At 69.1% G+C, this 457,140-nt stretch carries 429 protein-coding genes, 7 tRNA genes, 1 other RNA gene and 2 pseudogenes (2 of these 439 only partly in view); 244 read left to right on the top strand and 195 right to left on the bottom strand.

Annotated elements, in window-relative coordinates:
• Positions 1–446: the 3' portion of an ATP-dependent DNA helicase gene (locus AB0269_RS02575; protein ID WP_366209596.1), read on the top strand. Its footprint begins 2,800 nt before the window's first position; only the last 446 of its 3,246 coding nucleotides appear in the window; its start codon lies beyond the left edge, outside the window; the stop codon is at positions 444–446.
• Positions 443–3,907, top strand: coding sequence for an ATP-dependent DNA helicase (locus tag AB0269_RS02580; protein ID WP_366209597.1), 3,465 nt, complete (start codon positions 443–445; stop codon positions 3,905–3,907). Before AB0269_RS02575 ends, AB0269_RS02580 begins: the two co-directional genes overlap by 4 nt.
• Here the strand turns inward: AB0269_RS02580 and AB0269_RS02585 are convergent.
• On the bottom strand, positions 3,853–5,184 hold the full coding sequence (locus AB0269_RS02585) for a phosphotransferase (RefSeq protein ID WP_366209598.1): 1,332 nt from the start codon (positions 5,182–5,184) through the stop codon (positions 3,853–3,855). The two genes, AB0269_RS02580 and AB0269_RS02585, sit on opposite strands and share 55 nt — an antisense overlap.
• Before the next feature lie 64 nt (positions 5,185–5,248).
• Between AB0269_RS02585 and nudC the strand changes: the two genes are divergently transcribed.
• Both nudC and AB0269_RS02595 read left to right on the top strand, forming a co-directional pair.
• Positions 5,249–6,160, top strand: a complete 912-nt coding sequence (gene nudC, locus AB0269_RS02590) for an NAD(+) diphosphatase (protein ID WP_366209599.1) — start codon at positions 5,249–5,251, stop codon at positions 6,158–6,160.
• A complete protein-coding gene (locus tag AB0269_RS02595) occupies positions 6,157–7,878 on the top strand; it encodes an ATP-dependent helicase (protein WP_366209600.1) in 1,722 nt (573 codons plus the stop codon). Before nudC ends, AB0269_RS02595 begins: the two co-directional genes overlap by 4 nt.
• Before the next feature lie 807 nt (positions 7,879–8,685).
• On the opposite strand, the gene AB0269_RS02600 is transcribed toward AB0269_RS02595, so the two are convergent.
• The gene (locus AB0269_RS02600) at positions 8,686–10,119 is read right to left on the bottom strand and encodes a zinc-dependent metalloprotease (RefSeq protein ID WP_366209601.1); all 1,434 of its coding nucleotides are present in this window, start codon (positions 10,117–10,119) and stop codon (positions 8,686–8,688) included.
• A gap of 117 nt (positions 10,120–10,236) precedes the next feature.
• On the opposite strand from AB0269_RS02600, the gene AB0269_RS02605 reads away from it, so the two are divergent.
• Both AB0269_RS02605 and AB0269_RS02610 read left to right on the top strand, forming a co-directional pair.
• Positions 10,237–11,322, top strand: coding sequence for a PDZ domain-containing protein (locus tag AB0269_RS02605; protein WP_366209602.1), 1,086 nt, complete (start codon positions 10,237–10,239; stop codon positions 11,320–11,322).
• A 56-nt stretch (positions 11,323–11,378) separates the two neighbouring features.
• A complete protein-coding gene (locus AB0269_RS02610; protein ID WP_366209603.1) occupies positions 11,379–14,309 on the top strand; it encodes a UPF0182 family protein in 2,931 nt (976 codons plus the stop codon).
• 182 nt (positions 14,310–14,491) lie between these two features.
• Here the strand turns inward: AB0269_RS02610 and AB0269_RS02615 are convergent.
• Positions 14,492–14,565, bottom strand: a tRNA-Met gene (locus AB0269_RS02615).
• Positions 14,566–14,635: 70 nt separating this feature from the next.
• Here AB0269_RS02615 and AB0269_RS02620 point away from each other — a divergent pair.
• The gene (locus AB0269_RS02620) at positions 14,636–15,427 is read left to right on the top strand and encodes a carbon-nitrogen hydrolase family protein (protein ID WP_366209604.1); all 792 of its coding nucleotides are present in this window, start codon (positions 14,636–14,638) and stop codon (positions 15,425–15,427) included.
• A 28-nt stretch (positions 15,428–15,455) separates the two neighbouring features.
• Here AB0269_RS02620 and AB0269_RS02625 read toward each other — a convergent pair whose 3' ends face one another.
• A complete protein-coding gene (locus tag AB0269_RS02625; RefSeq protein WP_366209605.1) occupies positions 15,456–16,658 on the bottom strand; it encodes an aminotransferase class I/II-fold pyridoxal phosphate-dependent enzyme in 1,203 nt (400 codons plus the stop codon).
• 95 nt (positions 16,659–16,753) lie between these two features.
• Here AB0269_RS02625 and AB0269_RS02630 point away from each other — a divergent pair, with 95 nt between their 5' ends.
• The 3 genes from AB0269_RS02630 to AB0269_RS02640 are packed head-to-tail and all read left to right on the top strand — an operon-like array spanning position 16,754 to position 20,977.
• Positions 16,754–18,247 carry a trypsin-like peptidase domain-containing protein gene (locus AB0269_RS02630; protein WP_366209606.1) on the top strand — a complete coding sequence of 498 codons (1,494 nt, stop codon included), beginning with the start codon at positions 16,754–16,756 and terminating at the stop codon, positions 18,245–18,247.
• A gap of 49 nt (positions 18,248–18,296) precedes the next feature.
• Positions 18,297–19,544: a CDP-glycerol glycerophosphotransferase family protein gene (locus tag AB0269_RS02635; protein WP_366209607.1), complete on the top strand. Its 1,248-nt coding sequence runs from the start codon at positions 18,297–18,299 to the stop codon at positions 19,542–19,544.
• The gene (locus AB0269_RS02640; RefSeq protein ID WP_366209608.1) at positions 19,541–20,977 is read left to right on the top strand and encodes a CDP-glycerol glycerophosphotransferase family protein; all 1,437 of its coding nucleotides are present in this window, start codon (positions 19,541–19,543) and stop codon (positions 20,975–20,977) included. The genes AB0269_RS02635 and AB0269_RS02640 overlap by 4 nt, the downstream gene beginning before the upstream one ends.
• A gap of 73 nt (positions 20,978–21,050) precedes the next feature.
• Here the strand turns inward: AB0269_RS02640 and AB0269_RS02645 are convergent, their stop codons facing one another.
• Both AB0269_RS02645 and AB0269_RS02650 read right to left on the bottom strand, forming a co-directional pair.
• A complete protein-coding gene (locus tag AB0269_RS02645) occupies positions 21,051–21,416 on the bottom strand; it encodes a GIY-YIG nuclease family protein (protein ID WP_366209609.1) in 366 nt (121 codons plus the stop codon).
• A gap of 210 nt (positions 21,417–21,626) precedes the next feature.
• Positions 21,627–22,652: a glycosyltransferase family 2 protein gene (locus AB0269_RS02650; protein WP_366210488.1), complete on the bottom strand. Its 1,026-nt coding sequence runs from the start codon at positions 22,650–22,652 to the stop codon at positions 21,627–21,629.
• Between the two features lie 97 nt (positions 22,653–22,749).
• On the opposite strand from AB0269_RS02650, the gene AB0269_RS02655 reads away from it, so the two are divergent.
• The 6 genes from AB0269_RS02655 to AB0269_RS02680 all read left to right on the top strand — a co-directional run bounded on the left by AB0269_RS02655 (position 22,750) and on the right by AB0269_RS02680 (position 28,747).
• A complete protein-coding gene (locus AB0269_RS02655) occupies positions 22,750–24,024 on the top strand; it encodes a CDP-glycerol glycerophosphotransferase family protein (protein WP_366209610.1) in 1,275 nt (424 codons plus the stop codon).
• Positions 24,025–24,070: 46 nt separating this feature from the next.
• A complete protein-coding gene (locus tag AB0269_RS02660; RefSeq protein WP_366209611.1) occupies positions 24,071–24,835 on the top strand; it encodes a biotin--[acetyl-CoA-carboxylase] ligase in 765 nt (254 codons plus the stop codon).
• A 77-nt stretch (positions 24,836–24,912) separates the two neighbouring features.
• A complete protein-coding gene (locus tag AB0269_RS02665; RefSeq protein WP_366209612.1) occupies positions 24,913–25,467 on the top strand; it encodes a PH domain-containing protein in 555 nt (184 codons plus the stop codon).
• Between the two features lie 88 nt (positions 25,468–25,555).
• A complete protein-coding gene (locus tag AB0269_RS02670) occupies positions 25,556–26,713 on the top strand; it encodes a 5-(carboxyamino)imidazole ribonucleotide synthase (protein ID WP_366209613.1) in 1,158 nt (385 codons plus the stop codon).
• A gap of 121 nt (positions 26,714–26,834) precedes the next feature.
• Positions 26,835–27,302 carry a 5-(carboxyamino)imidazole ribonucleotide mutase gene (gene purE, locus AB0269_RS02675; RefSeq protein ID WP_366210489.1) on the top strand — a complete coding sequence of 156 codons (468 nt, stop codon included), beginning with the start codon at positions 26,835–26,837 and terminating at the stop codon, positions 27,300–27,302.
• Positions 27,299–28,747, top strand: coding sequence for an LCP family protein (locus AB0269_RS02680; protein WP_366209615.1), 1,449 nt, complete (start codon positions 27,299–27,301; stop codon positions 28,745–28,747). The genes purE and AB0269_RS02680 overlap by 4 nt, the downstream gene beginning before the upstream one ends.
• Before the next feature lie 7 nt (positions 28,748–28,754).
• Here AB0269_RS02680 and AB0269_RS02685 read toward each other — a convergent pair whose 3' ends face one another.
• Positions 28,755–30,470, bottom strand: coding sequence for a DUF4012 domain-containing protein (locus tag AB0269_RS02685; protein WP_366209616.1), 1,716 nt, complete (start codon positions 30,468–30,470; stop codon positions 28,755–28,757).
• Between the two features lie 67 nt (positions 30,471–30,537).
• Between AB0269_RS02685 and AB0269_RS02690 the strand changes: the two genes are divergently transcribed.
• The 3 genes from AB0269_RS02690 (at position 30,538) to AB0269_RS02700 (ending at position 36,136) form a co-directional block, all read left to right on the top strand.
• Positions 30,538–31,611 (top strand): glycosyltransferase, encoded by a 1,074-nt coding sequence (locus AB0269_RS02690; RefSeq protein WP_366209617.1) that lies wholly within the window; start codon positions 30,538–30,540, stop codon positions 31,609–31,611.
• A gap of 111 nt (positions 31,612–31,722) precedes the next feature.
• Positions 31,723–34,092 carry a hypothetical protein gene (locus AB0269_RS02695; protein WP_366209618.1) on the top strand — a complete coding sequence of 790 codons (2,370 nt, stop codon included), beginning with the start codon at positions 31,723–31,725 and terminating at the stop codon, positions 34,090–34,092.
• Positions 34,093–34,120: 28 nt separating this feature from the next.
• On the top strand, positions 34,121–36,136 hold the full coding sequence (locus AB0269_RS02700) for a DUF6541 family protein (protein WP_366209619.1): 2,016 nt from the start codon (positions 34,121–34,123) through the stop codon (positions 36,134–36,136).
• 13 nt (positions 36,137–36,149) lie between these two features.
• Here the strand turns inward: AB0269_RS02700 and AB0269_RS02705 are convergent, their stop codons facing one another.
• Entirely contained in the window at positions 36,150–38,024 is a 1,875-nt protein-coding gene (locus tag AB0269_RS02705; protein WP_366209620.1) for a hypothetical protein, read from the bottom strand.
• Positions 38,025–38,030: 6 nt separating this feature from the next.
• On the bottom strand, positions 38,031–40,610 hold the full coding sequence (locus tag AB0269_RS02710; RefSeq protein WP_366209621.1) for a polysaccharide pyruvyl transferase family protein: 2,580 nt from the start codon (positions 40,608–40,610) through the stop codon (positions 38,031–38,033).
• Between the two features lie 222 nt (positions 40,611–40,832).
• Between AB0269_RS02710 and glf the strand changes: the two genes are divergently transcribed.
• The 4 genes from glf (at position 40,833) to AB0269_RS02730 (ending at position 45,298) form a co-directional block, all read left to right on the top strand.
• Positions 40,833–41,984, top strand: a complete 1,152-nt coding sequence (gene glf / locus AB0269_RS02715) for a UDP-galactopyranose mutase (RefSeq protein ID WP_366209622.1) — start codon at positions 40,833–40,835, stop codon at positions 41,982–41,984.
• Between the two features lie 6 nt (positions 41,985–41,990).
• Positions 41,991–42,779: an ABC transporter permease gene (locus tag AB0269_RS02720; protein WP_366209623.1), complete on the top strand. Its 789-nt coding sequence runs from the start codon at positions 41,991–41,993 to the stop codon at positions 42,777–42,779.
• Positions 42,779–43,513: an ABC transporter ATP-binding protein gene (locus AB0269_RS02725; protein WP_366209624.1), complete on the top strand. Its 735-nt coding sequence runs from the start codon at positions 42,779–42,781 to the stop codon at positions 43,511–43,513. Before AB0269_RS02720 ends, AB0269_RS02725 begins: the two co-directional genes overlap by 1 nt.
• A gap of 621 nt (positions 43,514–44,134) precedes the next feature.
• Positions 44,135–45,298 (top strand): hypothetical protein, encoded by a 1,164-nt coding sequence (locus AB0269_RS02730; protein ID WP_366209625.1) that lies wholly within the window; start codon positions 44,135–44,137, stop codon positions 45,296–45,298.
• A 7-nt stretch (positions 45,299–45,305) separates the two neighbouring features.
• Here AB0269_RS02730 and AB0269_RS02735 read toward each other — a convergent pair whose 3' ends face one another.
• The 4 genes from AB0269_RS02735 to AB0269_RS02750 are packed head-to-tail and all read right to left on the bottom strand — an operon-like array spanning position 45,306 to position 49,657.
• Positions 45,306–45,914, bottom strand: coding sequence for a hypothetical protein (locus AB0269_RS02735; protein ID WP_366209626.1), 609 nt, complete (start codon positions 45,912–45,914; stop codon positions 45,306–45,308).
• A gap of 1 nt (position 45,915) precedes the next feature.
• Positions 45,916–46,878: a glycosyltransferase gene (locus AB0269_RS02740; RefSeq protein ID WP_366209627.1), complete on the bottom strand. Its 963-nt coding sequence runs from the start codon at positions 46,876–46,878 to the stop codon at positions 45,916–45,918.
• A gap of 56 nt (positions 46,879–46,934) precedes the next feature.
• A complete protein-coding gene (locus tag AB0269_RS02745; RefSeq protein WP_366209628.1) occupies positions 46,935–48,239 on the bottom strand; it encodes an O-antigen ligase family protein in 1,305 nt (434 codons plus the stop codon).
• The gene (locus tag AB0269_RS02750) at positions 48,236–49,657 is read right to left on the bottom strand and encodes an O-antigen ligase family protein (protein WP_366209629.1); all 1,422 of its coding nucleotides are present in this window, start codon (positions 49,655–49,657) and stop codon (positions 48,236–48,238) included. The genes AB0269_RS02745 and AB0269_RS02750 overlap by 4 nt, the downstream gene beginning before the upstream one ends.
• A 53-nt stretch (positions 49,658–49,710) precedes the next feature.
• On the opposite strand from AB0269_RS02750, the gene manA reads away from it, so the two are divergent.
• The 4 genes from manA to AB0269_RS02770 all read left to right on the top strand — a co-directional run bounded on the left by manA (position 49,711) and on the right by AB0269_RS02770 (position 55,611).
• On the top strand, positions 49,711–50,838 hold the full coding sequence (manA, locus tag AB0269_RS02755) for a mannose-6-phosphate isomerase, class I (protein WP_366209630.1): 1,128 nt from the start codon (positions 49,711–49,713) through the stop codon (positions 50,836–50,838).
• Between the two features lie 125 nt (positions 50,839–50,963).
• The gene (locus AB0269_RS02760; protein WP_175985933.1) at positions 50,964–51,281 is read left to right on the top strand and encodes a WhiB family transcriptional regulator; all 318 of its coding nucleotides are present in this window, start codon (positions 50,964–50,966) and stop codon (positions 51,279–51,281) included.
• Between the two features lie 74 nt (positions 51,282–51,355).
• Positions 51,356–54,244, top strand: a complete 2,889-nt coding sequence (locus tag AB0269_RS02765) for a glycosyltransferase (RefSeq protein WP_366209631.1) — start codon at positions 51,356–51,358, stop codon at positions 54,242–54,244.
• Complete coding sequence (locus AB0269_RS02770) at positions 54,241–55,611, top strand: DUF5719 family protein (protein WP_366209632.1); 1,371 nt, start codon at positions 54,241–54,243, stop codon at positions 55,609–55,611. Before AB0269_RS02765 ends, AB0269_RS02770 begins: the two co-directional genes overlap by 4 nt.
• Positions 55,612–55,623: 12 nt before the next feature.
• Here the strand turns inward: AB0269_RS02770 and AB0269_RS02775 are convergent, their stop codons facing one another.
• On the bottom strand, positions 55,624–56,049 hold the full coding sequence (locus AB0269_RS02775; RefSeq protein WP_366209633.1) for a hypothetical protein: 426 nt from the start codon (positions 56,047–56,049) through the stop codon (positions 55,624–55,626).
• Positions 56,050–56,116: 67 nt separating this feature from the next.
• On the opposite strand from AB0269_RS02775, the gene AB0269_RS02780 reads away from it, so the two are divergent.
• Positions 56,117–56,323, top strand: a complete 207-nt coding sequence (locus AB0269_RS02780) for a DUF3499 family protein (RefSeq protein WP_366209634.1) — start codon at positions 56,117–56,119, stop codon at positions 56,321–56,323.
• A 1-nt stretch (position 56,324) separates the two neighbouring features.
• On the opposite strand, the gene AB0269_RS02785 is transcribed toward AB0269_RS02780, so the two are convergent.
• Positions 56,325–57,134: an RDD family protein gene (locus tag AB0269_RS02785; RefSeq protein WP_366209635.1), complete on the bottom strand. Its 810-nt coding sequence runs from the start codon at positions 57,132–57,134 to the stop codon at positions 56,325–56,327.
• A gap of 16 nt (positions 57,135–57,150) precedes the next feature.
• Between AB0269_RS02785 and AB0269_RS02790 the strand changes: the two genes are divergently transcribed.
• Positions 57,151–58,143 carry a stage II sporulation protein M gene (locus AB0269_RS02790; protein WP_366210490.1) on the top strand — a complete coding sequence of 331 codons (993 nt, stop codon included), beginning with the start codon at positions 57,151–57,153 and terminating at the stop codon, positions 58,141–58,143.
• A 6-nt stretch (positions 58,144–58,149) separates the two neighbouring features.
• Here the strand turns inward: AB0269_RS02790 and aqpZ are convergent, their stop codons facing one another.
• The 8 genes from aqpZ to AB0269_RS02830 all read right to left on the bottom strand — a co-directional run bounded on the left by aqpZ (position 58,150) and on the right by AB0269_RS02830 (position 66,377).
• Entirely contained in the window at positions 58,150–58,914 is a 765-nt protein-coding gene (gene aqpZ, locus AB0269_RS02795; protein WP_366209636.1) for an aquaporin Z, read from the bottom strand.
• Positions 58,915–59,031: 117 nt separating this feature from the next.
• Entirely contained in the window at positions 59,032–60,528 is a 1,497-nt protein-coding gene (locus AB0269_RS02800; RefSeq protein ID WP_366209637.1) for a catalase, read from the bottom strand.
• 1 nt (position 60,529) lies between these two features.
• The gene (locus AB0269_RS02805; protein WP_366209638.1) at positions 60,530–60,967 is read right to left on the bottom strand and encodes a Fur family transcriptional regulator; all 438 of its coding nucleotides are present in this window, start codon (positions 60,965–60,967) and stop codon (positions 60,530–60,532) included.
• Positions 60,968–61,058: 91 nt separating this feature from the next.
• On the bottom strand, positions 61,059–62,366 hold the full coding sequence (locus tag AB0269_RS02810; protein WP_366209640.1) for a DUF58 domain-containing protein: 1,308 nt from the start codon (positions 62,364–62,366) through the stop codon (positions 61,059–61,061).
• A complete protein-coding gene (locus AB0269_RS02815) occupies positions 62,367–63,290 on the bottom strand; it encodes a MoxR family ATPase (RefSeq protein ID WP_366210491.1) in 924 nt (307 codons plus the stop codon).
• Positions 63,291–63,322: 32 nt separating this feature from the next.
• Positions 63,323–64,486, bottom strand: a complete 1,164-nt coding sequence (locus AB0269_RS02820; protein ID WP_366209641.1) for a DUF4350 domain-containing protein — start codon at positions 64,484–64,486, stop codon at positions 63,323–63,325.
• Positions 64,483–65,136, bottom strand: a complete 654-nt coding sequence (locus tag AB0269_RS02825; protein WP_366209643.1) for a DUF4129 domain-containing protein — start codon at positions 65,134–65,136, stop codon at positions 64,483–64,485. The genes AB0269_RS02820 and AB0269_RS02825 overlap by 4 nt, the downstream gene beginning before the upstream one ends.
• Complete coding sequence (locus AB0269_RS02830) at positions 65,133–66,377, bottom strand: glycerophosphoryl diester phosphodiesterase membrane domain-containing protein (protein ID WP_366209645.1); 1,245 nt, start codon at positions 66,375–66,377, stop codon at positions 65,133–65,135. Before AB0269_RS02830 ends, AB0269_RS02825 begins: the two co-directional genes overlap by 4 nt.
• A 196-nt stretch (positions 66,378–66,573) precedes the next feature.
• Here AB0269_RS02830 and mtrA point away from each other — a divergent pair, with 196 nt between their 5' ends.
• The 5 genes from mtrA (at position 66,574) to raiA (ending at position 72,162) form a co-directional block, all read left to right on the top strand.
• The gene (gene mtrA / locus AB0269_RS02835; protein WP_366209646.1) at positions 66,574–67,254 is read left to right on the top strand and encodes an MtrAB system response regulator MtrA; all 681 of its coding nucleotides are present in this window, start codon (positions 66,574–66,576) and stop codon (positions 67,252–67,254) included.
• A gap of 9 nt (positions 67,255–67,263) precedes the next feature.
• A complete protein-coding gene (gene mtrB / locus AB0269_RS02840) occupies positions 67,264–68,955 on the top strand; it encodes an MtrAB system histidine kinase MtrB (protein WP_366209647.1) in 1,692 nt (563 codons plus the stop codon).
• A complete protein-coding gene (locus tag AB0269_RS02845) occupies positions 68,952–70,658 on the top strand; it encodes a GerMN domain-containing protein (RefSeq protein WP_366209648.1) in 1,707 nt (568 codons plus the stop codon). Before mtrB ends, AB0269_RS02845 begins: the two co-directional genes overlap by 4 nt.
• A gap of 53 nt (positions 70,659–70,711) precedes the next feature.
• Positions 70,712–71,386, top strand: coding sequence for a phosphoribosyltransferase family protein (locus tag AB0269_RS02850; protein ID WP_366209650.1), 675 nt, complete (start codon positions 70,712–70,714; stop codon positions 71,384–71,386).
• 113 nt (positions 71,387–71,499) lie between these two features.
• Positions 71,500–72,162, top strand: a complete 663-nt coding sequence (gene raiA / locus AB0269_RS02855) for a ribosome-associated translation inhibitor RaiA (RefSeq protein WP_366209651.1) — start codon at positions 71,500–71,502, stop codon at positions 72,160–72,162.
• 63 nt (positions 72,163–72,225) lie between these two features.
• On the opposite strand, the gene AB0269_RS02860 is transcribed toward raiA, so the two are convergent.
• The gene (locus AB0269_RS02860) at positions 72,226–73,551 is read right to left on the bottom strand and encodes a hypothetical protein (RefSeq protein ID WP_366209653.1); all 1,326 of its coding nucleotides are present in this window, start codon (positions 73,549–73,551) and stop codon (positions 72,226–72,228) included.
• A gap of 41 nt (positions 73,552–73,592) precedes the next feature.
• A complete protein-coding gene (locus tag AB0269_RS02865) occupies positions 73,593–74,192 on the bottom strand; it encodes a PadR family transcriptional regulator (RefSeq protein WP_366209654.1) in 600 nt (199 codons plus the stop codon).
• A gap of 186 nt (positions 74,193–74,378) precedes the next feature.
• Here AB0269_RS02865 and secA point away from each other — a divergent pair, with 186 nt between their 5' ends.
• Together secA and AB0269_RS02875 are read left to right on the top strand one after the other, a co-directional pair.
• Positions 74,379–77,147, top strand: a complete 2,769-nt coding sequence (gene secA / locus AB0269_RS02870; protein ID WP_366209655.1) for a preprotein translocase subunit SecA — start codon at positions 74,379–74,381, stop codon at positions 77,145–77,147.
• A 27-nt stretch (positions 77,148–77,174) separates the two neighbouring features.
• Positions 77,175–78,401 carry a pyridoxal phosphate-dependent aminotransferase gene (locus AB0269_RS02875; RefSeq protein WP_366209657.1) on the top strand — a complete coding sequence of 409 codons (1,227 nt, stop codon included), beginning with the start codon at positions 77,175–77,177 and terminating at the stop codon, positions 78,399–78,401.
• Here the strand turns inward: AB0269_RS02875 and AB0269_RS02880 are convergent.
• Positions 78,325–79,575: a hypothetical protein gene (locus AB0269_RS02880; protein ID WP_366209659.1), complete on the bottom strand. Its 1,251-nt coding sequence runs from the start codon at positions 79,573–79,575 to the stop codon at positions 78,325–78,327. The genes AB0269_RS02875 and AB0269_RS02880 overlap by 77 nt on opposite strands.
• On the bottom strand, positions 79,572–80,192 hold the full coding sequence (locus AB0269_RS02885) for an SAF domain-containing protein (protein WP_366209660.1): 621 nt from the start codon (positions 80,190–80,192) through the stop codon (positions 79,572–79,574). The genes AB0269_RS02880 and AB0269_RS02885 overlap by 4 nt, the downstream gene beginning before the upstream one ends.
• Before the next feature lie 98 nt (positions 80,193–80,290).
• Here AB0269_RS02885 and AB0269_RS02890 point away from each other — a divergent pair, with 98 nt between their 5' ends.
• Positions 80,291–80,560 (top strand): DNA-binding protein, encoded by a 270-nt coding sequence (locus tag AB0269_RS02890; RefSeq protein ID WP_366209662.1) that lies wholly within the window; start codon positions 80,291–80,293, stop codon positions 80,558–80,560.
• 32 nt (positions 80,561–80,592) lie between these two features.
• Here the strand turns inward: AB0269_RS02890 and AB0269_RS02895 are convergent, their stop codons facing one another.
• A complete protein-coding gene (locus tag AB0269_RS02895; protein ID WP_366209663.1) occupies positions 80,593–81,183 on the bottom strand; it encodes a hypothetical protein in 591 nt (196 codons plus the stop codon).
• 123 nt (positions 81,184–81,306) lie between these two features.
• On the opposite strand from AB0269_RS02895, the gene AB0269_RS02900 reads away from it, so the two are divergent.
• Entirely contained in the window at positions 81,307–81,693 is a 387-nt protein-coding gene (locus AB0269_RS02900) for an Rv3235 family protein (RefSeq protein WP_366209665.1), read from the top strand.
• A 29-nt stretch (positions 81,694–81,722) separates the two neighbouring features.
• Positions 81,723–83,204: a histidine kinase N-terminal domain-containing protein gene (locus tag AB0269_RS02905; RefSeq protein ID WP_366209666.1), complete on the top strand. Its 1,482-nt coding sequence runs from the start codon at positions 81,723–81,725 to the stop codon at positions 83,202–83,204.
• 55 nt (positions 83,205–83,259) lie between these two features.
• Here the strand turns inward: AB0269_RS02905 and AB0269_RS02910 are convergent, their stop codons facing one another.
• A complete protein-coding gene (locus tag AB0269_RS02910; RefSeq protein ID WP_243224897.1) occupies positions 83,260–83,508 on the bottom strand; it encodes a WhiB family transcriptional regulator in 249 nt (82 codons plus the stop codon).
• 206 nt (positions 83,509–83,714) lie between these two features.
• On the opposite strand from AB0269_RS02910, the gene AB0269_RS02915 reads away from it, so the two are divergent.
• On the top strand, positions 83,715–84,128 hold the full coding sequence (locus AB0269_RS02915; protein ID WP_366209667.1) for a hypothetical protein: 414 nt from the start codon (positions 83,715–83,717) through the stop codon (positions 84,126–84,128).
• Here AB0269_RS02915 and bcp read toward each other — a convergent pair whose 3' ends face one another.
• Genes bcp through aroA form a run of 3 tightly spaced genes read right to left on the bottom strand, consistent with a single transcriptional unit; the run spans position 84,129 to position 87,022 of the window.
• Entirely contained in the window at positions 84,129–84,605 is a 477-nt protein-coding gene (bcp, locus tag AB0269_RS02920) for a thioredoxin-dependent thiol peroxidase (RefSeq protein WP_366209668.1), read from the bottom strand.
• A 9-nt stretch (positions 84,606–84,614) separates the two neighbouring features.
• A complete protein-coding gene (gene rsgA / locus AB0269_RS02925; RefSeq protein WP_366209669.1) occupies positions 84,615–85,685 on the bottom strand; it encodes a ribosome small subunit-dependent GTPase A in 1,071 nt (356 codons plus the stop codon).
• The gene (aroA, locus tag AB0269_RS02930) at positions 85,682–87,022 is read right to left on the bottom strand and encodes a 3-phosphoshikimate 1-carboxyvinyltransferase (RefSeq protein WP_366209670.1); all 1,341 of its coding nucleotides are present in this window, start codon (positions 87,020–87,022) and stop codon (positions 85,682–85,684) included. The genes rsgA and aroA overlap by 4 nt, the downstream gene beginning before the upstream one ends.
• Before the next feature lie 105 nt (positions 87,023–87,127).
• Here aroA and AB0269_RS02935 point away from each other — a divergent pair, with 105 nt between their 5' ends.
• From AB0269_RS02935 to AB0269_RS02945, 3 genes are read left to right on the top strand one after another with little or no spacing between them, the layout of a single operon-like run.
• Entirely contained in the window at positions 87,128–87,733 is a 606-nt protein-coding gene (locus AB0269_RS02935; RefSeq protein WP_366209671.1) for a sigma-70 family RNA polymerase sigma factor, read from the top strand.
• Positions 87,730–87,975, top strand: coding sequence for a zf-HC2 domain-containing protein (locus AB0269_RS02940; protein ID WP_366209672.1), 246 nt, complete (start codon positions 87,730–87,732; stop codon positions 87,973–87,975). Before AB0269_RS02935 ends, AB0269_RS02940 begins: the two co-directional genes overlap by 4 nt.
• Before the next feature lie 33 nt (positions 87,976–88,008).
• A complete protein-coding gene (locus AB0269_RS02945) occupies positions 88,009–89,301 on the top strand; it encodes a GNAT family N-acetyltransferase (RefSeq protein WP_366209673.1) in 1,293 nt (430 codons plus the stop codon).
• Between the two features lie 18 nt (positions 89,302–89,319).
• Here AB0269_RS02945 and AB0269_RS02950 read toward each other — a convergent pair whose 3' ends face one another.
• Positions 89,320–93,006 carry a multifunctional oxoglutarate decarboxylase/oxoglutarate dehydrogenase thiamine pyrophosphate-binding subunit/dihydrolipoyllysine-residue succinyltransferase subunit gene (locus AB0269_RS02950; protein WP_366209674.1) on the bottom strand — a complete coding sequence of 1,229 codons (3,687 nt, stop codon included), beginning with the start codon at positions 93,004–93,006 and terminating at the stop codon, positions 89,320–89,322.
• Between the two features lie 157 nt (positions 93,007–93,163).
• Between AB0269_RS02950 and AB0269_RS02955 the strand changes: the two genes are divergently transcribed.
• From AB0269_RS02955 to AB0269_RS02965, 3 genes are all read left to right on the top strand, one after another.
• A complete protein-coding gene (locus AB0269_RS02955) occupies positions 93,164–94,618 on the top strand; it encodes a GuaB1 family IMP dehydrogenase-related protein (RefSeq protein WP_366209675.1) in 1,455 nt (484 codons plus the stop codon).
• Positions 94,619–94,749: 131 nt separating this feature from the next.
• Positions 94,750–96,069: a hemolysin family protein gene (locus AB0269_RS02960; protein WP_366209676.1), complete on the top strand. Its 1,320-nt coding sequence runs from the start codon at positions 94,750–94,752 to the stop codon at positions 96,067–96,069.
• Complete coding sequence (locus AB0269_RS02965) at positions 96,066–97,127, top strand: hemolysin family protein (RefSeq protein WP_366209677.1); 1,062 nt, start codon at positions 96,066–96,068, stop codon at positions 97,125–97,127. Before AB0269_RS02960 ends, AB0269_RS02965 begins: the two co-directional genes overlap by 4 nt.
• Before the next feature lie 27 nt (positions 97,128–97,154).
• On the opposite strand, the gene AB0269_RS02970 is transcribed toward AB0269_RS02965, so the two are convergent.
• On the bottom strand, positions 97,155–98,222 hold the full coding sequence (locus AB0269_RS02970) for an NADH:flavin oxidoreductase/NADH oxidase (protein ID WP_366209678.1): 1,068 nt from the start codon (positions 98,220–98,222) through the stop codon (positions 97,155–97,157).
• 52 nt (positions 98,223–98,274) lie between these two features.
• On the opposite strand from AB0269_RS02970, the gene AB0269_RS02975 reads away from it, so the two are divergent.
• Genes AB0269_RS02975 through AB0269_RS02995 form a run of 5 tightly spaced genes read left to right on the top strand, consistent with a single transcriptional unit; the run spans position 98,275 to position 102,545 of the window.
• On the top strand, positions 98,275–99,117 hold the full coding sequence (locus AB0269_RS02975) for an NAD(P)H-hydrate dehydratase (protein WP_366209680.1): 843 nt from the start codon (positions 98,275–98,277) through the stop codon (positions 99,115–99,117).
• Positions 99,114–100,343, top strand: a complete 1,230-nt coding sequence (locus AB0269_RS02980; RefSeq protein ID WP_366209681.1) for a hypothetical protein — start codon at positions 99,114–99,116, stop codon at positions 100,341–100,343. Before AB0269_RS02975 ends, AB0269_RS02980 begins: the two co-directional genes overlap by 4 nt.
• Before the next feature lie 8 nt (positions 100,344–100,351).
• On the top strand, positions 100,352–100,675 hold the full coding sequence (locus AB0269_RS02985) for a thiamine-binding protein (protein WP_366209682.1): 324 nt from the start codon (positions 100,352–100,354) through the stop codon (positions 100,673–100,675).
• A 19-nt stretch (positions 100,676–100,694) separates the two neighbouring features.
• Positions 100,695–101,909, top strand: coding sequence for an MFS transporter (locus AB0269_RS02990; RefSeq protein ID WP_366209684.1), 1,215 nt, complete (start codon positions 100,695–100,697; stop codon positions 101,907–101,909).
• Between the two features lie 9 nt (positions 101,910–101,918).
• Positions 101,919–102,545, top strand: coding sequence for an NUDIX hydrolase (locus AB0269_RS02995; protein ID WP_366209685.1), 627 nt, complete (start codon positions 101,919–101,921; stop codon positions 102,543–102,545).
• Position 102,546: 1 nt separating this feature from the next.
• Here AB0269_RS02995 and AB0269_RS03000 read toward each other — a convergent pair whose 3' ends face one another.
• Complete coding sequence (locus tag AB0269_RS03000) at positions 102,547–103,755, bottom strand: homoserine O-acetyltransferase (protein WP_366209687.1); 1,209 nt, start codon at positions 103,753–103,755, stop codon at positions 102,547–102,549.
• A 141-nt stretch (positions 103,756–103,896) separates the two neighbouring features.
• On the bottom strand, positions 103,897–105,219 hold the full coding sequence (locus tag AB0269_RS03005; protein ID WP_366209689.1) for a bifunctional o-acetylhomoserine/o-acetylserine sulfhydrylase: 1,323 nt from the start codon (positions 105,217–105,219) through the stop codon (positions 103,897–103,899).
• 146 nt (positions 105,220–105,365) lie between these two features.
• Here AB0269_RS03005 and AB0269_RS03010 point away from each other — a divergent pair, with 146 nt between their 5' ends.
• Genes AB0269_RS03010 through AB0269_RS03020 form a run of 3 tightly spaced genes read left to right on the top strand, consistent with a single transcriptional unit; the run spans position 105,366 to position 107,478 of the window.
• Positions 105,366–106,166 (top strand): SDR family oxidoreductase, encoded by an 801-nt coding sequence (locus AB0269_RS03010; RefSeq protein ID WP_366209691.1) that lies wholly within the window; start codon positions 105,366–105,368, stop codon positions 106,164–106,166.
• A gap of 4 nt (positions 106,167–106,170) precedes the next feature.
• Positions 106,171–106,872, top strand: a complete 702-nt coding sequence (locus AB0269_RS03015; protein WP_366209693.1) for a uracil-DNA glycosylase — start codon at positions 106,171–106,173, stop codon at positions 106,870–106,872.
• Between the two features lie 9 nt (positions 106,873–106,881).
• Complete coding sequence (locus AB0269_RS03020) at positions 106,882–107,478, top strand: N-acetyltransferase family protein (protein ID WP_366209695.1); 597 nt, start codon at positions 106,882–106,884, stop codon at positions 107,476–107,478.
• On the opposite strand, the gene AB0269_RS03025 is transcribed toward AB0269_RS03020, so the two are convergent.
• From AB0269_RS03025 to AB0269_RS03050, 6 genes are all read right to left on the bottom strand, one after another.
• Positions 107,479–108,264, bottom strand: a complete 786-nt coding sequence (locus AB0269_RS03025) for an ATP-binding cassette domain-containing protein (protein ID WP_366209697.1) — start codon at positions 108,262–108,264, stop codon at positions 107,479–107,481.
• Complete coding sequence (locus AB0269_RS03030; protein WP_366209699.1) at positions 108,261–109,052, bottom strand: ABC transporter ATP-binding protein; 792 nt, start codon at positions 109,050–109,052, stop codon at positions 108,261–108,263. The genes AB0269_RS03025 and AB0269_RS03030 overlap by 4 nt, the downstream gene beginning before the upstream one ends.
• Positions 109,049–109,915, bottom strand: a complete 867-nt coding sequence (locus AB0269_RS03035; protein WP_366209701.1) for an ABC transporter permease — start codon at positions 109,913–109,915, stop codon at positions 109,049–109,051. Before AB0269_RS03035 ends, AB0269_RS03030 begins: the two co-directional genes overlap by 4 nt.
• Entirely contained in the window at positions 109,915–110,862 is a 948-nt protein-coding gene (locus tag AB0269_RS03040) for an ABC transporter permease (protein WP_366209703.1), read from the bottom strand. The genes AB0269_RS03035 and AB0269_RS03040 overlap by 1 nt, the downstream gene beginning before the upstream one ends.
• A 17-nt stretch (positions 110,863–110,879) precedes the next feature.
• Positions 110,880–112,397 carry an ABC transporter substrate-binding protein gene (locus AB0269_RS03045; protein ID WP_366209705.1) on the bottom strand — a complete coding sequence of 506 codons (1,518 nt, stop codon included), beginning with the start codon at positions 112,395–112,397 and terminating at the stop codon, positions 110,880–110,882.
• Positions 112,398–112,472: 75 nt separating this feature from the next.
• Positions 112,473–113,402 (bottom strand): alpha/beta hydrolase, encoded by a 930-nt coding sequence (locus AB0269_RS03050; protein WP_366209707.1) that lies wholly within the window; start codon positions 113,400–113,402, stop codon positions 112,473–112,475.
• A gap of 162 nt (positions 113,403–113,564) precedes the next feature.
• On the opposite strand from AB0269_RS03050, the gene AB0269_RS03055 reads away from it, so the two are divergent.
• Positions 113,565–115,079, top strand: coding sequence for a glycosyltransferase (locus AB0269_RS03055; RefSeq protein WP_366209709.1), 1,515 nt, complete (start codon positions 113,565–113,567; stop codon positions 115,077–115,079).
• On the opposite strand, the gene AB0269_RS03060 is transcribed toward AB0269_RS03055, so the two are convergent.
• Positions 115,068–116,156: an acyltransferase gene (locus tag AB0269_RS03060; protein ID WP_366209711.1), complete on the bottom strand. Its 1,089-nt coding sequence runs from the start codon at positions 116,154–116,156 to the stop codon at positions 115,068–115,070. The two genes, AB0269_RS03055 and AB0269_RS03060, sit on opposite strands and share 12 nt — an antisense overlap.
• A 61-nt stretch (positions 116,157–116,217) precedes the next feature.
• Between AB0269_RS03060 and AB0269_RS03065 the strand changes: the two genes are divergently transcribed.
• Genes AB0269_RS03065 through AB0269_RS03075 form a run of 3 tightly spaced genes read left to right on the top strand, consistent with a single transcriptional unit; the run spans position 116,218 to position 117,929 of the window.
• A complete protein-coding gene (locus AB0269_RS03065) occupies positions 116,218–116,694 on the top strand; it encodes a carboxymuconolactone decarboxylase family protein (protein ID WP_366209713.1) in 477 nt (158 codons plus the stop codon).
• Positions 116,691–117,398 (top strand): tyrosine-protein phosphatase, encoded by a 708-nt coding sequence (locus AB0269_RS03070; RefSeq protein WP_366209715.1) that lies wholly within the window; start codon positions 116,691–116,693, stop codon positions 117,396–117,398. Before AB0269_RS03065 ends, AB0269_RS03070 begins: the two co-directional genes overlap by 4 nt.
• 60 nt (positions 117,399–117,458) lie before the next feature.
• Positions 117,459–117,929: an SIP domain-containing protein gene (locus tag AB0269_RS03075; protein ID WP_366209717.1), complete on the top strand. Its 471-nt coding sequence runs from the start codon at positions 117,459–117,461 to the stop codon at positions 117,927–117,929.
• Here AB0269_RS03075 and AB0269_RS03080 read toward each other — a convergent pair.
• The 4 genes from AB0269_RS03080 to AB0269_RS03095 form a co-directional block, all read right to left on the bottom strand.
• Complete coding sequence (locus AB0269_RS03080; RefSeq protein WP_366209719.1) at positions 117,886–118,395, bottom strand: Fe-S oxidoreductase; 510 nt, start codon at positions 118,393–118,395, stop codon at positions 117,886–117,888. The two genes, AB0269_RS03075 and AB0269_RS03080, sit on opposite strands and share 44 nt — an antisense overlap.
• Complete coding sequence (locus AB0269_RS03085; RefSeq protein ID WP_366209720.1) at positions 118,392–119,189, bottom strand: arginase family protein; 798 nt, start codon at positions 119,187–119,189, stop codon at positions 118,392–118,394. The genes AB0269_RS03080 and AB0269_RS03085 overlap by 4 nt, the downstream gene beginning before the upstream one ends.
• Before the next feature lie 34 nt (positions 119,190–119,223).
• Entirely contained in the window at positions 119,224–119,958 is a 735-nt protein-coding gene (locus AB0269_RS03090) for a PspA/IM30 family protein (protein WP_366209722.1), read from the bottom strand.
• 67 nt (positions 119,959–120,025) lie between these two features.
• Positions 120,026–122,062, bottom strand: coding sequence for a TPM domain-containing protein (locus AB0269_RS03095; protein ID WP_366209724.1), 2,037 nt, complete (start codon positions 122,060–122,062; stop codon positions 120,026–120,028).
• Between the two features lie 133 nt (positions 122,063–122,195).
• Between AB0269_RS03095 and AB0269_RS03100 the strand changes: the two genes are divergently transcribed.
• Genes AB0269_RS03100 through AB0269_RS03110 form a run of 3 tightly spaced genes read left to right on the top strand, consistent with a single transcriptional unit; the run spans position 122,196 to position 124,621 of the window.
• Positions 122,196–123,038 carry a DUF3097 domain-containing protein gene (locus AB0269_RS03100; protein WP_366209726.1) on the top strand — a complete coding sequence of 281 codons (843 nt, stop codon included), beginning with the start codon at positions 122,196–122,198 and terminating at the stop codon, positions 123,036–123,038.
• A gap of 57 nt (positions 123,039–123,095) precedes the next feature.
• Entirely contained in the window at positions 123,096–123,821 is a 726-nt protein-coding gene (gene trmB / locus AB0269_RS03105) for a tRNA (guanosine(46)-N7)-methyltransferase TrmB (RefSeq protein ID WP_366209728.1), read from the top strand.
• Positions 123,818–124,621 carry a CPBP family intramembrane glutamic endopeptidase gene (locus tag AB0269_RS03110; protein ID WP_366209731.1) on the top strand — a complete coding sequence of 268 codons (804 nt, stop codon included), beginning with the start codon at positions 123,818–123,820 and terminating at the stop codon, positions 124,619–124,621. Before trmB ends, AB0269_RS03110 begins: the two co-directional genes overlap by 4 nt.
• 4 nt (positions 124,622–124,625) lie before the next feature.
• Here the strand turns inward: AB0269_RS03110 and AB0269_RS03115 are convergent, their stop codons facing one another.
• Together AB0269_RS03115 and AB0269_RS03120 are read right to left on the bottom strand one after the other, a co-directional pair.
• Positions 124,626–125,603 carry a zinc-binding dehydrogenase gene (locus tag AB0269_RS03115; protein WP_366209733.1) on the bottom strand — a complete coding sequence of 326 codons (978 nt, stop codon included), beginning with the start codon at positions 125,601–125,603 and terminating at the stop codon, positions 124,626–124,628.
• Between the two features lie 43 nt (positions 125,604–125,646).
• The gene (locus AB0269_RS03120; protein WP_366209735.1) at positions 125,647–126,069 is read right to left on the bottom strand and encodes a MarR family transcriptional regulator; all 423 of its coding nucleotides are present in this window, start codon (positions 126,067–126,069) and stop codon (positions 125,647–125,649) included.
• A gap of 81 nt (positions 126,070–126,150) precedes the next feature.
• Here AB0269_RS03120 and AB0269_RS03125 point away from each other — a divergent pair, with 81 nt between their 5' ends.
• Positions 126,151–126,543, top strand: a complete 393-nt coding sequence (locus AB0269_RS03125; RefSeq protein ID WP_366209737.1) for a DUF1304 domain-containing protein — start codon at positions 126,151–126,153, stop codon at positions 126,541–126,543.
• Here AB0269_RS03125 and AB0269_RS03130 read toward each other — a convergent pair.
• The 3 genes from AB0269_RS03130 to AB0269_RS03140 form a co-directional block, all read right to left on the bottom strand.
• Positions 126,536–127,153, bottom strand: a complete 618-nt coding sequence (locus AB0269_RS03130; protein WP_366209739.1) for a GyrI-like domain-containing protein — start codon at positions 127,151–127,153, stop codon at positions 126,536–126,538. The genes AB0269_RS03125 and AB0269_RS03130 overlap by 8 nt on opposite strands.
• A 7-nt stretch (positions 127,154–127,160) precedes the next feature.
• Positions 127,161–128,582 (bottom strand): threonine synthase, encoded by a 1,422-nt coding sequence (gene thrC, locus AB0269_RS03135; RefSeq protein ID WP_366209740.1) that lies wholly within the window; start codon positions 128,580–128,582, stop codon positions 127,161–127,163.
• Between the two features lie 95 nt (positions 128,583–128,677).
• Positions 128,678–129,367 (bottom strand): nucleotidyltransferase domain-containing protein, encoded by a 690-nt coding sequence (locus AB0269_RS03140; protein WP_366209742.1) that lies wholly within the window; start codon positions 129,365–129,367, stop codon positions 128,678–128,680.
• Between the two features lie 45 nt (positions 129,368–129,412).
• Here AB0269_RS03140 and AB0269_RS03145 point away from each other — a divergent pair, with 45 nt between their 5' ends.
• Positions 129,413–130,273 carry a transposase gene (locus AB0269_RS03145; RefSeq protein ID WP_366209743.1) on the top strand — a complete coding sequence of 287 codons (861 nt, stop codon included), beginning with the start codon at positions 129,413–129,415 and terminating at the stop codon, positions 130,271–130,273.
• Positions 130,274–130,311: 38 nt separating this feature from the next.
• Here the strand turns inward: AB0269_RS03145 and AB0269_RS03150 are convergent.
• Together AB0269_RS03150 and AB0269_RS03155 are read right to left on the bottom strand one after the other, a co-directional pair.
• Positions 130,312–130,384, bottom strand: a tRNA-Arg gene (locus AB0269_RS03150).
• A gap of 16 nt (positions 130,385–130,400) precedes the next feature.
• Entirely contained in the window at positions 130,401–131,201 is an 801-nt protein-coding gene (locus tag AB0269_RS03155) for an SGNH/GDSL hydrolase family protein (RefSeq protein ID WP_366209744.1), read from the bottom strand.
• 59 nt (positions 131,202–131,260) lie between these two features.
• Between AB0269_RS03155 and argS the strand changes: the two genes are divergently transcribed.
• Both argS and AB0269_RS03165 read left to right on the top strand, forming a co-directional pair.
• Positions 131,261–132,925, top strand: coding sequence for an arginine--tRNA ligase (gene argS / locus AB0269_RS03160; protein WP_366209746.1), 1,665 nt, complete (start codon positions 131,261–131,263; stop codon positions 132,923–132,925).
• Positions 132,926–132,945: 20 nt separating this feature from the next.
• Entirely contained in the window at positions 132,946–133,782 is an 837-nt protein-coding gene (locus AB0269_RS03165) for a DUF2993 domain-containing protein (protein WP_366209747.1), read from the top strand.
• Here the strand turns inward: AB0269_RS03165 and AB0269_RS03170 are convergent.
• The gene (locus AB0269_RS03170) at positions 133,779–134,792 is read right to left on the bottom strand and encodes a YhjD/YihY/BrkB family envelope integrity protein (RefSeq protein WP_366209748.1); all 1,014 of its coding nucleotides are present in this window, start codon (positions 134,790–134,792) and stop codon (positions 133,779–133,781) included. The genes AB0269_RS03165 and AB0269_RS03170 overlap by 4 nt on opposite strands.
• Before the next feature lie 136 nt (positions 134,793–134,928).
• Here AB0269_RS03170 and lysA point away from each other — a divergent pair, with 136 nt between their 5' ends.
• The 6 genes from lysA to AB0269_RS03200 all read left to right on the top strand — a co-directional run bounded on the left by lysA (position 134,929) and on the right by AB0269_RS03200 (position 142,261).
• Complete coding sequence (gene lysA / locus AB0269_RS03175) at positions 134,929–136,338, top strand: diaminopimelate decarboxylase (protein ID WP_366209750.1); 1,410 nt, start codon at positions 134,929–134,931, stop codon at positions 136,336–136,338.
• The gene (locus AB0269_RS03180) at positions 136,335–137,657 is read left to right on the top strand and encodes a homoserine dehydrogenase (RefSeq protein ID WP_366209752.1); all 1,323 of its coding nucleotides are present in this window, start codon (positions 136,335–136,337) and stop codon (positions 137,655–137,657) included. Before lysA ends, AB0269_RS03180 begins: the two co-directional genes overlap by 4 nt.
• Positions 137,657–138,586, top strand: a complete 930-nt coding sequence (thrB, locus tag AB0269_RS03185; protein WP_366209754.1) for a homoserine kinase — start codon at positions 137,657–137,659, stop codon at positions 138,584–138,586. Before AB0269_RS03180 ends, thrB begins: the two co-directional genes overlap by 1 nt.
• A gap of 167 nt (positions 138,587–138,753) precedes the next feature.
• Positions 138,754–140,733: a transcription termination factor Rho gene (gene rho, locus AB0269_RS03190; RefSeq protein ID WP_366209756.1), complete on the top strand. Its 1,980-nt coding sequence runs from the start codon at positions 138,754–138,756 to the stop codon at positions 140,731–140,733.
• 16 nt (positions 140,734–140,749) lie between these two features.
• Positions 140,750–141,826 (top strand): peptide chain release factor 1, encoded by a 1,077-nt coding sequence (gene prfA / locus AB0269_RS03195; protein WP_366209758.1) that lies wholly within the window; start codon positions 140,750–140,752, stop codon positions 141,824–141,826.
• A gap of 33 nt (positions 141,827–141,859) precedes the next feature.
• Positions 141,860–142,261, top strand: a complete 402-nt coding sequence (locus AB0269_RS03200) for a hypothetical protein (protein WP_366209760.1) — start codon at positions 141,860–141,862, stop codon at positions 142,259–142,261.
• 1 nt (position 142,262) lies between these two features.
• Here AB0269_RS03200 and epsC read toward each other — a convergent pair whose 3' ends face one another.
• Both epsC and cysK read right to left on the bottom strand, forming a co-directional pair.
• A complete protein-coding gene (gene epsC / locus AB0269_RS03205; protein WP_366209762.1) occupies positions 142,263–142,835 on the bottom strand; it encodes a serine O-acetyltransferase EpsC in 573 nt (190 codons plus the stop codon).
• Positions 142,836–142,843: 8 nt separating this feature from the next.
• Entirely contained in the window at positions 142,844–143,782 is a 939-nt protein-coding gene (cysK, locus tag AB0269_RS03210) for a cysteine synthase A (protein WP_366209764.1), read from the bottom strand.
• Positions 143,783–143,888: 106 nt separating this feature from the next.
• On the opposite strand from cysK, the gene prmC reads away from it, so the two are divergent.
• From prmC to AB0269_RS03290, 16 genes are all read left to right on the top strand, one after another.
• Positions 143,889–144,749: a peptide chain release factor N(5)-glutamine methyltransferase gene (gene prmC, locus AB0269_RS03215; protein ID WP_366209766.1), complete on the top strand. Its 861-nt coding sequence runs from the start codon at positions 143,889–143,891 to the stop codon at positions 144,747–144,749.
• A gap of 47 nt (positions 144,750–144,796) precedes the next feature.
• Complete coding sequence (locus AB0269_RS03220; protein ID WP_366209768.1) at positions 144,797–145,510, top strand: L-threonylcarbamoyladenylate synthase; 714 nt, start codon at positions 144,797–144,799, stop codon at positions 145,508–145,510.
• On the top strand, positions 145,507–146,694 hold the full coding sequence (locus AB0269_RS03225; protein ID WP_366209770.1) for an MraY family glycosyltransferase: 1,188 nt from the start codon (positions 145,507–145,509) through the stop codon (positions 146,692–146,694). Before AB0269_RS03220 ends, AB0269_RS03225 begins: the two co-directional genes overlap by 4 nt.
• Positions 146,691–147,176 carry a hypothetical protein gene (locus AB0269_RS03230; RefSeq protein WP_366209772.1) on the top strand — a complete coding sequence of 162 codons (486 nt, stop codon included), beginning with the start codon at positions 146,691–146,693 and terminating at the stop codon, positions 147,174–147,176. Before AB0269_RS03225 ends, AB0269_RS03230 begins: the two co-directional genes overlap by 4 nt.
• A gap of 134 nt (positions 147,177–147,310) precedes the next feature.
• The gene (gene atpB, locus AB0269_RS03235; RefSeq protein ID WP_366209774.1) at positions 147,311–148,114 is read left to right on the top strand and encodes a F0F1 ATP synthase subunit A; all 804 of its coding nucleotides are present in this window, start codon (positions 147,311–147,313) and stop codon (positions 148,112–148,114) included.
• Positions 148,115–148,163: 49 nt separating this feature from the next.
• Positions 148,164–148,412 carry a F0F1 ATP synthase subunit C gene (atpE, locus tag AB0269_RS03240; RefSeq protein WP_147037730.1) on the top strand — a complete coding sequence of 83 codons (249 nt, stop codon included), beginning with the start codon at positions 148,164–148,166 and terminating at the stop codon, positions 148,410–148,412.
• A 28-nt stretch (positions 148,413–148,440) separates the two neighbouring features.
• On the top strand, positions 148,441–148,992 hold the full coding sequence (locus AB0269_RS03245) for a F0F1 ATP synthase subunit B (protein ID WP_366209776.1): 552 nt from the start codon (positions 148,441–148,443) through the stop codon (positions 148,990–148,992).
• On the top strand, positions 148,992–149,780 hold the full coding sequence (locus AB0269_RS03250; RefSeq protein WP_366209778.1) for a F0F1 ATP synthase subunit delta: 789 nt from the start codon (positions 148,992–148,994) through the stop codon (positions 149,778–149,780). Before AB0269_RS03245 ends, AB0269_RS03250 begins: the two co-directional genes overlap by 1 nt.
• 47 nt (positions 149,781–149,827) lie before the next feature.
• Positions 149,828–151,468 (top strand): F0F1 ATP synthase subunit alpha, encoded by a 1,641-nt coding sequence (gene atpA / locus AB0269_RS03255; protein ID WP_366209780.1) that lies wholly within the window; start codon positions 149,828–149,830, stop codon positions 151,466–151,468.
• Positions 151,469–151,488: 20 nt separating this feature from the next.
• Positions 151,489–152,391: a F0F1 ATP synthase subunit gamma gene (locus tag AB0269_RS03260; RefSeq protein WP_366209782.1), complete on the top strand. Its 903-nt coding sequence runs from the start codon at positions 151,489–151,491 to the stop codon at positions 152,389–152,391.
• Between the two features lie 23 nt (positions 152,392–152,414).
• Entirely contained in the window at positions 152,415–153,866 is a 1,452-nt protein-coding gene (atpD, locus tag AB0269_RS03265) for a F0F1 ATP synthase subunit beta (RefSeq protein WP_366209784.1), read from the top strand.
• A gap of 2 nt (positions 153,867–153,868) precedes the next feature.
• Entirely contained in the window at positions 153,869–154,129 is a 261-nt protein-coding gene (locus AB0269_RS03270; protein ID WP_366209786.1) for a F0F1 ATP synthase subunit epsilon, read from the top strand.
• Positions 154,130–154,219: 90 nt separating this feature from the next.
• Positions 154,220–154,966, top strand: a complete 747-nt coding sequence (gene yaaA / locus AB0269_RS03275) for a peroxide stress protein YaaA (RefSeq protein WP_366209788.1) — start codon at positions 154,220–154,222, stop codon at positions 154,964–154,966.
• Between the two features lie 90 nt (positions 154,967–155,056).
• Positions 155,057–155,860, top strand: coding sequence for a DUF5684 domain-containing protein (locus AB0269_RS03280; protein WP_366209790.1), 804 nt, complete (start codon positions 155,057–155,059; stop codon positions 155,858–155,860).
• 111 nt (positions 155,861–155,971) lie between these two features.
• Positions 155,972–156,823, top strand: coding sequence for a protein phosphatase 2C domain-containing protein (locus AB0269_RS03285; RefSeq protein ID WP_366209792.1), 852 nt, complete (start codon positions 155,972–155,974; stop codon positions 156,821–156,823).
• 56 nt (positions 156,824–156,879) lie between these two features.
• Positions 156,880–159,642 (top strand): FtsK/SpoIIIE domain-containing protein, encoded by a 2,763-nt coding sequence (locus AB0269_RS03290; protein WP_366209794.1) that lies wholly within the window; start codon positions 156,880–156,882, stop codon positions 159,640–159,642.
• 11 nt (positions 159,643–159,653) lie between these two features.
• Here AB0269_RS03290 and ald read toward each other — a convergent pair whose 3' ends face one another.
• Positions 159,654–160,766, bottom strand: a complete 1,113-nt coding sequence (gene ald / locus AB0269_RS03295) for an alanine dehydrogenase (RefSeq protein WP_366209796.1) — start codon at positions 160,764–160,766, stop codon at positions 159,654–159,656.
• Positions 160,767–160,824: 58 nt separating this feature from the next.
• Positions 160,825–161,820: an asparaginase gene (locus AB0269_RS03300; RefSeq protein ID WP_366209798.1), complete on the bottom strand. Its 996-nt coding sequence runs from the start codon at positions 161,818–161,820 to the stop codon at positions 160,825–160,827.
• A gap of 59 nt (positions 161,821–161,879) precedes the next feature.
• Here AB0269_RS03300 and AB0269_RS03305 point away from each other — a divergent pair, with 59 nt between their 5' ends.
• Positions 161,880–162,353, top strand: coding sequence for an OsmC family protein (locus AB0269_RS03305; protein ID WP_366209800.1), 474 nt, complete (start codon positions 161,880–161,882; stop codon positions 162,351–162,353).
• 20 nt (positions 162,354–162,373) lie between these two features.
• Here the strand turns inward: AB0269_RS03305 and AB0269_RS03310 are convergent, their stop codons facing one another.
• Positions 162,374–163,177: a lysophospholipid acyltransferase family protein gene (locus AB0269_RS03310; protein WP_366209802.1), complete on the bottom strand. Its 804-nt coding sequence runs from the start codon at positions 163,175–163,177 to the stop codon at positions 162,374–162,376.
• Positions 163,178–163,301: 124 nt separating this feature from the next.
• On the opposite strand from AB0269_RS03310, the gene AB0269_RS03315 reads away from it, so the two are divergent.
• Both AB0269_RS03315 and dxr read left to right on the top strand, forming a co-directional pair.
• On the top strand, positions 163,302–164,249 hold the full coding sequence (locus tag AB0269_RS03315; protein WP_366209804.1) for an FKBP-type peptidyl-prolyl cis-trans isomerase: 948 nt from the start codon (positions 163,302–163,304) through the stop codon (positions 164,247–164,249).
• Positions 164,250–164,277: 28 nt separating this feature from the next.
• Positions 164,278–165,360, top strand: a complete 1,083-nt coding sequence (gene dxr / locus AB0269_RS03320) for a 1-deoxy-D-xylulose-5-phosphate reductoisomerase (protein WP_366209806.1) — start codon at positions 164,278–164,280, stop codon at positions 165,358–165,360.
• Positions 165,361–165,399: 39 nt separating this feature from the next.
• Here dxr and AB0269_RS03325 read toward each other — a convergent pair whose 3' ends face one another.
• Together AB0269_RS03325 and AB0269_RS03330 are read right to left on the bottom strand one after the other, a co-directional pair.
• Positions 165,400–167,013 (bottom strand): UDP-N-acetylmuramoyl-L-alanyl-D-glutamate--2,6-diaminopimelate ligase, encoded by a 1,614-nt coding sequence (locus AB0269_RS03325; RefSeq protein WP_366209807.1) that lies wholly within the window; start codon positions 167,011–167,013, stop codon positions 165,400–165,402.
• Between the two features lie 84 nt (positions 167,014–167,097).
• Positions 167,098–167,796 (bottom strand): YcnI family protein, encoded by a 699-nt coding sequence (locus AB0269_RS03330; protein ID WP_366209809.1) that lies wholly within the window; start codon positions 167,794–167,796, stop codon positions 167,098–167,100.
• 269 nt (positions 167,797–168,065) lie between these two features.
• On the opposite strand from AB0269_RS03330, the gene AB0269_RS03335 reads away from it, so the two are divergent.
• Both AB0269_RS03335 and AB0269_RS03340 read left to right on the top strand, forming a co-directional pair.
• Positions 168,066–168,536 (top strand): hypothetical protein, encoded by a 471-nt coding sequence (locus tag AB0269_RS03335; protein WP_366209810.1) that lies wholly within the window; start codon positions 168,066–168,068, stop codon positions 168,534–168,536.
• A gap of 9 nt (positions 168,537–168,545) precedes the next feature.
• Positions 168,546–169,856: a site-2 protease family protein gene (locus AB0269_RS03340; protein WP_366209811.1), complete on the top strand. Its 1,311-nt coding sequence runs from the start codon at positions 168,546–168,548 to the stop codon at positions 169,854–169,856.
• 90 nt (positions 169,857–169,946) lie between these two features.
• Here AB0269_RS03340 and AB0269_RS03345 read toward each other — a convergent pair whose 3' ends face one another.
• Entirely contained in the window at positions 169,947–171,833 is a 1,887-nt protein-coding gene (locus tag AB0269_RS03345) for a chorismate-binding protein (RefSeq protein ID WP_366209812.1), read from the bottom strand.
• Between the two features lie 178 nt (positions 171,834–172,011).
• Here AB0269_RS03345 and ispG point away from each other — a divergent pair, with 178 nt between their 5' ends.
• Both ispG and AB0269_RS03355 read left to right on the top strand, forming a co-directional pair.
• On the top strand, positions 172,012–173,163 hold the full coding sequence (ispG, locus tag AB0269_RS03350) for a flavodoxin-dependent (E)-4-hydroxy-3-methylbut-2-enyl-diphosphate synthase (RefSeq protein ID WP_366209814.1): 1,152 nt from the start codon (positions 172,012–172,014) through the stop codon (positions 173,161–173,163).
• Positions 173,163–174,023, top strand: a complete 861-nt coding sequence (locus AB0269_RS03355; RefSeq protein ID WP_366209815.1) for a hypothetical protein — start codon at positions 173,163–173,165, stop codon at positions 174,021–174,023. The genes ispG and AB0269_RS03355 overlap by 1 nt, the downstream gene beginning before the upstream one ends.
• 15 nt (positions 174,024–174,038) lie before the next feature.
• Here the strand turns inward: AB0269_RS03355 and AB0269_RS03360 are convergent, their stop codons facing one another.
• Entirely contained in the window at positions 174,039–175,529 is a 1,491-nt protein-coding gene (locus tag AB0269_RS03360; RefSeq protein WP_366209816.1) for a DUF222 domain-containing protein, read from the bottom strand.
• Positions 175,530–175,637: 108 nt separating this feature from the next.
• On the opposite strand from AB0269_RS03360, the gene AB0269_RS03365 reads away from it, so the two are divergent.
• Both AB0269_RS03365 and AB0269_RS03370 read left to right on the top strand, forming a co-directional pair.
• Positions 175,638–176,252: an HAD-IA family hydrolase gene (locus AB0269_RS03365; protein WP_366209817.1), complete on the top strand. Its 615-nt coding sequence runs from the start codon at positions 175,638–175,640 to the stop codon at positions 176,250–176,252.
• 33 nt (positions 176,253–176,285) lie between these two features.
• On the top strand, positions 176,286–177,188 hold the full coding sequence (locus AB0269_RS03370; RefSeq protein ID WP_366210492.1) for a phosphotransferase: 903 nt from the start codon (positions 176,286–176,288) through the stop codon (positions 177,186–177,188).
• A gap of 21 nt (positions 177,189–177,209) precedes the next feature.
• Here AB0269_RS03370 and AB0269_RS03375 read toward each other — a convergent pair whose 3' ends face one another.
• Positions 177,210–177,974, bottom strand: coding sequence for an aminoglycoside phosphotransferase family protein (locus AB0269_RS03375; RefSeq protein WP_366210493.1), 765 nt, complete (start codon positions 177,972–177,974; stop codon positions 177,210–177,212).
• Between the two features lie 77 nt (positions 177,975–178,051).
• Positions 178,052–179,473, bottom strand: coding sequence for an RNB domain-containing ribonuclease (locus tag AB0269_RS03380; RefSeq protein ID WP_366209818.1), 1,422 nt, complete (start codon positions 179,471–179,473; stop codon positions 178,052–178,054).
• A 53-nt stretch (positions 179,474–179,526) separates the two neighbouring features.
• Here AB0269_RS03380 and AB0269_RS03385 point away from each other — a divergent pair, with 53 nt between their 5' ends.
• From AB0269_RS03385 to AB0269_RS03420, 8 genes are all read left to right on the top strand, one after another.
• On the top strand, positions 179,527–180,297 hold the full coding sequence (locus AB0269_RS03385; protein WP_366209819.1) for an isocitrate lyase/phosphoenolpyruvate mutase family protein: 771 nt from the start codon (positions 179,527–179,529) through the stop codon (positions 180,295–180,297).
• Between the two features lie 18 nt (positions 180,298–180,315).
• Positions 180,316–182,070, top strand: coding sequence for a proline--tRNA ligase (locus AB0269_RS03390; RefSeq protein WP_366209820.1), 1,755 nt, complete (start codon positions 180,316–180,318; stop codon positions 182,068–182,070).
• Between the two features lie 34 nt (positions 182,071–182,104).
• On the top strand, positions 182,105–183,124 hold the full coding sequence (locus AB0269_RS03395; protein ID WP_366209821.1) for a TIGR00730 family Rossman fold protein: 1,020 nt from the start codon (positions 182,105–182,107) through the stop codon (positions 183,122–183,124).
• 83 nt (positions 183,125–183,207) lie between these two features.
• A complete protein-coding gene (gene nusA / locus AB0269_RS03400; RefSeq protein WP_366209822.1) occupies positions 183,208–184,191 on the top strand; it encodes a transcription termination factor NusA in 984 nt (327 codons plus the stop codon).
• A 40-nt stretch (positions 184,192–184,231) separates the two neighbouring features.
• Positions 184,232–184,504 (top strand): YlxR family protein, encoded by a 273-nt coding sequence (locus AB0269_RS03405; RefSeq protein ID WP_366209823.1) that lies wholly within the window; start codon positions 184,232–184,234, stop codon positions 184,502–184,504.
• Positions 184,505–184,598: 94 nt separating this feature from the next.
• Complete coding sequence (gene infB, locus AB0269_RS03410; RefSeq protein WP_366209824.1) at positions 184,599–187,301, top strand: translation initiation factor IF-2; 2,703 nt, start codon at positions 184,599–184,601, stop codon at positions 187,299–187,301.
• 61 nt (positions 187,302–187,362) lie between these two features.
• A complete protein-coding gene (rbfA, locus tag AB0269_RS03415; protein WP_366209825.1) occupies positions 187,363–187,794 on the top strand; it encodes a 30S ribosome-binding factor RbfA in 432 nt (143 codons plus the stop codon).
• Positions 187,795–187,935: 141 nt separating this feature from the next.
• Positions 187,936–190,143, top strand: a complete 2,208-nt coding sequence (locus AB0269_RS03420) for a helix-turn-helix transcriptional regulator (RefSeq protein WP_366209826.1) — start codon at positions 187,936–187,938, stop codon at positions 190,141–190,143.
• Positions 190,144–190,145: 2 nt separating this feature from the next.
• Here the strand turns inward: AB0269_RS03420 and AB0269_RS03425 are convergent, their stop codons facing one another.
• A complete protein-coding gene (locus tag AB0269_RS03425) occupies positions 190,146–191,045 on the bottom strand; it encodes an A/G-specific adenine glycosylase (protein ID WP_366209827.1) in 900 nt (299 codons plus the stop codon).
• 57 nt (positions 191,046–191,102) lie between these two features.
• On the opposite strand from AB0269_RS03425, the gene AB0269_RS03430 reads away from it, so the two are divergent.
• The 7 genes from AB0269_RS03430 to AB0269_RS03460 all read left to right on the top strand — a co-directional run bounded on the left by AB0269_RS03430 (position 191,103) and on the right by AB0269_RS03460 (position 198,003).
• Positions 191,103–191,738 (top strand): hypothetical protein, encoded by a 636-nt coding sequence (locus AB0269_RS03430; RefSeq protein WP_366209828.1) that lies wholly within the window; start codon positions 191,103–191,105, stop codon positions 191,736–191,738.
• 46 nt (positions 191,739–191,784) lie between these two features.
• Positions 191,785–192,678, top strand: coding sequence for a tRNA pseudouridine(55) synthase TruB (truB, locus tag AB0269_RS03435; protein WP_366209829.1), 894 nt, complete (start codon positions 191,785–191,787; stop codon positions 192,676–192,678).
• Complete coding sequence (locus AB0269_RS03440; RefSeq protein ID WP_366209830.1) at positions 192,675–193,043, top strand: hypothetical protein; 369 nt, start codon at positions 192,675–192,677, stop codon at positions 193,041–193,043. The genes truB and AB0269_RS03440 overlap by 4 nt, the downstream gene beginning before the upstream one ends.
• 72 nt (positions 193,044–193,115) lie before the next feature.
• A complete protein-coding gene (locus AB0269_RS03445; protein ID WP_366210494.1) occupies positions 193,116–193,526 on the top strand; it encodes a hypothetical protein in 411 nt (136 codons plus the stop codon).
• Positions 193,523–194,479: a bifunctional riboflavin kinase/FAD synthetase gene (locus AB0269_RS03450; RefSeq protein ID WP_366209831.1), complete on the top strand. Its 957-nt coding sequence runs from the start codon at positions 193,523–193,525 to the stop codon at positions 194,477–194,479. Before AB0269_RS03445 ends, AB0269_RS03450 begins: the two co-directional genes overlap by 4 nt.
• Before the next feature lie 142 nt (positions 194,480–194,621).
• Positions 194,622–196,757, top strand: coding sequence for a DEAD/DEAH box helicase (locus AB0269_RS03455; protein ID WP_366209832.1), 2,136 nt, complete (start codon positions 194,622–194,624; stop codon positions 196,755–196,757).
• A gap of 217 nt (positions 196,758–196,974) precedes the next feature.
• Complete coding sequence (locus AB0269_RS03460; protein ID WP_366209833.1) at positions 196,975–198,003, top strand: ATP-dependent 6-phosphofructokinase; 1,029 nt, start codon at positions 196,975–196,977, stop codon at positions 198,001–198,003.
• 108 nt (positions 198,004–198,111) lie between these two features.
• Here AB0269_RS03460 and AB0269_RS03465 read toward each other — a convergent pair whose 3' ends face one another.
• Together AB0269_RS03465 and AB0269_RS03470 are read right to left on the bottom strand one after the other, a co-directional pair.
• Positions 198,112–198,945, bottom strand: coding sequence for a type IV toxin-antitoxin system AbiEi family antitoxin domain-containing protein (locus AB0269_RS03465; RefSeq protein WP_366209834.1), 834 nt, complete (start codon positions 198,943–198,945; stop codon positions 198,112–198,114).
• A 146-nt stretch (positions 198,946–199,091) separates the two neighbouring features.
• Entirely contained in the window at positions 199,092–201,239 is a 2,148-nt protein-coding gene (locus tag AB0269_RS03470; RefSeq protein WP_366209835.1) for a S9 family peptidase, read from the bottom strand.
• Positions 201,240–201,393: 154 nt separating this feature from the next.
• On the opposite strand from AB0269_RS03470, the gene AB0269_RS03475 reads away from it, so the two are divergent.
• The 3 genes from AB0269_RS03475 (at position 201,394) to AB0269_RS03485 (ending at position 204,742) form a co-directional block, all read left to right on the top strand.
• Positions 201,394–202,854, top strand: a complete 1,461-nt coding sequence (locus tag AB0269_RS03475) for an inorganic phosphate transporter (RefSeq protein WP_366209837.1) — start codon at positions 201,394–201,396, stop codon at positions 202,852–202,854.
• Entirely contained in the window at positions 202,851–203,186 is a 336-nt protein-coding gene (locus AB0269_RS03480; protein WP_366209838.1) for a peptidase, read from the top strand. The genes AB0269_RS03475 and AB0269_RS03480 overlap by 4 nt, the downstream gene beginning before the upstream one ends.
• A 95-nt stretch (positions 203,187–203,281) precedes the next feature.
• Complete coding sequence (locus AB0269_RS03485) at positions 203,282–204,742, top strand: aspartate ammonia-lyase (RefSeq protein WP_366209839.1); 1,461 nt, start codon at positions 203,282–203,284, stop codon at positions 204,740–204,742.
• A 54-nt stretch (positions 204,743–204,796) separates the two neighbouring features.
• On the opposite strand, the gene AB0269_RS03490 is transcribed toward AB0269_RS03485, so the two are convergent.
• Positions 204,797–205,666, bottom strand: a complete 870-nt coding sequence (locus AB0269_RS03490) for a fumarylacetoacetate hydrolase family protein (RefSeq protein WP_366209840.1) — start codon at positions 205,664–205,666, stop codon at positions 204,797–204,799.
• A 60-nt stretch (positions 205,667–205,726) separates the two neighbouring features.
• On the opposite strand from AB0269_RS03490, the gene AB0269_RS03495 reads away from it, so the two are divergent.
• The 3 genes from AB0269_RS03495 to AB0269_RS03505 all read left to right on the top strand — a co-directional run bounded on the left by AB0269_RS03495 (position 205,727) and on the right by AB0269_RS03505 (position 208,250).
• On the top strand, positions 205,727–206,929 hold the full coding sequence (locus tag AB0269_RS03495; protein WP_366209841.1) for a PrsW family intramembrane metalloprotease: 1,203 nt from the start codon (positions 205,727–205,729) through the stop codon (positions 206,927–206,929).
• Between the two features lie 249 nt (positions 206,930–207,178).
• The gene (locus AB0269_RS03500; RefSeq protein WP_366209843.1) at positions 207,179–207,547 is read left to right on the top strand and encodes an FKBP-type peptidyl-prolyl cis-trans isomerase; all 369 of its coding nucleotides are present in this window, start codon (positions 207,179–207,181) and stop codon (positions 207,545–207,547) included.
• A gap of 151 nt (positions 207,548–207,698) precedes the next feature.
• Positions 207,699–208,250: a YceI family protein gene (locus AB0269_RS03505; protein WP_366209844.1), complete on the top strand. Its 552-nt coding sequence runs from the start codon at positions 207,699–207,701 to the stop codon at positions 208,248–208,250.
• Positions 208,251–208,280: 30 nt separating this feature from the next.
• Here the strand turns inward: AB0269_RS03505 and AB0269_RS03510 are convergent, their stop codons facing one another.
• Complete coding sequence (locus AB0269_RS03510; protein ID WP_366210495.1) at positions 208,281–209,567, bottom strand: MFS transporter; 1,287 nt, start codon at positions 209,565–209,567, stop codon at positions 208,281–208,283.
• 125 nt (positions 209,568–209,692) lie between these two features.
• Between AB0269_RS03510 and rpsO the strand changes: the two genes are divergently transcribed.
• Positions 209,693–209,962 (top strand): 30S ribosomal protein S15, encoded by a 270-nt coding sequence (gene rpsO / locus AB0269_RS03515; protein ID WP_144795440.1) that lies wholly within the window; start codon positions 209,693–209,695, stop codon positions 209,960–209,962.
• 145 nt (positions 209,963–210,107) lie between these two features.
• Here rpsO and AB0269_RS03520 read toward each other — a convergent pair whose 3' ends face one another.
• Positions 210,108–211,112, bottom strand: a complete 1,005-nt coding sequence (locus AB0269_RS03520) for a 2-oxoglutarate and iron-dependent oxygenase domain-containing protein (protein WP_366209845.1) — start codon at positions 211,110–211,112, stop codon at positions 210,108–210,110.
• 96 nt (positions 211,113–211,208) lie between these two features.
• Between AB0269_RS03520 and AB0269_RS03525 the strand changes: the two are divergent.
• Together AB0269_RS03525 and AB0269_RS03530 are read left to right on the top strand one after the other, a co-directional pair.
• Positions 211,209–211,310, top strand: a pseudogene (locus AB0269_RS03525) (high-affinity Fe2+/Pb2+ permease); the annotation flags it as partial.
• A complete protein-coding gene (locus tag AB0269_RS03530; RefSeq protein ID WP_366209847.1) occupies positions 211,262–211,531 on the top strand; it encodes a hypothetical protein in 270 nt (89 codons plus the stop codon). The pseudogene AB0269_RS03525 and the gene AB0269_RS03530, both read left to right, overlap by 49 nt.
• Here AB0269_RS03530 and AB0269_RS03535 read toward each other — a convergent pair.
• Positions 211,504–212,673: an acyltransferase family protein gene (locus tag AB0269_RS03535; protein WP_366209848.1), complete on the bottom strand. Its 1,170-nt coding sequence runs from the start codon at positions 212,671–212,673 to the stop codon at positions 211,504–211,506. The two genes, AB0269_RS03530 and AB0269_RS03535, sit on opposite strands and share 28 nt — an antisense overlap.
• 113 nt (positions 212,674–212,786) lie before the next feature.
• On the opposite strand from AB0269_RS03535, the gene AB0269_RS03540 reads away from it, so the two are divergent.
• Together AB0269_RS03540 and AB0269_RS03545 are read left to right on the top strand one after the other, a co-directional pair.
• The gene (locus AB0269_RS03540; RefSeq protein ID WP_366209850.1) at positions 212,787–214,013 is read left to right on the top strand and encodes an LLM class flavin-dependent oxidoreductase; all 1,227 of its coding nucleotides are present in this window, start codon (positions 212,787–212,789) and stop codon (positions 214,011–214,013) included.
• A gap of 2 nt (positions 214,014–214,015) precedes the next feature.
• Positions 214,016–214,660, top strand: a complete 645-nt coding sequence (locus tag AB0269_RS03545) for an FMN reductase (protein WP_366209851.1) — start codon at positions 214,016–214,018, stop codon at positions 214,658–214,660.
• A gap of 5 nt (positions 214,661–214,665) precedes the next feature.
• On the opposite strand, the gene AB0269_RS03550 is transcribed toward AB0269_RS03545, so the two are convergent.
• Complete coding sequence (locus AB0269_RS03550) at positions 214,666–215,343, bottom strand: response regulator (protein ID WP_366209852.1); 678 nt, start codon at positions 215,341–215,343, stop codon at positions 214,666–214,668.
• Positions 215,340–216,662 (bottom strand): ATP-binding protein, encoded by a 1,323-nt coding sequence (locus AB0269_RS03555; protein ID WP_366209854.1) that lies wholly within the window; start codon positions 216,660–216,662, stop codon positions 215,340–215,342. Before AB0269_RS03555 ends, AB0269_RS03550 begins: the two co-directional genes overlap by 4 nt.
• A gap of 149 nt (positions 216,663–216,811) precedes the next feature.
• Here AB0269_RS03555 and AB0269_RS03560 point away from each other — a divergent pair, with 149 nt between their 5' ends.
• The gene (locus AB0269_RS03560; RefSeq protein ID WP_366209855.1) at positions 216,812–218,179 is read left to right on the top strand and encodes a cation:dicarboxylase symporter family transporter; all 1,368 of its coding nucleotides are present in this window, start codon (positions 216,812–216,814) and stop codon (positions 218,177–218,179) included.
• 67 nt (positions 218,180–218,246) lie between these two features.
• On the opposite strand, the gene AB0269_RS03565 is transcribed toward AB0269_RS03560, so the two are convergent.
• Entirely contained in the window at positions 218,247–218,426 is a 180-nt protein-coding gene (locus AB0269_RS03565) for a DUF5302 domain-containing protein (protein ID WP_175986069.1), read from the bottom strand.
• Between the two features lie 9 nt (positions 218,427–218,435).
• On the bottom strand, positions 218,436–219,056 hold the full coding sequence (locus tag AB0269_RS03570; RefSeq protein ID WP_366209856.1) for a VTT domain-containing protein: 621 nt from the start codon (positions 219,054–219,056) through the stop codon (positions 218,436–218,438).
• 154 nt (positions 219,057–219,210) lie between these two features.
• Here AB0269_RS03570 and AB0269_RS03575 point away from each other — a divergent pair, with 154 nt between their 5' ends.
• Positions 219,211–221,133, top strand: a complete 1,923-nt coding sequence (locus tag AB0269_RS03575) for a GDSL-type esterase/lipase family protein (protein WP_366209857.1) — start codon at positions 219,211–219,213, stop codon at positions 221,131–221,133.
• 10 nt (positions 221,134–221,143) lie between these two features.
• Here the strand turns inward: AB0269_RS03575 and AB0269_RS03580 are convergent, their stop codons facing one another.
• On the bottom strand, positions 221,144–221,467 hold the full coding sequence (locus AB0269_RS03580; RefSeq protein ID WP_366209858.1) for a hypothetical protein: 324 nt from the start codon (positions 221,465–221,467) through the stop codon (positions 221,144–221,146).
• Between the two features lie 306 nt (positions 221,468–221,773).
• Here AB0269_RS03580 and AB0269_RS03585 point away from each other — a divergent pair, with 306 nt between their 5' ends.
• The 5 genes from AB0269_RS03585 to AB0269_RS03605 all read left to right on the top strand — a co-directional run bounded on the left by AB0269_RS03585 (position 221,774) and on the right by AB0269_RS03605 (position 227,149).
• Complete coding sequence (locus tag AB0269_RS03585) at positions 221,774–224,044, top strand: polyribonucleotide nucleotidyltransferase (RefSeq protein ID WP_366209860.1); 2,271 nt, start codon at positions 221,774–221,776, stop codon at positions 224,042–224,044.
• A 182-nt stretch (positions 224,045–224,226) separates the two neighbouring features.
• Complete coding sequence (locus AB0269_RS03590; protein ID WP_366209862.1) at positions 224,227–225,255, top strand: aldo/keto reductase; 1,029 nt, start codon at positions 224,227–224,229, stop codon at positions 225,253–225,255.
• Positions 225,256–225,337: 82 nt separating this feature from the next.
• Positions 225,338–225,940 (top strand): histidine phosphatase family protein, encoded by a 603-nt coding sequence (locus AB0269_RS03595; protein WP_175986074.1) that lies wholly within the window; start codon positions 225,338–225,340, stop codon positions 225,938–225,940.
• Positions 225,941–225,959: 19 nt separating this feature from the next.
• The gene (gene dapB / locus AB0269_RS03600; protein WP_366209863.1) at positions 225,960–226,706 is read left to right on the top strand and encodes a 4-hydroxy-tetrahydrodipicolinate reductase; all 747 of its coding nucleotides are present in this window, start codon (positions 225,960–225,962) and stop codon (positions 226,704–226,706) included.
• A complete protein-coding gene (locus AB0269_RS03605; protein WP_366209864.1) occupies positions 226,703–227,149 on the top strand; it encodes a hypothetical protein in 447 nt (148 codons plus the stop codon). Before dapB ends, AB0269_RS03605 begins: the two co-directional genes overlap by 4 nt.
• Positions 227,150–227,172: 23 nt before the next feature.
• Here the strand turns inward: AB0269_RS03605 and AB0269_RS03610 are convergent, their stop codons facing one another.
• From AB0269_RS03610 to AB0269_RS03620, 3 genes are all read right to left on the bottom strand, one after another.
• Positions 227,173–227,598, bottom strand: coding sequence for an OsmC family peroxiredoxin (locus AB0269_RS03610; RefSeq protein WP_366209866.1), 426 nt, complete (start codon positions 227,596–227,598; stop codon positions 227,173–227,175).
• A gap of 70 nt (positions 227,599–227,668) precedes the next feature.
• Positions 227,669–228,250 (bottom strand): DUF4395 domain-containing protein, encoded by a 582-nt coding sequence (locus AB0269_RS03615; protein ID WP_366209867.1) that lies wholly within the window; start codon positions 228,248–228,250, stop codon positions 227,669–227,671.
• A gap of 19 nt (positions 228,251–228,269) precedes the next feature.
• Positions 228,270–228,695 (bottom strand): thioredoxin family protein, encoded by a 426-nt coding sequence (locus AB0269_RS03620; RefSeq protein ID WP_366209869.1) that lies wholly within the window; start codon positions 228,693–228,695, stop codon positions 228,270–228,272.
• A 93-nt stretch (positions 228,696–228,788) separates the two neighbouring features.
• Here AB0269_RS03620 and AB0269_RS03625 point away from each other — a divergent pair, with 93 nt between their 5' ends.
• Genes AB0269_RS03625 through AB0269_RS03635 form a run of 3 tightly spaced genes read left to right on the top strand, consistent with a single transcriptional unit; the run spans position 228,789 to position 230,853 of the window.
• Positions 228,789–229,598: a thymidylate synthase gene (locus AB0269_RS03625; RefSeq protein ID WP_366209871.1), complete on the top strand. Its 810-nt coding sequence runs from the start codon at positions 228,789–228,791 to the stop codon at positions 229,596–229,598.
• Positions 229,599–229,621: 23 nt separating this feature from the next.
• Positions 229,622–230,092, top strand: coding sequence for a dihydrofolate reductase (locus tag AB0269_RS03630; protein WP_366209872.1), 471 nt, complete (start codon positions 229,622–229,624; stop codon positions 230,090–230,092).
• Positions 230,092–230,853 (top strand): SDR family oxidoreductase, encoded by a 762-nt coding sequence (locus tag AB0269_RS03635; protein ID WP_366209874.1) that lies wholly within the window; start codon positions 230,092–230,094, stop codon positions 230,851–230,853. The genes AB0269_RS03630 and AB0269_RS03635 overlap by 1 nt, the downstream gene beginning before the upstream one ends.
• A gap of 10 nt (positions 230,854–230,863) precedes the next feature.
• Here AB0269_RS03635 and AB0269_RS03640 read toward each other — a convergent pair whose 3' ends face one another.
• A complete protein-coding gene (locus tag AB0269_RS03640; protein WP_366209876.1) occupies positions 230,864–231,400 on the bottom strand; it encodes an NUDIX hydrolase in 537 nt (178 codons plus the stop codon).
• A 55-nt stretch (positions 231,401–231,455) separates the two neighbouring features.
• Between AB0269_RS03640 and dapA the strand changes: the two genes are divergently transcribed.
• The 14 genes from dapA to AB0269_RS03710 all read left to right on the top strand — a co-directional run bounded on the left by dapA (position 231,456) and on the right by AB0269_RS03710 (position 246,151).
• The gene (dapA, locus tag AB0269_RS03645) at positions 231,456–232,433 is read left to right on the top strand and encodes a 4-hydroxy-tetrahydrodipicolinate synthase (RefSeq protein ID WP_366209878.1); all 978 of its coding nucleotides are present in this window, start codon (positions 231,456–231,458) and stop codon (positions 232,431–232,433) included.
• A gap of 79 nt (positions 232,434–232,512) precedes the next feature.
• On the top strand, positions 232,513–234,189 hold the full coding sequence (locus AB0269_RS03650) for a ribonuclease J (protein ID WP_366209879.1): 1,677 nt from the start codon (positions 232,513–232,515) through the stop codon (positions 234,187–234,189).
• A gap of 59 nt (positions 234,190–234,248) precedes the next feature.
• The gene (locus AB0269_RS03655) at positions 234,249–236,978 is read left to right on the top strand and encodes a DNA translocase FtsK 4TM domain-containing protein (protein WP_366209881.1); all 2,730 of its coding nucleotides are present in this window, start codon (positions 234,249–234,251) and stop codon (positions 236,976–236,978) included.
• Positions 236,978–237,556 carry a CDP-diacylglycerol--glycerol-3-phosphate 3-phosphatidyltransferase gene (gene pgsA, locus AB0269_RS03660; protein WP_366209882.1) on the top strand — a complete coding sequence of 193 codons (579 nt, stop codon included), beginning with the start codon at positions 236,978–236,980 and terminating at the stop codon, positions 237,554–237,556. Before AB0269_RS03655 ends, pgsA begins: the two co-directional genes overlap by 1 nt.
• Positions 237,553–238,035 carry a CinA family protein gene (locus AB0269_RS03665; RefSeq protein WP_366209883.1) on the top strand — a complete coding sequence of 161 codons (483 nt, stop codon included), beginning with the start codon at positions 237,553–237,555 and terminating at the stop codon, positions 238,033–238,035. Before pgsA ends, AB0269_RS03665 begins: the two co-directional genes overlap by 4 nt.
• Before the next feature lie 144 nt (positions 238,036–238,179).
• The gene (locus AB0269_RS03670; RefSeq protein ID WP_175986089.1) at positions 238,180–238,488 is read left to right on the top strand and encodes a helix-turn-helix transcriptional regulator; all 309 of its coding nucleotides are present in this window, start codon (positions 238,180–238,182) and stop codon (positions 238,486–238,488) included.
• Positions 238,489–238,512: 24 nt separating this feature from the next.
• Entirely contained in the window at positions 238,513–238,737 is a 225-nt protein-coding gene (locus AB0269_RS03675; protein WP_366209884.1) for a DUF3046 domain-containing protein, read from the top strand.
• 255 nt (positions 238,738–238,992) lie between these two features.
• On the top strand, positions 238,993–240,054 hold the full coding sequence (gene recA, locus AB0269_RS03680) for a recombinase RecA (RefSeq protein ID WP_366209885.1): 1,062 nt from the start codon (positions 238,993–238,995) through the stop codon (positions 240,052–240,054).
• Positions 240,054–240,749 carry a regulatory protein RecX gene (locus AB0269_RS03685; protein WP_366209887.1) on the top strand — a complete coding sequence of 232 codons (696 nt, stop codon included), beginning with the start codon at positions 240,054–240,056 and terminating at the stop codon, positions 240,747–240,749. The genes recA and AB0269_RS03685 overlap by 1 nt, the downstream gene beginning before the upstream one ends.
• 45 nt (positions 240,750–240,794) lie before the next feature.
• Entirely contained in the window at positions 240,795–242,345 is a 1,551-nt protein-coding gene (gene miaB, locus AB0269_RS03690; protein WP_366209888.1) for a tRNA (N6-isopentenyl adenosine(37)-C2)-methylthiotransferase MiaB, read from the top strand.
• Entirely contained in the window at positions 242,342–243,280 is a 939-nt protein-coding gene (gene miaA, locus AB0269_RS03695) for a tRNA (adenosine(37)-N6)-dimethylallyltransferase MiaA (RefSeq protein WP_366209889.1), read from the top strand. Before miaB ends, miaA begins: the two co-directional genes overlap by 4 nt.
• A complete protein-coding gene (locus tag AB0269_RS03700; protein WP_366209890.1) occupies positions 243,277–243,807 on the top strand; it encodes a dihydrofolate reductase family protein in 531 nt (176 codons plus the stop codon). The genes miaA and AB0269_RS03700 overlap by 4 nt, the downstream gene beginning before the upstream one ends.
• Before the next feature lie 9 nt (positions 243,808–243,816).
• The gene (gene dapF / locus AB0269_RS03705) at positions 243,817–244,689 is read left to right on the top strand and encodes a diaminopimelate epimerase (RefSeq protein ID WP_366209891.1); all 873 of its coding nucleotides are present in this window, start codon (positions 243,817–243,819) and stop codon (positions 244,687–244,689) included.
• A gap of 79 nt (positions 244,690–244,768) precedes the next feature.
• A complete protein-coding gene (locus AB0269_RS03710; RefSeq protein ID WP_366209892.1) occupies positions 244,769–246,151 on the top strand; it encodes an LLM class flavin-dependent oxidoreductase in 1,383 nt (460 codons plus the stop codon).
• Here the strand turns inward: AB0269_RS03710 and AB0269_RS03715 are convergent, their stop codons facing one another.
• On the bottom strand, positions 246,152–246,793 hold the full coding sequence (locus AB0269_RS03715) for a methyltransferase (RefSeq protein ID WP_366209893.1): 642 nt from the start codon (positions 246,791–246,793) through the stop codon (positions 246,152–246,154).
• A gap of 59 nt (positions 246,794–246,852) precedes the next feature.
• Between AB0269_RS03715 and hflX the strand changes: the two genes are divergently transcribed.
• Entirely contained in the window at positions 246,853–248,358 is a 1,506-nt protein-coding gene (gene hflX / locus AB0269_RS03720) for a GTPase HflX (protein ID WP_366209894.1), read from the top strand.
• 102 nt (positions 248,359–248,460) lie between these two features.
• Here the strand turns inward: hflX and AB0269_RS03725 are convergent, their stop codons facing one another.
• A complete protein-coding gene (locus AB0269_RS03725) occupies positions 248,461–249,135 on the bottom strand; it encodes an SIMPL domain-containing protein (RefSeq protein ID WP_366209895.1) in 675 nt (224 codons plus the stop codon).
• An 86-nt stretch (positions 249,136–249,221) separates the two neighbouring features.
• Here AB0269_RS03725 and ssrA point away from each other — a divergent pair.
• Positions 249,222–249,591, top strand: a transfer-messenger RNA (tmRNA) gene (gene ssrA, locus AB0269_RS03730).
• Between the two features lie 61 nt (positions 249,592–249,652).
• On the opposite strand, the gene AB0269_RS03735 is transcribed toward ssrA, so the two are convergent.
• The 6 genes from AB0269_RS03735 to AB0269_RS03760 all read right to left on the bottom strand — a co-directional run bounded on the left by AB0269_RS03735 (position 249,653) and on the right by AB0269_RS03760 (position 253,455).
• The gene (locus AB0269_RS03735) at positions 249,653–250,231 is read right to left on the bottom strand and encodes a hypothetical protein (RefSeq protein WP_366209896.1); all 579 of its coding nucleotides are present in this window, start codon (positions 250,229–250,231) and stop codon (positions 249,653–249,655) included.
• Position 250,232: 1 nt separating this feature from the next.
• Positions 250,233–251,036, bottom strand: coding sequence for an inositol monophosphatase family protein (locus AB0269_RS03740; RefSeq protein WP_366209897.1), 804 nt, complete (start codon positions 251,034–251,036; stop codon positions 250,233–250,235).
• Positions 251,037–251,118: 82 nt separating this feature from the next.
• Positions 251,119–251,191 (bottom strand) — tRNA-Lys (locus AB0269_RS03745).
• Between the two features lie 74 nt (positions 251,192–251,265).
• Positions 251,266–251,742 carry a YbaK/EbsC family protein gene (locus AB0269_RS03750; protein WP_366209898.1) on the bottom strand — a complete coding sequence of 159 codons (477 nt, stop codon included), beginning with the start codon at positions 251,740–251,742 and terminating at the stop codon, positions 251,266–251,268.
• A 25-nt stretch (positions 251,743–251,767) separates the two neighbouring features.
• Positions 251,768–253,015: an MFS transporter gene (locus tag AB0269_RS03755; protein ID WP_366209899.1), complete on the bottom strand. Its 1,248-nt coding sequence runs from the start codon at positions 253,013–253,015 to the stop codon at positions 251,768–251,770.
• The gene (locus AB0269_RS03760; RefSeq protein ID WP_366209900.1) at positions 253,012–253,455 is read right to left on the bottom strand and encodes a MarR family transcriptional regulator; all 444 of its coding nucleotides are present in this window, start codon (positions 253,453–253,455) and stop codon (positions 253,012–253,014) included. Before AB0269_RS03760 ends, AB0269_RS03755 begins: the two co-directional genes overlap by 4 nt.
• Positions 253,456–253,590: 135 nt before the next feature.
• Between AB0269_RS03760 and AB0269_RS03765 the strand changes: the two genes are divergently transcribed.
• The 9 genes from AB0269_RS03765 to AB0269_RS03805 are packed head-to-tail and all read left to right on the top strand — an operon-like array spanning position 253,591 to position 262,182.
• Positions 253,591–254,778, top strand: a complete 1,188-nt coding sequence (locus AB0269_RS03765) for a substrate-binding domain-containing protein (RefSeq protein ID WP_366209901.1) — start codon at positions 253,591–253,593, stop codon at positions 254,776–254,778.
• Between the two features lie 12 nt (positions 254,779–254,790).
• Positions 254,791–255,585 carry an ABC transporter ATP-binding protein gene (locus AB0269_RS03770; RefSeq protein WP_366209902.1) on the top strand — a complete coding sequence of 265 codons (795 nt, stop codon included), beginning with the start codon at positions 254,791–254,793 and terminating at the stop codon, positions 255,583–255,585.
• A complete protein-coding gene (locus AB0269_RS03775) occupies positions 255,582–256,292 on the top strand; it encodes an ABC transporter ATP-binding protein (protein ID WP_366209903.1) in 711 nt (236 codons plus the stop codon). The genes AB0269_RS03770 and AB0269_RS03775 overlap by 4 nt, the downstream gene beginning before the upstream one ends.
• Positions 256,289–257,164 (top strand): branched-chain amino acid ABC transporter permease, encoded by an 876-nt coding sequence (locus tag AB0269_RS03780; RefSeq protein ID WP_366209904.1) that lies wholly within the window; start codon positions 256,289–256,291, stop codon positions 257,162–257,164. Before AB0269_RS03775 ends, AB0269_RS03780 begins: the two co-directional genes overlap by 4 nt.
• The gene (locus tag AB0269_RS03785; RefSeq protein ID WP_366209905.1) at positions 257,161–258,288 is read left to right on the top strand and encodes a branched-chain amino acid ABC transporter permease; all 1,128 of its coding nucleotides are present in this window, start codon (positions 257,161–257,163) and stop codon (positions 258,286–258,288) included. Before AB0269_RS03780 ends, AB0269_RS03785 begins: the two co-directional genes overlap by 4 nt.
• The gene (locus AB0269_RS03790; protein ID WP_366209906.1) at positions 258,285–259,850 is read left to right on the top strand and encodes an AMP-binding protein; all 1,566 of its coding nucleotides are present in this window, start codon (positions 258,285–258,287) and stop codon (positions 259,848–259,850) included. Before AB0269_RS03785 ends, AB0269_RS03790 begins: the two co-directional genes overlap by 4 nt.
• Complete coding sequence (locus AB0269_RS03795) at positions 259,834–260,532, top strand: TetR/AcrR family transcriptional regulator (RefSeq protein ID WP_366209907.1); 699 nt, start codon at positions 259,834–259,836, stop codon at positions 260,530–260,532. The genes AB0269_RS03790 and AB0269_RS03795 overlap by 17 nt, the downstream gene beginning before the upstream one ends.
• Entirely contained in the window at positions 260,525–261,277 is a 753-nt protein-coding gene (locus AB0269_RS03800) for a 3-hydroxybutyrate dehydrogenase (RefSeq protein ID WP_366209908.1), read from the top strand. The genes AB0269_RS03795 and AB0269_RS03800 overlap by 8 nt, the downstream gene beginning before the upstream one ends.
• The gene (locus AB0269_RS03805) at positions 261,274–262,182 is read left to right on the top strand and encodes an alpha/beta hydrolase (RefSeq protein ID WP_366209909.1); all 909 of its coding nucleotides are present in this window, start codon (positions 261,274–261,276) and stop codon (positions 262,180–262,182) included. Before AB0269_RS03800 ends, AB0269_RS03805 begins: the two co-directional genes overlap by 4 nt.
• 10 nt (positions 262,183–262,192) lie before the next feature.
• On the opposite strand, the gene AB0269_RS03810 is transcribed toward AB0269_RS03805, so the two are convergent.
• A complete protein-coding gene (locus AB0269_RS03810; protein WP_366209910.1) occupies positions 262,193–262,981 on the bottom strand; it encodes an IclR family transcriptional regulator in 789 nt (262 codons plus the stop codon).
• A 104-nt stretch (positions 262,982–263,085) separates the two neighbouring features.
• Between AB0269_RS03810 and AB0269_RS03815 the strand changes: the two genes are divergently transcribed.
• The 3 genes from AB0269_RS03815 to AB0269_RS03825 are packed head-to-tail and all read left to right on the top strand — an operon-like array spanning position 263,086 to position 265,719.
• The gene (locus AB0269_RS03815) at positions 263,086–263,889 is read left to right on the top strand and encodes a CoA transferase subunit A (protein WP_366209911.1); all 804 of its coding nucleotides are present in this window, start codon (positions 263,086–263,088) and stop codon (positions 263,887–263,889) included.
• A gap of 1 nt (position 263,890) precedes the next feature.
• A complete protein-coding gene (locus AB0269_RS03820) occupies positions 263,891–264,544 on the top strand; it encodes a 3-oxoacid CoA-transferase subunit B (protein ID WP_366209912.1) in 654 nt (217 codons plus the stop codon).
• On the top strand, positions 264,541–265,719 hold the full coding sequence (locus tag AB0269_RS03825; RefSeq protein ID WP_366209913.1) for an acetyl-CoA C-acetyltransferase: 1,179 nt from the start codon (positions 264,541–264,543) through the stop codon (positions 265,717–265,719). The genes AB0269_RS03820 and AB0269_RS03825 overlap by 4 nt, the downstream gene beginning before the upstream one ends.
• Positions 265,720–265,728: 9 nt before the next feature.
• Here the strand turns inward: AB0269_RS03825 and AB0269_RS03830 are convergent, their stop codons facing one another.
• A complete protein-coding gene (locus AB0269_RS03830; protein ID WP_366209914.1) occupies positions 265,729–266,025 on the bottom strand; it encodes a hypothetical protein in 297 nt (98 codons plus the stop codon).
• A 174-nt stretch (positions 266,026–266,199) separates the two neighbouring features.
• On the opposite strand from AB0269_RS03830, the gene AB0269_RS03835 reads away from it, so the two are divergent.
• The 7 genes from AB0269_RS03835 to ilvC all read left to right on the top strand — a co-directional run bounded on the left by AB0269_RS03835 (position 266,200) and on the right by ilvC (position 274,914).
• A complete protein-coding gene (locus tag AB0269_RS03835) occupies positions 266,200–267,453 on the top strand; it encodes an MFS transporter (protein WP_366209915.1) in 1,254 nt (417 codons plus the stop codon).
• Between the two features lie 35 nt (positions 267,454–267,488).
• Positions 267,489–268,901: a trehalose-6-phosphate synthase gene (locus AB0269_RS03840; RefSeq protein WP_366209916.1), complete on the top strand. Its 1,413-nt coding sequence runs from the start codon at positions 267,489–267,491 to the stop codon at positions 268,899–268,901.
• A 79-nt stretch (positions 268,902–268,980) separates the two neighbouring features.
• Entirely contained in the window at positions 268,981–269,778 is a 798-nt protein-coding gene (gene otsB, locus AB0269_RS03845; RefSeq protein ID WP_366209917.1) for a trehalose-phosphatase, read from the top strand.
• 9 nt (positions 269,779–269,787) lie between these two features.
• The gene (gene ilvD / locus AB0269_RS03850; protein ID WP_366209919.1) at positions 269,788–271,506 is read left to right on the top strand and encodes a dihydroxy-acid dehydratase; all 1,719 of its coding nucleotides are present in this window, start codon (positions 269,788–269,790) and stop codon (positions 271,504–271,506) included.
• A 24-nt stretch (positions 271,507–271,530) separates the two neighbouring features.
• Positions 271,531–273,333: an acetolactate synthase large subunit gene (locus tag AB0269_RS03855; protein ID WP_366209920.1), complete on the top strand. Its 1,803-nt coding sequence runs from the start codon at positions 271,531–271,533 to the stop codon at positions 273,331–273,333.
• A gap of 3 nt (positions 273,334–273,336) precedes the next feature.
• A complete protein-coding gene (gene ilvN, locus AB0269_RS03860) occupies positions 273,337–273,846 on the top strand; it encodes an acetolactate synthase small subunit (RefSeq protein ID WP_366209921.1) in 510 nt (169 codons plus the stop codon).
• A gap of 39 nt (positions 273,847–273,885) precedes the next feature.
• Complete coding sequence (ilvC, locus tag AB0269_RS03865; protein WP_366209923.1) at positions 273,886–274,914, top strand: ketol-acid reductoisomerase; 1,029 nt, start codon at positions 273,886–273,888, stop codon at positions 274,912–274,914.
• A gap of 112 nt (positions 274,915–275,026) precedes the next feature.
• On the opposite strand, the gene AB0269_RS03870 is transcribed toward ilvC, so the two are convergent.
• Positions 275,027–275,941 carry a hypothetical protein gene (locus AB0269_RS03870; protein ID WP_366209924.1) on the bottom strand — a complete coding sequence of 305 codons (915 nt, stop codon included), beginning with the start codon at positions 275,939–275,941 and terminating at the stop codon, positions 275,027–275,029.
• Between the two features lie 73 nt (positions 275,942–276,014).
• Between AB0269_RS03870 and AB0269_RS03875 the strand changes: the two genes are divergently transcribed.
• The 3 genes from AB0269_RS03875 (at position 276,015) to serA (ending at position 278,568) form a co-directional block, all read left to right on the top strand.
• On the top strand, positions 276,015–276,506 hold the full coding sequence (locus tag AB0269_RS03875; protein ID WP_366209925.1) for a hypothetical protein: 492 nt from the start codon (positions 276,015–276,017) through the stop codon (positions 276,504–276,506).
• Positions 276,503–276,838 carry a hypothetical protein gene (locus AB0269_RS03880; protein WP_366209926.1) on the top strand — a complete coding sequence of 112 codons (336 nt, stop codon included), beginning with the start codon at positions 276,503–276,505 and terminating at the stop codon, positions 276,836–276,838. Before AB0269_RS03875 ends, AB0269_RS03880 begins: the two co-directional genes overlap by 4 nt.
• Before the next feature lie 125 nt (positions 276,839–276,963).
• Entirely contained in the window at positions 276,964–278,568 is a 1,605-nt protein-coding gene (serA, locus tag AB0269_RS03885; RefSeq protein ID WP_366209928.1) for a phosphoglycerate dehydrogenase, read from the top strand.
• 24 nt (positions 278,569–278,592) lie between these two features.
• Here the strand turns inward: serA and AB0269_RS03890 are convergent, their stop codons facing one another.
• Positions 278,593–279,150: a TetR/AcrR family transcriptional regulator gene (locus tag AB0269_RS03890; protein ID WP_366209929.1), complete on the bottom strand. Its 558-nt coding sequence runs from the start codon at positions 279,148–279,150 to the stop codon at positions 278,593–278,595.
• Between the two features lie 57 nt (positions 279,151–279,207).
• Here AB0269_RS03890 and AB0269_RS03895 point away from each other — a divergent pair, with 57 nt between their 5' ends.
• From AB0269_RS03895 to AB0269_RS03920, 6 genes are all read left to right on the top strand, one after another.
• Positions 279,208–280,743, top strand: coding sequence for an MFS transporter (locus tag AB0269_RS03895; protein ID WP_366209930.1), 1,536 nt, complete (start codon positions 279,208–279,210; stop codon positions 280,741–280,743).
• A 64-nt stretch (positions 280,744–280,807) separates the two neighbouring features.
• Positions 280,808–281,857 (top strand): 3-isopropylmalate dehydrogenase, encoded by a 1,050-nt coding sequence (locus tag AB0269_RS03900; protein WP_366209931.1) that lies wholly within the window; start codon positions 280,808–280,810, stop codon positions 281,855–281,857.
• A 45-nt stretch (positions 281,858–281,902) separates the two neighbouring features.
• Positions 281,903–282,997: a branched-chain amino acid aminotransferase gene (locus AB0269_RS03905; protein WP_366209933.1), complete on the top strand. Its 1,095-nt coding sequence runs from the start codon at positions 281,903–281,905 to the stop codon at positions 282,995–282,997.
• Positions 282,998–283,190: 193 nt separating this feature from the next.
• Entirely contained in the window at positions 283,191–284,165 is a 975-nt protein-coding gene (locus AB0269_RS03910; RefSeq protein WP_366209934.1) for a hypothetical protein, read from the top strand.
• 134 nt (positions 284,166–284,299) lie between these two features.
• Complete coding sequence (locus AB0269_RS03915; RefSeq protein WP_366209935.1) at positions 284,300–285,082, top strand: fumarylacetoacetate hydrolase family protein; 783 nt, start codon at positions 284,300–284,302, stop codon at positions 285,080–285,082.
• Complete coding sequence (locus AB0269_RS03920; protein WP_366209936.1) at positions 285,079–286,335, top strand: MFS transporter; 1,257 nt, start codon at positions 285,079–285,081, stop codon at positions 286,333–286,335. Before AB0269_RS03915 ends, AB0269_RS03920 begins: the two co-directional genes overlap by 4 nt.
• A gap of 78 nt (positions 286,336–286,413) precedes the next feature.
• Here the strand turns inward: AB0269_RS03920 and AB0269_RS03925 are convergent, their stop codons facing one another.
• Positions 286,414–287,658: an acyl-CoA dehydrogenase family protein gene (locus tag AB0269_RS03925; protein ID WP_366209937.1), complete on the bottom strand. Its 1,245-nt coding sequence runs from the start codon at positions 287,656–287,658 to the stop codon at positions 286,414–286,416.
• A gap of 215 nt (positions 287,659–287,873) precedes the next feature.
• Between AB0269_RS03925 and AB0269_RS03930 the strand changes: the two genes are divergently transcribed.
• The 3 genes from AB0269_RS03930 to AB0269_RS03940 all read left to right on the top strand — a co-directional run bounded on the left by AB0269_RS03930 (position 287,874) and on the right by AB0269_RS03940 (position 290,347).
• Complete coding sequence (locus AB0269_RS03930; protein WP_366209938.1) at positions 287,874–288,644, top strand: class I SAM-dependent methyltransferase; 771 nt, start codon at positions 287,874–287,876, stop codon at positions 288,642–288,644.
• 31 nt (positions 288,645–288,675) lie between these two features.
• Positions 288,676–290,181 carry a glutamate--tRNA ligase gene (gene gltX / locus AB0269_RS03935; protein WP_366209939.1) on the top strand — a complete coding sequence of 502 codons (1,506 nt, stop codon included), beginning with the start codon at positions 288,676–288,678 and terminating at the stop codon, positions 290,179–290,181.
• A 94-nt stretch (positions 290,182–290,275) separates the two neighbouring features.
• A tRNA-Gln gene (locus AB0269_RS03940) sits at positions 290,276–290,347 on the top strand.
• 211 nt (positions 290,348–290,558) lie between these two features.
• On the opposite strand, the gene AB0269_RS03945 is transcribed toward AB0269_RS03940, so the two are convergent.
• Together AB0269_RS03945 and AB0269_RS03950 are read right to left on the bottom strand one after the other, a co-directional pair.
• Positions 290,559–291,416: a 3-hydroxyacyl-CoA dehydrogenase gene (locus AB0269_RS03945; RefSeq protein ID WP_366209940.1), complete on the bottom strand. Its 858-nt coding sequence runs from the start codon at positions 291,414–291,416 to the stop codon at positions 290,559–290,561.
• Positions 291,413–291,862, bottom strand: a complete 450-nt coding sequence (locus AB0269_RS03950) for a MarR family winged helix-turn-helix transcriptional regulator (RefSeq protein ID WP_366209942.1) — start codon at positions 291,860–291,862, stop codon at positions 291,413–291,415. The genes AB0269_RS03945 and AB0269_RS03950 overlap by 4 nt, the downstream gene beginning before the upstream one ends.
• Positions 291,863–291,958: 96 nt before the next feature.
• Between AB0269_RS03950 and AB0269_RS03955 the strand changes: the two genes are divergently transcribed.
• Positions 291,959–292,942 carry a DNA topoisomerase IB gene (locus tag AB0269_RS03955; protein ID WP_366209944.1) on the top strand — a complete coding sequence of 328 codons (984 nt, stop codon included), beginning with the start codon at positions 291,959–291,961 and terminating at the stop codon, positions 292,940–292,942.
• Positions 292,943–292,945: 3 nt separating this feature from the next.
• Here AB0269_RS03955 and AB0269_RS03960 read toward each other — a convergent pair whose 3' ends face one another.
• Together AB0269_RS03960 and AB0269_RS03965 are read right to left on the bottom strand one after the other, a co-directional pair.
• Positions 292,946–293,836, bottom strand: coding sequence for a M23 family metallopeptidase (locus AB0269_RS03960; RefSeq protein ID WP_366209945.1), 891 nt, complete (start codon positions 293,834–293,836; stop codon positions 292,946–292,948).
• Positions 293,837–294,101: 265 nt separating this feature from the next.
• Positions 294,102–294,305, bottom strand: a complete 204-nt coding sequence (locus AB0269_RS03965) for a cold-shock protein (protein WP_175986543.1) — start codon at positions 294,303–294,305, stop codon at positions 294,102–294,104.
• A gap of 187 nt (positions 294,306–294,492) precedes the next feature.
• Between AB0269_RS03965 and pepN the strand changes: the two genes are divergently transcribed.
• On the top strand, positions 294,493–296,979 hold the full coding sequence (gene pepN, locus AB0269_RS03970) for an aminopeptidase N (protein ID WP_366209947.1): 2,487 nt from the start codon (positions 294,493–294,495) through the stop codon (positions 296,977–296,979).
• Here pepN and AB0269_RS03975 read toward each other — a convergent pair.
• Positions 296,967–297,494 carry a GNAT family N-acetyltransferase gene (locus AB0269_RS03975; protein WP_366209949.1) on the bottom strand — a complete coding sequence of 176 codons (528 nt, stop codon included), beginning with the start codon at positions 297,492–297,494 and terminating at the stop codon, positions 296,967–296,969. The genes pepN and AB0269_RS03975 overlap by 13 nt on opposite strands.
• A complete protein-coding gene (locus AB0269_RS03980; protein WP_366209950.1) occupies positions 297,491–298,129 on the bottom strand; it encodes an MBL fold metallo-hydrolase in 639 nt (212 codons plus the stop codon). The genes AB0269_RS03975 and AB0269_RS03980 overlap by 4 nt, the downstream gene beginning before the upstream one ends.
• 155 nt (positions 298,130–298,284) lie before the next feature.
• Here AB0269_RS03980 and AB0269_RS03985 point away from each other — a divergent pair.
• Positions 298,285–298,357: transfer RNA gene (locus AB0269_RS03985), tRNA-Glu, on the top strand.
• A gap of 56 nt (positions 298,358–298,413) precedes the next feature.
• Here AB0269_RS03985 and AB0269_RS03990 read toward each other — a convergent pair.
• The 6 genes from AB0269_RS03990 to AB0269_RS04015 all read right to left on the bottom strand — a co-directional run bounded on the left by AB0269_RS03990 (position 298,414) and on the right by AB0269_RS04015 (position 304,311).
• Positions 298,414–299,649, bottom strand: a complete 1,236-nt coding sequence (locus AB0269_RS03990) for an MFS transporter (RefSeq protein WP_366209951.1) — start codon at positions 299,647–299,649, stop codon at positions 298,414–298,416.
• Complete coding sequence (locus AB0269_RS03995; RefSeq protein WP_366209952.1) at positions 299,646–300,194, bottom strand: helix-turn-helix domain-containing protein; 549 nt, start codon at positions 300,192–300,194, stop codon at positions 299,646–299,648. The genes AB0269_RS03990 and AB0269_RS03995 overlap by 4 nt, the downstream gene beginning before the upstream one ends.
• Positions 300,195–300,253: 59 nt before the next feature.
• The gene (locus AB0269_RS04000) at positions 300,254–301,363 is read right to left on the bottom strand and encodes a DUF4349 domain-containing protein (RefSeq protein ID WP_366209954.1); all 1,110 of its coding nucleotides are present in this window, start codon (positions 301,361–301,363) and stop codon (positions 300,254–300,256) included.
• Entirely contained in the window at positions 301,360–301,917 is a 558-nt protein-coding gene (locus tag AB0269_RS04005; RefSeq protein WP_366209955.1) for an RNA polymerase sigma factor, read from the bottom strand. Before AB0269_RS04005 ends, AB0269_RS04000 begins: the two co-directional genes overlap by 4 nt.
• Before the next feature lie 85 nt (positions 301,918–302,002).
• The gene (locus AB0269_RS04010; RefSeq protein ID WP_366209956.1) at positions 302,003–303,322 is read right to left on the bottom strand and encodes a hemolysin family protein; all 1,320 of its coding nucleotides are present in this window, start codon (positions 303,320–303,322) and stop codon (positions 302,003–302,005) included.
• Positions 303,322–304,311: a TerC family protein gene (locus AB0269_RS04015; protein WP_366209957.1), complete on the bottom strand. Its 990-nt coding sequence runs from the start codon at positions 304,309–304,311 to the stop codon at positions 303,322–303,324. Before AB0269_RS04015 ends, AB0269_RS04010 begins: the two co-directional genes overlap by 1 nt.
• Before the next feature lie 342 nt (positions 304,312–304,653).
• Here AB0269_RS04015 and AB0269_RS04020 point away from each other — a divergent pair, with 342 nt between their 5' ends.
• From AB0269_RS04020 to AB0269_RS04050, 7 genes are all read left to right on the top strand, one after another.
• Positions 304,654–305,643, top strand: a complete 990-nt coding sequence (locus AB0269_RS04020; protein WP_366209958.1) for a TerC/Alx family metal homeostasis membrane protein — start codon at positions 304,654–304,656, stop codon at positions 305,641–305,643.
• Positions 305,644–305,790: 147 nt separating this feature from the next.
• Positions 305,791–307,239 (top strand): 3-isopropylmalate dehydratase large subunit, encoded by a 1,449-nt coding sequence (gene leuC, locus AB0269_RS04025; protein ID WP_366209960.1) that lies wholly within the window; start codon positions 305,791–305,793, stop codon positions 307,237–307,239.
• A gap of 2 nt (positions 307,240–307,241) precedes the next feature.
• Positions 307,242–307,838: a 3-isopropylmalate dehydratase small subunit gene (leuD, locus tag AB0269_RS04030; protein ID WP_366209961.1), complete on the top strand. Its 597-nt coding sequence runs from the start codon at positions 307,242–307,244 to the stop codon at positions 307,836–307,838.
• A 94-nt stretch (positions 307,839–307,932) separates the two neighbouring features.
• Positions 307,933–309,300, top strand: a complete 1,368-nt coding sequence (gene murA, locus AB0269_RS04035; RefSeq protein WP_366209962.1) for a UDP-N-acetylglucosamine 1-carboxyvinyltransferase — start codon at positions 307,933–307,935, stop codon at positions 309,298–309,300.
• A 5-nt stretch (positions 309,301–309,305) separates the two neighbouring features.
• Positions 309,306–310,061, top strand: coding sequence for a lysophospholipid acyltransferase family protein (locus AB0269_RS04040; RefSeq protein ID WP_366209964.1), 756 nt, complete (start codon positions 309,306–309,308; stop codon positions 310,059–310,061).
• Complete coding sequence (locus AB0269_RS04045; protein ID WP_366209965.1) at positions 310,051–311,184, top strand: NAD(P)H-dependent glycerol-3-phosphate dehydrogenase; 1,134 nt, start codon at positions 310,051–310,053, stop codon at positions 311,182–311,184. The genes AB0269_RS04040 and AB0269_RS04045 overlap by 11 nt, the downstream gene beginning before the upstream one ends.
• Positions 311,090–312,172 carry a D-alanine--D-alanine ligase family protein gene (locus tag AB0269_RS04050; protein ID WP_366209966.1) on the top strand — a complete coding sequence of 361 codons (1,083 nt, stop codon included), beginning with the start codon at positions 311,090–311,092 and terminating at the stop codon, positions 312,170–312,172. Before AB0269_RS04045 ends, AB0269_RS04050 begins: the two co-directional genes overlap by 95 nt.
• On the opposite strand, the gene AB0269_RS04055 is transcribed toward AB0269_RS04050, so the two are convergent.
• Positions 312,169–312,696 carry a DUF3515 family protein gene (locus AB0269_RS04055; protein ID WP_366209967.1) on the bottom strand — a complete coding sequence of 176 codons (528 nt, stop codon included), beginning with the start codon at positions 312,694–312,696 and terminating at the stop codon, positions 312,169–312,171. The two genes, AB0269_RS04050 and AB0269_RS04055, sit on opposite strands and share 4 nt — an antisense overlap.
• A gap of 23 nt (positions 312,697–312,719) precedes the next feature.
• Here AB0269_RS04055 and thiL point away from each other — a divergent pair, with 23 nt between their 5' ends.
• Complete coding sequence (thiL, locus tag AB0269_RS04060; protein ID WP_366209969.1) at positions 312,720–313,715, top strand: thiamine-phosphate kinase; 996 nt, start codon at positions 312,720–312,722, stop codon at positions 313,713–313,715.
• On the opposite strand, the gene rsmD is transcribed toward thiL, so the two are convergent.
• Positions 313,685–314,263, bottom strand: coding sequence for a 16S rRNA (guanine(966)-N(2))-methyltransferase RsmD (rsmD, locus tag AB0269_RS04065; protein ID WP_366209970.1), 579 nt, complete (start codon positions 314,261–314,263; stop codon positions 313,685–313,687). The two genes, thiL and rsmD, sit on opposite strands and share 31 nt — an antisense overlap.
• 44 nt (positions 314,264–314,307) lie before the next feature.
• On the opposite strand from rsmD, the gene AB0269_RS04070 reads away from it, so the two are divergent.
• The 6 genes from AB0269_RS04070 to mutM all read left to right on the top strand — a co-directional run bounded on the left by AB0269_RS04070 (position 314,308) and on the right by mutM (position 319,450).
• Positions 314,308–316,491 carry an ATP-dependent DNA helicase RecG gene (locus tag AB0269_RS04070; protein WP_366209971.1) on the top strand — a complete coding sequence of 728 codons (2,184 nt, stop codon included), beginning with the start codon at positions 314,308–314,310 and terminating at the stop codon, positions 316,489–316,491.
• A gap of 59 nt (positions 316,492–316,550) precedes the next feature.
• The gene (gene coaD / locus AB0269_RS04075) at positions 316,551–317,048 is read left to right on the top strand and encodes a pantetheine-phosphate adenylyltransferase (RefSeq protein WP_366209972.1); all 498 of its coding nucleotides are present in this window, start codon (positions 316,551–316,553) and stop codon (positions 317,046–317,048) included.
• A gap of 105 nt (positions 317,049–317,153) precedes the next feature.
• Positions 317,154–317,651: a DUF177 domain-containing protein gene (locus AB0269_RS04080; RefSeq protein ID WP_366210496.1), complete on the top strand. Its 498-nt coding sequence runs from the start codon at positions 317,154–317,156 to the stop codon at positions 317,649–317,651.
• A 2-nt stretch (positions 317,652–317,653) separates the two neighbouring features.
• Positions 317,654–317,863 carry a 50S ribosomal protein L32 gene (gene rpmF / locus AB0269_RS04085; RefSeq protein ID WP_175986491.1) on the top strand — a complete coding sequence of 70 codons (210 nt, stop codon included), beginning with the start codon at positions 317,654–317,656 and terminating at the stop codon, positions 317,861–317,863.
• Positions 317,864–317,879: 16 nt separating this feature from the next.
• A complete protein-coding gene (gene rnc / locus AB0269_RS04090) occupies positions 317,880–318,572 on the top strand; it encodes a ribonuclease III (protein WP_366209973.1) in 693 nt (230 codons plus the stop codon).
• Positions 318,573–318,580: 8 nt separating this feature from the next.
• Positions 318,581–319,450 (top strand): bifunctional DNA-formamidopyrimidine glycosylase/DNA-(apurinic or apyrimidinic site) lyase, encoded by an 870-nt coding sequence (gene mutM, locus AB0269_RS04095; protein ID WP_366209974.1) that lies wholly within the window; start codon positions 318,581–318,583, stop codon positions 319,448–319,450.
• A gap of 14 nt (positions 319,451–319,464) precedes the next feature.
• On the opposite strand, the gene AB0269_RS04100 is transcribed toward mutM, so the two are convergent.
• From AB0269_RS04100 to AB0269_RS04125, 6 genes are all read right to left on the bottom strand, one after another.
• Positions 319,465–320,532, bottom strand: coding sequence for an ankyrin repeat domain-containing protein (locus AB0269_RS04100; protein ID WP_366209975.1), 1,068 nt, complete (start codon positions 320,530–320,532; stop codon positions 319,465–319,467).
• Between the two features lie 98 nt (positions 320,533–320,630).
• On the bottom strand, positions 320,631–321,950 hold the full coding sequence (locus AB0269_RS04105) for a permease (RefSeq protein WP_366209976.1): 1,320 nt from the start codon (positions 321,948–321,950) through the stop codon (positions 320,631–320,633).
• Positions 321,947–322,642, bottom strand: coding sequence for an ABC transporter ATP-binding protein (locus AB0269_RS04110; protein WP_366209977.1), 696 nt, complete (start codon positions 322,640–322,642; stop codon positions 321,947–321,949). Before AB0269_RS04110 ends, AB0269_RS04105 begins: the two co-directional genes overlap by 4 nt.
• Positions 322,643–322,753: 111 nt before the next feature.
• Positions 322,754–323,833, bottom strand: a complete 1,080-nt coding sequence (locus AB0269_RS04115) for a GNAT family N-acetyltransferase (protein ID WP_366209978.1) — start codon at positions 323,831–323,833, stop codon at positions 322,754–322,756.
• Complete coding sequence (locus AB0269_RS04120) at positions 323,830–324,918, bottom strand: GNAT family N-acetyltransferase (RefSeq protein ID WP_366209980.1); 1,089 nt, start codon at positions 324,916–324,918, stop codon at positions 323,830–323,832. Before AB0269_RS04120 ends, AB0269_RS04115 begins: the two co-directional genes overlap by 4 nt.
• A 17-nt stretch (positions 324,919–324,935) precedes the next feature.
• On the bottom strand, positions 324,936–325,235 hold the full coding sequence (locus AB0269_RS04125; RefSeq protein ID WP_366209982.1) for a hypothetical protein: 300 nt from the start codon (positions 325,233–325,235) through the stop codon (positions 324,936–324,938).
• Positions 325,236–325,735: 500 nt separating this feature from the next.
• On the opposite strand from AB0269_RS04125, the gene smc reads away from it, so the two are divergent.
• Genes smc through AB0269_RS04140 form a run of 3 tightly spaced genes read left to right on the top strand, consistent with a single transcriptional unit; the run spans position 325,736 to position 330,737 of the window.
• Positions 325,736–329,287 carry a chromosome segregation protein SMC gene (gene smc / locus AB0269_RS04130; protein ID WP_366209983.1) on the top strand — a complete coding sequence of 1,184 codons (3,552 nt, stop codon included), beginning with the start codon at positions 325,736–325,738 and terminating at the stop codon, positions 329,285–329,287.
• A gap of 52 nt (positions 329,288–329,339) precedes the next feature.
• On the top strand, positions 329,340–330,215 hold the full coding sequence (gene ftsY, locus AB0269_RS04135) for a signal recognition particle-docking protein FtsY (protein WP_175986474.1): 876 nt from the start codon (positions 329,340–329,342) through the stop codon (positions 330,213–330,215).
• A 21-nt stretch (positions 330,216–330,236) separates the two neighbouring features.
• Positions 330,237–330,737 (top strand): DUF2004 domain-containing protein, encoded by a 501-nt coding sequence (locus tag AB0269_RS04140; protein WP_366209984.1) that lies wholly within the window; start codon positions 330,237–330,239, stop codon positions 330,735–330,737.
• 16 nt (positions 330,738–330,753) lie between these two features.
• Here AB0269_RS04140 and AB0269_RS04145 read toward each other — a convergent pair whose 3' ends face one another.
• The 4 genes from AB0269_RS04145 to lipB form a co-directional block, all read right to left on the bottom strand.
• A complete protein-coding gene (locus AB0269_RS04145) occupies positions 330,754–331,437 on the bottom strand; it encodes a GNAT family N-acetyltransferase (RefSeq protein ID WP_366209985.1) in 684 nt (227 codons plus the stop codon).
• Positions 331,434–333,830, bottom strand: a complete 2,397-nt coding sequence (locus AB0269_RS04150) for a hypothetical protein (protein ID WP_366209986.1) — start codon at positions 333,828–333,830, stop codon at positions 331,434–331,436. Before AB0269_RS04150 ends, AB0269_RS04145 begins: the two co-directional genes overlap by 4 nt.
• Before the next feature lie 84 nt (positions 333,831–333,914).
• Positions 333,915–334,904 (bottom strand): lipoyl synthase, encoded by a 990-nt coding sequence (gene lipA / locus AB0269_RS04155; protein WP_366209987.1) that lies wholly within the window; start codon positions 334,902–334,904, stop codon positions 333,915–333,917.
• Positions 334,901–335,554, bottom strand: a complete 654-nt coding sequence (gene lipB, locus AB0269_RS04160) for a lipoyl(octanoyl) transferase LipB (RefSeq protein ID WP_366210497.1) — start codon at positions 335,552–335,554, stop codon at positions 334,901–334,903. The genes lipA and lipB overlap by 4 nt, the downstream gene beginning before the upstream one ends.
• A 78-nt stretch (positions 335,555–335,632) precedes the next feature.
• Between lipB and AB0269_RS04165 the strand changes: the two genes are divergently transcribed.
• Entirely contained in the window at positions 335,633–336,232 is a 600-nt protein-coding gene (locus AB0269_RS04165; RefSeq protein WP_366209988.1) for a TetR/AcrR family transcriptional regulator, read from the top strand.
• Positions 336,233–336,268: 36 nt separating this feature from the next.
• Positions 336,269–337,825, top strand: a complete 1,557-nt coding sequence (ffh, locus tag AB0269_RS04170; RefSeq protein WP_227530241.1) for a signal recognition particle protein — start codon at positions 336,269–336,271, stop codon at positions 337,823–337,825.
• Positions 337,826–337,837: 12 nt separating this feature from the next.
• Here the strand turns inward: ffh and AB0269_RS04175 are convergent, their stop codons facing one another.
• Positions 337,838–339,544: a glycerol-3-phosphate dehydrogenase/oxidase gene (locus tag AB0269_RS04175; protein WP_366209989.1), complete on the bottom strand. Its 1,707-nt coding sequence runs from the start codon at positions 339,542–339,544 to the stop codon at positions 337,838–337,840.
• Positions 339,545–339,634: 90 nt separating this feature from the next.
• Here AB0269_RS04175 and AB0269_RS04180 point away from each other — a divergent pair, with 90 nt between their 5' ends.
• Together AB0269_RS04180 and glpK are read left to right on the top strand one after the other, a co-directional pair.
• Complete coding sequence (locus AB0269_RS04180; RefSeq protein WP_366209991.1) at positions 339,635–340,600, top strand: sugar-binding domain-containing protein; 966 nt, start codon at positions 339,635–339,637, stop codon at positions 340,598–340,600.
• A 106-nt stretch (positions 340,601–340,706) separates the two neighbouring features.
• Positions 340,707–342,206, top strand: coding sequence for a glycerol kinase GlpK (gene glpK, locus AB0269_RS04185; RefSeq protein ID WP_366209992.1), 1,500 nt, complete (start codon positions 340,707–340,709; stop codon positions 342,204–342,206).
• 7 nt (positions 342,207–342,213) lie between these two features.
• Here glpK and AB0269_RS04190 read toward each other — a convergent pair whose 3' ends face one another.
• A complete protein-coding gene (locus AB0269_RS04190) occupies positions 342,214–343,359 on the bottom strand; it encodes a glutamate--cysteine ligase (protein ID WP_366209993.1) in 1,146 nt (381 codons plus the stop codon).
• A 205-nt stretch (positions 343,360–343,564) separates the two neighbouring features.
• Between AB0269_RS04190 and rpsP the strand changes: the two genes are divergently transcribed.
• From rpsP to trmD, 4 genes are read left to right on the top strand one after another with little or no spacing between them, the layout of a single operon-like run.
• Positions 343,565–343,999, top strand: coding sequence for a 30S ribosomal protein S16 (gene rpsP, locus AB0269_RS04195; RefSeq protein WP_366209994.1), 435 nt, complete (start codon positions 343,565–343,567; stop codon positions 343,997–343,999).
• A gap of 5 nt (positions 344,000–344,004) precedes the next feature.
• On the top strand, positions 344,005–344,235 hold the full coding sequence (locus tag AB0269_RS04200; RefSeq protein WP_227530235.1) for an RNA-binding protein: 231 nt from the start codon (positions 344,005–344,007) through the stop codon (positions 344,233–344,235).
• A 1-nt stretch (position 344,236) separates the two neighbouring features.
• Positions 344,237–344,839, top strand: a complete 603-nt coding sequence (gene rimM, locus AB0269_RS04205; protein ID WP_366209996.1) for a ribosome maturation factor RimM — start codon at positions 344,237–344,239, stop codon at positions 344,837–344,839.
• Between the two features lie 20 nt (positions 344,840–344,859).
• Entirely contained in the window at positions 344,860–345,552 is a 693-nt protein-coding gene (trmD, locus tag AB0269_RS04210) for a tRNA (guanosine(37)-N1)-methyltransferase TrmD (RefSeq protein WP_366209997.1), read from the top strand.
• A gap of 12 nt (positions 345,553–345,564) precedes the next feature.
• Here trmD and AB0269_RS04215 read toward each other — a convergent pair whose 3' ends face one another.
• The 4 genes from AB0269_RS04215 to AB0269_RS04230 all read right to left on the bottom strand — a co-directional run bounded on the left by AB0269_RS04215 (position 345,565) and on the right by AB0269_RS04230 (position 347,564).
• Positions 345,565–346,389: an SURF1 family protein gene (locus AB0269_RS04215; RefSeq protein WP_366209998.1), complete on the bottom strand. Its 825-nt coding sequence runs from the start codon at positions 346,387–346,389 to the stop codon at positions 345,565–345,567.
• Entirely contained in the window at positions 346,386–346,577 is a 192-nt protein-coding gene (locus AB0269_RS04220) for a hypothetical protein (protein ID WP_366210000.1), read from the bottom strand. Before AB0269_RS04220 ends, AB0269_RS04215 begins: the two co-directional genes overlap by 4 nt.
• The gene (locus tag AB0269_RS04225; protein WP_366210001.1) at positions 346,574–346,939 is read right to left on the bottom strand and encodes a DUF3099 domain-containing protein; all 366 of its coding nucleotides are present in this window, start codon (positions 346,937–346,939) and stop codon (positions 346,574–346,576) included. Before AB0269_RS04225 ends, AB0269_RS04220 begins: the two co-directional genes overlap by 4 nt.
• A 61-nt stretch (positions 346,940–347,000) precedes the next feature.
• Complete coding sequence (locus tag AB0269_RS04230; RefSeq protein ID WP_366210002.1) at positions 347,001–347,564, bottom strand: DUF4190 domain-containing protein; 564 nt, start codon at positions 347,562–347,564, stop codon at positions 347,001–347,003.
• A 123-nt stretch (positions 347,565–347,687) separates the two neighbouring features.
• Here AB0269_RS04230 and fabG point away from each other — a divergent pair, with 123 nt between their 5' ends.
• Positions 347,688–348,398 carry a 3-oxoacyl-ACP reductase FabG gene (fabG, locus tag AB0269_RS04235; protein ID WP_366210003.1) on the top strand — a complete coding sequence of 237 codons (711 nt, stop codon included), beginning with the start codon at positions 347,688–347,690 and terminating at the stop codon, positions 348,396–348,398.
• A gap of 25 nt (positions 348,399–348,423) precedes the next feature.
• Here fabG and AB0269_RS04240 read toward each other — a convergent pair whose 3' ends face one another.
• From AB0269_RS04240 to AB0269_RS04250, 3 genes are all read right to left on the bottom strand, one after another.
• Positions 348,424–348,795, bottom strand: coding sequence for a hypothetical protein (locus AB0269_RS04240; protein ID WP_366210004.1), 372 nt, complete (start codon positions 348,793–348,795; stop codon positions 348,424–348,426).
• Positions 348,796–348,861: 66 nt separating this feature from the next.
• Positions 348,862–349,497: a phosphoserine phosphatase SerB gene (gene serB, locus AB0269_RS04245; RefSeq protein ID WP_366210005.1), complete on the bottom strand. Its 636-nt coding sequence runs from the start codon at positions 349,495–349,497 to the stop codon at positions 348,862–348,864.
• A gap of 30 nt (positions 349,498–349,527) precedes the next feature.
• Positions 349,528–350,772 carry a glucose-1-phosphate adenylyltransferase gene (locus tag AB0269_RS04250; protein ID WP_366210006.1) on the bottom strand — a complete coding sequence of 415 codons (1,245 nt, stop codon included), beginning with the start codon at positions 350,770–350,772 and terminating at the stop codon, positions 349,528–349,530.
• Between the two features lie 46 nt (positions 350,773–350,818).
• On the opposite strand from AB0269_RS04250, the gene glgA reads away from it, so the two are divergent.
• The 3 genes from glgA (at position 350,819) to AB0269_RS04265 (ending at position 353,156) form a co-directional block, all read left to right on the top strand.
• Positions 350,819–352,003, top strand: a complete 1,185-nt coding sequence (gene glgA / locus AB0269_RS04255; protein ID WP_366210007.1) for a glycogen synthase — start codon at positions 350,819–350,821, stop codon at positions 352,001–352,003.
• A gap of 17 nt (positions 352,004–352,020) precedes the next feature.
• Complete coding sequence (locus AB0269_RS04260) at positions 352,021–352,806, top strand: ABC transporter ATP-binding protein (protein ID WP_366210008.1); 786 nt, start codon at positions 352,021–352,023, stop codon at positions 352,804–352,806.
• Between the two features lie 92 nt (positions 352,807–352,898).
• Complete coding sequence (locus AB0269_RS04265) at positions 352,899–353,156, top strand: type B 50S ribosomal protein L31 (protein ID WP_366210010.1); 258 nt, start codon at positions 352,899–352,901, stop codon at positions 353,154–353,156.
• A gap of 64 nt (positions 353,157–353,220) precedes the next feature.
• On the opposite strand, the gene AB0269_RS04270 is transcribed toward AB0269_RS04265, so the two are convergent.
• Positions 353,221–353,931: a 3'-5' exonuclease gene (locus AB0269_RS04270; protein ID WP_366210012.1), complete on the bottom strand. Its 711-nt coding sequence runs from the start codon at positions 353,929–353,931 to the stop codon at positions 353,221–353,223.
• Between the two features lie 76 nt (positions 353,932–354,007).
• On the opposite strand from AB0269_RS04270, the gene AB0269_RS04275 reads away from it, so the two are divergent.
• Positions 354,008–354,925: an alpha/beta hydrolase gene (locus tag AB0269_RS04275; RefSeq protein WP_366210013.1), complete on the top strand. Its 918-nt coding sequence runs from the start codon at positions 354,008–354,010 to the stop codon at positions 354,923–354,925.
• On the opposite strand, the gene AB0269_RS04280 is transcribed toward AB0269_RS04275, so the two are convergent.
• On the bottom strand, positions 354,897–355,370 hold the full coding sequence (locus tag AB0269_RS04280; protein WP_366210014.1) for an Lrp/AsnC family transcriptional regulator: 474 nt from the start codon (positions 355,368–355,370) through the stop codon (positions 354,897–354,899). The genes AB0269_RS04275 and AB0269_RS04280 overlap by 29 nt on opposite strands.
• Before the next feature lie 169 nt (positions 355,371–355,539).
• On the opposite strand from AB0269_RS04280, the gene pdhA reads away from it, so the two are divergent.
• Genes pdhA through AB0269_RS04295 form a run of 3 tightly spaced genes read left to right on the top strand, consistent with a single transcriptional unit; the run spans position 355,540 to position 359,037 of the window.
• Positions 355,540–356,652 (top strand): pyruvate dehydrogenase (acetyl-transferring) E1 component subunit alpha, encoded by a 1,113-nt coding sequence (pdhA, locus tag AB0269_RS04285; protein WP_366210015.1) that lies wholly within the window; start codon positions 355,540–355,542, stop codon positions 356,650–356,652.
• Between the two features lies 1 nt (position 356,653).
• Complete coding sequence (locus AB0269_RS04290) at positions 356,654–357,664, top strand: alpha-ketoacid dehydrogenase subunit beta (protein ID WP_366210016.1); 1,011 nt, start codon at positions 356,654–356,656, stop codon at positions 357,662–357,664.
• Positions 357,661–359,037, top strand: a complete 1,377-nt coding sequence (locus AB0269_RS04295; RefSeq protein ID WP_366210017.1) for a dihydrolipoamide acetyltransferase family protein — start codon at positions 357,661–357,663, stop codon at positions 359,035–359,037. The genes AB0269_RS04290 and AB0269_RS04295 overlap by 4 nt, the downstream gene beginning before the upstream one ends.
• Before the next feature lie 36 nt (positions 359,038–359,073).
• Here the strand turns inward: AB0269_RS04295 and AB0269_RS04300 are convergent, their stop codons facing one another.
• Positions 359,074–359,661 carry a TetR/AcrR family transcriptional regulator gene (locus AB0269_RS04300; RefSeq protein WP_366210018.1) on the bottom strand — a complete coding sequence of 196 codons (588 nt, stop codon included), beginning with the start codon at positions 359,659–359,661 and terminating at the stop codon, positions 359,074–359,076.
• A gap of 111 nt (positions 359,662–359,772) precedes the next feature.
• On the opposite strand from AB0269_RS04300, the gene AB0269_RS04305 reads away from it, so the two are divergent.
• The 5 genes from AB0269_RS04305 to AB0269_RS04325 are packed head-to-tail and all read left to right on the top strand — an operon-like array spanning position 359,773 to position 365,800.
• Entirely contained in the window at positions 359,773–361,326 is a 1,554-nt protein-coding gene (locus tag AB0269_RS04305) for a carboxyl transferase domain-containing protein (protein WP_366210019.1), read from the top strand.
• Positions 361,327–361,331: 5 nt separating this feature from the next.
• Positions 361,332–363,365 carry a biotin carboxylase N-terminal domain-containing protein gene (locus tag AB0269_RS04310; protein WP_366210020.1) on the top strand — a complete coding sequence of 678 codons (2,034 nt, stop codon included), beginning with the start codon at positions 361,332–361,334 and terminating at the stop codon, positions 363,363–363,365.
• Positions 363,362–364,510 carry an acyl-CoA dehydrogenase family protein gene (locus AB0269_RS04315; protein ID WP_366210021.1) on the top strand — a complete coding sequence of 383 codons (1,149 nt, stop codon included), beginning with the start codon at positions 363,362–363,364 and terminating at the stop codon, positions 364,508–364,510. The genes AB0269_RS04310 and AB0269_RS04315 overlap by 4 nt, the downstream gene beginning before the upstream one ends.
• Positions 364,507–364,995, top strand: coding sequence for a MaoC family dehydratase (locus AB0269_RS04320; protein WP_366210022.1), 489 nt, complete (start codon positions 364,507–364,509; stop codon positions 364,993–364,995). Before AB0269_RS04315 ends, AB0269_RS04320 begins: the two co-directional genes overlap by 4 nt.
• 1 nt (position 364,996) lies before the next feature.
• Positions 364,997–365,800, top strand: a complete 804-nt coding sequence (locus AB0269_RS04325) for a CoA ester lyase (RefSeq protein WP_366210023.1) — start codon at positions 364,997–364,999, stop codon at positions 365,798–365,800.
• On the opposite strand, the gene AB0269_RS04330 is transcribed toward AB0269_RS04325, so the two are convergent.
• Together AB0269_RS04330 and AB0269_RS04335 are read right to left on the bottom strand one after the other, a co-directional pair.
• The gene (locus AB0269_RS04330) at positions 365,797–366,381 is read right to left on the bottom strand and encodes a histidine phosphatase family protein (protein ID WP_366210024.1); all 585 of its coding nucleotides are present in this window, start codon (positions 366,379–366,381) and stop codon (positions 365,797–365,799) included. The genes AB0269_RS04325 and AB0269_RS04330 overlap by 4 nt on opposite strands.
• Entirely contained in the window at positions 366,378–367,205 is an 828-nt protein-coding gene (locus AB0269_RS04335; protein ID WP_366210498.1) for a Sir2 family NAD-dependent protein deacetylase, read from the bottom strand. The genes AB0269_RS04330 and AB0269_RS04335 overlap by 4 nt, the downstream gene beginning before the upstream one ends.
• 43 nt (positions 367,206–367,248) lie before the next feature.
• Here AB0269_RS04335 and AB0269_RS04340 point away from each other — a divergent pair, with 43 nt between their 5' ends.
• A complete protein-coding gene (locus AB0269_RS04340) occupies positions 367,249–368,058 on the top strand; it encodes an RNA methyltransferase (RefSeq protein WP_366210025.1) in 810 nt (269 codons plus the stop codon).
• Positions 368,059–368,063: 5 nt separating this feature from the next.
• Here AB0269_RS04340 and AB0269_RS04345 read toward each other — a convergent pair whose 3' ends face one another.
• A complete protein-coding gene (locus tag AB0269_RS04345; RefSeq protein WP_366210026.1) occupies positions 368,064–368,894 on the bottom strand; it encodes an SGNH/GDSL hydrolase family protein in 831 nt (276 codons plus the stop codon).
• 69 nt (positions 368,895–368,963) lie between these two features.
• On the opposite strand from AB0269_RS04345, the gene AB0269_RS04350 reads away from it, so the two are divergent.
• Together AB0269_RS04350 and AB0269_RS04355 are read left to right on the top strand one after the other, a co-directional pair.
• Positions 368,964–370,706 (top strand): DEAD/DEAH box helicase, encoded by a 1,743-nt coding sequence (locus tag AB0269_RS04350; RefSeq protein WP_366210027.1) that lies wholly within the window; start codon positions 368,964–368,966, stop codon positions 370,704–370,706.
• Positions 370,707–370,842: 136 nt separating this feature from the next.
• Entirely contained in the window at positions 370,843–371,940 is a 1,098-nt protein-coding gene (locus tag AB0269_RS04355; RefSeq protein ID WP_366210028.1) for a VIT1/CCC1 family protein, read from the top strand.
• Positions 371,941–371,997: 57 nt separating this feature from the next.
• Here the strand turns inward: AB0269_RS04355 and AB0269_RS04360 are convergent.
• A tRNA-Leu gene (locus AB0269_RS04360) sits at positions 371,998–372,081 on the bottom strand.
• Between the two features lie 110 nt (positions 372,082–372,191).
• Here AB0269_RS04360 and AB0269_RS04365 point away from each other — a divergent pair.
• Both AB0269_RS04365 and AB0269_RS04370 read left to right on the top strand, forming a co-directional pair.
• The gene (locus AB0269_RS04365; RefSeq protein WP_366210029.1) at positions 372,192–373,487 is read left to right on the top strand and encodes a M20/M25/M40 family metallo-hydrolase; all 1,296 of its coding nucleotides are present in this window, start codon (positions 372,192–372,194) and stop codon (positions 373,485–373,487) included.
• A gap of 46 nt (positions 373,488–373,533) precedes the next feature.
• Positions 373,534–374,361 carry an undecaprenyl-diphosphate phosphatase gene (locus AB0269_RS04370; RefSeq protein ID WP_366210030.1) on the top strand — a complete coding sequence of 276 codons (828 nt, stop codon included), beginning with the start codon at positions 373,534–373,536 and terminating at the stop codon, positions 374,359–374,361.
• A gap of 48 nt (positions 374,362–374,409) precedes the next feature.
• Here the strand turns inward: AB0269_RS04370 and AB0269_RS04375 are convergent, their stop codons facing one another.
• Positions 374,410–375,264 (bottom strand): PAC2 family protein, encoded by an 855-nt coding sequence (locus tag AB0269_RS04375; RefSeq protein WP_175986363.1) that lies wholly within the window; start codon positions 375,262–375,264, stop codon positions 374,410–374,412.
• A gap of 118 nt (positions 375,265–375,382) precedes the next feature.
• Here AB0269_RS04375 and AB0269_RS04380 point away from each other — a divergent pair, with 118 nt between their 5' ends.
• Genes AB0269_RS04380 through lnt form a run of 9 tightly spaced genes read left to right on the top strand, consistent with a single transcriptional unit; the run spans position 375,383 to position 385,169 of the window.
• Positions 375,383–376,063, top strand: a complete 681-nt coding sequence (locus AB0269_RS04380) for an HAD family phosphatase (RefSeq protein ID WP_366210031.1) — start codon at positions 375,383–375,385, stop codon at positions 376,061–376,063.
• Positions 376,060–377,073, top strand: coding sequence for a tRNA (adenine-N1)-methyltransferase (locus AB0269_RS04385; RefSeq protein ID WP_366210032.1), 1,014 nt, complete (start codon positions 376,060–376,062; stop codon positions 377,071–377,073). Before AB0269_RS04380 ends, AB0269_RS04385 begins: the two co-directional genes overlap by 4 nt.
• 10 nt (positions 377,074–377,083) lie before the next feature.
• Positions 377,084–378,061 carry an FKBP-type peptidyl-prolyl cis-trans isomerase gene (locus AB0269_RS04390; RefSeq protein WP_366210033.1) on the top strand — a complete coding sequence of 326 codons (978 nt, stop codon included), beginning with the start codon at positions 377,084–377,086 and terminating at the stop codon, positions 378,059–378,061.
• Complete coding sequence (locus AB0269_RS04395; protein ID WP_366210034.1) at positions 378,061–379,047, top strand: WYL domain-containing protein; 987 nt, start codon at positions 378,061–378,063, stop codon at positions 379,045–379,047. The genes AB0269_RS04390 and AB0269_RS04395 overlap by 1 nt, the downstream gene beginning before the upstream one ends.
• The gene (locus AB0269_RS04400) at positions 379,047–380,018 is read left to right on the top strand and encodes a WYL domain-containing protein (RefSeq protein ID WP_366210035.1); all 972 of its coding nucleotides are present in this window, start codon (positions 379,047–379,049) and stop codon (positions 380,016–380,018) included. The genes AB0269_RS04395 and AB0269_RS04400 overlap by 1 nt, the downstream gene beginning before the upstream one ends.
• Positions 380,019–380,071: 53 nt before the next feature.
• Positions 380,072–380,329: a twin-arginine translocase TatA/TatE family subunit gene (gene tatA, locus AB0269_RS04405; RefSeq protein ID WP_366210036.1), complete on the top strand. Its 258-nt coding sequence runs from the start codon at positions 380,072–380,074 to the stop codon at positions 380,327–380,329.
• Positions 380,330–380,383: 54 nt separating this feature from the next.
• Positions 380,384–381,151 (top strand): twin-arginine translocase subunit TatC, encoded by a 768-nt coding sequence (gene tatC / locus AB0269_RS04410; protein WP_366210499.1) that lies wholly within the window; start codon positions 380,384–380,386, stop codon positions 381,149–381,151.
• A complete protein-coding gene (locus AB0269_RS04415) occupies positions 381,148–383,622 on the top strand; it encodes a DEAD/DEAH box helicase (protein ID WP_366210037.1) in 2,475 nt (824 codons plus the stop codon). The genes tatC and AB0269_RS04415 overlap by 4 nt, the downstream gene beginning before the upstream one ends.
• Positions 383,623–383,633: 11 nt before the next feature.
• A complete protein-coding gene (gene lnt, locus AB0269_RS04420) occupies positions 383,634–385,169 on the top strand; it encodes an apolipoprotein N-acyltransferase (RefSeq protein WP_366210039.1) in 1,536 nt (511 codons plus the stop codon).
• Here the strand turns inward: lnt and AB0269_RS04425 are convergent.
• The 4 genes from AB0269_RS04425 to AB0269_RS04440 all read right to left on the bottom strand — a co-directional run bounded on the left by AB0269_RS04425 (position 385,166) and on the right by AB0269_RS04440 (position 387,853).
• Positions 385,166–385,549: an RNA polymerase-binding protein RbpA gene (locus AB0269_RS04425; protein WP_366210040.1), complete on the bottom strand. Its 384-nt coding sequence runs from the start codon at positions 385,547–385,549 to the stop codon at positions 385,166–385,168. The two genes, lnt and AB0269_RS04425, sit on opposite strands and share 4 nt — an antisense overlap.
• A 113-nt stretch (positions 385,550–385,662) precedes the next feature.
• The gene (locus AB0269_RS04430; RefSeq protein ID WP_366210041.1) at positions 385,663–386,433 is read right to left on the bottom strand and encodes a glycerophosphodiester phosphodiesterase family protein; all 771 of its coding nucleotides are present in this window, start codon (positions 386,431–386,433) and stop codon (positions 385,663–385,665) included.
• Positions 386,430–387,353 (bottom strand): SPFH domain-containing protein, encoded by a 924-nt coding sequence (locus tag AB0269_RS04435; RefSeq protein WP_366210042.1) that lies wholly within the window; start codon positions 387,351–387,353, stop codon positions 386,430–386,432. Before AB0269_RS04435 ends, AB0269_RS04430 begins: the two co-directional genes overlap by 4 nt.
• 26 nt (positions 387,354–387,379) lie before the next feature.
• On the bottom strand, positions 387,380–387,853 hold the full coding sequence (locus AB0269_RS04440; RefSeq protein WP_366210044.1) for an NfeD family protein: 474 nt from the start codon (positions 387,851–387,853) through the stop codon (positions 387,380–387,382).
• Between the two features lie 121 nt (positions 387,854–387,974).
• Here AB0269_RS04440 and AB0269_RS04445 point away from each other — a divergent pair, with 121 nt between their 5' ends.
• Positions 387,975–388,739 (top strand): SDR family oxidoreductase, encoded by a 765-nt coding sequence (locus AB0269_RS04445; protein WP_366210046.1) that lies wholly within the window; start codon positions 387,975–387,977, stop codon positions 388,737–388,739.
• 17 nt (positions 388,740–388,756) lie between these two features.
• On the opposite strand, the gene AB0269_RS04450 is transcribed toward AB0269_RS04445, so the two are convergent.
• Entirely contained in the window at positions 388,757–389,365 is a 609-nt protein-coding gene (locus AB0269_RS04450) for a DUF308 domain-containing protein (RefSeq protein WP_366210047.1), read from the bottom strand.
• A gap of 96 nt (positions 389,366–389,461) precedes the next feature.
• Here AB0269_RS04450 and AB0269_RS04455 point away from each other — a divergent pair, with 96 nt between their 5' ends.
• Together AB0269_RS04455 and AB0269_RS04460 are read left to right on the top strand one after the other, a co-directional pair.
• Positions 389,462–391,819 carry an excinuclease ABC subunit UvrA gene (locus tag AB0269_RS04455; RefSeq protein WP_366210048.1) on the top strand — a complete coding sequence of 786 codons (2,358 nt, stop codon included), beginning with the start codon at positions 389,462–389,464 and terminating at the stop codon, positions 391,817–391,819.
• Positions 391,820–391,829: 10 nt separating this feature from the next.
• Positions 391,830–392,006 (top strand): annotated as a pseudogene (locus tag AB0269_RS04460) (class I SAM-dependent methyltransferase); the annotation flags it as partial.
• 335 nt (positions 392,007–392,341) lie between these two features.
• Here the strand turns inward: AB0269_RS04460 and AB0269_RS04465 are convergent.
• The gene (locus AB0269_RS04465; protein ID WP_366210049.1) at positions 392,342–392,764 is read right to left on the bottom strand and encodes a hypothetical protein; all 423 of its coding nucleotides are present in this window, start codon (positions 392,762–392,764) and stop codon (positions 392,342–392,344) included.
• Positions 392,765–392,860: 96 nt separating this feature from the next.
• On the opposite strand from AB0269_RS04465, the gene AB0269_RS04470 reads away from it, so the two are divergent.
• Together AB0269_RS04470 and AB0269_RS04475 are read left to right on the top strand one after the other, a co-directional pair.
• Positions 392,861–393,412, top strand: coding sequence for a GNAT family N-acetyltransferase (locus AB0269_RS04470; RefSeq protein WP_366210050.1), 552 nt, complete (start codon positions 392,861–392,863; stop codon positions 393,410–393,412).
• 9 nt (positions 393,413–393,421) lie between these two features.
• Positions 393,422–394,756, top strand: coding sequence for an MFS transporter (locus tag AB0269_RS04475; protein WP_366210051.1), 1,335 nt, complete (start codon positions 393,422–393,424; stop codon positions 394,754–394,756).
• Between the two features lie 6 nt (positions 394,757–394,762).
• On the opposite strand, the gene AB0269_RS04480 is transcribed toward AB0269_RS04475, so the two are convergent.
• The 8 genes from AB0269_RS04480 to polA form a co-directional block, all read right to left on the bottom strand.
• Positions 394,763–395,026, bottom strand: coding sequence for a DUF6458 family protein (locus tag AB0269_RS04480; protein ID WP_366210052.1), 264 nt, complete (start codon positions 395,024–395,026; stop codon positions 394,763–394,765).
• A 118-nt stretch (positions 395,027–395,144) separates the two neighbouring features.
• A complete protein-coding gene (locus AB0269_RS04485; protein WP_366210053.1) occupies positions 395,145–395,954 on the bottom strand; it encodes an arginase family protein in 810 nt (269 codons plus the stop codon).
• A gap of 19 nt (positions 395,955–395,973) precedes the next feature.
• Entirely contained in the window at positions 395,974–396,720 is a 747-nt protein-coding gene (locus tag AB0269_RS04490) for an SUMF1/EgtB/PvdO family nonheme iron enzyme (RefSeq protein ID WP_366210055.1), read from the bottom strand.
• Positions 396,717–397,340 (bottom strand): hypothetical protein, encoded by a 624-nt coding sequence (locus AB0269_RS04495; RefSeq protein WP_366210500.1) that lies wholly within the window; start codon positions 397,338–397,340, stop codon positions 396,717–396,719. Before AB0269_RS04495 ends, AB0269_RS04490 begins: the two co-directional genes overlap by 4 nt.
• The gene (locus AB0269_RS04500; protein WP_366210056.1) at positions 397,340–398,092 is read right to left on the bottom strand and encodes an SGNH/GDSL hydrolase family protein; all 753 of its coding nucleotides are present in this window, start codon (positions 398,090–398,092) and stop codon (positions 397,340–397,342) included. The genes AB0269_RS04495 and AB0269_RS04500 overlap by 1 nt, the downstream gene beginning before the upstream one ends.
• A gap of 34 nt (positions 398,093–398,126) precedes the next feature.
• Positions 398,127–399,473, bottom strand: coding sequence for an MFS transporter (locus AB0269_RS04505; protein WP_366210057.1), 1,347 nt, complete (start codon positions 399,471–399,473; stop codon positions 398,127–398,129).
• Between the two features lie 3 nt (positions 399,474–399,476).
• Positions 399,477–401,153, bottom strand: coding sequence for a DUF885 domain-containing protein (locus AB0269_RS04510; protein ID WP_366210058.1), 1,677 nt, complete (start codon positions 401,151–401,153; stop codon positions 399,477–399,479).
• Between the two features lie 32 nt (positions 401,154–401,185).
• On the bottom strand, positions 401,186–403,837 hold the full coding sequence (polA, locus tag AB0269_RS04515) for a DNA polymerase I (protein ID WP_366210059.1): 2,652 nt from the start codon (positions 403,835–403,837) through the stop codon (positions 401,186–401,188).
• Between the two features lie 60 nt (positions 403,838–403,897).
• On the opposite strand from polA, the gene AB0269_RS04520 reads away from it, so the two are divergent.
• Positions 403,898–404,305: a hotdog fold thioesterase gene (locus tag AB0269_RS04520; protein ID WP_366210501.1), complete on the top strand. Its 408-nt coding sequence runs from the start codon at positions 403,898–403,900 to the stop codon at positions 404,303–404,305.
• Between the two features lie 31 nt (positions 404,306–404,336).
• Here the strand turns inward: AB0269_RS04520 and AB0269_RS04525 are convergent, their stop codons facing one another.
• A complete protein-coding gene (locus AB0269_RS04525) occupies positions 404,337–404,963 on the bottom strand; it encodes a response regulator (protein WP_366210060.1) in 627 nt (208 codons plus the stop codon).
• 95 nt (positions 404,964–405,058) lie between these two features.
• Between AB0269_RS04525 and AB0269_RS04530 the strand changes: the two genes are divergently transcribed.
• Positions 405,059–405,141, top strand: a tRNA-Leu gene (locus tag AB0269_RS04530).
• Positions 405,142–405,211: 70 nt separating this feature from the next.
• Positions 405,212–406,315, top strand: a complete 1,104-nt coding sequence (locus tag AB0269_RS04535; protein ID WP_366210062.1) for a magnesium and cobalt transport protein CorA — start codon at positions 405,212–405,214, stop codon at positions 406,313–406,315.
• 46 nt (positions 406,316–406,361) lie between these two features.
• On the opposite strand, the gene pyk is transcribed toward AB0269_RS04535, so the two are convergent.
• From pyk to AB0269_RS04755, 44 genes are all read right to left on the bottom strand, one after another.
• Entirely contained in the window at positions 406,362–407,810 is a 1,449-nt protein-coding gene (gene pyk / locus AB0269_RS04540; RefSeq protein ID WP_366210063.1) for a pyruvate kinase, read from the bottom strand.
• 57 nt (positions 407,811–407,867) lie between these two features.
• Complete coding sequence (locus tag AB0269_RS04545; protein WP_366210064.1) at positions 407,868–409,334, bottom strand: glutamate synthase subunit beta; 1,467 nt, start codon at positions 409,332–409,334, stop codon at positions 407,868–407,870.
• The gene (gene gltB / locus AB0269_RS04550; protein ID WP_366210065.1) at positions 409,327–413,892 is read right to left on the bottom strand and encodes a glutamate synthase large subunit; all 4,566 of its coding nucleotides are present in this window, start codon (positions 413,890–413,892) and stop codon (positions 409,327–409,329) included. The genes AB0269_RS04545 and gltB overlap by 8 nt, the downstream gene beginning before the upstream one ends.
• A gap of 87 nt (positions 413,893–413,979) precedes the next feature.
• Entirely contained in the window at positions 413,980–414,999 is a 1,020-nt protein-coding gene (gene lgt, locus AB0269_RS04555) for a prolipoprotein diacylglyceryl transferase (RefSeq protein WP_366210066.1), read from the bottom strand.
• A 10-nt stretch (positions 415,000–415,009) separates the two neighbouring features.
• Complete coding sequence (gene trpA, locus AB0269_RS04560; RefSeq protein WP_366210068.1) at positions 415,010–415,813, bottom strand: tryptophan synthase subunit alpha; 804 nt, start codon at positions 415,811–415,813, stop codon at positions 415,010–415,012.
• On the bottom strand, positions 415,810–417,030 hold the full coding sequence (gene trpB / locus AB0269_RS04565) for a tryptophan synthase subunit beta (protein WP_366210502.1): 1,221 nt from the start codon (positions 417,028–417,030) through the stop codon (positions 415,810–415,812). Before trpB ends, trpA begins: the two co-directional genes overlap by 4 nt.
• Complete coding sequence (gene trpC / locus AB0269_RS04570; protein WP_366210070.1) at positions 417,024–417,818, bottom strand: indole-3-glycerol phosphate synthase TrpC; 795 nt, start codon at positions 417,816–417,818, stop codon at positions 417,024–417,026. Before trpC ends, trpB begins: the two co-directional genes overlap by 7 nt.
• On the bottom strand, positions 417,818–418,048 hold the full coding sequence (locus AB0269_RS04575; protein ID WP_366210072.1) for an HGxxPAAW family protein: 231 nt from the start codon (positions 418,046–418,048) through the stop codon (positions 417,818–417,820). Before AB0269_RS04575 ends, trpC begins: the two co-directional genes overlap by 1 nt.
• 46 nt (positions 418,049–418,094) lie before the next feature.
• On the bottom strand, positions 418,095–418,700 hold the full coding sequence (locus tag AB0269_RS04580) for a Trp biosynthesis-associated membrane protein (RefSeq protein ID WP_366210074.1): 606 nt from the start codon (positions 418,698–418,700) through the stop codon (positions 418,095–418,097).
• Positions 418,697–419,053: a phosphoribosyl-AMP cyclohydrolase gene (gene hisI, locus AB0269_RS04585; RefSeq protein ID WP_175986294.1), complete on the bottom strand. Its 357-nt coding sequence runs from the start codon at positions 419,051–419,053 to the stop codon at positions 418,697–418,699. Before hisI ends, AB0269_RS04580 begins: the two co-directional genes overlap by 4 nt.
• A complete protein-coding gene (gene hisF, locus AB0269_RS04590) occupies positions 419,050–419,811 on the bottom strand; it encodes an imidazole glycerol phosphate synthase subunit HisF (protein ID WP_366210076.1) in 762 nt (253 codons plus the stop codon). The genes hisI and hisF overlap by 4 nt, the downstream gene beginning before the upstream one ends.
• A gap of 14 nt (positions 419,812–419,825) precedes the next feature.
• Complete coding sequence (hisG, locus tag AB0269_RS04595; protein WP_366210078.1) at positions 419,826–420,665, bottom strand: ATP phosphoribosyltransferase; 840 nt, start codon at positions 420,663–420,665, stop codon at positions 419,826–419,828.
• A gap of 38 nt (positions 420,666–420,703) precedes the next feature.
• Positions 420,704–420,967 carry a phosphoribosyl-ATP diphosphatase gene (locus AB0269_RS04600; protein ID WP_175986291.1) on the bottom strand — a complete coding sequence of 88 codons (264 nt, stop codon included), beginning with the start codon at positions 420,965–420,967 and terminating at the stop codon, positions 420,704–420,706.
• Positions 420,964–421,644, bottom strand: a complete 681-nt coding sequence (gene rpe, locus AB0269_RS04605) for a ribulose-phosphate 3-epimerase (RefSeq protein ID WP_366210081.1) — start codon at positions 421,642–421,644, stop codon at positions 420,964–420,966. Before rpe ends, AB0269_RS04600 begins: the two co-directional genes overlap by 4 nt.
• Positions 421,641–423,005, bottom strand: a complete 1,365-nt coding sequence (locus AB0269_RS04610; protein WP_366210503.1) for a transcription antitermination factor NusB — start codon at positions 423,003–423,005, stop codon at positions 421,641–421,643. Before AB0269_RS04610 ends, rpe begins: the two co-directional genes overlap by 4 nt.
• Before the next feature lie 83 nt (positions 423,006–423,088).
• Positions 423,089–424,009, bottom strand: coding sequence for a methionyl-tRNA formyltransferase (gene fmt, locus AB0269_RS04615; RefSeq protein WP_366210083.1), 921 nt, complete (start codon positions 424,007–424,009; stop codon positions 423,089–423,091).
• 51 nt (positions 424,010–424,060) lie between these two features.
• Entirely contained in the window at positions 424,061–426,001 is a 1,941-nt protein-coding gene (locus tag AB0269_RS04620) for a primosomal protein N' (RefSeq protein ID WP_366210084.1), read from the bottom strand.
• 43 nt (positions 426,002–426,044) lie between these two features.
• A complete protein-coding gene (gene metK, locus AB0269_RS04625) occupies positions 426,045–427,241 on the bottom strand; it encodes a methionine adenosyltransferase (protein WP_366210085.1) in 1,197 nt (398 codons plus the stop codon).
• A gap of 14 nt (positions 427,242–427,255) precedes the next feature.
• Positions 427,256–427,513, bottom strand: coding sequence for a DNA-directed RNA polymerase subunit omega (gene rpoZ, locus AB0269_RS04630; RefSeq protein ID WP_033107065.1), 258 nt, complete (start codon positions 427,511–427,513; stop codon positions 427,256–427,258).
• A gap of 168 nt (positions 427,514–427,681) precedes the next feature.
• Positions 427,682–428,959 (bottom strand): hypothetical protein, encoded by a 1,278-nt coding sequence (locus AB0269_RS04635; RefSeq protein WP_366210086.1) that lies wholly within the window; start codon positions 428,957–428,959, stop codon positions 427,682–427,684.
• Positions 428,960–429,003: 44 nt separating this feature from the next.
• The gene (locus AB0269_RS04640; RefSeq protein ID WP_366210087.1) at positions 429,004–429,630 is read right to left on the bottom strand and encodes a hypothetical protein; all 627 of its coding nucleotides are present in this window, start codon (positions 429,628–429,630) and stop codon (positions 429,004–429,006) included.
• Between the two features lie 327 nt (positions 429,631–429,957).
• The gene (gene gmk, locus AB0269_RS04645) at positions 429,958–430,863 is read right to left on the bottom strand and encodes a guanylate kinase (RefSeq protein WP_366210088.1); all 906 of its coding nucleotides are present in this window, start codon (positions 430,861–430,863) and stop codon (positions 429,958–429,960) included.
• Positions 430,856–431,701, bottom strand: coding sequence for an orotidine-5'-phosphate decarboxylase (gene pyrF / locus AB0269_RS04650; RefSeq protein ID WP_366210089.1), 846 nt, complete (start codon positions 431,699–431,701; stop codon positions 430,856–430,858). The genes gmk and pyrF overlap by 8 nt, the downstream gene beginning before the upstream one ends.
• Positions 431,698–434,985 (bottom strand): carbamoyl-phosphate synthase large subunit, encoded by a 3,288-nt coding sequence (gene carB / locus AB0269_RS04655; RefSeq protein WP_366210090.1) that lies wholly within the window; start codon positions 434,983–434,985, stop codon positions 431,698–431,700. The genes pyrF and carB overlap by 4 nt, the downstream gene beginning before the upstream one ends.
• Positions 434,985–436,121 carry a glutamine-hydrolyzing carbamoyl-phosphate synthase small subunit gene (gene carA, locus AB0269_RS04660; protein WP_366210504.1) on the bottom strand — a complete coding sequence of 379 codons (1,137 nt, stop codon included), beginning with the start codon at positions 436,119–436,121 and terminating at the stop codon, positions 434,985–434,987. The genes carB and carA overlap by 1 nt, the downstream gene beginning before the upstream one ends.
• A 26-nt stretch (positions 436,122–436,147) precedes the next feature.
• On the bottom strand, positions 436,148–436,657 hold the full coding sequence (locus tag AB0269_RS04665; RefSeq protein WP_366210091.1) for a hypothetical protein: 510 nt from the start codon (positions 436,655–436,657) through the stop codon (positions 436,148–436,150).
• Positions 436,654–437,958: a dihydroorotase gene (locus AB0269_RS04670; protein WP_366210092.1), complete on the bottom strand. Its 1,305-nt coding sequence runs from the start codon at positions 437,956–437,958 to the stop codon at positions 436,654–436,656. Before AB0269_RS04670 ends, AB0269_RS04665 begins: the two co-directional genes overlap by 4 nt.
• On the bottom strand, positions 437,955–438,920 hold the full coding sequence (locus AB0269_RS04675) for an aspartate carbamoyltransferase catalytic subunit (protein WP_366210093.1): 966 nt from the start codon (positions 438,918–438,920) through the stop codon (positions 437,955–437,957). Before AB0269_RS04675 ends, AB0269_RS04670 begins: the two co-directional genes overlap by 4 nt.
• Positions 438,917–439,447, bottom strand: a complete 531-nt coding sequence (pyrR, locus tag AB0269_RS04680) for a bifunctional pyr operon transcriptional regulator/uracil phosphoribosyltransferase PyrR (RefSeq protein ID WP_366210094.1) — start codon at positions 439,445–439,447, stop codon at positions 438,917–438,919. Before pyrR ends, AB0269_RS04675 begins: the two co-directional genes overlap by 4 nt.
• A 64-nt stretch (positions 439,448–439,511) precedes the next feature.
• A complete protein-coding gene (locus AB0269_RS04685; RefSeq protein WP_366210095.1) occupies positions 439,512–441,086 on the bottom strand; it encodes a Rieske 2Fe-2S domain-containing protein in 1,575 nt (524 codons plus the stop codon).
• Positions 441,087–441,172: 86 nt separating this feature from the next.
• Positions 441,173–444,100 (bottom strand): DEAD/DEAH box helicase, encoded by a 2,928-nt coding sequence (locus tag AB0269_RS04690; protein WP_366210096.1) that lies wholly within the window; start codon positions 444,098–444,100, stop codon positions 441,173–441,175.
• Positions 444,100–444,510 (bottom strand): transcription antitermination factor NusB, encoded by a 411-nt coding sequence (nusB, locus tag AB0269_RS04695; RefSeq protein WP_366210097.1) that lies wholly within the window; start codon positions 444,508–444,510, stop codon positions 444,100–444,102. Before nusB ends, AB0269_RS04690 begins: the two co-directional genes overlap by 1 nt.
• Positions 444,511–444,513: 3 nt before the next feature.
• Entirely contained in the window at positions 444,514–445,074 is a 561-nt protein-coding gene (gene efp, locus AB0269_RS04700) for an elongation factor P (RefSeq protein ID WP_366210098.1), read from the bottom strand.
• Positions 445,075–445,148: 74 nt separating this feature from the next.
• Entirely contained in the window at positions 445,149–445,586 is a 438-nt protein-coding gene (locus AB0269_RS04705) for a type II 3-dehydroquinate dehydratase (protein WP_366210099.1), read from the bottom strand.
• Positions 445,583–446,671 carry a 3-dehydroquinate synthase gene (aroB, locus tag AB0269_RS04710; protein ID WP_366210100.1) on the bottom strand — a complete coding sequence of 363 codons (1,089 nt, stop codon included), beginning with the start codon at positions 446,669–446,671 and terminating at the stop codon, positions 445,583–445,585. Before aroB ends, AB0269_RS04705 begins: the two co-directional genes overlap by 4 nt.
• The gene (locus AB0269_RS04715) at positions 446,668–447,186 is read right to left on the bottom strand and encodes a shikimate kinase (protein ID WP_366210101.1); all 519 of its coding nucleotides are present in this window, start codon (positions 447,184–447,186) and stop codon (positions 446,668–446,670) included. The genes aroB and AB0269_RS04715 overlap by 4 nt, the downstream gene beginning before the upstream one ends.
• Positions 447,173–448,402, bottom strand: coding sequence for a chorismate synthase (gene aroC / locus AB0269_RS04720; RefSeq protein ID WP_366210102.1), 1,230 nt, complete (start codon positions 448,400–448,402; stop codon positions 447,173–447,175). The genes AB0269_RS04715 and aroC overlap by 14 nt, the downstream gene beginning before the upstream one ends.
• A 58-nt stretch (positions 448,403–448,460) precedes the next feature.
• Positions 448,461–449,276 (bottom strand): shikimate dehydrogenase, encoded by an 816-nt coding sequence (locus AB0269_RS04725; protein WP_366210103.1) that lies wholly within the window; start codon positions 449,274–449,276, stop codon positions 448,461–448,463.
• Between the two features lie 4 nt (positions 449,277–449,280).
• Complete coding sequence (gene mltG, locus AB0269_RS04730) at positions 449,281–450,732, bottom strand: endolytic transglycosylase MltG (RefSeq protein WP_366210104.1); 1,452 nt, start codon at positions 450,730–450,732, stop codon at positions 449,281–449,283.
• Between the two features lie 2 nt (positions 450,733–450,734).
• Positions 450,735–451,208, bottom strand: coding sequence for a Holliday junction resolvase RuvX (gene ruvX, locus AB0269_RS04735; protein WP_366210105.1), 474 nt, complete (start codon positions 451,206–451,208; stop codon positions 450,735–450,737).
• Positions 451,205–453,865, bottom strand: coding sequence for an alanine--tRNA ligase (alaS, locus tag AB0269_RS04740; RefSeq protein ID WP_366210106.1), 2,661 nt, complete (start codon positions 453,863–453,865; stop codon positions 451,205–451,207). The genes ruvX and alaS overlap by 4 nt, the downstream gene beginning before the upstream one ends.
• Before the next feature lie 19 nt (positions 453,866–453,884).
• Positions 453,885–454,073, bottom strand: coding sequence for a hypothetical protein (locus AB0269_RS04745; RefSeq protein ID WP_175986267.1), 189 nt, complete (start codon positions 454,071–454,073; stop codon positions 453,885–453,887).
• Positions 454,074–454,212: 139 nt separating this feature from the next.
• On the bottom strand, positions 454,213–454,842 hold the full coding sequence (gene rpsD / locus AB0269_RS04750) for a 30S ribosomal protein S4 (protein ID WP_175986266.1): 630 nt from the start codon (positions 454,840–454,842) through the stop codon (positions 454,213–454,215).
• A 170-nt stretch (positions 454,843–455,012) separates the two neighbouring features.
• Positions 455,013–456,344 (bottom strand): replication-associated recombination protein A, encoded by a 1,332-nt coding sequence (locus tag AB0269_RS04755; protein WP_366210107.1) that lies wholly within the window; start codon positions 456,342–456,344, stop codon positions 455,013–455,015.
• 49 nt (positions 456,345–456,393) lie between these two features.
• Between AB0269_RS04755 and AB0269_RS04760 the strand changes: the two genes are divergently transcribed.
• On the top strand, positions 456,394–456,714 hold the full coding sequence (locus tag AB0269_RS04760) for a hypothetical protein (protein ID WP_366210108.1): 321 nt from the start codon (positions 456,394–456,396) through the stop codon (positions 456,712–456,714).
• Positions 456,715–456,857: 143 nt separating this feature from the next.
• Positions 456,858–457,140: the start of a formate/nitrite transporter family protein gene (locus AB0269_RS04765; protein ID WP_366210109.1), read on the top strand. 614 nt of this gene lie beyond the right edge of the window; 283 of the gene's 897 nt are visible here — the first part of the coding sequence; it begins with the start codon at positions 456,858–456,860; the stop codon falls past the right edge of the window.

Below are 457,140 nucleotides of genomic sequence, written 5' to 3' on the forward strand. Positions count from 1 at the left end.
CGGTCGGCGCGGGCGAGCATGCGGCGGCCCGGGCCCGCGGGGCGGCGCCCATGGCCGCGTCCGCGGACGGGGAGCGCGTCGTCGTCGTCGACCTGAAGACCGGCAAGTACGAGCCGGAGTCCGACGCCAAGGTCGAAGACCACGCCCAGCTCGCGGCCTATCAGGTCGCCGTCGAGCAGGGCCTCATCGAGGGCGCCGATCCCGCCGCGCTCGCCGGGGCGCGGCTGCTCGTCGTCGCCAAGACGCTCTCGGGCAGCGACTACCGGATCGCGCATCAGCACACGCTCGAGGGCGAGGCACGCACACGGTTCCTCACGAGGCTCGCGGACGCGGCCAGAGGCATGTCCGCGGGGAGCTTCACCGCCCACGTCGAGGCGCACTGCGCCGATGTGCAGTGGCGCGTGCAGCCGTGCCGCATCCACACGGTGCCGGCGGTGAGCGCGTGAGCGCGGAATGGGCCGGCAGCGGCCCCGGCCTCTCCGCGCTGGACGTCGCGGCCGCGCTCGGCCAGCCGCCGCCGACCCCCGCGCAGCAGCGGGTCATCGAGGCTCCGCCCGCCCCGGCGCTGGTCGTGGCCGGCGCCGGCAGCGGCAAGACCGAGACGATGGCGGGGCGCGTGGTGTGGCTGGTCGCGAACGGTCATGTGCGCCGCGACGAGATCCTCGGGCTCACCTTCACGCGCAAGGCGGCGGGCGAGCTCGCCGAGCGCATCGGCGCTCGCCTCGCGGTGATCGACGAGTTCGGCCGTCGCGGTCTGCTCCCGCACGTGCCCGAGATGGTCCGCTCAGGAGCGCTGGCGCCGATCGCCGAGGCGGACGGCGCGCACCGGCAGACGGTCCGCGCGCACGTCCTCGACGGGCTGGCCGCGCATTACGGCACAGGGTGGGATGCCGCAGCGCCGCGCACCGCGGACGACATGCTCATCCGCCCGCGGGTGTCGACGTACAACGCGTTCGCCGATTCGATCGTCCGCGAGCACGCCGCGAGGATCGGACGCGACCCCGATGTCGAGATGCTCAGTCAGGTGGCGTCGTGGATGCTCGCGCGGGAGGTCGTGCTGCGCGCCGATCTGCCGCAGCTGGAGGACATCGAGCTGTCCGTCGCGACCGTCGTCGACGCCGTGCAGCGGCTCGCAGGAGAAGCGCTGGATCATCGTGCCGACCTCGGCAGGGCCGAGCGCATCGCGCTCGAGCACGCGGCGGCGTTCGCCCCGTACCGGAGCCAGGGCGACGTCGAGAAGGCGGCCGACAACCTGATCGCCCTGCCGACTCTCACCTGCCTCGTGCGCGAGTACATCGCCGAGAAGCATCGGCGGGGTGTCCTCGACTTCGCCGACCAGGTCAGCGGCGCGTTCGACATCGTGGAATCCTCGCCGGACGTGCGCGCCGATCTGCGCGAGCAGCACCGTGTCGTGCTCCTCGACGAGTATCAGGACACCTCGGTCATCCAGACCCAGTTCCTGTCGGCGGTGTTCCAGGACTCCGCCGTGATGGCCGTCGGCGACCCGCACCAGTCGATCTACGGATGGCGCGGCGCCAGCGCAGACAACCTCTACGCGTTCGCGCGCACGTTCGCCGATCAGCAGCAACCCGAGTCGTACAGTCTGATGACGAGCTGGCGCAACGACAGCGCCATCCTCGGGATCGCCAACCGCATCCTCGAGCCGCTTCAGCGCCCCGGCCTCGACGTGCCGCCGCTCGAACCGCGACCGGGCGCGGGCCAGGGCGATGTCCAGGTGCGGTATCCGCTGACCGTGCACGACGAGGCGGACCAGGTCGCCGAATGGTTCGTCCAGCGCCGTGCCGAGCACACCGATGCCGCGAAGCCGCACACCGGCGCGATCCTGTTCCGATCCAAGCGGCACATGCAGACCTTCGCCGAGGCGCTCGCCGCGCGCGGCGTCCCGCATCGCATCCTGGGCCTGGGCGGGCTCCTCGCGACTCCGGAGGTCGTCGACGTCGTCGCGACACTGCGGGTGCTGCACGACCCGAACGCCGGTTCCGCCCTGATCCGACTGCTCGTCGGGCCGCGGTTCGGGGTCGGCGTCGCCGACATGGGGGCGCTGTACGACCTCGCCGGCGAGCTCTCCAGACGCGACAGCGGCCTCATGCCGCTGCCCGATGAGCTGCGCGCCCGGATCCGCGCGTCCCGAGGCGCCGACGAGGCGGTCTCGATCGTGGACGCCGTCGACGTGGTCCGGGGGCTCCGCGACGACTACCGGCTGCTCGAGAGGATCACGCAGGACGGGCGCGCACGCATCCGCGCGGCGGGGGAGATGCTCGAGCGGCTCAGACGTGCCTCGGGGCAGCCGATCCCCGAGCTCATCCGCAGCATCGAGACCGAGCTCAGACTCGACATCGAGCTCGCGGCCAACGAGACCCGGGGCCCTGCCCGCATCGCGGCGACGCAGCTGCGGGCGTTCACCGACGAGGTGCGCGCGTTCCTCTCCGCCGATGAACGCGGCACGATCGGGAGCCTGCTGGCCTGGCTCGACAAGGCCGAGAGCACGGACGAGCTCATGCCGCGGCCGGAACCGCCCGAGCCGGGAGTCGTGCAATTGCTGACCATCCACGGATCCAAAGGGCTCGAATGGGATGCCGTGGCCGTGGTGCGCATGGTCGAGGGCGAGCTGCCGACGCCTCCGACGAGCACCTCGGGCTGGTTCGGCTTCGGGGTTCTGCCGTTCGCGCTGCGCGGCGACCGTGATGCCCTCCCGGTGTTCCGGTGGGATCCGCCGCCCGAGCACGAGGAACCGGATCCGGCGAAGCGGCTCAAGGCCGGCGTGGCATCGCTCACCAGCAGGAGCAAGTCGGCGCCCGGCGCACTGACCGTCTTCAAGGACGCCTACCGCGACTACCAGCAGCAGGAGGAGAGACGTCTCGCCTACGTCGCCGTGACGAGGGCTCGCACCCATCTGCTGCTCACCGGAGCGCACTGGGCCGGGCAGAAGAAGCCCCGGCAGGCCGGCCCCTACCTGCTCGAAGCGTTCGACGTGCTCGGTCACGACGGCGTCGGCGAGGTCGATGCCGACGAGAATCCCTATGAAGGCGAGGGCAAGACCACGGTGTGGCCGCTGGACCCGCTCGGTGGACGACGGGGCAGGGTCGAGGCTGCGGCGGACGCGGTCCGATCGGCTCTCGCAGCCGGCCCCGCAGCTCCCACCCCCCAGCTCGAACGCCTGCTCGCCGAGCGGGCGGAACGGCAGCGCGGCGTGCTCGCCGAGCCTCCGACCCGTGTGCCGGCATCCCGGTTCAAGGACTACGTCACCGACTTCGACGCCACGCTCCGCGAGATCGCGCGCCCGATGCCTGAACGCCCGTACCGGCAGACGCGGTTGGGCACCCTGTTCCACGCGTGGGTGGAGCACCGCTCCGGCCTCGTCGGCGCGGGCCCGAGCGCGGACGCCGCCCTGTGGGACAGCGACGACGAGCAGGCGGAACCCTCGGCCGTCTCGGCCGCGGACGACGCCGATCTGCAGACGCTGCGCGAGATCTTCGAGCGCAGCGAATGGGCGGAGCTCGCACCGATCGCGGTCGAGATCGAGATCGACTTCGCGCTCGGCGCGGGCACGACCGCAGGCTCAGGGGAACCGACCCCCGGGCCTGCCTCGGGGCACATCGTCATCTGCAAGCTCGACGCGGTGTACCGGCGCGAGGACCGCGGCGGGCGGATCGAGATCGTGGACTGGAAGACCGGTCGCGCTCCGCGCACGCCGGCGGAGCGCGAAGATCGGATGCTGCAGCTCGCCCTCTACCGGCTCGCCTACCACCGCCGGTTCGGCGTGCCGCTCGAGGAGATCGATGTCGCGCTCTACTACGTCGCCGACGACCTCGTCATCCGCGGCGACCGGGTCTATTCGGAGGCGGAGCTGGTCCAGCGGTGGAGCGCCGCGCGCGCTGCACGCTGAGCCTCATCCGCGGGGTCGTGCTCGGGTTCTGCCGTCGCCCCGTCGACAGGCTCGGGGGTCGAGGAGTCCGAGCCGGTCCCCGACGCCTCGACGGGCTCAGCGGTCGACGGGTCAGGCTCCGATTCCGCCCGCCAGGTCTCGGCGACGTCGCTGAGGTCCTCCGTGGCATCGCCGATGCGGTCGCCGCTGCGGTCGTCGTTCGCGGGTGCGAGGTCCTCGGGGAGCAGGTCGTCGGGGTTGTACGCGTCGGTCTCCATCGCCGTGCTGATGCCCGTCGCAGCGGTCTGCGGCACGCGGTCGAGAGCGTCGAGTGCGGAATCGACGCCGTCGCCTCGCGCGGCTATGACCGAGAGGTCGTTCTCGCGCAGCCCGTCGGCGAGGGCTTCGAGGAGTGCCGCGGCATCGTCGACGATGTCGGTGCGGCGCATGGTGTCGCCGTGCACGAGCCACCGGGCGAACTCCAGTTCCGCCAGCATCCGCGCCCGCACGGCCAGCGCGGGATCCGGTGCGCGGTCCGATGCCTCGGCGTACGCCGCGTGGACGTCGCCGGCGGCATCCGGGGCGGACGAGAGCCAGGCCAGGTCGACGGCGGGGTCGCCGAGCGCCAGTCCGTGCCAGTCGAGCATCCCGATCACCTCGGGGCCGCGCTCCGGATCGTCGTCGAACAGGAACGAGGTCGCCTTCGCGCCTCCCAGGGTCACGGCGGACTCGAAGCGCCACAGATCATCGTCCTCGACCGCCTCGCGCCAGCGGACCGTGAGACGGGCCGGAACGCGCCCGGTGGCCGCTGCTCGGTCGACGAGGCGACGGATCTCGTCGCGCACCTCTTCGGCGCTGCGCGCGGTGAGCCCGGCGCTGCGGACGACCGAGGCGGGCAGGGAGTGGACGGCGGCGATGGAGGCGCCCATGGATGCCGCGGCCCCGCGGCCGCGCGGCACATGGTGAGCCTCGATCTGGAATCCGGGCAGCAGGCCCGAGACGAGTGCCCGGCCCTCGGCCAGACGGGTCTCGCCGACGTACTCGGGCACCTGGAAGGGGAGCATCGCACGGGCACCGGCGGTCAGTGCGCGCAGGGCCAGGGCCTCGGCGGCGAGCTCGCGTGCGGTCTCGTCGTCGTCTCCGACACGGATCGCGAGTTCGCGGCCGTCGGCGAGCGTGGCGACGGCGGAGTCGAAGCGCCCGTCGCCATCGGCGGAGAGGGATCGAGCGCCGACGACCTCCGCCCCGGGCAGAGCGGCTGTGACCGCCGCCGCTAGAGTAAAGGGAGACCGTGCCATGCCCCCAGATTAGGTCGCATAGCGCGCGGTTCCGCCTACGCCACGCCTGTGAGAGAGGGAGTCGATGACCGTCCAGCGCGCACAGTTCGATCGGGCCGGACACCTCCGTGACGAACAGGGCATCCTCGACGCGCTGCGGGCGTCGCCCGACGCCCGAGCGATCGTCGTCAGAGACGGACGTGCACGGATCGAGGACGGCACGCTGGTCGCGGTCGCTCCGGCCGAGGTCGCAGGCGACGCGGAGTGGGCGCTGCTCGGCCGGCGCGAGGACGGCACACCGCTGCTGCTCGCCGCCGTGGGCCGGGAGCCCGACAGCATCGACGCCGCTCCCGAGGAGACCTGGCTCGGCGTCCGCGACACCGGGGGCATGCTCGCAGCGGCGGACACCGAGCTGCTCGTCACGGCCGTGGCCCTCGCCTCCTGGCTGCGCGATGCCCGATTCTGCCCGACCTGCGGGTCGGAGACCCTTCTGCGCCAGGGCGGCTGGTCGCGGCGCTGCGAGCGGTGCGGGCACGACATCTTCCCGCGGACGGACCCCGCGGTCATCGTCGCCGTCGAGAGCGGAGACGGCGAGCGACTGCTTCTCGGCGCCAACGCGAACTGGCGCGGACGGATGTACTCGTGCTTCGCCGGGTTCGTCGAGGCCGGCGAATCCCTCGAGGCGACCGTGCACCGCGAGATCGAAGAGGAGGCCGGCGTCCTCCTCGACGAGGTCCGCTACGTGTCCTCGCAGCCGTGGCCGTACCCGCGTTCGCTCATGATCGGGTTCCGCGCCACGGCATCCGAGAAGCGCCGCGCCCGCCCGGACGGGGAGGAGATCATCGACGTCCGCTGGTTCACGCGCGACGAGATCCGTTCGGCCCTGCAGGGGGAGGGGCCGGTGGGGCTCCCGGGGCCCGCATCCATCGCCCGCGCCCTCATCATCGACTGGTGCGACGGGCGCTCGCTGCCCGAACGCGCCGACGGGGCTCAGTGAGCGCGCTCGACGCCCTCGACGAACGCCAGCGCGAGGCGGCATCCGTGCTGCGCGGGCCGGTCGCGGTGCTCGCGGGAGCCGGGACGGGGAAGACCCGGGTCATCACGCACCGCATCGCGCACGGCGTCGACACGGGCGCGTACTCGCCGAGCAGGGTCATGGCCGTGACCTTCACGGCGAAAGCTGCGGGCGAGCTCCGCGGGCGTCTGCGCACGCTCGGCATCGAGGGCGTCGCGGCCCGCACGTTCCACGCTGCAGCCCTCGCGCAGCTGAACTTCTTCTGGCCGACGCTCGCGGGCTCGCCGGCTCCGTCGATCATCGACAACAAGGTGCGTCTGCTCGGGCAGGCCGCCGAGCAGCTCCGTCTGCGTCTGGACACCCCGACGCTCCGCGACGTCGCGAGCGAGATCGAATGGCGCAAGGTGTCGATGGCGTCGATCGACCAGCACGCCGCGCTCGGCAGATCCGTGGGTCGGGTGAGCGCCGAGCAGCTCGCCGACCTGCAGCGGGCGTACGAGGCCCTCAAGGACGACCGTCGCCAGCTCGACTTCGAAGACGTGCTGCTCGCATGCGCCGGGATGCTGGAGGCCGAGCCCCGCGTCGCGGCATCCGTCCACGAGCAGTACCGGCACTTCACGGTCGACGAGTACCAGGACGTCTCGCCGCTGCAGAACCGGCTCCTCGAGCTCTGGCTCGGGGACCGGAGGGACCTGTGCGTCGTCGGCGACGCCAGCCAGACGATCTATTCGTTCGCCGGAGCCGATCAGCGCTACCTGCTCGAGTTCGGCAGGAGGTTCCCGGACGCCACCGTCGTGCGTCTGGAGACGAACTACCGCTCGCAGCCGCCGATCCTCGCCGCGGCCAACGCGCTGATGAAGGGCAGACCGGGAGCGCTCGAACTCAGCCCCGCGCGGGAGGCCCCGACCGCCGAGCCGCTCACCCTCACGGCCTACGAAACCGAGACCGAGGAGGCGGTCGGGATCGCGGCATCCGTCTCGGCGCGCATCGCGTCGGGTGTCGCCCCGTCCGAGATCGCCGTGCTGTACCGCGCTCACGCGCAGTCCGCGGCGATCCAGCAGGCGCTCGCAGACGGGGGGATCGCCTCGACCGTGCTGGGGGGCAGGCGCTTCTTCGACATGCCGGAAGTGCGTCAGTCGATCCTCGCCCTGCGCGGCGCGGCCGTCGCACCGACGGAGCGAGGCTTCCTGCCGAATGTGCGGCGGGTGCTGCGTGAGATCGGTCTGACCGACGAGCCGCCCGCTGCCGGCGGTGCGCAGCGCGACGGCTGGGAGGCTCGCAGAGCCATACTGCGGCTCGCGGAGGAGGCGCCGGATGACACGACGCTGCGCTCCTTCAGCGACGGGCTCATGGCCAGGGCGAAGGACCAGCACGAGCCGACGATGCAGATGGTGACGCTGTCCACCCTGCATGCAGCCAAGGGCTTGGAGTGGTCGCACGTCGTGCTCGCCGGCTGCGCCGAGGGCGCACTGCCCATCTCGTACGCCGCCGGCTTCGACGCCATCGACGAGGAACGGCGCCTCGCCTACGTCGGCATCACGCGCGCCGCGCGGACGCTCGAGCTGACGTGGTCGCGATCGGCAGGGCGGGGGGAGCGCCGGCCGTCGCGGTTCCTGGAGGAGATCGGAACGACTGCTCGCGGCACCGGCAGTCTGCGTGAAACCTCGCCTCGCGCCAGGTCCGCCGGCCGTCGGGGCTGACCCGCACCGATCGCGGTCCCGCGTCGGTCTCGCGGAGCAGCCGGGCGATGAACACCGCAGCCTCGGCGGTGCGGGCCGTCGTGATCCGTCCGCCGTGCGCGCCGATGAGCTGCGCGTGCATGGCGGGCCACGCCGGATCGCGATCGCGCTCGTGGGCGTCGCGACATGCCAGGCACGGAGAGCGGCCAGGGACGATCAGAGGGCCGATGACCACGCCCCCGGGTTCGAAGGCCACAGGCAGATGCACGAGATCGTCGTGCAGGTAGCCGGCGAGCCGGTGAGCGGATGCCGCGCCCTGCACGAGCACGATCCCGACGGTCGAGGACGTGCCGCGCGGAGCCGTGGAGAAGCCCTCATCGTGCAGGGCGATCTCCATCCGCGCCCCGACGCGCGAGTCGTCGATGTCGACGCTCTCGATCCACACCGGCGGCGGTGCCGGAAGGTCGGTGACGAGGATCGGCTCGAGCGTCTCCAGGAGTCTGCGGGCGGCCTCTCTCGGCGCGCCGACGCCGTGCGCGACGACGTCGAAGGCACTGCGGCGGATTCCGGTGCGGAGCGCCTGGATGAGCGGCTCGATCCACGGCTCGCCCGCATCGATGAGCAGACCGCCCTCCAGACCGAACTGCACGGTGTCGGTATCGCGCCAGAGCATCGGATGCTCCGGGTCGATCCGGGTCAGCGTCGTCGGAGTCATCGGTGGCATGACCCGATTCTGCTCACCCTGCGCTCACCGCGGAGCGCCGTGCCGCGATCCGTGGAGAACTCCGTGAAGAGGGTGATCGGTGCACAGCGGTGCGCGCATCCGGGTCAGACGGGCCTCTCGCCCTCTCCGGCGCCCTCTCCGGAGTCGTCGTCCGTGCCGGATTCCCCGTCGGCCTCCGCAGCGTCGGCGGACCCGTCGCCGCGGTCCTGCGAGAAGTCGTCCCCGTCCAGGAGCCGTGCCAGCGCCTCATCGAACTCGTCGGCCACGGGTTCCTCGCCGCGGGCGTGCGCCTGCAGGCGTTCGATGAGCGCCGTCGGGTCGTCGATGTCGGCTGCGGTGGGAAGCAGGTCGGGGTAGTCCCACAGCGAGTCGCGGGCCGCGATGCCCACGGCATCCGTCACCCGACGCCACATCGCTGCGGCCTCGCGCAGGCGGCGCGGCCGCAGCTTCAGCCCGACCAGCGCGCCCAGGGCGTCTTCGGCGGGGCCGCCGACCGCTCGGCGGCGGCGCGCAGCCTCGGCGAGGCGTGCGCCGTCGGGGAGGCGCGAGGTGGCCTCGGCCGTGACCACGTCGACCCAGCCGTCGATCATCGCCACGATGTTCTCCAGGCGGCCGAGCGCTTCGCGCTGCGCCGCGGTCTGCGCGGGCAGCAGCGCGCCGCCTTCGATCGCCGCGCGCAGCTCCTCAGGGTTCGACGGATCGAGTCGGCTCGCGACGTCCTCGAGCGCCTCGACGTCGACGGTGACGCCGCGGGCGAAGTCGGTGATCTGCGACATGACCTGCAGATGAAGCCACTTGGCGTGCCGGTAGAGGCGGGCATAGGCGAGCTCGCGAGTGGCGAGGTAGAGTGCGATCTGGTCCTCGGGGATCTCGAGGCCCGCGCCGAATGCGGTGATGTTCTGCGGGATGACCGCGGCCGTGCCGGCCGGGAGCACGGGGATGCCGACATCGCCGCCCGACACCACTTCGAGGGAGAGGTTGCCCAGCACCTGGCCGAACTGGGCGGCGAACACCGAGGAGCCGAGGCCCCGCATGAGCTTTCCCGCTCCCTGGATCGCTCCGCGCATGTCCTCGGGCACCTGAGTGTCCAGCGCGCTCGTGAGGGCGTCGGCGATGCTCGTCGAGACGGGTCCGGCGATCTCCTTCCAGACCGGGAGCGTCTTCTCGACCCACTCGCCGCGCGTCATCGGCTGCGGCGCCTCGGACAGTTCCGAGATCGTCGTGGCCTCGCCCAGCCACAGGTTCGCCAGGCCGAAGGCGTCCACGAGCGAATGCCGGGACCCGTCGGTGATGCCCTGGCCCTCGCGGTTCGCGATGTGCAGGGCCTGACGCAGCGCGTTCTCCCACGGATCGCCGCCGAACACGCTCTGCAGCTGCTGCGACAGCGCTGCCATCATGGCCGGATCCAGTTGGAGGCCGCCTTCGCCGCCGAGGGCGTTCTGGAGCGCGCTGAGGTCGAAGTCCCCGCCGCCCTGCCCCGACAGCATCTTCCGCAGGAACTCCTGGAAGTCCTCGGGGGTGGGTTCGTCATCTGCCATGTCGGTCGCCTCTCAGCACGTCGCTAGCCGTGCCATCTACGCTAGTTGCAGGTTTCTGCACGCACCCCCGACGCGAGCAGATCGCTGTACGCCGGTCGCGAACGACGGAGGATTCACGTGGCTCGAACTCAGCCTGCCCGCATCGGGCTCGGCGTCTGGGCGCTCGTCGTCGCGCTCATCGCACTGGTCGTGCTGACCTTTCTGCCGACGCCGTATGTGATCCAGCGGCCCGGCCCCGTATACGACACGCTCGGCAGTGCGGCGAGCACGGATGGCGAGCAGGTGCCGCTGATCGCGATCGACGGCGCCGAGACCTTCGAGACCAGCGGCAGCCTCAACCTCACGACGGTGCAGGTCGTCGGCAACCGCGAGCGCACCCCGTCGTGGTTCGAGCTGGCGCTGGCATGGATGGACTCCTCGCGCGCGGTCGTGCCGCTCGACTCGGTCTTCCCCGAGGGCGTCACGACCGAGGAGCGCGACGAGCGCAACGCCGACCTCATGGTCGACTCGCAGCACGAGGCGACCGCGGCGGCTCTGCACGAGCTCGGGTACGACACGGGGGCGAGTGTGGAGGTCGTCTCGACCGTCGAGGACTCTCCGGCGGACGGACTTCTGGAAGAGGGCGACGTCGTGGAGCAGATCGACGGCGCGGACGTCACCAGTGCCGCAGGGCTCCGGGCGGCGATCCAGGATGCCGAGGGGGATGCCGTCGTGCTGACCGTGCAGCGCGACGGCGAGGAGCACGAGGTCGAGCTCACGCCGGAGAAGGAGCAGGTAGGCGGGGTGGACACCTGGCTGATCGGCATCATTCTGACCACGGACTACGACTTCCCGTTCGACGTGCACATCCAGCTCGACAACGTCGGCGGACCGAGCGCCGGCATGATGTTCGCGCTCGGCATCGTCGACGAGCTGACACCGGGCGAGCTGACCGGCGGCAACGACATCGCGGGCACCGGCACGATCGACGCGACCGGCGCGGTCGGGCCGATCGGCGGCATCCGTCAGAAGCTGTACGGCGCACGGGATGCCGGTGCGGACTACTTCTTCGCCCCGGCATCCAACTGCGACGAGGTCGTCGGCCACGTGCCGGACGGTCTGACCGTGATCAGCACCGCGACGCTGGAGGAATCGCTCGACGCGATCGAGGTGATCGCGGACGGCGGCGACGTCGGCGCACTGCCGACGTGCAGCGCTTCGTGACCTGAGCGACACCGTCCACCCGGCCCGCTCATAGTCTGCGCACATAGGATGGTCAGGTGACCACGACCTCAGCGCCGAATCCGGCCACGCCCCGAACATCCCGACGTATCGTCACGATCTCGCTGGTGATCATCGCCGCGCTGGTCGCGGCCTTCTTCGTCTTCGCCTCGCTGTACACGGACTTCCTGTGGTTCGATCAGCTCGGCTTCTCACGCGTGCTCACCACGCAGTGGATCGGTGCGGCGGTGATGTTCGTCGTCGGCTTCCTCGGCATGGCCGTGCCGCTGTTCGTCGTCATCCAGCTCGCGTACCGGCTGCGCCCGGTGTACGTGCGCCTGAGCTCCCAGCTCGACCGCTACCAGGAGGTCATCGAGCCGCTGCGGCGCCTGGCCATGTGGGGCATGCCGATCTTCTTCGGCATCTTCGCCGGCTTCGCGGCAGCGGGCAACTGGGAGACCGTCTGGCTGTGGTTCAACGGCGGCGCGACCGGTGCCGTCGACCCGGAGTTCGGCGTCGACACCGGGTTCTACCTGTTCGCGATGCCGTTCTACTCGATCCTGCTCGCATTCGTGTCGGCGGTGCTCCTCCTCTCCCTGATCGTCACGGCCCTGGTGTCGTACCTGTACGGTTCCGTGCGCATCGGGCAGGGCGAGCTGCGCATCTCGAAGCCCGCGCGCATCCAGCTCGCCGTCCTCGCCGGGCTCTACCTGCTCGTGCAGGCCGCCAGCCTGTGGCTCGACCGCTTCAAGACCCTGGTCACCGAAGAGGACCGCATCACCGGTGCCGCCTACACCGGGGCGAACGCCACGATCCCGGGCCTGGCGATCCTCGCGATCCTCGCGGCGCTCGTGGCCATCCTGTTCTTCGTCACAGCGATCATCGGCCGCTGGCGCTTCCCGCTGGCGGCGACCGCGCTGCTGATCGTCGCCGCGCTGGTCGTCGGCATCGGCTACCCCTGGGTCGTCACGACCTTCCAGGTGCGCCCGAACCAGAACAGCTTCCAGGCCGAGTACTACCAGCGGAACATCGACGGCACGAAAGAGGCCTACGGCATCAACGACCTCGAGGTCACGCCGTTCAAGGCCGTCACCGACGCCGCCGCCGGTCAGCTGCGCGAGGATGCCGAGACCACGGCATCCATCCGCATCCTCGACCCGAGCATCATCAGCCCGACCGTGCAGCAGCTCGAGCAGTTCCGCGGCTACTACCAGTTCCAGAACACGCTCGACGTCGACCGCTACGAGATCGACGGCAAGACGCAGGACACGGTGGTCGCCGTCCGCGAGCTCGACGTGTCGCGTCTGGGCGACAGCAACAACTGGAACAACCGCACGGCGGTCTACACGCACGGCTACGGCCTCGTCGTCGCGGCGGGCAACCAGCGCACGAGCGAGGGGGAGCCGGTGTTCCTCGAGCGCGGCATCCCGTCGTCCGGCTTCCTGACGGACTCGGAGAAGTTCGAGCCCCGCGTCTACTTCGGCGAGACCTCGCCGCTGTACTCGATCGTCGGAGCGCCCGAGGGCACCGACCCGGTCGAGATCGACTACCCGCGCGGTCAGGACGGCGCGAACGAGACCAAGACGACGTTCGACGGCAATGGCGGACCGGCGATCGGCAACACGTTCAACAAGCTGCTGTACGCGTTGAAGTTCCAGGAGGCCGAGATCCTGTTCTCCGACCTCGTGAACGACGACTCGCAGATCCTGTACGACCGCGACCCGGTCGATCGCGTGCAGAAGGTCGCCCCGTACCTCACGCTCGACAGCGACCCGTACCCGAGCGTGGTCGACGGCGAGATCGTCTGGATCGTCGACGGCTACACGACCAGCGCGACGTACCCGTACTCGACCGGCGTGAACCTGCCGGACGCGATCGCCGACTCGAACACGCCGACGCCGAGCTTCGCTCTGGACAACATCAACTACATCCGCAACTCCGTCAAGGCGACCGTGAACGCCTACGACGGCTCGGTGACGCTGTACGCCTGGGACGAGGAGGACCCGATCCTCAAGGCGTGGGAGAACGTCTACCCGGCCACGGTCGAGCCCATCAGCGAGATGTCGGCCGATCTCATGAGCCACGTGCGCTACCCGACGGACCTCTTCAAGGTGCAGCGCGAGATCCTCGGCGTCTACCACGTCGACACGGCGGGTTCCTTCGCCCAGCAGGACAACCGGTGGCAGACCCCCGACGACCCGCGCGACCCGACGTCGCTGCAGCCGCCGTACTACCTGTCGATGCAGATGCCGGGCCAGGATTCGCCGCGCTTCTCGATGTTCTCGACGTTCATCCCCGCGTCCGCGCAGGGGACGACGAGCCGCAACGTGCTGATGGGCTACCTCGCGGTCGATTCGGATGCCGGCGCCACAGCGGGCGAGAAGTCCGAGGGCTACGGGAAGATGCGACTGCTCGAGATCGATGCGGACACGACCGTGCCTGGCCCCGGTCAGGTGCAGAACACGTTCAACTCCGACCCGAACGTCGTGCGCGAGCTCAACCTGCTGCAGCAGGGGGAGTCCGAGGTGAAGTACGGCAACCTGCTGACCCTCCCGGTCGGCGGCGGTCTGCTGTACGTCCAGCCGGTGTACGTCCAGTCCTCCGACGCCGGCGGCACTCAGCTGCCGCTGCTGCAGAAGGTGCTCGTGACCTTCGGCGACAACGTCGCCTTCGAAGACACGCTCACCGAGGCCCTCGACACGATCTTCGGCGGCGACTCCGGTGCCACCGGTGGCGACGAGGAGGTGGAGCCGACTCCGGGCGAGACGACTCCTCCGGACGAGGGCGGCACGGATCCCGGCACCGAGGAGCCGGGAACCGGCACCGACTCGGGCGCGTATCAGGAGGCTCTGAGCGCCGCTCAGCAGGCGCTGGCCGACCGCGAGGCCGCGCTGAAGGACGGCGACCTCACCGCGTTCGCCGAGGCCGACAAGCGTCTGACGGATGCCGTCACGGAGCTGCTCGCTCTGGAGGAAGCAGCCGGCGAGTGACGGCGGGCGCCGGCCGTCAGACGTCCGGCGCCGACGCCAGGTCTGAGAAATGGCGGGTTCGCGCGTGCGCGACCCGCCATTTCTGCGACCTGCCGATGGCAAGCGAAAGGCCCCCTGGGTATGCTAAAGGCCCCTGATCGGGATTTCTCCTGATCAGGGGCCTTTCTTGTGTCGCATTCTCGTTGCGGGGACAGGATTTGAACCTGCGACCTCCGGGTTATGAGCCCGGCGAGCTACCGAACTGCTCCACCCCGCGGCACGTCTACAAGCCTAACACGGGAATCGGCCGGTGGTTGACAACGGGTGAACTGCGCGAGGATGGGGGCATGTCCTCGACCGTCGCCGTGTGTCAGTTCAGCCCGACCGCCTCGCCTGCGGACAACCGCGCCCGCATCGCGGAGCTGACCGCTGCCGCCGCGGGCCGAGGTGCACGTCTGGTCGTCTTCCCGGAGTACTCGAGCTATTTCGTCGATCCGATGGATGCCACGCTCGCGGCGAATGCCGAGAGGCTGGACGGCGACTTCGTCCAGGCGTTACAGGAGACGGCAACCGTTCACGATGTGACGATCGTCGCCGGGCTCGTGGAGGCCGCGGGGGAGCGCGTACGCAACACGCTCGTCGCGGTGGATCCCGCGGGTGTGCGCGCCGTGTACCGCAAGCAGCACCTGTACGACGCGTTCGGACAGACGGAATCGGACTGGATCGAACCCGGTGCGCTCGATGAGCCGCAGACCTTCGTGGTGGACGGGCTGCGCTTCGCGATGATGACCTGCTACGACCTGCGGTTCCCCGAGGTCGCCCGCACGCTGGTGGATGCCGGGGCTGACGTCATCGTCGTTCCTGCCGAGTGGGTTCGCGGCGCTCTCAAGGAGCACCATTGGACGACCCTGCTCGCGGCCCGCGCGATCGAGAACACGGTCTACGTCGTCGCGGCGGATCACCCGGGGCCGATCGGCGTCGGGCACTCGCAGATCATCGACCCGCAGGGCGTCGTCGTCGCCGGAATCGGGACGAGCGAGGGTGTCGCCGTCGCCGAGCTCGCCGAGGATGCCGTCACCCGCGTCCGCGAGACGAACCCCGTGCTGCGACTGCGCCGCTACCGGGTGGTTTCTCGCTGACGCTGCGATTCCGGCTGCGGCTCGATCTTCAGAACGTCGCTGACGCCAGCCTGCTCGCGGCCTCTTCGAGCACCTCGACCCGCTTGCACGCGGCGAAGCGCACGAGGCCTGCGAACCGATCCTGGTGCTCGGCGCTGACGAACGCGCTCAGCGGGATCGCGACGACCCCGGCCCGCTCGGGCAGCGCACGGCAGAAGGCCGCAGCATCCGAACCGCCCAGCGCCCCGGCGTCGGCGACCGTGAAGTAACCGCCCTGCGGCGGAGTCACCTCGAAGCCCGCGGTGCGCAGTCCCTCGCCGAGGATCTCGTGCTTGCGACGGAGCGTCGCCGCGGCATCCGTGAAGAAGGCGTCGGGCAGTGCGAGCCCCACCGCGATGGCCGGCTGGAACGGGGAGCCGTTCACGTAGGTGAGGTACTGCTTGACCGTCAGGACGGCCGTGACGAGATCGGCGGGGCCGTGCACCCAGCCGATCTTCCAGCCCGTCGTGGAGAACGTCTTGCCGGCGGACGAGATCGTCAGCGTCCGTTCGGCGGCGCCGGGAAGCGTGGCGAGCGGCACGTGCGGGATGGAGAACGTCAGGTGCTCGTACACCTCGTCCGTGACGATGACCGCGTCGTGCCGCTCGGAGAGCCGCACGATCTCCGCTCCCACCTCGGGGGAGAAGACGGTGCCGGTCGGGTTGTGCGGGTCGTTGACGAGGATGATCCGCGTGCGGTCGGTGACGGATGCCGCGAGCACGTCGAGGTCAGGCTGGAAATCCGGCTGCCGCAGCGGCACCGTGCGCAGTCGAGCGCCCGCCAGCGCCACCGCGGCGGCGTAGGAGTCGTAGTAGGGCTCGAAGACGACGACCTCGTCGTCGGGGGAGTCGATCAGCGCGAGAAGCGTCGCCGTGAGCGCCTCCGTGGCGCCCGCCGTGACGATGACCTCGGTGCCGGGATCCACCTCGAGACCGTAGAAGCGGCGCTGATGCTCGGCGATCGCTGTGAGCAGGTCGGGGCTGCCGCGCCCGGGCGGGTACTGATTCGCGCCGTGCGCGATGGCGGTTCGTGCCGCCTCGAGCACCTCGGCAGGGCCGTCCTCGTCGGGGAAGCCCTGGCCCAGATTGATGGCACCGGTACGGACCGCGGCCGCAGACATCTCTGCGAAGATGGTGGGCGCGACGTCACCGTCGGGGGAGAGAAGACCTGCTCCCGCTGCTGTGCGCCGCCAGGCGCCGGGAATAGCACTCATGCAAACCAGGCTAAGGCCATAGCGAGCACTCACCCTGCCCATATCGAACGCACAGCATCGGGCGGCAACCTGAGATGGTCGATGAAGGAGCAGACATGAACGACGACAACACCCCAGAAGAGACCTCGTCCCCCGAGCAGACTCCGCAGACTCCGGGTGGCGGCGGATCCGGCCACGAGATGCCGGCCGCGTTCACGTCGCACGCGGCGCCGGCGGGGCCCGTCCCGAACGACGGGCCGACCGCACCGATCGCGCACTTCATGGCACCCGTCGCGAACCCCGGACACGGGGCCGCGTTCGGTGTCCCCGCGCAGAGCGCTCCTGGCGCCGACCACGCGGCAGCGGACACGACGGAATCGGTGACCCCGATCCAGACCAAGACCAAGGAGAAGAAGCCCTTCGGAGCAGGCAAGGTCGCAGCGCTCATCGTCGCGGCATCCCTCGTCGGAGGCGCAGCGGGGCTCGGAGGCAGCTACCTGGGCAGCACGCTCTGGGCGCAGCCGACCGGCTCGACCGCGAGCGGGCCGTCCGCCATCACGGTCAACAACCCCGGCTCCGTCAACGAGACGACGGCGATCGCGACCGAGGTCCTGCCTTCGGTCGTCACGATCCAGGCCGCGGGCTCGAGCGAGTCCGGCAGCGGCTCGGGCGTCGTGCTCAGCGAGGACGGCTACGTGCTGACCAACACGCACGTGGTGACCCTCGGCGGTGCCGAGGCGAACGCGACGATCCGTGTCACGGCATCCGACGGGCGCATCTATGACGCCGAGGTCGTCGGAACCGACCCGATCTACGACCTCGCGGTGATCAAGCTGAAGGGCGCGTCGGGCCTCACCCCGATCGAGTTCGCGGACTCGTCCGACCTCAACGTCGGCGACACCGCCGTCGCGATCGGCGCACCGCTGGGTCTGTCGAACTCGGTGACCACGGGAATCGTGAGCGCACTGAACCGCAGCATCCAGATCGCCTCGTCCGCCGTGCCCGACTCCACCCAGGATTCGCAGGAAGGTCAGGGGGACCAGGGAGACCAGGGCGGCAGCCCGTTCCAGTTCGACCTTCCCGGCACCCAGCAGCAGAGCCCGAACTCGTCCATCTCGATCTCGGTGATCCAGACGGATGCCGCGATCAACCCCGGAAACTCCGGCGGCGCGCTCGTGGACAGCGAGGGCAGGCTCATCGGCATCAACGTCGCGATCGCGACCGCGGGCAGCTCCGAGGAGTCCGGCTCGATCGGCGTCGGGTTCTCCATCCCGTCGAACATCGCCAAGCGCGTGTCGGACGAGATCATCGAGAACGGATCGGCGACCCACGGTCTGCTCGGCGCGACGGTCCAGGATGCGTCTTCCGCGCAGGACGCCGACGTCGCCGGCGCTGTGATCGTCGAGCCCACGTCCGGCGGTGCTGCGGCGCAGGCCGGGCTGAAGGCGGGCGACATCGTCACCGGGTTCAACGGTCTCCCGATCACCGGCGCGACAGACCTCACCGCTCAGGTCAGGGCCGCGGCTGCGGGCAGCGAGGCGACGGTCACGTACGTCCGCGGAGGCAAGGAGTACGAGGCCACGGTGACCCTCGGGGAGCTCGATCTCTGAGCGCACTCGGCTCACAGCGAAGGACGCCACCCCGCGATAGGCTCGCGGGGTGGCGTCCTTCTCCTTCGGCTCGGGCAATGCGACAGGGCTCCTGCGCATCCCGCTGTATGCCGTAGGGCGCATAGGCACGATGCTCGTCCCGCGCGGAACCCGATGGGTGTTCGGATGCGGCGCCGGCATCGGCGACGGTGCTCTGGCGCTGTGGCGGCTGGCGGCATCCGAAGGCCGCAGGGCTGTGTGGCTCACCTCCTCGGAGCGCGAACGCGCGGATGCCGCAGCGCTGGGGATCCCGACCATCCCGAAAACGTCGTTGCGCGGCTGGTGGGCGACCGCCAGAGCGGGAGTGGTGGTCGTGACCCACGGTCAGGGCGACGTCAACCGCTACGCGACATCCGGCGCGTTCCTCGTGCAGCTGTGGCACGGCATCCCGCTCAAGCGCATCGGACTGGACTCACCGGCGACCGTGACCGTGCCCGACGTCCCAGGCGCCGCGGTGCTGAGGAGAGCCATCGCCTACCTCTACCGGAGCGCCGCCCAGCGCATCCGCCTCATGCCCGCAGCATCCGATCGATCGCGCGGGCGCCTGGAGTCGGCCTTCGCACTCGGCGGCGGCCGCGTCGTCGTCACCGGAGAGCCGCGCGTCGACGTGCTCTCGGCCGGTGCGCCGGAGGAGAACCGCCGCACGGCACGGGCGCTGCTCGAGGACGCGACCGGCCCGCTGCCGTCCGGCTCGAGGACGCTGCTGTACGCGCCGACCTGGCGCGATGGCTCAGGCGACCCCGCCGTGCCGTCCGCCGCGGACTGGGTGCGACTCATCGCCCTGCTCGAACGCGAGGACGCGGTGCTGTTCGTGCGATCCCATCCGCTCGGAGCGGGCGTGTACCGGCCTCCGCTGCCGACCAGGCGCGTGCGGATGCTCGGATCGGACGTGCTCGCCGATGTCACCCCGGCGCTGCCGGGGATCGACGCACTCATCACCGACTACTCGTCGATGGCCTACGACGTGGGACTCATCGGCATGCCGGTGCTCTTCCTGGCACCCGACGCCGAGGACTACGCGCGCACACGCGGGTTCTACGGCAGGTACGAGGAGGTGGCAGGAGACGGCGCGGCGGAGGACTGGCACGACCTCACCGCTCGGATCGATCAGCTGCTGACCGACGAGAGCGTCTTCGCGGCGCATGCCGAACGATCACGGGGCCTGAGCGCGCAGATGCACGCGTTCCGCGACGGCGGGAGCACGCGGCGCGTGTACGACGCCATCCGTGCCCGCACAGCCCCGAGAGGAGCACGATGACGACCGCCCGAATCGATGAGGACGCCGAGCGTCTCGTCATCGCCGGCACGGGAGCGCGGCCGGCGTCCGCCGTGCTCGCGGGTTCCCGCGCCCGCGTCGACGCCAGGATCACCGGCGGCGGCAGGACGTGGAAGGCGGCGTTCGACCTGCGGGCCTCGCGCTGGGGCGGCCCGTCGCTGCCGTTGCCGTCGGGCGAATACCGCATCGAGATCGACGGCGTCGATCTGTCCGGCATCGAGGAGCAGTCGCGTCTCCTGCCCGGCCTGCGCATCACGATCCGCGGATCGCAGGTCGACGTCGCTCCGCCGATCGACCCGGTTCATGAGACGCCCGAAGGGATGGCCGCGCTCGAGGAGGGCTACGTCGCGCAGCAGGGCGGTGATGAGGACGCCGTCTTCTTCGAGAGCTTCTACGGGCAGAGCGCCGGATGCAACCCCCGTGCCATCGACGCGGAGATCACCCGACGCTCCCCGGGCACGACCCGCTACTGGAGCGTCGTCGACCTGTCCGTCCCCGTACCGGACGGCGCGATCGCCGTCGTCGAGGGCAGCCCCGAGTGGTGGCGCGCCCGCGGGGCGGCGCGGCTTCTCGTGGTCAACGACTGGCTGCGCCGCAGGTTCGTCCGCAAGACCGGGCAGAAGGTGTTGCAGACCTGGCACGGCACGCCGCTCAAGCGTCTGGCGCTGCACCGACCGGGCTTCGACCCGCGGCGCATGGCCGCGGTCGTCAAGGAGTCGCGTCGCTGGGACGTGCTGCTTGCGCAGAACCTGTACGCCGAACGCATTCTCCGGAAGGCATATGCGTTCTTCGGCAAGCCGGTGTGGACCGACGGGTATCCGCGCAACGACGTGCTCGTGACGGGGAACCCGGCGGCAGCACGCGCCGGGCTCGGCATCGGTCCGGACGAGCGCGTACTGCTGTATGCGCCGACCTGGCGGGACGACCGCTCCGAGATCGTCGACTTCGTCGATCCCGAGCTCCTCGCGGAGCAGACCGACGCGGTCGTGCTCGTGCGCGGGCATTCGCGGACGCTGCGTCCGGGCAGGGACCAGGCCGGCGCGCGCGTGATCGATGTGACGGGTTTCTCCGACACGGCCCGGCTCCTGCTCGTCGCCGACGCCCTGATCACCGACTACTCGTCGGTGATGTTCGACTACAGCGTCACGGGCAAGCCGATGTTCTTCCTCGTGCCGGACCTCGAGCACTACCGCGGCCAGCTCAGGGGTTTCTACTTCGATCTCGCCGAGCGCGCGCCAGGGCCGCTCGTCACGTCGCAGGATGAGCTCGTCGCTGTGGTCCTCGACGAGGGCGTTCCCGCGCGCTTCGCCGATCGCTACGCGTCGTGGCGGCGTCAGTTCAACGGGCTCGACGACGGTCGCGCCGCGGAGCGCGTCGTCTCGCGCCTTCTCGATCTGGGCTACCTGAGCGCCTGATCAGCGGGAGAGAGGCGCACTGAGCCGGTCGCGCTGAGCGGGTGCGGATCTGGCAGCAGGCGCACCTGGTCGCTCACCCTTCGACAGGCTCAGGGATCGCTGGGCGCGGAGCCGGTCGCTGAGCCTGTCGAAGCGTCCGGCGGGCCGGGCGCTGTCTGCTCCGAGAGAGAGCCGGAAGATCCTCTCCCCGCTCCGCCATCAATGCCTCCTTCTTCCGACGAGACCAGCCCTGCACCTGCTTTTCCCGGTGATAGGCCTCATCAACGCGTTCGAATTCCTCGGCGTAGACCAGACGAACGGGGCGTTGCTTGCGGGTGTACTTCGCTGCCTTCTCGTCCAGGTGGTTGTGCTCCCGGACACGCGCGACGACGTCGGAGAACGCAGTGCTCCCGGCGTAATAGGTGCCATCCGCGCACTTCACGATGTACATCCACGGCATGCCCTCAGTGTGCCGGGGACGCCATCGCACGGATGCCTTCGACAGGTATCTGTGGACAATCCGGCGGGCTGCCGGGCGCTCACCCTTCGACAGGCTCAGGGATCGCTGGGCGCGGAGCCGGTCGCTGAGCGCGGCGAAGCGTCCGGTGGGTCCGCTCACCCTTCGACAGGCTCAGGGTTCGCTCCCGGTTCAGCCAGCCGGGAACCCTCGCTACGGCAGCGGGGTGTTCCGCGTGCCCAGGCGCGAAGCATCCACCGTGTCGCGCGCACCGCGCAGCACGCCGGCGATGAACCCGAAGCCCCACGACAGGTGCATGGTCGGCAGCACCGCGAGGGTCCAGAGCCGTTCGCGGAACGTGCGTCCGCCGCCCGGCTTCAGCGCCATGACGGCGACGAGGAGGATGTACGCGACCAGGGGCAGGTACACGACGGATGCCAGGATCGACGCGAGTCCCGCGAGGACCCCGGTGAGCTGCAGGATGCCCACGACCAGCGCGAGCGCCGTGTTCAGCACGAGCGCGGGCGGTGCGAAGAACCGTAGCCCGTTGCGGCGGCCGTAACGGCGCACCAGCTCGCCGCGCCACGCACCGGTCGCGCGGAACTGCCTGGCCAGCCGCCACCAGCTCTCGCGCGGCCAGTAGGTCACCGAGAGCTTCGGGTCGAGCCACACCCGGTGGCCCGCGCGGCGGATGCGGAGATTGAGCTCCCAGTCCTCGCCGCGGCGCACCGACTCGTCGAACAGCCCGACCTCGTCGAGGACGGATCGACGCATGACGCCGAGATACGCGGACTCGGCCTCGCCTTCGCGGGAGGTGCCGTGGTACGCGCCGCCGCCGAGTCCGACGGGGGAGTTGTAGGCACGGGCGACGGCCTTCTGGAACGGCGTGCGGCCGTCGGCGCTCATGACGCCGCCCACGTTGGCCGCACCGGTGCGCTCGAGCGTCGCGAGCGCGCGCTGGGCGTAGCCGGGGGCGAGTTCGGAATGCGCGTCGACACGAACGATCGTCGGGTACCTGCTCGCCCTGATCGCGGCGTTCAGACCGACGGGGATATGCGCAGCGGGATTGTCGACCAGGCGGATGCGGTCGTCGCCTTCCGCAAGCCGCTGCGCGAGCTCCGTCGTGCCGTCCGTCGACGGACCGAGGGCGAGCACGAGTTCGCTGGGACCGCTGAGCTCCTGATCGAGCACGGAGGCCACCGCATGCTCGAGGTACTTCCGCTCGTTGAGCACCGGCATGATGAACGACACCCCGGCTGCAGGTGTTGTCGAATCGTGCTCTTCCACCCGTCGATCATGTCATGGAGCGCGCAGGCGCCATGCGTACTCTTGAGAGGTGAGCGGTGTCAGCGATGTGAAGAAGGCCTATCGGCTGCTGCGCAAGGCGCTGCGCTCCCGCAAGGCGGTCCAGCGCGTTCGCCGGCGCCTGCAGGTGCACCCCGAGAACCACTACAAGGTCGCCGTCTACTTCGCCGACGGCGCCGTGAACATGTACCAGATGCGCCAGTGGTACCGCCCGCTCGCCGAGCTGCAGAAGCTCTGGCCAGTCGTGGTCCTCGCCCGCAATGCGGGGGGCGCCGAGAAGCTCCTCGACGAGGACGCGCCGCCGGTCGCCTTCGTCCCCACGGTGCGCGACCTCGAGCGGTTCATCGCGAGGCAGGACATCCGCATCGTGCTGTACGTGAACCAGAACACCCGCAACTTCCAGATGTTCCGCTACGGCCGGCGCTGGCACGTGTTCATCAACCACGGCGAGTCCGACAAGATGTACATGACCACGAACCAGTACAAGGCGTACGACTACGCGTTCGTGGCCGGTCAGGCGGCACGGGATCGCCTCAGCCGCACGCTGTGGGACTACGACGTGGACGCCAGGACGCTCGAGATCGGGCGGCCCCAGGCCGATCACTACTCCGGTTCGCTGCCCTACACGCCCGACGACCGGACGGTCGTGCTCTACGCGCCGACCTGGGAGGGTGATCGTCCGAGCGCCCACTACGGCTCGATCGCCACGCACGGCGAGACCCTCATCGCCGGGCTCCTCGCCACCGGTCGGCATCGCGTCATCTACCGGCCGCACCCGCGCAGCGGCGTGCTTGATGCGGAGTACGGCGCAGCGCACCGGCGCATCCTCGCCGCGATCGCCGAGGCGAACGCCGTCGACGCCACTGCGTACCACGTCCACGACGACGGCCCGGAGCTCGGCTGGCAGCTCGTGGCGGCGGACGTCGCGATCGTCGACATCTCGGCGATGGTCTACGACCGACTCGCCGCGGGCAAGCCGCTGATGATCACGCGCCCCGTCGACGAGCGCGCATCGATCGACGTCGGCGGATACCTCTCGGACTGCGAGTGGCTGACGGCAGATGGCGCAGCGGGAATCGTCGCGGAGGTCGATCGCGTCCGCGCCGATGAGGATGCCGTCGCGAAGCTGCGCATCTGGGTGCAGCACTACTTCGGCGACACCACGCCCGGCGTCGCGACGGCGAAGTTCCACGCGGCCGTCGAGCATCTGATGGGCCTGTGGGACGAGTGGCGCAACCGCGAGATCGGCGCGATCAGCCCCGACGAGGACGATGACGACGAAGAGGACAAGGAAGACGAACTCTGACGCGCAGCCCCTGACGCTGCCCGCTGCCGGTTCGTAGACTGGCGGCATGGACTTCCCCCAGGCGACGGCAGCGGCATCCCGGTTCGAGTTCCTCGCCGAGTCGGCGTCGACGAACGCCGCGCTCCGCGTGCTCTCGGCGGATGCCGACGCCTGGCCCCACCTGTCGGTCATCGTCACCGACGATCAGACGGCCGGGCGGGGACGCCTCGACCGTTCCTGGGACGCGCCGGCGGGCACCGCGCTCGCCGTGTCCGTCCTCCTGCGCCGGCTGCCCAGCCACCCGGAGGCGACCGGGTGGATCCCGTTGGTCGCGGGGCTCGCGATGGCGGATGCCGTGACGGTGCAGCTGGCCGGTCACGAGGTCGGCGTCAAATGGCCCAATGACGTGCTCGTGGACGGGCGCAAGATCTGCGGCATCCTCGCGGAGTCCACCGGATCCGCGATCGTACTGGGAGCGGGTGTGAACACCGCGATGACCGCGGCGCAGCTCCCGGTGCCGACGGCGACCTCGTTCGCGGCGCTCGGGGCCGTGGCAGACCATGACCGGTTGGTCTCGGACTACCTCCGGCGGCTGAGCGGCCTGCTGGAGGCGCTGGCGACATGGGGCGACGCCGACCGCAGCGGCGTGCACGACGCGGTGTCCGCGCGCTGCGCCACGCTCGGCCGTGACGTCGACGTGTCACTGCCCGGCGGCGGCGCGCTGCACGGGACCGCGATCCGGCTCGCGGGCGACGGGCGGCTGGTCGTCGAGGTCGACGGTGCGGAGCACCTCATCGCCGCGGGTGACGTCGTCCACGCCCGACTCGCCTGACCGGCCGGGCCGCCGGGCGAGGGCGGACACGCCGTCACACAGCGGGCGTTGTCCGTGGCGACGGGCACAATGGAGCCATGACCCAACCCGTGACGCTCGGCGGCCGGCCGATGATGCCGCCGCCAGGGGCACCTGCCGAGGAGCTGCTCATCGCGCGCTTCCGCGGCGGGGCGCGCGGGCTGTTCTGGTCGGCGCTGCTGCTGATCGCCGTGTGCGGGGCCACGGCCTTCTTCTTCGACAACCTGCCGGACGGCTTCCAGAACTGGATGCTGCTCGCAGCTGCGGGCCTGCTCGTGCTGCTCGGGGTCGTCATCCCGTTCCTCGTGTGGCTCTCGCGCACGTACACCGTCACGACGCGGCGCGTGATCGTCCGGCATGGGCTGGGCGCTCGGCAGCGGCGCGAGATGTCGCACGTGCGCGGCTACTCGATCGGGGTGCGCCGCGGCATCGGGCAGCGGATGTGGGGGGCCGGGACGATCACGCTCTCGAACGGCCTGGATGCGCCGCTGAGCCTGGTGAACATCCCGAACGTCACTCTTGTGCATGAGGCGCTGGCCGACCAGATCGAGGTCAACCAGATCCTCGCGCACCGCGACGCCCAGTCCATGGGCGACACCGACCCGGTGACCTGACGCGCCTTCCTGCGGGTCGTTGAGCGCAGGCGAAGCCGGAGACGAAACGCGCCCCGCGAGCCGTAGGCGAGTCGAAACGTCCTCCGCCGTGCGAGACAATAGGACTCGACGAACGGAGAACCACATGGTGTTGCGCATCGGCGTGATCGGCGGCGGTCAGCTGGCGAGGATGATGATCGCCCCGGCGGTGGAGCTCGGGATCGATCTGCGTGTCCTCGCCGAGGCGGAGGGCATGTCCGCGCAGCTGGCCGCGACCGCGGTGGGCGACTACCGCGACCTGGACACGGTGCGGTCCTTCGCGCAGGACGTCGACGTCATCACGTTCGACCACGAGCACGTCCCGCAGGAGGTGCTGCGCGCTCTCGTGTCGGAGGGCGTCGCCGTGCACCCGGGGCCCGATGCGCTCCGCTTCGCGCAGGACAAGCTGGAGATGCGCGAGCGCCTCGCGGAGCTCGGCGTGCCGCAGCCGGACTGGGCGCGGGTGACCGACGCCTCCGAGCTGCAGGCGTTCCTCGACGACCACGGCGGGCGCGGTGTGGTGAAGACCCCGCGCGGCGGGTATGACGGCAAGGGCGTGCGCGTGGTCGGTGCGGCGGCTGAGGCGGCGGACTGGTTCGAGCGGGCGGGCGGGGAAGCGCTCCTCGTCGAAGAACTCGTCGCGTTCCGCCGCGAGCTCGCCCAGCAGATCGCGCGCAGGCCGAGCGGGCAGATGGTCGCCTACCCGGTCGTGGAGACAGTGCAGCGCGACGGCGTGTGCGCCGAGGTGTTCGCGCCCGCTCCGGGCGCGGGGGAGCGCCTCGTCCAAGTGGCCGAAGGCGTCGGACGCCGGATCGCCGAGGGCCTCGGCGTCACGGGGATGCTGGCCGTCGAGCTGTTCGAGACGGATGACGAGCGGATCCTCGTCAACGAGCTGGCGATGCGACCGCACAACAGCGGTCACTGGAGCCAGGACGGTGCGGTGACGGGTCAGTTCGAGCAGCACCTGCGCGCGGTCGCGGATCTTCCGCTGGGAGATGCGTCGCCGAGCGCGGCCTGGGCGACCATGGTGAACATCCTCGGCGGTCCTGTCGACGGCACCTTCGAGAGCCGGTTCGATGCGGCGATGTCCGAGCATCCGGACGCGAAGATCCACACCTACGGCAAGGACGCGCGCCCCGGCCGCAAGGTCGGACACATCAACGTGTCCGGCGACGACCTCGACGACATCGTCTACACGGCGCGCGCGGTCGCCGCCCACTTCGACTGAATCCTCTGAGAACACGGGGTCAAAGCTCGTGCCGTTCAGCAGAACTCCGGGGAGCGGAAAGTAGCCTGGGGGAGTGACTGAGCCACTGCATTCCTCCAGCGTGCCCGTCGTCGGCGTCGTGATGGGTTCCGACTCCGACTGGCGCGTGATGAGCGACGCCTCCCAGGCGCTCACCGACTTCGGCATCCCGCACGAGGTCGAGGTGGTGTCGGCGCACCGGACGCCGGACAAGCTCATGTCCTACGCGCGCGAGGCGCGCGCCCGCGGCATCCGCGTGATCATCGCCGGGGCCGGGGGAGCCGCGCACCTGCCGGGCATGCTGGCGTCGATGACGCCGCTCCCGGTGATCGGCGTGCCGGTTCCTCTGGCCTACCTCGACGGCATGGACTCGCTGCTCTCGATCGTGCAGATGCCCGCCGGCATCCCGGTCGCCACGGTCTCGATCGGCGGTGCGCGCAATGCGGGACTGCTCGCCGCGCGCATCCTCGGCGCATCGGACGCCGCGATCGCGGATCGCCTGGAGGAGTTCGCGCGCGAACTCGAGAGCCAGGTGACGGAGAAGAACGAGCGGTTGAAGGGCTCCCTGTGACGCTTGCCGCACCACGTGCAACGCCGGGCACGGGACGGCGCCTGATCGAGCCGCGACCGCTGCGCAACCCCGACGTCTCCGACGAATCGTTCATGGGCCGCCGCGGCTGGTGGCTGGTGGCGATGAACGTGCTGGTGCCCGGATCTGCGCAGATCCTCGCCGGCCGAAATCGGAAGCTCGGGCGATTCGGGCTCGGTGCGACGCTGATCGGCTGGGTCCTCGTGATCAGCGCCGTGGTCGGGGGGCTGTTCCTGCGCTCCGCGTTGATCCCGGTGCTGTCGAACTGGTTCTTCCTGACGGCCGTCCAGGTGATCCTGGTCGGCTACGCCGTCCTGTGGATCGTGCTGACGCTCGACACTCTGCGGCTGGTACGTCTGGTCAAGGTGCCGCAGACCTCGCGCATCGCGATACCTGTCGTGGCCCTTCTCGTCGTGGGCCTCCTCAGCGCGGGTGCCGGATACGGTGCATCCGTGGCCGGAGCCAGTCGCGGAGCGATCGACGACATCTTCGGCAGCAGCGGTCCGAGCGTCGACCCCAGTGACGGGTACTACAACATCCTTCTCCTCGGCGCCGACAGCGGAGACGGGCGCGACTCCATGCGCTTCGACAGCATCTCGGTGGCATCCATCAACGCCGAGACGGGAGCCGTGACGCTCTTCGGCATCCCGCGCGAGCTGCCGCACGCGCCGTTCAGCGACGGCAGCCCGATGCAGCAGCTGTATCCGGAGGGCTTCCAGGGGCAGTCCTCGGCGACCTGCGGCTGGAACGGCTGGATGAACCACGTGCGCTACGCCGCCGAGGTGTGCCGCGAGGACGAGGGCGCGAGCCTGTACCCGGATGCCGCGAACCACGGCTCCGCCCCCGGTATCGAGGCTACGAAGGATGCCGCAGAGGGGATCCTCGGCATCGAGATCCCGTACTACGTCTTCATCGACATGCACGGCTTCGCCGACATGATCGACGCACTCGGCGGCGTCGACATCAACGTCACCGAGCGGCTCCCCAAGGGCGGTGGGCCGGCGTACGACGGACAGCCCGCCGAGGACTGGGCCAGCGGGTGGATCGAGGTCGGCCAGCAGCACATGGACGGCGACACCGCGCAGTGGTACGCCCGCTCGCGGTACACGACCAGCGACTGGGATCGCATGCAGCGACAGCGCGAGCTGCAGATCGCGATGCTCGAGCAGTTCACGCCGCAGAACGTGCTGACGCGGTTCAACGAGATCGCCGCTGCGGGCACCGTCCTCGTCGACACCGACCTCCCCAAGGACAAGCTCAGCGAATTCTTCGACCTGATGATGAAGGCGAAGGAGCATCCGGTCACGACGATCGAGCTGACCCCGGACAACGGCGTCGACGAGTTCGAGCCCGACTACGCGCACATCCGCGAGCTCGCGCACGAGACCCTGCACCCGCCGACGGAGACGCCGACGCCGACGCCGTAGACCGGCATCACCCGCAGTCGAGGTCGACGTGCACGATCTCAGGGTCCTCGAGCATCGGCGTGTGGTGTACGCGCGTCGGTTCGTGCCCTGCGCCGGGGCCGGTGAAGGTCGCGGTCACGGTCCTCGACTCACCGGGCGCGACGGTGACGTCGTGCTGGACGACAGGGCGGTCCGCCAGAGCCGTCGTCGATTCGTCGCCCGCGGATGCTCCCTGCGGACCGTAGATGGCGATCAGCGTGCGCACGTCGCCGGGAGCGCCGTCGGCGGGCGCGGTGGCTGCAGCCGCCACCTCGTCCGGAACCGCGTTCGTCCACGTCACGCTGACCTGCGTCGTCGGCGCGCCGGCGCACATGCCGATCGCCGTGCTGATCGTCGTGTCGACATAGGGGCCGAGGGGCGCATGGGTGCGATCGTCGAGCAGGACGCCGACGGCGACCTCGCCGTCGCCGTCGGTCGGAAGCGCCCCGGCGAGAGAGGTCTTCTCGAGGAACTCCTGCTCGTCGGGTGCGGCGCTCCAGACACGGATGCGATCAGCTGTCGCCGCGGCGGCGAACGCGGCCATGACTTCGTCCGGTTCGGGCGAGGACAGGAGCGCGTCGAGTGTCGTCCGCGCGGCTTCGGCGAACAGCGTCTGACGCTCGGCGGGATCGGAGACGGTCGAGGGAACATCGACCGCGAGAGTGGACGCGATCGACCCGGACGCCGCAGCGAACCCGCCGAAGGAGATGCCGTCCGTCGGCGCGAGCACGTACCGCATGGTCTCGATGTCGACGGCGATCACGCCGGCGACGGACGCGTCGAACCGCTGCTTCCAGTACTGCACGAGGAGCTCGCCTGCCGTGGCGAAATCGGGTGCGGACGTCGCCTCGTTCGCGACGCGCGCCGGTCCATCACCGTACAGTGCGAGAACGGCATCGTCCAGCGGCAGCGGCTTCTTGAGCGGCGGCAGGTCGCTCGCGCGGACGGTGCGGCCGATGCGTACCGCGCCGTCGTCCACGCGCACGACGACGAACGCGGCGATCGCGCCTCCTTGTGAGCGGATCTCGGAGTTGTCCTGCACGGCGATGAGATAGTTCCGGGGCCCGTCGCCGCCGAGCATCGACGGAAGCAGGACGGATGCGCCGTGCAGGCCCCCGACGGTCGCAGCCGCCGTGCGGATGAGGCCGCGTGCCCCGGTCACGGCGTCCGCGATCGGTCCGATCGAGACGTCGACGTCGATCTGTCGTGCCCGGGTGTCGGCGGAACTCAGCGCGGCGGCCGATGAGGAGAGCGGTTCGGCGAGTCCGCGCAGCTTCGCGAGGTCGATCCGGCCGCCGGAGAGCCCCAGCGTCGCCAGCTCCGCGTCCGGCGCGATCCCGACGATCGGGTCGAGCGCCGCGGCCGCGGTGTCGTCGGCGATCTCGGCGACCTCGCGCACGGCGGTGAGGTTCCCGCCGACCCAGGGCAGGAGCTCGAAGCCCCGCCAGACCGGATCGGAGGTGAGTTCGCGGGCGAGGGCGGCGTGCTGCTCGATGCGTGGTGCGATGCGCTCGACCCGCTCGGAGGACCTGTCTGCAACGGCGCTCTGCAGCTGGGCGACCGAGTTGCGGAGGTTCTGCAGCTCGCTCAGCGCTCCCGCGCCGCGCACGACGACCCAGCCGATCGCGACCAGCAGGACGGCGGCGAGAAGACCGATGATCCATCCCACCCGACGTCGTCGTGCCGGCTGCCGCCCGTCGCTCATGACTGCATTCAATCACGTCGCGGCGCGCACCACGTCGATTCGTCTTCTGCGCGGATACGCTGTGCTCATGGGTGCAGTTCTGCGGGTCGTGCTCGACCAGATCGCGAGCGTCGTCGACGCCGATCAGGCGGGAGCCGCACGAGACCTCGCCAGAGGGCTCGTCGAGACGGCGCCGACGGACTGCACGGTCGAGGCGATCGTTCCGAGTGGAGCATCCGTCGACCTGGACGGCATCGCTGAGGTCCGCACGCTCGGTCTCGGGCGACGTGAGCTCGCCGCATCCTGGCAGCTCGGAATCGCGCCGGGCGTGGGCGGAGGCCTCATCCACGCGCCGTCGCTCATGGCGCCGCTTGTCAAGCACGATCGCGTGCACGACCAGGACCAGACCGCCGTGACGGTGTGGGATCTGAGCGCGTGGGAGTCGCCGCAGACACTGTCGAAGTCCGCCGTCGCCTGGCAGCGGGGGATGCTGCGCAGAGCTGCCAAGCACGCGGACGCCGTCGTGGTTCCCACGCACGCCATGGCGGAGCGGATCGCGGAGTTCGCCAAGCTCGGCGATCGGGTCCGGGTCATCGCCGGCGCTCCGCCGACGGGGTTCGTCGTTCCCGAGGATGCCGCTGATCGCCGGGTCGAGCTGTCATTGCCGTCGCGCTACGTCGTCCTCTCCGGCCTCGTCGACGAACTCGAGGACGCCTTCCGCGCCGCGGCGTCGGCCGACGTCGACGTCGTCGTGCTGGATGCCCCGGACGGCGCAGAACCCCGGTTGGCCGAGGCCGCGTCGGCAGCCGGACTGCCCGAGCGACGCGCGCACATTCGCGGGGTCCTCCCTTCGGAGGATCGGGCGGCCGTCCTGGGGGCGGCTGCGGCATTCGTCGCGGCGAGCACACGGACGACCTGGCCGTGGCGCGCCATGGAGGCATTGGCGCTCGGCGTGCCCATCGTCGCGGCGGACAGCGGGACCCACCGGGACGTCATCGCCGAGGGCGGTGCGCTGGTGCCGGCCGGCGACCTGGTCGACGCGCTCGCGGACGCGGTCGGATCCGGGGAGCGGCGCCTGCGCGTCCTCGCTGGGGACAGGGCCAAGGCGTTCTCGTGGGCGAGTTCTGCCGAACGCGTATGGCACCTGCACGCGGATCTGTGAGGCCCGGCGGGAGTCTGCGTGATCGCTGATAATCCCCGCGACACGCCGATTTCATATGCGGTTTGATCGATCCCAGTGGCATCATTGCGCAACTTCCGTCACACTAGTCACATGTCTCGTCGTGTCGCGCGTCCCCGAAACGCGCTCCGGTTGCCTCGGTTCGTCGCCGTCTTCGTCGCTGTTCTCGCGGTCGCGATCGGCACCGTGACGCCGATCCAGGCCGCGACGGCATCGACGTCGGCATCGATTGCGGCCTCGACGACGACTTCCGGACGCGCGACAGGCGACCTCGCGCAGACCACCAGGGCCAAGACGTATCTCTCCGGTTTCAAAGCCGGCAACATCATCAGCGATGCCGTCTTCACCAGCAAGAACACCATGTCGGCCACGCAGATCCAGTCCTTCCTCAACTCGAAGGTGTCGAAGTGCGTCGTCGGCAAGGACGAGGACGGTCTGCCCTATGTCTGCCTGAAGGATCTGAAGGTCCCGACCCAGTCGAAGGCGGCTGACGCGTACTGCTCGGCGTACGCCGGAGCTGCCAGCGAGTCCGCGGCGCGCATCCTCTACAAGGTCGCGCAGGCGTGCAACATCAACCCGCAGGTCCTGATCGTCATGCTCCAGAAGGAGCAGGGCCTGGTCACCCACATCTGGCCGAGCAACTGGCGGTACAACAAGGCGATGGGACAGGCATGTCCTGACACGGCACCGTGCGACACCGCCTTCGCCGGTTTCTTCGCCCAGGTCTACGGCGCCGCTCGCCAGATGCAGATCTACATGGAGGGCAAGTACTTCCAGTGGTACAAGGCCGGCCAGACCTGGCGTGTCCAGTACCACCCGAACGCGGCCTGCGGCAGCGGATCCGTCTACATCGCCAACAAGGCGACCGAGGCGCTCTACTACTACACCCCATACCAGCCGAATGCGGCAGCGATGCGGGCGGGATACGGGACGGGCGACGGCTGCTCGAGCTACGGCAACCGCAACTTCTACAACTACTTCACCGACTGGTTCGGCTCCACCGGCTCGGCAGACGTGTGCGACGTCCCCGGCAACGTGGGAAGCGCCTCCCGTCAGTATGTCGTGACGACCGGTCTGAACGCGCGCAAGGCACCGAACACGGGCTGCCAGGACGGCACCTTCGTCCTGTCCGAGGGGACGATCCTCCAGGCGCGGCGTGTGACCATCGACGGCGACTGGATCGAGGTCCTCACTCTGGAGGGCCCGCGATGGGTCGCGCGCGAGTATCTCCGTTACGCGGACACGAAGGAAGCCGCCTGCACGGTGCCCCCCGGTACCTCCGCCGCCAACGGTTCCTACGTCGTGCGGACCGCGACGGCCGCGAAGCTCGCGCCGTGGGCGGCCTGCGATCTGCGTTCGAGCACCTTGAGCGCAGGAACCGTCCTGCAGGCGACGCGCGTGTCGAGCACGGGCAACTGGCTGGAGGTGCAGACTCAGGCGGGACCGCGCTGGGTGGCGCGCAGTGCAGTCGGGACGGCAGCACCCGCCGACGTCGACGGGGCGTGCGCCGAGCCCGCCGGCACGACGAAGGCATCCCAGCAGTACGTCGTCACGTCGACCACTCCGGGGTGGGTGTCGCCTTTGGCATCCTGCGGCAAGAGCGAGCAGTTGACCGCCGGAACCGTTCTCCAGGCGACGCGACTCTCATACTCCGAGAAGTGGTTGGAGGTCCAGACTCAGGCGGGTCTGCGCTGGGTCGACCGCAGCGCTCTCGCGTCGGCCGCTCAGGCTGACATCGACGCGGCGTGCGTCGATCCGGCCGGCACATCTGCGAAGACCGACCAGTACGTGATCCGCAAGGACACGCTGGCCTGGCTCAAGCCCCTTGCGAAGTGCGGCACCGCCGCCAGGGACATCGGCACCGGCACTGTCGTGCAGGCGACGCGTGTCTCCTACTCTGGCAAGTGGATCGAGATCCGTACGGGCGCCGGTGCGCGATGGGTCGCGAGCGATGCCGTCGCGGTGTGCGCCGACCCGGCCGACACCCGCACGGCCTCGCGGCAGTACGTCGTCCGTGTTCCCGCGCAGGCGCTCGTATCGCCCCTCGCCACCTGCGGCACCGCGGTGAAGCACTGGGGTGCGGGCACGAGCCCCACCGATCTCGGCACCGGAACGGTGCTGCAGGCGACGCGTATCTCCTACTCCGGCAACTGGATGGAGATCCGGACCTCGGCCGGCGAGCGCTGGGTGCGCAGCGATGCGATCGCCGTGTGCCCGAATCCGGCCGGGATGAAGAAGGCGTCCAAGCAGTACGTCGTCCTGAAGGCGACCAAGGGTCTCGTCTCGCCGCTCGCCGAGTGCGGTACCGCCGCAGTGCATTGGGGGACCGGAACAGCGCCGCAGTCCCTGGGTGTCGGCGCCGTCGTGCAGGCGACCCGGATCTCGTCGTCGGGCAAGTGGCTGCAGGTGCAGACGAGCAGCGGCCTGCGCTGGGTGCCCCGTTCCGACGTCCGCGAACGGTGAGTCGCCGGCGCGCTGAGATAATTGCCGGATGACGTGGCTCGAGGCGCTCCCGACGATCCTGCTCGCGTGTGCGGTGATCGCCGGGCCGGGCCTCCTGATCACGGCCCCGTTGCGGCTGGGGGTGCTCGGCCGCGCGGCGATCGCGGGTCCGGTCGGCGTCTGCGCGGCGGGGATCGCGGCGATCGTCTTCGGGGCTCTCGGGATGCCGTTGAGCCTCTGGCAGATCCTCCTCGTCTCCCTCATCGGTCTGGGCATCTGTCTCGCACTGCGTCGAGTCGTGCGACGGACGGAGCGGCACGACACCGGCCACGGCTGGTGGATCGCCGCCTCGTGGGTGGTCTCGGCGACAGCCTTCGCCATCACGACGTTCCACCGTGTCCCGACGCCCGAGCGCATCTCGCAGACCTATGACAGCGTCTTCCATCTGTCGGCCGTCGCCGCGATCCTGGACGGCTTCTCGGCATCCTCGCTGACTCTGCGTTCGCTCATCGAGACCGAGGGCGGAGGCATCGCCTATTACCCCTCGGCGTGGCACGTGTTCGCAGCCGTGACGGCGCAGACCGCCGGCGTCTCTGTTCCGGTGGCCTTCAACGCGGTCTGGATCGCGGTGGTCGCGGTCATCTGGCTCCCCGGCATCGCATGGCTCACGCAGATCCTGATCCCCGCGCGCGTCGCCGCTCTGATCGCGTTCCCGCTCGGCGTCTCGTTCGGCTGGTTCCCCTATGCGCTCCTGACATGGGGAACGGTGTATCCGACCGCGATCGCGCATGCGCTCCTGCCGGCGGCAGTCGGCCTCGGCATCCTCGCGGTGCGCGCGGTCGTCCCGCTCGGGCGGGCCGGGGGAGCGCTTCGTCGATGGGGCCTGGCAGCCCTCGCGGTCATCCTTGTCGGAGGCGCCCTCGGCTTCGCTCAGCCCCGCGTGCTGCCGACGCTCGTCGTCATCCTCGTTCCCTACCTCGGCTGGCGGCTGGTGGCTGCGTATCGCGAGGCGCGGGCGGCGGGCGGTCTGGTCGCCGTTCGGGCGCGACGGATGCTCTGGGGCGGTGGAGCCGGCGTCGTGCTCGTCGCCGCGGCCGGGATCGCGGTGGCGGTCTTCGGACTCGGCCTGTTCGATGAGCCGCTGTCCGAGCGCCTCAACGGCCCGCAGGCGAGGGCGACGCAGAGCATCGAGGACGGGGTCTGGCAGCTGATCGCGCTGTCGTCGCGGACCGGGGTGCGCGGGATCATCACGGCGGTCCTGCCGCTGGCCGCGGCCGCTGTCATCATCGGCGTCATCGTCGCCCTCCGACGGAGGGAACTGCGATGGATGGTGATCTCATATGCGCTCGTCGGCGTGCTCTACATCCTGGCGGCGGGGTCGGACGACGATCTGACCAAGCTGCTGACCGGCATCTGGTACAAGGACGGGTATCGGCTCGCGGCAGCGCTTCCGGTCCTCGCGGTGCCGTTGGCGACGCTGGGCATCCTCACCGTCAGCCGATGGATCGCCGCTCGGCGAAGCGGCCGGGAACGAGCGGTGATCGCCGGAGCGATCAGCGCCGGTGTCGCGCTGTCCTCGACGATCGGTCTCGCCGTCAGCGGGACGGGCGAGGCCACCGCGGTGGTGTTCCACGAGCCTGCACAGGACGCGCAGCGCGAGGTGGTCTCGACGAAGCAGATCGCCTTCATGCGCGACGTGGTCCCGACGATCGTGCCCGACGATCAGCGACTGCTCGGAGATCCATGGGACGGATCGGCGCTGACCGCGCTCTACGCGCACCGCGAGCCGGTGTTCCCGCACGTCAACGGGCAGTGGGATCGGAACCGCAGAGTCCTGGCATGGAACCTGGAGCTCATCGACACCGACCCGGAGGTGTGCGAGGCCCTCGACGCGCTGCGCGTGCGCTACGTGCTGTACAACCCGCACGCCTTCGGCGGCGGCGACCCGGCAGGCAATCACTTCCCGGGGCCGCACGACGCCGTGGACGCGGGCGTGTTCGAGCCGGTCGCGACCGACGGCGAATCGATCCTCTACCGGATCGACCAGTGCGGACCGCTCGATTGAGCGTCGGACGTCACTACGCGGCGTCGTCGAGGCGCAGCTTCGTGTTCCAGTACTGGTCGGACGTCAGATCGCGGTACCCCTCGCGCCACTGCTTCTGCAGCTTCGGGTAGAGCCGGAGCAGACGCAGGTTGTTCTTGACGAGGCGCACGGTCTCCTCGCGGAATCGGCGCATGTCGCGTCGGACGACGTACGCAGCCGTGCCGTCGGCGTTCAGATACGTGATTTCCGCAGCACCGTAGGTCTTGCGGTAGTCGTCCCGATAGGGAGCGGTCAGCGTGAGCCTGGTTCCACGGCGATCGCCGAGGGGCAGGAGATGACCGTTGAGCGTCGCGAGCCACAGGGCGCGCAACGGGCGGGGGAAGCGTCCGAGCCGCTGGCGAGCGGGGCGATCCAGCGGATGCCAGGCCTCGGTGGTGGTGAGGGCCTTGAGGTCGGCGCGGCGCTGAGCCATGTCGGCGTTCTCGTCGAAGAACTCCGGACCGCGCATGACGTCCTCGAGCGCCAGATTGACGGCCGAGAGGGTGTCGTAGTGGAAACGGAGGACGTTGCGCAGGTAGAAGCTCCGGATCAGGCTCTGGATGCCGCGCCAGTCGCGCTCGCGCGCCGACCCGCTCAGGTGATGGGCGAGGTGGCTGCGGAAGTCCAGGTACCAGGTGAGCGGAGACGCCTTGTCCGTGAAGCTCTCCTGGATCGACGACACGCCGGGGAGCCGCACGATCGTGAAGTCGTTGACGAGGGAGAAGCTCACGTCGTCGCCGCGGACGAAGAACGGGAACGGAAGGTGCTCGGCGTGCTCGACGGGGAAGGCGAAGAACCACCATCCGCCGTACAGATCGGGGGAGGGGTCGGCCGTGGTCTCGAACTCCATCCGGAACACGCGCTTGCGCTTGCGGAGGTCGAGACCGGCGTACTGCGGCTTGCAGACGAGATCGAACTCCGCGCCGTTCTCCCAGACCTGCCAGCGCTGTGCCGCGTTGATCATGCCGCCGGCGACGGCGGTGCGCGAGTCGATGGCGTAGGCGAGGAACCACCAGACCCGGGTGAGCGCCTCCATCTGGATGGAGGCGTCGTCGTCCATGAAGAGGCAGTGCGTCGCGCCCGACTCCCTGGCGGCGAGCAGACCTCGCGTGAAGCCGCCGGCGCCGCCGAGGTTCTCGTTCGGGATGACGGTGACACCACCGCCGTCCTCGACCGTCACCGTCTGCCCGTTGTCGACGATCAGCATCCGGATGTGTTCGCCGACCTCCGAGGCCGCCCGGTAGCGGCGGAAGCGCTCGGCCGTGACCTCGACCTCGGCTTCGCGCCGGAACGTCGTCACCGAGAGCATCAGCTCGGGCGTCCGTCGGGGAGCCGCGGTGGTGCCCCAGGCGAAATCGTCGAGACGGGCGTGCTCGAGCGCCGTGAGCTCGAAGTACAGCACGGCGCGCGCAAGAGCCTCGTCACCGGGGACGAACGCCTGGCGGAAGTCGCCGTCGAGGGTGATGGTCTCGCTGAAGACCTGGCGCGAGTACTTGTGCGGTCCGGCGATGTGGATCGACAGGACGAAGCGACCCCGTCCGGACAACTGGAGCTCAAGAGGCAGTTCTCCGCTGTTCTTGCGCCACTTCCCGAGATTGAACAGGTTGTAATAGGTGCTCGTCGAGAGCGTGCCGCCAGGGCCGAAGTCCGCGCCCCGTTCGGTGAGCGAGACGCCGACAGGACCGCTCAGTTCGAAATGCGCCGCCACTTCGGTCGAGATACCGGCCTGGGGCCAGATCGCGCCCTGCACGGGGTGGCCCGCAGGTGAGGTGAGCTCGCCCGTCTCCATATCGAGAACCTTCCTGTTCGTGGGCAGCGTCGTCGTGTCCGACGCCGCCGACGTCGTCGTATCCGGTGCGGATTGCGTCACGCGGGCTCAGCCCTTGCGGTGGCGCAGCAGGACGTGATCCATGTTGGTGCGCTTCGAACGCGGCACCAGGACCTTCTCGTCGTAGTGCCCGACAGCGATGAACGAGATGAACACCTCGTGATCCGGGATGTCGATGATCTTGCGGATCGACTCCTCCTTCGCCGTGCCCATGGCTGTGTTCAGCGAGCAGGATCCGAGTCCGACCTGGGTCAGCCCGAGGAGGAGCGACATCATGAACAGTCCGCCGTCGACGAAGGGCTGGTTCCGCTCCGGAGCGAAGAGGAATGCGTCCAGATCGGCGGTCACGAGCAGCAGCCGCGGAGGCATCTTGTAGCCGCTGAACCCGCCCTGGATGTCCAGCACGGACTTGATGATCTGAGGGTCCTCGAACTGGTGGACCCGCGCTGCCTGGCGGTTGCAGACCGAAGGCGCCTGCATCGCGATCTGCACGGCGCGATCGATGTCCTCGTCGCTGACGCGTGCACTCGTGAACTCGCGCACGCTCCGTCGTCCGTACATCACATCGATGAACGTGCGGTCGTCGTCGGTCTCACGCGTGATCTCGCGGATCTGGTCGGCCGGAACCACGCCGCCCTCCTGGTGCGTGCAGTTGTCGATGAGATCCTGCGAGGCCTCCGAGAAGAGCTTGCGGTAGTGAGCCACATCGGCGTTCAGTTCGTCGTGGCGCGCGAAGTAGGTCTGCATCACCGCGGCGGAGCTCTGGACGAAGGGATCGTCGGTGTCGCGTCCCGCGGCGGTCCAGGCGTTCATCTCCTTGGCGAGGCCGGGCACGGCGATCTTGCCGAAGCCGGCGCGGAAGTCGCTGCGGCTGAGTCCCTTCTCGATGGCGTGCGCGTGGAAGATCATGCGTGCGCGAGCGCCGGAGACGCCTTCAGCGGACCGGGCGTGCGAGAACGAGCGCATCTGACGCTCATGGTCCTTCAGATGAAGCGCCTTGGCCTGGCCGGAGAAGCCTCCGGCGGGAGCGCCCCCGCCCGAAGCCTTGCCGTCCGCGGCCGGCACGGCGCCCGCAGGGATGGATGTCAGCTCGATGCGTCGGACCTCGGCGCCGGCACCGCGGCCGGTGAAGTGTACGGCCCCGAGCATGAACTGGGTGAGACCGGGTTCCTTGACCTGGAAGTACACGGTGTCGGTGCGCCCGCGCGAACCCTTGTCCGACATGTCGATCGACCCGACGACGCGGAACTTTCCCGTCTCGGGGTTGCGCAGATGCAGGTTGACGGACGGAGCCGTGGTCTGCGGAGTCCAGTCGATCTTCAGCTCGTACGTGGACCCCGGGTTCAGTGCCTGGGGCAGATCCGCCCATACGAGATTGCCGAGCACGGCGCTGCCGCGCGCCACCTTCAGACGCGTGCTCTTGGAGCGTCGGGAGACGCGCCATCCGGCGCTTCCCGCGGTGAACTCCGGGTTGTTCAGCGTGAACGACTGGCGCGGATGCAGGGCGGCAGAGTCCTTGGTGGCGGGGTCCAGGGCGGACTTCAGCCACGCGAGCGAAGCCTCACGGCCGGCGCCGATGTACTCCCGCGCCTTCGAGAAGTCGATCTCACGGGTGACGTTGTCGTTCTGCGCGATCGTCTGCTCGTCGTCGATCTCGAAGACACGGCGGGTGTCATCGAAGCCGAGGGAGGCGAGCAGATTCTTGAAGCGGTCCGCACCGCGCTTGGCGTTGTAGATCGATGAGAAGGGCTTCTCGAAGATGGCCGCGAACGCGGTTCCGTGGAAGCTGTCCGTGACGACGTAGCTCGCGTCGCGATATCCGCGGAGGAAGTTCTCCGGAGCATCCTCGGCCATGATCTCGGCGCGCGGCTCGTCGGCGAAGATCGACGCGACGTGGTCGCGACCGTCGTCGGGGTTGGGGATGACGAGGATCTTCTTGTACCCGAGCTTGTCAGCGATCGCCTGCGCGACCGCCTTCTTCTCGTCGGTGGGGTCGAGGAAGAACACCGCCATGTACTCGCCATCCGTCGACACGGTGGCCTTGTCGGCGAGCTCGCTGTAGTGCTCCTTCGGCATGAGGAACACGGGGTCGACGACGAGCGAGGCCTTGGCGCCGAACAGGTTCGCCGCGGTGTCGATGGCGTAGCCCTCGCGGACGGAGATGGCTTTGAACGCCTGGAGGTTGGGTGCGTGCTTCGCGATGAACGGCGGCTTGAACTTGTCGGTTCCGCGGTTGCCGAACGACGTTCCGTACGCGACCCGGCTGTTCTTCTCGTCGACGAAGTCGAGGAACAGGTCGTTGTTGACGCGACCGATCAGCGGGTTCCAGAGCTGGTCGCTGCCCACCACGAACGTGCGTGCGACGTCGTTCAGCTTCGGAAGCTCGGAGTAGTGCATCTGCTGGGTGTACTCGTACCCGATGCGACGGGCGAACTCCATGGACAGGATGTCGTCCGGCCAGGACACGCGGTAGCCGTTGTAGCCGAGGGGCTCGTGCACCATCAGCACGGAGTGACCGAGACTGTCGATGGCGCGGTTGAGTCCGTAGTAGGTCATGATCGAGCCGTAGTTCTTCCCGTACCACCACCCGAGGACGGCGACATCGTATGTCTTCTTGGGAACGGTCATCTGATCTGTCCTTACCTGCAATGGGAGGGGCGTCCGGCGAGCCGATGGCACCGCCTCGACGGCGGATCACAGGGCTCGAAGCTCGCCAGAGAGTTTATCCCAGCTCCGCCTGGGAGAGCTCTGCGTCAGGTCGGAGCCGTCCGTGTGTCGCGCCGTCGGTGCGCACCCGATGCCCTGCCGCCTCCACCGCTTGCACAGGGAAGCGCGGACAGTGGTGACAGAATGGTGGATATGGACACTGATCTCTTAGTCGTCGGTTCCGGCTTCTTCGGACTCACAATCGCAGAGCGGGCGGCGAACGACGGGCGCAAGGTAACCGTCATCGATCGCCGCACCCACATCGGCGGGAACGCGTACAGCGAGAACGAGCCCGAGACCGGCATCGAGGTCCACCGTTACGGTGCGCACCTGTTCCACACCTCGAACCCGACGGTCTGGGAGTACGTGAACCGGTTCACGACCTTCACGAACTACGTCCACCGCGTGTACTCGACGCACAAGGGCCAGGTGTACGCCCTTCCGGTGAACCTGCACACCATCAATCAGTTCTTCAACGCCGCGCACACCCCGGACGAGGCGCGCGCGCTCGTCAAGGAGCAGGCCGGCGAGTTCGACGTCAAGACGGCGCAGAACTTCGAGGAGAAGGGCATTGCCCTGGTCGGGCGCCCCCTGTTCGAGGCGTTCTTCGCGCACTACACCGCCAAGCAGTGGCAGACCTCGCCCGAGAAGCTCTCCGGCGACATCATCAGCCGCCTCCCCGTGCGCTACAACTACGACAACCGGTACTTCAACGACACGTGGGAGGGCCTGCCCACCGACGGGTACACGGCGTGGATCGAGCGGATGGCCGATCACCCCAACATCGAGGTGCGGCTGGACGTCGACTTCTTCGACGAGTCGCAGCCCTTCAACAAGAAGGCGACCGTCGGGCAGCTGCCCATCGTCTACACCGGCCCGGTCGACCGCTACTTCGACTACGCCGAGGGCGCGCTGAGCTGGCGGACGCTCGACTTCGAGCAGGAGGTCCTGAACGTCGGGGACTTCCAGGGCACGTCGGTCATGAACTACCCCGATGCGGACATCCCCTACACCCGCATCCACGAGTTCAAGCACTTCCACCCCGAGCGCAAGGACCTCTACCCGACGGACAAGACCGTCATCATGCGCGAGTTCTCCCGGTTCGCGACCCGCGACGACGAGCCGTACTACCCGGTGAACTCGACCGACGACCGCGCCGGGCTCCTCGCCTACCGCGAACTGCAGAAGGGCGAGCAGCAGGTCCACTTCGGAGGCCGCCTGGGCACCTACCAGTACCTCGACATGCACATGGCCATCGGGTCAGCATTGTCGATGTGGAACAACCAGCTCAGCTGAGTATCCGTGTCCACCGCAATCGGCGCACCGGGATCGCCCCGGCGCAACCTGCACTCCCTGTGGGTCCTCTCAGCGCGCGACCTGCGCGTCCGATACGCCACGAGCTGGCTCGGCTACCTGTGGAGCGTGCTCGATCCGCTCGTGATGAGCCTGATTTACTGGTTTGTCTTCACGCAGATCTTCCACCGCAGTGTCGGGTCCGATCCGTACATCGTGTTCCTCATCGCGGCCCTCCTGCCGTGGGTCTGGTTCAACGCGTGCGTGAGCGACTTCACGCGAGCGTTCCAGCGGGATGCGAAGCTCGTCCGGTCCACAGCGATGCCACGGACGATCTGGATCGGTCGCATCGTGCTGTCCAAGGGGATCGAGTTCCTGTTCGCCCTGCCCGTGCTCGTCGTGTTCGTGGTCTTCAGCGGCGCCGAGGTGACGTGGGGCGTCCTGTGGTTCCCCGTCGCGATCATCGTGCAGGCGATTCTGCTGACGGGGCTCGGGCTCATCCTCGCCCCGCTGTGCGTGCTCTTAGAGGACCTCGAGCGCACGACGAAGCTCGTGCTCCGTGCGCTGTTCTACGCCACGCCGATCATCTACAGCGCGACCGATCTGCCGGCGGGCTTCGGCTGGTTGCCGCTTGCGAATCCGCTGGACGGCATCTTCTCCATGTACCGCTCGGCGTTCTTCGCCGAGCAGTGGAACACGGCGTCCGTGGTCGCGAGTGTGGTGTGGAGCATCGGTCTCCTCATCGTCGGCATCTTCGTCTTCCGCGGTCTCGAGCGCGACGTCCTGAAGGAGCTGTGATGGGGGAGTACGCGATCGAGGTCTCCGGACTCGGCGTCCGGTTCCGACGGAACCGGCGCGGCCGGCAGTCCATCAAGTCGATGTTCGCCAGTGCCTCGCGGCGCACCCCGAAGGGGGAGTTCTGGGCGCTGCGCGACATCTCCTTCAACGTGAAGCCGGGGGAGTCGATCGGCGTCGTCGGTCGGAACGGTCAGGGCAAGTCCACGCTGCTCAAGCTGGTGGCCGGCGTGCTCCTCGCCGACGAGGGAACCGTCGAGGTGCACGGCGGGGTCGCTCCGCTGATCGAGATCACCGGCGGGTTCGTCGGCGATCTCACCGTCCGCGAGAACGTCCGCCTCACCGGGGGACTCCACGGCATGAGCAAGGCCGAGGTGGCGAGCCGCTACGACGGCATCATCGAGTTCGCCGAGCTCGAGGACTTCCAGGACACCCCGTACAAGCACCTCTCGAATGGCATGAAGGTGCGCCTCGCGTTCTCCGTCGTCTCGCAGCTGGACGAGCCGATCCTCATCGTCGACGAGGTCCTGGCCGTGGGCGACAAAACGTTCCGCGAGAAGTGCTACCGGCGCATCTCGGAGATGCTCGCAGCCGGACGCACGCTGTTCTTCGTGAGCCACAACGAACGGGACCTGAGGCGCTTCTGCACGCGGGGGCTCTACATCCGCGACCACCGCCTGGTGATGGACGACAGTCTCGATGAGGTGCTGAAGGCGTACAACGCCGACAATTCGTGAGCGACTGCGGCACGTAAACGCAATCGACGCTGATCCGTTGCGTCAGGTATTTTCCGGCTGTTCCCGCTGAGCGATAGCATCGACGAAGGCCTCGGGAGGTCGCAATGGCGTGTACGGCACGCATGGCTGTCGCGTTGGTGGCGCTCGCGGCACTGATCGCAGCACCGACGAGCGTCAGTTCCGCGCAGACCTCTCAGATCCAGCAGGGATCTCATATTCGTGCAGATCGCCTACTCGTACGCAGAGATCCATGAGTACTCGATCGCGCTGGTGACGGCCCTGGGCGATGCGGGTATCCGGTCGCAGGCTTCGGGCCGAATCGCGCCCACAGTGCGATCGAACTGCTCCGCCCTGAGCTCTCTGTCGATGCGCACACGCAGGATGCTGCTCGTGCGATCGCGGCCACGGTGCCTCCCGGTGACATCGATGTGACCTTCATCGCAGATGAAGGCATGGGAGGCGTCACATTCGAGGCTCGGCACATCGATACGGCGGTGCGACCTCATGGGGCAGGATCCGCCATGTTCAACGCCGACAACGCCTGACCCCGACCGCTAGGGTTGAGACGGACGCATAGAAACCCGATAGCGTCCTCCTCGGCTCACGGAATGGCAGGATCAATTGCGACCTCTGCGTCAACTGGTACCCGCACGCTTCCGGAGGGCCGACGGCGAACAGCCGCCGCCCGCCGTCATCTACCTCGTCTCCGCCGCCGGGCACCCGAGTTTCGGCGATGAACTGATCACGCGCGCGTGGCTCGATGTGCTCACCGAGCTGCGCCCCGAGGCCGAGGTATGGCTGGACTGCCCCTATCCGGGACGCGCCTCGCACCTGTTCCGGAGAACGCATCCCGGGCTCCACGTCACGAGCACGCTGTGGGAGCTGGCCGCATCCTGTCCCTCGCCGGCGGACCCGATCGCCGATGCCGAGCGGGTCGCGCGCTTCGTCCGCGACCTCGGAACGCCGCGGATCGATCCCGGGCTGTTGGCGCTGCGGGGCGTCGCGAACGTGCACATCCTCGGAGGAGGCCTCTTCGCGGCTGCGGGTGTCGAGAGCCTCGGCATCATCTCGGCCGTCGCCGAGCTGCAGCGCGCTTTCGGGATCCCCGCATCCGTCACCGGCCTGTGCCTGCCGCCCATGGACCGCGAGCTGTCGACCTGGGTGACGGGCGAACTCGACGTCTTCGACGTCGTCGAGGCTCGGGACCGCGTCACGGCGGAGGCGGTCGGCGGCGAGCTCGGCCTCGACGACGCGTTCCTCGCACTGGCCGTGGGACGACGAGTCTACGACGAGAGCACGGCGCCGGAGCACGTCGTGCTGGTGCAGGGAGACGCGCGGACCTGGACCGACGGCGACGCCATCCGCTCGATCGAGTCGTTCTTCGGCGACACGCCCCACGAGGTTGCGGCGTTCGTGGAGGCCACGCCCCCGGACGATGCCCGGTACATCGCGGACACGGCGCCGGAGGCGCGGTTCTACTCGTTCGGGAACATCTGGTTCGACGGTCTGCCCGCCCGCGCCGGCCAGCGGTGGCTCACCACCCGCTTCCATGCGCATCTGCTCGCGGCGGCGGCGGGGGCGATGGGAACCGTCATCATCGATGCGGACGGCGCCGACGACCGCACGCATTCGTCGCTCCTGGACCTGGGCACGGGGTGGAACGCGATCCGCGCCGGTGAGCAGGCCGCGCCGGCTGCCGATCCGGACTTTCCGGCCCGCGCTCGTGAGCACGCGGCGACGAAGCGTGCGCTCGCTGTGGCGATGTACGCACGCGTGGACGACTGAGACCGACCTACAGCCCGACCACGGCGCGGAGGTCTCGCAGAGCAGCCTTGGCCGCGTCGAGCGAGGCGGCCGTGCCCGTGCCCTCGTCGTATGTCGCGCGAAGGTCATCCAGGCGCGCCCCGTAGCGCGATACGGCTTCGCTCCACTCTCCGGCCAGCGACGACGGAGCCGGAGTGTCCGACAGAGCGGCGGCGTCGTTCTGGAGCGAGTCGACGATCTGCGCTCCCAGATCCATGTTCTGGGTCACGAGGTCGAGGCCGCGCACGGCGTCGTCGAGCCGCGGCTGCACCTCCGCGCGGAAGGAGGCGGTGTCGGGCTCCGGCGCCGGCGGCGGCGTGGCCGTCGTGGTGGGACGGGGCGTCGCCGTGGGTTTCGGCGACGAGGTCGGCGTGGGAGTCGGAGAGGGCGTCGGCGTCTCCGACGGCGACGGGGATGCCGTCGGCGATGCGGTCGGTTCCGGTTCACGCCCGATGCTCGGCAGGACGAAGAGAAAGAGCACGGCGACGGCGATCGCGACGGCGGCCGCCGACAGCCCGATGATCAGCCACAACTTGCGGCGCGAGGGCTTCTGCTCCGGGTACGCCCAGACGTACTCCGGCCGTTCGGACTCGGTCATCTCAGCTCTCCAGTGCCGGCATGGGACGCCAGTCGCGGTCGCGCCCGGCCTTGCCGCCGTCTCGGATGCCGCGGAACAGGTTGCTCGTGCCGCGCACGGTCCGCTCGACGAACACGAGCCGGATGAGCTCCTTGAAGAACGTGGCGGTAGTGCCGAGTCCGAACAGCACGGGATTGTAGACGCCGTGCGCGCGGTAGTAGTTCTTGATGAAGCCGCGGTTGCGCATGATGTAGTAGCGGTACGCATTGCTGGATGCGTTCATGTGGCGGATGCCCATGTCCCACTGCTTGATCTCGCGTGTGCGGCGGAGCACGAACTCGTCGACGATCACGGCGGTGGTCAGGCGCGATGCCAGCCAGCCGTACATCTGGTCATCCCAGTAGATGAAGAAGCGCGGATCGGGGAGCCCGATCTGAGTCACGATCGAGCGGTGGATGAACATGCCCTCGAAGCATCCGCTGTTCATCTCCTTGTAGCCGGTCTCGTCGAAACCGGCAGGGGCGAAGGGGATCGGGATCCCCATGCGCTCGGCGATGCGGTACTGCCAGTAGAACTCGCTGCCGTCGTAGTCGTAGCGGCGTCCCTGAATGCTCTTGAAGCGCGGCGCCCACCTGCCCATCTTGGCCAGGCCGTCGGGGAGAACCTCGACGTCGTCGTCCATCATCCAGATCCACTCGCTGCCGAGCTCGTACGCCGTGCGCATCCCCTCGCTGAACCCGCCGGAACCGCCGGTGTTCGTCTCGAGCTTCCGATAGACGATCTCCGTGCCGATGCCGTCGCGGAACGACTCCACGACCTCGGTGGTGTCGTCGGCGGAGGCGTTGTCGATGATGACGACGCGGCCGGGCTTCGGGTCCATGGTCGTGATGCTGGTCAGAAGCCCCGACAGGAGGTGGGAGCGGTTGTACGTGACGATGACGATCGTCGCAGAAGCCGGGTCGAACGGATGAGGGGGCTGTGTCACACAGGCAAGCCTACCTTCCGGGACCGGGGGTTCCCTGTCCGCCACCCGGTCCGCGGCTACGCGCCCTCCGGCCGCAGCGTCGGGATCACCCCGGTGTTCACCGCGTCGATGTTCTCGCGCCACGACCGCGACTGGCCGGCGCGCAGCGCGCACAGGACGAGCATGAACCATCCGGCGCCGTCGAGCGTGAAGCTCTCGAACATCGAATCCACCGCCAGCGTCACCAACACCAGAGGCGTCCAGGCGTACACGACCGACCGTCGCGCGCTGGCGACCAGCCACGAGCGGACGATCGCCACGCCGCCGAGGAGCAGGAACAACACGAGGCCGATGATGCCGAGCTGCAGGAGCACGTCGAAGAACGCGTTCAGCGCCGTCTGGTGATGGTCGCCCAGCCAGTAGTTGATGTACACGAACGGGTACTCGCCGCGATCCCACGGCCCGAACCAGCCCCAGCCCTGGAACGGCTTGACCGCGGAGAAGTCGAGGATCTTGTTCCACAGATCCGCTCGCGTGGAGAAGTCCGACCCTGCGCCCATCCACCGGATGATCGGGTGACGGAACGCGAACGCGAGCACGAGGGCCGCCACGACCAGCGCGCCCAGCGTCCATTGCACGAACGTGCGCCGCTCGGCCGGCGTATGGCGCACGATCATCAGGGCCGCCGTGACGACGCCGACGGCGACGGCGAGGACGAGAACGGTCGGCGACGCCGACAGCAGCGCGAGGAAACCCGCGAGCCCGATCGAGGGCACCGCGATGGCGGCGGCGACGGACTGCGACCGCCACTCGATCACGAACGTGATGAGCGCGATCACGGCGATGAACCCGAGCATGTTCCTCGTGCCGAACAGGCCCTGGATCGGACCGCCCGCCGCGAGGTTCCCGGCGACGTCCAGGAACCGGATCGGCACGTCGAGGAGGACGCCCGAGAGGATTTCGACGCCGAGCGACAGCCCGAGCATCACGCGCAGCGTATCGCCGATCGCGCGGACGGTCTGAAGGGTGTCGCGGATGTGGCCGATCGCGATGGCCATCACGGCGAACCCGACCAGCCACAGCCAGCTGACGAACGTGTCCGACCGATCGGTCGTCCACACGACGCTCACGAGCGCGAGGGCGAGGAACATGAGCAGCGACGTCGGGGCGATGCGCAGCAGCGAGAGCTCCTCGCGGCGGACGAACAGGATCGCGATCCCGAGCACCGTCAGCAGCAGCACGATCGTCGCGTACGTCTGCGGCGAGGTCATCCGTCCGATCGCGAACGATCCGAACGTGGCGCCGAGCACGGTGAGGGTGTAGGCGCGCGCCATCTCGACCGAGCCGAGGAGTCGGGACAGCGCGGCGGCGGCCGACGTCACGGGACGCGCCGAGCCTCGTGCCCGCGCTCGGTGACGCGCGAGCGCTCGCTCAGTCCGATGCCCACGAGAGGCACGGCCTTGAGCTTGAACGAGAACATCACCAGCAGCATCCAGCCCCAGAGCATGATCGGAGTGGATTCCGCGAGCCCCTGCACGAGGAGCACGACGGTGAACAGCACGGGCAGCAGCGTGAGCGGCGAGAACGGGCGATCGGCCCGCAGATCCCAGCGCGGGCGGTCCACCGCGAAGAACCATGCCCGCCACAGCAGGCTGAGGTACGCGGCGGCCATGAGCACGAGACCGACGACGCCGAGCTGCATGAGCACGTCCAACCACATGTTGTGCGCGTGGAAGACCGTGATCCCGTGGTCGACGATCCAGCCGTCGAAAGCCGGATCCGTGGGGATCCAGGGGCTTGAGAAGCCGTTGCCGAAGATCGGATGCTGCGCCGCCCGCTCGATCACCTTCGCCCAGACGAGGTCCGTGCGCCCCGTGAGGTCTGCGCCGCGCCCCAGGGCCGTGAACAACGGCTCGCGGAAGACGACGAGCGCGGCGACCGCGACCGCGACGATGCCGCCGCACGTCGCATAGATGCGCGTGCGCCCGCCCGGTGTGCGGGTGCGCCGGATGAGGATCGCGACGAGCAGCACGATCGCGACGGCCAGAGCGCACAGGTACGCCGTCGCCGACGAAGCGCGGAACATCAGATACGCGGCGGCCACGATCCAAAGCGCATGCGTGACCCGCCACCGGGCGCGCAGCGCGATCCGCACACCGAAGGTGATGATCGCGAACAGGCAGATGATGGCGAGCACGTTGGAGTTGCCGACGATGCCCTGGATGCGTCCGCCGTCGAAGAAGTTGTCGCGCACCCAGTACCAGTGCGGGTCGACATCGCCGTCGGGGAGGGTCGCGAAGTTGGGGAGCAGCGGGTGGTGGAGCACGAGCGACACGGTCAGCTCGAGGGCGATCGACAGGCCGATGATCCACTTGAAGGCCGACCCGAGCGTCTGCACGATCTCGTGCCACACCAGCGCATGCGCGATCAGGAGCGCGTTGACGGTGACCGCAGCGAGGAGCACCCAGGTCAGGATCGTCGGCAGCCGCCATTGCGACCACGCCACCGACAGCAGCGCGAGGACCGTGTACGCCAGCGCGGCCCACGGCAGGCGCCGCCACGCGAACGGGTGCGGGCGGCCCCGGGCGAGCATCGGGATGCCGATCGCCAGCGACCCCAGGAGGAACAGCGCCATGATGACGCCTGCGCCGACCTCTCCGACGAGGTTGTACACCGCGGTGTGGGCGAAGACGGCGAACAGGACGAGCGTCGCGTACGCGCGCAGCAGCAGATGCCCCGTCGACTCGCGCTCCGGCGCGATGGGCGGGGCCGCCACGGGGTGCTTCGTGTACTGCGCCATCGGAATCAGGCTACCGCGCACGACGGCGCCCACCCCCTCGATACGCTGGGGCCATGCTGCTTCGACTGTCGAACGAGCCCCGCGACTACGCCTGGGGATCGTCCACCCTGCTCGCCGACCTGGAAGGCCGCGAACCCACCGGTGCGCCCGAGGCGGAGGTCTGGTTCGGCGACCACCCCGGTGACCCCGCCGATGTCGACGGCGGGTCGACGCTGGATGCCGTCACCGGGGGATCCCTCCCGTATCTGCTGAAGCTGCTCGCGGCCGCCGATCCGCTGTCGATCCAGGTCCACCCCACGATCGAGCAGGCGCGCGACGGCTGGGCGCGCGAAGCGCACCTCGCCGCCGACGACCCCCAGCGCAACTACCGCGATGACAATCACAAGCCCGAGCTCATCGTCGCGCTCAGCGACCGGTTCGAGGCGCTGGGCGGACTGCGTCCCGTCGAGGACACGGTGCGTCTCGTCGGCGCACTCGGGTCGTCTGCCGGTCCCGACGCGCTCCGCGAGAAGCTCACCGCGGCGGACGATCCCCTCGGCGGCGCGATCGCGTGGCTGCTCTCGGGCTCGGCGCAGACAGAGGTCGACGACATCATCGACGCACTGGGTGCCGCATCCTCCGAGGAGTTCGCCGCCGAGCTGGATGCGGTCAGGGCCATCGCCGCGCGCAACCCCGGCGACCCGGGTGTGGTCGTGGCACTGCTCATGAACCTCATCGTGCTGCGCCGCGGCGAAGGCATCTTCCTCCGCGCGGGTCTCCTGCACGCCTACGTCTCGGGCCTCGGCGTGGAGATCATGGCCGCGAGCGACAACGTTCTGCGCGGCGGGCTCACACCCAAGCACATCGATGTGCCCGAGCTCCTCTCGGTCCTGGACACGACTCCGCGAGTCGTCCCCGTGCTGCGACCGTCGGCGGACGGTGCTGTCACGGCATACCCGGTGGACGTCGACGACTTCGCCCTGCGTCGCGTCGCGGTCACGGGCGATGACATCGAGCTCGACGTCGCCGGCCCGGCGATGGTGCTCGTGACCGCGGGAGAGATCACCGTGGCGGGCTCGGATGGCGGCGCCGTCGGCGTACCGGTCGGGCAGGCGGTCTTCGCATCGGCCGACGAGTCGGTGCTCGTCCTCGCCGGCGCCGGGGAGGCGTTCGTTGCCGAGCCCGGCGCGACACGCCGATGACACGCCGTGAACCTTCAAGACTTGCTTGAGGGTTTACGATCCGCGACTTGACCGCGGCGAATGACACGGGTGTAATTAGTGGAGCAAGGCCCAGCGGGGGGCAGTAATAGGGCAAGGAGAACGATATGACGGGTTACCGTTCCGACGTTCCCGAGAACTGGTTTGTCGATCCGGTCAATCTCGGGGTTCCCGGGGTCAGGCGCGCAGAAGTCGATGAGGACTCGGCGCTCGCCTGGCAGACCGACGCACTCTGCTCGCAGACCGACCCGGAGGCGTTCTTCCCGGAGAAGGGCGGCTCGACGCGGGATGCCAAGCGCATCTGCTCATCGTGCGACGTTCGCGGCGAATGCCTCGAGTATGCGCTGGGCAACGATGAGCGCTTCGGCATCTGGGGCGGACTCAGCGAGCGCGAGCGCCGCAAGCTCAAGCGCCAGGCCGGCTGACCGCGCACAGCTTGGCGGCCACGCCGCACGGGCTGACGAACACGCCGTACTCGAGCGCTTAGGCTGACCAGGCCATGCCAACCCGAGTTCATGCCATCATCGTCGCGCGCCCTGGGCCGTCGTCCCGTGCTCAGCTGCTGCGCACGCTCGATGCTCTGACACTTCAGACGCGTCGGCCGGACGCCGTGACCCTCGTCGTCTGCGGCGACGGCACGGCTGCGCGCGAGAGCGATGCGATCGCCCGGGTGGTCGAGGGGATCATCGAGGCCCGCACGAGCACGTCCTTCGCAGAGGCCGTGGCGTTCGCGAAGCCCCGTATCGCCGACGACGCGGCGATCTGGCTCCTCGCACACGACACGGCCCCGCATCCGAGCGCACTCGCTCAGCTCGCCGGGGCTCTGGAGCGTTCACCGTCCGCGTCGATCGCAGCGCCCAAGCTCGTCGACGTCGATGACGACCGGCATCTCGTGAGCCTGGGCGTGACGATGACGCATGGCGGCCGCTCCGTCGAACTCGCGGCAGGAGAGCTCGACCAGAACCAGCACGACGGCCGGGATGACGCACTCGGCGCCGACGTCCGCGGAATGCTCATCCGCGCGGAGGCCACGAATCGCCTGCTGCCCGACCCCGGCCTGGGCGGTGCCGACGAAGGACTCGACCTCGGCGTGCGGGCCCGCCTCGCCGGCGGACGTGTGGCACTCGCGCCCGGTGCCCGCGTCTCCGTCAGCCCAGACGGACCGGCAGCCCTGCCGCAGGGGCAGGCGCCGCGCGCCTACGTCACGCGCCTCGCCCAGTTGCACAGACGCCTCTCCTATGCGCCGGCCGCCGTCGTCCCGCTGCACTGGCTGAGCCTGCTTCCTCTGGCGCTGTGGCGCACGATCGCGCATCTGGTCGCCAAGCGCCCGGCATCCGTCTTCCCCGAGTGGGGCGCGGCCCTCGCCGCGATGGTCCGTTTCGGCGCGGTCGCCCGCTCCCGTCGCAGCATCCGCACGAACCGCAACGCCTCGTGGGCGAGCATCGCGCCGTTGCGGATCACTCGCGGAGAATTGCGTCGCCGACTCGACGACGGTCACGGCAGCGAAGGCGGCGCCGTCAGCGAACTCGACTTCTTCTCCGGCGGAGGCGCCTGGGCCGTGCTCGGTGCTCTCGTCGTGAGCGTCGCGGCCTTCATGACGCTTCTGGCCTGGCCGGCGATCGGCGGAGGCGCCCTCCTTCCCCTGCGCGACACGGTCGCGGGTCTGTGGTCCGACGCCGCCTGGGGGCAGCGCGGTGTCGGCATCGGCGTCATCGGCCCCGCCGACCCGTTCGCGGCCGTTCTCGCCGTCGTCGGGACGCTGTGGGCCGGGGCGCCCTCCTATGCGATGGTGGTCCTCTGGCTGCTGGCACTGCCGCTCGCCGTCCTCGGCGGATGGTTCGCGGCCACGCGCATCACCGACCGCGGGGGACTGCGGATCTTCGGCGGCGTCGCGTGGGCGCTTGCACCGACGTTCCTCACTGCGCTGATCGATGGCCGCCCGGCCGCCGTACTCGCCCACCTCCTTCTGCCGTGGCTCTTCCACACGGCGGTGGTCGCGCACCGCTCGTGGGGCGCCGCCGGTGCTGCCTCGATCGTGCTCGCTGCGACCATCGCCTGCGCACCGTCGCTGGCACCGGCCCTGATCGTGCTGTGGCTGCTCGCGATCATCATCGTGCTCTCCCGCGCGTGGTTCCACGGCGCCGTCCGACTGCTGTGGATGCTGGCACCCACCGCCGTCCTGTTCGCCCCCCTCGCGATCTGGCAGGCGCAGAACGGCCGGCTGTGGTCGGTGTTCGCCGACCCCGGCGCCGTCTGGGCCGGGGCGCAGGCCGGCGCCGACCCAGCAGGACGGCTCGTGCTGGCCAGCGGCTTCCCGACGGCCGACCTCGCCGGTTGGATGGACGTGCTCGACCCCGCATCGGCCGCATGGGCGCCCGTGCTCATCGCGCCTGTGGCACTGCTCGCGCTGGCCGGAGCCGTCGCGCCGCGCTGGGGTGCCGGCATCACGCTGCTCGGCGTCACGATGGCCGGTCTCGCCACGGCGTTCCTCGCGGTCGGCGTCAGCGTCAGCTTCGCCCAGGGCACTCCCGTGGCGATCTGGCCCGGCACCGGTCTCAGCCTCGCATGGGCGGGAATGGTCGGCGGCGCCCTCGTGACCCTCGACACTGCGATCACGATGCCGAAGCTGCGCATCGCGGCCGTCACCGTCGCCGGGCTCGCGCTGGCCGTATGCGCTCTGCCCGCCCTCACCGCCCTGCACGGCGGACGCACGGAGCTCACGAACGGCCCCGAGAGCACGCTGCCGGCCTACGTCGCGGCCGAAGCGCGGGGCGACCGCGAGATCTCCACGCTCGTGCTCACCCCGCAGAACGACGGCGGACTCGCGATCGACGTGGTGTGGGGAGCCAGCGCCACGCTCGGCGCACAGACCACGATGCTCAGCACCGCGACGTCGCCGCAGGGCGTCGACATCAGTGCACTGGCCGTCGACCTGCTCTCCCCGCGCACCTTCGATGCGCCGGGCGAGCTCGCCGCCCACGGCATCCACTTCGTCCTGCTCGATCAGCCGCAGGGCTCCGAATCCGACGCAGCCCGCGCCTTCCGCGTCGAGGCGGTGACGGCGCTCGACCAGCGCGCCGGCTTCGTGAAGGTCGGGGAGACCGACAAGGGCGTGCTGTGGCGGCTCGATGCCGAGCCCGCCGAGCGGTCCGACCTGACCCGGGCCGAACAGGGAACCGCCGGGTCGCTCATCGCTCTGCAGCTCATCGTGGTCTTCGCCGCTCTGCTGCTCGCCATCCCCACCAGAGCCTCCCGGCGTGCTGCGAGGGCTCAGTCCCGCATCGTCGGCCGGGCCGCCGACGAGCCGCTGGTCCTGCCGCGGCGGCGCGAGGACGCCAGGCCCGAGCCCGCGGCGGACGATGACGACGAGGACGAGGAGCAGCGATGATCCAGAACCGAGCCGTCAGGCTGGTCGCCACCGGCGCCCGCTTCCTCACCGGCGCCGCGCTGGCCGTCGGCTGCGTGATCGCGGTCGTCGTCGCCGTGGCCCTGCCCTGGCCGAGCACGCAGGCTCAGCCCGCTCAGGTGTCGGTGACGCCGACCGCCGGCGACACCACCCTGGTGTGCACAGGAGACTTCCGCGCCCTCGGACGCAACGCGACGGATGCGTCGCAGCAGCAGTCCGGCGGCACCCCGTCGCTCACGGTCGAGAGCACGGGCAGCACGGACGAGTCCGAACTCGCAGCCCCCGAGCTCGGAGAGTCATCCGGGCCCCGGCACTTCGTCGCCAGCGCTGAGCAGGGCGGAGACGCGCTCATCGCCGCAGCCGAATCCATCACACTGCGCGCTGAGGACCTCTCCGGCCTCGCCGCGGCCGCCTGCCGCGAGCCCCGCACCGAGTCCTGGCTGATCGGCGGCGCCGTCGAGACCGGCACCAGCGATCTGGTCATCCTCTCCAACCCCGGCGATGTCACGGCGACGGCGACCATCACCATGTTCGGCCTCGAGGAGACGTCGAGTTCGGTCCTCGTCCCCGCAGGGACGCAACTCTCCGTTCCGCTGTCGTCCGTCGCCGCCGGAACGCCGTCGCCGGTGGTACGGGTCACCGCGGAGGGCGCCCCGCTGCGCGCGACTCTGCAGTCCTCGCTCATCCGCACACTGGACCCCTCGGGATCCGACCTGCAGGACGCGGCTGCAGCACCCGCCGAGCGCATCGGATTCGCCGGGGTCCAGGTCGAGGCAGCCAGCGACGACTTCCCGCTCACACTGCTGCGGCTGATGGCCACGGAGGACGCCACGAACGCGCGGATCTCCGTGCGCTCGGGCGGCGACGAGGTTCTGCAGACCACCGTCCCGCTCGACGCGGGCGCGCCGACGGACGTCGATCTGCAGGAGCTCGAACCGGGCGTCTACAGCATCGACATCGAGGCCGACGCCTCCGTCGTGGGTGCGGTCAGGCAGACCACCGGTGCCGGCGCAGGAAGCGACTTCGCGTGGATGCCCTCTGCGCCGGAGATCGACGGGGAGGTGCTCGTGGCCGTGCCAGCCGGACCTGGCCCGCGGATGCACCTCGTGAACGTATCGGACGACCCGGTGACGGTCACCGTCGCGCGCACGTCGGGCGGGCAGCCGCAGGAGATCACCATCGCTGCCGGCGACGACGCCGTGATCGAGGTACGCAGCCGCAGCGCCTACTCGGTGTCCACGGACGGGCCGATCCGGGCGGCTGTGATGCTGTCCGGGACGGATGCGCTGGCCGGATGGCCGGTGTGGGCCGGGGCGGCGGCGCAGGAGCCGATCACCGTCTATCCCTGATCGCCGACGGCGTCAGGGCGCGTCCGGTCCGAACTCCCACGGATCCTTGCCGACGTATTCGGCCGCTGCGCGGAACACCGCGCTCTCGATCGCCACTCGTCGATGCAGATCGTCGTCGTGACCCGGCGGGAGGAGACGTTCGATCGGGATGCGGAACAGCACGATGCGGCGCTGATCGCGATCGATCTGCCACCGCGGGATGCCGTCGGCATCCGGTTTCGTCGGCAACCCGCCGATCTCGAACCGCACCTCCTGCAGTTCGGGCCACGTGCCGCGCAGGAAGTCCACGGCGGTGCCGATCGTCGCGTCGAAGCGGTCGATGCGGCCGTCCAGCGGCGGCAGGGGAGGCCGGACGACCTCACTGCGCCCCAGCCGTCCGTGCCGGCCATGACGGGCACCGCGTCGAGGAGACGCGGCGGCAGAGCGACGGCGTGGCATGTTCGAAAGTCTAGGCGCTCCGCGCGGCATCCCGATCGAGGCGCCCACGCGTCCTACGCTGACAGGGATGGACGGACGACTCTGCTCGAAGGTGACCTGCGCACGCGAGGCCGTGGCCACGCTCACGTACGACTACGGCGATCAGATGGCCGCGCTCGGGCCGCTGGGCGGCAGCGACCACCCGCACGCGCACGACCTGTGCGCGCAGCACGCGGACCGGCTCTCCGTTCCCGCCGGCTGGATCGTCGTGCGGCACGAGGCGCTGCGCGCCTGAGTCAGACGCCCACGCGGCGACCGGTCAGACGCTCCGTCTTCGCGTCGGCGATCGCCAGCGCACGGCGCTCCCGCTCGCGCCGCAGCACGGTGATCGCGACGAGAAGCTGTTCCGGATGCGCCGCCGGCTGCGGCGACACGAACGCCGCCGACTCGGCGACGAGATCTCCCGCGACCCGGGCACGCGCCGGCGGCGACATGCGCTCGGCGTGCTGTAGGAACTGCGAGATGCGCCGGGCCAGCCGATCCGGCATCCGGGCGACGTCGGCGATCTGCGCCCATCCGGCGAGGGCTTCGGGCATGACAGGGGCGAGGGGGACCAGCTTCGGCGTGCGGACACGCTGGCTGTACGTGCCCGCGACGAGGTCGCCGAGGCGCTGCGATCGGGCCGTGAACGCGCCGGACAGCATCGCGATGGCGCCGAAGGTCATGTAGATCTCCAGAACCCCGATCAGCGAGCGGATGAACGCGTGGCGGAATCCGGCTGATCCCCCGTCGAGACGCACGATGCGCCCGCCGACCGCGAGCCTGCCCAGGCTCCGTCCGCGCGTAGCCAGCTCGACGACGAGCGGCACGACCACGAAGCACACGACCAGAGCCGCGACGTTGAGGATGCCGTCGATCGAGGATCCGATGATCCCGGTGAACAGCAGCCACGTCCGCAGCCACAGGAAGAGCACGAACAGCACCCAGCCGACCGCCATGTCGATGAAAGAGCCGAGCGCGCGCATGAAGAAGCCCAGCGGCTGGACGTCGATCGCGACGGCTTCGCCGGAGAGCACCTCATCGGCGCTGTCGATCGGCGTGGACATGAGTACAGTAAATCAGGTGGATGCCGATGCTCTCGCCGATGCGCGCCGCGCGGAGTGGGAGCGACTCGACGCTCTCAGCCGCGCCAGGCTCGACGGCGCGGGCGTCGATGAGCTGATCGTGCGGTACCGCGCGGCATCCGCGGATCTCGCCGAGCTGAAGACTTCGGTCGGGGACTCGCCGCAGGGCGCGTACGTGTCCTCCGTGCTGTCGAAGGCGCGGCTCCGGATCACCGGTGCGTCCGACAGCATCCTCACCCAGATCGCGCGGTTCTTCGTCGATCAGCTCCCTGCAGCCCTCTACCGGCTGCGATGGACCACGCTCGTGATCGCGGTCGTCTTCGTCGCGATCGTCGCGGTGGTCGCCGCGTGGATCTCGAGCGATCCGGCGCTGGTCGCCGCTCTCGGCCCCGCGGACTACCTCGAGCAGTACGCCGAGGAGAGCTTCACCGGCTACTACACCGAGAACCCGGCGGCGGTGTTCGCCGGCATGGTGTGGACCAACAACGCCTGGATCGCCGCGCAGTGCGTGCTGTTCGGTGTCACAGGCATCTGGCCGCTCTACGTCATCGTGCAGAACGCGTTCGGGGTGGGCGTCTCGGCGGCGATCATGACCGTCCACGACCGTCTGGACGTGATGGTGCTGTACATCCTCCCGCACGGGATGCTGGAACTCACGAGCATCTTCGTGGCGGCTGCCGCCGGGCTGCATCTGTTCTGGGCCTGGGTCGCGCCCGGCGCGCGCACGCGCGGCGCGGCACTCGCCCAGGAGGGCAGGGCCCTGGCCACCGTCGCGATCGGACTGGTGTTCGCGCTGTTCCTGTCCGGGCTCGTGGAGGGGTTCGTCACGGGGTGGTCGCTGCCCTGGCCGATCAAGATCGGAATCGGTGCCGCCGCGCTGGGCGTGTTCCTCGTCTACATGCTGCTCGTCGGTCGCCGGGCTTACCGGCGCGGTGAGCGCGGAGACCTCCTCGAATACGAGGCGGGCACTCCGCAGCTCACCGCGGGTTGACGGGACTCACGCCCTCTTCGTGCCGTCGAGCAGCGTCTTATATGCGATTCCGGCGAGCATCGCCCCGACGATCGGGAACACGATGAACACCCACAGCTGCGAGAGCGGCCCGACGCCGCCGTAGACGGCGGCGGCGATGGAGCGTGCCGGGTTCACCGACGTGTTGTCCACCGGGATGCTGATGAGGTGGATCAGCGTCAGCGTGAGACCGATCGCGAGGCCGGCGAACGGCGTCGGGCGCAGCTTGTGCGTCGTCCCGAGGATCACGAACAGGAACACCGCGGTCAGCACGATCTCGATGATGATGGCCGCCCACATGCCGAACCCGCCGGGGGAGTGCTCGCCCCAGCCGTTGCTGGCGAAACCGGCGTCCTGGGCGGTCGTCAGCCAGCCGTCGGGTCCGAACAGGCCGATGAGGACGAGGACCGTGCTCGCGACGATGCCGCCGACGACTTGAGCGATGATGTAGCCGGGTACCTCGCGCCACGCGAGCCGTCCTGCGGCCGCGACGCCGAGCGTCACGGCGGGGTTGAAATGTCCGCCCGAGATCGGGCCGAACGCGTAGGCGCCGACGACGACCGTGAGACCGAAGGCGAAGGCGATGGCCACATACACGGCCGAGCCGGAACCCGGGTCGGTGAAGTGGTTGGAGGCGAACAGGGCGGTTCCGACGCCGCCGAGGACCAGTAGGAAGGTGCCGAGAGCCTCGGCGGTGAGTTTGGCTCCTGTGGATGGGACGGGAGCTGCAGCTTCGGCGAGCGTCTCGCTCATGGGATTCCCTCTCGTCGGTTCGACCGGAATCGATCGGATTCAGCCTACATGCTAGTGGGGTCGGATGCCGAAGCATCCGACCCCACGCGCGAATCGACGATTCAGGGAATCAGCGGCTCACTCGCCGACGCCCACCGGCTCCGCGTTGTCGAGTGCGCGGCTGGTGAGCGCGCGCACGTCATCCGCGACCTTCTGGTCGACCTGTCCCCAGTACCAGAAGAAGCGCTCCTGGATCGCGGGGACGGTCAGCGCGTCGTACTGGCCGGCGAGGGTCTCGATGAAGCGCTGGCGCTCCTCGGCGGTGAAGACGTCGTTGATCAGCGTGCGCGCCTGGCCGAAGTCATCGTCCTCCGCGTGCAGGGTCGCGGTGGTGCGGATGAGCGCGCCGTCGTTCTCCCAGCTCGCCTCGACGCCGCGCTGCGGGTCGGCCTCCGGGCCGCCGGCCGCCCCGTACGAGTTCGGGGTGTAGACGCGGTGCTCCGCCGTGTTGAAGTGATACTGCATGTTGCCCTCATGCATGTAGTTGCTCACCTCGGCGGCGTGCGGCTGGTTGACCGGCAGCTGGTTGTAGTTCGTGCCGATGCGGTGACGCTGGGCGTCCGGGTAGGCGAAGACGCGGGCCATGAGCATCTTGTCGGGGGAGATGCCGGTGCCGGGCACCTGGTTTCCCGGCGAGAAGGCCGCCTGCTCGATCTCGGCGAAGAAGTTGCGCGGGTTGCGGTTCAACGTGAATGTGCCGACCTTGATGCGCGGGTAGTCCTTCTTCGACCACGTCTTGGTGAGGTCGAATGGGTTGAAGCGGTACGTCTTGGCCTCTTCGTAGGGCATGACCTGCACGTAGACGTCCCAGGAGGGGTGGTCGCCGTTCTCGATCGCCTCGTAGAGGTCGCGGCGGTAGTAGTCGGCATCCTGACCGGCGATGCGCTCGGCTTCGTCGGAGAACATCGGCTCGACGCCCTGCTTGGTGAGGAAGTGGTACTGGACCCAGAAGCGCTCGCCCTCGGCGTTGACCCACTGGTACGTGTGCGAGCCGTAGCCGTTCATGTGGCGCCACGAGCGCGGCAGGCCGCGGTCGCCCATGACGTAGGTGACCTGGTGAGCCGACTCGGGGGATAGGGTCCAGAAGTCCCACTGCATGTCGGCGTCGCGCAGGGCGGAGCCGGTGAGGCGCTTCTGCGAGTGGATGAAGTCGGGGAACTTCATGCCGTCGCGGAGGAAGAACGTCGGGGTGTTGTTGCCCACGATGTCGAGGTTGCCCTCGGTGGTGTAGAAGCGCAGGGAGAAACCGCGCACATCGCGCCAGGTGTCGGGGGAGCCCTGCTCACCCGCGACCGACGAGAAACGCAGCAGCGTCTCGCTCGTGGCGCCGGGCTGGAAGACGGCAGCGCGGGTGTACTGCGAGACGTCCTCGGTGACGACGAACTCGCCGAATGCTCCGCCGCCCTTGGCGTGCGGGTTGCGCTCCGGCACGCGCTCGCGGTTGAACGAGGCGAGCTTCTCGACCAGGTAGCGGTCGTGGAGGGCGGTGATGCCGTCCGGCCCGCTGGTCAGCGAGTGGGCGTCGCTGGCGACAGGGGTTCCGGTCTGGGTGGTCGTGAAAGTCTTCTCAGTCATTTCACTTCTTCCTTTCGCAATCGGAGCAGATGGCTCGGTAGGTGACAGAGGCTTCGATGATCCGCATCCCGTGGTCGTGGGACGGATGCAGGCAGGGTGCTTCGCCGACGGCGCACGCGACGTCTTCGACGCGGCCGCATTCGACGCACTGCAGATGATGGTGGTTGTCGAACTCGTCCTGCACCTCGTAGAGGGCGCTCGCGGCGTCCGGCAGGCTCACTCGGCGCACGATTCCGGCGCCGGTGAGATCGCCCAGGATGCCGTGGACGGTGGGCAGCGCCACCCCGCTGAGCCGGTCGCGCAACGACGAGAACACGGACTCCGCCGAGGCGTGCGGCCGAGCGGCCAGCGTTTCGATGACAGCGACGCGCTGCACCGTCACGCGGAGCCCTGCGGCGCGCAGGCGCTCGGGTGCATGGTGCTCGGTGGCGATGGTCATCGCGTCCAGTGTAGTCGTTTCCTGAATCATTCACAAAAGAGAATCAGTCATGTTAACCAATCGGCTACCCAGCGTTCGGCGGCGGCCCCGCTCAGAGGCGGCCGGCGGCCTTGAGCTCCAGATAGCGATCCGCGACCTTCGGCGGCAGCGCCTCGGGGTCGGCGGTGATCGCCTCACCGCCTGCTCGGCGGATGGCATCCGCGACATTCTCCGCATCGCGGATCGTGCGCTCGGCGGCGGCCGCCAGGTAGATGTCCTCGCGGGAATCGCGCCGGGTGGCGAGCTCGCCGACGGCGTCGTCCGTGACCGAGCCGACCAGCACGGTCGTGGCGCGAGAAGCGGTGGGGAACGCGCCCAGGAAGCTGCGCGCGGACTCGGCGGCATCCTGCGCGGTCAGGACGACGATCAGCGACGGGCGCGTCGTCAACGAGCGGATCGCCGCGAAGGCTCCACCCCAGTCCGTGTCGACGAGCCGGGCGTGCACGGGCGCCATCGCATCCGTGATCGCCTGCAGGAGACCGGCGCCCTCCACGCCCGTGACCCGCCCTCGGACGACGCGGTCGTACATGAGCAGGTGCACGTGATCTCCGGCCCTCGACGTGAGCGCTGCGAGCAGCAGCGACGCCTCGAGCGCGGCATCCAGTCGTGTGCCGTCGCCCACGCGCGCGGCGGCGGTCCGCCCGGTGTCGATGAGGATCACGACATGCCGGTCGCGCTCCGGACGCCAGGTACGCAGCATCGTCGTGCCCGCCCTGGCGGTGGCGCGCCAGTCGATCGAGCGGACGTCGTCACCGCGCACGTACTCGCGCAGGGAGTCGAATTCGGTTCCCTGGCCGCGGACCTGGATGCTCGTGTTGCCGTCGAGTTCGCGCAGGCGCGCGAGGCGGGAAGGAAGATGCTTGCGCGACGCGAAGGCCGGGAGGATGCGGATCGCGCCGCGCACGTCGTGCCTGGCCTGGCGGCCACCGAGACCCAGCGGTCCGCGGGAGCGGATGAACACGAACGTGCTGACGAGCTCGCCGCGCCGGCGGGGGAGCAGCGGTACGGTCACCCGCCGCCGCTCGCCGGTGGGCACCACGACCCGCAGCCGCCCCTCTCCGGCTCCGGCCGTCGGCTGCCAGGCATCGCGGACGAGTGCGTTCAGCGTGCGCGGCCCGTGGTTGTGCAGTGCGACCTCGGCGTCGACGGGCTCGCCCATGCGGGCGCGCGCGGGCACGCGTCTGGTCACCGTGACCGTGCGGGCGCTCGCCGCGAGGGACACGTCGATCGCCAGCAGCCCGGCGCACAGCAGCAGCCACCCGCCGACGACCGCCCACGCCGGGACACCCGCCATGGCGAGCGCCACGACGGGTACGACGCCCAGGCCCGTGAGCAGCGCGAGTCGACCGGTGACGAACACTTAGATCGGCACCCTCGTCTGCTGGATCACCGAGGCGAGCACCGCATCCGCGGACACGCCCTCCATCTCGGCATCCGGTCGCAGCTGCAGGCGGTGCCGCCAGACCGGCACGAGCATGGTCTGCACGTGATCCGGCGTCACGGCGCTCGACCCGTTGAGCCACGCCCAGGCCTTCGCGGCGGCGAGCAGTGCGGTCGAGGCACGGGGGCTCGCGCCGAGAAGCACGGACGGGGACTGGCGGCTCGCGCGGGCGAGGTCCACGACGTAGCCGAGCACCTCGTCGGTCACCTCGACGCGGGATGCCGCATCCTGCGCGGCCCGGATCTCCTCGGCGGTCACGGCTGCTGCGACGCCGGTGAGCACGCGCGGCGAGAATCCGCCCGCGTGCAGGCGCAGCACGCTGACCTCGGCATCGCGCTCGGGCATCCCGACGACGAGCTTCATGAGGAAGCGGTCCAGCTGCGCCTCGGGCAGGGAGTAGGTCCCCTCGTGCTCGATGGGGTTCTGCGTCGCGGCGACGAGGAACGGATCGGGCAGGTCGCGGCTCTCGCCGTCCGCCGACACCTGCCGCTCCTCCATGGCCTCCAGGAGCGCGGCTTGGGTCTTCGGAGGAGTGCGGTTGATCTCGTCGGCGAGGAGGATGTTCGTGAACACCGGGCCCTGACGGAACTCGAACTCGCCGGTGCGCGCGTCGTACACGAGCGAACCGGTCACATCGCCGGGCATGAGATCCGGGGTGAACTGGACGCGCTTGGTGTCCAGCCCCAGCGCCTTGGCGAACGAGCGCACGACCAGGGTCTTGGCGACGCCCGGGACGCCCTCCAGCAGCACGTGGCCACGGGCGAGCAGGCACACGAGCAGCCCGGTGACGGTGCCGGCCTGTCCGACCACGGCCTTGTCGACCTCGGTTCGGACCCGGTGCATGGCCTGGCGCAGTTGCGCGTCGTCGGTGTCTGTCACGGTTCGTTCCTTTCCACGTGCACGGCGGCGTCGACCGCCGTCTCGAGTTCGGCGAGTCGGCGAGCGGTCTCGACGAGCTCTGCGTCTCCGGTCGGCAGCGGGCCGGCGAAGAGCTGATGAAGGGAGCCGCGCGGGATGCGCAGCCGGTCGGATGCCGCATCCGCGACCTCCACAGGGGTCGACCGGGCCGTCAGACCCAGGCGCGCGGCGAGGCGCCGGATCGCACCGTCGCGCAGCGCCTCCGCGGCGTGGGCGGCGTCGCCAGCCTTCGCGGTGAGCCGGGCGCGGCCGTGCATGGTCTCGGACGCCCGGACGGTGACCGGGAGCGTCTCGGTGACGAGCGGTCCGAAACGCTGCCCGCGTGCGACTCCCGCCATCACGCCGGCGAGGAGCAGGAGGATGATTGCGGGCGTCACCCAGGGCGGCGTGAGCGAGGCCAGCGTGTCGGGGGACTGCGCCTCGATGTCGGTGTCGCCGAACGACGGCACGTACCAGACGACATGATCGGTCTGGCCGAGGAGGGCGAGCCCGAGCGCCGCGTTGCCGTTCTCGGCCAGGTGCTCGTTGCTCAGCAGCGAGCTCGCCTCGATCATCGCGGTCCGGGTGCCGTCGCGGTCGACGACGAGCAGTCCGGCTGCCCCGCCGTCGGCGAAGCATCCCGTCACGCCCTCGGCAGGGGAGAAGAAGCGGTCGGGCTGCACCGTGCCGACGTTCGCCAGCTCGGGCAGGTCGCATCCGGCCTCGAGAGCCGCAGCCGCCGGCGGGGCTGCATTCTCGCCGAGGTCGAGCAACCGCAGCATCCGCGATGCGCTCGAGAGCACGACGGTGCGGTGCGCCGGCTCGACGAGCGTTTCGACCGCCTCGTCGGAGAGAGCGAACGGGTCGGCCATGACCAGGGTGGAGTCATCGGTGATGGCGCCTGCCGCGTCGGCGCGGGTGCGGGCGATCGTGATCTCGACGCCCTGATCCCGAAGCAGTTCGGCGAGCGCGAGACTCCCGGAGTCGCCGGCGCTCTCGGGGTCCAGGGCACCGCGCGGATCCGGGGCGCCGAACGTGAGCGCGCCGACGATCAGCGCGAAAGCGATGACAGCGGCCGCGATCGCGAGCCAGCCCAGCACCGAGCGCAGGCGTCCCTTCTCACGCACCGCCGTCCCGCTCATGCCGGGACGACCTGGAGATCGGATGCCGGGCGGGCCCGGCCGACGGCGTCATCGACGGCGACGAGCGAGCGATAGCCCGCCTCGGTCGCCGGATGCCGGAGATAGCGGACCTCGTCGAAGGCGCGGGCCGCGGCGGCGAGCTCCGCGTGCAGGTCGCCCAGTGCGGATGCCGCCTCGCGGGCGATCGCCTGCGCAGTGGCCCCTGGCGCGGGGTCGACGATGTCGCGCTCGAGGAGCCCGCGTGCGATCGCCCGGAAGCGCAGCACCGTCGCGGCGTCCCAATCGCCCTCGCGCGCCCGGCGCTCGGCGTCGGCGCGCAGCTGCGCGGCGGTGCGGTCGTCGCGCTCGCCCAGCAGATCGGGCCCGGTGCGTCTCGCCCGCCGTGACGCCCGCGGGCGCCCCCACAGGATGAGGACGGTGATGAGCGCGGCGACGATGACCACGGTGACGATCACGAGAGCCGTGCCGCCGGCCTGCTGCCCCGCCTCCGGCGAGAACAGCCCGCTGATGAATTCGGCGACGTCCTCGGCGAGGTAGTCGAACCACGTCGGCTTGGCGTCGGCGTAGCGGGGATTCTGCAGCTCCTGCTCCGCCCAGCGGCGCGCCTCGTCGCCGTCGGGGGCGAACGGGTCGACGGCGAGGCGGATCATGCCCCGCCGTACCCGGGCGGCGGAGGCGGCGGAGGCGCCTGCGGACCGGAGTATGCCGGGTACTGCGGCTGAGGCTGCTGCGCCGCCGGGTACTGCTGCGCCGCCGGGTACGCGCTCCATCCGACCGGGGGAGCGGCGTTCTGCGGCGACTGCCGGGGCGGGGGAGCGCTGCTGACCGCCCGCTCCGGGTCGACGGCGAACGGGTCTCCGAGCTCTTCGGGCGCCGCACCGAGGTCGCGGCGCTCCAGGTAGGTGATCAGGCTGTGGTCGAGTCCTTCGTAGCGCATGCGGCTGTCGAGGTAGATGAAAGCGCCGGCGGCGCACTGCACGACGATCGCGACGGCCTGGAGCACGTACACGATCAGCTGCGGGACGGTGCTGACGACGATCGCCATGACGAGCTCGGTGGCGTCGTCCGTGCCGCCGGTGGGCGCGACCACGGGCAGCAGCAGGGAGCCCAGGAGCGACAGCGGCACGCTGATGACGCTCACGGCCGCGTTCATGATCAGGCCGATGAGGAAGATCACCCCGAAGGTGTTCCAGAAGCGTCCTCGGGTCAGCCGCCACGAACGGACGAGCGCCGGTCGCAGTCGCTCGCCCTCGAGGACGAGGACGGAGGGGACGAGGAGGAGCTTCGTGCTCAGCCAGATCCACAGCGGTATCGCGCCGAGCACGAGCACGACGCCGACGACGACCGTCACGGCGACGCCCTCACCGGAGCCGCCGATGCCGGCCATCACGCCCAGGGCGATGATTCCGCCGATCACGAGCATGAGGACGATCGCGGCGAGGGCCTGCAGGACGCTCCAGCCGACCAGACGCCAGAACGCCGGCCGCATCCGCTGCCAGAGGCGTCCGAGAGGGGCCTTCTCGCGCAGCGCCGCACTGCCGACGTCGGCGGCGACGACACCCTGCATCACTGCGGTGAAGGCCAGGCTGACGAAGCTCATCGCCAGGACGACCAGCGCGTTGATCGCGATCGTGCCCCACATCACGGGGTAGAAGTCGGGGCTGCTCGGTGAGAGCGACTCCATGCGCATGAAGGTCGCGACGGCGACGACGCCGATGACGACGAGGGTGACGATCGCGATCACGAGCTGGATCACGATGGCGAAACCGAACAGCACCTTCGGGTTGTGGCGCAGGGCGGCGAACGGCTTGCCGATCAGGGCTCCGAACGTGAGGGGATGCAGCGGCACGAGGCCCGGTCTGACGGCGGGCGTCCAGTACTGTGCGCTCATCGAGCTCCCCTCCGAAGGTGCACGACCATCGTGTCATATCCGCGAGTGCCTGCGGAGAACCGGCTCCGGCCTGTGCGGCGACCCGGCGGGAGCGCTACCGTGATCGAAATGTTGTCATGAAGTACGCTGGGAACGACCGCGCTGCGCCTTCACCCGGATGGCGGCGTGTTGCGTAGAAAGATGGGGCTGGGATCAGATGACCTCACGGATCCTCGTGGTCGACGACGATACCGCGCTGGCCGAGATGATCGGCATCGTGCTGCGCACCGAGGGCTTCGAGCCGGTGTTCTGCGCAGACGGCGCCAAGGCGGTCGAGGAGTGGCGGACGCAGCATCCTGATCTCATCCTTCTGGACCTCATGCTCCCCGGCATGGACGGCATCGAGATCTGCACGCGCATCCGTGCCGAATCGGGGATCCCGATCATCATGCTCACCGCCCGAGGCGACACGGCCGACGTCGTGCGCGGACTCGAGGTCGGCGCCGACGACTACATGGTCAAGCCGTTCAATCCGAAGGAGCTCGTCGCGCGGATCCGCACGCGGCTGCGTCCGGTGACCCCCGCCACGAGCGAGGTCCTCCGCATCGGCGACCTCGTCGTCGACGTCGATGCGCACGAGGTGCGACGCGGCCAGACGTCGATCCCGCTGACCCCGCTGGAGTTCCAGCTGCTCGTCGCGCTCGCGGCCAAGCCTCAGCAGGTGTTCTCCCGCGAGATGCTGCTCGAGCAGGTGTGGGGCTACCACTACAAGGCCGACACGCGGCTCGTCAACGTGCACGTGCAGCGACTGCGCGCCAAGGTCGAGCTCGACCCGGATGCGCCCAAGATCGTCATGACGGTCCGCGGCGTCGGCTACCGGGCCGGGAGCGTCGGCTAGGAGCCCGGATTGATCGCGACGAGCGCGACGCCGACGACGACCGCCGCGGTGTGGCGCGATCCGCGGAGCTGGCCCGAGGCGGCGGCGACCCTCTGGCGTCGGTCGCTGCGGTTCCGAACGATCACCATCACACTTCTGCTCACGACGCTCGCGATCTTCATCACGAGCGTGATCATGGCCCTGGTCATCCAGAACAACCTGTTCGAATCGCGGCGCGACGAAGTGCTCTCCGATGCGCTGCGCGCCGTCGCCGAGGCGCAGATCCGCGTCGACTCGGCCGAGGTGACCGATGATCCCTCCGGGCTGCGCGCGCTGTGGTCCGACGTGCAGGACACGATCCCGCGGGCGTCGTCCTCATCACGGGTGATCGCGTTCCCCATCGACGACACCCCCGTCGGCAGCGGCGTGCAGGGATTCCGCACGGATCTGAGCGCCGATCTCATCAGCCCCGGCCTCCGTGAGCGAGTGGTGTCCTTCCCGGACCGTCAGTCGTGGCAGTCGATCGCGATCCCCATGCCCGACGGCACGACGGCGCCGGGCATCGTCGTCGGCCAGCAGCTGTTCCTCGCCGGCGTCGGCGCCTTCGAGGTATACATCGCCTACGACCTCGCCGACTCCCAGGAGACCCTGCAGTTCGTGCAGAGCACGCTGTGGGCGGCAGGGTTCGTGCTCATCGCGATCGTCGCCGTGATCTCGTGGCTCGTGCTCCGGCTCGTCTCGAAGCCCATCATCGAGGCCTCCGAGACCAGCGCGCGTCTCGCCGCCGGCGACCTCGACGTGCGCCTTCCCGTGCACGGCGAGGACGAGCTGGCGACGCTGGCCCAGTCGTTCAACGCGATGGCCGACAGCATCGAGGCGCAGATCAAGGAGCTCGGAGAGCTGTCGCTCGTACAGCAGCGGTTCGTCTCGGACGTCTCGCACGAGCTGCGCACTCCGCTGACGACGATCCGCCTCGCCGCCGACATGCTCAACGATCAGCGCGATCAGTTCGACGCGACCACAGGCCGCACCGCCGAGCTGCTCTACACGCAGGTGCAGCGCTTCGAGACGCTGCTGAGCGACCTGCTCGAGATCAGCCGGTACGACGCGGGCTCGGTGCAGCTCGAGCTCGAACCCACGAGCCTCGCCGAACTCGCCGAGGACGTGATCGAGCAGATGCGGCCGCTGGCGCAGGAGCGCGGTTCCGAGCTGCGTCTCGTCGCCCCAGGTGCGTACTCGCCCGTCGAGATGGACCCGCGCCGGGTGCGGCGGGTGCTGCGCAACCTCATCGGCAACGCGATCGAGCACGGCGAGCAGCATCCCATCGTCGTCACCGTCGACAGCAATCAGTACGCGGTGGCCGTGGGAGTGCGCGACTTCGGCCTCGGTATGCGCCCGGCCGACGCCGAGCGCGTGTTCGACCGGTTCTGGCGAGCGGACCCGTCCCGCCAGCGGACGATCGGCGGCACGGGCCTCGGGCTGTCCATCGCGCTCGGCGACGCGCAGCTGCACGGCGGGACCCTCGCTGTGTGGTCGGAGCTCGCCATCGGCACGAACTTCGTGCTGACCATCCCGCGCGACCCTGATCAGCGCGAGGGCACGTCGCCCGTGCCGCTGGAGCCGCAGGACGCCATCGCCGACGTCGGCCCCATGACGCAGCCGATCCAGTTGACCGAGCTGCGCGAGATCTATTTCGACGCGCGAGCGGAGGATGAATCATGAACCGATCGCCCCGTGGGCTCGCCGTCGTGGCGATCGCCGCTCTGCTCGCGCTCCTCACCGGCTGCACGAGCCTGCCCAGCTCCGGCGAGGTCAACGTCGGCCTCGCGCTGGACGACGTCGACCTCGACCCGGACATCAGCCAGATCGCCGCGCGCCCTCTGGAAGGGGCGAGTCCGACGGAGATCGTCGAGGGCTTCATGGACGCAGCCCTCACCCCGGACAACGGCTGGGCGATCGCACGCGAGTTCCTGAGCCCCGAGATGGCTGCACGCTGGCGGCCCTCCGCGGGCGTCGTCATCGACTCGGGTGCGGGTACGCGCGATTTCACCACGGACGTCGAGGGCGAGGACGCCGAGTCCGGCGATGTGGGCGTGCAGCTCGAGCTCGTCGCCCGCGTCGACGAGAACGGTGCGTACGCGGAGCTGCCCGGCGACGACTCCGTGCTCGCGTTCAGCGTCGAGCGCAATGACGAGGGGGAGTGGCGCATCACCGAGGCGGCGGACGGCATCGTCCTCGATGCGGATGCGTTCGAGCAGGTCTACCGGCGCTACGCGCTGCAGTACTTCGATCAGGGCTGGACGCACCTCGTCCCCGACCTGCGGTGGTATCCGCGTCGACAGACGATCGCCACGACGCTCACGCAGTCCCTGCTCGGCGGGGCGCCGGCCGACTGGCTGGCACCGGCGGTGCGCAGCGCGTTCCCCGGCACCGTATCGCTCGCGAGCGACTCGGTGCCGATCAGTCCGGACAAGGTCGCCACGGTCGAGCTCACGGCAGCGGCGTCGACACTCGACGATCGTCAGATCTCCCGTATGCGCACGCAGCTGGAGGCGACGCTGCGACCGGTGGGAGTCACCGAGGTTCGCCTGCTCGTCAACGGACGCGACCTGAACGCCGGCGTCGCCGCGGTCGAGACGGGACGCGCCGAGTCCAGCCCCGTCGTCCTCACCGAGTCCGAGTTCGGCTCGTTCGTCGGCGAGGAGATCACACCGTACGAGGGCATCAGCGATCACATCGTCGAGGTCGCGAGCGCCGTGGACTCCGTCGATGTCGCTGCGGACGATTCACGGGCGGCCATGCGGCTCGACGACGGGTGGGTGTACACGGTCGCCGATGACGAGGTGAACCGTCTCGACAGCAGGGCGGGCCTGATCGCGCCGTCGATGGATCCCTTCGGGTACACGTGGTCCGTTCCGGGCCAGGCGCCGCAGGAGCTCCTCGCCTGGCGGTCCGACGTCACCTCCGTCAGAGTCGCAGACGCCTTCCCCGGGGCTTCGTCGATCTCGCAGCTGCGTGTGGCCTCGGACGGAGTGCGGGCCGCGGTCGTCATCACGGTGGGCGGGCAGCGCTGGATCGCGCTCGCCGCGATCATCCGCGACGACGCGCACGTGCCCGTCTCGCTCGGCGAGACGCACCTGGTCGCCCAGGTCGACGGCACGCCGCTCGGTCTCTCCTGGATCGGCGACGACTCGCTCGGGGTCCTCCTCGACAACGAGGCGACGCACTCGGTGCTGACGCAGAGCGTCGGCGGACCCGGTGTCTCCTCTGCGGCGCCGGCCGGGGCGCAGGCGCTGTCCGGCGGACGCACCGAGGCGGCGCTGCGCATCCTCGGCGACAAGGGCGTGCTGTACGCCCAGCGCGGTTCTACCTGGCAGATGGGTCTGTCGGGCGTCCTCGTGCTGGGAACCCACGCCGGACAGTAGCCCACCCCTCCTGCACAGCGCGCGGTTCTGCACGGATCCCGGGAACCGGGGTCATGCAGAACGCGCACGGCGGCATCGTGGATGTCATGGCCGACTGGGTGGAGCTGACCGACGAGATCGCCGCGTTCGTGCTGTCCGCGTGCTGCGCCGGATGCGACGTGCCGGGGACGCTGCTGTGCGGCGACTGCCGGAGCGTGCTGATCGCCGAGCCGGTGCGGTCCACGTCGCCGGAAGGGATGCCGATCACCGCAGCCTTCCCGTTCGAGGGCGTGGCCGCCCGCTGCATCCGCCGTGTGAAGGAGGACGGCGAGACTCTGCTCGCCCGTCCTCTCGGTACGGCGCTCGCGGAGGCCGCTGCGTCGTCGATCTCGGATCACCCCGACGCCCTCCTCGTCCCGGTGCCGACCGGACGGGCCGCGTTCCGACGGCGCGGCTATCGCGTACCGGAGCTGCTCATGCGACGGGCGGGACTCGCCCCGACGCGCCTGCTCAGAGCGGCCAGGCGCACGGACGATCAGCGCGACCTCGACCTCGATGAGCGGCGCAGGAACGTCGCGGGGAGCATGCGGGCGCGACACGCCCGGGGCGATGAGGAGGTGCTGATCTTCGACGACGTCGTGACGACCGGATCGACGCTGGACGAGGGCGCCAGGGCGCTGCGCGCCGCCGGATTCCGCGTGTGCGGAGCCGTCGCGCTGGCCGCGACCCCGCGTCATCGGAAACTCTGAGCGAACACATCGTGACGGAGTCGTGACAAGGAGGGAAACGCGGACTACGGTAGGGGGTCACAAGGCGACCACGGTCCGCCCTTGGCCGGGAGGACCGGGACAAGGAGGCAGCAATGGAAACAAGCATCGTTGGCGTCGGAGTGGGTATCACCGATCGCTTCCGAACCGTTGTCGAAGAGAAGATCGCCCGGGTTCAGCAGTTCGCCGCGAAGGCGCAGCGGCTGGACGTGAAGGTCACCCACCGCCCCTATCGCGGCGGCCGTGTTCCCGACGAGACCGTCGAGCTGACGCTGATCGGCAAGGGGCCCGTGGTCCGCGCCGAAGCCGTCGACGGAGACAAGTTCGTCGCCCTCGACCTCGCTGTGGACAAGTTGGCCGAGCAGCTGCGGCGCGCGAAGGAGAAGCGCGTCGACGGTCGCCAGCATCCGCGCGGCGCGCACTTCGAGAAGGGCAGTGGCTCTCTCGAGGGGATCGACGTCCAACCGGCATCCGTCGACGTGCTCCAGGCCGTCGCCACCGGCACGATCCCCGTCCAGGCCGACGAGGAGGAGGAGTACTCGCCCGTCGTCATCCGCACCAAGAACTTCGACGCCGAATGGATGACGGTCGAGGAGGCCGTCGACCGCATGGAACTGGTCGGGCACGACTTCTTCCTGTTCGTCGACGCCCGCACCGACCACCCCAGCGTCGTGTACCGCCGCAAGGGCTGGGACTACGGCGTGATCTCGCTGACGACTCAGGCCTCGCCGGAGCAGCAGGAGGCGCTCGCGTCCTGACGTGAAGCGAAAGCGAAGGCCCACTCCGAGCGGAGTGGGCCTTCGTGCTGTCGCGGGGCGCCGTCAGTCGAAGATGCCGTCGAGGATGCTGCCGATGACGAGACCGCCCATGATGCCGCCCATGATGTCGCCACCGCCGCCGCGGCGTCCGCCGCCCCAGCCATCGCCGCCCCAGCCGGGAGCCTGCTGCTGCGGGCGGGCGGAGTCGATGTCGCGCTGCGCGAGCTGCAGCGCCTCAGCGGCGAGCTGAGCGACGCGGCGGGATGCCGCCAGCGCCTGCTCGCGCGTCTCCTCGGACGCGATCATCTCAGGGACGTCGATCCGCAGACGCTCAGCCTCGGCGAACCGCGTTCGCGCGTCGGCGCCGATCCAGCCGCGGTGGCCCGAGATCAGTCCGCGGGCCACCCCGAGCTGACGGTCGGCGTCGTCGAGCGCATGCTGGACCTGCGCGATGCTGGGCAGCGGATTCTGTGCGCGGTAGTGCGCCTTGGCGATCGCGTCGTCGAGCGCGGTGTTCGCGGCGCGCAGCTGCGTCAGCTCGGCGAAGGGATCGTTGCGTGAGCCCGTCGGGGTGAGGGCGTCGAGGGCCTTCTCGAGGTCGGCGACCGCGGAGGCCACGGCGGGGACATTCGGGGCGTTCCTGGCCGCGACGATGTCGCCGCGCGAGTCCGCGACGACCTCGGCGAGGGTGGATTCCGCACGCAGGGCCTCGATCTCGAAGTCCTCGACGGCGTCCATGAGCGCTCCGGCCCGCCGCGTAGCCTCCGTGGCGGTCTCGAGGGCGAGGTTCGCCTCTTCGTTCTGCCGCGCCGCGCGGCGGCGCTCCGAGACGTCGGCGCCGTGGGTGGCGAAGGCGATGAGCTGCTCGGCCTCGTCGGCGGATGCCGAGATCTGGTGCATCGCGGACTCTGCGTACCGCGAGGACAGGCGCTCGATCGTCGCTCGGGTCTGCGGAATGCGCGAGCTCAGGGCCTCGGCATCCCGGCGGACCTGCTCGATGATCTGCGGAGCCTGCCGCACGCGCGTCACGGCGTCGGCGAGCGCGCCCGTCTTCTCGTCGAGGAGGTCCTCCGCCCACTCGCACAGCTGGACGATGCGCGCGTTGCGGGTGCGCAGCTCCTCATCGGTGTCGGGGATCTCATCGTGGTTGAGCTGGTGCAGCTGGAACGCCTCGCGGAGGTGCGTCTTCACCGAATCCAGCGCGGCCTTCAGATCCTTCGTGAGGGAGACGCCGAGCTCCGCCTCCGCGAAGGCGAGCTCATCGCCCGCGGTGCGGATCCGCTCGTCGGCCGCGACGAGCGCCTGCTCGGCGCGGCGCGCGAGATCGGCATCCTGGGCCGCCTGAGCGGCCTCCTGCTCACGTTTGCGCTTGCCCCAGAATCCTGCCATGGCTCGATCCTACTTTCCGCAGGCCATGCGTGCGCTGTGGATCAGGCGGGTATCGGCCGTCCGATCGGGCGTCCCCGCTTCGGCCGCTCCGCGGTGAGTTCGAGCCCCATCGCGTGGTCGGGATGCCCGGCGAGGCGCTGCTCGGCGTGATCGAGCCAGCGCAGCTCGGCCTCGGCAGCGAAGATCATCGAGTCCGCGACGAGGGACCAGGCGAGCCCCTGCGGGCCCTCGGGGTCGGATCCCGCGTACTCCGCGCATCGCAGGGACTCCAGCTGCTGCATCGAGGCCGTGCGCTGCGCCCGGATGACTCCCGCCACGTCGACGCCGGGCAGCGTGGCGGCGACGGCGAGTTTGATCGCGACCTCGTCGCGCGTGGCCGACGCCCGCACGACGGGGGAGGAGAGCCACCGTGCGACCTCCGCGGAGCCTGCATCCGTGATCTGCCAGTACACGTGGCCCTGAGAGTCGGCTTCGCCGCGCGCGACCAGCCCGTCCCGCTCCAGGCGCTCGAGCGTGTTGTAGATCTGGCCGACGTTGAGCGGCCAGGTCGAGCCCGTGCGGCGGTCGAACTCCGCGCGCAGCTGATAGCCGTAGCAGGGTCCTTGGTCGAGGATGGCGAGCAGGCTCTGACGCACGGACATCGGCGACCTCCCAATTCGTTTCTCAGTAAATGCATACACGGAAACGCGGCAGGAGCGCCGAGATGGACACGACGGCGTGTCCTGTGCAGACGACGTGCAGGTCACGGGCCGGTAACATGGCACAGTATGCCCGGCACCGAAGCCCGATCTGGGTGGCTGGGATCTGACCCAACAGGGAGACTAAAAGTGGCGAATCCTCTTGAGAAGCTGCTGCGCGCGGGCGAAGGTCGCATCCTTCGCCGTCTGAACCAGGTCGTCAAGGCCGTGAACGCCCTCGAGTCGGACTTCGAGAGCCTCACCGACGAAGACCTCGCGAACGAGACGACCGTGCTGCGGGAGCGCTTCGAGAAGGGCGAGACCCTCGACCAGCTCATGCCTGAGGCCTTCGCGGCCGTCCGCGAGGCGGCCAAGCGCACGCTCGGGATGCGCGCATACGACGTGCAGCTCATGGGCGGCGCGGCCCTCCACCTCGGGAACATCGCCGAGATGAAGACCGGTGAGGGCAAGACGCTCGTCGCGACGTTCCCCGCGTATCTGAACGCCATCGCGGGTGAGGGCGTCCACGTCATCACCGTCAACGACTTCCTCGCCTCGTATCAGGCGGAGCTCATGGGCCGCGTGTACCGGGCACTGGGCATGACCACGGGCATCATCGTCTCGGGACAGACGCCCGCCGTCCGCCGCGAGCAGTACGCCGCCGACATCACCTACGGCACGAACAACGAGTTCGGCTTCGACTACCTGCGCGACAACATGGCGTGGCGCAAGGAGGATCTCGTCCAGCGCGAGCACTTCTATGCGATCGTCGACGAGGTCGACTCCATCCTCATCGACGAGGCCCGCACCCCGCTGATCATCTCGGGTCCGTCCTCCGGCGAGGCCAACCGCTGGTTCACCGAGTTCGCGAAAATCGCCCGGACCCTCGAAGCCGGGGTGGACTACGAGGTCGACGAGAAGAAGCGCACCGTCGGCGTGCTCGAGCCCGGCATCGAGAAGGTCGAGGACTACCTCGGCATCGACAACCTGTACGAGTCGGCCAACACGCCGCTGATCTCGTTCCTGAACAACTCGATCAAGGCGCTCGCCCTGTTCAAGAAGAACACCGACTACGTCGTCATGAACGACGAGGTCATGATCGTCGACGAGCACACGGGCCGCATCCTCGTCGGGCGCCGCTACAACGAGGGCATCCACCAGGCCATCGAGGCCAAGGAGGCCGTTCCGGTCAAGGCCGAGAACCAGACCCTCGCCACGGTCACGCTGCAGAACTACTTCCGCCTGTACGACAAGCTCGCCGGCATGACCGGTACCGCCGAGACCGAGGCGGCGGAGTTCATGTCGACCTACAAGCTCGGCGTCGTGCAGATCCCCACGAACAAGCCGATGATCCGCAAGGACAACCCCGACCTCGTCTACAAGAACGAGACGGCGAAGTTCGCGCAGGTCGTCGAGGACATCGCCGAACGCCACGAGACCGGCCAGCCCGTCCTCGTCGGCACGGTCAGCGTCGAGAAGAGCGAGTACCTCTCGCGACTGCTCGCGAAGAAGGGCATCAAGCACGAGGTCCTCAACGCCAAGAACCACGCGCGCGAGGCCGAGATCGTCGCCCGCGCCGGGCGCCTGGGCGCCGTCACGGTCGCGACGAACATGGCCGGTCGAGGCACCGACATCATGCTCGGCGGAAACGCCGAGTTCCTCGCCGTGCAGGAGCTCAAGGCCAAGGGGCTGGACCCCGCCGAGACTCCGGAGGAGTACGAGGCCGCCTGGGACGAGGCGTACGAGGCCATGAAGTCGGTCGTCGCGGAGGAGAGCACCAAGGTCGCCGAGGCCGGCGGACTGTACGTGCTCGGCACCGAGCGCCACGAGTCCCGTCGCATCGACAACCAGCTGCGAGGTCGCTCGGGCCGTCAGGGCGACCCCGGTGAGAGCCGCTTCTACCTGAGCCTCACCGACGATCTCATGCGGCTGTTCCAGTCCGGTGCGGCCGAGGCGATCCTCGCGCGCACGAACTTCCCGGACGACGTCCCGATCGAGTCCGGCCTCGTCTCGCGCGCGATCCGCAGCGCGCAGTCGCAGGTCGAGTCGCGCAACGCCGAGATGCGCAAGAACGTCCTGAAGTACGACGACGTCCTCAACCGTCAGCGCGAGGCGATCTACGCCGACCGCCGCCACATTCTGCAGGGCGATGACATCGCCGACCGCGTGCAGCACTTCATCGAGGACGCCATCACCGGCGTCGTCACCGACCACACCGGCGAGGGCCACACCGAGAGCTGGGACTTCGATGCTCTGTGGACGGAGCTGAAGACGCTCTTCCCCGTCAGCGTCACGATCGACGAGGTCGTCGCCGAGGCCGGCGGGCGCAAGGGCGGCATCACCACCGACGGGCTCACCCGCGAACTGCTCTCCGACGCGAAGATCGCGTACGAGAAGCGCGAGGAGAGCCTGGGCGAGGCAGCCATGCGCGAGCTGGAGCGCCGCGTGGTGCTGCAGGTCCTCGACCGCCGCTGGCGCGACCACCTCTACGAGATGGACTACCTGAAGGACGGCATCGGTCTGCGCGCCATGGCGCAGCGCGACCCGCTCATCGAGTACCAGCGCGAGGGCTTCGCGATGTTCCAGTCGATGATGGGGCAGATCAAGGAGGAGTCGGTCGGCTACCTGTACAACCTCGAGGTCGAAGTGCGCCGCGCCGCGGACTCCGAGATCACCCAGGTCGAGGCCAAGGGCCTCATGACCGGTGCCGGCGAGCAGCGCCTGGAGTACTCCGCGCCCAACGACGCGGGCGAGGTCGAGGTGCGCAACGACCGCGGCCAGGTGCAGAAGTCCACGCCCGAGACGGATGCCGCCCCGACCCAGGAGAGCGCCCGTGGTGCCTTCGGCCAGCGGGTGGATGTTCCGGCGGCGGCCCCGCAGAACCGCGAGCAGCGCAGGGCGGCCAAGAAGAAGAAGTAGGCGCGTGCGGGTCATTAGAATCGGGTGATGACCCACACGCGCACCTTCGACCAGTCGTCGAAGCTCAAGAACGTCCTGTACGAGATCCGAGGCAAGGTTCCGGCAGAGGCGGCGCGGCTGGAGGCAGAGGGTCACAGCATCCTCAAGCTCAACACGGGCAACCCTGCGATCTTCGGCTTCGAGGCTCCGCACCAGATCGTGCACGACATGCTGGCGGCTCTGCCGACCGCGCACGGCTACAGCGACAGCAGAGGCATCGCCTCCGCGCGTCGTGCGGTCGTGAGCCGCTACGAGGAGATCCCGGACTTCCCGCCCTTCGGTCCGGACGACGTCTATCTCGGCAACGGCGTGTCCGAGCTCATCACCATGACCATGCAGGCGCTGCTCGACGAGGGCGACGAAGTCCTGATCCCGGCGCCCGACTACCCGCTGTGGACGGCGATGACGAGCCTCGCCGGCGGAACACCGGTGCACTACATCTGCGACGAGCAGAACGAGTGGCAGCCCGATCTCGAGGACATCCGCTCCAAGGTCACCCCGCAGACCAAGGCGCTCGTCATCATCAACCCGAACAATCCGACGGGCGCGGTGTACTCGCGCGAGGTGCTCGAGGGTCTCGTGCAGATCGCCCGCGAGAACGAGCTGCTGCTGCTGTCCGACGAGATCTACGACCGCATCCTGTTCGACGATGCCGAGCACATCCCCACGGCGACGCTCGCACCCGACCTGCTGTGCCTCACCTTCAACGGACTGTCCAAGACCTATCGGGTCGCCGGATACCGCTCCGGCTGGCTCGTCATCACCGGACCCCAGCGGCACGCGAAGGGCTTCATCGAGGGCATCACACTGCTGGCGTCGACGCGTCTGTGCCCCAACGTGCCCTCGCAGTTCGCCGTCCAGGCGGCCCTCAGCGGGGTGCAGTCGATCGACGCGCTCATCGCTCCCAACGGCCGGCTCCACGAGCAGCGCGACATCGCCTGGGAGGGCCTGGAATCGATCCCGGGCGTGTCATGCGTCAAGCCTCGCGGCGCGCTGTACGCGTTCCCGCGACTCGATCCGGACGTGCATGCGATCCACGACGACGAGAAGTTCGTCTACGACCTTCTGATCGCCGAGCGGATCCTGCTCGTGCAGGGCACCGGCTTCAACTGGCCGACACCCGATCACTTCCGCGTCGTCACCCTGCCGGAACCGAGGGTGCTCGGCGAAGCCATCGAAAGGCTCGGGAACTTCCTGTCGAGTTATCGGCAGTGACCCCGGCGCGCGGGGCCGGCGGGTCGATGTGCTCGGCCAGCCGGCGCACGGCGGCGACGAGCGCGGAACGCGGTGTGACATCCGCCATGGGCCTCGCATGCAGCAGTGCGGCATCGGCGGCGCGCTGATCGAATGGCAGGAACGTGACGTCGGTGATACCGGCGAAGCGCTCGAGGGCGCGCCGGATCTGCCCGCGCGCGTCGATGCCCAGCGGGCCGGGGCGCACCTGATTCGCGACGACCACGATCCGCGCCGTCGGCCCGACCAGTCCGCGCAGCTCTGCGTGATCTCGGAGGAACCTCGAGATCGAGAGGGGATCGGCTGCGGTCACCGCCACGATGACGTCGGCGTCGCGCAGTGCCGTGGTCGTCGCCGCGTGCCGCCGGGGCCCGGCCAGATCGTCCGAGACCTCCTCGTAGGACTCGAACGCGGCTGAGACGTCGACGACCGTGCTCTCCGCCCACTCCCGGCAGACGGACAGGGCGGCGCTGAGCCGTTCCGCCGAGAGCTCCGGCCATCGGGAAGGGCGGTTGAGGCCGGCGAGCACCTCGACGGTGCCGGCGCTGGTCTCCATCGACACCGAGATGCGATCGAGCTCTGCGGCGTCGAGTCCGCCGAGTCCGGCACGACGGCACGCCGCGGCGATGCCGGGAGCATCATCGCCGAGCCCGAGCAGCAGTGCCAGCGACGGGGCGACGGTGTCGGCGTCGATCAGCGCGCAGCGGTTCGACGAGCGCGAGAGCTCGAGGGCGAGCTGGATCGCGAGTGTGGACCGCCCCGGAGCCCCGTGCGGACCCCATACCGCCACGATGCGGTGCGGCGCGCTCGGCGCCGGTTCGACGGTCCGCGGTGCCTCGGCGGACAGCGCCGTGGAGACCTGCCAGGCATCCGCATCCTCGGGGAGCGCTTCGGGGAGGCCGTATCGGCTGAGCAGCCGCGAGTCGCCCGTCCCGAGCGTCACGATCCGCACCCCGGCCTCATCGCACGCCGCGACGAGGTCGCCGGTGAGGGCTGCGCGCGTGGCGGGGACGACGAGGGCGTCGGCCGCCGCGAGGAGGCTGCGGCTGAGATCCTCGGGCGGCACCACGCCGATCACCGTGTGCCCGATGCGCTCGAGGTCCCGCGCGAGCTCCGCGGCGCGCGGCTCCTCGACGGCGACGATGACGGCCGTCATGAGCCGGACCCGAGCGGGACGATCGACAGGGCAGCCCCGGCGTTGATGGCGGCGAGCACGTCGGCGACGTCCGCCCTGGCGATGACGAGCTCGACGGCGGCGCTGCGTTCGGCCAGCACCCCGTCGCTCTCGGGGATGGATGCCACGACGACGTCCGCGGCCAGGATGCGCGGTGCGTCGTACTCGCCGTCCTCCTGGAGGGGAGGCGAATACCAGAGCTCGACCGGTGTCCCTGCCTCGACCCTGGCGGGGATGCCGACGCTGCTCTCGACGACGATGTTCGTCGTGCGGCCGCTGTCCGCATCGCCGGTGGCCGTGGCCGCGAGCAGTTCGCCATCGGCGACCGTGCGGGCTGCGATCATGCCCGGCTCCAGATCCTGGGGCGCGAGGTAGTCGTCCACGACCGTGCCCAGGCTCACCTCGACGACGTGGAAGTCGCCGGACGCGAGCGCCTCGCCCTGCGTGATCGTGCGGTTGGCCTGGAGCACGGGAGTCGTCTCGCGCGCGGACGAGACGATCAACCAGACGCCCGCGATGGAGAGGATCACGAGGACCAGGCCGATCAGGAACCGGATGTCACCCCAGAACGGCCGCCTGGCGCGTGGATGCGTCGTCATGCGTTCATCGTCACAGAATCGTCGGCAAGCGGTCGAAAGTTATCCACAGGACCGCGCTGCGCCTCATGACGCCGACCCCGGCGGGACAGAATGGAGACATGGCCGATTCGCCCGCATCTGCTCCTCGCTTCCTCGCGCCCGCGCAGGTCGCCGAGCTGCTCGTCATCGAGGTCGATGAGGTGATCGCCCTCGTGATGGCCGGGCGCCTGCGTGGTGCTCAGCTCGGCGCCCCGGCGCGATGGCGCGTGGAAGAGGCGAGCGTCTCCGACTATCTCGCCGAGCAGACCGAGGAGGCCCGGCGCATGGCCCTGTGGCGCCAGGCGGACGCCGCGAGCTTCCCGGAGGTATGGGGCCCGCAGCGGCCCTGACCTGCGCTGCGCGGACGAGCGCGATGTCGGGCTCACACGGTCGCTGCGGTCGTCCGCACCCACCGCACCGCTGTGAGGGGGACGACGCGGAACGACCGCACGGCGCTCGCGAGCCGCGACTCGCCCGCGTCGTGAACGGCGAGGTCGAGGTGATCTTCGCCTGCCCGATCGATCGTCCCGTGCACGCGCTCGCCGCCGCCGAGGGCGAGGTGCACGGCCACGCGGCGGCGCGCGAAGTCGCGCAGCAGGAACCCGAGCGTCATCCGGGAGCGCAGCGTGTCGTGAGGCGCCTCGACATCTTCCAGAGTCTCGAGGATCGCGCCGTGGTGCGTCTCGATCCCGCTCAGCGCACCGATCGGGACGATCAGCGCTCCGGCCGCGTCGCGGATGTGCACGGCGATCCAGTCCGCTCCGACCGCGGCGATCCGCCCGGAGACGCGGTCTCCCTCGGCGAGGTGGACGACCGCCGGCGCGCCGCTCCTGTGCAGGACGCGCAGCCGGTCGCGCAACGTCAGCTTCGAGATCCGCAGACGCTCGGACTCGGCATCCAGCGCGGCCCGCTCCGCCTCCCACTCGGCGGCGAGCTGACCCTCGAGGTCTTCGAACAGACGATCCCAGTGCACACGAGAGAGCGTACGGGAGCCGATCGGCCGTATACGAGTTATCCACATCTTGCGCTTCGCGCCCGGCGGGCGGGTGCTCAGCCGTGCTGTACTGACTCCCATTGCCGACGGAGAGTGACGACGATGACGCTTCATGAGTACTTCGCACCGCAGCCGACGCCCGCGTCCGAGTTGCCGGACCCCGCGCCGCTGCTGCGGAGTCTGACCCAGGGAGTGCTCGAGGTCTTCGCCGGCGTCCGCGAGCTCGACCAGCTCGCACGATGGTTCAGCGAAGAGGCGTTCCGCAAGCTCAGTGCTCGGGCGAACCTCTCCGCCCGAGCGCGCAGCGCCCGTGGCACGGCTCCGGTCCGTCCCGTCTTCGAGGTGCTGTCGATGCGTCAGTCCGCGCCTGCCGACGGCGTCATCGAGGCCGTCGTGATCGTCGCAGGCCCCGGTCGGACGAGGGCGGTCGCCGTTCGCCTGGAGGGGCTGGACAGGCGATGGCGCGCCACGTCGTTCGCCGTGCTCTGATCGGGGCGACAGCTGACTAGTCTGGGAGAGTGTCGACCCTCAGTGACCTCGTCCATGCCCAGGGACTCCTGAACGACGAAGACGTCGAATGGCTCCACCGTCTCGCCGGTGACGGCCAGCTCCTCGCGGACCTCGCATCCGCTGACATCGTGATCTGGATCGCCACGGAGGACGGCTCGTTCGTGGCCGTCGCGCACACGAGGCCCAGCGGGGCCGCGACCCTGTTCTACCGCGACATCGTGGGGGAGCGCGTGCGCCCGCAGTGGAAGACGCAGGTGCAGGGGGCGTTCGACTCCGGCGAGATCGTCGACTCGTCGTCACCGGACTGGTTCGAGGAGACGCCGACACGGGTCCGTGCGGTGCCGATCCTCAGGGCGCGCCGTTCCGATTCGGGCAAGCCGGTCATCGGCGTCGTCACCAGGCACACCAATCTCGGCGAGGCCCGCACGCCATCGAGGCAGCAGATCACCTTCGACGAGTGCGCGAACGACCTCTTCCACATGATCGCGGGCGGCGACTTCCCCGACCTCGCCGCTCCCACCTCGCCGCGCCGCGGCGCGCCCCGGGCCTCCGACGGGCTGATCCGCATCGACGTCGACGGCATCACGACGTTCGCGAGCCCCAACGCGCTGTCCGCGTTCAACCGGATGGGCTTCGACGACGAGCTCGAGGGCGAATCGCTCGCCGAGGTCACCACGCGACTGGTTCCGCCCGGCCGTGAGGTCGACGAATCACTGCCCGTCGTCGTGACCGGTCGCGCCCCGTGGCGCACCGACATCGAGGCGCGCGGAGTGACGGTGTCGCTGCGCGCGATTCCGCTCAAGGACCACGGATCCCGCATCGGTGCCATCATCCTGTGCCGCGACGTCAGCGAACTGCGCCACCAGGAGCAGGAGCTCATCACGAAGGACGCGACGATCCGCGAGATCCACCATCGTGTCAAGAACAACCTGCAGACGGTCGCCTCGCTGCTGCGCATCCAGGCGCGGCGCACGCACTCCGACGAGGCCCGCGACGCCCTCACGCAGGCGATGCGTCGCGTCGACGCGATCGCCGTCGTGCACGACACCCTCGCACAGGGTCTGACGCAGAAGGTCGACTTCGACGAGGTGTTCCACCGGGTGCTCAAGCTCGTCGCCGAGGTCGCGGCCGCCCCGAACACCCGGGCGCGGACGCAGTCCACGGGACGCTTCGGCGTGCTGCCCAGCGAGTACGCGACGCCGCTCGCGCTGGCGTTGACCGAAGTGGTCACCAACGCCGTCGAGCACGGCCTCGCCGGTAAGGAGGGGACCGTCACGATCGACGCCACGCGCACGGACGAGAACCTGCACGTCTCGGTGCGCGACAGCGGCCACGGTCTGCCCGAAGGACGGGTCGGTCAGGGCCTCGGCACGCAGATCATCCGCACCCTGATCCAGGGGGAGCTGGGCGGCAGCATCGCGTGGCACGGCAGCGAGGGCGAGGGCACCGAGGTGTCCATCGACATCCCGCTGCGCTGGCTGACCAAGTGAACGGCGGCTGACCGGGGGAGAACGCCGCGGGCGCCCTCTGCGGTGGCCTGCGCGGTCAGCTGGCGCGGCGCGCGCGGGCAGCGCGGCGCTTGAGGGCGCGGCGCTCGTCCTCGGACAGACCGCCCCAGACGCCGGAGTCCTGGCTGGTCTCCAGGGCGTACTGCAGGCAGATCTCGGTCACCGTGCAAGTGGCGCAGACGGCCTTCGCCTTCTCGATCTGGTCGACCGCTGGTCCGGTGTTCCCGACGGGGAAGAACAGCTCGGGGTCGACAGTCAGGCAGGCGGCCTTGTCGCGCCAATCCATGGGGGCTCCTCGGTGTGGATGTACGGTGAGCGTTCGCGGTGCGAAGACTCGATTTCGAGCGACGATATCGGGGGATGTCGCTCATCAGTAGTGCGAGCGGATACTCGCCCCACGCCGCTGTGGGAGCACATGACTGTTAACATTGTGTTACAGCGTGGGCATGAAATCAAGGGTTTCCTGCCAGCAATCTGATTTCTGGAGTCACCGTGCGTTCATCTGCCGTCGCCACCGCAGCCGCGGCGGTGCTCGCTCTCGAGGGCGCCGCCCTCCTCGTCTTCGCCGTCGTCGAGCTGTTCGGTCTCGGCAGGGGCGAGGCGGCCTCGCTGCCCACGGCGCTCGCCCTGATCGTCCTCACGGTGATCGGCGCCGCCGCGCTGTTCGCGTTCGCGTTCGGTACGCGGCGGGGGCGCACCTGGGCTCGTTCGGGCGGCATCGTCCTGCAGGTGCTCGCGCTGGCGCTCGCCCTCGCGTCCCTGACGGTCCAGCCGGTGATCTGGGTGTTCGTGCTCGGGGTGGGCATCCCCGGCCTCGTCGGTTTCGTGCTGCTGATCGCGGCGACGCGCGCCGAGGCCGGCGCTGAGCGCGCGGCAGGGTCGGCCGGCGACGGCCAGGAGGACTGATCAGGCGTCGACGCCGAGCAGCTTGCGCAATCGGGCGACGTGGCCCGTCGCCTTCACGTTGTACAGCGCCATCGTGATCACGCCCTGCTCGTCGAGCACGAACGTCGAGCGGATGACGCCCTCGATGACCTTGCCGTAGTTCATCTTCTCGCCCCACACGCCGTACGCGCTGTGCACGGTGTGGTCGGGGTCGCTGAGCAGCGTGAAGGCGAGCCCGTCGCGTTCGCGGAACTCGGCCAGCTTCGCCGGCTCATCCCTGGACACGCCGACCACGCGGTAGCCGGCGCCCTCCAGCGACCCGATGCTGTCGCGGAAGTCGCACGCCTGCGTCGTGCACCCGGGCGTCATCGCCGCCGGGTAGAAGTACAGGATCGTCCGCTGCCCGCTCAGATCCGCGAGCCGGACGGTCGTGCCGTCCTGGTCGACGAGCGAGAAGTCGGGGGCGGGGGTTCCGGGTTCCAGGCGCAGGTTCGTCACGCCACCAGCCTACTTGGCGTCTCTGCTGTCGGCCTTGTCGGCGAAGGTCTGCAGCAGGCGCTGCAGCGAGTCGAGGCGGGCGAGCTCTGCCGGGCCGAGGTCGCCGCGCTGCGCCGCCTCGATCAGCGCGCAGTCCGGTGCGTCGACGAGGTGCGTGCAGCCGCGCGGGCAGTCCTCGGCGATCGCGGCGAGCTCGGTGAACGCCGCGAGGATGTTCGCCGGTTCGACGTGTCCGAGTCCGAAGGATCGGACGCCGGGGGTGTCGATCACCCAGCCCGTGCCGGTGGCGCTCTCGTAGCGGAGCGACACGGTCGACGACGAGGTGTGACGGCCGCGGCCGGTGACCTGGTTGACGTGACCCGTGGCGCGCCCTGCCGACGGGACGAGGGCGTTCACGAGAGTGGATTTGCCGACGCCCGAGTGCCCGACGAACACCGTCGAGTGCCCCACCAGCTCGGCGCCGATCGCGTCCGTCGGCATCTCGCCGCGTGCACTCGTGAAGACCCGCAGATCGAGCCCGTCGAAGTGCGACAGGAAGGATGCCGGGTCGGCGAGGTCCGTCTTCGTCACGACGAGGAGCGGGCGGATGCCGGCATCCAGCGCCGCGACCAGATAGCGGTCGACCAGCCGCGGGCGCGGCTCCGGGTCGGCCGCGGCGACCACGACGAGCATCTGGTCGGCATTGGCGACGATGACCCGCTCGACCTGATCGGTGTCGTCGGCGCTGCGGCGCAGCAGCGAGGTGCGCTCGGCGGTTCCGACGATCCGGGCGAGGGTGCCCTCCGCCCCCGACGTGTCGCCGACGACGCGTGCACGGTCGCCCGTGACGATCGGCGTGCGGCGGAGCTCGCGAGCCCTCGTGGTGGTGATGACCCGCTCGTCGGGCCCGCCCTCGTCGACCATGACGCTGTAGCGGCCCCGATCGACCCCGAGCACGCGGCCGATCTCGGCGTCCTCGTGCGCGGGGCGGCGCTTGGTCCGCGGGCGGTTCGCCTTCGGGTTCGGGCGCGTGCGGATGCTGCTCTCGTCGAACTCCTCGTACTCGTCGTCGAGGTCGTCGTCGGGGTCGAGCCAGCTCACGCGTTCGCGCTCCCCGGCTCTGCACCCGCGAGCATCCGATCCCACAGTCGCGTGAACTCCGGCAGCGTCTTCGCTGTCGTCCCGATGTCGTCGACGACGACTCCCGGCACGCGCAGTCCGATCAGCGCACCCGTCGTCGCGATGCGGTGATCGTGGTAGGCGGCCCACGCGCCCCCGTGGAGGGGCCGCGGGATGACGCGCAGCCCATCGGGGAGCTCCTCGGCCTCGCCGCCGAGCGCTGCGAGATCCTCGATGAGCGCCGCGATGCGATCGGTTTCGTGCAGACGAATGTGCCCGATGCCGCGGATCGTCGTCGGACGGTCCGCGAAGGCGGCAAGGCCGACGATCGTGGGCGTCAGCTCGCTCGCGGCGGACAGGTCGAGGTCGAGGCCCCGGATGCCGTCGCCGGCGCGCACGGTCATGGTGCCGCTGTGCCGGCCGACGTGCGCGCCCATCGCCTGCAGGATGTCGGGGAGCAGGGCACCGGGCTGCGTGGAATGCAGCGGCCATCCGGTGACGGACACCTCGCCGCCGGTGATCATCGCCGCCGCGAGGAACGGAGCGGCGTTGGACAGGTCGGGTTCGATCGCGATCTCCTTGGCGCGGGGAACGCCGCCCTCGACCAGCCACTCGCCGGGGGCGGGCCGCTCGATGCGGATGCCGCGGCGGCTGAGCGATTCGATCGTCATGTCGATGTGGGGCAGGCTCGGCAGGTGCTCGCCGGTATGCACGAGGTGCAGACCCACATCGAAGCGGGGAGCGGCCAGCAGCAGGCCCGAGACGAACTGGCTCGATGCGGAGGCGTCGATCTCGACCCGTCCGCCGCGGATGCGCCCGTGCCCGCGCACCGTGAACGGGAGGGCCCAGGTGCCCTCGTCGTCGATGTCGACGCCGAGGTCGCGCAGCGCCGTGATCATGGCGCCCATCGGCCGATGCAGGGCGCTCTCGTGCGCGGTCAGGTGCACGTCCTCTGCGGCGAGACCGGCGAGCGGGGTGACGAAGCGCATCACGGTGCCCGCCTGGCCGCAGTCGATCGTCGTGCCGCCGCGCAGCGGCCCAGGGGTGACGACGAGGTCGGGACCGAACTCCCCGCCCCCCTCGACCTCGTCGATGCGGATGCCGAGAGCGCGCAGGGCGTCGATCATCCGGCGGGAGTCGTCCGAATGCAGCGGTGCGATCAGACGCCCTGGGCCGTCGGCGATCGCGGCGATCATGAGTTCGCGGTTGGTGAGCGATTTCGACCCGGGGATGGTCAGCGTCGCGTGCACGGCCCCGGCGGCGGCAGGCGCCTCGTACGCGCCCGTTGCGGGTGAAGGGGAATAGGTCGTGTCGCTCATCGGTTCCAACCTTAGTGAATGGCCCCGAGAACGCTGAGAGGAGGGGGGATGATCGCGACGCTGGAACGCGAGGTGGAGGACGTCGTCGGCCTAGACTGGCCGGTGATGGATGAAACGACCCCCGCAGACACCCTCGGCGACGCTCAGCGTCAATTCGAGGAGCAGGCGATCCCCTTCATGGATCAGCTGTACGCCGCAGCGATGCGCATGACGCGCAACCCTGCGGATGCCGCTGACCTCGTGCAGGAGACGTTCGTCAAGGCGTTCGCCTCCTGGTCGTCGTTCACGCAGGGGACGAACCTGAAGGCGTGGTTGTACCGCATCCTCACGAACACGTACATCAACATCTACCGCAAGAAGCAGCGCGAGCCGTTCCAGGGGACGATCGACGAGCTCGAGGACTGGCAGATGGGCGGTGCGGAGTCGACCACGGCGACGCACAGCCGCTCGGCCGAGGCCGAGGCGATCGACCGGATGCCCGCGTCCGTGGTCAAGGACGCGCTGCAGGAGGTCCCCGAGGACTTCCGTCTGGCGGTCTACCTGGCCGATGTCGAGGGGTTCGCCTATCAGGAGATCGCCGACATCATGAAGACCCCCATCGGCACCGTGATGAGCCGTCTGCACCGTGGCAGGCGGATGCTGCGGGAGCTGTTGGCAGATTACGCCGCCGAGCGAGGAATCGCCGCGGCCAGCACGAGGAGCACGAAATGACCGATTGCGGCTGTGAGAAGGCCCGCCAGGATCTCGAGGAGTATCTCCGCAACGAGGTGTGCAAGACCGAGCACTCGCAGATCCGCGAGCACATCGAGAACTGCCCCTCGTGCCAGGGCGAGGCGCTCGTCGCCAGCACCCTCACCGAGGTCGTCGCCCGCGCCTGCAAGGAGTCCGCTCCCGAGGAACTGCGCGACCAGGTCCTCGCGAAGCTCCGCGAAGCCCAGGCCGCCGCTCACTGACGCCGCTCCGCCCGCCTCCCATAGGCTGGGACGATGACCGACGCACGCCAGATCCCCGTTGACCCCGCATCCGCTGAGCGCCTGGCGGGTCAGAACCTCACCTATCGGCTCGTCGACACCGCATCGGATGCCGACGCCGAGGCCTTCCTCCGCGCGGACGCGCGCGGTTTCCTCGACGGCGAACCCGAGGCCGATGTCGTCGCGGCCGACCGCGAGGGCATCACGGAGCGCCGCAATATCGGCGTCTTCGAGACCGGGGCCCCCGTGGGGACGTGGCCGGTCGCGACCGTGAACTCGTGGGTCACGCCGCTGACAGTGCCCGGGGCCGAGATCGACATGTGGGCCATCAGTTCTGTGACCGTGTCCGGCACGCATCGGCGTCGCGGGATCGCGCGGGCACTGCTCGAGGGCGAGTTGCGTGCCGCAGCATCCGCCGGCGTCCCGATCGCCGGGCTCACGGTGTCCGAGGCGACCATCTACGGTCGTTACGGCTTCGCTCCGGCGGTTCCGGTCGCCAAGATCACGGTCGACACCCGACGGGCGGGCTGGGCGGCGCCGGCGCCGGCAGGCCGCGTCGAGTACGTCGACAAGGAAGCGCTGGCCACGACCGTCGCCACGGTTCACGACGTCGAACGAACGCAGCGCGGTGGGCAGATCGCGGGATGGCCGCGTCGCTGGGGCCGTATGACCGGCGTCGCGGCGGGCAACCCGTCAGCCGCGAAGGTCCGCGGCGTCCGCTACCTCGACGCCGACGGCAACGTCCGCGGAGTCATGGTCTACACGCTCGAGGACATCCCCGGCGTCTTCCGCTCGGAGATGCGCATCACGCTGCTCTCGGCTGTGACACCCGACGCTCTCACGGCGCTCTGGGGCTTCGCGCTGCAGCACGACCTCGTCGATCGCGTGACCGCCGACCTGCGTCCCGTCGACGACCCGCTGCCGTGGCTCGTGAACGATCCGCGCGGGGTCGAGGTTCGCGTGCACGATCACGGCTGGCTGCGGATCCTCGACGTTCCGGCGGCGCTGGAGGCGCGCACGTACCGCGCGCCGCTGGACCTCGTCGTGCGCGTCGACGACGCGCTCGGGTTCGCCGGCGGCACGTGGCGGCTGACGATCGCGGAGGGCCGGGCCTCCGTGACGACCGCCGAGACCGATCAGGTCGACGTCGCGCTCGACGTCGCGACGCTGTCCGCCCTCTACCTCGGGGGAGTCAGCGCTGCACAGCTGCGCGCGGCGGGCCGACTGGATGCCGCAGCGCAGGTCGCGGCATCCATCGACGACGCGTTCCGCGACGCGCAGGCACCCGTCCTCGGCATCTGGTACTGAGGACGGGCGCCCCGCGGATCAGTCGAGGGTCAGCGCCCGCGAGAGCAGCTCGGCCTGCTCGCTGGCGTGCACCTTCGACGAGCCCGTCGCGGGCGACGCGGAAGCTGCACGCGAGACGACGCGGAAGCCGCGGTCGCGCACCTTGTCGAACTCGAGCGCCAGGAACGGCCAGGCTCCCTGGTTCTCCGGCTCGTCCTGAACCCACACCAGCTCGGCGTCGGGGTACGAGTCGGTGACCTTCTTCAGCTCGTCCATCGGCGTCGGGTACAGCTGCTCGAGCCGGACCAGCGCCACTTCGTCGTTCGGGTTCTTCTCGACTTCGCTGCGCAGATCCCAGTGGATCTTGCCCGAGTGCACGAGCACGCGCTTGACCGCGTCCTTGTTCAACTGACGCTCGTCGTCCAGCACCGGCTCGAAGCGGCCGCTCGTGAAGTCCTCGACATTGCTGGTCGCGCCGCGCAGACGCAGCATCGCCTTCGGGGTGAAGACGATCAGCGGCTTGCGCGGGCGGGCGTAGGCCTGCCGGCGCAGCAGGTGGAAGTGCGATGCGGGCGTCGAGGGCCGCGCGACGATCATGTTGTCCTGCGCGCACAGCTGCAGGAACCGCTCGATGCGTGCGGAGGAGTGGTCGGGCCCCTGCCCCTCGTAGCCGTGGGGTAGGAGGAGGGTGACGCCGGACTGCTGGCCCCACTTTTGCTCGGCGGACGAGACGTACTCGTCGATGACCGCCTGCGCGGTGTTGGCGAAGTCGCCGAACTGCGCCTCCCACAGCACGAGGGCTTCCGGCGCCTCGACCGAGTAGCCGTACTCGTAGCCCATCGCCGCATACTCGCTGAGTAGCGAGTCGTAGACGAAGAAGCGGCCCTGGTTCTCGGAGAGGTTCGCCAGCGGCAGCCATTCCTGGCCATTGGCGCGGTCATGCATCACAGCGTGCCGCTGCACGAACGTGCCGCGGCGCGAGTCCTGACCGGCAAGGCGCACCGTCGTGCCCTCGACGAGCAGCGATCCGAAGGCGAGCAGCTCGCCGAAGCCCCAGTCGATGTTCCCGGACTTCGCCATCTCGACCCGCTTGTCCAGCAGCTGCTGGATCTTCGGGTGCACGGTGAAGCCCTCCGGCTTGTTGCCGAAGGCCTCGCCGATGAGGGTCACGATCTCGCCGGCGATGCCGGTGACATCCGGAGCGCCGACGACCTCGTCGACCGGCGACAGCTCCGGTGCGATCGGCGTCGCGCCGGTCTCGGCGGCGTGAGTCTCGGCGAAGGCGATCTCCAGACGGTTCTGGAAGTCCTCCTTGGCCTGCTCGTACTCCTCTTCCGTGATGTCGCCGCGGCCGACGAGGGCCTCGGTGTACAGCTTGCGGACCGAGCGCTTCGCCTGGATGAGGTCGGTCATGAGCGGCTGCGTCATCGACGGGTCGTCGCCCTCGTTGTGACCGCGGCGGCGGTAGCAGACGAGGTCGATCACGACATCGCGGTTGAACCGCTCGCGGTACTCGAACGCGAGCTGCGCGACGTGGATGACCGACTCGGGGTCGTCGCCGTTCACGTGGAAGATCGGCGCCTGGATCGTCTTGGCGACATCGGTCGCGTACACCGAGGTGCGCGCATCCGTGGGCGTCGTGGTGAAGCCCACCTGGTTGTTGACGACCACGTGGATCGTCCCGCCGGTGCGGTAGCCGCGCAGCTGCGACATCTGCATGGTCTCGACGACGACGCCCTGGCCGGCGAAGGCCGCGTCGCCGTGGACGAGGATGGGCAGCCACGAGAACGTGCCGATGGGCTTGCGGTCCTGCTTGGCGCGGACGATGCCCTCGAGTACGCCGTCGACGGTCTCGAGGTGCGAGGGGTTCGCAGCGAGGTAGACGGGCAGCTCGGACTGGTCATCGGCGACGAACGTGCCCTCGGTGCCGAGGTGGTACTTCACGTCTCCCGAGCCGCGCTGGTTGCCGGGCATCTGCGTGCCCTCGAACTCGCGGAACACCTGGCCGTACGTCTTGCCGGCGATGTTCGTGAGCACGTTCAGGCGACCGCGGTGGGCCATGCCGATCGCGGCGCCGTCGAGGCCTGCGGTGGCCGCGCCCTGGAGGATCTCGTCCAGCAACGGGATCAGCGACTCGCCGCCCTCGAGCGAGAAGCGCTTCTGCCCGACGAACTTCGTCTGCAGGAACGTCTCGAACGCCTCGGCCTCGTTGAGCTTGCGGAGGACCCGCAGCTGCTCGTCGTGGCCCGGCTTCTGGTACTTGATCTCGAGCTTCTCCTGGAACCAGCGGCGCTGCTCCGGGTCCTGGATGTGCATGTACTCGATGCCGAGCGTGCGGCAGTACGAGTCGCGCAGCACGCCGAGGATGTCGCGCAGCTTCATGACGCGCTTGCCGCCGAAGCCGCCGGTGACGAACTCGCGGTCGAGGTCCCAGAACGTCAGCCCGTGACTCTCGATCTCGAGGTCGGGGTGCGAGCGCTGGACGTACTCGAGCGGGTCGATGTCGGCCATGAGGTGGCCGCGCACGCGGTAGGAGTTGATGAGCTCCTGCACGCGGGACTGCTTGTCGACGCGCTCGGCGAGGTCGACGGCGATGTCGGCGTTCCAGCGGATCGGCGCATACGGGATGCGCAGGGCCGCGAAGACCTCGTCGTAGAAGCCGCGCTGCCCGATGAGCAGCTCGTGCACCTTCTTGAGGAACTCGCCCGAGCCCGCGCCCTGGATGACGCGGTGGTCGTACGTGCTCGTGAGCGTGATCGTCTTGCCGATTCCGAGTTCGGCGAGCGTCTTCTCGCTCGAGCCCTGGAACTCGGCCGGGTACTCGAGGGCGCCGGCGCCGATGATGCAGCCCTGGCCCTTCATCAGTCGCGGCACCGAGTGCACGGTTCCGATACCGCCCGGGTTGGTCAGCGAGACCGTGGTGCCGGCGAAGTCGGCGGCGGTCAGCTTGTTGCCGCGGGCACGGGTGACGAGGTCCTCGTAGGCAGCCAGATACTCGGTGAACGTCAACGTGTCGGCGTTCTTGATGCTCGGCACCATCAGCGCGCGGGTGCCGTCGGGCTTGGGCAGGTCGATCGCGATGCCGAAGTTGATGTGCGCCGGGGCGACGACGGACGGCTTGCCGTCGATCTCGGCGTAGAACACGTTCTGGCTGGGGAACTCCTTGAGCGTCTGGATCAGGGCCCAGCCGATCAGGTGCGTGAAGCTCACCTTGCCGCCGCGCGAGCGCGACATGTGGTTGTTGATGACGATGCGGTTGTCGATCATCAGCTTCGCCGGGATCGTGCGGACGCTCGTCGCGGTGGGAACCGTGAGCGACTGGTCCATGTTGGCGGCGAGGGTCTTGGGCATGCCGCGCAGAACGGTGACCTTGTCCTCGTCCTCGACGGTCTCGTCGGCCGGCTTCGCCTTCGGCTCCGGCTTGGGGGCCTGAGCGGGGATGGGAGCCTGCTTCGCCGGCTTGGCGGTGGTCCTGGCCACCGGCTGCGTCCCGATCACGGGGATCGGCGCGGTGACGGGGTGCTGCTCGCTCGCCGTGCTCGTCGCGGGGGATGCAGGGGCTGCGGATGCGGCATCAGGGGAGTAGTTCTCGAGGATCGGCCACCACTCCTTGTCGACGGAGTTGCGATCGGTCTTGAACTGCTCGAAGAGTTCGTCGACGAGCCACGAATTGGCTCCGAAATCCCCGTCGTCCGAACCCCCGACGCCGGTCACCTGGTTCGCCACGCGCTATCGCCCTCTTTCATCGCTGAAGATCTGTGTGTGCACGCGAGTTCGGGAGGCCCCCGGGTCCGCGCATCCTGTCTTCTAGCCTAACGTGTTCCTTCACTCCGGCACCCCTCGTGACCCACCGCGGACGCGCGGGAAAAGCTACCGTGGAGATATGAAGTTCGTCACAGAGCAGCCCGCCGTCGATCTGACGTACTCGGACGTCTTCCTCGTGCCGAGCCGGTCGGGCATCACGAGCCGTCTCGGGGTCGATCTCGCTCCGCAGGACGGCACGCCCGCGACGATCCCGCTCGTCGCGTCGAACATGAACTCGGTGACCGGCCCCAGGCTCGCCGCCGTGCTGGCACGTCGAGGCGGCCTCGGCGTACTGCCTCAGGACATGCCCCTGCAGGAGCTCGATGCGGCGATCCGCGAGGTCAAGGCACAGCCGGTGGCCTGGGACACCCCGCTCGTTCTGTCGCCGTCCGCCACGGTCGCCGACGCACTCGAGCTGACCCCGCCGGTGAGCGGGCACGGTCTGGTCGTGGCCGAAGGCACCGGGAGGATCGAGGCATCCGCCGTGCGCGGCATCCTGCCGGCAACCCGCTTGGCGACCGCGCTTCCCGATGCCCAGCTGGGCGACCTCGTGCACACCGGCAGCCCGGCGCTGGAGGCCGAGGACGTCGTCGACGCACGGGCCGCCTTCGACGTCATCACCGAGACCGGTGCGGACCTCGTCACGATCATCGATCACGGTCACCTCGTCGGCACGCTCAGCGCGCGCAGCGCCCTGCGCTCGACCCTCTACGGTCCTGCGGTCGATGCGGACGGCCGCCTCGCTGTCGCCGCCGCGGTGGGCATCAACGGCGACGTCGCCGCGAAGGCACGGGCGCTGGCCGCCGCCGGAGTCGACGTGCTCGTGATCGACACGGCGCACGGGCATCAGGAGGGCATGCTGCGTGCCCTCGCCACGGTGTCGTCGCTGAACCTCGGCATCCCGCTCGTGGCCGGCAACATCGTCACGGCCGATGGCGCGAAAGACCTCGTCGAAGCAGGGGCGTCGATCCTCAAGGTCGGCGTCGGACCCGGCGCGATGTGCACGACCCGCATGATGACGGCGGTCGGGCGCCCGCAGTTCTCGGCCGTGCTCGAGACCGCCGAGGCGGCGAAGGCGAGCGGCGCGCACATCTGGGCCGACGGCGGCGTGCGCTATCCGCGCGACGTGGCGCTGGCGCTCGCCGCGGGCGCGGCGTCCGTCATGATCGGCTCCTGGTTCGCCGGCACGATCGAGGCGCCGGGGCGCCTGCAGGCGGATGCCGACGGACGGGTCTACAAGGAGTCGTGGGGCATGGCGTCGACCAAGGCCGTGCAGGCGCGCTTCGGCCGCCTGGACGCCTACGAGCGGGCGCGCAAGGAGCTGTTCGCCGAGGGGATCTCCTCGTCGAAGATCTACCTCGACCCGCTGCGGCCGGGCGTCGAGGACCTGCTCGACATGATCACCTCGGGCGTGCGCTCGTCGTTCACCTACGCCGGGGCGTCCTCGGTCCCCGAGTTCCACGAGCGCGCCCTGGTGGGACGGCAGTCCGCGGCAGGGTACGAAGAGGGCAAGGCGCTCCCCGTCAGCTGGTGACCCGAATTCACAGCGGAATCAACACAGCAGGGACGAGTGACTCGCTAGAATCTATCCATCATGGACGACCCTCCCAGTTGTAGTACATTGCCCCACTGCCCGCGCAGCCACTCCGAGGAGGGCTGCGTCTGATGGATTACATCATGTTGGGCGTGGGGCTCCTGCTCACGGTGGGGACGGGCCTGTTCGTCGCCAGCGAGTTCGCGCTCGTCAATCTCGATCGTGCTGAGCTCGAAGCGAGGCAGGCACGCGGCGAATCGCGGCTGTCGCTGACGATCGGCGCGCTCAAGCACACCTCGACCCACCTTTCGTCCGCGCAGCTCGGCATCACGCTGACCACGCTGCTGACCGGCTACACGATGGAACCGGCCGTGTCGAACCTGCTCCGCCCGGTGCTGACCGGCTGGGGGATCGCTGAAGCCGTCGTCGCTCCGATCGCCACGGTCGTGGCGATGCTCTTGGCGACGGTGCTGTCGATGATCCTCGGGGAACTCGTCCCGAAGAACTTCGCCCTCGCGATCCCGCGTCAGACGGCCAAGCTCGTGGTGCCGTTCCAGGTGGCGTTCACCACGGTCTTCAAGCCCGCGATCCTGCTCCTCAACGGCAGCGCCAACGGCATCCTGCGCTCGATGGGCATCGAGCCCAAGGAGGAGCTCTCCGGAGCCCGTACGGCCGAGGAGCTCTCGTCCCTCGTGCGCCGCTCCGCGAGTGCGGGCGTGCTCGAGGCGGACACCGCGACTCTGCTCGACCGCAGCCTCACCTTCGCCCGGCTGTCGGCCGACGACGTCATGACACCCCGCCCGAGCATGCACGCGATCGCCGCGAGCGACTCGGCGGAGGACGTGATCCAGCTCGCCCGTCGCACCGGTCACAGCCGCTTCCCCGTCTACGACGAAGATCTCGACGACATCACCGGCGTCGTGCACCTCAAGGCCGCCGTCTCGGTTCCGCGCGAGCGTCGCAGCGAGGTGCCCGTCGGCGCGCTGTCGACCGAGCCGCTGCGAGTGCCCGAGACGCTGCACCTCGACGTGCTCATCTCGGAATTGCGCGCCAAGGGCTATCAGCTCGCGATCGTCGTCGACGAGTACGGCGGCACCGCCGGCATCGTGACCCTCGAGGATCTCGTGGAGGAAATCGTCGGCGAGGTCTCCGACGAGCACGACCGCAGCCGTGCCGGCGTCGTCCGCGGGCGCGACTCCATCACGTTCCCCGGCGAGCTGCGCCCGGATGAACTCAAGAACAGGACGGGCGTCGACGTGCCGGAGGGCGATGTGTACGACACCGTCGGCGGATACATCATGAGCGTGCTCGAGCGCGTCCCCTCCACCGGCGACGAGGTCGCCCTCGAGTCCGGGGTCCTCCAGGTCGTCCGCATGGACGGCCGTCGTGTCGATCGCATCCGGTACACGCCGGTGCCGGTCGATGCCGCGAGCGAGGAGGTGGCACGATGAGCGACTGGATGGGAATCGTCTGGCTCGTGATCCTGCTCGTCGCGAACGCCTTCTTCGTCGGGGCCGAGTTCGCCGTGATCTCCGCGCGCCGATCGCAGATCGAGCCGCGTGCGGAACGGGGCTCCCGCGCCGCGAAGACGGCGCTGTTCGCGATGGAGCATGCGACGCTCATGCTCGCCACCTCGCAGCTGGGCATCACGATCTGCTCGCTGCTGATCCTGAACGTCTCGGAGCCCGCCATCCACCATCTGCTGGCCGTGCCGATGCACGCCCTCGGGTGGGCCGAGCCCGTCGTCGACATCACCGGATTCGTCATCGCGCTGGTTCTGGTGTCGTACCTGCACGTCGTGTTCGGCGAGATGGTGCCGAAGAACCTCGCGTTCTCGGTACCGGACCGGGCCGTGCTGATGCTCGCACCTCCGCTGGTGTGGGTCTCGAAGGTGTTCCACCCCGTCATCTGGGTGCTCAACGCCGCCGCCAACGCCGTGCTGCGCCTGTTCCGCGTCGAGCCGAAGAACGAGGCGGCATCGACCTTCACGATCGACGAGGTCGCGACGATCGTCGACCAGTCGCGCCGCGAGGGCGTGCTCGCCGACGCATCGGGCGCGGTCGCCAACGCGGTCGAGTTCACCGACAAGAAGGCGCGCGACGTCGCTGTCGGACTCGGCGACCTCGTCACCCTGCCGCAGACGACGACGCCCGACGACATCGAGCGCGCGGTCGCCCGGTACGGCTTCTCGCGCTACGTGATCGTGGACGACGACGGCGCCCCGCTCGGGTACGTGCACCTCAAGGACATCCTGCGGGCCTCGGAGGGGGAGGATGCCGCGTCGAAGACGGCGGCCCCGATCCCGTCCAAGCGCATCCACCACATGGTGCCCGTGCAGGAGGACACCGATCTCGAGGACGCCCTCGCGATCATGCGCCGTGCCGGACGGCACCTGGCGAAGGTTCGCAACGCTCAGGGCGAGACGACCGCGGTGCTGTTCCTCGAGGACATCATCGAAGAGCTCGTCGGCGAAGTGCAGGATGCGACGCGGCGGGTGCACGGCCGCTAGCGCATCGGCCGCCGGGCCGTCGCAGGATCAGCGCCAGCGAGCGCGCAGGTACTGCGGCGGCCAGGCGGTCTCGGAGCCGAGCTCGTGCGCGGCGCGAAGGCCGAAGTGCGGATCGCGCAACCACTCGCGGCCGGCGAAGACGGCATCAGCCGAACCGCCCGCGAGCACCTGCTCGGCCTGTTCGGCCGCCGTGATCAGCCCGACGGCGCTGACCGGGATCCTCCCGCTCTGCCGGACCGTCGCCGCCAGCGGCACCTGGTAACCGGGGTGCACGTCGATGCGCTGATGCGCGACGAGTCCGCCGCTGGAGACATCGATCAGGTCGGCGCCGCGGGCGATCGCCCAGTCCGAGACCTGCGCAGCCTCGTCGGGGGTGAAGCCGCCGTCGGCGTGGTCGGTCGCCGAGATCCGCACGAAGACGGGCACGGCGTCGCCGGCTGCCTCGCGCACCGCGTCGAGCACCCGCATCAGCAGCCGCGCCCTGTTCTCCAGCGTCCCGCCATACTCGTCGGTGCGCAGGTTCGACAGCGGCGAGAGGAACTGGTGCAGCAGGTATCCGTGCGCACCGTGCAGCTCGAGCACGTCGAACCCGGCATCCAGCGCGCGCCTCGCCGCCGACGCGAAGCCCGCGACGACGCGTTCGATGCCGGCGGCATCCAGCGCGACCGGTTCCGCGAAGCCGTCGAAAGCGACGGCGGACGGTGCGACGGTCTGCCAGCCGCCCTCTCCAGCGGGAACCGACCCGCGCTCGTCCGCCCACGGCCACCACGTCGACGCCTTGCGCCCGGCGTGCGCGAGCTGGATGCCGGCGACGCCACCGCGGTCGTGGATCGCCTGGACGACCGGTGCCCAGGCGTCGCGCTGCTCGTCGGTCCAGATCCCCGCGTCGCGCGGGGAGATGCGGCCCTCGGGCACGACCGCGGTCGCCTCGGCGACGACGAGGCCGGCGCCGCCCGACGCGAACTGCGCGAGATGCGTGTGATGCCATTCCTGCACGAGGCCGTCGAGGGCGCTGTACATGCACATGGGCGACACCCACAGACGGTTGCGGAAGGTCACGGATCGGATGCTGAGCGGGGAGAACAGAAGACTCACTCTTCGACCGTAGTGCCGCAGCGACCGGGGTCGGCGCGATAGCGTGGAACCCATGGTCGACGTGCGCGAATGGTCCCGTGCGGACACCGCGACGCATCTGCGCGTGCCGACCGCGGACGACGACAAGTACTCGCGGGGCGTCGTCGCCCTGCGCACCGGCTCGGACGGGTATCCGGGCGCAGCGGTCCTCGGCGTCGAGGCCGCCTGGCGTGCAGGAGCAGGATTCGTGCGGTTCGTCGGAGAGGGTCGCGCCGCGGATGCCGTGATCGCCCGTCGCCCGGAGACCGTGACCGGACGTGACGTCGGTGCCACGCGGGTGGATGCCTGGGTCATCGGGTCCGGCACGTCCGCGGACCGCGCACCCGAGGAGGAAGCAGCACTGCGCGACATCCTGAACGGCGATGCTCCCGTGATCGTCGACGCGGGAGCGCTGGACCTCGCCGCGCTGGACCTCGCCGCGCGCAGCCGTGCCCCGATGATCATCACTCCGCACGCCGGCGAGTTCGCGCGGCTGCGCGAGACGCTGCGTCTGCGACCCGACGGCGATCGCACCGCGCAGGCCGTCGAGGTCGCCGCGCTCCTCGATGCCGTCGTCCTGCTCAAGGGCGCGACCACCCTCATCGCCGCCCCCGACGGCGTCGTCCTCTCGGCCGCGTCGGCGCCCTCCTGGCTGGCCACGGCCGGAGCCGGCGACGTGCTCGCCGGCGTCCTCGGCGCCCTCGTCGCGGCGAATCCGACCGCACGGCTCGCCGAGGTCGCGGCATCCGGCGCCTGGTTGCACGGTTACGCCGCGGCCCTGGCAGCCGGGCGCACCGGCGGCAGCCCAGGACACCCGATCGTCGCCCTGGACGTCGCTGAGCACGTGCCGACCGCGATCGGGGACCTGCTGTCGTGAAGGCGCGCGTCGCGGCCGCATGGGCCGCCTTCCTCGCCGCGCACGTGCTCGTCGCGTGGCTCGGCTGGGTGCTGCCCACCCAGCCGATGGGCGATGTCGTCCTCGTCTATCAGCCGTGGTCGTCGGCGGCGCTGGGCGGTGGCCCGATCGTCGGAATCACGGAGTCGTGGGTGTATCCGCAACCGGCCCTGCTGCCCATGCTCCTCACGCAGCTCATCGCGTGGCCGCTGAACGGCGTCGTCGGCACGACCGGCGCCTACCTGATCGGCTGGGCCGTGCTCGTGACCGCGCTCGATGCGGTCGGCTTCGGGGTGCTCGTCGGCCGAACCGGTACGGCGGCGCGGCGTTCGGCCGGCTGGTTCTGGACCACCGCGCTCGTGCTGCTCGGGCCGATCGCGATGTACCGCATCGATGCGATCACGGTGCCGCTGGCCGTGATCGGCGGATGCTGGCTCGTGAAGCGCCCTGCCGTCGCCACCGCGGTCCTGACGTTCGCCGCCTGGATCAAGATCTGGCCCGGTGCGATCGCGGTCGCGGCCGTGGTCGCGGCGAAGGCGCGGATGCGGATGCTGCTCGCCCTCCTCGCCGTCACCGCAGGGATCATCGTGGTCCTGTTCGTCCTCGGGGCGGACCGGCACCTGTTCGGGTTCGTCTTCGAGCAGACCGGCAGGGGTCTGCAGATCGAAGCGGTCGCGGCGACCCCGTTCCTGTGGCTGGCGACGACGGGTGCGGCATCCATCGACTACAGCCACGAGATCCTGACGTTCCAGATCGGGGCGCCCGGCGTCGACGCGGTCGCGGCAGTGCTGACACCCCTCATGGCGCTCGCCGCAGCGGGAGCGACCGTGTACGGGGCGATCAAGGCCGTGCGCGGAGCATCCTTCCCGAGGCTGTTCCCGCCCCTCGCGCTCACGATCGTGACGGCGCTGATCGTGACGAACAAGGTCGGCTCGCCGCAGTTCCAGACCTGGCTGATCGCGCCGATCATCCTGTGGATCCTGTTCGACCGGACCCGTTCTGGTCTGCCCGCCGGGCTCGCGCTCGCGATCAGCGCGCTGACCTTCCTCGTCTACCCGCTGACGTACGCCGGTCTGCTGGCGGCCGAGACCGTGCCGATCCTCCTGCTCACCCTCCGCAACGCGCTCGTCATCGTCCTGCTGGTCGTCGCCGTGCGTGCGCTGATCCGCGTTCCGTCCACCCGGGGATCGTCCCCGCAGAGAAACTGAGGTCCACCATGCTCATCGCCTTCTCCGTCGCCCCGTCCGGCACCGGCAGCGCCGATGCCTCCGTGCACGACGCGGTCGCCGCAGCGGTCGCGGTCGTCCGCGCCTCCGGGCTCCCGCACCGGACCACCAGCATGTTCACCGAGATCGAGGGCCCGGACTGGGACGCCGTGATGGATGTCGTCAAGCGCGCTACCGAGGCGGTCATGCCGTTCGGCTCGCGGGTCTCGCTCGTGCTCAAGGCCGACATCCGACCCGGGTACTCCGGTGAGCTCGACGCGAAGATCGATCGGCTGGAGGCCGCGATCGCCGAGCGCGGGGACTCGCCCTCCTGACCGCCGCTACGATGGGCTGGTGACTCACTCCTCGACTGTTTCGAGGGGTGCGGCGATGATGGCGCTCCTCTCTCTCGCCATCGGCTCCTTCGGCATCGGCATGACCGAGTTCGTCGTCATGGGGCTCCTGCCGAACATCGCCCAGGACCTGCTGCCGGTGCAGTGGGCCCTCTCCTCCGAAGAGGCGATCGGCCAGAGCGGCGTGCTCGTGTCGCTCTACGCGCTCGGCGTGGTCATCGGCGCGCCGACGATCGCAGGGGTGGTCGCGCGGTTCCCGCGGCATCGTGTCATGCTCGGTCTCGCCATCGCCCTGACCGTGTTCAACGCCCTCACCGTCTTCATGCCCACCTTCGGGCTCGTCGGCGCCTCGCGACTGCTCGCCGGACTTCCGCATGGCGCCTACTTCGGCATCGGGGCGCTCGTCGCCGCCGACGTCCTCGGCCCGGGGAAGCGTGCGCAGGGCGTCGCGTTCATCCTCACGGGTCTCACCGTCGCGAATGTCGTCGGAGTGCCGCTGGGCACCTTCCTCGGTCAGCAGTGGGGTTGGCGGACGGCGTTCCTCGTCGTGGCCGTGGTCTTCGCTCTCGCCGCCGTGAGCATCGCCGCGTTCGTTCCGAAGCATCCGGGTGAGCCGGGGCGCACGCTGCGCTCCGAGCTCGGCGTGTTCCGGGTCGGACAGGTGTGGCTGACGCTGGGGATCGGGGCGATCGGCTTCGGCGGCTTCTTCGCCGTGTACAGCTTCATAGCACCGCTCGTCACGGACGTCGCCGGATCACCGGAGTGGGCGGTGCCGATCGTGCTCGTGATCGTCGGTCTCGGCATGACGGTCGGCAACCTGCTCGGCGGCTACATGGCCGACCGGGATCTTCGGCGGACGCTCGTGTTCGGCATGGGCGCCATGGTGGTCGTGCTCGTGCTGCTGGCGCTGCTGTCGTTCCAGATCGTGGTGCTCGCCGTGCTCGCGTTCGGGATGGGGCTCGTGTCCTCCGTGCTGAGCCCGGCGATCCAGACCCGCCTCATGGACGTCGCCGGCGACAACCAGTCGATCGCAGCGGCCATGAACCACTCCGCCCTCAACATCGGCAACAGCCTCGGCGCCTTCCTGGGCGGAACCGTCATCGGGCTGGGCTGGGGCTTCACCGCCCCGGCGTGGACGGGAGCCGTTCTCGCGCTCGTCGGCCTCGGCATCCTGACCATCGCCTATCGGGCGGAGCGGGTGGCCCTGGCCGCGTAGGCTGGCGGCATGGATGAGACCCTGCTCGTCGGCGGCACGACCGTGCTGCTGCGTTCGACGGGAGCGGGACTCCAGACGCTCCTCATGCGGCGTCCCGAACGCGGCTCGTTCGCCGGCGCCTGGGTGTTCCCCGGCGGTGTGACGGAGGAGACGGACGCCGAGGGCGCCGTGACCGAGGTGCAGACCGCGGAGCGCGCAGCCGCCAGGGAGTGCGAGGAGGAGGTCGGTGTCCGGCCGGAGCACCTGACGGCGCTGTCGTGCTGGGTGCCGCCGGTCGAGGCGCCCAAGCGGGTGCGGACCTGGTTCTTCCTCGCCCAGGCCCCGGATGCCGTCGTGCATGCCGCGCCCGACGAGGTGGTCGACGTGCAGTGGATCGCTCCCGCCGACGCCCTCCGTCGTCACGCCGACGGCGACATGGTGCTCTACCCGCCGACGTGGATCACGCTGCGCCGGCTGGCCGCTCGATCCTCGGTGGACGATGCCGTGGCCGCGGCATCCGCACCGGAGCACTACACGACCGTGCTGCTGGGCGGAGGCGTCTTCGTGTGGGAGGGGGATTCGGAGCATCCGGCGGGCGGCGCAGGGCGACACCGGCTGGACACGTCCTCCCTGCCCTGGATCTACACCCGCGACTGAATCAGGCGGCGAGCAGGCGTCGGAGCTGACGACCCACGGCATCCGTCTCGATGAGGAAGCCGTCGTGCCCGAAATCGCTGTTGAGGACCACTGCCTCGTTGCCGTCGAGCGTGTTCGGGATGCTGCGCGCGATGCGGTGCTGACCGTCGACGGGGAACAGCCGGTCGGTGTCGATGCCGAGGACCAGCGTGGTCGCGGTGACCGACTGCAATGCGCTCTCGACACCGCCGCGACCGCGTCCGACGTCGTGCGAGTTCATCGCCTCGACGAGCGTCAGGTAGCTGTTGGCATCGAAGCGGCGCGTGAACTTGTTGCCGTGGAAGTCGAGGTAGGACTCGACGGCGAACCGGCCGCCCCTGCCGAGAGGTGAGACCTCGGACTGCCAGGAGCGCTGGAAGCGCTGGTTCAACTCGATCGGACTGCGGTAGTTGAGCAGTGCCATGCGGCGGGCGAGCGCGAGACCGCGGTGCGGGCCCTCGCCCGTGCTCTGGTCGTAGTACTCGCCGCCCTGGAAGCGCGGGTCGATGCGGATCGCCTCGAGCTGAACGGAGTTCAACGCGATCTGGTCGGCGGTGTTCACCGGGGGAGAGGAGAGCACGGCGATCCGCTCCACGCGCTCGGGGTGCGAGACGCCCCACTCCAGGGCGTGCATCCCGCCCATGGAGCCGCCGACGACGGCCGCCCAGCGATCGATGCCGAGCGTATCGGCGAGCCGGACCTGCGCTGCGACCTGGTCGCGGATCGTCAGGTACGGGAAGCGGGAGGCCCACTCGTAGCCGTCGGGGGCGACGCTGGCGGGCCCGGTCGAGCCCTGGCATCCGCCGAGCATGTTCGGGGCGATGACGAACCATCGGTCGGTGTCCAGCGGTGCGCCGGGACCGACGATGTCCTGCCACCAGCCGTCGGTGGGATGCCCCGGCCCTGCGTCGCCGCGGACGTGGCTGTCGCCGGTGAGGGCGTGCAGCACGAGGATCGCGTTGTCGCGGGCGGCGTTGAGCTCGCCCCATGACTCGTAGGCGACGCGGATGCCGGGCAGCTCCTGCCCGCTCTCGGTCCGGAAGGCGCCGAACGCGGCGAAGCGCCTCTGGCCTACGGGGTCGCCGTCGCGCCAGGCCCCGGTGACGGGAGGGCGCGCACGGAGCAGACGGGCGTCGTCGTCGGTGACGCGCGCCGACGGCACCGTGTCCTCCGACGTGCTCTGCCAGTCCATGCATCCATTCTCTCGGCTCGTGCCCGCCCGCGGGCGAACGTTACGCGTGCCCGTCACGCGGGCGGAAAACGCAGAAACGCACGAATCTCGCAGAGTTCAAGAGAAAGTCTGCGAGATTCGTGCGTTTCTGCGAGTGGATGCTCAGGCGCGGGCGGCCTCCGAGACACGGCGAGCGGCGGCCAGGGCGCCCTCGAGGTCGGCCTTGAGGTCGTCGATGTTCTCGAGCCCCACCGACAGACGCACCAGACCCGGTGTGACACCGGAGGTGAGCTGCTGCTCCGGGGTGAGCTGGGAGTGCGTCGTGGATGCCGGGTGGATCACGAGCGAGCGCACATCGCCGATGTTGGCGAGGTGGCTGAACAGCGACAGCGAGTTCACGAACTCGCGACCGGCCTCCACTCCACCCTTGAGCTCGAACGACAGCACGGCGCCGACGCCCTTGGGCGCGTACTCGTTCGCCTTGGCGTACCACGGCGACGAGGGCAGGCCCGAGTAGTTGACCGAGGCGACGTCGGCGTGGTTCTCGAGCCACTCCGCGATCTCCTGCGCGTTCTGCACGTGGCGCTCGATGCGCAGCGACAGCGTCTCGATGCCCTGGATGAGGTTCCACGCGCTCTGCGGTGCGATCGCCGAGCCGAGGTCGCGCAGCAGCTGCACGCGCGCCTTGATGATGTACGCGAGAGCGTCGCCGACCGCTGCGGTGTAGACAGCCCCGTGGTACGACGGGTCGGGCTGGGTCAGCTCGGGGAACTTCTCGGCGTGCTCCGACCACGCGAAGGTCCCGCCGTCGACGATCGCTCCGCCGATGGTGGTGCCGTGACCGCCGAGGAACTTGGTGACGGAGTGCACGACGATGTCGGCGCCGTGCTCGAACGGACGGATGAGGTAGGGCGTCGCGATCGTGTTGTCGACGATCAGCGGGATGCCGTTCTCGTGTGCGACGTCGGCGATACCGCGGATGTCGAGCACGTTGATCTTCGGGTTGCCGATCGTCTCGGCGAAGAACAGCTTCGTGTTCGGGCGGACGGCGGCGCGCCACTCCTCGATGTCGTCCTGGTTCTCGACGAACGTCACCTCGACGCCGAGCTTGGCGAGCGTGTACTTGAAGAGGTTGTACGTGCCGCCGTAGATCGAGCTCGACGAGACGAAGTGATCGCCGGCCTGCGCGATGTTCAGGACGGCGAAAGTCGACGCGGCCTGGCCGCTGGAGAGCACGAGAGCCCCGGTACCGCCTTCGAGCGCCGCGAGGCGCTGCTCGAGGACGTCCTGCGTGGGGTTCTGGATGCGGGTGTAGATGTTGCCGAATTCGGCGAGCGCGAACAGGTTCGCCGCGTGGTCGGCGTTGTCGAACACGTACGAGGTGGTCTGGTAGATCGGCGTCGCGCGGGCCTTGGTGACCGGGTCGGGGGCGGCGCCCGAGTGGATCTGCTTGGTCTCGAAACGCCAGGTCTCGGGTGCGGACATTGTGTGCCTCCTCGGCTGGTTCGAAAACAGTGGCGGATGCCTTTGATGCGACACTACGGAACGCACGCCGACCCGACAACGCGCGGGAAATGTTACGTAACATCCACGATCCGCGTGATCGCGCGGAAAAGTCGTACGGTGGAGGCATGGCTGAACAGGCAGTGACCAGACGTGCAGTGGTGACGGGTGCGAGCTCGGGCATCGGCGAGGCGACCGTGCGGGACCTCCGCGATCGTGGCTGGGACGTCGTCGGCGTCGCCCGTCGGGCGGACCGCCTGCACGCGCTCGCGCAGGAGACCGGCGCGTCGGCGATCGCGTGCGACCTCACCGATCCGGATGCCGTGACCGCGCTGCTCGCCGAGATCGATGCGGCAGGCCCTGTCCACGCGCTGGTGCAGGTCGCCGGCGGTGCACGCGGGACGGACAGCGTCGAGGCCGGCAGCACAGAGGACTGGCAGTGGATGTACGACGTGAACGTGCTGGCGACGCAGCGGCTGGTCGCCGGCATCCTTCCCATGCTGCGTCGCGCCGCGGCATCCGACGGGCATGCCGACGCCGTCTTCGTGACCTCGACCGCGGCGCAGGTCGCCTACCCGGGCGGCGGGGGCTACAACGCCGCGAAGGCCGCGGAGTCCATGCTCGTCAAGGCGCTGCGTCAGGAGCTCAACGGCGAGCCCATCCGCGTCGTCGAGGTCGCGCCGGGGCTCGTGCGCACCGAGGAGTTCACATTGAATCGGCTCGGCGGCGACCAGGTCGCGGCCGACGCGGTCTACGCGGGGGTCGAGGCGCCGCTGACCGCCCGCGACGTCGCGGACGTCATCGGCTACGCGCTGGATGCTCCGGGGCACGTCAACCTCGACCTCATCACGATGCGGCCCGTCGCCCAGTCCGCGCAGCACCTGCTGGCCCGCGGTGCGCTGCGCGTGCGCCCCGACCTGGAGGACTGAGGCGGTGCCGGGGCGGCCGCTGACCCAGCTCGTCGATGAGGGACTGATCGACGCGGGGTGGGCGCAGGCTCTCGCTCCCGCTGCCGACACGATCCGGATGCTGGGGGACAGGCTCCGCGCCGAGCAGGCGAGCGGCGTCGGATATCTGCCCGACGGCGCGCACGTCCTGCGTGCTTTCCAGCGTCCGCTCGCCGAGGTACGGGTCCTGATCACCGGGCAGGATCCCTATCCGACGCCCGGACATCCGATCGGGCTGTCGTTCGCCGTGAACAGCGATGTGCGCCCCCTGCCGCGCAGCCTGACGAACATCTACGCCGAGCGCGAGAGCGATCTCGGCATCCCGCCGGCGCCGCACGGCGACCTCACCGCATGGAGCGAGCAGGGGGTGCTGCTGCTGAACCGCGTGCTCACGGTGCGGCCGGGCGCGCCGGCATCCCATCGCGGCTGGGGGTGGGAGCAGGCCACCGAACTCGCGATCCGCGCGCTCGTCGCGCGCGACCGGCCGCTCGTGGCGATCCTGTGGGGGAGGGATGCCGCGAACCTCCAGCCGCTTCTCGGCGAGACGCCCGTGATCGCCTCGGCGCACCCGTCGCCGCTGTCCGCACGCCGCGGCTTCTTCGGCTCCAGGCCGTTCTCGCGCGCCAATGCGCTCCTCGAGCAGCAGGGCGCGGAGCCTGTGGACTGGCGCGTGGACGGAGAACTATAGGCTGAGCGCATGCAGTTCGAACCCGGCGACCAGCGTCGCCGGCTGCCGCGCCATCTGCAGGCGCCGCCGCCGGAGCCGGACACCTTCAGCTACGTCATCCGGCCCGCGCGCGTCGGCGATCTGCCAGACGTCCGCGGGATCTACAACCATTACGTCGCCAACTCCGTCGTGACGTTCGATGAGAAGGCGTCGACGCACCGCTACTGGCGCGAGAAGTTCGCGTTGCTCACGAAGCTGAAGCTGCCATTCCTCGTGGCGGTAACCCCCTCGAACGCCGTGATCGGCTACGCGCTCGTGCAGCCGTGGGCGAGCAAGTCCGCCTACCGCTACACCGTCGAGGATTCGATCTATCTCGGCCCCGGGGCCGGCGGCAAGGGGCTGGGCACGGTTCTGCTGCATGCGCTCATCGAGGCGTGCGAGCAGATCGGCCTGCGCGAGGTCGTCGCCGTCATCAGCGACAGCGGAGCCGAGGCATCCGTCCGGCTGCACGAACGGGCCGGCTTCGTCGAGGTCGGGCGGATGGGGAGGGTCGGCTTCAAGTTCGGCCGGTCGCTCGGCACGATCTATCTGCAGCGGACCCTCAAGCCCCAGCGCCGCCGGCGGTGACTACTCCGGGATGACGGGGATCGCGGCGAGGAGCCTCTTCGTGTAGTCCTGCTGCGGGTTCAGCAGCACGTCGCGGGTGGTTCCGCGCTCGACGATCGCGCCGTCCTTCATCACCGCGACCGTGTCGCACAGGTTCTGCACGACGCCGATGTCGTGCGACACGAGGATCAGGGTCAGATCCTCGGTCTCCAGCAGATGCTCGAGCACGCCGAGGATCTGCGCCCGCACGGTGACATCGAGCGCGGAGAGCGGTTCGTCCCCGACGAGGATGCGCGGCCGGTGCACGATCGCGCGCGCGATCGCCACGCGCTGCCGCTGCCCGCCGGAGAACTCGTGCGGGTAGCGGCTCGCCATGTCCGGATCCAGCCCGACCTGTTCGAGCACCTCCTGCACGCGCGCGCGACGGTCGCCGGAGATGTCGAGCGCACGCAGCGGCTCGGCGATGATCTGACCCGCGCTCATCCGCGGGTCCAGGGACGCGTACGGGTCCTGGAACACCAGGCCGGTGGCACGGCGGAGCCAGTGCAGCGAGCGGGCGGATGCTGCGGCATCCACGCCTCGTCCGTCGATCCGCACCGTCCCCGCCGTCGGCCGGTCGAGGCCCAGCAGCAGACGGATGAGCGTGGACTTGCCCGACCCGGACTCGCCGATGATGCCGATCGACTCGCCCGCCTCGATGTCGAGGTCCGTGGGCTGCAGAGCGGTCTGGTGGCCCGCGCGTTCGAAGATCGACCGCGTGGGGACGGGGAAGTCACGGCGCAGGCTGCGGGCTTCGATGAGGCTCATGCGTCACCGCCCTCCGGCCGCCACAGCGTCGCGGTGGCATCGCGGAGCAGGCCCTGCGTGATCGGCGACGTCGGGGCGCTGAGCAGGGTCTGCACCGGCGCGGATTCGACCACTCGGCCGTCTTCGAGCACGACGCCATGCGTCGCGACCTGTGCGAGGACCGCCAGGTCGTGGGTGATGAACACGAGCGACATGCCGTGTTCGGAGGTGAGCGAGAGCATGAGCCGGAGGATCTCGGCCTGGATCGTCACGTCCAGCGCCGTGGTGGGCTCGTCGGCGATGAGCAGCCGAGGCCGGCACGCCAGCGCCATCGCGATCGCGACGCGCTGGCGCTGCCCGCCGGAGAGCTGATGAGGGTACTTGTCGACGATGGATGCCGGATCGGGCAGGTGCACGCGGGCGGCCTCGTCGATCGCGCGGGCGCGCGCCTCGCGCCGCCCGACTGCGGTGTGGATGCGCACGGACTCGGAGATCTGGCGGCCGACGGTGCGGATCGGATTGAGGGCCGTGCGCGGCTCCTGGAACACGATGCCGATGTCGTCGCCGCGGAAGCGGGCGAGCTCCCGGTCCGGCATCCCGAGCAGTTCCGTGCCGTCCCAGCGGATGCTTCCGCTCGCGGTGGCGCCGTCGGGAAGCAGCCCCAGGATCGCGAGGGCGGTGATGGACTTGCCCGACCCGGATTCGCCGATCAATCCGACCCGCGAGCCGTCCGGAACCTCGAACGAGACGCCGTCGACGACCCGGCGTCCGTCGATCTCGACGACGAGGTCCTGCACGACGAGACTCATGCGACCACCGCCGGTGTGTGGACTTCAGCCGCACGGTGGCGCAGCGTCGGGTCGGTCGCCTCGCGCAGCGCATCGCCGAGCAGATTCAGCGCGAGCACGGTGACCGTGATGGCGAGCCCCGGCCAGATCACCGAGAGGGGATGGATGCTGATGTACCGCTGCAGGTCCGACAGCAGGATGCCCCACGACGGCTCGGTCACCGATGCTCCGAAACCGAGATACGACAGACCCGCCTCGGCGAGCACGGCGACGGCCATCGACCAGGACAGCTGCACGATGAACACCGGCGCCACGTTGGGGAGCAGGTGGCGGACGAGGTTCTGCACCGGGGTGAGACCTGCTGCGCGGCCGGCAAGCACGAAGTCGCTCTGCTGGACGCGACGCAGCTCGGGGCGGGTGACCCGGGCGATGTTGACGCCGAAACCGATCCCGACCGCCCAGATGACGACCCACAGCGAACCGCCCCACACCGACGAGATCATCATCGCGATGATGAGGACGGGGAAGGCGATGAGGATGTCGACGAGGACGGCGACGGTCTCGCGCATCCAGCGGAAGGTCAGGGCCCCGAGGGCTGCGAGGGCGATCCCCACGAACGTCGCGACGACACCGGCGCCGACGCTCACGAACACGGTCGTGCGGGCTCCCGCCATGATCAGGCTCAGGATGTCGCGTCCGGTGCCGTCCGTGCCGAGCAGGTGCGGCCAGCTGGGCGCGGCCCAGCGATTTCGCACATCGGCGCTGAGCGGGTCGAACGGCGTCCAGAACAGCGCCACCAGCGCGGTGAGCGCGATCGCCGCGACGACGATGAGCGCGAAGCGGCCGGTGGCATCGGACCACAGGCGTCGCAGCCAGCGGGGCATCATGACTCCCTCTGCCTCGGGTCGACGACGTGGTGGATGAGGTCGACGATGAACCCGATCACGAGCACGAGAGCGGTCAGTACGAGCAGCTCGCTCTGCACCTTCACGAGATCGCGCGTTCCGACGTCCGCGACGAGCATGCGCCCGATGCCCGGCAGCGTGAACAGCTGCTCGATGATGACCGAGCCGACGATGATCCCGGCCACCTGCAGGCCGAGCACCGTGACGATCGACAGCCCGACCGCGGGGATGCCGTGCTGGATCAGAGCGCGGTTGCGGGTGAGTCCCTTCGCCGCCGCCGTCCGGACGAAATCCTGCCCCCGCGCCTGCAGCGTGGCGCTGCGCACGAACCGCAGCAGCATCGCGCCCTCGACGATCCCGATGGTCAGTGCCGGCAGCAGCAGGGCGCGGAAGGCCTGCCACGGCTGATCCCATCCGCCCCGCGGGAAGCCCTGCGCCGGCAGCCAGCCCAGCCAGACCGCGAACACGACGATGAGCATCATCCCGGCCCAGATCACGGGCACCGCGGCGAGGGCTTGAGCGGCGACGCTGATGGCGGTGCCGCCGGCGCGTCCGCGCAGCAGCGCCGAGCCGATGCCGAACGGCACGGCGATCAGCAGAGCGATCAACAGTGCCATGACGCCGAGGGGCACGGTGACCTGCGCCTTCTCGGCGATCTCGGCGCCCACGGACGCTCCGCTCAGCTGCGACGTGCCGAGGTCGCCGGTCAGGACGCCGCCGATCCAGTCGGTGTACTGGACGAACAGCGGGCGATTCAGCCCCAGTGATTCGCGCAGAGCCTCGACCGTCGCCGGTGGTGCCTGCGTACCCGCGATCAGCTGCGCGACGTCACCGGGGAACACGCGCAGGGTCAGGAAGATGAGCACGCTCGACACGAGGAGCCCTGCGATGAGCAGGACTCCTCGTGTCAGCGCGTATCGGATCACGGGGGACGAGCTGCCGGTCAGTCCGCGGCGACGGTGACGCCGGCGAGGTCGATGCGCGAGTTGATCGAGTCCTGCGGGAAGCCGGAGACGGTCGGGCGGACGGCGGTGATCGTCTGTCCGTTGTAGAGCCAGTCCGCCGCGTGGTCCTCGGACACGAGGCGCGCCGCCTGTGCGAGCAGTTCGGCGGAGGCGTCGGCATCGGTCTCGGCCAGCGCGCGGGTGTAGAGGTCCTGCACCTCCGGATTGTCGTAGCCGAAGTAGTAGTCCGGGTTCGCGAAGTTGCCGAAGTCGCGGGGCTCGACGTGCAGGACGAAGCTGAGGTCGTAGTCCTTGTTCGTGTAGACGTCCTCGAGCCAGGTCGGGAACTCGACCGGGTCGACCTCGAGGGTGACGCCGACCTTCGCGAAGTCCGAGATCAGCACCTGCGAGACGGTGGTGCCGTAGAACGACGGGATCGTCAGCGTGAGCTCCAGGTCCTCCTGGCCGGCCTCCGAGAGCAGCTCCTTCGCCTTCTCGGGGTCGTAGGGGGCGACGTCCGAGAGGTCCTCGTACCCGGGGTCGAGCTCGGGGATCGGGCCGTACAGCGGCTCTCCCGCGCCGACGGCTTCGATGAGGCCCTCGTGGTCGATGGCCAGGCGCAGCGCCTCGCGGACGCGCACGTCGTCGAGCGGCGCCTTGGCGTTGTTGAACGCGAGGGTCGCCTTGTCGGTGGTGCGCCCGGTCGTCAGCGCGAACTCTCCGGAGCTCTTCAGTTCGGGTGCGAGGTTGGGGTCCACCGCAGTGAGGACGTCGAGGCTGCCGTCGAGCGCGGCGTTCACACCTGCGGTGAAGTCCGGAATGTACTCGAAGACGACTTCGGCGACGCCGGCCGAGTCGCCCCAGTAGTCGTCGAAACGATCGAAGGTGATGCTGCTGCCGCGGCTCCAGTTCTGGAGGGTGAAAGGCCCCGTGCCGTTCTCCGCGGTCTGCAGATCGGTCTTGTCTCCGCTGCGGAACACGAGCCCGGCGGGGCCCGTGAGCGAGAACAGGAAGTTCTGGTTCGGCTCGGTCAGGGTGATGACGACGGTCATGTCGTCGGGGGCCTCGATGGAGTCGACGGCGGCGAACTCGGCGTGGCCCTGCAGCGATTCGTCGGCCTGCACGGCCTCGTACGACGCGACGACGTCGGCGGAGGTGAGTGCCGAGCCGTCGTGGAACGTGACGCCCTCGTTGAGGGTGAACGTGTAGGTCAGGCCGTCGTCCGAGACCTCGTAGCCCGATGCCAGGCGCGGTTCGATCGAGTTGTCCTGCGCACGCGAGACGAGACCCTCGTAGATGTTGTCGACGAGCACCTGCTCGAGAGCTGCGCCGCTGGTGTGGCGGATGTCGAGGTTGGTCGGCTCGAGCACGAGGCCCACGGTGAGGGTCGCTGCGGGATCGGGCGTGCCGCTCGAGGTCTGAACAGGGTCGGGCGAGGCGCCCGTGCAGGCGCTGAGGACGACGGCGGTGGCGGCGAGCGCCGATATTACGGCGAGGCGTCTGGTGCGGTGGGACATGATGATCGCGGGGTCCTCTCGGGCGGCGGGTTCGCTGTGCGCCGGTTCGGGGTGATGCCTGGGCAGGATGCCGGTTCAGGCGGGTGAGACGACCGCGGCCCTGATGAGCTCTGCGAGCTCTCCCGGGGCGGTCTCCTGGACATTGTGGGTCGCGCCGAGCTCAACGACGCGTGCGCCGGGGACGCGACGCTCGAACTCGGCGGTGTCGTCCTCTCCGACGAATCCGCGCAGAGCGCGGACGAGCGTGATCGGTGCGTTGGTGCCGGTGAGGTCATCCCATCCGCGCGCGTCGAGGATCGCGCGCTGCGGCGCGGCATCGGCGGCACCAGAAGGACCGGACAGCGCCTTCGCCGCGAGGTGGGCGAAGTGGTGCTTCCATTCGATCCGTCCGTCCGGACGGACGCGGGTGTTGAGGAAGACCCCGCGTTCGGTCTCCGGACGCGTGCTGCCGAAGCCGAGCGACATGGCCCGGTCGACGAGTTCGTCGCGGGTCGCGAAGTCGGTGGGACCTTCGTAGAAGGCGCGGAGGACCGCCGGGCCGGCGGTGGTGTCGATTCCCGGGGTGATGTCGACGACGATCAGTTCGCGGACGAGGTCGGGATGAGCGGATGCCACGGCCGCCGCAGTGAGCCCTCCGAGCGACTGGCCGACGAGGACCTGAGCAGCCGTGGTCCATTCCCGGAGCGCGAGGGCGATGTCGGGGGCGAGCGAGGCGGCGGAGTAGTCGGCGTCCTCGCGCCAGTCGGAGTCGCCGTGCCCGGCGAGGTCGATGGCGAGAACGGGCTGCTGCAGCCGCAGGACGGTGGTGTCCCACGTGTGGGCGTTGAGCCCCGCGCCGTGGAGAAGCGTGACGACCGGGTCGCCGGTGCCGTAGCGGAGCGCGCTGAGCCGGCGTCCGTCGGGGAGGTCGAGCGTGAGGCGTTCGACGGGGGGAACGGGTGCGCCGAGGGCCTGTGCCTGGAGCGGGAGGTAGTGGAACTCGCTGTTCTCGGTCGTCACGCCCATATTCTGCTCCGATTCGCCGGTCAGCGCGAAACGGGGGAGCAGAGTGCCTTGTTAAAAGGTGTCTTGAGTACATGTCATGCTCAATGCAGCAATGCAATTGTGAGCACATTGCATTTCCTGCATCAAGGCGGCTCACAGGGGCGGTTGTTAGTTTCGTCCACCGTGCTCACATCCATTCTTCCCTCGTGCGTCCGCTCCGGGAAGCACTATGTGCTCAGCTGGAGCATCCCCGACGCGTTCGGCGGCATGACGAGCGCTCTCCTGCATCGGTCGAGAGCATTCGTGCGCCTCGCGGGGCGGCCGGTGGAGATCCTGACCTTCGACGACCGGCTGGACTATCCCGAGCTCGTCGAGCGTCTGCGCGCCTCCGGCGATCTCGTCGACGGCATGCGCGTCCTCAACGTCTGGGAATGGCTCCGCGAGCACGACGAGGAGCTCGCGCCCCCGGGAGCATCCGTGCAGGGGCATGAGCCCCTCGAGCCGGCCCGAGGCCTGTGCGAAGGGAGCCGTGACGGTGTCGTGCTCGTGCGGCAGCAGCAGGCGGATCCGGGCGGTGAGGTGCTCGCGACGGACCGCTTCCGGCCCGACGGCACTCTGCTGATGACAGACCGTCGCGACCCGGACACGCGTGGGCGCAGCCTCGTCCTCTACGACCGACGCGGCGAACCCGTCCGCAGGTGGGAGAGCGTCTGGGCGCTGTACCGGCACTGGCTGGACCGCGTCATCGGTGCGCAGGAGAGCTTCGTCATCGTGGACTCGAAGACGGTCGCCCGGTTCGCGCGGACGTACCGCCGGGCGAACGTCGTGATGATGCACGTGCTGCACGGGTCCCACCGATCCGCCGACGGCTCGCAGCTGAGTGCGACGCGGCTCACCGTCCTCGAGCATCTCGACGACTTCGACGCGGTGATCGTCCTCACATCGCGGCAGCGCGAGGACCTCCTGCGCGATCTGGGCTCGCATGACAACATCGCGGTCATCCCCAACGGGTTCGACGGGTCGGGCCCGTCGCGCGCTTCCTCCGGGAGGCGCAGAGGCCACGGGGTGATGCTCGCCTCGCTCATCGTCCGCAAGCGGGTCTCGCACGCGATCAAGGCTCTCGCCCGGGCCTCTGACGATGCCGACCTCACTCTGGATGTCTTCGGCGAGGGGGAGCGGCGCCCGCTCCTGGAGAAGACGATCCGCTCGCTGGGCGTTCAGGATCGCGTGCGCCTGCGGGGGCACGCCGACGACGCGCGCGCGGCATTCGGATCCGCGGACTTCATGCTCCTGACCTCGAAGGCCGAGGGGCTTCCGCTCGCTCTCATCGAAGCCATGGCGGCCGGCTGCATTCCGATCGCGTACGACATCCCCTACGGTCCATCGGATGTGATCCAGGACGGACGCAACGGCTTCCTCATCCCGCCGGGCGACATCGGGTCGATGGCGCATCGGATCGCCGACCTCCAGAGGATGCCGCAGCCAGCCGTCTCCGCGATGCGCCGCCGCGCCCGCGAGAGCGCTTCACGGTTCGACGACCGGAGCGTCATGCGCGCCTGGGGGCGTGAGATGCGACGGGCGCGACGGCGCAAGCGGCGTGCGTCAGGCCCCGGTCCCCGTCGCATCCGCCGTCTCGCCGGCCGGATCAAGCGGCGCCTGCTCCGCCGCGCCGAGCGACCGCTCGTCTCAGATGCGTGAGCGGGCCCGCCGCGGCACGGCGCCGCCCGCCATCCGCGCGATGCGCTGGGACGGCGCCTCCACGACGCGGTGGAACACGGCGGCCAGGACGAGGCTCGTCGGGATGCCGACGATCATCACGAGCGGCCATCTGTCGTTGCCCCACAGATACGCGAGGGTCGCTATGACCGGAACGTGCACGAGGTAGAGGCTGTACGACGTGCGCCCCAGCCACTGCGGAACGCGCCCCTCGAGCGCCGTGCGCAGCCGCGGCCACCCCAGCGTTGCGACGATCACCAGTACGGCGCCGATGCCGGCCAGTCCCCACATGGTGCGGCCGAGGAGGCTGTCAGGAGCGGCGACCGGTCGAGTCAGCCAACTCGCCATGAGCAGCGCGAGCGCGCCGCCGGTGAACGTCGGCCAGAAGGCGGGGTGCCGCGGGCGCCGCACCCACGCCAGCAGATCGTCGAACCGGACCGCCATGAGCGTGCCGAGCAGGAAGACGGGAAGGTAGACGAGCGGTTCTGCGTCGATCATCCGCCCCGCAACGGTGAGCGGGCAGCATCCGATCGCCGCGATGAGGGCGTGCCGGCGCACGACGATCGCGACGCCGATGAACACCGGGAGGCCCAGCGAGAAGATGAGCTCCCAGCGCAAGGACCACAGGACGTTGTTGATGTCGTAGCTCGTCGTCGTCAGGAGGGCCTCGTCGAAGAACGAGCTCCACGTGACCGTCGCGGCCTGCGTGTTCTGCATCCACGAGTCATCGGGCATGGTCGCAGGGTCCCGGGGCACCAGCGCGATGAGGCCGGTGGCGAGGACGACGGAGGCCCACACCGGCAGGTAGAGGCGCAGGATGCGCGTGGGGTAGTAGCGCAACCAGCTGAAGCCGTCGCGCAGCACCGGCAGCGCCACGACGAAGCCCGACAGCACGAAGAACACCAGCACGGCCTCGGTTCCGGCGAACAGGATCTTCGCCGGCGTCTGCGTCAGCCACGCGGCGACGGCGTCGTCCAGATGCGGCATCGCGATGAGGCTGCAGTGGTACACGAGGACCACTGCCGCGGCTGCGCCGCGGACTCCGTCAAGACTCCTCATGCGTTGCGTATTCGCCATCTGCACCCACGCTAGAGACGGGGTCTGAGCCTAAGCTGAGGGCATGAGCGAGACGCGCGTGCACCTGTCGAAGACCGAACCGGCCGCGTACGAGGCCCTGGATCAGTTCGCCAGGACCGTCGGTCAGATCTGTCGAGACAACGGCATCGACGATCGGCTCAAGGAGATCGTGATGATCCACTGCTCGCAGCTCAACGGCTGCGCCTACTGCGCGCGCGTCCATCTCGACCGTGCGGTGAAGGCCGGCCTCGATACGGACACGATCGTGCAGATCCCGACCTGGCGTGAGAGCGGCGTGTTCTCGGAGCGCGAGCGTGCGGCCCTCGAACTGGCCGAGGCCTTCACCTTCATCCATGAGGACGGCATCCCCGACGACGTGTACGACCGCGTGGGCGGCGTGCTGACCGAGAAGGAGTACGCCGCGCTGAGCTGGGCGTGCGTGTCGATCAACGCCTTCAACCGGATCGTGATCGCGGGTCGGTATCCGGTTCCGCCGCGTGCAGCACAGGCGCCGGTGTGACGCTCCTCGAACTCCCCGGCGTGTTCAACGCCCGTGACGTCGGCGGGATGCCGGCATCACGCGGACGCATCCGCGAGGGGATGCTGCTGCGCTCGGGCAGCCTCGTCGCGGCGAAGCCGACGGCCGTCGCCGAGATCGAGCGCCGAGTCGGGCACATCGTCGACCTGCGCGATGGCCAGGAGGTCGCCGAAGCGCCGTCGGCGGTCAGTTCGGTGCCCACGACGAACCTGCCGCTGTTCCTCGGCTCTGTCGCGTCGTTCTTCGACGAGGATCTGAGTCTGGAGGAGATGTACCGTCACCTGATCGACGAGAGCGGCGCGCGGCTGGCGGATGCCGTCCGCGTGATCGCGGCGGGGGAGCGCACCCTGGTGCACTGCACGGTGGGCAAGGACCGCACCGGCGTCACGGTCGCGCTCGCCCTGACGGCTGTCGACGCGGATCGGGACGCCGTCGTCGCGGATTACGCGCTCACGGCATCGCAGCTGCCGGCCGAGCGCAACCGTCGGATCACGGAGTTCCTCCGGGCGCAGCATCCGCACGCCGAGAACGCGGTGGCCCTGGCGACGCAGTCGCCGGCCGCTGTCATGCGCGGCATCCTCGATGAGATCGACCGTGGGTGGGGATCGGCCGCCGACTATCTGCGTGCCCACGGCATCGCCGACGACGACCTCGTCGCGCTGAGGTCTGCGCTCGTCGAGTCCTGAGCACGATCCGGATTCGAGCAAGGTAAGGCAACCCTTCATCAGTGCTACGATGAAGAGATCATGACGATGTCGACCGAACTGCGAAGCGGGCGCGCCCAGCGCCGAGCAGCCCGTCTGCGCTCGCACCACCTGGTGACCGCGGACGAGAACTCGCTGCTCGAACTCGAGACCTTCCTCGCGACGCTGCCGCTGTGCGCTTCTGGCCGTGTGTTCATCGAGGTCGCCGACGCGGCCGACATCGGCCTGATCGATGCGCCCGCACGCATGACCGTGACGTGGCTGGCGCGTTCATCGCGCTCCGGTGCTCCCGGTTCCGGACGCTCCTGCACGCCGGGAACGGCCCTGGCCCGCGCGACCTGCGCCTGGGCGGACGAGATGCTGTGCGACAGCGAGCTGCCGACCCACGTCACGCTCCTGGGCGGCTATCTCGGCACCGCCGACATCGTCGAGCACCTGACCGGGAGTCTCGACGTCCCGGCCGAGATGATCAGCGCTCCGGAGCGGTTCGGGCTGCTGCCGTCCGCGAACTGATCGCGGCCGTTCGGCTCGATCGCCGCACGTAGTTGCCGTCCTCGAGGCCGGCCTCGATCTCGAAGCGATTGCGCAGCGGATCGCGCCCGGCGAACAGATACAGGATCGGCATCAGGAATCCGTAACGGAGCCACTGCGCCTTGTGCACGGCCTCGTGGCGCAGGATCGCGTCGCTGGGCTCGGCGTCGCCGGTCAGGAAGCAGCCGCCCACGCAGACGCCACCTCGGTTGAACGTCCACTTCGGCATGCCGCGGAACACCCACAGGCCCTCTCGGCGCTCGACGGGTCCTGTGCTCCACAGAGAGCCCCAGATCCAGCCGACGGCGGTGCCCCAGACATAGCCGATCCGACTGATGGGCGACCGCAGCAGGAACGACGGGATCCGGCGATCGAACCGGCGTCCCCGCCGGAGCGCGGCGTCGGCGGTCGCGCGCCAATCGGGCCGCGGCGATGAGCCCGGTGTCATGCCACGGCACCCACGAGTCGCAGGATCGCGCCGAGGTCGTCGACGGCATCGACGGGGGAACGGGGTGCGAACCCGGCGATGGTCGCACCGGCGAGCGGCACCCGAGCCCGAAGGGCTCTGATGGCGGATGCCAGCGCCGAGGCGCGTGCACCGAACGGCGCCGCCGTGGAGACGCCGGCCATCTCGGAGGGGTCGAGGACGTCGACGTCGATGTGCACCCACACGGCGGAGGCGCCGGTGCCGGCGACCGCGGTCGCGAGCGCGCTCTCGTCGTCGAGGTCGTCGATCCCGAGGCTCGTCAGCCGCGCGAGCGGGTCCTCCTCGGCGTCGTCCAGAACGCGTGCGCCGACGACGACCACGCGTTCGGCTGGCAGACCCGGCGAGAGGGCGAGTTGCGGTTCGCCGTCGCCGAGGATCGCGCGCAGAGCCATGCCGGAGAACGCACCGGACGGCGAGGTCTCATCCGTGTGCAGGTCGGGGTGCGCGTCGAACCAGACGAGCCCGAGGGAATCACGGTCGACGGCGTCGAGCGCGGAGACCGTGACGCTGCAGTCGCCGCCGATGACGATCGTGTCCGGTGCCATGGCCTCGGCGACCATCGAGCGGATGCGCTGCAGCGAGCTCAGCCGATGGACTCCGGTGCCGAGCGATTCACCTGCCTCAAGCGGGATGTCGAGCACCGTCGTGGCTGCGCGCGGCAGGTCGCCGGCGATCGCCGAGGCGCCGTCGACGAGCAACATCGCGCGCGCGGAGGGCGAACCCTGCCACTGCGGGACGACGAGGAATCTTGCCATCAGGGTTCACCTCCCACGCGCATCGATCGGGGACTCAGCCTTCGAGCTGCGCCTGCGGGCGACCGGTCTTCAGCTCGGCCAGCCGGGCCTCGACCTCGGTCAGCTCGCCGAGGTCGTCGAGGCTCTCGAACTGCGCGTCGAGGCTGGATGCCGCGAGCTCCACCTTGCCCTGGGCGAGCGCCTCCTGGCGGCGGACCTTGTCCTCGAAGCGGCCGAGCTCGCTCGTCGGGTCGAGCACGTTGATCGACGAGACGGCATCCTGGACCTTCGTCTGAGCCTCGGCGACCTTGGCGCGGGCCAGAAGCTCGCTGCGCTTCGCCTTGAGCTCGCCGAGCTTCTCCTTCATGCCGTTCAGGCCGCTCTTGAGCTTGTCGACGACCTCGGTCTGGGAAGCGATCGTGGGCTCTGCGGCGGCTGCCTCGCGCTCCTCGCCGATCTGACGCTGGAGGGCGATCTTGGCGAGGTTGTCGAACTTGTCGGCGTCGGCGGTGTTGCCCGCAGTGCGAAGCTCGTCGGCCTTGCGGCTGGCGGCCAGGGCCTTGTTGCCCCAGTCCTTCGCGGCCTGGACGTCCTCTTCGTGGTCGCGCTCGAGCAGGCGCAGATTGCCGATAGTCTCGGCGATCGCGGCCTCCGCGTCGGCGACGTTGTTGGTGTAGTCGCGGACGAGCTGATCGATCATCTTCTGCGGGTCTTCGGCCTGATCGATGAGGGCGTTGATGTTCGCCTTCATCAGGGTCGAGATGCGACTGAAGATGGACTGCTTGGCCATGGTGTTTCCTTTCGATTGGAACGGAGTCGTGCGAGTTCGTGATGAGCGTGCGAAGAATGAGCGGATGCTAGAAACGACCTCCCCTGGAGCGGCCACCGCTGCGGGAGCTGCTGCGTGAGGAGCCCCCGCCGAAGCTGGACGGGCGGCTGCTGCGGGAACTGCCGCTGGAGCGCCATCCGCCGCCGGAGCTCCATCCGCCGCCCCCGCCTCCGCCGCCTCCGCCGCTGAACAGGCCGCCGAGGATGCCGCCGAGGATGGCTTCGCCGAAGTCGCTGCCACCGCTCCGGGGGCTGGTGGTCCACCCGCCACCGCCGCCCCAACCTCCGGTGTTGAACGTGTCGACCTCGCTGCGCGCCGATGACAGTGCCTCGGAGGCGAGGTCGTACGCGCGGGAGGCGCGGTCGAGTGCGAGCGCAGGGTCTGCGCTCTGGGCGGCAACGGCTTCGGAGTAGGCGGCGTTCGCCTCCGCCAGACGGGTGCGCGCGGTGGCGCCGATGGCTCCGCGCCGGGTCGTGATGAAGTCGTTCGCCGTCGCGATCTGCGCCTGCGCCTGCGTCAGGCGCTGCTCGAGCATGCGCGCCGTGCGCTGCGCCTGTTCGCTCGTCTGACGCGCTTGTCCGAGAGCGCCGTCGATCTCGGTGTTCGCGGTCGTCAGCATGTCGAGGATCTGCTGGGGATTGCGGGGCGAGCCGTCCAGGCCGGTCCGTGCGGCATCCAGGTTCGAGCGCGTGCGCGCGACGATGGGAGCGAGCTGCCCCTCGGCATCGGGCATGGCGCCGGCAGCGGCGATATCGGCCTCGATATCGGTGATCATGGCGCGCGCCTGTTCTTCCACGGCGGCGAGGTTCGCGCCGAGCGACGTCACGGCGTCGACGAGGTTCTCGCTCTGCTCGACGGCCTCTTCGGCCGTGCGGATCGAGAAGGCGGCTTCGCCGTTGCGCCCCGCGGCGATCGCTGTCTCCGCCTCGGCGAGCTCGGCGTCCGCGAGGGCGAGCCGCTGCTGCGCCTGCGCAGGATTCTCGGCGACGGGCGCAAGCGCCGTGGCGTCGTACGTCTGCGCGAGAGCGGTGAGGGCAGGAGCGGCCGTGCCGAGCGTCTGCTGCGCCGTCGCGCGCCGGGCCTTGATGCGTTCGAGGGCCTGAGGGGCCTCGGCCTCGAGCTTGCGCAGCTCTTCGAACGCCTCGATGTTGGCGTTGAGCAGGTCGTCCGCCTCGTCGCAGAGCTGGATGATCCGGATGTGCCAGGCGCGACGCTGCTCCGGAGCGTCGGGAACCTCGTCGTCGATCTTCTGCTTCAGGGAGAACGCCTCCGCGACCTTGGCCTGCGCAGCCTCGATCACCTGCGTGAACTGCTGAGTCGAGTCATCGCCGTACTGCGCGACCGCGAATCCGAGCTCCTGACGGCTGGACGTGATCGCGTCGTCGGCGTGCACCAGGGCGCTGCCGGCCTGGGTCTCCAGCTCCGCGTCGCTCGCGGACGCGTACGGATCGTTCGGGTCGGGGATCCGTGCCTGCGTCGTCTGCTGGGTCTTCCTGCGGCGCGAGCGCACCGCCAGGACGATGATGAGGACCACCGCGATGATGACGATCAGAAGGACCACGATCCAGATGATCCCGCTGCCGTCCGCCGCGCCGGACTGGCCGGGGAACGCATCGGCGGCGGCGATCACCGCGCCGTCCCAGTCGCCCTGGCTCAGCCCGCTCTGCATGGCCTGGAGCACCCGGTCGATGTCGCCGTCGTCGAGCGGACCCTTGGAGTCCGCGGAGATCGCGTACTGGCTGTCGTCGACGGCGACGGCGATGAGGTACTGGTCGATGTCGAGGTTGTTCTGCACGGCGGTCTCATCCGCCCACGCCGTGCTGTCGGACGGGTCGGTGAAGGAGTCGACGAACACGACGAACAGGTCGCCGCCCTCGTCCTGAGCGAGCTCCGAGAGCCGGGTGTTCACGGCCTCCGTCTCACCGGACGACAGCACACCCGCTTCATCGGTGACGAACCCGGAGTCCAGTGTCGACGGTGGCACGGCGAGCGCCGCGGAGGCCGTCCACCCGGACGCGAGGACCGCCACGATCAGCCCCAGCACGACCGCAAACCGAGTCCGCATTGCACTCCCTCCGCAGGGCCGCAGGCCCCAGCGCTCCGAGTCTATTCACTACCGACGACAGACGATAGCGACTCTAGGCAAACAGTCTGTGTCGCCGCAGGGAAGCGCCCGGGCGACGCATACGCTTGAAGGCATGGACGACAGGTACGGTTCGGACGTGCTCGCTGCCGGATGGCGGGAGCGGGGCGCGAAGAAGGTCGCCGACGTTCCGGCCGAACGCGATCTCGTCGTCGAGGTCGCGGGCGACGGCTACTGCGGGGCCGTGACGCGCGTGCAGGGCGGCAACGTCGAACTCGAGGACTACAAGGGTCGCAAGCGCGTGTTCCCGCTCGGCGGCGGATTCCTGATCGACGGTGAGCCGGTGCGGCTGACCCCGCCCGCAGCGGTGAAGCAGGCGCCCCGGCGCACGGCATCCGGATCGTTCGCCGTCGCGGACCAGCGTGCACGCGTGGCGCTTCCCAGCCGCATCCTCGTCGAGGGGAAGCACGACGCCGAGCTCGTCGAGAAGGTGTGGGGCGCCGACCTGCGTGTCGAGGGCGTCGTCGTCGAGTACCTCGAAGGTGTCGACAAGCTCGACGAGCTGCTGGCCGCCGAACCGCCCAGCGCGAAGCGCCGCTACGGCGTGCTCGTCGACCACCTCGTCGCGGGTTCCAAGGAGACGAGGATCGCGGATGCGATCATGCGCGGCCCGCACGGCGCGCATCTGCGCATCGTCGGGCACCCGTTCATCGATGTCTGGCAGTGCGTCAAGCCGCAGGTCCTCGGGATCGCCCGGTGGCCGGAGATCCCGCGCGGAACCGACTGGAAGACCGGCATCTGCAAGGCGTTCGGCTGGCCGTACGAGTCACAGGGGGACACCGGGCGGGCCTGGCAGCACATTCTCGGCAAGGTGCACACCTACCGCGACCTGGAACCCGCGCTGCTCGGCCGCGTCGAGGAGCTCATCGACTTCGTGACGGAGCCTTCTGCTCGCTGACGCTTCGAGCGGCCAACCGGTCGAAGGGGCGGAGCCTGCGGCACGTACGATTGATGCATGCCAGAACCCCGTACCTTCCGCGATGAACCGGTCTCCTTCGTGCGCCGGAGCGGACGGATGTCGGAGGCCCAGGAGCGCGCGTTCGCGGAGCTCGCGCCCGAGTACCTGCTCGAGGTTCCGCGGGACGTCGCCTGGACGAGCGTGCATCCCGAGGCGCGCATGGATCCGGTCGCCGAGTACGGCCGCGACGCTCCGCTCATCGTCGAGATCGGCTCCGGGCAGGGGCATGCGATCGTGTCGGCGGCATCCTCCAGATCCGATGACGACTTCCTCGCCGTCGAGGTGTTCCGTGCGGGTCTCGCGCGCACCATGCTCGATGCCGAGAAGGCCGGTGTGCGCAACCTGCGGCTCGTCGAGGCCAACGCGCCGGAGGTGCTCTCCACCTACCTGCCCGAGGGGGCGGCGTCCGAGGTCTGGATCTTCTTCTCCGACCCGTGGCACAAGAAGCGGCACACCAAGCGCAGGCTGATCCGCCCCGGATTCGGGGATGCGGCCGCGCGTGCGCTCGCGGACGGGGGCCTGCTCCGCCTGGCGACCGACTGGGAGGACTATGCGCTGCAGATGGTCGAGGTCCTCGACGCTGAGCCGCTGTTCGAGCGCGCCTTCGAGGGGGAGTGGGCCGAGCGCTTCGATGGCCGGGTGATGACGGCGTTCGAGCGCAAGGGCATCGCCAAGGGGCGCGAGATCCGCGACCTCGTGTATCGGCGGAAGCCCCGGGCGTGAGTCGTCTCGCCGCGGCGCTGCTCGTCTGCCTCGCGGCGCCCGCGTTCTTCGTGCTCGAGACGCCGTGGCTGGGCTGGGTGCTGCTCGCGACCGGCGTCGTCCTCGCCTGGGCGATCGAGCGACGCGCGGTCACCGCCGCTGCTCCCTCCCTCACTCGCGACCTCGGGCTCATCGCGATCGGGATGCTGATCGTCAGCGTCATCCCGCTGGCGGCCGAACTCGACAACCTCGCGATGCTGCGCTTCACGCTCGCGCTCGGCGGGGCGGTGGTCGTTCCGTATCTTGTCTCGCGGTTCGTGTTCCGCGACAGGGCGATCCGCTTCCCGTGGCGCGCCGGCAGACGGTGGGGCAGGCTGCAGTGGACGTGGCTGGTCGCCGTGCTCGTGCTCGGCTGGCTGATCCTGCCGTTCTACTTCATCACCAGCGGCGTCTACCAGAACTGGCCGGTCGTCGACACGCCGGACCTCATCGCCCGACTGTTCGTCGGCGTCGGAGCGGTCGGGATCTGGGACGAGCTGTTCTTCATCTGCACCGTGTTCGCCCTGCTGCGCCGACACTTCCCCGATGCGCTCGCGAACGTGCTGCAGGCGATCGTATTCGTGTCGTTCCTGTGGGAGCTCGGCTACCGCGAGTGGGGACCGCTGCTGACGATCCCGTTCGCGCTGCTGCAGGGGTACATATTCCTCCGGACGCATTCGCTGGCGTACGTCGTGACCGTGCACCTGCTGTTCGATGCGGTGGTGTTCGCCGTGCTGGTGCACGCTCACAATCCGGGACTGCTGCCCGTCTTCCTCGTCTGAGCCCTCAGAACTTCAGAAGCACCTTGCCGATGCGACCGGGAGCATTGCTCGCGCGCACGGCGTCGGCGACATCGGAGGCGTCGAAGACCCCGGCGACGGGGAGCGTGAGCGATCCCTCGCTCACGCGTGCGATCAGCTCACCGAACAGGGCGCGACGGGTCGCGGCATCCATCGTCTGGCTGACCTTGCTGCCCCAGAATCCCTTGACCGTCGCCTGCTTGAAGATCACGTCGCCCGAGCTGATGTTCATGATGGGCGAGTTCATCGCGCCGAAGGCGACGAGCGTGCCGTTCTCTGCCAGCAACGAGAGCACGTCGCCGCTGGAGTCGCCGCCGACCGAGTCGACGCCGGCGATGATCGGTGCGCCGCCGGTGATCGCGGTCGCCTGCGTGCGCCAGTCGTCGTCCTCCGTGGACACGACGTGCTCGATTCCCTGCGCGCGGAGCTCATCGATGCCGTCCCTGCGGCGGACGAGGCCGAGGACGTTGATTCCGCGCGCGGCAGCGAGCTGCGCGAGCATGCGGCCGACGGCGCCGTTGGCGGCGTTCTGGACGATCCAGTCGCCTTCGGCGACGTCGAGGAACTGCAGCAGGCTGATGGCGCTGAACGGCATCGAGATGAGTTGAGCCGCCTGCTCGTCGGCGAGGGCCTCGGGGACGGGGATGAGGCCCGCCGCGTTCGTGAGCGCGTACTCGGCCCACACGCCGAAGGTGCCGCCCGAGGCGACGCGCTGCCCGACCGCAAGATGCTCGACGCCCTCGCCGAGCGCGTCGACGATGCCGAGGGCCTCCGTGCCGGATGCTGCTGGGAGGGCCGGCTTGAAGCCGTAAGTGCCGCGGATCGTCCACAGGTCGTGGTTGTGGATGGGGGAGAGCGCGATGCGCAGGCGCACCTGCCCCGGGCCGGGCTCGGGCAGGGGGCGATCCTCGAGGGTCAGGACGTCTTCAGCCGGGCCGAATTCCTGGTGGATGAGTGCGCGCACAGTGGTTCTCCTTGTCGGTCGTGCAGGTCGTGGTCGGTGGGTGTCAGGACTCGTGCAGGCGGGCGGTGATCTCCCGCAGCTCTGCGATGAGTTCCCGGTGCTGGCGATCGCCGACTCCGGCGATCTCGGCGACCTTCTTGTGGATGGGCGCGAGCTCGGCTCGCAGTGCCGTACCGGCATCCGTGAGCCGCACACGCACGACGCGCTCGTCGTCGGCGTCCCTGGTCCTCGTGACGAGGCCGTCGCGCTCGAGGCGGCGCACGAGAGGCGACAGCGTCCCCGAGTCGAGCTGCATGGCCTCGCCGAGCGACCCGATTGTCTGATCACCCTCTGTCCAGAGGACGGCGAGGACGAGGTATTGCGGGTAGGTCATGGACCATGGAGCGAGCAGCCTGCGATACGCCTGTGCGGTGGCGCGTGCTGCCGAGTACAGCGAGAAGCAGATCATGTCCTCGGTGATGCTCATACGATCTCCTTTCCATTGCTCGCAGTTAGATTGTGCACAATTGATTTGAGAATGCGCTGAGCGTCCTGTCAGAATCGAGCCATGCTCATCGTCGGTCTTCTGCTCGCCGCCCTCGCGGCTGCCTTCCACGTGTTCATCTTCGTGCTCGAGTCGGTGCGGTGGACCGAGCCTGCGACGAGGAAGGTCTTCGGCGTCGCCAGCGAAGCGGATGCCGAGGTCACCAAGCCGCTCGCGTTCAATCAGGGCTTCTACAACCTGTTCCTCGCGATCGCAGCGCTGCTGGGAATCGTCCTCATGCTGTCGGGGCAGGCGACCGTCGGGCTCACCCTGATCTTCACGGGTGTGGGGATGATGCTCGCCGCTGCGCTCGTCCTCGTGCTGTCGAACCCGAAGATGGCGCGCTCGGCGCTGCTGCAGGGCGGGCTGCCGCTGCTGGCGGTGATCGCGCTCGCCGTAGCCGTCGCGATCAGCTGATCGGTCGCACAGGCTGACGCAGGAGGGTCCGGCGCTTTTCCGGGTCGCCGCGTCTGGGGTCGCTGAAGTAGATCTCGTGGTGCGTGCCGGTCAGTTGCAGGCCGTGCGCGGGGATGAACTCGTCGTGCATCCTCGCAAGCACCGGGGCCTCGTCGTCGTAACTGCCGACGTGCAGCGTCTGTGCGCAGAGCCTTTCGTCGAGCGTCTCGAGCCGGACCCCGCCGACATCCGGGTTCTTCGTGGATGCCTTCTCGACGGCATCCGTGAACATCTCGTGGTCGATCCACTCGGGCTGCATGATCATCAGCGTCCAGTGCCATGCCGACTTGTCGCGTGAGGATGTGAACGACGCCTGGTCGTCCGCCCGCCAGAGTCCTTCCAACGGCATGACCGTGTAGTCGCGGCCGAGATCGCGCTTGCTGGTGAACTTCAGGCCGTAGGCGATCTGGTAGAGCGCCTCGACCGCCGCGGTGAACTCGGCGGACGTGTTCGGGTCGCCGTGCCCGTCGACCATCAGGTACTGCAGAGGCGGCACCTCGACGAGGTCGAAGCGGCCTCTGCGGGCCCGGTACGCCTCGATCTCCTTCTTGAAGTCGACCTTGGCGGACACGGTTCGCTCAGCCCAGTGCGTTCGCGGAGATGTAGTCCCGCAGCTGCTGCTCGTCATCCGGCATCTCGGTCACGCGCTGCGGTGCGTCGAGGAGAGCGCGAGTGGCGGCATCCGGTTCGGGGCTCTCGCCGATCGCCTGCTCGATGAGATCGGCGAACTTCGCGGGCTTGGCCGTCTCGAGGACGAGCATCGGGATGCCGTCCTCGAGGTGCTCGCGAGCGACCTTCACGCCGTCGGCGGTGTGCGGGTCGATCGTGACGCCCGATCGATCGTGGACGTCGCGGATCGTGGCCAGACGGTCGGCGTGCGTGCTCGTGCCGCTGACGATGCCGAATTCGCTCTGGAATCGGCCGAGCTCGGCGGACAGATCGATCTCGTCCCGCTCCTCGAGCTCGTGCCAGGCGGCGGCGGTGCGCTCCGGGTCGCGGCCCAGCAGGTCGAATACGAACCGCTCGAGGTTCGAGGCGCGCGAGACGTCCATCGACGGGCTCGACGTGGCGAGCGTGTCGGCAGCGCCGCGCGGGCGGTAGTGACCGGTGCGGAAGAACTCGTCGAGCACGTTGTTCTCGTTCGTCGCGAGCACGAGCGCGTCGATCGGGACGCCCATGGTGCGGGCGTAGTGGCCCGAGAGGATGTTGCCGAAGTTGCCGGACGGCACGGCGAACGAGACGCGGAAGGACGCGCGCTCGGGTTCGGCGACGGCGTCCGTCGTGCGCAGCCAGGCCCAGACGTAGTAGACGATCTGCGCCGAGATGCGGCCGAAGTTGATCGAGTTCACGGCCCCGAGGCTGTGCGCGCGCTTGAAGTCCAGGTCGGTGTTCAGGCGCTTGACGAGATTCTGGCAGTCGTCGAACACGCCCTCGACGGCGATGTTGTGGACGTTGGCATCCTGCAGCGAGTACATCTGGGCGCGTTGGAAGGCGCTCATCCGTCCCTGCGGGGAGAGCATGAAGACCGAGACGCGGTCGAGGCCGCGCAGGGCGTGCTCGGCGGCCGAGCCGGTGTCGCCCGAGGTCGCACCGACGACGTTCAGCACTCGGTCGTTCTTCTCGAGCACGTACTCGAGCGCTTCGCCGAGGAACTGCATCGCCATGTCCTTGAACGCGAGGGTCGGACCCTCGGACAGGCCCACGATGGTCATGCCGTCGACGGAGGTCAGGGGGACGATCTCTTCAGCTGCGAACTTGCCGTCGCCGTAGGCGCCCTCGGTGAGCCGGGCGAGATCGACGCGGGGGATGTCGGTCGCGAACAGGCCGATGATCTCGGTCGCGAGCTGAGGGTAGGTGAGCACGCGCAGACGCTCGAGGTCGTCCGCCGACAGACGGGGAAGCGTCTCGGGAACGGCGAGGCCGCCGTTCGGTGCGAGTCCCTCGAGGAGGACGTCGCTGTACTGTCCGAGCGTGCCGCCGCGGGTGGAGATGTACTGCACGTCGTGAACCTCGCTCGCGCTGAAGATGGATGCCGGGACCTGTGCTCCATCGTATGCCGCCGGACGGACGTGTTACGCCGCATCCGTTCCGTGCGTCAGCGGACGAAGCCGGCCTGAAGCCTGCCGCCTGCGGCGGCCAGCTCCTGCTCGACGGCATCAGCCAGGTCCTCGACGTTCCCGCTCAGATACGGCCCGACCAGCGCGTCGACGCGCGCAGCAGGCAACTCACGGAGCCGCCGGGGCAGGTACTTTCCGGTTCCGATCCAGCGTCCCGCGGTGAGGAGCATGAGCTCCGCCGTGCGCTCGAACAGGGTCGCGGCGATCACTCGGCGCTCGAGCGGATCCGTCGCGTCGCGCAGATCGTCGAGGATGTCGGTGATGACGTAGCGACGGAAGTCCAGTTCATGGGTGTCCACGGACGGGCCGCGATCGAGTCGCTCGGACCAGGCGTCTCGCAGCGTCGCGAGTTCGCCGCCCCCGCGAACCGGGGTGCCCTCGACGAGCATGTGGACGATGACCGGACGGTGCTGGGCGACGTCGCGCTGCGCCCACTCGTCGAACCCCTGCGGCGTGTAGGCGAACACCTCGAAGATCTCACCGTCGAATTCCTCGGTGAGGGCGGCACCGGTCTCGCCCTCGGGCAGCAGATCATCGCCGATGACGAGGAGATCGATGTCGCTCGTCCGGGTGCGCTCGCCGCGGGAGGTGCTGCCGCCGATGACCGCGACGGATGCCTTCGGGAAACGCTCGGCGACGAACCGCTCGGTGATGGCGAGGTAGTCCATCCGGCGATTCTAGGCAGGCGTCACCGGCTCGGGCACAATGGGGCGATGGCAGCCAAGCCGGATGGCACGCTCGAGGAGATCGCAGCCGAACTGTACGCGTTGCCGCCCGCGGAGTTCACCGCCGCGCGCGACTCACGAGCGAAGCAACTGACGGATGCCGCCCTCGCGAAGAAGGTCGGCGCTCTTCGCAAGCCGCTGCTCGCCGCGTGGGTCGTGAACCTGTTCGCGCGCGAGCAGACGCAGGCGCTGGGCGGCGCACTCGAACTCGCCGCCGAACTGCGCGAGGTGCAGGACGATCTGGATGCACGCGCACTCACGGCGCTGGGCCGGCAGCGCCGTGAGCTCGTCCGCGCTCTCGCGCAGCAGGCGAGCGAACTCGCGAGCGCCCGAGGGGAGAAGATCACGCAGGCGACGACGGATGCCGTCGAGAGGACGCTGAACGCCGCGATGTTCCATGCCGAAGCGGCGCTCGCCGTGGCATCAGGACGATTGATCCGGCCTCTGGACGCCGCGAGCGATGACACTGCCGAGGTTTCGGATGCGGTGGCCGGTGATCTGGATGCCGCTTCAGCCGCACCGGCCCGGAGCCGACCGGACGAGCTCGCTGCCCGCCGCGCGCGCAAGGCCGCCGAGGATGAGCTGCGCACGGCGGAGCGCGCGCTGAGGAAGGCGGAGCAGGACCGGGACGCGCTGGAGCGGAAGGCGGAGGTGGGCGCCGAGAGATCAGCGCGGTTGAGTGAGCGGCTGGACGAACTCGACACGGAGATCGAGCGCACGCGGCAGGAGTTCGACAAGCAGAAGAAGGAGAGCGGCGATCTCGAGGTGCTCCTCGGCGATGTCCGCGAGGGTGTGCGTGCGGCGCAGCAGGGCGTGTCGGCCGCGCAGAAAGCAGTCGATCGACTCTAGAGACGACGAAGGCCGCTCATTGAGCGGCCTTCTGCACGTGCCCCCGACAGGAGTCGAACCTGCGACCTACGGTACCGGAAACCGGCGCTCTATCCACTGAGCTACGGAGGCGTACCGAACGACGATATCACTGACCAGGGGTGCTCTCCGCACCGCCGGCCTCGGTCACCGGTGCCGCTTCGATATCGGCGAATGCCGCAGCGACCTTCTCGGCGAGGTAGCGGTGCCCCGCGGTGGACGGATGCCGCTTGCCTACCTCGACGTCGATCACGTCGAGGTAGTTCTGCTCCGTGATCCATTCGTCCTGGACGGGCGAGATGTACCACCAGCCGCGAGCAGCCGCGAGCGCCTCGAGATCCTGGTCGATCCGGATCGTTCCCGCACCGACGGGCAGCACGTGCGGAGCGGGACCGAGGACGACGATCGGCGTGTCGGGATACGTCGCGGCGAGGGCATCCCACGCGGACGTCACAGCGTCCCGATAGCCGACCGAGCCCAGCTTGTGGTCGTTGATCGACCCCTGGATGATGACGAGGTCCGGATCCAGCTCGGGGTCCAGGGCGGCGATCCGGTCGCCGAAGTCGGGGCCGTCGATGCCCGGCTTCAGATACCCGCTGCCGCGCACGCCGTCGACGATGGTCTCGCCGTCGATCAGATCCGCGAGCACGTAGGCGTATCCCAGCGTCGGCCTGGACGCAGCCGACCCGTACGTCCACGAGTCCCCGAAGACGAGAACCCGCGGATGCTCCGGCAGGACGAGCGGGGTCGGAGCGATCGCCGCGGACTCCTCAGAGGCCAGCACCGGAGAGTCTCCGACAGCGGGCACCCACGGTCGCCACACGCCGAGCAGCACGCCGCAGGCGACCGCTGCGACGATCACGATCAATGCTGCAGCGCGCCCCGCGCGCCGCACCCTCCCAGAAGCCATGGCATGAGGGTAAGCGAACGGAAGGTGAACACCAACTCCAGCCCTAGAATTGACGGGATATGAATCCCGACACCCTCGCCGAAGCCATCCTCTCCGTCGTCACGCCGATCGCGGCGTCACTGCGACCGGACGAGACCCTCGATCTCGAGGTCTCGGACGTGCCGCTGGAGCGCCCCCGCAACCGCGACCACGGCGACTGGGCGTCGAACCTCGCGATGCGCCTCGCGAAGCGGCTCGGAACCAACCCGCGCGACCTCGCGCAGCAGATCGCCGACGGACTCGCCGGCATCGACGGCGTGGCCAGCGCAGAGGTGGCAGGACCGGGGTTCATCAACATCCGCCTGGATGCCGCAGCGGCAGGCGTGCTCGCGAAGACGATCGTCGAGGCGGGCGACTCCTATGGACGCAACGACTCCCAGGCCGGTGTCAGCGTCAACGTCGAGTTCGTCTCGGCCAACCCGACCGGGCCCCTGCACATCGGTCACACGCGCTGGGCCGCGCTCGGCGACTCGATCGTCCGCCTCCTGCTCGCCAGTGGTGCGAACGCTGTGCGCGAGTACTACATCAACGACGCCGGTGCCCAGATGCAGCGGTTCGCGGCATCCGTCCTCGCGGCTGCGAAGGGCGAACCGACGCCCGAGGGCGGCTACCCGGGGGAGTACATCGCCGCCCTCGCCGCGCGTGTCCTCGAGGCCAGGCCCGACGTACTCGAGCTACGGGACGCCGAGCAGCTGAGCGTCGCAGAGGACCTCGCCTACGAGTACCAGCTCGCCGAGATCAAGGATTCGCTGGGGCAGTTCAACGTGCCCTTCGACGTATGGTTCTCCGAGCGCACGCTGCACGCCAAGGGCGTCGACGGAGTCAGCCTCGTCGACCGGGCTGTCGACCGGCTGCGCGAGCAGGGCCACGTCTTCGACGAGGACGGCGCCGTCTGGGTGCGCACCACCGATTTCGGCGACGACAAGGACCGGGTCATCCGCCGCTCGAACGGCGAGTACACCTACTTCGCCGCCGACGCCGCGTACTACCTGAACAAGGGCGACCGCGGCTTCGAGAACAAGATCTACCTGCTCGGTGCCGACCACCACGGTTACGTGCACCGGCTCAAGGCCGTCGCGGGCGCCGCCGGTGAGGACCCGGAGAAGAACATCCAGGTGCTCATCGGGCAGCTCGTCTCCGTGCGCGGCGCGCGCCTGAGCAAGCGTGCGGGCAACATCATCGAGATGGACGATCTGCGCGCATGGATCGGCACGGACGCCCTGCGCTACGCGCTCGAGCGCTCGCCCGCCGACTCGCCGCTCGACCTCGACCCCGAGCTGCTGCAGAAGCGCACGAACGACAACCCGGTCTTCTACGTGCAGTACGCCCACGCGCGCACACACAACGCCAGCCGCAACGCAGCCGACTCCGGCGTCGAGCGCAGCGAGTTCGCCCCCGAGACGCTGTCGCACGAGACCGAGTCGGCGCTCCTCGGCGCGCTGCAGGAGTTCCCGCGCATCGTCGCCTTCGCGGCCGAGGTGCGCGAACCGCACCGTGTCGCGCGCTACCTCGAGGAGCTCGCAGGCCTTTACCACCGCTGGTACGACAACTGCCGCATCACCCCGCTCGGCGATGACCCGATCGAGAGCGTGCACCGCACGCGCCTGTGGCTGAACGATGCCACCGGCCAGGTGCTTCGCAACGGCCTCGACCTGCTCGGCGTCTCGGCGCCGGAGCGCATGTAGTCATCCGATCGGAGACACCGGTGAGCGACGAGCACCCCACACTGCCGTACCCCGAGCCGTCGTCCGAGCATCCGACGCTCGTGATCCCGGGGAGCGCTGACGAGCCGCGTCCTACGCGGCGCCGTGCGCGCTGGCCATGGGTCGTGCTCGTCATCGTACTGGTGCTCGCCGCGTTGGTCGTGGCCGCCGAGTTCCTGGCCAGGGCGATCCTGCCCGGCATCGTCCGCGGCATCGTGATCGAGCAGCTGGATCTGCCTCAGGACCAGCAGCTGGATGTGGATGCCGCAGGCATCCTGCTACCTCAGCTGATCGGCGGTCGCCTCGACGAGCTGCATCTGACCACCGACGCGGTCACGTTCGGCGGCATCACCGGAGCCGCGGACGTGACGGCGACCGGCATTCCGCTGCGCGGCGGAGATCTCACCGAGGCGCACGGCACCGTGCGGATCGATCAGGCGCAGTTCACGGATCTGGTGACGGCATCCGACCTGCCTGTCGATGAGATCGGATTCGACGAGCCGAACGTCACCGCATCCGGCAGCTTCGAGGTCTTCGGCATGCCCGTACCGGTGTCGGTCACCGTGACACCGGGAGCAGATGCCGGTGAGCTGCTGCTCACGCCGGTAGAGCTCCAGATCGCGGGACTCACCCTGAACGCCGCCGACATCGCCGAGCGTTTCGGCGACGCGGCTGCACAGCTCGCCGGGCCTCAGCGCATCTGCATCGCCGACCAGCTTCCCGCGGGTCTCACCGTGACCGGCCTCGAGATCGACGGCACCGAGGCGGTCATCGACCTCGACGTGGATGGCGCCATCGCGACGGACGAGAGCCTCCAGCAGAACGGTTCCTGCGACTAGGGCTTCTGCTTCTCAGCGGCGTTCCGTTCGGCGGACTCCGCTTCTTCCGCTGAACGCAGCGCCCGAGTCGCGATCACGACCTCCTGCTGGGCGCGCCGCACGCGGCGCTGTGCGAACGTCTGCGCGCTCTCCGCCGCGGAGACCCGATCGTGCGCCTCCTCGGCGGCAGTGGTGATGAGCGCGCACGAGATGAGGATCACCTGGGTGGACAGGTTCATCCAGATCAGCAGTGCCAGGAGAGAGGCGAACGTCGCCAGCAGCGGGTTCGAGGTCGCCCCGCCGACGAACAGGCTCGACAGCTCCTGCAGGATCAGAAGCCCGAGGCCGCCCAGCAGTGCACCCGACCACACGGCCGGAGCGGGAGCGCGCAGACCGGACAGCAGCAGGAAGACGCCCAGGATCAGGGCCACGTCGAGGGCGTACACGACGAGGAGCGAGACGATGCGGATGCTCCACTCCGCGATGACGGAGTCTTCCGGCAGGCCGAGCAGATCGGTGACGAAGCCCAGGCCGATACGGGCGAGGAAAGTCACGGCCGCCGCGGCGAGGAGTGCGAGGGCGATCCCCAGAGCGAGGGCGAGGTTGCGCAGGATCACCCAGACGAAGAGCACGTCGTCCTGGACGGTGCCCGCGATGCTGCGCACCGCCGTCCGCAGTGATCCGATCGCACCCAGTGCGGCGCCGATGAGCGCGACGAGCGAGATGACCCCGGTGACCGTGAAGCCGGCCGGTTCTATCGACGTCGGATCCTTCACGATGCCGTTCTCTCCGACGAGCCCCGGGATGGCGGAGTCGATCGCGGCGACGATCGGCTTCCATGCCTCCGGGTTCCCGGCGAGCCAGATCGCGGCGACGGAGAATCCCAGCAGGAGTCCCGCGAACACGCTGAACAGGGCGCGGTAGGTGACGCTGTCGGCGAGCATCGCGCCGCGCCGTTCCGAGTAGAGCAGGTAGGCGCGCACGACCTTCAGATGCAGGACCCAGGCGACTACCGACTTCACGAACGTCATGCCCCCACCGTAATGAATCGCCTTCCCGGTCCGCAGGGGACGTGCCGAGTGCCGGGCAGCCCGAGCCGGTGCCATAGAATCGGGGCAGCCTCGCGTGGCCCGTTCCGCTGAGGTCCCCTCCCACGATTGGTGCTGTGTGCTTTCCCCTGCAGACTCGCTCGCCCCGGACTGGCTCGTCATCCCCGACGACGCGAACGCTCTCGCCGACGGCGTGTGGCCGGCATCCGCTCGGCGCGATGAGCAGGGATGCATCGTCCTCGGAGGGATGACCGCGCCCGACATCGTCCAGGAGCACGGCACACCGGTGCTCGTGCTCGACGAGGACGAGGTGCGCTCCCGCGCCCGTGCGTTCCACGAGGCGTTCGCCGCGGCGACCGCATCCCACGGCGGCACAGCGCGCGTGTACTACGCCGGCAAGGCGTTCCTCTCCACGACGGTCGCCCGGTGGGTGACCGAGGAGGGCCTCAGCATAGACGTCTGCACGCGCGGCGAACTCGAGGTCGCGCTCGCGGCGGGCGTGGATGCCGCACGCATCGGATTCCACGGCAACAACAAACTGCCCGCCGAGATCGAGCGCGCCGTGTCGGTCGGCATCGGCACGATCATCATCGACAGCGCCATCGAGGTCGAGCGCACGGCCGAGATCGCCGCGCGCGCGGGCGTCGTCCAGCGGGTTCTCGTCCGCGTCAACAGCGGTGTGCACGCCGAGACCCACGACTTCCTCGCGACCGCCCACGAGGACCAGAAGTTCGGCATGACCTTCGCGGATGCCGAGACCGCCGTCGCGCGCATCCGCGAGCTTCCGTCGCTCGAGTTCGTGGGGCTCCACTGCCACATCGGTTCCCAGATCTTCGGCGTCGCGGGCTTCCGCGAATCCGCCGCCCGTGTGCTCGAGCTGCACGCGAAGCTGCGGGCCGGCGGCGAGGTGCCGGTGCTCAACCTCGGCGGCGGCTTCGGCATCGCCTACACGAGCGTCGACGACCCGACGCCGATCGAGCAGCTCGCCTTCGAGATCGTCGACGCGGTCGCCGCAGGCTGCGCCGAGCGTGGCATCCCGCTGCCGATCCTGTCCTTCGAGCCTGGCCGTGCGATCGTCGGCACGGCCGGCGTCACGCTCTACGAGGTCGGCACGACGAAGCCGGTGCGCCTGGACTCCGGAGCGACCCGACTGTACGTCAGCGTCGACGGCGGCATGAGCGACAACGCGCGGCCCGCGCTGTACGGCGCCGAGTTCTCCGCCCGGATCGCGTCGAGGACGACCGATGCCGAGCCCGCCCTCGCACGGGTGGTCGGTCGCCACTGCGAGTCCGGCGACATCGTCGTCGACCACGAGTACCTGCCAGGCGACGTCGCCCCCGGCGACCTGCTGGCGGTGCCGGCTACAGGCGCGTACTGCGCGTCGCTGGCCAGCAACTACAACCACGTACCCCGCCCCGCGATCGTCGCGGTCTCCGCCGGCGCCTCCCGCGTGATCGTCCGGGGCGAGACCATCGAGGATCTTCTGGCGCGGGACGCCGGAATCGGCATGAATGAAGGAGCACGATGACCCAGCCCGAATCGAGCGATCAGTACCGACGACTCCGCGTGGCGCTTCTGGGCGCCGGCGCAGTGGGCTCGCAGGTCGCCGACCTCCTGCTGCGCCACGGCGACGAACTGGCCGACCGCGCCGGTGCATCGCTCGAGCTCGCCGGGATCGCCGTGCGGGACGTGGATGCTCCGCGCGACGTCGAGCTCCCGAAAGAGCTGTTCACGACGGATGCCGAGAGCCTCATCGTCGGCAGCGACATCGTGATCGAGCTCATGGGAGGCATCGAACCGGCTCGCGGCAACCTGCTGCTCGCGCTGAACTCGGGCGCCGATGTCGTCACGGCGAACAAGGCTCTGCTCGCGACGCACGGCACGGAGCTGTTCGAGGCGGCCGATCAGGTCGGCGCATCCGTGTATTACGAGGCCGCCGCCGCCGGCGCCATCCCGATCATCCGTCCGCTGCGCGACTCGCTCGCCGGCGACCGGGTCGTGCGCATCATGGGCATCGTCAACGGCACGACCAACTACATCCTCGACCGGATGGACTCCGAGGGCGCGGACTTCGCGGAGGTGCTCGCGGACGCCCAGCGGCTCGGCTACGCCGAGGCGGATCCGACCGCCGACGTCGAGGGCCATGACGCGGCGCAGAAGGCGGCGATCCTGGCCTCCCTCGCCTTCCACACCACGGTTCCGCTGGATGCCGTCCACTGCGAGGGCATCACCCGCATCACCGCGTCGATGATCGACGAGGCGCGCGCCGCCGGGTTCGTCATCAAGCTGCTCGCGGTGTGCGAGCGCATCACGGTCGACGGTGCCGAGTCCATCTCGGTGCGCGTCTACCCGGCGCTGGTGGCCCGATCGCACCCGCTCGCCTCCGTGCACGGCGCGAACAACGCCGTCTTCGTCGAGGCGGAGGCCGCCGGCTCCCTCATGTTCTACGGCGCCGGCGCCGGCGGCGTGCAGACCGCATCGGCCGTGCTCGGCGACGTCGTCTCCGCCGCACGTCGGCACATCGCCGGTGGTGTCGGGGTGGGGGAGTCCACCAGGGCGAACCTGCCGATCGTGCCGATCGGCCACGTCATCACGCGCTATCAGATCACCCTCGAGGTGAACGACCAGCCCGGTGTCCTCGCCACGATCGCCAGCATCCTGTCGGAGGGCGGGGTGTCGGTCGCCACGGTCGTGCAGACCGTCGAGGGCGAGGACGACACGACGGCCCGACTGGTGATCGGCACGCACCGGGCAGCGGAGCAGGCTCTCAGCGACACGGTCGAGCGGCTCGCCGCGAGCGACGTCGTCGAGCGGGTCCTCTCCGTGCTGCGCGTGGAAGGCGAGTGATGCCCGAGGGGCGCACCGTTCAGGTGCGGGTGCCGGCGACGAGCGCCAACCTCGGCCCCGGGTTCGACACGCTCGGGCTCGCGCTCAGCGTGTACGACGAGCTCACGGTCACCGCTCTCGACGACGATCGCCTCGAGATCGAGGTGGCCGGCTCCGGTGCGGCCGAGATCCCGCGGGACGAGTCGAATCTCGTCGTCCGTTCGATCGAGCACGTGTACGCCGATGCGGGGCGCGATATGCCAGGTCTGCGCATCGAGGCGCGCAACGGCGTGCCGCACGGGCGGGGCCTCGGCTCCTCCGGCGCTGCGGTGACGGCCGGAGTCCTCGCGGCGAAGGGGCTGCTCGCGGGCGATGTCGACTTCAGTGACGCCGAACTGCTGCGTCTGGCGACCGAGCTCGAGGGCCACCCCGACAACGTCGCACCGGCGCTGTTCGGCGGGCTCACGATCGCCTGGACGGGGGAGAGCGGCCCGCAGCACAAGAAGCTGCTCGTGCACCGCGGTGTCGCACCTCTCGTGCTCGTGCCCGAGCGGACGATGTCGACGACCCTGGCGCGCTCCCTGCAGCCGCCGCAGGTCTCCCGCGAGGACGCCGTGTTCAACGTGTCGCGCACGGCGCTGCTGATCGCGGCGCTGATGCAGAGCCCGGAGCTGCTCCTGGACGCGACCGCCGACCGGCTGCACCAGGACTACCGCGCCGAGGCCATGCCCGAGACGAGCGCGCTCGTGCAGGCGCTGCGTGCCGCCGGATTCGCGGCCGTCGTCTCGGGTGCAGGACCCAGTGTCCTGGTGCTCTGCGACGGGCCCGGCGGACGCCAGGCCGCGAAGGAACTCGCTGATTCCGTGACGGACACTCCGTGGGAGGGCCTCATGCTGGCCGTCGACGTGCGTGGTGGTACAGTTAGGGATCGAGCGGAGGGCTCCACGTAATTTCGTGAATCTGGCCCCCATCGCAAATCTGCGAGACCCGCACGCAACCCCCAGTGCTTCATTTCCGGTACTGGCTGGCGGACGCCGAGCGTCTGTCCGTGCGATCGCGCACAGCACCCGTTGTGCGCGAGACATGCTCATTTCCCACGACATATAAGGGAGTACTCGTGGAGACTTTCTCCGAGACCCAGAACGACCAGGCCGAGAACTCGGCCCCTGCTGCTGACGCACCGGCGACCGAGACCGCCGCCCCGCGCAAGCGCGCTCCGCGACGTGCGACGACGGCGACCGCAGCGGCCAAGGCCGCAGAACCGGCCGAGTCCGCTCCGGCCGAGTCCGCTCCGGCCGGCGGCGACGCTCCGGCGGCGGATGCGGCTCCTGCCGCAGACGCGCAGAAGGCGAAGGCCCCGCGCCGCAGCCGCGCCAAGAAGGCGGATGCCGAGCCCGCACCCGCCGAGGCCGACGCATCCGCACCGGCATCCGAGGCCGCGGCGTCCGACGCCGCCGAGGCTCCGGCCGAGACCGCTCCGAAGTCGGGCCGCGGACGCCGGACGAAGAAGGCCGACGCCGCAGCCACCGAAGGCGCGTCCGAAGAGGCGAAGTCCGGCGACGCGAAGTCGGGCGACGCGAAGTCGGGCGACGCGAAGTCGAGTTCCCAGCAGGAGTCCGCCGCCGCCGCGAAGGGCGACGGGGACCAGGCCCAGAACGACAAGCAGAACGCCAAGAACGACAAGCAGAACGCCACCGAGGACGGATCCGAGGCCGGCGACGGCGAGGAGACCTCCGGCCGCAGCCGCAGCCGGAACCGCAGCCGCAGCCGAGGCCGCGGCGGAAACGGACAGAACGCTCAGGACGGCCAGCAGAACGCCTCCTCCGATGACGACGGCAACGGCAACGGCCGTGGCCGCCAGCGCAACAAGCGCCGCGGGGGCGGAGCATCCGACGAGTTCGAGACCGAGATCGGCGAGGACGACGTCCTCATCCCGATCGCCGGCATCCTCGATGTGCTCGACAACTACGCGTTCGTCCGCACGACCGGATACCTCGCCGGCGCCAGCGACGTCTACGTGTCGCTCGGACAGGTGAAGAAGTACAACCTGCGCAAGGGCGACGCGATCGTCGGCGCCATCAAGCAGCCCCGCGAGGGCGAGCAGCAGGGCCGCCAGAAGTACAACGCCCTCGTCAAGGTCGACTCCATCAACGGCCTCTCGGTCGACGACGCGGCGACTCGCGTCGAATTCGGCAAGCTCACCCCGCTCTACCCGCAGGAGCGCCTGCGCCTGGAGACCGCGCCCGAGAAGCTGACCCAGCGCATCATCGACCTCGTCGCCCCGATCGGCAAGGGCCAGCGCGGCCTCATCGTCGCGCCCCCGAAGGCGGGCAAGACGATCGTGCTGCAGCAGATCGCGAACGCCATCGCGCAGAACAACCCCGAGGTCCACCTCATGGTCGTTCTCGTCGACGAGCGTCCCGAAGAGGTCACCGACATGGAGCGCACCGTCAAGGGCGAGGTCATCGCCTCGACGTTCGACCGTCCGGCGGAGGACCACACCACGGTCGCCGAGCTCGCCATCGAGCGTGCCAAGCGCCTTGTGGAGCTCGGCCGCGACGTCGTCGTGCTGCTCGACTCGATCACGCGCCTCGGCCGCGCCTACAACATCGCCGCGCCGACCTCGGGCCGCGTCCTCACCGGCGGCGTCGACGCCGCAGCGCTCTACCCGCCCAAGCGGTTCTTCGGCGCCGCGCGCAACATCGAGAACGGCGGCTCGCTGACGATCCTCGCCACGGCCCTGGTGGAGACCGGATCCAAGATGGACGAGGTCATCTTCGAGGAGTTCAAGGGCACCGGCAACAGCGAGCTGCGACTTTCGCGCGCCCTCGCCGACAAGCGCATCTTCCCGGCCGTCGACGTCAACGCGTCGTCCACCCGCCGCGAGGAGATGCTGCTGTCGCAGGACGAGGTCAAGATCACCTGGAAGCTGCGCCGCGCCCTTGCGGGTCTGGATACCCAGCAGGCCCTCGAGGTCGTGCTCGGCAAGCTCAAGGAGACGCAGTCCAACGTCGAGTTCCTCGTGCAGATGCAGAAGTCGATGCCCGCTCCCGTCGCCGGTGGCCACAGCCACGGGCACGAGAACAGCATCCGCTGATCCGACCGGAGCACGCGTGTTCGAGTCCGTCCAGGCGCTGATCGACGAACACCGCCGGGTGCAGGAGGAGCTCTCCGACCCGGCGGTGCACGCCGACGCGGCCCGCGCGAAGCGCGTCAACCGGCGCTACGCGGAGCTCAGTCGTATCGTTGCGGCCTACGACGCGTGGGTGGCGGCATCCGACGACCTCGACGCGGCGCGCGAGCTCGCGAAAGAGGACGAGGCGTTCGCGGACGAGGTCCCGGCGCTGGAAGACGGCCTGGTGCAGACGCAGGAGCGTCTGCGCCGCCTGCTCATCCCGCGCGACCCCGACGATGCCCGCGACGTGATCATGGAGATCAAGGCGGGGGAGGGCGGCGCGGAGTCCGCGCTGTTCGCCGCCGACCTGCTGCGCATGTACACGCAGTACGCCGCGCACAAGGGCTGGAAGACGGAGCTCCTCGAGCGCAACGAATCCGATCTCGGCGGGTACAAGGACGTTCAGATCGCCATCAAGGGTGCGAGCTCCGACCCGGCCCAGGGCGTGTGGGCGCATCTGAAGTACGAGGGTGGAGTGCATCGCGTTCAGCGCGTGCCGGCGACCGAGTCGCAGGGCCGCATCCACACCTCCACGACCGGTGTGCTGGTGTTCCCCGAGGTCGACGAGCCCGAAGAGCTGCAGATCGACCAGAACGACCTGAAGATCGACGTGTACCGCTCGTCAGGGCCCGGCGGTCAGTCCGTCAACACGACCGACTCCGCGGTGCGCATCACGCACGTGCCGACGGGCATCGTCGTCTCGATGCAGAACGAGAAGTCCCAGCTGCAGAACCGCGAGGCCGCCATGCGCGTGCTGCGCGCGCGCCTGCTCGCCAAGCAGCAGGAGGAGCTGGATGCGGCGGCATCCGACGCGCGCAAATCGCAGATCCGCGGCATGGACCGTTCCGAGCGGATCCGCACCTACAACTTCCCCGAGAACCGGATCGCCGACCACCGGACCGGTTTCAAGGCGTACAACCTCGATCAGGTGATGGACGGTGCGCTCGATCCGATCATCGACAGCGCTATCACGGCCGACGAAGAGGCGCGCCTGGCCGCACTCGGCCAGGACTGACCGGCCCGCGACGCCGGCGCTAGGATCGGCCGCGTGATCACCTTCCTGTTCCGCGCCGTCCTCTACCTCGTCTCTGCGGGGCTGGGACTCATCGTCGCCGACCTTCTGCTCCCCGGGTTCCAGATCCAGTGGGACCGGTGGTGGGGGTTTGTGATCTGCATCCTGATCTTCGCCGTCCTGCAGAGCGTGCTGAGCCCCTTCATCTCCAAGCTCGCCGACCGTTACGCGCCCGTTCTCATGGGCGGGATCGGGATCGTGTCGACGCTCGTGGCGCTGATCGTGGTCGTCCTGCTTCCGATCGGCGGTCTGCGGATCACGGATGCCGCCGGTTGGATCCTCGGTGCGGTGATCGTCTGGATCGTCACGGCGCTCGGGTCCGTCCTGCTGCCGATGATCTTCATCAAGCGCAGGGTCGCGGAGCGCCGCTCCCGCTGAGTCAGATCGAGTAGTCCGAGGCCAGACGCAGGTCGCTGAAGTCATCGTGCCCGCGGCGTCTGCGGGCACGCGCCGGGACGCCGGTGAGGATGCTCTCCTCCGGCGCGTGCTTGGTCACCACGGCATTCGCGCCGACGACGGTGTTGCGTCCCACCGTGATCGGCCCGAGGATCTTCGCCCCCGCACCCACGACGACGCCGTTCGCGAGGGTCGGATGCCGCTTGCCCGTGTCGTCGCTCGTGCGGCCGCCCAGCGTCACCCCGTGATACAGCATCACGTCGTCGCCGATCTCTGCGGTCTCGCCGATCACGACGCCGGAGCCGTGGTCGATGAAGAAGCGCCGCCCGATCTTCGCTCCGGGGTGGATCTCGATGCCCGTCATCGCGCGGGCGAGCTGCGAGTTCGCCCGCGCGAGCAGACGCAGTCCTCGACGCCATAGGGCGTGCGAGGCGCGATGCGCCCAGATGGCGTGGAGGCCGGGGTAGAGCAGTGCGACTTCGAGGCCTGTGCGCGCGGCGGGGTCGCGCAGACGCGCAGCGGCGATGTCCTCGCGCACCCGCGAGATGGCGTTCATCGAGCGGCTCAGCTCTCGCGCAGATCCTCGAACAGCGCTGTCGAGATGTAGCGCTCACCGGTGTCGGGCATCACCACGACGATCGTCTTGCCCGCGTTCTCCGGTCGGGCGGCGACCTGGAGCGCCGCGGACAGCGCCGCGCCGGACGACATGCCGACCAGCAGCCCCTCCTTCGCCGCGAGCTCGCGCGCCAGGCGGAGCGACTCGTCGAACTCCACCGCGATGACCTCGTCGAGGACCTCGCGATCGAGGACTCCGGGGACGAAGTTCGGACCGATGCCCTGGATCTTGTGCGGGCCGGGGTGGCCCTCGGTGAGGACGGGGGAGTCCTTCGGCTCCACGGCGATGACCTTCACCTCGGGCTTGGCCGCCTTGAGCGCCTGACCCGTACCGGTCACGGTGCCGCCGGTGCCGACGCCCGCGACGAGGATGTCGACGCCGCCGTCGGTGTCGCGCAGGATCTCCTGGGCGGTGGTCTCGCGGTGGATCTGCGGGTTGGCAGCGTTTTCGAACTGCTTGATCCAGACCGCTCCGGGCGTCTCGGCGACGATCTTCTTGGTCTCCTCGATCGCCCCGCTCATGCCCTTCGTCGGGTCGGTGAGGACGATCTCCGCGCCGAATGCCTTCAGCAGCACGCGCCGCTCCTTCGACATGGATGCCGGCATCGTGAGGATGACCTTGTAGCCGCGCGCCGCGCCGACCATGGCCAGGGCGATGCCGGTGTTGCCGCTGGTGGACTCCACGATCGTGCCGCCGGGCTGGAGCGCTCCCGCGGCCTCGGCCGCGTTGATCATCGCGATCCCGATGCGGTCCTTGACGCTGGATGCGGGGTTGTAGAACTCGAGCTTGGCGAGAACGGTCGCGCCGACGCCCTCGGTCACGCGGTTCAGGCGCACCAGAGGGGTGTTGCCGAAGGCGGTCGTGATGTCGTTGTGGATGCCGGGCATGGCTGACCTTTCGTTCGCGGAACGGGTGCCCCCACAGCCTATGCGAGCGGATACAGGGACGGGCCAATGTGACGAGTGCGGCGGCGCGACGACGTACGCTGAAAGGATGCCGCAGACCACTCTCGCCGCCGCCGTCCGAGCCGCCGCCGAGCGTCTGTCCGCGGCCGGCGTCCCCGACCCGCTCGTCGACGCGGAGCTCCTCGCCGGCCACGTGCGCGGGCTCAGCCGCGGCGAGGTCCAGGCGGCGATCGTCCGCGGCGACGAGCTGGACGATGCGGATGCTTCGGCGCTCGACGCTCTCGTCGACCGCCGAGCAGCAAGGGAACCGCTGCAGCATCTGACCGGCGTCGCTCCGTTCCGCCATCTCGAGCTCGCGGTCGGGCCGGGTGTCTTCGTCCCGCGCCCCGAGACCGAGATCGTCGCGCAGCTCGCGATCGACGCCCTGGCGGCGGACGCCTCGGCCTCACCCGTCGCCGTCGACCTCTGCACGGGAAGCGGTGCGATCGCCCTCGCGATGGCGAGCGAGGTGCCGCACGCGCGGGTCTTCGCCGTCGAGCTGTCCCCGGACGCGCACGCGTGGGCGGCCCGCAACACCGCAGCTGCCGACAACCTCACCCTTGTGCTGGGAGACCTCGCCGACACCCTCGTCGAACTCGACGGCGCGGCATCCGTCGTCATCTCGAATCCGCCGTATGTTCCGGACGATGCGATCCCGCGCGACCCCGAGGTGCGGCTGCACGATCCGGCGCTCGCCCTCTACGGCGGCGCGGACGGACTCGACGTCGTCCGCGTGCTGAGCACGCGTGCGCTGCGGCTGCTGCGGCAGGGCGGGCTGCTGGTGATCGAGCACGGCGAGCTCCAGGGGGCGCAGATCCGCGAGCTGCTCGAACGCGACGGCTGGCGAGCCCCGACCACGCACCGCGACCTGACGCAGCGAGACAGGGCGACCACGGCGCTCCGGCCCTGAAGCCGGCACGCGGGACGGGCAGACCGAACCCGTAGACTGTGGGGGTCATGTCCTCACTCTTCGACTGCGGCGACGAGGCTCAGCTGCTCGCCGGAATGCGTCACGCGCGCCAGGCGATCGCGCGCGGCGAGCTCATCGTGATGCCCACAGACACCGTCTACGGAATCGCGGCCGATGCGTTCACGCCGGCCGCGGTGCAGCGCCTCCTCGATGCGAAGGGCCGCGGACGCGACCAGCCGCCGCCCGTTCTGGTGTCGGGGCAGTCCGCGCTGGCGGCCCTCGTCGAAGAGGTCCCCGAGCCCGTCCAGCGCCTCGTCGACGAGCTCTGGCCGGGAGGGCTCACCATCGTGCTGCCGGCGCAGCCGTCTCTGTCATGGGACCTCGGTGACACCCTGGGCACCGTGGCCGTTCGCATGCCGGATCAGCGCGTCGCCCTGGAGCTGCTCGCCGAGACGGGGCCGCTCGCGGTCTCGAGCGCCAACCTCACGGGCAAGAGCGCCGCGGTGTCGGCCGAGCAGGCCCGAGCCATGCTCGGCGACAGCGTCTCGGTCTACCTCGACGGCGGCACCAGCGAGACGGGCATCCCGTCCACGATCATCGACGCCACGACCCTCGTGCACCGTCGTGCAGACGACGCGGACGAGCCCCGGGTGCGCATCCTGCGCGAAGGCGCCGTCACCCGGCGCCGGCTCGAGAGCATCCTCGGCGACCTGCTCGAGCCGCGGCTGCGGCCTGCGGACGCGGCGGACGGCACGGCGTGAAGCAGTACGTCTTCACGATCATCCTCACCGCGACGATCACGTTCATCGCGACGTGGGCGGTCTGGCAGCTCAGCCTGCGCTTCAAGCTCTACCCGGGGATCCGCGAACGCGACGTCCACACCACGCCGACCCCGCGACTCGGGGGAGTGGCGATGTTCATCGGCATCGCCGCGGCCGTCGGCGTCTCCGCGGCGAATCCGTTCTTCGCCATCATGTGGGTGCCGCCGCAGACGATGTGGGCGATCCTCGGTGCGGCGCTCCTCATCGCGGTGATCGGGGTCATCGACGATCTGTGGGATCTGGACTGGATGATCAAGCTCGGCGCGCAGTTCCTCGCGGCCGGGATCATCACGGTCGTCGGCGGCCTGCAGATCCTCTCGCTGCCACTCGGGGAGATGGTCATCGTCTCGAGCTGGCTGAGCATCGCGGTGACGATGGTCGCGATCGTCGTCGTCATGAACGCCGTGAACTTCATCGACGGCCTCGACGGGCTGGTCGCCGGCGTCTGCCTCATCGCGAACGGCGTCTTCTTCGCCTACTCGTTCATCCTCACGCGCGACTCCGGCGCGTCGAGCTACTTCAACCTCGCCTCGTTCATCGCCGCGGTCCTCATCGGCGCATGCATCGGCTTCCTGCCCTTGAACTGGAGCCCGGCGAAGCTGTTCATGGGCGACTCGGGCGCACTCGTGATGGGGCTGCTCATGGCGACGTCGGCGATCGCGCTGACCGGCCAGATGTCCTCCGCCGCGATGGATCCGGAGGAGTTCGGCCGCTCGCAGCTGCTCGGCGCCTTCATCCCGATCCTGCTCCCGGTCGTGGTCGTCATGCTGCCGCTGCTGGACTTCGGTCTGGCCGTGTTCCGGCGCATGCGCGCGGGGAGATCGCCGTTCGCACCCGACCGCAAGCATCTGCATCACCGGATGCTCGACCTCGGCCACCGCGATCGCGATGCCGTGATCATCTTCTACGCCTGGACGGCCGTGATCTCGCTGGCCGTGCTGCTCATGTACGTCGGCTCCCGCGAGGACTGGCCGGGGCAGTATCTCCCCGGTGTCGCATTCGGCGTGGTCGGCGCCGCCGCCTGCCTGGTCGTGACCCTGCTTCCCAGCCACCGTGCGCCCGCCGCGCATGCGCCCGCCCCTGACGAAACCGCGCCGCCCGCCGCATCCTTGGAGACCCGATGAGCGACACCCCCGCACAGCCCACCGCCCCGGCCATCAACCCGGTCCTGCGGACCGTCCTGCTCTGGACGGGGATCGCCGCCGTCGTGCTCATCGTGCTGGGTGGAGGCATCGGATTCCTCGTCGCCGGCACGGACGGACTCTGGAGCGGGCTCGCAGGGGTGGGCCTCGCGGTTGTCTTCCTCGCGCTCACCCCGATCAGCGTCCTCATCGCGAACCGCTTCTACGGCCGCGAGATGTTCGCGACGGTGTTCTTCGGCATCGTGATGGGCGGCTGGCTGCTCAAGCTCGTCATCTTCATCGTTGCCATCGTCATCCTGCGCGGACAGAGCTGGGTCGTTCCCGGCGTCATCTTCGGATCGCTCGTCGCCGGCATCATCGTGAGCCTCGTCATCGACGCCGTCGCGTTCAGCCGACTGCGGGTGCCGCACGTATCGGACATCGAGCTGCCGACGCGTGACCCCGAGGCCCGCGAGGATTCGTGAGCCTGAAAAAATCTTGATAGTCTGAATCCGGGTTCGCTGAGCGACTTCCTGCGTCGTGCGAGAAATCCCGACTCAGCTCGAATCCCTCACCAAATCTTCGCGCCGATCCTGATCGGTGCCCAGAAGCTGGAGCAATGTTGACTCACGCCGGGAGCCTCCTCGTCCGATTCGCATCGGATGAATTCCATCCACCGTCCATCGCGGAGTTCTTCCCGGAGATCCTGTTCCAGATCGGTCCGCTCGCGGTCCACCGCATCCACCTGGTGCAGTTCCTGGCGACCATCGTCGTCGTCCTCATCCTGTGGCTCGGCACGCGCAAGCTGAAGCTCATCCCCGGTCGGGGACAGGCGCTGCTCGAGATGGGCTTCGACCTCGTCCGCGTGAACATCGCGCACGACATGATCGGCAAGAAGGACGGCGACCGGTTCCTGCCGCTGCTGACCACCATCTTCTTCATGGTGCTGTTCTTCAACATCACGGGTGTCATCCCGTTCCTGAACATCGCAGGAACCAGCATCATCGCAGTTCCGCTGCTGCTCGCGGTGATCTCCTACGTCACCTTCATCTACGCCGGTGTGCGCAAGAGCCCGTGGGGCTTCATCCGCAACTCGCTCTTCCCGCCCGGAGTCCCGCCGGCGCTGTACATCATCGTCGCTCCGCTCGAGTTCATCTCGACGTTCATCGTGCGTCCGGTCACGCTGACCCTTCGACTGCTGATGAACATGATGGTCGGCCACCTCATGCTGGTGCTGTTCTTCGCAGCGACCCAGTTCTTCATCTTCTCGATGGGCGGCTTCTGGACGGTGCTGGGCGCGGGCACGCTCGCCTTCGGCTTCGCCTTCACGGCCTTCGAGATCCTGGTGGCCTTCCTCCAGGCGTACGTCTTCACCATCCTCACCGCGGTCTACATCCAGCTCGCAGTCGCGGACGAACACTAAACACAGCTAGCGGGGAGCCCCGGCTCCCCAACAATGAAAGGAAGATCCAGTGGATCCCATCTCTGTTCTCGCCCAGATCAACGTCGACATCACCGGCTCGATCGCGAACGTCGGCTACGGCCTGGCAGCAATCGGCCCGGCCATCGGTGTGGGTATCGTCGTCGGCAAGACGATCGAGGGCATCGCTCGCCAGCCTGAGCTGTCCGGCAAGCTCCAGGGCACCATGTGGATCGGTATCGCCTTCACCGAGGCTCTCGCCTTCGTCGGCATCGGCGTCGCGTTCCTCTTCGGCTACTGATCCCTCCCACCACACGTAAGGAGACAGGATGCTGAACGCTCTTGTCACGCTCGCAGCCGAGGAGGCGGAGCACAACCCGCTTCTGCCGGCGATGTACGACATCGTCTGGTCCGCGGTCTGCTTCGTCATCATCCTGCTCGTGGCGTGGAAGGTAGCACTCCCGAACGTGGCGAAGATGCTCGATGAGCGCTCCGCCGCCATCGAGGGCAACATCGCCAAGGCCGATGAGGCGCAGAAGCAGGCCGAGGCCGCGCTCGAGGAGTACACCCGCCAGCTCGCCGAGGCGCGCACCGAGGCAGGTCAGATCCGCGAGTCGGCCCGTGAGGACGGCAAGAAGATCATCGCCGAGGCCAAGGAGACCGCCACCGTCGAGGCCGCACGCGTCACCGCGGCGGCGCAGACTCAGATCGAGGCCGAGCGTCAGTCGACGCTCGTGGCCCTGCGGTCCGAGGTCGGCACGCTGGCGATCGACCTCGCCGGCGGCGTCGTGGGGGAGACCCTCTCCGACGACGCTCGTGCCACCGCGGTCGTCGATCGCTTCCTCGCCGACCTCGAAGCGTCCGAGAAGGCGGCCAAGTAATGGGCAGCGCGACCACTCAGGCACTCGCGGCTTCGACGGCGGCTCTCGCTCAGGCGAAGGGCGTCACCCTCGACACGGCCGGTGAGCTGTTCACCGCGGCGCGCCTCGTGGGCGAATCCGGTCAGCTGAGCGGCGCGCTTGCCGACCCCGCTGCCCCGGAAGGTCTGCGCGAGAAGCTCGTCGCGTCGGTGTTCGCCGGCATGTCCGACACCACGCGGCAACTGCTCTCGACCGCCGCGGGACAGCGCTGGTCCGACGCAGACGGTCTCGTCGACGGCATCGAGGAGCTCGCCATCCGGGCCGCAGCGATCGCCGCGCCGAACGACGACATCGAGGGCGAGCTGTTCTCGTTCCTCCGTGTCATCGCCGGCAACGCCGAGCTCGAGCTCGCGCTGGGCGGACGCCTCGGAGACGACGAGGCGAAGGGCGCTCTCGTCGAGAAGCTGCTGGGCGGCAAGGCGAGCGCAGCCACCGTGCTCATCGTCTCGTCGCTGGTGCGGCAGCCCCGCGGCCGGCGCGTGCGCCAGATCCTGAACCGTGCGATGAAGATCGTGTCGGCGCAGGGCGGCCGCATCGTCGCCACCGTGCACACGGCAGCCCCGCTGTCGGCAGCGCAGCGCACCCGACTCGGTGACGCACTGGCTGCACGCTATGACGGTCAGGTCTCGATCAACGAAGTGATCGATCCCACTGTCGTGGGCGGACTGCGTGTGCAGGTCGCCGACGACGTCATCGACGGCAGCATCTCCGCGCGGCTCGCCGATCTTCGACAGAAGCTCGCGGGCTAATACGACTTCGCGCGGGGAACCGCGCACCCAGATACAAAGGGAAGACAATGGCAGAACTTTCGATCAGCCCCGACGTCATCCGTGACGCGCTGAAGGACTTCGCCGCTGCGTACGAGCCCTCGGGCGCGGCAGCGACCGAGGTCGGCACCGTCGTGGACGCTGCGGACGGCATCGCCCACATCGAGGGCCTGCCCGGTGTCATGGCGAACGAGCTCCTCACGTTCGCCAATGGAACGCAGGGCCTCGCACTAAACCTCGACGAGCACGAGATCGGCACCGTCGTCCTCGGCGACTTCTCCGGTATCGAAGCCGGTCAGGAAGTCCGCCGCACGGGCGAGGTCCTCTCGGTCGCCGTCGGCGACGGCTACCTCGGCCGCGTCGTCGACCCGCTCGGCAACCCGATCGACGGTCTCGGCGAGATCGCGTCGGAGGGCCGCCGCGAGCTCGAGCTACAGGCGCCCGGCGTCATGCAGCGCAAGAGCGTGCACGAGCCGATGCAGACCGGTATCAAGGCCATCGACGCCATGATCCCCGTCGGCCGCGGCCAGCGCCAGCTCATCATCGGCGACCGCCAGACCGGCAAGACGGCCATCGCGATCGACACGATCATCAACCAGAAGGCCAACTGGGAGTCGGGCGACGTCAGCAAGCAGGTCCGCTGCATCTACGTCGCCATCGGTCAGAAGGGCTCGACGATCGCCTCCGTGAAGGGCGCGCTCGAAGAGGCCGGCGCGATGGAGTACACGACCATCGTCGCGGCCCCCGCATCCGACCCGGCCGGCTTCAAGTACATCGCCCCCTACACGGGCTCCGCGATCGGCCAGCACTGGATGTACGGCGGCAAGCACGTCCTGATCATCTTCGACGACCTGTCGAAGCAGGCCGAGGCGTACCGCGCCGTCTCCCTCCTCCTGCGCCGCCCGCCGGGGCGCGAGGCCTACCCGGGCGACGTCTTCTACCTGCACTCGCGTCTGCTCGAGCGCTGCGCGAAGCTGTCCGACGAGCTCGGCGCCGGCTCCATGACGGGTCTTCCCATCATCGAGACCAAGGCGAACGACGTCTCGGCGTACATTCCGACCAACGTGATCTCGATCACCGACGGCCAGATCTTCCTGCAGTCCGACCTCTTCAACGCCAACCAGCGTCCCGCTGTCGACGTGGGAATCTCGGTGTCGCGAGTCGGCGGTGACGCTCAGGTCAAGAGCATCAAGAAGGTCTCCGGAACGTTGAAGCTCGAGCTCGCGCAGTACCGCTCGCTCGAGGCCTTCGCGATGTTCGCGAGCGACCTCGACGCGGCATCGCGTCGTCAGCTCGACCGCGGTGCTCGCCTGACCGAACTGCTCAAGCAGCCGCAGTACTCGCCGTACCCGGTCGAGGACCAGGTCGTCTCGATCTGGGCCGGCACCAACGGCAAGCTCGACACGATCGAGGTCGCAGACGTCCTGCGCTTCGAGCGCGAGCTGCTCGACCACCTGCGTCGCAACACCACGGTGCTCGACACGCTGCGCGAGACCAACGTCCTCGACGACGACACCGTCGCCGAACTGGAGAAGCAGGTCGACGCCTTCATCCTCGAGTTCCAGGGCGGCAAGGGCCAGTCCATCGGTGCCCCCGGCAGCGAGGAGCACGCCGCTCAGGACGTCGACGACGTGAACCAGGAGAAGATCGTCAAGGGTCGTCGCGCGTAATCGCGTGAGGTACTGAAACCATGGGCGCTCAACTCAGGGTCTACAAGCAGAAGATCTCTTCTGCTCAGACGACCAAGAAGATCACGAAGGCGATGGAACTCATCGCGGCTTCGCGCATCCAGAAGGCGATGGCGCGCGTGCGCGCGTCCTCGCCCTTCGCGCGGGCCGTGACGCAGGCCGTGTCCGCCGTCGCGACGTACTCGAACGTCGATCACCCGCTCACCCGTGAGCCCGAGACGATCCGCCGCTCCGCGGTCGTGATCTTCTCGTCGGACCGCGGTCTCGCCGGAGCCTTCAACTCACAGATCCTCCGTGAGGCGATGGAACTCGGCGAGCTCATCCGGTCGCAGGGCTCGGAGCCGGTGTACTACCTGGTCGGCCGCAAGGCCGTCGGGTACTTCCAGTTCCGCGGCATCCAGGCGGCGGCCGAGTGGACCGGCGACACCGACACCCCGCACTTCAAGACCGCGGAGGAGATCTCGGCCACGCTGCTCGAGGCGTTTGGCCGCGGCGGTGCGGACGGCGGCGTCGACGAGCTCCACCTCGTCTACAACCGGTTCGTCAGCATGATGACGCAGTCGCCCGAGACGGTGCGCCTGCTTCCGCTCGAGATCGTCGAGAACGAGGCATCCGCCGAGCACACCGGAGCGGTCTACCCGCTCTACGAGTTCGAGCCGGATGCCGAGACCGTCCTCGATGCGATCCTGCCGGTCTACATCCAGAGCCGGGTCTTCAACGCCCTGCTGCAGTCGTCGGCCGCCAAGCAGGCCGCGACGCAGAAGGCGATGAAGTCCGCCAGCGACAACGCCGACAAGCTCATCACCGACTACACCCGTCTGCGCAACAATGCGCGTCAGGCGGAGATCACGCAGCAGATCGCAGAGATCGTCGGCGGCGCCGACGCCCTCGCGTCGAGCAAATAGACCCTCAAGAAAGAGACGAAGATATGACCCCCACCGCCACAGCTGAGGCTGGGACCGCGGTCGTCGGGCGCGTCGCACGCGTCACGGGCCCGGTCGTCGACATCGAGTTCCCGCACGACTCGATCCCCGACATCTACAACGCCCTGAAGACGACGATCACGATCGGCGAGGAGTCCACCGAGATCACGCTCGAGGTCGCGCAGCACCTCGGCGACGATCTCATCCGCGCCATCGCCCTCAAGCCCACCGACGGCATCGTCCGCGGCCAGGAGGTGCGCGACACCGGTGAGGCGATCTCCGTCCCCGTCGGCGACGTCACCAAGGGCAAGGTCTTCAACGTGATCGGCGAGGTCCTCAACGCCGAGCCCGGCGAGCAGATCGAGATCACCGAGCGCTGGCCGATCCACCGCGCAGCACCCAACTTCGACCAGCTCGAGTCGAAGACCACGATGTTCGAGACCGGCATCAAGTCGATCGACCTCCTCACCCCGTACGTCCAGGGTGGAAAGATCGGTCTGTTCGGCGGCGCCGGCGTCGGCAAGACCGTCCTCATCCAGGAGATGATCCAGCGCGTGGCACAGGACCACGGCGGTGTCTCCGTGTTCGCCGGTGTCGGCGAGCGCACCCGTGAGGGCAACGACCTCATCGGCGAGATGGAGGAGGCGGGCGTCTTCGACAAGACCGCCCTCGTCTTCGGCCAGATGGACGAGCCCCCGGGGACGCGTCTGCGCGTCGCCCTGTCGGCTCTGACGATGGCGGAGTACTTCCGCGACGTGCAGAAGCAGGACGTGCTGCTGTTCATCGACAACATCTTCCGCTTCACGCAGGCCGGTTCCGAGGTCTCCACGCTGCTGGGCCGCATGCCCTCGGCCGTGGGCTACCAGCCGAACCTCGCCGACGAGATGGGCCTCCTCCAGGAGCGCATCACCTCGACCCGCGGTCACTCGATCACCTCGCTGCAGGCGATCTACGTCCCCGCCGACGACTACACCGACCCGGCTCCGGCCACGACCTTCGCGCACCTCGACGCGACGACCGAGCTCAGCCGTGAGATCGCGTCGAAGGGTCTGTACCCGGCCATCGACCCGCTGACCTCGACGTCGCGAATCATGGACCCCCGCTACTTGGGCGAGGACCACTACCGCGTGGCCACCACGGTCAAGCAGATCCTCCAGAAGAACAAGGAGCTGCAGGAGATCATCGCGATCCTCGGTGTCGACGAGCTCTCCGAAGAGGACAAGATCGTCGTGTCGCGTGCACGTCGTATCCAGCAGTTCCTCTCGCAGAACACCTACATGGCGAAGAAGTTCACCGGTGTCGAGGGTTCGACGGTTCCGCTGAAGGAGACGATCGAGTCGTTCGACGCGATCGCCAAGGGCGAGTTCGACCACGTGGCCGAGCAGGCCTTCTTCAACGTCGGTGCGATCTCCGACGTCGAGGAGAAGTGGGCGCAGATCCAGAAGGAGAACGGCTGATCATGGCATTGCAGGTCAGCCTCGTCTCCGCGGACGCGGAGGTCTGGACGGGGGAGGCGACGCTCGTCGTCGCCAAGACCGTCGAGGGCGAGATCGGCATCATGGCCGGCCACGAGCCGATCCTCGCGATCCTCGCCGAGGGCGAGGTGCGCATCACCCGCGCCGACGGCAGCAAGGTCCTCGCCAATGCGCAGGACGGATTCCTCTCCATGGAGGGCAACCAGCTGACGATCGTCGCCGGCAACGCGGCGCTCATCGCCTGAGATACTGCATTCTCGAATCGCATAGTCGCTGAAACGCAAGGTCCCTGAGCCTGTCGAAGGGCCCTTGCGTTTCAGCGTGTCCGGAACGACATGAAGATCCTTCTCCCTCCTTCTGAGACCAAGCGCCCGGGCGGGCGCCCGCGCCCGCTGCGCATCGAGGGCCTCGCCCTCCCCGCGCTCGCACCGCAGCGCGAGGCGATCGTCGATGCTCTCACGGCCCTGTCCGCTGACCCGGCCCACGCGCAGCACGTGCTGAAGCTCAGCGACCGTCAGATCGGCGACATCGAGCACAACCGGATGCTGCGCGACGCCGCGACCATGCCTGCGATCGATCGCTACACCGGGGTGCTCTACGACGCCCTGGACGCCGCGAGCCTCGGGGCAGCGTCCAGGCGGTGGCTGGGATCGCACGTCTGGGTGCACGCGGCGGCCTTCGGACCCGTCGGTGCGCTCGATGGCATCCCCGCGTACCGGCTGGCCGCCGGGACCTCCCTTCCCGGGGTTCCGCCGCTGCGCCGGCACTGGGCGGATGCCGTGACCGCTGCCATCGCGGATGAGGGTCCGTCGTTCGTGCTCGATCTGCGCAGCGAGGCGTACGTCGCGCTCGGCCCCGTGCCCGCTACGGTGCCCTCCGCGTATGTGCGCGTCGTCACCGACCAGGGGCGCGCGCTCAACCACTTCAACAAGAAGTCCAAGGGCGAGCTCGTCCGCGCGCTTGCCGAGGACCGCCCGCGCGTGCGCTCACTCGACGGTCTGCGCGCATGGGCATCCGGCCGCGGCATCGAGTTGCGGGATGCGGCCGAGCACGGAGTCGTGGAACTCGTCGTCGCATCCTGAGACGGGCAGCGTGTGTCTGTTGCTGTGCGCGCCGGTCACGCTAGTGTGTTTCACGCGATGCGCAGCGCATCGTTCACGACGGAGGGACTCATGAACTCTTACGATTACGACGGCGCACTCATCGCCGCAGCCTTCGGCCTGCTGGTGTTCTCGATCCTGATCATCGCAGTGGTCTACGTGCTCAGCTCGATCTTCTACATGAAGATCTTCGAGAAGGCCGGCGTGCAGGGCAAGTGGCGCGCATGGGTCCCGGTCTACAACACCATGGTCTTCAGCAAGCTCGGCGATCTGTCGCCGTGGCTGGTCCTCATCGCCTTCGGCGGTGCGATCGTGCTGTCCTGGATCCCCGTCCTCAACATCTTCGCGGGACTGCTCAGCTTCGCCGGCGGCATCGTGCTGATCCTCGCCGCCTACCGGGTCGGGCAGAAGCTGCAGAAGGAGGGCGCCTGGGTCGTCCTGTACATCTTCCTGTCGATCGTCTGGCTCGGCATCATGGCGTTCGACAAGTCGCGCTGGAACACCCAGATCGCGCCGGCTCCGTGGGCCGGCAACAGCTTCTTCGGCGACCGCACGGTGTGGGAGGGCGTCCCCGTCCAGCCGTCCGCGGCAGCCGCACCCGGCGCCGCACCCGGATACGGTGCTCCGCAGGGGTACCAGCAGCCCGGCGGCTACCCGCAGCAGGCTCCCGGACAGCAGCCGCCCGCACCGGGCTACCAGCAGCCGGGCTACCAGCCTCCTGCCGCTCCCGCCACGCCGCCGGCGGCGCCCGGCGCACCCACGCCGCCGCCTGCAGCGCCCAGTGCACCTCCGGCGGCGCCCACCACGCCTCCGACCACGCCGCCGCCTGCGGCACCTCCGGCTCCGCCCGCGGATCCGAACCAGCCGCCGGCCTGACCGGTTGACGAGGACCCTCGAGAAATCGGGGGTCCTTCGTCATGCGGAAGCCGCGGCTCCGATAACGTAGACATATGGCCAACGACGCCTCGATGAACCCGGAGGATCCTCTTGTCTGAGACGACCACGCATACGCACAGCGTCGCCGTCGCAGATGAAGACGAGATCACCCTCACCTGGGCGGGCGCGACCGACACCGGTCGGCGCCGTGACAACAACCAGGATGCGTTCCTCGCCGAGTTCCCGTTGTTCGTCGTCGCCGACGGCATGGGCGGCCACGCCGGTGGCGAGATCGCGAGTCAGAGCACGATCTCCCGGCTGCAGAGCGTGGTCGATTCCGGCTCGGTGACGACGGATGCGATCGAGGGCGCGCTCAAGAACGCCGTGGACGACATCGCAGCCCATCCCGACACGACCGACGAGGGCACCGGGACGACGCTCACCGGCGTGTTCTTCGACCTCGCCGATGGCGATCCGCGCTGGGTGTCGCTCAACATCGGGGACTCCCGCGTCTACCTGCTCCGCGACCAGCGCCTGGTCCAGGTCACGACGGATCACTCGGTGGTGCAGGAGCTCATCTCCTCGGGCCGGCTCAGCCCCGAAGAGGCGGAGGGGCACCCGTACAGCAACGTGATCACCCGCGCCGTCGGTGCGAGCGAGCTGACGCCGCCCGACTACCTCGGCATCGAGGTCCTCGACGGCGATCGGTTCGTCGTGTGCTCGGATGGGCTCACCAAGGAGCTCACCGACTACGGCATCCAGCACTTCCTGCGCGAGAACGAGGACCCGGGGGCGGCAGTCGATGCGATGCTCGCAGCCGCGCTCGAGAACGGCGGTCGCGACAACGTCACGCTCATCGTCGTGAAGATCGCGCGCACCGGGCACGACCCCGAGGCCGAGACGGCGACGTCGAAGATCGACACGATCGACTCGTCCTCCACATCGGACGAACCCGCAGAATAGTCCGGATCGCTGTGGACAACGGCATCCGGTGACTCCGGACCCCCTGCAATAGGGGGATGGATGTCGAACCCCTGACGCTTCCGGCCGCAACCGAGGAGCCCCGTCGCCAGCCGGTGCCGATCCTCGCCGCCGTGGTGCCGATCGCTGCGGGCATCGTCCTGTGGCTCGTCACGGGGTCGATCCTCTCGCTGTGCTTCGCGGCGCTCGGGCCGCTGATGATCTGCGCTTCGCTTCTCGACGGAATCAGGACGCGCCGCCGCGCCCGCGCCTCGGCCGCTGCGACGGAGCGGGAGGGATGGGCGAGGGCCGAGCAGGAGCTGCAGCGCAGGCATGCGCGCGAGCGCAGGGCGCTGCGGCAGATGAGCCCGGATGCGGCCGCAGCTGTTCTGGAACCGCCGCTGCGCGACCTGGCCCCGATCGACGAGACGACGCCGATCGTGATCGGATCCGGCGATCGGCGCAGCGCGCTGCGGGTGACCGGAGACGGGGAGCGGGCACGGGCGTTCCGCGAGCGCGCCGCAGTGCTCGCCGACGCGCCGATCGTCGTCCCGATGGGCCGAGGCGTGTGCCTGCGCGGCCCGATGCCGTCGACGGCGGCCGCGGCGCGTGCCCTGGTCGTGCAGCTGTGCCTGCAGCATGCGCCGTCTCAGCTCGCGATCTCCGGCGACGGTCTCGAGCCGCTGGGGCTCGCCGCGTTCCCGCATGCGCGTCCGCCGAGGAGAGGCGCGTGGCGGCTCGCGGTGGTCATCGGCGACGATCAGGCGCCGGATGCCGCCGCGCAGATCCGTCTGCGTCCCGCGGGCGGCGACGTCCCGGAGGGGATCACGACGGTCGTCGACTGCGCGGAGCCGTCGCGGGCGCGGTTGCGCACCGGCGAGGGGACGGAGGACATGGCCGTCGAATGCCTCTCGCGGCCTCAGGCGGAGGCGATCGCGCGGGGCAGTGCGGACCGCGAGGGCGATGCCGCCCAGCTTCCGGATTTCGTCGGGCTCGGCGATCTCGCCCATCGTCCGAGCGGGCCAGGTCTCGATGCGGTGATCGGGCAGTCCGAGGGCGGCGAGGTGAGCCTGGATCTCGTCGAGGATGGACCGCATGCGATCGTCACGGGGACGACGGGCTCCGGGAAGAGCGAACTGCTGGTCACGTGGATCACCGCGATCGCGCAGAGCCATGCGCCTGAGCACGTCGCGTTCGTCCTCGCCGACTTCAAGGGAGGGACCGCGTTCGACCCGTTGCGCGATCTGCCGCATGTCACCGCTGTCATGACGGATCTCGACGAGGACGGCGCTCGGCGCGGCGTGCAGAGCCTGACCGCAGAGCTGCGGCGCCGCGAGACGGTGCTCGCCGGACTCGGCGCGCGCAGCATCACCGAGTCCGAGGGGCGCATGGGCAGACTCGTGATCGTCGTCGACGAGTTCGCCGCCCTGCTGCAGGAGCACCCCGACCTCGCCGTGGTCTTCACCGACATCGCCGCACGCGGTCGTGCCCTGGGCATGCATCTCATCCTCGGCACGCAGCGTGCTTCGGGAGTGATCCGCGATGCGTTGGCTGCGAACTGCCCGCTGAGGGTGAGTCTGCGGGTGACGGATGCCGCCGACAGCAGGCTCGTCATCGGCTCGGACGATGCGGCAGAGCTCCCCGGGGGAGCCGCATCTCGCGGGCTCGCTCTGGTGCGCAGACCGCAGGATGCTGCGGCGACGGCCATGCGCGTCGCGCTCACCGGCGTGGCGGACCTGCGTGCGGCGGCGTCGCAGTGGGCGGGGTCCGTCGCCCCGGCCAGTCCTTGGCTGCCGCCGCTGCCGCATCGACTGGCTCTTGACGAGCTCGCCGCTCAGCACCGGGACCAGACAGATCGGGGGAGTGTCATCCTCGGACTCGGCGACGAGCCCGAGCGGCAGCGTCAGCAGCTGGTGACGCTGCAGCCCGGAGCGGATCGGGGCATCGCCGTCGTCGGCGGGAGCGGGTCCGGCCGGACGACCGCCTTGCGCGTGCTCTCGGCCCAGGTGGAAGGCGCCTTCTGGATTCCCGCCGACCTCGAACGCGCCTGGGACGCGGTGGACGAGCTGACCTCGGGGAGGCTCGTGCCGCGACTCGTCCTGTGCGACGACCTCGATCAGCTGATCGCCGCTCTTCCCGCAGACCACGCCATGGCCCTCGCCGCACGCCTCGAAGTACTCATCCGATCCGGTGCGGTGCGCGGTTCGACGTTCGTGGTGTCGGCCGGGCGCGTCTCCGGGCAGCTGTCGCGCCTCCTCGAGGCCCTTCCGCTGCGCATGGTGCTGCGGACGGGTACGAAGCTCGAGCACCTTGCCCTGGGCGGTGAGAACGACGGGTATCTGCGCGATCGCCGGCCGGGAAGGGCGCGGATCGGTGATATCGAGGTCCAGGTGGCGTGGACGGACGCAAAACCGTCGCAGGACGCGTCGGAACCGCCGACGTGGCGACCCGCAAAGCGGCCGGTCGGCGTCGTGGTCACCGGCGTACGCCGGGCGATCGAGGCTCTCCGCGCCGCCCACCCGGACCGGGAGATCGTCCCGGTCGGAGATCACGCACCGGACCCGACCGGAACGCGGATCCTCGTGGGCGACGCGGAGACCTGGCAGCGGCAGTGGTCGCTGTGGCAGCGGATCCGCACGGACGGCGAGATGCTCGTCCTCGCGGAGTGTTCGGCCGAGCTGCGCTCACTGGCCGGATGCCGCGAACTGCCGCCCTACGCCCTCACGCACCGCGGACGGGCGTGGAGCATCCAGGACGGCGGGGTTCCGGAGCGCGTCGTGATCCCCGACCTCGACCCGACTCGCGGCGGCAGACTCGCGTGAGCGTCACCGCGTCAGAGCACGGAGTCCAGGGGATGCGACGACAGACCGTGCGCCACGGCGACGCCCTCGTTCACCACGGCACCGGCGGCCACGTTCAGACCGGCGGCGAGCGCCGCATCCGCCCCGAGCGCGCTGCGCCATCCCTGCGCGGCGATTCTGCGCACGTAGGGCATCGTCGCGTTCGTGAGCGCCGAGGTCGACGTGTTCGGCACAGCACCCGGCATGTTCGCGACGCAGTAGAACACCGTGTCGTGCACCGCGAAGGTCGGGTCGGCATGCGTCGTCGGGTGCGTGTCCTCGAAGCATCCGCCCTGGTCGACCGCGATGTCGACGAGCACGCTGCCCGGACGCATCTGCGAGACCATCTCGTTCGTGACGAGCTTCGGGGCGCGGGCACCGGGGATCAGCACGGACCCGATGACGAGGTCGGAGTCGAGAACGGCGCGACGCAGATCGAGCGGATTGGACGCCGCGGTCTTCACCCGTCCGCCGAAGTGATCGTCGAGCATCCGCAGACGGGGGATGTTCGTGTCGAAGACCGTCACGTCCGCACCCATCCCGCTGGCGATGACGGCAGCGTTCGCACCCGCGACGCCGCCGCCGATCACTGTGACGGTCGCAGGCCTGGTACCAGGAACGCCCGACATCAGCAGACCGAGCCCGCCGTTCGAGCGCATCAGCGTGTTCGCGCCGACCAGGGGAGCCAGGCGTCCGGCGACCTCGCTCATCGGCGCGAGCAGAGGCAGCGTGCCGTTCGGCAGCTGAACCGTCTCGTAGGCGATCGCGGTGATGCCGCTGGCGATGAGGCGATCGGTCAGGGGCCGGTCGGCTGCGAGGTGGAGGTAGGTGAAGAGCGTCAGATCGTCGCGGAAGTACGCGTACTCGCTCTCGATCGGCTCCTTGACCTTGAGCAGCAGCTCGGCGCGGTCCCAGACCTCGGCGGCGTCGTCCAGCAGCGTGGCGCCGGCCTCGGCGTACTCCGCATCGGGCATGGAGGAGCCGATCCCGGCTCCTGACTGCACGAAGACCTCGTGGCCGGCGCTGACCAGGTCGTGCACTCCCGATGGGGTCAGCGCGACGCGGTACTCGTTGTTCTTGATCTCGGTGGGGACGCTGATCCTCATCGCGATCTCCTCTCCACCCCTCCTCGTCGAGGGGATCGTACGGCCCAGGGTCAGGGCATCAGATTCCGGCGCCGGGACGGATCATCCCGACGTCGCTCCCACCGCCGAGGACGGCGAGGGGAAGTGCGTGAACGAGCCCTGCGACATCCGCGGGCTCGAGGGCGCCGGCGCGCACGAGCAGCGTCGCCGCGACCACGGTCGACGCGCGGGCCGCGCCGTCGAGCATCTTGACCGCGACGGTCGCGCCGCCCGGGGCGACCATGACCATGACACCCTCGGCGCCGCCCTTGGCGAACACTCCGAGGCGCTCGATCGCGATCGTGTCAGGGCGACCAGGACCCTCGATCGTCCACGGATGCTCCTTGACCGCTCGCACGAGCGAGCCGGCGACGCGGTGCAGCGCGAACGGGGAGCGCTCGGATGCGGTGCCGATGCGGTGGATGCCTCGGGCGAGGCCAGTCAGCGTGATGGCGTGCACGGGCGCCCCGCATCCGTCGATCGCGGTGTGCGCGATCCGCTCTCCGGTGAGACGCTCGACCACCTCGCGGATGTGCGTCTGCAGCGGATGGGTGGGATCGAGGTACCCGTCGGTCGGCCAACCGGTCGCAACGCAGGCGCGCAGCATCGCGGCGTGCTTGCCCGAGCAGTTCATGCGGATCCGGCTGGGCGCTCCGTGCTCGCGGACGATCTCGTCGCGCGTCGCGGTGTCGCCGGGCCAGGACGGCGGGCACGCGAGATCGTCCTCGGTCAAGCCGCCGGCCGCGAGGATCTCGCGGATCGCGTCTGCGTGCCGGTCGGTGCCGTTGTGGCTCGCCGTGGCGAGCGCCAACTGCTCTCCCTCGAGTTCGGCGCCGGCCGTGACGCAGGCCACCGCCTGCATAGGCTTCAGGCTCGAGCGGGGGAGGAACAGCGCGTCGGGGTTCCCGATCCGTCGGAGGACCTCGCCGTCGGGCGACAGCACGATCGCGGCTCCGGCATGCCGGGATTCGACGAACCCGCTGCGTTCGACGACGGCGAGTTCAACGGCATCCGCAACGGTGAGAGTCTCCAGCACGCCACCAGCCTATCCGCCCTGTCCGCGCGCCGCCGCGTGCGGCATGCGAGACTGGCGCCATGACTCTCGGCGAACACCGTTACGCGCTCACGGCGACATGGGAGGGCAATCTCGGGACCGGCACCAGCGGGTACCGCGAGTACTCGCGGGACGTGACGCTCTCGGTCGAGGGCAAGCCCGACGTCCTGGCATCCGCAGACAAGCCGTTCCGCGGCGACCGCGCCCGCTGGAACCCGGAGGACCTGCTGCTGGCGGCCCTGTCGGAGTGCCACCTGCTGTCGTACCTGCACGCCTGCGTCACCGTCGGCGTCGTCGTCGTGTCGTATCGGGACGCCGCCACCGGCGTCATGACGGAGGACGGCCGCAGCGGCGGGGCGTTCACGGACGTGCTGCTGCGACCCGAGGTCGTCGTGGCGGAGCCGTCGATGATCGAGCGCGCCGAGCACGCGCATGCCGAGGCGCATCGCATGTGCTTCATCGCGAACTCGGTGAACTTTCCCGTGCGCCACGAGGCGACCGTCACCTCGCTCTGAGGGGTCGACCCGGCAGCGCGTCAGCGGCGCTCGTGGGGGAGCGCCTGCTTGATCTTCTCGATCGGGGTGTTCGCCGGCGGCTCGTTGTACACGCCGGCGAGCTCCTGCTCGCTGAGCGCGTGGATGCCTGCCATGATCTCGTCCGTCGCCAGACGCCGGGCCTTGCCGCTGCTGGCGGGGCCGTGCACCGACACGTCGATCGGGTCGCCGAAGCGCACGGTCACCCGCTGCTTGATCGACGGGAGCTTCGCGCCCTTGGGCATGACCTTGTCCGTTCCGATGAGGCCGACCGGGACGACCGGTGCCCCGGTCTGCAGGGCGAGGAAGGCGACACCGGTGCGTCCCTTGTACAGGCGCCCGTCGGTCGACCGGGTGCCCTCGGGGTACAGGGCGACGGCGAGGCCCTCGTCGAGCAGCTGTCGCTGCTGGTCCAGGGCGTCCAGCGCGGCCTGCCCGGCCCCGCGCCGGACCGGGATGGCGCCGATGGCTTGGAAGAAGTTCTTCTTGGCCGCTCCCGCGATGCCGTGCCCCTCGAAGTACGACGACTTGGCGAGGAAGTGGACCGGCCGGGGAGCCGCGACAGGGATCGCGACCGAGTCGATGAACGAGAGGTGGTTGCTGGCGAAGATGACGGGGCCGTCGGCGGGAACCTTCTCGCGGCCCTCGACGCGCGGGCGATAGATCAGGCGTGCGAGCGGGCCGATCACGGCGCGGCCGAGCGCGTAGGTGAAGCCTGCTCTGCGCGGTGCTGCGGCGTCGTCCGTCGCGTCTGCGGCGGGTGCCTCGGGTGTCGACTCGGGAATGCCGGACTGCGCAGAGGTCATCAGATCAGGCTACTCGGCGATGCATGCCGGTACGGGAATGCCGACGCGGTGCGTCCCGTACAGCGGGAGCAAAGGCGTGTGGGGCAAGATGGTCTGGTTCCCTTTCTCGATCCGAGGTATCACTGTGCGCACTCGCCCGCTCATCGCCCTGTCCACCATGGCCGCCGCAGCCGTCCTGCTCGTCGGGTGCACGGGAGTCGAGGGCTCGACGGGCGATGACGCCGAATCGACGTCTGGCGACCTCTGCTCGGCGACCATCGCGTCCGGGCCCGCCGCGGAGAGCGTCACCGTCGACGGCGACTTCGGGACGGCGTCGACGGCGTCGTTCGAGCTCGAGCAGCAGGTCGACGAGGCGCAGCGGACGGTGCTCACGGAGGGCGACGGCGAAGAGATCGCCGACGGCGACTACGTGCAGTACGCGCTGAGTGCCTTCGACGGCGACTCGGGTGAACGGCTCGGCGACGCCGGATACACCGAGGGGGAGCTTCTTCCCGTCGAGCTGACCGCCGACGTCCCGATGGGACAGCTGATCGGTTGCGCGACCGTCGGCTCGCGACTGTCGATCGTCTTCCCGACGACGGATGACGCGGCGGCGCAGTACTACGTCCTCGACGTCCTCGATGTGGTCCCCACTGCGGCGTGGGGCGAGCCGCAGGAGCCCACCGCGGGCATGCCCGCCGTCACGCTCGACGACGACGGTGCTCCGTCCGTCGAGATCCCCGACGCGGATGCTCCGACCGAGGTGCAGATCTCGGTGCTCAAGGAGGGCGACGGCATCGAGGTCGGCGAGGGCGACACCACCCTCCTGCAGTACCACGGCGTCAGCTGGAACTCGGGTGAGGTGTTCGACTCGTCCTGGGAGAACGGCGCACCGATCAGCAGCGAGGGCAACGGCTACGTCCCCGGGTTCGTTCAGGCCCTGGAGGGTCAGAAGGTCGGCTCGCAGGTGCTCGTCGTGATCCCGCCGGCCGAGGCCTACGGAGAGGGCGAGATCAACGACGACGACCTGACCGGTCAGACGCTCGTGTTCGTGATCGACATCCTCGCCACGATGCACCCCGCCGCCTCGTGAGCCGCGCCGTACGGCATAGGCTGGCGGCATGCGTCGCATCCTCGTCCTCGGTTCAACCGGCTCCATAGGCACTCAGGCGCTGGATGTGATCCGCGCCAATCCGCGCCGTTTCGAGCTCGTGGGCATCTCTGCGGGCAGCAACGCCGAGATGCTCGCGCAACAGGCCGAGCAGTTCCAGGTCGAGCACACGGCGCTGGGAGCTGCGGAATCCGAGCAGCTCGTGCGCGACGTCGAGGCCGACGTGGTGCTCAACGCCATCACCGGGTCCATCGGCCTGGGCTCCACGCTCGCGGCGCTGAAGGAGGGCCGCACGCTCGCCCTCGCCAACAAGGAGTCCCTCATCGTCGGCGGCGAGCTGGTCACGTCGGCGGCCGCCGAAGGGCAGATCGTCCCCGTCGACTCCGAGCACTCCGCTCTCGCGCAGGCACTCCGATCGGGGACGCACGATGAGATCCGCCGCCTCGTCGTGACGGCATCCGGCGGGCCGTTCCGTGGGCGCACGCGCGACCAGCTCACCGGCGTCACTCCCGCCGAGGCGCTCGCGCACCCGACGTGGGACATGGGGCGGGTGGTGACCACCAACTCCGCGACGCTCGTGAACAAGGGGCTCGAGGTGATCGAGGCGCACCTGCTGTTCGACGTCGATTACGACGACATCCAGGTCATCGTGCATCCGCAGTCGATCGTGCACTCCATGGTCGAGTTCATCGACGGGTCGACCATCGCCCAGGCCTCACCGCCCGACATGCGCCTGCCGATCTCGCTCGCGCTGGACTGGCCGCACCGCATCGGGGGAGTCGGAAAGCCGCTCGACTGGACGCAGGCGACCAGCTGGGATTTCGAGCCGCTCGACGACGAGGCCTTTCCCTCGGTCGCGCTCGCGAAGAGCGTCGGGCGCGCCGGAGGGACGTTCCCCGCGGTGTTCAACGCCGCGAACGAGCAGGCCGTGGACGCCTTCCACGAGGGGCGGCTGTCGTTCCTCGGCATCGTCGACACGATCGCGCGCGTCGTCGATGCGCACGAGGCGCCCGACGCGCTGACGGTCGAGTCGCTGGCGGATGCCGAGGCGTGGGCCCGCGCGACGGCCGATCGCCTCATCGCCGCGCAGTAGCACCAGGCCGAGTCGCGCAGTAGCTCCAGGCCGAGCCGCTCAGTCCTCGTACGGCACGGGCCAGTGCGGCTCCGGCACGGGCCATCCGGCATCCCGCACAGCGCGGCGCGCCAGTTCGCGCGCCGAATAGGGCGTGCGGACGCCGCGGATGTCGCGGTAGTCCTGGTGGCCGGGGCCGGCCCAGAGGATCGCGTCGCCGTCCGTGACCATGCCGACAGCAGCGGTGATCGCCGCTTCCGGCGGTGAGAACTCGTGGATCTCGGCATCCGACTGCGCGGAACGGGCGCCCTCGAGGAGCGTGGCGCGGATCGACGTCGGATCCTCGAACCGGGGGTGGTGGTCGGTGATGACCAGGATGTCGCTGCCCTCGACGGCCGTGCGCCCCATGTCGCGGCGCTTGGTGGCGTCGCGGTCGCCGTCGGCGCCGAAGAGCATCAGGACCTTGCCCGGCGTCACGCGGCGGACTGCGGCGAGCGTCTTGACGAACGCATCCGGCGTGTGCCCGAAGTCGACGTACACCGCGGGGCCGCGCTCGCCCGAGACGAGCTCGGTGCGACCCGGCAGATACGCTTCGATGCGTCCGTCACGGGCGAGAGCCTCGACGATGCGCTCCCAGGCGTAGCCGCCCTCGAGCAGCATGACGATCGCGAGTGCGGCGTTGGCCGCCATGTGCGGGCCGATCACCGGGACGACCGTGGTCAGGGTGCGGCCCTCGGGTCCGGTCATGGTGAAGCGCGTGCCGCGCTGGCGCTCCTCGTCGATCGTGACGACCCAGTCGGCCCGTGCAGCGGCCTCGGCGTCGGCGGCGATCGCCGGCGTGCCGACCGTGACGACGGGAACCTCGCATGCGGCGACGACGTCGGCTCCGAAGGCGGAGTCCAGCGAGATCACGGCGCGACGCGACCGGTCGGGGCGGAACAACGGCAGTTTCGCCTCGAAGTATTCCGTCATGTCGGCGTAGTCGTCGAGGTGGTCGTGCGAGAGATTCGTGAAACCGGCGACGTCGAACACGATCCCGTCGACGCGCCTGCGCGAGAGCGCCTGCGCGCTGACCTCGACCGCGACGGCCTCGACGTTCCGCTCGCGCATGAGAGCGAGCAGGGCGTGGGTCTCGGAGGCCTCCGGCGTGGTGAGCCTGGAGATGATGACCTCGCCGGCGATGTGGCGCTCCGCGGTGGAGGACAGACCCGTCACGACGCCCAGCTGGCCGAGGATGCCCTCGAGCAGGTGGGTGACGCTGGTCTTGCCGTTCGTGCCCGTGGTGCCGAACAGCAGCGGCAGCCGGTCGTCGGCTCCCGTGCCGTACACCCAGGCGCTCAGGGCTCCGAGGATGCCGCGCGGGTCGTCGACGACGACGATCGGAAGCCCGGCATCCGCGGCGATCTCGGCGCCATCGGCGTCGGTGACGATCGCGACCGCGCCCTTCTCGGCGGCCGTGGCCGCGAAGACCGCACCGTGCTGGTTGACGCCGCGGATCGCGACGAACACCTCGCCGGTGCGCAGGTCCGCGGTCGCGAGGGTGATGCCGGTCAGAGAGACGCCGTCGATCTCACCGCGGGTGGCGGTTCCGAATCGAGCGGCGAGGTCCGCCAGGGCCCGCTGTGGCGGGGCTTCCGGGCGGAGCACGGGAGGGAGGCTGGGCTGAGTAGACATAGCCTTCACATGATCTCACGCGCGCTCCGGGGAGCGCGCCGGGCCGGTGCCCGGCGCGCCCTCGTTCATGTCAGACCGCTTGGGTCACCCCGCGTTCCGGCGGGAGGTGCGGATCGCGACCACGAGCGCGGCGACGCCGGCGAGCAGTCCCGCGGATCCGAGGATGATGCCTGCCACGGGTGCGACATCCTCGCTCTCCGCGGCGCCGGTCGTTTCTGCCGCGTCGGACTCTGCCGCGTCGGATCCCGCCGCGCCGTGGTCGCCGTGACCGGCATCCGCCTCCGCATCGGCGGCGACCGTCACGACGGGAGCGGGGGAGTCGAGGTCGTGCGGATCCTGACCGTCCTCCGCGACCTCCGTCCACGCGTTCGCACCCGTCTCGCACTGCTGCTCGACGGGGAACACGAGGGACTCCGGCGCGTCCTCTCCGACGCTCACCGCCATGGTCACGGCGCCGCGCAGATCATGCGCGACGGGTGTCGTGGCGGTGTACGTGACGGCGGAGACGAGGCCGTTGTCGGCGCGCTCGACGGCGACGTCCCACATCGCGTCGACCGTCGGGGACACGGAGGTGAGTCCGTCCGGCATCGTGATCCGCATCGCCGTCGTGGGGGAGTTCTCGCATCCGTGCGTGAACGAGAACGTCAGGACTGCGGAGCCCTCGGGGGTGACGCTGTCCGGGCTGACCCCGACGTGGGCCTGTGCGGCAGCGGGTGCGGTGAGGACGAGGCCGGCTGCGAGTGCGGCTGCGAGCGCGCCGCGGCGGGTGATGGATTTCGACATGGTTTCTCCTGTGCAGGTGCAGCGCCGCGCCGGTGCGCGCGCTGCGTGCGGGCGCGCCGACGGCGTCGCTCGCGATGAATGGATGGCACGTGTGCGCCCGGCCTGCCGGGTGGTGGGTCAGACGCGGGAGAAGGCCGGAGGGCCGCGAAGGGCGAGATCACCCGCGAGAATCGCGGAGACGAAGACACGGGCCGTGCGGGCGACGGATGCCGGGACCGGCCAGCGCGCATGCAGGCGGGGTGCGCGGCGGTGCAGGACCGCCCTGACCAGTGGAAGACCGCACGGATCAGACTCTCGCCGCGTCGCAGCCATGCCACGGTGAGGACGGCGGCGACCAAGTGCGCCGCGAGCATCCCCGCATCCGGGGCGACGTCGGGCGCGGCGGCGGCGATCGCCGGGAGCACGAGCGCGTGGTGATGTCCCGTGCCGAGGTCCGACGGCGCGGCGGTCGCGTTCAAGACGACGAAGAGGACGTGGAAGATGCTCTGCGCGACGAGCACCGCACTGCTCAGCCGGCGAAGGCTCGCGCGCGGGCCGACCAGCAGCGCCGCGAGCGGGGTCAGGAAGACGAGGAGCGCGAGCACCAGCAGAGGATGGGGCGCCGCGCCGCCGCCGAGCGTGTGCGAGACGGCCGCGATGATCGTCGAGGCGGCGGATGCTCCGGCACCGCGCATGAGTCGCAGCTGCCGGGAGGTCACGCCTCCAGCATATGCGGCGGATTCCTAAGCCTCGGGCAGTAGCTTTGGGGAGTGGAAATCCTCCTCTACCTCGTCGGCATCGTGTTCATGCTGATCGGTCTCGGGCTGTCGATCGGCCTGCATGAGGTCGGGCACCTCGTTCCGGCGAAGCTGTTCGGCGTCCGCGTCGGGCAGTACATGATCGGCTTCGGGCCGCGTCTGTGGTCGAAGAGGATCGGTGAGACGGAGTACGGCTTCAAAGCCCTGCCCGTCGGCGGATTCATCTCGATGTCGGGCATGTACCCGGCATCCGACGGCAAGCCCGTGCGCGGACTGTTCGCATCGCTCGTGCAGGATGCGCGGTCGGCGAACGACGAGACGATCGCCGACGGTGCGGAGGACCGGGTCTTCTACCGGCTGCCGGTGTGGAAGCGGATCATCGTCATGCTCGGCGGACCCGTCATGAACCTCATCCTGGCCGTCGTGATCTTCACGGTCCTCGCATCCGGGATCGGCCTGCAGCAGGGCACCACCACGATCGCCGGGGTGACCGAGTGCGTCCTTCCGGCCGGCACCACGCAGACCGAGTGCGCGGCGGGCGACCTTGCGTCTCCCGCCGCCGAAGCGGGTGTCCTGCCCGGAGACGTGCTGGTGTCGATCGACGATCAGCAGGTCGCGGACTTCGCCGACGCCACACAGATCGTCCAGGCCTCGCCGGGGAAGACCCTCGACATGGTCGTCTCCCGCGACGGCGAGGACGTGCACCTCTCGATCACGCCGATCACGGCCGAGCGCACGCTGACGGATGCCGGCGGGCAGCCGCGCCTGGACGAGGACGGCGAGCAGATCGTCGCCGATGTCGGGTACGTCGGGATGAGCGCGCAGATGGGTTTCGTGCCGCAGCCGATCGGCACAGGGGTGGAGCTGGCGGGGCAGAACGTCGCCCGCGTGGGCGAGCTGATCGTGCAGCTGCCGGTGAAGCTGTGGGACGTCGGCGTGTCGCTCTTCACCGGGACCGAGCGCGACCCGGACGGCCCGCTCAGCGTCGTCGGTGTCGGCCGTCTCGCCGGCGAGGTGGCAGCCACGGATGCCCCGATCCTGAACCGGTTCGTGGTGCTGCTGAGCCTGCTCGGCTCGCTGAACATCGCCCTGTTCGTCTTCAACCTCATCCCGCTGCTGCCGCTGGACGGCGGTCACGTCGTCGTGGCGCTGTGGGACGGCATCCGCCGTGCGTGGGCGAAACTGTTCCGGCGGCCGCCGCCCGCACCCGTGGACGCCACGCGGCTCGTGCCGCTCACCGTGGTCGTCGCCGTCGTGCTGATCGCGATGGGGGCGCTGCTGATGATCGCCGACGTCGTGAACCCGGTGAACCTGTTCCAGTGAACTCCCCGGCTCGACTCCTGCGGGACGTTGAGCGAGCCGCAGGCGAGACGAAACGGGTTGAGCGAGCGGAGCGAGTCGAAACCTCGCGCGCTAATTGAGCGCGTGCTCGACCAGGCGCTCCAGGGTGCGGATGCCGTCGCGGGACAGGATCGACTCGAGGTGTCCCTGCACGCTCGCGAAATGCTCGCCGCGCAGGGCGTAGACGTCGCCGGTCGCGGCGTCGGCGGAGACCTCGGCTGCGCCTGCCCGAGCGGTTCCTGGGGCGACCCGGGCCGTGAACGTGTTGTAGAAGCCGATCGAGGCGTCCTCTCCGAAGATCGGGACCGTCTTCTGCAGCCCCTGGTGCGGGGAGGCGAGCGGGGCGAGCTCGATGCCGAGGCTGTCGGCGAGGATCTGATGGCTCAGGCACACCGCGAGCAGCGGTGCACCGCTCTCCAGGCGCCGGGCGACGAGCTCGCGCATGCGTGCGATGCGCGGAGACTCCGTGTCCCGCGGGTCGCCGGGGCCGGGTCCGGCGACGAGCAGCTCGGCGGCGTCGATGTCGGCGTCGGCGACCTCGCTCCACGGCACGATCCTGGTGTCCAGGCCGAGGTGTCGCAGCTGGTGGGCGAGCATCGTGGTGAAGCGGTCCTCTGCGTCGATCATTAGTGCGCTCCGACCGGCGAACGGGCCGGTGGCGCCGTCGCCCTGCGGGTTGATCCAGAACTCCGCCAGGCGCGAGTTGCGCGAGGCGAGCAGCTGGGCGACCTCGGGGTCGTCGGCGAGTGTCACGGGGGCGGCATCCGGCTGGTCGGGGTCAGCGGTGGCCTCCGCGACCGTGTCGCGCGGTATCGCGCCGATCGCGCCGAGGACGCCGGCGGCCTTGCCGTGCGTCTCGCTCACCTCGCCATAGGGGTCGGAGTGACGCACGAGCGTGGCGCCGACGGGGACACGGAGCCTGCCATCCTCGAGGTAGACGGTGCGGATGAGGATCGGCGCGTCCACGTCGTGTCCGCCGTCGTCGTTCGGGGTGAACAGGGCGGCGACGCCCGAGTAGTAGCCGCGGGGGCTCGTCTCGTGGCGTCGGATCACCGCGCACGCGTTCTGCATGGGGGAGCCGGTGACGGTCGGGGCGAACATCGTCTCGCGCAGGATGTCGCGCGGGTCGAGGCGGCTGCGCCCGCGCAGCATGTACTCGGTGTGCGTGAGTCGTGACATCTGCTTCAGGTGCGGGCCGGTGATGCGTCCGCCGTCGGAGCAGACGGCGCTCATCATCTTGAGCTCTTCGTCGACGACCATGAACAGCTCCTCGGTCTCCTTGGTGGAGGAGAGGAAGCCGACGAGGGTCTCCTTCGTCGCGCCGCCGGCAGGGTGGCGGAAGGTGCCCGAGATCGGGTTCATCGTGACGATGCCGTCGCGGGCGACGACGTGCGCCTCGGGGCTGGCGCCGACGGCGATGTGGCCCGGGGTGACGACGGCGAACGTCCAGTAGGCGCCTCGTTCGTGCTCGAGGAGGGCGCGGAACCAGGTGATCGCCGCCCGCCGCTCGTCCTCGTCGACGGCTGCGGTGTAGTCGCGTCGGATGACGAAGTTCGCGCCTTCGCCGCGCCCGATCTCGTCGGAGATCACGCGGGAGACGACTTCGGCATACTCCTCGTCGCTGATGTCGAAGCCGCCGTCGCGGAGCGGCACGGGGCCGGTTGGGAGGGAGTCAAGGAGCTCGTCGCGATCGAAGTGACGGTGCTCGTCGACGATGAGGCAGCGCAGCGGAGTGCCGTCGTCCACCGCATCGAAGCCGCGTTCGCGCACCTGGCGATAGGGGACCATCGCGAACACCTCGCGAGGCGTTCCGTCGGCGGTGAGCGGGATGTCCGCGAGCAGGTCGACGTCGAGGATGTCGCCGGTGAGCAGTTCGACGGTCTCAGCGCCGTCGCGGGCGATCAGCACGAAAGACGCTTCGGCGTCCTGTACGAGGCCGTCGAGCAGGTTTTCGGTCATCGATGTCTCCTGTGGAGTGCTCCGGCTCGGACATACGAAAAGACCGCCCCGGAGGCGGTCTGGATTCGAGTATTGCGAACGCACCGCCTAAGAGGCGGGCCACCAGGTGATTGTTCGCATGCGGTGAAACTATCACAGCTGTCAGCCCTCGCCCGGCGGAGCCGCGTAACCTGGAGTCGTGCCTGCAGTCAACATTGGGATGCCGAGCGTCCCCGAAGTTCTGAGCCCCCGTCGCAAGTCGCGTCAGATCAGCGTCGGCAAGGTGCTGGTCGGCGGCAACGCTCCTGTGAGCGTGCAGTCGATGACGACGACGAAGACGACGGACATCAACGCCACACTCCAGCAGATCGCCGAACTGACGGCATCCGGCTGCGAGATCGTGCGCGTGGCGGTACCGCATCAGGACGACGCGGACGCGCTGAAGATCATCGCGATGAAGAGCCAGATCCCCGTGATCGCCGACATCCACTTCCAGCCGCGCTACATCTATACGGCGATCGACGCCGGATGCGGTGCGGTGCGCGTGAACCCGGGCAACATCCGCGAGTTCGACGGCAACGTCGGCAAGATCGCCGAGGCGGCGAAGGCCGCCGGCGTCTCGATCCGCATCGGCGTGAACGCCGGCTCTCTCGACAAGCGGCTGCTCGCCAAGTACGGCAAGGCGACGGCCGAGGCTCTCGTGGAGAGCGCTGTGTGGGAGGCATCGCTGTTCGAGGAGCACGACTTCCACGATTTCAAGATCTCGGTCAAGCACAACGACCCGATCGTCATGGTGAAGGCGTACCGGCAGCTGGCCGAGCGCGGTGACTGGCCGCTGCACCTCGGCGTCACCGAGGCCGGGCCCGCGTTCCAGGGCACGATCAAGTCGGCCACGGCTTTCGGCATCCTGCTGTCCGAGGGCATCGGCGACACGATCCGCGTCTCGCTGTCAGCTCCGCCGGCGGAAGAGGTCAAGGTCGGCCACCAGATCCTGCAGTCCCTGAACCTGCGTGAGCGCAAGCTCGAGATCGTCTCGTGCCCCTCGTGCGGCCGGGCCCAGGTGGATGTGTACACGCTCGCCGACTCGGTGACCGAGGGCCTGAAGGACATGACGGTGCCGCTGCGCGTCGCGGTCATGGGATGCGTCGTGAACGGGCCCGGTGAGGCGCGCGACGCCGACCTGGGCGTGGCATCCGGCAACGGCAAGGGTCAGATCTTCGTCAAGGGCGAGGTCATCAAGACCGTGCCGGAGGCTGACATCGTCGCGACGCTCATCGAAGAGGCGAATCGCATCGCCGAGGAGATGGGCCCGGATGCGAAGCCCGGTACCGCTCAGGTGATCACGGCCTGATGTCGGCGACCGTCGTCACGTTCCCCGCCGGTTCGGTGGTCGGGGACAGCGTCATCTCGTCGGTGCACGCGAGCGAGGCCGGGGCTGTCGTGATCGTGGATGCGACGCCGTTCCATCCCGTGGATCACACCTGGCCGGATCAGCCGGGGGATGCCGGTGCGATCCGTCTCGGTGAGGAATCCGTCGCGGTCGTCGAGGCTGTCATGGCGGCGGTGAGTGACGATGGCGCTTTCGCGGTCGGTGCGGACATCCCGGTCAAGCGCGGCGTCGAAGGATGGACCTGGCTGGTCGGTCATGTGCTCGATGCAGAGGCGCCGGCCTGGCTGACACCTGGTGCGGAAGTCTCCCTCGAGGTGGACGCGGAGCTGCGAGCCGGCCTCAGCCGCGGTCACACGGCGTGCCATCTCGCATCGCTCGCGCTGGACCTCGCGGTGGCGGATCTCTGGCGGAAGGACGCCGGGGCGGATGCGCTGGGCAACCCCGACTTCGAGGGTCGCGCAAACCAGAGCAGCCGCATCCATGAGGACGGCGCGGTGGACGAGTACCGCCTGGGCAAGAGCCTGCGCAAGGCCGGGTTCGACACCGAGGCGTTCGCGGCGACGCTGAGCGAGCGGGAGGCCGCGATCAACGCGCAGCTGTCGGCGTGGGTGGCTTCGGGCGCTTCGAGCCTGGTGGAGACCGACGGTCCCACGATCGTCGACCGCCGTCGCTGGCATTGCGCGTTGCCGGACGGCGACGCCGTGATCCCGTGCGGGGGTACGCATGCTCGTTCGCTCACGGAGTTCGCATCGATCTCGGTGACGCTCGAGCTGACCGATCCGCAGACGCTCGTGATGACCACGACGGCTGTCGGCGCGTAGTCAAAGCGTGACGCGTCACGCCGCTGGTCGGAATCTCTTGGGTGGTGGTTCGATTCCTGCCCAGGCGTAGGCGAGTGCGAGGCGCGGTCTCAGCTCGTGTTCCTCACCGGAGCGATGTCTCAGGATGAACTCGCCCTCGCGGTCGCTCGTGATCCGCCACTGCCCGTGGTGCAACTGCATGTGGTGGAATCGGCAGAGGAGGATTCCGCGGTCGATGTCGGTTCTGCCGCCTTCGGAGTAGGGGTCGATATGGTGCGCTTCGCAGTACGAGGCGGGTCTGTCGCAGCCCTTCCATCGGCATCCGCCATCGCGGATCGCGAGGGCTATCCGCTGTTTCGGCGTGAAGAGCCGATGTTCGCGCCCCACATCGAGCGGGTTGCCGCAGCCGTCGACGGTGACGCGGGTGCTCCCGCTGTCGCAGATGCGCTGCTCGACGTACGAGTCGGGCATGGCCTGCAGGCCGTCTTCGGTGAGCACGGGGCCCGTGGCCTGTCCGCTCGCGTCGACCGGCTGCACGAGCCGGACCCCGGCTTGGCGGGTACCGAACACTGTTTCCGCGTCGGCGAGTGAGCCCGTTCGCAACAGGTCCATCACGAGGTCATAGGCGAGTTGATCGTTCGTCCGGGAGTCGTCGGCGAGCTCTTGCGCCCGTCGCTGCTCATCGGCATCCACGAACCGTGGGCCTCCGCGTCGCGGACGAAGCGCCGCGTCCCGGATCGTCGACAGCCACAGGTACCCGTCATCGTCCAGCACTGCGGAAGCGCGATGGCGACCGTCCGGCTCGGTCCACATGCGGAAGGAGCGAGCAGCGTGCCGTTCGAGGAAGCGCGCCTCCGCCCCGTCAGGGTCGAGCTGGTCGCGGATCGTTCGCGCGGCGGCGCGGAGCTCCTCCAGCGTGCGATGCGCGGCCTCCGCGACGAGCTGTTCGGCGGCGACGCTCCATGCCTCGCGGAACCCGAGGAGCACGGCGTCCGATGCCCCTTCTGGCGTGGGCGGCTCGTCCAGGCCGCGCAGGATCGCGTCGTGCTGCTGTTGCGAGATGACGCGTCCGAACAAGGCGGTCCGCAACGGATCGTCCCAACGAGCAGAAGTGCGAGGTGCGTCGCTGGCGCACGTGTCAGAACCGTCCGCGAGGAGTTCGTCGTCTGCGAACGGCGCCTCCTCGGGTTCCAGCAGCGATTCGCCGACGCGGCTCTGGCGCGTGGCATCCGCTCGTGATGTTCCGGTGATGTCCTGGATGAGAGAGGCGGCACTGCGGTGCCCGTTCGACTGCGCGAGCCCGGAATGGCCGGCCTCGCGGTTGGAGCGGCGTGAGACGATGCCGGATGCGACGAGGCTCACCTGCTCGACCGCCTTCACGATCTCATTCGCCTGCCGGAGAACGGAGATCACGGCGTCGCCGTCGAGCGCACCGATGCGAGCGGGCAGATCATCGGCCTGCACGCAGTCGCCCACGAGATCGCGCATCGCGCTGATCCCGTCGGTGATCTCGGTGAAGAAGGCCATACCCCATGCTCTCGTGGACCACTGACATTCGAAGCTAGTTTCGATACCGATCAAGGTGATCTGAGGTAACGGATAGATAACATCGCTGTTCCGCGCTACCGTGCCCCGATGAAGTGGATCCTCTACGACATCGGCGGTGTCCTCGAACTCGTCGATGATCACACCTGGCCGCAGCAGCTCGAGCAGGCCTGGAGTGACCGCCTCGGCCTGCCCGTCGACGTGTTCCGTGCGCGCCTCGACGGGGCCGACCTTCCCGACACAACGCTGCAGAGCGGAGTCGCGACCGAGTACTGGCAGAAACTCGGCGCAGCGCTCGAGATCGAAGACGCCGAGGTCGACTCGATGCGTGCGCAACTGTGGGACGCCTACTGCGGCGAGGCGAACACCGAGCTCCTCGAGCACGCTCGTTCGCTGAAGGGCCGCGCGGGCCTCGCGATCCTGTCCAACTCCGGCGATGGTGCGCGCGAAGAGGAGGAGCGGCGCTTCCGCTTCTCCGAGGTCTTCGACCCGATCTGCTACAGCCACGAGCAGGGGGTGGCCAAGCCGGATCCCGGCGCCTATCTCGCCGCGCTGGCCCGCATGGGAGCCTCCGCCGCCGATGTTCTGTTCATCGACGACAACGAAGGCCCGATGCGCGGTGCCGAGAGCTGTGGCATACGCGCCGTCCTGCACCGTGACAACACCGCGACGATCGCAGCGATCGAGGCGTTCCTGGCCGAGTGATCGGCCCCGGTGACTATCGTCATGGGCGTGAAGATGCACGATGGTCAGCTCGAGATCGGCGAGGCCGACGTCCGAGGACTCCTGGCGGAGCAGTTCCCGGCATGGAGGGAGATGCCTGTGCGCCGTGTGCAGGGCGTCGGCACGGTGAACGCGATCTTCCGCATCGGCGACGGGTATGCCGCGCGGTTCCCCCTCGAACGCGCGGACGCTCCGGAGATGGAGCGGAGGCTCGTTCGCGAGATGGCGGCGCTCGAGGAACTCGCCACCGTCGCTACTGTGCCGTCGCCGGTTCCGGTCTCGATCGGTGCTCCAGGACGCGGCTACCCGCTTCCGTGGACGATTCAGACCTGGATCCCCGGCGAGGTCGCAACCCCCGACGCCACCGCGCACTCCCGCGCACTCGCCCACGATCTCGTCGAGCTCATCGCCGCTCTCCGCAGCGCGGACATGCGCGGACGCGCATTCAGCGGCGAGGGCCGCGGGGGATGCCTGCAGGATTCCGATGAGTGGATGGCGACGTGCTTCGCCGAGAGCGAGGGGATGCTGCCCGTGCCCGAACTCCGCGTCATGTGGAGCCGGTTGCGCGCCCTCCCCGACGCGCCCGGCCTCGCGATGACGCACGGCGACCTGATCCCCGCGAACCTTCTGCTCGACGAGGCGCGGCTGTGCGGGCTCCTCGACGGCGGAGGCTTCGGACCGGCGGACCCATCACTCGACCTGGTCGTCGCGTGGCACCTGCTGGACGCGGACGCGCGCGCGGTGATGCGCGACGGACTGAGGTGCGGCGAACTCGAATGGCGTCGCGGCGCCGCGTGGGCCTTCCAACAGTCGATGGGACTGGTCTGGTACTACGCCCGGTCCAACCCGGCGATGAGCATGCTCGGCCGGAGCACGCTGCGACGGCTCCTGGACGACGTGGAGATCAGCGCGCCTTGAGGATCGCGCACGGAGCGGACCTCAGAACTCGACCAGGATCTCCGCGAGCATCCGATGACCCTGAGCCTCGAACTCCGCATCGCCGACCTGGAAAGCCCAGCACGCCGTTCCGATCGCTTCCTGCAGGCGCTCCAGCCTCCACTCGTCGGGATCGCGCGGATCGGCACCATAACCCGCGAAGAACGCTGCTTCCAGGTCCGGCCGGTCGCGCCACTGCTGCGCGGAGAGGCGGGTCAGATCCGTCGCGGCGGGACGGAATCCGAATCGGCCGAAATCGATGACGCGCACGGTGCCGTGATCGATGAGCCAGTTCCGCGGCTGCCAGTCCCCGTGCGTGGGGACGACCGTGGCCGAGGCGGCGGACGCACGGTGCAGGATGCGCCGGGCCTCGATCGCGGCGTCCGGAGCCACGCGATTCGGCTTGTCGAGCCACGACAGCGCCCTGGCGATCGTTCTGCCCCAGTAGTCGCCGACGTCCTGCGCCTGCTGACTGTGCAGCTCACGCAGGAGCCGGCCCGCCTGCTCGTGGGCTGCCGGGCTGTGCTCGGCATCGGTGCCTTCGAGCAGCCTCCCCGGAAGATGGTCGAGGATCATCACACGCAACGCCTCATCGGCGTCGCGCAGCCGCGCGGCATGCCCGGATGCGACGAGTCGAGCGGTGAACGTCGGATGCGCTCCGATCTCGCGGGCGATGTGATGATTGTCGGCATCGCCCGCCTTCACGACGAGGTGTTCCGCGCCCGCCCGGACGTGGAGCACGATCGATCCGACAAGATTCCACGACATGTCGCTCACGAGCTCCGCGTCGCCGATCCGTGAACGAACCCAAGCCTGCTGGGCGGGCGTGAGGCGGACCCATCCGCTCACAGCGCGAACTCCACCTCGCCCTTCCCGATGTCGGTCGACACGACGCGCAGCGTGATCGCCTGGCCGGGCTTCGCCCCGGCGGGAACGGGCGCGGATGCCGTGACCGCGGGCTCCGCGATCTGGATGCCGGCGCGCTCGCCGCCGTTTCGGATCTCGATCACCGTCGCCTCAACCTTCAGACCGACAAGCGGCTGCAGCAATGCGGCCTCGACGCAGTTGACCGTGTCGGCGTTGAGCCGCGACGCCCGTTGGCTGGAGACCTGCATGAGATCCGGCAGCTCCGTCAGCGATTCCCTGGCCCACGCCGGGGCACCAGAGCCGTCCGAGAGGCCGAGGCAGATGGCCAGAGACCACCGATCAACGAGGCGCCGCAGGGGAGCGGTGGCGTGCGCGTACGGCGCGGCGATCGCCGCCTGCTCGATGTCGGAGGGAACACTGCCGTCGAACGTGACGTACCCGGCGCCGCGGAAAAGCGAAGCGGCCGCCTGGAGCACGGGCAGTGTGAGTGGATCGGTCCGGTCCAGGCCGCGCAGGAACTCCCCGTACTCTCCGGTCGTCCACGGCCGTCCCAACGCCTCGGTCTGCCGGCGGAACGCGTCGAACGCCGCGGCATCCGGCTCGGGCATCGTCCGCAGCACCCCCACCTTCGCGTCGACCATGAGCGATGCGGCGGCCATCCCCGTCATGAGCGACAGCTGCGCGTTCCACTCCTCGACAGGCAGGGGACTGCGACGCTCGATCGAGTACGAACCGTCCTCGCGTTGCACGACCTCCTCGTCGGGCATGTTCAGGCTCGCCCCTCCGCGTGCCGCCTCCTGCTGCAGGCGCAGGGCGCCGATCACGGGCAGCAGGGCGGCCGGTGACTCCTCACCGGCATCCAGAGCCTTCTGCGTGCTCACGTAGTCGAGCTGGGCCCGCGAACGGATCAGCGCGCGCTCGAGCCGGAACTCGGTGACCTCGCCCGACGACGAGAGGGCGAAAGTCCACACCAGTGCCGGTCGGTCCACGCCGGGCAGCAGTGATGCGCGGTCCTCACTGAGCTGCGCAGGATGCAGCGGAATCCGGCCGTCCGCCGCGTACAGGGTCTGTCCGCGCTCACGGGCAGCGGCATCCAGCGCGCCGCCGGGTTGCACGAACGCGGGCACATCGGCGATCGCGTAGCGCACCGCGAAGCCCGACCCGTCACGGGCGAGGTGGAACGCCTGATCCAAGTCCTTCGACCCTTCCGGGTCCAGAGTGACGAATTCGACGTCGCGCAGGTCGAGCTCCGGCGCATGGGGAGTGACGGCGGATGCCTCGGCGACCGCCTCCGGCGAGAACTCCGTCGGCGCATCCAGCGAGGACCTGAGCGCGACCAGCGCCTCGGCGAGCTCGCTCTGCACGGCGGACGGGGCGACATGTGATCGACGCTGAGGCATGGATTCACCCTACTTCCGCCCCTGACATCCGCGATGAGCGTTAGCGTGAGATCATGACCGCTGCAGAGAAGGCAAACACGCTCCGTTCGCTCTACCAGGCACCCGAGATCCTCCGGGTCGTCAACATCTGGGACGTCGTCTCAGCCCAGGCCGTCGCCGCACTCCCCGAGACCACCGCCATCGCCACCGCCGGGCACTCGATCGCCGCGACCTTCGGCTACGCCGACGGTGAGATCCCGCGCGAGGTCATGATCGACATGGTCGGCCGCATCGCGGCATCCACCGACCTTCCGGTCAGTGCCGACCTCGACGACGCGTACGGCGACGCGGGCGAGACCACCCGCCTCGCGATCGGTGCCGGCGTCGTCGGCGCGAACGTCGAGGACCGCCTGAAGCCGCTCGCCGAGTCCGTCGCCGTCGTCGAGGCGATCGTGAAGGCCGGCGAGGCCGAGGGCGTCCCGTTCGCCCTCAACGCCCGCACCGATGCGTTCGTCCGAGGCGGCGACCGCCCTCTCGAGGAGAGCATCGACGACGCCATCGAGCGCGGCCGCGCCTTCCTCGACGCCGGCGCGACGTGCGTGTTCGTACCCGGCATCCTGAACGCCGACGTCACCACCCAGCTCGTCGAGGGCATCGGGCGCGGCAAGATCAGCGTCATCGGTCTGCCCGGTGCGCTCACGGCCGCCGAATACGAGGCCCTCGGCGTCGCCCGCATCTCGTACGGGCCGATGATCCAGCGCGTCGGGCTGACCGCCGTGCAGGATGTCGCGAAGAGCCTGTACGCCGACGGCGTGATCCCGGAAGGGACGCGCGCGCTCAACTAGAGTCCCTAGACTTGACGCGTGGTCACACGTCTCTCGAAATTCTTCCTCCGTACGCTTCGCGAAGACCCGGCAGGTGCCGAGGTAGCCAGTCACCGGCTGCTGATCCGCGCCGGGTACATCCGGCCGCAGGCCGCCGGCATCTTCGCCTGGCTGCCGCTGGGACTCAAGGTCAAGGCCAAGATCGAGACCGTCATCCGCGAGGAGATGGCCGCCGCCGGCGCGCAGGAGGTGCACTTCCCGGCCCTCATGCCCCGCGAGGCCTATGAGGCCACCGGCCGCTGGGATGAGTACGGCGACCTGCTGTTCCGCCTGCAGGACCGCAAAGGCGGCGACTACCTGCTCGCCCCGACTCACGAAGAGGCGTTCACGCTGCTGGTGAAGGACCTGTACTCGTCGTACAAGGACCTGCCGCTGACGATCTTCCAGATCCAGGACAAGTACCGCGACGAGGCGCGCCCTCGCGCAGGGCTCCTCCGCGGCCGCGAGTTCACGATGAAGGACGCCTACTCGTTCGACGCCTCGGATGCCGGCCTCGACACGAGCTACATGGCACAGCGCGACGCCTACGAGCGGATCTTCCAGCGCCTGGGGCTCGACTACGCGATCGTGCAGGCGGATGCCGGTGCCATGGGCGGTTCCCGCTCGGAGGAGTTCCTGCACCCGACCCCGGTGGGCGAGGACACGTTCGTCCGCAGCGAGGGCGGCTACGCCGCGAACGTCGAGGCGTTCACGACCGCTGTCCCGGATGCCGTCCCGTTCGACGACGCGCCGGAGGCGACGATCTTCGACTCCCCGGACACCCCGACGATCGAGACGCTCGTCGCGCACTCGAACGCCGTGCTCGACCGCGAGGTCACGGCAGCCGACACGCTGAAGAACGTCGTGCTTGCCCTGCGCCACCTGGACGGCACACGCGAACTCGTCGTCGTCGGCATCCCCGGCGACCGCGAGGTCGACGCCAAGCGCGCAGAGGTCGCTTTCGCGCCGGCTGAGGTGGAGACCGCGACACCCGAGGACTTCGAGGCCAACCCCCTGCTCGTCAAGGGCTACATCGGCCCCTGGTCGCCCACCGGCGCGGTCCTCGGCGAGGAGTCCGCCACCGGCATCCGCTATCTCGTAGACCCGCGCGTCTCGGACGGCACCCGCTGGATCACCGGCGCGAACGTCGACCAGAAGCACGCGCACTCGGTCGTCGCCGGCCGCGACTTCACCGCCGACGGCATCGTCGAGATCGCGAACGTCCGCGACGGGGACCCCGCCCCGGACGGCTCCGGCCCCGTGTCGCTCGCACGCGGCATGGAGATCGGTCACGTCTTCCAGCTGGGCCGCAAGTACGCCGAGGCGCTGGGGCTCAAGGTCCTCGACGAGAACGGCAAGCTCGTCACCGTCACGATGGGCTCGTACGGCATCGGCGTGACCCGCATCCTCGCGATCATCGCCGAGTTGAACAACGACGACAAGGGCCTGATCTGGCCGGCGTCCGTCGCGCCCTTCGACGTGCACGTCGTCGCCGCAGGGCGCGACCAGGTCGCGTTCGAGGTCGCCGAGCAGGCCGCAGCCGATCTCGAAGCCGCCGGTCTCGACGTCCTCTACGACGACCGCCCCAAGGTCTCGCCCGGGGTGAAGTTCGGCGACGCCGAGCTCGTCGGCGTGCCGCGCGTCCTGGTGGTCGGCCGCGGCGCCGCCGATGGCCAGGTCGAGCTCTGGGATCGCCGCACAGGGGAGCGCGAGGCACTGTCTCTCGACGCGGCACTGGAGCGCCTGCGCGGCTGACCTGTTCGGCCGACCGGCATGCGAGAGTAGGGGCATGGACGAGCTGCGCACCCGGATCGACGCACTGATGGACGAGGCGGGCGTGACCGCCAACCGCACTCTGATCTCCCGCATCCTCCAGTCCGGCATCCGACTCGGACAGGACGGCACCGACCGCCTGAACCTGAAGATCACGTCGGCCGCGCTCACCGAGATGCGCGACGCGTTCCGCCTGTTCCAGCCGTTCGCTGGCGTTCCCAAGGTCACCGTCTTCGGGTCGGCCCGCACGAAGCAGGACGACCCGCTCTACGGTCAGGCGCGCTCTGTCGCGGAGGCGCTGGCCGATCGCGGCTGGATGGTCGTCACCGGTGCCGGTCCCGGCATCATGGAGGCCGCCGCCGACGGGGCGGGGGAGCGGATGGCGCTGGGAGTGTCCATCCGGTTGCCGTTCGAGGAGAAGCCCAGCGCCGTCATCGCGGATGAGACCCACTCCGTCGAGATGAAGTACTTCTTCACCCGCAAGCTCATGCTCGTCAAGGAATCCACCGGCTTCATCTGCCTGCCCGGCGGCTTCGGCACCATGGACGAGATGTTCGAGCTGCTCACCCTGCAGCAGACCGGCAAGGCTGAACCCGTGCCCATCGTGCTGCTCGACGAGCCCGGCGGCACGTTCTGGCGCGGGCTCGAGCGCTTCGTGATCGACACGCTGATCCCCGCCGGTGTGATCTCGCCGAACGACTTCGACCGCGTGCTCGTGACCGATTCCGCAGAGGAGGCCGTCGCCGAGATCACCGGCTTCTGGCGCAACTACCATTCGCTCCGCTGGGTCGGTGACCTGCTCGTGCTCCGACTGAAGCATCGGCCCGAGGACACCGAGATCGACGATCTCAACGAGCAGTTCGCCTCGATCCTGGCGCGCGGCCGCATCGAACGCGTCGACGCGCAGCCGGTCGAGGTCTCCGACGGCGACGTCGTCGACCTCCCTCGCCTCGCACTCCACCTCGGGCAGCGCGAGGTCGGGGGCCTGTATCGCCTCATCGACGCGATCAACGGTCTGGGGTCGGCCGTCGACTGACAGCCCCTGCGCGGAGCGGGTATCGTAGTACGGATGCCGCGCGTGCAGGATGCCGCGGCGAAGAGCTGAATACGGAGGCCGTCATGGACATTGAACTCGGATTGCTGCGAGGGATCGAGAAGGAGAAGGGCATCCCCTTCGACGAACTCGTCCACATCATCCAGCAGGCCATCCTGACCGCCTACGGCAAGCACGTCTCGCCTGACGGCGCGATCCCGGCCGGCGTCCGTGTGGACCTCGACACCAAGACGGGCCACGTCGCGGTCCTCCAGCCCGTCACCGACGACGAGGGTGCCGTGATCGGCGAAGAGGATGCCACCCCCGATGACTTCGGCCGTATCGCCGCGTTCGCCGCGAAGCAGGTCATCAGCCAGCGTCTGCGCGACATCGCCGACGACGCGGTGCTGGGGGAGTTCCGCGGCAAGGAGGGCGACATCGTCGCCGGAGTCATCCAGCAGGGCCCCAACCCGCGGATGATCCACGTCGACCTCGGCAGCGTCGAAGCCATCCTGCCGCCTGAGGAGCAGGTCCCTGGCGAGGAGTATGCGCACGGTTCGCGACTGCGCGTGTACGTGACCAGCGTCGCGAAGGGCCTGAAGGGCCCGCAGATCACCGTCTCGCGCACCCACCCCGGCCTCGTGCGCAAGCTGTTCGCGCTCGAGGTTCCGGAGATCGCCGCAGGGCTCGTCGAGATCGTCTCGCTCGCCCGCGAGGCCGGCCACCGCACGAAGATCGCCGTGAAGGCGAACGATCCGTCCATCAACGCCAAGGGTGCCTGCATCGGCGAGCTCGGACGGCGCGTCCGCGCCGTCACCGAGGAGCTCGCCGGCGAGAAGATCGACATCGTCGACCACGACGCCGATCTCGCCACGTTCGTGGCGCACGCCCTGTCGCCGGCGAAGGTGACGAGCTCGTTCGTGCTGGATGCCGGCACCAAGGCCGTCCGTGCACTGGTACCCGATTACCAGCTCTCGCTCGCCATCGGCAAGGAGGGGCAGAACGCCCGTCTGGCCGCGAAGCTGACCGGCGCGAAGATCGACATCCAGCCCGACAGCATCCTGGACTGACCCCGCGTCGCGGAGTCGTCCCTCAGCCTCGCGGTGTAAGATGGAACCCGTACGGACATGCGTCGGTTGTCGCATGCGTGCTTCCCGATCCGCTCTCCTCAGAGTGGTGGCCTCCCAGAACGTCCTCATCTTCGATGAGCGCGCTGTGATGCCGGGGAGGGGCGCGTGGGTGCATCCGACGCAGGAATGCCTGGATGGCGCCATGAGGCGCCGGGCTTTCGCCCGTGCACTCCGCGTGTCGGCATCCATCGGGTTCCCCGAAGCCGCCGTCTCGCAGACCATCGAAAAGCATCGCCAGAGAAACAAAGGCTGAACGGCTATGGAAACAAAGTGAACGGCTCGAAATGAGACCCGTCCGCGACTAGTGGTCTGCCCTGTCTGGGCAGACCGACCCAGACAGGAGAATTGTGGCTGGTAAACCACGCGTACATGAGATCGCCGCTGAACTCGGCGTCGACAGCAAGGTCGCGCTTGCGAAGCTGAAGGAGCTCGGCGAGTTCGTCAAGAGCCCGTCCTCGACGATCGAGCCGCCGGTGGCTCGCAAGCTCCGTGCCGCCATCGAGGCGGACGGGGCGATCAAGCCCAAGGCCGACGAGAAGCCCGCAGCGGCTTCGCAGACGACCGCCAAGCCCGGCCCCAAGGCGCCGACCCCCGGGCCCAAGCCCGGTCCGAAGCCGACCGCCGAGGAGAAGCCCGCCGCAGAGGCGCCCGCAGCACCGGCTGCGGAGACGCCCGCACCTGCGGCTCCCGCTCCCTCGGCCGACAAGGGCGCCCCGAAGCCGGGTGCGCCTCGCCCCGGCAACAACCCGTTCTCGTCCTCGCAGGGCATGGGCCAGCGTCCCGCGGGCCCCCGCCCCGGCAACAACCCGTTCGCGTCCTCGCAGGGAATGGGCCAGCGCCCGACGCCGGGCAACATCCCGCGTCCGCAGGCTCCGCGCCCCGGCGCGCCCCGTCCGGGCGCTCCGCGTCCTGGTTCCCCCCGTCCCGGCGCGCCGCGCGGCGGTCAGGGCGGTCGTCCCGGTGCTCCGTTCCAGCAGCGCTCCGGCGGCCCCGGTCGTCCGGGCGGCGGTCCGGGTGCCGGCGGTCCCGGTGCACGTCCGGGCGGCGGTTTCGCCGGTCGTCCCGGTGGTGGCGGCGGTCGCGGTCGTGGACCCGGCGGTGGCACCGCCGGCGCCTTCGGAAAGGGAGGCGGCAAGTCCAAGCAGCGCAAGTCGCGCAGGGCGAAGCGGCAGGAATTCGAGATGCGGGATGCTCCCGTCGTCGGTGGCGTCAACGTCACCCGCGGCAACGGGGAGACCATCCGCATGCGCCGCGGTGCATCGATCGCCGACTTCGCGGACAAGATCGAGACACTGACGGGCTACACGGTTCAGCCGGGAACACTCGTCACGATCCTCTTCAACCTCGGCGAGATGGCCACGGCCACCGAGTCGCTGGACGAGGCCACCTTCGAGGTCCTCGGTGAAGAGCTCGGCTACAAGATCCAGATGGTCTCGCCCGAGGACGAAGACAAGGAGCTCCTGGAGGGCTTCGGTCTCGACCTCGAGAAGGAACTGGCCGAGGAGAGCGAGGACGACCTCGAGATCCGCCCGCCGGTGGTCACCGTCATGGGTCACGTCGACCACGGAAAGACGCGACTGCTCGACGCGATCCGCAAGACCAACGTCATCGAGGGCGAAGCCGGCGGCATCACCCAGCACATCGGTGCCTACCAGGTCTGGACGGAGCACGAGGAGATCGAACGTGCGATCACGTTCATCGACACCCCGGGTCACGAGGCGTTCACCGCCATGCGTGCCCGCGGTGCGCAGGTCACCGACCTCGCGATCCTCGTGGTCGCGGCCGACGACGGCATCATGCCGCAGACGGTCGAGGCCCTGAACCACGCCCAGGCCGCGAACGTGCCGATCGTGGTCGCGGTGAACAAGGTCGACAAGCCCGACGCCAACCCGGCCAAGGTGCGCCAGCAGCTCACCGAGTACGGTCTGGTCGCCGAGGAGTACGGCGGGGATGTCATGTTCGTCGATGTCTCGGCCCGTCAGGGAACCGGCATCCAGGAGCTGCTGGACGCCGTCCTGCTGACCGCTGACGCCGGACTCGACCTCACGGCGAACCCGAACAAGGCAGCACGCGGTGTGGCCATCGAGGCGAAGCTCGACAAGGGCCGCGGCTCGGTCGCCACGGTGCTCATCCAGTCCGGAACGCTGCGCGTCGGCGACTCGATCGTCGCAGGCACCGCTTACGGCCGCGTGCGCGCGATGCTCGATGAGAACGGCGAAGCCGTCGACGAGGCCGCGCCCTCGCGTCCGGTGCAGGTGCAGGGTCTGAACTCCGTGCCGCGCGCCGGCGACGTCTTCATCGTCACCGAGGAAGACCGCATGGCGCGTCAGATCGCCGAGAAGCGCGAAGCCGTCGAGCGCAACGCCCTGCTGGCCAAGGCCCGCAAGCGCATCTCGCTCGAGGACTTCACCCGTGCTCTCGAAGAGGGCAAGGTCGAGACGCTCAACCTCATCATCAAGGGCGACGTGTCCGGTGCCGTCGAGGCGCTGGAGGAGTCGCTCCTCAAGATCGAGGTCGACGACTCCGTGCAGCTGCGGATCATCCACCGCGGTGTGGGTGCGATCACCGAATCCGACGTGAACCTCGCGACGATCGACAACGCGATCATCGTGGGCTTCAACGTGCGTCCCGACACCAAGGCCCGTGAGGCCGCGGCTCGCGAGGGCGTGGACGTCCGGTTCTACTCGGTCATCTACGCCGCGATCGACGAGATCGAGAACTCCCTCAAGGGCATGCTCAAGCCGGAGTTCGAAGAGGTCCAGTCGGGTGTCGCCGAGATCCGCGAGGTGTTCCGCTCCTCGAAGTTCGGCAATATCGCCGGTGTCATCGTCCGCTCCGGAACGATCACGCGCAACGCGAAGGCGCGCGTCATCCGCGACGGCGTCGTCCTCGCCGACGGCCTGGCCATCGAGTCGCTGCGCCGGTTCAAGGATGACGTCACCGAGGTCCGCACGGACTTCGAGGCGGGTATCGGCCTCGGCAAGTACAACGACATCCAGGTCGGCGACGAGATCGAGACGACCGAGATGGTGGAGAAGCCGCGCGGCTGATCCGATCGATTCGTGAGGGGCGCCTGCGGGCGCCCCTCATTCGTCACAGAAGGAGAAGGTAATGGCTGGAGAACGACAGGCCCGTCTGGCGGACCGCATCCGCGTCATCCTGGCCGAGCGTCTGGAGAAGGGGCTGCGCGACCCGCGCCTCGGATTCGTCACGATCACCGACGTGCGCGTCTCCGGCGACCTCCAGCACGCCTCCGTCTTCTACACCGTGCTCGGCACGGAGGAGGAGCGCGTCTCGAGCGGTGCCGCCCTGGCGTCGGCGACAGGGATGCTGCGCAGCGAGGTGGGACGCCAGCTCAGCACCCGTCTCGTGCCGACGTTGGAGTTCATCCCCGACGCGCTGCCCGAGAACGCCGACAACATCACCGCGCTGCTGCGCCAGGCGCAGGAGCGCGATGCCGAGGTCGCGAAGCTCGCGTCATCGGCCAAGCACGCCGGCGACGCGGACCCGTACGTCCGCGCGGATGCCCCGGACGAGGACTGAATCGCGATCCTCGAGGACCCCTCCGGCTGAGCCCGGATGGGGACTTCTGCCCTGGTAGGGCGGTCCTCCCGTTGATAGCCTGACCCGCATTGTCGGCGACGCCGACCATGCGCGATCAGGATTTCGGGGGGAATCGATCCAGTGACGACGACATGGCAGGAGGGCCTGCGGCAGCAGCCGCAGGTCGCCGACGAGCACACGACGGTGTCTGACATTACCGCCGATCTCAACTCGTCAGGGCTCTCGACCGCTCCGCACGTCATCGCCCGGCTGGTTCGCGAACTCGATGGCGACAGGGCGGCCGTCAAGGAGGTCGCGGCGGCTCTGACAGCAGCGCAGCGCTCCGGGCAGCGGATGCTCCCGTCGCTGTTGCCTCTGGTGCCGTCGGTCGAGGCGGTCTGCGCCGGTCTTGACGTGCGCGACGAGGATCGGCTCACGGTCCTGGCCGCCGCTCTCAGCATCGACGACGATCTCGAGCCGCTGCTCATCGCCTCCTCGCGCTCCGCGGAGGACCTGCTCAGGCCCGGCATCGCCGATCACCTGCGCGCCTCCAACGGTCGATTCGCGCTGACGCGACGGCGCACAGCGATCTGGCTGCAGCACGTCGCGACACCGCAGGAGACGGCATCCGCGCACCGGAAGCTGGAACGCGCCCACCGCCTGCGTGGTGACGAGGCGATCGCCGCCTGGCATGCGGCGCGCGGTGCCGTCGAACGCCACCCGGAGGTCGCATCGTCGTTGACGACCGCGGCCTGCGAGCTGCGGGATCGTGGGGATGCGGATCGCGCGTTCGCCTTCGCGAGCGAGGCGGCAGAGCACGCGGAGCAGGCATGGCGCGAGCGGGCGCTCCTGATCGCCGGCACGGCAGCGGCGTCGGCCGGCTGCTTCGACGACGCGAACGACCTGCTCACGGATCTCGCGTCGAGTCCGAGCCACGCCGTGCGCGCGGGCTCGTCGACGGCCCTGCTGATCGCACAGGCCTGTGCACGCGGCACGATCCCGACCCTCGACGCCGACGCGCGGCCCCCGCGCACGGGGGATCCACGGCAGTGGCGGGCCTGGGCGCGCACGACGGGCCTCGCCGCCGTCCTGTGCGCCGAACGCGGAGCGACCTCTGCCATGCGCTCCTGGCTCGCCGAAGCACGTGAGGCCGACACGACGGCAGGTGCGGCCGGGAAGATGCGCGACCCGGCCGTCGCCCTGTGCTGGATGCTGACCGGCGAAGCCGATGCCGACCCGATCGGGGCCGGGGGCACGTTCTCCGGTGCGCTGCTCGATGCCCTGCGCTCCGCCATGAACGGGGACGCCGTCGAGGGGCTGCGAGGCCTCGCGCGCAGCGCGCTGTCCGTGCCGGAGGACGATCCGCTCATCCCGGGCTTCGAGGGCAGCCCTCTGGCAGGCGCCTATCTCGCCGTCACGGATGCGCTGCTGCGCTTCTGGAGCGGTGACATCGAAGATGCTCGGGCGTGCCTCGCCGCCGCCGCGCTGCGCGTTCCCGTCGGCATCCCGTTCGCCGGGCTGGGGGCCGTGCTCGCTCAGCGCATCGACATCGCGATCGACGGCGTGTCTGGTCCCGTCGCCCGGGCGATCTCCGAGACGCTGCCCGATGGCATCCGCATCGACACGCTCGTGGACAGCGGGCTGAGCGCATATCTCCTCGGAGAATCCGAGCAGGCCGCGACGGACATCGCGCTGTGGCGTGACCGCGGAGCGCCGGAACCCGCGCTCGCGCTGGCGGGACTGGAAGAGGTCGGGCCGTTCGTCGATCGGAGGCGGGTCGAACCACCCGATGCGAGCGCCGCCAGGTCGCTGCTTCAGCGCATCCGCGGTCTGACCGAATCGTCGTGGCGGCACGAGCACGGCGAGATCGCCGAAGCCGGTAGAACGCTCACGTCATCGTTCGAGCGCGGCAGGGTCGAGGCGCTCCTGGGATCGACGTCGCTGGTGCACGGCGATCTGCCGGGCGGCCGTCGCCATCTGCGCGCCGCGCGCAGGCTGTTCGAGGATGCGGGAGCGCACGCGTGGAAGCGCGCGATGGATGCTCGGATCGCCGGTGTGCGCACGACGCAGGACGCGATGAGCGACCCGATGACAGACCCGATCGCGGTGATCCGCGACGACGACGCGCTGGCGGCGGGAAGAGCGGCGTGGGAGACGCTGCTGACGCAGCGCGAGCTCGAGGTCGCGATGCGCGTGGCCGCCGGCTCCGAGAACCGCGAGATCGCGACGGCGCTCGACGTCTCGGTTCGGACCGTCGAGGTGCACGTGCGGCACCTGTTCGACAAGCTCGGCGCCCGCAACCGGGTCGAGCTCGCAGTCATGGCGCACAGGGCCGGACGCGTGTTCTGACCTCAGCGCGGCAGACGGAGCATGCCATCCGACGCCTCTGCGAGACCGTCGCCGATCAGCGAATGGATCGCACGATCGCGTTGCGGTGCATCGACCCAGTCGTGGATAACGGCGTCCAGTGCGACGCCGTCGGGCGCGGCATCCCGCAGCGCCTTCATCACCGCCCCGCGCGCCTGACGATCCGATCCCTCGTATCGGGCCTGGCGCGGGCGCGCGTCACCGGTGTCCGGCCGACCGGCCGCGACCCACGCGCACGTGCCCTGAATGGGGCAGCGATCGCAGCGGGGGGAGCGGGCGGTGCAGACGACAGCCCCCAGCTCCATCATGGCGGCGTTGAAAAGGGCGGACTCGGCCGCGGACTCCGGCAGCAGTTCCGCCATCGCGAGGAGATCGCGCCGCGACGCCGCTCCCGGCTGCGATCTGCCCTCGATCGCCCGCGCGATCACTCGCCGCGTGTTGGTGTCGACGACCGGGTGCCGGTCGCCGTACGAGAACGTCGCGACGGCCCGCGCGGTGTAGTCGCCGATGCCGGACAGCGCCAGCAGCGCGTCGATGTCGCGGGGCACGTCGCCGCCGTGCCGTTCTGTGATCTCGATCGCTGCGCGGTGCAGCCACAGTGCACGACGCGGGTACCCGAGGTTCGCCCACTGCTGCACGACGTCGGCGGGCGACGCCGTGGCCATCGCGGCAGGATCGGGCCAGCGCTCCAGCCACGCCGTCAGGTGCGGAATGACTCGCGTGACGGGCGTCTGCTGAAGCATGAACTCGCTCACCAGCGTGCCCCAGGCCCCGTAACGATCATGGAATTCCTCGCGCCGCCACGGGAGATCGCGCGCCGAGGAGCGGTACCAATCGGACACCTTGTCGGCGATGCGCACTGGGGGTGTCGAACGAGCAGTCACCTCGTTAGCCTATGTGGAGCGCTGGGAACTCACCGGGGGGAGAGTGAAGGAGCCTTCATGACTCGCAGACGCAGCATCGCACTGACCATGGTCGTCGGAGCACTCGTGCTCTCCGGCTGCGCGACGGCAGCGCCAGGACCGGAGAGCACTGCGTCCGATCCGGCGCCGACGCCGACGGCGGAGCAGCCGTCGCCGTCGCCCACCTCCGATGCCGGCGTCGACCCGGCGGACCCGTCGTCGTGGGCGGTCACGGGTAACGGCATCGGCCCGGTCCAGCTGGGCGGAGACTTCGACGCCACGCTCGCCGAGCTCCCCGACTCCTGGATGAACGACGACAACTGCTCGTGGATGGCGTGGTGGAACGCCGAGGATCAGAGCTACCTCGTGAACTTCCTCCGGGATGCCGAGTCCGACGACGCGTCGATCGTCCTGGCATCCGCCTCGGCCGCCGACCCGGTCGAAGCAGGAGTCGGCCCGCGCACCGAGGACGGGCTCGGCATCGGCTCCACGAGAGACGAGGTGCTCGAGCAGCACCCGGACGCGGGCGAAGGGGAAGCCCCGATCGGCGACGGCACCTGGTTGAGCGTGCCGTCCGGAGAGAGCACCGTGTTCTTCGAGTTCTACGGCGGCGACCAGGTGAACGCGGTCACCGTCACGTCGCTGGATCAGCCGCCGTACGAGAGCTGCGGCTGACCGCGGCGGGGCACGGCGCGGCCGAGAGCCTCGGTAGGCTGGAGGAATGGTCGCGCCCGGCATCCTCCTCATCGACAAGCCTGCGGGCATCACCAGTCACGACGTCGTGGCGCGCACCCGCCGGGCCGCCGGCACGCGCAAGATCGGGCACGCAGGCACGCTCGACCCGATGGCCACCGGACTCCTCGTCCTCGGCATCGAAGGCGCGACCAGGCTGCTGACGTACATCGTCGGCGCCGACAAGACGTACCTCGCCACCATCCGACTCGGTCAGGCGACCTCGACAGATGACGCCGACGGGGAGATCACGCGCCGAGCGCTCATCGCCGACGTGGATGCCGTCACCGCGGAGCGCATCAGCGAGGGCATCGCCGCGCTGACCGGAGAGATCTCCCAGGTGCCGAGCGCGGTGTCCGCGATCAAAGTCGACGGTCGCCGCGCCTACGATCGCGTGCGGGCCGGTGAGGAGGTTGAGCTGGCGGCGCGTGAGGTCACCGTCTCACGCTTCGACGTGCTCGCCGAGCGGCGTGGAGAGGGTGTCATGGATCTCGACGTCGTCGTCGACTGCTCGTCCGGCACGTACATCCGCGCACTCGCGCGCGATCTGGGCGATGCGCTCGGGGTCGGCGGGCACCTGACGGCGCTGCGGCGCACGAGGATCGGACCGTTCGACGTCACCGATGCCGCCGAACTCGACGACATCGACCCGGATGCCGTGCTCACGCCGGCCCAGGCTGCGGCGCGGGTCATGCCGCAGCTCGACGTCACGGCCGACGAGGCACGCGACCTCCGGCATGGCAAACGGCTCGTCGACGGAGCGGACCGGCTGCACGGCCCGTTCGCGGCCGCGGTCGACCCCGCCGGTGCTCTGGTCGGGATCGTCGAACGCCGTGGGCGCGACCTCAAGAGCGCCATGAACATGCCGGAGGAGAAGCCGTGATCCTGTGGTTCACCACCCTGCAGGTCGTCATCGCCGTCGCCGTCGGACTCTTCGCCGTCATCGCGGGGCTCGTCGGCCGGCGCCCGAGCGACTACACGGTCGGTGCGCTCGCGCTCGTCGAGGTGCTGCTGATCGTCCAGATCGTCATGGCGATCGTCGCGCCTCTTGCGGGCAACCCGCCGACCGGGGATCTGCTGGAGTTCTGGGTGTACCTGATCTCGGCAGCGCTGCTGCCCGTCGGCGGAGTCGTGTGGGCCCTGCTCGAACGGAGCAGGTGGAGCACGGTGATCCTCGGCGTCGTCGCGTTCGCCGTCGCCATCATGCTGTGGCGCATGGAGGTCATCTGGACGGTCCAGGTCGCCTGACCCCGGCATCCGGCGCGCCCGCGCGCGCTTAGGATGGAAGGCGCTATGAGCACCACCCAGCCCCGCTCTCGGATGACCGGCATCGGCCGTGTTCTCGTCATCGTCTACGCCGTGATGGCGCTCGCCGCCACCGGCCGCAGCTTCGTGCAGATCGTGCGCCGCTTCGACGAGGCGCCGCTGGCGTACTCGCTGTCCGCGCTCGCCGCGGTCGTCTACATCATCGCGACGCTCGGTCTCGTTTTGGCCGGACGCCGCGGCTGGTACACCATCGCCTGGGTGGCCATCGTCTTCGAGCTCGTCGGCGTCCTCGTCGTCGGCACCCTCAGTCTCACCCACCCCGAGCTGTTCCAGCACGATTCCGTGTGGTCGGTGTTCGGCCGCGGGTATCTGTTCATCCCGCTCGTGCTGCCGATGTTCGGCATCTGGTGGCTGCGCACGCATCGTCCTGCGGTTCGTCCCGCGGGCGTCGAGGTCGTCGCGTGATCGTCTTCAGAGGGCCCGGCGAGGTGCCGGGCGACTTCGGCCGCTCGGCCGTCGCGATCGGAAAGTTCGACGGTGTGCACGCCGGCCACCGCGCGGTCATCGACCGACTCGAGGCGGATGCCGCGACGACGGGAGCCCGCTCGGTCGCGGTCACGTTCGACCGCAACCCCCTGGCACTGCTGCGTCCGGAGATATGCCCCGACAACGTCGTCTCGGTCGAGCGGAAGCTCGAGCTGCTGGGGGAGCTGGGGCTGGATGCGACCCTCCTGCTCACATTCGACAGGGAGCTCGCTTCGCTCGCACCGGAGGCATTCGTCGAGGAGATCCTCGTCGGTGCTCTGAACGTGTCGACCGTGCTCGTCGGCGGCGACTTCCGATTCGGGCACCGCGGCGCCGGTACTCCGGACCTGCTGCGCGAGCTCGGCCCCCGCTTCGGCTTCACGGTCGACGTCGTCGACGACGTGTACCTGGACGACTCGGAGCGCCGGGTCTCGTCGAGCTGGATCCGCGAACTGCTCGCCCAGGGCGACGTGACGATGGCGGCGCGCGTGCTCGGGCGCCCCGTCGACGTGCGCGGCGAGGTCGTGCACGGCCTCAAGCGCGGGCGCGAGCTCGGCTTCCCCACGGCGAACCTGTCCGAGACGGTCGACGCCTTCGTCCCCGCGGACGGTGTGTACGCCGGGTGGCTTCACGACCACACCACGGGTGAGCGCTTCCCCGCCGCCGTGTCGGTGGGCACGAACCCCACATTCGACGACGTGATCGTCCGCCAGGTGGAGGCGCACGTGATCGATCACGACGGACTCGACCTGTACGGTCACGACGTGACGATCGAGTTCACGCAGCGGCTGCGCGGGATGGTCGCATTCGACGGCATCGACGCGCTGATGGTCCAGATGTCGGCGGATGTCGACGCGGCCCGAGCGATTCTGGGCGCGGATGCCGTAGAATGACTCTGGTTCTCGACGTTGCGGTGCGCTCGCACCGCTGAGCGCGAGAACGACGTCCGCACGGTCCTGGCTCACGCCACACGCGGATGACTCGTACGGCAGGGCCGTCTCCGATGGCGGCCCGGTATTCACGCTCAGGAGGAGCATGCCGACTTCGGCACCCGCCGCGACGCGGCGCAGGAAGACATCTCGTCGAGACGACGAGGCCCCGCTGATCCCGATCCTCGCGCGCAAGGTGCGCGAGATCGAGGCGAAGGCGCAGCGTGGCAAGCTCGGCCCGACGAACCGGGTCAAGTTCCAGGTCATCGCGTTCCTGGTGCGCGAGGAGCGCGCCAGAGTGAAGGCGGATGACGCGTTCGCGGATGCCGCACGCGCCGAGTTGCTCAAGCGGCTCGACGGCGTGGCGACGATCCTGGCGAAGACCGCCGCCCGCGACACCTCGCTCATCCAGCTCCTCGAGGCCGATCAGGCGACCTCGCCCGTCGCGAAGCGGATGCGTCGCGACTGGCTGCTCGAATCCGGCGCCGAGCTCGCGCCGGAGGAGCTCATCATCGCCGACATCGCCCCCGTGCAGACGCCTGTCGTGCCGGCGGCTCTCGCCGAGAAGCAGGTGACGCCGCCCTCGGTCGAGTCCCGGCAGCTCGCGAACCCGTTCCTCGCACCGGATCTCACACCGCGACAGGCGACGACGCCGCGCCGCCGCCTGGACGGCTGGGAGCTCATGGGCCCGCTGTACAAGGCCTTCGAGACCGGCGCCGGTGGAGCTTCGGCCACCATGGAGCTGCCTCCGGTGCCCGAGTACGATCACATCTCGCCCAAGGGCCTCGAGGTCATGGTGCACCAGTCGCGCTTCCTCGAGTCGGTTCGCGCCGGTCACCGCAGCTTCCTGCTCGCCGACGAGCCCGGCCTCGGCAAGACCGCCCAGTCGGTTCTCGCGGCATCCCTCGCCGACGCGTACCCGCTGCTCGTCGTCGTCCCCAACGTCGTGAAGATGAACTGGGCGCGTGAGGTGGAGCGGTGGACGCCGCAGCGCCGTGCGACCGTCATCCAGGGCGACGGCGCCGACATCGACGCGTTCGCCGACGTGTTCATCGTCAACTACGAGATCCTCGACCGGCACCTGTCGTGGCTGGGATCCATCGGGCTGCAGGGCATGGTCGTCGACGAGGCGCACTTCATCAAGAACCTCACGTCGCAGCGGTCGCAGAACGTTCTCGCCCTCGCCTCCCGCATTCGTGAGCGCAAGCGCGATCCGCTGATGATGGCTCTGACCGGAACCCCGCTGATCAACGACGTCGAGGACTTCGACGCGATCTGGCGGTTCCTCGGCTGGACCACCGGCGACAAGCCGGGCAGCGAGCTCATGACGAAGCTCGACGCCACCGGCCTCACGCCCGCCGACAAGGCGTTCTACGGCGAGGCACGGGATGCCGTGATCTCGATGGGCATCGTGCGGCGCAAGAAGAAGGACGTCGCCGCCGACCTGCCCGACAAGCTCATCGCCGACCTCCCCGTGCAGCTGGACGACGAGTTCGGCCGCAGCATCCGCCAGGCGGAGCGCGAGCTGGGGGAGCGGCTGGCAGCCAAGTACCGGCGCATCATCGAGGCGCGCGGCGACCGCGGGCTCGCCGCCGGCGAGATCGACGACGACATCGTCCGCCTCGTCGCGACGGGGGAGCTCGAGGAGTCCAAGGCCGCAGGCACCGGGGGAGACAACGTCTTCACGATGGTGCGCAAGATCGGTCAGGCCAAGGCCGTGCTCGCCGCCGACTACGCGGCCCAGCTGCAGCGCTCGGTCGGCAAGGTCGTCTTCTTCGCCAAGCACATCGACGTGATGGATCAGGCCGAGGCGCACTTCGCGGCATCCGGCATCCGCTACGTCTCGATACGCGGCGACCAGACGACTCCAGCGCGCCAGCAGGCCATCGACGACTTCAACGGCGACGAGGGCGTCGGCATCGCGGTCTGCTCGCTCACCGCGGCGGGTGTCGGGCTCAACCTGCAGGCGGCGTCGAACGTCGTGCTCGCGGAGCTCAGCTGGACCGCGGCCGAGCAGACGCAGGCGATCGATCGCGTGCACCGCATCGGCCAGGACGAGCCGGTCACCGCGTGGCGGATCATCGCCGCGCACACGATCGACACGAAGATCGCCGAGCTCATCGACCAGAAGCAGGGCCTCGCGGCCCGCGCTCTCGACGGCGAGGCCGTCGATGAGGCGGCGAGCGAGTCGGTGCAACTGGCTGCGCTCATGCACCTGCTGCGCGAGGCGCTGGGAGCCTGAGACGCCCCTGTCTAACCCCCGCAAGAATGTCGATTCTTGCGGGGGTTTTCCGTGCGATCGTGCGGCATCCGCGCAGGATTGAGGATTCGCCGCAGAATCGGTCGCAAGATCCGGTGTTCTCACCGCATCCGAATGGCATCAGCCTGTGATGCCCACTAGGGTCGAGAGCAGGCAGCGTCGCCCGTCCCCCACCCCCGAATCACCCGAAGGCATCAGCATGAAGATCGGCATCCTCACCAGCGGCGGCGACTGCCCCGGCCTCAACGCGGTGATCCGCGGCGTCGTGCTCAAGGGCACCACGTCGTACGATCTGGAGTTCGTCGGCATCCGCGACGGGTGGCGCGGCGTCGTCGAGGGCGACTTCATGCCGCTGACCCGCCACGAGGTCAAGGGACTTTCGAAGATCGGCGGGACCATCCTCGGAACCAGCCGCACCAACCCCTACGAGGGCGAGCGGGGCGGTGCCGAGAACATCGCCAAGACTCTCTACGGCCACAAGATCGACGGCATCATCGCGATCGGCGGCGAGGGAACTCTGGCTGCAGCCGACCGGCTCTCGAAGGACGGCATCAAGGTCCTGGGCGTGCCGAAGACGATCGACAACGACCTGCGCGCGACCGATTACTCGTTCGGCTTCGACACAGCGGTCAACATCGCCACCGACGCGATGGACCGGCTGCGCACCACCGGCGACTCGCACCAGCGCTGCATGGTCGCCGAGGTCATGGGGCGCCACGTCGGCTGGATCGCCCTGCACGCGGGCATGGCCGCAGGTGCTCACGCGATCTGCATCCCCGAGGTGCCGATGTCGATCGACGAGATCGCGGCTCAGGTGACGAGCGCTCATGACCGGGGCCGCGCTCCGCTGGTCGTCGTGTCGGAGGGCTTCAAGCTCAAGGGCATGGACGAGGCGTACAGCGACAAGGGTCTGGATGCGTTCAACCGCCCGCGCCTCGGCGGCATCGGAGACCAGCTCGCACCGCTGATCGAGCAGATCACCGGCGTGGAGACGCGAGCGACGATCCTCGGGCACATCCAGCGCGGCGGATCGCCCTCCGCGTTCGACCGGGTGCTCGCCACCCGCCTCGGTCTTCACGCCGCCGATGCGATCGTCGACGGCGCGTGGGGGCAGATGGTGGCGATGAAGGGCACGGACATCGTGCGCGTGCCGTTCGAGGAGGCGCTGGGCGAGCTCAACACCGTCCCGCGCTACCGCTACGATGAGGCCGCAGCCCTCTTCGGCTGAGCCACCGCCGTCGGGCGGGCGTCCCGAGAACAGGAGCCTCGGCCCAGATCAGGAGCTTTCTGTGGGATTCGTCCTGAGCGGGGTGCTTTGTCCTGATCTCGGACACCGTCATGCGGAGAGATGCAGCCCCTGAGCGATCGCTGTCAGCACCGAATCTCGCACGAACTCCGGATCGAACAGCACCTGCTGGTAGTCGAAGCGGAGCACCGTGTACCCGAGCAGCCTCAATCGCACGTCCGCGGCGATGTCGCGTCTGCGCGCAGCCGCGTCGCTGTGAAAGGCGAATCCGTCCAGTTGCACGACGAGTCGGTGGCCGATGAGGGTGTCCACTGGATGCCCGTCGATCCACACCTGCTGGCGGGGCGTCACCCCGATCGCACGCATGAGATCGACGAAGTGGGTCTCCAGCCCGGAATCGGACAGATGAGATGCCAGCGCGGCCAATGCCGCGGCTCTCTCACTCCGCCAGGCCACGCGGCGCAACGCTTCGGCGCCGATCAGACCTTTGTTGAGCGCAGACTCCCAGATCGCGAGGGCATCGGGCTGAGGCTGGCATCGAGCGACGTGGAACAGCACGTTGATCAGCGGGTCGACGGCCGCCCGTGGCGCGAACGGGGCTGGGCCGTTCGACCAGTGGACGCGCAGCCCATGTGCATCGAAACGCGCTGACGTCGGCGACACGGCCACGTGCACGTGCTCGTGCACCGGAACCCACAGCTCCAGTGATCGGGCGGCGCTCACACAGGTGAGTCGTCCGCCGGCCCTCGCCGCGGCCGCTCGATCAGGGTGGCAGTCGCGGAGAACGAGCCAGGAGCGGCGTACACGCAGCATCCGTCCGCTCTGCACGGCGGCGGCCACAGTGCGCTTGCTGAAACCGGCAGCGTAGACCTGCGAGGTGTGCGCCACGCCGTCGTGTCGTCGCATCCATTCCTCGAGGAGCATGCGTTCACAATGCCGGATCCTCCACCGAGCAGGTGGCCGTCAGTCCACGAGCAGGGGAAAGCAGCCAAGTCAGGGCCAGTTGTGGACTGAGGACGCTCACCCCGAGATCAGGAGGAATGACCGAGGACAGGAGGAATCGGGTGGAATCATCCTGCGCTGGGTGATTCGTCCTGATCTCGGGGAACGACCGGGCGCCCGGGCGAGGCGAGACCGAGGGCGTCCAGCATCCACGCGAGTTCGAAGGAGCGCTCGCGCCACGCGTTGTAACGCCCGCTCACCCCGCCGTGGCCAGCGGCCATCTCGCACTTGAGGAGCACATCCTTCGCGCCGGCATGTCGAAGGGCGGCGACCCACTTCGCCGGCTCCACGTACAGCACACGGGTGTCGTTGATCGAGGTCATCGCGAGGATCTTCGGGTACGCGACGTCCGATCGGACGTTCTCGTACGGCGTGTACGACTTCATGTAGGCGTACACCTCGGGATCGTGCAGCGGGTCGCCCCACTCGTCCCACTCGATGACCGTCAGCGGCAGCGACGGGTCGAGGATCGACGTCAGCGCGTCCACGAACGGAACGGATGCCAGGATGCCGGCGAACGTCGACGGGGCCAGGTTCGCGACCGCGCCCATCAGCAGGCCCCCGGCGCTCCCGCCCTCGGCCACCATCCGCTCGGCCGAGGTGACGCCGGTCGCGATGAGGTGCTCGGCGCACGCGACGAAGTCGGTGAAGGTGTTCCGTTTGTGCTGGAGCTTGCCGTCCTCGTACCAGCCGCGGCCCATCTCGCCGCCGCCCCGCACATGCGCGACCGCGAACACGACGCCGCGGTCGAGCTCCGAGAGCCGGGCGACGGAGAATCCGGGGTCGATCGAGTGCTCGTACGAGCCGTAGCCGTAGAGGTGCACCGGTCGCAGACCCGCGCCCGGGTCGCCGAACGAGCGCTTCCAGACGAGGGAGATCGGCACCAGGGTGCCGTCGGCGGCCTCGGCCCAGCGCCGCTCCTGGCCGTACTCGGACGGGTCGTAGCCGCCCAGCACCGGCTGCTGCTTGCGCAGCAGGAGTTCGCGCGTCTCGAGATCGAGGTCGTAGACGGTCGCGGGCGTCACGAACGAGGTGTACGAGAGTCGCAGGAAGGGGGAGTGCCACTCCGGGTTTCCGGCAGGTCCCGCCGAGAACAGCGGTTCGTCGAAACCGAGTTCCTCGACGGCGTCGGAGGAGTAGTCGAACAGACCGATCCGCTCGAGTCCCTCGCTGCGGTACCCGACGACCCCGAAGTCGCGGAAGCAGTCCACACCGAGGATGCGCCTGCCCGGCTCATGCGCCATGATCACGCGACGCGGACCCCGCGGGTCGGATGCCGCGACGGAGACGAGTTCGAAGTCGAGCGCGTCCTGGTTGTGCAGGATCAGCAGCCTGTCCTCGCCGTCGACGACAGCGTGCTCGATCTCGTACTCGACGCCTTCGACGCGCGGCCAGATCAGCTGAGGCTCGGCTGTGATCTCGCCGCGCAGGTCGACGAGGTACTCCTCGCTGGTGATGCTCGAGCCCACCCCGATGACGAGATAGCGGCGGCTGCGCGTGATCCCGGCCCCCAGCCAGAAGCGCTCGTCCGGCTCGTGGAAGAGCTTCACGTCCTCGTCGACGGCCGTGCCCAGACGGTGAAGCCACAGCGTGTCGGGGCGCCAGGCATCGTCGCGGGTCGTGTAGACGATCGCGGTGCCGTCGGGCGTGAAGAAGCCGCCGCCGGTGCGGGGGATCTCATCGGCCAGCGTCTCGCCCGTGGTCAGGTCGCGCACGCGGATCGTGTACAGCTCGTCGCCGTCGTAGTCCGGCGCCCACAGGAGTCTGGTCGCGTCATCCGAGACGTCGAAGGAGCCGAGTGAGAAGAACTCATGCCCCTCGGCTTCGACGTTCCCGTCGAGCAGGATCTCCTCACCGGGAACGGGAACCCCCGGCTCGAGCGTCGGCGGCGTCCAGTCGTCTGGCGCGGCCGCCGCGCGGCAGTGGATGCCGTACTGCGAGCCCTCCTCGCTGCGGCTGTAGTACCACCAGTCGCCGCGGCGCGACGGCACGGAGAGGTCGGTCTCCTGGACCCGCCCCTTGATCTCCTGGAACAGCGTCTCGCGGAGATCGGCGAGGTGCGCGGTGGCGGCGTCGGTGTAGGCGTTCTCGGCCTCGAGGTGCGCGACGACCTCGGGCGAATCCTTCTCGCGCAGCCATTCGTACGGGTCGTCGAACGAGTCGCCGTGGTGGGTGCGGATGTGCGAGCGGCGGGCTGCGGCGGGGGCGTTGGTCACCCTCACCACGCTAGTCGCTGTCGAGTTGACCGGTGGTGACGACGGTGCGAGGATTGGGCGGGCCGGTTAACGGAAAACAAACCCACGATGAACTCTTCGTTCGTCACGCCGACGGCGTCGGCACCATCCTTTCTCGTCGACCTGAAAGCGAACGGTGGAAACCGCAGCCCTCATCGTCGTGCTGGTGATCGCACTGGCACTGTTCTTCGACTTCACCAACGGCTTCCATGACACCGCCAACGCGATGGCGACGCCCATCGCGACGGGAGCCCTCAAGCCCAAGACGGCCGTGCTGCTGGCGGCACTGCTCAACCTCGTCGGCGCGTTCCTGTCGACCGAGGTCGCCAAGACCGTCTCGGGCGGCATCGTCAACGAGGGCGACATCTCGCACGCGCTGCTGCCGTCGCTGATCTTCGCCGGACTCATCGGCGCGATCACCTGGAACATGCTCACGTGGCTGCTCGGGCTGCCGTCGAGCTCGTCGCACGCGCTGTTCGGCGGACTGATCGGCGCGACCCTGGTCGGTGTCGGCACGGCCGGCATCAACTTCGGCGTCGTGCTGTCGAAGGTCGTTCTGCCGGCTCTGATCGCCCCGCTGACCGCCGGGATCATCGCCTTCGCCGCGACGAAGATCGCGTACGGCATCACCCGGCGCTACGACGGCAAGCCGGACGGCCGCTCCGGGTTCCGCCTCGGCCAGATCTTCACGTCGTCGATGGTCGCGCTCGCCCACGGCACCAACGACGCGCAGAAGACCATGGGCGTCATCACCCTCGCTCTGATCACGGTCGGATGGCAGTCGGGCGCTCACCACGAGCCACAGCTGTGGGTGATCGTGTCGTGCGCGGTCACGATCGCGCTCGGGACCTATCTCGGCGGCTGGCGGATCATCCGCACGCTGGGCAAGGGCCTCACCGAGGTCAAGCCGGCGCAGGGCTTCGCTGCCGAGAGCTCGACCGCGGCCACGATCCTCGCATCCAGCGCTCTCGGGTTCGCCCTCTCGACCACGCAGGTGGCGTCCGGCTCGGTGATCGGATCGGGTCTGGGCAGGCGGGGCTCGCAGGTCCGCTGGCGCACGGCCGGTCGCATCGCGCTCGGATGGCTGCTCACACTCCCCGCCGCGGGCGGTGTCGGCGCCCTGGCCGCGCTGGTCGTGGTGTGGCTCGGAACGCCCGGCGTCATCATCGACGCGATCCTGGCGGTGGCGATCATCGTCGGTCTGTACCTGCGGTCGCGTCGCAACGAGGTCACCCATGCCAACGCGATGAGCGACGTCGCCGACTCCGGCCACGCCGTCGAGCATCCCGAGGTGCCGCCGCCCACGCGCAGGCAGACGCGCATCGAGCTCGTCCGCGCGATGGCGCGAGCCGAGCGCAAGGCGGATGAGGCCGAGAAGGCCGGCCGACGCGCTCGAAAGCTCAAGAAGAACGGCGGTTCCGAAGCCGAGATCAAGGCGGCCCGCAAGGCCGCTGATCGCGCGAACCGCAAGCTCGCCGAGGCGCGGACGGCGGCGGAGGAGTGGGAGGCGCTCAGCGCGAGCCGCCGTGCACGCGCACGGCTGGCCGAGTGGGACGTCTCCGACGAAGAGGCCGAGCGTCGGGAGGCACAGCGATGAGCGTCGAGATCGACTGGATGGCCTTCGTGAGCGTGTTCGTCGCCGCGTTCGTCGGCGCCGTGCTCATCGTCGGCTTCTACGCGACGGGCCTCCGGCTCCTCGTGCGCGCCGGGCGCATCCCGGTCGTGACCCCTGCGGAGTTCACCGACGCGATCACGATCCTCTCCGAGAAGGAGATCAAGCGCGCCGAGAAGCATGCAGCCAAGGCGGCGCTGAAGAGTCCGCTCTCGCAGACGCAGAAGCAGCTCGCGTTCTTCGGCGCGTGCGTCTGCTTCGTCCTGTGCGGCCTGGCCGTCCTCGGCGGCGTGCTGCTGATCGTCTTCAACCACTGACGACGCCCGCGCCGCCACGGCGGAGGCGGCGAACCCGGCATAGGATGGATGCATCCCCCGGAGTACCCATCCGCCACCACCCACAAGGAAGTGACATGGCATCTGACGCGCCCGCACAGACCCGTACCGAGACCGATTCGCTCGGGAGCATGGAGATCCCCGCCGAGGCGTACTGGGGCATCCACACGGCCAGGGCCGACGCCAATTTCCCGATCTCGAAGCGTCCGATCTCCGTCTATCCGGATCTGGTCCGCGGGCTCGCGATGGTCAAGCAGGCCAGCGCCCGTGCGAACAAGGAGATCGGCGTCCTCGACGCGAAGCGCGCCGATCTGATCTACGCCGCCGCTCAGCGCGTCATCGACGGCGAGTTCCACGACCAGTTCACAGTCGGGGTCATCCAGGGCGGCGCCGGCACCTCGACGAACATGAACGCGAACGAGGTCATCACCAACATCGCGCTCGAGATGGCCGGACGCGAGAAGGGCGACTACGACTTCCTCTCGCCGATCGATCACACCAACCGCAGCCAGTCCACCAACGACGTGTACCCGACGGCGATCAAGATCGGCCTGTCGCTGAACCTGCGCTCGCTCCTGGATGAGCTGGATCTGCTGCGTCGTTCGTTCCTCGGCAAGGCCGTCGAGTTCCACGACGTGCTCAAGGTCGGTCGCACCCAGTTGCAGGATGCCGTGCCGATGACGCTCGGTCAGGAGTTCCACGGCTTCGCCACCACCCTGGGCGAGGATCACTCGCGTCTCACCGAGAACGCGTCGCTCATGTTCGAGATCAACATGGGTGCGACGGCGATCGGCACCGGAATCACCACGCACGTCGACTACGCGCCGGCCGTCCTCAAGCACCTGCGCGAGATCAGCGGGCTCGACCTCGAGACCGCCAGCGACCTCGTCGAGTCCACCAGTGACACCGGTGCCTTCATGTCGTTCTCGTCGTCGCTCAAGCGCAACGCGATCAAGCTGTCGAAGATCTGCAACGACCTGCGGCTGCTCTCGTCCGGCCCGCAGGCCGGTCTCGGCGAGATCAACCTGCCCGCGAAGCAGGCGGGCTCGAGCATCATGCCCGGCAAGGTGAACCCCGTGATCCCCGAGGTCGTGAACCAGGTCGCCTTCTCCGTCGTGGGCGCCGACATGACCGTCACGATGGCCGTCGAGGCCGGCCAGCTGCAGTTGAACGCCTTCGAACCCGTGATCGCGCACTCGATCTTCCAGTCGATCACCTGGATGCGTCAGGCGATGTGGACGCTGCGCGTCAACTGCGTCGACGGCATCACGGCCAACGAGGATCGACTCGGCGCGATGGTCGGAGCATCCGTCGGTGTGATCACCGCGCTCACGCCGTTCATCGGGTACGCCGCCGCGGCCGCGCTCGCGAAGACCGCGCTGCTGACCAACCGCAACGTCGCGGACCTCGTGGTCGAGGCCGAGCTGATGACCCGCGAAGAGGTCACCAAGCAGCTCTCGCCTGCGCGTCTGTCCGGACTCGAGGCCGTGACCGCGGCGATCAACGTGATCCCGCCGGAGGACATGATCCAGATCTGAGCGGAGCGCCCGCCCTGGCCCGTGCGCCGAGCTCCGGACCGGGGCGGGATGCCCTCAGCCGTGGATGCGGCAGTGCGTGGTCAGCTCGCCGATGCCGTCGATGCCGACCGTCACCGTCGACTGATCGCGCAGGAAGATCTGCGGGTCGCGCGAGTAGCCGGCGCCTCCCGGGCTCCCGGTGGAGATCAGCGTGCCCGGCTGAAGCGTGATCGACTGCGACAGGTGGGCGATCAGCGTCGCCACCGAGCGCACCATCTGTCCGGTGCTGGCATCCTGCACGGTCTGACCGTCGACGACGGCCCAGATGTGCAGATCCTGCGGGTCGGGAACCTCATCGGCGGTGACGACGAACGGGCCGGTCGGGGTGAAGCCGTCGAAGGACTTGCAGCGCGACCACTGCGCTTCGGCGAACTGGATGTCGCGGGCGGTGATGTCGTTGACCACGGTGTAGCCCCAGACGCTGTCGAGGGCGTCATCCGCGGTGACGTCCTTGGCCGGGCGGCCGATGAGGACGCCGAGCTCGGCCTCGTAGTCGACGGATTCGCTCAGCGCGCGCGGCCAGGCGGTGGTCTGCTCGTGGCCGGTCAGCGAGTTGGGCCAGAGCGTGAAGACGGTCGGCGCCGTGTCGGTCTTGAGGCCCAGCTCGCTGGAGTGCGCGGCGTAGTTCAAGCCGACGGCGAGCACGACGGGCGGATCGATCACGGCCGACGCGAACCCGAAGTCGCCCAGCGGATGCCGCGGTGCGTCGGTGTTCGCGAGCGCTTCGCGCAGCGCCTCGAGCGCGTCGTCTCCGCCGGCGATGAGCTCCTGGAGCGTGCCGGGAGCGGGGGAGAGGAGGTCGGAGACAAGGATCGCAGTGGACTCTTCGATGACGGCGAGCCGGATGTCGGAGGAGTCGGAGCCGCGGAGATGGGCGAAACGCATGTGTTCTACGCTACCGGTCGCCATCCCCGTCGTCGCATCGCATGCCTCTAGGCTTTGGCTATGACCTTCGGAGGACCTGCCCAATCCGGCAACACCCGGCAGGTGTATGCATCGGCCCTCGCGCAGCCGACGGTGTATTCACCGCCCGCCCCGACCGTGACGGCCCCAGGCCCCGCTCTCCCGGCGCTCCCCGTGCCGGCGCGCCGCGGGCGCACCGTCTCGATCTGGCTCTTCGGCATTCTGGGCTTCGTGCTGGTGGCCCTGATCGGGTACTTCGTTTGGGCGCTGGGTGCGGTGGCATCCGGGATCGGCCTGGTCATCGCGCTCGTCCCGTTGGCGATCGTGTTCCTCGGGGTCTACATCATCGATCGGTGGGAACCGGAGCCGAAGTCCCTGATCGCGTTCGCGATCGCCTGGGGTGCGATCGCCGCCATCGGGATCACGCTGCTCGTCGATCTCGCGATCACCCTGGCGATCGGTCTGCGCGCGGAGGTGCTCAGCACAGTGGTGCAGGCGCCGATCATCGAGGAGATCGCCAAGGGGCTGGGGATCTTCATCATCTTCCTGATCGGGCGACGCGCGTTCGACGGCCCGGTCGACGGCATCGTCTACGGGGCCCTGATCGGCGGCGGCTTCGCGTTCACCGAGAACATCCAGTACTTCGCCATCAGCCTCATCGAGGGCGGGGGATCGCAGTTGACTGCCACGTTCGTGATGCGCGGGCTGCTCTCGCCGTTCGCCCACGCCATGTTCACGAGTCTCACGGGCTTCGCGATGGGCCTCGCGGCGCGACGGCACGCCTCCCGGAGCGCCGTGCTCGGCAGCGGATGCATCGGCCTCATCGGCGCCATGCTGCTGCACGGCTTCTGGAACGGCTCCGCGATGTTCGCCGACTTCTTCGCGCTCTACGTCACGCTTCAGGTCCCGCTGTTCATCGGTTTCATCCTGGTGATCGTCGCCCTGCGCCGGGAGGAGGCGCGGCTCACGCGCGAGCGGCTCGGGGAGTACGCCGCTGCAGGGTGGTTCACCCCGGAGGAGGTCACGATGCTCGCGACCCCGGCCGGGCGCAAGGTGGGGATGCAGTGGGCCGCGACTCTGAGCGGAGATCGTCGGGCACTGATGAAGCAGTTCATCCGGGATGCCGCGGCCCTCGCCGCCGTCCGCCAGCGGGCGATCACGGGGCGGGATCGGCTCGCGTCGGAGGACGAGCGGGCGCTGCTGACCCGCACGTCGGCTACCCGCACCGCGCTGCTCGCGTACTGACCCTTGACATGTTCGGCGACCGGGTGCACCCTGGTCTCAGATCAACTCAGCGCCCGGGAGACTCGCAGGCATCGCCGCAGCACCGGGCGCTGAGTCTTGCCACGGGGCGACTCTCGTCGGCGAAGCCGACCTGAGTCGTCCGCGTGGCAAGGTTGAGCGAGCGAAGCGAGTCGAAACCTCTCCGTCTGTTCGCTGTCGGCTGTCGTCATCACGTTGACCGACGGTGACGACGCAGGGTTGTATGGAGGCATGACTGATCGCACAAAGCCCGAGTTCGACGCCCCCACCGGCCCTGCTCCCGCAGAGCTCGTCATCCGTGACCTCATCGAAGGCGACGGCGCCGAGGCCAAGCCCGGCGACACCGTCACCGTGCACTACGCCGGTGTCGAGTACGAGTCCGGTGAGGAGTTCGACTCGTCCTGGGGTCGCGGCGAGACCATCCAGTTCCCGCTTCGCGGCCTGATCCAGGGCTGGCAGGACGGCATCCCGGGCATGAAGGTCGGCGGACGCCGCGAACTGGTCATTCCGCCGCACCTGGCGTACGGCCCGGCCGGTGCCGGGCACTTCCTCTCCGGCAAGTCCCTCATCTTCATCATCGACCTCGTGGCCGTCGGCTGACCCGTCGCATCGATACGAAGGCCTCCGCCCGTGGATCGGGCGGAGGCCTTCGTGATGAGTATTCGGTTCGCACTCAGGGAATACATGCGAACGCATGTAGGTTGGATGACGTGAACGCCGCGACGCGGCCCTGATCTCGAGGAGAACCCCCATGACCATCGACGTCCCCGGCTACCGTGCAGGAACCTGGAATCTCGACCCCGCTCACAGCGAGGTCACCTTCAGCGTGCGCCACATGATGATCTCGAAGGTGCGCGGCACCTTCGGCATGAAGTCCGCGACGCTCGTCGCACCCGAGAACCCGCTCGACGCGAAGGTCGAGGCATCCGTCGACGTCACCTCGCTCGACACCAAGGACGAGGGCCGCGATGCGCACCTGCGTTCGGGGGACTTCTTCGACACCGAGAACTTCCCGACCATGGAGTTCGTGTCCACCGGTGCGCGCGTCGAGGACGGCGACTTCTTCGTCGACGGCGACCTCACGATCCGTGGGATCACCAAGCCCGTCAGCTTCGCCTTCGACTTCGGCGGCTTCGGCTCCGACCCGTGGGGCAACTACAAGGCCGGCGCCTCGGCGACGACCACCATCAACCGCGAGGACTTCGGCCTGACCTGGAACGCCGCTCTCGAGACCGGTGGCGTCCTCGTCGGCAAGGACGTCACGATCAACCTCGACCTGCAGGGCTCGCTGCAGCAGGACTGACGCCGCGTCTCCCCGAGGACCCCGCGCCCATCAGGGTGCGGGGTCCTCTGCGTCGTAGTCGCGGAAACGCGGGGTGAGACGGACGAGCATCGCGACGAGCACGATCACGATGAACCCGCCCAGAAGCGGCGGGAACCACAGCGCGGTGAACGTCGCGAGCGTTCCCGCGTAGAGGGCGCCGACTCGCGGTCCGCCGGTGACGACGATGATGAAGATCCCCTGCAGCCGGCCGCGGATGCTGTCGGGCACCGACGCCTGCATCATGGTGCTGCGGTAGATCGAGCTCACGTTGTCGGCGGCGCCGGACGCCGCGAGCGCGATGCACGCCGCGATGACGAGGCCGAGGTTGATCGCGGTCTCGCCCGCCGGCGGCATCCACACCCCGATCAGCGGGATCGCGCCGAATGCGAGGATCGATGCTCCGTAGGCCTGGATCGCGCGCTGGATGCCGCGACCGTGCCATCGGTAGCGCACGACGCGACCGGAGAACAGGCTGGACAGGAACGTGCCCGCCGCGACGGCCGCCGTCAGTGCACCCGTGGTGACCGCGCCGCCTCCGAGCAGAACCGTGCCCAGCGCCGGGTACAGCGCGACAGGCTGGCCGAATGTCATCGCGATGATGTCGAGGATGTACTGCATCCGGATGTTCTTCGCCCGCTTGAGGAAGCGCCACCCGTCGACGAGGGACTCGAGTCCGGGGCGGACGATCGTTCCCTCAGGGCGGAGCGACGGAAGAGTCCACAGACCCATGAACATCGCGAGCATGAGGACGACGTCGATCGTGTACGTCCAGCCGTAGCCGGTGGTCGCGACCAGCACGCCGGCGAGCGCGGGACCGACCATCACCATGATCCCGATCGTGATGCCGTTGAGGGCGGATGCCGAAGCCAGCAGGTCGCGGGGGAGAAGCCGCGGGATGATCGCGCTGCGCGTCGCCATGCCGACCGAGTTCGCCGCCGCGTTGATGATGCTCAGCGCGTAGAGCCACCAGATCGTCTCGAGGTGGGTCCATGTCAGCACGGCGAGCATGAGCGTGGAGACGAAGGTGATCACGGCCGCGATCAACCCGACGACGCGGCGGTCGAACGCGTCGGCGAGCATCCCGCCGTAGAGCCCGGCGAGGATCATCGGCACGAGGCCTGCGACGGCGACCATCGACACCGCGAACGTGCTCGAGGTCAGCTCGAACACGTGCAGCATGATCGTGACGAGTGTCAGCTGCCCGCCCATGCCCGCAAGGGTGGATCCGATCCACAGGCGGGTGAAGGCGGGGCTCGCCCGGAAGGGGCGGAGATCGATCAGGGCGCTGCTCACCAGACGAGGCTATCCGGTGTCCGCAAGGCTGGTAGACTCTACAGGTTGCCGTTTGATCGGCCGCGGATAAAGAGAGCCCACGCATCAGGCGTCGGGCGCCGCGCAACGACTGAAAGGGGATCGAATCTATGGCACTGGAAGCAGACGTCAAGAAGGCGATCATCGAAGAGTACGCGACGCACCCCGGTGACACCGGATCCCCCGAGGTGCAGGCCGCAATGCTGACGCAGCGCATCAAGGACCTCACCGAGCACCTCAAGGAGCACAAGCACGACCACCACTCGCGTCGTGGCCTGTTCCTGCTCGTCGGTCAGCGTCGTCGTCTGCTCGGCTACCTCCAGAGCGTGGACATCGAGCGCTACCGCTCGCTGATCCAGCGTCTCGGACTGCGGCGATAAGCCGCAGGACGCAATCAGGCGCAGCCTGGAGAGGATCGGCGCACGCCGATCCGAATCGTCGATAACGCGACCAGCGTTCAATCGCGCAGAACATTCTTGAGAAGGCCTCCCCACGGTGTGGGGAGGCCTTCGTCGTTCCCGGAGCTCAGCTGGTCGGGCTCAGCAGATCCGCGTGGTGGATCTCGACGACGTTCGGGTGCGCACGGAGGCGGTAGCGCAGGGCGTTCTCACCGTAGACGCCGTGGATGGGATTCTCGCCCTCGCCCGAGACGCCTCGCGACTGCGCGCGCAGCTCGTCCGGCAGGTCGATGACCGGCACCTGCGAGTTCAGCGCCGGGTTGAAGAAGAACGGCACCGAGACGCGGTCGTCGGGCGCCTTCGGCGAGATCACACGGTGCTTGGTGGCCTTGAGGTAGCCGCCCGTGGCGTACTCGAGCATCTCGCCGATGTTGACGATGAATGCGTCATCGACCGGCGGTGCATCCACCCACTCGCCGCCGCGCTCGACCTGCAGGCCGCCCTTGCCCGGTTCCACCCAGAGCAGCGTGAGAACCCCGCCGTCCTTGTGGATGCCGACGCCCTGCTGGGGCTCGACGGCATCCGTTCCCGGGTAGCGCACGATCTTGAGCAGGCTCTCCGCCTCCTCGAACGCGGCGTCGAAGTGCGTGGGAGCGGCGCCGAGGGCCTCTGCCCAGCTGCTCAGCAGTTTCCGCGAGATGGCGGTGAGGTGCTGCTGCCAGCTCTCGGCGACCTCGCGCAGCTCCGGCTGCGCGGTGGGCCACAGATTCGGGCCGATCAGGCGGTTGTAAGCGGGGCCGCCCTGCACGGCCTCGCGCTCCGGCCCGATGTCGATCTGCTCGCGCCAGTCGACCTTGCCCTGAGTGAGCTCGCCGCCGATGCGGGTGTATCCGCGGAACTGCGGGCTGTGCACGTTCTCGATGGCGAGCTTGTCGTCCTCGGGCAGGGCGAAGAAGTCGCGCGCAGCCCGCTGCAGCCGACGGAACAGGTCGTGCTCGATGCCCGTTCCGACGAGGTAGAAGAATCCGACGTCGTGGGCCGCCACGGCGAGGTCTTCGCGGAAGCGGGCGGCGTCCTCGGGGCTCTTGTCCAGGTCGGACAGGTCGAGGATGGGGAGGTTCAGATCAGCCATGACCCGAGAGTAAGTCCGTTTTCTGCGAGGGCGGGCGAGTGTTACGGACATCGCGCACAGGGTGCCAATGTCAGCTCGCTAAGGACCGCCGTCGGCATCCTCGTCGCCTATCTCCGCCGCCTCGGCCCTCGCGATGTGCTTCCGCGCATGTGGGCCGGCATCGGTCTCGCCGTCGCCCTGGCACTGGTCATCGGCGCGGCGGATTCAACTACGTCGACGGCAACAACGAGCTCGGACGCCTCGACGCCGGCCTGTTCTTCCTGTCGTATCAGCGCGACCCGGCGCAGTTCATCACGCTGCAGCGCAGCCTGTCGAGCGACCTCATGAACGAGTACATCCGGCACGTCGGCACCGGTATCTGGGCGATCCCGCCCGGTGCGGCACCGGGCTCCTACGTCGGATCGGGACTGTTCGCCTGACGCTTCGCGCCCTCGCGCGGACGCCGGGATCCGGTGGGGTCGTCGCGCCTCGACGTCTCGACGAGCCGCGTATCCGAGAACAGCCACCGCGTCCGCGGTTCGATCAGCGGGCGGAACACCCACCGCACCGGCCGCGTGGCGAGCAGCACGGCGATCGCCACCGAGAGCACGATGACGGCGGGCAGCCACAGCCAGGTCGGCTCCGCGTTTCGCAGAATACCCGTCTCGCGGAACGGGTACAGAACGAAGGAGTGCAGCAGGTAGACGTACATCGTGTACTGACCGAACTTCGTCCACCAGTGCGCGCCGCGGGGGATCAGCGCGAAGAAGGCGACGCTGAGGACGACGCCGAGCACGATCAGCAGGAGCCGGATGCCGCCGGACCACCACACATGCGCCCCGAGATCCGAGTAGGCGTCGTTGTAGAAGAACCAGGTATCGAGGTCGACGTTCTTCCACAGATCCACCCAGTTCCAGGCGATGAACCCCTCGACGGCGAAGATCGCGAGGGCGACCGCGCGCACCCACCACGGGCGGAAGTCGATAAGTCGCAGCCGGTTCACGAGGTCGTGCTCGCGCACCCACCAGCCCAGCACGAAGAACGGCAGGAATCCCAGGGTGCGCGACAGCGAGAACGTGCTGTCGACGTTGGGCAGGTAGCCGGCACCCACGGAGATGAGCACCGCCCACAGGAGCGGCCAGCGCAGCAGGGCGAGGTAGGGGAGGACCAGCCGGAAGATCCCCAGCGCCAGGAGGAACCACAGCGTCCACGACGGCTGCGTGAGATTCGGCTCGAGCTGCTCGCCCTCCACCAGCGACTTGGTCAGCGTCCAGAGCAGTTCGAAGATCACGTACGGCACGAGGATGTCGGTGATGACGCGCGACATCTGCTTCTTGGTGGGCGGGGCCGCCTTCGAGAAGTAGCCCGAGATGATCGCGAACGCCGGCATGTGGAACGCGTACACCGCGAGATACAGGGCCATCGCGATGCTGGAGTCGTACGTCAGCCGCTGGATGGCGTGTCCGAGCACGACGAGGACGATGCACGCGTAGCGGGCATTGTCCCAGAACGGCACGCGCCGCTTCGCGCGGGCGATGCCGCCGGTAGGAGGGGCGCTCGGGGCCTGCGGGGTGCTGCTCACCCTTGAAGGCTACCGGCCGGGAATAAAGTTGCCGGGGTGGCGTTGCATCAGATACATTCAAATGCATAGATGCGGATGCCGCAGCATCCGCCGCGAGACCGGAGCATCAGATCATGAGCGAGCAGACCGAGACCTCGGGCGTCCAGTTCGGACTCTTCACCGTCAGCGACATCACGCAGAACCCCGTCACCGGTGAGACCCCGAGCGAGCGGCAGAAGATCAAGGACGCGATCCGGATCGCCACCCACGCAGAGGAAGTGGGCCTCGACGTCTTCGCGATCGGCGAGCACCACAACCCGCCGTTCTGGTCGTCCTCCCCGACGACGACGCTCGCCGCGATCGCGGCGCAGACCGAGCGGCTCATCCTCTCCACCTCCACCACGCTCATCACGACGAACGACCCGGTGAAGATCGCCGAGGACTTCGCGATGCTGCAGCACATCTCCGACGGCCGCACCGACCTCATGCTCGGCCGCGGCAACACCGGCCCGGTCTACCCGTGGTTCGGTCAGGACATCCGTCAGGGGCTGCCGCTGGCGATCGAGAACTATGCGCTCCTGCGCAAGCTCTGGGACGAGGACGTCGTCGACTGGGAGGGCAAGTTCCGCACCCCCCTGCAGGGCTTCACCTCGACGCCCCGTCCCCTCGACGGCGTGGCGCCGTTCGTATGGCACGGTTCGATCCGCACGCCCGAGATCGCCGAGCAGGCCGCGTACTACGGCGACGGCTTCTTCGCGAACAACATCTTCTGGCCCAAGGAGCACTACCAGCGCCTGATCGAGCTGTACCGCCAGCGCTTCGCCCACTACGGCCACGGAACCCCCGAGCAGGCGATCGTCGGCATCGGCGGTCAGGTGTTCATGCGCGCCAACTCTCAGGACGCGGTGAACGAGTTCCGCCCGTACTTCGACAACGCACCGGTGTACGGCCACGGACCCAGCATGGAGGACTTCACCGAGATGACGCCGCTGACCGTGGGCTCGCCGCAGCAGGTCATCGACCGCTATGCGGCGATGCGCGAGACGTTCGGCGACTATCAGCGGCAGCTGTTCCTCATCGACCACGCCGGACTCCCGCTGAAGGTCGTGCTCGAGCAGCTCGATATCCTGGGCGGCGAGGTCGTGCCCGTGCTGCGCAAGGAGCTGGCGAAGAACCGTCCGGCCACGGTGCCGGATGCGCCCACGCACGCGGCTCGCGTCAAGGCGGTGTACGGCGACGGACCGGCACGCGAGGCCCGTCCGGGCGCCAACCGCGGCGACAACCTCACAGCAGGATCTCCCTACCAGGACACGCCGGCGCCCGCCGGCGCCGCGTTCGGACTCGGCCGGAAGGAGGCCTGATCATGACAGAGCGTCGCATCGCCGTGATCTCGAGCGGACTCTCGAACCCGTCCTCGACCCGGATGCTGGCCGACAAGCTGGCCGCCGAGACCGTGAAGCAGCTCGCCGAGCGCGACATCGAGGCGTCGGTCGACGTGATCGAGCTGCGCGACTTCGCGCACGACATCACGAACAACTTGCTCACCGGGTTCGCGCCGGCGAACCTCGAGACGGCGATCAACACGGTGTACTCGGCCGATGCGCTGATCGCCGTGACCCCGATCTTCTCGACCAGCTACTCGGGGCTGTTCAAGTCGTTCATCGACGTCCTCGACCCCGATGCGCTCACCGGCAAGCCGGTGCTCATCGGCGCGAACGCGGGAACGGCCAGGCACTCGCTGGCGATCGACTACGCGATCCGTCCGTTGTTCGCCTACCTGCACGCCGAGGCCGTCTCGACGGGTGTGTTCGCAGCATCCAGCGACTGGGGCGGCGGAGGCGACGACGTCGCCCCGCTCGGCAAGCGCGTCGAGAAGGGCGCGCGCGAGCTCGTCGAGGCGATCGCCCGCAAGGATGCCGCGACAGCGGCCGATCCGTTCGACCCGGCGAACTACCTCGGCGAGGGCCGCTCGTTCGGCCACCTGCTCGGAGGGCTCGCAGGGGAGTAGCGCGTTCAGCGCCAGCGGTACTCGGTCTCCGGGCGCCCGCGCCCGTGGTAGCGGGGGACGCGCTCGAGCCGGCCCTCGTCGGCGAGGTGCTCGAGGTAGCGGCGGACGGCTACGCGGGACATGCCGAGCAGATCGGCGGCCTCGCTGGCCGAGAGCACGCCGGCCGTGCGTGCGGCCGCGGTCACGCGGGCGAGCGAGGCCTGGGACAGCCCCTTGGGCACGCGGATGCTGCCGGTCGGGCGCGATGCGCCCAGGAGCGCGTCGATCTCGGCCTGACTCGCTTGACCTTCGGCGATCGACTGCTCGCGATAGGCCCGATGCTGCTCCAGGCGTTCGCGGAACATCGCGAACGTGAAAGGCTTGACGAGGTACTGCACGACGCCGAGCGCCGCCATCTGATGCACGGTCTCGGCGTCGCGGACGGCGGTGACGGCGATGACGTCGACCGTGACACCGCGAGCGCGCAGGTGGCGGAGCACCTCGACTCCGGTGCCGTCCGGCATCGTCACGTCGAGCAGGACCAGGTCGATCCTCCGGTCGCCGGTGCCGGCGACGAGCGCGTTCAGCGCCGCGCGTGCACCGCTGCACTCGCCGACCACCTCGTAACCCTCGAGCCGCCCGAGATAGTCGCGATGCAGCTCGAGCGTCAGGGCGTCGTCGTCGACGAGCAGCGTGCGGATCATGCGGTCGTTCCGTTCGCGTCGGGCCGTGCGGCCTCTGCCCCGGGCATCCGGCCCCGCGGCGCGGGGGGAAGCGTCACGCGGAACGTCGTCGGGTCATCGTCGAGCGCGAGCGTACCGCCGACGTCCGCGACGATGGACCGCACCAGGGCGAGTCCGACGCCCCGGCCCTCGGCCCCGGCCGGCTTGGTCGAGAAACCGTGCTCGAAGATCTGCTCGCGCAGCGCAGCGGGAACGCCCGCACCGCTGTCCGACACCGCCAGTGTGACGTGTCCGCCGGGGTCGGTGCCGACCTCGACGCGGATCCACCTCTCATCGGATGCGGCGGCGGCGTCCAGGGCGTTGTCGATGAGGTTCCCGAGAACGGCGATGCTCTCCGTCGGATCGAGTGCGGAGCGCGGCGCGTCCGGGTCGATCACGGCGTTCCACGCGATGCCGCGCTCCTTCGCCTGGGAGGCCTTGCCCAGCAGCAGGGCCCCGACCGTCGGATCCCCGTCCCGGCGTGCGGTGACCTGATCCACGAGCGACTGGCTCTGCTGCGACGTCTCGACGAGGATGTCGATGGCTTCGGCGGTGCGGCCGAGTTCCAGGAGCGCGATCGCCGTGTGCATCCGATTGCCGTGCTCGTGCGTCTGCGCTCGGAGCGCCTCGCCGAGCGTGCGGATGGACTCGTACGCGGCCACGGCATCCCGTACGCGGCCGGCGGGCAGATCGCCCGCGATCCGACGCGTGTACCGGCGCGCGAGGAAGGCGCCCAGCGAACCCGCCGCGACGATGAGCGCGGAGATCCCGATCGCCGACGGGAGGCGCCCGAGGAACGACTCGGCGATCGACTCGACAGTGACTCCCGCAGCCACCCAGCCCACATGCTCTCCGGAGGCGGTCAGCACCGGGATTATGGTGCGGATCGAGGCGCCCAGGGTGCCGGTGAACTCCTCGGTGAGTGCGGTCGGGATGGCCGGGATGGTTCCCAGATACTGACCGCCGATCTGCGCGGAGTCCGGGTGCGTCACGCGAGCACCGGTCACGGTCATCACGGTGATGAAGTCGAGGGCGGAGTGCTCGACCACGGCGGCCGCGTACGGCTGAAGAGCGACGGATGCGGCGTCGAGATCGTCGTCGCCGAGCGCGTCGATGACGCTCGGCGAATCTGCGATCGACTGCGCCAGGGCACTCGTGAGCTGTTCGGCCTCGGCGCGCGATGCGCGCTGCGTCTGCAGGGCGAGGATGATCGCCGCGACGACCCCGACCGCGATCGCAGCGACCAGGAGCACGACGAACACGTGCGAGGCCGCGCTGCGGCTGCGCTGCGAACGCGTCATCGCGATCTCCTCATCGTCCGTGCCGGTGACCACGACCAATACGACCACAAATGGAGTGCGACTGAGAACCCGAAGAGGGTGGGATCCGTTCACCCGGCGAATCGCCGGACGTCATGCGACGACGCAGTTCATGATCACGGAGGTACACCATGGCAGGCACGACGGGTTTCGCACTCCCTCGATTCGACCGGCTCAGGAGCAGGCGCCGATGGGACAAGCACACGTGGCTGTACGTGTCCGTGCTCGTCGCCGTCGTCCTGGGAGCTGCGGTCGGGCTGATCTGGCCCGAGTTCGCGCAGGCGCTGGAGCCGCTCGGCAAGGGATTCGTGTCGCTGATCAAGATGATGATCGCCCCGATCATCTTCTGCACGATCGTCGTCGGCGTCGGATCCATCGCCAAGGCGGCGACGGTCGGCCGGATCGGCGGCCTCGCCCTGCTGTACTTCATGCTGATGTCGACGTTCGCGCTGGCGATCGGCCTGGTCGTCGGGAACATCATCCACCCGGGCACAGGGCTCGACATGACGAGCGCGTCGTACGACGCGTCCACGACGGATGCGAAGACCACCCAGGACTTCATCCTCGGGATCATCCCCGCCACGTTCTTCTCCGCGTTCACGGGCGAGAGCGTGCTGCAGGTGCTGTTCATCGCACTCCTGGTCGGATTCACCGTCCAGCGGCTCGGCGACAAGGGACAGCCGATCATGGCGTTCGTGAAGAACCTGCAGGTCCTCGTGTTCCGCATCCTCGGCATGATCCTCTGGCTCGCCCCCATCGGCGCCTTCGGCGCGATCGCGGCGGTCGTCGGCAAGACCGGCATCGCGGCGATCTGGGGCCTGGGCCTGCTGATGGTCGCGTTCTACGTCACGTGCATCGTGTTCATCGTGGGCGTGCTCGGCACGCTGCTCTACCTCGTCACCCGCGTGAACATCTTCCAGTTGATGAAGTACCTCGCCCGCGAGTACCTGCTCATCGTCGGCACGTCCTCCTCCGAGTCCGCGCTACCGCGTCTCATCGCGAAGATGGAGCACGTCGGCGTCTCGAAGCCGGTCGTCGGGATCACCGTGCCCACCGGCTACTCGTTCAACCTCGACGGAACGGCGATCTACCTGACCATGGCCTCGCTGTTCATCGCTGCGGGCATGGGGCAGCCGATGTCGATCGGCGAGCAGATCGGTCTTCTGGTCTTCATGATCATCGCGAGCAAGGGCGCCGCGGGCGTCACGGGCGCCGGCCTCGCCACGCTGGCCGGAGGTCTGCAGGCGTACCGTCCCGATCTCGTCGACGGTGTGGGCGTGATCGTCGGGATCGACCGGTTCATGTCGGAGGGGCGCGCGCTGACGAACTTCACCGGCAACGCCGTGGCGACTCTGCTGATCGGTACATGGACCAAGCAGTTCGACCCGGAGCGGGCCCGTCGCGTGCTCAGCGGCGAGCAGCCGTTCGACGAGTCCATGCTGGAAGGCGCAACCCACGAGCCGGCACACGCGGCGGAGGATGCCGTGGCGCAGAGGTAGCAGCCGCAGCGCCGGCAGTCCGCCGAAGAGGAAGAGGGCCACCCGTCTCCGGGTGGCCCTCTGGCGGTCAACCGCTCTTGCGTCGGAACTCGCGCCGCGTCTGCGGGGCGTTCACCGCATGGACGGCGGAGTCGCCGTCCATGTGCGACTCGCCGTCGCGGTGGTGAGCGTTCTTCTTCTCGAGCGCTTCCTTGAACTTGCGCTTCATGTCCTCCGAGGGGGACGCAGCGCCTTCTTCGGTGCTCATGCGGTCAGCCTAGTCGCGCGGCGCAGAGGACCGATAGCCCGCGCGCACCCGATCGCGGCGCCGGATCAGCAGGTCGATCAGCGCGCCGATGGCGATCGCCGCGACGACCGAGACGACGATCGCGACGACAGGACCACCGGGCAGGACCGCTGCGAAGAAGGCGCCGACGGCGGCCTGGTAGGCGGCCCAGCCGGTCGCGGCGAGGGCGACCAGGGCGCCGTATCGGGGGAGGGGGATGCGCGTCGCTCCGGCCACGAGATTGACGGCGAGCCGGGCGAACGGGATGAACCGCGCGGTGAACAGCACGACCGCGGTGCCGGACTGCAGACGGCCGTGCGCCCACGTGCGCGCCCTGACCACTCGTGCGGACCGCATCCACCGCCACCGTTCGATGCCCGCCCAGCGGCCGATGCCGTAGCAGAGCAGGTCGCCGCAGGCGGCGGCCGCGGCCGCCACGGCGGTGACCGCCCACAGCGGTGGTGCGCCGGTCGAGATCGACAGGGCGCCGAGGGCCGTCACGGCGATCTCGCCCGGGACGACGACGAAGAAGGCGTCGCCGAGCACGAGGAGCGCCATGGCGATGAGGGCCCACGGGCCGTGCACAGCATCCAGAACCACGTCGGTGATCACGTCTCGACGATGCGCTCCCGAGGTGAACGGAAACCGAATCGGGGACAGCCGGTGAAGGACAGTCGTGCAACCGGTGAACTCTCGGTTCAGGCAGCCGTCCGTGCACGATCCGGTCTCACGTCAGGGGCATCCTGACATCGTGAGAGTCGCGATCGTGACCGAATCCTTCCTGCCGCACATGAACGGGGTGACCGGGTCCGTGCTGCAGATCCTGCGGCACCTCGAGCGCACGGGGCATGCGGCCCACGTGATCGCGCCGGATGCCGTCGGCATCCCCAGGGACATGCACGGGGCGGCTGTCGAACCTGTGACGAGTCTGGCGCTGCCCGGATACCGCAACGTCAGGGTGGGCGCCGCGACCGTGCAGCGCGTGGCCGGGTCGCTCGCGCGGTTCCGGCCGGATGTCGTCCACCTCGCATCGCCGTTCGCGCTCGGATGGCGCGGCGTGCTGGCCGCGAGCCGCCTCGGCCTGCCCTCCGTCGCGGCCTACCAGACCGACGTGGCCGCTTACACCGAGCGCTACCGGGTGGCCGCGACCACGAACTTCGCGCAGAACCACATCCTGCGCCTGCACCGCCGTGCGACGCTCACCCTCGCCCCCTCCTCCGAGTCGGAGCAGCAGCTCGTCGGACTCGGCGTCGACCGGATCCGTCGCTGGGGCCGCGGCGTCGACGCCGAGCGCTTCCACCCCGGCGCCCGCGACGAGAACTGGCAGCGACCCGCGGGCGAGGTCGTCGTCGGTTACGTCGGGCGCCTCGCGGCCGAGAAGCAGGTGGAGGATCTGCGAGTGCTGCACGGACTGCCCGGCGTCCGCCTCGTCATCGTCGGCGACGGCCCGGCGCGTTCGCGCCTCGAGACGCTCATGCCCGGCGCCGTGTTCCTCGGTCACCTCGACGGCGACCGCCTCGCCATGGCCATGGCCTCCTTCGACGTCTTCGTCCATCCCGGCGAGAGCGAGACGTTCGGGCAGACCCTGCAGGAGGCGCACGCCAGCGGCGTGCCGATCGTCGCGACCGGTCGGGGAGGGCCGCTCGATCTCGTGCGCATGGGTATCGACGGCTGGCTGTACCGTCCCGGAGACCTCGACGACCTCCGGATGCGCGTGCTGGATCTCACCGGCGACGCGCGCAAGCGCCGAGCCTTCGGCGTCGCAGGACGTGCCGCGGTGGAAGGACGCAGCTGGCAGGCCGTGTGCGATCAGCTGCTGGACCACTTCGACGAGGCGCGTGAGCTCCACGTCGTCGATCGTGCGCTGCGGGCGCCTCGGCCGCGACGTCCCGAACCGGTCAGGGCGGCGCAGAACGGCCGATGGCAGCGCTACGTCGCGCTGGGGGACTCGCTCACGGAGGGACTGTGCGACCCGGGCCCGGACGGCGCGCTGCGCGGCTGGGCGGACCGACTCGCGCTGCTGCTGTCGGCCCGCGGCGGCATCCACTACGCGAACCTCGCCGTGCGCTCCCGGCGTGTGCGCGACGTCCGCGGCGAGCAGCTGGCCAGGGCGCGCGAGCTGCGACCCGATCTCGTCTCGATCCTCATCGGCGCGAACGATCTCGTGAAGTCCCACGCCGACGTCCCCGCCCTCGCCGCGGAGGTCGAGGAGACCGTGCGGCAGCTTCGCGCCGACGGCGCCGACGTGCTGCTCGTCACGCCGTTCCTGCCGGATCGGAGGGCCGCAGCGCTGTTCGCCCCCCGGTTCGCGGCGTTCGCTGCGCGACTGGCCGGCATCGCCGAGCGCCACGACGCCATCCTGCTCGACACGGACCTGCACCCGACTCTCGGCGCGCGCCCGAACTGGGGAGAGGACCTCGTCCACCTCGGCAGCAGGGGGCACCGTTTCCTCGCGTACGTCGCGGGCGATCTGCTCGGGGTGCCGCACGCCGAGACGCTCGGAGCGCTGGATCAGGTGCTGCACGACGCGGATGCCACGACCAGGGCCGTGTGGTGGCGCGAGCACGCCCTGCCCTGGGTATGGCGGCGCATGCGGGGGCGGGTGGCCGGCGACGGGAGGGTCGCCAAGCACGACGACTACGTCTACATCGGCCGGTCGTCGAGCATGCGGGGCGCCGGAGTGCGGTGACGCCGGATCATCACCACCACAGGGACGGCGGGAAGATGATCAGGACGAGCACGATGACCGTCGCGACCGTGAGGACCAATCCCCAGACGGCCGGCCCGCGCGGCCGGCTGAGCGACACGGCGAGGATCCCGAGCACGAGCGATGCGCCGGCGATGATGGCCACGACACCGAGCGCGAGGATGCCGACCGCGAGTGCGGCGGCTCCGGGCGTGGCGGCGGAGACGATGAAGCCGATCACGGCGGCGAGCAGCGTGGCGATTCCGGCGACGAGCGACGCGGTGCCGAGCCCGCGGTATCGGGACGGTGCGGACGTCGGAGCGGTCTGTGCGGTCATGCCTCACGATACTGCGGGGGCTCGGGCACCGTACAGTCGGCCGTTCGGGGGACACGCGGCTGCGTCGCACCGTGCCGCCGCTGACAGGCACAGGGGGCGCTGGTACGCTGATACGGAGTGGAATCGGCGAGAAGCTGGTCCCCTGTGGTGGGTTCCTCGGCACGAGCCGGGTGGTCTTCTACTGGTGGCCAGCGCAGGCGAGATTCGCGGGAGTGCCCGCGCGCCCGAACTCGAGACTCCGCTCCGCGATGAATGAGCTCGCCCGTCACACGGACGGACGAGTCTAAACAAAGAAGGAGAGACCTCTTGGAAGGTCCTGAAATCACTGCCGCCGAGGCCGTTCTCGACAACGGCCGCTTCGGCACCCGCACCGTCCGCTTCGAAACCGGTCGCCTCGCTCAGCAGGCACAGGGTTCGGTTGCGGCCTACCTCGACGGAGAGACGATGATCCTCTCCGCGACCAGCGCCGGCAAGCACCCGCGCGAGGGCTTCGACTTCTTCCCGCTGACCGTCGACGTCGAAGAGCGTTCGTACGCAGCAGGCAAGATCCCCGGTTCGTTCTTCCGTCGCGAGGGCCGTCCCTCCACCGAGGCGATCCTCGTCTGCCGCCTGATCGACCGTCCGCTGCGTCCGTCGTTCGTCGATGGTCTGCGCAACGAGGTCCAGATCGTCATCACGGTCCTCTCGATCGCACCGGGCGAGTACTACGACGCTCTGGCGATCAACGCGGCATCCGCGTCGACCCAGATCTCGGGTCTGCCCTTCTCCGGTCCGATCGCTGGTGTGCGCCTCGCGCTCATCCCCGGACACGGCGAGAACGCCGACCAGTGGGTCGCGTTCCCGAACCAGGCTCAGGTCGAGGAGGCCGTCTTCGACCTCATGGTCGCCGGCCGCGTGGTCAAGAAGGCCGACGGCACCGAAGACGTCGCGATCATGATGGTCGAGGCCGAGGCCACCGAGAACAGCTGGAACCTCATCAAGGGCGGCGCCGTCAAGCCGAACGAGGACATCGTCGCCGGTGGCCTCGAGGCCGCCAAGCCGTTCCTGAAGCAGCTCGTCGAGGCGCAGGCCGAGATGGCTTCGCACTCCGCGAAGGAGCCCGGTGTGTACCCGGTATTCCCGGCGTACGAGCAGGCCACCTACGACTTCATCGCCGCGTCCGCGACCGCGGACCTCGAGAAGGTCTACCAGATCGCCGACAAGATCGAGCGCCAGAACGCCGATGACGAGGTCAAGGACCGCGTCAAGGCCGAGGTCGCCGCAGCCATCGAGGCAGGGACCCTGCCCGAGTCCGCCGCAGGCGAGGTCTCCGGCGCGTACAAGTCGGTCACCAAGGGCATCGTCCGCGGACGCATCCTCTCCGAGGGCGTGCGCATGGACGGTCGCGGCCTCGCCGACATCCGCCCGCTCGACGCCGAGGTGCAGGTCATCCCGCGCGTGCACGGTTCGGCGATCTTCCAGCGCGGCGAGACCCAGATCATGGGCGTCACCACGCTGAACATGCTCAAGATGGAGCAGCAGATCGACTCGCTCTCGCCCACGACGAGCAAGCGCTACATGCACCACTACAACTTCCCGCCGTACTCGACCGGTGAGACCGGCCGCGTCGGTTCGCCGAAGCGTCGCGAGATCGGGCACGGCTTCCTCGCCGAGCGCGCACTCGTACCGGTGCTGCCGAGCCGCGAGGAGTTCCCGTACGCGATCCGTCAGGTGTCCGAGGCTCTCGGCTCCAACGGCTCGACGTCGATGGGCTCGGTCTGCGCGTCGACCCTGTCGCTGCTGAACGCCGGTGTGCCGCTGCGCGCACCCGTGGCCGGCATCGCGATGGGCCTCGTCTCCGATGAGGTCGACGGCGAGACCCGCTACGCGGCCCTCACCGACATCCTCGGCGCCGAGGACGCCCTCGGCGACATGGACTTCAAGGTCGCGGGAACGAGCGAGTTCATCACGGCGATCCAGCTCGACACGAAGCTCGACGGCATCCCGTCCGACGTACTCGCGGGCGCTCTGACGCAGGCCAAGGACGCGCGTCTGACGATCCTGAACGTCCTCAACGCCGCGATCGACGCTCCTGACGAGATGGCGCCGACCGCGCCGCGCGTCATCAGCGTGCAGATCCCGGTCGACAAGATCGGTGAACTGATCGGCCCGAAGGGCAAGACGATCAACGCGATCCAGGACGAGACCGGCGCTCAGATCTCGATCGAGGAGGACGGCACCGTCTACATCGGCGCCGTCGACGGTCCGTCGGCCGAGGCCGCTCGTGCCCAGGTCAACGCGATCGCCAACCCGACCAACCCCGAGGTCGGCGAGCAGTTCCTCGGCACCGTCGTGAAGATCGCCTCGTTCGGCGCCTTCATCTCGCTGCTGCCAGGCAAGGACGGCCTGCTGCACGTCACCGAGGTGCGCAAGCTCGCCGGTGGCAAGCGCGTCGAGAACGTCGACGACGTCCTCTCGGTCGGCCAGAAGCTGCTCGTGAAGATCACCAAGATCGACGACCGCGGCAAGCTGTCGCTCGAGCCCGTGCTCGACGACGCTCCGGCCGAGGCCGCTGAGGCGGAGACCACCGAGGCGTAACACCTCCACACGACGGCCCGGGTTCGGCACTTCCTGTGCGGAATCCGGGCCGTCGCGGCGTTGCACGTGATCGAACCGTTATCGGAAGTTCCGCTCTCGTTACCGTCAATGGACGGCGATGTCGCCGTTCTCGCTTACCCTGTGAGTACGCACTCGGGGAGTGCGCACCGGGGGTGGTGAGAATGCGATTGTTCGGCACGGGGACTGCTGAGGAGCAGCCCGAGCGCGCCGAGCAGAACGCCGAGCACCCGTCTGCGCCGATCCCGGTCGTCGGGCCCGGTGTCGGAGAGGGCATCCGGGTCGCGCTCGGCGACAGCGGCATCCAGACCTTCCCGCTCATGCTCGGCGCCGCCGAGTTCGGCTGGAACGTCGACCTCGAGACGAGTCACGCGATCCTCGATCGCTACGTCGAGTTCGGCGGCAACGCGGTCCACACGGCCGACGGGTTCTCCGGCGGTCGCAGTGAGCACATCATCGGGCAGTGGCTGCGTTCCCGCGGACTGCGCGATCGGACCGTGCTCAGCGTTCGCGTCGGCTCGCATGCCGACAATCCGGGTCTGGGTTCGACGAACCTCGTCCGCGCCGTGGAGGGCTCGCTCACCCGGCTGGGCGTCGAACGCATCGACGTGATGTATCTGGATGCAACACTCGATCGCACGGCCTCCGTGGAGGATGCCCTCGCCACGGTGGAATGGCTGCGCGACGCCGGCAAGGTCGGCACGATCGGCGCGTTCGGGCTCTCACCCGAGCAGCTCGTCGAGGCGCGCATCCTCGCCTCGGCCGGATACCCGCGCATCGAGGTCCTCGATGAGCCGTACAACCTCATCCGCCGCGAGGCCTTCGAAGGAGACCTGCGTCTCGTCGCCGGGGCGCAGGGGCTGGCTGTGACTCCGTCCCATGCGCTCGAGCACGGGTTCCTCTCCGGCAGGCACCGCAGCAAGGCGCACGTCTCACGCGGTGTGCGCGGCGAGCAGCTGCGCGGGCATCTCAACCGCCGGGGCACGCGAATCCTCCGTGCCCTCGATCAGGTCGCAGCCGACGTGGGCGCACCCGTGGCGGCGGTCTCGATCGCCTGGCTGCTCGCGCAGCGCAGCATCGTCGCGCCGATCGTCAACACGTTCGCCACCGAGCACGTCGACGAGCTCATGCAGGGCGCAGGGATCACCCTGACCCGCGCCCAGGTCGCCGAACTCACCCGCGTCGGCAACTGACCGACACGCGCGCGGCCCGGCGCTCGAGTCCGGGTTAGGCTGGGAACGCCCCTGTGAAGGCTGGCGACGAAGCGAGCGGGTTGTGACGCACTACATATATCTGGTCAGACATGGTGAACATCAGGATGCCGAGCACGGCGTCGATGACGGACCCCTCTCGCCGCGGGGGCAGCGCCAGGCGGAGTTGATCGCGGACCGGCTGTCCGGGCTCCCTCTCGACGCCGTGTGGCACTCGCCGCTGCTGCGGGCGACCGAGACGGCTCGCGCGATCGCCGAGCGGCTGCCGTCGGTCACCCCGCAACCGTCGGCGCTCCTGTTCGACTGCGTCCCGACCGGCATGAACGAGGACACGCCCGCGGTGTACGAGTCGTTCTTCGGGTCGGTGACCGACGCCGAGATCGAGGCAGGGGGAGCGCAGATGGCGGATGCCGTGAACGAGTTCCTCGTCCGCAAGCAGGGCGACGTGCACGAGGTCCTCATCACGCACAACTTCGTGATCGCGTGGTTCGTGCGCGAAGTGCTCGGCGCGCCCGACTGGCGCTGGATGACCCTGAACCAGGCGCACTGCGGTCTCACGGTGATCGGACAGAAGCAGGGCCGCCCGTGGACGCTGATCAACCACAACGAACTGAGCCACCTGCCGATGGAGCTGCGGACCGGCCTGCCGGACGCGATGCCCGTGTGAGCGCAAATAGACTGGGTGCATGACCCTTCAGGTGGCACTGGTCGGCGGCTCGGGCAAGCTCGGTACGATCATCGCGCGTGTGATCGACGAGCTCGACGGCTTCGAGGTGTCGCGCGTGCTCACCTCCGCGAGTCGCCTGGACGAGCTCGCCGGTGCCGATCTCGTCGTCGACGCGTCGACGCCGCAGGTCAGTGTCGACATCGTCAGAGCAGCGGTCGAGCGCGGCATCAACGTGCTCGTCGGCACCTCCGGGTGGTCGGCGGAGCGCATTGCGCTCGTCCGGCCGCTGGTCGAAGAGGCGGGCACCGGTGCCGTGTTCATCCCCAACTTCTCGCTCGGCTCGGTCCTCGGATCGTCTCTGGCGGCCGCGGCCGCGCCGTTGTTCGCATCGGCCGAGATCGTCGAGGCCCATCGCGACACCAAGATCGATTCGCCCAGCGGTACCGCTGTGCGCACAGCCGAGCTCATCGCCGCCGCCAGGGCGGAACAGGGCCCGGTCAGCGCCCCGCACGCCGATCAGCGCGCGAGAGGGCAGCAGGTCGCGAGCGTTCCCGTGCACTCGCTGCGCCGGCCCGGAGTGATCGCGCGTCAGGACGTCATCCTCTCGGGGCCGGGCGAATCGCTGACGATCACGCATGACACTGTGGATCCCGCGCAGGCATACGCACCCGGCATCCGCCTCGCGGTGCCGTACGCGGCCACCGCGCGCGGGATCGTCATCGGTCTGGAGAACATGATCGACATCGGCATCCGGCCGCGCGCATGATGGCCAGAGCCGGCGTCATCGTCATCGGGCTGTGCCTGGTCCTGTACTTCGTGCTCACGGGCCAGTGGGCTTTCCTCTACCTGACCAGCGGCGACCCCGTGGGGATCGCCATGGGGGCCGCGCTGATCGTGCTGCCGCTGATCGGCGCGTGGGCGCTGGTGCGCGAGGTCCAGTTCGGGATGCAGGCGGAGCGTCTCGGCTCGAGGCTGGATGCCGAGGGCGGCATGCCGGCGGCCGAGACCGAGCTGAGTCCGAACGGCCGCCTCGCGAGGACGGACGCGGAGCCGCTCGTGCAGCGCTACGCGGCTGAAGCAGAGGCGGCGTCCGACGACTGGCGCGCCCGGTACCGGCTGGGTGTGGTTCAGGATGCGGCGGGGCGCCGCAAGGACGCGCGCGCCAGCATCCGCGAGGCGATCAGGCTCGCGAAGAGTTCAGCGGACTGACGTTTTCCCAGTTTCGCTGGGCCTCAGGCGAGGGTCGCCTCGAGAGTGATCTCGATGCCCGAGAGCGCCTGAGACACCGGGCATCCCGTCTTCGCTCCTTCTGCGATCTCCTGGAACTGCTCCGCGGTGAGTCCCGGCACCTTCGCGTTGACGTTGAGGTGGCTGCCGGTGATGCCGGTCCCGGGCTTGAAGGTGACCGAGGCGCTGGTGTCGACGCGCTCCGGCGGGGTGCCGTTCTCCGACAGCGCATGCGAGAGCGCCATGCTGAAGCACGACGCGTGCGCTGCGGCGATGAGCTCCTCCGGCGTCGTCGTCGTGTCGGACCCTTCGCTGCGTGCCTTCCAGTCGATGGGGAACGTGCCGAGGTTCGACGACGAGAACCGGACGGTGCCCGAGCCCTCGGCGAGAGAACCGGTCCAGGTCGTTGCTGCTTCGCTGGTGACGGGCATGATTCCTCCAGGGGTCGTGAAAGGTGTCCCGTCAGCCTATCGAGCAGGGACGATCCGGGGAACCGGCGGATCAGGCCGGAGCCGACCGCCCGACGAGACCGGCGCGCTGCAGGAGCAGGTACAGCTGGCAGCCCAGGCAGAATCCGAATACCGCGTTGAGGAACGCGGCGATGAATGCCGCGGCTGCGGCGATCGGCAGCGCCCACGGGACACCGAGCAGATGAAGGACCAGACCGATCGAGACGACGACCAGTCCCACGCCCTGGGCGAAGCGCGGAGGTCGCGGGTCCTCGAGGTCGGTCGTGGGAGACAGCCGCGGTCGGATGACTCGCCGGAACAGCACCGCCCAGGGAGCGGTGCGCGGGAAGGCGGCGCCCCACAGGAACAGGAGGGCGATGACCAGGAGAAGAAGGAAGCCGGGGTCCAGTGCCCGCTCAGCGAGCGGGAGTGTTGGCAGGAGCCACGTCCCGGCGATGAAGGCGAAGTCCTCGCCGGAGAGCGGCTGGTACGCGAACCAGCCGAACGCGGCGTCGAGCCGCCTCGCCGTGGATGCGCCGACGAGACCGAGCACGACGGCGACGAGAAGCAGCGCGGTGGTGATGGCGGCGGCGAAGCGGGGGCCGCGAGGATCGATTCCGGCAGATGTGGTCATGGGTGCTCCTGAGCGGTGGTCACGGCGCAGTCTTGGTCACGGCACGCAGCGCCGAGACGACGGCGGTGCGCTCGGGCACGCCGCTCCAGCGGGACACGACGGCGCCGGTGCGGTCGACGAGGAAGATGGTGGGGGTCTGGAGCACGTGATAGCGCGCGGCCAGGTCGTTGCGGTGGGTGAGGTCGATGTCGAGGTGCGTCACGGCGGGGTCGGCTTCCGCGATCCCGGTGAGCATCCGGCGCACCTGCGGGCACCGGGCGCACAGCGCGGTGCTGAACTGCACGAGCGTGGCACCGGCCGTGAGGGGAGCGGGGAGATCCTCCGCGCGCATCGCGAGCCCGCGTCCTGCGCGCCGCCGACCGTCTCCGGTGCGCAGCACGAGCCCGAGCACGGTGGCCACGACGAGCAGGGCGGCGGCGACGGCTATCGCGGTGGACACGGGCATGTTCCGAGCGTACGTCCGGTCTCGGCCGCCCAGGGCGGATGTGACGGTGCGTGACGGGCCCGGTTGTCGGAGCGTCGCGGTAGTCTGGCTGGCATGAGCGATGCCGTTCCCACGCCGTACGAAGACCTGCTCCGCGACGTGCTGGATCACGGCACGCACAAGGACGACCGGACCGGGACGGGGACGACCAGCGTGTTCGGCCGGCAGATCCGGTTCGACCTCTCGCAGGGCTTCCCGCTGATCACGACCAAGCGCGTCCACTTCAAGTCGATCGCCTACGAGCTGCTCTGGTTCCTGCGCGGTGACTCGAACGTTGCCTGGCTGCAGGAGAACGGCGTCACCATCTGGGACGAGTGGGCGGATGCCGATGGCGACCTCGGCCCCGTGTACGGCGTGCAGTGGCGGTCGTGGCCGACGCCAGACGGCAGAACCATCGACCAGCTCGCCCAGGTGATCGAGCAGATCAGGGCGACACCGGACTCGCGTCGCATCATCGTCTCGGCCTGGAACCCGGCCGACATCCCCGACATGGCGCTGGCCCCGTGCCACGCCCTGTTCCAGTTCTACGTCGCGGACGGACGGCTCTCCTGCCAGCTCTACCAGCGCAGCGCCGACATGTTCCTCGGCGTCCCGTTCAACATCGCCAGCTACGCCCTGCTGACGATGATGATCGCGCAGCAGACCGGCCTCGAGCCCGGCGACTTCGTCTGGACGGGCGGCGACTGCCACGTGTACGACAACCACGTCGAGCAGGTGCGCGAACAGCTGAGCCGCGATGCGTACCCCTACCCGACGCTGCGCTTCGCCAGGAAGCCGGAGTCCATCTTCGACTACGCGTTCGACGACTTCGTCGTCGAGGACTACCAGCACCACCCGGCGATCCGTGCGGCGGTGGCGGTGTGAGCGACTCCCTCTTCGCTGGTCCCATGGTCGGCCTGATCTGGGCCGAGGCGCGCGGTGGCGTGATCGGCGCAGAGGGCGGGATGCCGTGGCACGTGCCCGAGGACCTGGCGCACTTCAAGGAGATCACCCTGACCGCGCCCGTCGTGATGGGGCGCAAGACCTGGGATTCGCTGCCCGCGCGCTTCCGGCCTCTGCCGGGGCGGGAGAACATCGTCATCACCCGGCAGCAGGACTGGAGCGCCGATGGCGCACGCCGGGCGGCGGATCTGCCCAGCGCCGTGCGGGGGCTCGAACGCGTGTGGATCATCGGCGGCGCCGAGATCTTCGCGCAGGTGATCGGCGATGCCGACCGGCTCGAGGTGACCGAGATCGATCTCGAGGTCGCCGGTGACGCCTACGCCCCGTCGAAGGAGGGCTGGCGTCTCGTCGACGAGGGCGAGTGGCAGACGTCCCGCACCGGCATCCGCTACCGCTTCCTCGGGTACGAGCGCTGATGCCCACCGCTCTCATCACCGGCGCGAGCGCCGGGCTCGGCGAGGAGTTCGCTCGCCAGCTCGCCGGTCGCGGCGCCGATCTGGTCCTCGTCGCACGCTCGGCGGCGCCGCTCGAGCGCCTGGCGGCAGATCTGCGCGACGCGCACGGCGTGGCGGTCGACGTCCTCACCGCAGACCTCGTGGTCGCTGACGACGTGCAGCGGATCGTCGACAGGATCGCCGACCCGGAGCATTCGATCGACCTCCTCGTGAACAACGCCGGATTCGGCTTGCCGCTGCACTTCGCCGACAACGACATCGACGATGAGGTGAGGCACCTGCGCATCCATGTCGAGGCGCCCATGCGGCTCATGCACGCGGCATTGCGCAGCATGCGCGGTCGGGGCGGCCGGATCATCAACGTCGCATCCGTCGCCGGATTCATCTCGCGTTCGACGTACTCGGCCTGCAAGCAGTGGCTGATCGGCTTCAGCCGGTGGGCGAACGCCGAGTACGCAGCCGACGGCGTGACCGTCACCGCAGTCTGCCCCGGATTCACGCACACGACGTTCCACGAGCGGATGGGCCTCGCGCCCGGGCACGAGGGGATCCCCGCGATCGGCTGGCTGAACGCGCCGGACGTCGTGCGCGAGGGCCTGCGGGATGCCGCACGCGGCAGAGCCGTGTCGATTCCGTCGCTGCGGTACAAGGTCGTCGTCGCACTCACGAAGGTGCTCCCGGCATCCGTGACGGCACGCGCTGCCCGTCGCGGCCGCGTCTGAGGGCGAGCGCTCAGCGGAACCGTGCGAGGTGGATGCCCGCATAGGCGAGTGCGGCCACAGTCTCGCCGTCCGAGATGCGTCCGTCGGCGACCATCTCGAGCACCTCGGGGAACGGCACCCACACGAGGTCGACGATGCCCTCCTCCTCCTGCGCCGACCCGGATGCCGCGGAGCTCAGGCCGCGAGCGAGGAAGACGTGCTCCGGGGCGACCGTGACGCCGTTCAGGGCGTTCATCGAACCGATCGGCGTCCACTGATCGGCCTGCAGACCGGTCTCCTCGAGAAGTTCGCGTCGGGCGGCGGTCAGCGGTTCCTCGCCGTCGGTTCCGCCCGCCGGCACCTCGATCGATCGCCCCACGGTGTACCGGTCGACGGTGACCAGGCACACGCGGTCCTCGTCATCCACGGCGACGACGAACACCGCGGCGTTGCGCAGCGTGACGACGCCGTAGATGCCCTCGCCGGACGGGCCGTCGACGGCGTCCTCGCGGACCGAGATCCACGGGTTCTCGTACACGACGCGGGATGCGCGGGTCTTCCAGGTCATGCCGGTGAGCCTATCCGGCGCGGTCACGACAGGCCGAAACCGATACGCTGGGATCATGACGCACTCGGGCAACCCCTTCGGACAGGTCCTCGTCGCGCTCGTCACTCCGATGACGGCCGACGGTGAAGTCGACTGGGACGCCACCGAGAAGCACATGGACGACGTCATCGCGGGGGGTGCCGACGGCATCGTCGTGACCGGGACCACGGGCGAGACGTCGACCCTCACCGACGCCGAGAAGCTCAAGCTCGTCGAGGTCGGGCGATCGGTCTCGGCCGGGCGCGCGAAGATCATCACCGGCGGCGGCTCGAACGAGACCGCGCACGCGATCGAGCTCTACAAGGCCAGTGAGAAGGCCGGAGCCGACGGCATCATGATCGTCACGCCGTACTACAACAAGCCGACCCAGGCAGGCATCCTCACGCACTTCCGCCTGGTCGCCGACGCGACCGATCTGCCGGTGATCCTGTACGACATCCCCGGCCGTACCGGCGTCCCGATCAAGTACGAGACGATCCTGCGCCTGGCCAAGCACCCGAACATTCTCGCGGTGAAGGACGCCAAGGGCGATTTCAGCGAGGTCAGCCGCGTGCTGAACCAGACCGATCTGATGTACTTCTCCGGCGACGACGCCAATGTCCTCCCGCACCTCTCGATCGGAGCATCCGGTCTGATCGGTGTGACGGCGAACATCACCTCGGCGCCGTACCGGACGATCGTCGACGCCGTGAACCGCGGCGACCTGGCCACGGCGACGGCCGAGCACAAGCGCCTCGAGCCGCTCGTGCGGGCCACGATGACGCACGTGCCGGGCACCGTGTCGGCGAAGTACATCTTGCACGGCCTCGGCCGCATCTCCAGCCCCCGCGTCCGCCTGCCCCTGGTCGGGCCGGAGGAGTGGGAGGCCGCACTCATCGAGGACGAGCTCGCCCTGGTGAAGGACGTGCCCGGAGCCGATTTCTCGAACTTCCGCCCCGACCGCAATGCGGCCGCCGGCGGCGCGCTGCCGAAGGTGCACGGCACCACCCGCTGACACCATGCGCTGAAACGACGGGCGCAGAGCGCGCCCACAGCAATACGGGCACGACGCGTGTCCGACTGAGGAGACATCAATGTCCATTCCCATCGCCGCCCCGGAACAGCTCGCGGAGGGAACCCTCCGCATCATCCCGCTCGGCGGCCTCGGCGAGGTCGGCCGGAACATGACCACCTTCGAGTTCGACGGCAAGATCCTGATCGTCGACTGCGGCGTGCTCTTCCCCGAGGACCACCAGCCGGGCGTCGACCTGATCCTGCCCGACTTCGAGCCGATCAAGGACCGTCTCGACGACATCGTCGGCGTCGTGCTCACGCACGGCCACGAGGACCACATCGGCGCCGTGCCGTACCTGCTGCGGCTCAAGAGCGACATCCCCCTGATCGGATCCGGGCTCACCCTCGCGCTCGTCGAGGCGAAGCTCAAGGAGCACCGCATCAAGCCGTTCACCCTCACGGTGCAGGAAGGGCAGCAGGAGAAGGTCGGGCCGTTCGACCTCGAGTTCGTCGCCGTGAACCACTCGATCCCCGATGCCCTGGCGGTCGCGATCCGCACGCCTGCGGGCCTCGTGCTGGCCACGGGCGACTTCAAGATGGACCAGTTGCCGCTGGACGGCCGCATCACCGACCTCCGGGCGTTCTCGCGTCTCGGCGAGGAGGGTGTCGACCTGTTCCTCGTCGACTCCACGAACGCCGACGTCCCCGGCTTCACGCCCACCGAGCGCTCGATCGGACCCGTGCTCGACCAGGTGATCGCGAAGGCGCAGCGCCGCGTGATCGTCGCGAGCTTCTCCAGCCACGTCCACCGCGTCCAGCAGGTGCTGGACGCCGCGCACGCGAACGGCCGCCGGGTGGCGCTGCTCGGACGCAGCATGGTCCGCAACATGGGCATCGCCGCAGACCTCGGCTACCTCAAGGTGCCCGAGAACGTGCTCATCGACTACAAGAAGGCCAAGGACCTCCCCGACGACCGCATCGTCTACATGTCGACCGGATCGCAGGGCGAGCCGATGGCGGTGCTCAGCCGCATGGCGAACCTCGACCACGCCATCGAGCCGGGTGAGGGCGACACCGTCATCCTCGCCTCGAGCCTCATCCCGGGCAACGAGAACGCCGTCTACCGCGTGATCGACGGCCTGACCAAGCTCGGCGCGAACGTCGTGCACAAGGCGAACGCTCGGGTGCACGTCTCCGGACACGCGGCTGCCGGTGAGCTGCTGTACTGCTACAACATCCTCAAGCCCAAGAACGTGCTCCCGGTACACGGCGAGTACCGTCACCTCATGGCGAATGCCAAGCTCGCGCAGGAGACCGGCATCCCGGTCGAGAACACGTTCCTGGCCTCCAACGGAACGATCATCGACCTCAAGGACGGCGAGGCGCGCGTCGCCGGCCAGCACGACATCGGTTTCGTCTACGTCGACGGCTCGACGGTGGGCGAGATCACGGATGCCGATCTCAAGGACCGCCGGATCCTCGGCGAGGAGGGGTTCGTGTCGATCATCGTCGTCGTGGACGCCACTACCGGCCGCATCATCTCCGGCCCCGAGATCCATGCCCGCGGCATCGCCGAGGACGACGCGGTCTTCGAGGACGTCGTCCCGAAGATCGTCGCGGCGCTCAAGGAGGCCTCGGGCAACGGCGTGCGCGACACGCACGCGCTGTCGCAGGTCGTGCGCCGCACGATCGGGCGCTGGGTGAACCAGAAGCTGCGTCGCCGGCCCATGATCGTGCCGCTGGTCATCGAGGCCTGAATCGGCGGAAAGCCGCGTCATTACGCGGCGCCGTCGGTGGCTGAACGTAGTCTGTGACCATGGCCAGGAGCACCACGAAGACCTCGCGCGCGTCCGAGAAGACGACCTCGCGCGCCAAGGCGCAGACGGCCCCGACGAAGAAGATCCCCGCGGCACCGAAGAAGTACATCGACGAGGACGACAAGCCCTCGATCCTCGTCCGCGCGTGGGTCGGGCTCGCCCACGGCGTCGGCGGGCTGTTCCGCGCGTTCGGCCCCGAGGTCCTCGAAAAGGATCAGCGGCGCGACGGCTTCCCGTTCCTCCTCGTGATCCTCGCGTGTCTCGGCGCCGTCGACGAGTGGTTCTTCATCGGCAACGAGGTCGCGCAGAACATCAGCGCCTACACGGTCGGCGGGCTGATCGGGCGCACCGCGTTCCTCATGCCCGTCATGCTGCTGATCCTCGCCGGCTGGCTGTTCCGGCATCCGTCATCCGTCCACGACAACGGCCGCATCGGCATCGGATTCGGACTGTTCGTGATCTCGATCGCCGGCATCTGCCACGTCGCGGGCGGTCAGCCCGAGCCGCGGCAGGGCATGCCCGCCCTGAGCGCAGCCGGCGGTCTGTTCGGATGGATGCTGGGCGAGCCGCTGTCGTACCTGACCGACATCGTCGCCTACATCGTGCTGAGCCTGCTCGCTCTGCTGAGCATCCTCATCATCACCAAGACGCCGCCGAACAAGATCGGCCCGCGTCTCGGAGACCTGTATGCCTGGATGTTCGGCGCAGAGCGCCCCGAGCGGGTCGAGAAGGATTCCGACGGGTCGTCCGGCGACCTCGTCGAGATCGCCGAAGAGGACTCGCTGCCGTGGTGGCGCCGCAACAAGAGCGGCCGCGAAGAGGATCCGGACGAGGGGATCGGCTCACAGGACCTCACGGAGCTGCTCTCGGGAGCAGATGACGCCCACGCGAACACGGCGTACGACCAGGCCGTCATCCTCGACGACCCGTCGGATGCCGCCACCGAGGTGCTCAGCGATGTCGCCGGCGTCATGCAGGGACTCTCGGGTCAGAGCGGCACGGCTCTGCTCGACGACTCGGGCGACACCGGTGAGCAGCCCGAATTGCCCGGGCTCTCCGGCTTCGGCACCGACGGGCCGGGGGAGCGGGGGCTGCAGGCGCCGAGCGCGCCCTACGTGCTGCCCTCCCCAGGCGTGCTCCGCGAGGGCCCGCCGCCGGTGGTGCGCTCGGATGCCACAGACAAGGTGATCCAGCAGCTCACCAGCGTGCTGGAGCAGTTCAAGGTCGACGCCAAGGTGACGGGCTTCTCCCGCGGACCGACGGTGACGCAGTACGAGGTCGAGGTCGGGCACGGCGTCAAGGTCGAGAAGATCACGCAGCTGTCGAACAACTTCGCCTACGCCGTGGCGTCCAACGACGTCCGCATCCTCTCGCCGATCCCCGGCAAGAGCGCCATCGGCATCGAGATCCCGAACGCCGACAAGGAGATGGTCGCGCTCGGCGATGTGCTGCGCTCGCCCGCCGCGCAGAAGAGCACGCACCCGATGACGATCGGCGTCGGCAAGGACGTCGGCGGCAACATCGTCGTCGCGAACCTCGCCAAGATGCCCCACTTGCTCGTGGCCGGCTCCACCGGATCCGGTAAGTCGAGCTTCGTGAACTCGATGATCACGAGCCTGCTGATGCGGGCACGGCCGGCCGATGTGCGCATGGTGCTCATCGACCCCAAGCGCGTCGAACTCACCAGTTACGCCGGTGTTCCCCACCTGATCACGCCCATCATCACCAACCCGAAGAAGGCCGCTGAGGCGCTGCAGTGGGTGGTGAAGGAGATGGACATGCGGTACGACGACCTCGCGTCGTTCGGATTCCGTCACATCGACGACTTCAACAAGGCCGTCCGCGCCGGCGAGGTCGAGGTGCCGGCCGGCAGCGAGCGGGTGCTCAAGCCGTACCCGTACCTGCTCGTCGTCGTCGACGAGCTCGCCGACCTCATGATGGTCGCCCCGCGCGACGTCGAGGACTCGATCGTCCGTATCACGCAGCTCGCCCGGGCCTCCGGCATCCACCTCGTGCTGGCGACGCAGCGCCCGAGCGTGGACGTCGTGACCGGCCTCATCAAGGCGAACGTCCCCTCACGGCTCGCGTTCGCGGTGACGAGCGTCACTGACAGCCGCGTGATCCTGGATGCTCCCGGTGCCGACAAGCTCATCGGTCAGGGTGACGCTCTGTTCTCGCCCATGGGATCGTCGAAGCCGTTCCGTCTGCAGGGCGCGTGGGTCGAGGAGACCGAGATCGACGCCGTCGTCAAGCACGTCACCGCACAGGCTCGGCCGGAGTACCGCGCCGATGTGCAGGAGGCCATGGACCCGGCCAAGAAGAAGGAGGTCGACGAGGACATCGGCGACGACCTCGAGGTGCTTCTCGCCGCCGCCGAGCTCGTGGTGTCGTCGCAGTTCGGATCGACCTCCATGCTGCAGCGCAAGCTGCGGGTCGGCTTCGCGAAGGCGGGTCGATTGATGGATTTGCTCGAGTCGCGTGAGATCGTCGGTCCGTCCGAGGGGTCCAAGGCCCGCGACGTGCTCGTCACCGCCGAGCAGCTGCCCGCCGTGATGGCCAAGCTGCGCGGCGAGGATGCGCCGCCCGCGCCCGCGGCGGCGCCCGCGACTCCCGCCGCCGAGTCCGTCGACTACGGTCGCGATCCGATCGAATCGCAGTTCGAGGGACTGCCGGTCGTCGACGAGGATCAGGGCGACGAAGACGCCTGGGGCCTGACGGGCCGCGACTGATGACGATTCCCCGGCAGCTGCCGAACGCGATCACGATCGCCCGTATCCCGCTCGCGGTCGTATTCTTCGTGCTGCTGCTGCTCGGCGGCGTCTACGGCCACGCTGACATGGTGATCCGCTGGGTCGCCGGCGGACTCTTCGTGCTCGCGATCTCCACGGACTGGGTCGACGGGTACCTGGCACGCAAGTACGACATCGTCAGCGACTTCGGCAAGCTCTGGGACCCGATCGCCGACAAGCTGCTCACCGGCGCCGGTTTCGTCGGGCTCGCCATCCTCGGCGAATGGCCCTGGTGGGTCGTCATCCTCATCCTGATCCGCGAGTGGGGCATCACGATCCACCGCTTCGTGGTCGCGAACGATCACATCGTCGCGGCCGCCTGGATGGGCAAGCTCAAGACGGCGTTCCAGGGCGTGGCGCTGAGCTGGTGGCTGCTTCCGCTCCATCAGCTGATCGGTATGGACTGGTGGACCGGTGTCGGCATCGTCCTCATGTACGCGACGCTCGTGCTGACTGTCGCCAGCGGCATCGACTACGTCGTCTCGCAGGTGCGCGGCTCACGCGCCGGCCGGGCATGAGCGACACGGCTCGGCTCGTCGCCGCACTCACGGCTCGCGGCTGGACCATCGGCGTCGCAGAATCGCTCACCGGGGGAGCGCTCAGCGCCGAGATCGTCACGGTCCCCGGCGCCTCTGCGACGCTTCTCGGGGGAGTGGTGGCCTACGCGACGCCGGTCAAGGCGTCGCTGCTCGGTGTGGATGCCGCACTGCTCGCAGAACACGGACCGGTGCATCCCGAGGTCGCGATCCAGATGGCGACAGGTGTCCGCGAGGCCGTGCAGGTCGACGGCCGCCGCGCAGACGTCGGAATCGCCACGACCGGTATCGCCGGGCCCGACTCGCCGGACGGGCAGCCCGTCGGCACGGTGCACATCGGCGTCGCGACACCGGACGGCGCGCGTGCGTACGGCTTCCGATTCGACGGAGACCGCGCCGCAGTGCGCGCCGCATCCGTGCAGGCTGCGGTCGCCGCGGTGCTGACAGCACTCGGGGAATAGCCCCCGTGGGACCCGCGTTGTCCCAGATGTGTCGTTCTCAACGAAACCACAGCGTGAAACGGTAGCGTTTTCAACAGAGAGTCGGGTTAGACTGGCGATCCGTTCGGAGGCGACTCCGATCTGGGGAATGGAGAGGAGGTTCCGATGATTCTTGTTCGACAGGAAATCGGCGATGTGCTGAGGGACTTCCGCCTGCAGAAGGGGCGCACGCTCCGGCAGGTCGCGAGCAAGGCGTCGGTGGCGCTCGGATATCTGAGCGAGGTCGAACGCGGCCAGAAGGAGGCGTCCAGCGAGATCCTCGCATCGGTCGCCGAGGCGCTCGACGTCCCCATCTCGCGGATCATGCGCGAGGTCGGAGACCGGATCTCCGTGCTCGAGGGCATCCAGGTGTTCCCCGATGTGGTTCCCGACGACCTGGTGGCGTCGGTCGAGCCCGAGCTGTCCCTCCACTGACCCCGAGGCGAATCAGGACGACGGATGCGACGCAGCGAGTTCCATCGCGCGGTCGAAGATGAGTTCGGTGGACGCTCGGTCGCGATCATGAGCGATCTCGTACTCGGAGCGATCGGGAACCGCACGGCCGCAGAGGCGCTGGAGAGCGGCGTGCCGCCGCGGGAGATCTGGGCCGCGCTGTGCGCCGAGATGGATGTTCCGCCTGAGCGCCGCTACGGCGTCGGCCGACTGGAACCGCGCCGGCGCTGAGCCTTCGCAGCGAGGGTTCGCTCTGACGGGCCCGGCGTGTCGTCGAAGATGTGTTCGAAGTGCGCGTATCGTTCTGCACAAGTGGTTACGAAGCACTGTCGTCCACCGTTCGTGGTGAATCCGATGCAATGTCGGATGCCCCTCCTACGGTGTTCACAGGCCCAGGAGCCATACGCCTTGTCGGAGAGTCCACCCCAGCCGGGGCGGCCGCGACAGCCTACAGGCGGCACCACGCGAACACATGAGGAGCACGTCATGCCATCAACCGCAGACCGCGAGAAGTCCCTGGAATCGGCTCTCGCCCAGATCGACCGTCAGTTCGGAAAGGGCTCGGTCATGCGACTGGGCAGCGATGAGCGCGCACCGGTCGCCGTCGTCCCGACGGGCTCCATCGCCCTCGACGTCGCCCTCGGCGTGGGCGGCCTCCCGCGTGGACGCATCGTCGAGATCTACGGGCCGGAGTCGTCGGGTAAGACGACCCTGACCCTGCACGCCATCGCCAACGCGCAGCGAGCCGGCGGCATCGCGGCGTTCATCGACGCCGAGCACGCGCTCGACCCCGAGTACGCCAAGAAGCTCGGCGTCGACATCGACGCCCTGCTGGTGTCGCAGCCCGACACCGGTGAGCAGGCTCTCGAGATCGCCGACATGCTCGTGCGCTCCGGGGCGATCGACCTCATCGTCGTCGACTCCGTCGCAGCTCTCGTGCCGCGCGCCGAGATCGAGGGCGAGATGGGCGACTCGCACGTCGGCCTGCAGGCCCGCCTCATGTCGCAGGCACTGCGCAAGCTGACCGGTGGCCTGAACCAGACCAACACGACCATGATCTTCATCAACCAGTTGCGCGAGAAGATCGGCGTGTTCTTCGGATCTCCCGAGACGACCGCCGGCGGCAAGGCGCTGAAGTTCTACGCGTCGGTCCGCATGGACATCCGTCGGATCGAGACGCTCAAGGACGGCACCGAGGCGGTCGGAAACCGCACACGTGTCAAGGTCGTCAAGAACAAGATGGCGCCGCCGTTCAAGCAGGCCGAGTTCGACATCCTCTACGGCGTCGGCATCTCGCGCGAAGGCAGCCTGATCGACTTCGGCGTCGAGCACGGCATCGTGAAGAAATCGGGCTCCTGGTACACCTACGACGGCGACCAGCTCGGCCAGGGCAAGGAGAACGCCCGCAACTTCCTGATCGCGAACCCCGACATCGCGCTGACGATCGAGACGCAGATCAAGCAGAAGCTCGGAATCGGAGGACCGGCGGCCGACGCGGCAGCGGCACCGGCCGGTGCAGACGAGCTGGCTCAGCGCCGCCCGGCCTGATGCCGCACACGCACGATGACGGGGGCGAGGACCGCCTCGCCCCCGTCATCCCGCTCTTCGGCGGACGAGTCGCACGAGCATCCGATCTGCAGCCCGGGGAGGTCGACGGCCCACCGGTCACGAGCGAGAGGATGGCTGCGCAGGGTCCTCGTCCGGATCGCACGGTCGAGCGCGGCGAACCCGATGCCGACGACGTCGCACAGCGGGCCGAGGAGGCCCTGGTGCGCAAACTGCGCGCGAGGTCGCTCTCGGTCTCAGAGGCGCGTCAGGTGCTCCGGGGCCACGACCTCGATCAGTCCCGTATCGACGACGTGATCGACCGGTTCTGCGAACGCGGCTACCTCGACGACTCCCTGCTCGCCGAGCATCTGGTGATCTCCGGGGTCGAGCGCAAGGGGCAGGGCCGTGTCGCGCTGTCGCGCGCGCTCGCCCAGCGCGGGATCCCGCGGGACGTCATCGACACCGCCCTCGGCGACCTTCCCGATGACGACGCCGAACGGGCTCTCGAGTTCGCCAGGACCAAGGCGCGGTCGTTGTCGAGGCTCGACTTCGACACGGCGCTGCGCAGACTGATGGGTCAGCTCGCACGCCGAGGCTACGGCGGATCGGTCGCCGCCAACGCCGCCCGCACGGCGTTGGGCGAGGCATCGCTCGGGGCGCCGAGGACGGGCGTGAGGTTCGTCGACTCGGAATGACCTCGAGTCCGGCGTCGGGCTCGCGCTCGTAGAATGGGGAGCACCATGACTATTCCTCGCAGCGAACCGACGATCATCTCGGCGTCCTCTGCGGCCGTCGATGCCGACGGCCGCCAGCGCACGTACGAGGTGCGCACCTTCGGGTGTCAGATGAACGTGCACGACTCCGAACGACTCTCCGGATCCTTGGAGAGCGCCGGATATCTGCGCGCCGAGGCGGGTACCGAGGCCGACGTCGTCATCATCAACACGTGCGCCGTGCGCGACAACGCCGCCGGCAAGCTCTACGGCACACTCGGCCACCTCGCTTCGGTCAAGCGCCGCAAGGAGGGCATGCAGATCGCGGTCGGCGGCTGCCTCGCCCAGATGGACAAGGATGCCGTGCTCGACAAGGCACCGTGGGTCGATGTCGTCTTCGGCACGCACAACATGGGTTCGCTTCCCGGCCTGCTCGAGCGCGCCAAGCACAACGGCGACGCCGAGCTCGAGATCCTCGAGTCGCTCGAGGTCTTCCCCTCGACCCTCCCCACCAAGCGCGACTCGGCGCACAGCGGTTGGGTGTCGATCTCGGTCGGCTGCAACAACACCTGCACGTTCTGCATCGTCCCGAGCCTGCGGGGCAAGGAGAAGGACCGTCGGCCAGGCGACATCCTGAACGAGATCCGCCTCCTCGTCGAGGACGGCGCGATCGAGGTCACCCTGCTCGGCCAGAACGTCAACTCCTACGGCGTGGAGTTCGGCGATCGGCAGGCCTTCGGCAAGCTGCTGCGCGCCGCCGGTCAGATCGACGGACTCGAGCGCGTGCGCTTCACCAGTCCGCACCCCGCCGCGTTCACCGACGACGTCATCGACGCGATGGCGGAGACGCCCAATGCCATGCCCCAGCTGCACATGCCCCTGCAGTCGGGCAGCGACCGCATCCTCAAGGCGATGCGCCGCTCCTATCGGAGCGAGAAGTTCCTGGGCATCCTCGACCGTGTGCGCGAGCGCATTCCGCACGCGGCGATCTCCACCGACATCATCGTCGGGTTCCCCGGCGAGACCGACGAGGACTTCGAGGACACCATGCGCGTCGTCGAGCAGGCGCGATTCGCGAACGCCTTCACGTTCCAGTACTCGATCCGCGAGGGGACACCCGCCGCGACGATGGAGGATCAGGTTCCCAAGGCCGTCGTGCAGGAGCGCTACGACCGACTGATCGCCCTGCAGGAGCGCATCTCGCTCGAGGAGAACCAGAAGCAGGTCGGCCGCGAGGTCGAGGTTCTCGTCTCGGTCGGCGAGGGCAAGAAGGACGCCGAGACGCACCGCCTCACCGGCCGTGCGCAGGACAACCGGCTCGTGCACTTCGAGGTGACTCCCGGCTCCGACCTGCCGCGCCCCGGTGATGCGGTGACCGTGACGATCACCCACGGTGCGCCGTTCCACCTCCTGGCGGACGACCCGACGGGCGCGCCGCTGCGCATCCGGCGCACGCGCGGTGGCGATGCCTGGGATCGCGCACAGGCGGAGTCCTGCGGCATCCCCGCCCCCTCGGGCGCATCCGGCGCTCCGCGCGCCGTCTCACTGGGCCTTCCCACGCTCCGCGTGGGCGTGTGAGCCGGCCCCCGACCGAGGTGAGCGACACCGGTTCGCGCGTCTGGGCGATCGTCGGCGCCACGGGAACGGGCAAGAGCGACCTCGCACTCCGCCTCGCCGAGGCGCTGCGCGAGACCGGCAACCCCGCCGAGATCGTCAACGCCGACGCCATGCAGCTCTACCGCGGTATGGACATCGGGACGGCCAAGCTCTCCGTCGACGAGCGCCGCGGCATCCCGCACCACCTGTTCGACGTCCGCGAGGTCACCCAGGACGCCGCCGTGGCCTGGTACCAACCGCTCGCACGGGCGGCGATCGCGGGCATCCACGCACGCGGCGGCGACGCCGTCCTCGTGGGCGGGTCCGGTCTGTACGTCTCGAGCGTGATCTTCGACTTCCGCTTCCCGCCCCGCGACCCCGAAGTGCGCGAGCGGCTCGAACGCGAACTCGACGAGCAGGGCGCCGGTGCCCTCTTCGCCCGGCTCCAGCAGGCGGATGCCGTCACCGCGGCCCGCGTCGATCCGAAGAACGGCCGACGCATCGTGCGCGCCCTCGAGGTGATCGAGCAGGGCGCGCAGACCCACGGTGCGGCGCTCCCCGACGAACCCCTGCTGTGGCACCCGCGGACGCGGATCCTCGGCGTGAGTGCGGACCGCGCGGAACTCGTCGCCAGGCTCGATGCCCGAGTGAAGCGCATGTGGGAGCAGGGCATGCTCGACGAGGCCGCGCGTCTGCGCGCGGACGGGATCGAACGCGGCACCACAGCACCGCGCGCGATCGGCTACGCGCAGGCGCTCGCGCAGCTGGCGGGGGAGAAGACCGAAACCGAGGCCATCGCCGAGACGCAGGCGCTCACTCGCCGGTACGCCCGGCGGCAGGTGTCGTGGTTCAAGCGATACCCCGGTATCGAGTGGCTCTCGTCGATGTCCGACCCCCGTGACATCCTGGCGGGATGACGACCCACTTCTTCACGGCGACGAGCCTGGACGGATTCATCGCCACCGCTGACCATTCGCTGGACTGGCTGCTGAAGCAGGACTTCGACGAGAACGGACCGATGGCGTACCCGGAGTTCATCCGGAACATCGGCGCCCTCGCCATGGGCGCTTCCACGTACGAGTGGGTCATGCGGCACGAGAACGGTGCGTGGAGCTACGAGCAGCCCACCTGGGTGTTCACGCATCGAGACCTGGCCCTGCCGGAGAGCGGTGACGTCCGGCTGACGCACGACGACGTGCGCGCTGTCCACGCGGCCATGACCGCGGCGGCGGGCGACAAGGACATCTGGATCGTCGGCGGGGGAGACCTGGCCGGGCAGTTCGCCGACGCGGGGCTGCTCGACGAGGTCTGGCTGCAGTACGCGCCCGTCACACTCGGCAGCGGTGCTCCGGTGCTGCCGCGCTCCCTCGACCTCGAACTCGTCGACGTCGCTCGCAACCGTGCATTCCTGTGCGGGCGATATCGCGTGCTCCGCGCTGAATAGACTGGATCCATGGTCGCATTCACCAAGGGTCACGGCACGGGCAACGATTTCGTGATCATCGCCGACCCCGACGGGGAGCTCGACCTCACGCCGGAGCAGGTCGCCGCTCTGTGCGACCGCCACTTCGGCATCGGAGCCGACGGCGTGCTGCGCGTCGTCCGCTCGACGGCGATTCCCGAGGGCGCGGATGCTCTGGCCGAGGAACCGGCGGCCGAGTGGTTCATGGACTACCGCAACGCCGACGGGTCGATCGCCGAGATGTGCGGCAACGGCGTCCGGGTGTTCGCGCACTACCTCCTCCGAGCGGGACTGGCCATGATCGAGCAGGGCTCGACGCTGCCGATCGGCACACGGGCGGGCGTCCGCGACGTGACGACCAGTGCGAACGGATACCAGGTCGACCTCGGCCGGTGGAAGCTGTCGGGCGACGATCCTCTCGCCAAGGCCCGTGGTCTCGATGTGGCCCGCCCAGGCCTCGGCATCGACGTCGGCAATCCGCACGTCGTCGTCGCCCTGGCATCCGAGCAGGAGCTCGAAGGACTCGAGCTCGAATACATCCCCGAACTCGATCCGGCGCTGCCGAACGGCGCGAACGTCGAGTTCGTCGTACCGGGCGAGCCGCTCGTCCGAGACGGCATCGGGCACGTCTCGATGCGCGTGTTCGAGCGCGGGGTCGGTGAGACCCTCAGCTGCGGAACGGGCGTGGCGGCCACGGCTCTGGCGGTCCGGTACTGGGCGGGGGACCGCGCCCCGGACAACTGGCGCGTCGAGGTGCCGGGCGGCACGCTCGGCGTGCGGATGTTCCCGGCGGAGGACGGCGAGCACGTCGCGCTCTCCGGGCCCGCGCAGTTAGTATTCAGCGGCACGGTCGACCTCGCCTGACACGTCGGCGGAGCGGAATGAGTCGTCGTGTGACGACTCGGAGTGACAGCACGGTTGCCGTTCGGTGACGATGGTGCGCATGAGCAAGCAGATCCGCTTCAACGCCTTCGACATGAACTGCGTCGCCCACCAGTCCTCCGGCATGTGGCGGCACCCGCAGGACCAGTCCGCGCGCTACAAGGAGCTCGGCTACTGGACCGAGCTCGCGCAGCTGCTCGAGCGCGGCCACTTCGACGGCCTCTTCATCGCGGATGTCCTCGGCACCTACGATGTCTACGGCTCCTCCAACGAGGCGGCCATCCGGCACGGCGCACAGGTGCCCGTGAACGACCCCATCCTGCTCGTGAGCGCCATGGCGGCGGTCACCGAGAACCTCGGCTTCGGCATCACCGCCGGCACCGCGTACGAGCATCCGTATCCCTTCGCGCGCCGCATGACGACGCTCGACCACCTGACGAACGGACGAGTCGGCTGGAACGTCGTCACGGGGTACCTGCCCTCCGCCGCGCGCAACATGGGTCACGACGACCAGCTCGAGCACGACCAGCGTTACGACGTCGCCGACGAGTACCTCGAGGTGACCTACAAGCTCTGGGAGGGCTCGTGGGAGGACGACGCGGTCGTCCGCGACCGCGAGTCCGGGGTTTTCACCGACCCGGCCAAGGTGCACGAGATCGGCCACAGCGGCGAGCACTTCACGGTCCCCGGCATCCACATCTCCGAGCCGTCGCCGCAGCGCACGCCGGTGATCTTCCAGGCCGGCGCCTCGCCGCGCGGGATCGCGTTCGCCGCGGGCAACGCCGAGGCGATCTTCGTCGCTGCCCCGACCAAGACGGTGCTGGCCGGCACCGTCAAGCGCATCCGCGACGCCCTCGAGGCGGCAGGACGCGATCGGTACTCGGCGAAGATCTACACGCTGCTCACGATCATCACCGACGAGACGAGCGAGAAGGCGCACGCGAAGCACGAGGACTTCCTGCAGTACGCGAGCGACGAGGGTGCGCTGGTCTTCATGTCGGGATGGATGGGCATCGACCTGTCGCAGTTCGACCTCGATGAGCCCATCGGCAATGTCAAGAGCAACGCGATCCAGTCGACGGTCGCGAACTTCCAGCAGGCGGACGACTCCGGCAAGGAGTGGAAGGTGCGCGACATCGCCAAGCTCGGCAACATCGGGGGCCTCGGGCCCCGCGTCGTCGGGTCGCCGGAGGAGGTCGCCGACTTCCTGCAGGAATGGGTGGAGGAGACCGACGTCGACGGATTCAACCTCGCCTACGCGATCACACCGGGCACGTTCGAGGACGTTGTGGAGTTCATCGTCCCTGAGCTGCAGCGTCGTGGGGTCTATCAGACCGAGTACGCACCCGGCACGTTGCGCAACAAGCTGCACGGCCGCGGAGACCGGCTGCCGGACGAGCACCGCGGTGCCGGCTTCAAGATCGGGAACCGGGTCGGCGTCTGATCACGCCAGCGCGATCGGCTCCGTCGGGGGAGAGCCGTGCTTGCGCACCTTGATCACACGGAATCCCTTGCCCGTGGCTGAGCGGAACACGCTGTAGCCGGGCGTGAAGGTCGCTGCGAGCCAGCGCTGCAGCGAATCCGCGCCGAGATTGCGCTGGACGACCAGCCACGCATCGCTGCGCTCGTCCAGGCGGGGGATCCAGCGCTCGAGCATGTCGTGCAGCACGTTCTTGCCCACGCGGATCGGCGGGTTCGAGCGGATGGTGCGGAATCGGATGTCGTCGGGAACATCGTCCGGCCGTACGGCGTTGATATTCATCAGACCCAGCTCATCGGCATTCCGGCGGACGAGGTCCAGTGCGCGTTCGTTGACATCGACGGCCCACACCGTCGCATGCGGCGAGGCGAGAGCCATCGTGAGACTGATGGGACCCCATCCGCAGCCCAGGTCCAGGAAGTCGCCGCCCGGCGGCAGCGGCGGCATGTTGGCGAGGAGAACGGCCGTCCCGGCATCCAGGCGGTCGGGACTGAACACGCCGCCGGCGGTGGTGACCTCGAGGTCGCGACCGGCGAGAGTCACCCGAATGGTCCGAAGATTCTCCGCACTTGCCGGGGCCGCAGAGAAGTAGTGATCGGACCCCATAGGGCGAGCGTACCGGACGGGCGGGTTAAGGTTAAGACGCCGAACGTAGAAGGCAGAGGATGACGAAGACCACACAAGACACCCACGACGAGACCCTCGATCGTGTGATCGCGAGCGCAGAGAAGCGCACCGAGGCGAGAGTGTTCGGTGCGGCCCAGGCGCTGCAGGATGCCGGCACGGCTGCGTACGGCGACCGCGACGGAGACCAGTGGGATCTCGACGATCGCCATGCGCTGCGCCGCGTGGCAGGGCTCTCCACCGAGCTCGAGGACGTCACCGAGGTCGAGTACCGCCAGCTGCGACTCGAGAACGTCGTGCTGGTCGGCGTGTACCCGCAGGGCGCGCAGACCGATGCCGAGAACTCGCTGCGCGAACTCGCCGCCCTCGCAGAGACGGCAGGAGCCGTCGTGCTCGACGGCGTGCTGCAGCGGCGGCCGCATCCCGACCCCGCCACCTACCTCGGCCGGGGCAAGGCGCAGGAGCTGAAGGACCTGGTCGCCGCGACCGGCGCCGACACGGTGATCGCCGACACCGAGCTCGCCCCCAGCCAGCGCCGCGCGCTGGAGGACGTGGTGAAGGTCAAGGTGATCGATCGCACCACCGTGATCCTCGACATCTTCAGCCAGCACGCCAAGAGCCGCGAGGGTAAGGCCCAGGTCGAGCTCGCTCAGCTCGAGTACCTGCTGCCTCGTCTGCGCGGTTGGGGTGACTCGATGAGCCGCCAGGCCGGTGGTCAGGTCGGAGCGGGCGGCGCCGGTATGGGCTCCCGCGGCCCCGGTGAGACGAAGATCGAGCTCGATCGTCGCCGCATCCGCACGCGCATGGCGCAGTTGCGTCGCCAGATCCGCGACTTCGCACCGGCGCGCGACGCCAAGCGCGCCGAGCGCAAGCGCAACACGATTCCGTCGGTCGCGATCGCCGGGTACACGAACGCCGGCAAGTCGAGCCTGCTCAACGCGCTCACGAGCGCGGGGGTCCTCGTCGAGAACGCCCTGTTCGCGACGCTGGATGCCACGGTGCGCCGCACCACGACCGATGACGGCCGCGTCTACACGTTCACCGACACCGTCGGTTTCGTGAGGAACCTGCCGCACCAGCTCGTCGAGGCGTTCCGCTCGACGCTCGAGGAGGTCGGCGACGCCGACATCGTCCTGCACGTCGTGGACGGCTCGCACCCGGACCCCGCCGGTCAGCTGCAGACGGTGCGCGACGTCATGGGCGACGTTGGCGCCCGAGATCTGCCCGAGATCGTCGTGTTCAACAAGGCCGACATCATCCCCGAGGACGACCGGCTCGTGCTCCAGGGTCTCGAGCCGAAGGCGCACTTCGTCTCATCGCGCACCGGTGAGGGAATCGAAGAGCTGCGCGCCGCGATCGACGAGGCACTGCCGATGCCCGCCGTCGAGGTGCACGCCCTCGTGCCCTACGACAGGGGAGATCTCGTGGCGGCCGTGCACGAGACGGGCATCCTCGTCTCTGCGGAGCACGGCGAGCACGGGACGCAGATCCACGCGCACGTCTCGGAGCGTCTCGCGGCGGAATTGGCTCCATTCGCGCGCGCCTGACGGACTGCCTCTCGCGCCGAGATCAGGAACTGTGACCGGGATCAGGAGCCCTCACGCCGGATCATCCTGATCTCGGTCAAGCATCCTGATTTCGGGAAGCGCTCAGCGGGCGGTGAAGCGGGCCTCCACCGTCGCTGAGACGACGATGTCATCCGGCTCGTACTCCATGGCGGGCCCGGAGTCCGCGGATGCCGCGAAGGCTGCGCCGCGCGCTTTCATCATCTGCGGCGCGGGCGACTGCTCGCGAGAGATGAGACCGGTGTCCGCGATCTCCAACGGCGTGACGGACTCGAGTCCGAGGGCGCCGGCATACGCCTGGGCGCGTTGCACGGCGACGCCGACCGCCACGGATGCGACTTCGCGCTCCGCGTCGGCACGCGTCTGCGGCGTGAGGTGCCAGTTCACCCAGCCGACCTCGACACCATCCCACGCTGAGATCTCGGACACCCAGACCGAGAGCTCCGAGGCCTCGCCGAACGTCGCGGTGAAGTCGATGCTCGCGTGATAGACGAGCGCGAGGCGCTTGCCCTGGTTGTTCCACGGGCGCTCCGCACGCACGGCGAGACGCTTGCTGGTCCATTCGATGAGCGTTCCGGCATCGTGCCGTTCGGCGAGTTCGGCGAGTCCGGCGCGAACCGGTTCAGCCAGTCGCATGGCGTGGTCGACGACGGTTGCACGGGCGGCGCCCTCCGTGCGGACCGTGAGGTGGATGGTCGCGCGCTCGGGAGCGATGCGCTCCTCGTGCTCGCCCCGGACGGTGATGGTGACGTCGCTCATGGTATAGACTGTAATGCTCGGATGCTCCGGTTTTCCGAGTTGGTAATTCCACAGTGTGACAGCGGTCCCTTCGCAAGAAGGAACACGGGGCTGATCGGTTTCGACAGCGCCTGTGAATCCACGAGAAGCGGGCCGAGGATGCAGGGTTATCTCGTGAACGCTCCCTGCAAAAACATAGTTGCCGAATCCAAGCGCAACGACTTCGCCCTCGCTGCATAAGCGAGCCCGATAGTCCGTCAGACCGTATGTGATTCCGATACGGATCCTGGCGTCATCTAGGAATCTTGCTGCGTGACGGCGTCTGGACGTCACGTGGGACTCTTCCCAGGCTGGGCTTGTCGACTTAGGTGTCTGTGACAAAGGTCGGAGCCGAGCAGAACGTCTGCACAGACTGCGCCCGGAGAAGCCGTGGATACTCAGCGTTGGACGGGGGTTCGATTCCCCCCAGCTCCACCAGCCGCTGTCACTGGATGAAGGCCCGCGCCGGAGAGATCCGACGCGGGCCTTCATCGTGCGGTCAGGGCCGCTTGATGAGCACGAGGCCTTGCCGGGTGTCGGCGAGCGTCACCCAGCCGTCGCCGAACTCGTACGTCATGCCGTAGCCGTCCTCGTCGACGGCGAAGGCGTAGTCGGGATCCTCGGTGATGTACAGGTGTCCGTCTGCGTCGGCGCGGAGCCACCCCTGGGAGAGGAGTTTCTGCTGCGCTGCTGCGGACGCCTCAGCATCCATCGGCGCCCAGCCGAACACCTGCACGTGATCGGAGGGCACGGAGTAGTCGCCCCACACGCACTCGAAGCCGTCCGCAACGATGTCCTCGCCGATGCGGAACTCCTGCTGCTTGAACGTCCAGCCCTGCTCGGCGAACATCGCGGTGGTGCTCGGCGCGAGGATCGTCTCGCAACTCGGCTCGGCGACCGGGGTCTCGACCGGTTCGGTCTCGACGGGTTCGGGGTCGGGTGTGGAAGCCGGATCCGGTGCTGAAGCGGTGGGCGTCGGCGTACTGGTCGGGGCGATCTCGGGTTCGGCCGCGCACCCGGAGACACCGGCGAGCACGGCGATCGACGCGAGCGCCATGACGGGGATTCTGCGGTTCATCTCAGGCCTCCTCGTGCACGAGATCGAGGAAGGCATCGTGCAGGATGCCGTTGGACGCGAGCACCGACCGCTCGGAGATGCTGTCGTTGCCGTCGAACGAGGTGAACACGCCGCCGGCCTCGCGCACGATCGGCACGGCAGCGGCGATGTCGTATTCCTTCACATCGAACTCGGCCACCATCTCGAGCCGGCCCTCGGCGAGGAGCATGTACGAGTAGACGTCGCCCAGGCCGCGATCGCGCCAGACCCGGTCGGCGAGGCGGAGCAGGGCGGGGAGGTGACCGGCATCCGCCCACTGGGTGATGCTCTGGAAGCTGACCGCCGCATCGTCGAGGGATGCGATCGCCGACGTGCGGATCTGCCGGGGGCGGGGATGCGCAGCCGTCCACGCACCGTCTCCGGTGCTCGCCCACCAGCGTCGCCCCAGCGCAGGCATGCTCACGACACCGACCTGGGGGACGCCGTCGACGGCGAGCGCGATCATCGTGCCCCACAGCGGCACCCCGCGCATGAAATTCGCCGTGCCGTCGATCGGGTCGATGATCCACTGCCGCCGCGTGTCGCCCGACGAACCGAACTCCTCGCCGAAGATGCCGTCGGCGGGACGCTCGTCTGCGAGGATCGCGCGCAGCGCTCGCTCGGTGGCAAGGTCCGCATCGGTCACATGCGTCCGATCGGCCTTCGTCGAGATCTGCAGGTCTGCGGAGTCGAAGCGGGGTAGCGACTCTGCATCCGCGGCATCCGCCAGCCGGAGAGCGAGTTCGAGATCGGCGGCGAGACCTGCCGCGTCAGGGGAATCGGTCACGCTCTCAGACTAGTCGGCGTGATCGACGCCGGAATGCAGAAAAGCCCCGGAGCACTGGCGAGAGTGCTTCGGGGCTGATCCGTGCGCCCCCAGGGACTTGAACCCTGAACCCATTGATTAAGAGTCAATTGCTCTGCCGATTGAGCTAGAGGCGCATGGCCTGGGATCTCCCCGGCCGAGGAATTACATTACCAGCTTCGCAGCCTCATGCGAAATCGGCGCCGCATCCTCACTCGACCGCGATCGTGCGGCCGTCGGTGAGCCGCTGCAAGGTCTCGAAGGTCAGGGGCATGACGGTGTGCGGATGCCCCGCGGCCGCCCAGATCTCATCGAAGTCGAGGAGCTTCTCGTCGAGGAACGTGCGCAGCCGTGACGGGTGTCCGATCGGCGCGACGCCGCCGATCGCCTGACCGGTCGCGTCCCGCACGACGGATGCCGGCGCCATGTGCACGGCCTCCGCTCCCAGCTCGGCGGCGAGCACGGCGACGTCGGCGCGGTGCCCGCCGCTGGTCATCACGAGCACGGGCTCGTCGTCGGCGAGGAACACGAGGCTGTTCGCGATCGCCGCGACCTCGCAGCCGATCGCCGCTGCCGCCTCCGCGGCGGTGCGCGCGGAATCGGGCAGTACCCGGATCGCAGGTGCGATGCCGGCCGCTTCCAGGTGCTGGCTGACGATGCGACTGCGCTCGGGGAGGGTTTCGCTCATGCGACCCAACGTACCCCGGGGCGTGTCAGGCGGCGTCGCCGACCGTGATGGCCTCGGCGTCCTCCGCGACGGGATCTTCCGGCTCATCGTCGATCCTGGCGAGGATGCCGCGCCCGAGGAACACCGTCAGTGCGGCGACGAGGGCGGATGCCGCGGCGAACAGGTACGGGACCGTGGAGTCGAACGCGTGCCACAGCAGGGCCGCGATCGGCGGCGCCATCGCGCCGCCGATGAAGCGCACGGCCGAGTACGCCGACGAGGCGACGGATCGCGGGAGGTCTGTCGCCTCCATGACGGCCTCGGTGAGGACGGTGTTCATCACGCCGAGGAGCAGGCCGCCGATGATGATGCAGACGACGAGTGCCGATGCCGTCTCGGCGAGCAATCCCGCGGCGACGAGGTCGACCGCGAGCAGGGGCAGGATCGTGAGGATGATCGCCGTGCGCGACATGCGCCTCATCATCCACGGTGCCAGCCAGATGCTGGTGATCGCCAGTGCCACGCCCCAGCCGAAGAACGTGAACCCGATGCCCATCGCGCCGAAGCCCAGCGGGAACGGCGAGAACGCGAGCAGCACGAAGAAGCCGATGTTGTAGAACAGCGCCGCCACGGCGAGGATCGCGAGGGCCGGGCGCCCAAGAGCCTTGAACGGCGCCGAGAACGGCACGGGTTCCCGCTTCCCGCCGGAATCGCGCAGCAGCGTGAGCACCGCGATCAAGGCGATGGCCATCAGAGCGACGACGCCGAAGAACGGACCGCGCCAGCTGACCTCGCCCAGCAATCCGCCCAGCAGTGGCCCGATCGCGATGCCGAGGCCGAGCGCGGCCTCGTAGAGCACGATCGCCGCGCCGCTGCCGCCGGACGCGGAGCCGACGATCGTCGCCAGGGCCGTCGAGATGAACAGGGCGTTGCCCAGACCCCACCCGGCCCGGAAGCCGATGATCGCGTCGACGCTGCCGCTGAGCGCCGAGGCCAGGGCGAAGGCCACGATGAGGCCCAGCCCGATCATCAGCGTCGCCTTGGCTCCGATGCGGCTGGAGACCCAGCTCGTGATGAGCATCGCGAGACCCGTGACGAGCAGATAGCTGGTGAAGAGCAGTTCGGTCTCGGTCGGGCTCGCCTGCAGCGATTCGGCGATCGCGGGGAGGATCGGGTCGACGAGGCCGATGCCCATGAATGCGACGACGCTCGCGAAGGCGACGGCCCAGACTTGGGCGGGCTGGCGCCAGATCGATCCGGTTGCTGTCGCGTCGCCTGAAACGGCCGTGTTCACGCGTTCTCTCCTGTCTGTTCGGATTCTTCGATGCTGTGCGCGGCGAGGATCTCGGCGGCGCGGCGCAGTGCGTCCCAGCCCGCCGCGTCGAGGTCGGCGAAGCGCGGTGCGAGCGCGGCGCGGAACGATTCGCGCCACTCCGCGAGTGCCCGCAGTCCCTCCGGCGTGATGTCGACGACGGTCGCGCGCGAATCGGAGGGATCGGGGGCGCGCGTCACCAGTCCGGCGCGCTCCAGATCGCCCACCAGCCGCGTCATTCCCGGCTGAGTCGTTCGCGAGGCGCGGGCGAGCTCTCCGACGCGTCTGCCTGAGGTCCGCTCGAGCAGAGTGAGCGCACGCCACTGGGCTGCGGGCGCGTCGTTCTCAGCATCCTGTGCGGCGATGCGGGCCAGCGCGTGGGCCGAGACCACGATCGACGAGATGACATCCGGGCGATTCATACCAAAAAGTATATACCTGCTGGTATGAATGGCCCGACTTGACGATGAGCGCGATCCCGTCCTAGAGTTCGAGCAACCTGATTCACCTTTCAGGTTGATAGACATCAAGACCTTCCAACGGCGAAAGGCATTCACATGCGTGTTTCGAAGAAGTTGCTCCTGGGCTCCGTGGTCGCCACGGCCGCCATCGTCCTGGCGGCCTGTGCGCCGCAGGCCGCGACCGGCGGCGGCGAGGGCGAGGGCGAGGGCCCGGCCGAGATCGTCGCCGGTGTCGTCACCAGCGAGACCGGTCCGCTCGCCGGCTACGGCAAGCAGTACCTCGACGCGTTCAAGGCCGGACTCGACTACGCGACCGACGGCACGAACGAGGTCGACGGCACGAAGATCACGATCGAGTACCGCGACGACGCCGGCGACCCCGACACGGCTGTGACCGCGGCGAAGGAGCTCATCGGCGACGGCGTGAACATCCTGCTCGGCAGCGCCTCATCGGGCGTCGCACTCGCCATGGCGGAGCAGGCCGAGCAGAACAAGGTGCTCTTCATCTCCGGTCCTGCCGCGGCCGACGGCGTCACCGGCATCAACGACTACACCTTCCGCTCCGGCCGCCAGTCCGCACAGGACGTCGCAACGGCAGGAACCTTCCTCGATGACATCGAGGGCAAGACGGTCGCCGTCTTCGCCCAGAACAACGCCTTCGGCCAGGGCAATGTCGCAGCCGTCGAAGCGATCCTCGGCGGCAAGGGCGCGACCGTGACGCCTGTTCTCGTCGCAGAGGACGTCACGGAGTTCACCCCGTTCGCGCAGCAGGTGCTCAGCGCCGAACCCGACCTCGTCTTCGTGGCGTGGGCAGGCGCGACCTCGGGTGCCATGTGGCAGGCGATGAGCCAGCAGGGCGTGCTCGAGAGCATCCCTGTCGTCACCGGGCTCGGCGACGCTGCTACGTTCGGCGCGTACGGCGAGGCGAGCGAGAAGATCAACTTCCTGAACCACTATTTCCCCGGAGCCCCGGACAATGAGGTCAACACCGCGATGGTCGAGGCCATCGAATCCGCCGGCGGTACTCCTGACTTGTTCAGCCCGGACGGCTTCAACGCAGCCGTCATGCTCGTGCAGGCCGTGAAGGAGGGCAAGGGTGACGTGGACGCCATGATCGCAGCTCTCGAGGGCTTCGAGTTCGAGGGTCCGAAGGGCACCAACACGGTGCGCGCCGAGGACCACGCCCTCCTGCAGGACATGTACCAGGCCAAGCTCGTCGCCGATGGAGACACCTTCGTGCCCGAGCTCGTCGCCACGGTCGACGCGGCAGACGTCGCGCCGTAACGGAAAGCCGTCATGAACGACACCCCAGTCCTGTCTGAGCGCGGGCGCTCCGGCGCCGCGCTGCGCGTCGAAGGGCTCGGCCTCCAGATCGGCGGAGCGACGATCCTGGGGGACGTTGACCTCGAGATCGCGCCCGGTTCCCTCGTGGGAGTCATCGGGCCCAACGGCGCGGGAAAGACCACGCTGTTCAACGCGATCTCGGGCGTGATCAGGCCCACCAGCGGCCGGATCCTCCTCGACGGCGAGGACATCACCGCCCTTTCCGTCCCGAAACGGGCACGGGCAGGACTGGGGCGCACGTTCCAGACATCGAGCCTGTTCCCGAAGCTCAGCATCCTCGAGAACGTCCGCGTGGCCGTCCAGGCCGCGCACGGCGGCAGTTACTCGCTGCTGAAGTTCCCGCGCCGCGATGACGCAGCCACGACGCAGGCGATCGAGGTGCTCGAGCAGGTCGGCCTCGGCCATCGGCTCGACACCCCGGCCGGAGACATCAGCCACGGCGACAAGCGGAAGCTCGAGATCGCGTCGCTGATGGCGACGGACTCCCGTCTCGTGCTGCTCGACGAGCCGATGGCCGGCGTCGCATCCGGTGACGTGGCGGGGCTCGTCGACAACATCCGGGGCATGCAGCGCGCGAGCGGATGCACCGTCCTGATGGTCGAGCATCACATCGACGTGCTCATGGGACTGGTCGACCTCGTCGCTGTGATGTACTTCGGCACGATCATCGCGCTGGACACGCCGCAGAAGATCATGGAGAACCCGACAGTGCAGAGCGCCTATCTCGGAACGGGGACCGCGGCATGAGCGAACCCATCCTCCAGGTCCGTTCCCTTCGTGCATCGATCGCCGGGCAGCAGGTCGTCGAAGACGTCACGTTCGACGTTCCTGCCACGGGCATCACTGCGGTCCTCGGCCGCAACGGCGTCGGCAAGACCTCGACGCTGCGCGGCATCCTCGGGCTCATCTCCCGCCGTGGCGAGGTGCTCCTCGAGGGCGAGCGGATCGACAACCTGCCCACCCACAGGATCGTCCAGCGCGGCGTCGGCTACGTGCCGGAGGACCGCGAGGTCTTCGCCGGCCTCACGGTCGCCGAGAACCTCGCCCTCGCCGAACGTCAGCGCGCACCTCGACGCGAGTTCGTCGACGCGCTGTTCCCCGACCTCGTCCAGCGCCGCGACCAGCGCGCCGGCACCCTCTCGGGCGGGCAGCAGCAGATGGTGTCGGTCGCCCGCGCGCTCCTCAACGACAACCGCGTCCTCCTCGTCGACGAACCGACCAAGGGGCTCGCGCCCAAGATCGTGAAGGAGGTGTCCGACGCCCTCGCCGAGGCGGCGAAGACCGTTCCGATCCTGCTCGTCGAGCAGAACCTCGAGGTCGTCCGGCAGCTCGCAGCTGGAGCCGTCGTGATCGCCGGAGGGCGCGTCGTCCACATCGGCGACGCAGGAGAGATCCTCGACGACCCCGATCTCACCCGGAGGCTGCTGGGAGTCAGTGCGGAGGCTCACGCATGAGCGCGCTCATCCTCACCCTCGTCATCGGCGTCGGTCTCGGCGCCCTCTACTTCCTCGTCGCGAGCGGACTGAGTCTCATCTACGGGCTCATGCACGTGCTCAACTTCGCCCACGGCGCGTTCCTGACTCTCAGTGCCCTCGTCGGATGGGGAGTCGCCCAGGCGATCGGTGCGAGCACCTGGACGGGATTCCTGCTCTCGATCCTCGTCGGAGCCGTCGTCGGCGCCGTGTTCGCGACGCTCACCGAACTGATCCTCATCAGACCGCTGTACGAGCGGCACATCGAGCAGGTGCTCGTGACGGTGGGCCTCTCGTTCGCGGCGATCGCCCTGTTCGAGGGCATTTGGGGAACGGATGCCATCAACGTCTCAGGGCCCTCCTGGCTCGGGCAGACCACCGACGTGCTCGGCGCCAGCATCCCGAACAAGTACTGGGTGCTCATCATCGCGGCAGCGCTCGTGCTGGCAGGACTCGTGCTGTTCCTGAAGAACACGCGCTACGGCATGATCATCCGAGCCGGTGTCGAGAACCGGTCGATGGTCACCGCCCTCGGCATCGACGTGCGCCGTTCGTTCACCCTCGTCTTCGCGATCGGGGGAGCGGCAGCCGGCATCGGCGGTGTGCTCGCGATGCATGCGATGACCTATGTGTCGGCGCACCTCGGGTCGACGCTGCTCATCTTCGCGTTCATCGTCACGGTCGTCGGCGGACTCGGATCGCTCACCGGCGCCGCCATCGCATCGGTGCTCGTCGCGGTGCTGCAGCAGGTCGCCAACACCTACTTGGGCGGCACGGGCGACTTCATCGTCGTCATCCTGCTCGCGGTCGTGCTGCTCGTACGCCCCGCAGGCCTCATGGGGAGGAAGGCATGACCCTTCGACAAGCTCAGGGATCGGTCTGGAAGTCGGCCGCGCCCGTCATCGTCGGCGCCGTGCTCGTCATCGTCATGGCGATCCTGCCGCTGCTGAACCTGTCGCTGCCCGGCATCCTGCCGGGGCCCACCTACACGCCCGGCTCGCTCGCCCTGCTCTCGCTGTGCATGGTGTTCGCGGCCCTCGCCCTGTCCTACAACCTGCTTCTGGGCTCGGCCGGGATGCTCTCGTTCGGCCACGCGCTGTACTTCGGTGCGGGCGCCTACGGGCTCGGCATCCTCCTCGACGCGTTCCGGCTGCCGCTGTGGCAGGGCGTGTTCGCCGCCCTCATCGGCGGCATGGTGGTCGCCCTGATCACGGGTGCAGTCGCGATGCGCGTGAACGGCATCCCTTTCGCGATGGTGACGCTGGCCTTCGCGCAGGCCGGATCCGTGCTCGTGCGCCGCAACCAGGCGATCACCGGAGGCGAGGAGGGCCTCGGCCTGCACACCGAGAGCGTGCCGGACTGGCTCGTGGGCGTCGTGAACACCCGGAACCTGTACTGGCTGTCGCTGATCGTCCTCGTCCTCGTATACCTCATCGTGCTCTGGGTGGACAGGTCGCGGCTCGGTCACCTCGCCGCGGCCGCCCGTGAGAACGACCTGCGCGTCCAGGTGCTCGGGCTGCGTCCGGCGCGGGCCAAGCTGATCGTGTTCGTCATCGCGGCGCTGTGCGCGAGCCTCGCCGGTGTCGCATACCTGCTGCTGCAGTCCGGCACCCAGCCCAGCGCGGTCGGTGCCGACCTCACGATCACCGTTCTCGTGATGGTCGTGCTGGGCGGCGTCGGATTCCGCTGGGGAGCGATCGTCGGCGGAGTGCTGTACACGATCCTCGACCAGCGGCTCACCGTGCTCGCCCGCGCCGAGGGCATCCAGGCGCTGCCGGACTTCCTGCGCATCCCCCTGTCGGAGCCGCTGTTCCTTCTGGGCGTACTCTTCATTCTCGTGGTCATGTTCTTGCCGGGCGGCATCGCGGGCACCGTCGACACACTGCGGCGTCGTCGCCGCGGCGGTGCGCCTGCCGCGGGCTCGCTCGCCGCGCTCGAGGACAGCGAAGCGGCCCCGGCGGAGGCGGGAGTGCGATGAGTCCGGATGTGGACGGATCCCACACCGTCGGACGCTGGCTGCGCGATCGTGCGGTGTCGCACCCGTTCGCCATCGCGATCGACGACCGCGGCGTCGTGATCGACTACGCGACGCTGGCCGATCGTGCCGAGCGGCTCGCGCACCGGCTGGCGGGCGCCGGTTACGGTCCGGGACAGCGCTTCGCGACGGTCTCCGGCAACTCCGCCGATCACGTCGTCGCCTTCTTCGCCTGCGCCTTCCTCGGCATCGCCTTCGTGCCGCTCTCCTGGCGCCTGACACCCACCGAGCTCGCCGCGCTGATCCGCCGCAGCGGTGCCGATCTCGTCCTCGTCGAGGACGAGTACGTCGCTCTCGCCGGTTCTGCGCTGCGGATGCTGGACGACGACGCACCCGCGTACGCATTCCTCGGGGCCACGGGCATCGAGGCGGCAGCACCGGCATCCGGATCGCCGACGGCCCAGCGCGCCGTGCGCGACGACGATCCGCTCCTGGTGATCTTCACTTCGGGGAGCGAAGCCGCCCCGAAGGGCGTCGTCCTGACGCACGCGAACTGCTTCTGGAACAATCTGGCTCTGTCGCAGGTCATGCCGATGACGGCGTCCGATGTCGTCCTCGCGATGCTGCCGCAGCATCACGTCGCAGCCTGGAACGTGCAGCCGCTGCTGGCGTGGTGGACCGGAGCGACTGTCGTGCTGGAGCGCTCGTTCCACCCCGCGCGGGTGCTGCAGCTGATTCGCGACCGGCACGTCACGACCATGATGGGCGTGCCGACGCAGTACCGCATGCTGCAGGAGGCGCACGGATGGACAGGCGCGGACCTGTCGTCGCTGCGTCACGCCCTCGTCGGCGGCGCGACGATGCCCGCGGAACTCGCAGCGGCCTGGGCCGAGCGCGGGGTCGCGCTCACGCAGGGATACGGGCTGACCGAGGCTGGTCCCAACGTGCTCGCGCTGCCGGCGACCGCGCTGGAGTCGCACCCGGGCGCGGTCGGCCGGCCGTACCCGTCGGTCGACGTCCGTCTCGTCGACGTCGCCACGGCTCTGCCGCTGGAGGGCGTCGCGACCGGTGAGCTGTGGGTCAGGGGTCCGAGCACGTTCGCAGAGTATCTCGACGACCCCGAGGCCACCCGGCGCGTGCGTGCGGGCGACTGGCTCCGCACGGGTGATCTCGCGCACCGGGATGCCGACGGCGTGTACCGCATCGTCGACCGGCTCAAGGAGATCTACGTCTCGGGCGGCGAGAACGTCGCGCCGGCCGAGGTCGAGCGCGCGCTCGCGGAGCATCCGCTCGTCGAGGCGGTCGCCGTGGTCGGCGCGCCCGACCCGGTATGGGGAGAGCGCGGCGTCGCGTTCGTCGTCGCAAGCGGAGGGCTGTCGGCCGACGAGCTCATGGCGTTCGCCCGGGAGCGACTGGCCGCATTCAAGCTCCCGGCGCGGGTCGTCTTTCTCGACGAGCTGCCGCGCTCCACGATCGAGAAGGTCGCCAGGGTGCGACTGCGGGCGATGGCCCGCGAAGCGGCGACGACACGAGAGACAGAGGATGCCGATGACCGAGCCCACTGAGATCACCGCCGGCGACGAACTGGTCTCGCCCGCGACGGGCCGGCCGCTCACCAAGCGGGGCGAGGCGACGAGGCGGAAGCTCCTCGAGGCCGCCGAGGCCGTGTTCGCCGACCTCGGTTATCACGAGGCGTCGATCGTGAAGATCACCGAGCGCGCCGGTGTGGCCCTCGGCACGTTCTACCTCTACTTCGACAGCAAGCAGACGATCTTCGAGTCGCTCGTGATCGATCTGAACAGCCGTGTGCGTCACTCCATGTCAGAGGCGATGGCGGACGCGAGCGATCGCATCGAGGCCGAGCGCCTGGGTTTCGAGGGGTTCTTCCGGTTCACCGCGGCCCATCCTGCTCTGTACCGGGTGGTGCGCGAGGCGGAGTTCGTGTCTCCCGCGACGCTGCGCATCCACTACGAGCGGATCGTCGAGGGCTACCGGGCGGGGCTCCGGGCCGCACAGGCCGAGGGCGACATCGATCCGACTCTCGACGCCGAGGTGGCGGCGTGGGCCCTCATGGGCGCCGGTGAGCTGATCGGCATGCGGTACCTGCTCTGGGAACGGGATGCCGAAGGCGACCCGCCCGCGCAGATCGATGCCGCAGTGCTGGACGGCATGACGAGATTCATCGGCAACGCGCTGCGGCCACACACCGCGGCGAATGCCGGATCGAAGGAGGAGGACCATGGCTGAGCAGGACCTGGCAGGACGCCGCGCCGTCATCACCGGGGGCGCGAGCGGGATCGGGCTCGCGTGCGCCGAGGAGTTCGCATCCCGCGGCGCGCACGTCGTCATCGCCGACCTCAACGCCGAGGCCGCGCAGGAGCATGCGGAGGCGCTCGGGGGAGAGGCCTGGACGGTCGACCTCTCCGACACGACAGCGCTCGACGATCTGACGCTCGAGGCGGACATCCTCGTCAACAACGCCGGCATCCAGCGCGTCAGCCCCATCGCGGAGTTCGACCCCGCTGCGTTCCGCGCCATCCAGCGCATCATGCTCGAGGCTCCGTTCCTGCTCATCAGGGCGGCCCTGCCCGGCATGTACGAACGCGGCTGGGGTCGGGTGATCAACATCTCCAGCGTCCACGGGCTGCGGGCGAGCCCGTTCAAGTCCGCATATGTGGCCGCCAAGCATGGTCTCGAGGGGCTCTCCAAGGTGACGGCGCTCGAGGGCGGTCCGCACGGCGTGACGAGCAACTGCATCAATCCGGGCTACGTCCGCACTCCGCTGGTCGAGAAGCAGATCGCGGATCAGGCGGCGGTGCACGGCATCCCCGAGAGCGAGGTCGTCGAGAAGGTCATGCTCACCGAGAGCGCGATCAAACGGCTCGTCGACCCGGTCGAGGTGGCCTCGCTCGCCGGCTGGCTGGCGTCGCCGCACGCCGCGATGGTCACGGGCGCTTCCTACACGATGGACGGCGGGTGGACGTCGCGATGAGCACGCACACCTATCGGACCGTCGACGTCCCCGTCAGCGGGGGAGACCTCCGCGTCGGCGTGTGGGATCCCGTCGGAGCCGAAGGCCCTGTGCCGACCGTGCTCGCGATCCACGGCGTCACGTCCTCGCATCTGGCCTGGCCGTTCCTCGTCGAACAGCTCCCCGGCGTCCGGGTGATCGCGCCGGATCTGCGCGGGCGAGGGGGGAGCAACGCCCTCGAGGGGTCCGCGGGCATGACGGCGCATGCGACGGACATGATCGCGGTCCTGGATGGTTTCGAGCTCGAAGCCGTGCCCGTCATCGGTCATTCGATGGGTGGTTTCGTTGCGGTCGTGCTCGCGCACCTGCACCCGCAGCGCGTGCGGCAGCTGGTGCTCATCGACGGCGGACTGCCCCTCGATGTGCCGGACGGCGTCGAACCGGAGCAGCTCGTGTCGGTCATCCTGGGGCCGACGGCCGAGCGCCTCTCGAAGCGCTGGACCGATGTGCCCGAGTACGTGGAGGGCTTCTGGCGGAACCACCCCGCGTTCCGGGACGAGTGGAGCGAGGAGCTCGAGCAGTACATCGCGTACGACCTCGTCCCCGACGGCAAGCTGCTGCGCCCGGCCACGAGCTACCAGACGACGGTCGAGGACACCATCGACCTGAACCTCGGCACGGCGCTCAGCGAGGCCGTTGCCGCGATCGCGCACCCGACGCTGTTCGTGACGGTGCCGCGCGGCCTGCAGAACGAGGAGCCAGGACTGTATCCGCCGGCTCACCGGGAGCGGCTCCTCGCGAACCATCCTGAGGTCGCTCATCGGCACCTGGACGGGTTGAACCACTACACGGTCGTCATGAGCGAGCGGGGGGCGCGGCAGCTCGCGCCGCTCGTGCAGTCGGCGATCGCGGCCGTGGGCGCCTGAGCGGACGCGCTCAGCGTCTGGCGCCCGCGATGCGGGACGACAGCTGGTGCGCGTGCGCCATGAGCGTGCGTCCCAGGTCGGCTATCCGGTCGGGGCCGAAGCGGAACTCGACGCCGGTGAGGCTCAGCGCCCACTCCGGGCGGCCGGTGCGGTCGAAGACCGCGGCCCCCATGCCCCAGCTTCCGTTGACGATCAGTCCGGGGTTGACGGCATAGCCACGCTCCTTCGTCTCCGCCAGGCGGCGGCGCAGGGGAGCGCGCGCATGCGTCCTGCCCCAGCGCTCGCTGAGCTCGGGATGCCGGTCGAGATAGGCATCCACATCGTGGTCAGGCAGGAACGAGAGGATCGCGAGCCCGGCGCTCGCGACGCCGAGCGGGAAGCGCACCCCCTCGCTCAGGACGAACGAGCGGATGGGGAACGACCCCTCCTCCCGCAGCAGGCACACGGTCTCATCCGCGCGGCGTACCGAGAGGAACGCGCTCTCCTCGGTCTTGACCGCCAGAGAGCGCACGATGTCGCGGGCGAGGGCGGTGACATCGTACCGCGCCGCGGCCACGGATCCCATGAGGAAGAGCTCAGGCCCCGGCATCCACAGCCCGCTCTCCTCATCGCGATCGACGAGTCCCTCGGCTCGCAGGGCGCTCAGGAGCCGGTGCGCGGTCGAGCGCGAGAGGTTGGCGGTCCTGGCGAGGTCCTGCAGCGCCGCGCCGTCGCCTGCCGCCGACGTCACCAGGCGCAGCAGCCGCGCTGCCCTGGCGACCGCTTGCGCGCCCGGGACGGAGCGATTCGAGGTGTCCACAATGTGGACGCTACCCGCAGATCCGACCACATCGCAAGACTGCGCTTCGGGTATGGACGCGGAAGGCGGATGCTGGAGGAAGACCTGACACGAAGGAGTGCTGCGTGATCGACAAGCAATGGTCCTCGGCCGCCGAGGCCGTCGCCGACATCCAGGACGGCGCGTCCCTGGCCGTCGGAGGATTCGGCCTCTCCGGAAACCCGATCGCCCTGATCGAGGCCCTGCTCGCCCAGGGGACGACCGACCTCAGCATCGTGAGCAACAACTGCGGCGTCGACGACTGGGGCCTCGGCATCCTGCTGAACGCGCAGCGGATCCGCAAGATGACGTCGTCGTACGTCGGCGAGAACAAGGAGTTCGAGCGGCAGTTCCTCTCCGGTGAGCTCGAGCTCGAGCTCACCCCGCAGGGCACGCTCGCCGAGAAGCTGCGCGCAGGCGGATCCGGTGTCGCGGCCTTCTTCACGCAGACCGGCGTCGGCACCCAGGTCGCTGAGGGCGGCCTGCCCCGTCGCTACAACGCCGACGGCTCGATCGCCGTCGCGTCACCCGTGAAGGAGGTGCGCCCCTTCGATGTCGGAGGCGTGCAGAAGGACTTCGTGCTCGAGGAGGCCATCACCACCGACTTCGCCCTCGTGCACGCCGCGGTCGGAGACCGCCACGGCAACCTCGTGTTCAACAAGGCGGCGCGCAACTTCAACCCGCTCGCCGCGATGGCCGGTCGGGTGTGCATCGCCCAGGTCGAGCGGCTCGTCGAGCCCGGCGAGATCGACCCCGACAGCGTGCACCTCCCCGGCGTGTTCGTGCACCGCATCATCGAGGTCGGCACGGACATCGAGAAGCGCATCGAGCGGCGCACGGTTTCACAGCCGGCGGCCTCGCAGCCCGCGACCACCACGGAAGGAGCCTGACATGGCACTCACCCGCGAGCAGATGGCCGCGCGTGCTGCGGCCGAGCTCTCCGACGGCTCCTACGTGAACCTCGGCATCGGCCTGCCGACCCTCGTGCCCAACTACGTCCCCGAGGGCGTCACGGTCGTGCTGCAGTCGGAGAACGGCATCCTCGGCGTCGGTCCGTATCCGACGGAGGACGCGGTCGACCCCGACCTGATCAACGCCGGCAAGGAGACGGTCACGACGCTCCCCGGCACGGCGTTCTTCGACTCCGCGACGAGCTTCGGGATGATCCGCGGCGGAAAGATCGATGCGGCGATCCTCGGCGCCATGCAGGTCTCCGCGACGGGAGATCTGGCGAACTGGATGATCCCCGGCAAGATGGTCAAGGGGCCGGGCGGCGCGATGGACCTCGTCCACGGCGCCGGCCGCGTGATCATCCTCATGGAGCACGTCGCCAAGGACGGCTCGGCGAAGATCGTGAACGAGTGCTCCCTGCCCCTCACCGGTCGCGGGGTCGCGCACCGGATCATCACCGATCTCGCCGTGATCGATGTGACCGAAGCCGGACTCGTGCTCGTGGAGACCGCGCCGGGTGTGAGCGCCCAGCAGGTCATCGACGCGACCGAGCCCCCGCTCATCGTCGCGGAAGCATTGAAGGAGAACTCATGACCGACATCGTCATCGTCGTCGCCGCCCGCACACCGCAGGGTCGCCTCAAGGGGCAGCTTGCATCGTTCACCGCGCCGCAGCTGGGATCCCTGGCCATCAAGGGCGCCCTCGAGCAGGCGTCCATCGACCCCGCCGCGATCGACGCGGTCATCGTGGGCCAGGTGCTCGCGGCAGGCTCCGGCCAGAACGCGGCCCGCCAGGCGTCCATCGGCGCGGGCATCGGCTGGGACGTCCCGGCGCACTCGGTCAACAAGGTGTGCCTCTCGGGCCTGACCGCCATCATCGACGCCGCGCGCATGATCCGCACAGGGGATGCCACGACCGTCGTCGCCGCCGGCATGGAGTCGATGACGCGTGCACCGCATCTGCTCATGGGATCGCGCGACGGCTGGACCTACGGCAGCGTCGAGGTGCTCGACCACATGGCCTACGACGGACTCACCGACGCCTACGACCGCGAGAGCATGGGCGCGTCGACCGAGCGCCACAACCCGCGCTTCGAGCTCACCCGCGAGGCGCAGGACGAGGTCGCGGCGCTGTCGCACCAGCGCGCCGCCGCTGCCGCCGACGCAGGCGTCTTCGATGACGAGCTCGTCACCGTCGAAGTCCCGCAACGCCGCGGCGGGCCGCTCGTCCTCACCCGCGACGAGGGCGTGCGCCCCGACACGACCGTCGAGACGCTCGCGAAGCTGCGTGCCGCCTTCGCCGAGGGCGGAACGATCACCGCCGGCAACTCCTCGCAGATCTCCGACGGGGCATCCGCCGTCATCGTGACCACGCGCGAGAACGCCGAGGCTCAGGGTTGGCCGGTGCTCGCCGTCATCGGTGCGAGCGGCCAGACCGCAGGCCCGGACAACTCGCTCCAGGCCCAGCCGGCGCAGGCGATCGCCCGCGCGCTCGAGAAGCAGGGCATCACCGCAGCCGATCTCGACCTGGTCGAGATCAACGAGGCCTTCGGAGCGGTCGTCGCGCGATCGCAGACCGAACTCGGGATCTCGAGCGACATCGTGAACATTCACGGTGGCGGCATCGCGATCGGGCATCCGATCGGCGCATCCGGCAACCGCCTGGTCGTGCACATGGCGCACGAGCTCAACCGGCGGGGGAGCGGCACCGTCGCCGTCGGCCTGTGCGGCGGCGGAGGTCAGGGCGAGGCGCTCATCCTCACCCGCTGACGCAGACCTTCAGCGGCGATCCTTGGCGTGGTGCTGGGCGTCTGCCAGGGCCTTCTGAGACTTGAACTGCAGGCGCTGCGCCTTCTTCGCCTTCTTGACCGACTGCGGCGAGTCGGCGTCGACCAGTTTGCCGGTGCGTTCTCTCCTCATGTCGACGACGGCGCCGATCGCGAGCGAGAGGGTGATGCCCCAGCTCAACCACGAGAGCACCACCCGCCAGGTGATCGGTTCGTCTCGAGTTCCGCGCAGAAGTGACACTCCTGCAGAGATCGCTGCGACCAGACCGGTGCTGAAGAGGTAGCGCATGGCGTCCACGCTACCCTCATGGCACCCGGGCGCGCGCGGGCTGGAAAACACTCAGGTGCCCTCGCTATGATCGGTGCGGCGCGCGAGCGCCAGAAGCTGTGTATCTACCGGCCGTCGGCATCCCGACGGAAAGCGGCGGCACCTGATCCCGCGCCGTCCGGGCGCGTGAGAGTCATGACACAGACACACGCATCAGTTCCATCCCCTCGAACCCGACCGGCGAGCCTGCTCCGCCAGGCGGGCCTGCCGTACTTCCTCATCGCCTTCATCGCGCGCCTGCCGTTCGCGATGATGGTCGTCGGCGTTCTCACCGTCGTCGTCTCCGCCCGGGGTTCGCTCTCGCTCGGCGGACTGACGTCGGCGGCCGTCGGCATCGGCACGGCGTGCTTCGGCCCGCTGCTCGGCGCCGCCGCCGACCGCTTCGGCCAGCGCGGCGTGCTCATCGTCCTCGCCGTGGCGAACAGTGCGGCCCTCGTGCTCTTCGCTGTCGTCGTCTACAGCTCGGCTCCCGACGCACTCGTCCTGCTCGCGGCTTTCGGCGTCGGGGCGACCGCCCCGCAGGTCGCCCCGATGTCGCGATCGCGACTGGTGACGATCATCAGCGAGCGGATGCCCGAGCACCAGCGCGCCCGTACGCTCTCGGGGACGATGGCGTACGAGTCCGCGGCGGACGAGACCGTGTTCGTCTTCGGACCGTTCCTCGTCGGCATCGCGGCGTCCGTGCTCGCACCGTGGGCGCCCATGATCGGCGCCGCGATCCTCACCCTCGTGTTCGTGGGTGCGTTCGCTCTGCATCCGAGCGGACGTCACGTCTCCGCGGAGCGCGGTACCGACGGGCGGGCCCCGTCATCGGCGGCCGAACTGTTCCGCCCCGAGCTGCTCGTCGTCGTCACCGGTATTCTCGGCGTCGGGTTGTTCTTCGGCGCGACCCTCACCGCGCTGACGGCCTTCATGGCCGATCGAGGAGAACCGGAGCAGGCCGGGCTCCTCTACGGCGTCATGGGCATCGGCTCCGCCGTGCTCGCGCTGGGAGTGGCGTGGCTGCCCGCGCGGTTCAGTCTCCGCGCCCGCTGGGTCCTGTTCTCCGGGATCCTCGTGCTCGGTTCGGCGCTCCTGGCGACCGTCGACAGCGTGAGCGGTATGGTCGGCGTCCTCGCGATCATGGGCATCGGCATCGGTCCGACTCTGGTCACCCAGTACAGCTTCGGCGCATCGCGCAGCCCCTTGGGTCGCTCGGCCACCGTCATGACGATGCTCGGCTCGGCCGTGATCGTCGGGCAGTCGATCGGCTCGGCGATCACCGGCGAGATCGCTCAATCCAGCGGCGCATCGGTGGCGCTGATCCTGCCTGCGATCGCCGCCGGCATCGTGTTCGCGTGTGCTCTGCTGAACTGGCCGGCGAGTCGGGTGCGTCAGCGCAGTCGGTAGCCTGGGGTAAACCGCACCGGCAGCGAGGAGCTCCCATGACCGCCGCAGAATTCGTCGTCGTCGCCAATCGGCTCCCGGTGGACCGGGTGGTGGCACCGGACGGCGAGGAGATCTGGCGCACCTCTCCCGGCGGTCTGGTCGCGGCGCTCGAGCCGGTCATGAAGACGGTCGACGGAGCCTGGGTGGGGTGGGCCGGGCAGGCCGACCTCGAGCTCGAGCCGTTCGAGGCGAACGGCATCCGACTGATTCCGATCGCCCTGAGCGAGCAGGAGGTCGCCGAGTACTACGAGGGATTCGCGAACGACACGATCTGGCCGCTGTATCACGATGTGATCGCCCCGCCGCAGTTCCATCGCGAGTGGTGGGACGCGTACGTCGCCGTCAACCGCCGCTTCGCCGAGGCCGCGGCATCCGCCGTCGCGCAGAACGGCACGGTCTGGGTCCACGACTACCAGCTCCAGCTGGTGCCCGAGATGGTGCGTGCGCTCCGGCCCGATGTCACGATCGGCTATTTCCACCACATCCCGTTCCCTGCGCACGGACTGTACGCGCAGCTGCCCTGGCGCGATCAGGTTCTGCGCGGGCTGCTCGGCGCGGACGTCATCGGATTCCAGCGCGCGCAGGACGCCACCTATTTCCTCGCCGCCGTTCGCCGGCGCCTGCAGCATCCGGTCAAGGGATCGCTCGTCGAGGTCCCCGATGACGACGGCTCCCGCCCCGTGCTCGCGAAGGCCTTCCCGATCTCCATCGACACGGCCCCGTACCTCGAGCTCATCGAGAAGCCGGAGGTGCGGGCGCGGGCGGTGGAGATCCGACAGAGTCTCGGCAATCCCAAACGGATCCTGCTCGGCGTCGACAGGCTCGACTACACCAAGGGCATCCGGCATCGCATCAAGGCGTACGGCGAGCTGCTGACCGAGGGCAGGCTCAGCGTGGAGGACGTCACGTTCATCCAGGTCGCGAGCCCCAGCCGCGAACGCGTCGACGCCTATGTGCATCTGCGCGACGAGATCGAGCTGTCGGTGAGCCGCATCAACGGCGACTTCGACACCATGGTGCACACGGCGATCCGCTATCTGCATCAGGGCTTCCCGCGCGAGGAGATGGTCGCGCTGTACCTTGCCGCCGACGTCATGCTCGTCACCGCGCTCCGGGACGGCATGAACCTCGTCGCCAAGGAGTACATCGCCACGCGCGCCGACAACCGCGGGGCGCTCGTGCTGAGCGAGTTCACCGGCGCGGCCGATGAGCTGCGTCAGGCCGTCCGCGTCAACCCGCACGACATCGAGGGGCTGAAGGACGCGATCATGACCGCGGTCGAGATGGAGCCGGCCGAGCAGAGCCGCCGGATGCGGTCGCTGCGCAAGCGCGTGCTCGAGCACGATGTGAAGGTGTGGTCCTCGTCGTTCCTCGACGCCCTCGCGGACGTGCGGGCGCAGCGCTCCTGATCGGCCGTCATGCGGGCGGAGCGCGACACCGGCACGTGAGAGGCTGGTCGGGAATCGATCCCCGACGAGGAGACCCGCAGTGACCCGTACCTGGACGCCCGGAACCGCAGACGACGCCCTCACGGCGATCGCGAGAACACCCCGCCTCATCGTCGCACTCGACTTCGACGGCACGGCGTCCCCGCTCGTGCCCGACCCGATGGCGGCGCGCGCACTTCCCGAGGTCGCCGCGCAGGTCGCGCGGCTCACGTCCCTTCCCGACACGCTCGTCGCCTACGTGTCCGGTCGCAGCATGCACGACCTGAAGATCATCACCGAGCACGACGAGGACTCGGTCATCGCCCTGGCCGGCTCCCATGGCGCGCAGTACTGGTTCCCGGGCACGGGCGACGAGGATGCTCCGGGCTCGGCGACCGAGGACGGCGCGCGCGAGCGGCTGTGGGCTGCGGCGCAGCCGATCGTCGACCGCTACGAGGGCGTGGGCCTCGAGCCCAAGACCTTCGGGATGGGCATCCACACGCGCCGGGCGACGCGCGAGACGGAGCAGGCGGCGTTCGCCGAGATCGACGCGCTCGTCGCCGACCACTACCCGCATTGGCGGCGGCGGTCGGGCCACAGGGTGCTCGAGTTCTCGTCCAGGACCGAGGGCAAGGACACCGCCATGGCGGTTCTGCGCGAGCACTTCGACGCCACCGGCATCCTGTTCGCCGGCGACGACGTCACCGACGAGGACGCGATGCGGGTCCTGCTCCCGGGCGACCTCGGCGTGCGCGTCGGCCCGGGGGAGAGCGCGGCGGCGCTGCGTGTGGACACCCCACAGCAGATGGCGGATCTTCTGGAGACGCTCGCGTCCGAGCGCGCGTCGGGACGGGAATAGACTGCCGTCATGTCCTCGCACGATCCTTCTTCGAATGCATCCATCGACATCAAGCCCCGCAGCCGCGTCGTCACCGACGGGATCGAGGCGACGACCTCCCGGGGCATGCTCCGCGCCGTCGGCATGGGCGATGAGGACTGGGACAAGCCGCAGATCGGCATCGCGTCCAGCTGGAACGAAATCACCCCGTGCAACCTGAGCCTGGACCGCCTGGCCCAGGGCGCCAAGGAGGGTGTCCACTCCGGTGGCGGCTACCCGCTGCAGTTCGGGACCATCTCCGTCTCGGACGGCATCTCGATGGGGCACGAGGGCATGCACTTCTCGCTCGTCTCGCGCGAGGTCATCGCCGACTCGGTCGAGACGGTCATGATGGCGGAGCGCCTCGACGGCAGCGTGCTGCTCGCCGGATGCGACAAGTCCATCCCAGGCATGCTCATGGCGAGCGCGCGCCTCGATCTGTCCAGCGTGTTCCTCTACGCCGGTTCGATCGCCCCCGGCTGGGTCAAGCTGTCGGACGGCACCGAGAAGGACGTGACGATCATCGACTCGTTCGAGGCCGTCGGCGCCTGCCGCGCGGGGCTCATGAGCGAAGAGGACCTCAAGCGCATCGAGTGCGCGATCGCCCCCGGCGAGGGCGCGTGCGGCGGCATGTACACCGCCAACACGATGGCATCCGTCGCCGAGGCGCTGGGCCTCAGCCTCCCGGGATCAGCAGCGCCGCCTTCCGCCGACCGGCGCCGCGACTACTTCGCGCACCGCTCCGGCGAGGCCGTGGTGAACCTGCTCCGCCAGGGCATCACCACCCGCGACATCCTCACGAAGGAGTCGTTCGAGAACGCGATCGCCCTCGCCATGGCGCTCGGCGGATCCACCAACGTCGTGCTGCACCTGCTCGCGATCGCCCGCGAGGCCGAGGTCGACCTGAGCCTGCACGACTTCAACCGCATCGGCGACAAGGTGCCGCACGTGGCCGACATGAAGCCGTTCGGCAAGTACGTCATGAACGACGTCGACCGCCACGGCGGCATCCCCGTCATCATGAAGGCGATGCTCGACGAAGGGCTGCTCCACGGCGACGCGCTCACGGTCACCGGCAAGACGCTCGCCGAGAACCTTGCGGAACTCGATCCCGACCCCATCGACGGCGAGGTCATCCACACCTTCGACAACCCGATCCACGCCACCGGTGGCCTCACGATCCTGCACGGCTCGCTCGCACCCGAGGGCGCCGTGGTGAAGTCGGCGGGCTTCGATGCGGACGTCTTCGAGGGTCCTGCCCGCGTCTTCGAGCGCGAGCGCGCCGCCATGGATGCGGTGGCGAACGGCGAGATCAACGCGGGCGAGGTCATCGTAATCCGCTACGAGGGCCCCAAGGGCGGCCCCGGCATGCGCGAGATGCTCGCGATCACAGCGGCCATCAAGGGCGCTGGGCTCGGAAAAGATGTACTACTCTTGACAGACGGACGATTCTCAGGCGGCACAACCGGCCTGTGCATCGGCCACATAGCACCCGAAGCGGTGGACGCTGGTCCCATCGCCTTCGTGCGCGATGGTGATCTGATACGGGTCGATATCGCAGCTCGCTCTCTTGACCTACTCGTCGATGAGGCAGAGCTCGCCTCCCGCCGTGACGGCTGGGAGCCGCTTCCTCCGCGCTATACCCGTGGCGTTCTTGCCAAGTACTCCAAGCTCGTGCGCTCCGCCGCCGAAGGCGCGACCACGGGCTGACCCTGCAGATCACCAAGGAATCCCATGACTGCTGATGCTGTATCGGCCGTGCCACGGCCGCCGTCCACCAAGAGCTCCGCGCCCGAGATGTCCGGGGCCGAGGCCGTCGTCCGCTCGCTCGAGCTGCTCGGCGTCACCGACGTCTTCGGCATCCCGGGCGGTGCGATCCTGCCGGTCTACGACCCGCTGATGGACGCATCCCAGCTCCGCCACATCCTCGTGCGCCACGAGCAGGGCGCCGGCCACGCCGCCGAGGGCTACGCCTCGGCGTCCGGCAAGGTCGGCGTGTGCATCGCGACCTCCGGACCAGGCGCAACGAACCTTGTCACGGCGATCGCCGACGCCTACATGGACTCCGTGCCGCTGGTCGCGATCACCGGTCAGGTGTTCTCGACCCTCATGGGCACCGACGCGTTCCAGGAGGCCGACATCGTCGGCATCACCATGCCGGTGACGAAGCACTCGTTCCTGGTGAAGGATGCCCGCGACATCCCGGGCGCCATCGCGGCCGCCTTCGAGATCGCGTCGACGGGCCGTCCCGGGCCTGTCCTCGTGGACATCACGAAGGACGCGCAGCAGGACACCGTGCCGTTCGTCTGGCCGCCCAAGGTCGATCTGCCCGGATACCGCCCCGTCACCAAGGCGCACGGCAAGCAGATCCAGGCCGCGGCAGCGCTTCTGGCCGAGTCGAAGAAGCCCGTGCTCTACGTCGGCGGCGGCGTCGTCCGCGGACGTGCGGCAGCGGAGCTGAAGGAGCTCGCCGAGTCGACGGGCGCGCCCGTCGTCACCACCCTCATGGCGCGCGGCGCCTTCCCCGACTCGCACGAGCAGCACCTCGGCATGCCGGGCATGCACGGAACGGTTCCCGCGGTGCTCGCACTGCAGGAGGCAGACCTCATCGTGTCGCTCGGCGCTCGCTTCGACGACCGCGTGACCGGCAAGGCGGCGCTGTTCGCACCGCACGCGAAGGTCGTGCACGTCGACATCGACCCGGCCGAGATCTCCAAGATCCGCACGGCCGACGTGCCGATCGTGGGCGACGTCCGCGACGTGCTGATCGACCTGGATGCCGCGTTCCGCGGCGTCGTCGGCAGCACGAAGCCCGACATCTCGGACTGGTGGTCCTACCTCGACGGGCTCCGTGACGAGTTCCCGCTCGGGTACACCGAGCCCAGCGACGGACTGCTCGCGCCGCAGTATGTGATCTCGCGGATCGGCGAGCTCACCGGGCCGGAGGGCATTTATGCCGCCGGCGTCGGCCAGCACCAGATGTGGGCTGCGCAGTTCATCAAGTACGAGCGTCCGAACGCGTGGCTGAACTCCGGGGGAGCGGGCACGATGGGCTACTCGGTGCCCGCGGCGATGGGCGCGAAGGTCGCCGAGCCCGACCGGGTCGTCTGGTCGATCGACGGCGACGGATGCTTCCAGATGACCAACCAGGAGCTCGCGACCTGCGCGATCAACAACATCCCGATCAAGGTCGCGATCATCAACAACTCCTCGCTCGGCATGGTGCGCCAGTGGCAGACGCTCTTCTATGACGGCCGCTACTCCAACACCGACCTCAACACGGGGCACGACACCGTCCGGATCCCGGACTTCGTCAAGCTCGCCGAGGCCTACGGATGCCTGGCCATCCGTGTCGAGAAGGAGGAGGAGGTGGATGCGGCGATCCAGTTGGCTCTCGAGACCGACGACCGTCCTGTCGTCATCGACTTCGTCGTCTCGGCCGACGCGATGGTGTGGCCGATGGTTCCGCAGGGCGTGAGCAACAACTACGTCCAGTACGCGCGCGACCACGCTCCGGCGTTCGATGAGGAGGTCTGAACCATGTCCAAGCACGTTCTGAGCCTCCTCGTCGAGGACACTCCCGGTCTCCTCACCCGTGTCGCCGGGCTCTTCGCGCGTCGCGGCTTCAACATCGAGTCCCTCGCCGTGGGCGTGACGGAGGTGCCGGGGATCTCGCGCATCACGGTCGTCGTCGACGTCGAGGAGCTTCCGCTCGAGCAGGTGACCAAGCAGCTGAACAAGCTCGTCAACGTCATCAAGATCGTCGAGCTCGACTTCGCGACGTCGGTGCAGCGCCAGCATGTGCTGGTGAAGGTGCGCACCGACAACACGACCCGCTCCAACGTGATCGAGGTCGTCAATCTCTTCCGCGCCGCCGTCGTCGACTACGCCGCCGATGCGCTCGTCGTGGAGGTGACGGGCGACCGCGGCAAGATCGACGCCCTGCTCCGCGCTCTCGAGCCCTTCGGGATCAAGGAGATCGCGCAGTCCGGGCTGCTGGCCATCGGGCGCGGCGGCAAGAGCATCACCGAGCGCGTCCTGCGCGGCTGACACACGAACTTTTCGAACCACAATCAAGGAGAAATACAAGTGAGCACTGAGATCTTCTACGACGACGACGCCGACCTGTCCCTGATCCAGGGCAAGAAGGTCGCGATCGTCGGCTACGGCTCGCAGGGGCACGCCCACGCGATGAACCTGCGCGACTCGGGCGTCGAGGTCGCCATCGCGCTCAAGGACGGCTCGAAGTCGATCGCCAAGGCCGAGGAGGCCGGCTTCCCGGTCAAGAACGTCGCCGACGCGACGGCATGGGCGGACGTCATCATGATCCTCGCGCCCGACCAGCACCAGCGCACGATCTACAGCGAGTCGATCGCGCCGAACCTCACCGCCGGCAAGACGCTCGCCTTCGCGCACGGCTTCAACATCCGCTTCGGCTACATCGATGCTCCTGAGGGCGTCGACGTCATCCTGGTCGCCCCCAAGGCACCCGGCCACACCGTGCGCCGCGAGTTCGTCGCGGGCCGCGGCATCCCGGACATCATCGCCGTGGAGAAGGATGCATCGGGCAAGGCCTGGGACCTCGCGCTGTCGTACGCCAAGGCGATCGGCGGCACCCGCGCCGGCGTCATCAAGACGACCTTCACCGAAGAGACCGAGACCGACCTGTTCGGCGAGCAGGCCGTGCTCTGCGGTGGCGTGAGCCACCTCGTGCAGGCCGGCTTCGAGACGCTGACCGAGGCGGGCTACCAGCCGCAGATCGCTTACTTCGAGGTGCTGCACGAGCTCAAGCTCATCGTCGACCTCATGTGGGAGGGTGGCATCGCCAAGCAGCGCTGGTCGATCTCCGACACCGCTGAGTTCGGCGACTACGTCTCCGGGCCGCGCGTCATCGACTCGGCCGTCAAGGAGAGCATGAAGGGCGTGCTCGCCGACATCCAGTCGGGCGCGTTCGCGAAGCGCTTCATCGACGACCAGGACAACGGCGCGAAGGAGTTCCTGGAGCTCCGCGCCAAGGAGGAGCAGCACCCGATCGAGACGACCGGCAAGGAGCTGCGCTCGCTGTTCGCCTGGAAGCAGCAGGACGAGGACTACGTCGACGGCAGCGCTGCGCGCTGACCTGAGTCCGACTGCACGACACTGAGACCCCGTCTGAACGACGAGACCCCGTCGCATCCACGTGATTGCGACGGGGTCTCGTCGATACGACGGGGTCTCTCCCCGCTGTGGCCTACTCCGACTCGTCGCCCTCGGGGGCGGCATCCGGGATCTCGATCGGAGCATCCGACGGGGATGCCCACACCGGCGCGGGCAGCAGGGTGTCCGTCACGCCGTCGCGGATCGCGCGCAGTGCCTCGACGATCTCATCCGAGTTCTCGGGTACGGCCAGTCCGCACGTGCGCAGCTCGGATGCGAACTCCAGGGTGAGCCTGGTCTTGCCGGCGGCCACGGCCTCGGCGGTGGTGCCGATGCGTTTCTCGCTGCCCGTCTGGATGTCGGAGACCTCTTCGCAGACGTGGTATACCGATCCGCCGTCGACCCAGACGACCTCGTCCTGGCCCAGCAGCTGGATGACGGTGGACTGGTCGGCGGTGTACTCCTCGACGGACGACGGGTTGTAGTCGATGCCCAGCGCGACCGCGGCGACCGCGAGCACGACGCCGATGATGCCGGCCGTCGTCTTCTGCCCCTTGTCCATGTCCTTGTTCAGGAAGATGAGGATGATCAGGGGCAGGAACGCGATGATCGCGATGATCGCGCCCAGCTGGTTCTGGACGAAGAACCGCAGCTTGTCGGACTTGCGCGCCGGGTCGAGACGGTTCGCCTTCTTCCAGAGGAAGGAACCGGTGATCGACAGCGCTGCGATCACGACGAGCATCACGATGAGCGTGATGAAGGCCCACTGCGGGAACTGGGCAGTGGCCTGCTGATTCTCGAGCAGACCGGTGTCGGTGTTGCGGACGAGTCCGCCGTCCTCGCCGACGAACTCGCGCTGGCGCAGAAGCCAGAAGATGGCGACGGCCTCTGCGGCGATCGCGACGGCCCACAGGGCTGCGGCGATCCACCGGAAGGTGGTCGCCTTGCGCTTGGACTCCGGTGTCGGCTTCCAGTCGTTCGCGGCGACGGTCTTGTCCGGTTCTGTCACGGTCGATCTCCCTCAAGCTCCTGTGAACTCCCTGAGCATATCCGGCACCAGTGGCGATGGCTACGCTGGACACATGACATCCGAATCGGACGACGCGTTCTCCTGGGAGGGCGACGACGAGCATCCGGCAGCGCCTCGTCGCAAGCAGTCGGCGGGGGAGACCGCGAAGCCCGCCCTGCCCCACGGCTGGAACGCGGTCGGCAAGGACAGTGAGTCCGTCGGCAGGATCGAGGCAGACGGCACGGTCGCCGAGTCGGATGAGCCGCAGGGTCTGAGCACGCCCATGCTGCTGCTGGTCGGGATCGTCGGCGGGGTCTACCTGCTGTACACGATCGGCTGGATCATCGGCGGACTCAATCTGCAGGCGGGCGCCCTGTTCCTCGTGCCGACGGTCATGTACCAGGTCGCGGTCTGGGCAGCGGTGCTGGCGCCGGCACTGTGGTTCGGCGCTGTCTGGATGCTCACGCGGCGCTCCGCGAGCTGGATCCGCGTCGTCGGCTTCCTCGCCGGGATCGCACTCCTGGTGCCCTGGCCGTTCGTGATGACAGGGGCGGTGGGCGCATGACCGCGCGCGAGACGACGAAGGGGCACGGGCTCGGGCTGATGAAGACGCTGATCCTCGGTCTTGCCGGGCTGTTCTACGCGTACGCCGTGTGGAACGCTGTGGCGTATCTCGTCAGCGTCGCCCAGTACGGACTCAATGCGTACGGGTGGTTCGTCCTGCTCTTCTCCGTGCTCTTCCCGATCCTCGTCTTCGCCGCGGCATACGCGCTCGGTCGACGGCGCCAGGCGGTCGAGTTCGCGCTCGTCCTCCTCGCCGGGCTCACGCTGGTCGCCGTGTTCTGGATGAACGTCGTCGCGCTGAGCACGCTGAACTTCTCGTCGCTGACCGGATGAGGCCGAGCGTCACACGGCGCGGAGCACGTCGCACGCTCGGGTAAGGTGGTCTCGATCGCGCCCCCGACGGTGTGCGGCGCATCGGTCCCCATCCGCGCTCTGCCGCCAACCCGAAGGATCCGTCTGTGCCGAAGCCCGTCGTGCTCATCGCCGAAGTCCTCTCGCCCGCCACGATCGAGGCCCTCGGCCCCGACTTCGATGTCCGTCAGGTCGACGGAACGGATCGCGAGGCGCTCTTCTCGGCGTTGAAGGATGCGGATGCTGTGCTGGTCCGCTCCGCGACCAAGGTGGACGCGGAGGCTCTCGAGCACGCTCCGAAGCTCAAGGTGATCGCCCGCGCCGGCGTCGGCCTCGACAACGTCGACATCCCCGCTGCCACCAAGGCCGGCGTCATGGTCGTGAACGCACCGACCTCCAACATCATCTCCGCGGCAGAGCTCACCTGCGCCCACATCATCAGCCTCGCCCGCCACGTCCCGGCCGCGCACGCCTCGCTGGCCGCCGGGCAGTGGAAGCGCAGCGCCTACACCGGAACCGAGCTGTTCGAGAAGACCCTCGGCATCGTCGGGCTCGGCCGCATCGGCGCGCTGGTCGCCGCGCGCATGCAGAGCTTCGGCATGAAGGTCGTCGCCTACGACCCCTACGTCACGACCGCCCGTGCACAGCAGTTGGGCGTCGAGCTGCGCACCCTCGACGAGCTCGTCGCCGAGGTCGACTTCCTCACGATCCACATGCCGAAGACGCCCGAGACCACGGGCATGATCGGCGCCGCCCAGTTCGCGGCCATGAAGCCGTCCGCATACGTCGTCAACGTCGCGCGCGGCGGCCTGATCGACGAGGTGTCGCTTCGCGAAGCACTCCTCGCCGGCGAGATCGCCGGGGCCGGCCTCGACGTGTTCACCTCCGAACCGCCGGCCGAGGGCGGATCCGCCCGCGAGCTCCTCGAGCTGCCGAACGTGATCGTCACCCCGCACCTCGGGGCCTCCACCGATGAGGCCCAGGAGAAGGCCGGGATCTCGGTCGCGCGTTCGGTCAAGCTCGCTCTCGAGGGCGACCTCGTGCCGGATGCCGTGAACGTCGCCGGCGGCGTGATCGACCCGTTCGTCCGCCCCGGCATCGCCCTGGTGGAGAAGCTCGGCCAGGTCTTCAGCGGTCTCGCCGGCTCCGCGGTCACCACGCTCGACATCGAGGTCCGCGGCGAGCTGGCCGACTACGACGTCAGCGTCTACAAGCTCGCAGCGCTCAAGGGCATCCTCTCGAACGTGGTCAGCGAGAACGTCTCGTACGTCAACGCCCCGCTCTTCGCCGAGCAGCGCGGCATCGAGGCGCGGCTCATCGTGGAGAAGGACAGCCCCGAGTACCGCAACCTGACGACGCTGCGCGGCGCCCTTGCGGACGGCACCGTCCTCACCGTGGCTGGCACCCTCGCCGGAACCCGCATGGTGCAGAAGATCGTCGGCATCAACGGTCACGACATCGAGGTGCCGATCGAGACCAACCACATCGTGATGCAGTACCTCGATCGTCCTGGCATCGTCGCCGTCTACGGCCAGAAGTTCGGCGACGCCGGCATCAACATCGCCGGCATGCAGGTCGCGCGTCGCGCGGCCGGTGGCGAAGCGCTCACCGTCCTCACCGTCGACTCTCGGGTGCCCGATGAGCTGCTCGCCGAGGTCGGCGTCGCGATCGAGGCGAGCGTCGTCAAGCAGATCGAGATCGCCGAGGTCTGACCCGGCGCGCCCGTTCGCGGGGCATCATGAGACGGCGCTCTGCACGAGGGCGATGAGCTTCTCCAGATCCGCGCCCCTCGGTACGGGACCCGCGAGGCCGCTTCCCTCAGCGCCCGCGGTGTCGAGCGCGTTGTTGTAGTAGAGGCCGTCGCTGACGAGCATGACGAGATCGAGCGCGGTCTGGTCGCGCACGTGCGGTCGCAGGACCTCGGCCCAGGACTCGCGTACCCGCCTGAGGGCGTCGGATGCGGCGGCCGCTCCGCCCTGCGCGATGCGCGACGCTGCGACGAGGACGCGGTCGAGCGCGGTGTCCTCCATGATCGATGTGCGGAGGAAGTAGGCGACGGCGCCGTCCGGGGCCGTCGCCATGCGGTCGAGGTCCTCGTGGGCGGCGACTTCGAGGCGATCGAGGAGTCCCGCGACCAGGTCGTCCTTGGATGCGAAGTGGTAGAGCAGGCCGCCCTTGGAGACGCCTGCGGCCTTCGCCGTCGCATCCAGTGTCGCGGCTCGCTCGCCGTCATCGATCAGGAGCGTCTCGAATGCGTCGAGCACCCGTTCACGGGCGAGAGGAGGTCGCGGCATATCTGTTACTATACCAGCCGGACGGTTTAGTAACGGACACGGATGACAGGAACGAGTATGACGCAGACGGCGCCGATCGCGGTGACGACGACCGACGGCCCACGCGCGGGGGCGCGCGGCTGGTGGGCGCTGATCGTCCTGATGCTCCCCGTGCTGCTCGTGTCGGTGGACAACACCGTGCTGAGCTTCGCGCTGCCGGAGATCTCGCTCGCGCTCGCCCCGACCGGAGCGGAGCAGCTCTGGATCATCGACGCGTACCCGCTCGTGCTGGCGGGGCTGCTGGTGACGATGGGTACGCTGGGCGACCGCTTCGGCCGCCGCCGGATGCTCCTGATCGGTGCCACCGGGTTCGCCGCAGTGTCCGCACTGGCCGCCTTCGCGCCCACGGCAGGGCTGCTGATCGCGGCGCGCGTCCTGCTCGGCTTCTTCGGGGCCATGCTCATGCCGTCGACCCTGTCGCTGCTGCGGTCGATCTTCCAGAACCGCGATCAGCGCCGGATGGCGATCGCGGTGTGGGCGTCCGCGTTTTCGGCAGGGGCGGCACTCGGCCCGATCGTCGGGGGCTTCCTTCTCGAGCACTTCGCCTGGGGGTCGGTCTTCCTCATCGCCGTGCCCGTGCTGATCCCGCTCCTCATCGCGGCGCCGCTGCTCGTGCCGGAGAGCCGCGACCCCGCTCCGGGGCGCATCGACCCGATCAGCATCCTGCTCTCGATTGGTGCGATGGTGCCGATCGTGTACGCGATCAAGTTCGTCGCGGTCGAGGGGCCGACGCTCATCGCTGCCGCGTGCGTCGCGCTCGGCGTCGTGCTCGGCATCCTGTTCGTGCGGCGTCAGCTGCGCGCCAAGACGCCGATGCTCGACATGGCGCTGTTCCGGTGCGGCACGTTCTCGGGAGCCATTCTCGTGAACCTGCTCAGCGTCGTCGCGCTCGTGGGATTCCTGTACTTCGTGTCGCAGCATCTGCAGCTGGTCATCGGCCTCACCCCGATGATGGCGGGACTCGCGCTGGTGCCGGGGATGCTCGCGATGATCGTCGCCGGACTCGTCATCGTGCCGATCTCGCGCCGCGTACGGCCCTCCGTCGTGGTTCCCGCCGCCCTCGTGTTCTCGGTCGTGGGGTATCTGCTCGTCGCGTTCGCTTCCGACGAGCACGGCATCCTGGCGCTCGTGACCGCGTTCGTCGTGCTCGGCATCGGCATCGGCGCGGCGGAGACCATCTCGAACGAGCTGATCCTCTCGAGCGCACCGCCCGCGAAGGCGGGAGCCGCGAGCGCCGTCTCCGAGACCGCGTACGAGCTCGGAGCGGTCCTGGGTACCGCCGTGCTCGGCGGGATCATCACCGCGCTGTATCGCGGTGCGCTCGTGATTCCGCAGGGAGTCCCGGCGGAGATCGCGTCCGGCGCGCGTGAGACGCTCGCCGGCGCCTACGGTGCGGCGCACGAACTCGCGGAGCCGCTGCGCACGCAGCTTTGGGATGCTGCGGCATCCGCCTTCGAGTCCGGGATCACCCTCACCTCGCTGATCGGCGTCGGCCTCGTGGTGGCGGCGGGGGTCATCGCCGCTGTCACACTGCGCACGCCCCGTTCGCACTGACCAGTACGCTGGGGGGTACCCGCGCCGTCGTCGTGCCGCGGGGTTCCCGAGGCAAGGAGTGCGCATGTCGCGTGTCGTGAAGCTGGCCGTCATCCCCGGTGACGGCATCGGTCCCGAGGTCGTCGCCGAGGCGGAGAAGGTGCTCGACGCCGTCACCGCGCACAGCGACGTCGCCTTCGACAAGACCCGCTTCTCGCTCGGAGCCGCACGTTTCCTGGAGACCGGTGACACGCTGACCGACGAGGACCTCGACGCGATCAAGGCCAACGATGCGATCATCCTCGGCGCCGTGGGCGGAACGCCGGGCGACCCGGCTCTGAAGGCCGCGAACATCGAGCGCGGTCTTCTTCTCAGACTCCGGTTCACACTCGACCATTACGTCAACCTCCGTCCCTCGAAGCTCTATCCCGGTGCGGCCGGTCCGCTCGCCGACCCGGGCGACATCGACTTCGTCGTCGTCCGCGAGGGCACGGAGGGCCCGTACGTGGGCAACGGCGGCGCCATCCGTGTCGGAACCCCGCACGAGGTCGCCAACGAGACGAGCGTGAACACCGCGTACGGCGTCGAGCGCGTCGTGCGGTACGCGTTCGAGCTCGCCGAGCGCCGCCGTCAGAAGCTCACCCTGGTGCACAAGACGAACGTGCTCGTCCACGCAGGAGGCATGTGGCAGCGCATCGTGAACGAGGTGGCGGGGGAACACCCCGGCGTGGCCGTAGACTACTTGCACGTCGATGCGGCGACGATCTTCATGGTCAGCAACCCCAGCCGCTTCGACGTGATCGTCACCGACAACCTCTTCGGCGACATCCTCACGGATCTGGCAGGCGCCGTCACCGGTGGCATCGGCCTCGCCGCATCGGGCAACATCAACCCCGACGGCACGTTCCCCTCGATGTTCGAGCCCGTTCATGGTTCGGCGCCCGACATCGCAGGCCAGCAGAAAGCCGACCCCACGGCGGCGATCCTGTCCGTCGCCCTCCTGCTCGATCACCTCGGGCTCCGCGAGGAATCGGACCGCGTGACCAGCGCGGTCGAGGCGGACATCGCCGAACGGCTCGGCTCTCGAACCACCACTGAGGTGGGCGACGCCATCATCGCCCGGCTCCAGGCGTAACCTGGACGCACGCGAGCGCCGCCCGCAACGAACGCAGGATGTGACATGACAACGACCGAAACCGAACTCGCACCGCTCGAGTTCGCCGTGACCAAGAACCTCGCAGCGAAGTCCGCAGCAGAGCGCGAGGAGATCCTGAAGAACCCGGGCTTCGGCACGGCGTTCACCGACCACATGGTCGACGTGTGCTGGTCGGCGCGCGGCGGATGGCATCGTCCGCGCGTGCAGCCCTACGGCCCGATCGCACTCGACCCCGCCGCAGCCGTGCTGCACTACGGGCAGGAGATCTTCGAGGGGATCAAGGCCTACCGGCACGCAGACGGGTCGGTCCACACGTTCCGTCCCGACCAGAACGCCGCACGCCTGCAGCGCAGTGCGCGGCGCATGGCGCTGCCGGAGCTGCCCACCGAGTACTTCCTGCAGTCGATCCGCGAACTGATCGCCGTCGACGGTGCCTGGGTGCCGTCCGGGGAGGACCAGAGCCTGTACCTGCGGCCGTTCATGTTCGCGAAGGAGGCGTTCCTTGGCGTGCGCCCCGCGCAGAAGGTGGCCTACTACCTGATCGCGAGCCCGGCGGGTTCGTACTTCAAGGGCGGCGTGCAGCCGGTGCGCATCTGGCTGTCCGAGAACTACGCCCGCGCGGGCAAGGGCGGCACGGGTGCGGCCAAGACCGGCGGCAACTACGCGTCGAGCCTGCTGCCGCAGGCCGAGGCGTACGAGAAGGGCTGCGACCAGGTGGTCTTCCTCGACCAGGACGGCAATGTCGAGGAGCTCGGCGGAATGAACGTCGTGTTCGTGTACAAGGACGGCCGCATCGTCACCCCGGACTCCGACAGCATCCTCGAGGGCATCACCCGCAACTCGCTGCTGCAGCTCGCGGAGGACCGCGGCCACACTGTCGAGCGCCGGCCGGTGTCGCTCCAGGAATGGCGCGACGGCGTGGCTTCCGGCGACATCGTCGAGGTGTTCGCGTGCGGCACGGCGGCTGTCGTCACCCCGATCGGCGCTCTCGTAACCGCCGACGGCGAGGAGCCGCAGCCGTCCGGCGAGCTGGCGCTCTCGCTGCGCGAGGAGCTCACCGACATCCAGTACGGCCGCCGCGAGGACAAGCACGGCTGGCTCTACCGCCTGGACGCCTGACCCCTCCCGCAGTTTCACAGACCTCTCCTGGCCTACGAGACCCCGTCGTATTCACGTCGATACGACGGGGTCTCGTCGTTCCCGAGAGGTCTGTGAAGCATGACTCTCTCTGCACAGGCGGCCCGGGATGCCGGAACCCGGATCAAGCTGTGGAGGAACAGCACGAGGACCCGCGATCTGTGACGATCGCGGCATGCGGAAGAGAATCGACTTCGCCGAGGCAGCCGCTCTGCTGCGCACGCGTTCGGAACTGCTGGATGCCGGAATCACGGAGCGAGGTCTCGAATCTCTCGTGAACGCGGGGATGCTCGTCCGGGTTCACCGTGGGCAGTACGTCGATGGCCCGACATGGGACGCGCTGTGGGAGGAAGGGCGCCATCTGCTGCGCGCCATCGCCTTCGCACGCGTGAGCCCGGACGCCGTGTTCGCGCACGCATCGGCAGCTGCGCTGTGGGGATTGCCGTTGTACGGCGGACGCGACGACTTCGTGCACGTCCTGATCGCAGGAACGCGGCATTCTCGTCGTTCAGACGGGGTGATGAGGCACGCCCTCAAAGTGACGGCTGACGACATCGTGGTCAAGCACGGGTTGAGGTGCACATCGCTCGCACGCACCGTTTACGATCTGGCGCGGACGCTCTCGCCTGAGGCTGCGATCTCCGCCGGCGACGCAGCCCTCGGGCACGTCGCGGTGTCGCGACGCGTTCAGGATCAGGAGAAGGCAGCGGCATGGCGCGAGGAGCTGCGGATCATGGCCGCTTCACGGGCACGCGGAGCAAAGACTGCACGCTGGGTCGCCGCCTTCGCCGACGGGCGCGCGGAACTTCCGGGTGAGAGCGTCAGCCGGCTTCGGCTTCACACGCTCGGATTCCGGGATATAGCGCTGCAGGTCCACGTCGTCGGGTCGGCTGGGCGCGATTACTATCTGGACTTCGGATTCGGCGGATACCGTGTCTTCGGCGAGTTCGACGGTGATGCGAAGTACCTCGAACCCGATCTGCGTGCGACTCCGACGCCGCAGGACGCGGTGCTCGCCGAGAAGCAGCGCGAGGATGACGTGCGCGGTGTCACAGGTTGGGGTTTCGTTCGGTGGGGCCACAGCCACATCCGCACCGCCGAGACGCTCGGTGCTCGGCTCGCTGCCTTCGGCATTCTGCCTCCCGGCTGACGCGCGTCCCCCCCCCCGGCCCCACAGACCTCTCCTGGCCGACGAGACCCCGTCCTATCTACGTCGATACGACGGGGTCTCGTCGCTCCCGAGAGGTCTGTGAGGGGTGGGGGTGGCTTGAGTAGGCTGGGCAGGTGAAGATCGCCCGGTTCAGCCACAACGACGCCATCCAGTACGGGATCCTTGACGAGGACGAGCAGGAGCTGGTGGTCCTCGCCGGCGATCCGATGTTCGCCGGATTCGAGACGACGGGGGAGCGCGTCCCGCTCGCGGATGCCGCGCTTCTCGCTCCGGTGATCCCGCGTTCCAAGGTCGTCTGCGTCGGCAAGAACTACCACGACCACGCGGCCGAGATGGGCGGCACCGCGCCCGAGGAGCCGCTGCTCTTCCTCAAGCCCAACACAGCGGTGATCGGGCCCGGTGACACGATCGTGCGGCCGACCCTGTCGGAGCAGACCGACCACGAGGGCGAGCTGGCCGTCGTGATCGGACGCATCGCCAAGAACGTCACGGCCGAGAGGGCCCTCGACTACGTCTTCGGCTACACCGTCGCGAACGACGTCACCGCGCGCGACCTGCAGCGCAAGGACGGTCAGTGGACGCGCGGCAAGGGCTTCGACACGTTCTGCCCGCTGGGCCCCGTCATCGAGACCGAGTTCGACAATGCGGATGCCACGATCCAGACTCGCGTGAACGGCGAGGTGCGTCAGAGCGCTCCGCTGAGCGACATGATCCACTCGGTGGCCGACATCATCGAGTACGCCTCTGCCGTGTTCACACTGCTCCCGGGCGACGTCATCCTCACCGGAACGCCGGCGGGCGTCGGGCCCTTCGTCGCCGGCGACACCGTGGAGGTCGAGGTCTCCGGCATCGGCATCCTGCGCAACGCCGTGCGCGACGCGCTGCCCGTCGCATGACGATCCCCACCGCCGAGCAGCAGCAGGCGGTGCAGCGACGGACGGTCGCGATCCTCTCCGCCGGCCAGGTGCTCGGCGGCATCGCGTTCGGGGCGACAGTGTCTCTGGGCGCGCTGCTGGCCGCCGACATCTCCGGTGACGACGCGCTCTCGGGACTCGCCACGGCATCCGTCACGCTGGGAGCTGCGCTGTGCGCGATCCCGCTGGCGCGGCTCGCGACGAAGCTGGGGCGCCGACGGGCGCTGACCCTCGGCAACCTCTTCGCCCTGATCGGCATCGGGATCGTGATCCTCGCCGCCGCTCTCCGCGTGTTCCCGCTTCTCCTGGTCGGCATCGTGCTCATCGGCGCAGGAAACGCCGGGAACCTGCAGTCGCGATTCGCCGCGACCGATCTCGCCAGTCCGCGGCACCGCGGCCGAGACCTCTCGGTCGTCGTCTGGGCGACGACGGTCGGGGGAGTGGCTGGCCCGCTGCTGCTGGGGCCGGGCGAGGTCGTCGGGCAGGCGATCGGGATGCCGCCGCAGACCGGTTCCTACCTGTTCTCGCTGATCGCGCAGACTGCGGCGTTCGCGCTCTACGTCGTGGCCCTCCGCCCCGATCCGCTGCTGCTCGCCCAGCGCATCATGGCGGCCGGCGCCGACCAGAGCACGATCGAGGAACGGCAGGATCACCCGGTCGCGGCGCGCTACGCGATGTTCGCGATCGCGGCCTCGCACGTGACGATGGCCTCCGTCATGGCCATGACGCCGATCCATCTCGCGCACATGGCGCACGGGGCTCACGGCGGGCACGCGACGCCGGCGGACATCTCGTCGCTGGTCGGCGTCACGATCGCCATGCACGTCGCCGGGATGTACGCCCTGTCACCGGTGTTCGGCATCCTCGCCGACCGATGGGGACGCTTGCAGGTCGTCCTGCTCGGGCAGGGGCTGCTCGCCGCATCCCTGCTGTTCGCGATGTTCGTGAACGATCAGGCATGGGGTGTCATGGTCGCGCTGATCCTGCTCGGGCTGGGCTGGAGCGCAGCCACGGTCTCGGGTGCCGCGCTGCTCACCGAGGCGACCGCCCCGGCGCTGCGCACGCGGAGGCAGGGCCGCAGCGATTCCCTGATGAGCTTCTCGGCCGCGGGAGGTGCCGTGCTCGCGGGGCTGATCCTGTCGAACTTCCAGTACGGAGGACTGGCCGTGGCGGCATCCGTCCTGGTCATCGCGATCGTCGTCGCCTCGCCGCTGGGCCGGATGCGGACGGCATGACCGCCAGGATGCCGTGACGACCGGCGCCGCGCCACGAGGATCACCCGCGGCACGGCGCCGACCGTTGCATCCCGGAGCTCAGGTGTACCAGGTGGGCTCGGGGATATCGTTCAGCAGCACGTACTCGCCGACCTCGCGCTTCTTGTACGCGATGGGATCGTGCAGGCTGTGCGTGCGCAGGTTCCGCCAGAAGATGTCCAGTCCGACGCTGTTCGCCGACGCGCGCGCCCCCGTCAGCTCGTACACCCTCGTCGCGACCTCGAGGCCGTCGTCGACGATGCGGAGCTTGCCGGCGGCGATGCGCACCGCGATCTCGCCGCGCCGCCGCTCGCTGAGCTCCTCACGCGGAGCGTGCAGAACGGCACTGATCTCGGTGCCGGCGGCGTCGAGCAGCGCTTCGTCGGCCCAGAGCTTGGACTGCAGTGTTCCGTATCCCTCGAGCAGGTACCACTCCTCGGAGGCGTGCTGCTTGTCGTCACCGCCGTATGGCCACGGGCGCGTCGTGGACCGCGTGTACGCCGAAGCCGTCTCCAGGGCACCCTGCGCGATTCCGAGGTAGAAGTTCGCGAACACGAGCTGGATCGCCGGAACGTTCAGCGTGTTGTAGATCAGCGGCTGGAACACCCGGTCGACGAACCCGGCGGCCGACGCCCAGGGCACGCGCACGTCGCGGATTTGCACCGAGCCCGACTCCGTCAGACGCTGGCCGAGGCTGTCCCAGTCGTCGGCGAACACGATGCCGTCCTGAGCGGTGGGCACGATCGCGAAGATGTGGGTGTCCGTCCCTTCGAGCACACCCTCGAGGACGGTGAGGTCGGAGATCTGGCCACCGGTGGAGAACGACTTGTGGCCGGAGAACACCAGGTCGTCGCCGTCCTCGCGGATCACCAGGTCGGAGTCGCGCGGGTTGACGGCACCGCCGAAGAGGTAGTTGTTCGTCGTGTAGAGCTCCTCGACCGCCGCGATCTGCTCCTCGGTGGCGACCAGGCGAGCAGCCCACGCCCAGAGGTAGTGGTAGCCGAGCACCTGCCCGATCGATCCGTCTCCGCGCGCGACGGTGCGGATCACCTTGTACGCGGTCTCCCAGGTCTCGCCCGCGCCTCCGTGGGCCGTCGGCCCGAGCAGTGTGACGAGGCCGGCGGCCTTGAGCAGCCGCACCTCCGCGTACGGCGTCGCGCCGACGCGGTCGCGTTCGACGGCGTCGACAGCGAGGATGTCGGCCACCTCCTGTGCGCGTTCGAGCCAGTCGGTGCTGGTGCTCGGAGTCGCTGCGTCCTTCCATCGATCGGTGAGACCGTTGGTGACGGCATCCGTGATTGTCATGTTCTTGCCTTCCGTTGAGTGTTCGGCGGGTCAGGTCCATCGCGATTTCGGCCAGCGTAGGAAGCGGGCGCGCCCCGTGTCTCGTATGTGACCCACTGTGAGTTCCCGTGACCCCGGATGACCTCTCGTGACGTCCATGACGGGACGGCGGCGCCCGCGTAGGATCGGTTGGCGATGACGACCTCTGATCCCGCAGCGCGTCCGCTGCAGACGGCGTGAGCTCCTGGCGCGGCGTCGGCAGCGCGTACGCCGCCTCCTACGCCGACCTGTGCTCCGGGACGGCGGATGCGATCATCGACGTGCTGGGGCCGGCGCGCTCCCGTACTCTCCTCGATGTCGGGTCCGGGACGGGAGCGCTCGGCACCCTGCTCACGGACGCCGGCTGGACCGTTACGGGATGCGAGCCCGAGCAGACGATGCGTGAGGTCTCGGCGCTGCAGCATCCGGAGCTCGAGGTCCGCGACGGCGCCCTTCCGTCGTTGCCGTTCCCGAATGCCTCGTTCGATGCGGTGACCGCCAACTTCGTGCTCAATCACGTTCCTGATCCGCGCGCGTCGGCCGGCGAGATGGCCAGAGTCGCGAGGACCGCTGCGACGCTCGTCGCCACGATCTGGACGGTGTCCCCGTCGTGGTTCTGGGCAGCCGTCTGCGACCGCGCCGGCTTGACGCCGAGCGCAGGAGCGCGACTCCCGGCCGACAAGGACTTCGAGCGGTCCGCAGCAGGACTCGGCAGGATGCTGTCGGAGGGCGGCTGGAACGCGGTCGAGGTGTCGGAGATCAGTTGGGCATGGCATGCACCCGTCACTGCGCTGTGGGCATCCGCCGCTGGCGGTGTCGCGTCCGCCGGTGGGTTCTACCGCGCACTCGGTGCAGGCGATCGAGAACTTTTCCGGCAGGCGTTCGACGCGTACTGCGAGGAGAACGCCGAGGACGGCGCCGTCGTCCTCGAGCACACCGCGGCCGTGGCCGTCGGGCGGGCCCGGTGAGGAGCACGTGCACGCGTAGGATTGAAGGGCTATGGCTACCCCGCATCCCCTCACCACCACCGCCTCCAGTTCCGACGTCCGCGTCCGCTTCTGCCCGTCGCCGACGGGGCTCCCGCACGTCGGTCTGATCCGCACTGCGCTGTTCAACTGGGCGTACGCACGCCACAACGGCGGCAAGCTCGTCTTCCGCATCGAGGACACCGACGCCGCGCGCGACAGCGAGGAGAGCTACCAGCAACTGCTCGACGCGCTGCGCTGGATGGAGATCGACTGGGACGAGGGCGTCGAGGTCGGAGGGCCGCACGCTCCGTACCGGCAGTCGCAGCGCCATGACATCTATCGCGAGGTCATCGACAAGCTGCTCGCCGCAGGGGCCATCTACGAGAGCTTCTCCAACGCGGAGGAGATCGACGCCCGCAACGAGGCGAACGGCCGCGCCAAGCAGCTCGGCTACGACAACTACGACCGCGACCTCACCGACGAGCAGAAGGACGCCTTCCGCGCTGAGGGCCGCCAGCCCGCACTGCGACTGCGCGTGCCCGATGAGGACCTCACTTACGTCGACCTGATCCGCGGTGAGGTGACCTTCCCGGCCGGCTCCTTCCCCGACTTCGTGGTCGTCCGGCCCAACGGCATCCCGCTGTACACATTCGTCAACCCCGTCGACGACGCGCTCATGGGCATCACCCACGTGCTGCGCGGCGAGGACCTCATGCCGTCCACGGCCCGACAGCTCGCGCTCTACGCGGCATTGATCGACGCCGGGGTGACGACGTTCGTCCCGCGCTTCGCGCACATGCCGCTGGTACTGGGTGAGACCGGCAACAAGAAGCTCTCCAAGCGCGATCCGCAGGCCGACCTGTTCCTGCACCGCGAGCGCGGCTTCATTCACGAGGGGCTGCTGAACTATCTCGCACTTCTCGGCTGGTCGATCGGCCCCGACCGCGATGTGTTCTCGCTGGAGGAGTTCATCTCCGCGTTCGACATCGCCGATGTGAACCCGAACCCGGCGCGCTTCGACCAGAAGAAGGCCGAGTCGATCAACGGCGATCACATCCGGATGCTGGGGGAGAAGGACTTCGCCGAGCGCACGATCCCGTATCTCGCCGCGGCCGGCCTGTTCGACGAGCCCAGCCACGAGCAGCTCGTCCTGGCGTTCCGCGCAGCACCGCTCGTACAGGAGCGGGTGCAGCTGCTCGGCGACGTCCCCGGAATGCTCGGGTTCCTGTTCGTCGACGAGGTCTCCTACGACGCCGACGCGCTCAAGGGGCTGCCGGCCAACGCGGCCGAGGTGCTGGACGCCTGTGTGGCGGCCGTGGAGCCTGTCGACGAGTTCACGCCGGAGAAGATCCAGGATGCCCTTTCGAGCGCTCTCGTCGAGAATCTCGAGCTCAAGCCCCGTGTCGCCTACGGCCCGCCGCGCGTCGCGATCACCGGCCGCCGCGTCTCGCCGCCGCTGTTCGAGTCGATGGAGCTGCTCGGCAAGGACGAGTCGCTGCGGCGGTTGCGCGCCCTCGCGGATCACCTGCGCGGCTGACCGGCACGACGCGCCCGAGCCGTCCCTGGCGTTTTGGCGGCCTCGCCGAAGTCGGGTAGAGTAGTACCTCGGTGCGAAGCTCCGGTTTCGCCCTTGGGGTATGGTGTAATTGGCAACACGGCTGATTCTGGTTCAGTTGTTCTTGGTTCGAGTCCAGGTACCCCAGCAAGACAGATAGCCCCGGGATTCCGCTTCAAAACGGATCACCGGGGCTCTTGCGTTGGCGGGAGCGGATCGAACGATGTCCTCCGAAAACCTCCGGTGGCTGAGAAGGAGGCGCGCCGGTTGCTGCGAGGTAAGACGTCGGTCGATCGATGAAGCCCGGATCGCTGAGGAAGGTCAGTGATCCGGGCTTCGTCGTCAGTGCCGAGAGGGGCTCAGCTCTCCTTCGGGTATGTGTAGAACCCCTCGCCCGTGGCGACGCCGAGCTTGCCCTTGTCGATGTACTGCTCCTTCAGCAGCTTGGCGAACGCCTGCTGCTTCTCGCCGCCGACGCTCGAGATGTTGTAGGCGGTCGTGAGCCCGACGATGTCATAGATCTGGAACGGGCCGGCAGGCGCCCCCGTCCCGATACGCCAGGTGGCGTCGATCGCCTCAGGCTCGGCGATCCCGTCGACCAGGAGCTCGGCTGCGGCGTCGAGGAACGGCACGAGGAGCGAGTTCAGCAGGTAGCCGGACTTCTCCTTCTTGATGTCGATCGGAACCATGCCGATCTGCTCGGCGAAGGCGATGACGGCGGCGCGGACGTCCGGGGACGTCGCCGGCGTGCCCATTACCTCGGCCGTGTTGTGCGACCAGATCTCGTTCGCGAAGTGCAGAGCGAGGAAACGGTCCGGGCGTCCGGTCGAGTCGACGAGGTCGCTAGGCAGCAGGGTCGACGAGTTCGTCGCGAAGACGGTGGATTCCGGTGCCGCCTCGGCGAGCTTCCGATAGATGCCCTGCTTGAGCTCGAGGTTCTCCGGGACGGCTTCGATCACGAGATCCGCCGTCGAGGCAGCGTCCGTGAGGTCCGCGGTGAGTCGGATGCGTCTGACCGCGGCATCCGCCGCGCCGTCGGCAGCACCGGCGACACCCTCGGCCACGTACCGCTTGGCCAGCCCGGCGAATCGTTCCGCGGCGCGCTCAAGAGCTGCGTCATCGATGTCGTATGCCACGACATCGAAACCGTGGAACGCGGTCTGGAACGCGATCTGCGACCCGAGTACGCCCGTGCCGAGAACCGTGATGTTCTTCATGATCTCTCCTTCTTCGTCGCCCTTGTGGGGCTTTCCTGATTGAAACGCTCGAGATCGCGTGCGAAACGCGCGATCTCCGCATCCGACCATCCGGCCAGATGCTCGTCGATGACGCTCTGGAGCACTTTCAACGTCTCCCGGTAGGCGTGCTCTCCGGCTTCGGCGAGTTCCAGGGGGCGACCGCGCCCGCCGGAGTCCGATCTTTCTCGCACCAGGCCGAGTCTCATGAGCCCTGCGAGCTGCCGTGACACCGTGGAACGGTTGAGGCGGAAGTCCTGTGCGATGTCCGTGGAGCGGACGCCTGGCCGTTCGGCGATGTACCCGACGATCGACTGGTCGGTCATCGACAGCGGTGTGCCGCCGCTGCGGGCATCGGCCACTCCGCGCCGCGAGATCGTGACGAGCGAGCGAAGGATGCTGCTTCGGTCGAGCTCTACGTCGTTCATCTCGCACCTCCTGCTGTGTTGCTTAATGCAACGCTACGCTCTGCTGTTGCATTCCGCAACGGCAGGAACCCGGGCGGGAGCGTAAGCTTCGGCACTATGACCCCACGGCCCCGCCTCCCGATAACGCGCACCCATCGCGCGGGCGGCTTCGTCTACCGCGACGGACGGAAGACGATCAGCGCGAAGCGCGAGCTCGCGAGGATCGAGAAGCTTGCGATACCTCCGGCGTGGACGGACGTGAAGATCTCGCGGTCTTCGACCTCCAAGGTGCTCGCCAGAGGAATCGATGCCGCCGGCCGCACGCAGACGCTCTACGGGCCGGCCTTCCGCCGCAAGCAGGAGAGGGAGAAATTCGCGCGGATCCTGCGCTTCGCCCAGCGTCTGCCGCGGCTGCGTAAACAGGTGGAGAAGGACCTGCGGCGCCGTCACCTTGGAGAGGACAAGGTCGTCGCCTGTGTGGTCAAGCTGATCGACCAGGAGTTCTTCCGCGTCGGCAACCCCGAGTATGCGAGAAAGAACGGGCACTACGGCGTCACGACGCTCAGACGCAAGCACACCGATGTCACCTCCCGCAGGGTCACGTTCGACTATGTGGGCAAGAGCGGCAAACGTCAGGTGAAGACCGTTCGCGATCCGCAGCTCGTCCGCCTGCTCGCCCAGCTCGAGCGGATGCAGGGGCACGAGATCTTCCGATTCTTCGACGAGGACGGCATCATCCATGACGTCGACAGCAAGCGGGTGAACGCCTATGTCAAGCGCCACATGGGGGAGGAGTTCTCTGCGAAGGACTTCCGTACGTGGGGCGGCACGCTGCTCGCCACCTCTGCGCTCCTCGCGGTGGAGAGCGACGATGAGACCGCGGAAGCGACGATCATCCGCAATGTCGTTGCCGATGTCGCCGATCGGCTGGGCAATACCCCTGCGGTCACCAAGGACGCCTACATCGATCCCCGCCTGTTCGGCGCCTTCGAAGACGGAGTCACGATCCCCGAGGTGCGGGCGGCTATGTCGCGGATGCGTCCGCGCAAGCATCTCACGGTCGAGGAGCAGTGCGTGCTGCAGGTTCTCCGAAAGCGCTGAGATCTACTTCACGTTGGCCGACAGCCACGGCATCGGGTCGACCGGGGCGCTGTCGACGTGCACCTCGAAGTGCAGGCACGAACCGAACACGTACCCGGTGGAACCGACGTCGGCGAGGTAGTCGCCGGCCTGCACGCAGTCGCCGACCTCGACGGCGCGGCTGCCGTTGGTCATGTGCGAGTACACCGTGCTGACGGATCGACCGTCGACGATGCTCTCGATCTGGATCGTGACGCCGTAGCCCTGATAGCTCTCGGTGGAGCGCGACACGCAGCCGTCCATGGCGGCGCGGATCGGCGTTCCGACCGGGGCGGCGAAGTCCTGTCCGAGGTGGGAGCGTCCGGGGCGCGATGCGCCGAACCCGTCGGTGAAGGAGTAGGTGCCCGATGCCATCGGCATCATGATGTCGTCGGCGATCGGGATGTCGACGGCGCTGGCGAGCGGCATGCCGGCTGCGAGCGCAGCGGCGACGGCCTGAGAGCGGGTCTCCTCGATCTCCTGCGGGGTCGTCGCGGAGAAGTTGCCCCGAGGGGCGATCTCGGCACGGATCTCGTCCGTCGCGCTGTAGGTCTGGGCGTCGGCCTCGGCCGACGTGGTGACCCCGAGCGAAGTCGTCGCTGCGACGGACTCGGCGATCGGATTGAGTGCGGGGAGCGCTGCGCCGGTGATCATGCCGCCGACCGCGAGCGTCGCGCCGATCGCCTTGGCCTTCGCCCAGCGGCGAGGCGGACGCGGTGCGCGCTTCGGGGTGATGCGGGAAGCGGTGGGGGCGGCCGGAGCCGGGAGGGGCGCAACCTCAGGAGCCGAGGTTGCAGTGGATGCCGCTGCCGGTCGCGGCGCGCGGGGGATCTCGGGGATCAGGGCTTCGCGAGCTGCGGATTCGGGTCCGCTCATCGCAGGGTTCGCCTGGCGGCGCAGCTCCCGCCGCGACAGCGGGCGGGGCGTGCTGGAGTCTGTTGCCGAGGCGCGTTCGGGCGCGCTCTCGGGGGGTACTGAAGTCGTGAGGGATCCTTCCGGCGGAGCACAGCGGCTCGTCGTCGATCCCTTCGGGTGGGACCGTTACCGTTCTGTAATGTACGCGGTCGGCCGGTGGCGCGTCAAATCAATGGGCGAAGGCCCGCCCTCGCGAGATCGCGAGAACGGGCCTTCGAAGCGCGGTTCAGAGCGGGCGAATGTTCGTCGCCTGCGGGCCCTTGGGTCCCTGCTCCGTGTCGAACTCGACCTTCTGCGCCTCCTCGAGGTTGCGGTAGCCGGACGACTGGATCGCGCTGAAGTGCGCGAAGACGTCGGCAGAGCCGTCATCGGGAGCGATGAAGCCGTAGCCCTTGTCGGAGTTGAACCATTTGACGGTGCCAGTGGCCATGCTGTGTTTCCTTTGGTGTTCGGTGGGCCGATCATCGACCCGGTGGCCGCGTCCAGCAGATGCGGCGGTGTCAGAAACTCTCGAGAAGCGGCGAGAAACGCGGCGGTCAGGCCCGAGAGGGTGAGGTAGATGAAGGCGGACGAACATGCTCAGCCTAACGGATCAGCGCCCGTGAAACGATGGGGAGATGAGCTCAGCGAACCTGACCAGAGAAGAGACGGCCGCGCGATCCGCGAGCGTCACCGTGCGCGACGTGCGTGTGCACCTCGATCTGCGCGAGGCCAGAGACCCGCAGCGGACCGGATTCGGAACGCGCACGACCCTGACGTTCGACGCAGCCCATGCCGAGACCTGGATCGACTTCATCGGAGAAGACGTCCTCGCAGTCGCGGTCAACGGCGAGGAACAGCCCGTCCGCTACGACGGCTCCCGGATCGCGGTGAGCGGTCTCGGAGCATCCAACACCGTCGTCATCGACGCGATCGGCGCGTACTCCCGCTCCGGTGAAGGTCTGCACCGCTTCGTCGATCCCGTCGACGGCGAGACGTACCTCTACACGCAGTACGAGCCTGCCGACTCGCGGCGGGTCATGGCGTGCTTCGAGCAGCCCGACGTGAAGGCCTCCTACACGTTCGTGGTGCAGGCGCCTGCGGGCTGGGAGGTGCTGTCGAACCAGCGCGCCGTGACGGTCGTCGAGACCGACGGGTTCCAGACCGTCGAGTTCGCCCCGACGCTCCCGCTCTCCAGTTACATCACCTCTATCGCCGCGGGTCCGTATCACCGCGTCGACGCCGAATGGAAGCACGGCGACCAGACCATCGCGCTCGGGGTCCTGTGCCGGCCGTCGCTGGCGGAGTTCCTGGAAGCGGAGGAGATCATCGAGGTGACCCGGCAGGGGCTCGACTTCTTCACGGACGCGTTCGCGTACCCGTACCCGTGGGGCAAGTACGACCAGATCTTCGTGCCCGAGTACAACCTGGGTGCGATGGAGAACCCGGGCCTGGTCACCTTCACCGAGGCGTATCTGTCGCGAGGGGCTGCGACCGATGCTCAGCGCGGAGCGCGGGCGAACACGATCCTGCACGAGATGGCGCACATGTGGTTCGGCGACCTCGTCACGATGCGCTGGTGGGACGACCTGTGGCTCAAGGAGTCCTTCGCCGACTACATGGGCTCGCACGCCTCGGCCGCCGCCACCCGGTACACCGATGCCTGGGAGCGCTTCGCCGCGAACCGCAAGGCATGGGCGTACCAGCAGGATCAGCTGCCGACGACGCATCCGATCGTCGCGGACATCCACGATCTGGAAGCCGCCAAGCTCAACTTCGACGGCATCACGTACGCCAAGGGCGCCTCGGTGCTCAAGCAGCTCGTCGCGTTCGTGGGGGAGGCGCACTTCTTCGAGGGCGCGCGCCGGTACTTCTCAGCGCACGCGTTCGGGAACACGACGCTCGACGATCTGCTCGTGCAGCTCGAGGACGTCTCGGGTCGCGACGTGCGGGCCTGGTCGCGTGCCTGGCTGGAGACGAGCGGCATGTCGACCCTGTGGATCGAGGATGCCGGGAGTGAGCGCGTGCTCGTGCAGAGCGATCCGCGCCCGCACCGGTTGCGCATCGGCCTCTACGCCCTCGACGGCGGTGCGCTGGTGCGGCGCGAGAGCGTCGAGGTCGACATCGTCGACGAACGCACCCCCGTCCGCGTCGAGGGCGCCGATCTCGTGCTCATCAACGACGACGACCTCACGTACGCCAAGACCCGTCTGGACGCCCGTTCCGTGGCTGCCGTGGAGCAGGGACTGTCCACCCTCGACCCGCTTCCCCGTGCACTGGTCTGGTCGGCGCTGTGGAATGCCGCGCGCGACGGCGAGCTGTCGGTCGAGCGGTATCTGGCGATCGTGGCAGCGCACGCGCGGGCTGAGGAGAACATGGGCCTGCTGACCGGGGTGATCGCGAATGCCGCGTACTCGATCGGTCATTACCTGCCCGAAGGCGAGCGCAGCGCGCACCGCGCAGCTTGGCTCCAGGCGACGTGGGCGGCGTTGAACGGCGCGACGCCGGCGAGCGACGCGCAGCTCTCATGGGCACGGGCATTCGCCGCGGCATCCGCGTTCGACGCCTCTCGAGCGGGTGACGTGCGCGCGATCCTCGACGGGCAGGGCCCGGACGGACTGCGCATCGACCCCGATCTGCGCTGGGCTCTCCTGACGGCGCTCGCGACGACCGGGCAGGCGACCGGTGCCGACGTCGACGCCGAGCTCGCGCGGGATGCGACCGCGAGCGGGCGCACCGCCGCGATCCGCGCACGCGCGGCAGCACCGAGCAGGGCGGTGCGCGGCGCGGCCTGGGATGCCGCCTGGGATGACGAGTCGCTCACCAACGATCATCTGAGCGCAACGATCGACGGCGTCCGTGCCGGCGGGCGGCGCGATCTCATCGCCGACCGGGATGCCGACTACTTCGCGCGCATCCTCGGGGCCTGGCGCACCCGCAGCATCGAGCTCGCCCGTCGCCTCGTCGTCGGCCTGTTCCCGGCATCCGAGGATCTGGCCATGGTCGACGTCTGGCTCACCGAGAACGCGGATGCTCCTGGCGCCCTGCGCCGCCTGGTCATCGAGCAGCGGGACCACCTGGCGCGCGACCTCCGGGTCCGCGCGCTGCAGGCTCAGCTCGCCTGAGCCTCGACGGTCATGCCCATGACCGTGCGCACGATCCACGGGTGCGCACGGTCATCGGCGATATGGGTCATCCCGACATGCTCGGCCACGCGCCGCGAGGCGTCGTTGCGCGGATGGATGATCGCGGTGAGCAGCCCCGGTGCGAACTCGCGGCGGTACAGGTCGACGCACGCCGACGCGGCCTCCGACGCATAGCCGCGTCCTTGCCGATCGGCCCGCACGTGGTAGCCGACCTCACGGACGGCGATGCCGTTGTACGACTGCCAGGTGATGCCGCAGTCGCCGATGAACTCGCCGTCGTGGGTGTCGATGATCCAGAGACCGTGCCCGTCACTCGCGTAGCGCTCCTGCATGCCCTCGATCCACGCTCGGCTCTCCGAGCGCGACTTCGGGGCGGGGTAGAACCTCATCACGCCCGGGTCGCCGAGGAGAGCCGCCATCTGATCCAGATCCGCGAGCGTCATCTCGCGGAAGCGTAGTCGCGCGGTCGGCTCCGGCAGCAGACGGCGACTCACAGATCCAGCGCGTCGCCGGGATCGAGCTCGAAGAACTCCCCGCCGTTCTGCTCGGTCGCCCAGCGAAGGCGCTGGCGATGCATCGTCCGCCCGATCACCGAAAGGGTCATGTCGTGGACCCCGAACGCCCGTCGCGGCTTCACCGCGAGCACGAAGTCCATCGCCTCGCCGATCTTCAGCCACGGTGCACCGGCCGGTGCTGCGAGGGCATCGACCACGACGTCCTCGGGGACGGCGTACGAGTCCCCGGGGTAATAGAGCTCGTCGTTGACGAGGACGCCGACGTTCTGCACGAGCGGGATCGAGGAGTGGATGACGGCGTGCTCGCCGCCGAAGAACCGCAGCGTGAAGCGCCCTGCCGTGACGGTGTCGCCGGGGGCGACCACCGTGATCTCGTAGCCATCGGCCGCGGCCGCGACGCCCGCCGGTGCGAAGATCGGCGTGCCCGGTGCGGCACGCAGAATCCGATCGAGGTGCTCGGGCGTCCAGTGATCGGGATGCTCATGGGTCAGGACGACGGCGACGACGCTGGACAGATCGTCGAGCGGAGTCGTGAATGAACCGGGATCGATGAGGAGACTGTCGCCGGACTCGTCGATGCGGAGGGCGGCATGTTCGTGCTTCGTTACGCGCATAGGCTGAGTCAACTCCTCTCCGGCGCCGTCGGCAAACGCCGCGCACGGCGGGACGCGCCCGGGATCCGCGCGGCATCGGCCCCGATTTGGCGGAGCGGAAAACCTCATGGCATACTTGAACGGTTGTCGCGGGACGGAAACGCTCCGCAAGACCTGGCCCCATCGTATAGCGGCCTAGTACGCCGCCCTCTCACGGCGGTAACGCGGGTTCGAATCCCGCTGGGGTCACAACACGGAAAACCCCCGGCTCAGCCGGGGGTTTTCGCGTATCCGGGGTCGCCGGGCTACTCGGCCCGCAGCGTCATCGTGCGGAACTGCGGATTGCTCAGCGGGACGATCATCATCCCCATCAGCGCCAGGCCGAACACGACGAAGGCGATCCAGGTCGCGGTCGCCGCGGCCAGTGCGCCGAACGCGGCCATTGCCAGGGGCATGAGCACATCGTCTCCGAGGCGTGTGAGGGCACTCATCCGCCCCAGGTACGCGGTGTCGATCGTCGCGACGAAGGTCGCGCTGAGCAGCACCGAGGCGAAGCCGGCGGTCAGACCGATGACGAGGCTTCCCACCCCGGTCAGCCACAGCGGACCGATGCCGATGAGGATGATCCCGGCGCCCTGCACGACGAGCGCCCAGAAGCCGCCCAGCGCCTCGCGTCGGGGTCGCCACCTGGCGACGCCCACGGCGCCGAGCGCGGCTCCGAGCCCGATCAGGCCCTCGAGCACGCCGACGGCCTGGGCGCCCCAGCCCTCGCCGTGCGCCCGCAGTGCGATGCCGATCCCGGTCGCAGGGCCCACCGCGAGGTTCAACCCGGAGAGGGCGATGACGAGCGTGCGAGTCGTGGGGGCATCACCCAGGTGGGTGAACCCGCGCAGGATGCCGCGCAGCGCCGATTCCCGGTCGGCGCGCGCCAGAGCGAACCGCGGGCGCAGCCAGATCGCGATGAACGCGATCACGAGGGCGAAGGTGACGGCGTTGATCGACGCGCTTCCGGCGATGCCGGCGTAGGCGACCAGGAACCCGCCCGCGGCGGCACCGCCCATGGTTCCCAACCGCGTGGCGGTCTGCATGACGGCGCTGTACGACGGCAGATCCGCGGTGCGCACGAGCTGGCGCCCGATGGTCGCGGCGGATGGCTCGTAGAACGCGTCGCATGCGCCGAACGCGACGGCGGCGAGGAGCAGTACGAGGACTGTCGGCGGATGCGCCAGCACCCACAGCGCGACGCCGACCAGCACGGCGACCCGCGCCGCGTTGAAGACGATCATGACGCGCCGGGCATCGGCGCGGTCGGCGAGCACTCCACCGAAGAGGAGGATGAGCGCTCGCGGAACCGTGCCCGCCGCGACGATGAGCCCGGCGATGGCGGGTGAGGCGATCTGCACAGCGGTCCAGGCCAGCGCGATGCTCCAGATCGCGTCGCCGGCATCGGAGAGCGCCTTGACGACGATCCAGGAATGCACGCGGATGTCGTACGAGAACCGGGGCGGTTCGCGCAGCAGGGTCGGCTCGGTCGCGGTCATGGTGCTGTCGGGAATCCGTGTGCGAACACGAAGACGGGGCGGCGCTCGGTACCGTCTTCGGTGTCGATCGCGCGCCGCCAGGTGTCGATGGTCTCGGACACGGCCGCGGACAGTGCGGCGAGCTCGTCCGCAGAGGCCCAGGTGAGCGTATCGGTGCTGAACGCCCCTCGGCTCCAGGCGGGATCGGCATTGCCGCTGCGGTGCCAGGCGGAGAGGCGCCCGATCTGCGTGTTGATATTGGCGCGCTCCGCACTGCGGGCGAGCATCGCGTCGGAGGGCGAGTCGGCGAAGTCGTCGACGGACCACCGGAAGCTGGTCTTGGACTGCTGCCACCAGCTCGTGCGCTTGTCGCCGGTCGGGTCGTCGACCCGCTCGACGATCTCGGCGCGCTCCAACATGCGCAGATGGTGGCTGATGCTGCCGACCTGCTGCTCGAGAGCACGGGCCAGTGTGGTCACCTGACTCGCGCCGTACAGGCCGAGATAGTCCACGATGCGCCGCCGCAACGGGTGATGGACGGCGGTGATCGCCTCGATCGGTTCCATGCCGTCCACGCTAAGCGCGCGGCATGATTCTCACAAGACTTCTTGTATACCCCGGAAAATCAAGGAACTTCAGGGTTCGATCGACGGTTGCGTCGGCGGATGACCCACCAGACCACGAGGGCGATGATGCCGGCGACGGCGAGCCAGGGGAGCAGGAATCCGACCGCGATCACGAGCGCGTTCAGCGAGACGATCAGCCCGTTCCAGCCCGCGAGCAGCCCGTCGCCGAACCCGGCCGGCTGAGCGGGCTCGACCGTGGTGGTCCTGGTCAACTGCACCTGCAGCGATGACATGGCCACCTGATCCTCGAGCGCGGCGAGCTGCTGCGTGTACGACTCCAGTTCCGCCTGCCGGTCGGTGAGCGCGACCTCGGCGTCGATGAGCTCTGAGACCGAACCGGACTGCGACATCAGCTCTGTCAGTCGGTCGACCGACGCTTGAGTCGCCTTGACGCGCGCACGCAGATCGATGGCCGCCGAAGTGACGTCCTGCTTCGCGGTGGAAGACGACAGCACCGTGCCCGCATCGGCCAGGGAGGCGATCACCTCGGTGAGATCCTCGGCGGGCACGCGGATGCTGACCCACCCGTACTCGCCATCCGGTGCCGGCATGCTCGCATCATCGGACGTGCTCCCATCCGTCGACAGACCGGATGCCGACAGGTTCGTGGCCTCGACGTAGCCGCCGTGCTCGTCCGCGAGGTCCGCGATCTCCTCCGCGGCAGATGCGATGTCCTTCACCCGAACCGTCGCCTGCGCGCTGGCGATGATCTCCCGTCCGCTTTCCTCGGCGCTGGCCGCGACATCCATCGATGCACCCTCTGGCACCGCCATGCCGGCGCTGTCGCCGGACGACATGTCTGCCGCGCCTCCGGCCGAGCCGTCCGAGACGAACGACGTGGCTTCCTCTGAACTCCCCGCCGTGGTGTTCGTGACGTTGAGCAGCGGTGGGGTGATCATGACGCCGACGACGAAGGCCGCGGCGATGCCGGCGGCGGTCAGCCATCCGCGGCGACGTGTGCGACGCCTCGACGGCACAGCGGCAGCGGGAGCCGCGGGTGACCGGTCGGCGGCGATCTCGGACAGCACCGCCTTCTCGATCCTGTCGATGCTCGCCTGGGGCAGCTCCGGCAGCTCGGCCGCGGAACCCGCGGGAATCCGATCGTTCATGCGTCTCTCACTTCCTCGACGGCGCCCCGCAACTGGGAGCGCACCCGTGAGAGACGGTTCCGAACGGCACCCACAGTGACGCCGAGTTCATCCGCCGCGGCCTGATACGCGTAGCCCTCTGAGGCGCACAGGCGGAAGATCTCCCGATCGATCTCGCTGAGCGTGCCGATCTCCTCGGCGATGCGTTCTGCGAGTGCGGCGGTGATCACCTGATCCTCCACGTCCACGGTGTCGGCGATGCTCTCGTCGGGAGCCTCCGTCGTGTGAGCCTGCTCGTGCCGGCGCCTGCGCATCCGATTGGCGGTCTGGAAGCGGCAGATCGTCGCCAGCCACGGCAGCAACGACTCGCCGCTGAGCTCCAGGCCGGGAAGCTTCCGCCACGCCGTGACGAACGTCTCCTGGGTCACGTCCTCCGCGTCCGCGGGGGAGCGCAGGATGCCGTGCGCGATCCAGTACACCGGACGCACGTGCTCGCGGTACAGCGTGCGGAAGGCGCTCTCGTCGCCCGCCGCGGCTCGTGCTGCGAGATCCTGATCCTCAGAACGCTCCGACATCCGGTTCCCTTCGGTGTCTCTCACAGGAGAGTGTCGCGAGATGCCTCATCGTCTCAGAAATCTCCGGCGCGAGCAGTATCCGTGATCATCCCCCTCGAGGACTCGAGGAGTCGGCCTCCGCGGCTCGGTCGTCGCCGGATTCCTCGTGCAGGGTGACCCGCACTCCGGCGATGCGTCTGCGATCCAGTGATGTCACCTGGATCGTCGCGCCGGGTACGTCGATCGCGTCGCCGACGGCGGCGAGCCGCCCCAATCGCTCTGTGACGAAGCCCGCGATCGTGTCGGACGCTCCCTGGGGGAGGACCAGTCCGGTCGCCTCTTCGAAGTCCTGACGGTTCAGACGCCCGTCGACGATGCCGCCGGCTGTCGTCGGATCCGCGGCGGTGTCGTACTCGTCGAAGATCTCGCCGACGACCTCTTCGACGACATCCTCGAGCGTGACGATCCCGTCCGTTCCGCCGTATTCGTCGACGACGACGCCGATGTGATGTCCGTCTGCGCGCATGCGGGTGAGGGTCGGCAGGACGCGGGCCGTCGACGGGAGATAGCAGATCGGACGCATGAGGCTCACCAGGGGACGCGCCGGATCCACGGCAGCGGCCTCGAGCAGGTCACGGACGTGGACGAACCCCACGATGTCGTCGATCGACTTGTCGGCGACGGGATACCGCGAGAACGGGAGGTCCTTGACCTGGGCGACGGCATCCGCGATCGTCGCCGCCTCGTCGAGTGCCACGACTTCAGGACGAGGGCGCATGACCTCGCTGATCTGGCGTCCGCGGAGCGAGAGGACGTCGTCCAGGATGCGCCGCTCATCGTCGGGGATGCCCTGCTGCGTCGCGACGATGTCCCGGAACTCCTCCTCGCTCAGCTCGTCGACGGTCTTGTGCGGGTCTCCGCCGAGCAGACGCACGAGCGCGTTCGTGGAGACCGAGAGCAGCCAGATCACAGGGCGGACGACCGTGGCGAACCCGTCGAGGACGGGGGCGACCGCATACGCGAACTCCGCGTTGCGCTGAATGGCCAGACGCTTCGGAACGAGTTCGCCGAGGACGGGTGAGAGGTACGCGATGAGGAGCGTCAGCGCGATCGTCGCGGTGGTCGCCGCGAACTGCTCGGACAGACCCCAATGCATGAGCAGCGGCACGACCGATGGTGCGATCGAGGTCGCACCGTAGGCGGCCGAGGCGAATCCGGCGACCGTGACCCCGATCTGCACGGCGGACAGGAACGTGTTCGGATTGCGGGCGAGCGAGGCGACCTTAGAGCCGCGACGCCCTCGCGCCGCGATCGTGTTGATCTGACTCTCCCGCAGGGTGACCAACGCCATCTCGGTCGCGGCGAACACGCCGCCCACCAGGACGAAGACGATGACGAGCGCGATGTTCCAGAGCAGCCCGTCCATCAGCGGACGGCATCGACGGATCGGCGAGCGTCCGTGCGGGTCTTCAGCAGGCTGGCTGTGGTGGCGACGGCGATCGTCAGTCCGATGAACAGCAGCGAGAACCAGATCGGGATCTCGGGCGCCCAGAGCATCGGCTGGCCGCCGTTGATGAAGGGAACCTCGTTCACGTGCATCGCGTGGAACACGAGCTTGACGCCGATGAAGGCGAGGATCACCGCGAGTCCCTGCGCGAGGTAGACCAGGCGCTCGAGCAGGCCGCCGATGAGGAAGTACAGCTGACGCAGCCCCATGAGAGCGAACGCGTTCGCAGTGAAGACGATGTACGCCTCCTCGGTCAGACCGTAGATCGCAGGGATGGAGTCGAAGGCGAAGACGAGGTCGATGAATCCGATCGCGACGATGGTCAGCAGCATCGGCGTCACCCAGCGCTTGCCATCCTTCTTCACCGTGAGCCTGTCGCCGTGGTACTCGTCGGCCACCGGCAGCACTCTGCGGACCAGCCTCATGAACCAGTTGTCGGTCGGGTCGCTTTCGCCATGGCTGAACGCCTGCCGATACGCGAGCACCAGCAGCAGCGCACCGAACAGGTAGAACACCCAGGCGCCGCTCTCGATGAGCGTGGCACCGAGGGCGATGAAGATGCCGCGCATGATGAGTGCGATCACGATGCCGATCATCAGCACCTTCTGCTGATACATCTTCGGCACGGCGAACCCGGTCATCACGATGAGGAAGACGAAGAGGTTGTCGATCGACAGCGCCTTCTCGGTGAGATACCCGGCGAAGTACTCGCCTCCGTACGTCCACCCCGACATCAGACCGATGCCGACGCCGAAGAGCAGGGCGAGCGAGATGTAGAAGACCGACCAGCGGGCGGATTCTCCGATGGTCGGCTCGTGCGGCTTGCGCACGTGCGCGAAGAACTCGTAGACGAAGAACGCGATCGTGACCGCGATCGTGACGCCCCAGACGAAGGGGGTGATGTTCAAGAAAAGCTCCAATACCTGGCGTGACGGAATCACTGCCAAGGTCTTCTCCATTCCCGATCGGGAACCGGTGACCCGGGATGCGACGTGCATCCGTATTGACGAGCCGACCGTGTCGGAGTACTCCCCTTGCTGCATCCAGATTACACGACCGCGCCGGGTGACCGCGCAACGCGTTCATCGTCCGGATCCTCGACTACCATCGACTGAGCGAGAGGGAGTATCCCGGATCTCCGCGTTCGTCATCACGAGCAACGACAGTGTTGTTCCGGGCGCGGGCCGCGTATTGTGCGGGGGAGAGACTTTCGAACCTTCATCGACCCTCTCGAAAGGTGCAGCACGCCCTTGAACATCCCGGTTTGGTTCGAGATCACGGCGCTCGTGGTCCTGTCCGTCATCCTCCTCGCCGACCTGCTTCTGATCCTCAAGCGTCCGCACATCCCGTCGACGAAGGAATCCAGCCTCTGGGTCGCCTTCTACGTCACGCTCGCGCTCATCTTCGCTGCCGTGCTCTTCTTCGTCGGCGACTCGAAGACGTCCCTGGACTTCCTCACGGGCTGGGCCATGGAGTACAGCCTCTCCATCGACAACCTGTTCGTGTTCGTGCTGATCATGACGCAGTTCTCGGTGCCGCGGCGGTACCAGCAGGAAGCGCTCATGGTCGGCATCATCATCGCCCTGGTGCTGCGTGCGATCTTCATCATCATCGTCGGAGCGGCCGTCGAGCACCTCAGCCCGATCTTCTACCTGTTCGGCGCGTTCCTCGTGTTCACCGCCATCCGCCAGGCCATGCCGGAGAAGCACGAGGACGACAAGCAGACCGAGGGCTTCATCGTGCGGATGCTGCGCCGCGGAATCGACATCAGCGACGACTACGACGGCGCGAAGATCCGGACCGTGGTGAACGGCAAGAAGATGTGGACGCCGATGCTCATCGTCTTCGTCGCGCTCGGCGTCACCGACCTCATGTTCGCCGTCGATTCGATCCCCGCCATCTTCGGGGTGACGCAGGACCCCTTCATCGTCTTCACGGCGAACCTGTTCGCGCTGATGGGTCTGCGCCAGCTCTACTTCCTCCTCGGCGACCTGCTCGAGAAGCTCAAGTACCTGCACTACGGCGTCGCGTTCATCCTCGGATTCATCGGTGTGAAGCTGATCCTGCACGCCATGCACGAGAACGAGCTGCCCTTCATCAACGGAGGACACCCGATCGAATGGGCGCCCGACATCAACAACTGGGTCTCGCTCGGCGTCATCTTCGCGTCGATGGCGGTGGCGACGATCGCAAGCCTGGTCTCCTCGTCGCGTGAGAAGCGCGCTGCTCTCAACCAGTGAGCGGACGGACCACCCGTCGCCGGCGTGTAAACTGACCGACATGCGGCGGGTGGTTCTTCTCCTTAGCGGCCGCGACGAGACCTTGATCTAGGCCCTCCTCGTCGCGGCGTCCAGCGTGGCCGAACCGCCCAATACTGGAGAAAAGACATGACCGACGCTTCCTCGCACCGCCCGCGCACCCTGGCCGAGAAGGTGTGGGACGACCACCTCGTCGTCAAGGGCGAGAACGGCGAGCCCGACCTGATCTACATCGACCTGCACCTGGTGCACGAGGTCACCAGCCCGCAGGCGTTCGACGGGCTTCACACGGAAGGGCGGCCGCTGCGGCGGCTCGACCTGACGATCGCCACCGAGGATCACAACACCCCGACTCTCGAGATCGACAAGCCGATCGCCGATCTCACCAGCCGCACCCAGATCGACACTCTGCGCCGCAACGCCGAGGAGTTCGGCGTCCGGCTGCACTCGCTCGGTGACGCCGAGCAGGGCATCGTCCACGTCGTCGGCCCGCAGCTCGGCCTCACCATGCCCGGCATCACCGTGGTCTGCGGCGACTCGCACACCTCGACCCACGGCGCGTTCGGCTCCATGGCGTTCGGCATCGGCACGAGCGAGGTCGAGCACGTCATGGCGACGCAGACCCTGCCGCTGAAGCCCTTCAAGACGATGGCGATCACCGTCGAGGGCGAACTGCGCCCGGGCGTCACAGCCAAGGACATCATCCTCGCCGTCATCGCGAAGATCGGCACCGGCGGCGGGCAGGGGTACGTGCTCGAGTTCCGCGGCAGCGCGATTCGCTCCCTCTCGATGGAGGGGCGCATGACGATCTGCAACATGTCGATCGAGGCCGGTGCCCGCGCCGGAATGGTCGCCCCCGACGAGACGACGTTCGCGTACGTGCAGGGCAAGCCGCACGCACCGCAGGGCCAGGACTGGGAGGATGCCGTCGCCTACTGGCGCACGCTTCCGACCGACGAGGGCGCCGTCTTCGACGCCGAGGTCTTCATCGACGCGAACGAGCTCGAGCCATTCGTCACCTGGGGTACGAACCCGGGTCAGGGCAGCTCGCTGTCGGCCGCTGTCCCCGACCCCGCCGAGATCGACGACCCGAACGAGCGCGCAGCCGCGGAGCGCGCGCTGGAGTACATGGACCTCGCCCCGGGCACGCCGCTCAAGGACGTGCCGGTGGATGCCGTCTTCATGGGCTCCTGCACGAACAGCCGCATCGAAGACCTCCGGGCTTTCGCCTCGATCATCCAGGGCCGGAAGAAGGCCGATGGCGTGCGCGTCATGGTGGTTCCGGGCTCTGCCCGGGTGCGGCTCGAGGCCGAGGCCGAGGGGATCGATCAGATCGTCAAAGACTTCGGCGCCGAGTGGCGGTTCGCCGGCTGCTCGATGTGCCTGGGCATGAACCCGGACCAGCTCGCGCCGGGGGAGCGTTGCGCCTCCACCTCGAACCGCAACTTCGAGGGCCGTCAGGGCAAGGGCGGACGCACGCACCTCGTGTCGCCCCTCGTCGCCGCCGCGACCGCGGTGCGAGGCACGCTGTCGAGCCCGAGCGACCTGGTCGCAGCCGAGGAACTGGTGGGAGCCTGATCATGGAGAAGTTCACCACGCACACCGGCATCGCAGCTCCTCTGAAGCGCTCGAACGTCGACACCGATCAGATCATCCCCGCGGTCTTCCTCAAGCGCGTCACCAAGACGGGCTTCGACGACGCGCTGTTCCACGCCTGGCGTCAGGATCCCGAGTTCGTCCTCAACCAGGAAGCGTTCCAGGGGGCATCGGTGCTCGTCGCCGGGCCCGACTTCGGCACCGGATCCAGTCGGGAGCACGCCGTCTGGGCGCTGCGCGACTTCGGGTTCCAGGTGGTGCTGAGCCCGCGCTTCGCGGACATCTTCCGCGGGAACTCCGGTAAGCAGGGGCTGCTCGCCGCCACGATCTCCGAGGACGACCTCGAGAAGATCTGGGCGGCGATCGACGCGAACCCCGGCACGACCATCACGGTCGATCTCGAGGCGCGCACCGCCACGATCGCGGATTTCCAGGCCCCCATCGGTGTCGACGATTACACTAGATGGCGGCTCCTCGAAGGGCTCGATGACATCGGGCTCACGCTGCGCAACGAAGAGAAGATCGCGCAGTTCGAGGCCCGCCGCGAGTCGTGGCGGCCACGCACACTCCCTGTCCGCTGACCAAGAGTCCGCTGGCACCGAGCACCGTGAGCCTGGGGCATTTCCGCCCTGGCGGCCACCGCCGCGACCGTGAAGACGAAGTGAGGCTCATCGAATGACCACAAGTGTGCGCGCTGACCTCCAGGATGGGGCGATTGCTTTGACCGGAGACGTGCTGGCGATCCGCGGCGGGCGTCCGCTGCGCGGACGTGTTGATGTGAAGGGCGCGAAGAACCTCGCCACCAAGGCGATGGTCGCAGCCCTCCTCGGAGAAGAGCCCAGCGTCCTCCGCGACGTTCCCGACCTCAGCGACGTCGCCGTCGTGCGCTCCCTGCTCGAGGTGCACGGCGTCCGCGTCACCGAGGGCGACGAGCCGGGCACGCTGCACCTCGACCCCAGCGACGTCGAGTCGGCGCACATGGAGGAGATCGACGCGCACGCCGGTGCATCCCGCATCCCGATCCTGTTCTGCGGACCGCTTCTGCACCGCCTCGGCCAGGCGTTCATCCCCGACCTCGGCGGCTGCCGGATCGGCGACCGCCCGATCGACTTCCACCTCGACGCCCTGCGCAAGTTCGGCGCCGTCGTTGAGAAGCTGCCCAGCGGCATCCGGCTGTCAACGCGTGGAGGACGCCTGCACGGCGCGAACATCCACCTGCCGTACCCGAGCGTCGGGGCCACCGAGCAGGTGCTTCTGACCGCCGTGCGCGCCGAGGGCACCACCGAGCTGCGCAACGCCGCGATCGAACCGGAGATCATGGATCTCATCGCCGTGCTGCAGAAGATGGGCGCGATCATCTCCTACGAGCCCAATCGCGTGATCCTCATCGAGGGCGTCGAGAAGCTCCGCGGCTACGACCACCGCTCGATCTTCGATCGCAACGAGGCGGCGTCGTGGGCATCGGCCGCACTCGCCACCGACGGCGAGATCTTCGTCGGCGGTGCGAAGCAGCAGGAGATGCTGACGTTCCTCAACGTCTTCCGCAAGGCGGGCGGGTGGTTCGATATTCGCGAGGACGGCATCCTGTTCCGTCGTGAGGGCGAGATCCGTCCTGTCGTCGTGGAGACGGACGTGCACCCCGGCTTCATGACCGACTGGCAGCAGCCCCTCGTCGTGGCGCTGACGCAGGCCAACGGACGCTCCGTCGTGCACGAGACCGTGTACGAGAACCGGATGGGGTTCACGCAGGCGCTCGTCAAGATGGGCGCGGACATCGTCGTGCACCCGCACGGTCTGCAGGACGGTCCGCGCCGCGTCCCGCGCCGTGAGCTCGAGCAGGCCGCCGTCATCACGGGACCTACGCCGCTGCACGGGGCCGACATCGTCGTCCCGGACCTCCGCGGCGGATACAGTCACGTCATCGCCGCCCTCACGGCGACGGGCGAGTCGAAGGTCTCGGGGGTCGACATCCTCAGCCGCGGCTACGAGAAGTTCCTCGCCAAGCTTGACGCCCTCGGCGCCGACTTCGACGTCATCGGCTGATCCGCATGCCTCCCGCATCACCGGAGAAGACTCGTCCGAGCCTGTTCTGGGCGCTCGCGGTCGTCGTCGTCCCGATCGTGTCGTACCTGTCGAAGACGCGGTTCATCGGGCGTGAGAAGCTGCCGCGCACCGGGTCGTTCGTCCTCGCCCCGAACCACTACTCCGAGTTCGATCCGCTCATCGTCGCCGCGGCGGTGTGGCGGCTCGGCCGGGCGCCGCGGTTCATGGCGAAGGAGAGCCTGTTCCGGGTTCCTGTGGTCGGTGCGGCGCTGCGCGCAACCGGCATGATCCCGGTAGCGCGGTCGTCGTCGCGCGCGGCATCCGCGCAGACGATCGAGCAGTCCCGTCAGCTGGTCGATGCGGGCCGCGGCGTCATCGTCTATCCGGAGGGGACGCTGACCCGTGATCCCGACCTGTGGCCGATGCGCGGCAAGTCCGGCGCCGTGCGCCTCGCCATGGCCGGCGACATCCCCCTGATCCCCATGGCGCAGTGGGGAACGCAGAAGATCATGGGGCGGTATCAGAAGGGCCTCAGCCTCTGGCCGCCGCGCAAGCCGATCGACATCATCATCGGCGATCCGGTCGACCTCAGCGATCTGAAGGGCCGCCAGAACGAACCGGCGGCGATCACCGAGGCCACCGAGCGGCTGATGGCCGCGATCACGGCACTGCTGGAGCAGGTCCGTCACGAGAAGGCACCCGCTCAGCGCTGGAACCCCGCCGACCACGGCCAGAAGGAGACCGGTCGCCTTGACTCGTAAGAATTCCGCCTCCCACGGCCCCCGGGTCGCGGTTATCGGCGCGGGAAGCTGGGGGACGACCTTCGGGAAGATCCTCGCCGACGGCGGTGCGCAGGTGACGATGTGGGCGCGCAGGCCGGAACAGGCGCTCGAGATCGCCGAGGGCAAGCGCAATTCGAAGTACCTCCCCGGCATCAACCTCCCGCGTACGATGACGGCCACGCACGAGCTGTCGACGGCGATCGAGGGCGCGGACCAGGTCTACCTGTCGGTGCCGAGCCAGTCGCTGCGCGAGAACCTCAAGGGCCTGCGCCCGCTCATCGAGAACAGCGACATGCCGATCGTCAGCCTCATGAAGGGTGTCGAGCGCACGAGCGGTCTGCGCATGAGTCAGGTCATCGAGCAGGAGCTCGCCTGCGACCCGGCGCGCATCGCCGTGGCATCCGGGCCGAACCTCGCCCTCGAGATCGCGCGCGAGCAGCCCACGGCCGCCGTGATCGCATCCCTCAGCCAGGAGACGGCCGAGACGATCGCACGCGCGGCGCGCAACTCCTACTTCCGCACCTTCGTGAACACCGATGTCATCGGCACCGAATTCGGCGGCGTCCTCAAGAACCTCATCGCCGTCGCGATCGGCATCGTCGACGGCGTCGGCTACGGCGAGAACACCAAGGCCTCGATCATCACGCGCGGTCTGGTCGAGATGACCGATTTCGCCGTCGCGAACGGTGCGCAGCCGGAGACGCTGCAGGGACTCGCGGGGCTCGGCGACCTGATCGCCACCTGCCAGTCGCCGCTGAGCCGCAACAACACAGCCGGCCGCCTGCTCGGGCAGGGGTACAGCTATCAGGACGTCGTGAAGCAGATGAACCAGACCGCTGAGGGTCTGGCATCCGTGGCGCCGATCCTGCAGCTGGCCGGCGAATCCGATGTGCACATGCCCATCGTGGAGCAGGTGAAGATGGTGCTCGACGGCAGGATGAATCCCCGCGACATCGCGCCTCACCTCACGACCGACGACGACACTCCCCAGGAGGAGAGACGAAATCATGGACAAGCAGACGGTGGTGGTGCTCTTCGGCGGGCGTTCCAGCGAGCATTCCATCAGTTCCGCAACGGCGGGCGGAGTCCTTCAGGCGATTGATCGCGATCGCTACGACGTCATCCCCGTCGGGATCACGCGGGAGGGCGCGTTCGTGCTCGAGGCCGACGACCCGGCGAAGTTCGCCCTGGATGCCGCGCACCTGCCCGAGGTCGTCGACAACGGCTCCCGCGTGCTCTGGCCCGTGCCCGGCGGCACCAGGACGCTGCGCGTCGTGCAGGCCGATGGAGCACTCGCCGACCTCGGCGCGATCGACGTCGTCCTGCCGATCCTGCACGGCACCCACGGCGAGGACGGCACGATCCAGGGGTACTTCGACACGCTGGAGGTTCCGTACGCCGGCGGCGGCGTCCTGGACTCGGCCGTGTGCATGGACAAGCACTTCATGAAGGTCGTCCTCGAGTCGGCCGGCATCGCCGTCTCGCCCTGGGTGACGATCCGCAGGGCCGCGTGGACGCGGGATGCCGCGCCGCTGCGCGCGCAGATCGAGGCCCTCGGGCTCCCGGTGTTCGTCAAGCCCGCCCGCGCAGGGTCCAGCGTCGGGGTCTCCAAGGTCGAAGCGCTCGACGAGCTGGACGCGGCACTCGAGATCGCCTTCGCCGAGGACGAGAAGGTGCTCGTGGAGACGGGGATCACCGGCCGCGAGATCGAGGTCGCGATCCTGGAGTCCGCGGACGGCGTGCGCGCCTCGCTGCCCGGCGAGATCGTGCTCACGGAGCGCGGCTTCTACGACTTCGAGGGCAAGTACCTCGGCGGCGACGGCGTCGACGTGGTCTGCCCCGCCGAGCTGTCGGAGTCGCAGATCGCGGCCATCCAGGATGTCGGGATCCGGGCGTTCGAGGCCGTGGACGGACGCGGACTCGCCCGGGTCGACATGTTCCTCAGCGATACCGGCGACCTCGTCGTCAACGAGCTGAACACGATGCCGGGGTTCACGCCGATCTCGATGTTCCCCAAGTGCTGGGTGGCCTCAGGGCTCAGCTACGGCGACCTCATCAGCGAGCTGATCGAGGCGGGGTTGCGCCGCTAGCTCGAGGGCTTCTGATCCAGCAGGTCCTGAATGTCGCTGTCGAGCTCATCGGGCGTCGTGCACTTGCCGTCGGCCGGAACGCTCGTGATCGCTCCGACGAGACCGCGGTTGCTGATGACATCGTTGGAGCTCACCGCGCCCGTGTCGATGAACAGCTGCACGGCGGGGTCGCGTCCGTAGGTCGTCAGGCGCACGAACGGGGTCTCGGACGCATCGACCAACCAGTCGACGCCCTCGAGGGTCACGCACTGCAGATCGGCCGTGGGACCGGGAACCGTGACGCCGCAGCGCAGAATGATCGCGGAGTCGCCTCCGTCTGCACCCCAGGCCGCTGTCGCCTGCGCGTCGGTCCAGCGCCGATCGAGGTTCGCGATGCTCCCGGCGTTGTTCAATCCGACTGTGACATCGGCGCACAGCGGGTTGTTCGCATCCTCGGCCGGCTCGAGATGAACGGTCGTGGAGCATCCGGCCAGAAGCCCCGCTCCGAGAAGCAGGACGGCGGCTGCGGCAAGGCGGCGGGACATGATTCCAGGCTACCTTTGACAGCATGCCCTCTCGTTCCCCCGACGACGACCCGCGCCTCGGCGACGTCTCGGAAGGCACCGTTCTGCGCGCCATCCTGGCCCGAACGGCCCCTGCCTCGCACACGATCCTCGGCCCCGGCGACGATGCCGCCGTGCTCGCCGCTCCTTCCGGCTCGGTCGTCGCGACGACCGACACCCTCGTGCACGGACCCGACTTCCGGCTGGCATGGTCGAGCGGCTACGACCTGGGGTGGAAGTCGGCGGCGGTCAACCTCTCCGACATCGCGGCGATGGGTGCGCGGCCGACCGGGCTCCTCGTGGCGCTGGCCGTGCCGCGTGACATGCGGCTGTCGTTCGTCGAGCAGCTCGCCGACGGCTTCCGCGCGGCCTGCGAGGCGCTCGCGCCCGGCTGCTCGGTCGTCGGTGGCGATCTGACAGTCTCCGACGTGCTCACGATCGCCGTCACGGCGCTCGGCGATCTGGAAGGCCGCCGCGCCGTCACCCGCTCGGGCGCCCGCGTGGGTGACGCGGTCGCGATCGCGGGCGAGCTCGGACTCGCAGCGCACGGCCTCGCCGTGCTGTTCGGCCGGTTCCGCGACGGTGAGACGCCGACGCCGGTGGATGCCGCGCAGCTCGCCGAGGGCGAGGCGTCGGCTGTGGCCGCCCAGCTGCGCCCCGCACCGCCGATCGGCCTCGGCCCCGTCGCAGCCCTCGCCGGCGCGACCGCCATGATGGACGTCTCGGACGGCCTCGCCCTGGATGCCGGACGCATGGCTGCGGCATCCGGTGTCACGATCGATCTCGCGCGCTCGGCGCTCGGGGCGGAACCGGAGCGCGCGCTGGCCGGGGGCGAGGATCACGCGCTGCTCGCGACATTCCCGCCGGACGTCCTGCCTCCTGGCTTCCGGATCATCGGCACCGTGCGGCGGGCGGGAGAGGCCGGCGTCCTCTGCGACGGCGAGCCGGTGGACGTCGCCGGCTGGGATCCCTATCGCGACTGGGATGCCGCGACGGGCTGAGCCCACCACACGGCCGTGTCGCCGTAGGTCTTCTCGCGGAAGACCTCGAGCCCGGCCGCGGCCGCATCGGGAGGGGTCGAGCGCCGCGCGCGCTCGATGACGACCACGGCGTCCGCGGACAGCAGCGGAGCGAGCACGACGAGGTCCGCCGTCATCGCGGCATCGTCGAGGTCGTACGGGGGATCGGTGAAGACGAGATCCCAAGGGCCGACGGCGCGCTTGAGGAACGGCAGGACCGCGCTCTCGTGCACGCGTGGGGCCGCACCGGGGAGCGCTTTGCCGACCGATGCAGCGTTCCGCCTGACGACCGCGGCCGCAGGGCGAGACCGTTCGACGAGATCCACGCTCGCAGCGCCGCGGCTGAGCGCTTCGAGACCGAGTGCACCCGATCCGGCGTAGAGATCGAGCACTCGGGCTCCGGAGACGGCGTCGGCCGACTCCAGGGCGCCGAACAGCGACTCGCGCACACGGTCGCTGGTGGGGCGGGTGCCGCTGCCCGGAACGTCGAGGCGGAGCCCTCTCGCGTCGCCGGCGATGATCCTCGTCACCTCTCCAGCCTAGGAGAGTCCGTGGCGTTCTCTAGACTTCACCCATGGTCTTCTCGTTCGATACGCCGCTGGCGGAAGCCGTCGGCGGCACCGCTGCGAAGAAGCTCGAGAGGGCGTTCGAGATGCGCACCGTGGGCGACATGCTCGCGCACTATCCTCGTCGCTACGCCGACCCCGCCGAGCTCACGCCCATCCTCGATCTGCCGGTCGGAGAGACAGTGACGATCGTGGCGGAGGTGCTCTCGTCATCCGCGCGTCCGATGCGCAACCGCAACGGCGCGATGACGGACGTGATCATCGGCGACGGGCACGGACGAGTCTCGCTGACCTTCTTCGCCAAGGGGATCAAGCAGGCCGAGTGGCGCCGTGATCAGCTGCGCCCCGGGCGCCGCGGCGTGTTCTCCGGAAAGGTGGGCTCGTTCAACGAGGTCACGCAGTTCTCTCATCCTCAGTACGAGCTGTTCGACGACGACGAGGATCGCCGGTCCCAGGTCGAGGAGCGTGCGCACCGGCCGATCCCGATCTACCCGGCGACGTCGGCCGTGGAGAGTGGGCAGTTCCGTGAGCTCGTCGAGAAGGTGCTGCCCGCGCTCGGCGATGTCCCCGATCCGCTCACGGTATCGGTGCGCTCTGCAGAGGGGCTGCTCGATGCGCGCACCGCGCTGATCCAGGTGCACCGGCCAGAGACCAAGAGCGACGTCGCCCCCGCAGTGCGGACGCTCCGCATGCACGAGGCCCTCGTCCTTCAGACAGCGCTGCTGCAGCAGCGTGCGGCCGTCCGGGCACTGACGGCGACACCACGCGCGGCGAAGCCAGGGGGGCTCCTCGAACGGTTCGACGCGACGCTGCCGTACACGCTCACGCCCGATCAGCAGTCCGTCGGCGCGCAGGTCGCCGGCGACCTCACCGGCGAATGGCCGATGAACCGGCTCGTCCAGGGCGAGGTCGGCTCCGGCAAGACGCTCGTGGCGCTCCGGGCCATGCTGCAGGTCGCCGAGTCCGGCGGGCAGTCGGCGCTCATCGCTCCCACCGAGGTGCTCGCCGCGCAGCACTTGCGCTCCATCACGAAGATGCTGGGTCCGCAGCTCGCGCCCGAGCTCATGCCCACGCTGCTCACCGGTCAGATGTCGGCTCCCGAGCGGCGCAAGGCGGCGTTGCGCGTCGCTGCGGGACAGGCGCTGATCGTTGTCGGAACCCATGCGCTGCTGGGGGAGAAGACGACGTTCGCCGAGCTGGGACTCGTCGTCGTCGACGAGCAGCACCGGTTCGGCGTGGAGCAGCGCGAAGCCCTGCGGGCCAAGGGGTCGAGCCCGCACGCACTGGTGCTCACCGCGACGCCGATTCCGCGCACGGTCGCGATGACCGTCTTCGGCGACCTCGACACCTCGGTGATCCGCACCATGCCGGCCGGACGCGCTGGCATCGAGAGCTTCGTCGCGCCGCTCGCCGAGCACCCGGACTGGTTCCGGCGGGTCTGGGACCGCGCTGCCGAAGAGGTCGCGAAGGGGCGCCAGGTGTTCGCCGTGTGCGCCGCGATCGACACGACGAAGAAGTCGGGTGCAGCCGAAGAGGACGAGGCGGCGCTCCTGCCGAGCGAAGAGGGGGCAGCCGGCCCTCGATGGGGCGTCGTGCAGCTCGACCAGGCACTCGCGACCCACCCCACGGTCGGCCCGCTGCGCCGAGCCGTGCTGCACGGCAGGATGCCGTCCGATGAGAAGGACGCCGTGATGCAGGCGTTCGCCCGCGGTGACATCGACGTGCTCATCGCGACGACCGTCATCGAGGTCGGTGTCGACGTGCCCAACGCGTCGACGATGATCGTGCTGGACGCCGATCGCTTCGGCGTCTCGCAGCTGCATCAGCTCCGCGGCCGTGTCGGTCGAGGCTCGGTGCCAGGGCTCTGCCTGCTCGTCACGGAAGCGGAGGAGGGTTCGCTGGCCCGGGAGCGCGTGGATGCGGTCGCGGCGACGCTCGACGGCTTCGCCCTCGCCGAGGTCGATCTCGAGCTGCGCGGCGAGGGCGATGTGCTGGGAGCGACGCAGTCCGGTGCACGCTCGTCGCTGCGGCTGCTGAGAGTCGTCAAGGACTCGAAGCTGATCGCGCGTGCGCGCGAGCTCGCCGAGGGCATCCTCGACGAGGATCCGACCCTCGCGAAGCATCCAGGACTCCGGGACGTCATCGCCAGACGAGTCAGCGAAGAGGATCGTGCAGCGCTCGCGAAGAACTAGCGGATCGCGTGCAATAGGGTGAAAAGCGTTCTCGTACCGAGCGAACGGAGTGAGTCGAAGTGAGCAGCAGGATCGCCGTCGTCCCAGGATCGTTCGACCCGCCGACTCTCGGACACCTCGACGTGATCCGTCGTGCCGCTCGGCTGTACGACGAGCTGCACGTGCTCGTCGTGCACAACCCGGGCAAGGAGGCGATGCTGCCGATCGCGCAGCGGCTGTCGCTGCTGGAGCAGTCGATCCACGAGGACGGCATCGAGGGCAACGTGATCGTCGGTTCCTGGAGCATGGGTCTGCTCGTCGATTACGCACGCGATGTCGACGCCGGCGTGCTCGTCAAGGGCATCCGCTCGCAGATCGATGTCGCGTACGAGTCGCCCATGGCGATCGTCAACAGGCACCTCGCCGACATCGAGACCGTCTTCCTCCTGCCCGATCCTTCGCATGCGATGGTGTCCAGCTCGCTCGTCCGCCAGGTCGCCGGTCTCGGGGGCGACGTGTCGCCGTTCGTCCCACCGGCGGTCGCCGCCTTCCTCGACACGGGCGCCCGCGACCTCTGACACTGCGCCTCCCGGCGCGTCCGCCGGTACGATTGACTTGTGAAGACTCGACTCAACGGCCCCTTCGTGGTGCCCGTCCGCGACATCGCACGGCATCCGGGCGAGATGCGCGAGCATCGTTTCTCCGTGACCCTCGCCGACCAGTGGGGCGAGGGGATCGTCTCGTATCCGGCGGGCTCCGAACTCGATCTCGACGTGCGCGTCGAGTCGGTGCACGAGGGCATTCTCGTGTCGGGATCGGTGGATGCCGAGTACGTCGGCGTCTGCGGAAGATGCCTCACCGACATCTCCGAGCCTGTCGAAGTCGAGTTCCAGGAGCTTTTCGCGTATCCTGGAGAGGAAGAAACTGACTTCGAGGTTCAAGACGACCACGTGGATCTTGAAACTCTGGTCAGGGAGGCGACAGTTTTGGCGCTTCCGTTTCAGCCGGTGTGTCAGCCGGATTGCCCCGGGCTCGACCCGATCACGGGTGAGCGGCGGACAGAAGGCACCAGGGCAGAGGAAGAGGCGCCCATCGATCCTCGATGGAGCGCGCTCCGACAGATCACAGACCAGGGGAGTGCGGCACAGAGCCGCGATCCCGAGAACACAGAAGAGAGTTAGCCATGGCTGGTAACCCCCCGAAGCGCAAGGTTTCCCGTTCCAACACCCGTTCGCGTCGCGCGAACTGGAAGGCCGAGCCCACCGCGCTCGTCAAGACCGTCGAGAACGGCAAGGTCGTCTACAGCCGTCCGCACCAGGCGAAGGTCGTCACCGACTCGCAGGGCACCGAGCTGTTCCTCGAGTACAAGGGCCGCAAGGTCGCCGACATCTGAGCACGGTCTCACGATCGTGACAGACGTCCCCGGAGGGACGGCGTCGCTCGCAGCCAAGCTCAGGGTCGATATCGACCCTGAGCTGCTTGCGTTGGCGCTGACCCACCGCTCCTACGCGTACGAGCACGGCGGCATCCCGCACAACGAGCGCCTCGAGTTCCTCGGCGACTCCGTGCTCGGGCAGGCCGTGACGGTGATGCTCTTCACCACCAACCCCGACCTCGACGAGGGGCAGCTCGCCAAGCGGCGCGCCAGCGTCGTCTCCACCGTGGCGTTGGCCGAAGTCGCTCGCGGGATCGGACTCGGCGAGCACCTGCTGCTCGGTCGCGGTGAGGAGCAGACCGGTGGCCGCGACAAGGATTCGATCCTCGCGGACACGATGGAGGCGGTCTTCGGCGCGACCTACCTGTCGGCCGGCCCCGATGAGGCCACAGCCCTCGTTCTGCGTCTGACCCAACCGCTGCTCGCCGACCCCGAGAGATACGGCGCGGCGATGGACCCGAAGACGAGCCTGCAGGAGCTCGCCGCGCGCCTGGGCGCCGCAGCGCCCGTGTACGAGATCTCGGCGTCAGGGCCCGATCACGATCGGCGCTTCACGGCCACGGTCACGGTCGGCGGTGTCACCATGAGCGGCGACGGCACGAGCAAGAAGACCGCCGAGATGGCCGGCGCCCTCGCCGTGTGGCGCGTGCTCAGCGAACGTGCCTGAGCTGTCCCGTGCCTGAACTTCCGGAAGTCGAGGTCGTCCGCCTCGGTCTTGCGCCTGCTGTCATCGGCGCCGAGATCACCGGCGTCGCCGTGCTCGACGAGCGTGCGCTCACGCGGCATCCCGCCGGCGCAGCCGATTTCGCCGGACGCCTCGAGGGCTCACGGGTCACGGCGGCGTCGCGTCGGGGCAAGTTCCTGTGGTTGCCGCTGTCGGGCGGGACCGATGCGCTCACCGCTCACCTCGGGATGAGCGGCCAGCTGCTGCTGCGCACCCCGGATGCGCCGCAGGAGAGGCACGAGCGCATCCGGCTGGGTGTGCGTCATCCGCAGCACGGCGATCTCGCCGTCGTCTTCGCCGACCAGCGCACGTTCGGCTCGCTCGCCGTCGACGCCCTGGTTCACGACGGGCTGGGACTCACTCCGACGCAGGTGCTGCACATCGCGCGCGACCCGTTGGATGCAGCCTTCGACGATGCAGCGTTCATCGACGCCGTCCGCCGCCGATCGAGCGCGATCAAGCGCATCCTCCTCGATCAGACGATCGTCAGCGGCATCGGCAACATCTACGCCGACGAGTCGCTGTGGGCGGCACGCATCCACCCCGAGACGCCTGGCACGGCGCTGTCGGCGCAGGCCGTGCGACGGCTCCTCGGCGAGGTCCGTCTCGTGCTCGAGAAGGCCTTGGCCGAAGGCGGAACGAGCTTCGACGCCCAGTACGTGAACGTCAACGGGCAGGCGGGGTACTTCGCGCACTCGCTCAACGCCTATGGCCGGGGCGGCAAGCCGTGCCCGCGGTGCGGCGGAGAGATCCGTCGCGAAGCGTTCATGAATCGCAGTTCGCACTACTGCCCGCGGTGCCAGCGGCACCGCTCGGCGTGACCCCGACTTGACGGTCAGCCGCGGTAACGCACCTTCCCGACCGGAATCGGCGTGATGTTCTGGTCGACCCAGGTGACGGCGAGCTCACGCAGGCGTTCCAGATCCTCGTCGGCGGCCTGATCGGGTCGAAGCCGCTTGGCCAGCACCTTCAGGTCCGCAAGATCGGTGCGTGACAACGCGATGCCGGACTCGAAATACTTGGGCAGTGCGGCCAGCATCTTCTTGTGATCGCGGCCCCACCCGTCCTCTTCGTCGTCGTCACCCATCAGCGCCGTCTCCACTTCGGCGACGATCCTGATGACCTCGCCCTGCGTACTCGCGGCGATGCCGGCCGCCGGTACGAGCAGATCCCACAGTGCGTCGTACTGCTCCTGACGGGTGCCTCGCGGTACGACGATCGGCGAGACGCCGTCGTGCGTCACGTGCGGAGGGACGGGTTCGACGCCGAACACCGCGTACAGATGCGTGAGCGATGCGACCGTCTCGTCGAGATATTCCGGTTCGTAGTGCTCGCGCACGCGCTCGAACTCCTTGCCGAGGCGCGTGACCTCGCCCTGCATCGCGGTGGTGACCTCGTCGCCGGCATCCAGAAGCTGGACGGCGATGTCGAGCATCTGCGGGATGACTTCGTGGTCGGCGCTGTCGAGCGCGAGCTGCAGCACCGTGCCGTCCTCCGTTCCGGCACCGATGTCGACCCTGGCGCCATTGGCCAGCAGCACGCGCACGGTGTCCGCGTCGAAGCCCATGACGGCGCCTTCGAGGGGCCTGATGTCACTCTCATTCGCGAGCTCGACATCCGCGCCGAGCGACACGAGCAGGGGGATCTGCTCCGGCTCGCCCCACAGGACCCGCATCCACAGCGCGGTGGCACCGTTCTGATCTGTCGCGTTCATGTCGAGTCCGCGCCCCGCCAACCACGTGATCAGTTCGTCAGGGCATTCGGCGAACCCGATGGCCGTGCAACCGGTGGCTGCGTCGCGTGCATCGACGGGGAGGGTCTCGAACACCGCCTTGAGCTCATCGACGGATGCCGTGCGCAGTCGTCGTTCGAAGTCGTCGGGGAGTGCTGCGGGCGCGGTCATGGTGTCCTTTCATCGACGACCGATGGGATCTCATCGTTCGGACGCCAACGGCCCAGATTAGTCGGAAACGCCGTGCGGGAGCGGAAGCCTCCGCCGGGTCACACGGATCCGAACGCGCGACCCAGCAGCGGGCGGGTGATCCGCGTGCTCACCCAGACGATCCCGACCCCTGCCGCGAGCACGGCGACGATCGTGAGGATCGAGACGGGTTGGACGATCAGGGCGATCCCGATCAGCGGGAAGACGAGCACCGCAGCGCACAGTGCGGAGCCTATCGCCGTGAGCAGGAGCGGCGCCATCACAGCGCGCGTCCGCGCGGCATCGACCGTCGCCATCGGCACGCCGAGGAAGTGCAGACTCCCGTGCAGCTCGCGTTGGTCGAGGATGCCGGATGCCTGATTCACACCGACCGAGACCGCGACCATGAGGAACGACGCGATCAGCGTGATGATCAGGCCGGTCCGGATGTCGGCCCCCAGAAAGGCTTCGACGCCGGCCTGCGGCCCGCCCATGGTGTCGACCAGAGCGACGCCGGTTCCCGCGAACACGGCCATGAAGCTCGCCATCGCAACGCCGCTCACCTGGCGCCAGGCGGCCTTCGGCGATTCGAGCACGAGCCTGGCGGCCAGGAGTCGCGATGCTGATTCGGCGCGCCGCAGCGTCCGGTTCGCATGGACCTTCAGCGCCCACGGACCGACGAGGTTCAGCACGGCGAGAGCCGCCGCGAACATGCCGGCAACGACGATGATCGTGATCATCAGGCCGGTTGTGCCGGGAAAGAGCTGCATCGTCATGAACGCGGTGACGAGCACGACGACCGCGAGGACACCGCGCAGCCAGTGCACACGGGGCGCGGCAGCTCGGGTCCGCACGCTCAGAGGGGAGATCACAACCAGCCGCAGCCCGATCGCGGCGCTCACGCCGGCCAATGCGATCACTCCGGCGACGATGGTCGTGATCGCGAGCGGGGAGAGCAGGACGGCACCGGCGCCGAGCGCCTCGCCGCGGAACGGGATCAGGCCGATCAATGGCACCGCCGCGAGATACCCGACGACTCCGGCCGCTGCACCGGCCGCCGCGACCAGGGTCGATTCGACCACCGTCGCGCCGACGACGCCGGCGGGGGAGACGCCCAGCAGACGCAGGGTCGAGAGCCGCTCGTCGCGCCGACGAGCGGAGAGCCGGGCCGCAGCACCGCCGAGACCGACGAGCGGGACGACGAGCAGCACGAGCGCGATCGCGGCCAGTGCCTGATAGAGACCGGCATCGGGGTCCGTCCACGACCAGAACGCCTGCGCTCCGCCGACGACGATGAGCACGAGCGAGGTGACCAGGGCGAACGCGACGGCGGGGAGCGCTATGACACCGCCCTGACCTCGGCCGGGTCGCAGAAGCAGAGCGAGGACTTTGGCGTTCATGCCTGCACCTCGGCCGTGGCGATGCGGCCGTCGCGAACGCGCACGGTGCGCGAACAGCGTGCTGCGACTTCCGCATCGTGCGTCACGACGATCAGCGTGCGTCCCTGCCCGGTGGTCGACCAGAGCAGTGCATCCATGACGTCTGCGGAGGTGTGCGAATCGAGTGCGCCGGTGGGTTCGTCGGCGAAGACGACCTCTGCGCCGGTCACCTGAGCGCGCGCGATCGCGACCCGCTGCGCCTGGCCCCCGGACAGTTCGCCGATGCGTCGGTCCTCGAAGCCGGCGAGGCCGAGCGAGGCCATCCAGCCCGCCGAATGCTCGATCGCGGCGCGACGCGGTGCGCCGTTGATCATCATGGCGAGAGCGACGTTCTCGATCGCGGTGAGCTCGGGGATGAGGAGGCCCTGCTGGAATACGAAACCGAAGGACTCCCTGCGCAGACGCGATCGGTCGCGTTCGCCCAGCAGCGACACCTCGATCGGTGCACCGGCGGCGGGGGTGAATCGAACGCTGCCGGAGTCCGGTGCCGTGATCCCGGCGAGCACGTGCAGCAGCGTGGTCTTGCCTGACCCGGAGGCGCCCATGATCGCGACCGACTCGCCGCGCTGGACGGTCAGATCGACGCCTGCGAGAGCCGTGGTGGCGCCGAAGGTCTTGGTCAGGGATTGGGCTTCGATGACGGGAGTGCTCATGCTCTCCACGATTTCGCGCCGGCGGCATCCGCGTCGTCAACCTGCCGACGCAGATGGCCGGCCGGACATACACCTCGAGGATGATGTTCGGCCGGCCGGCCGCCCGGCGGCTCAGCTCAGACGCTTCTGCCACGCGCCGGCGTAGGACGCCGGGACGAAGCCGATCGCCTCGTTGATGTCGAGCATCGGCCGGTTCTCCTCGGCGTTGAACGTGGAGATCTTCGGCGAGTGCGGAGCGACGTCCCGCCAGCGCAGCAGGTTCGCGCACTTCACGATCGTGCCCAGGCGCTTGCCACGGTGCTCCTTCGTGACGAGCGTTCCCCACTGGTGCGTGACGCCGGCCGGGTCGGTGCCGATGACGAGCTCGTTGAAGGCGACCATGTCGCCGCTCGACTCGTGGATCACCGCGGCGACCGAGACCGTGTGGCCGCCGGCGAGGAACTTCGCATCGCGCCTGGCGACGCGACCCTCGTCCCAGATCTCCTCGTCGATCTGGAGATCGCCGCTGGGGACGTCCGTGGCCATCCGCGCGATCACGCTGCCGTAGCCGGCACGCAGATGAGCCGGTGTCGGCAGGGTCCACGTGACCACTCGATAGTCGGGACCTGCGAATGCGGTCGCCTCGGCGAGGCGGACCTCGACGGCATCGAGCGGCGTCTCCAGGGGGAGGATGCTGTTGCGTTCCACCTGCTCCAGCAGATAGCCGTTGGCTGCCAGCAGGTCGCTCAGCGCGGTCGGCGACACCTCGCCCCAACCGGTCGCCGGCTTCAGCAGCCGCTCGCCCGCGGGCGTCGCGGGATGCAGCGTCCACGTCATCAGCGCCGTGCGCCCGATCTCGCGGGCCGCCTGCTCGAGGCGCTCGAGCAGCGCCTGACCGACGCCGCCCTGCGCTTGCGGCGGGAGCAGCATGAACTCGAGCTCGGCGGAGGTCGTGCCCTCCGCCGTCGCGGTCGTGATCATGGCGACTCCGAGCACCTCTCCGTTCTCCCGCGCGACGAAACCGCGACGGAGCCGGTCGGTCTGGTCGAGCCAGTTCGGCAGCACCTGTTCCGCGGTGTCGCTGAGGTCGTCGATGCCCGCGTCGATCTCCGCGGCGCGGTTGCCCAGCTCGACCATGGCACGGAAGTCCGCACCGTCCTCCGCGTCGGCGCGGGACGGAATCACCAGGTCGGTGATGGTCGCATCGCTCATGTCAGTTCCTTCTTCCAGGCGCCCACGTACGAGACGGGCGCGAATCCGATGGCCTCGTTGATGTCGAGCATCGGCCGGTTCTCTTCGGCGTTGTACGTGATGACGCCGGGGGAGTCCGGGTATGCCGTCTGCCAGGTCATGAGACCCGCGGTCTTCACGAGCATGCCCAGTCGGTGACCGCGGTGCGATGCGAGCACCAGGGTGTCCTCCTGGTGCGAGACGACCGAGGTGTCGGCGTCGATCGCGAGCTCGTTGTAGGCGCACAGCTCACCGCTCGCGATGTGCTCGGCAGCCGTCACGAGCACACTGATCCCGCGCTGGGCATACCGGTCGTCATGCCGGGCGACGCGGTCGGCGTCCCACTTCTCCGCCGGCATGCCGAGGTCGGCGTCGGGCACATCCGTCGACATGTGCTCCTTCATCCAGGCGTACCCGGCGACGTGCTCGGGCGGTGTCGGCAGCATCCACTGCACGACGCGGTATCCGTCAGCCGCCTGCTCGGCGACTGCTCGGGCGCCGCGGATGCGGCCCTGCGCAGCGTCCGACCAGCGGAGCATGCTCACCCGCTCGACCTGCTCGAGCGAGTATCCGTGCCGGAGCAGGAAGCGCGCGTGATGATCGCACGGGATCGCGCCGAAGCCTGTCGGCGATGGCAGCGGCTCGGCGTCGGAGGAAGGATGCTCGACCCAGGCGAGCAGTCGGCTGACACCGGCATCCCTCGCCGCGCTCTCGAGGTGCGGAAGCACGGAGGATCCGAGGCCTCGCCCCCACGCACTGTGCAGCAGGCTGATGATCGTGATGGCGGTGGTGCCGCCCGAGTCGGCCATGATGTTCAGCGTCGCGACCCCGACCATCTCATCGCCCTCGGTCACGTACCACTGGGTGCGCGTGTACTCGGGGTTGGATCGCAGCATGGGCAGCAGCGATTCCGGTACGACGTCGTCGTCCGGGCGACCGGTCACATCTCGGATGGACCGGTTGCGCACGTCGGCGTACGCGCGGATCGTTTCGGTGGGCGCTGCATCCGCCCGTGCCGGAAGCACGAGCGGATGCAGCGCTGCGGTCTCGCTCAGCCGAATGCTCATCATGGACTCCTCGCGGATCACAGCATGTGCCGCTGCATATCGTGGGTGAGCATCGCCAGCATCTCGCGCTCGGTGAAGCGCTCGTCACGGGCGCTGCGCCGTGCATCGAGCAGGCGTACGGCTTCCTCCCGGCTCATCGTGTGCCGGCTCCGGCCCGAACGCTGTGTGCGCAGCAGGAGCCAGAGACCGAGACGCAGCGACAGCCGGTCGGTGAGAGCCAGGTCGTTCCGGTCGCTCGGAACGGTCAGTTCGAGGACCTCCTGGTCCTCGGGACAGGGTGGATGGGTGGTGCTGCGCAGCAGCGTTTCAGTACTCACGAGAGTGCTCGTTTCTTGTCGATTTCGCGGAGGGTTGATTGCGCTGAGCCCGGTGAAGCCGGGGCGCGGGCGGCGGTCGCGAAGGCGAGACGGCCCTGGATGCAGAGGTCGAACAGGTCGACCGATGCGTGGAAGCGGCGGGAACCGGCGGAGATCAGGCCGAAAGGGCGGGGATCTCAGGCTGCGGTTCTATGCGAGCGCGCTACGACGGACGCCGAAAGCCGAGGACGCATTGCCGGCAGCGCGCGCAGTATCGAAGCCTGCGATGGCCGGTGTGGTGATTGCGGTAATCATGAGCGTCCTCCTTTCGTGAGCGATCCGGGTTGCAAAGCTAGTACCTGCCGCCGCGGGACGTCAAGCATTTTCTCAGCCACCGGCGTGTCGGCCCGCGTGGCGATACGCACGACCGCCGCGCGGGATGCCGGAGAATCCGCGGGATTCCGATAGCGTTACGGCGTGATTCTTGCAGGCCGTCTTCTCACCCGTGGGGCGGTGCGCCCGTGCATCTGAAGAGCCTGACTCTCAAGGGCTTCAAGTCGTTCGCCCAACCGACATCGTTCGTCTTCGAGCCCGGTGTCACGTGCATCGTCGGCCCCAACGGCTCCGGCAAGTCGAACGTCGTCGATGCGCTCGCCTGGGTCATGGGCGAGCAGGGAGCCAAGACGCTGCGTGGCGGGAAGATGGAGGACGTCATCTTCGCGGGCACCTCGACCCGCGGGCCGCTCGGTCGTGCCGAGGTGCAGCTCACGATCGACAACAGCGATGGCGCGCTGCCGATCGAGTTCGCCGAGGTGACGATCAGCCGGACGCTGTTCCGCAACGGGTCGAGCGAGTACGCGATCAACGGATCGAGCTGTCGACTGCTCGACGTTCAGGAGCTGCTCAGCGACTCGGGCCTGGGCCGCGAGATGCACGTCATCGTCGGTCAGGGCCGCCTCGACACGGTGCTGCAGGCTTCGCCCGAGGACCGGCGCGGATTCATCGAGGAAGCCGCCGGCATCCTCAAGCACCGCAGGCGCAAGGAGAAGACCCTGCGCAAGCTCGACGCGATGGAGGCGAACCTCACGCGACTGAGCGATCTGGCCGGGGAGATCCGTCGTCAGCTGAAGCCGCTGGGTCGACAGGCCGAGATCGCGCGCGAGGCGCAGACCATCGCCGCGGTGGTGCGCGACGCCAAGGCTCGGATCTTCGCCGACGACGTCGTCGCGCTGCGGACCTCGCTGGCCGACCACGCCCGCACCGAACAGGAGCGTCACACCGAGCGACTCGTCCTCACGGAGCAGGCCGACACGGTGCGCGCCGGCATCGCGAAGCTCGAAGCCGACCAGAACTCGGCGGCGGTCGACGAGGCACGGCGGGTCGCCTTCGGTCTCGAGCAGGTGCAGGAGCGGATGCGCTCGCTGTACACCCTGGCCAATCAGCGGCTCGCACTGCTCGGCTCCGAGGAGGACGACGCGGCCGTCGCCTCGGTCACGGTGACGCAGGTCACGATCGACGACGCGAAGGACGAGATCGCGCAGGTCTCGGCGGGGCTGGGCGATGCGCAGGATGCGGCGTCGGCCGCCAGCCGCGAGGTCGTGAACGCCCGTGCCGAGCTCGACACCCTCGACGTCGACATCGCCGAGCAGAGCGCTCTCGTCTCGGAGCACGACATGCGCCTGACGGCGTTGCGCGGAACCGCGGATGCCACGGCATCCGCCCTCGCTGCCGTCCGCGGCGCGGTGCTCCGGCAGGAGAATGCGCTCGAGGCCGCGCACGAGCGTCGCCGCGAGGCCGCGGAAGCGCTCGAGCAGTTCGAGCATGCTGCAGCTCCCGAGGGCAGCGCGGCCGAGCACGCCGCCGCATACGAGACGGCCCAGCGCGACGCGACGACCGCTGAGACCGACCTCGAGGCGCTGCGCGAGCGTCTGCACTCCGCCGAGCGCGAGGCCGAATCGCTGACGGCGAAGGCGTCGGCGCTGTCGAGTGCGCTCTCGCTGTCGGGCGGGGCGGCAGAGGTCGTGAAGTCCGGAGCGACCGGCGTCCGCGGCCTCGTCGGCGACGCCGTGCAGGTCACTGCAGGGTACGAAGCGGCGATCGCCGCGGTCCTCGGCCCCCTCGCCGAGGGCGTGCTGGTCGACGACGCCGACGCCGCCTATCGGCTGGCCGTGTCGTCCTCCGAACAGAACCGCGGAGTCGTCGACTTCGTGATCGCCGACGCCCTGCGCGGTGCCGCCGCGCTGCCCGAGGTCGCCGGAGCGACGCCGGCGCACGCCGTCGTCACCGCGCCCGACGGCGTGCTCGGCATCCTCGCTCACGTGCTCGTCGCCGAGGACCTCGATGCCGCGCGGCGTGCGCGTGCTGCACTCGACGCCCTCGGCGAGACCTCTGCCACGATCGTCACGACGGGCGGCGACGTGATCACGGCTCAGACGCTGCGCACCGGGGCCGGAGGCGAGCGCTCCCGTCTGGAACTCACGGCCGAGCGCGATGCCGCACAGGAACGGCTGGCCGAGGTCCGCGTGATCGTCGACTCGCTGCGCGAGGCGCGCGAGGAGTCGGCCGAACGCGTCGAGACGACGCGCCGCCACGCGAGGGAGGCACTGCGTGCGCTCCGCGAGCACGATGCGGCGCTGGCGACCCACGCGGAGCAGGTGAACCGGGTGACCGTCCGGCATGAGTCCGCTGTGGCCGAGTGCGAACGCCTCGAGTCCGGCCTCGCCCAGGCGCAGGCCGCTGTCGCGGATGCCGAGACTGCGGCGACCGCTGCGAAGACCGAGCTCGAGCAGGCCGAGGCCACTCCGCGTCCTGTGCTGGACGCATCGGCGCGCGACGGACTCCTCGAGGCGCTCGAGACGGCGCGCGAGGGCGAGGTGCGTGCCCGGCTCGAGATCGAGACGCTTCGCGAGCGGATCCGTGCGGCGCAGGCGCGCGTCGCCGGCCTGGAACGTCAGCGTGAGCAGGAACGCGATGCGGCGGCCGAGGCGGCACGCCGTGCGGTGGTCCGGCGGGCGCAGCGCGAAGCGGCATCCGGCGTCGCAGCCGAACTGCCGCGCATCCTCGATTCGCTGGACCGGTCGGTGACCGAGGCGCGTGTCGCGCTCACCGAGGCGGAGAGCGCGAGGTCGGCGCAGAACGAGGAGCTCACCGCGCTGCGGGCGCAGGAGACCTCGTTGCGCGAGCGGCTCGCGGGACTGACCGAGAGCGTCCACGGGCTCGAGCTGCAGATCCACGAGAAGAAGCTGCACCTGACGAGTCTGCTCGAGCGCGTGGCATCCGAGCTGGCTCTCGACGAAGATATTCTCATTGCGGAATATGGGCCGGACGAGCTCGTTCCCCGGGACCCGCTGGCCGAGCCGGATGCCGAGGCGATCGACGGTGTCGATGCCACCGCGATCCCGTACGACCGTCGCATGCAGGAGCGCAGGCTCGCCGAGGCCGAGCGCAAGCTCACGCAGCTCGGACGGGTCAACCCGCTCGCCCTCGAGGAGTTCGCCGCGCTCGAACAGCGTCACGCCTTCCTGACCGAGCAGCTCGCCGATCTGACCCAGACGCGCCAGGATCTGCTCACGATCATCGCCGACCTCGACGAGCGCATGCAGACGATCTTCGCGAGCGCGTTCGAAGACACCAAGCAGGCGTTCGGCGAGGTGTTCCCGCTGCTGTTCCCCGGCGGATCGGGCAGCATCTCGCTCACCGATCCCGACAATATGCTCACGACGGGAATCGAGGTTGCGGTCAGGCCGGTCGGCAAGAAGATCGAGCGCCTTTCGCTGCTCTCGGGCGGCGAACGGTCACTTGCCGCCGTGGCTCTCCTGGTGGCGATCTTCAAGGCCAGGCCGAGTCCGTTCTACATCCTCGACGAGGTCGAGGCCGCACTCGACGACGCGAACCTCGGGCGACTGTTGAGCGTGTTCGAGCAGCTCCGGGAGAGCTCGCAGCTGCTGGTCATCACGCACCAGAAGCGCACGATGGAGATCGCCGACGCCCTGTACGGCGTCTCGATGCGTCAGGACGGCGTCTCGGCCGTGGTCGGCCAGCGTGTCGGCGACCGGGCCGCCGCCGCGAGCTGAGCATCCGGCGTCCGCCGCAACTGCACAGGGCCTAACCGCATAGGCTGGTGTCATGGCGGAGAAGTCCTGGTCCCTCGGCCGCGCACTGCGCGGCATGTTCGTCAAGCCCACGATCGATGAGACGACGTGGGAGGACCTCGAGACCGCGCTGATCACGGCCGACTTCGGTCCCGACATCACGGAGCGGATCGTCGACGAGCTGCGCGACAAGGTCGAGCGCTACCGCACGACGGACCCGAAGGATCTTCAGCGGATGCTGCGCGAGACGCTCGAAGAGCACTTCGCGAAGTTCGACACGACTCTCAAGCTCACCGAGCGTCCGGCGGTGGTGCTCGTCGTCGGCGTCAACGGCGTGGGCAAGACCACGACGATCGGCAAGTTCACGAAGTTCCTGCGCGGCTATCAGCGCAGCGTCGTCGTCGGTGCGGCGGACACGTTCCGGGCCGCCGCCGTCGACCAGCTCGCCACCTGGGCCCAGCGCGGGGGAGCGGCGATCATCCGACCTCAGCAGGAAGGTCAGGATCCGGCATCCGTCGCCTATCAGACGATCGAGTTCGCGCAACGCGAGGGCATCGAGATCGCGATCATCGACACCGCGGGGCGCCTGCACACCAAGGGCGGTCTGATGGACGAGCTGTCCAAGATCCGCCGTGTCATCGAGAAGCAGGCGCCGATCAGCGAGGTGCTGCTGGTACTGGATGCGACCACCGGGCAGAACGGCGTGATGCAGGCCGAGGCGTTCCTGCAGCATGCCGGCGTGACGGGCCTCGTGATCACGAAGCTGGACGGTTCGGCCAAGGGAGGCTTCGTCCTCGCGGTGCAGGAGCGCACCGGCATCCCGGTGAAACTCCTCGGTCAGGGCGAGGGGATCGACGACCTCACCGGATTCACTCCGCACGTGTTCGTGGCATCCCTTGTCGGGCAGTGATCGGACTGGTTTCATAGCGTTATGGCGATCGAACACGACTACTTCGGGCTCCTGTCGTCGGGGCCGGACGGCTCGATCTTCTGGAGCGAGACGGTCGATCTCGGAGACCAGACGGTCACGGTCGACCTGACCGCGCCCGATCAGGACGACATCTCGCCCGACGCCCTCGACATCGCCGCGGCGCTCATCTCAGGCCTGGAGAACGTGGATGCCGCGGCACGACGCGGCATGCTCGCGGAGGTCGACGATCGCACGAGCGAGGTGACCGAGTTCATCCTGCAGCAGCAGGAGGCGTTCGGTGAGGACCTGCCCGACATGCTGATCGACGTCAGCGGTGACGACGCGGTCGACATCATCCGGTCGTTGCGCCTCATGAGTATGACGATCCTCGCCGATGAGCACGGCGGCACCGAGCCGTTCGCCGTGCTCGAGTACGCCCTCGACGCCGACGACACGGACGAGGTGCTGCTCGTGAACCTCGCATCCGACGGCTCCGTCCAGTCCGTCATGAGCGCCGACTGATCGTCCGGACGGGCATTCAGAGCGGCGAGCGCGCGATCGCGGCGTAGCGGTCCAGAGCCAGAGCGCGGATGCCGCCGTCGACGGCCGCGGCGTCGCGGAGGCGCCGGGCATCCGGGTCGTCCGCACCGTCGAGGATCTCCTCGAGGTAGCCGCCCACCGCACGGGTCAGCGCGGCGTCCAGCCGTCCACGCGCTGCGATCGTGCCGTCGCGGTCGAAGGCGGCGAGCAGCATCCCGTGCTGCCGCGGCGTCGCGGCCGACAAAGCCGGTTGGAAGTACGGCAGGTCCAGCGCCAGCGCGCCGAAGCGGGCGTAGAACCGGAGCCGCGCAGCAGGATCGCCGTGCAGCGGATGAGGCGCGTGCGCGTCGGGTCGGTCGAACTCTGCCAGCATCAGCCCGGATCCCGGTGCCGGATCGGACAGCACGGCTTCGAGCAGGCCTGACCCGACACCCCTGCCTCTGGCAGCCGGAGACGCGACGAGGTACTGCAGCAGGACGAGGTCGGAGAAGTGCTCGACGACGGCGATTCCCCGCAACCGCCCCTCGTCGTCCCGTGCGAGCAGTGCCTCCGCGTGCCCGGGGAACTGGGCCAGGAAGGCGTCTTCTGACAGGAGCTCCCCCGGCCGGAAGGACGGCGTCAACAGATCGCGGTGCGCACTGCGCAGGGCATCGACGGAGGGCGCCGGGTCATAGGCGATCATCGTGTCGCGCTCCGCCGTGCACCCTGAGATCGACGTGGTCCGCGCCGTTGCAGGGACAGCACGACCATGAGAGCACCACTGCCAATGGCCACCGCGAGGATGATGATGAGGAACCACCAGGTGATGTCGCCCTGCAGTCCGAACCCGGCCTGCAGCACGGAGACGAGCCCCGACACTCCGATCACCGCGAGGATCACGCCGAGGACCCGCTCGACGCGCTCCGTGGTGCGTTCCCGCTCGGCCTGTCGAGCGTCGAGGATCCGCTCTATTCTGCGGTGGCAGACGTCCAGCAGCGGTTGCAGGCGCGAGCCGAGCACGTCGCGCACGGCTCGCTCGAATCCCTCGCGGAGCAGGTCGTAACGGTTCGATCGGAGCACCGTGTCGAGGTCGACACGCAGCGCCGGCGACGACACGATCGCCGGCGACTCCACGAACAGCATGATCGCCTGCTTGGACTGGACGAAGGACTGCAGTTCCAGCTCGGCGCGTTCGATGACCCGCACGAGGTCGCCGAGATCGTCGATGGCCTGCTTCTGCTGGTCCTGGTCGTCGTCGGCGCTTGCGGCGTCGGTTGCGCCGAGGAGGCGCTCGACCTCGGTCAGGAGCCCCGAGATGCTCTCGGCATGCTCGCGGACCTTGCTCTGCCAGGCCTGGTACATGCCGTGCATGCTGTGCGCGAAGGTGATGAAGCTCTCGATCTCGCTGACGGCGTAGTCGGGGGAGCGGAAGCTCGCGAGGAGGGTGACGTTGGAGTTCGCGGCGAGCAGTTCGTCGTTGAGGTGCAGCAGCTCGAACGGGTTCGCTCCGGCCACATCGTACATGGTCCAGTCGGCGACGCCGGATGCCCCCGCGGGCAGAGGATGCAGCAACGGCTGCGCTCCCCACAGGCCGCTGATCTCGCGCGCGGAGGCGAGCGGTGTGCGCAGGCCCCGTTCGTCGCTCGAGGCGCGTTCGACGGTCACGAGGACGCCGAACGAACCGGCGCGGGCGGAGATCGGGTCGGCGTAGGCTGACTTTCCGCGCGCGTTCGCGCGATCGTCACGGGCGCGCCGCAGCAGCGAGCGCAGGTCGTCGAGGATCGCGGCCACGACGTCGGCCAGCCGCGACAGCCGGGCGCGCGGATCCGAGCGCGGATGCAGATGCAGCACCCCGGGAATCTCGGTCAGGTCGCCGTACACCGGCGTCGCGAGGTTGACGATCTGCGCGACGTCGAACGCCGCGGCATCCTCCAGATCGATGTCGAACAGGACGGTGTGGTTGCCGAGCTCCGACAACTGCACCTGGGTGCGGATCCGGAGCCCGCCGGGTCCCGCCGCGTGTCCGTCGAGCAGAAGGTCCTCCAGCTGGAAGGTCGAGCCCCGGTAGCGCCGGCCGAGGCTGTCCGAGCCCTGCCAGACATCGCTGAGGGTCAGCCGCCGCAGCACCTTCGTCACCCGCAGCGGCCCCAGGCGGGCCTCCTGGCGCTGCGAAGCCACGAGCTCTCGGACGCCGTCGACGTCTGCGGTCATGTCCTCGGATCCGTGCTGCATGACCCCGAACCCGTAGACGATGCGCACGCGACCCTCGTCGATGTGCAGCCAGGGGCGCTCCGCCGCAGCGGCGACGGTCTGGAGGGAGGCGAGGTGACCGCGGAGCTCGCTCGCATCGATCGGGCGGAAGCCGCCGTCATCGATGAGTTCGCTGATGCGCACGATGTCTGCGCTGACGTCGTGCACTCGGCGGGCGAGGAGGGCCGAGGTGGCGATCGCGATCTCGTTGACCGCCCGGTAGTAGCGGTGCTCGGAGCGCGACTCGGCGATGAGGGCCGCGCGCGCCGGATGGGTGGGGAGTTCGCGCGCCGCCTGCCGCACCGGTGCGATCCTCTCGATCGCGTCCGCCGTCACGGCGATCACGGCGTCGAGGTTTCCGGTGAGCAGGGCGGCCTCGACGTCGAACTCGTGATTCATGAATCGCAGCAGATCCCAGGCGACGGCATCCGCGCCGGATGGGGAGAGTGCGGCCGCCGCGTCGGATGCCGCGTTCACTGCCGCGCGGATCAGCGAGTGATCCCAGTTGAGCTCCCACGCCTCGTTCACGAGATTGCGAAGATACATCGCCAGGACGACGCCGCCGAGCGGGACGGCGGATGCCGCGCGCACCGCGGGCGGGAGCAGGTTGCCGAGCCGGATGCCGTGCACGGTGTGCCCGTCGTCGACGCCGTCGGCGACCACGCTCTGCCACCAGTCGAGGCTCAGCACCTCGCGGATCTCCTCGTGCTGCTGTTCGGTCAGCGCGCTCTGCGACCCGTCATCGCGCTGGGCCGTGAAGGCGTCCGACAGCCACTTCTGCGCGGCGTCGGCGTCCTCGTTCGCGAGCGCGAAGATGCTCGCGTCGATCTCGTCGTCCCCAGTCATGCCTGCCCCCAGACAGCGCGGCGACCCGCGCTTCGTCCGATTGTGCCCGAAGGGCGGGCACGAGCACCATGCCTGCGGGACAAGTCAGACGGCCTGGGCGAACCCCAGTTCCGCGCCCTCGGCGATGTGCGCCAGGTGCGGGGGGATGTCCCGTCCCTTCGAGATCATCGACTGAGCCCACAGGCGTCCGGCCCGGTACGACGAGCGCACCAGAGGCCCCGCGAGCACGCCGAGGAACCCGATCCGCTCGGCCTCCTCCTTGAACTCGACGAACTCGGCCGGCTTCACCCACCGGGCCACCGGCAGATGGCGCGGTGTCGGGCGCAGGTACTGCGTGATCGTGATGATGTCGCATCCGGCCTCATGCAGGTCGTTCAGCGCCTGGACGACCTCTTCGGGCTCCTCGCCCATGCCGAGGATCAGGTTCGACTTCGTGATGAGTCCGGCTTCGTGCCCCTGCGTGATGACGTTCAGCGAGCGCTCGTACTGGAACGCCGGGCGGATGCGCTTGAAGATGCGTGGCACCGTCTCGACGTTGTGCGCGAACACCTCGGGCCGTGCGTCGAAGATCTGGCCGAGGAAGGCCGGGTCGCCGTTGTGCTCGTTGGCGAGCAGCTCGACCCCGGTATTGGGGTTCTCGGCGTGGATGCGGCGGACGGTCTCGGCGTTCAGCCAGGCGCCGGTGTCGGGCAGGTCGTCACGGGCGACGCTCGTCACGGTCGCGTAGCGCAGCCCCATCTGCTTCACGCTCTCGGCGACGCGGCGGGGCTCATCGGTGTCGTAGGCGTCCGGCTTGCCGGTGTCGATCTGGCAGAAGTCGCACCGGCGGGTGCACTGCGAACCGCCGATGAGGAACGTGGCCTCGCGGTCCTCCCAGCACTCGTAGATGTTGGGGCAACCGGCCTCCTGGCATACCGTGTGCAGGTCCTCGGTCTTCACGAGCGAGTGCAGGGCCTGGTACTCCGGCCCCATCTTCGCCTTGGTCCTGATCCACTCCGGCTTGCGCTCGATCGGGGTCTCGGCGTTGCGGACCTCGAGGCGCAGGAGCTTGCGTCCCTCGGGTGCGGCGCTCATGCGGGGACCGCCTCGTGCGCTGCGTCGGCGTATTCGCGTGAGAACGCCGTGCGCACGGCATCCACGATGTCGGCGGGCGAGACGATGCGGCCGGTCGCCTCGCTGACGGTGGTGACGCCGGCGTCCGTGATCCCGCACGGGATGATGCCGCCGAAGCCGGCGAGCGAGTTGTCGCAGTTGATCGCGAAGCCGTGCATGGTCACGCCGTTCTGCACGCGCACGCCGATGGCCGCGACCTTGTCCTCGCTGAGCGGGCGGCGCACCCACACGCCGCTGCGGCCCTCGACCTGATAGCCGTCGACGCCGAGAGGCCGGAGCAGGTCGATGAGCACGCGTTCGATGCGGCGCACGTGCGCGACGACGTCCATGGGCTCGGGAAGGCGGACGATCGGGTAGCCGACGAGCTGCCCAGGACCGTGCCAGGTGATCTTGCCACCGCGGTCGACGTCGATGACCGGGGTGCCGTCCTGCGGCCGCTCGTGATCTTCTGTGCGCTTGCCCGCGGTGTACACGGCCTCGTGTTCGAGAAGGATGAGCGTGTCGGGCCTTGTGCCCGTCACGACGTCGTGGTGGACCTGCCGCTGCAGTTCCCAGCCGTCGAGGTAGGGGACCAGATTCGGCGCGAGACCCGGGGTGAGGATGTCGAGCATGAGCACCTTCCGTATTCTTGGATGCCGTCTAACAATACATCCCGTCGGTGATGGTCGGGTGCGCGATACGGTGATGAGGTGAAGAACGAGCCTCGCCCAGGGCGTCCCCGCGCGTCGTCGCGCGAGACGCTGGCCGAGGCGGCCTGCGAGCTGTTCCTCGAGCAGGGGTACGACGCGACGTCCGTCGCCGACATCACGCAGCGTGCCGGGGTGAGCCGCTCGAGCTTCTTCAACTACTTCTCCTCGAAGAGCGATGTCCTGTGGTCGGGCCTCGATGCCCGCATCGACGACGCGCTCGGCGCGCTCGCCTCGCTCGGTCCGGATGCCGATGCCGACGCCGTGCACGGCATCTTGCTGGAGGTGGTCCGCGGCTTCGCTCCCGACCCGCTGGCGCTCGCGCTGCGCAACGCGACGGCGATGGGGCTGGAGGAGGAGCTGATCGCCGACACCGGCCTGCGCAGCGCTCGCCTGGCGGATGCCGTCGCCCAGGCCGCCCGCCGAGCGGGGATCGCCGAGATCCCGGCTGCCATCCTGGGCGCGGCGCACGCCACAGCGGTGCTGTCGTCGTTGCGGGTATGGGCCGAGCAGGGAGCAGGTCGGGGGTCTCCCGATGCGCTCGTGCGCGACGCGCTGGGGCTGATCCACGATCTGCCGTGGCGCGGCACTCGCATGCGCTGAGCGTGGAGGCTCCGCTCGCGTAGAATCGGGAGCACCATGGCTACATTTGGCACGCTCTCCGATCGGCTGACCGAAACCTTCCGCAATCTGCGCACGAAGGGAAAGCTCACCGCCGCCGACGTCGACGGCACCGTCCGCGAGATCCGTCGCGCGCTCCTCGACGCCGACGTCGCTCTGCAGGTCGTCAAGGATTTCACCGCCAAGGTGCGCGAGCGCGCGCTCGGCGACGAGGTCAACAAGGCGCTGAACCCGGCGCAGCAGGTCGTGCAGATCGTCAACGAGGAGCTCATCGGCATCCTCGGCGGCGAGCAGCGCCGCCTCGAGTTCGCGAAGACCCCGCCCACCGTCATCATGCTCGCCGGCCTCCAGGGATCGGGTAAGACGACCTTCGCCGGAAAGCTCGCCAAGCAGCTCGAGAAGGACGGCCACACCCCGCTTCTCGTCGCAGCCGATCTCCAGCGGCCGAACGCCGTGAACCAGCTGCAGGTCGTCGCCCAGCAGGCCGGCGCCACGATCTACGCCCCGGAGCCCGGCAACGGTGTCGGTGACCCGGTCAAGGTCTCGCGCGACGGCGTCGAGCACGCGCGTCGCCAGCAGCACGACGTCGTCATCATCGACACCGCGGGCCGCCTCGGCGTCGACGCCGAGCTCATGAAGCAGGCCGCCGACATCCGCAAGGCCGTCGACCCGGACGAGGTCCTGTTCGTCATCGACGCGATGATCGGTCAGGATGCCGTCAACACGGCCAAGGCCTTCCAGGACGGCGTCGACTTCACCGGTGTCGTCCTCTCGAAGCTCGACGGCGACGCGCGCGGCGGCGCCGCGCTCTCCGTGGCATCCGTCACCGGCCGTCCGATCATCTTCGCCTCCACGGGCGAGGGCCTGGACGACCTCGAGCCCTTCCACCCCGACCGCATGGCGAGTCGCATCCTCGACCTCGGCGACATCCTCACCCTCATCGAGCAGGCCCAGCAGGCCTTCGACGAGGAAGAGGCCAAGAAGGTCGCCGAGAAGCTCGCGAACGAGGCCTTCACCCTCGAGGACTTCCTCGACCAGCTTCAGCAGATGAAGAAGATGGGCTCGATGAAGAAGATGCTCGGGATGCTCCCGGGCATGGGGCAGATGAAGCAGCAGCTCGACGACTTCGACGAGCGCGAGATCGACCGCACCGAGGCGATCATCCGCTCGATGACTCCGGGGGAGCGTCGCAACCCCAAGGTTCTCAACGGCTCGCGCCGCCTGCGCATCGCCAAGGGCTCCGGCATGACGGTCACCGACGTCAACCAGCTCGTGCAGCGCTTCGACCAGGCCGCGAAGATGATGAAGACCGTCGCCCGCGGCGGCACCCCGAACATCCCCGGCATGGGACCGGTGCCCGGCATGGGGCGCCCCGGCGCGTCGAGCAAGCGCGGCAAGAAGGGCAAGTCCTCGGGTGGCTCGCGCTCCGGGAACCCGGCCAAGCGCGCGGCCGAGAACGCCGGGCTTGCGACCGCCCAGCAAGGAACGGGCAGCGGGTTCGGCCTGGGAGGCGCTCAGCAGGCGCCGAGCGAAGCGGATCTTGCCGAGATCCAGAAGCTCTTCGGCAAGGGCTGAGCCGGGCGGGGCTCAGACCTCGACGCCCTCCGACACCTCCACGCCGTGGGCGTCGCGCAGCTGCGCGGCGGCATCCGCGATCTCGGCGTCCACCTGCACCGCATCCCACCCCATGAGCGGGGCGAGGGCCTCTGCGATCGCGCGCACGACCGGCGCGTCCACGTCTCCCGTGAACGCGAGACTCGTGCGGCGGAAGATGACGTCCGCCACATGGCGCACGTGCTCGTGCTCCACCATCCAGGCCAGCTCGCGGGTGGACAGCGCGTCGCCGACCACCGGAGCGTCGTCGCCTGCGGCGATATACACGGCCACGTCGGCAGCGCGCGTGCCGTAGCGCTCGAAGAGGATGCGGCCGCGCTCGTCGTCGCCGACGTTGTCGCGCAGCCATTCGAGCTTGCGCCGCGGCGTCTTCGGGTAGCCGTTGCCTCCGCCGATGCGAACGCCCGCGGTCCCCGTGATGCGCGTGCGGCCGAGTTCGCCGAGCACGTTGTCGGCGAGGTTCTCACCGAGCGCGCGGAACGTCGTCCATTTGCCGCCGACGAGGCTGAACACCGTGGGCTGTCCGCTGTCCTTGCGGCGCTCGATGCGGTAGTCGCGCGAGACGAAGCCCGGCGCGGTGTCGTCGTGATGCGGCAGCGGCCGGATGCCCGAATACCGGTAGACGATCTGCGAGCGGTCGACGGCGATGGTCGGGAACACGTGCCCGATCAGATCGAAGAAGTAGTCGACCTCCTCCTCGGTGCAGCGTGCGGGCTCGCGCGGGTCGGCCTCGAGGTCGGTCGTGCCGACGAGCACGCGGCCCTTGAGCGGGTAGATGAGCACGATACGGCCGTCGGAGTGCTCGAAGAAGATCTCGCGGCCGCCGGTGGCATCGAGCAGTTCGGGGTGATCGAGCACGATGTGCGATCCCTTGGTACCGCCCATGAACGCGGTCTCGGTTCCGAGCTCCTCGTTGGTGAGGTCGGTCCAGGGGCCGGAGGCGTTGACGACGACGTCGGCCTGCACCGAGAACTCGGCGCCGGTCTCGCGGTCGCGGAGGCGCAGGCCGTCGGCGTCGAGTCCGATGGCCTCGACGTAGTTCAGGGCGCGCGCGCCCTCGTGGGCGGCCAGGCCGTCGCGCAGGACGTCGAGGGCCAGACGCTCGGGGTCGTGAACCGATGCGTCGTAGTACGTCGCCGTGTACTTGATGTTCGCATCGAGGCTCGGGAGCTGCTGGAGGGACTTCCTTCGACCGAGGAAACGGTGCCGCGGAACGCTGCCGCCGTCGCGCGAGAACGTGTCGTACAGGGTCAGCCCGACCTTGATGAGGAATGCGCCGCGCTCGCGCGGCTTGCCCGTCCCATGCGTGAGGAACCGCAGGGGAGCGGTGAGGATGCCGGAGAAGGTGGAGTAGATCGGGATCGTCGTCTGCAGCGGCTTGACGTAGTGGGGTGCGATCTTGAGCAGACCGTTGCGCTCCTGCACGGACTCCTTCACGAGACGGAACTCGCCGTTCTCGAGGTAGCGGATGCCGCCGTGGATCATGTGGCTAGAGGCCGCGGTCGCACCCGAGGCGAAGTCGTTCCGCTCGACGAGGAGGACGTCGACGCCCTGCATCGCGAGATCGCGGAACGTGGAGATGCCGTTGATGCCCGCACCGATCACGACCACGGTGGTCCGCCCCCTCGTGCGGACTGCGGTCACGTCTTCTCGCTCTGCAGGGTTGCTGACGGCGCTCATCGTGTCGTGCCTCCTCGGTGGCTTCTCCTATATCCTGAGCCGGTCAGCACACCTGCGCAAGCCGGTTGCACGAACGTGCAAGGAGGTCGAATGCCCACCCGTACGCCCGACGATCCCAAGGCGGCATCCGCGCTGCGTGCGGCGCAGCTCTACTACCTGCAGGACATGACGATGGATGCCATCGCCGGCGAGCTCGGGTTCTCCAGGTCGTCCGTGTCCCGGCTGCTGAGTCACGCGCGCGACACCGGCCTCGTCGAGGTGCGCATCCATCCGCCGCAGGGACAGGAGCTGCGACTGGAGGAAGCGATCCGGGCGCGTTTCGGCATCGCCGCGCACGTCGTGCCGTCTCCTCAGACGCTGTCGGACGTCGAGCGCTTCGAACGCGTCGCGATGAGCGCCGCTCGCCAATTGCCGCACTACGTCGACTCGAACATGACGCTCGGGATCGCCTGGGGCTCGACGCTCGATGCCATCAGCCGACATCTGCCGAAGAAGGAGACGCACAACTCGACGATCGTGCAGCTCAACGGCGCCGGCAACACCTTCACCAGCGGCGTGGACTACGCCAGCGAGATCCTCCACCGTTTCGGCCAGGCATTCGGGGCGGCGGTGCAGCAGTTCCCCGTCCCGGCGTTCTTCGACGACCCGAAGACGAAGGAGGCCATGTGGCGCGAGCGCAGCACGCGCCGGGTGCTCGAGCTGCAGGCTCGAGCCGACGTCGTTCTCTTCGGCCTGGGCTCGCCCTTCGCGGAAGTGCCGAGCCGGGTGCACATCGGCGGCTATCTCGACCGCTCCGATTACCGGAGCCTGCGCGACGAGCGGATCGTCGGCGATGTCGCGACGACCTTCTATCGCGAGGACGGCAGCTGGAAGGACGTCGAGCTGAACCGTCGGGCGACCGGGCCGGGGTTCACCGTGCTCTCCCGTGTCGCGCGCCGGATCTGCGTGGTCTCCGGTACGCAGCGGCTCACGAGCCTGCGAGGCGCCATCGCAGCCCGGCTCATCACCGACCTCATCCTCGACGAGCACCTCGCCGAGCAGCTCGTGGGCGGCTGAGCGCCGAACACCGGTGCACGTTCGTGCACGCGCACCGGCCGTCCGTGCCCCGTCGCCCTAGGCTGAAGGACAGTTCAGACAACGCCGTCACCGGCTGGAGAGACACATGCACATCGTCGCCATCGACCAGGGCACCACGAGCACCCGCGCCATCGTCTTCGATGCGGACGGAGCGATCATCGCGACCGGACAGCGTGAGCACGAGCAGATTTTCCCGCGCGCCGGGTGGGTCGAGCACGATGCGGCCGAGATCTGGAGCAACACCGCCGCCGTCATCGACGAGGCGCTCGATGCGGCCGGGATCACGGCATCCGACGTCGCCGGCATCGGCATCACGAACCAACGCGAGACCGCGATCGTGTGGGACCGGGCGACCGGCGAGCCGATCCACAACGCGATCGTCTGGCAGGACACGCGCACGCAGACGAAGATCGACGAGCTGGCAGCGGACGGCGGCATCCGGCGGTTCGCCGCGACCACGGGCCTGCCGCTCGCGACCTACTTCTCGGCATCCAAGATCGCGTGGATCCTCGACAACGTCGACGGTGCGCGCGAGCGCGCCGCGAACGGGGACCTGCTCTTCGGCACGCCGGACACCTGGGTGCTGTGGAACCTCACCGGCGGACCGGACGGCGGAGTGCACGCGACCGACGTCACCAACGCCAGCCGGACGCTCCTCATGGACCTCCGCTCGCTCGACTGGGACGACGAGCTGCTCGCGGCCTTCGACGTGCCGCGTTCGATGCTGCCGGAGATCCGGCCGTCGTCCGAGGTCTACGGCGAGGCGAAGGGGACCGCTCTCGACGGCACACCGATCGCCGCGATCCTGGGCGATCAGCAGGCCGCCACCTTCGGCCAGGCCGCCTTCGAACGCGGAGAGTCCAAAAACACGTACGGGACCGGGAACTTCCTCATCGTGAACACGGGCGAGGAGATCGCCGACAGCGAGAACGGCCTCATCACGACCGTCGCCTATCAGCTCGCAGGCGAGGCGCCGCGGTATGCGCTGGAAGGGTCGATCGCCGTGACGGGATCGCTCATCCAGTGGCTGCGCGACAATCTGGGCCTCTTCGATGAGGCCGCTGACGTCGAGCGGCTCGCGCTGAGCGTCGACGACAACGGCGGTGTCTTCATCGTCCCGGCGTTCTCGGGGCTGTTCGCCCCGCACTGGCGTCCGGACGCGCGCGGCGCGATCCTCGGACTCACACGGTTCGCGAACAAGGGTCACATCGCCCGCGCTGCGCTCGAGGCGGTCGCGTTTCAGACCAGGGAGGTGCTGGATGCCGTCGGCGCGGACACCCGCGTGAACCTCGACGAGCTGCGCGTCGACGGCGGCATGGTCGCCAACGACACCCTCATGCAGTTCCAGGCGGACATCCTCGGCATCCCAGTGGTGCGGCCGGCGGTGATCGAGACGACGGCGCTCGGCGCCGCCTATGCGGCCGGCCTCGCGGTCGGGCTGTGGGCGGACCGCGACGAGTTGCGCGCCATGTGGCGCGAGGACACCCGATGGACGCCGCACATCGAGGATGCCGAGCGCGCGAAGCTCATGGCTCGATGGGGCAAGGCCGTCTCGCGCACCCTCGACTGGGTGGACGAGGACTGAGCCCCGGTCACACCACCGGCGCTCCCGGCCCCGACCGGAACTCGCGGATGAGGTGGTGCACGACCTCGCGGAGATCGCCGTCCGCGGCATCGGCGATCTTCAGCTGGCGCTCGTAGCCGGCGCCGGCGTCGAGGATCTCGTGGACCGCAGAGAACTCCGCGGCGCAGTTCAGCTCCACGGCCACCGGCGCCAGCTCGTCGACCAGCTCTGCGACCTGATCGCGGATCAGGTGCTGCGTCCCGCCCTCGTCGGCGATCACGCGCGCGTCCAGGCCGTAGCGGGCTGCGCGCCACTTGTTCTCGCGGTGGAACCACGGAGGCAGCGTCGGCAGCGTCTCGCCGTCGTCGAGCCGGCGCGAGAGGTGCTCGACGAGAACCTGGACGAGGGCGGCGATGGACGCCATCTCGGTCAGCGTCGACAGGCCGTCGCACGCCCGGACCTCGATCGTTCCCCAGCGGGGAGCCGGGCGGATGTCCCAGCGGACCTCGGTGGCATCGGCCATGACCCCCGTGCGCACCATGTCGTCGAGATACCGCTCGAAGTCCGCCCAGGTGCGCAGCGGCCACGGCAGGCCCGCGGTGGGCAGCTGCTGGAACACCAGTGCGCGATTGGAGGCGTAGCCCGTGCGTTCTCCGGCCCAGAACGGGCTCGACGACGCGAGTGCCTGCAGATGCGGCAGGTACGCCGAGAGGGCGCCGATGATCGGCATCACCTTGTCGCGGTCCTCGACGCCGATGTGCACATGGATGCCCCAGATCATCATGTTGCGGCCCCACCACTGGGTGCGCTCGATGAGCTTGTGGTACCGGCTCTTGTCGGTGACGCGCTGGTCGTACCACTGCGCGAACGGGTGACTGCCGGCGGAGAGCAGCTCGATCCCCGCCGGATCCGTGCGTGACCTGACCGCCGCGATCGCGGCGGCGATGTCGCTGATCGCATGCGCCACCGTGTCGCCGATGCCGCTGGTCACCTCGATCGTGTTCGTCAGCAGCTCACCGGTGACGGTGTGGCGCTCCGGTGCGCTCTCGTCCTCGAGCGCCTGGACGAGCTCCGGAGCACGACCGACCAGGTCTCCGGTGTCGGGATCGGCCAGCATGATCTCCCACTCGAGGCCGACGGTCGAGCGCGGGGAGTGCGCGAACTCCTGCTTCACGAGCACAGTCTGACACGCGCTGCAGCGCATCCCGACATGCGTGTCGCACCGTTTCGCGCCGGGCTCCCGGATCTGGCAGAATAGAGGGTCGGACGGCGTTCTCGACCCTCTATCCAGATCGCGTCCTCCCATTTGAGCTTCCGCCGGGTGTGCACCCCACTCTCCAGGCGACCAGTTCGTTCCTTCCACACCATTCAGGAGAATCGTGGCTGTCAAGATCCGTCTCAAGCGCCTGGGCAAGATCCGTGCGCCCTACTACCGCATCGTCGTCGCCGACTCGCGCACCAAGCGCGACGGTCGTGTGATCGAGGAGATCGGCAAGTACCACCCCACCGAGCAGCCCTCGTTCATCGAGGTCGACTCCGAGCGCGCTCAGTACTGGCTGTCCGTCGGCGCTCAGCCGACCGAGCAGGTCGCAGCGCTGCTCAAGCTCACGGGCGACTGGGGCAAGTTCAAGGGCGACAAGGACGCGAAGTCCACCGTCCAGGTCGCAGAGCCCAAGGCCGCCTTCGAGGTCGACTCCTCGAAGAAGTCCGTGGTCAAGCCCAAGGTCGAGAAGAAGCAGGAGGAGGCTCCCGCTGCGGAGGCTCCTGCCGCTGACGCGGACGCCGCTGAGGCTCCCGCCGCCGACGCCGAGTAATCGCCGTGCTCGCCGCCGCGCTCGAACACATCGTGAAGGGGATCGTCGATCACCCTGACGATGTCCGCATCTCCGCTTCCACCTCGCCGCGAGGCGACCTGCTCGAGGTGCGCGTGCACCCCGACGACCGTGGACGGGTGATCGGGCGCGGCGGCCGCACCGCGAAGGCACTTCGCACGCTCATCTCCGCCCTGGCGGATGGGCAGCGCGTCCGCGTCGACGTCGCGGACGACTGACGTGGCCGGAAGCGACCGCGGCCAGGGCAAGAACCAGCTGAGAGTCGGACGCCTGGTCAAGGCGCACGGGCTCAAGGGAGCTCTCAAGCTCGAGCTGTACACCGACAACCCGGAGCGTCGCTTCGTGCCGGGAGCCGAGTTCACGTTGCAGGTGCCCGAGGCATCTCCGTGGCACGGCAAGTCCATCACCGTCCGCGAGTACCGGGTGATGAACGGCAACTCCGTCGTCTTCTTCGAGGGCGTCGATGATCGCGACGGCGCCGAGGGTCTCGTGCGCGCCATCCTCTGGATCGACCAGGACTCCGACGAGCCGGAGGACAACGCCTGGTACGACCACCAGCTCGTCGGGCTCGACGTCGTCCGCGACGGCACTGTCATCGGTGCGGTCGTCCGCGTCGAGCACCTTCCCGCACAGGATCTCCTCATCGTGAAGGCGAGCGAGAAGGAGGTCATGGTCCCGTTCGTCGAGGCCATCGTCCCCTCCGTCGACCTCGCAGCCGGTCGTGTGATCGTCACACCGCCAGCCGGCCTGTTCGAGGACATCGCCGACGCAGAGGAGCCCGGCCCCGAGGAGTCCGACGCCGCTGCCGACAGCGGGCAGTGACCGATCGATACGATCGACCCATGCGCGTAGACGTCGTCTCGATCTTCCCGTCGTACTTCGACGGTCTCGAGCTGTCGCTGCTCGGAAAGGCTCGTGCATCGGGCATCCTCGAGCTGCACGTCCACGACCTCCGGGACTGGACGAGCGACCGGCACCGCACCGTCGACGACACCCCGTACGGCGGGGGAGCGGGCATGGTCATGAAGCCCGAGCCGTGGGGGCTCGCGCTCGACGACCTGACCCGCGATGCGGGTGGCGACGCGCCGACGATCATCTTCCCGTCGCCTGCCGGCGAGGTGTTCCGTCAGGCCACCGCCCGCCAGTTCGCCGCTCGCGAGCACCTCATCATCGGATGCGGTCGCTACGAGGGCATCGACGAGCGCGTGTTCGAGTACGCCGCGACTCTCGGCGAGGTGCGTCTGATGAGCCTGGGCGACTACGTGCTCAACGGCGGAGAGGTCGCCGCCATGGCGATGATCGAAGCCGTCGGCCGCCTCATTCCTGGCGTGGTCGGAAACCCCGAGAGCCTCATCGAGGAGTCGCACGAGGACGGCCTGCTCGAGTATCCGTCATACACGAAGCCCTCGACCTGGCGCGAACGCGCCGTCCCCGACGTGCTCCTCAGCGGCAATCACGGGGCGATCGCCTCGTGGCGTCGGGAGCAGCAGATCGAGCGCACCCGGACGCGTCGACCGGATCTCCTGCCGGAGTGACACGGGGCAGGGTCAGACTCTGCTGTCGACCTCGTCGAGGAGTTCGTCCTCGGCGTCCGCGTCGCGATCGCGTCGCCGCGACGCCTTCACCGGAGCGGGGCGGCCCTCGGCCTCCTCGCGATGCTTCTGCACCTCCGTGCGGATCATGTAGAAGATGAAGACGAAGCCCATGATCCCGAACAGGATCCACTGGATCGCGTAGGAGAGATGCGGGCCGGGGTCATCGGTCGGCGCGTCGAAGCCACCCGGAACCGTCTCGGGCGCCGGGTCCTCGCTGACGAGCCGGCCGTAGGCGCTGACGATCACGTCGCCGTCCACGCCTGCCGCGATCGTCGGGAGATGGATGGTCGGGACCTGTCCCTCCGGAGCGCTGCGACCCGACGAAGGCAGCTGCTCTCCGGTGCGCAGGCGCACCACGACCTCGACCTCGCCCGACGGCACCGCAGGTACGGCATCCGGCTCCGAGCCTTCGCCGGGCGCGACCCATCCGCGGTCGACGATGAGGATGCGCCCGTCGTCATCGAGGAACGGAACGAGCACTTCGAAGGCGCTCGTCCCCCCGTGTGGACGGTTGCGCACCAGGACCTGCTCATCGGCGAGGTACTCGCCGCGGAGGACCACGGGATGCCATTCGTCGTCGGCGTCGAGCGCACCGTCTGCGCCGATGAGATCGGCCAACGGCACGGGATCGGCGTCGTAGTTCTGCTCGACGAGTTCGATCTCGGCGGCTCGGCTCTCGTTGCGATCGAACTGCCAGTTCGACAGGAAGACGCACCCGACGGCGAACGCGGCCGCGATGAGGAGATAGACGCCCCAACGGGCGTAGCGGTTGCTCATCCGGGGAGTCCGTCGCGCGTGGTCACAGGGAAGTCGCGGGCTGCGAGATAGTCGTGCAGGAAGCCGGCGTGCTCGTCGCAGGCGAGCCAGATCTTCTCCCGGTCTACCGCGTGGATCCGAGGGTTCCGCCAGACGATGTGCTGCGTCGCTTCACGCCGGCACCCGGCTCGGGAGCATTCGTGGGTCACGTCCGGTCTTCTCCCGGCGCGTCGGTCACCGATCGGCGCTCCTGCACGGTGATGACGGTCGGTTCCCCGGGCGCGGCCTCCGGAGCGGGCGCAGGGGCGCTCAGCTCCTGCACGGGCGACTCCGCCGGGGGCGTCGCGGTGGGGCTGACCGCATTCGCGAAGACGACGGCGATGTAGGGCAGCACCGCTGCGGCTGCTGCGAAGACCCACGTGTACCAGCCGTACGGCGTCACGAGCACCGTCAACGCGAAGCACGCCATGCGGATGCCCATGGTGATCCAGTACCGGCGCACGCGACCGGTCGCCTCGTCCTGCGGGGATTGCGGGAGCGAGGTCACCGGGGCTGCATGGGACTGTTTCACGATGCCTCCAGCCTACGCCGCGCGGCGGCTGTGGGCGTGCGGCGCAGGCATCGCTTCCAGGTCAGCCGCTGATGCCGTAGAGCAGGAACGGCAGCGAGCCGAAGAAGATCGCGGACAGGATGCCGAACACGATCGACAAGGCGAGGAAGGCAACGCCTGCGTAACCCAGAATGACGCCCGCGATGGCCATGCCGCGTCCGCCGATCGCGGTGTTCTCGCGGGTCTTCTTGAGCGCCATGTGCCCGGTGATCACCGCCGCGATCGAGGCGAGCAGCAGGACGAAGGTCCAGCTGAAGACGATGCCGGCGATACCGGTGATGAGCGAGGTGATGGCGAGACCGCTGGTCGGTCGTGCGGGTGCATACGGGTACGGCTGTCCCTGCGGGTATGGCTGCGTCCCGGGGTACTGCGGAGCGGGCGCGTACGGCTGCGGCGCGGAATACGGCGCAGGTGCCGCGTTCTGCTGCGGCGCAGGGTATTGCGGCACCGGCGGGTACTGCTGCGTGGCCGGATAGTGCGGCACGGGAGGACTCTGCGGCGCCGGAGCGGCGGCGGGCGGCGGTGAGTAGGGCTGGCTCTGCGGAGAGGGCACCGGGTGCCCGCCCGGGTTCGTGTCGTCGCTCATGGCGATCCCTTCATGGTCCTGCTGCGGTCATCTCCATCTTGGCGTGATTCTCGCGTCCCGTCGCGGGGGAGAAGTCCCCGGCTAGGATGATTCGGGTCCTTCAAGCCCCCTGGGAGTGCACACATGACTACAGAACGCGTCGTCCTCGTCACCGGCGGCAACCGCGGCATCGGCCGCGCGATCGCGGAGCGCTTCGTGCGCGACGGGTACCGTGTGGCCGTCACGGCTCGCAGCGGCGAGGGCCCCGAGGGCACGCTCACCGTCCGCGCGGACGTCACGGATGCCGCGTCCATCGACGCCGCGTTCTCCGAGGTCGAAGCCGCGCTCGGCCCGGTCGAGGTGGTCGTCGCCAACGCCGGCATCACGAAGGACACGCTCCTCATGCGCATGAGCGAGGACGACTTCGACAGTGTCGTGGCCACCAACCTCGGCGGCGCCTTCCGAGTCGTCAAGCGTGCGTCGAAGGGGATGCTGCGCGCCCGCTTCGGCCGCGTCATCCTCATCTCGAGCGTCGTGGGCCTGTACGGATCCGCAGGACAGGTCAACTACTCGGCGTCCAAGAGCGCCCTGGTCGGGTTCGCACGCTCGCTCACGCGTGAGCTGGGTGCGCGCGGTATCACGGCGAACGTGGTCGCCCCGGGATTCATCGAGACGGACATGACCGCCGAGCTTCCCGAAGAGACGCAGAAGCAGTACAAGGCGAACATCCCCGCCGCTCGCTTCGCCACGGCGGACGAGGTCGCCGGTGTGGTCACCTGGCTCGCCGGCGACGACGCCGGCTATATCTCAGGTGCGGTCATCCCGGTCGACGGCGGCCTCGGCATGGGGCACTGACCGCTCGCCGCTTCACCGCGGCGCCTCACCGCGTCGTCGCGACGGCGTCGACGATCAGCTCGGCAAGCCGCTGCGGCTGCGAGAACTGCGGCCAGTGCCCGCTCCCGATCTTCACCACGCTCGCGTCGGCGATCGCACGGAACTCCTCGCCGTAGGCGCCCCACTGATCGACCTCGTGCTCGACCTCGTCGGCATCCATGCCGCCCATGAGCAACGTGACGGGCACCCGGTGCCGTCCGCCGCTCAACGGCAGGGCATCGGTGGGGACACGCGCGGGCACCGAGTGGGTCAGCGGAAGCGTGCGCTCTCGTGCGGCCGCATCGAGGTCGTGCACGTCCTCATCGAGGTCGTGCACGTCCTCATCGGGGAAGAAGTCCCACCCGGGGAAGGGGATCACGCCGTCGACGATCTCGAACGCGGAGCCCCCCCGACATCGGCCAGCGGCCCCGGCGGGTCGGCCTGATCAGGGCAGGAGCGGGATGATCTCGCGCAGATCCTGCGGACCGACCACGAGGTTCGCCGACGCTCGGACAGCAGGCTTGGCGTTGAACGCGATGCCGAGGCCCGCGGCCGACATCATCTCGAGGTCGTTCGCACCGTCTCCGATCGCGATGGTGGCTTCGGGCGGCACGTCGAGCTCGCCTGCCCATTCGCGAAGGGATTCGGCCTTGGCGGCGGCGTCGACGATGGTGCCCTCGACGTGACCGGTCAGCACGCCGTCGATCACGGCGAGGCGGTTCGCCCGCCAGCGGTCGACGCCCAGATCGGGCGCGATGCCGTCGAGGATCTCATGGAATCCGCCGGACACGACGCCGACGACCCCGCCGCGCTCGTGGACGGCAGCTGTCAGTTCGCGCACGCCCGGCGTCGGCCGGACACGTGCCCTGACCCGCTCGAAGGCGTCCGTCCCGACGCCGGCCAGCGCCTGTACGCGGGAGCGGAGGCTGGTCGCGAAGTCGACATCGCCGCGCATGGCGGCCTCGGTGGCGGCCTGCACCTCTGCGCGGCGCCCGGCTTCATCGGCGAGGAGCTCGATGACCTCGTCCTGGATGAGGGTGGAGTCGGCGTCGAGGACGACGAGGAATCGCGCGGCAGTCACACGATCGAGCGTAGCGCGAGCGCGAGCCGCTCAGCGTTCGATCAACTCGCCCTTGCCGACGACCGTGATGCCGGACTCGGTCACCGTGAAGCCGCGTTCGAGATCGCGCTCCCGATCCACGCCGACCGTCGCCCCGTCGAGCATCACGACGTTCTTGTCGAGGACGGCGCGGTGCACGCGGGCGCCCTGACCGATCACGACGCCGTCGAAGAGCACCGAGTCTGTGATGGTCGAACCCCCTGCCGCGAGGGTGCCCGGTCCGATGACGCTGTGCTCGAGGTGCGTCCCCGACAGCACCGAACCCGGTGAGACGATCGAGTCGATGGCGTTGCCGATGCGTCCGACGGCGTCTCGCACGAACTTCGCGGGTGGCGCGTTCACGCTCTGCGTGCGGATCGGCCACAGCGTGTTGTACAGGTTGAACACCGGCAGCGTCGCGATGAGGTCCATGTGAGCGTCGAAGAACGAGTCGATCGTCCCGACATCCCGCCAATAGGCGCGGTCGCGCGGCGACGAGCCCGGCACGTTGTTCTGCTTCATGTCGTAGTACGCCGCTTCGCCGCGTTCGACGAAGTAGGGGATGATGTCGCCGCCCATGTCGTGGCTCGATGCGGCCACCTCGCCGTCGGCCTCGACGGCCTCGATGAGCGCGTCGGCGTCGAAGATGTAATTGCCCATGGATGCGAGCACCTCATGCGGCGAGTCGGAAAGCCCCGTGGCATCCGCAGGCTTCTCGAGGAACGCGCGGATCCGCCCCGATCCATCCGGGTCGGCATCGATCACGCCGAACTGGTTCGCCAGAGCCAGCGGCTGGCGGATGCCGGCGACCGTCGCTCGCGCGCCGGAGGCGATATGAGCGTCGACCATCTGCTGGAAGTCCATCCGGTACACGTGGTCGGCGCCGATGACGACGACGATGTCGGGCTTCTCGTCGTTGATGAGGTTCAGGCTCTGCAGGATGGCGTCGGCCGAGCCGGAGAACCAGCGTTTGCCCAGACGCTGCTGCGCCGGCACCGAGGTGATGTACGAGTCGAGCAGGGACGACATGCGCCACGTCTGCGTGATGTGCCGATCAAGGCTGTGGGACTTGTACTGAGTGAGGACGACGATCTGCCGGAGGCCCGAATTGATGAGGTTCGAGATGGCGAAATCGATGAGCCGGTACTGCCCGCCGAACGGCACCGCAGGCTTCGCCCTGTCCGCGGTCAGAGGCATGAGACGCTTGCCCTCGCCGCCCGCGAGGATGATGCCGAAAACCTTCTTTGGGGCTGCCATGGCTCCACCATAGAACCCGAACGCACCGCTGTACTAGCGTTCAAGCATGCGCATCGACATGATCACCAAGGAGTACCCGCCGGAGATCTACGGCGGGGCGGGTGTCCACGTCGCAGAACTCGTCGCGGCGCTGCGCGGATCGGTCGACGTGCAGGTGCGCGCGTTCGGCGCAGAGCGGTCCGAGACGGGCACGCACTCGTACCGGACGCCGGCTGAACTGGCCGGAGCCAACGCGGCTCTGCAGACGCTCGGGACCGACCTCGTGATGGTCGCCGATGTGGCCGGCGCCGACGTCGTGCACAGCCATACGTGGTACGCCAACTTCGCCGGGCACCTCGCCTCGCAGCTGCACGGCATCCCGCATGTCCTGACCGCGCACAGCCTCGAGCCGCTGCGTCCATGGAAAGCGGAGCAGCTCGGCGGCGGCTACGCCGTGTCCGGCGGGATCGAGCGGCTCGCCTACGAGAACGCGGCCGCCATCATCGCGGTCTCCGCCGGCATGCGCGCCGACATCCTCCGCAGCTACCCGCAGGTCGACCCGGCGCGAGTGCGCGTGATCCACAACGGCATCGACGTCGAGCGCTGGCGTCCGGTGCAGGACGATTCGTTCCTCGCCGGGATCGGCATGGACCCATCGCGTCCGTCGGTCGTCTTCGTCGGTCGCATCACGCGCCAGAAGGGGCTCCCGTATCTGCTCCGGGCCGCCCGGCTGCTGCCGCCGGACGTGCAGGTGATCCTGTGCGCCGGCGCGCCGGACACTCCCGAGATCATGGCGGAGGTGCAGGAGGGCGTGCGCCGGCTCCAGGCCACCCGCGAAGGCGTCATCTGGATCGAGCGGATGCTGCCCCGCGATGAACTGAGCGCGATCCTCGCGGCCGCGACGACGTTCGTCTGCCCGTCCGTGTACGAACCGCTCGGCATCGTCAACCTCGAGGCCATGGCGTGCGGTGCGGCCGTGGTCGGCACGGCGACGGGAGGCATTCCGGAGGTCGTCGACGACGGCGTCACGGGTCGCCTGGTGCCGATCGAGCAGGCGGACGACGGCACGGGGACTCCGGTCGATCCCGAGCGGTTCGTCGCGGACCTTGCCCGCGTGCTCACGGAAGTCGTCTCGGACACCGAGACGGCAGCGGCCTATGGACGCGCCGGCCGCGAACGGGCCGCACGGGAGTTCAGCTGGTCCGCGATCGCCGACACCACGCGCGCCCTCTACGCGGAGCTGACCACCTGAGCCGATAGGCTGGACGCATGCCGAGCGCTCTTGATTTCACCGATGTCGTCGTGCGCCGTGACGGGCGCAACATCGTCGATCGCGTGACCTGGCAGGTCGCCGACGATCAGCGATGGGTGGTGCTGGGGCCCAACGGTGCGGGCAAGACCACGCTGCTCCAGCTCGCCGACACGCTCATGCACCCGACCTCCGGAACGGTGACGATCCTCGGCGAGACGCTCGGGCGGACGGACGTGTTCGAGATCCGGCCCCGCATCGGCTTCGCCTCGACGGCCATGGCCCGGCGCATCCCGCGCGAGGAGACCGTGCTCAACGTCGTCCTCACCGCCGCGTACTCGGTCACGGGTCGCTGGAACGAGGTGTACGAGAACATCGACGAGCGTCGCGCGCTGCGGGTGCTGGGAGAGTGGAAGCTCGATCACCTCGCCGACCGCACCTTCGGGACGCTGAGCGACGGCGAGCAGAAGCGAGTGCAGATCGCCAGGGCGGTCATGACCGACCCCGAGCTGCTCCTCCTCGACGAACCGACGGCGTCCCTCGATCTCGGCGCGCGCGAGGAGCTGCTCGGGCTCCTCAGCGGGTACGCGTCGTCGCCGACCACCCCGGCCATGGTGATGGTCACCCACCACGTCGAGGAGATCCCCGTCGGGTTCACGCATGTCATGCTCCTGCGCGAGGGCGGTGTCGTCGCGGCGGGCCCGATCGAACAGACGCTGACGGCGGATGCGCTCAGCGAGGCATTCGGAATGCCGATCACCCTGTCGGCGGAAGACGGCCGCTACGCCGCCCGTGCGACGGCGTGAGCTGACGATCTGCTAAACTCGATCCTTGGTGCATTCGCGCCGCAGACTTCCCTCGATCCTGGCACAATCCAGGGCACCATATAAGGAATCCCATGAAGACTGACATTCACCCCGACTACAAGGACGTCGTGTTCCGCGACCTCGGCTCGGGCGAGACCTTCCTGACCCGCTCCACGGTCACCAGCGACAAGACCATCGAACTCGACGGCGTCGAGTACCCGGTGATCGACGTCGAGATCTCCTCGGCCTCGCACCCGTTCTACACGGGCAAGCAGCGCATCATGGACTCGGCCGGTCGTGTCGAGAAGTTCAACCAGCGCTTCAAGGGTTTCGGCGGCAGCAGCAAGTAAGCTTCCGATTCTTCGAAGAAGGCTCCGCTCCGGCGGGGCCTTCTTCGCGTTCGGGAGACCGTGGCTAGGCCTCGTGCACGGGCCAGGCGCCGTCGAGCGCGTCCTCCGGCTCGAGCCGGCCGATGCGGATGAAGTACTCGGTCAGGCTCTCGGCCTGAGAGCGTGCCCAGCCGATCTGCTGGGTGTGCAGTTCGCTCGCCGACGCTGCGAGCGGGAAGCTGCGTGCGATCGCCTGCGCGACCCGACCGGCCGCGATGGCATCGGCCGAGGCCTCGTGCGCGCCGTCGAGGACCACGCCGTAGTGCTCGGCGACCACCTCGAGCGTGCGCTTGCCTCTGCGGTAGCGATCCACGGCCTTGTCGATCACGAGCGGATCGATGACCGGTCCCGGGTTCTCGAGGACGGGCACGCCGTGACGTGCGCATTCATGCGCCAGCAGAGAGAAGTCGTAGGACGCGTTGTAGGCCACCACCGGCAGACCCTGCGCGAACAGCGAGCGCAACGACCCGGCGACCTCGGCGACGACGTCACGCGCCGGGCGCCCTTCGGCCCGCGCGTGCCTGGTCGTGATTCCGTGGACGGCCGCCGCGCCGTCGGGGATCGGGATGCCGGGGTCAGCCAGCCAGGATCGGGCTGCGATCTCGCGGCCCTTCGCGTCGAGGACGCCCACGTGGGCCGTCACGATCCGATCGGCTCCGACATCGACGCCTGTGGTCTCGAGGTCGAAGACGCCGACGCGTCCGAGCCATGCCGGTAGTTCGAGATCGGGTGCCATGGATCCTCCTCCGTCCCGGACAACGCTAGGGACGGCCTCCGACATCGCCGGTCAGGCGCGCCCGTAGACTGGATCCATGCCCGCGCATTCGCCCTACGCCGATCGCCTCGGCCGCATCCCGATCGAGCGGCGCGAGGTAGATGTGCGCGGCGGGCGCACCGCGTACTGGGTCTACGGGCCGCCCGAGGAATCGTCGAACGAAGGGCAGCCGACGACGGTCATCGCCGTGCACGGGTTCCGCGGCGAGCACCACGGTCTCGAGCCCGTGCTCGCCTTCCTGCCCGAGCTCCGGGTGATCGCACCGGATCTTCCCGGCTTCGGTGAGAGCGCGCCTCTGCCCGGCCGGACTCACGATCTCGACGAGTACGCGCAATGGCTGCGCGAATTCGCAGCGGCCGTCGCCCCCGGGGCGGTGGTCCTCGGGCACTCATTCGGTTCCATCGTCGCCTCGGCCGCCGTCGCCGACGGGCTCGAGACGCCGCGACTGATCCTCATCAACCCCATCGGTGCTCCGGCGCTCGAGGGGCCGAAGGGCGTCCTGACCAAGCTCGCGGTGCTGTACTACGGCCTCGGTGCGAAGCTTCCTCCGGCGTTCGGAACCGCGCTGCTGCGCAACGGGCTCATCGTCCGGGGGATGAGCATCGCGATGGCGAAGACACAGGATCCGGCCCTGCGCCGCTTCATCCATGATCAGCACGACACGTACTTCTCCGACTTCGCCGACCGCGACGTGCTGCGCGACGCGTTCGTCGCGAGCGTCTCGCACGATGTGCGCGCCTTCGCGCCGCGCATCGGTGCGCCGACGCTCCTGATCGCCGCTCAGCAGGACGACATCACGCCCATCGAGGCCGAGCGCCACCTGGCGACGCTGTTCCCTGATGCCGAACTCGTCGAGATCGCCGATGTCGGCCACCTCATCCACTACGAGACTCCGGCCGAGGCGGCGGGGGCGATCCGGCGATTCCTCAGGGTTCCCGTCGAGCGAGGCCGATGAGGCCGGCGACCCGATAGGGGATCACCTCGCCCATCGCCAGCGAGGTCTCCGTCCGCTCCACTCCCTCGATCGACAGGATGCGCGCATCCGTGTCGAACAGGTGCCTGGCGTCTCGGCAGGCGACACGCGCGAGCAGGTCGATGGATCCGCTGAGGCCGTGCACCTGCAGGACCTCGGGGATGCGGGCGAGCTCTGCGGTGATGCGCGGCAGCTCGGTCTGACGGAGACCGATGCTGATGAAGGCCTGCAGCGGGAAGCCGAGGACCTCGGGGGAGAAGGCCCGCTCGTACGACAGGAAGACCCCGCTCTGGTCCAGCCGCGCCATTCGCGCCTGGATCGTGTTGCGCGACAGGCCGAGCCGTTCGGCGAGGGCGACGACGGTCGTGCGCGGGTCTTCGGAGAGGGCACTCAGCAGTTCGAGGTCTACGCGATCGAGAGCGGACATAGTGCCAAACAGTAGCAGGTTCACCATCACCGAACTACGCAACATGCTCAAGCGCATCCCGAATGCTTGAGCGTGCTGACCAACGGACGTACCCTCGAATCAACCGATGAAGACGTCGGTGCACGGCGTGCACGCCCCCACAAGGGACACACACGACAGGAGGACGACGATGTCACCGCAGACCACTCCGATCGCAGACACAGCGCAGGATCTCGAACTCGCCGAGCGGTTGCTCGCGCCCGACGGGACACGTCTCAGCAATCCCGGACTCGACCCGTTCGTCGCCGACGTCGACGCGGCGCAGCTGCGTTCGCTGCACCGCGACATGGTGATCCTCCGGCGCATCGACGCCGAGGGCGTCGCCCTCCAGCGTCAGGGCCAGCTGGGCCTCTGGGCGCCCTGCAACGGCCAGGAGGCCTCGCAGATCGGCACGGCGCGTGCCATCGACCCGATCGACTTCGTGTTCCCCAGCTACCGCGAGACCGGCGTCATCTACGCGCGCGGTGCGCAACCCGGCGACTTCGTGCGCGTCTGGCGAGGCGAGGAGGGTGCGCCGTACGACCCCATGCAGATGCGCGTCGCCCCGCTGCAGATCATCATCGGCGCCCAGTCGCTCCACGCGGTCGGCTACGCCATGGGCATCAAGCACGAGAAGGCCCCCGAGGTCGCCGTCACGTACTTCGGCGACGGTGCCACCAGCCAGGGCGACGTGAACGAGGCTATGGTCTTCGCCGCGTCGTACCAGGCTCCGGTCGTCTTCGTCTGCCAGAACAACCACTGGGCGATCTCCGAGCCGGTCGCGCTGCAGTCGCAGTATCCGATCTCCGGCCGTGCGCCCGGCTTCGGTATCCCGAGCATGCGCGTGGACGGCAATGACGTCCTCGCGTGCATGGCGGCGATGCGCTGGGCGCTCGACCACGCGCGTTCCGGCAAGGGACCGGCCTTCATCGAGGCCGTCACCTACCGGATGGGACCGCACACCACCTCGGACGACCCCACCCGATACCGCGACCCGGCCGAGCTCGAGTCCTGGAAGACCCGTGACCCGATCGCCCGCGTCGAGGCGTTCCTGCGCGGACTCGGAGAGATCGACGACGAGCAGATCGCCGCAGCGCACGCCGATGCGGACAAGCTCGCTCGCGAGATGCGCGCCGAATGCCTCGGCATGGTCACCCGCGAGCCGCTGGCCGTGTTCGACAACGTGTACGCCGAGCCGCACTGCGGCCTCGACCGTCAGCGCGACGAGTACGCCGCGTACCTCTCGACGTTCGAGGAGGCCTGAGATGACGCAGCTCACTCTCGGCAAGGCGCTGAACGCCGGCCTGCGCAAGGCCATGCAGGACGACGACAAGGTCGTCATCATGGGCGAGGACATCGGCAAGCTCGGCGGCGTCTTCCGCATCACCGACGGTCTGCTCGACGAGTTCGGTGCGGCCCGCGTCATCGACACGCCGCTGGCGGAGTCGGGCATCGTCGGTACCGCCGTCGGCCTCGCCTACCGCGGCTACCGCCCGGTCGTGGAGATCCAGTTCGACGGCTTCGTGTACCCGGCGTTCGACCAGATCGTCTCGCAGGTGGCGAAGCTCCACTACCGCACGCAGGGCCGGGTGAAGATGCCGATCACGATCCGCATCCCGTGGGCGGGCGGCATCGGCGCGGCCGAGCACCACTCGGAGTCGCCGGAGGCCTACTTCGTGCACACGTCTGGTCTGCGCGTCATCGCCGTCTCGAACCCCGAGGACGCCTACCGCTGCCTGCGTCAGGCGATCGCCTCGGACGATCCCGTGATCTTCTTCGAGCCGAAGCGGCTCTACCACCACAAGGGCGAGGTGGACCTGGACGCCTCGCTCGCCGACGCGCCGCCGATGGGTCTGGCGCGCGTGGTCCGCGAGGGGACGGATGCGACGATCATCACGTACGGCGCGATGCTCACCACAGCTCTGGATGCCGCATCCGCAGCCGAGGACGAGGGCCTCTCGCTCGAGGTGATCGACCTGCGCTCGATCTCGCCGGTCGACTACGACACGGTCGCGGCATCCGTTCGCCGCACCGGACGCGTCGTCGTCGCGCATGAGGCCTCCCGCGAAGCCGGCGTGGCCGCCGAGGTCATCGCGAGCATCACCGAGCGGTGCTTCGAGTATCTCGAGGCGGCGCCCGTGCGCGTCACCGGGCACGACGTGCCCTATCCGCCGGCGAAGCTCGAGAAGTTCCACCTGCCCGACCTCGACCGGATCCTGGACGCCGTCGATCGCGTCCTCGACCGGCCGAACAGCCTGACGGGAGCCGAGTCATGATCCAGGAGTTCCGCCTTCCCGACCTCGGCGAGGGGCTCGCCGACGCCGAGATCGTCCAGTGGCTCGTCGCACCCGGCGACACCGTCACCCTCAACCAGACCCTGGCCGAGGTCGAGACGGCGAAGGCCGTCGTCGAGCTGCCGTCGCCGTACGACGGAACCGTCAGGACGCTGCACGCGGAGGCGGGCGAGACGGTCGACGTCGGCGCTCCGCTCATCGCGTTCGACGTCGCGGGGGACGAGCCGGCAGGACCCGCACCGACGGCCGAGGCCGCAGCGGACGCGACGGAGGCGGAGGCCGCGGAGGAGAAGACCCCGCCGAACCTCGTCGGCTACGGCGCTGCTCCGTCGAGCAAGGCGCGCCCCGCCCGACGCGCACGGCGTGCCGGAGTCGCGGCGCCGGTGGCCGACACGGCCGTGCTCGAAGCGGCGCCCCACGACGTGCTTCCCGAGGCTCCGGCATCCGTCCGGGAGGGGGAGCGCCCGCGCTCCACTCCTCCCGTCCGCGCATACGCCAAGCGCCTCGGCGTCGACATGGTCCTCGTCGCCGCAGAGGTCGGCGATCGGGTGATCACCCGTGACGACATCGACGCGTACGCCGATCGAGTCGGCGTAGGCACGGAGACCCCTGCTGTTGCCCCGGTGGTCCCCTCCGTGTTCGGCGACGCGAAGGAGCGCGAGACGCGCATCCCGATCCGCGGGGTGCGCAAGCACACAGCCGCGGCGATGGTGCAGAGCGCTTTCACCGCACCGCACGTCACCACCTTCCACACCGTCGATGTGACGGCCACGATGGATCTCATCGCGAGTCTCAAGACCGACCGCTCGCTGTCCGAACACCGGATCGGGCCGCTGGTCGTCGTCGCCAAGGCCGTGTGCCTGGCGCTCGGCCGCACACCCGGTCTGAACTCGCGGTGGGACGCGGAGGCGGGCGAGATCGTCCAGCCCCACTACGTCGACCTCGGGATCGCGGCGGCGACCGAGCGCGGGCTCATCGTCCCGAACATCCGCGATGCGGAGCGGATGACGCTCCCGCAGCTGGCGGATGCGATCGCGGTGCTCACGCAGACGGCGCGGTCGGGCAAGACTTCGCCCGCGGACCTCGCTGGCGGCACGTTCTCGATCACGAACATCGGCGTGTTCGGAATCGACGCCGGCACACCGATCCTCCCGCCCGGCCAGTCCGGGATCCTCGCCGTCGGTGCGGTGCGCCGGATGCCGTGGGAGCACCGAGGCGAGATCGCACTGCGTCAGGTGATGACGCTGAGCCTGTCGTTCGATCACCGCATCGTCGACGGTGCCGAGGGTGCTCGGTTCATCAAGGATGTCGCCGACATCCTCGAGGAGCCGGGACGCGCGATGCTGCTGGGGTGACGTCGTGCTCGTCGCCTGACGTCCGGCGCAGCCGCGTCAGGCGACGAGTGCAGCCAGCGCCATCGACGACAGGAGCGCCGCGGTCGACCTCTTCGACCGGGATGCCGCACGCGTGCTGTGCGGTGTCGAGTTGATGAGTCCGAAGCACGCCTGCACGCGCAGCCGCAGTTCGTCGGCGGGCGCGTCGTGCACCGGCGTGAGCGCCGCGATCCAGAGATCGATGTACTCGCGCTGCAGTCGCCGGACCTCTGCGCGATCCTCGTCCGACAGATGGGCGAGATCACGATCGTGCACGCGGATGACGTCGGCATTGCCCAGTGCGAAGTCGACGTGGAAGTCGATCAGCGCGCGGATGCGGTCATCCGTGGTCGCCGCCTCCGAGAAGACGCGGGTCCCGCCGCTGACGAGGTCCTCGCTGACCTTGACGAGCACGGCGCCGAGGAGCGCCTGCTTGCCGGCGAAATGGCGGTACACGGCCGGACCCGATACGCCGACGGCCGTGCCGATGTCCTCGAGGCTCACCCCGGAGTACCCGCGTGCCGCGAACAGCCGCGCGGCCTCGGTCAGGAGCGCGTCCGCGCGCTCGGCCTTGGCGCGGTCCCGTGCCGTGAGGGGGGTTGTCATTTCAGTTAACGCTCGCTAACCTAAATCATCGGGTTAGTGAACACTAACCGAAAACGTGTGCCGTACGCCACTGTGTGACGAGCCGCCACGTGAGTCGAGGAGGACGCCAGGATGCCCGTGACACAGGAGTCGCTCGCCGCCGAGCTGCGCGACAGGTTGAGCGCCGCGGCGGCCGGGGGACCGGAGGCGTCGCGGGAGCGTCACGTGGCGCGCGGCAAGCTGCTGCCCCGGGACCGGGTTTCGCGACTGCTCGACGAGGGCAGCCCGTTCCTCGAGGTCGCCCCGCTCGCAGCCGACGGCCTGTACGGCGGCGAGGTGCCCGGCGCCGGCGTGATCGCCGGGATCGGCCTCGTGCACGGACGCCACGTCATGGTGATCTGCAACGACGCCACGGTCAAGGGCGGCACCTACCTGCCGATGACCGTCAAGAAGCACCTGCGCGCTCAGGAGATCGCGCGGGAGAACCGGCTTCCCTGCCTGTATCTCGTGGACTCCGGTGGGGCCTTCCTGCCCAAGCAGGACGAGGTGTTCCCCGATCGCGACCACTTCGGCCGGATCTTCTTCAACCAGGCGCGGATGAGCGCTGAGGGGATCCCTCAACTGGCCGCCGTGCTCGGATCGTGCACCGCCGGCGGCGCCTACGTGCCGGCGATGAGCGATGAGACGGTGATCGTCCGGAACCAGGGGACGATCTTCCTCGGCGGTCCGCCGCTCGTGAAGGCGGCGATCGGCGAGATCGTCACCGCCGAGGAGCTGGGCGGGGGAGAGCTGCACGCCCGGCGCTCGGGCGTCGTCGACCACCTCGCCGAGGACGACGAGCACGCGCTCGAGATCCTGCGCGACATCGTCCGGACGCTCCCGGCTCCGGCCGAACCGGCGTGGGAGGTCACGGCGTCCAGGGCACCCGATGAGACATCGAGCCTGTACGAGGTCGTACCGGTCGACGTGAACGCGGCCTATGACGTGCACGAGGTGATCGCGCGTCTCGTGGACGGCGACTCCTTCCGCGAGTTCAAGTCCGAGTACGGCACGAGTCTCGTGACCGGATTCGCCCGGCTGCACGGGCATCCGATCGGCATCGTCGCGAACAACGGCGTCCTCTTCAGCGAGTCCGCGCTCAAGGGCGCGCACTTCATCGAGCTGTGCGATCAGCGCGGCATCCCGCTGCTGTTCCTCCAGAACATCACCGGCTTCATGGTCGGCTCCGACGCCGAGGCCGGGGGCATCGCGAAGGATGGAGCCAAGATGGTGACGGCTGTCGCGACCACGCGCGTGCCGAAGCTGACCGTGATCATCGGCGGGTCGTTCGGTGCGGGCAACTACTCGATGTGCGGGCGCGCGTACTCGCCGCGGTTCCTGTGGACCTGGCCCGCCAGCCGCATCTCGGTCATGGGCGGGAACCAGGCCGCATCCGTGCTCGCGACGGTCAAGGAGGACCAGCTCGCCGCGCGTGGCGAGTCGTGGGCGCAGGACGAGCGCTCCGCCTTCGAAGAGCCGATCCGCGCCCAGTACGAGACGCAGGGCGAGCCGTACTACGCCACGGCCCGCCTTTGGGACGACGGCATCATCGATCCCGATCAGACGCGTGATCGCCTCGGCCTCGCGCTCGACGTCATCGCACGCACCCCGCTGCCCGAACCGCGCTTCGGCGTCTTCCGGATGTGATCCTCATGAATTCTGAAACAGGCGTCCCGCCGGTCCACCCGGTCCCTGACGCTTCGACAAGCTCTGCGGTCGACGGGTTCGAGACCGTCCTCGTCGCCAACCGCGGCGAGATCGCCCGGCGCATCATCCGCACGCTCCGCTCGCGCGGCCTGCGCAGCGTCGCCGTGTACAGCGACGCCGATGCGGACGCCCCGCACGTGCGCGAGGCGGACACCGCGGTGCGGCTCGGGCCGGCGCCGGCCGCCGAATCCTACCTCGACGTGGACGCCGTCCTGCGGGCCGCGCGCGAGAGCGGGGCACAGGCACTCCATCCCGGGTACGGGTTCCTCTCCGAGAGCGTGGCACTGGCTCAGGCCTGCGCCGAGGCCGGGATCGTGTTCATCGGCCCGTCGACCACGGCGCTCGAGATCATGGGCGACAAGGTCACGGCTCGCGAACAGGTCGCCGCTCGCGGCGTGCCGGTCGTGCCGGGGTTCGACGCGACGGGACTCTCCGACGACCAGATCGCGCTGCGCGCCGCCCAGGTCGGCTACCCGCTGCTCGTCAAGCCCAGCGCCGGCGGCGGCGGAAAGGGCATGGAGGTCGTCGTCGACGAGACCCACCTGGATGCCGCTCTCGGCACGGCACGGCGCGTCGCGAAGGCGGCGTTCGCGGACGACTCGCTGCTGCTCGAGCGGCTGATCGCCCGCCCCCGTCACATCGAGGTGCAGGTGTTCGGCGACGCGCACGGCACGGTCATCGCCCTCGGCGAGCGCGAGTGCACGCTGCAGCGACGGCACCAGAAGGTCATCGAGGAGGCGCCCTCGGCCGGACTCTCAGGCGAGGTGCGCGAGCGGCTCTTCGACGCGGCGGTCCGTGCCGCTGAGAGCGTATCGTACGTCGGCGCCGGAACCGTCGAGTTCCTCGTCGACGCGGATGCTCCGGACGAGTTCTTCTTCATCGAGATGAACACGCGACTGCAGGTGGAGCATCCGGTCACCGAGGAGGTCACCGGGCTCGATCTCGTCGCGCTGCAGCTCGCGGTCGCAGCGGGGGAGCGGGTGCCGTCCGCACCGCCCGTGACCGGGCACGCCGTCGAGGCGCGCATCTACGCAGAGTCCCCCGAGCGGGGGTTCCTGCCACAGGCGGGGAGCATCCTGCGCTTCGACGCGCCCTCCGACGTGCGTGTGGATGCCGCCATCGAGACGGGCAGCGAGGTCACCGGCTTCTACGACCCGATGATCGCCAAGGTCATCGCGCACGGAGCCGATCGTGCATCCGCGCTGGCGCAGCTCGATGCCGCGCTGTCCGAGACCGTGATCCTCGGCGTGGAGACGAACATCGCCTTCCTGCGCGCACTCGTGACGAACGAGCGCGTGGTCTCCGGCGACCTCGACACCGCGCTCATCGAGACGCTGCTGCCCGTGTCGTCCGCCGCGCCCTCGGCGGGCATGCTGGCGGCCGCGAGTATTGCTCTGCACGACGAGAATGGCGCTGCCGATAGCATTCCCGAGGCGCAGGGGCATTCTCGCGGCGGCCGAGCGGGAGCCGTGTGGGCGGCGCTGACGGACGCGGGGGCGCGGGACGTGGCGTTCCTCACGGACGCGGGGGACGTCGCGGATGCGGGTGACGTCGCGGATGCGGCGGACGCGGAGGCAGCGGCTTCCCTCCCCACCGCGCTCGATGCCGACGGCGCCGTCTGGGTGAGCGAGGCAGGGCGCTCGGTGCGACTGCGTCCGCTCGACCGCCGAGCGCGGATGCTGCACCGCCTGTCCGCACGAGAGTCCGCCGCCGCAGCGACCCATCCTGACGCCCGCGCTCCGATGCCCGGCAACGTCGTCGCCGTGCACGTCGAGGACGGCCAGACCGTCGCGGCGGGCCAGCCGTTGGTCTCGATCGAGGCGATGAAGATGGAGCATCCCGTGCTCGCACCGCACGACGGCACGGTGCACCTGGCCGTCGCCGTCGGCCACCAGGCGCGCCGCGACCAGGTCGTCGCCACCGTCACCGCACATGATCCCGAAGCATCTGAACCCGAATCATCTGAAGGAGCAGCATGACCATCGACCTCACCGAGGAGGAGCTCGAACTCAGCGCCATGGTGCGCGAGTTCGCCGACACCGTCGTCGCGCCGCAGGCGTACGAGGCCGACCGCACGCACACCCTGTCGATGGACGTGGTCGCCCAGATGGGTGATCTGGGGCTGTTCGGGCTGCCGTTCCCCGAGGACGTCGGCGGACAGGGCGGCGACTACATGGCGCTGTGCCTCGCGATCGAGGCGCTCGGACGCGTCGACCAGTCGATCGCCATCACCCTGGAGGCCGGGGTCAGCCTCGGCGCCATGCCGATCTTCCGGTTCGGGAACGATGGGCAGCGCAGCGAGCATCTGCCCGATCTGCTCGCCGGCCGGGCTCTCGCCGGCTTCGGTCTCACCGAACCGGAGGCGGGCAGCGACGCCGGCGCGACCCGCACGACCGCCCGCCTGGACGGCGACGAGTGGGTGATCGACGGCTCGAAGCAGTTCATCACCAACTCGGGCACCCCCATCACGCGTTTCGTCACGGTCACGGCGGTGACCGGCAGCGCCGACGGGCGCAAGGAGATCTCGACGATCATGGTGCCCAACGGGACGCCGGGATTCACGGTCGAACCCGCCTACGACAAGGTCGGCTGGCACGCCTCCGACACGCATCCGTTGACGTTCGACGGCGTCCGAGTTCCGGCGGAGAACCTCGTCGGCGAGCGCGGATCGGGATTCAAGAACTTCCTCAGCATCCTCGACGAGGGCCGCATCGCGATCGCCGCACTGTCCACCGGTGCCGCGGAAGGATGTCTGGAGGCGGCCGTCGAGTACGCCAAGAGCCGCACGGTGTTCGGGACCGCGCTCAGCACGCGGCAGAACGCGCAGTTCACGCTCGCCCGCATGCGCGCCCGCGTGCACACCGCCCGCCTCGCCTGGCACCACGCGGCCCGGCTCCGCGATGCCGGCGAGCCGTTCGCGGAGGCTGCGGCGATCGCGAAGCTCACGGCGGGGGATGCCGCGATGGACAACGCCCGGGATGCGACCCAGATCTTCGGCGGCAACGGGTTCATGAACGAGTTCTCGGTCGGCCGGCACTATCGTGACTCGAAGATCCTCGAGATCGGGGAGGGGACGACCGAGGTGCAGCTGCTGGTGATCGCGCGCGGATTGGGGCTCATGTGACCGACACGGGTGAAAGAGACATCCTCCAGCGCGGCCTGTACTTCGAGGAGTTCGAGGTCGGGGCGCGCTATCTCCACCGGCCGGGCCGGACGGCCACCGAAGCCGACAACGTGCTGTTCACGACGCTGACCATGAACACCCAGGCGCTGCATCTGGACACCGCCTTCGCGGAGCAGCAGGAGTTCGGTCAGCGGCTCATGAACTCGATGTGGACGCTGTCGACCATGGTCGGTGCATCCGTCGCCCAGCTCACGCAGGGCACCCTGGTCGCGCAGCTCGGATTGGGGGAGGTCGGCTTCCCGCATCCGCTGTTCGCGGGCGACACGCTGTACACCGAGAGCGTCATCACGGACAAGCGCCGCTCGAACTCGCGCCAGGGTCAGGGCGTCTGCACGATTGCGCACACCGGTCGCAATCAGGAGGGTGTGGTCGTCGCCACGGCCGTCCGCACCGTCCTCGTCCATTGCGCACCCGAGGCGGACTGAGATGTTCGAGCTCGGCCCCGCACTGCTGTTCTGCCCTGGCGACCGTCCCGAACGCTTCCGGAAGGCCGCGGCGCGAGCGGATGCCGTCATCCTCGATCTCGAAGACGCCGTCGCGCCGGACGCGAAGGGGGTTGCGCGGGACCATGTCGCGGCATCCGACCTCGACCCCGCCCGGGTGATCGTGCGCGTCAACGCCCCTGACACCCCGGAGTTCGCGGACGACCTCGCCATGCTCGCAAGGTCGCCGTTCCGCACGGTGATGGTCGCCAAGACGGAGGATCCGTCCGCCCTGGACGCCTTCGACGCATCGTTCTCGCTCATCGCGCTCTGCGAGACGGCCAGGGGCGTCAGCGCGGCAGCGGCGATCGCTGCGCACGACCGGGTGGTCGCGCTCATGTGGGGCGCAGAAGACCTCATCGCCTCCCTCGGCGGCACCTCGAGCCGCCTTTCCGACGGCCGCTACCGGGATGCCGCCCGCTACGCCCGATCCCGCGTGCTGATGGAGGCCGGCGCGCACGGCAAGTCGGCGATCGACGCCGTGCACATCGACATCGAGGACGTCGACGGCTTGGCCGCCGAGGCGGCGGATGCTGCGGCATCCGGGTTCCGGGCGACGGCATGCATCCATCCCGGCCAGGTCGCGACGATCAGGGCGGCGTATGCCCCGGATGCGGAAACGCTGGCATGGGCCCGCGACGTCCTGGCGGCCGCCGAGGGGGAGCGGGGCGTCTTCCGGTTCCGGGGACGCATGATCGACGAGCCGCTGCTGCGGCACGCACGGTCGGTCGCCGGGCGCGGGGTCTAGACGGTCACCGGCTCCAGGAGGCGAAGCAGGCCCGGTGCCGCCGCGAAGCGGTGCAGGGAGCCGTTGCGGAGGATCTCGCCCTCGCGCGGGAGCGTGCCACCCGAGGCGTGATGCAGCAGCGACCGGATCACTCCGCCGTGCGTGACGACGATCACGGACTCCGCCAGCGGTGCCGAACGGCGCCGCGATGCTCGGGCGATGATGTCGAGTGCTCCCAGCGCCCGGTCGCGGACGACGCCGAGCGTCTCGGCACCGGACGGTGCGGCCTGCCAGTTCTCGAAGCGCTCGAGGTACTCGTCGACCAGCATGCCCTCGCCCTCGCCGAACTCGCGCTCCCGCATGTCGTGCGACAGCCGGGGTTCGGCGAGGCCGAGGCGGGCGGCGATGATGCGCGCGGTCTCCTGCGCACGGACGAGCGGACTCGCGTAGATCGCATGATGCTCGGTCGCGCCGAGCGCGTCGGCGGCCGCGGCGGCATCCGCCCGCCCGGTCTCGTTCAGTGCGATGTCGGTGGAGCCCTGGATGCGACGGGCGAGATTCCAGTCGGTCTGTCCGTGGCGGACGAGTGTGATGAGGGTCACTGGAGCAGCTCCTGCAGCTTGGGGATCACGTCACCGGTACCGCCGGCGAGGACGACGTGCGCCCACTGGTCGGCGCGCGTGGGCTCGCGGTTGACGATGATGAGGGGGATGCCGCGGCGACGGGCGCGCTCGACGAGCCGCACGCCCGAGTTCACGACGAGCGACGAACCTGCAACGATCAGCGCCTCGCTGCCGCGCAGCAGGGACTCCGCTGCGCGGAACCGGTCGGTGGGGACGAACTCGCCGAAGAAGACGACATCGGGCTTGAGCATCCCGCCGCAGACCGTGCACGCCGGCACGACGAAGCCGTCGCTGCTCTCGGGTGCGACGTCGCCGTCGGGGTTGAGGACGATGTTCTCCGGCACGGTGATCCAGGGATTGAGCTCCTCGATCTGCGTGGCGATGTCGCGGCGATCGAACACCTGGCCGCAGCGCAGGCACAGGACGCGGCGCATCGTGCCGTGCACCTCGACGACATGGGAGCTGCCGGCGCGCAGATGCAGGCCGTCGACGTTCTGGGTGATGATCCCCGACACGACATCGTCGCGCTCCATCTGGGCGAGGGCGAGATGCGCGGCGTTCGGTCGTGCGGACGCGAACGCCCGCCAGCCGAGGTGCCCTCCGACCCAGTACCTGCGCCGTGCGGACTCGTCGGCGAGATAGCGCTGACCGGTCATGGGATCCGCCCGCGTGCGCGCGCCCTCACCGCGGTAGGCGGGGATGCCGGAATCGGTGGAGATGCCCGCACCCGTGAGGACGGCGATGCGGCGACCGCGGAGGAGTTCGGCGGAGCGTTCGACGCCGTCTGCCAGCTCGGCACTCATCGTCACGCTCACGGAACCTCCTCGTCGAGTCTACGGTGAGGAGATGCACATCGAGCACGTCCACGACGCCGCAGACCCGCGTCTGGCGGAGTACCGCGGTCTCACCGACACGGCGCTGCGCCGCCTCCAGGAGCCCGAGGGCGGCCTCTACATCGCCGAATCCGCGAAGGTCATCGAGCGCGCCGTCGCCGCAGGCCACGCGCCGCGCTCCGTCATGACGCAGGCGCGCTGGGTGCCCGGGCTCGAGGAGACGCTCGCCGAGCTCGATGCGCCCGTGTACGTCGTACCGGACGCGGTCGCGGAACAGGTCACCGGTTTCGCGGTGCATCGCGGGGCGCTGGCCTCGATGCACCGACCCGCACTCCGCCCGCTCGACGAGGTCCTACGCGACGCCCGCCTCGTGCTCGTGCTCGACGATCTGATCGAGCACACCAACGTCGGAGCGGCGTTCCGCGCGGCAGCAGGCCTCGGAGCGGATGCCGTGATCGTCAGCGAACGCTGCGCCGACCCGCTCTATCGCCGCAGCGTCAAGGTGAGCATGGGCACCGTGTTCCAGGTGCCGTGGACCCGGCTCGCCGCCGGTGCGTCGCCGGCTGAGGCGCTGCGAGCCCAGGGATTCGACATCGCCGCGCTGGCGCTGCGCGACGACGCCGTGCCGCTGGACGCCTACGCCGCGCAGCGCCCCGCGAAGGTCGCGCTCATGCTCGGCACCGAGGGCGACGGACTCTCCGCGGCGGCGATGGCGGCGGCCGACGTCGTGGTCACGATCCCCATGCGCGGCGGCGTGGACTCGCTCAACGTCGCCTCCGCGGCTGCCGTCGCGATCTGGGAGCTCACGCGCCCGGAGCGCTGATCCGGCTAGTCGTTGTCGGCGACGAGGATCACCGGTGACGGCTCGGGCCGCTTGGCCGAGATCGCGTCGCCGGACGACTGGTGACGCAGGCGCCGGAGCACCCACGGCACGAGGTGCTCGCGCGCCCAGCCGAGGTCCTCCGCCCTCGCCTCGCGCCACGTGCGCACGGGGAGGGGATCGGGCTGCATGGCCTGCAGGTCGTTGGGCACGTTGAGGGCGCGCAGCACCATGCGGGCGACCTCGTGGTGGCCGAGCGCGTTGAAATGCAGACGGTCGTCGTCGAAGAAGCGCGCGTCCTGCACGGTCTTGAGCGCCCACTGATCGGCGACGATGCAATCGTGCCGCTCGGCGATCGCGCGGACGTTCTCGTTGTAGATCGCGACCTTGCCGCGGAACGGGCGGAACACCGGTGTGAAGCCGGTGTCGATGCCGGTGAACAGGATGATCGCAGCTCCGGTGGATGCCAGCCGCGAGACGGCATCGTCGAGCTGCGCGGCGATCTCGTCGGGGTCGGTGCCGGGGCGGATGACGTCGTTGCCGCCGGCGCAGATCGAGACGAGGTCCGGCCGCAGGGCGACGGCCGGCTCGATCTGGTCGGAGACGATCTGTGCGATCAGCTTCCCTCGAACGGCGAGGTTCGCGTAGGCGAAGTCGTCGACCTGCGCGGCCAGGACCTCGGCGACGCGGTCGGCCCAGCCTCGGTGGCCGCCCGGCGCATTCGGATCGGGGTCGCCGATGCCCTCGGTGAACGAGTCGCCCACGGCCACGAATCGGTGCCAGGGGTGCGGCCCGTCGTTCGCGACGAACGGTGTCCTGGAGGATTCCGGGTCTGTCATCACTTGCTCCTTCGACAGGCATCGAGCCTAGTACGCCCCATGTCTGCGACAGCGATTACCCTTGATCCGATGCTCTCTCCGTCCTTCCCTCAGCGCGCCCCATGGGGGACGGCGGACAAGCTCCGTGCGTGGCAGCGGGAGGCCCTGGACCTCTATTTCACGCGGGATCAGCGCGATTTCCTCGTCGCCGCGACCCCGGGTGCAGGCAAGACCACCTTCGCGCTCACGCTCGCCGTGGAGCTCCTGCGCATGGGCGAGGTGAACCGCGTGATCGTGGTGGCGCCGACCGAGCACCTGAAGACCCAGTGGGCCGACGCCGCGGCGCGCGTGCACATCCGCCTGGACCCCCGGTTCAAGAACAGTCACTGGGCGCCGTCGCGGCAATATCACGGCGTGGTCGTCACGTACGCGCAGGTCGCGGCCAAGCCGTCGGTGCACCGCCATCTCACCGAGGACGCGAACACGCTCGTGATCCTCGACGAGGTGCACCACGGCGGGGATGCGCTGAGCTGGGGCGACGGCATCCGCGACGCCTACGGGCCCGCCAAGCGCCGCCTGTCGCTGTCGGGCACGCCGTTCCGCAGCGACACGGCGCCCATCCCGTTCGTCACCTACGCGCCCGATGAGTCCGGTGCGCGCATCTCGACCACCGACTACGCCTACGGCTACGGCAGGGCCCTCGCCGACGGCGTCGTGCGGCCCGTGCTCTTCCACATGTACTCCGGCAAGATGCGCTGGCGCACCAGCGCGGGAGATGAACTCGAGGCGAATCTCGGGCAGGACAACACCAAGGACGTCACATCCCAGGCCTGGCGCACGGCCCTCGACCCCGAGGGCGAGTGGATGCCGGCCGTGCTCTCGGCGGCGGATCGCCGGCTGACCGAGATCCGCCATCATGTGCCGGACGCCGGCGGGCTGGTGCTCGCCACGGACCAGACCGTCGCCCGCGCCTACGCGAAGATCCTGCACAGCATCACCGGGCAGCAGCCGACGATCGTGCTCTCCGACGACGCGACAGCCTCTGAGCGCATCGAGAAGTTCAGTCAGAACGACTCACGGTGGATGGTCGCCGTGCGCATGGTGTCCGAAGGCGTCGACGTTCCGCGCCTCGCAGTGGGCGTCTACGCCACATCATCCTCGACGCCGCTGTTCTTCGCGCAGGCGATCGGCCGATTCGTGCGAGCCCGGCGCCGCGGCGAGGCGGCGAGCGTGTTCCTCCCGAACGTCCCGGTGCTCATGGGCCTCGCGAACGAGCTCGAGAAGCAGCGCGACCATGCTCTGGATCGTCAGAGCAAGGACGAGGACGGCCTCGAGGACTCCCTGCTGGAGAGCGCCAACCGCGAGGAAGAGGCGTCGGACGCCCTCACGCAGGAGTTCAGCTATCAGGCGATCTCTTCGCTCGCGCATTTCGACCGGGTCGTCTTCGAGGGCAAGGAGTTCGGGCAGCTCGCAGAACCGGGCACGCCCGAAGAGGAGGAGTTCATCGGCATCCCCGGCCTCCTCGAGCCCGAGCACGTGCACGAGCTGCTCATGCACCGCCAGTCTCGGCAGTCCAAACTCCGTGCCGCGCGCGAGGCCGCGGAAGGTCCGGAGCAGACGACGACACTGCCTCCGCCGCTGCACCGGACCCTCCGGGAGCAGCGTCAGCTCCTCAACAGCCTGGTCGGTCTGTACGCACGGCAGGCGGGAGAGCCGCACGGCGCCGTGCACGCTGAGCTGCGCCGGTTGTGCGGGGGGCCGGCGGTCGCGCAGGCCACGGTCGCCCAACTGCAGCAGCGCATCGATCTGCTGCGCAAGCGCGTCCGCTCCTGATCGGTCCCTGAGCCCGTCGAAGGGTTAGGAACCCCGAAATGCTGGCAATCCGGGGATTTCGGGATGATGCGCGACCCCCCGCGGCTAGCGTTGAGAGTGCCGGATGGCATCCTTTCCCACTCGACCTGGAGGACATATGAGCGCGCCCGCAAGCGCCCAGCCCACCGAGGCCGATCGACGCCGTTGGACGCGCTACCTCGTCGAGGAGCGCGCCGAGGGCCTGGTCTACCAGAAGCTCGCCGACCGCAAGACGGGGGAGGAGCAGGAGATCCTGCAGAGCCTCGCGGACGCCGAACGGCGGCACGAGCAGCACTGGCTCGAACTGCTCGGCGGCGAACCGTCCAGGCTCCCGAGAGCCGGGGTGCGGACGAGACTGCTGGCCTGGATGGCCGGGCGGTTCGGCTCGATCTTCGTCCTCGCGCTGGCGCAGAACGCCGAGGCGCGCTCGCCCTACGACACCGAGACCTACGCGACGCCCGCCATGCGCGCCGACGAGAAGATCCACTACGAGGTCGTGCGCGGTCTCGCCGCTCGTGGACGCCGACGGCTGTCCGGGTCGTTCCGGGCCGCGGTGTTCGGTGCGAACGACGGCCTCGTCAGCAACCTCGCCCTCGTGCTCGGCATCGGAGCCACGGGCGTCTCGTCGAGCTTCGTACTGTTCAGCGGCATCGCGGGCCTGCTGGCCGGCGCCCTGTCGATGGGGGCAGGAGAGTTCGTGTCGGTGCGATCGCAGCGCGAGCTCCTCGCCTCGACCGAGGCCAACGAGGACGCCGCGCAGTCGGCCGGTGATCTCGACATCGACGAGAACGAGCTGGCGCTCGTCTATCGGGCGCGCGGGATGGATCAGGGCGAAGCCCTCGCCCGCTCCCGCAGGATCATCGCGGCCGCTCAGGAGGGCGTGCGCCGCACGACGACCGGACCGATCCGTGCGCACCTCGGTGCCGATCACGAGATCGTGGGCAGCGACTGGACCGCCGCCCTGTCGAGCTTCGCGCTGTTCGCCTCCGGTGCGATCATCCCCGTGCTGCCATGGATCTTCGGCCTGCAGGGACTCACGGCGATCCTCGTGGCTCTGCTTCTCGTCGGTGTCGCGCTGCTGGCGACCGGCGCCATGGTCGGCATCCTGTCCGGCGGTCCGCCGCTGCGCCGGGCGCTGCGTCAGCTGGCGATCGGGTTCGGCGCCGCCGCGATCACCTACGTGCTCGGCCTCGTGTTCGGCGTCGGGGCGGTCTGACCCCCCCCTGCCGGCAGATACGAGAAAAGCCCCCGGTGAAGGGGGCTTTTCTGTCTGTGCGCGGAGCGGGACTTGAACCCGCACGCCCTATTCGGGCACTAGCACCTCAAGCTAGCGCGTCTACCATTCCGCCACCCGCGCAGGTGGTGAAGGCCGTTGCCGACCGAAGAGAAACATTACCAGGTTTCCCGAGCGCCGACGAACCGGGGCGCGCCCCGGGCGCGCCGATGCGCCTTCGATAGCCTGGAGGCATGTCCGAACCGCAGCATCCGGAGGTCGCCCTCATCGCGCGCGACCTGATCCGCATCGACACGTCGAACTTCGGCGGCGGACGGGCTGCGGGCGAGCGCGAGGCGGCCGAGTACGTCGGCGCGTACCTCGAGTCCGTGGGCCTGACGCCGGAGTATTACGAGCCGGTCCCGCGCCGCACCAACGTCATGGCGCGCGTGCCCGGCCGTGATCCGAGCAAGCCCGCGCTCGTCGTCCACGGTCACCTCGACGTTGTCCCCGCGATGGCGGAGGACTGGAGCGTCGACCCGTTCTCGGGCGAGATCCGCGACGGGATGCTGTGGGGCCGCGGCGCCGTGGACATGAAGAACATGGACGCCATGATCCTCACCTCCGTCGCCGACATCCTGCGCGCAGGGGAACAGCCGGAGCGCGATCTCGTCCTGGCGTTCTTCGCCGACGAGGAGAACGGCGGCGTGGAGGGCTCAGCGCTCGTCGTGAAGGATCGCCCCGAATGGTTCGCGGGCGCCACCGAGGCGATCAGCGAGGTCGGTGGATACTCGATCTCGGTCGACGACCGCCGGGCGTATCTGCTGCAGGTGGGGGAGAAGGCGCTCATCTGGATCCGGCTCGTCGCACAGGGCCGCGCAGGGCACGGCAGCCGTCTGCACGAGAACAACGCCATCGTGAAGCTCGCCGGAGCCGTGGCGGCGATCGGAGCGGCCCGATGGCCGATCCGCCTGACGCCGACGACCGAGGCCCTGCTTCGCGGTCTCGCCGACCTCACCGGCGGTTCGCTCGACGACCCCGACGCGCTTGCGAGCGCCGCCGGTCCCGCCGAGGCGTTCCTGCGGTCGACGTTCCGCACGACGACGAACCCCACGGTGCTCACCGCCGGGTACAAGCACAACGTGATCCCGGAGCGCGCCGAGGCGCTCATCGACGTCCGGGTGATACCCGGAACGGAGGACGACGTGCTCGCCGAGCTGCAGCACATCGTCGGCGACGACATCGTCATCGAGACCGTCGTCCGCGACATCGGCATGGAGACGCCGTTCGCCGGCGCCCTCGTCGACGCGATGGTCGGGGCACTGGGCCGTCACGACCCCGGCGTCCCCGTCATCCCGTACCTGCTCGGGGCGGGGACGGACAACAAGGCGCTCACGACGCTCGGCATCACCGGCTACGGCTTCGCGCCGCTGCGGCTGCCCGCGGATCTGGACTTCACGGGTATGTTCCACGGCGTGGACGAGCGCGTGCCCGTAGAATCGCTTGTCTTCGGTCAGCAGGTGCTGACCGACCTCCTGCGCACGTACTGACGCGCTCCGCAGACCCGACGCCCCCGCACTACCAGAAGGCCAACGCATGCATCTGCTCGAAGCGCTGTTCCTCGGCATCGTCCAGGGACTGACCGAGTTCCTCCCCATCTCGTCCAGCGCCCACCTGCGCATCGTCGGGACCTTCACCGGCTCCGGCGAGGACCCCGGAGCGGCGTTCACCGCGATCACCCAGATCGGCACGGAGGCCGCCGTCGTCGTCTTCTTCTGGCGCGACATCGTCCGCATCATCGGGCACTGGTTCCGGTCGCTGGTCGGCAAACTGCCGCGCAACGATCCTGACGCCCGCATGGGCTGGCTGATCATCATCGGCAGCATTCCGATCGTGCTCCTCGGGCTCCTGTTCCAGGACCAGATCGAGACGGTTCTGCGGTCGATGTGGATCGTGGCGATCATGCTCATCGCCTTCGGCATCCTGCTCGGCATCGCCGACTACGTCGGCGCCAAGCGGCGCCGCCTCGACCAGATCACCTACCCGCACGGCATCCTTTACGGCCTCGCACAGGCGCTCGCGCTGATCCCCGGCGTCTCGCGCTCGGGCGGAACCATCACGATGGGGCTGTTCCTCGGGTACGAGCGGGCTGCGGCAGCGCGCTACGCGTTCCTGCTCGCGATCCCCGCGGTGTTCGGCAGCGGCTTCTACCAGCTGTTCAAGAGCTGGGACGCGCCCGACCAGTACTTCACGATGGAAGAGACGATCGCCGCCACCGGCATCGCGTTCGTCGTGGCACTGGGCGTGATCGCGTTCTTCATGAACTGGATCTCCAAGCGGAGCTTCCTGCCGTTCGTGATCTACCGGATCCTGCTCGGCGTCACGCTGCTCGTGCTGCTCAGCACCGGCGTGATCGCCGGCTGATCGGCCCGTCGCTGACCCTTCGACAGGCTCAGGGGTCGAAGCGGGAGGCTACTTCTTGCGGTCGCCGGGGCCGTCGTCGCGGCGGCGGAGGTAGCGCTCGAATGCCTGCGCGATAGCGTCGCCCGACGCCTCCGGCGAATCCCACGTGTCGCGAGTGCGCTCGAGCTGGTGGATGTACTCGGTCATCTCCTCGTCGTCTGCCGCTGCGGCGTCGATCGAGGCCTCCCAGGTCGCGGCATCCGTCCGAAGGCCCTCGCGCGGCATGTCGACGCCTGTGAGCTCCTCGAGCCGGTCGAGCAGCGCCAGTGTCGCCTTCGGAGACGGGGCGGCGGACGCGACGTAGTGCGGCACGCTCGCCCAGAGCGTGGCGCTCGGTATGCCTGCGCCCTCGGCGAAGTGCTCGATCACGCTGAGGATGCCGACCGGGCCCTCGTAGAGCGATCGCTCGAGGCCCAGCGACTCGCGCACCTGCTCGTTGGAGCTCGCGGCGAAGATCGAGATCGGCCTGGTGTGCGGCACGTCGGAGAGCATGGCGCCGAGGAGGATGAAGCCGGTGACGTCGTCGCGGAGCGCGATGTCGATGAACTCGTTCGCGAACGCCTGCCAGGTACGGGCGGGTTCGACGCCGGTCAGCAGCCAGAACTCCGGTGCGCCGGCGACAGGTTCGCCGCGCGGGCGCCAGAGCGCCGCTTCAGGCCAGCGCAGTTCGCGCCTGCCCGTGGCATCCATCTTCGAAGACGGCCGGGTGTACTGGTAGTCGAAGTAGAGCTCGGGGTCGACGGAGTGGACGAGCTCGTAGTCGCCGCTCTCGCGCAGTGCCTCGACGGCGCCGCTGGCGGCTTCGCCGGCGTCGTTCCAGCCGTCGAAGGCCACCACGACGATGCGGTCTCCGAGTGCATCCATCCGGTCTCTCCCTTCGACGACGGAATGCGGCTATCCCTCCAGGCTAGTCCGCCCCTGGCGCTCCGGGCGGTGCACCCTGCCGGACAGCCGCGAAGGATCCCCCGGATAGCATGGTCGGGTGAGTCAGAAGCCGCAGGCAGTCCTCTGGGACATGGATGGAACGCTGGTCGACACCGAGCCGTACTGGATGGCGTCGGAGACCGCACTGGTCGAGTCGTTCGGCGGAACGTGGTCGCACGAGCAGGCGCTGCAGCTCGTCGGCAGCGGCCTCGACGAGAGCGCGGAGATCCTTCGAGCCGCGGGCGTCGACATGGCGGGTGACGCCATCGTCGACCACCTCACGGATGCTGTGCGCCGGCTTCTCGAGACGCGCGGCGTGCCGTTCCGGCCCGGGGCGCGGGAGTTGCTCCGCGACCTCCAGGACGCCGGCATCCCTTCTGCGCTCGTCACGATGTCGCTCGGCCGGATGGCTCGCAGCGTCGTCGACCTCATCGGCTTCCCCGCCTTCGACGTCGTCGTCCCCGGCGACGAGGTCGACAGCCCCAAACCGCACCCCGAGCCGTATCTGAAGGCGGCGCGGCTCCTCGACATCGACATCGCCGAGGCGCTCGTGATCGAGGATTCCCCGACCGGGCTGCGCGCAGGCCTCGCTTCCGGTGCCGTCACCCTCGGCGTGCCGCACATCGTCCCGCTCGACGGGCTCGGCGCCCACGCGCTGTGGCCGACGCTCGAGGGACGCACGGCGTCCGACCTGATCGACCTGCACTCCGCGGTCACGAGCGCGGGGGTGCGCGGATGACCGCCGCATCGCGCCCCAGCGGTCCGTTCCGCGAAGGGGACCGGGTCCAGCTGACCGGACCCAAGAACCGGCTGCACACGATCACGCTCACCGCTGACGGCGAGATGCACACGCACCACGGCGTGCTCTTCCACCGCGACCTGATCGGCCTGCCGGACGGATCCGTGGTGACCAACAGCTCGGGCCACGAGTACCTGGCTCTGCGGCCGCTGCTGCGCGACTTCGCGATGTCGATGCCGCGGGGAGCTGCGATCGTCTACCCGAAGGATGCCGCGCAGATCGTCATGCAGGCGGACATCTTCCCCGGGGCGACGGTCGTCGAGGCCGGGGTCGGTTCCGGCGCGCTGTCGCTGTCGCTGCTCCGGGCGATCGGTCCCGCCGGGCGTCTGGTGTCGTTCGAGCGACGGGACGACTTCGCCGATGTCGCGCGGTCGAACGTCGAGACGTTCTTCGGTGCGACCCCGGACACCTGGGACGTCGTGGTCGGCGACCTGCAGGCGGCCCTGCCCGATGCCCTTCCGGGCGGGAGCGTCGATCGCGTGGTGCTCGACATGCTCGCACCCTGGGAGGTCATGGACGTCGTCGCCGAGGCTCTGACGCCCGGGGGAGTGGTGCTCTGCTACGTCGCCACGGCCACCCAGCTCTCGCGCGTCGCGGAGTACATCCGCGGCACCGGACGCTTCACGGATCCCGACGCCTCGGAGACCATGGTGCGCGGCTGGCACGTGGAGGGCCTCGCCGTGCGCCCCGACCACCGGATGGTCGCTCACACCGGATTCCTCCTCACGGCGCGACGCCTCGCACCGGGGACGATCGCGCCGGAGGTCAAGCGCCGCGCATCGAAGTCCAGCTACGGTGACGAGGACGTCGAACTGTGGACGCCAGGCGCTGTCGGCGACCGCGACATCACCGACAAGAATCTGCGCAAACGTGCTCGGGAAGCGGCCAGGGCCGCCGAGGGCGCGCGCCGGGCCGCCGCGTCGCGCGACGGAGACGGGTCTGCGCAATAGACTGGAGCGCGTGCGTAAAACCTCAGCCGCTCTGGCCACACTCGCCCTCGCCGTCGTCGCCCTGACGGGATGCACCGCCGGGCCCGCCTATCAGGGCGCGAGCTGCGACCGGGTTGCCGCGAGCACCGGCATCGAGGATCTCGCGAACATCTCCGGCGAGATCGGCACGAAGCCGGATGTCGAGCTGTTCACGCCGGTCGGCGGCGAGTCCAGCACGTTCGGCGACGTCGTGGTCGGCGACGGGCGCGCACTGACGAGCCCCAGCCAGAGCGCGGTGTTCGAGTTCTCGCTGTTCTCCGGCAAGACCGGTGAGCCGGTCGCCGGCACCGCTTACGACGACGAGCGCGCGAGCCTGGCGAGCGTCGGATACTGGGAGCAGATCGTGCCCGCATTCGGGACGGCGCTCGAGTGCGCGACCGAGGGCTCCCGGGTCCTGTCCGTCGTCACGCCCGAGGACTTCGGCGCAGCGAACCTCGAGGGCTTCGGCCTCGACGCGGACGAGCCCGTCGTGGCGGTGTTCGATGTCGTGAAGGTGTTCCCCAGCCGCGCCGAGGGCTCGCCGCAGTACAACGACGCCGCCGGCATGCCGACCGTGGTCCGTGCCGCCGACGGGCGCCCCGGGGTCATCGTCCCCGACAGTTCGGCGCCCACCGATCTCACCGTTCAGACGCTCATCAAGGGCGACGGGCAGAAGGTCGCCGAAGACGACAGCATCCTCGTCAACTACACCGGTGTCCTGTGGAACGAGCGCACCGTGTTCGATTCGTCCTGGGACCGGGGCACGGCAGCCACATTCGACATGGCCGGAGTCATCCCCGGCTTCACCCAGGGACTCGCCGGTCAGACCGTCGGCTCGCAGGTGCTGCTCGTGATCCCCGCCGAGCTCGGATACGGCGAGCAGGGCGGCGGCTCGGTGCCGCCGAACTCGACGCTCGTGTTCGTCGTCGACATCCTCGGCATCGACCCTCCCGCCTCGGCGCAGCAGTGATGGCCGCCCGGATCCCGCCTGAAGAGCGTCAGACGAATCTCGTCGTGGCGCTCATGGCCACGGAGATCGGGCTGACCAAGCAGCAGATCCTCGACAGCGTGTCGGGCTATCGTCAGCGCGCCGAGACCGGCACGAGGACGGACGCCCTCGAGAAGATGTTCGAGCGCGACAAGGACGAGCTGCGCACGCTCGGCGTTCCGATCGAGACGATCGGCGATTCGAGCGACCCGAACGACCTGCGCGAGGCACGGTACCGCATCCCGAAGGCCGAGTACGACCTGCCGGAGGACATCTCGTTCAGCGCTGCCGAGCTCGCCGTGCTGCAGCTGGCCGGAAGCGTCTGGAGCGCGGAGTCCGCCTCGGCTGATGCGCAGGCCGGCGTCCGCAAGATCCGCGCGCTGGGGATCGACGGCGATGAGCCGATCATCGGGTTCGCCCCACGGATCACCACGCGTGAGAGCAGTTTCGCCCCGTTGCAGACGGCGATCGAGGAATGCCGGATCGTCACGTTCGAGTACCTCAAGCCCGGTGAGAGCGCTCCGCGCACGCGTACCGTCGCGCCGCTCGCTCTGCTCGACTTCGAGGCCCGCTGGCACGTGTACGGCATCGACCAGAATGCCGACGGAGAGCGCACGTTCCTCCTCAGTCGGATCGTCGGCGAGGTGTCGTCGACGCGCAAGAGCTTCGACCCCTCGCTCCGCGACGGAGCAGGGGAGCGCGCCCTCGCAGGCCTCGAAGAGGTCGCAGCACGCCATTCGGCGCTTCTGGAGATCACACCCGGCACCGAGGCGGCGCTGCGGCTGGGGCGTCGGGCGACCCCGGCGACGCAGGGGTTCAGCATCCCCTACGTCGACGTGCACATCCTCGCCGACGAGCTCGCGTCCTACGGTCCCGAGGTCAGGGTCGTCGATCCGCCGCAGCTGCGCGACGCGGTGATCGAGCGGCTGACGGCGATCGTCGCCGCCCACGCAGGGGAGGGGGAGTGATGGCGGACAAGCCCAAGCCCCTGCTCGCTGCGGATCGCGTGCGCGCGTACCTGACGCTCGTGCCGTATCTCCTTGAGCGCGGACAGGTCTCGCTCGAGGAGGCGGCCCGCGAGTTCGCGGTGTCCACGACCGACATGCGCGGCATGATCGAGAAGCTCACGGTCATCGGCCTGCCCGGCGACAGCGGCTACTGGCAGCAGCCGCACGAGCTGTTCGACATCAACTGGGATCTTCTCGACGACGAGGACGTCATCGAGATCACGAACGACGTCGGGCTCCGCCGCGTGCCCCGCTTCACCGCACGGGAGGCGGCTGCGCTGCTCGCAGGGCTCCAGATGGTCGCGGCGGTTCCCGCCGTCTCCGACTCCGGACTGGTCGCGGGCCTGCTGGCGAAGCTCGCGCGCGCAGCGGCGAACGCTCCTGCCGAGGTCGTCATCGCCCCCGGCGCGGTGGACGAGGTGCGCGACGCGGTCGCGTCAGCGCTGAACCAGGGCGTCGCGGTCTCGTTCCGCTATCACGCGCCGGATGTCGCGCCCACGACGCGCACGGTCGATCCGGTCCAGGTGCTCATCACCGACGGCCAGTGGTACCTGCAGGGCTGGTGCCACCTCCGCAAGGCCATGCGCACGTTCCACCTCGACCGGGTGAGCGAGCCCGCACTGACCGACATCCCGATCACGCACGCCGACGCGCCGGTGCCGGACGGCTTCGGTACCGGCGATGCCGACTCCGAGGTCACCGTGCGCATCCCCGGGCGCCTCGTGCCACTGCTGGGCGACTACGTCCGCGCGGACAACGCGACAGACGACGGCGACGACGTGATCGTCCGCATCCGCCTGTCCGACCCGCGCGCCATCAAACGGGTCGCCGGACGCTTCGGCGGGCAGCTCGAGGTCTCGGAGCCGCACGTCGCACGCACCGCGACGCGGGACTGGGCCGCGGCCGGACTCGCCCTGTACGCGAACCCGTGACGAAGGATGCCCGGGTAGACTGACAGCACGCCGCCCCAATCGAGGAGCAATCCATGGGTAACCTATTCGCCGGTCCGCATCTGTGGATCATCCTGATCATCATCCTGCTGCTGTTCGGTGCTGCGAAGCTTCCTGCACTCGCGAAGAGCATGGGTCAGTCGGCGCGCGTCTTCAAGGGTGAGATGAAGGCGATGAAGGAGGACGATGCGCAATCGGCGACGTCGACCGCCGCGGAGCCGCAGCCGACCAGCACCGTTCAGCCCCCGATCGACCGTCCCGCCGATCAGGACACGCCTCCACGCAGTTCGTAGCCGGTGACCGAGCTCGACGCACCGGCATCATCGGAGGGCAGACGCGACCGACGGATGTCGCTCGGCGCGCATCTGAAGGAAGCTCGGCGACGGCTGATCATCGCCGTCATCGGCCTCGCGGTCGGGATGGTGATCGCGTTCTTCGTGACCGATCCCATCATCTGGTACATCACTGAGCCGATCAGGATCCTGGACGCCAGACGCGGAACGGAGACGCCCTTCGCGCAGTTCGTCTTCTCAGGCGTCTCATCCGCGTTCGACCTGCGGCTGCGCATCTCGTTCGCCATCGGTCTGCTCCTGTCAGCTCCCGTGTGGCTCTGGCAGATCTGGGCGTTCATCATGCCGGGGCTGACGCGCAAGGAGATCCGCTACACGGTCTCGTTCGTCGGCGCCGCGATCCCGCTCTTCTTCGGGGGTGCGTACGTCGCGGTCCTCGTCGCCCCGCACGTCATCGAGATCATGTCGAACTTCGTGCCCGAGGGCGGCGTGAACTACTTCAACGCCAAGGAGTACTACGACTTCATCTTCAAGTTCATCATCGTGATCGGGGTCGCATTCGTCCTGCCGGTGTTCATGGTCGCGTTGAATTTCGCGGGGCTTCTCTCCGGTCGTGCGATGCTCGGCGGCTGGCGATGGGCTGTCCTGGTCGCTTCGCTCTTCGCCGCGATCGCGACACCAGCGGCGGACATCTTCTCGATGCTGCTCCTGGCCGGCATCCTCATCGTGCTCTACCTCGCCGCGAGCCTCCTCTCTCTCCTTCTCGACCGCAGACGGCGCAAACGCGCCGGACCCGACGGCCTCCTCCCGGAAACGGACGCATGAGCTCTCCCGCCGAACGCTACGCGGCCGCGCGCGACGCCGCGGCGCACCCGCAGACAGCCGCGTTCGCGGCGCGCCAGAAGTTCGATCTCGATCCTTTTCAGATCGAGGGCTGCCACGCGCTCGAGCGGGGCAACAGCGTGCTCGTCGCGGCCCCGACCGGCGCGGGCAAGACGATCGTCGGGGAGTTCGCGATCCACCTCGCGATGCAGACGCCGAACGACAAGGCCTTCTACACGACCCCGATGAAGGCGCTCTCGAACCAGAAGTTCCGCGAGCTCGTCGACGTCTACGGCGCCGAGAACGTCGGGCTGCTCACCGGCGACACGAACATCAACGGCAACGCCCGCATCGTCGTGATGACTACCGAGGTGCTGCGCAACATGATCTACGCGGACTCGGCGGCGCTGGGCAGTCTGCGCTTCGTCGTGATGGACGAGGTGCACTACCTCGCCGACCGCTTCCGGGGCGCCGTGTGGGAAGAGGTGATCATCCACCTGCCCTCGTCGGTCAGGCTCGTGTCGCTGAGCGCGACGGTGTCGAACGCCGAGGAGTTCGGCGACTGGCTCGACACCGTGCGCGGCGACACGGAGGTGATCGTCTCGGAGACCCGCCCCGTGCCGCTCGAGCAGCACGTGCTGGTCCGCGACGACCTGCTGCCGCTGTTCGACGACCGCGCCGGCGTCGCGACGGCCACGGTGAACCAGGAGCTCATGCGCATCCGCTCGTTCACCGGGTCGCGATATGAGAGCAACCGTCAGGCCCAGTCGTACAGCAGCGCACGGCACGCCGGGCGTCAGGCGCAGCGGCCTCCGCGCGGGGGCCGCCGACCCGTGCGATCGGCGAACGCGCAGCGGATCGAGCGGATGGACCGGCCCGACGTCATCCAGCTCCTCGAGCGCACGAATCTGCTCCCGGCGATCTTCTTCATCTTCAGCCGCGTGGGCTGCGACGCCGCCGTGCAGCAGGTGCGCAGATCCGGCATCAGGCTGACCACACCCGAGGAGCGGCGCGAGATCCGCGAGTTCGTCCAGGAGAGCACGCGCACGCTTCAGGATGAGGACCTGGGCGTCCTCGGTTACTTCGAATGGCTCGACAATCTCGAGCGCGGCGTGGCGTCCCACCACGCAGGGCTCCTGCCGGCGTTCAAGGAGGTCGTCGAGGAGCTGTTCCGCCGCAAACTCGTCAAGGTCGTCTTCGCGACGGAGACCCTGGCGCTGGGCATCAACATGCCCGCGCGAACGGTCGTCCTCGAGAAGATGGAGAAGTTCAACGGCGAGGCGCGCGTCGCCATCACGTCGGGGGAGTACACCCAGCTGACCGGCCGCGCAGGGCGCCGCGGGATCGACGTGGAAGGCCACGCGGTCGTGCAGTGGACCGAGGGCATGGACCCGCAGGCTGTCGCAGCCCTCGCCTCGCGCCGCACCTACCCGCTGAACTCCAGCTTCCGGCCGACGTACAACATGGCCGTGAACCTCATCGACATGTTCGGCCGCCCGCGCGCCAGGCAGATCCTCGAGTCGTCGTTCGCTCAGTTCCAGGCCGATCGCGCGGTCGTCGGCCTCGCCCGTGAGGTCCGAGAGGCCGAGGCCTCGCTCGAGGGATACCTGAAGGCGATGACGTGCGAGCACGGAGACTTCCTCGATTACGCCGGCATCCGTCGCGAGCTGAGCGACCTCGAGAAGAAGAACAAGCAGGACGCGCACGGGCCTCGCGCCGCGCGCGACAAGCGCCTGAAGAAGATCCAGTCGCTGCGCACGAGGATGCAGCGGCACGGATGCCACCGCTGCCCCGACCGCGAGGCGCATGCCCGCTGGGCGGAGCGGTACTGGAAGCTCAAGCGGCAGACCGATCGGACGCGGCGTCAGATCGAGAACCGCACCGGAACCGTCGCGCGCGTCTTCGACCGGGTGGTCGAGGTGCTCGCCGCTCTCGACTACGTCACGGGTGACGGCGACGAGACGGCCCTGACGGATGCCGGGCGCACCATGCGCCGCATCTACGGCGAACGAGACCTGCTCGTGGCCGAGTCGCTGCGTCAAGGGCTGTGGAAGGGGCTGGACGCGCCCTCGCTCGCCGCCATGGCATGCTGCCTGGTCTACGAACCCCGACGCGACGAGGCCGGGGCGGGGGAGCGCGGACTGCCGCGCGGAGCGTTCCGCAGCGCATACGAGAAGACCGCCGAGCTGTGGTCGGAGCTCGACGATCTCGAGCAGGCGCACAGCCTGCCGGGCAGCGAGCCGCTCGCGGCGGGACTCGCCGGTGCGATGCACTCGTGGGCACGCGGTGCTCAGCTCGATCGCGTCCTCGTCGATGCCGACATGGCCGCAGGAGACTTCGTCCGCTGGGCGAAGCAGACCATCGATCTGCTCGATCAGCTCTCGATCGTCGCCGAGGACCTCGGCATCGCGCGCATGGCGCGGCAGGCCCTGGACGGCGTGCGCCGCGGCATCGTCGCGTACTCCTCGATGTGAGGCCGGTACGGATGCCATCGACCTCTCCCGCTGAGCCCGCACGACGGCGCGCCCTGCTGCCGCTGTGGGCGGCCGTCCCGGTCGCGGCTCTCGCCGGCTGGCTCATGGATCTCGCGTACCCGTCGGTCGGCGCGTGGATCCTCGCGTTCCCCGCTGCAGGGCTGCTGCTGCTCGCGCTCATCGGGCGCCGGTTCTGGGCGGCGATGCTCGTCGGGCTCGCCTACGGCGCGGTGTTCTTCTTCCTGCTCGTGTCGTGGACCTCGCGCTACCTGGGCGTGATCCCGTGGGCCGCATTGGCGTCTCTGGAAGCGGCGCTCACGGCGGTCGCCGTCACCCTCATCACGCTCGCGTACCGGTGGATTCCCCGGGCGTTCCCCGGAACCCTCGCGCGTCTCGTGCTGCTTCCGGCTGTCGTGGGGGCGCTGTGGGTGCTCAGAGAGCTGCTGCTCGGTTCCTGGCCGTACACAGGGTTCCCCTGGGCCCGATTGGGGATGACGCAGTCCGAGAGCCCGCTCGCCGCGCTGTCGTCGTGGGTCGGCGTGAGCGGGCTGAGCTTCCTCATGGTGTTCGCCGTCGCGATGCTGATCGAGAGCGCGCGCCTCCGCCTCTGGCGGCGCCCGGTGCGCCTGATCGCACCGGCGGTCGTGCTCCTCGTGCTCTTCGCCACTCCGACCTTTCCCACCGCGGATGCGGGAACCATGCGCATCGGCGCCGTGCAGGGGAACGGTCCGACGGGCTACTTCGACGATCGAGAGCCGTACGCCGTCGTCCAGGCGCAGACCGATGCCACCCAGCCGCTGTACGGCGAGGACATGGATCTGCTCGTCTGGCCGGAGGGGGGCCTCGGCGGGGACCCGTTCCAGGACGAATCCCTGGCTCGCCGCATGACCCTCATCGCCAATCGTGTCGATGCGCCGTTGCTCGCCAACGCGGCGACCGCTCGCGGTGACGAGTTCTTCAACACCTCCATGCTGTGGCAGCAGGACGGCACGGCCGAGCAGACGCACGACAAGCGCTTCCCCGTGCCTTTCGGCGAGTACGTGCCCGACCGCGAGTTCTACAACGCGATCGTGCCGGACCTCATCGGCCTGATCGGCCGCGAGTACTCCCACGGCACCAATGCGCCGCTGGTGGAGGTGGACGGCGTGCCGGTCGGGCTCGCGATCTGCTTCGACGTGATCTACGACCAGGTGATCGCCGAGGGTGTCTCCGGCGGCGCGCAGGTGCTCGTCTTCCAGACGAACAACGCCGACTTCCGCGGCACGGACGAGAATCTGCAGCAGCTCGCCTTCGCCCGGATGAGGGCGATCGAGACCGGCCGCAGCGTCGTGAACATCTCCACGGTCGGGACGAGTCAGATGATCACCCCGAGCGGGCGGACGATCGCGTCCCTGGACGCAGATGAGGCCGGAGCCCTGCTCGAGAATGTCGAGCTCCGCTCCGGCCTCACCGCTGGTGTGATCCTCGGCCCCTGGGTGCAGCAGGTGCTGCTCTGGGGCGGTCTGGGCGCGCTCCTCGTCGGGTGGTGGCGCGCCCGGCGCCGCTAGGCGCCGATCTTCTCGCGGGTGGGGTCTTCCCCTGCTCCGCGGCGTGCGCGGATGAACGCGAGACGCTCCTCGAGGAGCTCCTCGAGCTCGGCGCGCGTGCGGCGCTCCATCAGCATGTCCCAGTGCGTGCGTGCGGTCTTCTCGTCGGCGGCATCCGGGGTGATCGTCTTGCCGTCGACGCTGAGCACGGCCTCGGCGCCGCAGGAGCGGCACTCCCACTTCTGCGGGGGCTCTGCGTCTGCGGCGAACATCAGCGATGTCGTGCTGCCGCAGGTGTCGCACTTGTAGGTGGTCTCGCGGCGTTCCATGAACACGACGCCCTCTTCGCTCTGTAGGCTCTGGGCGCCGAGTCGGATGCCGCGCAGGCTGCGATCTGCCATTGTGTGGTCCTCTCGTCGACCTCAGGTATACCGCTCTCGCCTGTGCGCGCGCTCAACGCTCCAGCGATCACGGCGGGATTCACAGTCGAATCCCAGCCCTCGCCGAGCGGAGGTCAGTTCAGGGTCCGCAGCGCGACATCCGCCCGATCGGTGACGATGCCGTCGACGCCGAATGCGACGAGGCGCTGCATGTCATCGGGGTCGTTCACCGTCCAGACGTGGACCTCGACATCGTGCCGGTGGGCGGCCCGCAGCAGACCCGGCGTGAGCACACGGACGGGGCCGTAGGTCTCAGGGATCTGCAGGGCGTCGATGTCGCGCAGAACGCGCGCCGGCGAGAGCCGCAGCGCCGTGAGCAGTCGCATGAGCATCATGCTCGAACGCCCGGCGGAGGTCGCGGGCCGCATCGTCGCCCCGGCATCCAGGACGGACGCGATCGCACGCCTCCGCCGGTCATCCGAGAAGCTCGTCAGGAGCACGCGCTCCGCATGCGGGGCGATGATCCGGCCCAGGGGAGCGGCGACGGCATCCGTCTTCACGTCGATGTTGAAGCGCGTCTCCGGGAAGGCCTCGAGCATCTCCGCCACCGTGAGGAGGCCGCCGTGCGGAGCGAAGATCTCGACGAGCTCCGCCGTCCGCACCTCGTCGACGCGGCGAGGGTCGCCGGCGACACGCTGAAGGTCGTCGTCGTGGAACAGCACGACGTCGCCGTCGGCCGTCACCTGGCAGTCGGTCTCGACGTACTCGGCGCCGGCCGCGTGCGCCGCGGCGAACGCGCCCGCCGTGTTCTCCCAGACGATCGGCCCGGTGCCCTCGCCCACGGCGAGACCGCGGTGGGCGAGGATGCGCGGGTGTCGTACCTTCGTGAAGTACGGGTGCGTCACGCGCCGGTCGGGGGCGTCTGGCCGCCGGGACGCGGCGTGAAGGCGCTGCCGATGCCCTTGAGCGCCTCGGTGAGCTCACTCGGAACGATCCAGAGCTTGCTCGACTCGCTGTCGGCGATCTTGGGCAGCATCTGCAGGTACTGGTACGCGAGCAGCTTGTCATCCGGGGCGCCCTGGTGGATGGAGGCGAACACGTTCTGGATCGCCTCGGCCTCACCCTGTGCGCGCAGCACCGCAGCCTGCTTGTCGCCCTCGGCGCGCAGGATCTCGGCCTGCCGCGCACCCTCCGCCTCGAGGATCGCGGACTGCTTGGTTCCCTCGGCGGTGAGGATCGCTGCGCGACGGTCCCGCTCGGCGCGCATCTGCTTCTCCATCGAGTCCTGGATCGACAGGGGCGGGTCGATCGCCTTGAGCTCGACGCGTCCGACGCGGATTCCCCACTTGCCGGTCGCCTCGTCGAGCACGACGCGCAGCTGACCGTTGATCTCGTCGCGGCTGGTCAGGGCCTCTTCGAGGTTCAGTCCCCCCACCACGTTTCGGAGGGTGGTGGTCGTGAGCTGCTCGACCGCGCCCAGGTAGTTCGCGATCTCGTAGGTCGCGGCCCTGGCGTCGGTCACCTGGAAGTAGACGACCGTGTCGATCGAGACGACGAGGTTGTCCTCGGTGATCACCGGCTGCGGCGGGAACGAGACGACCTGCTCGCGCATGTCGATGAGCGGACGCAGCCGATCGATGAACGGCACGAGGATGTTCAGGCCGGGTGTGAGGGTCTTGTGGTAGCGGCCGAGGCGCTCCACGACGCCGGCGGTCGCCTGGGGGATGATGCGGATCGATCGTGCGACGGTCACCACCACGAAGATGATGACGGCGATCGCAAGGATCCAGCCGATCGTTGTCGGGATGAACGATGCGTCGTTCACGGGGGTTCTCCTCGTCGTAGGGCGGTCTAGTCGTTGGCAGGTCGGACGACTGCTGTCGCGCCGTTGATCGCTGTGATGAGCACGGGCGATCCGAGCGGGATCGTCACGCCGCTCTCGGCGCGCGCCGTCCAGGTGTCGCCGTTGCTCACCTTCACCTGACCGGTGACCTGAGTGATGTCAGCGAGGGCGGTGCCGCGCAGGCCGATCAGCGCGTCGACGTTGGACTTCGTCGGATCCTCGCTGCGATGCAGACGCCGGAGCAGGGGAGGGCGGATGAAGAGGATGAACAGCGCGGCGGCGGCGGCGGCGATGATCAGCTGCGCCCACAGCGGCAGACCGACCAGGCCCATGATGAGGCCGACGACACTGCCGAGAGCGAGCATGAGGAACGTGAAGTCGAGCGTCAGCATCTCGATGACGAGGAACACGGCGATGAGAACCAGCCAGCCGATCCACGCCCATTCCGTGACCAGCTCGATGAAGACGGATGCGTCGTTCATGGCGCCCTCCTTTGCGGTCAACCTATCACGCGCCGATGCCCGATCGGCGGCGCGCATCGCCCCGTTGCTAAAGTGAAGTGGCCGTGTTCTCCGCGGCCTTCACCACGTATGAGGAGTCACCGTGACCGACGTTCTGCCCGCAGGTTCTCTGGCCGGAAAGGTCGCGCTGGTCACCGGTTCGTCCCGAGGGATCGGAGCGGACACCGTCCGCTACTTCGCCGAGGCGGGCGCCGACGTCGTGATCAACTTCCGCAACAAGGCACCGCGTGCCGAGAAGCTGGCTTCCCAGCTGCGCGAGCTGGGCGTCCGGGCGCTGGTAGTCGGTGCCGACCTGACCGATCCGGCATCCGTCGCCGCGATGTTCGAGCAGGTCCAGCAGGAGTTCGGCCGTCTAGACATCCTGGTGCTCAACGCCTCCGGCGGCATGGAGTCCGGCATGGCGGAGGACTACGCCCTGACCCTCAACCGCGACGCGCAGCTGAACGTGCTGGGCGCCGCGCGCCCGCTGCTCGGCGAGGGGTCTCGCGTCGTCTTCGTGACGAGTCACCAGGCCCACTTCATCCGCACGACGCCGACCATGCCCGAGTACGAGCCGGTCGCGCTGTCCAAGCGCGCAGGAGAAGACGCCCTGCGCGAGCACATCCCGTCGCTTGCTGAGCAGGGGATCGGTTTCACCGTCGTCTCGGGCGACATGATCGAGGGCACGATCACGGCGACGCTGCTCGAGCGGGCCAACCCCGGCGCGATCTCCGCACGTCGCGAGGACGCCGGGCGTCTCTACAACGTCTCCGAGTTCGCCGCCGAGGTCGCGCAGGCAGCCGTCGATCCTGTTCCGGCCGACAACACGCGCCTCGTCGGCGACGTCAGCGGTTTCGCGGGGGAGTAGGCGCCGGAGCCGAGCGCTCAGGCTCCGAGGTTCGCCTCGTCCGCCGGTGCGCTCGGGGCGGTGAGCTTCGCCGCGTCCTTGCCGAGGGTGATGGCACGGACGATCTGGACGATGCCGAGCGCCACCAGCGTGATGCCGAGCACCCACCAGAGTGCGGCGGCGGCGAGCAGCGGCGCGAACAGCACGATGACACCGGCCGCGATGCTCAGGATCGCGTAGATGATCGTCCAGGCCCGCGAGCCGTCCTTGTTCAGAAGCGTGAGAGCGACGACCCCGTCGAAGATCCAGCTGACGCCGAGGAAGATCGCGGTCACGGCCGCGAGCGTGAGGGTCGCGGCCGCGAGGTTCGTGAAGGCGATGATGCCGGCGGCGATGTAGAGGAGGCCGAGCAGGATGTGCCCCAGGCGCGCCCAGCCGCCCTTCTTGCCGGAGAAGATGCCCAGACCGACGTAGACGATTCCGGCGATGATCAGATAGGCGGCGATGATGCCGGTGACGATGACGGCGGTCTTGAGCGGCCAGATGAGCAGGACGATGCCGGCGATGAGGGCGATCGCGCCGGAGACGGCGAGCGTGACGCGGATGGATGTGAACAGCGACTTCGGCTCGGTGAGCGATTCAGACATGACGTGCGCCTCTCTGAGAAGATCCTGTGAACGATGTGCACAGCGTAGCGCGGTGCACGTCCCCGATGGGGGGAGGTGCGTGGGAGGATCTTTCGCATGACCGATGCCCTGCTGCCCGCTGACTCTCACGATCTGATCCGCGTCCAGGGGGCTCGCGAGAACAACCTGAAGGACGTCAGCGTCGACATCCCCAAGCGCAGATTGACCGTTTTCACCGGGGTCTCCGGCTCGGGGAAGAGCTCGCTCGTGTTCGACACCGTCGCCGCAGAATCGCGGCGCATGATCGATGAGACCTACAGCGCGTTCGTGCAGGGCTTCATGCCCTCGGTACCGCGTCCGGACGTCGACGTGCTCGAAGGGCTCACCACGGCGATCATCGTCGATCAGGAGCGTCTGGGGGCGAACCCGCGTTCGACCGTCGGCACGGTGACCGACGCGAATGCGATGCTGCGCATCCTCTTCTCCAAGCTCGGACAGCCGTACATCGGCGGACCGACGGCGTTCTCGTTCAATATCCCGACGCAGAAGGCGAGCGGCGTGATGACGGGGCCCGGCGGTGAGAAGAAGATCGTGAAGGACGCCATCTACCTCGGCGGCATGTGCCCGCGGTGCGAGGGCAGGGGTGCCGTTTCCGACCTGGATCTCGCGCAGATCGTCGACGAGTCGAAGTCGCTGGACGAGGGGGCGATCATGGTGCCCGGGTACACGGCGGACGGGTGGATGGTGAAGGGCTTCTCGCAGTCGGGCTTCTACCCGGCCGACAAGCCGATCAAGGACTTCACCGAGAAGCAGCGGCACCTCTTCCTCTACGGCGAGGTCACGAAGGTCAAGATCAGCGGCATAAACATGACCTATGAGGGCCTGATCCCCAAGATCACGAAGGCGATGCTGTCGAAGGACCTCGAGGCGCTGCAACCGCACATCCGCGCATTCGTCGAACGTGTGGCATCCTTCGCGACCTGTCCGGAATGCGACGGGACCCGCCTCACGGAGGGAGCGCGCTCCTCGAAGATCGCAGGCATCAGCATCGCCGACGCCTGCCGGATGCAGGTGACCGATCTCGCGGCGTGGGTGAAAGGTCTGGACCTGCCCGGTGCCGGTCCGCTGCTGGACGCGCTCAAGGCGAATCTGGAGGCGTTCGTGACGCTCGGCCTCGGGTATCTCAGCCTGGAGCGTCCGTCCGGCACGCTGAGCGGGGGAGAGGCGCAGCGGATCAAGATGCTGCGTCATCTCGGGTCGTCGCTGACCGACGTGACCTATGTCTTCGACGAACCGACGATCGGGCTGCATCCGCACGACATCCAGCGGATGAACTCGTTGCTCCTCAAGCTTCGGGACAAGGGCAACACGGTGCTCGTCGTCGAGCACAAGCCCGAGACGATCGCGATCGCCGATCATGTCGTCGACCTGGGTCCTGCCGCCGGGAGCGGGGGAGGGGAGATCTGCTTCGAGGGGACGGTCGAGGGCCTGCGCGGGAGCGGCACCATCACGGGTCGCCATCTGGATGATCGCGCGACGCTGAAGTCGTCCGTTCGCTCGGGGACCGGCGCGATCAAGGTGCGCGGCGCATCCGCGAACAACCTGCAGGACGTCGACGCCGACATCCCGACGGGCGTGCTCACGGTCGTGACGGGGGTCGCCGGCTCGGGCAAGAGCTCGCTGATCCACGGTTCGGTAGCGGGTCGCGAGGGCGTCGTGGCCATCGACCAGAGCGCGATCAAGGGCTCGCGCCGCAGCAATCCGGCGACGTACACCGGAATGCTCGAGCCGATCCGCAAGGCGTTCGCCAAGGCGAATGGCGTCAAGCCCGCATTGTTCAGCGCGAACTCCGAGGGCGCCTGCCCGTCCTGCAAGGGCTCCGGCGTGATCATCACCGAACTCGGCTTCATGGACACGATCGAGACGCCGTGCGAGGACTGCGGCGGCAAGCGGTTCCAGGCGGCGGTGCTGGAGTACAAGCTCGGCGGCAAGGACATCACCGAGGTGCTCGATCTGCCGGTCGCCGAGGCGCGCGAGTTCTTCGCGCAACCGGAGTCGAAGATCCCGGCTGCGGTGGCGATCCTGGAGCGTCTCGACGACGTCGGCCTCGGCTATCTCTCCCTGGGCCAGCCGCTCTCGACCCTGTCGGGCGGCGAGCGTCAGCGCGTGAAGCTCGCGATTCAGATGGGCGGACAGGGCGACGTGTACGTGCTCGACGAGCCGACCTCAGGGCTGCATCTGGCGGACGTCGACAAGATCCTGGGGCTGCTCGACAGGCTCGTGGATGCCGGGAAGACGGTCATCGTCATCGAGCATCATCAGGCCGTCATGGCGCATGGCGACTGGATCATCGATGTCGGTCCCGGCGCGGGCCATGACGGTGGTCGGGTGGTGTTCGAGGGAACGCCCGCCGACCTCGTCGCCCAGAAGAAGACGCTGACGGGGGAGCACCTCGCCGAGTACGTCGGGGCCTGAGCAGGCGGAGACGGAGGGCGCCGCCGCGGACCTGGGCATCCACGCGCACTTGGGTGACGCACGCGATCTTCCGTTCGACAACGCTTCGTTCGACGCGACGCTGATGCTCGGACCGCTGTACCACCTGCGTGACGCCTCCGACCGTCGTCGCGCGATCAGCGAGGCGCTCCGGGTGACCGCCGCGGGTGGGTGGATGTTCGCCGGCGCCATCTCGCGATATAACGCGTTCGGGCAGATCTTCCTGACGCGAGATCCCGCTGCCGCCGACACCGACGAATGGATCGCGCTGCTGCGAGACGGCGTTCCGTCGACGCGACTGAGATTCCCGGCCGGACTTTTCCACACGGCGGAGTCCCTGGAACGCGAGTTGCTGGATGCCGGCGTCGTCGACGTCCATGTCCATGGTGTGCAGGGGCCGGCCGGCGTGCTCATGGCTCGCGAGCACGATGATGGTAGCACCGATAATGCACATTATGTCAGATCAGTCAATGAAACCGCTCCCCACTCACGGTTCGCCGCAGCTCACCGAGCAGAAGGCGGAACGCCCAGAGCGCGCAGCGCCTGGTGCCGTACGCGCTCGTTCGCATCGCCGACGAGCGCGGTGATGCGTGCGTGCGGGTCATCCAGTTCGTGCCGGACGACGACCTTCAGCGCCATCTCCCGTACGCGCCAGGAATCATCCTCCAGAGCGTCGAGGACGACCTCGGGACGAGTCGGCGCTCCGATGTGGAGAAGGCCGCGTGCGCCCCAGACGCGAGCCCAGTGCTCGGGCCATCCGATCGTTCCGCACAGCCAGGCGATATCGGGATACCGCGGATCGTCGTCCACGGCGCTCCCCTCCAGCAGCTCCTCGCACCACTCCACGACCGCATCGCGCCCGAAACGTGCTGCAGCGTTGCGCACGTTCGCCGCGGGGCCGAGTCGACGATCCGGAATGGCGTCCATGATCGCCACAGTAGCGCGACGTCGACGTCGATCGCTCATCCGTTCCCTGTCCTTCCAGCTGGTCGCCCCGAATGCTCTGCTCGATACGATCGCGGGATGGACGTTCGCGTGTGGACCGGATCAGATGATGAGCTCAGGCGGGCTGCGGATGTGTACGCGGCCGTGTTCGCGGAACCGCCGTACCACGACGATCCCGACCGCAGCCGCGCGACCTTCCTCGACCGCGTGCGCAATCGTCGAGAGACCAGACCCGACTTCCGGCTCGTGCTCGCGCTCGAGGAAGGCGCGGTGATCGGCCTCGCCTTCGGCACGGGGATCGCGGAGGGCGACTGGTGGCGCGACCGCATCGTCCCGCAGCTGGATGCCCGGACGCGCGATGATTGGTTCGGTGACGAGGCGTTCGTCATCGAGGAACTGGCCGTCGCCGGCGCCCATCGCCGACGCGGGATCGCGCAGGGTCTGATGCACGCACTCCTCGATGACGTGCCCTACATGACTGCGGTGCTGAGCGCCTACGCGGATGCCGAGAGCGCGCAGCTCTTCTACCTGCGACAGGGCTGGACGCCGTTCGCGACCGGCCTGCGGATCGGCGACTCCCCCGAACTGTGCCTGTACGGACGGCGCTTGGTCGGTCCGGTGCGGGAGTAGCGTAGAGGAGTGCCCGACGTCATCCGCTCCCCCGCTCCGACTCCCGGGTGGCGCAGCTGGCTGATCTGGTCCGTCGGCGTCGCGGCGTACGTGCTCGCGATCGCGAACCGCACCTCCTTGGGCGCCGTCGGCGTGGACGCCGCGGAGCGCTTCGACGCGGATGCCGCGACGCTATCGCTCTTCGCCGTCGTGCAGCTCGCCGTCTACGGCGGGATGCAGATCCCCATCGGCGTCTTCCTCGATCGCTACGGTGCGCGACCGATCATCACCCTCGGCATGGCGCTCATGGCAGCCGGTCAGCTCACCATGGCCCTCTCCCCCAGCATCGGCATCGCGATCATCGCCCGTGTGCTGCTCGGCGCCGGTGACGCCATGGTCTTCCCCGCTGTGCTGCGACTGGTCGCGACCTGGTTCCCCGCCCAGCGCGGCCCGCTGATGGTGCAGCTCACCGGCGTCATCGGACAGGCCGGGCAGCTCGTCGCACTCATCCCTGTCGCGGCGCTCCTGCACGCCACGACCTGGACCATCACCTTCGGAAGCATCGCCGGGCTCGGCGTCCTGTTCGCCATCCTCGTGTTCGTCGTGATCCGCAATCGCCCTCCGGAAGCAGCCGCCGACGTCAGCGTGAACACAGAGACAGGCGTCGTGCGAGTCGTCACCTCGGCCATCGACACCGGTGTCGGCATCCGGGCGGCGTGGGCCCATCCGGGGACACGACTGGCGTTCTGGTCGCACTTCGCGACGCCCTTCGCCGGCACCGCGTTCGTGCTCCTGTGGGGAATGCCCTTCCTCACGGCAGGCGAGGGCCTCTCCCCCGCCCAGGCGGCAACGCTGATCTCTGTATATGTCGCTGTCGGAATGCTCCTGGGCCCGGTGCTCGGCGAACTCTCACGACGTATTCCGAACCGGCGGTCGATCGCGCTTGTGCTCCCGACGGTCGCCGTCCAGCTGATCGCCTGGGTGGCCGTTGTCGCGTACCCCGGACCTGCGCCGCTGTGGCTGCTGTACATCCTCGCCATCGCTCTCGCATCGGGCGGACCGGCATCCATGATCGCCTTCGACCACGCCCGCACGCACAACCCGGCCCACCGCCTCAGCACCGCGACAGGTCTGACGAATGCCGGCGGCTTCATCGCCGCCCTGTGCGCAGTCTTCCTCATCGGCGTCGCCCTCGATCTGCAGGGCGCGGGCACGCCGGCGACTTACTCCCTGGATGCGTTCAGGCTCGCGTTCCTCACCCAGGTGCCGCTGTGGCTCCTCGGAATGACCTTCATCATCGTCGAGCGCAAACGGACTCGCATCCGGATGGGACTCGATCAGGAACGTCGCCCACGTTCGCGGTGACGCGGGTCAGAGGCCCGCAGCGTCGTCCGGTCCGCTCGTGGTGCGCCGCGTCGTCTGAGAACCCGATGCCGGGTCGACGGAGGTCTGCGTCACCGAGTTCGTCTGCCGACGACGCGCGACGAGGATGAGCCCGATGATGAACACGAGCGCGCCCGCCCCCATGAGGATGTAGCCGATCATGTCGAGGTTCGCCCATTCGACCTCGACGTTGATCGCGAACGCGAGGACCGCGCCGATCACGAACAGAACGATTCCGGAGCCGATGCTCATGGCCATTCCTTCCCGGTGCCGTCGAACGGCACGTCTCTCACGGGCATTCGCCCTGCGAGGATGATGGCAGGAACACGGGCGCGGTGCAACGGTTCACCACGGCGCGTCGCGCATCGCGTCAGTGCAGCAGGGCCTGGAACGTCTCGAGGATCAGCTCGAGGCTGACGCGCTCGGGGACCTTGGGATCGCCGTACTCGAACTCCGCGAGCTCCGCTCCCCTGACCTGTTCGCGCAGCGCCGAGAACAGGGCGGCGATCTGATGCGGCAGCAGCCCGTTCGGCACCCGGTACGCGGCGGGGATGTAACCGGGTTCGAGGACGTCCCAGTCGACATGAATCCACACATCGCGACCCGCGACGAGCTCAGCGACGCTCTGTGCTACGTCGGGCGCCGGTGGGAGGACGCGCACACCGGCCGCTGAGAGCAGCTCGGCCTCCGCCTTGTCGATGTCGCGGCCTCCGACAACGATGACCTGTTCGGGATCGAGCCCGGCGCCGTGGCCGCTGTCCCAGAGACCGCATGCCGCCGCGAGCACCATCCCGCCCAGGTAGCCGGACTCGGTCGTCTCCGGGGTGTTGAAGTCGCCGTGCGCGTCGACCCAGAGCAACACGGCGTCCGGGTGCCGCGCGGCCACGGTCGGCAGCGTGCCCAGGCTCGCGGCACAGGTGTTGGTGATCAGGAGCGGGGTCTCGCCGGCATCCAACGCCGTGCCCAGTGCGTCGCGTAGGCCTGTCAGCGTGTCGTGGGCGGCGGGGAGCGCCGCGCTCCAGTCATCGGTGAGGATCGGCGACGGCGTTCCGACGACGCGCGGTTCGATGCCCAGGTAGTCGCCGAGCGCGTCCGCCGTCGCGCGTGCTCCGCGCAGTGCGCCATCCGTGCGATCGGCGACCCGGCCTTGCGACACGATCAGCCCGAAGTCTGCGTTCATGTTCTCTCTCCTCGTCCTGTCATCGTCCGCGCGGAGTCCATCCGAACGGCAGCTCGCTGCCGGACACGGCGCGCGCAGCATCCACCGCCGCAGACCATCCCTGCGCCTCTCTCTCGGAATCGAAGCCGCCTCGGGCGAGACGCATGCCGACGTCCTCGTGGTGCATGCGCGGCGCGCCGCCGCGGCGCACGGATGCGCGAACGCTCCAGGCATCATCCGCATAGCCGCCGCCGCGGAACACGCGGTACTCGTCGTAGCGTGCAGGGTCGAGCAGGTCCCAGCACCACTCCCAGACGTTGCCGAGCGTGTCGAACAGACCGTTGAGGTTCGGCATCCGTCCCCCGACGTCCTGCGGGGTCCTCACGCCGTCGGCGGCGGTCCATGCGATCTCGGGCAGCCGACCGTAATGCGGCGCGGTCGACCCCGCGCGGCAGGCGTACTCCCACTCGGCCTCGGTCGGCAGTCGATAGCCGTCGCTGTCGACGTGCCACGTGACGTCCTCGCCGTCGAACGTGTAGGCGGGATCGAGGCCTTCCCACTCGGATGCCGCGTTGCAGAATCGCACGGCGCGCAGCCAGCTCAGATCGGATGCCGGACGTCGGGGATGCCGCGAAGCGACCCCGAGCACCTCCGCGAACTGCTCCTGCGTGACGGCGTAGACGCCGATCTCGAACGCCTCCAGCTCGACGGTGCGATGCTCCTTGCGCCGCGCATCGTGCAGTCTCACGGATCCGGCCGGGATCCGCGCCATCTCGAAGTCGGTCATGCGGTGACGCTCGTCCGATCAGCGGGGAGGCGGATCGCGAAGATCCGCAGGAAGTACTGGCACAGCGGTCCGACGAGCAGCGCGAAGGCGAGCGTGCCCACACCGACGTTGCCTCCCAGTGCCCAGCCGACAGCGACGACGACGACTTCGATGCCCGTGCGAACCGCCCAGATCGGCCACCCGGTGCGCTTGTGCAGCCCGGTCATCAGGCCGTCGCGGGGACCGGGGCCGAAGTGCGCCCCGATGTACATTCCGGTGGCGGCGGCGAGGACGACGAGTCCGATGACGAAGAACCCGATGCGCAGCCAGAGCGGCTGCCCTGTCGGGATCAGGAGCAGTCCGACATCGGCCGACGGCCCCACGAGCAGCGCGTTCAGCAGAGTTCCGATGCCGTACCGCTGGCGCAGCGGCAGCCAGAGCAGCAGCACGACGACGCTCGTGAGAATCGTGATCACGCCGAACGTCAACGGCACGTGCGTGGCGATGCCCTGCGTCAGCACGTCCCACGGTGCTGCGCCGATCTCTCCGCGCACCATGAACGCGATGCCGACGCCGTAGAGGAAGAGCCCGATGAGAAGCTGCGCGATCCTGCGCGGGAGCCGGCGGCCGCGCACGCGCATCACTGCGGCGCCCGTTCGACCCAGGTCGGGAACTTCGGCGTGCGGCCGTCGCCCGAGGAGGTGCGGGTCAGCCGGCGCCGCACCCAGGGCCCGACGTGCTGGCGGTAGTACGCCATCCCCTGCGCACCGTCGCGCTCCGCGGCCGGAGCCCACCACTCGGAGGGCGGCTCGTATCCCAGAGCGCTGAGCACGCGGGCCGCCACGCGGTGATGGCCGTTGGCGTTCATGTGCAGACGGTCCTCCGACCAGTACGCACCGCTCGACAGCTCGCGATCCGGCCAGTTCAGCGCACGGATGACGTCGGGACGGTCCGCGATCCGGCGGAGCACGGCGGCAGAGAGCTCGTCGCCACGCCGCTGGATGAGAGAACCCATCGGCAGCTGACCCGCGGGGTTCGCGCCTGACAGGACGATCAGCGTGACGCTCTGCTCGTCGCAGCGGCGCAGCACCCGCGAGAACGTGTCGGCGATGTGCTCGACGTCGGTGCGGGGCCGGAGCATGTCGTTGCCGCCGCCGTTGAACGACAGATGGGTCGGTCGCAGAGCCAGAGCGGGCTCCAGCTGCTCCTCGACGATCGGCCAGGCGAGCTTCCCGCGGATGGCGAAGTTCGCGTACTGGATCGGGTGCCCTGCGGCATCCGCCCAACCCTGCGCGGCGATGTCGGCCCAGCCTCGCACGCGACCGTCGGGAAGCTCGTCCCCGACGCCCTCCGTGAACGAATCGCCGATCGCCACGAACCTCACACCACTCACCTCCCCAGCCTATTGCCGCCGGGGCGAGCGGGCGTCACCTGTCGTCGAGCGCCTGCCCGCGACGATCGACGAGGCCCCAGGCTGCACCGGCGGCCACGACGAAGAAGGCCGCGAACACCACGAACAGCAGCGGCGCTCCCCCGAGGCCGAGGAGGACGGGCACGAGCAGCGGAGCGACGATCGAGGCGATCCGGCCCACTCCGGCTGCCCAGCCGGATCCCGTGCCGCGCAGCGATGTGGGATAGATCTCCGGGGTCACGGCGTACAGCGCGCCCCATGCGCCCAGGTTGAAGAACGACAGGGCCATGCCGGAGGCGATGATCGCCGCAGGTTCCCCCGCCGTGCCGAAGAGCACCGCCGAGACGGCGGAGCCTGCCAGGAAGACCGACAGGGTGATCCGACGGCCCCATAGCTCGATCAGCCAGGCGGCGACCGCGTACCCCGGCAACTGTGCCAGCGTGATGATCAGCGTGAAGCCGAACGAGCGCACGAGGTCGTAGCCGGCATCGACGAGGATGCTGGGGATCCAGATGAACGCGCCGTAGTAGGCGAAGTTCACGCAGAACCAGACCAGCCAGATGCACAGCGTCCGAACGCGGAACTCGGCCGACCACAGGGTGCCCAGGCGTGCAGCGGCCGTCGCGGCGATGACCCGGGTCGACCCTGTGGCCGGTGCTGGGTTCGCGATGACGCCGGCATCCGTCTCGAACGTGCCGACGATCCGGTCGGCCTCGGCGAACCGCCCGCGGGAGGCGAGCCACCGAGGCGATTCGGGCAGGCCCCAGCGCACGAGCAGTGCGTATGCCGCGGGCACGGCTCCGAGCGCGAACGCCCACCGCCAGCCGTCGTCGGATGCGGGGATGACGAAGTATCCGATCAGCGCCGCCGCCGTCCAGCCGACCGCCCAGAACGCCTCGAGAATGACGATGAGCCGGCCCCGGATGCGGGCTGGAGCGAACTCGCTGACGTAGGTAGAGGCGACGGGCAGCTCCGCGCCGAGACCCAGGCCGACGAAGAACCGCAGGACGAGCAGGATCGCCACGCCGCCCGCGAGCGCACTGGCGCCTGTCGCCAGCCCGTACACGAGCAGCGTGATCGCGAAGATCTGCCGCCGGCCGAACCGGTCGGCGAGCAGCCCGCCGAGGCTCGCGCCGAGCGCCATGCCGATGAAACCGACCGAGGCGATCCATCCGCTCTCGGCCTTCGTGAGGTCCCACTGCTGGGCGAGTGCCGCGAGGATGAACGAGATCAGTCCGACGTCCATCGCATCCAGGGCCCACCCGAGACCCGAGCCGGTCAGCAGCCTGAGGTGCCGACGGGTGAAGGGCAGGTCGTCGAGCCTGTGCGCGAGCGTCGCCCGAGAAGGCACGGCCTCGGTCATCGGCTAGTTCTTCACGAGCGCGGTGCGCAGCGTGTCGAGCCCGACACCGCCGAGATCGAGCGCCCGCTTGTGGAACGTCTTGATGTCGAATGCGTCGCCCTGCTCGGCCCGGTAGGCGTCGCGTACCTGCTCCCAGATGCGCTGGCCAACCTTGTACGACGGGGCCTGCCCCGGCCATCCGAGATAGCGGTTGACCTCGAACTGCACGAACTCGTCCGACATGTTGACGTTCTGCCGCATGAACTCGAGGGCGTAGTCCGCATCCCAGACACCGGACCCGTCGAGCCGCTCCTTGCCGAGGTGGACGCCGATGTCGAGGACGACGCGAGCGGCCCGCATGCGCTGCCCGTCGAGCATGCCCAGGCGGTCGGCGGGGTCGTCGAGGTAGCCGAGCTGCTGCATGAGGCGCTCGGCGTACAGCGCCCAGCCCTCGGCGTGACCGGACGTTCCGGCGAGGAGGCGGCGCCACGAGTTGAGCTCGGCGCGGTTGTACACGGCCTGCGCGATCTGCAGGTGATGCCCGGGGACGCCCTCGTGGTACACCGTCGTCAGCTCGCGCCAGGTGTCGAATTCGGTGACGCCCTCCGGCACGGACCACCACATGCGGCCGGGCCGCGAGAAGTCGTCCGTGGGACCCGTGTAGTAGATCCCGCCCTCCTGGGTCGGGGCGATCATGCACTCGATCGTGCGGATCTTCTCAGGGATCTCGAAGTGGGTGGCGGCCAGCTCGGCGACCGCGCGATCGCTGGTCTCCTGCATCCATTTCTGCAGGGCGTGGGTGCCGTGCAGCTTGCGTGACGGGTCGGCTTCGAGGTGGGCGACGGCCTCTTCGACGGAGGAGCCGGGGAGGATCTCGTTCGCGATCGCGGTCTGCTCGGCGACCATGCGGGCGAGTTCTTCACGGCCCCACTCGTAGGTCTCGTCGAGATCGATCTTCGCGCCGAGGAAGCGACGCGAGTTCAGCGCGTACATGTCGCGCCCCACGGCGTCGACCTCGGATGCCGCGGGGGCGAGCGTGGTCGTCAGGAATGTGCGCAGCTCGTCGTAGGCGACGCGGGCGGCCGCGGCGCTGTCCGCGAGGTCGCGGGCGAGGGATGCCGGCAGACCGCCTTCGTCGGGTGCGGCCTCGGCGACGAACGAGGCGAAGAATCCGTCGTCGGCGGTGTAGCGCATGATCTGGGCTGCGACCTCGGTCACCTGGCGCCTGGCGGGAACGACGCCCCGGTCGATGCCCTCGCGCAGCGTTGCTGCATAGCCGCGCAGCGCATCGGGCACCGCGGCGAGGCGCTTTGCGATGACCTCCCAGTCGCCGGCGGAGGCCGTGGGCATGAGGTCGTAGACCTGGCGGACGTCCTGCGCCGCGGAGGCGATCACGTTGAGGTCCCGCAGGTGCCATCGGGCATCGTCGAACTCGAGCTCGAGGTCGAGCTCGCTCAGCAGATCCGTCTTCGTGACCTCGTCGATGGCGTCGACAGGAGATGCCGCAGCCAGCGCAGCGCGGGTCTTGCGCACCGCTTCGACCTGGCGCTCGTGCCCTTCCGGGCTGAGGTCGCCGTAGCGGTCGTTGCCGGCGTCGCGGCCGATGTACGTGCCGAGCGTCGGGTCGAGGTCTGCCAGGGTGTCGACCCACTCGTCGGCGATCTTGTCGATGGCGGTGGGGGTGCGCGGGGTTTGCGTCATGGAGTTCAGCGTAGCGGCGTGCGCCGCAGGCGCTAGTGAGCGGCCTCGTTCCAGTCGCGTCCTCGGCCCACCTGGACGTCCAGCGGCACCGACAGCTCGGCGGCGCCCGCCATCTGCGTGCGCACGATCTGCTCGGCGGCATCCCACTCGCCGGGGGCGACCTCGACGACGAGTTCGTCGTGGATCTGCAGAAGCACCCTCGAGCGCAGGTCCGCAACGCGGAGGTCCGAGTGGATCCGGAACAGCGCGATCTTCATCACGTCGGCCGCACTCCCCTGGATCGGGGCGTTGAGCGCGGCGCGCTCGGCGTTCTCGCGCAGCACCCGGTTGGGGCTCGTCAGGTCGGGGAACGGACGACGGCGACCGAAGATCGTCTCGGTGTACCCGTCTTCCTTCGCCTTCATCACCGAGGCGCGCAGGTAGTCGCGCACCGCACCGAACCGCGCGAAGTACTCGACCATGAGCTGCTTGGCCTCGGATTGCTCGATGCGCAGCTGCTTGGAGAGCCCGAATGCGGAGAGTCCGTAGACCAGGCCGTAGGACATCGCCTTGACCTTGGTGCGCATGGCCGAAGTGACATCGGCCGGTTCCACGCCGAACACGCGAGCCCCGACGAACCGGTGCAGATCCTCACCGCTGTTGAACGCCTCGATCAGGCCCTCATCACCGGAGAGGTGCGCCATGATCCGCATCTCGATCTGCGAGTAGTCGGCCGTCAACAGGGTCTCGTAGCCCTCGCCGACCTCGAAGGCGCTGCGGATGCGGCGGGACTCCTCGGTGCGCACCGGGATGTTCTGCAGGTTCGGGTCGGTGCTGGACAGGCGCCCGGTCTGGCTGCCCGTCTGCACGTAGGTCGTGTGGATGCGGGCATCGTCCGGAGCGACGCCGTTCTTGCCGATCGCGCTGTCGAGGGACTCGATGATCTGGCGGAGCTTCGTCGCCTCGCGGTGTTGGAGGAGCAGGTCGAGGAAGGGGTGCGGGTGGCTCTCCTGCAGATCGGCGAGGACCGCGGCATCCGTGGAGTACCCGGTCTTGGTCTTGCGCGTCTTGGGGAGCTGCAGGTCTTCGAAGAGCACCTCCTGCAGCTGCTTCGGCGACCCGAGGTTGAACTCGCGCCCGACGAGCGCGAACGCCTCGGTCGCCAGCCCGTCGGTGCGTGCTCCGAGCTCGGCGGAGAAGGTCGAGAGCACGTCGTGCGAAACCGCCACGCCGGCGAGTTCCATGTCGGCGAGCGTCAACAGCGTCGGCAGCTCGATGTCGACGAGGACGGATGCCACGGACTCGGGCAGGTCCTCGCGCAGCGCCGCGGCCGCGCGGAGCGTGAACCACGCCTCCTGCGCCGGCGTCGCGCCGTCCGTCTCGGGCACGAGCTGGGTCGGATCGGCGACCGGCATCTTCTCGCCCAGGTAGCGGTCGACGAGGTGCGAGAGCGTCTTGTCGGGCAGGCTCGGGCGCAGCAGCCAGCCGGCGAGCAGCGTGTCGTAGGCGAGACCGCCGATGCGGATGCCGGCGCGCAGGAGAGCCTTGACCTGCGGCTTGGCGTCGTTGAACACCTTGGGCGCGTCGGACTCGAACCACGGGCGCAGAGCGGCAGCTGCCTCCTCCGACCAGCCGGTCTCGCGGAGCTCGGTGAGCCCGGCGAAGCCGACGCGGGTCGGGGAACCACCGCTCACGACGATGGAGACGGCCACCTCGCCCTCCTGGGCATCCAGCCAGGAGACGACATCGGCGACCGTGCTCTCCACCGGGTCGGGCAGTTCGACGGCCGGTTCGGAATCGGCCGGGTCCTCCCCCGTGCCGACGGCGTCGAACACCCGCGGCAGCAGCGTGCGGAACTCGAGCCGGGCGAAGATGTCGCGGATGGCCTGGACGTCGGCCGGGACCACGGCGAGCTCGGCGGGCCCCACCGGCAGCTCGACGTCGTCGAGGAGCCGGTTCAGCTTGCGGTTGCGGCGGACGTCGTCGATGTGGTCGCGCAGATTGCCGCCGACGACCCCCTTGATCTCGCCAGACCGCTCGAGAAGCTCATCGAGCGACCCGAACTGGGTGAGCCACTTGACCGCGGTCTTCTCCCCCACCTTCGGTACACCGGGGAGATTGTCGCTGGTCTCGCCCACGAGGGCGGCGATGTCGGGGTACTGCTCCGGCCGCACGCCGTAGCGCTCCTGCACGGTGACCGGGTCGTAGCGCTTGAGCTGCGACACGCCCTGCACCGACGGGTACAGCAGCGTGACCTCGTCGTTCACGAGCTGGATCGTGTCGCGGTCGCCCGACACGACGAGCACGTCGAAGCCCTGCTCGGAGCCCTGCTTGGCGAGCGTTGCGAGGATGTCGTCGGCCTCGATGCCCTCCTTCGTCAGCACCGGGATCGACATCGCGGCGAGGCAGTCCTGCAGCAGCGGAATCTGACCTTTGAACTCCTGCGGCGTCTCGGATCGGGTCGCCTTGTACTCGGGGTACTCGTCGGTGCGGAACGAATGCCGCGACGTGTCGAAGGCGATCGCCATGTGCGTGGGCTGCTCGGCCTTGATGAGGTTCACGAGCATCGACAGGAACCCGTAGATCGCGTTCGTGTGCTGGTTGTCCTTGGTCGTGAAGTTCTCGACCGGGAGCGCGAAGAAGGCGCGGTACGCGAGCGAGTGGCCGTCGACGACCATGAGGGTAGGCTTTGCGGAGTCCGTCACTCTGACAGCCTAACGAGGACGGCAGACACCCGCCGAGGAGGATCCGTGACCGATACCCAGATGACCGGGATGGAGTGGGCCATGCAGCGCGGTATGGGCGCCCTCGCGGAGAAGATGGGCATCGAGTTCACGGAGTTCACGGTCGAGCGCAGTGTCGCGACCATGCCGGTCGAGGGCAACACGCAGCCGGTCGGTCTGCTGCACGGAGGCGCCTACGTCGTGCTCGGCGAGTCGCTGGGATCGATGTCGGCGAACCTCGCCGCCGGCCCCGGCAAGCTCGCCGTCGGGGTGGACATCAATGCGACGCACACCCGTTCGGCGACGTCCGGGATCGTCACGGGCGTGTGCACGCCCATCCACCTCGGGCGCAGCATGATGGTCCACGAGATCGTCGTGACCGACGATCAGGGTCGCCGTTGCTCGACCGTCCGCATCACGAACATGATCAAGGACCTGCCTCAGGGCTGAGACAGGTCCTCGACGCGACGGACGCGATCCGTCAGGACTTCTTCGGCGCCAGCTGCTCGATGATCGCCTTGGCGACGTCCTGCATGGTCAGGCGACGGTCCATGGATGCCTTCTGGATCCAGCGGAATGCCTCGGGCTCGCTGAGTCCCATCTTCTCGTTGAGCAGGCCCTTGGCGCGGTCGACGAGCTTGCGGGTCTCGAAGCGCTCGACCATGTCGGCGACCTCGGCCTCGAGCGTGATGATCTGCTCGTGACGGGCGAGGGCGATCTCGATCGCGGGAAGGAGGTCGTTCGGGGTGAAGGGCTTGACGACGTAGGCCAGGGCGCCGGCCTCGCTGGCACGCTCGACGAGCTCCTTCTGGCTGAAGGCCGTGAGCAGGACGACCGGGGCGATGTTCGCCTTGTGCAGGCGCTCGGCCGCGCTGATGCCGTCGAGCTGCGGCATCTTGACGTCCATGATGACGAGGTCGGGACGCAGTTCGGTGGCCAGCGCCACAGCCGTCTCGCCGTCTCCGGCTTCGCCGACCACGTCGAACCCGTTGTCGCGGAGGATCTCGACGATGTCGAGGCGGATCAGCGACTCGTCTTCGGCGACGACCACGCGTCGCGGGGCGGATGCCGTGGGCTGCTCAGACTGTTCTTCGGTCACGATTCCCATTCTAGGGGACGGCATGCTCCGTACTCGCAGCATCCACGCGGGAGCGTGCGGGCGGGCGTGGAGCGCTGCGCTAAAGTCGAAGACGCGACATCCGCGCCGGCGTGGCGGAATGGTAGACGCGGAGCACTCAAAATGCTTTGTCCGAAAGGACGTGTGGGTTCGAGTCCCACCGCCGGCACAGCGCAGAAGGGCCGTCCATCACCGGGCGGCCCTTCTGCGCAGATCCGTCCGCACCGAGAGGAGCTGTCATGGCGCAGCCGCCCCGCGAGGAATCGCACTCCCGTCGCACCGGCGTGTTCCGGCGCCGTGCCGGCACGGGGACGGAGCCGGACGCGGTCTCCACCCGGCGCACCCGGTACATCGACGACGGGCATCTCGTCGTGGCCCCGCGCGAGACGAGCGTCGAGGACACCCTGGCCTTCACCGAAGCGGACGAGAACCGCACGGCGCTCCTGCTGTATCCGAAGCCGACCCAGGAGGACGTCGCCGAACTGGCCAGCGCCTGGGAGCTGCATCCGCTGCTCGTCGAGGATCTGCTGCACGCCGGCCAGCGCCCGAAGCTCGAGCGGTACGGCGACGCGCTCTTCATCGTCGTGCGCTCCGCGTGGTACGTCGACGACGCGGAGGACGTCGACTTCGCGGAGTTCCACATCCTCGTCCGGCCCAGGGCGATCGCCGTGTTCTGTCAGGACGGCCGGTGGATCGACGGCCTCGACGCCGACGATGCGTCTGGCGCCGCAGATCGCGGCGATAGGACTCTGCTCGAGGACGAGCGGCTGCTCCAGCACGGCCCGGAGGCGATCGTGTACCGGCTCCTCGACGCGATCGTCGACGGCTACGCCCCCGTCATCCGCGGACTCGCGATCGATCGCGAGCAGATCGAGCGCCAGGTGTTCGGCGGCGAGGCCTCGGTCACCGAGCGCATCTACCGGCTCAGCCAGGAGATCATCGACCTCCAGCAGGCCACGTCGGGTCTCGCAGAGGTGCTCGCGGCGCTCCGTGGCGGCTTCCACCGGTACGACATCCCCGACCCGCTCCGCACCTATCTGCAGGACGTGGCCGACCATCTCAGCAGGGTGCACACCCGGGTCGGCGAGCTCCGCGACTCGCTCTCGCAGATCCTGACCGTCAACGCCACGCTCGTCGCGCAGCGGCAGAACGAGGACATGAAGAAGATCTCCGGCTGGGCGGCGATCCTGTTCGCCCCGACGCTGATCGGTGCGATCTACGGGATGAACTTCGACAACATGCCCGAACTGCACTGGGCGTTCGGCTATCCGCTCGCCGTCGGGGCGATGCTCGCATTCGCTCTCCTGCTGTACGTGATCTTCAAACGTCAGAAGTGGATGTGACGACGGAAGGACCGCCCCGGTGGGACGGTCCTTCCTCGTGCGGCGCTTACGCTCCGGCTTTGTAGATCGGGGCTGCTCCGTTGACGGCATCTCCGACCTTGTGGACGCGGATGTCGTTGGTGGAGCCGATGATCCCGGGAGGCGATCCGGAGATCACGACGACGCGGTCGCCCTCGACGGCCATGCCGTTGCCGAGCAGGTACTCGTCGACCTGGTGGTACATGAGGTCGGTGTGCTGCACCATCTCGACGAGCGTCGAACGGATGCCCCAGGTCAGAGCCATGCGGCGCTGGATCGTGGGCTCCGGCGTGAACGCGATCATCGGGATGCGAGAGCGCAGGCGCGACAGACGGCGAGCGGAGTCGCCGGACTGCGTGAACACGCAGAGGAACTTCGCCTCGACGAACTCCGCGACTTCGAGGGCGGCGAGCGTGATCGCACCGCCCTGCGTCCTCGGCTTGGTGGTCATCGGCGGGATCCGCTCCAGACCGTGCTCCTCGGTGGAGTCGACGATCCGTGCCATGGTCTCGACGACCACGATCGGGTACTCTCCCACGCTCGTCTCTCCGGAGAGCATGACGGCGTCCGCGCCGTCGAGTACGGCGTTGGCGACGTCGGAGGTCTCCGCACGCGTCGGGACGGGGCTGGAGATCATCGACTCGAGCATCTGCGTGGCGACGATGACGGGCTTGGCCATGCGACGCGCCGCCTCGATCGCCCGCTTCTGCACGATCGGCACGGCCTCCAGCGGAAGCTCAACGCCCAGGTCGCCGCGCGCGACCATGATGCCGTCGAACGCGTCGACGATCTCTTCGAGCGCGTCGACGGCCTGAGGCTTCTCGATCTTGGCGATGACAGGCACCTTGACGCCCTCTTCGGCCATGATCTCGTGCACGCGGGTCACGTCCGATGCGTTGCGCACGAACGACAGCGCGATGATGTCGGCGCCGGTGCGCAGACCCCAGCGGAGGTCTGCCTCGTCCTTCTCGCTGAGCGCCGGAACGTTCACAGCGACGCCTGGCAGGTTGATGCCCTTGTTGTTCGAGACGGCGCCGGCGACGACGACGCGCGTCGTGACGACGGTTCCGTCGGTCTCGACGACCTCGACGCGGACCTTGCCGTCGTCGATCAGGAGGAAGTCGCCGGGCTCGACATCCTGCGGCAGACCCTTGAAGGTCGTCCCGCAGATCTCGCGGTTGCCGATGATGTCCTCGGTGGTGATCTTGAAGATGTCGCCCTCGGCGAGCTCGTACGGGCCCGCCTCGAACTTGCCGAGGCGGATCTTCGGTCCCTGCAGGTCGACGAGCACGGCGACCGCGCGCCCGGCGTCGTCGGCGGCGCGACGGACGTTGGCGTAGTTGGCGTCGTGGACGGAGTAGTCGCCGTGGCTGAGGTTCAGACGTGCGACGTCGACCCCCGCCTCGATGATCGCTCGGACGTTCTCATAGCTCGATGTTGCGGGGCCCAGTGTGGCGACGATTTTCGCGCGTCTCAAAAGCTTCTCCAGAGTGAAGAGGTGGGGGAATCATGCGGCGACGGTGCCTTCGCCAGCCTACGCGGGCTGCAGACCGATTGCGACATCCGACGGCGCGACGGGCGAGGGCAGCACGGTGCTGCCCATGAGGTACTCGTCGACGCTCGCCGCGGCGGCACGGCCTTCCGCGATGGCCCACACGATCAGCGACTGACCGCGCCCCGCATCGCCCGCGACGAACACGCCGGGCACGGACGACGCGTAGGCTCCGTCGCGTTCGAACGCACCGCGGTCGGTGGTCTCGGGCCGCGTGTCGTCCGTGAACGATGCGGTCTCCGGTCCCGTGAAGCCCATCGCGATGAGCACGAGGTCTGCGGGGATCTCGCGCTCCGTGCCGCTCTTGGGCACACGGCGCCCGTCGACGTACTCGGTCTCTGCCACGCGCAGGGCGCGGACCTCGCCGGCGTCGTTCGCGAGGAACTCGACGGTGGATGCCAGGTACTGGCGCTCTCCGCCCTCCTCATGCGCGGACTGCACCTCGAACACGGTCGGCATCATCGGCCATGGCTGGTGCTCGGGCCGCTCGGCGCCGGGCTGCTTGCCGATCGCGAGGTTGGTCACGCTCAGCGCGCCCTGGCGGTGGGCGGTGCCGATGCAGTCGGCACCGGTGTCGCCGCCGCCGATGACGATGACGTGCTTGCCCTCGGCCGTGATCTGGTTGGCCACGGCGTCTCCGGCGGCGACCTTGTTCGACTCCACGAGGTACTCCATCGCGAAGTGCACTCCGTCGAGCTCCCGCCCGGGGATCGACAGATCGCGCGGCACCGTGGCGCCGGTCGCGAGCACGACGGCGTCGTAGCGGGCGCGGAGGTCGGCCCAGCTGATGTCCTTGCCGATCTCGACACCGGCGCGGAAGCGCGTGCCCTCCTCCTGCATCTGTCGCAGGCGCGCCTCGACGTGGCGCTTCTCCATCTTGAAGTCCGGGATGCCGTAGCGCAGCAGGCCGCCGATCCGATCATCCCGCTCGAACACGGCGACCGTGTGACCCGCGCGGGTGAGCTGCTGCGCGGCGGCGAGCCCGGCAGGTCCTGATCCGACCACGGCGACCGTCTTGCCCGTCAGGCGCTCCGGCGGCTGCGCCTCGACCCAGCCCTGCGAGAACGCCTCGTCGATGATCGAGACCTCGACCTGTTTGATCGTCACGGCGGGCTGGTTGATCCCCAGCACGCACGCGCTCTCGCACGGCGCGGGGCACAGCCGCCCGGTGAACTCCGGGAAGTTGTTCGTGGCGTGCAGGCGCTCGATCGCCGAGCGGTCCTCCCCGCGCCAGGTCAGGTCGTTCCACTCCGGGATGAGGTTGCCCAGCGGGCATCCCTGATGGCAGAACGGCACGCCGCAGTCCATGCACCGCCCGGCCTGACGGCGCAGCACGTTCTTGTCGCCCGGCTCGTAGACCTCTTTCCAGTCCATGATGCGAACGGGCACGGGGCGGCGAGCGGGCAGCTCGCGCTCCGTCACCTTGAGAAAGCCCTTGGGATCAGCCACCGGTCACCTCCAGGATGCGGTTCCAGACGGTCTCGCCGTCCGGGTCGATGCCGGAGGCCTCTGCCTCCTGGCGCATGGTCTGCACGGCCGCGAAGTCGCGCGGCAGCACCTTGACGAACTCGGATGCGACGGTCTCGAAATCGGCCAGCATGCGCGCGGCGAGCGGCGAATCCGTGCGCTCGACGTGCTCTGCGAGCAGGCTCCGCAGCACTTCGAGGTCGGCGCGGTCGAGACTCTCGAGGCGCAGCTCTCCACTGTCGCGGGACTGCTGGTTGACGTCGTCCTCCGACAGTCTGTGCACATAGGCGATCCCGCCCGACATCCCGGCGCCGAAGTTGCGACCGGTCGAACCCAGGATCACAGCCAGCCCGCCGGTCATGTACTCGAGCGCATGATCGCCCACGCCCTCGACGACCGCCGTCGCGCCGGAGTTGCGAACGAGGAACCGTTCGCCTACGACACCCGAGATGAACATCGATCCGGAGGTCGCCCCGTAGCCGATCACATTGCCCGCGATGACATTCTCGTGCGGTGCGATGCTCGCCCCGCGGGCCGGCCGCACGACGATGTCGCCGCCGGAGAGGCCCTTGCCGACGTAGTCGTTGGCGTCGCCCTCCAGGCGCAGCATGATGCCGGCGGGGAGGAAGGCGCCGAGCGACTGTCCCGCGGTGCCGTGCAGGATGACGTCGATGGTCTCGCGGGCGAGCCCCTCGGCGCCGAAGCGCGACGTGACCTCGTGTCCGAGCATGGTTCCGACCGCGCGTTCGGTGTTGCGGATCGGCAGCTCGATCATGACGGGCGCGCGATCGTTCAGGGCGTCCTGGGCCATCGCGATGAGCTGCACGTCGAAGTGCTCGTCGAGCTCGTGATCCTGATCGCGGCCGTGGCGACGCGGCTCGGACGCCGGGAACTCGGGGCCCTCGAGGATCGGGGCGAGGTCGAGGCCGTCGGCCTTCCAGTGCTCGATCGCGGCATCCGCCTCGATGAGGTCGGCGCGGCCGATGATCTCGTCGAGGGAGCGGAAGCCGAGTTCGGCGAGCAGCTCCCTGACCTCTTCGGCGATGAACTCCATGAAGTTCACGACGAACTCGGGCTTGCCGGTGAACCGCTCGCGCAGGGCGGGGTTCTGCGTCGCGACGCCGACCGGGCAGGTGTCGAGGTGGCAGACCCGCATCATGATGCAGCCGCTGACGACGAGCGGTGCCGTGGCGAAGCCGAACTCCTCGGCCCCGAGCAGGGCGCCGATGATGACGTCGCGGCCGGTCTTGAGCTGTCCGTCCACCTGCACGACGACGCGGTCCCGCATGCCATTGAGCATGAGCGTCTGCTGCGTCTCGGCGAGCCCCAGCTCCCACGGCGTTCCCGCGTGCTTGAGAGAGTTCATCGGGCTCGCGCCGGTTCCGCCGTCGTGGCCGGAGACGAGGATGACGTCGCTGAGCGCCTTCGCGACGCCCGCGGAGACCGCACCGATGCCCGACTGGCTGACGAGCTTGGTGTGGATGCGGGCGTTGGGATTCGCGCGCTTGAGGTCGAAGATGAGCTGCTTGAGGTCTTCGATCGAGTAGATGTCGTGGTGCGGGGGCGGCGAGATGAGACCGACGCCGGCCGTCGCGTGACGCGTGCGCGCCACCCACGGGTACACCTTGGTCGGCGGCAGCTGACCGCCCTCGCCCGGCTTCGCGCCCTGGGCGAGTTTGATCTGGATGTCGTCCGACTCGGTGAGGTACAGGCTCGTGACGCCGAAGCGGCCCGAGGCCACCTGCTTGATCGAGCTGCGGCGCTCGGGGTCCATGAGGCGGTCGACGTCCTCGCCGCCCTCCCCCGTGTTCGACTTGCCGCCGATGCGGTTCATCGCGACGGCCAGCGTCTCGTGCGCCTCGCGCGAGATCGAGCCGTAGCTCATCGCGCCCGTCGAGAACCGCTTGACGATCTCGCTGACCGGCTCGACCTCGTCGAGCGGGACGGCGGGGCGGGTGCCGGTGCGCAGCGAGAACAGGCCGCGCAGAGTCTTCAGCTCCGCGGCCTGATCGTCGACGAGGCGGGTGTACTCGCGGAAGATGTCGTAGCGGCGCGTGCGCGTGGAGTGCTGCAGGCGGAACACCGTCTCCGGGTTGAACAGGTGCGGCGAGCCGTCCCGCCGCCACTGGTACTCCCCGCCGGTCCACAGGCGCTCGTGGGCACGTGCGGCGGCATCCTCGGGGTAGGCGTAGTCGTGACGGGCCTGGTTCTCGGCGTAGACGTGCTCGATGCCGATGCCGCCGAGCTTGGTCTCGGTGCCGGTGAAGTAGGCGTCGACGAACTCCTGGCTGAGCCCGACCGCCTCGAACACCTGGGCGCCGGCGTAGGACGACACCGTCGAGATTCCCATCTTCGACATGATCTTCAGCACACCCTTGCCGAGCGCGTAGATCAGGTTGCGGACGGCCTTCTCTGGAGTGACACCGGTGATGAATCCGGTTCGCACGAGGTGCTCGACGGTCTCCATCGCCAGGTACGGGTTGACCGCCGACGCGCCGTAGCCGATGAGCGTCGCCACGTGGTGGACCTCGCGCACGTCGCCGGCCTCGACGAGAAGCCCCACCTTCATGCGGTTCTCTCGACGGATCAGGTGATGGTGGATGGCCGAGACCATGAGCAGCGACGGGATCGGGACGAGATCCTTATTTGAGTCGCGGTCGGAGAGGATGATGAACTCCGCTCCGTCCTCGATCGCGGCATCCACCTCCTCGCACATCTCCTCGAGGCGCTCCTGCATGGAGTGCGCGCCGGCGTCGAAGTGGTACAGGCCGTTCACCGTCACGGCCGAACGACCGGGCAGAGCCTTGTCGATGTGACGGATCTTCGCGAGCTCGTCGTTGTCGATCACCGGGAAGTCGACAGCCACCGTGCGGGTGTGGTCCGGTCCCCAGGCGAGGAGATTGCGCTCCGGACCGAGCGAGGAGCGCAGGCTCGTGACGACCTCTTCGCGGATCGAGTCCAGCGGCGGGTTGGTGACCTGGGCGAACTGCTGCGTGAAGTAATCGAAGAGCAGCCGCGGCCGTTCGCTGAGGACGGCGATCGGCGTGTCCGAGCCCATGGCGCCGAGGGGCTCGGTGCCGGTCTGGCCCATCGGGGTCAGCAGCAGCCGCACCTCCTCCTCCGTGTAGCCGAAGGTGCGCTGACGACGGGTGATGGATGCCGGCGGGTGCACGATGTGCTCGCGCTCCGGGAGATCGGCCAGGCGCACGGCGCCGTCGTCCAGCCACTCCTGCCACGGGTGCAGGTTCGCCAGCTCGCTCTTGATCTCGTCGTCCTCGACGATGCGGTGCTCGGCGGTGTCGACGAGGAACATCTTGCCCGGCTGCAGGCGCCCGCGGCGCTTGATGCGCTCCGGCTCGAACTCGAGCACACCGGTCTCGGAGCCGATGACGACGAGTCCGTCCGTCGTCTCGGTCCAGCGCCCTGGACGCAGGCCGTTGCGGTCCAGGGTCGCACCGACGAGCGTGCCGTCCGTGAAGATCAGGGCGGCAGGGCCGTCCCACGGCTCCATCTGGTTCGAGTGGTACTCGTAGAACGCGCGCAGCTCGGGCGACAGGTCCGTCTGCTTCTCATACGCCTCGGGAACCATCATCATGATGGCGTGCGGCAGGCTGCGCCCGGTGAGGGTCAGGAGCTCGAGCACCTCGTCGAACGAGGCCGAGTCGCTGGCGCCGGGAGTGCAGATGGGCAGGAGCGGACGGATGTCGCCGAGCAGCTCGGACTCGAGCTGCGACTGGCGGGCGCGCATCCAGTTGCGGTTGCCGCCGACGGTGTTGATCTCGCCGTTGTGGGCGAGCATGCGCAGCGGCTGCGCGAGCGGCCAGGACGGGAAGGTGTTCGTCGAGTAGCGGGAGTGCACGACGGCGAGCTCGGAGGCGAACCGCTCGTCCTGCAGGTCCGGGTAGAACGGCTCGAGCTGGAGCGTGGTGACCATGCCCTTGTAACCGAGCGTCCGGCTGGACAGCGAGACGAAGTAGGCGCCGAGCTCGTGGCCCGCGCGCTTGCGCAGACGGTAGGCGACGCGGTCGAGCGCGACGCCGGAGAGCCGCTCCCCCGCGCCGGAGGCGACGAAGAGCTGCTCGAACGCGGGGCGGGCCTCGTCGGCGAGCTTGCCGAGGTTCTCGTTGGCCGTCGGCACGACGCGCCATCCGAGGACCTCGAGGCCCTCTTCGCGGGCGATCCGCTCGACGCCGGCCTTCTGGCTGCGGCGCTCAGAGGCCTGCAGCGGGAGGAACGCGAGCCCGGCGGCGTATTCGCCGGCATCGGGCAGGTCGAAGTCGGTGACCTCGCGCAGGAACGCGTCCGGCATCTGGGTGAGGATGCCCGCGCCGTCACCGGTGCCGGCGTCGGAGCCGATCGCACCGCGGTGCTCGAGGTTGCGCAGCGCCTGAAGCGCGAGCGCGATGATGTCGTGTCCTGCGGTGCCCCGCAGGGTGGCGACCATGGCCAGGCCGCAGGCATCCTTCTCGAATGCCGGGTTGTACATGCCCTGCTTCGGGGGGTAGGCGCCGGAGGCACCGTAAGGAGGCTGGAAGTACATCTGTTACCGCCCTCTGGTAATCAGTTGACACCGGGGACGCCGTCGGCCCGCTCGTTCAGTGGATTCCTCACTCGAAGAGTGAGGCGCTTATCGGGAGCTGGCCTCGCTCTGGGGAGCAGTGCTTGTGGCGGTGGCTCCGACGGTGACTTCGGCGGGAGGCTCGCTCACGTCGACGAAGTCATCGAGATCGTTCTGCGATTGTACATCAGCGCCCGCATCCTTCCGGCCGCGGCCGGGCATGTACGGGCCGGCCTCGACGCCCGTGTGGCGGCGGGTCTGGACGATGATGATGACGATGCCGACGACGACGCCGAGGATCGCGGCCCAGACGTTGCTGCGGAGTCCGAGGATGATCTCGCTGGGGTCGATGCGGATCGACTCCCAGAGGATGCGGCCGGCGCTGTACCAGATGAGGTACACGGCGAACTGCTTGCCCCACTGGAGCCGGAGGCGGTGCCCGATCCACAGGATGAACAGCACGCCGAGCGTGTTCCAGATCACCTCGTAGAGGAACGTCGGGTGGAAGAGGGTTCCCTCGGCCAGCCCCGGGGGGAACGCGGCGTTGTCGGACTCGATCTCCAGGCCCCACGGCAGATCGGTGGGGAGGCCGAACAACTCGTGGTTGAACCAGTTGCCGAACCGGCCCATCGCCTGGGCGAGCAGGATCCCGGGGGCGAGCGCGTCGGCGAAGGTCCAGAACCGGATGCCGGTCCACCGGCACCCGAGGTAGGCGCCGACCGCGCCGCCGATGAGCGCGCCGAAGATGGCGATGCCGCCCTCCCAGATGGCCCACACCGAGCCCGGCTCGAAGGGGTTCCAGGTGTTCTTGCCCTCGCCGAAGTAGAAGTTCGGGTGCGTCAGCACGTGGAAGATGCGCGCGCCGATGATCGCGAGCGGCACGGCCAGGATCGCGATGTCGATGACCACCCACGGCTCGGCACCGCGCTTGGTGAGGCGGTGGTTCGTCATCAGCGTGGCGACGATGATGCCGGCGATGATGCAGAGCGCGTAGAAGTGGATGCGCACCGGCCCGAGATCGAAGTAGCTGACGTCGGGACTCGGGATGCTGGTGAGCACGCCGGTGATGCTGTGAAGCGCGAGGGACATGGTTGCGATTCTAGTTCTCGTGTGAGCGGACTGCGGACGGGGTGCCCGCAGCGAGGTTCCTGGTCACCTCGGCGAGGGCGGGGATCCCCCCGTCGCCGAGGGCCCTGACCAGGGCGGTGCCGACGATCGCGCCGTCGGCGTAGTCGGTGACGGCGGCGATCTGGTCGGCCGTGGAGATGCCGATCCCGACGCACGCGTTCTCGGCCCCGTGCTCCCGCAGGCGCGCGACGAGAGTGCGCGCGGCCTTGTCGAGCTCCTGCCGCTCACCGGTGATCCCCATCGTCGAGACGGTGTAGACGAAGCCCGTCGAGGACTTCACGACGAGATCGAGCCGTTCGTCGGTCGACGAGGGCGCGGCGAGGAAGATCCGGTCGAGGCCCGTGCGCTCACTCGCGGCGATCCACTCCGCAGCGGCATCCGGGGTGATGTCGGGAGTGATGAGTCCTGCGCCGCCGGCGGCGAGCAGATCGTCCGCGTAGCGGTCGACGCCGTACTGCATCACGGGGTTCCAGTACGTCATGACGACGACGGGGACGTCGGTCTCGGCGCTGATAGCCTGCACGGCCGTGAACAGATCGCGCATCCGGAACCCGCCGGCCAGCGCCGCCTGCGTCGCCTGCTGGATCACGGCGCCGTCCATCACGGGGTCGCTGTAGGGCGGACCGAGCTCGATGATGTCCACGCCGTTCTCGGCGAGCGTGACCGCGGCACGGATGCTGGTCTGCAGGTCGGGGAATCCGACCGGGAGATACCCGACGAACGCTCCGCGCCCATCGGCCTTCGCGCGTGCGATGGCGTCGGCGACGCGACTCATCGGGCCTCCTCCACGCCTTCGTCGTACAGCTGGAAGTACTTCGCAGCCGTGTCCATGTCCTTGTCGCCGCGGCCGGAGAGGCACACCGCGATCACGGCATCCGGACCCATCTCGCGGCCCAGGCGCAGCGCGCCGGCGAGGGCGTGCGCGGATTCGATCGCGGGGATGATGCCCTCCGTGCGGCTGAGCAGCCGCAGCGCCTGCATCGCCTCGTCGTCGGTGGCCGGGATGTACTCGGCGCGGCCGATGTCGGCGAGCCAGGAGTGCTCCGGACCGACGCCCGGGTAATCGAGCCCCGCCGAGATCGAGTGCGACTCGATCGTCTGGCCATCCTCGTCCTGCAGCACGTACGTCTTCGCGCCGTGCAGCACGCCGGGCCTGCCGCGTTCGATGGATGCCGCGTGCTTGTCGGTGTCGACGCCGTCACCGGCCGCCTCGACGCCGAAGAGCTTGACATCGGTGTCGTCGAGGAACGCGTCGAACATTCCGATCGCGTTGGAGCCTCCGCCGACGCACGCCACGACCGCATCGGGCAGTCTGCCGATCTCCTCGAGCAGCTGCGCGCGGGCCTCCTCGCCGATGATCTTCTGGAAGTCGCGGACCATCGCCGGGAACGGATGCGGCCCTGCCGCGGTGCCGAAGATGTAGTTGGTCGTCTCGACGCTCGCGACCCAGTCGCGGTAGGCGTCGTTGATCGCGTCCTTCAGCGTGCGGGCGCCGGTCGTCACGGGGACGACCTCGGCGCCGAGCAGCCGCATGCGAGCGACGTTGAGCGCCTGGCGCTCGGTGTCGACCTCGCCCATGTAGATCGTGCAGTCCATGCCGAACAGGGCGGCGGCGGTTGCCGTGGCCACACCGTGCTGGCCGGCGCCCGTCTCGGCGATCACCCGCGTCTTGCCCAGTCGCCTGGTCAGCAGAGCCTGCCCGAGCACGTTGTTGATCTTGTGGCTGCCGGTGTGGTTGAGGTCCTCGCGCTTGAGGAACACCCGCGCTCCCCCGGCGTGCTCGGCGAACCGCGGCACCTCGGTCAGTGCGGACGGACGGCCGGCGTAGGAGCCGAGCAGGCCCGCGAGCTCGGCGCGGAACGCCGGGTCGGCGACCGCCTGCTCATAGGCGACGGTCAGTTCGTCGATCGCGGCGATGAGGGATTCGGGCATGTACCGCCCGCCGAACTCGCCGAAGAAGGGACCGGGCTGGTCCCGGAGGCTCGTCACGATGTGCTCCTCTCGTCACCGGCTGCGAGGAAGCTCTGCAGCGTCGCGACGGGGTCGCCTGTGACGAGCGCCTCGCCGATGAGCACGACGTCGGCGCCGGCGTCCCGGTAGTGCGCGACGTCGGCCGGTGCGAGAACGGCCGACTCGGCGACCTTCACGGTTCCCGCGGGGATGCGGTCCACGAGGCGTCCGAACAGGTCGCGGTCGAGTTCGAACGTCGAGAGGTTGCGGGCGTTCACGCCGATCAGCGAGGCGCCCAGGTCGATGGCCGTCTCGAGTTCCTCGGCCGTGTGCGTCTCGACCAGCGGTGTCATTCCGAGTTCGAGCACGAGGGAATGCAGTTCTTCGAGCGTCCTGCGCTCGAGTCCCGCGACGATGAGGAGCGCAAGATCGGCGCCCGCGGCGCGCGCCTCGAGCACCTGATACGGCGTCGCGATGAAGTCCTTGCGCAGCACGGGCAGCGACACGCGCTCCGTCACCGCTTCGAGGTCGGCGAGACTGCCGCCGAATCGGCGCTCCTCGGTGAGGACGCTGATGGCGGATGCCCCGCCGGTCTCGTAGAGCGAGGCCTGGTGCGCGGGGTCGGGGATCTCGGCGAGGGCTCCGCGCGAAGGGCTTGCGCGCTTGACCTCGGCGATGATCTTGACGCGGGATGCCGGAGCCAGTGCCGCCAGAGCGTCCTGCGCCGCCGGGCGCGCCAGTGCGGCCTTCTCGACCTCGACGAGGGGACGCAGGAGGGCGCGCCGTTCGGCGTCCTCCACCGCGCCGGCCGTGAGGTCGGCGAGGACCATCAGTGGCCCTTCGGCGAGTACTTGGGTCCGTTGACGCCGTAACCGGCCTTGGCGAGAATCCAGCCGAGCACGAGGCCGACGACGATGATGCCGACCGAGACCCACACGAACACGGGCTGGTCGAGGCAGAACGCGACGGTGCCGGCGAGGAAGCCGAACAGCATGACGATCACAGCAGTCCAGGCCGCAGGCGAGTGTCCGTGGCCGGGGTCGGCGATCGGGTTGGTCATGTTCTCCTCCGAGGCGGTCGTGGGTGTTGTGCTCAGTCTATCGGGGTCACCGCGTGGGGTCCGTGCCACGCGACAGGTCGTCCCAGGAATCGATCGCATCGACCGGTCCTTCGTGCTCGGCGTGCGCGGCGGCATCCGTGCGGTACTTGCGCCCGCCGCTGCGCCAGCGATGCGCGGTGGCGACGGCGAATCCGGCCGCGAGGATCAGGACGACCCAGCCGACCAGGGCGATGACCGGCCACGCGGACGGTTCGATCGACGCGATCGTGTCGGCCACGGCGGTGCCGCCGGCAAGACCGGTCGTCTCGGTGACCGTCGGCGCGACGGCCGAGACCGGGGCCGCGACGAGGATCTCCGCGGTCCACCACGCGAGCAGCACCCCGGCGGCCAGCGAGAGCACGGCGAGCACATGGCGCAGCACGCGGCCGACGAGCGCGAGCGCCGCACCCAGGGCGAGGACCGCGAGGCTCAGCGGCGCGAGCAGAGGCATGGCATCGGCACCGGGCACGAGGATCGGGTCACCCGCATCCGCGCGGACCACGGTCAGCCACGTCTGCGTCGACGAGATGATCCCGACGCCTCCCGCGAGCAGCAGTCCCAGGACGCTGATGCTGCGTCCGCGGCGCGCGATGCCCTTGTCCTGCCCGGTCATCCGGTCACGCCGTCCACGGCCTCGAGGTCGGACGCATCGAAGCACGTGCGCGTGCCGGTGTGGCACGCGGGGCCGGTCTGGTCGACGAGCAGCAGGATGGCGTCGCCGTCGCAGTCGAGGCGCGCCTCTCGGATGCGCTGGATGTTGCCGGAGGTGTCGCCCTTGCGCCAGTACTCCTGGCGGGAGCGCGACCAGTACGTCACGCGCCCGGTCGTCAGCGTTCGGCGCAGCGCCTCGGCGTCGACCCATGCGAGCATGAGCACCTCGCGCGTGTCCCACTGCTGCACGATCGCCGGGGCGAGGCCGTCCGCGTTCCAGACGACCTGCGCGATCCGCGTCTCGACGTCGCTCATCGGACCAGCACCCCTTCCGCACGCATCGCCTGTTTCACGTCGCCGACGGTGAGAGCTCCGGAGTGGAAGACGCTCGCGGCGAGCACGGCATCGGCCCCCGCCTTGATGGCCGGTGCGAAGTCGGTGACGGCCCCTGCTCCGCCCGAGGCGATCACCGGGACGGAGGCGACCTCGCGCATGAGCCGGACGAGCTCGAGATCGAAGCCGTCGCGGGTGCCGTCGGCGTCGATCGAGTTCACCAGCAGCTCCCCGGCACCGCGCTCGATGGCCTCGCGCGCCCAGTCCAGTGCGTCCAGCGTCGTCTCCGTTCGGCCGCCATGGGTCGTGACCACGAAACCGGATGCCGTGGTGGGTGCCCGCTTGACGTCGAGCGAGAGCACGAGCACCTGTGCCCCGAAACGGTCGGCGATCTCGCCGATGAGGTCGGGGCGTGCGATCGCGGCGGAGTTCACGCCGATCTTGTCGGCGCCGACGCCCTGCAGGCGTGCGACGTCTTCGACGCTGCGGATGCCACCGCCGACGGTCAGCGGGACGAACACGTTCTCGGCCGTGCGCTGGACGACCTCGTACGTGGTCGAGCGGTCGTCGACGGTCGCGGTGACGTCGAGGAACGTGATCTCGTCAGCGCCCTGCTCTGCGTAGAGCGCCGCGAGCTCGACGGGATCGCCCATGTCGCGGAGGTTCTCGAAGTTCACGCCCTTCACGACCCGGCCCGCGGCGACGTCGAGGCATGGGATGACGCGGCTGGTGAGAGTCACGGGAGCCTCCGCCGTCACAGTCTCGCGGCGTGGATGGCCGTGACCAGCAGCGCCCTGGCGCCGATGGCGTACAGGTCGTCCATCACCTGGTTGATGCCCTTGCGGGGCAGCATGACGCGCACGGCGACCCACTCCGGGTCCTGGAGCGGCGAGATCGTCGGGGATTCGCGTCCCGGCGCGATCGCCGCCGCCTCGTCGACGAGCTTCGCGGGCAGGTCGAAGTCGAGCAGCACGAACCGTCGTGCGACGATCACGCCGCGCAGCCGCCGCAGCAGCCGTTCGGTGCCTTCGGCGTCGCCGGGCCTGCTGATGAGCACGGCCTCGGATTCGATGATGACGGGGCCGAAGATCTCGAGGCCCGCCTGCCGGAGCGTGGTGCCGGTCTCGACGACGTCGGCGATCGCGTCGGCGACGCCGAGCCGCACGGCGGACTCGACCGCGCCGTCGAGCGGCACGAGGGACGCCTCGACGCCGTTCTCGCGCAGAAACGCGTCGACCAGGCCCGGGTAGGCGGATGCCACCCTGACACCTGCGAGGTCCTGGATCGTCGAGAAGCGACCGGCGGGCGCCGCGAAGCGGAACGTCGACTGGGCGAAACCGAGGGCCTCGATCTCGCGGGCCGGCTGCGGCACGTCGCGCAGCAGGTCGCGGCCCGTTATGCCGACGTCGAGCGCGCCGGATGCCACGTAGGTGGCGATGTCGCGCGGGCGGAGGAAGAAGAACTCGACGTCGTTCGCGGCATCGACGACGTGCAGTGTCTTGGAGTCGCGGCGGCCGGCGTATCCGGCCTCGGCGAGCATCTCGGCGGCGGTCTCGGCGAGCGAGCCCTTGTTGGGAACAGCGATGCGCAGCATGGGGGGGCTTTCAGATCAGAGGAACGAGACGGAGCGCATCAGAGATGTCGGTACACGTCTTCGAGGCTCAGCCCCTTCGCGAGCATGAGGACCTGCAGGTGGTACAGCAGCTGCGAGATCTCCTCGGCGGCCTCGGCATCCGATTCGTACTCGGCCGCCATCCAGACCTCGGCGGCCTCCTCGACGATCTTCTTGCCGATCGTGTGCACACCGGCGTCGAGCTCGGCGACGGTCCCCGATCCCGCGGGACGGGTCTCGGCCTTGACGCTGAGCTCGGCGAACAGCTCGTCGAAAGTCTTCACGATTCCAGGCTAGCGGCTCGCGCGCGCTCCCGGAGCCCGGTGACGGCGGCCTCGATGTCGTCCGCCCCGTACACGGCGGAGCCCGCCACGAACGTGTCGGCGCCCGCCTCGGCGGCCTGCGAGATCGTCGCGTCCGAGATGCCGCCGTCGACCTGGAACCAGGTCGACGAACCGCGACGCCGCGCCTCGTCGACGAGCGCGCGCAGCTTCGGCATCGTCTCGGGCATGAAGCTCTGACCGCCGAAGCCGGGCTCCACCGTCATCACGAGCACCTGGTCGAACTCGTCGAGGATCTCGTACAGGCTCTCCCCCGCCGTGCCCGGCTTGATGGCGACGCCGGCGCGGGCGCCGATCGACCGCAGTCGGCGCGCGAGCGCCACCGGGTCGGCGGCGGCCTCGAGGTGGAACGTGACGCTGGCGGCGCCCAGCTCGGCATAGCCGGGCGCCCAGCGGTCCGGGTCGCTGATCATCAGGTGCACGTCCAGCGGGATGGGGCTGGTGGCCTGGATGCGCTCGACCATCTGCGGGCCGAACGTGAGGTTCGGGACGAAGTGGTTGTCCATGACGTCGACGTGAGCGAAATCGGCGGTCGCGATCCGGGCGAGATCGCGCTGCATGTTCACGAAGTCGGCGGACAGGATGCTGGGGTTGATGCGCGGTGCTGACGGAAGACTCACTGATCTTCTCCCTTCGGGGTGCGCTGCAGGAGCGCGAGGAACATGGCGTCGGTGCCGTGGCGGTGCGGCCACAGCTGCACCCGTCCGGTGCCGTCCGAGCCGAGGTCCATCGGGCTGCGGGCGACGGAGGCGAGCACGGCGGCGGCATCCAATTCGGTCACGTCGTCACGGGTGCGCAGCACCTCGGCGACGACACCGGTCGTCTCGGCGAGATGCGGCGAGCACGTGACGTAGGCGACCATCCCTCCGGGGACCACGGCGTCGAGGGCCCCCGCGAGGAGCTCGGTCTGCAGGCCGGTCAGCTCGGCGACGTCGGCCGGCGACTTCCGCCACCGGGCCTCGGGGCGCCGGCGCAGGGCTCCGAGGCCCGTGCACGGCGCATCGACGAGAATGCGGTCGAACCGGTTTTGGTTCGCGGCGGTGAGCTCGCGGCCGTCCTGCTCGTGGACGACGACCTCGCCGGGCACCGCCTTCAGGGCGCCCCGGACGAGCCCGGCGCGTGCCGGGACGACCTCGTTGGCCTCGAGGGCGACGCCGTTGTGCCAGGCGATCGCGGCGAGCAGGGCCGTCTTGCCGCCGGGTCCGGCGCACAGGTCGAGCCACCGCTCGCCGGCCTCGATCGGACGGGCCGCCGCAAGGGCGAGGGCGACGAGCTGCGAGCCCTCGTCCTGCACGCGGATCGTGCCGCCGGAGGCGCTGATGACGGCGTGCGGGTCTCCCCCGGGCGAGGCGAAGGCCGTCGGCGCGTAGGGACGGCGCGGCTCTCCCGCCTCGGCGAGGCCGGGCAGAGCGACCAGCGTCACCTCGGGAGAGGCGTTGTCGGCATCCAGCAGGTCTTCGAGCTCGTCGGCGCGTCCCTCGGCCGAGAGTGCGCGGCGAAGTGCACGGATGATCCACACCGGGTGGGCCGTGCGCAGGCCGATGCGCTCGTCGTCGGAGCGCGCACCCGCCTCGATCCGCTCCTGCCACTGTCCCGGCGTGTCGCGCGAGATGCGGCGGAGCACGGCGTTCGCGAACCCCGCAGGGCCTCGGCCGACCGCGCCCGCCACGAGGTTCACGGATTCGTTGACGGCCGCGTGGGAGGCGACGCGGGTCGCGAGCAGTTGATGTGCCGCCAGCCGCAGGGCATCGAGCACTGCCGGGTCGATGTCGGAGACCGGGCGACCCGCCGCCTCCGAGATCACGGCGTCGTAGGTTCCACGGCGGCGCAGAGCGCCGTACGTGAGCTCGGTCGCGAGTGCCGCGTCCTGCGGGCTGAGGCCGGCCTCGGCGATCGCGGACGGCAGCAGCAGGTTGGCGTAGGCGTCGGAGTCGCTCACGGCCCGCAGGACGTCGTACGCGACGCGCCTGGCCGGCTGCACGCGGCGGGGCGGCTGACCCTGCCGGGTGCGCGCGCTCTGCCCGCCGTCCTGGCGACGACGCGGCCGCCGATCCTGCGGCGCGCTCACGCGCCCGCTCGCACGGCGTCGTCGGCGCGCAGCCCGCGCCACCAGTCCGTCGCGCTCATGGCGGCCTTCCCGGCCGGCTGCACCCGCGTCACGGCGAGCGGCCGAGTCGCGGTGCCGATGAGGACGGCCTGCTTCGTGGCCGTGATCTGGCCAGGGTCCAGCGCTTCGGCATCTGCCGCCGGGGCCGCCTCGAGCACCTTCACCCGAAGGCCGCCGATGGTCGTGTGCGCGCCGGGTTCGGGGGTGACGCCGCGGAAGCGGGAGTACACCGCCTCCAGCGGCAGGTTCCACTCCAGTGCCCCGTCGTCGATCGTGAGCTTCGGCGCGGTCGTCGGCTCGCCCCGTTGCGGCACAGTGCGCGCCGTGCCGTCGGCGATGCCGGCCACGACCTCGGCGGTGAGGGCTGCGCCGTCCTCGGCGAGCACGTCCAGCGCCACGTCCGCCGTGGCATCTGCCGGGACATCGACCGTCCGCATCGCGAACACGTCGCCGGCATCCAGCACGGGAACGAGCTGGAAGACGCTGGCGCCGAGCTCGGCGTCGCCGGCGATGAGCGCCCGCTGCACCGGAGCCGCGCCCCGCCACTGCGGCAGGAGCGAGAAGTGCAGGTTGATCCATCCGTGCGCCGGAGTCTGGAGCAGCGGTTCGCGCACCAGCCCGCCGTAGGCGACGATGACCCCGAGGTCGGGGCGCAGGGCGGCGATCCGAGCCGTGACCTCATCGTCCAGACGCGCGGCCTTGATCACGGGCAGGCCCAGCTCGTCTGCGACCTGGGCGACCGGTGACGGCGTGAGCACGCGCTTCCGACCGAGCGGCGCATCGGGGCGCGTGATCACGGCCGCGATGTCGTGAGATCCGGCGAGGGCGCGCAGGGTCGGGATGGAGGCCGCCGGTGTGCCGGCGAAGACGAGTCGCATGAAGGTGCTCCGGAACGATGGGTTCTCACGTGGGGTGGATCGCCACGGCGATCACAGCTCGGGATCGAGCATATCGAGGCGCACCGAGAGCGGCACGCGGTTGCTCTGACCGCGTCCGCGCCGTCGCTTGACCGCCTCTGCGACCACGGCGGCGCGCAGCGTCGTCGCCACGGACGGCCCCGCGGCGTACTCGAACCGCACGAGCGCGCGCACGCGGCCGTCCTCGCCCTCGACGGGCACGGGGCCGAGCACGGCGTCCGCCGGCAGGGGCAGCCGGCGCAGGTCGTCGAGCGCGCGCGCCACGGATGCCGGCACCCCCTCGACGAGAGCGACGCGCGTCGCGGGCGGCAGGTGCAGGGGTGCCCTGCTCTCGAGCTCGGAACGCGCGTACGCCGGCTGCGTCCACGTCGCCAGCGCCCGGCCGACGGGTCCGTCGACGCCGACGAGGTGGATCGGCGCACCGGGAGCTGCGAGGGCGGCCGCATTCGACCACCACCGCAGGCAGGATTCGCCGATCCGCAGATCCGGCGCCTGCAGCATGCGCGAACCGTCCAGCAGCAGCACGGCCCGGTATCCGCCCGCGGCGATCGGTTCCGCCCCGCGGGTGGCGATGACCAGCGCGGGCTTCTCGGAGACGTGCTCGACGGGGTGCGCGCCGTCGGCGACGATCACGCGGACTCCGGGGAACGCCCGACCGAGCTCATCGGCGGTCCGCTCACTGCCGGATGCCGCGAGGCGCAGCTGCGTGGAGGAGCAGGACGGGCAGTGCCAGGCGCGCCCCGCGCGGCCGCACCAGCCGCAGACCGGCACAGCGCCGCGATGCGATGCCCCCAGCGGGCCACCGCAGTGCGCACAGCGCGCCGGTGCCCGGCAGTCCGCGCACACCAGCGTCGGCGCGAAGCCGGGACGAGCGACCTGCACGAGGACCGGCCCCTCTGCGGTCGCGGCTCGAGCCGCCGTGAAGGCGCCGGAGTGCACACGCTGGGCCGGCTGCTCCATCTCCTGCGGGCTGCTCAGCACGATGCGCGGCGTCACTCGGCGCTCGGCGCGGACGTCGGCGAGCCAGCCGCGCTGCACGAGCCGTTCGACATCGCTCGTGCGCGTGTGGCCGGCGAACAGCAGCGCCGATCCCTCCTGCTCCTGGCGGACGAGCACAGCATCCCGCGCGTGCACGTACGGGGCGAGCGGTTCGCTGTAGAGCGGGTCGCCGTCGTCCCAGACGGCGACGAGTCCGGCCCGCACCGGCGCGTACACGGCCGACCGGTTGCCGACGACGATGCACGGCGCGTCCTCGAGCGTGCGCAGGAAACCGCGGTAGCGCTCAGGATTGGTCTGCCGGGAGTCGTGGCGGACGATCGCGTCTTCGGGGACGAAGTCCGCAAGCGCCGCGAGCAGCCGGTCGAGGTCGCGGTGATCGGGTACCGCGAGGATGACGGATGCGCCGGATGCCAGCACCCTGGACGCCGCGGCGGAGAGGAGCCGGGTCCATGGCAGCGCGTCGCCTGTGACCCCGGGTATGGCCTCGACCGCACCGCGGCCGCGTTCGTCGAGCAGCGCCGCGAGTCCGCTGTACTCGGCGAGAACGGCGTCAGTCCGCTCCTGTGCCTCATCGGACGGCATCGCGACGACGGCATCCGCCTTCCACGCCTTCTCGACGCGGACCTGACGCTTGGGGATGACCAGGCGCAGGACGTCGGATGCCGAACCGGCCGCGCGATCCGCGACGCGGCGCGCCAGCCGGTACAGGCGCTCGGGGAGCACGGGAACCGGTGAGATCACGCTCTCGACGGTGGACAGCGCGCGTTCGGTGTCGCTCTCGGCATCGAGTTCGACGACGAACGCGTCGACCATGCGGCCGGCGGTGCGCAGCGGCACGCGGACGCGGGCGCCGATGGGCACCTCGCCGAGCTCGTCCAGGAGGACGTAGTCGAACAGGCGATCGAGCTGCGGCAGCGGCGAGTCCAGCAGCACCCGCGCGATGCGCCGACTCACCGCAGCGCCCCGAACGTGCACGCGTGCGCTGCGCGCGCCGGCATTACAGCCCCGCGGCGCGGCGGAGGTCGGAGGCTCGGTCCGTGCGCTCCCAGGTGAAGTCGGGCAGTTCGCGGCCGAAATGACCGTACGCCGCCGTCTGACGGTAGATCGGACGCAGCAGATCGAGCTGTTCGATGATCGCCTGCGGCCGCAGGTCGAAGACCTCGCGGATCGCATTCGTGATCACCTCATCCGACACCTTTCCGGTGCCGAACGTCTCGACGTAGAGCCCGACGGGCCGCGCGACGCCGATGGCGTAAGCGACCTGCACCTCGAGCCGGTCCGCGAGACCTGCGGCCACCGCGTTCTTGGCCACCCAGCGCATGGCGTACGCGCCGGAGCGGTCGACCTTTGACGGGTCCTTGCCGCTGAACGCGCCGCCGCCGTGACGGGCGGCCCCGCCGTAGGTGTCGATGATGATCTTGCGCCCGGTGAGACCGGCGTCCCCCTTGGGGCCGCCCGTGACGAAGGGCCCGGCGGGGTTGATGAAGTAGCGATCTGCCGACGGCATCTCGAGTCCGGTGTTCTCGAGCACGGGGTCGATCACGAGTCGCCGCACCTGGTCCTGGAGCTCGTCCTGCGAGATGTCCGGGTGGTGCTGCGTCGAGAGCACGACCGCATCGATCGTCTTCGGAGTGAAGCCCTCGTAGCCGAGCGTGACCTGCGTCTTGCCGTCGGGGCGCAGGAAATCGAGCTCACCAGAGCGGCGCACCTCAGTGAGGCGCTCGGCGATGCGGTGCGCCGTGTGACCGGCCATCGGCATGAGCTCGGGCGTCTCGACCGTCGCGAAGCCGAACATGATGCCCTGATCGCCGGCGCCGAGGCCGTCGAGCGCATCGCTGGACGACCCGTCGCGGTGCTCCTGTGCGAGGTCGACGCCGTGCGCGATGTCGCTGGACTGCTCCCCCACCGAGACGCTGACGCCGCACGAGTCGCCGTCGAAGCCGGTGTCGCTCGACGTGTAGCCGATGCCGCTCACGACCTCGCGGACGATCGTGGGGATGTCGACGTACGCCTCGGTGCGGATCTCACCGGCGACGTGAACGAGGCCCGTGGTGACGAGCGTCTCCACCGCGACACGGGATGCCGGGTCCTTGGCGATCAGTCCGTCGAGGATGCTGTCCGAGATCTGGTCGCAGATCTTGTCCGGGTGCCCCTCGGTGACGGATTCAGACGTGAAAAGGCGCAGCGCGCTCACCTGGGAAGCCGCCCTCACTCAGCGTGGCGAAGGCGGAGCTTGTCCTCGTTGATCTCGTGCAGCGCGATGGTCAGCGGCTTGTCCTCGACGGACGAGTCGACCAGAGGGCCCACGTTGTCGAACAGGTTGCCCTCGTGGAGGTCTGCGTAGTAGTCGTTGATCTGCCGCGCACGCTTGGACGCGTAGATGACCAGCTCGTACTTCGACTCGACGCGGTCGAGCAGGTTGTCGATGGGCGGGTCGATGATGCCCTTGGTGTGGTGTCCGGCCATGGTGGGACCTCCAGATCAGGCGACGGGTTCGTCGCGAAAGTCGAATCGGCGGGCGCGCGAGAGCGATCAGCGCGCTGGTGCCTCAGACAATTCTACGACCTCGCGCGCGGCGGCGGCGACATCCGCGTTCACGACGCTGCCGTGAGGTTCGCTGCCATGCTAACCATGCTAACCAGTCGCGATGGTCATACCCATTTCACTGCTGATGGTCACGCTTCCCACCCAAACCACGTTGGTGAAGCACTTGGTAGTTGAGTAGCGCACCACCGGGCATGTCCCGCTTCCGTAACCGCCGAGAATCGTTCCCATGGCCCGGAATTTGCCGCTAGATTGCGGATAGGCGACCGGCCCACCGCTATCTCCGCCTACGACAACGACAGAGCCGACAGAGACATGGCCGCGAACCAGACCGTGAACTGTACTGCCCTGATCGGAAATGTACTGGGCGTAGTTCGCTTGATCAATCTCCACGCAATGAACCCCTGAGTTTGCACCGTCGGCGCAGGCGAATGCTCCAACGACATTGCCGCCAACGGCGCCGACGATCTCTAAGTTCGCCGTTGACCAGGTGCCGTGATAGATGCGCGGTGTGATCGATTGAGTCGTCGGACGGACTAAGGCAGCGTCAAGGTCGGGGTGCCGGTAACCTGTCCCGGTGTAAGCGATGCCCCACGTTCCCACATCATTCGACACCGAGACCGTCGTGTCGGACGGGAAGCAATGATTCGCTGTCAAGAGGTACTTCGTGCCAGTCGCGTTGCTCGTCACCGGAAAACTCGTCGAGCAGATTAGGCCTCCGACGTAGTATCCACCGCCGCCCTTGTACGGAGCAGTGCCGTTCCATCGTGCTGTGGATTGGATCTCTTGGCCGACGGAGACGGTGGTGATGTCTACTTTCGCCAGACGAGCCGCCAACGCTGCGACCGTATCGGGTGCGGCGGTCCCCGTGTATTCGACCCAGATTCCATTCCCGCTGGTGTCGGGTCCCGCAGCGGAGATCATCGACGACGACGCGCCGCTTTCGTCGATGGGCATGCCGACGACACGGTCCACCGCGTCAAGCATCTCGAAAAGAGTGAACTTCGCCGGATGCACTCGCACCGTCACCTCTGAGGGCGCATCATCCAGCATTCGCTGCACATCAACCGCGACCTCTCCAACCCAAAAGAGATCGACGACGCGTGCGACGGGGTCGACCATCACCCCGGCGTAACCATACTCGACGCCGTCAGCAGAGACTCGGGAGCCGCCCTCATTCGGATTGACCAGATCCAACACTGGCTGAACCACGGCCATGACCATATCTTGACCGACAATCGCGTCATCAGTCGGCAACCCCAGCGCATCAACACCATCATCCGCAGGAGCGCTCGACGCTACACCGGCGCCAAGCCCACCACCGAAAACGAGCGCAAGAGCAACAATCCCGCCAGCCGAAGCGACCATCCAGCGTGCAATACCACGTGGGCGATCTATCCGCAGAACAGCTCTCATCGTGCTGTGGATTGGATCTCTTGGCCGACGGAGACGGTGGTGATGTCTACTTTCGCCAGACGAGCCGCCAACGCTGCGACCGTATCGGGTGCGGCGGTCCCCGTGTATTCGACCCAGATTCCATTCCCGCTGGTGTCGGGTCCCGCAGCGGAGATCATCGACGACGACGCGCCGCTTTCGTCGATGGGCATGCCGACGACACGGTCCACCGCGTCAAGCATCTCGAAAAGAGTGAACTTCGCCGGATGCACTCGCACCGTCACCTCTGAGGGCGCATCATCCAGCATTCGCTGCACATCAACCGCGACCTCTCCAACCCAAAAGAGATCGACGACGCGTGCGACGGGGTCGACCATCACCCCGGCGTAACCATACTCGACGCCGTCAGCAGAGACTCGGGAGCCGCCCTCATTCGGATTGACCAGATCCAACACTGGCTGAACCACGGCCATGACCATATCTTGACCGACAATCGCGTCATCAGTCGGCAACCCCAGCGCATCAACACCATCATCCGCAGGAGCGCTCGACGCTACACCGGCGCCAAGCCCACCACCGAAAACGAGCGCAAGAGCAACAATCCCGCCAGCCGAAGCGACCATCCAGCGTGCAATACCACCCATGACGCCTCCTAGGTGAGTTCGCGGTCATTATATACCCTCGCACAACGCACCGGGGAAGTACTTCACGGTCATGCTACCGCTCTGACTGCCGCTTTTGAGCTCGTAAGTCGTCGCCGACGGCGTGGCGTGCGGCTCTACGCCTCCACGACACACCTATGACGCACTCGATGGGCGAGTCACTGCGCTGCGGACCGATCACGCCTGAGTGACCGACTTCGAGCGCCCCGAGAAATGGGACTGTACTCCGCCGGCAGGCGGATCGGGGCGGGGTGGTGCCCCTTCCACAGGCGTAGGGCTCAGTTCGGCGTGCGAGGCTCAGGGATCGGTTCAGCGCGCGGGAGCCTCAGATAATTCTACGACCTCGCGCGCGGCAGCGGCGACATCCTCGTTCACGATGCGGTAATCGAACTCGCTCTGCGCGGCCAGTTCGACCTTCGCCGTCCGCAGGCGACGGGCGCGCTCCTCCTCGTTCTCCGTGCCCCGGCCGACGAGCCGGTGCACCAGCTCGTCCCAGGTCGGCGGAAGGAGGAAGATCAGCGTCGCCGAGGGCTCGGCGGCGCGCACCTGGCGCGCACCCTGCAGATCGATCTCGAGGAGCACCGTCCGGCCCTCGGCGAGGGCGGCGTCGATCGGCGCGCGCGGCGTGCCGTAGCGCGACTTGTTGTGCACGACGGCGTACTCCAGGAGCTCGCCCTCCGCGATGAGCCGGTCGAACTCGGCGTCGTCGACGAAGTAGTAGTGCACGCCGTCGATCTCACCGGGACGCGGTGCGCGGGTCGTCGCCGACACCGACAGGTGGATCTCAGGATGGTTATCGCGGATGTGCGCGGCGACCGTGCCCTTGCCCACGGCGGTGGGTCCGGCCAGGACGAGCAGCCGGCTGCGCCCCGTGCGCGGCTCCGGGGCGGGGAATCGCTCGTCGAGCCAGTGCAGAAGGCTGGCGCGCTGTCGGACGCCGAGCCCGCCCAGTCGCTTCACCGGCGAGATGTCGAGTTCCGTGAGGATGCGGTCGCGCTTGCCGACGCCGATCGCCGGGAGGGCGAGAAGGAAGTCGGTCACCCGCATGGAGCCGGCGACGGAGTCCGCATCGGCGAAGGCCAGCTCGGCGACCGTCTGCGGCGTCGTGACGCGCATGCCGAGGTCGCGCTTGAGCGATGCGCGGGCCTGACGGCGTTCGACCGCTCTGCGCGCGGCGGCCGCGCGGTCCACCTCGGGGACGCTGCGCTCAGGCATCGACCCTCCTGCGGTACTCGTCGACGCGTGCGTCGATCGCTGCGGCGATGCCGGCGGGTCCCGCCTGGAGGATGCTGCGGCTCTCGGACGCCACGACCAGCGGTGCGCTCGTGCCGAAGCGTGCGACGAGGTCGTCGGGACCCGCGCCCTGCGCGCCGAATCCCGGTGCCAGGATCGGGGCCGGCGGCGTGAACGGCGACAGACCCGCGTGCGCCCAGTCGACGGTGGCGCCGATGACGAAGCCGAGGCTGGCCCACTCCCCCTCGGCTGTGGTCTCGGCGTTGCGTGCGCTGACCTCGGCGACAACGGCGGCGGAGATCGTGTTCTCGGACTCGGAGCGGGCGCGCTGGACGGTCCCGGCATCCGGGTTGCTCGTCGCGGCGAGGACGAACGCGCCCTTGCCGTGCTCCTCCGCCAGCACGAAAGTGCTCTCCAGTGCGCCGATGCCGAGATACGGGTTGACCGTCACGGCGTCCGCCTCGAGGGGCGACCCGGGCGTGAGCCAGGCCGCGGCGTACGCGTCCATCGTGCTGCCGATGTCGCCGCGCTTGGCGTCCGCGATCACGAGAAGGCCGGCATCCCGTGCCGCCTGCAGAACGTCCTCGAGGGCGGCGAAACCGGCCGATCCGAAGCGCTCGAAGAACGACACCTGCGGCTTGACGACGCCGACGCGCTCAGCCGCGGCATCCACCGTCCGCAGTCCGAACTCGCGCGTGCCCGCCGCCGTGTCGCCGACGCCCCACGCAGACAGGAGCGTCGCATGCGGGTCGATGCCGACGCACAGCGGACCGCGCGCGGCCAGCGCCGCGCGCGTCCGCTCCCCGAAGCTCGCTGTCACAGTGCCGCCTGCCGGTCGAGCGCGTACTCCTGCAGGCTCCTGACCTCGAAGCCCTCATCGGCGGCATCCATTCCGCTCACCGCGGCGCCCAGCACCGCCATGGTCGTGAACAGGGCCTTGTCGGCCGCGACGGCCGCGGCGCGGATCTCGTAGCCGTCGGCGCGTGCAGCACCGCCGGATGGCGTGTTCACGACGATGTCGATCTGGCCCGCGTTGATGAGATCGACGATGTTCTCTCCCCCCGAGGACTGCGTCTCGCTGAACTTAGACACGACCGTCACGGGGATGCCGTTGCGGGAGAGGATCTCGGCCGTGCCCTCGGTCGCCACCAGCGTGAAGCCGAGCTGCTGCAGGCGATGCGCGGGCAGGATCACGGCGCGCTTGTCGGCATCGGCGACCGAGATGAACACGGTGCCCGAGGTCGGCATGCCGCCGTAGGCCGCGGCCTGGCTCTTCGCGAACGCGGTCGGGAAGTCCTTGTCGATGCCCATGACCTCGCCGGTCGAGCGCATCTCCGGGCCGAGGACCGAGTCGACGATCTTGCCGTCCTTGGTGCGGAACCGCTTGAACGGGAGCACGGCCTCCTTGACGGAGACGGGGGCGTCCATCGGCACCCGCGATCCGTCAGCGGCCGGAAGCAGCCCCTCGGTCTTGAGCTCGGCGATCGTGGCGCCGGCCATGATCCGGCTGGCGGCCTTGGCCATGGGGATGCCCAGGGCCTTCGACACGAACGGCACCGTGCGGCTGGCGCGCGGGTTGGCCTCGATCACGTAGAGCACGCCGGCGCTGATCGCGAACTGCACGTTCAGGAGACCGCGCACGCCCACGCCCTCGGCGATCGCCAGGGTCGCCTCGCGGACCCGGTCGACGTCGCTGCGGCCGAGCGAGACCGGCGGCAGGGTGCAGCTGGAGTCGCCGGAGTGGATGCCGGCCTCCTCGAGGTGCTCCATGACGCCGCCGATGTACAGCTCGGTGCCGTCGTAGAGCGCGTCGACGTCCAGCTCGATCGCGTCATCGAGGAAGCGGTCGACGAGCAGCGGCGTGCCGGGACCGACGATGACCTCGCCGGCTGTGCGCACGAAGTAGTCGCGCAGGCTCGGGGTGTCGTAGACGATCTCCATGCCGCGCCCGCCGAGGACGAAGCTCGGTCGGACGAGCACCGGGTACCCGATGTCCTCCGCGATCGCGACGGCGCCCTCGACATCGATCGCCGTGCCGTGGCGGGGCGCCACGAGGCCGGCCGACGCGAGCAGCTGCGAGAACAGTTCCCGCTCCTCGGCGATGTCGATGGCTGCCGGGCTCGTGCCGAGCACCGTGTAGCCGGCCGCCTCGATGCCCTTGGCGAGACCGAGCGGGGTCTGACCGCCCAGCTGGCAGACGACGCCGAGGATGGTTCCGCTGGCGGCTTCCGCGTCGAGCACCTCGAGCACGTCCTCGAGCGTCAGCGGCTCGAAGTACAGGCGGTCGGAGGTGTCGTAGTCGGTGGACACCGTCTCGGGGTTGCAGTTGACCATGACGGTCTCGTACCCGGCATCCGACAGCGCGAACGACGCGTGCACGCACGAGTAGTCGAACTCGACGCCCTGCCCGATGCGGTTGGGGCCCGAGCCGATGATCACGACCTTGGTGCGCTCTGACGGCGCGACCTCGGTCTCGAAGTCGTAGCTCGAGTAGTGATACGGGGTGAGTGCGGGGAACTCGCCCGCGCAGGTGTCGACCGTCTTGTAGACCGGGCGGATGCCCAGGCCGTGCCGGACGCCGCGGATCTCCGCCTCGTCCTCGCCCCGGAGCTGTGCGATCTGCGCGTCGGAGAAGCCGTGCTCCTTGGCGTAGCGCAGCACGTCGGCGTTGAGCTCCTCGGCGGTGCGGACCGTCTCTGCGACCTCGTTGATCAGCACGATCTGGTCGAGGAACCAGGGGTCGATGGCCGTGGCCTCGAACGCCTGCTCGATCGTCGCGCCCTTGCGCAGCGCCTGCTGCAGCACCACGATGCGGCCGTCGGTCGGCGTCTTCGAGACCTGGAGCAGCTCCTCGACGGAGCGGGACTCCTCGCCCCAGTGGAAGCTCGAACCGCGCTTCTCGAGCGAGCGGAGCGCCTTCTGCAGCGCGGTGGCGTAGTTGCGGCCGATCGCCATGGCTTCGCCGACCGACTTCATGGTGGTCGTGAGCGTGGCATCCGCCGCGGGGAACTTCTCGAACGCGAAGCGGGGCACCTTGACCACGACGTAGTCGAGGGTCGGCTCGAAGCTCGCCGGAGTCACGCCCGTGATGTCGTTCGGGATCTCGTCGAGGCGGTAGCCGAGCGCGAGCTTGGCTGCGAGCTTGGCGATCGGGAAGCCGGTCGCCTTCGACGCCAGCGCCGAGGAGCGCGAGACGCGCGGGTTCATCTCGATGACGATGATGCGCCCGTTCTCGGGGTTGACCGCGAACTGGATGTTGCAGCCACCCGTATCCACGCCCACGGCCCGGATGATGTCGATGCCGATGTCGCGCAGCTTCTGGTACTCGCGGTCGGTCAGCGTGAGCGCCGGCGCGACCGTGATCGAGTCGCCGGTGTGCACGCCGACCGGGTCGACGTTCTCGATGGAGCAGACGACGACCGTGTTGTCCGCCGTGTCGCGCATGAGCTCGAGCTCGTACTCCTTCCACCCGAGGATCGACTCCTCGAGCAGCACCTCGCTCGTGGGCGAGTCGTGGAGACCTGCTCCGCCGATGCGACGGAGGTCCTCCTCGTCGTAGGCGAAGCCGGATCCGAGCCCGCCCATCGTGAAGCTCGGGCGGACGACGAGCGGGTAGCCGAGCTTCTCGGCGCCCGCGAGCAGCTCGTCCATGCTGTGGCAGATGACGGATGCCGCGACATCCGCTCCCGCTTCGAGGACGAGCTCCTTGAAGATCTGGCGATCCTCGCCCTTCTCGATCGCCTCGACCTTGGCGCCGATGAGCTCGACGTCGTACTTGGCTAGGATGCCCTGCTTGTCGAGGGCCATCGCCGCGTTCAGCGCGGTCTGACCGCCCAGGGTCGGCAGGATCGCGTCGGGCTTCTCCTTGGCGATGATCGTCTCGATGACCTCGGGGGTGATCGGCTCGATGTAGGTCGCGTCGGCGAAGTCCGGGTCGGTCATGATCGTGGCCGGGTTGGAGTTGACGAGGATGACGCGGACGCCCTCCTCGCGGAGCACACGGCACGCCTGGGTGCCGGAGTAGTCGAACTCGCAGGCCTGACCGATGACGATCGGGCCCGACCCGATGACGAGGACGGAGTTGATGTCGTCGCGCTTCGGCATTACTTGGTGTCTCCCTGCTGTGCGACGACCATGTCCTTGAACCGGTCGAAGAGGTAGTTGGCGTCGTGGGGGCCGGCGGCGGCTTCGGGGTGGTACTGCACCGAGAAGGCCGGGATGTCGAGGGCGCGCAGGCCCTCGACGACGTTGTCGTTGAGACCCACGTGGCTGACCTCGACCTTGCCGTATCCATTGGGGCTGTCGAACGTGCCCTCCAGCGGTGCATCGACGGCGAAGCCGTGGTTGTGGGCCGTGATCTCGACCTTGCCTGTGCTCTTGTCGAGCACGGGCTGATTGATGCCGCGGTGGCCGAACGGCAGCTTGTAGGTGCCGAGACCCAGGGCGCGCCCGAGGAGCTGGTTGCCGAAGCAGATGCCGAAGAACGGCAGCCCGTCGTCGAGGACGGCGCGCAGGAGCGCGACGTGGTCGCCGGACGCCGCCGGGTCGCCGGGGCCATTCGAGTAGAACACCGCGACGGGGTCGATCGCCCGGATGTCGTCGATCGTCGACGTCTGTGGCAGGACGTGCACGTCGAACCCGCGAGCGGCGAGGTTGTCGATCGTGGCCTGCTTGACGCCGAGGTCCAGGACGGCGAGGTTGCCGACGCGCTCCCCGATCGCCGTGGTGATGGTCGCGACGTCGACCGACACCTGCGAGGAGAGGTTCTGGCCTGCCATCTGCGGCGCCTCGACGACCTGACGCAGCTGCTCCTCGGGGTCGAGGCCTGCATCGGCGCCCGAGAAGATGCCGCCGCGCATGGAGCCGGCGGAGCGGATGTGCCGGGTGACCGCGCGGGTGTCGATGCCGCTGATGCCGACGATCCCGTCGCGGACGAGAGTCTCGTCGAGCGACGCGTTGGCCCGCCAGTTCGACACGACCCGCGAGGGGTCGCGGACGATGTAGCCGGCGACCCAGATGCGCCGGGATTCCGGATCCTCGTCGTTCATGCCGGTGTTGCCGATGTGCGGCGCGGTCTGCAGCACGATCTGGCCGGCGTAGGACGGGTCGGTGATCGTCTCCTGGTAACCGGACATGCCGGTGGCGAAGACGACTTCGCCGAGCGTCGTGCCCTCGGCGCCGTACGCGCGGCCGTTGTGACGGGTGCCGTCTTCGAGGACGAGGACGGCCGGGGCCGGCATCCGGTGCGCTGTGCTGTTCGAGCTGGTCAAGACGTGGCTCCTGTGTGGTCGGCGGGGATGACCCGCTGGATCTCTGAGATGAGGGTGTCCGGCGCCCCGGAGGTGGACCGCAGATAGGAGTCGACGATGGTGTCGGCATCCACGTTCCAGGAGAGGCGGACAAGACCGCCGGGCTCGACGACCCGGTCGATCGTGACGGTGGCTCGGTCGACGCCGGCGAGCTTGTCCTTCGACAGGAACACCGTCGGCGCCCCGTCGAGGCAGAGCGCCGCTCCGCGATCGGTGACGGCCAGCTCGCCGCGTGCGCGGTACGCGAGCGGCGCGATCGCCAGGCGCTCGAGCGGTTCGTCATGGCGCGTCGTCGACACGTACAGCACTTCGTGGCGGCTGAGGACCTCGGCGTGCTCGGGGACGCCCAACGGCGCGGTGTAGACCGCGTCGCGCCGGATTCGTCGACGCCAGGCGAAGACCATCGACAGCAGGATCAGAACGGCGACGCCGATCGTGATCGCGACGGCGAGGTCGCGCATGCTCATCGGACCAGCTCCTCTGCGACGGCGCCTTCGGCGAGGGTGACGACGCCGTTGTGGATCGTCCACTCCACCCGGCCGGGCAGCTCACGGCCCAGGTACGGCGAGTTCTCGCTGCGGCCGTGCAGTTCGGCCTGGGTGAACCTGCCGGCGACGGCGAGGTCGTACAGCGTGATGTTCGCCGGACGGCCGACCTCGAGCGGCGTGCCGTGCCCGTCGAGCATCCCGATGCGCGCCGGGGCCGAACTCATCACGCGTGCGATGTCGTCCCACTCGAGCAGCCCCGTCTGAACCATCGACTGATGCACGACGCGCAGGGCGCTCTCGAGCCCCACCATGCCGTTCGCGGCGGCCTGCCACTCGCACGCCTTGCTCTCGCTCGGGTGCGGGGCGTGGTCGGTGGCGACGATGTCGATCGTGCCGTCCGCGAGGCCCTCGCGCACGGCCAGGACATCCTCCTCCCGGCGCAGCGGAGGGTTGACCTTGTAGCGGGCGTCGTAGCCGCGGACGAGCTCGTCCGTCAGCAGCAGATGATGCGGGGTGACCTCGGCGGTCACCTGGATGCCGCGCTTCTTGGCCCATCGGATGATGTCGACCGAGCCGGCCGTGGAGAGGTGGCACACGTGCAGACGGGAGCCGACGTGCTCGGCGAGGAGCACGTCCCGGGCGATGATCGACTCCTCGGCGACGGCGGGCCAGCCGGCGAGGCCGAGTTCGGCCGAGACGACGCCCTCGTTCATCTGGGCGCCCTCGGTCAGGCGCGGGTCCTGCGCGTGCTGCGCGATGACGCCGCCGAAGGACTTCACGTACTCGAGCGCACGGCGCATGATCAGCGGATCGAAGACGCAGAAGCCGTCGTCGCTGAACACGCGGACCTTCGCGCGGGATCCGGCCATCGCACCGAGCTCGGCCAGGCGCTCGCCCTTCTGCCCCACCGTGACCGCGCCGATCGGCTGGACGGTGGCGTAGCCGGCCGCCTCGCCGAGGGCGAGCTCCTGCTCGACGACACCGGCCGAGTCGGCGACCGGAGAGGTGTTCGGCATCGCGAAGACGGCGGTGAATCCGCCGGCCGCCGCGGCACGGGTGCCGGTGAGGATCGTCTCGGATGCCTCGTATCCGGGTTCGCGCAGGTGGGTGTGCAGGTCCACGAGGCCGGGGAGCGCGACGAGTCCGTCGGCGTCGATGACGCGGGCGCCGTCACGGCTGAGCCCCGCGCCGATCTCCGCGATCACTCCGTCTTCGACGAGGATGTCGGCGCCGTCCCTGCCCAGGACCCTGGCCCCTGCGATCAAGAGGGTCTCGGTCACAGGTCTCTCCCTCGTTCGTCGTCTCGTTCTCCTGCCAGCAGCAGGTACAGCACGGCCATCCGCACGGACACGCCGTTCGCGACCTGCTCGAGCACCGTCGAACGCGGCGAATCCGCCGCCTCCGATGAGATCTCGAGGCCGCGGTTCATGGGTCCGGGGTGCATCACAATGCTATCGCCCGGAAGCGTCGCCGCGCGCACGGCGTCGAGCCCCCAGGTACGGGAATACTCCCGCTCACTCGGGAAATACGCCGCGTTCATGCGTTCGAGCTGGATGCGCAGCATCATCACGGCGTCCGGGCCCTCTGCGAGCGCCTCGTCGAGCGAGTAGAGCACGCGCACCGGCCACGCCGACACGTTCTGCGGGACCAGCGTCGGGGGCGACACGAGCGTGACCTCGGCGCCGAGCGTTGTGAGCAGCCAGACGTTCGAGCGGGCGACCCGCGAGTGCAGCACGTCGCCGACGATCACGACGCGGACGCCGGCGAGGTCGCGGCCGCGGCTGGCTGCACCGTAGCGGCGCTTGCGGATCGTGAAGGCGTCGAGAAGCGCCTGGGTCGGATGCTCGTGCGTCCCGTCCCCGGCGTTGACCACACCGGCCGAGATCCAGCCACTCGTGGCGAGAGTGCGCGGCGCGCCGGATGCCGCATGACGGATGACGACGGCATCCGCCCCCATCGCCTGGAGCGTCTGGGCGGTGTCCTTCAGGCTCTCGCCCTTCGAGACGCTGGAGCCCTTCGCGGCGAAGTTGATGACGTCGGCCGAGAGCCGCTTGGCCGCGGCCTCGAACGAGATGCGCGTGCGCGTGGAGTCCTCGAAGAACAGGTTCACCACGGTCTTGCCGCGCAGCGTCGGCAGCTTCTTGATCTCGCGCGACTGCGTGTCCGCCATGTCCTCGGCGACGTCGAGGATGCGCAGGGCCGCTGCCCGCTCGAGGCTGTGGGTGTCGAGGAGGTGCCTCATGCTCCGATCGTCACCTCGTCCGCGCCGTCGTTCTCCGTCAGGCGCACGTTCACTCGCTCCGTCCTGGCGGAGGGGATGTTCTTGCCGACGAAGTCCGGGCGGATCGGCAGCTCGCGGTGCCCGCGGTCGACGAGGATCGCGAGACGCACGATCGCGGGGCGTCCGATCGATCCGAGCGCGTCGAGGGCTGCGCGGATGCTGCGCCCCGAGAAGAGCACATCGTCCACGAGCACGACGGTCTTGCCGTCGATGCCGCCGGCGGGGATCTCGGTGGGCTGCGGCGACCGTGTCGGGTGCTTGGCGAGGTCATCGCGGTACATCGTGACGTCGAGCGATCCGACGGGTACCGGGGTGCCGGTGATCTGATCGATCAGCGCGCCGAGGCGCTGCGCAAGGGCGACGCCGCGCGTGGGGATCCCCAGCAGCACCAGGTCAGCCGCACCCTTGTTGGATTCGAGGATCTCATGGGCGATGCGGGTCAGAGCCCGCGAGATATCGGCTTGCTGCAGCACAGTGCGTGCGCTCATCAGCCGCTCCCTTCTCCGCCTCTCCGGACGGTGTTAAAGGTTGCTTGCAGGCACCACTCTACCGTCAGCCGAGCTTCAGGGCGTCCTCGGTGACAGGGCAGCGCTCGGCGCGGATCGCGTGGCCCGTCGTCGTCAGGCACTTGCCCGTCTTCAGGTCCCACTTCCAGTCGTGCATGCTGCAGGTGAGGATGCCGTCCTCGTCGACCTTGCCGGTCTTGGTGAGGTCCGCACGCAGGTGCGGGCACCGCCGCTGCACGACCCAGTCGCCGATCTCGGCGTCCTCGGTCTGGTCGGTCTGCTCGGAGTACCAGTTCTCGACGTACTCGATGCGGTCGACCGACAGGCACTTGAGGAACGTGGTGAGGAACTCGTTGAACTTTCCACTGCGGCCGACCGAGAACTGCATCGACAGGAAGATCGAGTTCGACCAGTCGATCTCGCGGTCGCGAATGTTGGTGGAGACGAGGTCGGCGGGGATCGTGTACCAGTAGATGCACTCCTCCCCCGCGTACTCGCGCACCTTGGCGCGGGGGAAGTCCACGACCATGTCGAGGTCGCCGATGCGGAAGCGCACATTGCCCCCGACGCCGAGGCGGATCGTGCGCGACTTCTTCAGCAGCGGCTCCCACCAGGCCTTGAGCTCGGCGAGGATCTCCTCCGCCGACAGCTCGGGAGCGCGGGATGCCTCCTCGTCGCGGATCTCCTGCTGACGCTGGGCCCGCTGCTCCTCGAGGTAGTCCCACTTCTCGTCGAAGATGTGGTCGATCTCGTCGTTCGTGTACAGCGTCTGCTCGACAGAGACGAGTTCGCGGTTCTCGAGGGTCACCACCGTGCCCGGCACGAACAGCTGCCCGTCGTACTGCGGGGCCTGCTCCTTCATGTGGGCCAGGAACTGCTTCTGGTCGGTGAAGATCGACTCGCCGTTGCGCCCGGTGCCGTTGAAGTCGAACAGGTCGTCGCGCAGGAACATCGGCGGCCCTGCCATCGGGAACACGTGCGGGGCGTCGACCTTCTCGATGTAGAACATCGCCCGCTTGTTCTGCGCGTCGCGCTTGAGCTGCGCGAAGTTCTGCTTGGCATCCAGTGGCAGGTCGTAGACCATCGGCCACCAGATGGCGCCGGAGACCTGCGTGAAGTACGCGTCCGGCTTGCCGAAGTCGAGGAGCTTCTCGAGGTCGAGCGGGTGCGAGTCGTTCTGATTGAGCACGGAGCCCGTGCCGTCGTCGACGCTGAGCGAGGAGTCGCCGATCGGGCCGTCGCTGGGTGCCCGAAGAGGGGTGATCATGATCTTCAGATCGCCGCGCTCGATCACCCGGCCGGCGGGTGCGTAGGTGATGTTCGTGTAGCCGAGGGCGCGGATGTCCTGCTCGAGGTCGTCGATCGGGTACTCCGGGAGGAGCACCTCGATGTCCTTGCGGATGTAGCGCTGCAGCAGCTTCGGATCGAAGTGGTCACGGTGACGGTGCGAGATGTACAGGAAGTCCGCCTCGCGGCCGAACCGCTCCCAGTCGAGGCCCCGGTTGTCGGGGAACGGGAACCAGGAGCCGAAGAACGAGGGGCCCAGGACAGGGTCGCAGATGATGTTCCCCCCGGCCGTCTCGATGAACATCCCGGCGTGGCCGAGTCCCGTGATCCGCATTGCGCTCCTCCTGTGGTGGACTGCACGATTCTACCGGCGGGATGCTGTGCGCACCCGGTGCCGGGCCGGGGAAAAGCCACAGGGGCTCAGGGCTCGAACAGTCCGCGGATGTCGTCGGCGGTGAGCGAGCGGGCGAAGAGCTCGTCGTCGTCCATGACCGCGGTGAACAGGCGCGCCTTGCGCTGCTGCAGCGCGAGCACCTTCTCCTCGATCGTTCCCTCGGAGATCATGCGGTAGACCATCACGGGGTTCTGCTGGCCGATCCGGTGCGTCCGGTCGATGGCCTGCGCCTCGGCGGCCGGGTTCCACCACGGATCGAGCAGGAAGACGTAGTCGGCCTCGGTCAGCGTCAGCCCGAACCCGCCGGATTTCAGGCTGATGAGGAAAACGGGCTGCACGCCTGCCCGGAATCCGTCGATGACCTTCTGGCGGTCGCGGGTGGAGCCGTCGAGATGGGCGTAGGGGATGCCGGCCCGATCGAGCCTCGCTGCGGCGAGCTCCAGGAACGAGGTGAACTGACTGAATACGAGCGCACGGTGCCCCTCGGCGTGCAGCTCTATCACGCGCTCGGCGAGGACCTCCAGCTTGCGCGAGGCGATGCGCGCATCCCCCTCGTCGATGAGTCCGGGGGCGAGAGCCAGCATCCGGAGCATCGTGAGCGACCGGAAGACGATGAACCGGTTGCGATCGAGGTCCTGCAGCAGGCCCAGCACCTTCTGGCGCTCGCGCTGCAGCACGGTGTCGTACAGTCCGCGGTGCGCAGGCCCCAGTTCGACGTGCAGCAGCTGCTCCTGCTTGGCCGGCAGCTCCGGGGCCACGAGGCCCTTGGTGCGGCGGAGGACGAGGGGCCGGATCCGCCGGCGCAGGCGCTCCAGACGCCGCCGGCGGTACTCGCCGCCCTCCTCGTTCTCTGGCACCTTGCCCTGTTCGATCGGCTGGATGTAGTCCTGCCGGAACCGTCGGGCGGAGGCGAACAGCCCCGGGGCTGTGAGCTTCAGGAGAGCCCAGAGGTCGCCGAGGCTGTTCTCGAGCGGAGTACCGGTGACGGCGATGGTGACGTCCGCCGGCACGGCGGCGACGGCGGCGTGCCGCCCTGCCTCGGGGTTCTTGACGAACTGCGCTTCGTCGAGGACGAGCACCGCCCAGTCGCGCGCACTGTACTCGTCGGCATCCAGGCGGATGAGCGTGTACGAGGTCACCACGACGTCCGCGTCCTGCGCGATCTCGTCGATCGACGCGCCGCGACGCGCACGTGTGCCGTCGACCACGCTCACCCGCAGACCCGGCGCGAATCGTGATGCCTCCTCGCGCCAGGTCTGCATCACCGAGGTCGGCGCGACGACGAGGAACGGGCGCCGCTCCCCGTTCTCACGGGCGTGCAGCATGAGCGTGAGCAGCTGGATCGTCTTGCCGAGACCCATGTCGTCGGCGAGCACGCCGCCGAGGCGGTGGCTCCACAGGAAGGCGAGCCAGTCGAATCCCTGGCGCTGATACGGGCGCAGTTCGGCGCGCAGGCCGGCAGGAACGGGCACCGGCGGAACGGTCGTCGCCTCGCGGAGGCCGCCCGCCGTCTCCCGCCAGGCCACCGCGGGTCGAGCCTCGTCGGCGAGATCTTCGAAGTCCTCCCAGAGCGCGGTCTGGTAGCGGCTGATCCGCGGGCCGGTCTCCCATTCCGAGAGTTCGGTGGCCTCGTCGATGAGCTCGCGCAGCGCGTCGAGCGCCGGATGCGCGAGCGAGAACCAGCTGCCGTCGACGAGGAGGAGCTTGGTACGGCGCATCGACAGGGCGGTGAACAGCGGGGTGAACGGGATGCTGCGCCCGTCGATCTTCACGAGCACACCCAGATCGAACCAGTCCGGGTCGGTCGTCTCCACGGTCGAGACCGTGATCTCGGGTGCGCCGCTGAGCTCGCGGTACGTGCGCGGGCGCCCGGCGATGACGACGTCGATGCCGCGCTCCTTCAGCGCCGGGACGACGTGGGTGACGAACTCGCCCGCGTCGACGTCGTGGACGCTTCCTCCGCCGGTGAACCGCTCCCCCGTCACCTCCTCCCACAGCCGCGCGAGCGCCTCGCCGGCCGTCGCCTCGGCGTCGGCATCCCGGATCGCGTCGGGGCTCGGTGCGGTGCCGAACCGTCCGTAGCCGCGGTAGGTCCACTCGAAGGCGTAGTCGACGGTGTCACGCGGGCGGTGCGTGACGACGAGCGTGGCGACCGGTGGTGGAACCGCCGGCAGTTCGACGGCGCCGACTGCCCGGACCTCGACGCGGCGGGCGATCGCAGGATAGGCGTCGCGCAGGAACGCGTTCTCCTCCGCCGCGGGCACGGAGAGCGCCGCCTGCGCGCCCAGGAGAGCGTGCACGGCAGGGCTGAGCGGGATCTCGGCGAGCGTCACGCGCGCGCGGGCACCGAGCGGGGTCACGGCGTAGAGGCCGGTTCGGCCGATCGTGCGCACCTCGCGAACATCGACGGCGCGCCCGTCGAGGGTCACGTCGGCTGCGACGGAGAGGCCGGAATCGGTGCGCTCGACAACGGCGGTGACCGCTCCGCTGTCGGCGAAGACCACCTCGAAGCTCTTCTGGATCGTCAGGATCGGGATGCCGCGATCCGCGGCTGCGCGCAGGTGCGACCAGAGCAGCCCCGACTCGACGGTGTCCAGGACGAGCCAGTCGCCCGCCGTCCCCGACAGCAGCGAGTCGCGGGCGATGCTGAGCAGCTCGCCGAACCAGCGGGCCTGCTCCGGTGCGAACGCCGACCCCGGCCGGCGCACGGCATCCCAGGACGCCGTCCCCTGCACCCAGGCTCCGGTCGATTCGCTGCGCATGAGCGGGCGGATGCCGAAGAGCAGATCGCCCTCGCCGCGCACCACGTCGCGGACCGTCGCGGTGCGTACCGGGCGCGGGGCCCACTGGTGCGCGCCGACCGACGCGCGCTGCCGCACCTCGATGCCGAGCGCGAGCGGTGTGCCGCCCTTCGGCACGGCGGCGTCCGCCAGGAGCAGGCGCCAGTCGGCCATCAGCTGGAGCGTGCCACCCGGGCCAGGACGCCGTGGACGAACGCGCCGGAGTCCTCGGTCGAGAGCTCCTTGGCGAGCTCGACGGCCTCATCGATCGCGACCGCCGTCGGGACCTCGTCGTTGTAGAGGATCTCCCAGACGCCGATGCGCAGCAGCGCCCGGTCGACGGCGGGCATGCGCTCGAGCTTCCAGTCGCGACTGTGCGTGACGATGCTCTCGTCGATGTCTCCGCGGTGGTCGATGATCCCGTCCACGATCTCGCGGGCGTACAGCCACGAGGCCTCGCGGGCGGGCTCGCTGGCCGCGCGCTTCGCCTCGGCGGCGAGCGTGACGGCGATCTCGTCCCCTCGGACGTCCGATGAGAAGAGGATGTCGAGTGCGCGCTTGCGCGCCTTCGTCCGGGCGCTCACGCCTTACTTCTCGCGGCCGAGGTAGTCGCCCGTGCGGGTGTCGACCTTGATCCGGGTGCCGGTCTCGACGAACAGCGGAACCTGCATCTCGTAGCCGGTCTCGACCGTGGCGGGCTTGGTGCCGGCCGAGGAGCGGTCGCCCTGCAGACCCGGCTCGGTGTAGGTCACCTCGAGGATGACGGAGGCGGGCAGGTCGATGTACAGCGGGTTGCCGTTGTTCAGGGCGATGGTGACCTGCTGGTTCTCGAGCAGGAAGTTCTTCGCCTCGCCGACGACGACATCGCTGAGCGTGATCTGGTCGTAGTCGGTGGTGTCCATGAAGACGAAGCCGTCGCCGTCGGCGTACAGGTACGTGAAGTCACGACGGTCGACGTTCTCGATGTCGACCTTGGCGCCGGCGTTGTACGTGCGGTCGACGACCTTGCCGGTCACGACGTTCTTGAGCTTGGTCCGCACGAACGCGCCGCCCTTGCCCGGCTTGACGTGCTGGAACTCGATGACGCTCCAGAGCTGTCCGTCGATGTTCAGGACGACGCCGTTCTTGATGTCTGCGGTGGATGCCATGCGGGGAAGTTCCGTTCGTTAGAAGTAAGGGGCCGGTCGCCGAGCAGGTCGAAGCGCGCGGCCGACAGTAGATTCTACGGGATGAGCGCCGTCAGCTGTGCGACGGCGCTCGCATAGCCGTCGACGCCCTCGCCGATCACCCGGACCGCGGCGACGTCGTGCAGGTACGAGAAGCGGCGGAACTCCTCCCGCGCGTTGACGTCGGAGATGTGCACCTCGGCGAACGGCAGGCTCACGCCGGTGAGGGCGTCGCGCAGCGCCACGGAGGTGTGGGTGAGGCCGCCGGGATTGATCACGACGCCTGCGCAGTCCTCTCGGGCGGCGTGGATGGCGTCGATCAGCACGCCCTCATGGTTCGACTGGATGCTGCGCACCTCGAATCCGACCGCAGTAGCGGCCTCGGCCGTGATCCGCTCGACATCGGCCAGGGTCGACGTGCCGTAGACCGCGGGGTCGCGGACACCGAGCAGATTGAGGTTCGGGCCGTTCACGAGCAGCAGCCGGCGGGTCATGCCCCCACCTCCTGGTAAGCGGCGAACAGGAGCGACTCGTCCGGTGCCTGCAGCACGGTGGGCTTGGCGATGTCGTCGAGCAGGATGAAGCGGAGCATCCCTCCGCGCGCCTTCTTGTCGCGCTGCATCGTCGCGAGCAGGGTCGCCCATGCACCCGCGCGGTAGGTGGTCGGAAGACCCAACGACTCGAGGATCGACCGATGCCGGTCGACCGCCGCGTCGGAGAGCCGGCCCGCCAGCCGCGACAGCTCGGCCGCGTACATCATGCCGATCGAGATCGCGGCTCCGTGCCGCCAGCGGTAGCGCTCGGCGTGCTCGATGGCGTGGCCGAGCGTGTGGCCGTAATTGAGGATCTCGCGCTGCCCCGCCTCGCGGAAGTCCTCGGACACGACGCGCGCCTTCATGTCGACGGCCAGCTCGACCGAGCGGCGGAATCCCTCGGTCGTGGTGTCGACGGCCGCTGCCGGGTCCGCTTCGATGATGTCGAGGATCTCGGGCGCCCAGATGAAGCCGGCCTTCACGACCTCGGCGAACCCGGCCGTGGCCTCGTGGGCGCTGAGGCTGCCGAGCTCGTCCAGGTCGCCGATCACGGCGCGCGGCGCCCAGAAGGCGCCGACGAGGTTCTTGCCCTCGTTCGTGTTGACTCCGGTCTTGCCTCCGACCGAGGCGTCGACGAGTCCGAGGACGGTCGTCGGCACCTGCACGACCTGCACGCCGCGCAGCCAGGTGGCCGCGACGAAGCCCGCGACGTCGGTGACCGCTCCGCCGCCGTAGCCGATGACGGCGTCGGTGCGGGTGAAGTCGGACTGTCCCATGATCTGCCAGCAGAAGGCAGCCACCTCGATGCGCTTGCCCTGCTCGGCATCCGGGATCTCGGCCAGCAGCACCTCGCGCTGTCCGTTCGTCGTGTCGGCGAGCAGGCGGTCGCGCAGCTCCGCGGCGCGTGCCGCGAGCGTCGGGGGGTGGACGACGAGGATCTTGCGGACGGCGGGATCGAGCGCACCGGACACCTGATCGAGGATGCCGCGGCCGATGCTGATGTCGTAGGCCGCCTGTCCGGTCACACTGATGGTCGTCGTGCTCATGCCTGCTCTCTCCTCCATGCCGCGATCTCTTCGGCGATGCGCTGCATCGGCCGTCGAGACGTGTCGAAGGTCGCATCGGCGACCTCCTCGTACCAGCCGCGGCGCTGCTCGTAGATCTCGTTCCACCGCACCATCGGATCCTCGCCCCCGGCGAGCATGGGCCGCCCTCCGCCGCTGATGCGGCGGGCGACCGTCTCGGGCGAGACGGTGAGGAGGACGACCGGGTGCCGACGCAGCAGCGCCCGCGTCTCGGCCGAGGTCACTGCTCCTCCGCCGACCGAGACCACACCGCCCTCGGCGAGGGCCTGAGCGACCGCTGCGCGCTCGAGCGCCCGGAAATGCTCTTCGCCGTAGGCCGTGAACAGCTCGGGGATGGGCCCGTGCTCGATAACGATCCGCCGGTCGGTGTCGATGAACGGCACCTGGAGCTTCTTGGCGACCCGGCGCCCCACACTGGTCTTCCCTGCGCCCATGGGACCCACGAGCGCGAGCGTCAGCGGCTCAGGACTGCTCATCGTGGGCGATCAGGGCCGCCTCGGAGGCGGGGGCCGTGCGCAGCTCCGCCGGGATGGCGGCGAGGTAGCTCTCGAGGTTGCGGCGGGTCTCGCGGATGCTGTCGCCGCCGAACTTCTCGAGCACGGAGTTCGCCAATTCGATGGCGACCATGGCCTCGGCGACGACGCCGGCTGCGGGAACCGCGCTGATGTCGGAACGCTGGTGGTGGGCGGTCGCGGCGTCGCCGGTCGCGACGTCGATCGTCCGCAACGAGTGCGGCACCGTCGCGATGGGCTTCATGCCGGCTCGCACGCGCAGCACGGTGCCGGTGGACATGCCGCCCTCGGTGCCTCCGGCGCGGTCGGAGGCTCGCGTGATGCCCGCGTCGGCGGCGAAGAGCTCGTCGTGGGCTGCGGAGCCCCGGCGGCGCGTCGTCTCGAAGCCGTCGCCGATCTCGACGCCCTTGATGGCCTGGATGCTCATGACCGCCTGCGCGAGACGACCGTCCAGGCGCCGGTCCCAGTGCACGTGGGAGCCGAGCCCAGGGGGCAGCCCGTACGCGAGCACCTCCACGATGCCGCCGAGCGTGTCGCCGGCCTTGCGGGCGTCGTCGATCTCGTCGACCATGCGCGCGGATGTCTCGGCGTCGAAGCAGCGGAGCGGATCGGCATCCAGCGCGTCGACGTCGTCCGGCGTCGGCAGGGCGCGCCCCTCGGGAACCTGGACCGGTCCGATGGAGAGCGTGTGGCTGACCAGGCGGATGCCGAGCTCGCCGAGGAACGAACGGGCCACGGCGCCGAGCGCGACACGGGCCGCGGTCTCGCGTGCGCTCGCCCGCTCGAGGATCGGACGGGCCTCGTCGAAGTCGTACTTCTGCATGCCGACGAGGTCGGCGTGCCCCGGCCTCGGGCGGGTCAGCGGCGCCGAGCGGCCGCGCGACTTGTCGGTGATCTCGACCGGCTCTGGGTTCATCACCTCGACCCACTTGGGCCACTCGGTGTTGCCGATGCGCAGGGCGATCGGGCTGCCGAGACTCCTGCCGTGGCGGACGCCGCCCGAGATGGTGAGCTCGTCCTGCTCGAACTTCATGCGCGAGCCGCGGCCGTAGCCGAGCTTGCGGCGCGCGAGGTCGGCCTGGATCGCCTCGGAGGAGATCGGGACGCCAGAAGGCAGCCCCTCCATGACGGCGATGAGTTCGGGGCCGTGCGATTCGCCGGCGGTGAGCACGCGGAGCATTGCTCCAGTCTCCCACGGGTTCAGACCACGATCGGTCCGTATGTCGCAGACCGCCTCGTCAGAGCGCTTCGCGCATCGCGGTCAGCACGGCGTGCTCATCCGGGAGCGGTGCCGCCGGGTCGCCGTTCACGAAGGTCCGCACCTGGCGGACTGCCTGGTGAAGGAGCATCCCGAGGCCGGAGATCACCGGTCCCTCCTGCCAGACGGCGCCGAGCGCCGACGGCCACGGCGCGTAGGCGACGTCGAACAGTGCTCCGCCGTCCGCGGAGAGCGCCCGTGCGACGCTCTCCTCCAGATCGGCGCCACCCGGGAGCGTGGAGATGGTCAGATCGACGGCAGCCGGTGCGGTGTCGAGGACGTCCACGTCGACCGGAACGCCCAGGCGCCCGCCCAGTGCGATGAGCGCCGAGGCGCGCTCGGGTCGCCGGGCGCGGACGTCGACGTGCTCCGCCCCGAGTTCAGCGGCCGCGACCAGGGCGGATGCCGCGGTCGCTCCGGCGCCGAGGATGCGGACGGACCGCACCCCGGTGATGCCGTCGTCGCCGAGTGCGTCGACGATCCCGCCGACGTCGGTGTTGAAACCCGTCGGCCGCTCCCCCAGCAGCAGCGTGTTCACAGCCCCCGTGAGCTCGGCATGCCGATCGACACTCGCGGCCGCCGCGAACGCCCGTTCCTTGAGCGGCATCGTGAGCGAGAGGCCGTGCCACGCGTCATCGAGTCCGGCCAGAGCGTCATCGAAGGCCTTGGCCGTGACCTGTCGACGGTCGTACAGCCAGTCGAGGCCGAGCACGCGGTAAGCCGCGGTGTGGAGCTGCGGCGACCTCGAATGCGCGATCGGGTCGCCCCAGACCGCGAGGCGGGGGCGTATCGTCATCGTCTCAGCAGCCCTGGTCGGGGTTGTCACGGCACCACTGCTGCCATGTCCCGATCGCCGCCTGGTGCTCCTCGTAGGTCGTCGAGAAGACCGTCTCGCCGGTCTGCGGGTTGATCGTGACGAAATAGAGCCACGGACCGTCCGCCGGATGCATGGCCGCGTCGATCGCAGCGTCACTGGCTGTGGCGATCGGGCCCATCGGAAGCCCGTCGATCACATAGGTGTTCCACGGGTTGTCGTCGAACTGCGCCTCCTCCGACGTGCTGACGACCCCTGCGTGCAGTTCGCCGTAGCCGAACTGCGCGGTGGAGTCCATCTGCAGCTTCATCCCGTCGTCGAGACGGTTCTGGATGACCCGCGACACCTTGTCGAAGTCGTCTGCCCTGCCTTCGCGCTGGATGATCGAAGCGATCGTCAGGATGCGCTGGGCATCGGCCTCGGGAACATCCGCGGCCGCGAGGGACTCCCGCGTCCGGTCGACCATCCGCTGGATCACCTGCTCGGCGGTGACGTCCGGGTCGAAGGTGTAGACGGCGGGGAACAGCCAGCCCTCCAGGCTGTCCGCTGCCACGCCGTAGGTGCTCGGGTTCTCGACGGCCGCCTGGAAGTCCTCCACGGGCATCGCCAGCCCGTCGGCGATCAGCGGGAGCATCTGCTCGAGGGTCGACCCCTCCGGCACGGATGCCGTGTTCTCGGCCTTGTTCGCCGGATCCTGGATCGCCTCGAGCGCGGCCTGCGCCGTCATCTTCTCCTGCAGCTTGTACACGCCGGGGTAGAAAGTCACGGCGATGTTCTCGTCGACCAGGTAGTCGTAGAAGACGTTCTCCGTGCGTGTGACTCCCGCCTCGTACAGCGCGGTCGACACCGGCGCGCCGGTGTCGCCGTCGCGGATCGTGACGAACACCTCGCCGGTCGCGATGCCGGCCTCCCAGTCCTCGGGCGGGCCCCAGCCCATGACGTCGCTGATCTTGTCGCCGTAGGTGTTCCAGACCCAGAATCCGCCCGCGGTCAGACCGCCGAGGATCGCAAGGAGGATCACGAGGGCGACGAGGCACCCGGTGCGCCGCTTCTTCTTCTCCTTCTTCGAGTGGACGACCTCGCTGTGGTCGGCTTCGAACAGGTCGTCGAGCGTCGCCGCACGGGGCTGCGCGGCCTGCGCCGGAGCGGCAGGCTCTTCGTCCGCGTCCGCGTCCTGCTCGTGTGCTGCCGCCGGTGCAGGTTCCTCCGAAAGCGCGGGCACGGGCAGAGACACGGCGGGTGCCTCGCTCACGATCGGACGCGTGCGCGTGCTGTCGTCGTCACCCGACTGCGCGGCCTCACGACGCGCCCGGCGCGAACCGGGAGCCGGCGGCGCCGATTCGGACGACGGCGCACGGTGCGAGGGCTCCGGCAGCTTCGAGAAGAGCTCGTCGGACAGACTGTGCGAACTCGACTCTGCGTTCTCACGATCGGGCATGGTCAGGCGGGCTCCTCGGGGGTCGGGGCCACGGAACCGGCCGGGCTGCCGGTGCTCTTCTCCGTGTCGATCGCGTGCTGCAGCAGGACCACAGCGGCGACCTGATCGACAATGCTACGAGAGTTCCGCTGGGTTCTTCCAGAGGAGCGCAGCGCCGCATGCGCCGAGACCGTGCTCAGACGCTCGTCGACAAGCCGTACCGGGATGGACGTCAGCACGGCCAGCGCGGACGCGAAGTCCCTGGCATCGGTCGTCGACGGAGTGTCCTCGCCGTGCATGTTCACGGGGAGGCCGACGACGAACTCGATCGGCTCGTACTCCTTCGCGATCTCGGCGAGACGCTGGAGCGACGCATCCGTGCGCGGCACCGTCTCCACCGGGACGGCCAGCATCCCGTCGGGGTCGCAGCGCGAGACGCCGACGCGGGCCCTGCCCACGTCCACGCCGAGTCGCACGCCGCGACGGAAACCGGTCACGCGCTCCGCAGCTCGGTCGTGATTGCGTCGAAGGCCGCCGGAAGGGCCGCGGCATCCGCTCCGCCGCCCTGGGCGACGTCATCGCGCCCGCCGCCACCGCCGCCGAGCACGCCCGCGGCGCGCTTCGCGAGCGCACCGGCCTTGGCGCCGGCGGCGCGGGCCGCCTCGTTCGTGGCGACCACCACCACGGGCCGCCCGCCGGCCACGCCGCCGAGGGCGACGACCGCGGGCTCGGAGCCGAGGCGTTCGCGCACGCTCAAAGCGAGGTTCCGCACGTCATCCCCCGAGGCGACCTCGCCGATCGACACGGCGGCCACGCGGAAGGCGCCGATGCGCTCGGCGGCGTCGGCGATCGCCGGCACCCGGCCTTCGCGCTCCTTCGCCTCGAACTGCGCGATGCGCTTCTCGGCGGCCTTGAGGTTCGCGGCGATCTCGGCGATCCGGTCGGGCAGCTGCTCGCGCGGGGTCTTCAGCGCCGAGGTGAGCTGCGAGACGATCGCGCGCTCGGCGGCGAGTTCGCGGAAGGCATCCTGACCGACCAGGGCCTCGATGCGGCGGTTGGATGCGCCGACGGAGGACTCCCCGACCACGCTGACCAGACCGATCTCGGCGCTCGAGCGCACGTGCGTGCCGGCGCACAGCTCGCGCGACCACGGTCCGCCGATGTCGACCATCCGCACGACGTCGCCGTACTTCTCGCCGAACAGGGCCATGGCGCCGGCCTCCTTCGCCTCGTCGAGCGAGACGATGCGCGTGGTCACCTCGAGGGCGTCATGCACGGCGCGGTTGGTGATCTCCTCGATCTCGGTGCGCGTGTCGGTCGACAGCGGCTGCGACCACGAGAAGTCGAAGCGCATGTAGCCGGCGCGGTTCAGCGATCCGGCCTGGGTGGCGCCCTGGCCGAGCGTGTCGCGAAGCGCCGCGTGCACGAGGTGGGTCGCGGAGTGGGCCTGCCGGGCGGCACGGCGGTTCGCCGCGTCCACGACCGTCGTCGCGCGGTCGTCGACCGCGACCGTGCCCGTGCTCACCTGCACGGTGTGGCTGATGAGGCCGGGAACCGGCTTCTGGACGTCGAGGACCTCGAGCTCGTAGCCCGGTCCCACGATCGTGCCCTTGTCGGCGACCTGGCCGCCGGACTCGGCGTACAGCGTCGTCTCGGCGAGGACGATCTCGGCGACCTGGCCTTCGCTCGCCGACACCGCCGGCTGTCCGTCGACGAGGATGCCCAGCACCCGCGACTCCGTCTCGAGGTCGTCGTAGCCGGCGAACGCCGTCTCGCCGAGCGCACGCAGGTCGCGGTAGACCGAGACATCTGCGAGCTGGCGCTTGCGGTTGCGGGCGTCCTCCTTGGCGCGCTGGCGCTGCTCCTGCATGAGCGCGTCGAAGGCCGAGCGATCCACGGAGAGACCCGCCTCCTCCGCCACTTCGAGGGTCAGATCGATCGGGAAACCGTACGTGTCGTGGAGCAGGAACGCCTCGGGGCCGCTGAGAGTGCTCCCCCCGGCGCTCTTGGTCTGATCCAGCGCGAGGTCGAGGATCGTCGAGCCCTGAGCGAGCGTGCGACGGAAGGTCTCCTCCTCGGCGAAGGCGGCGGACGACAGCACCGACCAGTCCGTTTCCAGCTCCGGGTAGGTCGCCTTCATCGCATCGCGCGATGCGGAGAACAGCTCGGGGAAGGACGGCTCATCGACGCCGAGCAGGCGCATCGCCCGGACCGTGCGACGCATGAGGCGGCGAAGGATGTACCCGCGCCCCTCGTTCGACGGCCGGACGCCATCGGAGAGCAGCATGAGCGACGAGCGCACGTGGTCGGCGATGACCCGGAAACGGACATCGTCCTCGTGGGCCGCGCCATACCGGCGACCGGACAGCTCGATCGCGCGGTCGAGAACCGGACGCACCTGGTCCGTCTCGTACATGTTCTCGACACCCTGCTTGAGGAATGCGACGCGCTCGAGGCCCATGCCGGTGTCGATGTTCTTCATCGGCAGCTCGCCGACGATGTCGAACTCGGTCTTTCCGCGGATGTTGTCGATGAAGTCCTGCATGAACACGAGATTCCAGATCTCGAGGAACCTCGAGTCGTCGACAGCGGGGCCGCCGTCCTGGCCGTACGCGGGCCCGCGGTCGAAGAAGATCTCCGAATCAGGGCCGCCGGGGCCGGGCTGCCCGGTGTTCCAGTAGTTGTCGGCCCGGCCGAGCCGCTGGATCCGCTCGGGCTTCAACCCGATGATGTCGCGCCAGATCGCTTCGGCTTCGTCGTCGGTCTCGTAGACGGTGACCCAGAGATCCTTCTCGTCGAAGCCGAGACCGCCGTCGGACTCGGAGGAGGTCAGCAGCTCCCACGCGTAGCGGATCGCGCCCTCTTTGAAGTAGTCGCCGAAGGACCAGTTGCCCAGCATCTGGAAGAAGGTGCCGTGACGGGCGGTCCGGCCCACTTCCTCGATGTCGTTGGTGCGGATGCACTTCTGGACGTCGGCGATCCGCGGATGCGGCGCAGGAACGACTCCGGTCAGGTACGGGATCATCGGCACCATGCCGGCGACGGTGAACAGCAGCGACGGATCGTCGCTGACCAGGGATGCCGAGGGGACGATGAGGTGGTCGTTCTTCTCGAAGTAGGTGAGGTAGCGCTGCGCGATGTCCGCGGTTTTCATCAGGGTGTTGCTGTCCTTGTCAGTTCTCACGGGGCTCGACGAGCCGCGCCTCCTGGTCGCGATACGCGTCCCCGAGAATCGCGGTGAACTCGGTGATCCGGGCGTCGACGTCGGCCAGCAGGTCGTGGCCGCGGGGGTCCTTGTTCATGAAGTGCGCGGCGACGAAGCCGCCGATCACGCCGATCAGGAACCACAGCACGTTCTTCATGTCGTCATCCTCGCGATTGGGTCCGCAGAGCGCGGTCTTTCCATCGTAGGCGGAAACAGCCCTGGGTACGACGAGAGGCGCCGGGATGAACCCGACGCCTCTCGTTCGGCTTTCGCCGGTCGCTGAGCCTGTCGAAGCGTCAGCGAGCCGCGTAGTACTCGACGACGAGCTGCACTTCACAGGTCACGGGGACCTCGGCGCGCTTCGGACGACGGACCAGGCGTGCCTGCAGCTTGTCGAGCTCGACCTCGAGGTAGCCGGGAACGGGAGGCAGGACCTCGGCGTGACCGCCGGCGGCTGCGACCTGGAAGGGCTCAGTGCCCTCGCTGCGCGGCTTGACGTGGATGAGCTGACCCGGCTTCACGCGGAAGGACGGGCGGTCGACGAGCTGACCGTCGACCATGATGTGACGGTGCACGACCATCTGGCGGGCCTGTGCGGTGGTGCGGGCGAAGCCCGAACGCAGCACGAGCGCGTCGAGGCGCATCTCGAGCAGCTCGACCAGGTTCTCACCGGTCAGGCCGTCGACGCGGCGGGCCTCGTTGAACGCGATGCGCAGCTGCTTCTCGCGGATGCCGTACTGCTCGCGCAGACGCTGCTTCTCGCGGAGGCGGACGGCGTAGTCGCTGTCGGCCTTGCGCTTGGTGCGGCCGTGCTCGCCCGGAGCGTAGGGACGCTTCTCGAGGTAGCGGGCGGCCTTCGGGGTGAGTGCCACGCCGAGGGCGCGGGACAGACGGACCTTGCGGCGGTCCTGGGACTTCGTGACCACGAAGCATTCCTTCCGATGACGTGGACGTGTCTTTCACGTCGCACGGACGTATCTCCCGCGCTCTGCCTGAATCGCGCACGCCGGGGCGCGAAGAAGGTGGGGTGTGAACGTAGGGATGCCCGAAAACTCGGTTTCGAGCCGATCAAGTCTAACAGACGCGCCGTGCGCCCTCAGCGGCCGTCGAGGATGCGGCGGATCCGCTCGAGCCGGGATGAGATGTCGCGCTCGGCACCGAGGTTCTTGGGCCGGTAGTAGCGACGCCCGTCGAGCTCGTCCGGGAGGTACTGCTGCGGCACGATGCCGTGCTCGTTGTCGTGCGGGTACGCGTAGCCCTTGCCGTGACCGAGTCGTTTGGCTCCCGGGTAGTGCGCGTCGCGCAGGTGCGGCGGCACCCGCCCGAAGCTGCCGGCGCGCACATCGGCGATCGCCGCGTCGATGCCGGCGTAGGCCGCGTTGGACTTCGCCGTGGTCGCGAGATAGACGGTCGCCTCGGCGAGCGGGATCCGGCCCTCCGGCATCCCGATGAAGGCCACGGCATCGGCGGCCGCCGTGGCGATCACCAGACCCTGCGGGTCGGCGAGCCCGACGTCCTCGGCTGCCGAGATCACCAGACGTCGGGCGATGAACCGCGGATCCTCCCCCGCCTCGATCATGCGCGCCAGGTAATGCAGCGCGGCGTCCGGGTCGGAGCCGCGGATCGACTTGATGAACGCACTGATCACGTCGTAGTGCTCGTCGCCCTGTCTGTCATACCGCAGGAGAGCCCGATCGACGGCCTGGGCGACGTCGTCGGCCGTGACGGACGGCAGCGCCTCGTCGCCGGCGGCCTGCGACGCCGCGACGGCGGCGGCGGCCTCCAGCCCGGTCAGCGCACGGCGCGCGTCGCCGGATGCCAGACGCACGAGCGCACCGCGCGCGGCATCGTCGATCTCGACCGAGCCGTTCAGCCCCCGCGCATCCGAGACCGCACGGTCGATGAGCACAGCGATGTCGTCGTCGGTCAGCGGCTGCAGGGTGAGCAGCAGCGAACGCGACAGCAGCGGCGAGATCACCGAGAACGACGGGTTCTCCGTGGTCGCGGCGATGAGGATGACCCAGCCGTTCTCGACACCGGGAAGAAGGGCATCCTGCTGGGCCTTCGTGAACCGGTGGATCTCATCGAGGAACAGGATGGTCGTCTGGCCGTACAGGTCGCGCTGCGTGATCGCCTCCTGCATCACCTCGCGCACGTCCTTGACGCCGGCGGTGATGGCCGACAGCTCGACGAAGCGCCGCCCCGACGATCGCGCGATCGCCTGCGCGAGAGTGGTCTTGCCCGTGCCGGGCGGCCCCCAGAGGATGATCGAGACCGCGCCGGGAGAGGCGGCGTCCGGGTCGGCGAGGGCCACGATCGGCGAACCGGCGCGGAGCAGATGCTGCTGCCCGGCGACCTCGTCGAGCGAGACGGGGCGCATGCGGACGGCCAGCGGGGTCTGTCCCGAGAGCAGCGGCGCGGATGTCATCCATCCAGGCTAATGCGCACCGCGGACAGGCACGCCGGTAGGCTCGCCTGTGGCGCGGGCAGCCAGCGCCGAGGGAAGGGACATGATGGCCGGTCGCGGATCGAAGAGCGCACAGCGCACCAGGGCATCGAGCGAGCGCGCGCGGCTGTACGCGGCGCGCACGTCCTGGCACGAGGGACAGATCAGCCGCCGCGTGCGCGACAACACCGCGGCCGTGATCATCGGAGCCCTCATCGTGATCGGGGCGGTCGTGAGCCAGTCCGTCCATGCCGCGGTGACGGCGCCGGATCCGGCACCGACGGACGCCCCCACGACCGGACCGGTCGAGAACCCGTTCGCCGACCTGTTCACGACGGCGCCGGCGGACTGAGGCCGTGATCCTCACACCGACTCGTCCGCGATGTGAGGGAATCGCTCCACACTCGTAACGCGACCGGTCCCTGGCGGAAACGCCGGTGAGTGACGCTGGAGAGCAGACCAGCACTGCTCATCGCATCGTCCAGGAGGTTGCCCGTGTCCTACGTCAAACCCGCCGATCTCGTCGTCCGCATGGTGGATGCGGGTGCCTACAAACTGCAGCTGTCCACCCGCGACACCCTCGTGCGCGCCTTCATGGGCGCAGCACTCCTCACCCTCGCCGCCGCATTCGCGGTGACCGTCTCGACCAACACGGGCCAGCCGCTGCTCGGCGCACTGCTGTTCCCCGTCGGATTCGTGATCCTGTACCTGTTCGGCTTCGATCTGCTCACCGGGGTGTTCACCCTCGGCCCGCTCGCGGTTCTCGACCGACGCCCTG

The sequence above is a fragment of the Microbacterium sp. NPDC077644 genome, from assembly GCF_040702785.1.
Taxonomy (GTDB): Bacteria; Actinomycetota; Actinomycetes; order Actinomycetales; family Microbacteriaceae; genus Microbacterium.

Bases quoted from the DNA above. Each gene is read 5' to 3' on its own strand.
- AB0269_RS02585 (WP_366209598.1), bottom strand. From the start codon at position 5,184: ATGGCACGGTCTCCCTTTACTCTAGCGGCGGCGGTCACAGCCGCTCTG.
- nudC (WP_366209599.1), top strand. From the start codon at position 5,249: ATGACCGTCCAGCGCGCACAGTTCGATCGGGCCGGACACCTCCGTGAC.
- AB0269_RS02600 (WP_366209601.1), bottom strand. From the start codon at position 10,119: ATGGCAGATGACGAACCCACCCCCGAGGACTTCCAGGAGTTCCTGCGG.
- AB0269_RS02620 (WP_366209604.1), top strand. From the start codon at position 14,636: ATGTCCTCGACCGTCGCCGTGTGTCAGTTCAGCCCGACCGCCTCGCCT.
- AB0269_RS02625 (WP_366209605.1), bottom strand. From the start codon at position 16,658: ATGAGTGCTATTCCCGGCGCCTGGCGGCGCACAGCAGCGGGAGCAGGT.
- AB0269_RS02630 (WP_366209606.1), top strand. From the start codon at position 16,754: ATGAACGACGACAACACCCCAGAAGAGACCTCGTCCCCCGAGCAGACT.
- AB0269_RS02640 (WP_366209608.1), top strand. From the start codon at position 19,541: ATGACGACCGCCCGAATCGATGAGGACGCCGAGCGTCTCGTCATCGCC.
- AB0269_RS02645 (WP_366209609.1), bottom strand. From the start codon at position 21,416: ATGCCGTGGATGTACATCGTGAAGTGCGCGGATGGCACCTATTACGCC.
- AB0269_RS02650 (WP_366210488.1), bottom strand. From the start codon at position 22,652: ATGCCGGTGCTCAACGAGCGGAAGTACCTCGAGCATGCGGTGGCCTCC.
- AB0269_RS02660 (WP_366209611.1), top strand. From the start codon at position 24,071: ATGGACTTCCCCCAGGCGACGGCAGCGGCATCCCGGTTCGAGTTCCTC.
- AB0269_RS02665 (WP_366209612.1), top strand. From the start codon at position 24,913: ATGACCCAACCCGTGACGCTCGGCGGCCGGCCGATGATGCCGCCGCCA.
- purE (WP_366210489.1), top strand. From the start codon at position 26,835: ATGGGTTCCGACTCCGACTGGCGCGTGATGAGCGACGCCTCCCAGGCG.
- AB0269_RS02685 (WP_366209616.1), bottom strand. From the start codon at position 30,470: ATGAGCGACGGGCGGCAGCCGGCACGACGACGTCGGGTGGGATGGATC.
- AB0269_RS02690 (WP_366209617.1), top strand. From the start codon at position 30,538: ATGGGTGCAGTTCTGCGGGTCGTGCTCGACCAGATCGCGAGCGTCGTC.
- AB0269_RS02695 (WP_366209618.1), top strand. From the start codon at position 31,723: ATGTCTCGTCGTGTCGCGCGTCCCCGAAACGCGCTCCGGTTGCCTCGG.
- AB0269_RS02700 (WP_366209619.1), top strand. From the start codon at position 34,121: ATGACGTGGCTCGAGGCGCTCCCGACGATCCTGCTCGCGTGTGCGGTG.
- AB0269_RS02710 (WP_366209621.1), bottom strand. From the start codon at position 40,610: ATGACCGTTCCCAAGAAGACATACGATGTCGCCGTCCTCGGGTGGTGG.
- glf (WP_366209622.1), top strand. From the start codon at position 40,833: ATGGTGGATATGGACACTGATCTCTTAGTCGTCGGTTCCGGCTTCTTC.
- AB0269_RS02725 (WP_366209624.1), top strand. From the start codon at position 42,779: ATGGGGGAGTACGCGATCGAGGTCTCCGGACTCGGCGTCCGGTTCCGA.
- AB0269_RS02735 (WP_366209626.1), bottom strand. From the start codon at position 45,914: ATGACCGAGTCCGAACGGCCGGAGTACGTCTGGGCGTACCCGGAGCAG.
- AB0269_RS02750 (WP_366209629.1), bottom strand. From the start codon at position 49,657: ATGGCGCAGTACACGAAGCACCCCGTGGCGGCCCCGCCCATCGCGCCG.
- manA (WP_366209630.1), top strand. From the start codon at position 49,711: ATGCTGCTTCGACTGTCGAACGAGCCCCGCGACTACGCCTGGGGATCG.
- AB0269_RS02760 (WP_175985933.1), top strand. From the start codon at position 50,964: ATGACGGGTTACCGTTCCGACGTTCCCGAGAACTGGTTTGTCGATCCG.
- AB0269_RS02765 (WP_366209631.1), top strand. From the start codon at position 51,356: ATGCCAACCCGAGTTCATGCCATCATCGTCGCGCGCCCTGGGCCGTCG.
- AB0269_RS02770 (WP_366209632.1), top strand. From the start codon at position 54,241: ATGATCCAGAACCGAGCCGTCAGGCTGGTCGCCACCGGCGCCCGCTTC.
- AB0269_RS02775 (WP_366209633.1), bottom strand. From the start codon at position 56,049: ATGCCACGCCGTCGCTCTGCCGCCGCGTCTCCTCGACGCGGTGCCCGT.
- AB0269_RS02780 (WP_366209634.1), top strand. From the start codon at position 56,117: ATGGACGGACGACTCTGCTCGAAGGTGACCTGCGCACGCGAGGCCGTG.
- AB0269_RS02785 (WP_366209635.1), bottom strand. From the start codon at position 57,134: ATGTCCACGCCGATCGACAGCGCCGATGAGGTGCTCTCCGGCGAAGCC.
- aqpZ (WP_366209636.1), bottom strand. From the start codon at position 58,914: ATGAGCGAGACGCTCGCCGAAGCTGCAGCTCCCGTCCCATCCACAGGA.
- AB0269_RS02800 (WP_366209637.1), bottom strand. From the start codon at position 60,528: ATGACTGAGAAGACTTTCACGACCACCCAGACCGGAACCCCTGTCGCC.
- AB0269_RS02805 (WP_366209638.1), bottom strand. From the start codon at position 60,967: ATGACCATCGCCACCGAGCACCATGCACCCGAGCGCCTGCGCGCCGCA.
- AB0269_RS02815 (WP_366210491.1), bottom strand. From the start codon at position 63,290: ATGCACCGGGTCCGAACCGAGGTCGACAAGGCCGTGGTCGGACAGGCC.
- AB0269_RS02820 (WP_366209641.1), bottom strand. From the start codon at position 64,486: ATGAGCGGGACGGCGGTGCGTGAGAAGGGACGCCTGCGCTCGGTGCTG.
- AB0269_RS02825 (WP_366209643.1), bottom strand. From the start codon at position 65,136: ATGATCCGCCTCGCCGTCGACCCGTTCGCCCCCGACGGCGACGAGGCG.
- AB0269_RS02830 (WP_366209645.1), bottom strand. From the start codon at position 66,377: ATGAGCGCACAGTACTGGACGCCCGCCGTCAGACCGGGCCTCGTGCCG.
- mtrA (WP_366209646.1), top strand. From the start codon at position 66,574: ATGACCTCACGGATCCTCGTGGTCGACGACGATACCGCGCTGGCCGAG.
- AB0269_RS02845 (WP_366209648.1), top strand. From the start codon at position 68,952: ATGAACCGATCGCCCCGTGGGCTCGCCGTCGTGGCGATCGCCGCTCTG.
- AB0269_RS02850 (WP_366209650.1), top strand. From the start codon at position 70,712: ATGCAGAACGCGCACGGCGGCATCGTGGATGTCATGGCCGACTGGGTG.
- raiA (WP_366209651.1), top strand. From the start codon at position 71,500: ATGGAAACAAGCATCGTTGGCGTCGGAGTGGGTATCACCGATCGCTTC.
- AB0269_RS02860 (WP_366209653.1), bottom strand. From the start codon at position 73,551: ATGGCAGGATTCTGGGGCAAGCGCAAACGTGAGCAGGAGGCCGCTCAG.
- AB0269_RS02865 (WP_366209654.1), bottom strand. From the start codon at position 74,192: ATGTCCGTGCGTCAGAGCCTGCTCGCCATCCTCGACCAAGGACCCTGC.
- AB0269_RS02875 (WP_366209657.1), top strand. From the start codon at position 77,175: ATGACCCACACGCGCACCTTCGACCAGTCGTCGAAGCTCAAGAACGTC.
- AB0269_RS02880 (WP_366209659.1), bottom strand. From the start codon at position 79,575: ATGACGGCCGTCATCGTCGCCGTCGAGGAGCCGCGCGCCGCGGAGCTC.
- AB0269_RS02885 (WP_366209660.1), bottom strand. From the start codon at position 80,192: ATGACGACGCATCCACGCGCCAGGCGGCCGTTCTGGGGTGACATCCGG.
- AB0269_RS02890 (WP_366209662.1), top strand. From the start codon at position 80,291: ATGGCCGATTCGCCCGCATCTGCTCCTCGCTTCCTCGCGCCCGCGCAG.
- AB0269_RS02900 (WP_366209665.1), top strand. From the start codon at position 81,307: ATGACGCTTCATGAGTACTTCGCACCGCAGCCGACGCCCGCGTCCGAG.
- AB0269_RS02910 (WP_243224897.1), bottom strand. From the start codon at position 83,508: ATGGATTGGCGCGACAAGGCCGCCTGCCTGACTGTCGACCCCGAGCTG.
- aroA (WP_366209670.1), bottom strand. From the start codon at position 87,022: ATGAGCGACACGACCTATTCCCCTTCACCCGCAACGGGCGCGTACGAG.
- AB0269_RS02935 (WP_366209671.1), top strand. From the start codon at position 87,128: ATGGATGAAACGACCCCCGCAGACACCCTCGGCGACGCTCAGCGTCAA.
- AB0269_RS02940 (WP_366209672.1), top strand. From the start codon at position 87,730: ATGACCGATTGCGGCTGTGAGAAGGCCCGCCAGGATCTCGAGGAGTAT.
- AB0269_RS02945 (WP_366209673.1), top strand. From the start codon at position 88,009: ATGACCGACGCACGCCAGATCCCCGTTGACCCCGCATCCGCTGAGCGC.
- AB0269_RS02955 (WP_366209675.1), top strand. From the start codon at position 93,164: ATGAAGTTCGTCACAGAGCAGCCCGCCGTCGATCTGACGTACTCGGAC.
- AB0269_RS02960 (WP_366209676.1), top strand. From the start codon at position 94,750: ATGGATTACATCATGTTGGGCGTGGGGCTCCTGCTCACGGTGGGGACG.
- AB0269_RS02965 (WP_366209677.1), top strand. From the start codon at position 96,066: ATGAGCGACTGGATGGGAATCGTCTGGCTCGTGATCCTGCTCGTCGCG.
- AB0269_RS02975 (WP_366209680.1), top strand. From the start codon at position 98,275: ATGGTCGACGTGCGCGAATGGTCCCGTGCGGACACCGCGACGCATCTG.
- AB0269_RS02985 (WP_366209682.1), top strand. From the start codon at position 100,352: ATGCTCATCGCCTTCTCCGTCGCCCCGTCCGGCACCGGCAGCGCCGAT.
- AB0269_RS02995 (WP_366209685.1), top strand. From the start codon at position 101,919: ATGGATGAGACCCTGCTCGTCGGCGGCACGACCGTGCTGCTGCGTTCG.
- AB0269_RS03000 (WP_366209687.1), bottom strand. From the start codon at position 103,755: ATGGACTGGCAGAGCACGTCGGAGGACACGGTGCCGTCGGCGCGCGTC.
- AB0269_RS03005 (WP_366209689.1), bottom strand. From the start codon at position 105,219: ATGTCCGCACCCGAGACCTGGCGTTTCGAGACCAAGCAGATCCACTCG.
- AB0269_RS03010 (WP_366209691.1), top strand. From the start codon at position 105,366: ATGGCTGAACAGGCAGTGACCAGACGTGCAGTGGTGACGGGTGCGAGC.
- AB0269_RS03020 (WP_366209695.1), top strand. From the start codon at position 106,882: ATGCAGTTCGAACCCGGCGACCAGCGTCGCCGGCTGCCGCGCCATCTG.
- AB0269_RS03025 (WP_366209697.1), bottom strand. From the start codon at position 108,264: ATGAGCCTCATCGAAGCCCGCAGCCTGCGCCGTGACTTCCCCGTCCCC.
- AB0269_RS03030 (WP_366209699.1), bottom strand. From the start codon at position 109,052: ATGAGTCTCGTCGTGCAGGACCTCGTCGTCGAGATCGACGGACGCCGG.
- AB0269_RS03035 (WP_366209701.1), bottom strand. From the start codon at position 109,915: ATGCCCCGCTGGCTGCGACGCCTGTGGTCCGATGCCACCGGCCGCTTC.
- AB0269_RS03045 (WP_366209705.1), bottom strand. From the start codon at position 112,397: ATGTCCCACCGCACCAGACGCCTCGCCGTAATATCGGCGCTCGCCGCC.
- AB0269_RS03050 (WP_366209707.1), bottom strand. From the start codon at position 113,402: ATGGGCGTGACGACCGAGAACAGCGAGTTCCACTACCTCCCGCTCCAG.
- AB0269_RS03060 (WP_366209711.1), bottom strand. From the start codon at position 116,156: ATGAGGAGTCTTGACGGAGTCCGCGGCGCAGCCGCGGCAGTGGTCCTC.
- AB0269_RS03065 (WP_366209713.1), top strand. From the start codon at position 116,218: ATGAGCGAGACGCGCGTGCACCTGTCGAAGACCGAACCGGCCGCGTAC.
- AB0269_RS03075 (WP_366209717.1), top strand. From the start codon at position 117,459: ATGACGATGTCGACCGAACTGCGAAGCGGGCGCGCCCAGCGCCGAGCA.
- AB0269_RS03080 (WP_366209719.1), bottom strand. From the start codon at position 118,395: ATGACACCGGGCTCATCGCCGCGGCCCGATTGGCGCGCGACCGCCGAC.
- AB0269_RS03085 (WP_366209720.1), bottom strand. From the start codon at position 119,189: ATGGCAAGATTCCTCGTCGTCCCGCAGTGGCAGGGTTCGCCCTCCGCG.
- AB0269_RS03090 (WP_366209722.1), bottom strand. From the start codon at position 119,958: ATGGCCAAGCAGTCCATCTTCAGTCGCATCTCGACCCTGATGAAGGCG.
- AB0269_RS03095 (WP_366209724.1), bottom strand. From the start codon at position 122,062: ATGCGGACTCGGTTTGCGGTCGTGCTGGGGCTGATCGTGGCGGTCCTC.
- AB0269_RS03100 (WP_366209726.1), top strand. From the start codon at position 122,196: ATGGACGACAGGTACGGTTCGGACGTGCTCGCTGCCGGATGGCGGGAG.
- trmB (WP_366209728.1), top strand. From the start codon at position 123,096: ATGCCAGAACCCCGTACCTTCCGCGATGAACCGGTCTCCTTCGTGCGC.
- AB0269_RS03120 (WP_366209735.1), bottom strand. From the start codon at position 126,069: ATGAGCATCACCGAGGACATGATCTGCTTCTCGCTGTACTCGGCAGCA.
- AB0269_RS03125 (WP_366209737.1), top strand. From the start codon at position 126,151: ATGCTCATCGTCGGTCTTCTGCTCGCCGCCCTCGCGGCTGCCTTCCAC.
- AB0269_RS03140 (WP_366209742.1), bottom strand. From the start codon at position 129,367: ATGGACTACCTCGCCATCACCGAGCGGTTCGTCGCCGAGCGTTTCCCG.
- AB0269_RS03145 (WP_366209743.1), top strand. From the start codon at position 129,413: ATGGCAGCCAAGCCGGATGGCACGCTCGAGGAGATCGCAGCCGAACTG.
- AB0269_RS03155 (WP_366209744.1), bottom strand. From the start codon at position 131,201: ATGGCTTCTGGGAGGGTGCGGCGCGCGGGGCGCGCTGCAGCATTGATC.
- argS (WP_366209746.1), top strand. From the start codon at position 131,261: ATGAATCCCGACACCCTCGCCGAAGCCATCCTCTCCGTCGTCACGCCG.
- AB0269_RS03170 (WP_366209748.1), bottom strand. From the start codon at position 134,792: ATGACGTTCGTGAAGTCGGTAGTCGCCTGGGTCCTGCATCTGAAGGTC.
- AB0269_RS03180 (WP_366209752.1), top strand. From the start codon at position 136,335: ATGACCCAGCCCGAATCGAGCGATCAGTACCGACGACTCCGCGTGGCG.
- thrB (WP_366209754.1), top strand. From the start codon at position 137,657: ATGCCCGAGGGGCGCACCGTTCAGGTGCGGGTGCCGGCGACGAGCGCC.
- epsC (WP_366209762.1), bottom strand. From the start codon at position 142,835: ATGAACGCCATCTCGCGGGTGCGCGAGGACATCGCCGCTGCGCGTCTG.
- cysK (WP_366209764.1), bottom strand. From the start codon at position 143,782: ATGCCCGGCATCCACAACGACATCACGACCGCCTTCGGCAACACCCCT.
- prmC (WP_366209766.1), top strand. From the start codon at position 143,889: ATGCCGCAGACCACTCTCGCCGCCGCCGTCCGAGCCGCCGCCGAGCGT.
- AB0269_RS03220 (WP_366209768.1), top strand. From the start codon at position 144,797: ATGTCCTCACTCTTCGACTGCGGCGACGAGGCTCAGCTGCTCGCCGGA.
- AB0269_RS03230 (WP_366209772.1), top strand. From the start codon at position 146,691: ATGAGCGACACCCCCGCACAGCCCACCGCCCCGGCCATCAACCCGGTC.
- atpB (WP_366209774.1), top strand. From the start codon at position 147,311: ATGTTGACTCACGCCGGGAGCCTCCTCGTCCGATTCGCATCGGATGAA.
- AB0269_RS03245 (WP_366209776.1), top strand. From the start codon at position 148,441: ATGCTGAACGCTCTTGTCACGCTCGCAGCCGAGGAGGCGGAGCACAAC.
- AB0269_RS03250 (WP_366209778.1), top strand. From the start codon at position 148,992: ATGGGCAGCGCGACCACTCAGGCACTCGCGGCTTCGACGGCGGCTCTC.
- atpA (WP_366209780.1), top strand. From the start codon at position 149,828: ATGGCAGAACTTTCGATCAGCCCCGACGTCATCCGTGACGCGCTGAAG.
- AB0269_RS03260 (WP_366209782.1), top strand. From the start codon at position 151,489: ATGGGCGCTCAACTCAGGGTCTACAAGCAGAAGATCTCTTCTGCTCAG.
- atpD (WP_366209784.1), top strand. From the start codon at position 152,415: ATGACCCCCACCGCCACAGCTGAGGCTGGGACCGCGGTCGTCGGGCGC.
- AB0269_RS03270 (WP_366209786.1), top strand. From the start codon at position 153,869: ATGGCATTGCAGGTCAGCCTCGTCTCCGCGGACGCGGAGGTCTGGACG.
- yaaA (WP_366209788.1), top strand. From the start codon at position 154,220: ATGAAGATCCTTCTCCCTCCTTCTGAGACCAAGCGCCCGGGCGGGCGC.
- AB0269_RS03280 (WP_366209790.1), top strand. From the start codon at position 155,057: ATGAACTCTTACGATTACGACGGCGCACTCATCGCCGCAGCCTTCGGC.
- AB0269_RS03290 (WP_366209794.1), top strand. From the start codon at position 156,880: ATGGATGTCGAACCCCTGACGCTTCCGGCCGCAACCGAGGAGCCCCGT.
- ald (WP_366209796.1), bottom strand. From the start codon at position 160,766: ATGAGGATCAGCGTCCCCACCGAGATCAAGAACAACGAGTACCGCGTC.
- AB0269_RS03305 (WP_366209800.1), top strand. From the start codon at position 161,880: ATGACTCTCGGCGAACACCGTTACGCGCTCACGGCGACATGGGAGGGC.
- AB0269_RS03310 (WP_366209802.1), bottom strand. From the start codon at position 163,177: ATGACCTCTGCGCAGTCCGGCATTCCCGAGTCGACACCCGAGGCACCC.
- dxr (WP_366209806.1), top strand. From the start codon at position 164,278: ATGCGTCGCATCCTCGTCCTCGGTTCAACCGGCTCCATAGGCACTCAG.
- AB0269_RS03325 (WP_366209807.1), bottom strand. From the start codon at position 167,013: ATGTCTACTCAGCCCAGCCTCCCTCCCGTGCTCCGCCCGGAAGCCCCG.
- AB0269_RS03330 (WP_366209809.1), bottom strand. From the start codon at position 167,796: ATGTCGAAATCCATCACCCGCCGCGGCGCGCTCGCAGCCGCACTCGCA.
- AB0269_RS03345 (WP_366209812.1), bottom strand. From the start codon at position 171,833: ATGACCGAAAACCTGCTCGACGGCCTCGTACAGGACGCCGAAGCGTCT.
- AB0269_RS03355 (WP_366209815.1), top strand. From the start codon at position 173,163: ATGTCGGCGACCGTCGTCACGTTCCCCGCCGGTTCGGTGGTCGGGGAC.
- AB0269_RS03360 (WP_366209816.1), bottom strand. From the start codon at position 175,529: ATGGCCTTCTTCACCGAGATCACCGACGGGATCAGCGCGATGCGCGAT.
- AB0269_RS03365 (WP_366209817.1), top strand. From the start codon at position 175,638: ATGAAGTGGATCCTCTACGACATCGGCGGTGTCCTCGAACTCGTCGAT.
- AB0269_RS03370 (WP_366210492.1), top strand. From the start codon at position 176,286: ATGCACGATGGTCAGCTCGAGATCGGCGAGGCCGACGTCCGAGGACTC.
- AB0269_RS03375 (WP_366210493.1), bottom strand. From the start codon at position 177,974: ATGTCGTGGAATCTTGTCGGATCGATCGTGCTCCACGTCCGGGCGGGC.
- AB0269_RS03380 (WP_366209818.1), bottom strand. From the start codon at position 179,473: ATGCCTCAGCGTCGATCACATGTCGCCCCGTCCGCCGTGCAGAGCGAG.
- AB0269_RS03385 (WP_366209819.1), top strand. From the start codon at position 179,527: ATGACCGCTGCAGAGAAGGCAAACACGCTCCGTTCGCTCTACCAGGCA.
- AB0269_RS03395 (WP_366209821.1), top strand. From the start codon at position 182,105: ATGGACGAGCTGCGCACCCGGATCGACGCACTGATGGACGAGGCGGGC.
- nusA (WP_366209822.1), top strand. From the start codon at position 183,208: ATGGACATTGAACTCGGATTGCTGCGAGGGATCGAGAAGGAGAAGGGC.
- AB0269_RS03405 (WP_366209823.1), top strand. From the start codon at position 184,232: ATGGAACCCGTACGGACATGCGTCGGTTGTCGCATGCGTGCTTCCCGA.
- rbfA (WP_366209825.1), top strand. From the start codon at position 187,363: ATGGCTGGAGAACGACAGGCCCGTCTGGCGGACCGCATCCGCGTCATC.
- AB0269_RS03430 (WP_366209828.1), top strand. From the start codon at position 191,103: ATGACTCGCAGACGCAGCATCGCACTGACCATGGTCGTCGGAGCACTC.
- truB (WP_366209829.1), top strand. From the start codon at position 191,785: ATGGTCGCGCCCGGCATCCTCCTCATCGACAAGCCTGCGGGCATCACC.
- AB0269_RS03445 (WP_366210494.1), top strand. From the start codon at position 193,116: ATGACCGGCATCGGCCGTGTTCTCGTCATCGTCTACGCCGTGATGGCG.
- AB0269_RS03455 (WP_366209832.1), top strand. From the start codon at position 194,622: ATGCCGACTTCGGCACCCGCCGCGACGCGGCGCAGGAAGACATCTCGT.
- AB0269_RS03460 (WP_366209833.1), top strand. From the start codon at position 196,975: ATGAAGATCGGCATCCTCACCAGCGGCGGCGACTGCCCCGGCCTCAAC.
- AB0269_RS03465 (WP_366209834.1), bottom strand. From the start codon at position 198,945: ATGCTCCTCGAGGAATGGATGCGACGACACGACGGCGTGGCGCACACC.
- AB0269_RS03480 (WP_366209838.1), top strand. From the start codon at position 202,851: ATGAGCGTCGAGATCGACTGGATGGCCTTCGTGAGCGTGTTCGTCGCC.
- AB0269_RS03485 (WP_366209839.1), top strand. From the start codon at position 203,282: ATGGCATCTGACGCGCCCGCACAGACCCGTACCGAGACCGATTCGCTC.
- AB0269_RS03490 (WP_366209840.1), bottom strand. From the start codon at position 205,666: ATGCGTTTCGCCCATCTCCGCGGCTCCGACTCCTCCGACATCCGGCTC.
- AB0269_RS03495 (WP_366209841.1), top strand. From the start codon at position 205,727: ATGACCTTCGGAGGACCTGCCCAATCCGGCAACACCCGGCAGGTGTAT.
- AB0269_RS03500 (WP_366209843.1), top strand. From the start codon at position 207,179: ATGACTGATCGCACAAAGCCCGAGTTCGACGCCCCCACCGGCCCTGCT.
- AB0269_RS03505 (WP_366209844.1), top strand. From the start codon at position 207,699: ATGACCATCGACGTCCCCGGCTACCGTGCAGGAACCTGGAATCTCGAC.
- rpsO (WP_144795440.1), top strand. From the start codon at position 209,693: ATGGCACTGGAAGCAGACGTCAAGAAGGCGATCATCGAAGAGTACGCG.
- AB0269_RS03520 (WP_366209845.1), bottom strand. From the start codon at position 211,112: ATGGCTGATCTGAACCTCCCCATCCTCGACCTGTCCGACCTGGACAAG.
- AB0269_RS03540 (WP_366209850.1), top strand. From the start codon at position 212,787: ATGAGCGAGCAGACCGAGACCTCGGGCGTCCAGTTCGGACTCTTCACC.
- AB0269_RS03545 (WP_366209851.1), top strand. From the start codon at position 214,016: ATGACAGAGCGTCGCATCGCCGTGATCTCGAGCGGACTCTCGAACCCG.
- AB0269_RS03550 (WP_366209852.1), bottom strand. From the start codon at position 215,343: ATGATCCGCACGCTGCTCGTCGACGACGACGCCCTGACGCTCGAGCTG.
- AB0269_RS03555 (WP_366209854.1), bottom strand. From the start codon at position 216,662: ATGACGCGTTCGCAGCGCAGCCGCAGCGCGGCCTCGCACGTGTTCGTC.
- AB0269_RS03560 (WP_366209855.1), top strand. From the start codon at position 216,812: ATGGCAGGCACGACGGGTTTCGCACTCCCTCGATTCGACCGGCTCAGG.
- AB0269_RS03565 (WP_175986069.1), bottom strand. From the start codon at position 218,426: ATGAGCACCGAAGAAGGCGCTGCGTCCCCCTCGGAGGACATGAAGCGC.
- AB0269_RS03580 (WP_366209858.1), bottom strand. From the start codon at position 221,467: ATGACCGCACAGACCGCTCCGACGTCCGCACCGTCCCGATACCGCGGG.
- AB0269_RS03590 (WP_366209862.1), top strand. From the start codon at position 224,227: ATGCGATTGTTCGGCACGGGGACTGCTGAGGAGCAGCCCGAGCGCGCC.
- dapB (WP_366209863.1), top strand. From the start codon at position 225,960: ATGACCCTTCAGGTGGCACTGGTCGGCGGCTCGGGCAAGCTCGGTACG.
- AB0269_RS03605 (WP_366209864.1), top strand. From the start codon at position 226,703: ATGATGGCCAGAGCCGGCGTCATCGTCATCGGGCTGTGCCTGGTCCTG.
- AB0269_RS03610 (WP_366209866.1), bottom strand. From the start codon at position 227,598: ATGCCCGTCACCAGCGAAGCAGCAACGACCTGGACCGGTTCTCTCGCC.
- AB0269_RS03615 (WP_366209867.1), bottom strand. From the start codon at position 228,250: ATGACCACATCTGCCGGAATCGATCCTCGCGGCCCCCGCTTCGCCGCC.
- AB0269_RS03620 (WP_366209869.1), bottom strand. From the start codon at position 228,695: ATGCCCGTGTCCACCGCGATAGCCGTCGCCGCCGCCCTGCTCGTCGTG.
- AB0269_RS03625 (WP_366209871.1), top strand. From the start codon at position 228,789: ATGAGCGATGCCGTTCCCACGCCGTACGAAGACCTGCTCCGCGACGTG.
- AB0269_RS03630 (WP_366209872.1), top strand. From the start codon at position 229,622: ATGGTCGGCCTGATCTGGGCCGAGGCGCGCGGTGGCGTGATCGGCGCA.
- AB0269_RS03635 (WP_366209874.1), top strand. From the start codon at position 230,092: ATGCCCACCGCTCTCATCACCGGCGCGAGCGCCGGGCTCGGCGAGGAG.
- AB0269_RS03640 (WP_366209876.1), bottom strand. From the start codon at position 231,400: ATGACCTGGAAGACCCGCGCATCCCGCGTCGTGTACGAGAACCCGTGG.
- dapA (WP_366209878.1), top strand. From the start codon at position 231,456: ATGACGCACTCGGGCAACCCCTTCGGACAGGTCCTCGTCGCGCTCGTC.
- AB0269_RS03650 (WP_366209879.1), top strand. From the start codon at position 232,513: ATGTCCATTCCCATCGCCGCCCCGGAACAGCTCGCGGAGGGAACCCTC.
- AB0269_RS03655 (WP_366209881.1), top strand. From the start codon at position 234,249: ATGGCCAGGAGCACCACGAAGACCTCGCGCGCGTCCGAGAAGACGACC.
- pgsA (WP_366209882.1), top strand. From the start codon at position 236,978: ATGACGATTCCCCGGCAGCTGCCGAACGCGATCACGATCGCCCGTATC.
- AB0269_RS03665 (WP_366209883.1), top strand. From the start codon at position 237,553: ATGAGCGACACGGCTCGGCTCGTCGCCGCACTCACGGCTCGCGGCTGG.
- AB0269_RS03670 (WP_175986089.1), top strand. From the start codon at position 238,180: ATGATTCTTGTTCGACAGGAAATCGGCGATGTGCTGAGGGACTTCCGC.
- AB0269_RS03675 (WP_366209884.1), top strand. From the start codon at position 238,513: ATGCGACGCAGCGAGTTCCATCGCGCGGTCGAAGATGAGTTCGGTGGA.
- recA (WP_366209885.1), top strand. From the start codon at position 238,993: ATGCCATCAACCGCAGACCGCGAGAAGTCCCTGGAATCGGCTCTCGCC.
- AB0269_RS03685 (WP_366209887.1), top strand. From the start codon at position 240,054: ATGCCGCACACGCACGATGACGGGGGCGAGGACCGCCTCGCCCCCGTC.
- miaB (WP_366209888.1), top strand. From the start codon at position 240,795: ATGACTATTCCTCGCAGCGAACCGACGATCATCTCGGCGTCCTCTGCG.
- AB0269_RS03700 (WP_366209890.1), top strand. From the start codon at position 243,277: ATGACGACCCACTTCTTCACGGCGACGAGCCTGGACGGATTCATCGCC.
- dapF (WP_366209891.1), top strand. From the start codon at position 243,817: ATGGTCGCATTCACCAAGGGTCACGGCACGGGCAACGATTTCGTGATC.
- AB0269_RS03710 (WP_366209892.1), top strand. From the start codon at position 244,769: ATGAGCAAGCAGATCCGCTTCAACGCCTTCGACATGAACTGCGTCGCC.
- AB0269_RS03715 (WP_366209893.1), bottom strand. From the start codon at position 246,793: ATGGGGTCCGATCACTACTTCTCTGCGGCCCCGGCAAGTGCGGAGAAT.
- hflX (WP_366209894.1), top strand. From the start codon at position 246,853: ATGACGAAGACCACACAAGACACCCACGACGAGACCCTCGATCGTGTG.
- AB0269_RS03725 (WP_366209895.1), bottom strand. From the start codon at position 249,135: ATGAGCGACGTCACCATCACCGTCCGGGGCGAGCACGAGGAGCGCATC.
- AB0269_RS03735 (WP_366209896.1), bottom strand. From the start codon at position 250,231: ATGAACCGCAGAATCCCCGTCATGGCGCTCGCGTCGATCGCCGTGCTC.
- AB0269_RS03750 (WP_366209898.1), bottom strand. From the start codon at position 251,742: ATGAGCGAAACCCTCCCCGAGCGCAGTCGCATCGTCAGCCAGCACCTG.
- AB0269_RS03760 (WP_366209900.1), bottom strand. From the start codon at position 253,455: ATGAATCGCCCGGATGTCATCTCGTCGATCGTGGTCTCGGCCCACGCG.
- AB0269_RS03765 (WP_366209901.1), top strand. From the start codon at position 253,591: ATGCGTGTTTCGAAGAAGTTGCTCCTGGGCTCCGTGGTCGCCACGGCC.
- AB0269_RS03770 (WP_366209902.1), top strand. From the start codon at position 254,791: ATGAACGACACCCCAGTCCTGTCTGAGCGCGGGCGCTCCGGCGCCGCG.
- AB0269_RS03775 (WP_366209903.1), top strand. From the start codon at position 255,582: ATGAGCGAACCCATCCTCCAGGTCCGTTCCCTTCGTGCATCGATCGCC.
- AB0269_RS03780 (WP_366209904.1), top strand. From the start codon at position 256,289: ATGAGCGCGCTCATCCTCACCCTCGTCATCGGCGTCGGTCTCGGCGCC.
- AB0269_RS03785 (WP_366209905.1), top strand. From the start codon at position 257,161: ATGACCCTTCGACAAGCTCAGGGATCGGTCTGGAAGTCGGCCGCGCCC.
- AB0269_RS03790 (WP_366209906.1), top strand. From the start codon at position 258,285: ATGAGTCCGGATGTGGACGGATCCCACACCGTCGGACGCTGGCTGCGC.
- AB0269_RS03795 (WP_366209907.1), top strand. From the start codon at position 259,834: ATGACCGAGCCCACTGAGATCACCGCCGGCGACGAACTGGTCTCGCCC.
- AB0269_RS03800 (WP_366209908.1), top strand. From the start codon at position 260,525: ATGGCTGAGCAGGACCTGGCAGGACGCCGCGCCGTCATCACCGGGGGC.
- AB0269_RS03805 (WP_366209909.1), top strand. From the start codon at position 261,274: ATGAGCACGCACACCTATCGGACCGTCGACGTCCCCGTCAGCGGGGGA.
- AB0269_RS03820 (WP_366209912.1), top strand. From the start codon at position 263,891: ATGGCACTCACCCGCGAGCAGATGGCCGCGCGTGCTGCGGCCGAGCTC.
- AB0269_RS03825 (WP_366209913.1), top strand. From the start codon at position 264,541: ATGACCGACATCGTCATCGTCGTCGCCGCCCGCACACCGCAGGGTCGC.
- AB0269_RS03830 (WP_366209914.1), bottom strand. From the start codon at position 266,025: ATGCGCTACCTCTTCAGCACCGGTCTGGTCGCAGCGATCTCTGCAGGA.
- AB0269_RS03835 (WP_366209915.1), top strand. From the start codon at position 266,200: ATGACACAGACACACGCATCAGTTCCATCCCCTCGAACCCGACCGGCG.
- AB0269_RS03840 (WP_366209916.1), top strand. From the start codon at position 267,489: ATGACCGCCGCAGAATTCGTCGTCGTCGCCAATCGGCTCCCGGTGGAC.
- ilvD (WP_366209919.1), top strand. From the start codon at position 269,788: ATGTCCTCGCACGATCCTTCTTCGAATGCATCCATCGACATCAAGCCC.
- AB0269_RS03855 (WP_366209920.1), top strand. From the start codon at position 271,531: ATGACTGCTGATGCTGTATCGGCCGTGCCACGGCCGCCGTCCACCAAG.
- ilvN (WP_366209921.1), top strand. From the start codon at position 273,337: ATGTCCAAGCACGTTCTGAGCCTCCTCGTCGAGGACACTCCCGGTCTC.
- AB0269_RS03875 (WP_366209925.1), top strand. From the start codon at position 276,015: ATGACATCCGAATCGGACGACGCGTTCTCCTGGGAGGGCGACGACGAG.
- AB0269_RS03880 (WP_366209926.1), top strand. From the start codon at position 276,503: ATGACCGCGCGCGAGACGACGAAGGGGCACGGGCTCGGGCTGATGAAG.
- AB0269_RS03890 (WP_366209929.1), bottom strand. From the start codon at position 279,150: ATGCCGCGACCTCCTCTCGCCCGTGAACGGGTGCTCGACGCATTCGAG.
- AB0269_RS03895 (WP_366209930.1), top strand. From the start codon at position 279,208: ATGACGCAGACGGCGCCGATCGCGGTGACGACGACCGACGGCCCACGC.
- AB0269_RS03900 (WP_366209931.1), top strand. From the start codon at position 280,808: ATGTCGCGTGTCGTGAAGCTGGCCGTCATCCCCGGTGACGGCATCGGT.
- AB0269_RS03905 (WP_366209933.1), top strand. From the start codon at position 281,903: ATGACAACGACCGAAACCGAACTCGCACCGCTCGAGTTCGCCGTGACC.
- AB0269_RS03910 (WP_366209934.1), top strand. From the start codon at position 283,191: ATGCGGAAGAGAATCGACTTCGCCGAGGCAGCCGCTCTGCTGCGCACG.
- AB0269_RS03920 (WP_366209936.1), top strand. From the start codon at position 285,079: ATGACGATCCCCACCGCCGAGCAGCAGCAGGCGGTGCAGCGACGGACG.
- AB0269_RS03925 (WP_366209937.1), bottom strand. From the start codon at position 287,658: ATGACAATCACGGATGCCGTCACCAACGGTCTCACCGATCGATGGAAG.
- gltX (WP_366209939.1), top strand. From the start codon at position 288,676: ATGGCTACCCCGCATCCCCTCACCACCACCGCCTCCAGTTCCGACGTC.
- AB0269_RS03945 (WP_366209940.1), bottom strand. From the start codon at position 291,416: ATGAAGAACATCACGGTTCTCGGCACGGGCGTACTCGGGTCGCAGATC.
- AB0269_RS03950 (WP_366209942.1), bottom strand. From the start codon at position 291,862: ATGAACGACGTAGAGCTCGACCGAAGCAGCATCCTTCGCTCGCTCGTC.
- AB0269_RS03955 (WP_366209944.1), top strand. From the start codon at position 291,959: ATGACCCCACGGCCCCGCCTCCCGATAACGCGCACCCATCGCGCGGGC.
- AB0269_RS03960 (WP_366209945.1), bottom strand. From the start codon at position 293,836: ATGAGCGGACCCGAATCCGCAGCTCGCGAAGCCCTGATCCCCGAGATC.
- AB0269_RS03965 (WP_175986543.1), bottom strand. From the start codon at position 294,305: ATGGCCACTGGCACCGTCAAATGGTTCAACTCCGACAAGGGCTACGGC.
- pepN (WP_366209947.1), top strand. From the start codon at position 294,493: ATGAGCTCAGCGAACCTGACCAGAGAAGAGACGGCCGCGCGATCCGCG.
- AB0269_RS03980 (WP_366209950.1), bottom strand. From the start codon at position 298,129: ATGCGCGTAACGAAGCACGAACATGCCGCCCTCCGCATCGACGAGTCC.
- AB0269_RS03990 (WP_366209951.1), bottom strand. From the start codon at position 299,649: ATGACCGCGACCGAGCCGACCCTGCTGCGCGAACCGCCCCGGTTCTCG.
- AB0269_RS03995 (WP_366209952.1), bottom strand. From the start codon at position 300,194: ATGGAACCGATCGAGGCGATCACCGCCGTCCATCACCCGTTGCGGCGG.
- AB0269_RS04000 (WP_366209954.1), bottom strand. From the start codon at position 301,363: ATGAACGATCGGATTCCCGCGGGTTCCGCGGCCGAGCTGCCGGAGCTG.
- AB0269_RS04005 (WP_366209955.1), bottom strand. From the start codon at position 301,917: ATGTCGGAGCGTTCTGAGGATCAGGATCTCGCAGCACGAGCCGCGGCG.
- AB0269_RS04010 (WP_366209956.1), bottom strand. From the start codon at position 303,322: ATGGACGGGCTGCTCTGGAACATCGCGCTCGTCATCGTCTTCGTCCTG.
- leuC (WP_366209960.1), top strand. From the start codon at position 305,791: ATGACCGACGCTTCCTCGCACCGCCCGCGCACCCTGGCCGAGAAGGTG.
- leuD (WP_366209961.1), top strand. From the start codon at position 307,242: ATGGAGAAGTTCACCACGCACACCGGCATCGCAGCTCCTCTGAAGCGC.
- murA (WP_366209962.1), top strand. From the start codon at position 307,933: ATGACCACAAGTGTGCGCGCTGACCTCCAGGATGGGGCGATTGCTTTG.
- AB0269_RS04040 (WP_366209964.1), top strand. From the start codon at position 309,306: ATGCCTCCCGCATCACCGGAGAAGACTCGTCCGAGCCTGTTCTGGGCG.
- AB0269_RS04050 (WP_366209966.1), top strand. From the start codon at position 311,090: ATGGACAAGCAGACGGTGGTGGTGCTCTTCGGCGGGCGTTCCAGCGAG.
- AB0269_RS04055 (WP_366209967.1), bottom strand. From the start codon at position 312,696: ATGTCCCGCCGCCTTGCCGCAGCCGCCGTCCTGCTTCTCGGAGCGGGG.
- thiL (WP_366209969.1), top strand. From the start codon at position 312,720: ATGCCCTCTCGTTCCCCCGACGACGACCCGCGCCTCGGCGACGTCTCG.
- AB0269_RS04070 (WP_366209971.1), top strand. From the start codon at position 314,308: ATGGTCTTCTCGTTCGATACGCCGCTGGCGGAAGCCGTCGGCGGCACC.
- AB0269_RS04080 (WP_366210496.1), top strand. From the start codon at position 317,154: ATGCGCGAGCATCGTTTCTCCGTGACCCTCGCCGACCAGTGGGGCGAG.
- rpmF (WP_175986491.1), top strand. From the start codon at position 317,654: ATGGCTGGTAACCCCCCGAAGCGCAAGGTTTCCCGTTCCAACACCCGT.
- AB0269_RS04100 (WP_366209975.1), bottom strand. From the start codon at position 320,532: ATGACCGCGCCCGCAGCACTCCCCGACGACTTCGAACGACGACTGCGC.
- AB0269_RS04105 (WP_366209976.1), bottom strand. From the start codon at position 321,950: ATGAACGCCAAAGTCCTCGCTCTGCTTCTGCGACCCGGCCGAGGTCAG.
- AB0269_RS04110 (WP_366209977.1), bottom strand. From the start codon at position 322,642: ATGAGCACTCCCGTCATCGAAGCCCAATCCCTGACCAAGACCTTCGGC.
- AB0269_RS04115 (WP_366209978.1), bottom strand. From the start codon at position 323,833: ATGAGCGATGCGACCATCACCGACCTGGTGATTCCGTCCCGCGCCGAC.
- AB0269_RS04120 (WP_366209980.1), bottom strand. From the start codon at position 324,918: ATGAGCATTCGGCTGAGCGAGACCGCAGCGCTGCATCCGCTCGTGCTT.
- ftsY (WP_175986474.1), top strand. From the start codon at position 329,340: ATGGCGGAGAAGTCCTGGTCCCTCGGCCGCGCACTGCGCGGCATGTTC.
- AB0269_RS04140 (WP_366209984.1), top strand. From the start codon at position 330,237: ATGGCGATCGAACACGACTACTTCGGGCTCCTGTCGTCGGGGCCGGAC.
- AB0269_RS04145 (WP_366209985.1), bottom strand. From the start codon at position 331,437: ATGATCGCCTATGACCCGGCGCCCTCCGTCGATGCCCTGCGCAGTGCG.
- AB0269_RS04150 (WP_366209986.1), bottom strand. From the start codon at position 333,830: ATGACTGGGGACGACGAGATCGACGCGAGCATCTTCGCGCTCGCGAAC.
- lipA (WP_366209987.1), bottom strand. From the start codon at position 334,904: ATGAGCGCCGCACCCGAGGGACGCAAGCTCCTGCGCCTCGAGGTCCGC.
- lipB (WP_366210497.1), bottom strand. From the start codon at position 335,554: ATGCTCGACATCCTCACCCCGGGTCTCGCGCCGAATCTGGTCCCCTAC.
- ffh (WP_227530241.1), top strand. From the start codon at position 336,269: ATGGCTACATTTGGCACGCTCTCCGATCGGCTGACCGAAACCTTCCGC.
- AB0269_RS04175 (WP_366209989.1), bottom strand. From the start codon at position 339,544: ATGAGCGCCGTCAGCAACCCTGCAGAGCGAGAAGACGTGACCGCAGTC.
- AB0269_RS04180 (WP_366209991.1), top strand. From the start codon at position 339,635: ATGCCCACCCGTACGCCCGACGATCCCAAGGCGGCATCCGCGCTGCGT.
- glpK (WP_366209992.1), top strand. From the start codon at position 340,707: ATGCACATCGTCGCCATCGACCAGGGCACCACGAGCACCCGCGCCATC.
- trmD (WP_366209997.1), top strand. From the start codon at position 344,860: ATGCGCGTAGACGTCGTCTCGATCTTCCCGTCGTACTTCGACGGTCTC.
- AB0269_RS04215 (WP_366209998.1), bottom strand. From the start codon at position 346,389: ATGAGCAACCGCTACGCCCGTTGGGGCGTCTATCTCCTCATCGCGGCC.
- AB0269_RS04230 (WP_366210002.1), bottom strand. From the start codon at position 347,564: ATGAGCGACGACACGAACCCGGGCGGGCACCCGGTGCCCTCTCCGCAG.
- fabG (WP_366210003.1), top strand. From the start codon at position 347,688: ATGACTACAGAACGCGTCGTCCTCGTCACCGGCGGCAACCGCGGCATC.
- AB0269_RS04250 (WP_366210006.1), bottom strand. From the start codon at position 350,772: ATGGCAGCCCCAAAGAAGGTTTTCGGCATCATCCTCGCGGGCGGCGAG.
- glgA (WP_366210007.1), top strand. From the start codon at position 350,819: ATGCGCATCGACATGATCACCAAGGAGTACCCGCCGGAGATCTACGGC.
- AB0269_RS04260 (WP_366210008.1), top strand. From the start codon at position 352,021: ATGCCGAGCGCTCTTGATTTCACCGATGTCGTCGTGCGCCGTGACGGG.
- AB0269_RS04265 (WP_366210010.1), top strand. From the start codon at position 352,899: ATGAAGACTGACATTCACCCCGACTACAAGGACGTCGTGTTCCGCGAC.
- AB0269_RS04270 (WP_366210012.1), bottom strand. From the start codon at position 353,931: ATGGCACCCGATCTCGAACTACCGGCATGGCTCGGACGCGTCGGCGTC.
- AB0269_RS04275 (WP_366210013.1), top strand. From the start codon at position 354,008: ATGCCCGCGCATTCGCCCTACGCCGATCGCCTCGGCCGCATCCCGATC.
- AB0269_RS04280 (WP_366210014.1), bottom strand. From the start codon at position 355,370: ATGTCCGCTCTCGATCGCGTAGACCTCGAACTGCTGAGTGCCCTCTCC.
- pdhA (WP_366210015.1), top strand. From the start codon at position 355,540: ATGTCACCGCAGACCACTCCGATCGCAGACACAGCGCAGGATCTCGAA.
- AB0269_RS04290 (WP_366210016.1), top strand. From the start codon at position 356,654: ATGACGCAGCTCACTCTCGGCAAGGCGCTGAACGCCGGCCTGCGCAAG.
- AB0269_RS04295 (WP_366210017.1), top strand. From the start codon at position 357,661: ATGATCCAGGAGTTCCGCCTTCCCGACCTCGGCGAGGGGCTCGCCGAC.
- AB0269_RS04300 (WP_366210018.1), bottom strand. From the start codon at position 359,661: ATGACAACCCCCCTCACGGCACGGGACCGCGCCAAGGCCGAGCGCGCG.
- AB0269_RS04305 (WP_366210019.1), top strand. From the start codon at position 359,773: ATGCCCGTGACACAGGAGTCGCTCGCCGCCGAGCTGCGCGACAGGTTG.
- AB0269_RS04310 (WP_366210020.1), top strand. From the start codon at position 361,332: ATGAATTCTGAAACAGGCGTCCCGCCGGTCCACCCGGTCCCTGACGCT.
- AB0269_RS04315 (WP_366210021.1), top strand. From the start codon at position 363,362: ATGACCATCGACCTCACCGAGGAGGAGCTCGAACTCAGCGCCATGGTG.
- AB0269_RS04325 (WP_366210023.1), top strand. From the start codon at position 364,997: ATGTTCGAGCTCGGCCCCGCACTGCTGTTCTGCCCTGGCGACCGTCCC.
- AB0269_RS04335 (WP_366210498.1), bottom strand. From the start codon at position 367,205: ATGAGTGCCGAGCTGGCAGACGGCGTCGAACGCTCCGCCGAACTCCTC.
- AB0269_RS04340 (WP_366210025.1), top strand. From the start codon at position 367,249: ATGCACATCGAGCACGTCCACGACGCCGCAGACCCGCGTCTGGCGGAG.
- AB0269_RS04345 (WP_366210026.1), bottom strand. From the start codon at position 368,894: ATGACAGACCCGGAATCCTCCAGGACACCGTTCGTCGCGAACGACGGG.
- AB0269_RS04350 (WP_366210027.1), top strand. From the start codon at position 368,964: ATGCTCTCTCCGTCCTTCCCTCAGCGCGCCCCATGGGGGACGGCGGAC.
- AB0269_RS04355 (WP_366210028.1), top strand. From the start codon at position 370,843: ATGAGCGCGCCCGCAAGCGCCCAGCCCACCGAGGCCGATCGACGCCGT.
- AB0269_RS04365 (WP_366210029.1), top strand. From the start codon at position 372,192: ATGTCCGAACCGCAGCATCCGGAGGTCGCCCTCATCGCGCGCGACCTG.
- AB0269_RS04370 (WP_366210030.1), top strand. From the start codon at position 373,534: ATGCATCTGCTCGAAGCGCTGTTCCTCGGCATCGTCCAGGGACTGACC.
- AB0269_RS04375 (WP_175986363.1), bottom strand. From the start codon at position 375,264: ATGGATGCACTCGGAGACCGCATCGTCGTGGTGGCCTTCGACGGCTGG.
- AB0269_RS04385 (WP_366210032.1), top strand. From the start codon at position 376,060: ATGACCGCCGCATCGCGCCCCAGCGGTCCGTTCCGCGAAGGGGACCGG.
- AB0269_RS04395 (WP_366210034.1), top strand. From the start codon at position 378,061: ATGGCCGCCCGGATCCCGCCTGAAGAGCGTCAGACGAATCTCGTCGTG.
- AB0269_RS04400 (WP_366210035.1), top strand. From the start codon at position 379,047: ATGGCGGACAAGCCCAAGCCCCTGCTCGCTGCGGATCGCGTGCGCGCG.
- tatA (WP_366210036.1), top strand. From the start codon at position 380,072: ATGGGTAACCTATTCGCCGGTCCGCATCTGTGGATCATCCTGATCATC.
- tatC (WP_366210499.1), top strand. From the start codon at position 380,384: ATGTCGCTCGGCGCGCATCTGAAGGAAGCTCGGCGACGGCTGATCATC.
- AB0269_RS04415 (WP_366210037.1), top strand. From the start codon at position 381,148: ATGAGCTCTCCCGCCGAACGCTACGCGGCCGCGCGCGACGCCGCGGCG.
- lnt (WP_366210039.1), top strand. From the start codon at position 383,634: ATGCCATCGACCTCTCCCGCTGAGCCCGCACGACGGCGCGCCCTGCTG.
- AB0269_RS04425 (WP_366210040.1), bottom strand. From the start codon at position 385,549: ATGGCAGATCGCAGCCTGCGCGGCATCCGACTCGGCGCCCAGAGCCTA.
- AB0269_RS04440 (WP_366210044.1), bottom strand. From the start codon at position 387,853: ATGAACGACGCATCCGTCTTCATCGAGCTGGTCACGGAATGGGCGTGG.
- AB0269_RS04450 (WP_366210047.1), bottom strand. From the start codon at position 389,365: ATGTCTGAATCGCTCACCGAGCCGAAGTCGCTGTTCACATCCATCCGC.
- AB0269_RS04455 (WP_366210048.1), top strand. From the start codon at position 389,462: ATGACCGATGCCCTGCTGCCCGCTGACTCTCACGATCTGATCCGCGTC.
- AB0269_RS04465 (WP_366210049.1), bottom strand. From the start codon at position 392,764: ATGGACGCCATTCCGGATCGTCGACTCGGCCCCGCGGCGAACGTGCGC.
- AB0269_RS04470 (WP_366210050.1), top strand. From the start codon at position 392,861: ATGGACGTTCGCGTGTGGACCGGATCAGATGATGAGCTCAGGCGGGCT.
- AB0269_RS04480 (WP_366210052.1), bottom strand. From the start codon at position 395,026: ATGAGCATCGGCTCCGGAATCGTTCTGTTCGTGATCGGCGCGGTCCTC.
- AB0269_RS04485 (WP_366210053.1), bottom strand. From the start codon at position 395,954: ATGAACGCAGACTTCGGGCTGATCGTGTCGCAAGGCCGGGTCGCCGAT.
- AB0269_RS04490 (WP_366210055.1), bottom strand. From the start codon at position 396,720: ATGACCGACTTCGAGATGGCGCGGATCCCGGCCGGATCCGTGAGACTG.
- AB0269_RS04495 (WP_366210500.1), bottom strand. From the start codon at position 397,340: ATGCGCGTGCGCGGCCGCCGGCTCCCGCGCAGGATCGCGCAGCTTCTC.
- AB0269_RS04505 (WP_366210057.1), bottom strand. From the start codon at position 399,473: ATGACCGAGGCCGTGCCTTCTCGGGCGACGCTCGCGCACAGGCTCGAC.
- AB0269_RS04510 (WP_366210058.1), bottom strand. From the start codon at position 401,153: ATGACGCAAACCCCGCGCACCCCCACCGCCATCGACAAGATCGCCGAC.
- AB0269_RS04520 (WP_366210501.1), top strand. From the start codon at position 403,898: ATGACCGGGATGGAGTGGGCCATGCAGCGCGGTATGGGCGCCCTCGCG.
- AB0269_RS04525 (WP_366210060.1), bottom strand. From the start codon at position 404,963: ATGGGAATCGTGACCGAAGAACAGTCTGAGCAGCCCACGGCATCCGCC.
- AB0269_RS04535 (WP_366210062.1), top strand. From the start codon at position 405,212: ATGGCGCAGCCGCCCCGCGAGGAATCGCACTCCCGTCGCACCGGCGTG.
- gltB (WP_366210065.1), bottom strand. From the start codon at position 413,892: ATGTACTTCCAGCCTCCTTACGGTGCCTCCGGCGCCTACCCCCCGAAG.
- lgt (WP_366210066.1), bottom strand. From the start codon at position 414,999: ATGTCCCTCGCGCTTCACAGCATCACCGGCGTGCTCACCAGCATCCCG.
- trpA (WP_366210068.1), bottom strand. From the start codon at position 415,813: ATGAGTCGCGTCGCCGACGCCATCGCACGCGCGAAGGCCGATGGGCGC.
- trpC (WP_366210070.1), bottom strand. From the start codon at position 417,818: ATGGTCCTCGCCGACCTCACGGCCGGCGCGGTGGAGGACGCCGAACGG.
- AB0269_RS04575 (WP_366210072.1), bottom strand. From the start codon at position 418,048: ATGACCAACCCGATCGCCGACCCCGGCCACGGACACTCGCCTGCGGCC.
- AB0269_RS04580 (WP_366210074.1), bottom strand. From the start codon at position 418,700: ATGACCGGGCAGGACAAGGGCATCGCGCGCCGCGGACGCAGCATCAGC.
- hisI (WP_175986294.1), bottom strand. From the start codon at position 419,053: ATGAGCGACGTCGAGACGCGGATCGCGCAGGTCGTCTGGAACGCGGAC.
- hisG (WP_366210078.1), bottom strand. From the start codon at position 420,665: ATGCTGCGCATCGCTGTTCCCAACAAGGGCTCGCTCGCCGAGACCGCC.
- fmt (WP_366210083.1), bottom strand. From the start codon at position 424,009: ATGCGACTCGTCTTCGCCGGCACACCGGCGGCCTCCATCCCGACCCTG.
- rpoZ (WP_033107065.1), bottom strand. From the start codon at position 427,513: ATGGCCGGACACCACACCAAGGGCATCATCGACCCGCCCATCGACAAC.
- AB0269_RS04635 (WP_366210086.1), bottom strand. From the start codon at position 428,959: ATGGTCGCTTCGGCTGGCGGGATTGTTGCTCTTGCGCTCGTTTTCGGT.
- AB0269_RS04640 (WP_366210087.1), bottom strand. From the start codon at position 429,630: ATGGGTGGTATTGCACGCTGGATGGTCGCTTCGGCTGGCGGGATTGTT.
- gmk (WP_366210088.1), bottom strand. From the start codon at position 430,863: ATGCCTGAGCGCAGCGTCCCCGAGGTGGACCGCGCGGCCGCCGCGCGC.
- carB (WP_366210090.1), bottom strand. From the start codon at position 434,985: ATGCCGAAGCGCGACGACATCAACTCCGTCCTCGTCATCGGGTCGGGC.
- carA (WP_366210504.1), bottom strand. From the start codon at position 436,121: ATGCCGGCCCCGGCCGTCCTCGTCCTCGAAGACGGCACCCGTCACAAC.
- AB0269_RS04665 (WP_366210091.1), bottom strand. From the start codon at position 436,657: ATGAGCATGCGCGACCTCGCCGTCGCGATCACGATCGGCGTCGCCGTT.
- AB0269_RS04675 (WP_366210093.1), bottom strand. From the start codon at position 438,920: ATGAGGCACCTCCTCGACACCCACAGCCTCGAGCGGGCAGCGGCCCTG.
- pyrR (WP_366210094.1), bottom strand. From the start codon at position 439,447: ATGAGCGCACGCACTGTGCTGCAGCAAGCCGATATCTCGCGGGCTCTG.
- AB0269_RS04685 (WP_366210095.1), bottom strand. From the start codon at position 441,086: ATGCGGATCACGGGACTCGGCCACGCCGGGATGTTCATCGAGACGGCC.
- AB0269_RS04690 (WP_366210096.1), bottom strand. From the start codon at position 444,100: ATGGCCGACTGGCGCCTGCTCCTGGCGGACGCCGCCGTGCCGAAGGGC.
- efp (WP_366210098.1), bottom strand. From the start codon at position 445,074: ATGGCATCCACCGCAGACATCAAGAACGGCGTCGTCCTGAACATCGAC.
- AB0269_RS04705 (WP_366210099.1), bottom strand. From the start codon at position 445,586: ATGACCCGCCGGCTGCTGCTCGTGAACGGCCCGAACCTCAATCTGCTC.
- aroB (WP_366210100.1), bottom strand. From the start codon at position 446,671: ATGAGCACGACGACCATCAGTGTGACCGGACAGGCGGCCTACGACATC.
- AB0269_RS04715 (WP_366210101.1), bottom strand. From the start codon at position 447,186: ATGAGCAGTCCTGAGCCGCTGACGCTCGCGCTCGTGGGTCCCATGGGC.
- aroC (WP_366210102.1), bottom strand. From the start codon at position 448,402: ATGCTCCGCGTGCTCACCGCCGGCGAATCGCACGGCCCCGAACTCATC.
- AB0269_RS04725 (WP_366210103.1), bottom strand. From the start codon at position 449,276: ATGACGATACGCCCCCGCCTCGCGGTCTGGGGCGACCCGATCGCGCAT.
- mltG (WP_366210104.1), bottom strand. From the start codon at position 450,732: ATGCCCGATCGTGAGAACGCAGAGTCGAGTTCGCACAGTCTGTCCGAC.
- alaS (WP_366210106.1), bottom strand. From the start codon at position 453,865: ATGAAAACCGCGGACATCGCGCAGCGCTACCTCACCTACTTCGAGAAG.
- AB0269_RS04745 (WP_175986267.1), bottom strand. From the start codon at position 454,073: ATGAAGAACGTGCTGTGGTTCCTGATCGGCGTGATCGGCGGCTTCGTC.
- AB0269_RS04755 (WP_366210107.1), bottom strand. From the start codon at position 456,344: ATGACATCCGCGCCGCTGCTCTCGGGACAGACCCCGCTGGCCGTCCGC.